The sequence below is a fragment of the Micromonospora sp. WMMA1949 genome, assembly GCF_027460145.1.
Lineage (GTDB): Bacteria > Actinomycetota > Actinomycetes > Mycobacteriales > Micromonosporaceae > Micromonospora.
Window position 1 is genome coordinate 6,048,557 of sequence record NZ_JAPZBG010000001.1, and the last position, 459,734, is coordinate 6,508,290.

At 72.2% G+C, this 459,734-nt stretch carries 390 protein-coding genes, 7 pseudogenes and 2 riboswitches (1 of these 399 cut by a window edge); of the genes and pseudogenes, 169 read left to right on the forward strand and 228 right to left on the reverse strand.

From position 1 onward, the window contains the following. From O7607_RS28320 to O7607_RS28340, 5 genes are all read right to left on the reverse strand, one after another. A protein-coding gene (locus O7607_RS28320; protein WP_269706494.1) for a winged helix-turn-helix domain-containing protein crosses the window boundary here: on the reverse strand, window positions 1-482 show its 5' portion. Its footprint begins 127 nt before the window's first position; the window shows 482 of its 609 coding nt (coding positions 1-482); its start codon is at window positions 480-482; the stop codon falls past the left edge of the window. A gap of 290 nt (window positions 483-772) precedes the next feature. Further along, window positions 773-1,357 (reverse strand): winged helix-turn-helix domain-containing protein, encoded by a 585-nt coding sequence (locus O7607_RS28325; protein WP_269706495.1) that lies wholly within the window; start codon window positions 1,355-1,357, stop codon window positions 773-775. A gap of 52 nt (window positions 1,358-1,409) precedes the next feature. After that, the gene (locus O7607_RS28330) at window positions 1,410-1,904 is read right to left on the reverse strand and encodes a rhodanese-like domain-containing protein (protein ID WP_269706496.1); all 495 of its coding nucleotides are present in this window, start codon (window positions 1,902-1,904) and stop codon (window positions 1,410-1,412) included. A gap of 38 nt (window positions 1,905-1,942) precedes the next feature. Beyond that, complete coding sequence (locus O7607_RS28335; RefSeq protein WP_269706497.1) at window positions 1,943-2,395, reverse strand: cysteine dioxygenase; 453 nt, start codon at window positions 2,393-2,395, stop codon at window positions 1,943-1,945. 97 nt (window positions 2,396-2,492) lie between these two features. Further along, window positions 2,493-2,870, reverse strand: a complete 378-nt coding sequence (locus O7607_RS28340; RefSeq protein WP_269706498.1) for a signal peptidase I — start codon at window positions 2,868-2,870, stop codon at window positions 2,493-2,495. Between the two features lie 70 nt (window positions 2,871-2,940). On the opposite strand from O7607_RS28340, the gene O7607_RS28345 reads away from it, so the two are divergent. Together O7607_RS28345 and O7607_RS28350 are read left to right on the forward strand one after the other, a co-directional pair. Beyond that, window positions 2,941-3,333, forward strand: a complete 393-nt coding sequence (locus O7607_RS28345) for an ankyrin repeat domain-containing protein (RefSeq protein WP_174536356.1) — start codon at window positions 2,941-2,943, stop codon at window positions 3,331-3,333. A 47-nt stretch (window positions 3,334-3,380) separates the two neighbouring features. Then, window positions 3,381-4,337, forward strand: coding sequence for a DUF3500 domain-containing protein (locus tag O7607_RS28350; RefSeq protein WP_433496141.1), 957 nt, complete (start codon window positions 3,381-3,383; stop codon window positions 4,335-4,337). A gap of 30 nt (window positions 4,338-4,367) precedes the next feature. On the opposite strand, the gene O7607_RS28355 is transcribed toward O7607_RS28350, so the two are convergent. From O7607_RS28355 to O7607_RS28375, 5 genes are all read right to left on the reverse strand, one after another. Next, window positions 4,368-4,871 carry a DUF2231 domain-containing protein gene (locus O7607_RS28355; protein WP_269706500.1) on the reverse strand — a complete coding sequence of 168 codons (504 nt, stop codon included), beginning with the start codon at window positions 4,869-4,871 and terminating at the stop codon, window positions 4,368-4,370. A 76-nt stretch (window positions 4,872-4,947) separates the two neighbouring features. Beyond that, window positions 4,948-5,664 carry a GAF and ANTAR domain-containing protein gene (locus tag O7607_RS28360; RefSeq protein WP_442929505.1) on the reverse strand — a complete coding sequence of 239 codons (717 nt, stop codon included), beginning with the start codon at window positions 5,662-5,664 and terminating at the stop codon, window positions 4,948-4,950. 192 nt (window positions 5,665-5,856) lie between these two features. After that, the gene (secA2, locus tag O7607_RS28365) at window positions 5,857-8,151 is read right to left on the reverse strand and encodes an accessory Sec system translocase SecA2 (protein WP_269706502.1); all 2,295 of its coding nucleotides are present in this window, start codon (window positions 8,149-8,151) and stop codon (window positions 5,857-5,859) included. A 159-nt stretch (window positions 8,152-8,310) separates the two neighbouring features. Beyond that, on the reverse strand, window positions 8,311-9,399 hold the full coding sequence (locus O7607_RS28370; RefSeq protein ID WP_269706504.1) for a zinc-binding dehydrogenase: 1,089 nt from the start codon (window positions 9,397-9,399) through the stop codon (window positions 8,311-8,313). Further along, window positions 9,392-10,414, reverse strand: a complete 1,023-nt coding sequence (locus O7607_RS28375) for a Gfo/Idh/MocA family protein (protein ID WP_269707099.1) — start codon at window positions 10,412-10,414, stop codon at window positions 9,392-9,394. Before O7607_RS28375 ends, O7607_RS28370 begins: the two co-directional genes overlap by 8 nt. Window positions 10,415-10,658: 244 nt before the next feature. Here O7607_RS28375 and O7607_RS28380 point away from each other — a divergent pair, with 244 nt between their 5' ends. From O7607_RS28380 to ctaD, 5 genes are all read left to right on the forward strand, one after another. Continuing rightward, a complete protein-coding gene (locus tag O7607_RS28380; protein WP_269707100.1) occupies window positions 10,659-11,639 on the forward strand; it encodes a glucosyl-3-phosphoglycerate synthase in 981 nt (326 codons plus the stop codon). 28 nt (window positions 11,640-11,667) lie between these two features. Further along, a complete protein-coding gene (locus O7607_RS28385) occupies window positions 11,668-12,822 on the forward strand; it encodes a glycosyltransferase (protein ID WP_269706505.1) in 1,155 nt (384 codons plus the stop codon). 118 nt (window positions 12,823-12,940) lie between these two features. Next, complete coding sequence (locus O7607_RS28390; protein WP_269707102.1) at window positions 12,941-13,393, forward strand: DUF4383 domain-containing protein; 453 nt, start codon at window positions 12,941-12,943, stop codon at window positions 13,391-13,393. A gap of 93 nt (window positions 13,394-13,486) precedes the next feature. After that, a complete protein-coding gene (locus O7607_RS28395; protein ID WP_269706507.1) occupies window positions 13,487-14,218 on the forward strand; it encodes an ATP-binding protein in 732 nt (243 codons plus the stop codon). Window positions 14,219-14,305: 87 nt separating this feature from the next. Beyond that, complete coding sequence (ctaD, locus tag O7607_RS28400; protein ID WP_269706509.1) at window positions 14,306-16,309, forward strand: aa3-type cytochrome oxidase subunit I; 2,004 nt, start codon at window positions 14,306-14,308, stop codon at window positions 16,307-16,309. Window positions 16,310-16,408: 99 nt separating this feature from the next. Here ctaD and O7607_RS28405 read toward each other — a convergent pair whose 3' ends face one another. Both O7607_RS28405 and O7607_RS28410 read right to left on the reverse strand, forming a co-directional pair. Continuing rightward, window positions 16,409-17,542, reverse strand: coding sequence for a SigB/SigF/SigG family RNA polymerase sigma factor (locus O7607_RS28405; RefSeq protein WP_194801648.1), 1,134 nt, complete (start codon window positions 17,540-17,542; stop codon window positions 16,409-16,411). Between the two features lie 243 nt (window positions 17,543-17,785). Beyond that, on the reverse strand, window positions 17,786-19,201 hold the full coding sequence (locus O7607_RS28410; protein ID WP_269706510.1) for a hypothetical protein: 1,416 nt from the start codon (window positions 19,199-19,201) through the stop codon (window positions 17,786-17,788). Window positions 19,202-19,389: 188 nt separating this feature from the next. Between O7607_RS28410 and O7607_RS28415 the strand changes: the two genes are divergently transcribed. Then, window positions 19,390-19,614: a CDGSH iron-sulfur domain-containing protein gene (locus tag O7607_RS28415; RefSeq protein WP_269706511.1), complete on the forward strand. Its 225-nt coding sequence runs from the start codon at window positions 19,390-19,392 to the stop codon at window positions 19,612-19,614. 107 nt (window positions 19,615-19,721) lie between these two features. On the opposite strand, the gene O7607_RS28420 is transcribed toward O7607_RS28415, so the two are convergent. From O7607_RS28420 to O7607_RS28430, 3 genes are read right to left on the reverse strand one after another with little or no spacing between them, the layout of a single operon-like run. Beyond that, complete coding sequence (locus O7607_RS28420; protein ID WP_269706512.1) at window positions 19,722-20,768, reverse strand: iron-containing redox enzyme family protein; 1,047 nt, start codon at window positions 20,766-20,768, stop codon at window positions 19,722-19,724. A gap of 51 nt (window positions 20,769-20,819) precedes the next feature. Continuing rightward, window positions 20,820-22,568 (reverse strand): thiamine pyrophosphate-binding protein, encoded by a 1,749-nt coding sequence (locus O7607_RS28425; RefSeq protein ID WP_269706513.1) that lies wholly within the window; start codon window positions 22,566-22,568, stop codon window positions 20,820-20,822. Beyond that, the gene (locus O7607_RS28430) at window positions 22,561-23,685 is read right to left on the reverse strand and encodes a baeRF2 domain-containing protein (RefSeq protein WP_269706514.1); all 1,125 of its coding nucleotides are present in this window, start codon (window positions 23,683-23,685) and stop codon (window positions 22,561-22,563) included. The genes O7607_RS28425 and O7607_RS28430 overlap by 8 nt, the downstream gene beginning before the upstream one ends. Window positions 23,686-23,837: 152 nt before the next feature. Here O7607_RS28430 and O7607_RS28435 point away from each other — a divergent pair, with 152 nt between their 5' ends. After that, window positions 23,838-24,377, forward strand: a complete 540-nt coding sequence (locus O7607_RS28435; protein WP_433495928.1) for a hypothetical protein — start codon at window positions 23,838-23,840, stop codon at window positions 24,375-24,377. Window positions 24,378-24,413: 36 nt separating this feature from the next. Continuing rightward, window positions 24,414-25,304 carry an alpha/beta fold hydrolase gene (locus O7607_RS28440; RefSeq protein WP_269707103.1) on the forward strand — a complete coding sequence of 297 codons (891 nt, stop codon included), beginning with the start codon at window positions 24,414-24,416 and terminating at the stop codon, window positions 25,302-25,304. Here O7607_RS28440 and O7607_RS28445 read toward each other — a convergent pair. Continuing rightward, the gene (locus O7607_RS28445; RefSeq protein ID WP_433495927.1) at window positions 25,285-25,659 is read right to left on the reverse strand and encodes a DUF3817 domain-containing protein; all 375 of its coding nucleotides are present in this window, start codon (window positions 25,657-25,659) and stop codon (window positions 25,285-25,287) included. The genes O7607_RS28440 and O7607_RS28445 overlap by 20 nt on opposite strands. A gap of 156 nt (window positions 25,660-25,815) precedes the next feature. On the opposite strand from O7607_RS28445, the gene O7607_RS28450 reads away from it, so the two are divergent. Continuing rightward, window positions 25,816-27,294, forward strand: coding sequence for a glutamate--cysteine ligase (locus O7607_RS28450; protein ID WP_269706517.1), 1,479 nt, complete (start codon window positions 25,816-25,818; stop codon window positions 27,292-27,294). 13 nt (window positions 27,295-27,307) lie between these two features. Here O7607_RS28450 and bla read toward each other — a convergent pair whose 3' ends face one another. The 3 genes from bla to O7607_RS28465 form a co-directional block, all read right to left on the reverse strand. Next, complete coding sequence (gene bla / locus O7607_RS28455) at window positions 27,308-28,204, reverse strand: class A beta-lactamase (protein ID WP_433496139.1); 897 nt, start codon at window positions 28,202-28,204, stop codon at window positions 27,308-27,310. A 213-nt stretch (window positions 28,205-28,417) separates the two neighbouring features. After that, a complete protein-coding gene (locus O7607_RS28460; RefSeq protein ID WP_269706519.1) occupies window positions 28,418-29,026 on the reverse strand; it encodes a DUF6518 family protein in 609 nt (202 codons plus the stop codon). A gap of 48 nt (window positions 29,027-29,074) precedes the next feature. Next, the gene (locus tag O7607_RS28465) at window positions 29,075-29,365 is read right to left on the reverse strand and encodes a helix-turn-helix domain-containing protein (RefSeq protein WP_269706520.1); all 291 of its coding nucleotides are present in this window, start codon (window positions 29,363-29,365) and stop codon (window positions 29,075-29,077) included. 69 nt (window positions 29,366-29,434) lie between these two features. On the opposite strand from O7607_RS28465, the gene map reads away from it, so the two are divergent. Next, on the forward strand, window positions 29,435-30,208 hold the full coding sequence (gene map / locus O7607_RS28470; RefSeq protein ID WP_269706521.1) for a type I methionyl aminopeptidase: 774 nt from the start codon (window positions 29,435-29,437) through the stop codon (window positions 30,206-30,208). Window positions 30,209-30,239: 31 nt separating this feature from the next. Here map and O7607_RS28475 read toward each other — a convergent pair whose 3' ends face one another. Continuing rightward, window positions 30,240-30,887 carry a maleylpyruvate isomerase family mycothiol-dependent enzyme gene (locus O7607_RS28475; RefSeq protein ID WP_269706523.1) on the reverse strand — a complete coding sequence of 216 codons (648 nt, stop codon included), beginning with the start codon at window positions 30,885-30,887 and terminating at the stop codon, window positions 30,240-30,242. A gap of 235 nt (window positions 30,888-31,122) precedes the next feature. Here O7607_RS28475 and O7607_RS28480 point away from each other — a divergent pair, with 235 nt between their 5' ends. Together O7607_RS28480 and O7607_RS28485 are read left to right on the forward strand one after the other, a co-directional pair. Then, a complete protein-coding gene (locus O7607_RS28480) occupies window positions 31,123-31,743 on the forward strand; it encodes a calcium-binding protein (protein WP_269706524.1) in 621 nt (206 codons plus the stop codon). A gap of 121 nt (window positions 31,744-31,864) precedes the next feature. Further along, window positions 31,865-34,693 (forward strand): AfsR/SARP family transcriptional regulator, encoded by a 2,829-nt coding sequence (locus O7607_RS28485; RefSeq protein ID WP_269706525.1) that lies wholly within the window; start codon window positions 31,865-31,867, stop codon window positions 34,691-34,693. A gap of 4 nt (window positions 34,694-34,697) precedes the next feature. Here the strand turns inward: O7607_RS28485 and treZ are convergent, their stop codons facing one another. From treZ to glgX, 3 genes are read right to left on the reverse strand one after another with little or no spacing between them, the layout of a single operon-like run. Then, window positions 34,698-36,431, reverse strand: coding sequence for a malto-oligosyltrehalose trehalohydrolase (gene treZ, locus O7607_RS28490; protein WP_269706526.1), 1,734 nt, complete (start codon window positions 36,429-36,431; stop codon window positions 34,698-34,700). Beyond that, window positions 36,428-38,728, reverse strand: a complete 2,301-nt coding sequence (treY, locus tag O7607_RS28495; protein ID WP_269706527.1) for a malto-oligosyltrehalose synthase — start codon at window positions 38,726-38,728, stop codon at window positions 36,428-36,430. The genes treZ and treY overlap by 4 nt, the downstream gene beginning before the upstream one ends. 3 nt (window positions 38,729-38,731) lie before the next feature. Continuing rightward, window positions 38,732-40,852 (reverse strand): glycogen debranching protein GlgX, encoded by a 2,121-nt coding sequence (gene glgX / locus O7607_RS28500; RefSeq protein ID WP_269706528.1) that lies wholly within the window; start codon window positions 40,850-40,852, stop codon window positions 38,732-38,734. 546 nt (window positions 40,853-41,398) lie between these two features. On the opposite strand from glgX, the gene O7607_RS28505 reads away from it, so the two are divergent. From O7607_RS28505 to O7607_RS28555, 11 genes are all read left to right on the forward strand, one after another. Beyond that, window positions 41,399-41,617, forward strand: a complete 219-nt coding sequence (locus O7607_RS28505) for a hypothetical protein (protein ID WP_269706530.1) — start codon at window positions 41,399-41,401, stop codon at window positions 41,615-41,617. Between the two features lie 94 nt (window positions 41,618-41,711). Further along, window positions 41,712-43,064, forward strand: coding sequence for a glycosyltransferase (locus tag O7607_RS28510; protein WP_269706531.1), 1,353 nt, complete (start codon window positions 41,712-41,714; stop codon window positions 43,062-43,064). A gap of 18 nt (window positions 43,065-43,082) precedes the next feature. Beyond that, complete coding sequence (locus O7607_RS28515) at window positions 43,083-44,090, forward strand: ABC transporter ATP-binding protein (protein WP_269706532.1); 1,008 nt, start codon at window positions 43,083-43,085, stop codon at window positions 44,088-44,090. Further along, window positions 44,087-44,881: an ABC transporter permease gene (locus O7607_RS28520; protein ID WP_269706534.1), complete on the forward strand. Its 795-nt coding sequence runs from the start codon at window positions 44,087-44,089 to the stop codon at window positions 44,879-44,881. The genes O7607_RS28515 and O7607_RS28520 overlap by 4 nt, the downstream gene beginning before the upstream one ends. A 7-nt stretch (window positions 44,882-44,888) precedes the next feature. Then, complete coding sequence (locus O7607_RS28525) at window positions 44,889-45,677, forward strand: ABC transporter permease (protein ID WP_269706536.1); 789 nt, start codon at window positions 44,889-44,891, stop codon at window positions 45,675-45,677. 1 nt (window position 45,678) lies between these two features. Continuing rightward, window positions 45,679-47,220, forward strand: coding sequence for a hypothetical protein (locus O7607_RS28530; RefSeq protein ID WP_269706538.1), 1,542 nt, complete (start codon window positions 45,679-45,681; stop codon window positions 47,218-47,220). Beyond that, window positions 47,213-48,094 (forward strand): TauD/TfdA family dioxygenase, encoded by an 882-nt coding sequence (locus O7607_RS28535; RefSeq protein WP_269706539.1) that lies wholly within the window; start codon window positions 47,213-47,215, stop codon window positions 48,092-48,094. Before O7607_RS28530 ends, O7607_RS28535 begins: the two co-directional genes overlap by 8 nt. After that, on the forward strand, window positions 48,091-50,001 hold the full coding sequence (locus O7607_RS28540; RefSeq protein ID WP_269706540.1) for a hypothetical protein: 1,911 nt from the start codon (window positions 48,091-48,093) through the stop codon (window positions 49,999-50,001). The genes O7607_RS28535 and O7607_RS28540 overlap by 4 nt, the downstream gene beginning before the upstream one ends. Continuing rightward, window positions 49,998-51,947 carry a TOMM precursor leader peptide-binding protein gene (locus tag O7607_RS28545; RefSeq protein ID WP_269706541.1) on the forward strand — a complete coding sequence of 650 codons (1,950 nt, stop codon included), beginning with the start codon at window positions 49,998-50,000 and terminating at the stop codon, window positions 51,945-51,947. The genes O7607_RS28540 and O7607_RS28545 overlap by 4 nt, the downstream gene beginning before the upstream one ends. A gap of 269 nt (window positions 51,948-52,216) precedes the next feature. After that, window positions 52,217-53,614 (forward strand): glycosyltransferase family 4 protein, encoded by a 1,398-nt coding sequence (locus O7607_RS28550; RefSeq protein WP_269706542.1) that lies wholly within the window; start codon window positions 52,217-52,219, stop codon window positions 53,612-53,614. 367 nt (window positions 53,615-53,981) lie between these two features. Further along, window positions 53,982-55,061: an IS110 family transposase gene (locus O7607_RS28555; protein ID WP_269702002.1), complete on the forward strand. Its 1,080-nt coding sequence runs from the start codon at window positions 53,982-53,984 to the stop codon at window positions 55,059-55,061. Window positions 55,062-55,165: 104 nt separating this feature from the next. Here O7607_RS28555 and O7607_RS28560 read toward each other — a convergent pair whose 3' ends face one another. The 4 genes from O7607_RS28560 to O7607_RS28575 all read right to left on the reverse strand — a co-directional run bounded on the left by O7607_RS28560 (window position 55,166) and on the right by O7607_RS28575 (window position 60,234). After that, complete coding sequence (locus tag O7607_RS28560) at window positions 55,166-56,449, reverse strand: citrate synthase (RefSeq protein WP_269706544.1); 1,284 nt, start codon at window positions 56,447-56,449, stop codon at window positions 55,166-55,168. A 176-nt stretch (window positions 56,450-56,625) separates the two neighbouring features. Further along, entirely contained in the window at window positions 56,626-58,671 is a 2,046-nt protein-coding gene (locus tag O7607_RS28565) for a sulfatase-like hydrolase/transferase (protein WP_269706545.1), read from the reverse strand. Next, window positions 58,664-60,079, reverse strand: a complete 1,416-nt coding sequence (locus tag O7607_RS28570; protein ID WP_269706546.1) for a methyltransferase domain-containing protein — start codon at window positions 60,077-60,079, stop codon at window positions 58,664-58,666. The genes O7607_RS28565 and O7607_RS28570 overlap by 8 nt, the downstream gene beginning before the upstream one ends. After that, complete coding sequence (locus O7607_RS28575) at window positions 60,076-60,234, reverse strand: hypothetical protein (RefSeq protein ID WP_018787270.1); 159 nt, start codon at window positions 60,232-60,234, stop codon at window positions 60,076-60,078. Before O7607_RS28575 ends, O7607_RS28570 begins: the two co-directional genes overlap by 4 nt. Before the next feature lie 177 nt (window positions 60,235-60,411). On the opposite strand from O7607_RS28575, the gene O7607_RS28580 reads away from it, so the two are divergent. After that, window positions 60,412-60,813 carry a VOC family protein gene (locus tag O7607_RS28580; RefSeq protein WP_269706547.1) on the forward strand — a complete coding sequence of 134 codons (402 nt, stop codon included), beginning with the start codon at window positions 60,412-60,414 and terminating at the stop codon, window positions 60,811-60,813. 70 nt (window positions 60,814-60,883) lie between these two features. Here the strand turns inward: O7607_RS28580 and O7607_RS28585 are convergent. The 5 genes and pseudogenes from O7607_RS28585 to O7607_RS28605 all read right to left on the reverse strand — a co-directional run. Continuing rightward, a pseudogene (locus O7607_RS28585) lies at window positions 60,884-61,579 on the reverse strand (helix-turn-helix domain-containing protein); the annotation flags it as partial. 104 nt (window positions 61,580-61,683) lie between these two features. Next, the gene (locus tag O7607_RS28590; RefSeq protein ID WP_269706548.1) at window positions 61,684-62,907 is read right to left on the reverse strand and encodes a dolichyl-phosphate beta-glucosyltransferase; all 1,224 of its coding nucleotides are present in this window, start codon (window positions 62,905-62,907) and stop codon (window positions 61,684-61,686) included. A gap of 3 nt (window positions 62,908-62,910) precedes the next feature. Then, window positions 62,911-65,382, reverse strand: a complete 2,472-nt coding sequence (locus O7607_RS28595) for an ArnT family glycosyltransferase (RefSeq protein ID WP_269706549.1) — start codon at window positions 65,380-65,382, stop codon at window positions 62,911-62,913. Window positions 65,383-65,427: 45 nt separating this feature from the next. After that, window positions 65,428-66,960 (reverse strand): sensor histidine kinase, encoded by a 1,533-nt coding sequence (locus O7607_RS28600; protein WP_269706550.1) that lies wholly within the window; start codon window positions 66,958-66,960, stop codon window positions 65,428-65,430. Beyond that, a complete protein-coding gene (locus O7607_RS28605; protein WP_393156002.1) occupies window positions 66,938-67,684 on the reverse strand; it encodes a response regulator transcription factor in 747 nt (248 codons plus the stop codon). The genes O7607_RS28600 and O7607_RS28605 overlap by 23 nt, the downstream gene beginning before the upstream one ends. Window positions 67,685-67,820: 136 nt before the next feature. Here O7607_RS28605 and O7607_RS28610 point away from each other — a divergent pair, with 136 nt between their 5' ends. Both O7607_RS28610 and O7607_RS28615 read left to right on the forward strand, forming a co-directional pair. Next, window positions 67,821-68,714 carry an SDR family oxidoreductase gene (locus tag O7607_RS28610; protein WP_269706551.1) on the forward strand — a complete coding sequence of 298 codons (894 nt, stop codon included), beginning with the start codon at window positions 67,821-67,823 and terminating at the stop codon, window positions 68,712-68,714. Further along, a complete protein-coding gene (locus O7607_RS28615) occupies window positions 68,711-69,502 on the forward strand; it encodes an alpha/beta fold hydrolase (RefSeq protein ID WP_269706552.1) in 792 nt (263 codons plus the stop codon). The genes O7607_RS28610 and O7607_RS28615 overlap by 4 nt, the downstream gene beginning before the upstream one ends. Before the next feature lie 3 nt (window positions 69,503-69,505). Here the strand turns inward: O7607_RS28615 and O7607_RS28620 are convergent, their stop codons facing one another. Then, complete coding sequence (locus tag O7607_RS28620; RefSeq protein WP_269706553.1) at window positions 69,506-69,730, reverse strand: hypothetical protein; 225 nt, start codon at window positions 69,728-69,730, stop codon at window positions 69,506-69,508. 129 nt (window positions 69,731-69,859) lie between these two features. Between O7607_RS28620 and O7607_RS28625 the strand changes: the two genes are divergently transcribed. Next, window positions 69,860-70,810, forward strand: a complete 951-nt coding sequence (locus O7607_RS28625) for a serine/threonine-protein kinase (protein WP_269706554.1) — start codon at window positions 69,860-69,862, stop codon at window positions 70,808-70,810. An 80-nt stretch (window positions 70,811-70,890) separates the two neighbouring features. Beyond that, on the forward strand, window positions 70,891-71,319 hold the full coding sequence (locus O7607_RS28630) for an OsmC family protein (protein WP_013285994.1): 429 nt from the start codon (window positions 70,891-70,893) through the stop codon (window positions 71,317-71,319). A 4-nt stretch (window positions 71,320-71,323) separates the two neighbouring features. Here O7607_RS28630 and O7607_RS28635 read toward each other — a convergent pair whose 3' ends face one another. Further along, window positions 71,324-72,262, reverse strand: coding sequence for an endonuclease/exonuclease/phosphatase family protein (locus O7607_RS28635; RefSeq protein ID WP_269706555.1), 939 nt, complete (start codon window positions 72,260-72,262; stop codon window positions 71,324-71,326). Between the two features lie 352 nt (window positions 72,263-72,614). Here O7607_RS28635 and O7607_RS28640 point away from each other — a divergent pair, with 352 nt between their 5' ends. Further along, a complete protein-coding gene (locus O7607_RS28640) occupies window positions 72,615-73,448 on the forward strand; it encodes a hypothetical protein (protein WP_442929506.1) in 834 nt (277 codons plus the stop codon). 10 nt (window positions 73,449-73,458) lie between these two features. Here O7607_RS28640 and O7607_RS28645 read toward each other — a convergent pair whose 3' ends face one another. The 5 genes from O7607_RS28645 to O7607_RS28665 all read right to left on the reverse strand — a co-directional run bounded on the left by O7607_RS28645 (window position 73,459) and on the right by O7607_RS28665 (window position 77,793). Beyond that, entirely contained in the window at window positions 73,459-73,935 is a 477-nt protein-coding gene (locus tag O7607_RS28645) for an ATPase (protein WP_269706557.1), read from the reverse strand. A gap of 118 nt (window positions 73,936-74,053) precedes the next feature. Next, the gene (locus O7607_RS28650) at window positions 74,054-74,500 is read right to left on the reverse strand and encodes a response regulator (protein ID WP_269706558.1); all 447 of its coding nucleotides are present in this window, start codon (window positions 74,498-74,500) and stop codon (window positions 74,054-74,056) included. Between the two features lie 71 nt (window positions 74,501-74,571). Beyond that, the gene (locus tag O7607_RS28655) at window positions 74,572-74,919 is read right to left on the reverse strand and encodes an STAS domain-containing protein (RefSeq protein WP_269706559.1); all 348 of its coding nucleotides are present in this window, start codon (window positions 74,917-74,919) and stop codon (window positions 74,572-74,574) included. 76 nt (window positions 74,920-74,995) lie between these two features. After that, window positions 74,996-76,042, reverse strand: a complete 1,047-nt coding sequence (locus tag O7607_RS28660; RefSeq protein WP_269706560.1) for a cobalamin B12-binding domain-containing protein — start codon at window positions 76,040-76,042, stop codon at window positions 74,996-74,998. Further along, window positions 76,039-77,793, reverse strand: a complete 1,755-nt coding sequence (locus O7607_RS28665; RefSeq protein WP_269706561.1) for a PP2C family protein-serine/threonine phosphatase — start codon at window positions 77,791-77,793, stop codon at window positions 76,039-76,041. The genes O7607_RS28660 and O7607_RS28665 overlap by 4 nt, the downstream gene beginning before the upstream one ends. 253 nt (window positions 77,794-78,046) lie before the next feature. On the opposite strand from O7607_RS28665, the gene O7607_RS28670 reads away from it, so the two are divergent. Further along, complete coding sequence (locus O7607_RS28670; protein WP_269706563.1) at window positions 78,047-78,391, forward strand: STAS domain-containing protein; 345 nt, start codon at window positions 78,047-78,049, stop codon at window positions 78,389-78,391. Between the two features lie 43 nt (window positions 78,392-78,434). Beyond that, complete coding sequence (locus O7607_RS28675) at window positions 78,435-78,782, forward strand: STAS domain-containing protein (RefSeq protein ID WP_269706565.1); 348 nt, start codon at window positions 78,435-78,437, stop codon at window positions 78,780-78,782. A gap of 92 nt (window positions 78,783-78,874) precedes the next feature. On the opposite strand, the gene O7607_RS28680 is transcribed toward O7607_RS28675, so the two are convergent. Next, a complete protein-coding gene (locus O7607_RS28680) occupies window positions 78,875-79,189 on the reverse strand; it encodes a hypothetical protein (protein WP_269706566.1) in 315 nt (104 codons plus the stop codon). Window positions 79,190-79,372: 183 nt separating this feature from the next. Here O7607_RS28680 and O7607_RS28685 point away from each other — a divergent pair, with 183 nt between their 5' ends. The 3 genes from O7607_RS28685 to O7607_RS28695 all read left to right on the forward strand — a co-directional run bounded on the left by O7607_RS28685 (window position 79,373) and on the right by O7607_RS28695 (window position 82,358). Next, window positions 79,373-80,344, forward strand: coding sequence for a DUF2267 domain-containing protein (locus tag O7607_RS28685; RefSeq protein WP_269706567.1), 972 nt, complete (start codon window positions 79,373-79,375; stop codon window positions 80,342-80,344). 71 nt (window positions 80,345-80,415) lie between these two features. Continuing rightward, window positions 80,416-81,204 (forward strand): spermidine synthase, encoded by a 789-nt coding sequence (locus O7607_RS28690; protein ID WP_269706568.1) that lies wholly within the window; start codon window positions 80,416-80,418, stop codon window positions 81,202-81,204. A 38-nt stretch (window positions 81,205-81,242) separates the two neighbouring features. Then, window positions 81,243-82,358: an AI-2E family transporter gene (locus O7607_RS28695; RefSeq protein WP_269706569.1), complete on the forward strand. Its 1,116-nt coding sequence runs from the start codon at window positions 81,243-81,245 to the stop codon at window positions 82,356-82,358. Between the two features lie 27 nt (window positions 82,359-82,385). On the opposite strand, the gene O7607_RS28700 is transcribed toward O7607_RS28695, so the two are convergent. Then, window positions 82,386-83,684: an NAD(P)/FAD-dependent oxidoreductase gene (locus tag O7607_RS28700; RefSeq protein WP_269706570.1), complete on the reverse strand. Its 1,299-nt coding sequence runs from the start codon at window positions 83,682-83,684 to the stop codon at window positions 82,386-82,388. 100 nt (window positions 83,685-83,784) lie between these two features. Between O7607_RS28700 and O7607_RS28705 the strand changes: the two genes are divergently transcribed. Beyond that, window positions 83,785-85,230 (forward strand): M20/M25/M40 family metallo-hydrolase, encoded by a 1,446-nt coding sequence (locus tag O7607_RS28705; RefSeq protein WP_269706571.1) that lies wholly within the window; start codon window positions 83,785-83,787, stop codon window positions 85,228-85,230. Window positions 85,231-85,240: 10 nt separating this feature from the next. Here the strand turns inward: O7607_RS28705 and O7607_RS28710 are convergent, their stop codons facing one another. Beyond that, window positions 85,241-85,786 (reverse strand): GNAT family N-acetyltransferase, encoded by a 546-nt coding sequence (locus O7607_RS28710; protein WP_269706572.1) that lies wholly within the window; start codon window positions 85,784-85,786, stop codon window positions 85,241-85,243. A gap of 938 nt (window positions 85,787-86,724) precedes the next feature. Between O7607_RS28710 and O7607_RS28715 the strand changes: the two genes are divergently transcribed. Both O7607_RS28715 and O7607_RS28720 read left to right on the forward strand, forming a co-directional pair. Continuing rightward, window positions 86,725-87,384, forward strand: coding sequence for a C39 family peptidase (locus O7607_RS28715; RefSeq protein ID WP_269705018.1), 660 nt, complete (start codon window positions 86,725-86,727; stop codon window positions 87,382-87,384). Between the two features lie 212 nt (window positions 87,385-87,596). Beyond that, window positions 87,597-89,132 (forward strand): annotated as a pseudogene (locus O7607_RS28720) (glycosyltransferase family 2 protein); the annotation flags it as partial. Window positions 89,133-89,219: 87 nt separating this feature from the next. Here O7607_RS28720 and O7607_RS28725 read toward each other — a convergent pair. The 4 genes from O7607_RS28725 to O7607_RS28740 are packed head-to-tail and all read right to left on the reverse strand — an operon-like array spanning window position 89,220 to window position 91,975. Beyond that, a complete protein-coding gene (locus O7607_RS28725; protein WP_332367337.1) occupies window positions 89,220-89,513 on the reverse strand; it encodes a DUF6510 family protein in 294 nt (97 codons plus the stop codon). A 17-nt stretch (window positions 89,514-89,530) separates the two neighbouring features. After that, window positions 89,531-90,250, reverse strand: a complete 720-nt coding sequence (locus O7607_RS28730) for a ferredoxin reductase (protein WP_176739820.1) — start codon at window positions 90,248-90,250, stop codon at window positions 89,531-89,533. Window positions 90,251-90,290: 40 nt separating this feature from the next. Then, complete coding sequence (locus O7607_RS28735; RefSeq protein ID WP_269706574.1) at window positions 90,291-90,890, reverse strand: sulfite oxidase-like oxidoreductase; 600 nt, start codon at window positions 90,888-90,890, stop codon at window positions 90,291-90,293. Between the two features lie 50 nt (window positions 90,891-90,940). After that, the gene (locus O7607_RS28740; protein ID WP_269706575.1) at window positions 90,941-91,975 is read right to left on the reverse strand and encodes a TerC/Alx family metal homeostasis membrane protein; all 1,035 of its coding nucleotides are present in this window, start codon (window positions 91,973-91,975) and stop codon (window positions 90,941-90,943) included. 245 nt (window positions 91,976-92,220) lie between these two features. Between O7607_RS28740 and O7607_RS28745 the strand changes: the two genes are divergently transcribed. Next, window positions 92,221-93,381 carry a CaiB/BaiF CoA transferase family protein gene (locus O7607_RS28745; RefSeq protein WP_269706577.1) on the forward strand — a complete coding sequence of 387 codons (1,161 nt, stop codon included), beginning with the start codon at window positions 92,221-92,223 and terminating at the stop codon, window positions 93,379-93,381. A 12-nt stretch (window positions 93,382-93,393) separates the two neighbouring features. On the opposite strand, the gene O7607_RS28750 is transcribed toward O7607_RS28745, so the two are convergent. Further along, entirely contained in the window at window positions 93,394-93,801 is a 408-nt protein-coding gene (locus O7607_RS28750) for a DUF2267 domain-containing protein (RefSeq protein WP_269706579.1), read from the reverse strand. 167 nt (window positions 93,802-93,968) lie between these two features. On the opposite strand from O7607_RS28750, the gene O7607_RS28755 reads away from it, so the two are divergent. Then, window positions 93,969-94,238 (forward strand): DUF2795 domain-containing protein, encoded by a 270-nt coding sequence (locus O7607_RS28755; protein ID WP_269706580.1) that lies wholly within the window; start codon window positions 93,969-93,971, stop codon window positions 94,236-94,238. A gap of 325 nt (window positions 94,239-94,563) precedes the next feature. On the opposite strand, the gene O7607_RS28760 is transcribed toward O7607_RS28755, so the two are convergent. Genes O7607_RS28760 through O7607_RS28775 form a run of 4 tightly spaced genes read right to left on the reverse strand, consistent with a single transcriptional unit; the run spans window position 94,564 to window position 97,478 of the window. Further along, window positions 94,564-95,232 carry a hypothetical protein gene (locus O7607_RS28760; RefSeq protein WP_269706581.1) on the reverse strand — a complete coding sequence of 223 codons (669 nt, stop codon included), beginning with the start codon at window positions 95,230-95,232 and terminating at the stop codon, window positions 94,564-94,566. A 55-nt stretch (window positions 95,233-95,287) separates the two neighbouring features. After that, window positions 95,288-96,259, reverse strand: a complete 972-nt coding sequence (locus O7607_RS28765; RefSeq protein ID WP_269706582.1) for a pirin family protein — start codon at window positions 96,257-96,259, stop codon at window positions 95,288-95,290. A gap of 16 nt (window positions 96,260-96,275) precedes the next feature. Further along, window positions 96,276-97,106 carry a hypothetical protein gene (locus O7607_RS28770; RefSeq protein WP_269706583.1) on the reverse strand — a complete coding sequence of 277 codons (831 nt, stop codon included), beginning with the start codon at window positions 97,104-97,106 and terminating at the stop codon, window positions 96,276-96,278. Between the two features lie 30 nt (window positions 97,107-97,136). After that, window positions 97,137-97,478 (reverse strand): MazG-like family protein, encoded by a 342-nt coding sequence (locus tag O7607_RS28775; protein WP_269706584.1) that lies wholly within the window; start codon window positions 97,476-97,478, stop codon window positions 97,137-97,139. A 92-nt stretch (window positions 97,479-97,570) separates the two neighbouring features. Between O7607_RS28775 and gdhA the strand changes: the two genes are divergently transcribed. Next, window positions 97,571-98,902 (forward strand): NADP-specific glutamate dehydrogenase, encoded by a 1,332-nt coding sequence (gdhA, locus tag O7607_RS28780; RefSeq protein WP_269706585.1) that lies wholly within the window; start codon window positions 97,571-97,573, stop codon window positions 98,900-98,902. A gap of 152 nt (window positions 98,903-99,054) precedes the next feature. Beyond that, window positions 99,055-100,413 (forward strand): alpha/beta hydrolase family protein, encoded by a 1,359-nt coding sequence (locus O7607_RS28785; RefSeq protein WP_269706586.1) that lies wholly within the window; start codon window positions 99,055-99,057, stop codon window positions 100,411-100,413. 6 nt (window positions 100,414-100,419) lie between these two features. On the opposite strand, the gene O7607_RS28790 is transcribed toward O7607_RS28785, so the two are convergent. After that, complete coding sequence (locus O7607_RS28790) at window positions 100,420-101,196, reverse strand: DedA family protein (protein WP_269706587.1); 777 nt, start codon at window positions 101,194-101,196, stop codon at window positions 100,420-100,422. 66 nt (window positions 101,197-101,262) lie between these two features. Between O7607_RS28790 and O7607_RS28795 the strand changes: the two genes are divergently transcribed. After that, window positions 101,263-101,955, forward strand: a complete 693-nt coding sequence (locus O7607_RS28795) for a carbon-nitrogen hydrolase family protein (protein ID WP_269706588.1) — start codon at window positions 101,263-101,265, stop codon at window positions 101,953-101,955. A 3-nt stretch (window positions 101,956-101,958) separates the two neighbouring features. Here the strand turns inward: O7607_RS28795 and O7607_RS28800 are convergent, their stop codons facing one another. From O7607_RS28800 to O7607_RS28815, 4 genes are all read right to left on the reverse strand, one after another. After that, window positions 101,959-103,392: a serine/threonine-protein kinase gene (locus O7607_RS28800; protein ID WP_269706589.1), complete on the reverse strand. Its 1,434-nt coding sequence runs from the start codon at window positions 103,390-103,392 to the stop codon at window positions 101,959-101,961. 62 nt (window positions 103,393-103,454) lie between these two features. Then, a complete protein-coding gene (locus tag O7607_RS28805) occupies window positions 103,455-104,303 on the reverse strand; it encodes an SAM-dependent methyltransferase (protein ID WP_269706590.1) in 849 nt (282 codons plus the stop codon). Between the two features lie 76 nt (window positions 104,304-104,379). After that, window positions 104,380-105,267, reverse strand: coding sequence for a helix-turn-helix domain-containing protein (locus tag O7607_RS28810; RefSeq protein ID WP_269706591.1), 888 nt, complete (start codon window positions 105,265-105,267; stop codon window positions 104,380-104,382). Between the two features lie 105 nt (window positions 105,268-105,372). Then, a complete protein-coding gene (locus O7607_RS28815; RefSeq protein ID WP_269706592.1) occupies window positions 105,373-105,630 on the reverse strand; it encodes a DUF397 domain-containing protein in 258 nt (85 codons plus the stop codon). 225 nt (window positions 105,631-105,855) lie between these two features. On the opposite strand from O7607_RS28815, the gene O7607_RS28820 reads away from it, so the two are divergent. After that, entirely contained in the window at window positions 105,856-106,491 is a 636-nt protein-coding gene (locus tag O7607_RS28820; protein WP_269706593.1) for a GGDEF domain-containing protein, read from the forward strand. Between the two features lie 98 nt (window positions 106,492-106,589). On the opposite strand, the gene O7607_RS28825 is transcribed toward O7607_RS28820, so the two are convergent. Beyond that, the gene (locus tag O7607_RS28825) at window positions 106,590-107,084 is read right to left on the reverse strand and encodes a type II toxin-antitoxin system PemK/MazF family toxin (RefSeq protein ID WP_269706594.1); all 495 of its coding nucleotides are present in this window, start codon (window positions 107,082-107,084) and stop codon (window positions 106,590-106,592) included. 79 nt (window positions 107,085-107,163) lie between these two features. Between O7607_RS28825 and O7607_RS28830 the strand changes: the two genes are divergently transcribed. From O7607_RS28830 to O7607_RS28840, 3 genes are all read left to right on the forward strand, one after another. Next, window positions 107,164-107,760: a DUF4291 domain-containing protein gene (locus O7607_RS28830; protein WP_269706595.1), complete on the forward strand. Its 597-nt coding sequence runs from the start codon at window positions 107,164-107,166 to the stop codon at window positions 107,758-107,760. A 100-nt stretch (window positions 107,761-107,860) separates the two neighbouring features. After that, the gene (locus tag O7607_RS28835; protein ID WP_269706596.1) at window positions 107,861-108,373 is read left to right on the forward strand and encodes an NUDIX hydrolase; all 513 of its coding nucleotides are present in this window, start codon (window positions 107,861-107,863) and stop codon (window positions 108,371-108,373) included. Between the two features lie 43 nt (window positions 108,374-108,416). Further along, window positions 108,417-109,625: a serpin family protein gene (locus tag O7607_RS28840; protein WP_269706597.1), complete on the forward strand. Its 1,209-nt coding sequence runs from the start codon at window positions 108,417-108,419 to the stop codon at window positions 109,623-109,625. 175 nt (window positions 109,626-109,800) lie between these two features. Here the strand turns inward: O7607_RS28840 and O7607_RS28845 are convergent. The 11 genes and pseudogenes from O7607_RS28845 to O7607_RS28895 all read right to left on the reverse strand — a co-directional run. Beyond that, window positions 109,801-111,216 (reverse strand): annotated as a pseudogene (locus tag O7607_RS28845) (DUF885 domain-containing protein); the annotation flags it as partial. A gap of 95 nt (window positions 111,217-111,311) precedes the next feature. Beyond that, the gene (locus O7607_RS28850) at window positions 111,312-116,798 is read right to left on the reverse strand and encodes a non-ribosomal peptide synthetase/MFS transporter (protein WP_269706598.1); all 5,487 of its coding nucleotides are present in this window, start codon (window positions 116,796-116,798) and stop codon (window positions 111,312-111,314) included. Continuing rightward, on the reverse strand, window positions 116,798-119,923 hold the full coding sequence (locus O7607_RS28855; RefSeq protein WP_269706599.1) for a non-ribosomal peptide synthetase: 3,126 nt from the start codon (window positions 119,921-119,923) through the stop codon (window positions 116,798-116,800). The genes O7607_RS28850 and O7607_RS28855 overlap by 1 nt, the downstream gene beginning before the upstream one ends. Further along, window positions 119,920-120,108 (reverse strand): MbtH family protein, encoded by a 189-nt coding sequence (locus tag O7607_RS28860; protein WP_269706600.1) that lies wholly within the window; start codon window positions 120,106-120,108, stop codon window positions 119,920-119,922. Before O7607_RS28860 ends, O7607_RS28855 begins: the two co-directional genes overlap by 4 nt. A 1-nt stretch (window position 120,109) precedes the next feature. Continuing rightward, window positions 120,110-121,063: a TauD/TfdA family dioxygenase gene (locus tag O7607_RS28865; protein ID WP_269706601.1), complete on the reverse strand. Its 954-nt coding sequence runs from the start codon at window positions 121,061-121,063 to the stop codon at window positions 120,110-120,112. Window positions 121,064-121,097: 34 nt separating this feature from the next. Further along, on the reverse strand, window positions 121,098-126,545 hold the full coding sequence (locus O7607_RS28870) for a type I polyketide synthase (protein ID WP_269706602.1): 5,448 nt from the start codon (window positions 126,543-126,545) through the stop codon (window positions 121,098-121,100). A gap of 30 nt (window positions 126,546-126,575) precedes the next feature. Next, window positions 126,576-130,079: an amino acid adenylation domain-containing protein gene (locus O7607_RS28875; protein WP_269706603.1), complete on the reverse strand. Its 3,504-nt coding sequence runs from the start codon at window positions 130,077-130,079 to the stop codon at window positions 126,576-126,578. Then, on the reverse strand, window positions 130,076-132,379 hold the full coding sequence (locus tag O7607_RS28880; RefSeq protein WP_269706604.1) for a lantibiotic dehydratase: 2,304 nt from the start codon (window positions 132,377-132,379) through the stop codon (window positions 130,076-130,078). The genes O7607_RS28875 and O7607_RS28880 overlap by 4 nt, the downstream gene beginning before the upstream one ends. Continuing rightward, window positions 132,376-135,486 (reverse strand): thioesterase domain-containing protein, encoded by a 3,111-nt coding sequence (locus tag O7607_RS28885; RefSeq protein WP_269706605.1) that lies wholly within the window; start codon window positions 135,484-135,486, stop codon window positions 132,376-132,378. Before O7607_RS28885 ends, O7607_RS28880 begins: the two co-directional genes overlap by 4 nt. Beyond that, the gene (locus O7607_RS28890) at window positions 135,483-138,944 is read right to left on the reverse strand and encodes an AMP-binding protein (protein ID WP_269706606.1); all 3,462 of its coding nucleotides are present in this window, start codon (window positions 138,942-138,944) and stop codon (window positions 135,483-135,485) included. Before O7607_RS28890 ends, O7607_RS28885 begins: the two co-directional genes overlap by 4 nt. A gap of 329 nt (window positions 138,945-139,273) precedes the next feature. After that, window positions 139,274-139,666, reverse strand: a complete 393-nt coding sequence (locus O7607_RS28895; protein ID WP_269706607.1) for a DUF2267 domain-containing protein — start codon at window positions 139,664-139,666, stop codon at window positions 139,274-139,276. 137 nt (window positions 139,667-139,803) lie between these two features. Here O7607_RS28895 and O7607_RS28900 point away from each other — a divergent pair, with 137 nt between their 5' ends. After that, entirely contained in the window at window positions 139,804-141,915 is a 2,112-nt protein-coding gene (locus O7607_RS28900) for a molybdopterin-containing oxidoreductase family protein (protein ID WP_269706608.1), read from the forward strand. A gap of 95 nt (window positions 141,916-142,010) precedes the next feature. Continuing rightward, a complete protein-coding gene (locus O7607_RS28905) occupies window positions 142,011-142,712 on the forward strand; it encodes a CBS domain-containing protein (protein ID WP_269706609.1) in 702 nt (233 codons plus the stop codon). Between the two features lie 45 nt (window positions 142,713-142,757). Here the strand turns inward: O7607_RS28905 and O7607_RS28910 are convergent, their stop codons facing one another. From O7607_RS28910 to O7607_RS28920, 3 genes are read right to left on the reverse strand one after another with little or no spacing between them, the layout of a single operon-like run. Further along, on the reverse strand, window positions 142,758-144,095 hold the full coding sequence (locus O7607_RS28910) for an MGH1-like glycoside hydrolase domain-containing protein (protein ID WP_269706610.1): 1,338 nt from the start codon (window positions 144,093-144,095) through the stop codon (window positions 142,758-142,760). Beyond that, window positions 144,092-144,910 carry a sugar phosphate isomerase/epimerase family protein gene (locus O7607_RS28915; protein ID WP_269706612.1) on the reverse strand — a complete coding sequence of 273 codons (819 nt, stop codon included), beginning with the start codon at window positions 144,908-144,910 and terminating at the stop codon, window positions 144,092-144,094. The genes O7607_RS28910 and O7607_RS28915 overlap by 4 nt, the downstream gene beginning before the upstream one ends. Then, window positions 144,910-145,947 carry a zinc-binding dehydrogenase gene (locus tag O7607_RS28920; RefSeq protein WP_269706613.1) on the reverse strand — a complete coding sequence of 346 codons (1,038 nt, stop codon included), beginning with the start codon at window positions 145,945-145,947 and terminating at the stop codon, window positions 144,910-144,912. The genes O7607_RS28915 and O7607_RS28920 overlap by 1 nt, the downstream gene beginning before the upstream one ends. 253 nt (window positions 145,948-146,200) lie before the next feature. On the opposite strand from O7607_RS28920, the gene O7607_RS28925 reads away from it, so the two are divergent. The 5 genes from O7607_RS28925 to O7607_RS28945 are packed head-to-tail and all read left to right on the forward strand — an operon-like array spanning window position 146,201 to window position 150,544. After that, complete coding sequence (locus O7607_RS28925; RefSeq protein WP_269706614.1) at window positions 146,201-147,460, forward strand: ABC transporter substrate-binding protein; 1,260 nt, start codon at window positions 146,201-146,203, stop codon at window positions 147,458-147,460. After that, on the forward strand, window positions 147,457-148,416 hold the full coding sequence (locus O7607_RS28930; protein ID WP_269706615.1) for a carbohydrate ABC transporter permease: 960 nt from the start codon (window positions 147,457-147,459) through the stop codon (window positions 148,414-148,416). The genes O7607_RS28925 and O7607_RS28930 overlap by 4 nt, the downstream gene beginning before the upstream one ends. After that, window positions 148,416-149,282 (forward strand): carbohydrate ABC transporter permease, encoded by an 867-nt coding sequence (locus O7607_RS28935; RefSeq protein ID WP_269706616.1) that lies wholly within the window; start codon window positions 148,416-148,418, stop codon window positions 149,280-149,282. The genes O7607_RS28930 and O7607_RS28935 overlap by 1 nt, the downstream gene beginning before the upstream one ends. A 22-nt stretch (window positions 149,283-149,304) precedes the next feature. After that, a complete protein-coding gene (locus tag O7607_RS28940; protein WP_269706617.1) occupies window positions 149,305-149,907 on the forward strand; it encodes a phosphatase PAP2 family protein in 603 nt (200 codons plus the stop codon). Between the two features lie 31 nt (window positions 149,908-149,938). Next, window positions 149,939-150,544, forward strand: coding sequence for a class I SAM-dependent methyltransferase (locus O7607_RS28945; protein WP_269706618.1), 606 nt, complete (start codon window positions 149,939-149,941; stop codon window positions 150,542-150,544). A gap of 100 nt (window positions 150,545-150,644) precedes the next feature. Here O7607_RS28945 and eccB read toward each other — a convergent pair whose 3' ends face one another. After that, a complete protein-coding gene (gene eccB, locus O7607_RS28950) occupies window positions 150,645-152,033 on the reverse strand; it encodes a type VII secretion protein EccB (protein WP_269706619.1) in 1,389 nt (462 codons plus the stop codon). A 236-nt stretch (window positions 152,034-152,269) separates the two neighbouring features. Between eccB and O7607_RS28955 the strand changes: the two genes are divergently transcribed. From O7607_RS28955 to O7607_RS29000, 10 genes are all read left to right on the forward strand, one after another. After that, window positions 152,270-152,539: a metal-sensitive transcriptional regulator gene (locus O7607_RS28955; RefSeq protein WP_013285930.1), complete on the forward strand. Its 270-nt coding sequence runs from the start codon at window positions 152,270-152,272 to the stop codon at window positions 152,537-152,539. A gap of 187 nt (window positions 152,540-152,726) precedes the next feature. Continuing rightward, window positions 152,727-154,124 carry an MBL fold metallo-hydrolase gene (locus tag O7607_RS28960; protein ID WP_269706620.1) on the forward strand — a complete coding sequence of 466 codons (1,398 nt, stop codon included), beginning with the start codon at window positions 152,727-152,729 and terminating at the stop codon, window positions 154,122-154,124. 86 nt (window positions 154,125-154,210) lie between these two features. Next, window positions 154,211-154,792, forward strand: coding sequence for a rhodanese-like domain-containing protein (locus O7607_RS28965; RefSeq protein ID WP_269706621.1), 582 nt, complete (start codon window positions 154,211-154,213; stop codon window positions 154,790-154,792). Further along, entirely contained in the window at window positions 154,789-155,685 is an 897-nt protein-coding gene (locus O7607_RS28970) for a sulfite exporter TauE/SafE family protein (protein WP_269706622.1), read from the forward strand. Before O7607_RS28965 ends, O7607_RS28970 begins: the two co-directional genes overlap by 4 nt. After that, window positions 155,624-156,232 (forward strand): class I SAM-dependent methyltransferase, encoded by a 609-nt coding sequence (locus tag O7607_RS28975; protein ID WP_269706623.1) that lies wholly within the window; start codon window positions 155,624-155,626, stop codon window positions 156,230-156,232. The genes O7607_RS28970 and O7607_RS28975 overlap by 62 nt, the downstream gene beginning before the upstream one ends. A gap of 81 nt (window positions 156,233-156,313) precedes the next feature. Then, a complete protein-coding gene (locus tag O7607_RS28980) occupies window positions 156,314-157,024 on the forward strand; it encodes a spermidine synthase (protein WP_194801741.1) in 711 nt (236 codons plus the stop codon). A 72-nt stretch (window positions 157,025-157,096) separates the two neighbouring features. Further along, complete coding sequence (locus tag O7607_RS28985) at window positions 157,097-157,276, forward strand: hypothetical protein (protein ID WP_018787202.1); 180 nt, start codon at window positions 157,097-157,099, stop codon at window positions 157,274-157,276. Window positions 157,277-157,378: 102 nt separating this feature from the next. Then, window positions 157,379-159,058 carry a long-chain-fatty-acid--CoA ligase gene (locus tag O7607_RS28990; RefSeq protein WP_269706624.1) on the forward strand — a complete coding sequence of 560 codons (1,680 nt, stop codon included), beginning with the start codon at window positions 157,379-157,381 and terminating at the stop codon, window positions 159,056-159,058. A gap of 48 nt (window positions 159,059-159,106) precedes the next feature. Beyond that, window positions 159,107-159,325 (forward strand): hypothetical protein, encoded by a 219-nt coding sequence (locus O7607_RS28995; RefSeq protein ID WP_269706625.1) that lies wholly within the window; start codon window positions 159,107-159,109, stop codon window positions 159,323-159,325. A gap of 64 nt (window positions 159,326-159,389) precedes the next feature. Further along, window positions 159,390-160,481 carry a winged helix DNA-binding domain-containing protein gene (locus tag O7607_RS29000; protein WP_269706626.1) on the forward strand — a complete coding sequence of 364 codons (1,092 nt, stop codon included), beginning with the start codon at window positions 159,390-159,392 and terminating at the stop codon, window positions 160,479-160,481. 4 nt (window positions 160,482-160,485) lie between these two features. Here the strand turns inward: O7607_RS29000 and O7607_RS29005 are convergent, their stop codons facing one another. Next, window positions 160,486-161,250, reverse strand: a complete 765-nt coding sequence (locus O7607_RS29005) for a class I SAM-dependent methyltransferase (protein WP_269706627.1) — start codon at window positions 161,248-161,250, stop codon at window positions 160,486-160,488. Between the two features lie 38 nt (window positions 161,251-161,288). Here O7607_RS29005 and O7607_RS29010 point away from each other — a divergent pair, with 38 nt between their 5' ends. Next, the gene (locus O7607_RS29010) at window positions 161,289-161,843 is read left to right on the forward strand and encodes an AAA family ATPase (RefSeq protein WP_269706628.1); all 555 of its coding nucleotides are present in this window, start codon (window positions 161,289-161,291) and stop codon (window positions 161,841-161,843) included. Next, window positions 161,840-162,610: a maleylpyruvate isomerase N-terminal domain-containing protein gene (locus tag O7607_RS29015; protein ID WP_269706629.1), complete on the forward strand. Its 771-nt coding sequence runs from the start codon at window positions 161,840-161,842 to the stop codon at window positions 162,608-162,610. Before O7607_RS29010 ends, O7607_RS29015 begins: the two co-directional genes overlap by 4 nt. A 6-nt stretch (window positions 162,611-162,616) precedes the next feature. Here O7607_RS29015 and O7607_RS29020 read toward each other — a convergent pair whose 3' ends face one another. Further along, a complete protein-coding gene (locus O7607_RS29020; RefSeq protein ID WP_269706630.1) occupies window positions 162,617-163,255 on the reverse strand; it encodes a class I SAM-dependent DNA methyltransferase in 639 nt (212 codons plus the stop codon). A gap of 51 nt (window positions 163,256-163,306) precedes the next feature. Between O7607_RS29020 and O7607_RS29025 the strand changes: the two genes are divergently transcribed. Then, window positions 163,307-164,110: a class I SAM-dependent methyltransferase gene (locus O7607_RS29025; RefSeq protein ID WP_269706631.1), complete on the forward strand. Its 804-nt coding sequence runs from the start codon at window positions 163,307-163,309 to the stop codon at window positions 164,108-164,110. Here O7607_RS29025 and O7607_RS29030 read toward each other — a convergent pair. The 3 genes from O7607_RS29030 to O7607_RS29040 all read right to left on the reverse strand — a co-directional run bounded on the left by O7607_RS29030 (window position 164,037) and on the right by O7607_RS29040 (window position 166,383). Next, window positions 164,037-164,702: an alpha/beta fold hydrolase gene (locus O7607_RS29030; RefSeq protein WP_269706632.1), complete on the reverse strand. Its 666-nt coding sequence runs from the start codon at window positions 164,700-164,702 to the stop codon at window positions 164,037-164,039. The two genes, O7607_RS29025 and O7607_RS29030, sit on opposite strands and share 74 nt — an antisense overlap. A 40-nt stretch (window positions 164,703-164,742) precedes the next feature. Next, window positions 164,743-165,717: a DUF1152 domain-containing protein gene (locus O7607_RS29035; RefSeq protein WP_269706633.1), complete on the reverse strand. Its 975-nt coding sequence runs from the start codon at window positions 165,715-165,717 to the stop codon at window positions 164,743-164,745. An 84-nt stretch (window positions 165,718-165,801) separates the two neighbouring features. Beyond that, window positions 165,802-166,383, reverse strand: coding sequence for a carboxymuconolactone decarboxylase family protein (locus O7607_RS29040; protein WP_269706634.1), 582 nt, complete (start codon window positions 166,381-166,383; stop codon window positions 165,802-165,804). A 62-nt stretch (window positions 166,384-166,445) separates the two neighbouring features. Here O7607_RS29040 and O7607_RS29045 point away from each other — a divergent pair, with 62 nt between their 5' ends. Then, complete coding sequence (locus tag O7607_RS29045; protein WP_269706635.1) at window positions 166,446-167,102, forward strand: HAD family hydrolase; 657 nt, start codon at window positions 166,446-166,448, stop codon at window positions 167,100-167,102. On the opposite strand, the gene O7607_RS29050 is transcribed toward O7607_RS29045, so the two are convergent. After that, complete coding sequence (locus tag O7607_RS29050; RefSeq protein WP_269706636.1) at window positions 167,099-167,764, reverse strand: NAD(P)-dependent oxidoreductase; 666 nt, start codon at window positions 167,762-167,764, stop codon at window positions 167,099-167,101. The genes O7607_RS29045 and O7607_RS29050 overlap by 4 nt on opposite strands. 61 nt (window positions 167,765-167,825) lie before the next feature. Between O7607_RS29050 and O7607_RS29055 the strand changes: the two genes are divergently transcribed. Together O7607_RS29055 and O7607_RS29060 are read left to right on the forward strand one after the other, a co-directional pair. Beyond that, on the forward strand, window positions 167,826-168,215 hold the full coding sequence (locus O7607_RS29055; protein WP_269706637.1) for a winged helix-turn-helix transcriptional regulator: 390 nt from the start codon (window positions 167,826-167,828) through the stop codon (window positions 168,213-168,215). A 10-nt stretch (window positions 168,216-168,225) separates the two neighbouring features. Beyond that, window positions 168,226-168,831: a YdeI/OmpD-associated family protein gene (locus O7607_RS29060; RefSeq protein ID WP_269706639.1), complete on the forward strand. Its 606-nt coding sequence runs from the start codon at window positions 168,226-168,228 to the stop codon at window positions 168,829-168,831. Window positions 168,832-168,833: 2 nt separating this feature from the next. Here the strand turns inward: O7607_RS29060 and O7607_RS29065 are convergent, their stop codons facing one another. From O7607_RS29065 to O7607_RS29075, 3 genes are all read right to left on the reverse strand, one after another. Continuing rightward, window positions 168,834-169,514: a low temperature requirement protein A gene (locus O7607_RS29065; RefSeq protein WP_269706640.1), complete on the reverse strand. Its 681-nt coding sequence runs from the start codon at window positions 169,512-169,514 to the stop codon at window positions 168,834-168,836. Then, window positions 169,508-170,071 carry a low temperature requirement protein A gene (locus O7607_RS29070; RefSeq protein WP_269706641.1) on the reverse strand — a complete coding sequence of 188 codons (564 nt, stop codon included), beginning with the start codon at window positions 170,069-170,071 and terminating at the stop codon, window positions 169,508-169,510. Before O7607_RS29070 ends, O7607_RS29065 begins: the two co-directional genes overlap by 7 nt. 62 nt (window positions 170,072-170,133) lie before the next feature. Next, the gene (locus O7607_RS29075) at window positions 170,134-171,009 is read right to left on the reverse strand and encodes an alpha/beta fold hydrolase (protein WP_269706642.1); all 876 of its coding nucleotides are present in this window, start codon (window positions 171,007-171,009) and stop codon (window positions 170,134-170,136) included. Between the two features lie 115 nt (window positions 171,010-171,124). Between O7607_RS29075 and O7607_RS29080 the strand changes: the two genes are divergently transcribed. Then, on the forward strand, window positions 171,125-171,349 hold the full coding sequence (locus O7607_RS29080) for a hypothetical protein (protein ID WP_269706643.1): 225 nt from the start codon (window positions 171,125-171,127) through the stop codon (window positions 171,347-171,349). A gap of 14 nt (window positions 171,350-171,363) precedes the next feature. Here the strand turns inward: O7607_RS29080 and O7607_RS29085 are convergent, their stop codons facing one another. Beyond that, window positions 171,364-171,828: a MarR family transcriptional regulator gene (locus O7607_RS29085; protein WP_269706644.1), complete on the reverse strand. Its 465-nt coding sequence runs from the start codon at window positions 171,826-171,828 to the stop codon at window positions 171,364-171,366. A gap of 112 nt (window positions 171,829-171,940) precedes the next feature. Between O7607_RS29085 and O7607_RS29090 the strand changes: the two genes are divergently transcribed. Genes O7607_RS29090 through O7607_RS29110 form a run of 5 tightly spaced genes read left to right on the forward strand, consistent with a single transcriptional unit; the run spans window position 171,941 to window position 175,509 of the window. Next, window positions 171,941-172,717: a hypothetical protein gene (locus O7607_RS29090; RefSeq protein ID WP_269706645.1), complete on the forward strand. Its 777-nt coding sequence runs from the start codon at window positions 171,941-171,943 to the stop codon at window positions 172,715-172,717. A 41-nt stretch (window positions 172,718-172,758) separates the two neighbouring features. Beyond that, window positions 172,759-173,502 carry an SAM-dependent methyltransferase gene (locus O7607_RS29095; protein ID WP_269706646.1) on the forward strand — a complete coding sequence of 248 codons (744 nt, stop codon included), beginning with the start codon at window positions 172,759-172,761 and terminating at the stop codon, window positions 173,500-173,502. A gap of 53 nt (window positions 173,503-173,555) precedes the next feature. Continuing rightward, complete coding sequence (locus O7607_RS29100) at window positions 173,556-174,053, forward strand: YcxB family protein (protein ID WP_269706647.1); 498 nt, start codon at window positions 173,556-173,558, stop codon at window positions 174,051-174,053. Window positions 174,054-174,094: 41 nt separating this feature from the next. Beyond that, window positions 174,095-174,415: a PadR family transcriptional regulator gene (locus O7607_RS29105; RefSeq protein ID WP_269707106.1), complete on the forward strand. Its 321-nt coding sequence runs from the start codon at window positions 174,095-174,097 to the stop codon at window positions 174,413-174,415. 32 nt (window positions 174,416-174,447) lie between these two features. Then, window positions 174,448-175,509 (forward strand): hypothetical protein, encoded by a 1,062-nt coding sequence (locus tag O7607_RS29110; protein ID WP_269706648.1) that lies wholly within the window; start codon window positions 174,448-174,450, stop codon window positions 175,507-175,509. Between the two features lie 12 nt (window positions 175,510-175,521). Here the strand turns inward: O7607_RS29110 and O7607_RS29115 are convergent, their stop codons facing one another. Then, window positions 175,522-176,925 carry an alpha/beta hydrolase gene (locus tag O7607_RS29115; protein WP_269706649.1) on the reverse strand — a complete coding sequence of 468 codons (1,404 nt, stop codon included), beginning with the start codon at window positions 176,923-176,925 and terminating at the stop codon, window positions 175,522-175,524. Window positions 176,926-177,126: 201 nt separating this feature from the next. Between O7607_RS29115 and O7607_RS29120 the strand changes: the two genes are divergently transcribed. Genes O7607_RS29120 through O7607_RS29130 form a run of 3 tightly spaced genes read left to right on the forward strand, consistent with a single transcriptional unit; the run spans window position 177,127 to window position 178,104 of the window. Beyond that, a complete protein-coding gene (locus tag O7607_RS29120) occupies window positions 177,127-177,321 on the forward strand; it encodes a DNA-binding protein (protein ID WP_269706650.1) in 195 nt (64 codons plus the stop codon). Window positions 177,322-177,334: 13 nt separating this feature from the next. Then, entirely contained in the window at window positions 177,335-177,712 is a 378-nt protein-coding gene (locus tag O7607_RS29125) for a VOC family protein (protein ID WP_269706651.1), read from the forward strand. Beyond that, on the forward strand, window positions 177,709-178,104 hold the full coding sequence (locus tag O7607_RS29130; protein WP_269706652.1) for a hypothetical protein: 396 nt from the start codon (window positions 177,709-177,711) through the stop codon (window positions 178,102-178,104). The genes O7607_RS29125 and O7607_RS29130 overlap by 4 nt, the downstream gene beginning before the upstream one ends. A gap of 9 nt (window positions 178,105-178,113) precedes the next feature. Here O7607_RS29130 and O7607_RS29135 read toward each other — a convergent pair whose 3' ends face one another. The 3 genes from O7607_RS29135 to O7607_RS29145 form a co-directional block, all read right to left on the reverse strand. Then, entirely contained in the window at window positions 178,114-178,512 is a 399-nt protein-coding gene (locus tag O7607_RS29135) for a VOC family protein (RefSeq protein WP_269706653.1), read from the reverse strand. 9 nt (window positions 178,513-178,521) lie between these two features. After that, window positions 178,522-179,301 carry an alpha/beta hydrolase gene (locus O7607_RS29140; protein WP_269706654.1) on the reverse strand — a complete coding sequence of 260 codons (780 nt, stop codon included), beginning with the start codon at window positions 179,299-179,301 and terminating at the stop codon, window positions 178,522-178,524. A 195-nt stretch (window positions 179,302-179,496) separates the two neighbouring features. Further along, entirely contained in the window at window positions 179,497-180,033 is a 537-nt protein-coding gene (locus O7607_RS29145; RefSeq protein ID WP_269706655.1) for a TetR/AcrR family transcriptional regulator, read from the reverse strand. A 67-nt stretch (window positions 180,034-180,100) separates the two neighbouring features. Between O7607_RS29145 and O7607_RS29150 the strand changes: the two genes are divergently transcribed. After that, the gene (locus O7607_RS29150) at window positions 180,101-180,505 is read left to right on the forward strand and encodes a nuclear transport factor 2 family protein (RefSeq protein ID WP_269706656.1); all 405 of its coding nucleotides are present in this window, start codon (window positions 180,101-180,103) and stop codon (window positions 180,503-180,505) included. 20 nt (window positions 180,506-180,525) lie between these two features. On the opposite strand, the gene O7607_RS29155 is transcribed toward O7607_RS29150, so the two are convergent. The 4 genes from O7607_RS29155 to O7607_RS29170 all read right to left on the reverse strand — a co-directional run bounded on the left by O7607_RS29155 (window position 180,526) and on the right by O7607_RS29170 (window position 183,069). Then, the gene (locus O7607_RS29155) at window positions 180,526-180,972 is read right to left on the reverse strand and encodes a hypothetical protein (protein WP_269706657.1); all 447 of its coding nucleotides are present in this window, start codon (window positions 180,970-180,972) and stop codon (window positions 180,526-180,528) included. An 80-nt stretch (window positions 180,973-181,052) separates the two neighbouring features. Then, a complete protein-coding gene (locus O7607_RS29160) occupies window positions 181,053-181,421 on the reverse strand; it encodes a YciI family protein (protein ID WP_091427285.1) in 369 nt (122 codons plus the stop codon). Between the two features lie 95 nt (window positions 181,422-181,516). After that, on the reverse strand, window positions 181,517-182,215 hold the full coding sequence (locus O7607_RS29165) for a class I SAM-dependent methyltransferase (protein WP_269706658.1): 699 nt from the start codon (window positions 182,213-182,215) through the stop codon (window positions 181,517-181,519). Continuing rightward, window positions 182,212-183,069, reverse strand: coding sequence for a PhzF family phenazine biosynthesis protein (locus O7607_RS29170; protein WP_269706659.1), 858 nt, complete (start codon window positions 183,067-183,069; stop codon window positions 182,212-182,214). Before O7607_RS29170 ends, O7607_RS29165 begins: the two co-directional genes overlap by 4 nt. 100 nt (window positions 183,070-183,169) lie before the next feature. On the opposite strand from O7607_RS29170, the gene O7607_RS29175 reads away from it, so the two are divergent. Next, window positions 183,170-183,637 carry an SAM-dependent methyltransferase gene (locus O7607_RS29175; RefSeq protein WP_269706660.1) on the forward strand — a complete coding sequence of 156 codons (468 nt, stop codon included), beginning with the start codon at window positions 183,170-183,172 and terminating at the stop codon, window positions 183,635-183,637. A gap of 15 nt (window positions 183,638-183,652) precedes the next feature. Here O7607_RS29175 and O7607_RS29180 read toward each other — a convergent pair whose 3' ends face one another. Further along, window positions 183,653-184,450, reverse strand: coding sequence for an SDR family NAD(P)-dependent oxidoreductase (locus O7607_RS29180; protein WP_269706661.1), 798 nt, complete (start codon window positions 184,448-184,450; stop codon window positions 183,653-183,655). A gap of 99 nt (window positions 184,451-184,549) precedes the next feature. On the opposite strand from O7607_RS29180, the gene O7607_RS29185 reads away from it, so the two are divergent. After that, on the forward strand, window positions 184,550-184,954 hold the full coding sequence (locus O7607_RS29185) for a winged helix-turn-helix transcriptional regulator (protein WP_269706662.1): 405 nt from the start codon (window positions 184,550-184,552) through the stop codon (window positions 184,952-184,954). A 58-nt stretch (window positions 184,955-185,012) separates the two neighbouring features. Then, a complete protein-coding gene (locus O7607_RS29190) occupies window positions 185,013-185,540 on the forward strand; it encodes a DinB family protein (protein ID WP_269706663.1) in 528 nt (175 codons plus the stop codon). A gap of 9 nt (window positions 185,541-185,549) precedes the next feature. Here O7607_RS29190 and O7607_RS29195 read toward each other — a convergent pair whose 3' ends face one another. Further along, the gene (locus O7607_RS29195) at window positions 185,550-185,927 is read right to left on the reverse strand and encodes an MmcQ/YjbR family DNA-binding protein (protein WP_269707107.1); all 378 of its coding nucleotides are present in this window, start codon (window positions 185,925-185,927) and stop codon (window positions 185,550-185,552) included. Window positions 185,928-186,037: 110 nt separating this feature from the next. Here O7607_RS29195 and O7607_RS29200 point away from each other — a divergent pair, with 110 nt between their 5' ends. After that, window positions 186,038-186,739 (forward strand): hypothetical protein, encoded by a 702-nt coding sequence (locus O7607_RS29200; protein WP_269706665.1) that lies wholly within the window; start codon window positions 186,038-186,040, stop codon window positions 186,737-186,739. Here the strand turns inward: O7607_RS29200 and O7607_RS29205 are convergent, their stop codons facing one another. Together O7607_RS29205 and O7607_RS29210 are read right to left on the reverse strand one after the other, a co-directional pair. Beyond that, window positions 186,740-187,255 carry a hypothetical protein gene (locus tag O7607_RS29205; protein ID WP_269706667.1) on the reverse strand — a complete coding sequence of 172 codons (516 nt, stop codon included), beginning with the start codon at window positions 187,253-187,255 and terminating at the stop codon, window positions 186,740-186,742. It lies immediately after the preceding gene. Between the two features lie 117 nt (window positions 187,256-187,372). Next, complete coding sequence (locus O7607_RS29210) at window positions 187,373-188,050, reverse strand: GNAT family N-acetyltransferase (RefSeq protein WP_269706668.1); 678 nt, start codon at window positions 188,048-188,050, stop codon at window positions 187,373-187,375. 362 nt (window positions 188,051-188,412) lie between these two features. Here O7607_RS29210 and O7607_RS29215 point away from each other — a divergent pair, with 362 nt between their 5' ends. Further along, window positions 188,413-189,375: a hypothetical protein gene (locus O7607_RS29215; protein ID WP_269706669.1), complete on the forward strand. Its 963-nt coding sequence runs from the start codon at window positions 188,413-188,415 to the stop codon at window positions 189,373-189,375. 47 nt (window positions 189,376-189,422) lie between these two features. Further along, window positions 189,423-189,911, forward strand: a complete 489-nt coding sequence (locus O7607_RS29220) for a DinB family protein (protein ID WP_269707108.1) — start codon at window positions 189,423-189,425, stop codon at window positions 189,909-189,911. A gap of 23 nt (window positions 189,912-189,934) precedes the next feature. Here O7607_RS29220 and O7607_RS29225 read toward each other — a convergent pair whose 3' ends face one another. Both O7607_RS29225 and O7607_RS29230 read right to left on the reverse strand, forming a co-directional pair. Then, window positions 189,935-190,516, reverse strand: coding sequence for a dihydrofolate reductase family protein (locus O7607_RS29225; RefSeq protein WP_269706670.1), 582 nt, complete (start codon window positions 190,514-190,516; stop codon window positions 189,935-189,937). A gap of 66 nt (window positions 190,517-190,582) precedes the next feature. Beyond that, window positions 190,583-191,422: an AraC family transcriptional regulator gene (locus tag O7607_RS29230; protein WP_269706671.1), complete on the reverse strand. Its 840-nt coding sequence runs from the start codon at window positions 191,420-191,422 to the stop codon at window positions 190,583-190,585. 125 nt (window positions 191,423-191,547) lie between these two features. Here O7607_RS29230 and O7607_RS29235 point away from each other — a divergent pair, with 125 nt between their 5' ends. After that, a complete protein-coding gene (locus tag O7607_RS29235; RefSeq protein WP_269706673.1) occupies window positions 191,548-191,910 on the forward strand; it encodes a nuclear transport factor 2 family protein in 363 nt (120 codons plus the stop codon). Between the two features lie 79 nt (window positions 191,911-191,989). Beyond that, on the forward strand, window positions 191,990-192,649 hold the full coding sequence (locus O7607_RS29240; RefSeq protein ID WP_269706675.1) for a Type 1 glutamine amidotransferase-like domain-containing protein: 660 nt from the start codon (window positions 191,990-191,992) through the stop codon (window positions 192,647-192,649). Here the strand turns inward: O7607_RS29240 and O7607_RS29245 are convergent, their stop codons facing one another. Beyond that, window positions 192,650-193,573: an AEC family transporter gene (locus tag O7607_RS29245; RefSeq protein WP_269706677.1), complete on the reverse strand. Its 924-nt coding sequence runs from the start codon at window positions 193,571-193,573 to the stop codon at window positions 192,650-192,652. Window positions 193,574-193,654: 81 nt separating this feature from the next. Here O7607_RS29245 and O7607_RS29250 point away from each other — a divergent pair, with 81 nt between their 5' ends. Beyond that, window positions 193,655-194,695 (forward strand): hypothetical protein, encoded by a 1,041-nt coding sequence (locus O7607_RS29250; protein WP_269706679.1) that lies wholly within the window; start codon window positions 193,655-193,657, stop codon window positions 194,693-194,695. A gap of 102 nt (window positions 194,696-194,797) precedes the next feature. Here O7607_RS29250 and O7607_RS29255 read toward each other — a convergent pair whose 3' ends face one another. The 3 genes from O7607_RS29255 to O7607_RS29265 all read right to left on the reverse strand — a co-directional run bounded on the left by O7607_RS29255 (window position 194,798) and on the right by O7607_RS29265 (window position 195,839). Beyond that, window positions 194,798-195,160, reverse strand: a complete 363-nt coding sequence (locus O7607_RS29255; protein ID WP_269706680.1) for an antibiotic biosynthesis monooxygenase — start codon at window positions 195,158-195,160, stop codon at window positions 194,798-194,800. Window positions 195,161-195,223: 63 nt separating this feature from the next. After that, window positions 195,224-195,667 carry a YunG family protein gene (locus O7607_RS29260; RefSeq protein ID WP_269706681.1) on the reverse strand — a complete coding sequence of 148 codons (444 nt, stop codon included), beginning with the start codon at window positions 195,665-195,667 and terminating at the stop codon, window positions 195,224-195,226. Further along, a complete protein-coding gene (locus tag O7607_RS29265; RefSeq protein ID WP_269706682.1) occupies window positions 195,657-195,839 on the reverse strand; it encodes a hypothetical protein in 183 nt (60 codons plus the stop codon). Before O7607_RS29265 ends, O7607_RS29260 begins: the two co-directional genes overlap by 11 nt. A 246-nt stretch (window positions 195,840-196,085) precedes the next feature. Here O7607_RS29265 and O7607_RS29270 point away from each other — a divergent pair, with 246 nt between their 5' ends. Further along, complete coding sequence (locus O7607_RS29270; protein WP_269706683.1) at window positions 196,086-196,781, forward strand: suppressor of fused domain protein; 696 nt, start codon at window positions 196,086-196,088, stop codon at window positions 196,779-196,781. Window positions 196,782-196,847: 66 nt separating this feature from the next. Here the strand turns inward: O7607_RS29270 and O7607_RS30625 are convergent, their stop codons facing one another. Next, on the reverse strand, window positions 196,848-197,345 hold the full coding sequence (locus tag O7607_RS30625; RefSeq protein WP_442929507.1) for a DUF5984 family protein: 498 nt from the start codon (window positions 197,343-197,345) through the stop codon (window positions 196,848-196,850). A 17-nt stretch (window positions 197,346-197,362) separates the two neighbouring features. Between O7607_RS30625 and O7607_RS29275 the strand changes: the two genes are divergently transcribed. Then, entirely contained in the window at window positions 197,363-197,773 is a 411-nt protein-coding gene (locus O7607_RS29275) for a VOC family protein (RefSeq protein ID WP_269706684.1), read from the forward strand. An 88-nt stretch (window positions 197,774-197,861) separates the two neighbouring features. Here the strand turns inward: O7607_RS29275 and O7607_RS29280 are convergent, their stop codons facing one another. Continuing rightward, window positions 197,862-198,494 (reverse strand): hypothetical protein, encoded by a 633-nt coding sequence (locus O7607_RS29280; protein ID WP_269706685.1) that lies wholly within the window; start codon window positions 198,492-198,494, stop codon window positions 197,862-197,864. A gap of 157 nt (window positions 198,495-198,651) precedes the next feature. Here O7607_RS29280 and O7607_RS29285 point away from each other — a divergent pair, with 157 nt between their 5' ends. Further along, window positions 198,652-198,801, forward strand: a complete 150-nt coding sequence (locus tag O7607_RS29285) for a hypothetical protein (RefSeq protein ID WP_269706686.1) — start codon at window positions 198,652-198,654, stop codon at window positions 198,799-198,801. A 133-nt stretch (window positions 198,802-198,934) separates the two neighbouring features. Here the strand turns inward: O7607_RS29285 and O7607_RS29290 are convergent, their stop codons facing one another. Further along, a complete protein-coding gene (locus tag O7607_RS29290) occupies window positions 198,935-199,684 on the reverse strand; it encodes a maleylpyruvate isomerase family mycothiol-dependent enzyme (RefSeq protein WP_269706687.1) in 750 nt (249 codons plus the stop codon). Window positions 199,685-199,797: 113 nt separating this feature from the next. Continuing rightward, window positions 199,798-199,935: a hypothetical protein gene (locus tag O7607_RS29295; protein WP_269706689.1), complete on the reverse strand. Its 138-nt coding sequence runs from the start codon at window positions 199,933-199,935 to the stop codon at window positions 199,798-199,800. A gap of 46 nt (window positions 199,936-199,981) precedes the next feature. Here O7607_RS29295 and O7607_RS29300 point away from each other — a divergent pair, with 46 nt between their 5' ends. Further along, window positions 199,982-200,566, forward strand: coding sequence for a GIY-YIG nuclease family protein (locus O7607_RS29300; RefSeq protein WP_269706690.1), 585 nt, complete (start codon window positions 199,982-199,984; stop codon window positions 200,564-200,566). Between the two features lie 2 nt (window positions 200,567-200,568). Here the strand turns inward: O7607_RS29300 and pyrE are convergent, their stop codons facing one another. From pyrE to O7607_RS29325, 5 genes are read right to left on the reverse strand one after another with little or no spacing between them, the layout of a single operon-like run. After that, the gene (pyrE, locus tag O7607_RS29305) at window positions 200,569-201,093 is read right to left on the reverse strand and encodes an orotate phosphoribosyltransferase (protein ID WP_269706691.1); all 525 of its coding nucleotides are present in this window, start codon (window positions 201,091-201,093) and stop codon (window positions 200,569-200,571) included. 19 nt (window positions 201,094-201,112) lie between these two features. Continuing rightward, entirely contained in the window at window positions 201,113-201,286 is a 174-nt protein-coding gene (locus O7607_RS29310) for a hypothetical protein (RefSeq protein WP_269706692.1), read from the reverse strand. After that, window positions 201,283-201,501, reverse strand: coding sequence for a hypothetical protein (locus tag O7607_RS29315; RefSeq protein ID WP_013477111.1), 219 nt, complete (start codon window positions 201,499-201,501; stop codon window positions 201,283-201,285). The genes O7607_RS29310 and O7607_RS29315 overlap by 4 nt, the downstream gene beginning before the upstream one ends. After that, window positions 201,498-201,677, reverse strand: a complete 180-nt coding sequence (locus tag O7607_RS29320; protein ID WP_091050637.1) for a hypothetical protein — start codon at window positions 201,675-201,677, stop codon at window positions 201,498-201,500. Before O7607_RS29320 ends, O7607_RS29315 begins: the two co-directional genes overlap by 4 nt. Beyond that, complete coding sequence (locus O7607_RS29325; RefSeq protein ID WP_269706693.1) at window positions 201,674-201,871, reverse strand: hypothetical protein; 198 nt, start codon at window positions 201,869-201,871, stop codon at window positions 201,674-201,676. Before O7607_RS29325 ends, O7607_RS29320 begins: the two co-directional genes overlap by 4 nt. A gap of 204 nt (window positions 201,872-202,075) precedes the next feature. Here O7607_RS29325 and O7607_RS29330 point away from each other — a divergent pair, with 204 nt between their 5' ends. Both O7607_RS29330 and O7607_RS29335 read left to right on the forward strand, forming a co-directional pair. Further along, window positions 202,076-202,822 (forward strand): GntR family transcriptional regulator, encoded by a 747-nt coding sequence (locus O7607_RS29330; RefSeq protein WP_269706694.1) that lies wholly within the window; start codon window positions 202,076-202,078, stop codon window positions 202,820-202,822. Window positions 202,823-203,136: 314 nt separating this feature from the next. Then, window positions 203,137-204,165 carry a DUF4238 domain-containing protein gene (locus tag O7607_RS29335; RefSeq protein ID WP_269706695.1) on the forward strand — a complete coding sequence of 343 codons (1,029 nt, stop codon included), beginning with the start codon at window positions 203,137-203,139 and terminating at the stop codon, window positions 204,163-204,165. 199 nt (window positions 204,166-204,364) lie between these two features. Here O7607_RS29335 and O7607_RS29340 read toward each other — a convergent pair whose 3' ends face one another. The 6 genes from O7607_RS29340 to O7607_RS29365 all read right to left on the reverse strand — a co-directional run bounded on the left by O7607_RS29340 (window position 204,365) and on the right by O7607_RS29365 (window position 213,326). Continuing rightward, window positions 204,365-206,185, reverse strand: coding sequence for an acyl-CoA dehydrogenase (locus O7607_RS29340; protein WP_269706696.1), 1,821 nt, complete (start codon window positions 206,183-206,185; stop codon window positions 204,365-204,367). Between the two features lie 16 nt (window positions 206,186-206,201). Continuing rightward, window positions 206,202-207,668 (reverse strand): ATP-binding protein, encoded by a 1,467-nt coding sequence (locus tag O7607_RS29345; protein WP_269706697.1) that lies wholly within the window; start codon window positions 207,666-207,668, stop codon window positions 206,202-206,204. Window positions 207,669-207,756: 88 nt separating this feature from the next. Continuing rightward, on the reverse strand, window positions 207,757-208,962 hold the full coding sequence (locus O7607_RS29350; protein WP_269706698.1) for an alanine--tRNA ligase-related protein: 1,206 nt from the start codon (window positions 208,960-208,962) through the stop codon (window positions 207,757-207,759). A 466-nt stretch (window positions 208,963-209,428) separates the two neighbouring features. Then, window positions 209,429-210,886 carry a glycosyltransferase family 4 protein gene (locus O7607_RS29355; RefSeq protein ID WP_269707109.1) on the reverse strand — a complete coding sequence of 486 codons (1,458 nt, stop codon included), beginning with the start codon at window positions 210,884-210,886 and terminating at the stop codon, window positions 209,429-209,431. 192 nt (window positions 210,887-211,078) lie between these two features. Further along, window positions 211,079-212,218 carry a fatty acid desaturase family protein gene (locus O7607_RS29360; RefSeq protein ID WP_269706699.1) on the reverse strand — a complete coding sequence of 380 codons (1,140 nt, stop codon included), beginning with the start codon at window positions 212,216-212,218 and terminating at the stop codon, window positions 211,079-211,081. 16 nt (window positions 212,219-212,234) lie between these two features. After that, complete coding sequence (locus O7607_RS29365) at window positions 212,235-213,326, reverse strand: ferredoxin reductase (RefSeq protein WP_269706700.1); 1,092 nt, start codon at window positions 213,324-213,326, stop codon at window positions 212,235-212,237. 84 nt (window positions 213,327-213,410) lie between these two features. On the opposite strand from O7607_RS29365, the gene O7607_RS29370 reads away from it, so the two are divergent. The 4 genes from O7607_RS29370 (at window position 213,411) to O7607_RS29385 (ending at window position 217,018) form a co-directional block, all read left to right on the forward strand. Beyond that, window positions 213,411-214,634: a PucR family transcriptional regulator gene (locus O7607_RS29370; protein ID WP_269706701.1), complete on the forward strand. Its 1,224-nt coding sequence runs from the start codon at window positions 213,411-213,413 to the stop codon at window positions 214,632-214,634. 106 nt (window positions 214,635-214,740) lie between these two features. Further along, window positions 214,741-215,727 carry an Acg family FMN-binding oxidoreductase gene (locus O7607_RS29375; RefSeq protein ID WP_269706702.1) on the forward strand — a complete coding sequence of 329 codons (987 nt, stop codon included), beginning with the start codon at window positions 214,741-214,743 and terminating at the stop codon, window positions 215,725-215,727. A gap of 99 nt (window positions 215,728-215,826) precedes the next feature. Further along, window positions 215,827-216,375, forward strand: a complete 549-nt coding sequence (locus tag O7607_RS29380; RefSeq protein ID WP_269706703.1) for a serine/threonine protein kinase — start codon at window positions 215,827-215,829, stop codon at window positions 216,373-216,375. Between the two features lie 472 nt (window positions 216,376-216,847). Then, on the forward strand, window positions 216,848-217,018 hold the full coding sequence (locus O7607_RS29385; RefSeq protein ID WP_013285860.1) for a hypothetical protein: 171 nt from the start codon (window positions 216,848-216,850) through the stop codon (window positions 217,016-217,018). An 88-nt stretch (window positions 217,019-217,106) separates the two neighbouring features. Here the strand turns inward: O7607_RS29385 and O7607_RS29390 are convergent, their stop codons facing one another. Together O7607_RS29390 and O7607_RS29395 are read right to left on the reverse strand one after the other, a co-directional pair. Next, window positions 217,107-217,367: a hypothetical protein gene (locus tag O7607_RS29390; RefSeq protein ID WP_269706704.1), complete on the reverse strand. Its 261-nt coding sequence runs from the start codon at window positions 217,365-217,367 to the stop codon at window positions 217,107-217,109. 19 nt (window positions 217,368-217,386) lie between these two features. Then, window positions 217,387-219,171, reverse strand: a complete 1,785-nt coding sequence (locus O7607_RS29395; RefSeq protein WP_269707110.1) for an N-acetylglutaminylglutamine amidotransferase — start codon at window positions 219,169-219,171, stop codon at window positions 217,387-217,389. Between the two features lie 233 nt (window positions 219,172-219,404). On the opposite strand from O7607_RS29395, the gene glnA reads away from it, so the two are divergent. Together glnA and O7607_RS29405 are read left to right on the forward strand one after the other, a co-directional pair. Next, window positions 219,405-220,829 carry a type I glutamate--ammonia ligase gene (gene glnA / locus O7607_RS29400; RefSeq protein ID WP_269706705.1) on the forward strand — a complete coding sequence of 475 codons (1,425 nt, stop codon included), beginning with the start codon at window positions 219,405-219,407 and terminating at the stop codon, window positions 220,827-220,829. Window positions 220,830-220,970: 141 nt separating this feature from the next. Next, window positions 220,971-222,113 carry a carboxylate-amine ligase gene (locus O7607_RS29405; RefSeq protein WP_269706706.1) on the forward strand — a complete coding sequence of 381 codons (1,143 nt, stop codon included), beginning with the start codon at window positions 220,971-220,973 and terminating at the stop codon, window positions 222,111-222,113. A 34-nt stretch (window positions 222,114-222,147) separates the two neighbouring features. Here O7607_RS29405 and O7607_RS29410 read toward each other — a convergent pair whose 3' ends face one another. After that, on the reverse strand, window positions 222,148-222,975 hold the full coding sequence (locus tag O7607_RS29410) for a PIG-L family deacetylase (RefSeq protein WP_269706707.1): 828 nt from the start codon (window positions 222,973-222,975) through the stop codon (window positions 222,148-222,150). Window positions 222,976-223,048: 73 nt separating this feature from the next. On the opposite strand from O7607_RS29410, the gene O7607_RS29415 reads away from it, so the two are divergent. Then, complete coding sequence (locus O7607_RS29415; RefSeq protein ID WP_194800028.1) at window positions 223,049-223,762, forward strand: hypothetical protein; 714 nt, start codon at window positions 223,049-223,051, stop codon at window positions 223,760-223,762. Window positions 223,763-223,814: 52 nt separating this feature from the next. Here O7607_RS29415 and O7607_RS29420 read toward each other — a convergent pair whose 3' ends face one another. The 5 genes from O7607_RS29420 to O7607_RS29440 all read right to left on the reverse strand — a co-directional run bounded on the left by O7607_RS29420 (window position 223,815) and on the right by O7607_RS29440 (window position 230,901). Then, a complete protein-coding gene (locus O7607_RS29420; RefSeq protein ID WP_269706708.1) occupies window positions 223,815-226,643 on the reverse strand; it encodes a glycosyl hydrolase family 95 catalytic domain-containing protein in 2,829 nt (942 codons plus the stop codon). Window positions 226,644-226,796: 153 nt separating this feature from the next. Beyond that, on the reverse strand, window positions 226,797-227,813 hold the full coding sequence (locus O7607_RS29425; protein WP_269706709.1) for a nitroreductase: 1,017 nt from the start codon (window positions 227,811-227,813) through the stop codon (window positions 226,797-226,799). Between the two features lie 2 nt (window positions 227,814-227,815). After that, window positions 227,816-228,898: a hypothetical protein gene (locus tag O7607_RS29430; protein WP_269706710.1), complete on the reverse strand. Its 1,083-nt coding sequence runs from the start codon at window positions 228,896-228,898 to the stop codon at window positions 227,816-227,818. Then, window positions 228,895-229,335 carry a hypothetical protein gene (locus O7607_RS29435; RefSeq protein ID WP_013285846.1) on the reverse strand — a complete coding sequence of 147 codons (441 nt, stop codon included), beginning with the start codon at window positions 229,333-229,335 and terminating at the stop codon, window positions 228,895-228,897. Before O7607_RS29435 ends, O7607_RS29430 begins: the two co-directional genes overlap by 4 nt. Before the next feature lie 3 nt (window positions 229,336-229,338). Beyond that, the gene (locus tag O7607_RS29440) at window positions 229,339-230,901 is read right to left on the reverse strand and encodes a phenylacetate--CoA ligase family protein (RefSeq protein ID WP_269706711.1); all 1,563 of its coding nucleotides are present in this window, start codon (window positions 230,899-230,901) and stop codon (window positions 229,339-229,341) included. A 162-nt stretch (window positions 230,902-231,063) separates the two neighbouring features. On the opposite strand from O7607_RS29440, the gene O7607_RS29445 reads away from it, so the two are divergent. After that, entirely contained in the window at window positions 231,064-231,474 is a 411-nt protein-coding gene (locus tag O7607_RS29445; RefSeq protein ID WP_269706712.1) for a hypothetical protein, read from the forward strand. A gap of 7 nt (window positions 231,475-231,481) precedes the next feature. Continuing rightward, complete coding sequence (locus O7607_RS29450; RefSeq protein ID WP_269706713.1) at window positions 231,482-232,525, forward strand: polyprenyl synthetase family protein; 1,044 nt, start codon at window positions 231,482-231,484, stop codon at window positions 232,523-232,525. Here the strand turns inward: O7607_RS29450 and O7607_RS29455 are convergent. From O7607_RS29455 to O7607_RS29490, 8 genes are all read right to left on the reverse strand, one after another. Next, entirely contained in the window at window positions 232,522-233,493 is a 972-nt protein-coding gene (locus tag O7607_RS29455; RefSeq protein WP_269706714.1) for an acetylxylan esterase, read from the reverse strand. The two genes, O7607_RS29450 and O7607_RS29455, sit on opposite strands and share 4 nt — an antisense overlap. After that, window positions 233,484-234,173 carry an N-acetylmannosamine-6-phosphate 2-epimerase gene (locus tag O7607_RS29460; RefSeq protein WP_269706715.1) on the reverse strand — a complete coding sequence of 230 codons (690 nt, stop codon included), beginning with the start codon at window positions 234,171-234,173 and terminating at the stop codon, window positions 233,484-233,486. The genes O7607_RS29455 and O7607_RS29460 overlap by 10 nt, the downstream gene beginning before the upstream one ends. Then, window positions 234,170-235,099 carry an ROK family protein gene (locus O7607_RS29465; protein ID WP_269706716.1) on the reverse strand — a complete coding sequence of 310 codons (930 nt, stop codon included), beginning with the start codon at window positions 235,097-235,099 and terminating at the stop codon, window positions 234,170-234,172. Before O7607_RS29465 ends, O7607_RS29460 begins: the two co-directional genes overlap by 4 nt. Window positions 235,100-235,101: 2 nt before the next feature. Further along, complete coding sequence (locus O7607_RS29470) at window positions 235,102-236,040, reverse strand: dihydrodipicolinate synthase family protein (RefSeq protein WP_269706717.1); 939 nt, start codon at window positions 236,038-236,040, stop codon at window positions 235,102-235,104. Beyond that, window positions 236,037-237,104 carry an oligopeptide/dipeptide ABC transporter ATP-binding protein gene (locus O7607_RS29475; protein ID WP_269706718.1) on the reverse strand — a complete coding sequence of 356 codons (1,068 nt, stop codon included), beginning with the start codon at window positions 237,102-237,104 and terminating at the stop codon, window positions 236,037-236,039. Before O7607_RS29475 ends, O7607_RS29470 begins: the two co-directional genes overlap by 4 nt. Further along, a complete protein-coding gene (locus O7607_RS29480; RefSeq protein WP_269706719.1) occupies window positions 237,101-239,059 on the reverse strand; it encodes a dipeptide/oligopeptide/nickel ABC transporter permease/ATP-binding protein in 1,959 nt (652 codons plus the stop codon). Before O7607_RS29480 ends, O7607_RS29475 begins: the two co-directional genes overlap by 4 nt. Beyond that, complete coding sequence (locus tag O7607_RS29485) at window positions 239,059-240,015, reverse strand: ABC transporter permease (RefSeq protein ID WP_013285836.1); 957 nt, start codon at window positions 240,013-240,015, stop codon at window positions 239,059-239,061. The genes O7607_RS29480 and O7607_RS29485 overlap by 1 nt, the downstream gene beginning before the upstream one ends. Before the next feature lie 102 nt (window positions 240,016-240,117). Next, window positions 240,118-241,743 (reverse strand): ABC transporter substrate-binding protein, encoded by a 1,626-nt coding sequence (locus O7607_RS29490; protein WP_269706720.1) that lies wholly within the window; start codon window positions 241,741-241,743, stop codon window positions 240,118-240,120. 138 nt (window positions 241,744-241,881) lie between these two features. Between O7607_RS29490 and O7607_RS29495 the strand changes: the two genes are divergently transcribed. Both O7607_RS29495 and O7607_RS29500 read left to right on the forward strand, forming a co-directional pair. After that, the gene (locus O7607_RS29495; RefSeq protein ID WP_269706721.1) at window positions 241,882-242,613 is read left to right on the forward strand and encodes a FadR/GntR family transcriptional regulator; all 732 of its coding nucleotides are present in this window, start codon (window positions 241,882-241,884) and stop codon (window positions 242,611-242,613) included. Between the two features lie 215 nt (window positions 242,614-242,828). Continuing rightward, complete coding sequence (locus tag O7607_RS29500) at window positions 242,829-244,583, forward strand: exo-alpha-sialidase (RefSeq protein ID WP_269706722.1); 1,755 nt, start codon at window positions 242,829-242,831, stop codon at window positions 244,581-244,583. Between the two features lie 43 nt (window positions 244,584-244,626). Here O7607_RS29500 and O7607_RS29505 read toward each other — a convergent pair whose 3' ends face one another. The 7 genes from O7607_RS29505 to O7607_RS29535 are packed head-to-tail and all read right to left on the reverse strand — an operon-like array spanning window position 244,627 to window position 252,361. After that, entirely contained in the window at window positions 244,627-246,219 is a 1,593-nt protein-coding gene (locus O7607_RS29505) for an amidohydrolase (RefSeq protein ID WP_269706723.1), read from the reverse strand. Between the two features lie 30 nt (window positions 246,220-246,249). Continuing rightward, the gene (gene mnhG, locus O7607_RS29510) at window positions 246,250-246,648 is read right to left on the reverse strand and encodes a monovalent cation/H(+) antiporter subunit G (RefSeq protein WP_269706725.1); all 399 of its coding nucleotides are present in this window, start codon (window positions 246,646-246,648) and stop codon (window positions 246,250-246,252) included. Continuing rightward, entirely contained in the window at window positions 246,645-246,908 is a 264-nt protein-coding gene (locus O7607_RS29515; protein WP_269706726.1) for a monovalent cation/H+ antiporter complex subunit F, read from the reverse strand. Before O7607_RS29515 ends, mnhG begins: the two co-directional genes overlap by 4 nt. Then, complete coding sequence (locus O7607_RS29520; RefSeq protein ID WP_269706727.1) at window positions 246,905-247,507, reverse strand: Na+/H+ antiporter subunit E; 603 nt, start codon at window positions 247,505-247,507, stop codon at window positions 246,905-246,907. The genes O7607_RS29515 and O7607_RS29520 overlap by 4 nt, the downstream gene beginning before the upstream one ends. Continuing rightward, window positions 247,504-249,075 carry a Na+/H+ antiporter subunit D gene (locus O7607_RS29525; RefSeq protein WP_269706728.1) on the reverse strand — a complete coding sequence of 524 codons (1,572 nt, stop codon included), beginning with the start codon at window positions 249,073-249,075 and terminating at the stop codon, window positions 247,504-247,506. Before O7607_RS29525 ends, O7607_RS29520 begins: the two co-directional genes overlap by 4 nt. Further along, entirely contained in the window at window positions 249,072-249,530 is a 459-nt protein-coding gene (locus O7607_RS29530) for a Na(+)/H(+) antiporter subunit C (protein WP_269706729.1), read from the reverse strand. The genes O7607_RS29525 and O7607_RS29530 overlap by 4 nt, the downstream gene beginning before the upstream one ends. Continuing rightward, window positions 249,527-252,361 (reverse strand): Na+/H+ antiporter subunit A, encoded by a 2,835-nt coding sequence (locus O7607_RS29535; RefSeq protein ID WP_269706730.1) that lies wholly within the window; start codon window positions 252,359-252,361, stop codon window positions 249,527-249,529. Before O7607_RS29535 ends, O7607_RS29530 begins: the two co-directional genes overlap by 4 nt. Window positions 252,362-252,552: 191 nt before the next feature. Between O7607_RS29535 and O7607_RS29540 the strand changes: the two genes are divergently transcribed. Then, on the forward strand, window positions 252,553-253,503 hold the full coding sequence (locus O7607_RS29540; RefSeq protein WP_269707111.1) for a hypothetical protein: 951 nt from the start codon (window positions 252,553-252,555) through the stop codon (window positions 253,501-253,503). A gap of 79 nt (window positions 253,504-253,582) precedes the next feature. Then, the gene (locus O7607_RS29545) at window positions 253,583-254,809 is read left to right on the forward strand and encodes a PucR family transcriptional regulator (protein ID WP_269706731.1); all 1,227 of its coding nucleotides are present in this window, start codon (window positions 253,583-253,585) and stop codon (window positions 254,807-254,809) included. A gap of 42 nt (window positions 254,810-254,851) precedes the next feature. Here O7607_RS29545 and O7607_RS29550 read toward each other — a convergent pair whose 3' ends face one another. Next, window positions 254,852-255,082 (reverse strand): potassium transporter TrkA, encoded by a 231-nt coding sequence (locus tag O7607_RS29550; RefSeq protein ID WP_269706732.1) that lies wholly within the window; start codon window positions 255,080-255,082, stop codon window positions 254,852-254,854. A gap of 450 nt (window positions 255,083-255,532) precedes the next feature. On the opposite strand from O7607_RS29550, the gene O7607_RS29555 reads away from it, so the two are divergent. The 3 genes from O7607_RS29555 to O7607_RS29565 are packed head-to-tail and all read left to right on the forward strand — an operon-like array spanning window position 255,533 to window position 257,681. Then, window positions 255,533-256,372 (forward strand): rod shape-determining protein, encoded by an 840-nt coding sequence (locus O7607_RS29555; RefSeq protein ID WP_269706733.1) that lies wholly within the window; start codon window positions 255,533-255,535, stop codon window positions 256,370-256,372. Between the two features lies 1 nt (window position 256,373). After that, on the forward strand, window positions 256,374-256,685 hold the full coding sequence (locus O7607_RS29560) for a TraR/DksA family transcriptional regulator (RefSeq protein WP_269706734.1): 312 nt from the start codon (window positions 256,374-256,376) through the stop codon (window positions 256,683-256,685). A gap of 48 nt (window positions 256,686-256,733) precedes the next feature. Then, window positions 256,734-257,681 (forward strand): acyltransferase domain-containing protein, encoded by a 948-nt coding sequence (locus O7607_RS29565; protein ID WP_269706735.1) that lies wholly within the window; start codon window positions 256,734-256,736, stop codon window positions 257,679-257,681. Here O7607_RS29565 and O7607_RS29570 read toward each other — a convergent pair whose 3' ends face one another. Continuing rightward, window positions 257,682-258,257 (reverse strand): adenylate kinase, encoded by a 576-nt coding sequence (locus O7607_RS29570; protein ID WP_269706736.1) that lies wholly within the window; start codon window positions 258,255-258,257, stop codon window positions 257,682-257,684. It abuts the gene before it with no gap. 49 nt (window positions 258,258-258,306) lie between these two features. After that, window positions 258,307-259,530 carry a multidrug effflux MFS transporter gene (locus tag O7607_RS29575; RefSeq protein ID WP_269706737.1) on the reverse strand — a complete coding sequence of 408 codons (1,224 nt, stop codon included), beginning with the start codon at window positions 259,528-259,530 and terminating at the stop codon, window positions 258,307-258,309. 432 nt (window positions 259,531-259,962) lie between these two features. On the opposite strand from O7607_RS29575, the gene abc-f reads away from it, so the two are divergent. Continuing rightward, window positions 259,963-261,600 carry a ribosomal protection-like ABC-F family protein gene (abc-f, locus tag O7607_RS29580; protein WP_269706738.1) on the forward strand — a complete coding sequence of 546 codons (1,638 nt, stop codon included), beginning with the start codon at window positions 259,963-259,965 and terminating at the stop codon, window positions 261,598-261,600. Between the two features lie 14 nt (window positions 261,601-261,614). Here abc-f and O7607_RS29585 read toward each other — a convergent pair whose 3' ends face one another. Beyond that, window positions 261,615-262,643: a sensor histidine kinase gene (locus tag O7607_RS29585; protein WP_269706739.1), complete on the reverse strand. Its 1,029-nt coding sequence runs from the start codon at window positions 262,641-262,643 to the stop codon at window positions 261,615-261,617. Then, window positions 262,640-263,335, reverse strand: a complete 696-nt coding sequence (locus O7607_RS29590) for a response regulator transcription factor (RefSeq protein ID WP_269706740.1) — start codon at window positions 263,333-263,335, stop codon at window positions 262,640-262,642. The genes O7607_RS29585 and O7607_RS29590 overlap by 4 nt, the downstream gene beginning before the upstream one ends. Window positions 263,336-263,436: 101 nt before the next feature. Here O7607_RS29590 and O7607_RS29595 point away from each other — a divergent pair, with 101 nt between their 5' ends. From O7607_RS29595 to O7607_RS29605, 3 genes are all read left to right on the forward strand, one after another. Continuing rightward, complete coding sequence (locus O7607_RS29595) at window positions 263,437-264,006, forward strand: DM13 domain-containing protein (protein WP_269706741.1); 570 nt, start codon at window positions 263,437-263,439, stop codon at window positions 264,004-264,006. A 52-nt stretch (window positions 264,007-264,058) separates the two neighbouring features. Continuing rightward, a riboswitch (cobalamin riboswitch) is annotated at window positions 264,059-264,266 on the forward strand. Window positions 264,267-264,397: 131 nt separating this feature from the next. Next, window positions 264,398-264,910 carry an acyl-CoA thioesterase gene (locus O7607_RS29600; RefSeq protein ID WP_269706742.1) on the forward strand — a complete coding sequence of 171 codons (513 nt, stop codon included), beginning with the start codon at window positions 264,398-264,400 and terminating at the stop codon, window positions 264,908-264,910. Window positions 264,911-264,913: 3 nt separating this feature from the next. Next, a complete protein-coding gene (locus O7607_RS29605) occupies window positions 264,914-265,537 on the forward strand; it encodes a LysE family translocator (RefSeq protein WP_269706743.1) in 624 nt (207 codons plus the stop codon). A 35-nt stretch (window positions 265,538-265,572) separates the two neighbouring features. Here the strand turns inward: O7607_RS29605 and O7607_RS29610 are convergent, their stop codons facing one another. Continuing rightward, a complete protein-coding gene (locus O7607_RS29610; protein WP_269706744.1) occupies window positions 265,573-266,394 on the reverse strand; it encodes a PrsW family intramembrane metalloprotease in 822 nt (273 codons plus the stop codon). A 120-nt stretch (window positions 266,395-266,514) separates the two neighbouring features. Beyond that, window positions 266,515-266,729, forward strand: a riboswitch (cobalamin riboswitch). Between the two features lie 116 nt (window positions 266,730-266,845). Between O7607_RS29610 and O7607_RS29615 the strand changes: the two genes are divergently transcribed. After that, a complete protein-coding gene (locus O7607_RS29615) occupies window positions 266,846-269,242 on the forward strand; it encodes a ribonucleoside-diphosphate reductase subunit alpha (protein ID WP_433495835.1) in 2,397 nt (798 codons plus the stop codon). Beyond that, complete coding sequence (locus tag O7607_RS29620; RefSeq protein WP_269706745.1) at window positions 269,233-270,261, forward strand: ribonucleotide-diphosphate reductase subunit beta; 1,029 nt, start codon at window positions 269,233-269,235, stop codon at window positions 270,259-270,261. Before O7607_RS29615 ends, O7607_RS29620 begins: the two co-directional genes overlap by 10 nt. Window positions 270,262-270,328: 67 nt before the next feature. Here the strand turns inward: O7607_RS29620 and O7607_RS29625 are convergent, their stop codons facing one another. Further along, a complete protein-coding gene (locus tag O7607_RS29625) occupies window positions 270,329-271,372 on the reverse strand; it encodes a hypothetical protein (RefSeq protein WP_269706746.1) in 1,044 nt (347 codons plus the stop codon). 411 nt (window positions 271,373-271,783) lie between these two features. Between O7607_RS29625 and O7607_RS29630 the strand changes: the two genes are divergently transcribed. Beyond that, the gene (locus O7607_RS29630) at window positions 271,784-272,674 is read left to right on the forward strand and encodes an SGNH/GDSL hydrolase family protein (RefSeq protein ID WP_269706747.1); all 891 of its coding nucleotides are present in this window, start codon (window positions 271,784-271,786) and stop codon (window positions 272,672-272,674) included. Window positions 272,675-272,729: 55 nt separating this feature from the next. Here the strand turns inward: O7607_RS29630 and O7607_RS29635 are convergent, their stop codons facing one another. Next, on the reverse strand, window positions 272,730-273,989 hold the full coding sequence (locus tag O7607_RS29635; protein ID WP_269706748.1) for a glycoside hydrolase domain-containing protein: 1,260 nt from the start codon (window positions 273,987-273,989) through the stop codon (window positions 272,730-272,732). 209 nt (window positions 273,990-274,198) lie between these two features. On the opposite strand from O7607_RS29635, the gene O7607_RS29640 reads away from it, so the two are divergent. Together O7607_RS29640 and O7607_RS29645 are read left to right on the forward strand one after the other, a co-directional pair. After that, window positions 274,199-274,351: a hypothetical protein gene (locus tag O7607_RS29640; RefSeq protein WP_174533668.1), complete on the forward strand. Its 153-nt coding sequence runs from the start codon at window positions 274,199-274,201 to the stop codon at window positions 274,349-274,351. Continuing rightward, on the forward strand, window positions 274,351-275,316 hold the full coding sequence (locus O7607_RS29645; protein ID WP_269706749.1) for a golvesin C-terminal-like domain-containing protein: 966 nt from the start codon (window positions 274,351-274,353) through the stop codon (window positions 275,314-275,316). The genes O7607_RS29640 and O7607_RS29645 overlap by 1 nt, the downstream gene beginning before the upstream one ends. A 51-nt stretch (window positions 275,317-275,367) precedes the next feature. Here O7607_RS29645 and O7607_RS29650 read toward each other — a convergent pair whose 3' ends face one another. Genes O7607_RS29650 through O7607_RS29660 form a run of 3 tightly spaced genes read right to left on the reverse strand, consistent with a single transcriptional unit; the run spans window position 275,368 to window position 278,223 of the window. Continuing rightward, a complete protein-coding gene (locus O7607_RS29650; protein ID WP_269706750.1) occupies window positions 275,368-276,597 on the reverse strand; it encodes an epoxide hydrolase family protein in 1,230 nt (409 codons plus the stop codon). A 22-nt stretch (window positions 276,598-276,619) separates the two neighbouring features. Further along, window positions 276,620-277,522, reverse strand: a complete 903-nt coding sequence (locus O7607_RS29655; protein ID WP_269706751.1) for a redoxin — start codon at window positions 277,520-277,522, stop codon at window positions 276,620-276,622. Further along, entirely contained in the window at window positions 277,519-278,223 is a 705-nt protein-coding gene (locus O7607_RS29660) for a DUF1223 domain-containing protein (RefSeq protein WP_269706752.1), read from the reverse strand. The genes O7607_RS29655 and O7607_RS29660 overlap by 4 nt, the downstream gene beginning before the upstream one ends. Window positions 278,224-278,395: 172 nt before the next feature. Here O7607_RS29660 and O7607_RS29665 point away from each other — a divergent pair, with 172 nt between their 5' ends. Continuing rightward, the gene (locus O7607_RS29665; RefSeq protein ID WP_269706754.1) at window positions 278,396-280,627 is read left to right on the forward strand and encodes a hypothetical protein; all 2,232 of its coding nucleotides are present in this window, start codon (window positions 278,396-278,398) and stop codon (window positions 280,625-280,627) included. Window positions 280,628-280,639: 12 nt separating this feature from the next. Here O7607_RS29665 and O7607_RS29670 read toward each other — a convergent pair whose 3' ends face one another. Next, entirely contained in the window at window positions 280,640-281,197 is a 558-nt protein-coding gene (locus tag O7607_RS29670; protein ID WP_269706755.1) for a GNAT family N-acetyltransferase, read from the reverse strand. Next, the gene (locus O7607_RS29675) at window positions 281,194-283,230 is read right to left on the reverse strand and encodes a penicillin acylase family protein (protein ID WP_269706756.1); all 2,037 of its coding nucleotides are present in this window, start codon (window positions 283,228-283,230) and stop codon (window positions 281,194-281,196) included. The genes O7607_RS29670 and O7607_RS29675 overlap by 4 nt, the downstream gene beginning before the upstream one ends. Window positions 283,231-283,458: 228 nt before the next feature. Here O7607_RS29675 and O7607_RS29680 point away from each other — a divergent pair, with 228 nt between their 5' ends. The 4 genes from O7607_RS29680 to O7607_RS29695 are packed head-to-tail and all read left to right on the forward strand — an operon-like array spanning window position 283,459 to window position 288,703. Continuing rightward, window positions 283,459-285,015 (forward strand): pyridoxal phosphate-dependent decarboxylase family protein, encoded by a 1,557-nt coding sequence (locus O7607_RS29680; protein WP_269706757.1) that lies wholly within the window; start codon window positions 283,459-283,461, stop codon window positions 285,013-285,015. Between the two features lie 27 nt (window positions 285,016-285,042). Then, complete coding sequence (locus tag O7607_RS29685) at window positions 285,043-286,329, forward strand: lysine N(6)-hydroxylase/L-ornithine N(5)-oxygenase family protein (protein WP_269706758.1); 1,287 nt, start codon at window positions 285,043-285,045, stop codon at window positions 286,327-286,329. A gap of 8 nt (window positions 286,330-286,337) precedes the next feature. Further along, the gene (locus O7607_RS29690) at window positions 286,338-286,922 is read left to right on the forward strand and encodes a GNAT family N-acetyltransferase (RefSeq protein ID WP_269707113.1); all 585 of its coding nucleotides are present in this window, start codon (window positions 286,338-286,340) and stop codon (window positions 286,920-286,922) included. Further along, on the forward strand, window positions 286,919-288,703 hold the full coding sequence (locus tag O7607_RS29695) for an IucA/IucC family protein (RefSeq protein ID WP_269706759.1): 1,785 nt from the start codon (window positions 286,919-286,921) through the stop codon (window positions 288,701-288,703). Before O7607_RS29690 ends, O7607_RS29695 begins: the two co-directional genes overlap by 4 nt. Before the next feature lie 54 nt (window positions 288,704-288,757). Here the strand turns inward: O7607_RS29695 and O7607_RS29700 are convergent, their stop codons facing one another. The 5 genes from O7607_RS29700 to O7607_RS29720 all read right to left on the reverse strand — a co-directional run bounded on the left by O7607_RS29700 (window position 288,758) and on the right by O7607_RS29720 (window position 295,438). Beyond that, a complete protein-coding gene (locus O7607_RS29700; protein ID WP_269706760.1) occupies window positions 288,758-289,660 on the reverse strand; it encodes a siderophore-interacting protein in 903 nt (300 codons plus the stop codon). 45 nt (window positions 289,661-289,705) lie between these two features. Next, on the reverse strand, window positions 289,706-291,808 hold the full coding sequence (locus tag O7607_RS29705) for an iron ABC transporter permease (protein ID WP_269707114.1): 2,103 nt from the start codon (window positions 291,806-291,808) through the stop codon (window positions 289,706-289,708). Between the two features lie 5 nt (window positions 291,809-291,813). Further along, window positions 291,814-292,803: an ABC transporter substrate-binding protein gene (locus O7607_RS29710; RefSeq protein ID WP_269706761.1), complete on the reverse strand. Its 990-nt coding sequence runs from the start codon at window positions 292,801-292,803 to the stop codon at window positions 291,814-291,816. 28 nt (window positions 292,804-292,831) lie between these two features. Further along, window positions 292,832-293,641 (reverse strand): ABC transporter ATP-binding protein, encoded by an 810-nt coding sequence (locus O7607_RS29715; RefSeq protein WP_269707115.1) that lies wholly within the window; start codon window positions 293,639-293,641, stop codon window positions 292,832-292,834. A 180-nt stretch (window positions 293,642-293,821) separates the two neighbouring features. Continuing rightward, window positions 293,822-295,438 carry a cellulose-binding domain-containing protein gene (locus O7607_RS29720; protein WP_269706762.1) on the reverse strand — a complete coding sequence of 539 codons (1,617 nt, stop codon included), beginning with the start codon at window positions 295,436-295,438 and terminating at the stop codon, window positions 293,822-293,824. A gap of 355 nt (window positions 295,439-295,793) precedes the next feature. Here O7607_RS29720 and O7607_RS29725 point away from each other — a divergent pair, with 355 nt between their 5' ends. Continuing rightward, window positions 295,794-296,654, forward strand: coding sequence for a hypothetical protein (locus O7607_RS29725; protein ID WP_269706763.1), 861 nt, complete (start codon window positions 295,794-295,796; stop codon window positions 296,652-296,654). A 52-nt stretch (window positions 296,655-296,706) separates the two neighbouring features. Here the strand turns inward: O7607_RS29725 and O7607_RS29730 are convergent, their stop codons facing one another. Next, window positions 296,707-297,177, reverse strand: a complete 471-nt coding sequence (locus O7607_RS29730) for a hemerythrin domain-containing protein (RefSeq protein ID WP_269706764.1) — start codon at window positions 297,175-297,177, stop codon at window positions 296,707-296,709. 221 nt (window positions 297,178-297,398) lie between these two features. Between O7607_RS29730 and O7607_RS29735 the strand changes: the two genes are divergently transcribed. Next, the gene (locus tag O7607_RS29735) at window positions 297,399-300,203 is read left to right on the forward strand and encodes an AfsR/SARP family transcriptional regulator (RefSeq protein WP_269706765.1); all 2,805 of its coding nucleotides are present in this window, start codon (window positions 297,399-297,401) and stop codon (window positions 300,201-300,203) included. Between the two features lie 12 nt (window positions 300,204-300,215). On the opposite strand, the gene O7607_RS29740 is transcribed toward O7607_RS29735, so the two are convergent. From O7607_RS29740 to O7607_RS29770, 7 genes are all read right to left on the reverse strand, one after another. Continuing rightward, window positions 300,216-302,393 carry a peptidase domain-containing ABC transporter gene (locus O7607_RS29740; RefSeq protein WP_269706766.1) on the reverse strand — a complete coding sequence of 726 codons (2,178 nt, stop codon included), beginning with the start codon at window positions 302,391-302,393 and terminating at the stop codon, window positions 300,216-300,218. Beyond that, window positions 302,390-302,884 carry a hypothetical protein gene (locus tag O7607_RS29745; RefSeq protein WP_269706767.1) on the reverse strand — a complete coding sequence of 165 codons (495 nt, stop codon included), beginning with the start codon at window positions 302,882-302,884 and terminating at the stop codon, window positions 302,390-302,392. Before O7607_RS29745 ends, O7607_RS29740 begins: the two co-directional genes overlap by 4 nt. Continuing rightward, window positions 302,877-306,206, reverse strand: coding sequence for a type 2 lanthipeptide synthetase LanM family protein (locus O7607_RS29750; RefSeq protein ID WP_269706768.1), 3,330 nt, complete (start codon window positions 306,204-306,206; stop codon window positions 302,877-302,879). The genes O7607_RS29745 and O7607_RS29750 overlap by 8 nt, the downstream gene beginning before the upstream one ends. A gap of 91 nt (window positions 306,207-306,297) precedes the next feature. Further along, window positions 306,298-306,576, reverse strand: a complete 279-nt coding sequence (locus O7607_RS29755; RefSeq protein ID WP_269706769.1) for a mersacidin/lichenicidin family type 2 lantibiotic — start codon at window positions 306,574-306,576, stop codon at window positions 306,298-306,300. An 88-nt stretch (window positions 306,577-306,664) separates the two neighbouring features. Beyond that, entirely contained in the window at window positions 306,665-306,916 is a 252-nt protein-coding gene (locus O7607_RS29760; protein WP_269706770.1) for a mersacidin/lichenicidin family type 2 lantibiotic, read from the reverse strand. Window positions 306,917-306,987: 71 nt separating this feature from the next. Continuing rightward, window positions 306,988-310,248 carry a type 2 lanthipeptide synthetase LanM family protein gene (locus O7607_RS29765; RefSeq protein ID WP_269706771.1) on the reverse strand — a complete coding sequence of 1,087 codons (3,261 nt, stop codon included), beginning with the start codon at window positions 310,246-310,248 and terminating at the stop codon, window positions 306,988-306,990. Window positions 310,249-310,258: 10 nt separating this feature from the next. Beyond that, entirely contained in the window at window positions 310,259-311,095 is an 837-nt protein-coding gene (locus O7607_RS29770) for an AfsR/SARP family transcriptional regulator (RefSeq protein ID WP_269706772.1), read from the reverse strand. A gap of 325 nt (window positions 311,096-311,420) precedes the next feature. Between O7607_RS29770 and O7607_RS29775 the strand changes: the two genes are divergently transcribed. Next, the gene (locus O7607_RS29775; RefSeq protein WP_269706773.1) at window positions 311,421-312,587 is read left to right on the forward strand and encodes a serine hydrolase domain-containing protein; all 1,167 of its coding nucleotides are present in this window, start codon (window positions 311,421-311,423) and stop codon (window positions 312,585-312,587) included. A gap of 60 nt (window positions 312,588-312,647) precedes the next feature. Here O7607_RS29775 and O7607_RS29780 read toward each other — a convergent pair whose 3' ends face one another. Together O7607_RS29780 and O7607_RS29785 are read right to left on the reverse strand one after the other, a co-directional pair. Beyond that, on the reverse strand, window positions 312,648-313,301 hold the full coding sequence (locus O7607_RS29780; RefSeq protein WP_269706774.1) for a response regulator transcription factor: 654 nt from the start codon (window positions 313,299-313,301) through the stop codon (window positions 312,648-312,650). Then, window positions 313,289-314,515, reverse strand: coding sequence for a sensor histidine kinase (locus O7607_RS29785; RefSeq protein ID WP_269706775.1), 1,227 nt, complete (start codon window positions 314,513-314,515; stop codon window positions 313,289-313,291). Before O7607_RS29785 ends, O7607_RS29780 begins: the two co-directional genes overlap by 13 nt. Before the next feature lie 167 nt (window positions 314,516-314,682). Here O7607_RS29785 and O7607_RS29790 point away from each other — a divergent pair, with 167 nt between their 5' ends. The 3 genes from O7607_RS29790 to O7607_RS29800 all read left to right on the forward strand — a co-directional run bounded on the left by O7607_RS29790 (window position 314,683) and on the right by O7607_RS29800 (window position 319,158). Beyond that, the gene (locus O7607_RS29790; RefSeq protein WP_269706776.1) at window positions 314,683-314,895 is read left to right on the forward strand and encodes a hypothetical protein; all 213 of its coding nucleotides are present in this window, start codon (window positions 314,683-314,685) and stop codon (window positions 314,893-314,895) included. Window positions 314,896-315,009: 114 nt separating this feature from the next. Continuing rightward, complete coding sequence (locus tag O7607_RS29795) at window positions 315,010-316,170, forward strand: low temperature requirement protein A (RefSeq protein ID WP_269706777.1); 1,161 nt, start codon at window positions 315,010-315,012, stop codon at window positions 316,168-316,170. 234 nt (window positions 316,171-316,404) lie between these two features. Next, entirely contained in the window at window positions 316,405-319,158 is a 2,754-nt protein-coding gene (locus O7607_RS29800) for a beta-L-arabinofuranosidase domain-containing protein (protein ID WP_269706778.1), read from the forward strand. Between the two features lie 61 nt (window positions 319,159-319,219). Here O7607_RS29800 and O7607_RS29805 read toward each other — a convergent pair whose 3' ends face one another. From O7607_RS29805 to O7607_RS29850, 10 genes are all read right to left on the reverse strand, one after another. Further along, window positions 319,220-320,413 carry a hypothetical protein gene (locus O7607_RS29805; RefSeq protein WP_269706779.1) on the reverse strand — a complete coding sequence of 398 codons (1,194 nt, stop codon included), beginning with the start codon at window positions 320,411-320,413 and terminating at the stop codon, window positions 319,220-319,222. After that, window positions 320,400-320,933: a SigE family RNA polymerase sigma factor gene (locus O7607_RS29810; protein ID WP_120570384.1), complete on the reverse strand. Its 534-nt coding sequence runs from the start codon at window positions 320,931-320,933 to the stop codon at window positions 320,400-320,402. The genes O7607_RS29805 and O7607_RS29810 overlap by 14 nt, the downstream gene beginning before the upstream one ends. A gap of 96 nt (window positions 320,934-321,029) precedes the next feature. Then, the gene (locus tag O7607_RS29815; RefSeq protein WP_269706780.1) at window positions 321,030-321,848 is read right to left on the reverse strand and encodes an endonuclease/exonuclease/phosphatase family protein; all 819 of its coding nucleotides are present in this window, start codon (window positions 321,846-321,848) and stop codon (window positions 321,030-321,032) included. Between the two features lie 124 nt (window positions 321,849-321,972). Continuing rightward, window positions 321,973-323,928: an elongation factor G gene (locus tag O7607_RS29820; protein ID WP_269706781.1), complete on the reverse strand. Its 1,956-nt coding sequence runs from the start codon at window positions 323,926-323,928 to the stop codon at window positions 321,973-321,975. Window positions 323,929-324,153: 225 nt separating this feature from the next. Then, window positions 324,154-325,596 carry a pectate lyase family protein gene (locus O7607_RS29825; protein ID WP_433495820.1) on the reverse strand — a complete coding sequence of 481 codons (1,443 nt, stop codon included), beginning with the start codon at window positions 325,594-325,596 and terminating at the stop codon, window positions 324,154-324,156. 63 nt (window positions 325,597-325,659) lie between these two features. After that, a complete protein-coding gene (locus tag O7607_RS29830; protein ID WP_269706782.1) occupies window positions 325,660-327,315 on the reverse strand; it encodes an RICIN domain-containing protein in 1,656 nt (551 codons plus the stop codon). A 56-nt stretch (window positions 327,316-327,371) separates the two neighbouring features. Continuing rightward, a complete protein-coding gene (locus O7607_RS29835; protein ID WP_269706783.1) occupies window positions 327,372-328,883 on the reverse strand; it encodes a family 43 glycosylhydrolase in 1,512 nt (503 codons plus the stop codon). Window positions 328,884-328,940: 57 nt separating this feature from the next. Continuing rightward, window positions 328,941-330,395, reverse strand: coding sequence for a family 43 glycosylhydrolase (locus O7607_RS29840; protein WP_269706784.1), 1,455 nt, complete (start codon window positions 330,393-330,395; stop codon window positions 328,941-328,943). A 255-nt stretch (window positions 330,396-330,650) separates the two neighbouring features. Continuing rightward, entirely contained in the window at window positions 330,651-331,103 is a 453-nt protein-coding gene (locus O7607_RS29845) for an OsmC family protein (RefSeq protein ID WP_269706785.1), read from the reverse strand. A 9-nt stretch (window positions 331,104-331,112) separates the two neighbouring features. Then, window positions 331,113-331,910 (reverse strand): TIGR02452 family protein, encoded by a 798-nt coding sequence (locus O7607_RS29850; protein WP_269706786.1) that lies wholly within the window; start codon window positions 331,908-331,910, stop codon window positions 331,113-331,115. A 276-nt stretch (window positions 331,911-332,186) separates the two neighbouring features. On the opposite strand from O7607_RS29850, the gene O7607_RS29855 reads away from it, so the two are divergent. After that, a complete protein-coding gene (locus tag O7607_RS29855) occupies window positions 332,187-334,469 on the forward strand; it encodes a fibronectin type III domain-containing protein (RefSeq protein WP_269706787.1) in 2,283 nt (760 codons plus the stop codon). A gap of 11 nt (window positions 334,470-334,480) precedes the next feature. Continuing rightward, a complete protein-coding gene (locus O7607_RS29860) occupies window positions 334,481-335,191 on the forward strand; it encodes a hypothetical protein (protein WP_269706788.1) in 711 nt (236 codons plus the stop codon). Between the two features lie 59 nt (window positions 335,192-335,250). Here O7607_RS29860 and O7607_RS29865 read toward each other — a convergent pair whose 3' ends face one another. Genes O7607_RS29865 through O7607_RS29895 form a run of 7 tightly spaced genes read right to left on the reverse strand, consistent with a single transcriptional unit; the run spans window position 335,251 to window position 343,991 of the window. Next, window positions 335,251-336,531, reverse strand: coding sequence for a sensor histidine kinase (locus tag O7607_RS29865; RefSeq protein ID WP_269706789.1), 1,281 nt, complete (start codon window positions 336,529-336,531; stop codon window positions 335,251-335,253). After that, the gene (locus O7607_RS29870) at window positions 336,531-337,202 is read right to left on the reverse strand and encodes a response regulator transcription factor (RefSeq protein WP_269706790.1); all 672 of its coding nucleotides are present in this window, start codon (window positions 337,200-337,202) and stop codon (window positions 336,531-336,533) included. Before O7607_RS29870 ends, O7607_RS29865 begins: the two co-directional genes overlap by 1 nt. A gap of 52 nt (window positions 337,203-337,254) precedes the next feature. Further along, window positions 337,255-338,523: a cation:proton antiporter gene (locus tag O7607_RS29875; protein WP_269706792.1), complete on the reverse strand. Its 1,269-nt coding sequence runs from the start codon at window positions 338,521-338,523 to the stop codon at window positions 337,255-337,257. After that, complete coding sequence (locus O7607_RS29880; protein WP_269706793.1) at window positions 338,520-339,851, reverse strand: cytochrome P450; 1,332 nt, start codon at window positions 339,849-339,851, stop codon at window positions 338,520-338,522. The genes O7607_RS29875 and O7607_RS29880 overlap by 4 nt, the downstream gene beginning before the upstream one ends. After that, window positions 339,848-340,924: an alpha-hydroxy acid oxidase gene (locus tag O7607_RS29885; protein WP_269706794.1), complete on the reverse strand. Its 1,077-nt coding sequence runs from the start codon at window positions 340,922-340,924 to the stop codon at window positions 339,848-339,850. Before O7607_RS29885 ends, O7607_RS29880 begins: the two co-directional genes overlap by 4 nt. Before the next feature lies 1 nt (window position 340,925). After that, window positions 340,926-342,491, reverse strand: coding sequence for an NAD(P)-binding domain-containing protein (locus O7607_RS29890; RefSeq protein ID WP_269706795.1), 1,566 nt, complete (start codon window positions 342,489-342,491; stop codon window positions 340,926-340,928). A gap of 12 nt (window positions 342,492-342,503) precedes the next feature. After that, window positions 342,504-343,991, reverse strand: coding sequence for an HAL/PAL/TAL family ammonia-lyase (locus tag O7607_RS29895; RefSeq protein WP_269706796.1), 1,488 nt, complete (start codon window positions 343,989-343,991; stop codon window positions 342,504-342,506). A gap of 63 nt (window positions 343,992-344,054) precedes the next feature. Between O7607_RS29895 and O7607_RS29900 the strand changes: the two genes are divergently transcribed. The 4 genes from O7607_RS29900 (at window position 344,055) to O7607_RS29915 (ending at window position 349,199) form a co-directional block, all read left to right on the forward strand. Continuing rightward, window positions 344,055-345,599, forward strand: a complete 1,545-nt coding sequence (locus O7607_RS29900; protein ID WP_269706797.1) for an NAD(P)-binding domain-containing protein — start codon at window positions 344,055-344,057, stop codon at window positions 345,597-345,599. Next, window positions 345,589-347,022: a class I adenylate-forming enzyme family protein gene (locus tag O7607_RS29905; RefSeq protein WP_269706798.1), complete on the forward strand. Its 1,434-nt coding sequence runs from the start codon at window positions 345,589-345,591 to the stop codon at window positions 347,020-347,022. Before O7607_RS29900 ends, O7607_RS29905 begins: the two co-directional genes overlap by 11 nt. Before the next feature lie 25 nt (window positions 347,023-347,047). Beyond that, window positions 347,048-347,464, forward strand: a complete 417-nt coding sequence (locus O7607_RS29910; RefSeq protein WP_269706799.1) for a hypothetical protein — start codon at window positions 347,048-347,050, stop codon at window positions 347,462-347,464. 250 nt (window positions 347,465-347,714) lie between these two features. Continuing rightward, window positions 347,715-349,199 carry a copper resistance CopC/CopD family protein gene (locus O7607_RS29915; RefSeq protein ID WP_332367338.1) on the forward strand — a complete coding sequence of 495 codons (1,485 nt, stop codon included), beginning with the start codon at window positions 347,715-347,717 and terminating at the stop codon, window positions 349,197-349,199. A gap of 29 nt (window positions 349,200-349,228) precedes the next feature. On the opposite strand, the gene O7607_RS29920 is transcribed toward O7607_RS29915, so the two are convergent. The 7 genes from O7607_RS29920 to O7607_RS29950 form a co-directional block, all read right to left on the reverse strand. Then, window positions 349,229-350,152, reverse strand: coding sequence for a M56 family metallopeptidase (locus O7607_RS29920; RefSeq protein WP_269706801.1), 924 nt, complete (start codon window positions 350,150-350,152; stop codon window positions 349,229-349,231). Continuing rightward, entirely contained in the window at window positions 350,149-350,511 is a 363-nt protein-coding gene (locus O7607_RS29925) for a BlaI/MecI/CopY family transcriptional regulator (RefSeq protein WP_269706802.1), read from the reverse strand. The genes O7607_RS29920 and O7607_RS29925 overlap by 4 nt, the downstream gene beginning before the upstream one ends. Before the next feature lie 87 nt (window positions 350,512-350,598). Beyond that, entirely contained in the window at window positions 350,599-351,258 is a 660-nt protein-coding gene (locus tag O7607_RS29930; protein WP_269706803.1) for a DUF305 domain-containing protein, read from the reverse strand. 76 nt (window positions 351,259-351,334) lie between these two features. Then, window positions 351,335-351,742 carry a DUF6153 family protein gene (locus O7607_RS29935; protein WP_269706804.1) on the reverse strand — a complete coding sequence of 136 codons (408 nt, stop codon included), beginning with the start codon at window positions 351,740-351,742 and terminating at the stop codon, window positions 351,335-351,337. A 139-nt stretch (window positions 351,743-351,881) separates the two neighbouring features. After that, the gene (locus O7607_RS29940) at window positions 351,882-352,346 is read right to left on the reverse strand and encodes a DUF3237 family protein (RefSeq protein WP_269706805.1); all 465 of its coding nucleotides are present in this window, start codon (window positions 352,344-352,346) and stop codon (window positions 351,882-351,884) included. Between the two features lie 49 nt (window positions 352,347-352,395). Beyond that, window positions 352,396-352,863 carry a MarR family winged helix-turn-helix transcriptional regulator gene (locus tag O7607_RS29945; protein WP_269706806.1) on the reverse strand — a complete coding sequence of 156 codons (468 nt, stop codon included), beginning with the start codon at window positions 352,861-352,863 and terminating at the stop codon, window positions 352,396-352,398. Further along, entirely contained in the window at window positions 352,860-354,089 is a 1,230-nt protein-coding gene (locus O7607_RS29950) for a flavin-dependent oxidoreductase (protein ID WP_269707117.1), read from the reverse strand. Before O7607_RS29950 ends, O7607_RS29945 begins: the two co-directional genes overlap by 4 nt. Window positions 354,090-354,338: 249 nt before the next feature. On the opposite strand from O7607_RS29950, the gene O7607_RS29955 reads away from it, so the two are divergent. The 5 genes from O7607_RS29955 to O7607_RS29975 all read left to right on the forward strand — a co-directional run bounded on the left by O7607_RS29955 (window position 354,339) and on the right by O7607_RS29975 (window position 360,515). Further along, a complete protein-coding gene (locus O7607_RS29955; RefSeq protein ID WP_269706807.1) occupies window positions 354,339-355,313 on the forward strand; it encodes an ABC transporter substrate-binding protein in 975 nt (324 codons plus the stop codon). 7 nt (window positions 355,314-355,320) lie between these two features. Continuing rightward, on the forward strand, window positions 355,321-356,091 hold the full coding sequence (locus tag O7607_RS29960) for an ABC transporter permease (protein ID WP_269706808.1): 771 nt from the start codon (window positions 355,321-355,323) through the stop codon (window positions 356,089-356,091). Beyond that, window positions 356,088-356,903 carry an ABC transporter permease gene (locus tag O7607_RS29965; protein WP_269706809.1) on the forward strand — a complete coding sequence of 272 codons (816 nt, stop codon included), beginning with the start codon at window positions 356,088-356,090 and terminating at the stop codon, window positions 356,901-356,903. Before O7607_RS29960 ends, O7607_RS29965 begins: the two co-directional genes overlap by 4 nt. Then, window positions 356,896-357,732, forward strand: a complete 837-nt coding sequence (locus O7607_RS29970) for an ABC transporter ATP-binding protein (RefSeq protein ID WP_269706810.1) — start codon at window positions 356,896-356,898, stop codon at window positions 357,730-357,732. The genes O7607_RS29965 and O7607_RS29970 overlap by 8 nt, the downstream gene beginning before the upstream one ends. 380 nt (window positions 357,733-358,112) lie before the next feature. Then, window positions 358,113-360,515 (forward strand): phosphoketolase family protein, encoded by a 2,403-nt coding sequence (locus tag O7607_RS29975; protein ID WP_269706811.1) that lies wholly within the window; start codon window positions 358,113-358,115, stop codon window positions 360,513-360,515. A 113-nt stretch (window positions 360,516-360,628) separates the two neighbouring features. On the opposite strand, the gene O7607_RS29980 is transcribed toward O7607_RS29975, so the two are convergent. Continuing rightward, a complete protein-coding gene (locus O7607_RS29980; RefSeq protein WP_269706812.1) occupies window positions 360,629-362,593 on the reverse strand; it encodes a right-handed parallel beta-helix repeat-containing protein in 1,965 nt (654 codons plus the stop codon). 54 nt (window positions 362,594-362,647) lie between these two features. Next, entirely contained in the window at window positions 362,648-364,306 is a 1,659-nt protein-coding gene (locus O7607_RS29985; protein ID WP_269706813.1) for a CocE/NonD family hydrolase, read from the reverse strand. Between the two features lie 98 nt (window positions 364,307-364,404). Between O7607_RS29985 and O7607_RS29990 the strand changes: the two genes are divergently transcribed. After that, window positions 364,405-365,934, forward strand: a complete 1,530-nt coding sequence (locus tag O7607_RS29990; protein ID WP_269706814.1) for a glycoside hydrolase family 43 protein — start codon at window positions 364,405-364,407, stop codon at window positions 365,932-365,934. Window positions 365,935-365,951: 17 nt separating this feature from the next. Here O7607_RS29990 and O7607_RS29995 read toward each other — a convergent pair whose 3' ends face one another. From O7607_RS29995 to O7607_RS30020, 6 genes are all read right to left on the reverse strand, one after another. Next, entirely contained in the window at window positions 365,952-366,821 is an 870-nt protein-coding gene (locus tag O7607_RS29995) for a carbohydrate ABC transporter permease (RefSeq protein ID WP_269706815.1), read from the reverse strand. Beyond that, window positions 366,818-367,771 carry a carbohydrate ABC transporter permease gene (locus O7607_RS30000; protein ID WP_269707118.1) on the reverse strand — a complete coding sequence of 318 codons (954 nt, stop codon included), beginning with the start codon at window positions 367,769-367,771 and terminating at the stop codon, window positions 366,818-366,820. Before O7607_RS30000 ends, O7607_RS29995 begins: the two co-directional genes overlap by 4 nt. 70 nt (window positions 367,772-367,841) lie before the next feature. Continuing rightward, window positions 367,842-369,101: an ABC transporter substrate-binding protein gene (locus O7607_RS30005; protein ID WP_269706816.1), complete on the reverse strand. Its 1,260-nt coding sequence runs from the start codon at window positions 369,099-369,101 to the stop codon at window positions 367,842-367,844. Between the two features lie 345 nt (window positions 369,102-369,446). Continuing rightward, window positions 369,447-370,202, reverse strand: a complete 756-nt coding sequence (locus O7607_RS30010; RefSeq protein ID WP_269706817.1) for an SDR family oxidoreductase — start codon at window positions 370,200-370,202, stop codon at window positions 369,447-369,449. 131 nt (window positions 370,203-370,333) lie between these two features. Further along, the gene (locus O7607_RS30015) at window positions 370,334-371,263 is read right to left on the reverse strand and encodes a phosphotransferase enzyme family protein (protein WP_269707119.1); all 930 of its coding nucleotides are present in this window, start codon (window positions 371,261-371,263) and stop codon (window positions 370,334-370,336) included. A gap of 412 nt (window positions 371,264-371,675) precedes the next feature. Further along, on the reverse strand, window positions 371,676-373,001 hold the full coding sequence (locus O7607_RS30020) for a polysaccharide pyruvyl transferase family protein (protein ID WP_269706818.1): 1,326 nt from the start codon (window positions 372,999-373,001) through the stop codon (window positions 371,676-371,678). 129 nt (window positions 373,002-373,130) lie between these two features. Here O7607_RS30020 and O7607_RS30025 point away from each other — a divergent pair, with 129 nt between their 5' ends. The 4 genes from O7607_RS30025 (at window position 373,131) to O7607_RS30040 (ending at window position 376,224) form a co-directional block, all read left to right on the forward strand. Further along, complete coding sequence (locus tag O7607_RS30025; RefSeq protein WP_269706819.1) at window positions 373,131-373,553, forward strand: DUF6086 family protein; 423 nt, start codon at window positions 373,131-373,133, stop codon at window positions 373,551-373,553. A gap of 192 nt (window positions 373,554-373,745) precedes the next feature. Next, window positions 373,746-374,861, forward strand: coding sequence for an acyltransferase family protein (locus tag O7607_RS30030; RefSeq protein WP_269706820.1), 1,116 nt, complete (start codon window positions 373,746-373,748; stop codon window positions 374,859-374,861). Next, entirely contained in the window at window positions 374,858-375,445 is a 588-nt protein-coding gene (locus O7607_RS30035) for an RNA polymerase sigma factor (RefSeq protein ID WP_269706821.1), read from the forward strand. Before O7607_RS30030 ends, O7607_RS30035 begins: the two co-directional genes overlap by 4 nt. Then, a complete protein-coding gene (locus tag O7607_RS30040; RefSeq protein WP_269706822.1) occupies window positions 375,442-376,224 on the forward strand; it encodes a hypothetical protein in 783 nt (260 codons plus the stop codon). Before O7607_RS30035 ends, O7607_RS30040 begins: the two co-directional genes overlap by 4 nt. A gap of 21 nt (window positions 376,225-376,245) precedes the next feature. Here the strand turns inward: O7607_RS30040 and O7607_RS30045 are convergent, their stop codons facing one another. Next, window positions 376,246-377,271 carry a DUF808 domain-containing protein gene (locus tag O7607_RS30045; RefSeq protein WP_269706823.1) on the reverse strand — a complete coding sequence of 342 codons (1,026 nt, stop codon included), beginning with the start codon at window positions 377,269-377,271 and terminating at the stop codon, window positions 376,246-376,248. 18 nt (window positions 377,272-377,289) lie between these two features. Here O7607_RS30045 and O7607_RS30630 point away from each other — a divergent pair. After that, window positions 377,290-377,586: pseudogene (locus O7607_RS30630) on the forward strand (response regulator); the annotation flags it as partial. A 72-nt stretch (window positions 377,587-377,658) separates the two neighbouring features. Here the strand turns inward: O7607_RS30630 and O7607_RS30055 are convergent. The 5 genes from O7607_RS30055 to O7607_RS30075 are packed head-to-tail and all read right to left on the reverse strand — an operon-like array spanning window position 377,659 to window position 382,787. Continuing rightward, a complete protein-coding gene (locus O7607_RS30055; protein ID WP_269706824.1) occupies window positions 377,659-379,203 on the reverse strand; it encodes a long-chain-fatty-acid--CoA ligase in 1,545 nt (514 codons plus the stop codon). Further along, window positions 379,200-379,664, reverse strand: a complete 465-nt coding sequence (locus O7607_RS30060) for a MaoC family dehydratase (protein ID WP_269706825.1) — start codon at window positions 379,662-379,664, stop codon at window positions 379,200-379,202. The genes O7607_RS30055 and O7607_RS30060 overlap by 4 nt, the downstream gene beginning before the upstream one ends. Continuing rightward, on the reverse strand, window positions 379,661-380,833 hold the full coding sequence (locus O7607_RS30065) for an acyl-CoA dehydrogenase family protein (protein ID WP_116507000.1): 1,173 nt from the start codon (window positions 380,831-380,833) through the stop codon (window positions 379,661-379,663). The genes O7607_RS30060 and O7607_RS30065 overlap by 4 nt, the downstream gene beginning before the upstream one ends. Before the next feature lie 32 nt (window positions 380,834-380,865). After that, entirely contained in the window at window positions 380,866-381,624 is a 759-nt protein-coding gene (locus O7607_RS30070; RefSeq protein ID WP_269706826.1) for an SDR family NAD(P)-dependent oxidoreductase, read from the reverse strand. A gap of 14 nt (window positions 381,625-381,638) precedes the next feature. Then, window positions 381,639-382,787: an acyl-CoA dehydrogenase family protein gene (locus O7607_RS30075; protein ID WP_269706827.1), complete on the reverse strand. Its 1,149-nt coding sequence runs from the start codon at window positions 382,785-382,787 to the stop codon at window positions 381,639-381,641. 90 nt (window positions 382,788-382,877) lie between these two features. Between O7607_RS30075 and O7607_RS30080 the strand changes: the two genes are divergently transcribed. From O7607_RS30080 to O7607_RS30090, 3 genes and pseudogenes are all read left to right on the forward strand, one after another. Further along, entirely contained in the window at window positions 382,878-383,543 is a 666-nt protein-coding gene (locus O7607_RS30080; protein ID WP_269706828.1) for a TetR/AcrR family transcriptional regulator, read from the forward strand. Window positions 383,544-383,671: 128 nt separating this feature from the next. Next, window positions 383,672-383,920: pseudogene (locus O7607_RS30085) on the forward strand (aldehyde dehydrogenase family protein); the annotation flags it as partial. After that, the gene (locus tag O7607_RS30090; protein ID WP_332367323.1) at window positions 383,917-384,207 is read left to right on the forward strand and encodes an alcohol dehydrogenase catalytic domain-containing protein; all 291 of its coding nucleotides are present in this window, start codon (window positions 383,917-383,919) and stop codon (window positions 384,205-384,207) included. The pseudogene O7607_RS30085 and the gene O7607_RS30090, both read left to right, overlap by 4 nt. A 313-nt stretch (window positions 384,208-384,520) precedes the next feature. Here O7607_RS30090 and O7607_RS30095 read toward each other — a convergent pair whose 3' ends face one another. Then, a complete protein-coding gene (locus O7607_RS30095) occupies window positions 384,521-385,078 on the reverse strand; it encodes a hypothetical protein (protein ID WP_269706829.1) in 558 nt (185 codons plus the stop codon). Between the two features lie 36 nt (window positions 385,079-385,114). Between O7607_RS30095 and O7607_RS30100 the strand changes: the two genes are divergently transcribed. Both O7607_RS30100 and O7607_RS30105 read left to right on the forward strand, forming a co-directional pair. After that, entirely contained in the window at window positions 385,115-385,525 is a 411-nt protein-coding gene (locus O7607_RS30100; protein WP_269706830.1) for a hypothetical protein, read from the forward strand. A 10-nt stretch (window positions 385,526-385,535) separates the two neighbouring features. Beyond that, complete coding sequence (locus O7607_RS30105; RefSeq protein WP_269706831.1) at window positions 385,536-385,754, forward strand: hypothetical protein; 219 nt, start codon at window positions 385,536-385,538, stop codon at window positions 385,752-385,754. Window positions 385,755-385,888: 134 nt separating this feature from the next. Here the strand turns inward: O7607_RS30105 and O7607_RS30110 are convergent, their stop codons facing one another. Then, window positions 385,889-387,094 carry a hypothetical protein gene (locus tag O7607_RS30110; protein WP_247659725.1) on the reverse strand — a complete coding sequence of 402 codons (1,206 nt, stop codon included), beginning with the start codon at window positions 387,092-387,094 and terminating at the stop codon, window positions 385,889-385,891. Window positions 387,095-387,132: 38 nt separating this feature from the next. Continuing rightward, window positions 387,133-389,607, reverse strand: a complete 2,475-nt coding sequence (locus O7607_RS30115; RefSeq protein ID WP_269706832.1) for a CHAT domain-containing protein — start codon at window positions 389,605-389,607, stop codon at window positions 387,133-387,135. A 51-nt stretch (window positions 389,608-389,658) separates the two neighbouring features. On the opposite strand from O7607_RS30115, the gene O7607_RS30120 reads away from it, so the two are divergent. Beyond that, the gene (locus O7607_RS30120; RefSeq protein ID WP_269706833.1) at window positions 389,659-391,590 is read left to right on the forward strand and encodes a caspase family protein; all 1,932 of its coding nucleotides are present in this window, start codon (window positions 389,659-389,661) and stop codon (window positions 391,588-391,590) included. Window positions 391,591-392,263: 673 nt separating this feature from the next. Here O7607_RS30120 and O7607_RS30125 read toward each other — a convergent pair. Continuing rightward, window positions 392,264-394,552: a CHAT domain-containing protein gene (locus tag O7607_RS30125; protein WP_269706834.1), complete on the reverse strand. Its 2,289-nt coding sequence runs from the start codon at window positions 394,550-394,552 to the stop codon at window positions 392,264-392,266. A gap of 340 nt (window positions 394,553-394,892) precedes the next feature. On the opposite strand from O7607_RS30125, the gene O7607_RS30130 reads away from it, so the two are divergent. Then, window positions 394,893-395,717 (forward strand): DUF6338 family protein, encoded by an 825-nt coding sequence (locus O7607_RS30130; RefSeq protein WP_247659724.1) that lies wholly within the window; start codon window positions 394,893-394,895, stop codon window positions 395,715-395,717. A 99-nt stretch (window positions 395,718-395,816) separates the two neighbouring features. On the opposite strand, the gene istB is transcribed toward O7607_RS30130, so the two are convergent. Continuing rightward, entirely contained in the window at window positions 395,817-396,605 is a 789-nt protein-coding gene (gene istB / locus O7607_RS30135; RefSeq protein WP_242796383.1) for an IS21-like element helper ATPase IstB, read from the reverse strand. Next, on the reverse strand, window positions 396,605-397,831 hold the full coding sequence (gene istA, locus O7607_RS30140) for an IS21 family transposase (protein WP_269704654.1): 1,227 nt from the start codon (window positions 397,829-397,831) through the stop codon (window positions 396,605-396,607). Before istA ends, istB begins: the two co-directional genes overlap by 1 nt. A gap of 722 nt (window positions 397,832-398,553) precedes the next feature. Here istA and O7607_RS30145 point away from each other — a divergent pair. After that, window positions 398,554-399,432 carry an IS5 family transposase gene (locus tag O7607_RS30145; protein ID WP_442929509.1) on the forward strand — a complete coding sequence of 293 codons (879 nt, stop codon included), beginning with the start codon at window positions 398,554-398,556 and terminating at the stop codon, window positions 399,430-399,432. A 23-nt stretch (window positions 399,433-399,455) separates the two neighbouring features. Continuing rightward, window positions 399,456-399,629 (forward strand): annotated as a pseudogene (locus O7607_RS30150) (DUF397 domain-containing protein); the annotation flags it as partial. A gap of 763 nt (window positions 399,630-400,392) precedes the next feature. On the opposite strand, the gene O7607_RS30155 reads toward O7607_RS30150, so the two are convergent. Together O7607_RS30155 and O7607_RS30160 are read right to left on the reverse strand one after the other, a co-directional pair. Continuing rightward, entirely contained in the window at window positions 400,393-400,698 is a 306-nt protein-coding gene (locus O7607_RS30155; protein WP_269706835.1) for a transposase, read from the reverse strand. A 1,049-nt stretch (window positions 400,699-401,747) separates the two neighbouring features. Beyond that, window positions 401,748-402,359 (reverse strand): HEAT repeat domain-containing protein, encoded by a 612-nt coding sequence (locus tag O7607_RS30160; RefSeq protein WP_269706836.1) that lies wholly within the window; start codon window positions 402,357-402,359, stop codon window positions 401,748-401,750. 608 nt (window positions 402,360-402,967) lie between these two features. Between O7607_RS30160 and O7607_RS30165 the strand changes: the two genes are divergently transcribed. Continuing rightward, entirely contained in the window at window positions 402,968-404,536 is a 1,569-nt protein-coding gene (locus O7607_RS30165; protein ID WP_167435548.1) for a restriction endonuclease, read from the forward strand. A 96-nt stretch (window positions 404,537-404,632) separates the two neighbouring features. On the opposite strand, the gene O7607_RS30170 is transcribed toward O7607_RS30165, so the two are convergent. From O7607_RS30170 to O7607_RS30195, 7 genes and pseudogenes are all read right to left on the reverse strand, one after another. Next, window positions 404,633-406,684 (reverse strand): zinc-ribbon domain-containing protein, encoded by a 2,052-nt coding sequence (locus tag O7607_RS30170; protein ID WP_244206058.1) that lies wholly within the window; start codon window positions 406,682-406,684, stop codon window positions 404,633-404,635. Window positions 406,685-406,759: 75 nt separating this feature from the next. Further along, a pseudogene (locus O7607_RS30635) lies at window positions 406,760-407,425 on the reverse strand (zinc-ribbon domain-containing protein); the annotation flags it as partial. A 745-nt stretch (window positions 407,426-408,170) separates the two neighbouring features. Beyond that, the gene (locus O7607_RS30175) at window positions 408,171-409,463 is read right to left on the reverse strand and encodes a DUF2399 domain-containing protein (RefSeq protein WP_104113308.1); all 1,293 of its coding nucleotides are present in this window, start codon (window positions 409,461-409,463) and stop codon (window positions 408,171-408,173) included. Beyond that, complete coding sequence (locus O7607_RS30180) at window positions 409,460-412,531, reverse strand: hypothetical protein (RefSeq protein WP_269706838.1); 3,072 nt, start codon at window positions 412,529-412,531, stop codon at window positions 409,460-409,462. Before O7607_RS30180 ends, O7607_RS30175 begins: the two co-directional genes overlap by 4 nt. An 11-nt stretch (window positions 412,532-412,542) precedes the next feature. Beyond that, a complete protein-coding gene (locus O7607_RS30185) occupies window positions 412,543-413,196 on the reverse strand; it encodes a hypothetical protein (protein ID WP_269706839.1) in 654 nt (217 codons plus the stop codon). Beyond that, entirely contained in the window at window positions 413,193-413,732 is a 540-nt protein-coding gene (locus O7607_RS30190; RefSeq protein ID WP_269706840.1) for a hypothetical protein, read from the reverse strand. Before O7607_RS30190 ends, O7607_RS30185 begins: the two co-directional genes overlap by 4 nt. Continuing rightward, the gene (locus O7607_RS30195) at window positions 413,729-414,946 is read right to left on the reverse strand and encodes a hypothetical protein (RefSeq protein ID WP_104113304.1); all 1,218 of its coding nucleotides are present in this window, start codon (window positions 414,944-414,946) and stop codon (window positions 413,729-413,731) included. The genes O7607_RS30190 and O7607_RS30195 overlap by 4 nt, the downstream gene beginning before the upstream one ends. Window positions 414,947-415,250: 304 nt before the next feature. Between O7607_RS30195 and O7607_RS30200 the strand changes: the two genes are divergently transcribed. Further along, entirely contained in the window at window positions 415,251-417,524 is a 2,274-nt protein-coding gene (locus tag O7607_RS30200; RefSeq protein WP_210868574.1) for a GmrSD restriction endonuclease domain-containing protein, read from the forward strand. 765 nt (window positions 417,525-418,289) lie between these two features. Here the strand turns inward: O7607_RS30200 and O7607_RS30205 are convergent. From O7607_RS30205 to O7607_RS30220, 4 genes are read right to left on the reverse strand one after another with little or no spacing between them, the layout of a single operon-like run. After that, entirely contained in the window at window positions 418,290-419,522 is a 1,233-nt protein-coding gene (locus O7607_RS30205; RefSeq protein WP_260041186.1) for a Wadjet anti-phage system protein JetD domain-containing protein, read from the reverse strand. After that, on the reverse strand, window positions 419,519-422,857 hold the full coding sequence (locus tag O7607_RS30210) for an ATP-binding protein (protein ID WP_269707120.1): 3,339 nt from the start codon (window positions 422,855-422,857) through the stop codon (window positions 419,519-419,521). Before O7607_RS30210 ends, O7607_RS30205 begins: the two co-directional genes overlap by 4 nt. Before the next feature lie 2 nt (window positions 422,858-422,859). After that, a complete protein-coding gene (locus O7607_RS30215) occupies window positions 422,860-423,531 on the reverse strand; it encodes a DUF4194 domain-containing protein (RefSeq protein ID WP_269706841.1) in 672 nt (223 codons plus the stop codon). Further along, window positions 423,524-425,032: a DUF3375 domain-containing protein gene (locus O7607_RS30220; protein WP_269706842.1), complete on the reverse strand. Its 1,509-nt coding sequence runs from the start codon at window positions 425,030-425,032 to the stop codon at window positions 423,524-423,526. Before O7607_RS30220 ends, O7607_RS30215 begins: the two co-directional genes overlap by 8 nt. Before the next feature lie 103 nt (window positions 425,033-425,135). On the opposite strand from O7607_RS30220, the gene O7607_RS30225 reads away from it, so the two are divergent. The 8 genes from O7607_RS30225 to O7607_RS30260 all read left to right on the forward strand — a co-directional run bounded on the left by O7607_RS30225 (window position 425,136) and on the right by O7607_RS30260 (window position 441,534). Beyond that, window positions 425,136-426,704, forward strand: coding sequence for an ISL3 family transposase (locus O7607_RS30225; protein WP_269706843.1), 1,569 nt, complete (start codon window positions 425,136-425,138; stop codon window positions 426,702-426,704). Window positions 426,705-427,301: 597 nt separating this feature from the next. Continuing rightward, window positions 427,302-427,829: a DUF4839 domain-containing protein gene (locus tag O7607_RS30230; protein ID WP_269706844.1), complete on the forward strand. Its 528-nt coding sequence runs from the start codon at window positions 427,302-427,304 to the stop codon at window positions 427,827-427,829. Between the two features lie 1,267 nt (window positions 427,830-429,096). Further along, a complete protein-coding gene (gene cas3g / locus O7607_RS30235; RefSeq protein ID WP_442929508.1) occupies window positions 429,097-431,511 on the forward strand; it encodes a type I-G CRISPR-associated helicase/endonuclease Cas3g in 2,415 nt (804 codons plus the stop codon). Further along, window positions 431,508-433,667 carry a type I-G CRISPR-associated protein Cas8g1/Csx17 gene (gene cas8g1, locus O7607_RS30240; protein WP_269706846.1) on the forward strand — a complete coding sequence of 720 codons (2,160 nt, stop codon included), beginning with the start codon at window positions 431,508-431,510 and terminating at the stop codon, window positions 433,665-433,667. Before cas3g ends, cas8g1 begins: the two co-directional genes overlap by 4 nt. Next, window positions 433,664-434,584 (forward strand): type I-G CRISPR-associated RAMP protein Csb1/Cas7g, encoded by a 921-nt coding sequence (cas7g, locus tag O7607_RS30245; protein WP_269706847.1) that lies wholly within the window; start codon window positions 433,664-433,666, stop codon window positions 434,582-434,584. Before cas8g1 ends, cas7g begins: the two co-directional genes overlap by 4 nt. Continuing rightward, window positions 434,581-436,014 carry a type I-G CRISPR-associated protein Csb2 gene (gene csb2, locus O7607_RS30250; protein WP_269706848.1) on the forward strand — a complete coding sequence of 478 codons (1,434 nt, stop codon included), beginning with the start codon at window positions 434,581-434,583 and terminating at the stop codon, window positions 436,012-436,014. The genes cas7g and csb2 overlap by 4 nt, the downstream gene beginning before the upstream one ends. 1,366 nt (window positions 436,015-437,380) lie before the next feature. Further along, the gene (locus O7607_RS30255) at window positions 437,381-437,551 is read left to right on the forward strand and encodes a hypothetical protein (RefSeq protein ID WP_269706849.1); all 171 of its coding nucleotides are present in this window, start codon (window positions 437,381-437,383) and stop codon (window positions 437,549-437,551) included. A gap of 2,864 nt (window positions 437,552-440,415) precedes the next feature. Then, window positions 440,416-441,534, forward strand: coding sequence for an IS630 family transposase (locus O7607_RS30260; RefSeq protein ID WP_269707121.1), 1,119 nt, complete (start codon window positions 440,416-440,418; stop codon window positions 441,532-441,534). A gap of 3 nt (window positions 441,535-441,537) precedes the next feature. Here O7607_RS30260 and O7607_RS30265 read toward each other — a convergent pair whose 3' ends face one another. The 4 genes from O7607_RS30265 to O7607_RS30280 all read right to left on the reverse strand — a co-directional run bounded on the left by O7607_RS30265 (window position 441,538) and on the right by O7607_RS30280 (window position 447,343). Beyond that, window positions 441,538-441,804, reverse strand: coding sequence for a hypothetical protein (locus O7607_RS30265; RefSeq protein WP_091573553.1), 267 nt, complete (start codon window positions 441,802-441,804; stop codon window positions 441,538-441,540). 1,370 nt (window positions 441,805-443,174) lie between these two features. After that, on the reverse strand, window positions 443,175-444,407 hold the full coding sequence (locus O7607_RS30270; RefSeq protein ID WP_269706850.1) for a DUF4041 domain-containing protein: 1,233 nt from the start codon (window positions 444,405-444,407) through the stop codon (window positions 443,175-443,177). A gap of 575 nt (window positions 444,408-444,982) precedes the next feature. Next, window positions 444,983-446,002, reverse strand: coding sequence for a hypothetical protein (locus O7607_RS30275; protein WP_269706851.1), 1,020 nt, complete (start codon window positions 446,000-446,002; stop codon window positions 444,983-444,985). A gap of 291 nt (window positions 446,003-446,293) precedes the next feature. After that, window positions 446,294-447,343, reverse strand: a complete 1,050-nt coding sequence (locus O7607_RS30280) for a hypothetical protein (protein WP_269707122.1) — start codon at window positions 447,341-447,343, stop codon at window positions 446,294-446,296. Between the two features lie 703 nt (window positions 447,344-448,046). Between O7607_RS30280 and O7607_RS30285 the strand changes: the two genes are divergently transcribed. Then, window positions 448,047-448,829 (forward strand): transposase family protein, encoded by a 783-nt coding sequence (locus tag O7607_RS30285; protein WP_269706852.1) that lies wholly within the window; start codon window positions 448,047-448,049, stop codon window positions 448,827-448,829. 997 nt (window positions 448,830-449,826) lie between these two features. Here the strand turns inward: O7607_RS30285 and O7607_RS30290 are convergent. Beyond that, a complete protein-coding gene (locus O7607_RS30290; protein ID WP_269706853.1) occupies window positions 449,827-458,964 on the reverse strand; it encodes a LamG-like jellyroll fold domain-containing protein in 9,138 nt (3,045 codons plus the stop codon). Window positions 458,965-459,734: the final 770 nt, after the last annotated feature.

Below are 459,734 nucleotides of genomic sequence, written 5' to 3' on the forward strand. Positions count from 1 at the left end.
GTGCGGACGCCGGCGTGCTCGTACCCCCAGACGGCGTTGAGCAGTTGCAGGCGGGTGAACACCCGACGGGGGTGGGCGACCAGGTGCAGCAGCAGGTCGAACTCCAGGCGGGTCAGTGGCAGCGGCTCGCCGTCGCGCAGCACCGACCGGGACGACGCGAGGATGTGCAGCGTGGGGATGGTCGGGGCGAGCGGGCGCGCCGGGGCGCGGCCGGCCGGCACGTCGGGCCGGCGCTCGGCCGGGACCGTGCCCGCGCTGACCACCGCGTCGCCGCGTTCGAGCATCTCGCGGGCGGCGTCGAGCAGCCGGCGGGCGGCCGGGGTGAGCGACTCCTCGCAGGCCAGCGGGATGGTGAGGGTGACGGTGAGCATGGGCCCGGCGGCGGTGTTGGCGGGGCGACGCTGGCCGCCGGGAGGTCGACCGGGGACCGCGGGTTGGGACGTATGCCATCCGGCGCGCGACGAGGCGGGGCTGACCGACATGGTCCTCCTTGGGCTGGTCCGGGTATCTCCCCACGGCCCGGGACGCCGCTTCATCGATGCTTCCCGGCGTCTCTGCGAGGGTCAAGGGGCGGCCGCGTTGCATGAATGTGACATTTGACGAACACATCGCAGCCGTGCGCTCGCTCTGCGTGCGAGGCCCGTTGATTACAGCAGAGCACCGATTCGAGACGGTACGGGGGGTCTCCCCGGGGGTTCACAATGGCGGCTCAGCGGCGAACGTGAACGCGGCGCACCCCGGGTCGGGATGCGCCGCGTGCCGGTCGGCCGGGTCAGGCGTCGCGGTCCACGACGATCGCGGCGTCGTCGGCGAGGCGGTAGCCCACGCCGTACACGGTGGTCACCAGCGGTGTGTCCGGCCCGAACTTGGCCCGCAGCCGGCGGACGTGCACGTCGACGGTGCGCGCCACCGCGTGCTCGTAGCCCCAGACGTTCGCGAGAAGTTGCAGGCGGGTGAACACCCGGCGGGGATGTTCGGCGAGGAACAGCAGCAGCTCGTACTCGATGCGGGTGAGCGGGATCTCGGCGCCGCCGTGGCGGACCCGCCGGGTGCCGGTGAGGATGCGCACCTCGCCGGGTGCGGGCGCCGCCGGGGCGGGGGCCTCGCCGCGGCGCAGGTCGAGCACGGTACGGGCGGCCGGGCGGTCGTCCGGTCCCTCGCCGAGGGCGGCACGCCCTTCCCCGGAGGCGGCGAGTTCGTCGAGCAGGGCGACGAGGCGCGCGAGGCCCGGCGTCAGCGGCCCGGCGCCCAGGTCGATCGTGACGGTGAGGGTCGGTGCGGTACGCGGCCGGGGCGGCCCGGCCCGGTCGGGACGGCCCGGCCGGGCCGGACGGGTGGGGAGGGCGACGACGGACATGGGAGCCTCCTGTGCGGGCGGTCGCCCCGCCCCGCCGGATGCGGCGGGACGGTCAGCGGAGCGCCCCTCCGGCGGTGACCGGGGGCGCGGCGGACGAGGGTCGGGTCGGCGGGGTGGGACCGAGGGTGGGCAGGCCGGCGATCTGCCAGGCGGCGAAGCCGCCGACGACGTCGGTGGCCCGGTGCAGGCCGATGTCCTGGAGCGCGGCGGCGGCCAGCGACGAGGTGTAGCCCTCCTGGCAGAGCACGATCACCGGTACGTCGTAACCGGTCGCCTGCGGCAGCCGTGCCGCGCAGCGCGGGTCGAAGCGCCACTCCAGGACGTTGCGCTCGACGACGAGCGCGCCCGGCACGGTGCCCTGCGCGGCGCGCTGGGCGGCTGGGCGGATGTCCACCAGCAGCGCGCCGCCCCGGCACGCCAGGTGGGCCTGCTCCGGGTCGAGGCGGCGCAGGCGGGCCCGGGCGGCGGCGAGGATCTCGTCGATGCCCCGCGAGCCGGGCGGCGGGACCGGACAGCACTGTGTCCCGGTGGTGGGGGTCTGCGCCATCGTGGCGTCCTTCCGGTCGTCGGGGTTGCGGGGGCGGCTCACCAGGCCACACCGGCTCGGGCCACCTCGGCGACCCGGAGCCGGCCGGCGACGAGGTGGTAGCGGGTCATCCGGGTCAGCGCCGGCCGGTACACGTGCACGCTGACGGCGGGCACGTCGCCGCGGTTGGCGACCCGGTGCACGTGCCGTGCGCCGAAGCGCCGGCCGGCTCCGGCGGCGAGCCGGTGCGGGCGCAGCCGCCCGCCGCCGACCGTCTCCTCGGTGAGCACGCCGGCCACGACCAGGAAGGCGCCGGCGGAGCCCCCGTGGTCGTGCAGGTCGGTGCCCTGTCCGGGCAGCCAGCTCAGCGCCCACACCTCGTGCTCGTCGCCGGCGTCCAGCCGGGCGTACCAGCGGTCGGGCGCCTCGAACCGCAGCGGCACCGGCCAGGCGTCCGGGTCGGCCCAGCGGGCGGCGACGGCGAGCAGGTCGGCGGGAACGGTGCTGGTCATCGGCGGTGCGTCCTCACGGTGCGGAGCGGATGTGCCCCCACAGCTTAGACGGTAAAGCCTATCGGTTTAGTAGGTAATACCAGATGCTGGGACGCCCTCAGCGGAGGACCGGCGGATCCACCCGGTACCCCGGCACCGAGGGCCAGCGGACGGTGAGCACCGTGGACTCCCGCTCGGCGTACCAGGAGTGGTCCACGCCCCGGCCCCACACCACGTAGTCACCGGGCGCGCGCAGCACCACCGTCCGATCCGGCAGCTCGATCCGGAACGCGCCGCTGATCAGCACCAGCAGGGCGGTACGCCGCTCGCCGGTGGCCCACCGGGAGCGCGTCTCCCCCGCCGGGTGCACACCCCACTTCACCTCCACGTCGGTGCTGTGCCGCACGTCCCCGGCCGGTTTGAAGTGGCCCAGCAGCCAGCCCGCGTCGGTCGCGCCGTCCACCGCCGCGTTGCCCACGTACACCCGATCGTCCATGCCCGCGCCTCCCGTGCCCGGCTGCGCAAGCTACCAGGCGCGTCCGGCCGCGACGCCATAGCCTGGGCGGATGCCCGACGAACTCGACGACGAGACCATCGCCTTCGCCCACCGGATGTTCGACCTGGCGCGGGCCGGCGCCACCGAGGAACTGGCGGCCAACGTGGACGCCGGGCTGCCGGTCAACCTCACCAACGCCAAGGGCGACACGCTGCTGATCCTCGCCGCGTACCACGCCCACCCGGACACGGTGGCCGCGCTGCTGGCCCGCGGCGCCGACCCGGCGCGGGTGAACGACAGGGGGCAGACCGCGCTCGCCGCGGCGGTGTTCCGGCGCCAGGAGGCAGCGGTCCGCGCCCTGCTCGACGCCGGCGCCGACCCGGACCACGGCGGCCCGTCCGCGGTCGAGACCGCCCGGTTCTTCGAGCTGCCGGACATGCTGGCGCTGCTCGGCCGCGAGTGAGCCCCAGGCGGTATACAGAGACGGTGGAGGATCCCGTACCCGAGCAGATGCGCGCGGCCGCGGCGGCGTTCCTGGCCGCGCTGGACGAGCCGGCCCGCGACGCCGCCCGGCACGCCTTCGACGACGAGCCGGCCCGGCGGTGGCTGGAGTACCGGCCGCGACCGCGGCCCGGCGTCGCGCTCGCCGGCCTGGACGTCGACGCCCGCAAGGCCGCCCACCGGCTGCTCGCCACCGCGCTCAGCCCGGCCGCGTACGCGCAGGCAATGACCGTGATGGCCCTGGAGGAGGTGCTGGACCGGGCCGAGGACTGGCGGCGCGGCCGGCACAGCGGCGACTACTGGGTGGCCGTCTTCGGCGACCCGGCCCGGGACGACACCTGGGCCTGGCGGTTCGAGGGGCACCACCTGTCGGTGAGCATGACCGTCGCCGACGACCGGGTCTCCCCCGCGCCGGTCTTCCTCGGCGCCAACCCGGCCACCGTGCGGCACGCCGGGCGCCCGGTGACCCGGCCGCTCGGCCCGGAGGAGGATCTGGCCCGGGAACTGCTCGACGCGCTCGGCCCGGACGGCCGGTCCGCCGCGATCATCGCCGAGGAGGCGCCCGCCGACATCATCAGCGCCACCCGGGCCACCGCCCCCGGCCGCCTCGACCCGCCCGGCGTACCCCGGGGGCGGCTGCGGCCGACCGGCCGGGCCCTGCTCGACCGGCTCGTCGCGCTCTACCTGGACCGGCTGCCGCCGGAGCTGGCGGCCCGCGAGGCCGCCCGCCTCGACGGCGGCGAACTGCACTTCGCCTGGGCCGGCCCGGTCGAGCCGGGCCGGCGGCACTACTACCGGGTGCAGGGCGAGGACCTGCTGATCGAGTACGACAACACCACCGACGACGGCAACCACGCGCACACCGTGCTGCGCCGCCCCGCCGGTGACTTCGGCGCCGACGTGCTGGCCGCCCACCACGCCACCGCGCACCGTCCCGCGCCGGCCACCGACGACGTGCCTCGGTAGAAGCAGCGGCTTCCGGCCGGCGGCGCCCGGTCAGAACGGGCGCGGGCGGGGGATCTCCACCGTGGCGCCCGGGGGCACGTCGGCGAACCTCTCGACGCCGGTCGGCTCGCCGGCCCGGTCGAACTGCTGCATCAGCCGCGCGCCCAGCGCCACCCCGACCGCGCCGACGGCGAGCCCGACCAGCTCGGCCGCGAGCAGGGCACCGTTCGCGCCCCGCTGCGGCGCGCTCGCCCGGATCAGGCAGGACAGCAGGAACAGGCCCGCCATGACGGCGTTGACGAGGTTGAACGTCAGCACGGTCCGGCTGGTCCGCCCGGCGCGGACGTCCCACAGGTCGACCAGCCCGGCGACGGTGGCGAGCCCGGCGGCGACGAGCGCGGCCACGGCGGTCCAGTAGCCCACCTCACCGAGGAACGCCGGGCCGCCCGCCACGTCGGCCAGGTCGAAGACCGCCGCGCAGACGAACAGGCCGAACGGGAACGTGACAAGCATCGGTTGGATGGGGTGCCCCTGCACCCGCAGCCGGCTCTGCATCGCTTCCTCCCCAGGTCCGCGCAGCTCACCAGTCCAGAGTGCTACCCGGGGCGCCGCGAGGCGAAACGACTGTCGCTCAGTTGTCCCTGGGCCGGGAGACGGTCAGCACGAGCCGCTCGGCCACCTCGCGCAGCGGGATGTCCAACGAGGAGGCGGCGCTGCGCAGCACCCGCAGGGCCTCCGGGGCGGGACAGCCGCGCTGCGTCATGATCACGCCGACGGCCTGCCCGACCACGCCCTCGGCCAGCAGCGAGTCGTCGATCTCACCGGCCCGGGAGGCGGCCCGCTCGCGGTCGCGGACGGCAGCCAGCAGCAACCCGGCGTGCTCGGCGAGCAGCATCGCGGTGAGCTGGTGCCGGGGCGTGAGCGCCTCCGGCGACTCGGCGTACAGGTTGATCGCGCCGATGACCTGCTCGTCCACGTCGACCGGGGCGGAGATCACCCCGTGCACGCCCAGCGCGCGGGCCCGCTCGCTCCAGGCCGGCCAGCGCGTCTCGCCGGGCAGCCCGCCCGCGATGACCATCTCCCGGCGGCGGATCGCCGTCAGCGCCGGCGTGTCCGGGCCGTGCCGCAGGTCGTCCAGCTCGGCCCGGCCCGGGTCGGAGGCGGCCACCCCGGCGGGCTCACCGGCGCGCAACGCGGTGAAGCCGCAGCAGTCCACGCCCGGCACGGCGTCGCGGGCGATGCGGACCAGGCGGCCCAGCGCCTCGTCGAACCCGGCCGCGCCGATCAGTCCGGCGGTCAGCTCACGCAGCAGCGCGGCGGTCTCCAGCACACCAAGGTTGTCGATCATGGGTTGGCGCGTGTCGAGGTTCACCGGGCCGTGGCCTCCACCGTCCACCCGACGTACCCGCTCGGCGCCGTTGCCTGTCCCATGTCCGTCCCTCCTGTGGCCGGGCCTCGGCCTACTACCCTCCCAGACCGCGGGCGAAACCGCGCAAAAAGGCCCCTCCCGGTGCGACCGGGAGGGGTCTATCCGCGTGGATCAGCGCGACCCGGAGATGAGCCGCCGCCCCACCGAGGCGATCAGCCGGTCCAGCTCCGAGCCGAACGGGTTGTCGTGCACCAGGTACGTCCAGGTGGCGCTCGGCCGCACCAGCTTCGACGAGTCCGGCTCCCAGCCCTCGTCGAACTCGGTCTCCTCGAACGTGGCCACGGTCCGCGTCTCGATCTCGGGGACGAGCGCGTTGAACGCCGGCACCGCGCTGCGGTGGAACTCGTCGAGCGGGTCGAGCCGGCCCAGCGCCCGCAGGTGCACGCCCTCACGGACCTCGGACAGCTCGGCCAGGTGGTCGGCCCAGAGCCGGTCCAGGTGGTAGAGGGCGATCTTGCGGGCGACGTCGGCCAGCAGGTCCTCGTCCATCTCGCCGGCCTTCTCCGGCACCCGCTCCAGCAGCATCAGCGCCGCGATGTCGCTGGTCAGCAGCCGCTCCCGGCGCTCGGCGAGCGCCTTGCGCTGCTGCTCGATCACCTGGCTGTAGCGCCACGTGTTGCGGTGGATCTCGTGGTTGACGCCCTCGGCGACGCGCTGGGCGTGCTCCACGGCGTAGTCGACCTGCGGGTCGGTGACCAGGCCGTCGGCGTTCATCCGGGGCGAGGCCGGCACGGTGTCGCCGGCGTGCCGGACCACCAGGTCGTCCTCCAGGCTGACGAAGAACACCGACCCGCCCGGGTCGCCCTGCCGGCCGGCCCGGCCGCGGAGCTGGTCGTCGACCCGGCGGCTGTCGTGCCGGCCGCTGCCGATCACGTACAGGCCGCCCAGCTCGGCCACCCGGTCCCGGTCGGCCTGGTCGCTGCCGCCCAGCCGGATGTCCACGCCCCGGCCGGCCATCTGGGTCGAGACCGTCACCGCGCCGTACGCGCCGGCCTCGGCGATGATCCCGGCCTCCTCGTCGTCGTTCTTGGCGTTGAGCACGACGCACGACACGCCGGCGGCGTTGAGCGCGGCGGCCAGCCCCTCGGACTCCTTGACGTCGAGCGTGCCGACCAGCACCGGGCGCCCCGCCTCGTGGCAGCGCGTGATCTCGTCGACCAGCGCCTCCTCCTTCTCGGCGCGGGTGGCGTAGATGCGGTCCGGCTCGTCCTCGCGGACACAGGGGGTGTTCGGCGGGATCACCGCGACCTCGAGGCCGAAGAACTCACGGAGCTGGTCGCCGACGAGCACCGCGGTCGCGGTCATGCCGCAGACCGTCGGGTAGAGCGCGATGTACGCCTGCACGGTGATGGTGCCCAGCACCTCACCCTCGGCGGTGGCGTCCAGACCCTCCTTCGCCTCGACCGCGGCCTGGAGCCCGTCCGGCCAGCGGCGGCGCTGCGCGACCCGGCCGCGCATCTCGTCGATCAGCTCGACCGAGTCGTCCCGGACGATGTAGTCCACGTCCCGGTGCAGCAGGGCGTGCGCGTGCAGCGCCACGTTCACCGCGGAGAGCTGCCCGACGTGCTCCTCGTCGTACAGGTCGATGCCGCCGAGCTTGGCCTCGACGGTGGCCAGGCCGACCGAGGTGAAGGCGACGCTGCGGCCGTCCTCGGCGACCGTGTAGTGCTTGCCCTTGCGCAGCCCGCGCACGAGCGCGGCGGCCGCGTGCACCGGGTCCTGCTCGCCGCCGACCGCGCCGGCCAGCACCATCGGCACCCGGGCCTCGTCGATCAGGATCGAGTCGGCCTCGTCCACGATCGCGGTCTTCAACGGCGGCTGCACCCGGTCGGCCAGGTCGGTGACGAGCTGGTCGCGCAGGAAGTCGAAACCGGCCTCGCTGACCGACACGTAGGTGACGTCACAGGCGTACGCGGCGCGCCGCTCGTCGGGCGTGGACGCCTCGTTGACCCAGCCGACGGTCAGTCCGAGCAGGTCGTAGACCGGGGTCATCCACTCGGCGTCGCGGCGGGCCAGGTAGTCGTTGACGGTGAGCACGTGCACCGGCCCGTTGCCCAGCCGCACGTGCCCGTACGCGGCGACGGTCGCGGTGAGCGTCTTGCCCTCACCGGTGGCCATCTCCGCGACCTTGCCGGACAGCAGCGCCATCGCGCCGAGCAGCTGCACGTCGTAGGGGCGCTGGTCGAGCCCGCGCCGGGCCGCCTCGCGGCCGATCGCGCAGATCTCCTCGTATCCCGACGCCTGACCGGCGGCCTCGGTCAGCTCGGCGTCGGAGAGCTGCTCCAGGCCCGCCTCGCGCGCCTCGATCGCCGGCAGCAGCTTCTCCAGCGGCGCCAGGTCGACTGTCGTCCCCGGGCGCTGGAGGAACCGGCGGAACCTGGTCTTCAACCGTTGCGACACACCCATGAGCGGCAACGGTACGCGAACCGGAGCCGATTGTGACCCCCGCCCGCCGCGCGCCGGGTTCCGCCCTTCCCGTCCGCTTCCGTCGATCATGAGGTTGGCGGCGTTCGGCGTCCGCTTTGTCGCCGCCAACCTCATGATCGACGCCTGGGAAAAGGGGGGTCAGGGGGTCAGGACCACCTGGAGTTCGGTGCGGCGGCGTTCGGCCAGGTCGGTCAGCAGGGTGGGAGCCTCGTCCAGGGGGACCACGGCCGAGATCAGGTGCTTGCGGATCACGTCGCCGTACTGGCGCAGCAGCTCCACCGTCTCCGCGGACAGCCGCTCCCGGTCCCAGGTGGGGGCCAGCCCGCGCGGCACCCGGCCGATCTGCGCGCAGCGCAGCGACAGGCCGTTGTGGTGGAACTCCTCGCCGAGCCGCACCGCGTCCGCGCCCGCCTGGTAGAACGCCAGGTCGATCACCGTGCCCTGCGGGCGCAGCAGGCGCAGCGCGAGCTGCAACGCCCAGTCCTGGCCGCGGCACTGGAAGACCACGTCGGCGCCCCGGTCCCCGGCCGCGTGGTTCCACCGCGTCTTGAGCACCACGGCCGGATCGTCCGCGTCCGGGTCGAGCGTGTCCAGGCCGAGCGCCTCGGCCACCTGCCGCCGGGCCGGCGTCGGGTCGACCACGACGACCGAGGCGCCGCCGTGGCGGCGGGCGAACAGCGCGGTGAGCAGCGCGACCACGCCGCCGCCGACCACCGCCACGCGCCGGCCGCGTACGCCGTCGCCGAGCGTACGTACGTCGGCGCCGCACAGGTCGGCGGCGGCGTGCAGCAGCCCGTTGGCGCAGATCGGGCCCATGTGCGCGACGTAGACGCCGAGCATCGGGTCCAGGTCGTCGGGCAGCGGCACGAACCGTTCGGTGAGCGGGTCGGCCACCCAGCCGCTGCGGTGCCCGTACGTCATGGCGCCCACCTCGCCCACCGCGACGGCCGGGGTGCGGCTCTCCACCACCCGCCCGACCTGCATGTAGCCGAGCCGGGTCACCGGGTACGGCGTGCTCGCCTCCCCCGGCCGGAACAGCCCCAGCCCGGCGTCCCAGGTGACGTGCAGATAGGGGTTGGTGCCCTTGACGAAGCTCAGTTCGGTGCCGGCCGAGACGCCGCTGTAGAGCGTCTCCACCCGGAACGTGCCCTCGCGCAGCTCCGGCGCGTCCAGTTCGGCCAGCTCGACCCGGCCGGGGCCGCCGACCACCACCACCCGGTCACGCATCGACGCTCACCCCCGCGTCCGCGACCGCCGCGGTGAGCCGGGCCGCCGGGCCGGTCGGCAGCGCCACCGGCCGTCCGGTACGCGCCGACTCGGCCACCGCGAGCGCGAGCCGGTGGGTGCGCAGCGCCTCGGCGTACGGCACCCGGACGTCGTCGCCGAGGCCGCACACGGCGTCGACGAACGCCCTGTCGACGGCGACCCGCGCGCCGTCCGGGTCGGCGGGCAGGTGCCGCTCGCCGTCGGCGTCGCGGACGGTCAGGCCGTCCTCGGCCAGCCACAGCGCCAGCCCGTCGGCGAGGATCTCCACGCCGGCCCGGTGCTTCCAGCCCAGCACGCAGGACGCGGCGAGCGTGCCGACCGCGCCGGAGCCGAAGCGCAGCGTGGCGGCGGTCACCGAGTCGATGTCGGCGCTGTCGACCGGCGGCGGGGTGCCGTCGCCGTACGCGGTCACCTCGACCGCCTCACCGGCCAGCAGCCGGACCAGGTCCAGCACGTGCGCGGCCTGCTCGACCACCGGGCCGCCGGAGCGGTCCCGCCGCGCCCACCACGCCACCGGCGGCACCTTGTCCAGCCAGGCGCCGTTGACCATCCGCACCGGACGGCCGGCGAGCAGCCGCCGGGCCTCCTCCACCACGTGCAGGTAGCGCCAGTGGTGGCCGACGCCGGTGAGCAGCCCGCGCTGCTGGACGAGCGCCGCGACCCGCTCGGCGGTCTCCAGGTCGATCGCCACCGGCTTCTCCACGAACATGGGCACGCCGGCGGCGACCACCGCCTCCTCGACCGGGCCGTGCGCGAACGGCGGCACGCACACGTACACCGCGTCCGGGCCGGCGGCGAGCAGCTCGTCCACGTCGCGGAACACCCGGCCGCCGTACGTGCCGGCGAGCGCCCGCGCCGCGTCCGGCGCCACGTCGGTCACGCCGAGCAGCTCCACGTCCTCGAAGCCGGTGAGCACCCGGGCGTGGCGCTGCGCCACCCCGCCGGCTCCGACAAGTCCCACCCGGCAGGCACGCATCGGCCACAACCTCTCCACGACGGCAAAGACTGCGAACACCACTCCCCCCGCCGGCGTCGCGCCAAACGCCGCCGGGTGCGCAACGTAACGTTCATCCGCCCGGAACCTCCCGGTACGCGCCAGGTGATCAGGATGTTGGGCAAGATCCGGTTAGCGCGGATGCGGGATTGGGAAAACCAGATCCGCGATTCCACCATCGATGGGGGTGCCCGTGCGGGAAACAGATTCGACCGTCTCACCAGTGGTGGAGGCGTGGGCCACGTACCGCACCAGCACCGCCGACGACTGGCCGGCGCGACGGCTGGTCCGGGCGAAGGGCGCGAGCCGGGTCAGCGTGGTGCTGCCGGCCCGCAACGAGGAGGCGACCGTCGGCGCGATCGTGTCGACCGTCCGCGAGCACCTGATGGACCGCGTACCGCTCGTCGACGAGCTGATCGTGGTCGACTCGCGGTCCACCGACCGGACCGCGCAGGTGGCGCGCGCGGCCGGCGCCGAGGTGGTCGGCCAGGACGCGATGACCCGCGGGCTGCCCCGGCTGACCGGCAAGGGCGACGCGCTCTGGGCCGGGCTGGCCGCGGCCGAGGGGGACGTGGTCGCGTTCATCGACGCCGACCTGCGCGAGTTCCGGCCGCACTTCGTGACCGGGCTGCTCGGACCGCTGCTCACCGATCCGAGCGTGGACTTCGTGAAGGGGTTCTACCACCGGCCGCTGGTCGGTGCGACGAGCGTGGAGCCCGACGGCGGCGGGCGGGTGACGGAGCTGATGGCCCGGCCGCTGCTCAACCTGTTCTGGCCGGAGCTGGCCGGTTTCGTGCAGCCGCTCGCGGGCGAGTACGCCGGCCGCCGGGAGGTGCTGGAGCGGGTGCCGTTCGTCACCGGGTACGGCGTCGAGACGGCCATGCTGATCGACCTGCTGGACCTGGTCGGGCTGGACGCGCTGGCCCAGGTCGACCTGGGTGAGCGCAAGCACCGGCACCAGGACACCGCCGCGCTGGGCCGGATGTCCGCGCAGATCATGCTGACCGCCTGGTCGCGGCTGCAACGGCGCGGCTGGGCGGCGCCCGGGACGGCGCCGACCGCGCTGCTGACCCAGTTCCGCCGGGGCGGCTCGGAGACGCTGCCCAACCTGGACCGCGAGATCGTGGTCAACGACGTGTCGGTGCAGGAACGCCCGCCGCTGGCGCAGTTGCGGCACCGTCTCCCCCGCCGCCGGGTCGCCGCGTGAGCGGGGCAACCCGGAGAGAGGACAGCGCATGACGCTCACCGTGCTGATGAACGCCGGGCCGTGGCTGTCCGTGCCGCCGCCCGGGTACGGCGGCATCGAGAACGTGATCGCCACGCTGGTGCCGGAGCTGCGCCGCCTGGGCGTACGGGTGGTGCTCGCCTCGGTGGAGAGCAGCACGCTGCCTGTCGACGAGCGGATCGCGGTCTTCCCGGACGGCCAGTTCCACGCGTTGCAGCGGCCGTACAACCAGGTCTGCGGGGTCTCCCAGGCGCACCTGTCCGGGGTGGTGCGGGCGTTGCACGCCCGCGACGACATCGACCTGGTGCACGACCACGTGGAGGCGGTCGGGCTGGCCACGCTCGCCGCGATGGGCCCTGATGCCCCGCCGGTGCTGCACACGCTGCACTGGGACCTCGCCAAGCACCCGGAGCTGTACGGCAACCTCGACGGCGGCGACCGGGTACGGGTCAACGGCGTGTCCGCCTCGCAGCTGGCGCGCGCGCCGGAGGCGCTGCGGGCGCACTCGGTGGGACACGTGCACCTGTCCACCCCGCTCGCCGTGGACGCGGACCGGCACGCGCCGGTGGCGAAGGGCGACCATGTGGTGATCCTCGGCCGAATCAACCCGGGCAAGGGACAGGACCTGGGCGCCCGGCTGGCGCAGGAAACCGGCTTCCGGCTGGTGCTGGCCGGGCCGGTCGGCCCGTACCACCGGCCGGAGGATCTGGCCGCGGCCGGCGACGAGGCCCGGCAGAACCCGGACGTGCGCTTCTTCTACGACCACGTCGCGCCACACGTGGACGGCGACCGGGTGCGCTGGGTCGGCACGGTGGCCGGCCGGGAGCGCGACGACCTGGTCGCCTCGGCGCGGGCGTCGCTGTTCCCGCTGCGCTGGGAGGAGCCGGGCGGCACGGCGGTGGTCGAGTCGCTGTCACTCGGTACGCCGGTGGTGGCCACCGCCCGGGGCTGCCTGCCGGAGCTGATCGAGCACGGCCGCACCGGCCTGCTCACCGGCGACGAGCAGGAGCTGGGTGACCTGGTGCTCGCCGCCGACGGGCTGGAACCGGCCGAGTGCCGGCGCGTCGCGGCCGCGCGGTTCACCCCGGCCCGGATGGCGCAGCGGTACGTGGAACTGTACGACCGGGTCCGGGCGGGCGCGGCGAAGCCGTTGCAGCCCGCCTGATCCCCCACGAGCACGTCTGCCGGCCCGGCCGCCCCACGGCCGGGCCGGCGTTTGCCCCCGCCGGCCGCGGGAAACCGGCGCTTCCCGCGGTGGCGAGGAGGCCGGCGTGACGAACTCGATGGCGCACTCCCGGGCGCGGCGCAACCCGGCCGACGGGCGGGCGCCGGTACGCCGGCTCGCCTCGGGGTTCGCCGTGCTCCTGCTGCTGCTCGGCGCGCTGGGGTTCGTGCCGGGCATCACCAGCGACTACGCGGATCTGCGCGTCGCCGGGCCGGGCTCCGGCGCCCGGCTGTTCGGGGTGTTCCAGGTCTCGGTGGTGCACAACCTGGTGCACCTGGTGCTGGGGCTGGCCGGGCTGCTGCTGGCCCGTACCGTCGCCGGCGCCCGCGCGTTCCTGGTCGGCGCCGGGGCGGTCTATCTGGTGCTCTGGCTCGCCGGCCTGGCGATCGACGGACGCGACGCGGCCAACGTGCTGGCGGTCAACCACGCCGACTCGTGGCTGCACCTGCTGCTGGGCGCCGCCATGCTGGCGTCCGGGCTGGTCGCGGCGCGGCGCGGCGACCGCCGCTGACCTGCGCCCCGGCGGCCGGGATGCCCGGTTTCACCGGTCCGGGGCCCGGGTACGTCCGTAGTCCTCCCCGACGAGAAGGAAACGAGGACGGCGATGGTGACCCGGATCAGGTGCGAGGTCCGTGACGAGTCGCCGGTCACTGTCGTACGGCTGGCCGGAGCGCTCGACCTGGGCACGATGCGCGCGGTGCACGAGGTGCTCGACAGCTGCCTCGCCGCGCAGCCGGACGCGCTGGTGGTCGACTTGGAGGAGATCGAGGTCGGCGAGCCGCTGGCGCTGTCCGTCTTCGCCGCCGCCGCGCGGCGCGCCGCCGACTGGCCGGCGGTGCCGATGGTGCTCGCCGCTCCCTGCGCCGACACGGCAGCCTGGCTGAACGAGACCACCGCCTGCCGGGTGGTGCCGGTCCGCCGGGACTGCGCCGAGGCGACGGCGCTGGCCGGCGCGGACGCGGCACCCCGGCTGCGGGCCCGGCTGGAGCCGGTCGCCGGCGCCTGCCGCCGGGCCCGGGAGCTGGTCACCGAGGCGTGCGGCAGGTGGAACGTGCCGGAGCTGGCCGGGCCGGCGTCGCTGGTGCTCACCGAGCTGGTCGGCAACGTGGTGCGGCACGCCGGCACCCCGATGCAGGTGACGCTGACGCTGCGCCGGCCGTACCTGCGGGTGGCGGTGATGGACGGCAGCCCTGCCGACGCGCGCGCCGCGAGCAGCCGCGACCCGCGTGCCGAGGGCGGTCGCGGGCTGATGCTGGTGCGCGAGCTGACCCAGCGCTGGGGCAGCACTCCGGTCGGCGCCGGCAAGGTCGTCTGGGCCATGCTCCCGGCGAACTGACCGAATTCTCCGCTCTCGCCTGGTTACATGGGCAGAGGGCCGGGTACGCCCGCCCGTCCTGTCTGTCGTCACACGGGGTGAGAAGCCATGCCCAAGCGGGTAGTCACGGAACCGGCACGAGACCGGGGGCCCGCGATCCTCGCGCCGGCCCGGTTCGGGGGCTACCCCGGGCCCGTACGGGAAGCGGTCAAGGGCAACGCGCTGTGGCGGTTGCTGCGGACCACCGACGCCAAGCAGATCGGCATGCTCTACCTGATCACGTCGTTCGGGTACTTCATCGTCGGCGGGATCCTGGCGTTGATCATCCGGGCGGAGCTGGCCCGGCCGGGGATGCAGATCGTCTCCCCCGAGCAGTACAACCAGATGTTCACCATGCACGGCACGGTGATGCTGCTGCTGTTCGCCACCCCGCTGTTCTTCGGGTTCGCCAACTACCTGGTGCCGCTGCAGATCGGCGCCGCCGACGTGGCGTTCCCCCGGCTCAACGCGTTCGCGTACTGGCTCTACTTCCTGGGCGCGCTGATGGTCGTGGGCGGCTTCGCCACCCCGGCCGGCGCCGCGGACTTCGGCTGGACCGCGTACACGCCGCTGAGCACCGCGCAGCACTCCCCCGGCGTCGGCGGGAACCTGTGGGTGGTCGGCCTGGCCGTGTCCGGCCTGGGCACGATCCTCGGCGCGGTCAACCTGATCACCACGATCGTGACACTGCGCGCGCCCGGCATGACCATGTTCCGGATGCCGATCTTCACCTGGAACTCCCTGCTCACCAGCGTCCTGGTGATCTTCGTGTTCCCGCTGCTGGCCGCCGCGCTGATGGCGCTGGCCTCGGACCGGATCCTGCACTCGCACGTGTACGACCCGACGACCGGCGGGCCGATGCTCTGGCAGCACCTGTTCTGGTTCTTCGGCCATCCCGAGGTCTACATCATCGCGCTGCCGTTCTTCGGCATCATCACCGAGATCATCCCGGTGTTCTCCCGCAAGCCGATCTTCGGCTACACCGGCCTGGTGCTGGCCACCGTCGCCATCACGGTGCTGTCGATGACGGTCTGGGCGCACCACATGTTCGCCACCGGCCAGGTGCTGCTGCCGTTCTTCAGCATCCTGAGCTTCCTGATCGCGGTCCCGACCGGCGTGAAGTTCTTCAACTGGATCGGCACCATGTGGAAGGGTCAGATCACGTTCGAGACGCCGATGCTGTTCGCCATCGGCTTCCTGGTGACGTTCCTGCTCGGCGGCCTGACCGGGGTGCTGCTGGCCAGCCCGCCGGTGGACTTCCACGTGCACGACACGTACTTCGTGGTGGCGCACTTCCACTACGTGATGTTCGGGACCATCGTGTTCGCCGCGTTCGGCGGCCTCTACTTCTGGTTCCCGAAGATGACCGGGCGGATGCTCGACGAGCGGCTCGGGAAGATGCACTTCTGGACCATGTTCATCGGCTTCCACGCCACCTTCCTGGTGCAGCACTGGCTGGGCAACGAGGGCATGCCGCGCCGCTACGCCGACTACCTGCCCGGCGACGGCTTCACCACGCTGAACACGATCTCCAGCATCGGCTCGTTCGTCCTCGGCGCGTCCACCCTGTTCGTGATCTGGAACATCTGGAAGTCGTGGCGGTACGGCGCGATGGTAACCGTGGACGATCCCTGGGGCTTCGGCAACTCGCTGGAGTGGGCCACCACCTGCCCGCCGCCGCTGCGCAACTTCGACCGGATGCCGCGGATCCGCTCCGAGCGGCCGGCGTTCGACGCCAAGTACGGCCCGCTCGTCGCCGACCTGGGCCGGGACCTGCCGCAGCGCACCACCAAGCCGCCGCAGAGCTTCAGCGAGGAGTTGCACCACGAACGGCACGTGCCGGAGTCGCCGTCGGCCGGCGGCGCGTACGGCGCGCCCGAGGCGGTGGACTACCAGCCGGCGCCGCAGTCCGGCGCCCGCCCGGTGGAGGTGCCGGTGCCGGAGGAGGTGCGCCGGCCCAGCTTCGAGGAGACCGACGAGCCCGAGGGCAGCGTGCTCAACGCCGAGCGCGACGAGCAGCCGAACGACAGGTGGCGGCACCCGCGCGGGCACGGGGACACCCCGGAGAACTGAGACATCGCAGGAGGGCCGGCGCCGTCGGGCGCCGGCCCTCTCGTCGTACGCCGCGCGCCGGCCCCCGTGGCGGGGAGCCGGCGCGGTATGTGCGGTGGGTCAGTCGGCGGCCGGCAGTCCTGCCGCGGCCAGCGAGCGGCGCACCGCCGGCTGCACCCGGGTCAGCCGCAGCGGCACCCCGGTCCGCGCGGCGGCCTCCCGGCCGGCCATCAGCGCGGCGATCCCGCCGGCGTCGAAGCCACCGGCACCCACCAGGTCGACCACCACCTCGCGGGGCTGCCCGGTGACCGCCTGGAGCACGGCCCGGCGCAACTGGTCCGCGCCGGCCCGGTCCACCTCGCCGCCGACCTCGACGACCACCCGGTCGCCGTTCTGCTTCACCGAGATCCGCGCCTTGCCCGGTTCGGCCTCGGCCGCGCCGTTCTGCCAGGGCGGCGGCGCCTCGGCCAGCATCGCCTGACGCAGCCAGGTCAGCGCCCGCGACAACAGCCGGGACACGTGCATCTGCGAGATGCCGAACCGGGCGGCGATCTCCGCCTGGGTCTGGTTGCCGTAGAAGCGCATCGCCAGGATGCGGCGCTCCCGCCAGGGCAGCCGGTGCAGCAGGCCGCTCACAGTGACCCGGTCGTCCACCGACTCCAGCGCGTGGTCGGACTCGCCGACCAGGTCGCCGAACTCGGCCGAGCTCTCCCCGCCCACCGGCGCGTTCAGCGACGCCGGGCTGTAGCCGGCGGCCGACTCCAGCGCGGCCAGGATCTCCTCCTCCGGCGTCTCCAGCCGGGCGGACAGCTCCGCCACCGTCGGAGCGCGGGACAGCTCGCTGGTCAGCGTCGCCGTGGCCTGTCCCACCTCGAGGATCAGGTCCCGCAGCCGGCGCGGCACGTGCACGCCCCAGGTGCGGTCGCGGAAGTGCCGTTTGATCTCACCGACGATGGTGATGGCCGCGTACGCGGTGAACGAACCGCGTTCCGGGTCGTACCTGTCGACGGCGTTGACCAGGCCGAGGCGGGCCACCTGTTCCAGGTCCTCCAGCGGCTCACCGCGCCCGCGGTAGCGGCGGGCGAGCCGGCCGGCGAACGGCAACGCGAACCGAACCAGGTCGTCCCGCGCCTCCTGCCGCCGCTCCGGTGGCAGGCCCTCGATCCGGGCCGCGTACGCGAGCGCCGCCGCGTCCAGGTCCTCCAGACCCCGGTCGGTGGTCGGTGGTGTGGGTGTGGTGGTCTGTCCGAACATCCGCGCCCCCTCGCCGAAGAGCCCCCGCCCGGTCGGAACCGGTCGTGCGCGTGGTCGGACCACGCACCGGGTGAGGAAGTTGGGTTACGTGACGGATACGTCGAAAGCGGTGGCTGCCCGCCGCACGGCGTCGTGGGCCGTTTCGCGGCGAGCGGTCTTCCCGCTCCGTAGGTACTCAATCACGGACCGCAGGATCGCGAGGAAGTTTCGCCAGGTTGGCCGGCAGCCGGTCCCGGCGGCGGGTCAGGAGACCAGCAGGCCCTGGTGCGCGCCCGCGTCCCGCAGCGCGGAGAGGGCCTCGGCCATCCGCAGCGGCGGCGGCGCGGGCAGGTCGCAGGGCTGGTTGCGCAACACCTCCGTGGCACGTCGGGTGGGTACCGAGGCGACCGGGTAACCGCGCGCGGCGCCCCGGTCCAGGGCCCGCCGGCGGCGTCCGAAGCCGGCCACGGCCAGCCACTGCGGCAGCCCCGCGTACGCGGGCGAGCGCAGACCCGGCGGCTCCGGCAGCACGTCCACCGAACTGAACGGCTCGCTGCCGGCCAGCCACCACTCGACGCCGGCGACCCGGCGCGCGGTGGCGTTCTCGCACCAGTAGGGCACCAGGCCGGCCCGCAGCACCTGCGCCGGGTCCAGCAGCCGGCCGCACTCCACCACCAGCCGGTTCCCGGTCTTGCCGGCCCGCCGCAGCCAGCGCCGGTACAGGTCGGCGGTCACCGCGCTCAGCGCGTCCGGCTGCGGCACGACCACCCGGTGCAGCGGATGCCCGTGCCGGTCGCCCCAGGAGCGGGCGTCGTGTTCGAAACCGGACTCCACGCCGTGCTCGGCGAAGGCGCCCGCCACCGTGACCTCCGGCGCCGTCCAGCGCGTCTCGTCCCCACCGGACGCGCGGAGCACCTGGCCCAGCGCGCGGGCGTCCGGGTGGAAGTCGACCGGGTCCAGGCCACCGGCCGGGCAGCCGGCCTGGAAGCTGTGTCCGTCGCCGCAGTCGCGTACCGGCCAGGTCCGGGCGTCGTGCAGCAGCAGCACCGGCGCGGCCGGTTCCAGCCGCTCGGCCAGGAAGCCCGCGTACGCCCGGGGCAGCGTGCGCCAGCGCACCGCGAACGTCACCGCCGCGCCTGCCGCCGCACCCCGGCTCGCCGGGCAGTGCACCTGACGGACGTGCACACGCGGGTTGCCGGCGAGCAGCCGGGCGGCCAGCGTCGCCCCGTGCGCGTACGCGTCGTCGGGGCGGTCCACCGCGCCCCGGGCCCACTGCCCGGCCAGTTCGAACCCGGCCGGGAGCCAGGGCACGCCGAGCGCCGTCGCGAGGTGGGCGGCGGCGCCGTGCGGTGAGCCGAGCACCACGCCGGGCCAGCGCCGCTGCGGGTACTGTCCGGCGAACCACCCGGCGACCCGCTCGGCGTCCACGGCGGCGATCTGGTCGGCGGTGAGCGCCGCCCGCGCGGCGGCCCGGACGGCGGCGGCGCGGCGCACCGGCTCGGGCGCGCCGGTGAGGCGGGACAGCGCGCCCGGGTGACCGAGGTCGCCGCAGTCGTCGCCGCGCAGCGCCCGGGCGGTCGCGGCGACCAGGATCCGGGCGGCGCTGCTCGGCGCCACCACCCGCTCCACGGGCAGCCCCGCGCCGCTGACCGGCGTCCGTTCGACTCGTTCGCTCACCACGCGGCCCGGCTTCCCGTCCCTCTGGGGTCTAAACGGGGCATCTCCCCACGGGCCAGGACCAAGGCCCGCCCGGTAACGGCACCGCCCGCGACACCCAGGTACGTCGTCGCGCCGCGTGCCCGCCGTCGCGGGCGCAACGGCGCTCGGGTGCGGGTTTGGGCCGGACCGGGACGGGCACTGCACCGCGCATGCCCGACGACGAGAGCACCCCGGCGGCGATCATCACCCCGTACCGGGACGGACCACTGCTGGTACGCGGCGACTTCGCGCTTGTCACACCCGAGGGGACGCCGATCGAGACGCGCCGGGGCACGGTGGCGCTGTGCCGGTGCGGCAAGAGCGCGATCAAGCCGTTCTGCGACGGCACGCACAAGGTGGCGGGTTTCCAGGCCCCCAGCAACCGCGAGAGCTGACCCCCCACCCCCCTCCGCCCGCGATCTTGCACTTTGGTGCCCGGCAAACCGCCCGAACCGGGCACTCGGAGGGCCCCATCTGCAAGATCGCGAGGGATGGGGTGGGGTCAGGCGGCGGCCAGGGCCTGGTGGGGTGGGCGCAACGAGGACTGGCCGGCCTGCCAGGCCTCCAGCAGGTGCGCGGCGAACAGGGCGTCCAGCGCCAGCGCGGCGGCGGCCCCGAACAGGACGTCGGACGCGAGCGCCGGTTCGGCCCGCACCAGCCCGCCGCACATGTCGTACGCGGCGATCTGCTCGTGCACAGCGTCGGCCTCGACGTGCTCGTCGTAGAAGCGCGTGGCCACCGCGTCGAAGCCGAGCCGGCGCAGGCCGTTGCCGTAGCGGCGGTTCGGCAGCGACGAGGTCATCTCGTACGCGGCCAGGTGCCCCAGCAGCGCGCCGCGCAGCCGCCGGTGCAGACCGAACAGCGACATCAGGTTGTTCGTCGCCAGCGTCACCGCCGGTACCCGGTCCAGGTGGGCGGCGTAGCCGGTGTCCAGACCGAGCCGGTCCATCGTGGTGCGGAACAGCTCGGCGTGCATCCGGTCCAGCCGGCCGTTGCCGTACTCGTCGGTCTGGATCTCCACGAGCGCCGCCTTCGCCGGGCCGCCGAGCCGGGGCAGCGCCCAGCTGTGCGGGTCGGCCTCGCGCAGGTGGTAGATCGAGCGGTGGGTGACGAACTCGCGGAACCGGTCGAGGTCGGCGCGGCGTTGCAGGGTGGCGGCCAGCGGCGGGCCGTCGTCGGCGGCCACCAGGTCGGCCAGCGCGCCGGGCACGGCGCCCGGCAGCACCGCGGGCGGCGGGCCGGCCAGCTCGCGCAGTGCCGCCTCGAACGGCCGCTCGGCACGGGCGCGCAGCGCCAGCAGGGACGGCTCCCACTCCCACGCCTCGTCGACACCGGACCAGCCCCGGTAGTGCAGCTCGTAGCAGAGGAACAGGGTGAGCTGGAGGTCCTCGTCGGTCAGCGGCGCGGCCACCGCGTTCAGGTGCTCGCCCAGCCCGGCCGGCAGCGCGTGTGGCGCCTCGCGCAGCGCGGCCAGCAACGCGGCGGAGACCGGCCCGCGCGCCGCGGGCAGCGGGGCGGGGCCGTAACGACTGTCGGCGGTGACGGACATGGGACCTCCCGGGACGGTTGCGCCCGGTCGCAGTGCCCCGCCCGGATGCCGCTAAACGATTTCGTCCGCCGCGATGGCCTCGGTCTGGATCACCCGTTCCCGCACCCGGCGGGCGGCGTCCCCGTCGGCCACCAGGCCGCGCAGGTCGGCCAGCGCCGGTTCGGGCGCGTCCAGCGGCACGGCCGGGTCCACCACCGCCTCCAGGACGGCGGGCCGGTCGGCCGCGAGCACCTCGTCCCAGGCGGGTCCGACCAGGTCCGGCCGGTCCACCCGTACGCCGTGCAGCCCGAGCAGGCGGGCCCACCCGGCGTACGGCACCTCGGGCCGCCGCTGAGCGGGTGACCGGCCCCCGCCGACGCCGGACTGGTCCCTGTTGTTCAGCACCAGCACGACCAGCCGCGGATCGCGCCACTGCGTCCAGTGGTGCGCCACCGTGATCAGCTCGGCCAGGCCGTTGAGCTGCATCGCGCCGTCGCCGAGCAGCGCGAGCACCGGCTCGTCCGGGCGGGCCAGCTTGGCCGCGACCGCGTACGGCAGGGCGCAGCCCATCGACCCGAGCGTGCCGCAGATCTGGGCCCGCACCCCCGGCGGCAGCTCCAGATGCCGGGCGTACCAGTACATCACCGACCCGACGTCCACGGCGACGGCGGCGTGCCGGGGCAGCCGGGCGGACAGCTCGCGGAGCACCAGCCGCGGATCGACCGGTTCGGCGGGGGTGGCGGCGCGCTCGGCGGCGGTGCCGCGCCACCGCTGCACCATCTTCTCCACCATGCCGCGCCACTCCCGGGCGGGGTGCTCCGGCACCCGGGTCAGCAGCGCCCGCAGCGTCTCGGCGGCGTCGCCGACCAGCGGCACGTCCACCGGGTAGCGGGTGCCGATGCGCCGGCCGTCGATGTCGATCTGGATGGTACGTACCTGGCCGGGCAGCGGGAACCAGTCGGTCCACGGATCGTTCGTGCCGATCATCAGCAGCGTGTCGCAGGAGCCCATGAGCTGCGCGGCGGCGGTGGTGCCCACCTCGCCGAGCACACCGGTGTGGAACGGCAGCCGCTCGTCGAGGACCGGCTTGCCCAGCAGCGACGTGGCGAGGCCCGCCCCGAGCCGGTCGGCGAGCGCGACGATCTCGTCGGCCGCGCCGTGCGCGCCCTGGCCGACCAGCATCGCCACCCGCCGCCCGTTGCCGAGCAGCGAGGCGGCGGCGTCCAGGTCGGCGTCGTGCGGCAGCACCCGGGCCAGCGGTTCGCCGGGCGTCGCGGTGACCACCCCGGCGGTCTGCGGCAGCAGGTCCGGTACGGCGGTGACCTGCAACCCGCGCGGCAGCACCACGCAGGTCGGGCTGCGGGTCGCCGCGGCGGTACGGAACGCCTGGTCCAGCAGCGCCGGCACCTGCTCGGGCCGGCGGCCGTAGCGGACGAACTGGTTGCACACGTCGCCGAAGAGCCGGCTCAACCCGATCTCCTCGTGCGCGCCGCCGAGCGGGCCGGTGACGTCCTCGCCGACGATCGCGACCACCGGCTTGCTGTCGAGCTTGGCGTCGTAGAGCCCGTTGAGCAGGTGCACCGCGCTCGGCCCCTGGGTGGCCAGGCACACCCCGACGCCGCCGGTGAACTTCGCGTGCCCGGTGGCCATGTACGAGGCGGTCTCCTCGTGCCGGGCGGGGACGAACGCCGGGTCCCCGCCCGCGTCGTCGAGCGCGCCCACCAGCGGGGCGATCGCCGCGCCGGGGCAGCCGAAGACCCGCGGCACCCGCCAGGCCCGCAGGCGTTCGACCACCACGTCGGCGACGATCCGCTCAGCCATTACCCCGCCCCGGCGTGCTCGCGTCGACGTAGCGCAGCACCGCACCGACCCCGTCGGTCAGTTCCGGCGCCTCCTCGGGCGCGAGCACCGTGAGGTCCGCGTCGGTGCCGATCAGCGCGCGCAGCAGCGCCGCGTCGGCGCGTACCCGCTGGGGGTCGGCCACCGACATGCCGCTCAGCTGCGCCGGGTCGGTGGCGATCTCGGTCGGCTCGGGGCCCACCCACAGCTCGCCGTCGGCCGACGGATCGTCCACGATGAGCATGGTGTCGACCTGATTGCGTTGCAGCGCGGAGACCACGGCGTCGAGTCCGGCGCCGACGTCCTCCTGGACGCCGAAGCGGTCCAGCGCGGCGGCGATGCGCCGGTCGGCGACCTCGGCGACGGTCTGCACAGTGATGTCGTCCATCAGCGTGTCGTCGGCGCCCACGTCCCGGGCACCCGCGTCGGTACGGACCAGCACGTCCTGCCAGCGCGCGGGCAGCTGGGCGGCGATCATGCCGGTGGCCCGCACGTCCCCGGCCACCACGACGACGTCCGCGCCGACCCGCTCGGCCAGGTCGGCCGTGGCCGCCGCGGCGTCACCGGCGTTCTGGTGCCACGCCTCCATGGCGGCGCGCTGGTAGCGGGACTGCGACCAGCCGCCCGGCTGCACCCGGCGCAGCTGGCGGCTCTGCCCGCCCTGCACCTGGGCCCGCCGGGGCACCCCGCCGGCGCTGACCGCCATCGCGTCCGCGCCGGTACGGTCGGCCAGCACCCGCACCCAGGCCACCTGCTCGCCGCGCTGGGCCACGAGCGGCATGGTGTGCGGCAGCGCCGACCAGCTCGCCAGGTCGCGCAGCGGCGGCGCGGACAGGTACTCGGTGAGCACCACGCGGCCCCGGCTGGCGAACACGGCGATGCCGTAGTCGCCGGGCATCGGCTGGTGCCGGCGGACGACCTCCTCCACCGCCTCGACGGTGACCGGGTCGGCGCCCTGCCCCAGCAGGTCGCCCTTGAGGGCCCGCCAGCGCAGGTCGACCTGCGCTCGCGCGTCCTGGGTGTCGCGGGAGGCGTCCATGTACACCGAGCACCACGGCCCGGGACGGTCGTAGAGCGGGCGCAGGAAGGACAGCTGCATGCTCGACCCCTTTCCGGCTCGGCCGCACGCATACCCGCGCCCCGGCGGAGTTCACCTGCCGGCTCCCCCGGGCGTGACCACCGTTCATTCACGTCGTTCAACCCGAAGGGCCGATACCATCTGTGCACGGAACGGGACTCTCGGTGGTGAACATGGACACGGAGCTGTACAGCCGACGCGTCGTCCACCCGACGGAACGCGTCGTCACCGGGCGTCTGGCCCGGTTGATGGAGGGCTACGCACGGGAGGTCCGGGTCGGTCAGCCGGCGCTGGTCGCGGTGCTGACCGCCGCCGGGGTGGTGGGGCTGCTGCTGAAGGTGGTGCGCGCGTTGCTCAGCAGTGGCGGCGGCGGGGCCCGGCGCAGCTTCAAGGAGCTGAAGAAGGGGCCGGAGTTCCTGGTCACCCCGGTCCGGGTGCGGGACGCCACCGGCCGGCTGGTCGAGGTCGAGCTGCACGGCCACCTGCCGCAGAGCGCGCTGCACCCCGGCGACCACGTCCAGCTCACGTTGCGGCCGCAGCGCGACGAGGACCTGCCACCGCGCATCGAGCGGATCGTCAACCTGACCACCGGGCAGCTGCTGACCCCGCGTACCGCCACCCTCTGGTCGCACCTGGGGCCGGCGCTGCTGCTGCAGGCGATGCTCGGCGCCGTGCTGCTGTTCGGCGTGGCCGCCTGCTCGGCGCTCACCTAGGTTTCCCGGCCGCCGGTGGCGGGCACCGCTGCGGCCATGTTCCCCGGCTTCACGCTCACCGAGATCGACGTCGGCGCGGTGCGCCTGCGCGTACGCCACGGCGGCTCCGGGCCACCGGTGGTGCTGTTGCACGGGCACCCCCGTACCCATGCGACCTGGCACCGGGTGGCGCCGCGGCTGGCCGCGCGGCACACGGTGATCTGCCCGGACCTGCGCGGCTACGGCGGCTCGTCGAGGCCCCCGAGCGACCCGGAACACACCGTCTACTCGAAGCGGGCGATGGCCGCCGACGTGGTCGGGCTGCTCGACGCGCTCGGCCACCGCCGGGCCGCGGTGATCGGGCACGACCGCGGGGCGTACGTGGCCATGCGCACCGCCCTGGACCACCCGGACCGGGTGAGCCGCCTCGGCGTGCTGGACGGGGTGCCGATCGGTGAGGCGCTGGCCCGCTGCGACGCCCGGTTCGCCGCCCGCTGGTGGCACTGGTTCTTCCTCGGCCAGCTCGCCAAGCCGGCCGAGCGGGTCATAAACGCCGATCCGGACGCCTGGTACGGCGGATCACCGGAGGAGATGGGCGAGCAGGCGTACGCCGACTACCGGCGCGCCATCCACGATCCGGCCACCGTGCACGCCATGTGCGAGGACTACCGGGCCGGACTCGGCCCGGACCGGGCGGCGGACGACGCGGACCGGGCCGCCGGCCGCCGGATCGGCTGCCCGGTGCTGTTCGCCTGGTCCGAGCGCGACGACATGGTCGACCTGTACGGCGACCCGGCCGCGATCTGGCGGGACTGGGCCGACGACGTACGGACGGCCTCGATCCCGTCCGGGCACCACATGGCCGAGGAGGCGCCGCGGGAGCTGACCGACGTGCTGGCCGGCTTCCTCGCCGACGAACTCGCCGGGGTCAGCGACCGGCGGGGGTGAGCGGCTGCCGCTGGACCGGGGCCGGCGCGTCGAGCAGGCCCCGGCGGCGCGCCCAGCGCTCGAACAGCACAGTGGCGAACGGAGGCACCGCGCTGGCCAGGGCCAGGCCGGTCTGCATCAGCGTCCAGCGACGCCGCAGGGCGACGACGAGCGTCAACAGGCCGTAGACCACGAACAGCGCGCCGTGGATCGGGCCGAAGATCTTCACGCCGATCTCGTTGCCGGGTGGGCCGTACTTGACCGCCATGCCGGCCAGCAGCGCCGCCCACGAGCATCCCTCGGCGAACGCCGCCACCACGAACGCCCGGATCCACCCGTCGCGCATCAGCCACTCCCCTTCGCCGTCGGCGGCCATGCTAGCCGCCCGCGCCGGGCGCCCCGGACGGAACCCGCCGGCCCGCGACGGGGATCACCGGGGCCGCCACGGGGTACAGAAAAGGGCCTCCGGGCCTTTCCTGACCCGCCACTCCGTGCGAGGTTGGGGAGAACCAACGGTGACAGGGTGGTGACCATGGGCGAGGACGTCGGCGTGCGTACCTTCAGCCGGGAGGACCGGGCCCGCTATCGCGAGAAGGTCCGGCGGTGCCTGGACGTGTTCGCCGAGATGCTGCGCGAGTCCCGCTTCGACGTGGAGCGGCCGATGACCGGCCTGGAGATCGAGCTGAACCTGGTCGACGACGCCTTCGACCCGGCCATGCGCAACGCCGACGTGCTGGAGGCGATCGCCGACCCGGCGTTCCAGACCGAGCTGGGCCAGTTCAACGTGGAGATCAACGTCGAGCCGCGGCGGCTCGCCGGCACCGGCACCGCCGCGTTCGAGGAGCACGTGCGGGCCAGCCTGAACGCCGCCGAGGAAAAGGCCCGCACGGTGGGCGCGCACATGGTGATGGTCGGGATCCTGCCGACGCTGCGCCCGGAGCACCTGACCGCAGAGACGCTGTCGGCCAACCCCCGGTACGCGCTGCTCAACGAGCAGATCTTCGCCGCCCGCGGCGAGGACCTGCCGATCGCGATCAGCGGGGTGGAGCGGCTGGCCACCACCGCCGACACGATCACGCCGGAGGCGGCGTGCACCAGCACCCAGTTCCACCTCCAGGTCAGCCCCGCCCAGTTCGCCGACTACTGGAACGCCGCGCAGGCGATCGCCGGCATCCAGGTGGCGCTCGGCGCGAACTCCCCGCTGTTCTTCGGCCGGGAGTTGTGGCGCGAGACCCGGGTACCGCTGTTCCAGCAGGCCACCGACACCCGGGCGGAGGAGATCAAGGCCCAGGGCGTACGCCCGCGGGTGTGGTTCGGCGAACGCTGGATCACCTCGGTGTTCGACCTGTTCGAGGAGAACGTGCGGTACTTCCCGGCGCTGCTGCCGGTCTGCGACGCGGAGGACCCGGCGACCACGCTGCACAGCGGCGGGGTGCCGAAGCTGGCCGAGCTGCGGCTGCACAACGGCACCATCTACCGGTGGAACCGGCCGGTCTACGACGTGCTCAAGGGCCGGCCGCACCTGCGGGTGGAGAACCGGGTGCTGCCGGCCGGGCCGACGGTGCTGGACACGGTCGCCAACGGCGCGTTCTACTTCGGCCTGGTGCGGGCGCTCGCCGAGTCCGACCGCCCGCTGTGGTCGCAGATGTCGTTCAGCGCGGCCGAGGAGAACTTCAACGCCTGCGCCCGGCACGGCATCGACGCCCAGGTGTACTGGCCCGGGCTGGGCTATCTGCCGGTGACCGAGCTGGTGCTGCGCCGGCTGCTGCCGATGGCCCACCACGGGCTGGACCGGTGGGGCGTGGACCCGGCGGAACGGGACCGGCTGCTCGGCATCGTCGAGCAGCGCTGCCTGACCAGCCGCAACGGCGCGACGTGGCAGGTGGAGACGCTGCACCGGCTGGAGTCGGCCGACCACCTGGACCGGCCGGCCGCGCTGCGCGAGGTGGTCCGCCACTACGTCGACCTGATGCACAGCAACCGGCCCGTGCACGAGTGGCCCATCCCCTGACCCGGGCCTGCGGTCAGCGCAACGCGGTCACCGCCGCCCGCGCGGCCTGGGCGACCAGCGCGTCGTCGGGCTCCGCGTCGCGGCTGTCGCGGCTGGTCATGACCGCCAGTACGATCGGCGCCCCGTCGGGCGGCCACACCACGGCTATGTCGTTGCGGGTGCCGTACCCGCCGGTGCCGGACTTGTCCGCCACCTGCCAGCCGGCCGGCACGCCGGCCCGGACCAGCCCGCTGCCGGTGGTGCTGGCCCGCATCCAGCCCAGCAGCAGGTCGCGGTCCGCGGGCGGCAGGGTCTCCCCCAGCGTGTACGCCCGCAGCGAGCCGGCCAGCGCCCGGGGCGTGCTGGTGTCGCGCTCGTCGCCGGGCGTGGCCGCGTTGAGTTCCGGCTCGGTGCGGGCGGGCCGGGTGACGCGGTCGCCCACGTCCCGGAGTGCCCGCGCGAAGCCGGCCGGGCCGCCGAGCGCGTCGAACAGCAGGTTGCCGGCGGTGTTGTCGCTGTACCGCACCGCTGCCTCGGCGGCGTCCCGCAGTGTCATGCCGGTCTCCACGTGCCGTTCGGTCACCGGGGAGTGCGCTACCAGGTCGGCGCGCCGGTAGCGGACCACCCGGTCCCGGTCGGCGTCGGACGTGGCGGCCAGCATCGCGCCGGCCGCGAGGGCCTTGCACGTCGAGGCGTACGCGAACCGCTCGTCGGCCCGGTGCGCGAGGGTGCGGCCGGTGCCGGTGTCGACGGCGTAGACGCCGATCCGGGCACCCGAGCGCCGCTCCAGCGCCGCCAGCTCGGCCGGTGCGGGCACCGGCTCGGCGCTCGGTGTGGCGCTCGGCGTGGATGTGGCCGGGGCGCTGGTGGGCGGCGCGGCTGCGGGCCGGTCCTTCGTGCAGCCGGCCACCAGAACCGTTGCCGTGAGCATCGCCGCCGCGAGCACCTGCCGTCGGATCACCCGTTTCCTCCCCCGTCGTCCGGACCACGCCGTTCTCGGATCATTGTCGCTGATCCCGGTCGGGCCGGTGCTCGCCGCCTGGGCCGGCCCTGTGGCTCGCGCCTCGGCCGGCACCGTGGCTCGCCGCCTCGGCGGGCCCTGTGGCTCGCCGCCTCGGCCGGCAGGGCGGTCCGACGGGGCAGGTCAGCCCGCGATGACGGTGAACGTGACCGCGCCCGCCGCGGCCAGCGGCAGCGCCACCGCAGCGGCGAGCAGCCGCACCCGGGCGGACCGGCCGATCAGCACCACCAGCAGCGCGGCGAGCCCGAGGTCGATGGCGACGTTCCACCACGCTCCGGGATAACCGGAACGCGACTTCAGCGCGAACCGCAGCGCCTCCTCGACGAACACGGCCACCGGCAGCGCGACCCCGACGACGCGCCGCCATCCCTGCGTCCGCGCCCAGATTCCGGCGACGCCGAACACCACGCCCGCCACCACGCCGAACGCCATCCAGACGAACGAGGTGAGCGCCCAGATCACGGCGATGTCGTCGCCCTGGAGCAGCGTCGCCGCCAGGTAGTAGCTGGGCACCGCGACGATCAGCAGGACGGTGGCGGCCACCGCGGCGCGCACCGCGCCCGACCGGATCCACCAGCCCAGCGCGAACGCGGCCACCGCCCAGGTGGCGGTGGAGTTGCCGAGTTCGGCGAAGGGGAACGGCACCCACTTGATCCAGACGAAGTCCAGGAAACCGAGCAGGAAACCGGCGACGGGTACGACAAGCGCGACGGCGCGACGCGAGGGTGGCATGCGCCGGAGCTTACATACTCGGTATGCTCCCTTCGCCGACAGGGCGACCTACGAGGCCAGACGCCGCTCCGACGGTGCGAGACGGACCGCGGTGTCGGACCGGTTGATCTCGGACCACACCTCGTCGAGGGAGAGGCCGAGGACGTCGGCGATGGCGGCGATGGTGGGGAACGCCGGCGTGGCGACACGGCCGGACTCGATCTTCCGGAGGGTCTCCGGGGAGACTCCGGCGTCGAGCGCGGTGAGCAGCATCGAACGCTCACCCCGGGCGCGGCGCAGGAGCGCGCCGAGGCGCTGCCCGCGCTCGACCTCGGCAGGAGTGAGGGGCAACCGGACCATGCCAGGATTCTAATACCGGGATAACATGGCCGGGATACTTATTGGTCGCGCGAGTGGAAGGCGCCCTGCATGATCGAGATCCTGAGCCCCACCGACGTACGGCGGGCGCGGGACACCGGCGCCCTGGTCGCCCACATCCTGCGGACGCTTCGGAGCAGCACCACCGTCGGCACGAACCTGCTCGACATCGACAGGCAGGCGCAACGCATGATCGTCGAGGCCGGGGCGCAGTCCTGCTACGTCGACTACGAGCCGTCGTTCGGGCGCGGGCCGTTCGGCCACTACATCTGCACCTCGGTCAACGACGCGGTCCTGCACGGGCTGCCGCACGACTACGCGCTCGCCGACGGCGACCTGCTCAGCCTCGACCTGGCCGTCTCGCTGGGCGGGGTGGTGGCCGACTCCGCGATCAGCTTCATCGTCGGGGACGCCCGGCCCGCGGAGAGCGTCGCGCTCATCGACGCGACCGAGCGGGCGTTGCGCGCCGGGATCGCCGCGGCCCGTCCCGGCGCCCGCGTCGGCGACCTGTCGTACGCCATCGGCTCGGTCCTCACCGAAGCCGGATACTCGGTGAACACCGAGTTCGGCGGCCACGGCGTCGGGTCGACGATGCACCAGGACCCGCACGTGTCGAACACCGGGCGACCCGGGCGCGGCTACACGCTGCGTCCCGGGCTGCTCCTGGCGCTGGAGCCGTGGGTGATGGCGGACACCGCCACGCTCGTCACCGACGCCGACGGGTGGACGCTGCGCAGCGCGACCGGCTGCCGCACCGCGCACAGCGAGCACACCATCGCCATCACCGACGACGGCGCGGAGATCCTGACGCTGCCGAAGCCGTGACCCGGGCCCGACCCCAGGTCAGCGGCCTTGGTCACGCGGGCGCGCACCGCTCCCGCAGGGTCGGGACTCCGGGCCCGGTGAGGTCGTCGCAGTACGCGGCCCGCCCGGCCATCGCCATCATCAGCGCGACAGTGGTGCCGCTGACCAGCGGGCCGGCGCCGGCGGTGAACGGCCCGTCGGTCGCCTCCACCCGCAGGCCCTCGATCGCGCTGCGCCCGGCCACCGTGAAGTCCCGCCCGGCGTAGAACCGGGCAACGGGCGTGACGGCCTCGACCGAGGGCGTCCGGGTCAGGCCGAGCGGCCGCCGGATGTCCTGGGCGTGCACGACCACCTCACCGAGCCACGCCTCGGTCGGCCCGAACGTGGACGTGGTGCTGCCGATGATCCGGCGGAACCGGTCGAGCGTCTCCCCCGGGTCGGCGCCCCGGTGCTCGGCCAGCCGGCGGTCGTTGTGCAGGTCGAAGTCGAACCGGGCGCCGAGCACACTGGCGACCCAGCGCGCCCGGCCGACGCTCGCCGCCGCCGTCAGGTGCGCGAGCGTCTCCTCCACCGTCCACCTGCCGCACAGCGAGCGCCGGGCCCACTGCGCCGCGTCGAGATCGGCGAGGTCGTCGGCCAGGGCGGCGCGCTCGGCGTGCGCGAGCGCCCACAGCTCACGGCGGGTCAGCGTGTCGGACATGAAACCTCCAGGGTCGGGCCGTCGGAGGTAGGACCGCGCTGCCTGGACGAACTCACCGCTCCCCGCTCCGCCGATCTTGGAGTTGTGGTGGTTCGCGAACCGGACATGTGCGACCTTCGAGGCGCCACAACTCCAAGATCGACGCCGACGCCGCCGGGCTGCACGTTTGCTGCACGTCCGCTGAACGCTCGCCGGTGACGCTTCTCGTACACATCAACCGCAAGGGAGAAGCGTCATGTCACACCGGTACCTCTCCACCGCCCGTACCGCCGCCTCGGTGATCGGGGCGCTCGTCCTGGCCGCTGCGGGCCTGGCCGGCGGCACCACCCCGGCGTCGGCGGCCTACATCGTCCCCCCCGACTGCGGCCCCTACTCCGGGGCACCGGTGCCGTTCGGATACGACCCGCAGTACGTGCCCGTCGGCGGGCTCTACACCAGCACCAACAGCAACGGCCCGGAGTTCATCATCGGCACAACCGGTTCCGACGTCATCGTCGGAAGCGTCTACGACGACATCATCTGCGGGCTCGCCGGCAGCGACAACATCCAGGCCAACAGCGGCGACGACATCGTCTACGGCGGCTTTCACGGCGACGACATCTGGGGCGACCTGGGCAACGACAACCTCCACGGCGACGGTGGCGTCGACACCATCCACGGCGACCGCTTCATCGGGCCCAGCGCCCTGGACGGCAACGACCGCGTGGACGGCGGCAGCAACGACGACCACCTCTTCGGCGACCAGGGCGTGGACACCCTGGTCGGCGGCCCCGGCTGGGACGACGGCAACTGCGGCCCGGACGCGGTGATCGACGATTTCCGGCCCACACTGGATCTCCCGATCAACTGCCCGTGATCCCGCCGGCACGGCGGTCCGCGCACCGGGAGACCGGGAACGCGGACCGTCGCGCTGCCGCCTGTCGGATCGTCGTCACGCCCGGTCACACCAGCACCGTCCGCGGCTACCGTGACAGTCCGTGGCGGTGGAGTTCCGGGTGCTCGGCGACCTGGACGTCCGGGTCGACGGCCGGGCGGTCCGGATCGGTCACGCCCGTCAGCAGTGCGTCCTCGCCGCCCTGCTGGTCGAGCCCAACCGGGTCGTCGCGACCGGGCAGCTGATCAGCCGGGTCTGGGGCGACGAGGTGCCGGACGGGGCCGCCGCCACGCTGCGTGGCTACCTGTCGCGGCTGCGGCACGCGCTGGCCGGCACGGACGACGTCCGCATCGTCCGGCGTCATCCCGGCTACCTGCTCGCCGTCGACCCGGACCGCGTCGACCTGCACCGCTTCCGCGCGCTGACCGAGCAGGCCCGGCGCGCCGAGGACGACGCGACAGCGATCAGCGCTCTGGAGCGGGCGCTCGGACTCTGGCGTGGCGAGGCGTTCGACGGGCTGACCACGCCGTGGCTGGCGGCCTACCGGCAGACCCTCGACCGGCAGCGACTCGCGGCCGCACTGGACCGCAACGACATCGCGCTGCGCCGGGGCACGCACGCCCGTCTCCTCCCCGACGTCCTGGATCTGAGCGGCCGGTACCCGTGGGACGAGCGCCTGGCGGCGCAGGCGATGCTCGCGTTGTACCGGTGCGGGCGGCAGGCCGACGCGTTGGAGCACTTCCACCGGCTGCGCCGGAGGCTGGCCGCCGAGATCGGCGCCGATCCCAGCCCGCCGCTGGCACAGCTCTACCAGCAGATCCTCACCGCCGACGCGGCGATCGCGCCGCCGGACCTCCCGGCAGACGGGGAACCGGGCACGCCGGCCACCGACCGGTCGCCCGGCGCGGCCCGGGATGCGAGCGCCGTGCCCCGGCAGCTACCCGCGTCACCAGGGGTCTTCGCCGGCCGTACCGCCCAGCTCGCGCGCCTCGACGAACAACTCGCCGACGCGGGCCACCCGGACGGCGCCGGGTCACCGGTGGTGATCTCGTCCATCGGCGGCGGCGGTGGCGTCGGCAAGACCTGGCTGGCGCTGCGCTGGGCGCACGCCAACGCCGGCCGCTTCCCCGACGGGCAGCTCTACGTCAACCTGCGCGGCTTCGACCCGACCGGGGACCCGGTCGGTTGGCCGGTGGCGGTGCGCGGCTTCCTCGAGGCGCTCGGCGTCGAACCGGCACGCGTCTCGGCCGATCCGGAGGCCCAGGCGTCGCTGTACCGCACGCTCGTCGCCGGCCGGCGGATGCTGATCGTCCTCGACGACGCCCGCGACGCCGCCACGGTGGTCCCGCTGCTGCCCGGCACCCCCACGAGCGCGGTCCTGGTGACCAGCCGACGGCAACTGGCCGGCCTCGTCACCACCCACGGCGCGCGGCCGCTGCCGCTGGACGTGCTGCCCGACGACGAGGCCCGCGAGCTGATCGTCCGGCAGGTGGGCGCCGCGCGGGTGGGCGGGCAGCCGGACGCGGTCGGGGACATCCTGCGGTTCTGCGGGGGTCTGCCGCTGGCTCTCGGGATCGTGGCGGCCCGTGCCGCGCTCAACCCGGAACTCGCCCTGTCGTCCGTCGCGGCCGAGCTGACCACCGCGGTCAGCCCGCTGGACGCGCTGACCGGCGACGAGGTGACGACGAACCTGCGGGTGGTGCTGTCCCGCTCGCTGGCGGCGCTCACGCCGGAGGCGGCGGAGGTGTTCACGCTGCTCGGCCTCGCCCCGGGCCCGGACATCGGCCGGGCCGCGGCGGCCGGCCTGACCGCCCGTACGCCGGACGGGTTGCGCCCGCTGCTACGCGAGCTCGTCGACGCGCACCTCGTCCAGGAACACGTCGCGGGCCGGTACCGCATGCACGACCTGGTCCGGACGTACGCGGTCGAGCGGGCGGCCGGGGACGAGGCCGGTTCCCGGTCCGCGCTGTGCCGGCTGGTCGACCACCATCTGCACACCGCGCACGCGGCCGCGCTCCTGCTGTCACCGCAGCGCGACCCGCTGACCCTCACCCCCGCCGCGCCGGGGGTTACCGTCGAACGGCTCGACGACCTGGCGGCGGCGCTGGCCTGGTTCACCCGCGAGCACCAGGTGCTCCTCGCGACCATCGAGTACGCGGCCGGCAACGGCCTCGACGCCGCGGCCGGGCAGCTCTCGTGGACCCTGGCCACGTACTTCGACAGGCAGGGCCACTGGCACGACTGGGCCGCGGTGGCCCGCCGGGCGGTCGAGGCGACCGGGCGCTCGGGTGACCGCCCGGCGCAGGCTCAGGCGCACCGGCTCCTGGCCGGGGCCTGCTCCAACCTCGGCCGGTACGCCGAGGCGCAGCGCAACCTGCTCGCGGCGCTGGACCTGTTCGCCGCCCTGGGCGACGACGAGGGACGGGCGCACACCCACTTCGACCTCAGCATGCTCCACGACCGGCAGCGGCAACCCCGCGAGGCCCTGCCGCACGCCCGGCGGAGCCTCGCCCTCTACGAACGGGTCGGGAGCCCGCTCAAGCAGGCGGTCGCGCTCAACGCGATCGGCTGGTACCACTCGCAGCTCGGCGAGCACCACGACGCGATCACGTTCTGCCGCCGCGCGCTCGCACTGTCCGAGCAGGCCGGGAGCGCGTACGGGCAGGCGAACACGTGGGACAGCATCGGCTTCGCCCACCACCACCTCGGCGAGTACGACCAGGCGGTCGACTGTTTCCACCAGGCCCTCGCCCTGTTCGCCGAGATCGGCGACCGGCATGCCGAGGGCATCGTGCTGGACCACCTCGGCGACACGTGGGCCGCCGCCGGGCGGCCGGACGCGGCCCGGGACGCCTGGCTGCGGTCACTCGCGTTGTACGAGGAACTCGGTCACGCCGACGCCGAGGCGGTACGGCGCAAACTTCACCAGTGAGCGCTCAGAGCGCCACGATCGCCGCGCTCTCCGGCGGCAGCTCGATGCCGTCACGCATCACGGTGACGCCCTCGGAGGTGGCGAGCAGCACGCGGCGTACCACGCCGGGCAGGTTGATCCGCTGCGCCCGGCCGGCCAGGTTCGCCACCACGAGCGTGTCGCCGCGCCGCATCACCAGGAACCGGTCGCCGTGGCGGACGTCGACCCGGTCCAGCCGTGGGTCGGACAGGTCGGCCCGGGAACGGCGCAGCGCGATCAGCCGCCGGTAGAGGTCGTACGTCTCGCGGTGTTCGGGCTTGTCCAGCTCGGCCCAGTCCAGCCGGGACCGCAGGAACGTCTGCGGGTCCTGCGGGTCGGGCACGTCCTCGGTGGCCCAGCCGTGGTCGGCGAACTCGCGTCTGCGGCCGGTGGCGACCGCCACGGCGAGTTCCGGCTCGGGGTGGCTGGTGAAGAACTGCCACGGCGTGGAGGCCGCCCACTCCTCCCCCATGAACAGCATCGGCGTGAACGGCGCGGTCATCAGCAGCGTCGCGCCGACGCGCAGCAGCCCGGGCGACAGGGTGGCGGAGATCCGGTCGCCGGTGGCCCGGTTGCCGATCTGGTCGTGGTTCTGCAGGTACGCCACGAAGCGGTGGCCGGGTGTGCGCTGCCTGTCGACCGGGCGGCCGTGGCTGCGGCCCCGGAAGCTGGACCAGGTGCCGGCGTGGAAGAACCCGCCGGTCAGCACGTCGGTGAGGCACTCGAGGGAGCCGAAGTCGCCGTAGTAGCCCTGCCGTTCGCCGGTGAGCAGCGTGTGCAGCGCGTGATGGGCGTCGTCGTTCCACTGGGCGTGCAGGCCGTAGCCGCCCGCCTCCCTCGGCGTGATGAGACGCGGGTCGTTGAGGTCGCTCTCGGCGATCAGCGACAGCGGCCGGCCGAGGTGCGTGGACAGCGCCTCCACCTCGGCGGCGACCTCCTCCAGCCAGTGCACGGCCCGGCCGTCCGGCATGGCGTGCACGGCGTCCAGCCGCAGCCCGTCGACGTGGTAGTCACGCAGCCAGCCCAGCACGCTGTCGGCGATGTAGCGGCGTACCCCGTCGGAGTGCGGGCCGTCCAGGTTGACGGTGCGGCCCCACGTGTTGCTCTGCTCGGTGAGGTACGGCGCGAACCGCGGCGCGTAGGCCCCGGAGGGCCCGAAATGGTTGTAGACGACGTCGAGGATCACCCCCAGGCCCTTGGCGTGGGCGGCGTCGACGAACCGTTTCAGGCCGTCCGGGCCGCCGTACGGCTCGTGCGGGGCGTACCAGCAGACACCGTCGTAGCCCCAGTTGTACTCGCCGTTGAACGCGTTGACGGGCAGCAGCTCGACCATGTCCACGCCGAGGTCGACGAGGTGGTCGAGCCTGGCGATCGCACCGTCGAACGTGCCCTCCGGTGTGAACGTGCCGATGTGCAGCTCGTACAGCACGCTGCCGGGCAGCTGCCGGCCGGTCCAGGCGGCGTCGGTCCAGCCGAACGCGGCGTGGTCGTAGAGCCGACTGGGCCCGTGCACCCCCGCCGGCTGCCAGGCCGAGCGGGGGTCGGGCAGGGCCTGCTCGTCGTCGTCGAGCAGGAACGCGTAGTCGGTGCCGGGCCCGGCGTCGGGCACCTCGACCCGCCACCAGCCGTCCGGCCCCTGACGCATCGCGTGGTCGGCGGCACCGGAAAGGCGCAGCCGCACCCGGGCGGCCTCGGGCGCCCACACCGTGAACTCGGTCATGCGGCGGCCTCCACTGAGTCGGTGGGTGCGAGGAGGGCGACGGGGTAGGTGCTCAGCAGATCATGAAGGAGCAGCTCAGAACCACTGTAGACCCGCCCGGTGAACAAGTCGGTGCACTCGTGAACGGGAAGTGACAGCGCCGTGTCCCGCCAGCCGCCGGAACAGGCCAGCCGCAACGGCAGCCGAGTCGCCACCGCGAAGGCGCCACCACGGTCGAAGGCCACCGCGTGCGCGGCGGCCGGGCCGCGCGCCGGCACCGGCCGGTAGCCGCCGAACAGGTCCGGGCGGTCGCGACGCAGCCGCAGCGTCCGGGACACCACGAGCAGCTTGGCCGCGCCGTCGCCGGCCACCGCGGGCCGCCAGCCGGCGTCGAGCCGGGCCAGCAGGTCCCGGCGTACGGCGAAGTCGACAGGTCGCCTGTTGTCCGGGTCGACGAGCGAGTTCTCCCACAGCTCGGTGCCCTGGTAGACGTCGGGCACGCCGGGCATGGCGAGCTGCACCAGCTTCTGCCCCAGCGCGTTCGACCAGCCGGGCGGGGTGATCTCGGCAGCGAACGCGGTGATCTGGGCGTGCAGTTCCGGGTCGTCGTACATCCGGTCGACCAGGGCGTGCATCTCGTGCTCGAAGGCCGGGTCCGGGTCGGCCCAGCTGGTGGTGACCGACGCCTCCCGGGCGGCCTTCTCGGCGTACCCGTGCAGTCTCTCCCGTTCGATCGGCCACGCCCCGACGGCGGTCTGCCAGAGCAGGTGGGCCAGCGCGGGGTCGGCCAGCGGCGCGCGCGACATCCAGTCGGCGACCCGCTCGGCCCAGCGGCCGGGCAGCTCGGACAGCACCGCGAGGCGGGCGCGGACGTCCTCGCCGCGCTTGGTGTCGTGGGTGGACAGCGCGGTCATGCTCGCCGGCCAGCGCACGTGCCGGCTGGCGGCGAACCGGTGCAGCTCGGCCGGGGGCACCCCGAAGTGGGCCGGGCTGCCGCCGACCTCGTTGAGGGCGACGAACCGGCTCCACCGGTAGTACGCGGTGTCCTCCACGCCCTTGGCCATCACCGCGCCGGTCAGCTGCGGGAACCGGGCGGCCAGCTCGTGGCCGGGGTCGCGCAGCCGGGCGGTGACCTGGTCGAGCACGCCGGTCAGGTCGGGACGGCGGCGGCCCGCCTCGCTGCGGGCGGCGGCCAGGTGCCGGGCGCCGGAGGGCGGGTATCCGCGGTAGACCGGGAAGCACGCGGCCAGCTCGGCCAGGGCGGCGCGGACCTGCTCGCCCGGCAGCTCCGGCACGAGCGCGGCCAGGCGGGTCAGCTCGGCGGCGAGCAGCCGGGTGGCGGCCTCCAGCTTGGTGGCGTGCGTCAGGTCCTCCCAGGACGTGTGCCGCCCGGTGAGCCGGCCGTCGAGCGTGGTGAACTCCGGTTCGGCGTCCGGGTCGACGAACAACCCGGACACGGCGGCCAGCGCGTCGTAGCCGGTGGTGCCGTCGACCGGCCAGTCCGGCAGGTCCTCGCCGTACTCCAGGATCTTCTCCACCACCAGCCAGCGTTCCGGCGCGGCGGCGCGCAACCGGGCCAGGTAGCCGGCCGGGTCGCGCAGCCCGTCCGGATGGTCGACGCGGATGCCGTCGACCTCCCCGGCGTCGACCCAGCGCAGGATCTCCGCGTGGGTGGCGTCGAACACCTCCGGTTCCTCCACCCGCAGGCCGGCCAGGTCGGAGACGGCGAAGAACCGGCGGTACGTCAGCTCGGCGTCGCCGCGCCGCCAGTTCACCAGCTCGTAGTGCTGCCGGTCGTGCACCTGGCGGGGCGTGCCGTCGCCGGTGCCGTCGGCGACCGGGAAGCGGTGCTCGTGGTAGCGCAGTTCCCCGTCGACGAGCTTCAGGTCGTCGAGCGCGTCGGCGGTGTCGGCGAGCACCGGCAGCAGCAGCCGCCCGCGGTCCCAGTCGATGTCGAACCAGCGCGCGTACGCCGATTCGCGTCCCCGCCGCAGCACGTCCCACCAGGCCGGGTTGGCGTCGGGGCGGGCCACCCCGGCGTGGTTGGGCACGATGTCCACGACCAGGCCCAGCCCGGCCGCGCACAGCGCCCGGACCAGCCGCGCCCGGGCGGCCTCGCCGCCGAGCTGCGGGTTGACCTCGCGATGGTCGACGACGTCGTAGCCGTGCGTGGAGCCGGGGGTGGCGGTGAGCAGGGGCGCGGTGTAGAGGTGGGTGACGCCGAGCGCGGCGAGGTAACCCGCCAGCTCGGCCGAGGCGTCCAGGTCGAAGCCGGGACGCACCTGGACCCGGTAGGTCGAGCGGGGGGTGTCGGGCATCGGTCAGGCCGTCCTCTCCAGGACCAGCAGCGAGCGGTCCGGCACGCAGACCGTGCCGCCCGCCTCGACGAGCATCGTCTTCTCCGGATCGGGTTCCGCGGTGCTGATCACCAGCTCCCACCGGGTGCCGAACTCCTCGCCGGGCAGCGTGAAGTCCAGCGGCGCGTCGTGCGCGTTGAACAGCAGCAGGAACGAGCTGTCCCGGTGGCGCTGGCCGTACTGGCCGCGCTCGCCGATGCCGTCGCCGTTGACGAACAGGGCCACCGAGCGGCCGAAGTCGTTGCCCCAGTCCTCGCCGGTCATCTCCCGGCCGTCCGGGGTGTACCAGGCCAGGTCGGGCAGCCCGGAGCCGGCAGCCCGGCCGCCCACGGGCAGGCCGGTGAAGAACCGGCGGCGGCGGAACACCTGGTGCCGGTTGCGGAACTCGGTGAGCCGGCGGACGAAGTCGAGCAGCCCGGTGTCGGCGCGGTCCCAGTCGACCCAGGCGATCTCGCTGTCCTGGCAGTAGGCGTTGTTGTTGCCGCGCTGGGTGCGGCCCAGCTCGTCGCCGTGGCCGAGCATCGGCACGCCCTGGGACAGGATCAGCGTGGCCAGGAAGTTGCGCCGCTGCCGGGCCCGCAGCGCCAGCACGCCCGGGTCGTCGGTGTCGCCCTCGACGCCGCAGTTCCAGGACCGGTTGTGGCTCTCGCCGTCCCGGTTGTCCTCGCCGTTCGCGTCGTTGTGCTTGTCGTTGTAGGAGACCAGATCGGCGAGCGTGAACCCGTCGTGGCAGGTGACGAAGTTGATGCTGTGGAACGGGCGGCGGCCGTCGTCCTGGTAGAGGTCGGCGGAGCCGGAGATGCGGGAGGCGAACTCGGCGAGCGTGGCCGGCTCGCCGCGCCAGAAGTCGCGGACGGTGTCGCGGTACTTGCCGTTCCACTCGGTCCACTGCGGCGGGAAGTTGCCGACCTGGTAGCCGCCGGGGCCGACGTCCCACGGTTCGGCGATGAGCTTCACCCGGCCGACCACCGGGTCCTGCTGCACCACCTCGAAGAACGTGGACAGGCGGTCCACCTCGTAGAACTCGCGGGCCAGCGTGGCGGCCAGGTCGAACCGGAAGCCGTCGACGTGCATCTCGGTCACCCAGTAGCGCAGCGAATCCATGATCAGTTGCAGTGAGTGCGGGCTGCGCACGTTCAGGCTGTTGCCGGTGCCGGTGTAGTCGACGAAGTAGCGCCGGTCGTCCTCGGAGAGCCGGTAGTAGCTCGGGGTGTCGATGCCCTTGAAGCTCAGCGACGGGCCGAGGTGGTTGCCCTCGGCGGTGTGGTTGTAGACCACGTCGAGGATGACCTCGATGCCGGCGGCGTGCAGCGCCTTGACCATGCCCCGGAACTCCTGCACCTGCTGGCCGAGGCGGCCCAGCGCGGAGTAGCCGTGGTGCGGGGCGAAGAAGCCGATCGTGTTGTAGCCCCAGTAGTTGCGCAGCCCCAGATCGGCCAGGCGGTGGTCGTGCACGAACTCGTGCACCGGCATCAGCTCCACCGCCGTCACGCCGAGGCGCTTGAAGTGCTCGATCATCACCGGTGAGGCGATCGCCGCGTACGTGCCGCGCAGCTCCTCCGGGATGCCCGGGTGGCGCATGGTCAGGCCCCGCACGTGCGCCTCGTAGATCACCGAATGGTGGTACGGGGTGCGCGGCGGCCGGTCGTTGCCCCAGTCGAAGTACGGGTTCACCACCACCGACTTCGGCATGTACGGCGCCGAGTCGGTGGTGTTCATCCGGTCCGGGTCGCCGCCGACCTCGTAGTCGTAGACCGACGGGTGCCAGGTGATCTCCCCGTCGACCGCCTTCGCGTACGGGTCCAGCAGCAGCTTGTGCGGGTTGCAGCGCAGCCCCTCGGCCGGGTTCCACGGCCCGTGCACCCGGTAGCCGTAGCGCTGGCCGGGCTCGACGCCGGGGATGTACGCGTGCCAGACGTACGCGTCGACCTCCCGCAGCTCCACCCGGCGCTCGGTGCCGATGTCCCACTCGTCGAACAGGCACAGCTCGATCTTCTCCGCCACCTCGGAGAAGATCGCGAAGTTGGTGCCCATCCCGTCGTACGTGGCGCCGAGGGGGTAGCTCTCGCCCGGCCAGACCTGCATGTCGCTCCTTCGGCCCATGATCGTGAGCGCATCGGGCAGGGGGCACCGCCGATGCGCACGCCGGTGATGCCCCGTCGTACCGCCCGTCAATCCACCCGTTCGGACGGTAACCGAAATCCGCCCTCGTGGGGCCGGGTGTCACGTTCGGGTGCCGCTGTCCCGATCGGCTCGCCCGTCCCGGCACTTTCCGTACCCGGACCGGCGGAATAGGCAGGTCACTTCACAGTAGAGGGTCAGCCGCACCCATTGACGCCCTCCCCTACTTTATCTCCTCGTTACATCGGCTTCCCGCGATCAGAAAGGGGGGCAATTGATGCGGCAATTCATCGCCGGACCCCATCTGACCTGCGCGTCTCGAATGGTGGAAACCGGAACTACGCCGCGTCACCGCCCGGAATCTTTCTGTTCTCGACCGGCCTTCACCTGCGCGAATTGACGATTCCGCCTTGCTTTATCTCCCCGTTACATCGGGGCGGCGTCAATCCCGTCAGGACCGGCCTACGCTTCATTCCACTGTCCACATCGATCCGAAAAGAGGATGAATCGATGGGTGAAAGCAGGAACGTGTCGATCGACCTGTCCGACCTGGACACCACGGCGGTCTCCTGGTCGGGTGCCGGTGACGAGGCGTCGGCGGGGCTGTACGCCATGCCCACGGCCGGCGGGATCACCCTGACCGACCCGTCCGCCATGGGCAAGGGCTCCTGCGGCGGCGCCGCGTGCCAGGGCCGGCCGATCCAGTGGTGCTGCGTCAACTGCCACTGATCATCGCGGAGCCGCCGGCGATCGCCGGCGGCTCCGTCCCACCGTCAGCACGGCCGGTGGTCCGGCTCGTGGGACAAGCGGAGAGGTACGTCAGATGAGCGTTGAACCCGGTCGAGCCGTCGAGCTGAGCGTGGTGATCCCCACCCACGCGGACGCCCCCTGCCTGGAGCTCACGCTGCGGTCGCTGCGGCGCCAGACGCTGGACCCGGACCGCTTCGAGGTCATCGTGGTCCGCGACGGTGGGGACGGCAGCCAGTACTCCGGCATCGCCGACGCCGGCAAGGGACTGCGCCTGCACTTCGTCGAACGGCCCGAGCGCGGCGGCCGGGCGGCGGCCCGCAACGAGGCCGCGCGCCGGGCCACCGCGCCGCTGCTGCTGTTCCTCGACGCCGACTCGTACGCCACGCCGGACCTGCTGCGCCGCCACCTCGACCACCACCGCGACCCGTCCGCGCCCGCGGTGCTGATGGGCCGACGCGACGAGACCGGGATCGAGCACGTGCACGCGGCGCTGGCCGACCAGCCGACGATGCCCGTGCCCCGGCTACGCGGACGCGGCGGCGGCGACATGCGGTTCGGGACCGAGGAGGGCCCGTCCGGCGACGACTGGCTGATGGCCGGCTGGCTGTTCTGCTTCACCCACAACGCGTCGGTACGCCGGGACGTGTTCGAGGCGGTCGGCGGCTTCGACGAGGGCTTCGGCCTGCGCTGGGGCCTGGAGGACATGGAGCTGTTCTACCGGGTGCACGCACACCTCGGCGTGCTCAACCGCAACTTCGCCTACGACGACCTGGCCGCCGTCTACCACCTGCCGCACCACCGCAACGTCATCCAGAACTGGAACGACTTCATGGACAACCTGGATCGGGTCGCGTTGAAGTACCCGGTCGTGGAGTGGGAGTTCGCCGGGCCGGTGGACGTGGCCCGCGCGGCCGAGCGGGTGGTGCACTACCGCCGGGCCATGGACGACTGCGCACGCCGGTCCTGGTGCCGGATCGGTCCGGCGGTGCAGCGGCTCGCCGATCGCCTGCCCGGCGACCGGGTGCTGTGGGTCGGCACCGGCAGCGCCGAGGCCGGGCTGCCCGACGGCGCGTTGACCTACGACTACGGGGCGCCGGCGGGTCCGGCCAACTTCCACCTGGTCGGGATCAGGCCACCGGTCGCCCCGAACAGCCTGGACGCCGTGGTCAGCGTCGACTTCTGGCGGTACCTCTACTGGGAGGACCTGTGCCAGTTCGTCAACGTCGCGGGTGCCCTCGCCGACGAGGTGCACCTGGTCTCCACCGGCGCGGAACTCTCCGCGCGGTTCGACCCGGATCCGGCGAGCCTGGGTTACCTCGGCCGGGTCATGGGCGCCGCCTTCGAGACCACCCTGACCGAGGTCGACGGCCTCGGTTCGGTGCTGCGGCTGCGCCCGCACCACCGTGCCGCCGTCGCGGCCGGCTGACCGGGATCGGCAGCACCGATGCCCGTGATCGAGGCCAGTGGCCTGACCAAGCGGTTCCGGATCGCCGACAAGCAGCCGGGCCTGCGCGGCTCGCTGCGCCATCTCGTACGGCCACGGCACGTCGAGCACGTGGCGGTCGACGGCATCGACCTGTCGATCACCTCCGGTGAGGCGGTCGCGTACGTCGGGCCCAACGGCGCCGGGAAGTCGACGACGGTCAAGCTGCTCACCGGCATCCTGCACCCCACCGCCGGGCGGGTACGCGTCTGCGGCCTCGACCCGCACCGCGACCGGCACGCCAACGCCCGCAACATCGGCGTGCTGTTCGGCCAGCGCAGCCAGCTCTGGTGGGACCTGCAGGTCCGCGACTCGCTGGCCCTGCTGCGCGACATCCACCGCATCCCCCGGGCCCGGTACGCGGCACGCCTGGAGGAGTTCGACGCGCTGCTCGGGCTCGGCCGGCTGCTGCCGGTGGTCGCCCGGCAGCTCTCGCTCGGCCAGCGGATGCGGGCCGACCTGGCCGCCGCGCTGCTGCACTCACCACCCGTGGTGTTCCTCGACGAGCCGACCATCGGGCTGGACATCGTCGCCCGGCAGGCGGTCCGGGACTTCCTGCGGGCCCAGCGCGCGAGCGGGACCACGGTGCTGATGACCACGCACGACATCGGCGACATCGAGCAGGTCTGCCGCCGGCTCGTGATCATCGACGAGGGCCGGATCATCTTCGACGGCTCGATCGACGCCGTCCGCCGGCTGGTCGCGGACCAGCGGACCGTGCACCTGACGCTCGGCGCCGACTGGCACGGCGACCTCGACGCCGACCTTCCGGGCGTCCGGCTGGCCGACGACGGGTCGGCGCGGCAGATCGCTGTCACGTTCGACCACGGCGCGTACGGCGCCGGCGAGATCGTCTCGGTGGTCGCCCGTCAGGCGCCGGTGGTGGACATCCGGATCGACGAGCCGTCCATCGAGGACGTGGTCCGCCGGGCGTACGCCGGCGAGCTGAGCCCGTCGGTGCCGGCATGAGGGCGTACCTGACACTGGCCCGGATGTCCTGGTCGACGCTGCTGATCTACCGGGGCGAGTTCCTCCTCCAGCTCACCGGGGTCGTGGTGCAGACCGTGGCGCTGTTCGCGGTCTGGCAGGCCGTCTTCGCCGGCGCGGCCGGCGGCGAGGTGGGCGGGTTGTCCTGGGAGCAGATGAAGGGCTACCTGGTCGTGGCGTTTCTGACCGGGGCGCTGCTGTCGAGCTTCACCGACGCGCAGATCGCCGGTCCGGTGCTGCACGGCACGGTGGCGCTCGACCTGGTCCGGCCGATCGACTACCAGCTCTCGCGTTTCGCGCTGTCGCTCGGATACGTCGTCGGCGAGGTGCTGACGGTGGCGGTGATGGCGGCGACGCTGGTGTCGGCGTTCGGCGGCGCCGCGCTGCCCGCCGCCGGTCAGGCCGGACTGTTCCTGCTCAGCCTGCTGGCGGTGGTGCCGCTGAAGTTCGGCCTGGTCTACCTCGTCGGGCTGCTGTGCTTCTGGACCGGCAACTTCCACGGGCTGAGCCTGTCCCGGGTCGCGATCACCAACATCCTCTCCGGGGCGCTGGTGCCGATCGCGTTGTTCCCGGGCTGGCTTCAGGTCGTCTGCCAGCTGTCCCCGTTCCCCGGCATCGTCTCCACCCCGGCGCTGATCTACCTGGGGCAGGTACGCGGCGCCGAGGCGGTGACGCTGATCGGCGTACAGCTGCTCTGGGTCGTGGTGTTGTGGGGTGCGGCCCGGCTGCTGTGGTCCGCGGGCGTGCGGCGGCTCACCGCGCACGGCGGGTGACCGGCCGATGATGCACGAGGCACGGATCTACCGCCGGCTGCTCGGCGCGCATCTGCGGGCGGTGCTCGAGTACCGGGCCGACGCGCTCCTGACGATCGGGGCGACAGTGCTCGGCCAGTTCGCCGGGCTGATCTTCGTGGTGATGGTGTTCCGGCAGGTGACGGCGCTCGGCGGGTGGACCCGCTGGGAGGTGCTGTACGTCTGCGCGATGGTGATGCTCGCCGAGGGCGTCGGCTCCCTGCTGTTCGAGGGGACCTGGCATCTCGGCGGCCTGGTCAACCTCGGCCTGCTGGACTACCTGCTGGTCCGGCCCTACCCGGTGGTGCTCCAGGTCACCGGCAACGCGGTCGGGTTCAACGGTCTCGGCAACGTCGGGTTCGGCGCGGCGCTGCTCGGCGCCGCGGCCGTCCACCTCGACCTGGCCTGGACGCCGCTGACGGTGCTCTGGGCGGTGGTGCTGCTCGCCAGCGGCGTGCTGGTCAAGCTGGCGGTCAACCTGGCCACCAACGCGGTCGTCTTCTGGCTGCTGAGCCCGTCCAGCTCACTCGCGGCGAGCGTGCACACCCTGGGCGACCTGGCCCGCTACCCGCTGACCCTGTACGGCACCGGCCTGCGCTCGCTGCTGACCCTCGTACCCGTCGCGTTCGTCGGCTACTTCCCGACGGCCGCGCTGCTGGACAAGGGTGCCTCGACCACGGCGGGCGCGCTCACCCCGGTCGTCGCGGCGGCCTGCGCGGCCGGGGCGTGGGCGGTCTTCCGGGCCGGGTTGCGCCGGTACGAGAGCGCGGGCAGCTGAGATGGCGACCTCGGAGGCCGGCGTCACCGGCCGGTACCTGGCGGCGGTGCGGGCCGGCACCGAGCAGCCGGCGGCGTACCTGCCGCCCCGCGGCAAGCGGTACCCCGGTGCGGCCCGCCGGCCGCTGCGGTGGCCCGGCCCGGGGTCCGTGCCGCTCGGCGACGGCCGCCTCGACCGGCTCAGCGCGATGCTTCTCGGGTACGCGCCACGCCGGGCGGAGACGATCACGCTGGCCGGGCTGTCCGCGCTGACCGGCGCCCCGCTGGACACGCCCACGCCGTCGCGGCTGCTGCCCGGCTGGCACACGCTGCGCCGGTCGGTGCCCTCCGGCGGGGCGTTCCACCCCAACGAGATCTACCTCGCCTGGGCCGGCTCCCCCGACCTCGCGGCCGGCGTCTACCACTACGACCCGCCACACCACTGCCTGGAACTGCTGCGCCCGGGCAGCCCGGCCGCCCGGCTCGACCGGCTTCTCGGGGTCGCGGCGGCACCCCGGCACGCGCTGCTGCTGACCCACCGGCCGTGGAAGAACACCAGCAAGTACGGAGCGTTCGGCTACCGGCTGGGCATCGTCGACTCCGGTGTCCTGCTGGCCCAGTTGCTCACGTCGCCGGTGGACGCGACACCGCGCCTGGACCTCGATCCGGCGCTCGCCGGTGAGCTGCTCGGACTCGACGCCGAGTTGGAGGCCACCTACGCGGCGATCGAGTTCCCCGCGGACGCGGACGTCCCCTGCACACCGCTCGCATCCGGCGGGCCGCCCCCGGCGACCGGGCTGGACCACGACCGGCTCGGCCGCGACGCCGCCCACCCGAGCGCGGTGGCGCTGCACCGGGCGACGTACGGCCGGGGCGCCGACCGCGAGCCTCCTGCGCTCGACCGCGTCCCGGCCCAGCGCCTCCCGGCGGGTCGGCCGCTCGATCTGCCGCCGGCCCGGCCGCTCGACCTGGTCGCGGCCGCCGCCCGCCGCGCGTCCGCGGCGAACCTCGGCCCCGGGCTGACCGCCGGGCAGGTCGCCGACATCCTGGCCTGCGCCGCCGGGCGGGCCGGGTCGCCGGCGCTGGCGGCGCTGGCCCGGCAGCGGCTGTACCCGGAGATCTGGTGCCTCGCCCGGACCGTCGACGGCATCCCGGCCGACGCGTACCGCTACCAGCCGCACCGGCACCGGCTGGTGCCGACCGGGCCGCCGGGAGCGGACGACGACGCGGCGGCGTACCCGCACCGGGTCGACCGCCGGATGGTCACCCGCGGCGCGACCCTCTACCTGGTCCACGCCGGGAGCCGGCCTGTCGACCAGCTCACCCCGGCCTCGTTCCACCGGCTGCACCTGCTCGCCGGCGTGGCCCTTCACCTGGCCGGGCTCGCCGCCACCGCGACCGGCGCGGCGAGCCGGGCGCTGGGCGGCCTCGCCGCCGACGCGGTCGCCGCCCGGCTCGGCCTGCCGGACGGGGCGACGCCGCTGACGCAACTGCTGGTCGGCACGCCCGCGCCGCGTCCCGGGGTGCTGGCGGCCCATCTCACCGAAGGGAACCCTCATGGCTGAACAGGACGTTCCGGCGCTCGTCGGCACCCCCACGCCGGACACGGTGCTCGCGGCGGTCGCCGAGCACGGCGCGGTGCTGCTGCGCGGCGGGTGGCGGCACGAGGACTACGTCGCGCTCGGCGACGCGCTGATGACCGCGTCGCCGTACCAGGGCGGGTTCCACGACGAGCGGGACGTGATCGGCGGTGACCCGACGACGACCACGGTCACGCGGGGAACGCAGGGCATGCCGCTGCACCGGGAGGCGTCGTACGCGCCGGGCGCGCCGGACCTGCTGATGTTCCGGTGCGAGCGGCCCGCCGCCGACGGCGGGGCCACCACGCTGTGCGACGGTCTCGCGCTGCTGGCCGGCCTGCCCGCCGCGGTCCGCGCCGCCTGCGAGGAGCTGACGCTGCGCTGGGAGAGCGCGCTGCCCACAACGGTGTGGCAGCAGATGTGCGGCACGACCGACCCGGCCGCGGCGGAGCGGATGCTGCGGCAGTGGGAGCCGTACCTGCGGCCGTGGGAGTCGATCCACATCGACGTGGACGAGGACGCGATGACTGTCGGCTTCGGCACCCGGTGCACGCCGCCGACCCTCTTCGAAGGCGTGCCGGCGTTCTGCAACTCGCTGTTCATCAGCCGCCCGCAGCCCGGCGAGTACCACGACCGGCGGCTGCGGGTGCGCTCCGGTACCGGCGCACCGGTGCCCGAGGACCTCGTGGCCACCGCCGCGGACGTCGCCGCGCGGCTGACGGTGGCGGTGCCGTGGCGGTCCGGTGACGTGCTGGTCGTGGACAACTCCCGGTACCTGCACGGCCGGCAGGCGTTCACCGACGCCGGACGCGCGGTCGCGGTACGGATGGGCCACCTGCGGAAGGAGGCGGCCGCGTGAGGGTCAAGCTCCGCGACGACCTGATGTACGTACCGGTCGACGACGGCGTGTACCTGGAGACGGGACTCGCCGGCACGCACGTGGCGGGCGCGTCGGCGTACAGCCTCGTGCAGCGGCTCGCCCCGCACCTGGACGGCACCCGCACGGTGGAGGCGCTGACCGCGGGTCTCCCCCCGGCGCAGCGGCAGCTCGTCACCGACCTGGTCCGGATGCTGGTGCGGCGCGGCATCGCCCGCGACCTCGACAGCGAGCCGCCACACACGTTGCGGGACTGGGAACTCGACACCTACCGGGACTCGATCGCGTTCGCCGAGCACGTCACCGACGCGCCGCTGAGCCGCTTCGAGGCGTTCCGCGACGGACGGGTGCTGCTCGTCGGCGCCGGCGCCGGCATGCTCGCGCTCGTCCGGACGCTGTTCGAACTCGGGCTGCGTACGGCTTCGCTGGTCGAGACCGCCGAGACCGGCAACGAACGTGACGGCTTCCGGCGGATCGTCGAGCGGCGTCGTGCCCAGGACCCGACGACCGGGCTGACGCTGCTGGACGCGGCCGCCGCCCTCGACACCGACGAAGGGCTCACCGGCCTGCTGGCGGGGTACGACGCGGTGCTGCACTGCGCCGCGCGGCCGATGGCCGGGCGGGCGACGCGGCTGAACCGGGCGGCCCGGGCGATCGGGGTGCCCGTCCTGCACGCGGTGCCCGGCGGCGCGGAGGCGTGGATCGGCCCCACCGGCGGCGGCGTCACCGGCGGCTGCTGGGAGTGCGGCCTGCTCAGCCGGCAGGGCGCCGGGCTCCCCGCGGGTGACGGCGACGAGCCGGACACGACGTCCGAGTGGCTGTCGGCACCGGTCTGCGGCCTGATCGGCGCGGCGCTCGGGTTCGCGTACCTGCGCCACCGCCTGGGAGCGGAGACCACCGCCACGAACCGGCTGACCCGCGTGGACCTGGAAAGCGCTGTCACCAGCGAACATCTGCTCGACGTGCACCCCCGCTGCCGCTCCTGCCGGCCCTCGGCCCCGTACGCCGATCTCGCCGCGCACGTCGACGCGATGGCCGCCCGCACGCCGGTGGACGTCGAGGAGTTCGTCGCCCGGATGCCGTTCCTGGTCGACGCGCGGCTGGGCCCGCTGCTGGCCATCGACACCGGCGCCCACTCGCAGATCTCGGTCAGCTGCGTCGAGGCGACGGTCGTGGACCTGGCCGGCGGCGCCCCGCGGCTGCTCACCGCCGTCGGCGGCAGCCGGGAGCAGGCGTTGCTGCGCGCGGCCACGGCGGCACTGGAGACGCTCGCGGCGCGGGCCTGCGCCGACGACGCCGCCACGGCGTGGTGGGACACCGCGCGTGGCGCTCTCGTCGACGCGCAGCCGGACGGCGAGGTGATCGCCGGCGGTCACACCTGGGCGGAGGCGCAGGGCCGGGCGATCCTGAAACTGCGACGCGCGGCCGCGACCCCGCCGGAGGCCACCACCGCCGACGGTGGGCCGCCCGGCGGCTGGCTCGACCCGGCGCGGTGGCCGGAGCCGACCCGCGTCATGGCCCACGAGCTGGCCCTCCTGGGCCACGAGCCGCGGGCGTGGCACGACGGATCGAGCACCCCGACCGTGTTCGTCGCCGCCGGCGACAGATGGGTCGCCCACAGCTGTGCCACCGACACGGACACCGCCCTGGCGAACGCGATGCAGGCGGCGGTCGCCGTCCTGACCGGACGCCGCCCGGACGGCGCCGAGATCGGACCGGACGTGGGCGGCTACGACTGGGACACGGCGCTGCCGCCGCTGCTGCGCGAGCTGGCACGCGACGGGCGGTCGCTGCTGGTACGGCCGGCCGACTCGCTGCCCGGGGCGCAGCGGGTGATGCCGTTCATGATCAGGGCGGCGTGGTCGCCACGAGCGGGGAGCAGCGCATGACCGACGTCACGACCACACCGGCCGTCCCCGCCTCGTCCGACGTGGCACCTCGTCCCGGCCTGCGGATCCTCGGCGCCGGCGCGCTGCGCCGGGAGGTGGAACAGGCACTGCGCGCCGCCCCGGTCGCCGACGTCGACGTCTTCGTCGTCGACGGGCCGCCGGAGGACGTCGCCGTGGCCGCCCGGGCGGCTGCCGACGCCGGCCGTGCCTTCCTGCCGGTGTACACCACACCGCGCGGCGTACGGATCGGCCCGTACGTCACACCCGGGCGGCCGGGCTGCCACCACTGCGTCCAGGTGCGCGAACGCCGGGCGCGGACCACCGGGACACCGCACCGGTCCGCGCTGTGGCAGGCGCTCTACGACGGCAACGTGCCGCCCGCCCGGCCCGTCCTCGGCCCGCCGGTACGCGCCACGGTCGCCGCGCTCGTGGCCGACGAGCTGCGCCGGGTCGCCCAGGGCGGCGACGGCCGGTGCGCGGAAGCGGTGCTGGAGGTCGCCACGGCCTCGCTGACCGTCAAGCGGCACCGGTTCGTCCCCGAACCCGGCTGCCCGGTGTGCGACCCGTTGCCGGACGACAGCCCGGCCGCCGGCACCTTCACGCTGACGTCCCGGCCGAAGCGGGCACCCGGCGACTACCGGGCCCGCAGCCTCCCCGACGAGCACCTCGCCCTGCTGGCGGCGCTGCACGACGAGGAGACCGGGCTGCTGTCGTCGATCACCGTCCACCACAACCATCCGATGGTCCTCGCCGGCGCGATCGGCGGCCCGTTGTGCTGTGGTGAACTGGCCGGCTACGGCCGGACCTTCACCTACCCGGCGAGCGTGGCCGTCGCCGTCGCCGAGGCGCTGGAACGGCTCGGCGGCAACGTCCCGCGCGCCCGCCGTACCGTCACCCGCGCCTCGTTCCGCGAACTCGGGCCGCGGCGGGCCGTCGAGCCGACGGCGCTCGGGCTGCCGCCCGCGCCGCCCGACGACCACGCGGTCGCGTACGACCCGGACCGGCCCGTGGAATGGGTGTACGCCTACTCGTTCCGGCGCGACGGCCCGGTGCTGGTGCCGGAGACCTTCGCCTACTACGGCTCGCACGGCACGGGTTTCGGTCCGGAGTGCTCCAACGGCTGCGCGCTGGGCGCGAACCTCGAAGAGGCGATCCTGCACGGCATCTTCGAGGTCGCCGAACGGGACGCCTTCCTGTCCACCTGGTACGCCCGGCTACCCGTGCCGCGCGTGGACCCGATGACCTCCGCCGACCCGATGACCCGCGTGCTCGTCGACTGGATCCAGCGGACCACCGGCAGCCGCCTGGACGTCTTCGACATCACCATGCCCGAAGGCATCCCGGCGGTGTGGCTGATGCTCGTCGACGACGAGGTGCGGCCCGGACGTCCCCGGGCGTTCTGCGGTGCGGGGGCGCACCTGGACCCGGAGCGCGCCCTGTGGTCCGCGCTGGTGGAACTCGCCAGCGTCGCCGAGGCCACCCGGGAGATGGTCGCCGAGGACACCACGGCCGCCGGTCTCGTCGCCGACTCCGGCCTGGTCCGGACCATGGAGGACCACCTGCTGGCGGCGGCCAGTCCGGACGCCTGGCCACGCTTCGCGTTCCTGTACGAGCGCGACGAGATCCGGTCCATGGCGGAGGCCTTTCCGCCGGCGGCGCGCTACCGCCCGGCCACGGACCTGCTCGACGACCTGCGGCACGTGGCCGGACGCTACCTCGACGAGGGCCTGGACGTGGTGGTCGTCGACCAGACCGCCCGCGAGCAGGCGGCCGTCGGCCTCACCAGCGTGAAGGTGCTGATCCCGGGGCTGCTGCCGATGACGTTCGGTCACCGCAACCGGCGCGTCGACCTGCCCCGGCTGCGCGAGCTGCCGGTCCGGCTCGGACACCGGGCCGAACCGCTCGCTCCGGAGGAGATCAACCCGTATCCGCACCCGTTCCCGTGACCGTCCCATGTGCGCGGAGGCGTCGGAGAGTGATGAGGATCGCTCACCGCGCGCGAGAGGATCCGGCACAGTAGGTTGGCAGGGTGACTGGACGGTTCCGGTTGCCGATCGACGTCAGCACCTTCCCGGTGGCCCTCGATCGGTGTCCGGCCCAGGCCGTCGTCGGCGACCTGGTGCCGACGCCCGGCCGGCCATCCGGTCGCTCCTGACCACCGCTCGTCGCCGCCACCGATGCCGGCGTGCCTCACCATGCATGGACGGAGATCCACGTGACCACTCTGCGGGTCGGCGCTCAGCCCGCCACCGCGACGGACCGGCTCCACCGGCCCACCCTCACCTCCCGGCCGGCGCCCCCGTCGCCGGCCGGGGCCGCGCCCCGGACCCGGCGCATCCTGATGCTGTCGTGGGAGTACCCGCCGGTGCTCGTCGGCGGGCTCGGCCGCCACGTCCATGCGCTGTCCGTGGCGCTGGCCGCCGCCGGGCACGAGGTCACAGTCGTCACCCGCCACGCCGAGGGCGCTCCTCTCGAGGAGTACGCCGACGGCGTGCGCGTCGTCCGCGCCGCCGAGGATCCGGTCACCTTCCCCCTCGCCACCGGCTCGCTGCTCGCCTGGACGATGGCGTTCAACCACACCCTCACCCGGGCCGCGCTGCGCGCCGCCTCCGCCGGCTCGTACGACGTCATCCACGCCCACGACTGGCTCGTCGCGCACACCGCTATGACGCTGCGCGAGCACCTGGACGTGCCGCTGGTCAGCACCATCCACGCCACCGAGGCGGGCCGGCACCAGGGCTGGCTGCCGGAGGAGATGAACCGCACCATCCACGGCGTCGAGCACTGGCTCGCCGGCGAGTCCGGCCGGGTGATCGTCTGCTCCGGCTACATGCGCGACGAGGTGGGCGCGCTGTTCGACGTCGACGCCTCCCGCGTCGACGTGGTGCCCAACGGCGTCGAGCCGCACCGCTGGCGGGTGCCCGCGTCGGCGGTCGCCGCCGCCCGCGCCCGGTTCGCCGCCGACGGCCCGCTGGTCACGTTCGCCGGCCGCCTGGTGTACGAGAAGGGCGTGCAGCACCTGCTGGCCGGGCTGCCCCGGCTGCGCGAGCGGCACCCCGGGCTGCGCGCGGTGATCGTCGGCGACGGACCGTACAAGGCGGACCTGGAGGCCGAGGTGCACCGCCTCGGGCTGGGCGGCACTGTCAGCATGCCCGGGTTCCTCGGCGGCACCGACCTGCCCGCCGTGATGGCCGCCTCGGACTGCTTCGCGGTGCCGAGCATCTACGAGCCGTTCGGCATGGTGGCGCTGGAGGGTGCCGCCGCGGGCGCGCCGCTCGCTGTCGCCCGTACCGGTGGGCTGGCCGAGATCGTCGAGCCGGGCGTCACCGGGATGACGTTCGCCCCGCACGACCCGGACGGCCTCGCCGAGGCGGTGCACACGCTGCTGTCGGACCGGGACCGGGCCCGTGCGCTCGCCCGGCGGGCCCGCGCCATGGTGCACGAGCAGTACGGCTGGGCGGCCATCGCGTCCCGTACGGCTGCCGCGTACGCCGCCGCCATCGCCGGCGACCCGGCGTTCACCGCCGCCCGCGCCCAGCACCGCATGGCACACGGCCAGCCCACGCCGCGCGTCCCCGAGGGCAACCTCCTCACCGCCGCCGGCCTGCGCTAGCCCCTCTCCCCCGCGATCTTGCACTTGGTGCCCGCAGGAGGTCCGGAGTGCCCGGAATACCCGGGCATCGAGTGCAAGACGCTTCTATGTGTGTGGTGATCGGTTCGGCTGGTTGCCGTTAGGGTTCGGCATCGATGATCACTTGGGTGACTCTTCGTCGATCCGGCTGCCCGTGGTGTGGGTGTGCCTTGTGCAAGACCTGTCCCCGGGTGATCGTCGGCGCCGGCCCGGCCCACCCTGCTGGCCTGATCAGAAGCCTGCCCGTGCGAGCACACGTGGCCCATCACAGATCTGCCGCCGTGGTGACTGCTTCCCGAGCCGACGCCGACTGTCCCGGTCGTCGCTGGCTAAGGAGCAACAATCCGAGATGACAAGGATCGTAGAGCGAGTCGCGGATCGCTACGACGTGGTGGTAGGGGTCGATACTCACACCGACACGCACACCGCCGCCGTGGTCGACCGTCTCGGCGCCGTGCTGGCGCAGGTCACCGTGCCCACCGACCCGGACGGGTTGGCCCGGCTGCTGGCCTTCGCCGTCGCGCACACCCCACCGCAGGGGCGCCGGTTGTGGGCGGTGGAAGGAACCCGGGCGCACGGTCAAGGGCTGTGCCGGGTGCTGACCGCTGCCGGTGAAGCGGTCAGCGAGGCACCCAAACCCGCCGCCGCGTCACGCCGGCGGGGCGGCAAGTCCGACCACCTGGATGCGGTCGCCGCCGCCCATACGGTGCTTGCCCTGCCCGCTGAGCGCATCGCCGTGCCCCGAAGCGACGGACCACGCGAGGCACTGCGTCTGCTGCTGATCTGCCGCCGACACCACAGCGACACCCGCACCGCCACGATCAACCTGGTCAAAGCGTTGATCCTGACCGCCGACGACACCCTGCGCGAGGCGCTACGCGGGCTGTCCACCACCACCCAGATCGCCCGCCTGGCCGCCCTCGACCTACCCGAAACCACCGACCTGCCCTGCGAGGAACACACCCGCCGCCGCGAACTGACCACCCTCGCCCGGCACATCCAAACCCTCGACGCCACCCTCGCCGACAACCACCGGCGCCTCCGAACCCTCGTCACACACCTGTGCCCACCCCTGCTCGACCAACCCGGCATCGGACCCGTCACCGCCGCGATCGCCCTCACCGCCTGGTCCCACCCCGGCCGCGTCCGATCAGAAGCCGCCTACGCCACCCTCGCCGGCACCGCCCCCATCCCCGCAGCCAGCGGCCGCACCAACCGCCACCGCCTCAACCGCGGCGGCGACAGAACCCTCAACAGCGCCCTACACACCATCGCCCTCACCCGCCGCCGCATCCACCCCGAAACCCGCGACTACATCACCCGACGCCGCACCGAAGGCCGCACCACCAAAGAAATCACCCGCTGCCTCAAGCGCTACATCGCCCGACAGATCTACCGCACCATCACCAACCACCACCGCACCACTTGACAACCCCCACTCACAGATCGGCGGGAGCGAGGGCGGCGCGCCGGAACAGGGGAAAGGCCGCCGGCCCCCGGGTGGGGGGGCGGCGGCCTTTCGCCGGGGTTGCGTCAGCGCTGGGAGGCGGGGACGTACGCCCGCTCGGTGGCACCGGTGTAGATCTGCCGCGGCCGACCGATCTTGGTCTCCGGGTCGTTGATCATCTCGCGCCACTGCGCGATCCAGCCGGGCAGCCGGCCGAGCGCGAACAGCACCGTGAACATCTTCGTCGGGAAGCCCATGGCCTTGTAGATCAGGCCGGTGTAGAAGTCCACGTTCGGGTAGAGCCGCCGGGACACGAAGAAGTCGTCGGCGAGCGCGATCTCCTCGAGCTGCACCGCGAGGTCCAGCAGCGGGTCCGGCTTGGCCATCCGGCCGAGCACGTCCTGGGCGGCCTTCTTCACGATGGCGGCACGCGGGTCGTAGTTCTTGTAGACCCGGTGCCCGAAGCCCATCAGCTTCACGCCGTCCTGCTTGTCCTTCACCTTCTGCACGAAGGAGCGGACGTCACCGCCGTCGGCCTGGATCTTCTGGAGCATCTCCAGCACGGCCTGGTTGGCGCCGCCGTGCAGCGGGCCGAACAGCGCGTTCACGCCGGCCGAGACCGAGGCGAACAGGTTGGCGTTGCTGGAGCCGACCAGCCGCACGGTCGAGGTGGAGCAGTTCTGCTCGTGGTCGGCGTGCAGGATGAACAGCATGTCCAGCACCCGGGCCACGACCGGGTCGACCTCGTACGGCTCGGCCGGTACACCGAACGTCATCCGCAGGAAGTTCTCGACGTAGCCCAGCGAGTTGTCCGGGTACAGCAGCGGCTGCCCGATCGACTTCTTGTACGCGTACGAGGCGATGGTGGGGACCTTCGCCATCAGCCGCACCGTGGACATCTCCACGTGCTCGGAGTCGAACGGGTCCAGGCTGTCCTGGTAGAAGGTCGAGATGGCGCTGACGGCCGAGGAGAGCACGGCCATCGGGTGCGCGTCGCGGGGGAACCCGTCGAAGAAGCGGCGCATCTCCTCGTGCAGCAGCGAGTGCCGCCGGATCCGCTCGCTGAACTCGGTGAGCTGCGCCTGGGTCGGCAGCTCGCCGTAGATCAGCAGGTAGGAGACCTCCAGGAAGGAGGACTTCTCGGCCAGCTGGTCGATCGGGTAACCGCGGTACCGCAGGATGCCGGCATCACCGTCGATGTAGGTGATGGCGGACGAGCAGGACGCGGTGTTCACGAAACCGGGGTCGTACGTGGTCATCCCGGTTTCCTTGAGCAGCTTGCTCACCCCGATCCCGGCGGGGCCCTCAACCGCGGACTGCACCGGCATCGACAGCTGCCCACCGGGGTGGTCGAGCTTGACTTCCGTCATCTGTTCCTCGCTTCGCCGGCAAGATCTTCGTTGAATTGCCTTCGCTTCTACCGTAATCACGGCGCGGAGAACACCGCTCGTCATGGTTTGAGGGTGAGGTGTGCGTCACCTGTTTCCCGGCCAGCCGGTCCGGAAACCGGATGGGAGCGCGGCCATGGGCATGTTCGGGAGGTCCGTCACGACAGCGTGAGCCGCCGCAGCGCCCCGTCGTCGCCGACCCGGTAGAGGTCGAGCCGGTTGACTCCGGCGGCGAACAGCCGGTCGTCGGCGAGCAGCGCGGCGAAGCGCCGTCCACCGGGATCCGGCGGCACCACGGGCACCACCGCGCCGACCGTTCCGTTGACCGCCACGGCGAGCCGGGTGCCGTCGGGCACGTCGTCCGGCACGGTGCCCCAGACCATCGCGGGCAGCCCGCCGCCGGCCGGGTCGACGGCGTCGAACGCGTCCCGGTTCGCCACCGTCGCGGACCCGCCCACCGGCACGTCACCGACCCGGGCGCCGACGAGCGGGTCGACGGGAACCGGCGGGAGCGGGGCGGGCACGCCGCCGGTGACGGTGACCGGCTGGCCGGGGCGGTCGTAGAAGCGCTTGTCGGCCCGCTCGCGCGGCGCCGCCTTCGCCGACCGGCCGTCCATCCGCCAGGGCACCCGCATGTGTGTCTCGTCGGCGATCGTGGGCAGCAGGTCGACGTGCTCCCAGTTGCGGTCGTCGACCCGTCCGGTGCGCTGGCCGGGTTCCTTGACGAACATCGGCACCCAGGCCACCTCGTTCGCGGCGTGGTCGATGGCGTCCATCCCCCGGCCCTGCCAGTCCCGGCGGAAGCTGACGCCGTGGTCGGCGGTGACCACCACCAGCGCCTTGTCGTAGAGGCCGGTGGCGCGCAGCGTCCGCAGCGTCTCGCCGATCAGCCGGTCGGTGTAGCCGAGCTGGGCGAGGTGCCGGGCGCGGGCCAGGTCGACCCACCCGGCGCCGTCGTTCGGCAGGTCGTCCGGCGCGGCGTAGTGCGCCCCGGACGGCAGGTACGCCCACGGCGAGTGCGGCATCAGCAGGTGCAGGAAGTGCAGCGTGGGCCGGGTGTCGGGGCGCAGCCCGGCGAGGAACGAGGTGAACCGGGCGGGCTGGTTGTCGTCGAGGGTGTCCCAGCGGAACTTCGGGTCGTCCGGCACCGGCTCGGCGGCGTCCAGGCCGGCCTCGGCGGCGGTCCGCTCACGGTAGGAGTCCTCCGGGTCGATCCGGCTGTCCACCGGCGCGGCGATCCGGCCCATCAGCTTGCCGCTCTCCCGGACCAGCACCCCGAGCCCCTGTTCCGGGGTGGTGGCCTGCTCGCAGCGGCTCGGCGGGCAGAGCCGGGTGATGCTCTCCTCGGCCTTGATCCGGTAGAGGCCGCCGAGCGCGGTGAACAGGTTGTCCGGGTACTGCGAGTAGTGCGGCGCCGATCCCCGCTCCGGGTAGCGGCCGGTGAGCATCGCGGGCAGCGCGTAGGGCGTCCAGCCGCTGACACCGGTGGCGTTGCGGTACCACGTCGACCCGCCGGCCAGCGCCGCGAAGTTCGGGTAGCGGGCGGCGTCGATCCGGCCGTCCGGCCCGAGCAGCGAGACGAGCGGCAGCTCGTCCAGCACGATCATGACCACCGGCGGGTGCGCGCCCGCGCCGGCCACACCGGCCGCGCCACCCTCGCCGCGCGGCAGCACCACCGCCGAGGCCGGCGAGGCGAACAGGAACAGCCCGACGAACACCAGCGGCCCGGCGGCGGCGACCCGCAGCACCCGCCGGGGCGCCCGCCACCGCCGGTGCGCGGCCGCTCCGGCGGCCCCGCCCACACCGGCGACAACGAGCAGGGGTACGCCCCGAAGCGGCGTCAGGTGCCGGCCGACCTGGACCGCCAGCGCGGCGAGCAGCAGGCCCACGAACGCGGTGTGCACGACGGTCCGGGTGAGGCGTCCGGCGGGCAGCGCGAGCGCGCCCAGCAGCGCGAACACCACCGTCGGTGCGAGCGCGATCAGGGCGACCAGGAGCAGCACGTCGGCCCGGGAGGCGCGGTGGAACAGGAAGAAGTCGGGGCTGCGGCCGAGCACGTCGAGCAGCGGCTGGGTGACCACCAGCCCGACCAGAGCCGTCACCTCTGCCAGCCGTGCCGCCTCGGACCGCCACCAGGGCGGGCGTTCCCGCCGGTCCGGGCCGGCCGTGTGGTCCCGGGGTGGCGCGAGGGTGCGCTCAGCCACCCACCACCACCTGGTAGAGCGTGCGGGTGCCGGACGGCAGCTCGGTACGGGCGACCACTCGGCCCCGGCGGGCGAGCAGCGCCTCGAAGACGTCCCGCCGGTAGTCCGGGAACAGGCCGTCCGGCTTGTTCGCCAGCAGGCGGCGGGCCATCGGGTCGTCCGGGTGGACGAACTCCACCACCAGGCTGCCGCCGGTGGCGGTGAGCGCGGTGAGCTGGTCGAGCACCTCGGGCAGCGGGACGTTGCGCCCGATCGCGAGGTGGTGCACCACGGCCAGGGCCAGGACGGTGTCCGCGCGGGCCCGGTCGGTGAACGCGGCCCGCTCGACGCCACGCCAGCCGCCGCCCGGCGACGGGTCGGCCAGGTCCATCACCAGCGGCAGGATGCGTGTCTCACCCTCGTCGCGCAGCGCGCGGTAGAGCGTGTCGACCACCGCCGGGTCCTGCTCGACGGCGACGACGTGCGCGGCGTGCCGGGCGGCGATGCGGGCGTACCGGCCGTCGTTGGCGCCCAGGTCCAGAGCCGCGCCGCCTCCGACGGCGGCCACCGCCCGGTCGACGAACTCCTCCTTGGCCTGCCGGTCCGGCACCGAGTACGCGCAGGTGCGCTGGTAGTCCGACCAGTGGCTGTCGCCGGGCCGGTGGTCGAGGCGGCGGACCAGCTTCGTCAGCCCGCGTACCGTGGCCAGCGCCAGCTCCCGGGAGAACCCGGCGGCGCGCAGCTGGGCGCGGACGTCAGTGGTGCTGGCGGCGGAGTTGCGGGCCTGCATGGCGCCGTGCAGGTGCACGTGGGTGGGCACGCCGGCCCGCCAGCGCCGGGTGCCGCCGAACAGCCGGCGCATCTGGTCCGGTTCGACGCCGTCGACGCGGGCGCGCAGGAACGGCTGGAAGTCCAGCCCGAGGTGGGCCTGGATCAGCAGCGGGTAGAGCAGCGTCTGGCAGAACTGCCGGTAGCCGGCCCACGGTTCGCCGTCGCGCAGCGCCTCGAACGAGCCGACGTCGATGAAGACCGGCCGGGCCCCACGCCACTGCACGTTGTACGCCGAGCCGTCCTTGGTGGTGAAGCCGGCCTCGAGGGCGGCGCGCAGCACGTCCAGGTGCAGCAGCGCGGCGTCGCGCAGCATCGCGGCCGACCACTCGTAGGGGTGCGAGACGAACGGGATCCGCTCGTGCCGCAGCACCGCCGTCCAGGGCGCGTCGACGGGGGTCGGGGTCAGTTCCTCGGTGCCGACGATCTGCCCGGTGGTGACGGCCTGCCGGAAGAAGTCGGTGACGGACAGCGCCCGCCAGTCCCGGGCGGAGCGCTCGTCGAGCCCGCGCAGCACCTCCTCGCCCTGGTGGAACACCCGGTTGCCGGGGTCGCGGAAGGAGCCGGGTTCGACGCGGACGCCGGTGTCGGGGACCGTCACGCCGCCGGGCCCTGGTCGGTGGGCTGACGCCGGAACCGGGACACCAGGCGACGCCAGTAGAGCTTGGCGGCAACGGCCACCCCGGCCACCCCGCCGACCACCGCCTGCACGATGAGACTGCCGGATCCCGCGTCCAGGTAGGCCAGATGCGTCACGGCTGCTTTCCTTCCGTCGGTCATCGGAGCACGCCCGGTATGCGAGCTTTATTGCTCATGGCCGGACTTGTCCCTCACCGTAACGTCTCGACGACCGGCCGCGCGGCCACACCGGCCACTCGTCCCCCGTCCGATCCGTTCAAGACGGGCCGGGCCGGTCGCGCCTACGGTGGCCGCATGACACCGCAGTTCGATCTGGTCGGGGCCGTGGTCACCGACATGGCCCGCACGCTCGACTTCTACCGGCGGCTGGGGCTGCCGATCCCGGCCGGCGCCGAGACCGAGGGGCACGTCGAGGTCACCCTGCCGAACGGCGTACGGCTGGCCTGGGACACGGTCGAGGTGATCCGCAGTTTCCATCCCGAGTTCGACCCGTCCGGCGGCAACAACCGGATGAGCCTGGCCTTCCGGTGCGCCGACCCGGCCGAGGTGGACCGGTGGTACGCCGAGCTGACCGGCGCCGGACACCACGGTGAGATGCCGCCGTGGGACGCGTTCTGGGGCCAGCGGTACGCGGTCCTGCACGACCCGGACGGCAACGGCGTGGACCTGTTCGCCCCGCTGCCCGCGGCCGACTAGACAGCCCCGGCGGCCGGCTCGGGTGCGGCCGGCCCCGACTGGTCAGCTCGCCTGCGGGCGGCGGGGCCGGGGCGAGCAGCCGGGTCGGCGGCACCCCGGCAAGGTCCCGCACCTCGCGGGTCAGGTGGGCCTGGTCGGCGTACCCGCTGCGCACCGCCACCTCGGCGAGCGCCGCGCCGGTGCGGGCCAGGTCCAGCGCCCGACGCATCCGCAGGATGCGGGCGAGCGTCTTCGGGCCGTACCCGAAAAGGGCCCGGCTGCGGCGGTGCAGGGCGCGCGGGCCGAGGCCGACCTCGACGGCGGTCGCGGCGACTGTTGCCCCGGCAGCCAGACGGGCGGCGACGTGCGCGCCGAGCGGGTCGGGGCCACCGGCGGCGCGCAGCCGGTCGCGGGCGACCCGGGTGAGCACCGCGGCGGGCCCGTCGCCCGGCGTGGCCGGCGCCGCCTCGACCCGCTCGGTCACCTCGGCGGCGGCGCGGCCCCACAGGTCGGCCAGCGGTACGCGGCGGTCCCGCAGTTCCTCGGCCGGCACCCCGAACACGGCCGGGCCGGTCCCCGGCGGCAGGCGCAGCCCGATCCACCGGTCCCCCGGCGCGGACCGCGACAGATAAGCGGTGCGGTCCGGACCCGCGACCAGCAGCCCGGACCGGCTGGACCAGAGCAGATCCAGGCACCCGTCCGGCAGCACCCGCGTCTCACTCCCGCCGGACACGCTGCTCCACAGCACCCCGCCGGGGATCCCCGCCGCCTCCCACTCCCGGTACACACCCCAACCCTGCCACCCTCCCCGTCGATCATGAAGTTGACGGCACCGGCGCCCGGCGTGTCGCGCCGCCAACCTCATGATCGACGGGGTGTTCGGGGGCCGCGTCAGGGGCGGTGGTGCATGGCCAGGCGGAGCAGGAGGAAGCGCAGGGCCGTGGCGGCCAGGTTGGCGGCCACCAGGACGGTCAGCTCCCATCCTCGGCTCGGGGGTGTGGTGGCGTGCAGCGCGGCCAGGGAACCGCTGGTCAGGGCCAGGCCGAGCGCGAACGCCAGCAGGCCCTGGAGGTGGTGCCGACCGGCGTGCCGGCGTCCGCTGACCCCGAACGTGAGCCGCCGGTTGGCCGCCGTGTTCGCGACCGCGGTGAGCAGCAGCGCCAGCAGGTTCGCCGGTTGCGCCCCGAGCGGGCCGCGGGCCAGCAAGAACAACAGCAGGTACGCGAGCGTGCTCGCCACCCCCACCGCGGCGAACCGCACGAGCTGGCGGGGCAGGCCGATCGGCACCTGCGCCGGCGGGACCGGCAACGGCCCACGGCCGAGCTGGGCGCGCAGCTGCGCCAGCGGCAGCGCCCCGGTGACCAGCGCCGGGCCCAGCCGCCCGATGCCCCGCAGGTCGGCCAGCGCGGTCGCGACGATGTCGACCCGGCTGTCCGGGTCGTCCACCCAGTCCACCGGCACCTCGTGGATGCGCAGCCCGGCCCGCTGCGCCAGGACCAGCAGCTCGGTGTCGAAGAACCAACCCGTGTCGCGGACGAGCGGCAGCAGTTCGGCGGCCACGTCGGCGCGGATCGCCTTGAACCCGCACTGGGCGTCGGAGAAACGCGCCGCCAGCGCACCGCGCAGCAGCAGGTTGTAGCCGCGCGAGATGACCTCCCGCTTGGCGCCCCGGACCACCCGGCTGGTGCGGGCCAGCCGGGTGCCGATGGCCAGGTCCGAGTGCCCGGAGATCAGCGGCGCGACCAGCGGCAGCAGCGCGGCCAGGTCGGTGGACAGGTCCACGTCCATGTACGCGAGCACCGGCGCCGGCGACGCCGACCACGCGGCCCGCAGCGCCCGCCCGCGGCCCTTCTCGTCCAGGCGCAGCACCCCCACCTCGGGCAGCTCGTCGGCGAGCGCCCGCGCCACCGCCGGCGTGCCGTCCACGCTGGCGTTGTCGGCCACCGTGATCCGGAACGGGTACGGGAAGTGCGCGGTCAGGTGCGCGTGCAGCCGCCGGACACAGGGGCCCAGATCGGCCTCCTCGTTGTACACCGGTACCACCACGTCGAGCACCGCGCTGCCGGCAGCGGGCCGGGCCTGCACGGCGGCCCGGGGCACGTACGTCTCCGTCACGGCTCAGCCCTGCTTCCCGCTGCTCAGGTCGTACACGGTCACGCCGTCGACGGTGGTGGCGGTGAAGGTGTCGGCGACCCACGCGGCGATCTCGGACGAGGCGTTGCTGCCCCCGTTGGCGCGGAACCCGCCGCCGCCGAGGAAGTAGTGGATCCGCCCGTCGGCGACGTACCGCTGGAACTGGGCGAGCGTCGGCGACGGGTCGCTGCCGTTGAAGCCGCCGATCGGCATGACCGGCCGGCGCGTGGCCAGCTGGTAGCCGGAGGCGTTGTTCGAGCCGACAGTGGCGGCGACCCAGGTGTAGTCGTCGGCGTCGGCGGTGAGCAGCGCGGTCATCTCGGCGCTGGGCTCACGGGCGTCGAGCAGCCCGCCCATGCCCCCGCCGCGCTGCCCCCGCCCCTCCGGCCCGGTCCCGCCGCTGCCGGTGCCACCGGTCCAGCCGGGGAAGCCGCCCTGGCCAGGGATGCCGCCCGGCGTGGTGCCGTCCTGCCCGGTGCCGCCGTCCTGACCGGTGCCGCCCTCCGGGCCGGTGCCGCCGGGCGCGCCCGGGGCAGAACCACCATCCGGGAATCCGGGGAATCCACCAGCGTTCGCCCCGCCGTTCTGGCCGGTGCCGTTCTGGCCGGTGCCGTCCGGACCCGTGCCATTGGAGCCGGTGCCGTTCGGAAAGCCCGGGAAGCCCGGGAACTGCCCGCCGCCCGGACCACCGGGGAACTGCCCGTTCGCGCCGCCCGGCATCCGGCCGCCCGGTCCACCGGGGCCGCCGAAGCCACCCGCTCCGGCCGGCCCGGCGCTCGGGATCGAGCCGGAGTGCGGGGTGGCGGCGGTCTGCATCGCGTACGCGGCCGGCCCGGCCAGCGCCACCGCGATCCCGGCGACAGCCACCACCGGCACGGCCCACCGCACAACCCGCCCGGCGAACCCGGCCCGGTGCCCCACCGTCGCCCCCGCCGCCGCCTCGGAGTGGACCAAGGAGTTCGCGTCTCCCTGAACGCCACTTCCGGACACAAACTCCTTGATCACCGGGGCGGGCGGGGAGGCGAGGGAGGGCGGGGAGGCGAGGGAGGGCGGGACGGTCCGGTGGGTGAGGAACGCCGAGGTGACCAGGAGGGCGGCCGCGGTCAGGCCGAGGGCCAGCACCGTGGGGCGCAGCCAGGGGTGCCAGTCGGGGGTACGGCCGAGCAGGTGCCAGGACCACCAGGCGGTGACCGCCAGCGCGCCGGCCAGCACCAGTGTGGCGGCGAGCCGGCGCCACCGGGCCGGTGCAGCGCCTGCCGGCGCCGGTGCCGCACCGGCCCGCCACAGCACGGTGACGCCGATGCCGGCCAGCGCGCCGACCGCCGGGGCCAGGGCGACCGTGTAGTACGCGTGGAAGATCCCGGACATGAAGCTGAAGATCAGTCCGGTGACCAGCAGCCAGCCGCCCCACAGCAGCAGACCGGCCCGGGTCCGGTCGGTACGCGGTGCCCGCCCGGCCAGCCACAGCCCGGCGACCAGCAGGATCAGCGCGGCCGGCAGCAGCCAGGAGATCTGCCCGCCGACCTCGGTGTCGAACATCCGCAGCAGCCCGGTCCGGCCGGAGAACGGGCCGCCGCCTCCCCCACCGGGCCGGCCGCCGCCGACGCTGCCCACCTCGTCGCCGGTGAGGCGGCCGAGGCCGTTGTAGCCGAGCGTCAGCTCCAGGATGCTGTTGTTCTGCGAGCCGCCGATGTAGGGGCGGGCGCTCGCCGGCACCAGCTCGACGACCGCCACCCACCAGCCGGCGGAGACGACGACGGCGAGCCCGGCGAGCAGGAGCTGGCGGATCCGCCGTCCGAGGCCGGTCGGCGCGGCCAGCAGGTAGACCATGGCGAAGACCGGGATCACCAGGAACGCCTGGAGCATCTTGGTGAGGAAGCCGAAGCCGACGAGCACGCCGGTCAGGGCGATCCACCGGGTGCTCGCCGTCTCGACCGCGCGCACCGTCGTGTACGCGGCGGCGACGAGCAGGAACACCAGCAGCGCGTCCGGGTTGTTGAACCGGAACATCAGCGTCGCCACCGGGGTGAGCGCGAGCACCGCACCGGCGAGCAGGCCGGCGGCCGGGCCGTACCAGCGGCGGACGGTCGCGTACAGCACGCCGACCGAGGCGACGCCGAGCAGCGCCTGCGGCACCAGGATCGACCAGCCGCTGAGGCCGAAGACGCGCACGGACAGCGCCATCAGCCACAGCGAGGCGGGCGTCTTGTCCACGGTGATGGAGTTGGCCGCGTCGGACGAGCCGTAGAAGAACGCCGTCCAGCTCTGCGAGCCCGCCTGCACGGCGGCCGAGTAGAACGCGTTGGCCCAGCCGGAGGCGCCCAGGCCCCACAGGTAGAGCAGCGCGGTCACGGCCAGCAGGCCGAGCAGGGCCGGTCGGGCCCAGCGCGGGTCGCGGTCGGTGCGGGTCTTCCGGGGTACGGGCGCAGCGCCCGGCAGGCTCTCGGTTCGGTCCATGCCGGCAAGCCTCGGAGGGCCCGCTGGCCCGCTCCCGTGTGTGGCCTATGCGTCTGCTGTGGATCCGGGCAGCCACACCGTGAACGCGGTGTGGCCGGGCCGGCTGACCACGTCGACCCGGCCGTGGTGCGCCTCCACCACGGCGGCGACGATGGCCAGGCCGAGCCCGGTGCTGCCCTGGGCCCGGGAGCGGGAGCTGTCGCCGCGGGCGAAGCGCTCGAAGACCTCCGGCTGCAACTGCTCCGGAATGCCGGGGCCGTCGTCGGTGACGCGCAGCTCGACGCCTCCGGCGGCGGGCGCGAGCCGGACGGTGACGGTAGTGCCGGCCGGGGTGTGCACCCGCGCGTTGGCGAGCAGGTTCGCCAGCACCTGGTGCAGCCGGTGGGCGTCGCCGGTGACGGTGAGCGGCTCGTCGGGCAGGTCGAGTTGCCAGCGGTGGTCGGGGCCGGCGACGTGCGCGTCGCTGACCGCGTTCACCGCCGTGGCGGTCAGGTCGACCGGCTCGGCGGCCAGCGGGCGGCCGGAGTCCAGCCGGGCCAGCAGCAGCAGGTCGTCGACGAGGCTGGTCATCCGGGTGCTCTCCGACTCGACCCGGCGCAGCGCGTGCGCCACGTCGGGCGGCACCTCCTGATGGCCCCGGCGGGCCACCTCGGCGTACCCGCGGATGGCGGCCAGGGGTGTGCGCAGCTCGTGGCTGGCGTCGGCGACGAACTGGCGTACCCGTGTCTCGCTGGCCTGCCGGGCGGAGAGCGCGGCGGCGACGTGGCCGAGCATCCGGTTGAGCGCGCCGCCGACCTGACCGACCTCGGTGCGGGGATCGGTGTCGACGGCCGGGACCCGCACGGACAGGGCGACCTCACCGCGGTCCAGCGGCAGTTCGGTGACCCGGGCGGCGGTGGCGGCGACCCGGTTGAGCGGGCGCAGCGTGGCCCGGACGATGAGCGTGCCGAGGGCGCCGGCGATGACCAGGCCGGCGCCGATGACCCCGGCCTGCGCGACGATCATCCACATGACCGTGTCGTCCACCTGGGCCAGCGGGATCGCGAGGACCAGCACGTCGCCGTCGCCGCGCGGCGAACGCAGCGCGACCGTCCGGTAGTCGCCCCGGTCGCCGACGGCGACGGTACGCGGGCGTTCGCCGACCGGTACGCCGGCCAGCGTCGTCAGGTCGCCGGCGGGCACCTCCTCGCTGCCACCGCTCTCGGACCGGATCCGGCCCACGGGTGCGGCGGCGGCGGGCACCCGGACCGCGATCGAGCCCGGTGGGAAGCCGCCGGGCGGGTCCGGCGCCACCTCGTCGTCGTCCGGTGGGAGGGGCCGCTGGTCCGGGCGCGGCGGGTCGATGCCACGGCGGGCCCAGCGGTCGAAGTCGGCGGGCCGCCGGTCGCCGAAGCTGAGCTGGTTGTCGATCTGGTCGATCAGGAAGTGCCGCAGCGCCACTGTGGTCAGGCCGCCGATGCCGACGCTGACCAGTGCCAGCAGCGCCACCACGGAGAGCACGAGCCGGCGGCGCAGCGACCAGCCGGCCAGGCGGCGGCGCAGCCGTCCGCGCCCGTCACTCGGCGGGTTTGAGGACATAACCCGCCCCGCGCAGGGTGTGGATCATGGGCGCCCGGCCCGCGTCGATCTTCTTGCGCAGGTACGAGATGTACAGCTCGACCACGTTGGCCTGACCGCCGAAGTCGTAGTTCCACACCCGGTCGAGGATCTGCGCCTTGCTGAGCACGCGGCGCGGGTTGCGCATGAGGTAGCGCAGCAGCTCGAACTCGGTGGCGGTGAGGGTGATCAGGTCGTCGCCGCGGCGTACCTCGTGGCTGTCCTCGTCGAGGGTGAGGTCGCCGACGGTGAGCACCGCCTCCTGGCGGGCGGCGACCGCGAAGCCGGAGCGGCGCAGCAGCGCGCGCAGCCGGGCGATGACCTCCTCCAGGCTGAACGGCTTGGTCACGTAGTCGTCGCCGCCGACGGTGAGCCCGGCGACGCGCTCCTCCACCGCGTCGCGGGCGGTGAGGAACAGCACCGGCACGCTCGGGGACTCCTCACGCAGGCGCCGCAGCACCTGGAAGCCGTCCAGGTCGGGCAGCATCACGTCGAGCACCACGGCGTCCGGGCGGAACTGGCGGGCGGTGCTGATCGCCGCCATCCCGTTGCCTGCGGTCGCGACCTGCCAGCCCTCGTACCGCAGGGCCATGGACAGCAGGTCGGTGAGGGTCGGCTCGTCGTCCACGACGAGCACCCGCACCGGTTCGCCGTCCGGTCGGTGCAGCTCGATGCGGCCCTGCGCGGACTGCGCGTTCATGACCATGCCCCCATCGTGGGCGGACCCGCTGTCGCCGGGCTGTCCCGATCCTGTGTACCAGCTGTGCGCGCCCTGCGGTGACGATCCGGGCAGGTCGGGCCGGGTCTTCCGTACCCGGGCTACCCGGTGGTAACTTCCCGGCATGTCCATCGACGGTCGTTTTTCCGGCCGGCTGGCCGGCAAGGTGGTGCTGGTGACCGGCGCGGCCCGGGGCATCGGCGAGCACACCGCCCGCCTCGCCGCCGCCCGCGGCGCCCGGTTGTCCCTCGTCGGGCTGGAACCCGACCGGCTGGCCGCGCTCGCCGCCGAGCTGGGCCCGGGGCACGTCTGGTTCGCCGCCGACGTCACCGACCAGCAGGCGCTGGCCGAGGCGGCCGACGGCACCGTGGCGGCGCTGGGCGGGATCGACGCGGTGGTCGCCAACGCCGGAGTCGCCAACCGCGGCACGATCGCCGTCGGCGACGTCGAGGCGCTGGTGCGTACGGTCGAGGTCAACCTGATCGGGGTCGTGCGCACCGCCGCGGCGACGGTCCCGGCGCTGGTCGACCGGGGCGGCTACCTGCTGATCGTCTCCTCGGCCGCGGCGTTCGCCGCGCTGCCCGGCATGGCCGCCTACTGCGCCTCCAAGGCGGGCGTCGAGCAGTTCGGCAACGCGATCCGCCTCGAACTGGCGCACCGGGGCGTGGCGGTCGGCACCGCCCACCCGTCGTGGGTGGACACCGACCTGGTCCGCGAGGCGCGCGCCGACCTGCCGGCCTTCTCCACGGCGCTGGCCAGGCTGCCGTGGCCGCTGCGGCGTACCACCACTGTGGCCGAGTGCGCCGAGGCGTTCGTCAGGGCCGTCGAGCGCCGCAGCCGCCGGGTGTACGTGCCGCGCGCCGTGGCCGGCGTGCAGGCCGTACGGTCGGTGCTGGTCAGCCCGCTGGCCGACCGCCTGGTGGGCCGCACCGCCCGGGCCACCGTGCCGCTGATCGAGGAGCAGTCCCGGGCACTGGGCCGGGGCTTCGGCGCCAGCACACCGCAGGGGCGGCCGTGACCGCGCCGGTGGAGGTCGTCTACGAGCGCCGGGGCGCCGGGCCCGCGCTGGTGCTGCTGCACGGCATCGGTCACCACGGCGGCGCCTGGCGCCCGGTGCTGGACCGGCTCGCCGAGGCGCACGACGTGATCGCCGTCGACCTGCCGGGCTTCGGCCGCTCCCCGATGCCCACCGCCGGGCTGCCCGCCGACATGCCCGGCCTCGTCGCCGCCGTGGCCGAACTGTTCGCCGCGTTCGGGCTGGAGCGCCCGCACGTCGCCGGGAACAGCCTCGGCGGGGCGATCGCGCTGGAGCTGGCCGCGCTCGGGGTGGTCTCGTCGGCCACCGCGCTGTCGCCGGCCGGCTTCTGCACCGCGCGTGAGCTGCGCTGGGCGCTGACCGTGCTCTCCCTGCACCGCAACGCGGCCCGGCTGCCCGAACCGGTGCTGCGCCGCCTGTTCGCCGCGCCCGCGCTGCGGATGCTGGCGATGGGCATGATCCTGGCCCGGCCCAACCGGATGGCACTGGACGACGCGCTCGCCGACGCCCGCGCGCTGCGCCAGGCGCGGGCGTTCCGCGCCGTCGCTCGCGCCGGGCGGGGGTACGCCTACGCGGGCGCGCCGACAGTGCCGGTGACGGTGGCCTGGGGTACGCGGGACCGGATCCTGCCCTACCGGCAGGCCGCGCTGGCGCGTACCCGGCTGCCCGCCGCGCGGCACCTGGACCTGCCCGGCTGCGGGCACGTGCCGATGCACGACGACCCGGAGCTGGTCGCCTCGGTCATCCTGGGCACCACCCGGCCGGACTGAGCCTCACTCGGTCGCGCCGAACGGGAAGGTGTGCACGTACCGCATCGTCCAGCCGCCCGGCGACGCATGGTAGTCGCGTTCGTAGAGGTGGTCGGCCACCCCTTCGGCCGGCTCCTCCGGATGGCGCAGCACCCATCGCGGCGGCGGTGCGCCGTCCGGTCCGGCGGGAAGGTCCCGGGTCAGCTCGTCGGCCGGTCCGCCGACGAACCGTACGCGCACCGCGGCCACCGCTGCCCTCCGTCCGTCGACGCCCTCGCCGCGAAGCTACCCCGCCGCGGTGCGAACCCTCGGCGGTTTGCACAGCTCCGGGGCCGGGTAGCGGGACCGGAGGGCACCGGACGAGGCGAGGAGTGGGCGATGCGGACGCTGGGCGGGCGGTACGAGCTCGAACAGCGAGCCGGCCTGGGTGGCATGTCGGAGGTGTGGCGCGCGCACGACCGCGTGCTGGACCGGACCGTGGCGGTGAAGCTCATCTCGCCCGCGCTGGACGGCGACGCCGTTTCGGTGGAGCGCATCCGGGCCGAGGCGCGGTCGGCGGCGCGGCTGGTGCACCCGAACGTCGCCAGCGTGCACGACTTCGGCACCGCGACGCTGCCGGACGGGCGGCCGGTGCCGTACATCGTGATGGAGCTGGCCGAGGGCGAGACGCTCGCCGCGCACCTGCGGGGCGGTCCGCTGGACTGGCGCATCGCGGTGCGGGTCTGCGCCGAGGTGTGCGCCGCGCTGGCCGCCGCGCACGCGCACGGCATCGTGCACCGGGACGTGAAGCCGGCGAACGTGATTCTCACCCCGTCCGGGGTGAAGGTGCTCGACTTCGGCATCGCCACCCCGGCCGGGGCGCCGGACCACACACCGGACGGCATCGTGGTGGGCACCCCGGCGTACCTGGCGCCGGAGCAGCTCGACCGGCAGCCGGCCACCCCGGCCGCCGACATGTACGCCCTCGGTGTGCTGCTCTACTACTGCCTGACCGCTGAGCTGCCGTACGAGGCGGGCAGCACCACCCAGCTGCTCGGGTCGCGCCGCCGCCGCCGGCCGCCCCGCCCGCTGCCCGAGGTTCCGGGGCTGCCCGCCGAGGTGGCCGAGCTGTGCGGGCGCTGCCTCGACGACGACCCGTGCGCCCGGCCGACCAGCCCGATGGCCGCGCTGCTGCTGGCCGAGGCCGTGGACGCCCGGGTCTACGTGCCGATGACCGCGCTGCTGCCCCGGCAGCGCGTGCCGCAGGTGTCGCCGTGGACCAGCCGGGCCGCCGCCGAGGCCACCGAGGCGATGGCCGTCGACGCCGCGACCAGCGGCCGGATCCGCTGAGCACACGTACTGGCTGCTCGGGCGCGGTTTCGCCGCTCGGGGTCCGGGAACGCGGTCCGGTGAGTGACGGGAGGAACGCGATGCCGGATCCGAGTTCCTGGCTGGCCGAGACGGCCACGGCGACCGCGGCGGGCGGTCACGTACGCACCGACGACGGCGGGCTCTCCTCCGCCCTGGCGTCCCCGCTGGCGCCGCACTGCACCGGTCTGACGCCGGAGCAGCTCCTGGCCGCGGCGTTCGCCTCCTGCCTGCACCACGCGGCGGTGGAGGCGGCCGGGGAGATCACCGACGAGGCGCACACCGTGCAGGTGACCGCCGAGGCGAAACTGGGCCGCGACGACGACGGCCGCTACCGGGCCGACGTGCACGCCGAGATCTCCTCGGCGGGACTGACCCGCGACCAGCTGGCCGATCTGGTCGCGTACGCCGACCGGCTCTGGCCGTTCTCCAGCGGCGATCCGAGCCGGCACCGGCTCACCGTGACCCCGGCGGAGAACGGCCGGCACTGAGATCTCACCAGCGGAAGCCGGCGGTCACCGCCCGATGGTCGCTGGCCGGGGTGCGCAGCACCCCGGCGGCGGTCGGCGTGAGTCCCCGGTAGAGGACGTGGTCCGGGCGGGTGACCGGTAGTTCCGCCGGCCAGGTGAAGCCGAATCCCTGCCCGGCCTCGGCCTGCGCGTCGCCGAGCAGCCGGGTCAGCGGGTCGAAGACCCGGTCGGTGGTGGCGGTGTTCAGGTCGCCGAGCACCACGAGCCGGTCGGCCGGGTCGGCGCGTACGGCGTCGGCCAGCGCGGCGACGGTCTGGTCCCTGGTGGCGGTGTGCCCGGCCCGCGCGGAGCCGAGGTGGACCACGTACACGGCCAGGTCGCCCCGGGGCGCGGCCACGACGGCCCGCAGCGCGCGGTCCCAGCCCAGTCCGGTGTCCACGCCGTGCGCCTCGCGGATCGGCCACCGGCTCCACAGCGCGACTGTCGACACGACCGCCCGGTGCGGGTAGCGCTCGGCCAGCACCGGCGCCACCCGGTCGCCGTCGGCGACCTCCTGCAGCCCGATGAGGTCGGGGGCGTCGCCGGTGAGCGCGCCGACGGTGGCGGCCGGGTCGGGGTTGCCCACGCGCAGGTTCTGGCTGACCACCCGCACCGCGGCGCCGTCCGCGGCGGCGGCCGGGGGCAGCCAGGCGCGGCCGTAGAGCCCGGCCCAGACCAGGGCCGGCAGCAGCACCGCCAGCAGCGCCGGCCGGGAGCGGCGCAGCAGGGCGGCGAGCGCGAGCAGCGGTACGGCGATCCCGAGCAGCGGGGTGACGCTGTCCACCAGGCTGCCCAGGCCGTGGACGTTCGGCACCAGCCGGTGCCCGGCCAGCAGCAGCGTGAGCAGCACGGCGCAGACGACGACGATCGTGCCGCGGCGGCTGCGGGGGCCGGGCGGGCGCTCGTCGGTCATCCGCTCCGTCACCGTCGGAATCGTATCGAGCGCCCGGGGCGCCGCGCGGTGGCCTCACCATGATCGGCGGCGGCCGGCCGGATCGCGGCGAGTCGATTCGGCGGGTCGGTGGACCGCCGCCGGAGGCAGGCCGCCCGACCAGGGCACCCTCGGCCGAACGGTGGAACCGGGCGTTCACCGTCACCGGCTCGGCCCGACGTCCGCTTCGCACCGCCGAAACCGACATAGGCATTCTTTCGGGTACGCGAGGTTGGCGGTTTTCCTGATCCGCCACCCCTAATGCCACCCGCGAATCCGGCAGATTGTGGCGCATGCCACCAATCACCCCGATGGCAAAGGGCCGGAAGCTTTCTAGCCTCGGCGGGTGCACCCCGACCACCCCGATCATCAGCCGCTGCCCGCCAACCGCCCGGTTCGCCGAACGATTGACCCGGCATCAGCCGAACGGAGGGTGGGACGTCACCGCGCCCCGGAACCGCCACGGCGCGGCCCGGCCCGGTCCGTATCCGGCCGGATCGCGGTGGCCACCGGCGTCACCTGTTGCCTCGGCCTGATCGGCGTGGCCGCCGTCGGCGAGACCGGCCCGGCGCACCTGGAGGTACGCGAGGCGGTCGCCGACCGGGCCGCCGCCGACCAGCGCGCCTCCCGCGACTTCACCCGGGTCGCGCCGCCGGCCGCCGCGGCCCTGCCACCACCGGCACCGACGCCCAGCGCGACACCGACGACGAAGAAGCCGCCGCGCAAGCCCGTACGTGCCCAGCGCCCCCGGCCGGTCGCCGGCCTCGACCAGCGGCAGATGGACAACGCCAAGGTCATCGTCGACGTGGGGCGGGACATGAAGATGCCCCGCCGGGCCCTGGTGGTCGCGCTGGCCACCGCCATGCAGGAGAGCAACCTCTACAACCTGGCCAGCGACGTGCTGCCGGAGTCCTTCGACCACCCGCACCAGGGCAGCGGCTCCGACCACGACTCGGTCGGGCTGTTCCAGCAGCGCCCCAGCAGCGGCTGGGGCACCGTCGCCCAGCTCATGCGGCCGGCGTACGCGGCCCGCGCCTTCTACGCCGCGCTGCGCGAGGTGCCCGGCTGGGCGGACATGAGCGTCACCGCCGCCGCCCAGGCGGTGCAGGTGTCCGCCTACCCCGACGCGTACGCCCGGCACGAGGACCGCGCCACGACGGTGGTGGCGGCTCTGATCTGACCCGCGCGGGTCAGGCGGCGCTGCGACCGGGGCGCACACCCGCCGCGGCGGTGGGGGTGTCCACCGGCACCCGCTCGCCCCGCGCCCCGGCCAGGATCTCGTCGACCCGGGACTCCCGCCGGCGGCGCGCCAGCAGGGCCGCCTCGAACTCGCGACGCGCCCGCACGGCCTCGGCGTACGCCTCCTCCCGCAACCGACGGGCCTCCTCGCGCGCGGCCTCCAGCTCGGCGCGGGCCTGCGCGAGCAGCTCGGCGGCCTCCCGTTCGGCTGCCGACGGGCGGGACGCGCCCGTCTCGACCGGGGCGGTACGGCGATGCAGGAAGTCGCACAGGTGCAGGGCGTCCGACCGGATCTGGTCCCACTCCCGGCCGGCCCCGGCGGCACCCTCCGCACGCGCCGCCAGCCGCCTCAGGCGCAGGCTCAGCTCGTCCAGGCAGGCGTCCACCTGACGCCTGTCGTAGCCGGTCTCCACCACCGAGAACCTCATGCGTCGCCCCCCAGGCAGCCGGTCCGCGTCCCCACCAGCCGATCCTGCGGTCCGGGCACGGCCGGGCGCGGCCGTTCCCGCAAAATGTTCAGGATGCGGTGGCCCGGACTTCCGGCCCCTACGGGTGCTTCGGGAGCACGACCACCCGTCCGAAGAACTCGTCGATGCGGCGTACCACGTCGTTGAAGTCGTCCAGGTCGATCGGCTTGGTCACGTACGCGTTGGCCTGCAGGGTGTAGCTGCTGACCACGTCGGTGTCGGCGTTGGAGGTGGTGAGCACGACGATCGGGATGGTCCGCAGGCTCTCGTCACCCTTGACCTCGCCGAGCACCTGCCGCCCGTCCATCCGGGGCATGTTCAGGTCGAGCAGGATCACGTCCGGGCGCTGCGCCTCGGTGTGCCGGCCCTCGCGGCGGAGGAACTCCATCGCCTCCTGGCCGTCGGCGACCACGTCGATGACCTTGTCGACGTCCGAGTCGGCGAGCGCCTCCTCGATCATCAGGACGTCGCCCGGGTCGTCGTCCACCACCAGGATGCGAACGGGGCTGGGACTGTTCTGGCCCATCGGGTTACCTGCTTCGTGGTGAGGAGGGCGTCCGGCCGCACGGCCGGCTGCTGGCGGGGAAATGTACCGGATCAGGAGGCGGCCGACGCCGTCGGGTCGACCGTGTCGCGGTCGTGGTGGAGCACGTCCGCGAGCCCGGTCACCTGGAGCACCCGGGCGACCCGCCCGGTCGCCCCGGTGAGCCGCAGCCAGCCGCCGTCGGCGGCGGCGAGGTTGTCCCCCCGGACGAACGCCGCGATGCCGGTGGAGTCGCAGAACGTCAGCTCGGTGAGGTCGAGCAGCAGCTCGCGGTGCCCCTCGGCGATCACCCGGTCGATCGTCGAGTTCAGCTCGCCGGCTGTGCCGAGGTCGAGCTCGCCCGCCAGCCGGAGGCGGACGCCGCCCCCGTCCCGCTGGGCGTACGTGACGGTGAACGTCACCGTGGCCCCTCTCGCTCCCACCGCAGGCGAACCCTTGCAGTGGTGCAAGTATATGCGACGGCCCGTCGGGCGCCCGTCAGCGGCCCGCCGCCGCCAACCCGCCCACCAGGGCACGACCCCGCTCGATGAAGGCGGCCGCGCGCGGGAAGTCGCGCAGCTGTTGTCCATAGTGCTCCAGCGTCAGCCCGACCGCGCCGGCCGGCACCCCGCGGCTGACCAGGATCTCCACCAGCCACTCGACGAACCCGGTGAACAGCGTCGCGTCGTCCACGTAGAGCGCGGCGGCCAGGAAGTCCACGATGTAGCCGAGGTCGCTGATCGTGGAGTCGAGCTGCGCCGGCGTGTAGTCCGCCGTCGACGGCACCCGCTCCCGCAGGTCGGCCAGGGCGCTGTCGATCAGCTCGCCGCGCCGCTTGACCAGGCTGGCGTACTCGTCGTCGGCCAGGTGGTCCAGCCGCGCGGGCGGCGTCTCGCGCAGCGCCCGCTCGTCGGCCACCAGGTCCGCCGCGGACGGCGCGTCGGGCGCCCACGGCACACCGAGCACACGCGCCCACTGGCCGTCGTCACCGAAGCCCCGGCCACCGACCACCACCGGCACGTCGGAACGGCGGCACGCCTCCACCATCCGGTGCGCGTGCGGCAGCCGCATCGGCAGGGCGCAGGCGAGCGCCACCGCCTCCGCGTCGTAACGGTGCAGGTAGGACACCAGGTGCGCGGCCGGGACACTGGCCCCGAGGAAGATGACCTGCCAGCCGCGCAGCCGCAGCACCTCGGCCACCAGCCGGGCCGGCAGCGCGTGCCACTCACCGTCCATGCACGCCATCACGATCCGGCCCCGGGTCGGCCGGGGGTCGGCGTACGCGGCCACCGCGGCCACCACCCGCTCGCTGATGTGGGTGGCGGCGTGCTCCTGGGCCACGCTCCACTCGTTGCGGGCCCAGCGTTCGCCCACCTCGGCCTGGGCCGGGGCGACCAGGTCCAGCAGCACCCGCTCGGCCGGCACGCCCGCCTCCAGCAGCCCGCGGGCCACCGCCACCGCGGCGGACTCGTCGGCGTCGGCCAGGCACTCCAGATAGCTGGTGAAGGCGTGGCCCGGGTCGGCCCCGACGGTCGGCACGGTCACGCGGACAACTCCCTCGTTCGTTCGGTCACGTCCGGCACCGCGTGCAGATGCCGTGGCGTCCGCCCGGCCGGGCCGGTGGCTCGCAGCGCCAGCACCGCGATGTCGTCGTGGTCGCCGTGCGCCAGCCAGTCGCAGGTCACCTGCTCGATCCGCTCGGCGAGCGCCGGCGCGGGCATCCGGTGGCAGCCGCTCACCGCGTTGAGCAGCCGCTCGGCACCGAACTGCTCGTCACCGCGCCGGCCGCCACGCGCCTCGGTCACCCCGTCGCTGTAGAACAGGCACGTCTCCCCCGGCGCCAGGTGCACAGTCACCTCACCGATGCGGGGATCCGGCACCACGCCGATCAGCATGCCGCGCAGCGGCACCACCTCGACCTCGCCGGACTCCCGCAGCAGCAGCGGCGGGAGGTGCCCGCCGCCGGCCAGGGTCAGGGTCAGGCCGCCGTCGCGGTTCGGCCGGGCCACGCCGAGCACCATGGTGGCGAACCGGCCCTGCCCGTGCGCCTGCGTGGTCTCCAGCAACGCGTCGTTGAGCAGCTTCAGCAGCCGCCCCGGCTGGGTCTCGACCCGGTGCAACGCCTGCAGGCACTGACGCAGCTGGCCGGTGAACACGGCTGCCTCCACGCCCTTGCCCGACACGTCGCCGAGGAAGAACACCGAACCGCCGTCGGCGAGCCGGTGCGAGCCGTAGAAGTCGCCGCCGATGCGCAGACCGGCCTGCGCCGGCCGGTACGCGGTGCCCCACTGCACGCCGGTCGCGGCAACCGGCTCGACCGGCAGCAGGCTGGCCTGCAACGTGTCGGCGACCTCGGCCTGGTCGCGGTAGAGCATGGCGGTGGTCAGCGCCGCGCCGGCCCGGGCCGCGAACGCGCGGACCAGGTCCACGTCGGCCTCGTCGTACCAGCGGTCGGCGCGCCGGACCACCAGCAGCGCCCCGGCCGGTGCCTCCCGGCCGGGCAGCGGCACCACCCGCGCGGTGGCGCCGGAGGCGTCCAGGCCGGGCAGCCAGCCCGCCTCGGCCGCCTGCTCGACCAGCCAGTCCAGCTCGTGCGGCTCGGTGCCGGACAGGCCGGCCTCGATCGCGGCGGGCAGCGCCGGGGCGGGCAGCATCCCGCTGTCCACGACCGGCGCGCGGTCGTCCGCGCGTACCGCCCGCCACCAGCGGGCCCGGCCGGAGCGCGGGGCGAGCACCAGGACCGCCACGTCGGCCGCCGTGGGTACGGCCAGGCGCACCACCGCGGCGGCGGCCCGATCCGGGTGCAGCGGGTTGCCGAGCTTCTCGCCCACCACGGCGAGGAACGCCGATCGGGCACGTTCGGCCAGCAGCGCGTCGGCCCGGCTGACGCTCTCGGTGACGTCGTCGACGTACCAGCAGCGCCGGCGGTGGGACAGCGCGACCGGCCGGACGCGCAGCCGGCGCCCGTGGTGGGTGAACTCGGCCGGACCGTCGCCGCGCAGCGGGGCCGGGCCGGCGGCGGCCAGCAGCTCGCCGGGCGTCGCCTCGGGGATCAGCCGCTCCGCGACCGGGCTCACGTGCTGGACGACACCGTCGGCGTCGCAGACGACGAGGCCCTCGCGGAAGTGCTCGACCACCTCGGACCAGGTGGGGACGGTGCGGTCGCGGTCGGCTGCCAGCGGCGGCAGGGCGGACGGCACCGGCGCGGCGGCGGACCACGCCGGAGGCCGTGCGGCACTCGGCGTGGAGATCCGTCCGTCGCCCGGGTCGGCACCCCTGACGTCGGCAGCAGTCACCAGCTGAGCCCCACTCTCCTCGTCGGCACCCCGGGGCGCCGGACACGGCGCCTGTGGTCACGTCTCCTCGCCCACCCTACGCCGGTGTGCCGGGACCGCCACCCCACGGCGCTGCCGGCCCGCTCGCGCGTCCTGCGAGGTGACGGCGCTGTTGTTACGATTCTGTCATCCCGGCCCGACCGGCACCCCCGCGGAAAGGCGTGACGTGGTTTCTCAACGGAGAAGGCCCGAGGCGAGCCCGCTGAGCATCTCCGTGGATCGATCCGACCCGGCCGTCCCGGTGGTGGTGGTCGGCGGCGACCTGGCGTACGCCACGGCCGCCCCGCTGCGCGCCGAGATCGACAGGCTGCTCGCCGGGCGCCCGACGGCCCTGGTGTTCGACTTCGGCGACCTGCAGTTCATGGACAGCACCGGCCTGTCCGTGATCGTGCACGCCTGGCGGGAGGGCCAGCAGGCCGGCACCGCGATCGAGCTGCGCGCGGTGCCGCGGTTCCTGGAGACCATCCTCGACCTGACCGGCGTCACCGGTCTGCTCGACCGCTCGCCGGTCGACGACGCACCCGGCCACCTCGCGCCGGGTTCGGCCGCGTCCGCGTGACCCCGGGGGTTTCCCGCCGGTGCCCGGCTGGGAACATGGAAGCGTGCCCTCCCAGATGTTGACCATCGAGGTGGACCGGCTCGCCGCCGGCTCCGCCCGGGTGCGGCTGGCCGGGGAGCTGGACTTCGACACCGCGCCGGAACTCGTCGACGCCGTCGCCCACCTGCGCCGCGACGGTCACCAAGAGCTGGAACTCGACTTCGCCGGGGTGGACCTCTGCGACTCCTCCGGGCTCAGCGCGCTCGTGGTCATCCACCGCGCGGGCACCGGGGCGATCCGCCTGCTCAACCTGAACCCGCAGATCGAGCACCTGCTGGAGCGCACCGGCCTGGCCGAACTGCTGGCCGCCCCGCCGCAGGAGCTGACCGACGGGGCCCGCGAGGCGGGCTGACCGCACCGGCCCGCCAGGCGGACCGGCAGCCGGTCCCCGGACAGGGGTGGCCCCCGACCCTGGGACCAGGGGCCGGGGGCCGGGAGGATGGCTCAGGCGGCGGGCGCGGCCTGCCGGTGCGGCGCGTCGTCGCGCGGACGCCCCGCGAGCGGAGGCTCGACGTCCTCCGGCGCTCCGGAATCGGGAGTCTGGAACAGATAACGGACGAAGTCCCCGCTCATGTCGTCGTCGTCCGCGCCGGGCCACTGCCCGACACAGTCGACGCCGACCACCTCACGTCCGCTGCCGTCGTGGTGCTCCAGCAGCGCCCAGAGGGTCACCGGGTAGGAGCGGGTGGCGTCCGGGCCGATCCGCCAGCGGGCGTACCAGCCGGGACGGGCGGGGACGATCTCCACGATCCGTTTCATGTCGACCTGCCCTTCCGCGTGCGTCGGAAGTTGTCCGGTCCGTCCGAGCCTGCCGCCCGCCGGGGTGAGCGCTCCTCACCCGCAGCGAATGAAGCCTCCGCCGGGCGGTCCGCCGTTACCTTCCCCGCAGCGCCGGGAACGCGGTCGGCGCAAGCGCAACCGACCCAGGAACGAGGTGCGACGATGCGCAAGCAGATGGAGGGCGACAACCAGCGCCGCCGGGCCCTGGCCCGCGAGGCCCGTGAGCGAGGGCTGCGGCCGAGCCAGACCGGCGCCAGCCTGAGCGCGTCCAAGCAGGTCACCTCGCTGGACCAGCACGACCGGTCCGGCCCGCCGCCGGCCGGACGGCACAAGCCGGACAGCACCCGGGGTGGCCCCGCGCCGCCGCCGGTCGCCGTCGCGGAGCAGCAGCGCCCGCTGCCGGACCCGGCACCGTCACCCGGTGTCTCGATGGGCTACCGGGAACTCGTCGACGACGTGAGCCGGCGCGCCGGGGTGGACTTCACCACGGCCAAGGTCGCCGCGGAGGGCACCGTGCTGGCCCTGGCACAGGCGCTGGACGAGGCGGAACGGGAGCGGCTGCTGGAGGCGGTGCCGCTGACCCTGCACGACGTGGTGCCGGTGTACGGCATGGAACCCCGCCGCGACCTGCCCGGCTTCCTGGCCGAGGTCGGCCGGTACAGCCGCCTCACCCCGGAGCAGGCGCGCTACCAGGCCGAGGCGACGCTCGCCGCGCTCGCCGAGGCCGACGCGGATCTGGTCGAGTCGCTGCGCGTACCCGACGAGTTGCGTGACCTGCTCGGGCCGACCGACTTCGGCGGCGGCCTGGTGGGCGCGTCCTCGGCCACCGCGCCGCTGACCGAGGCGGAGCTGCGCGACGCGCTCGCGACGCTCCCCTACTGGTCCAGCGACAGGCGCTCGCTGGTGCGCACGATCGAGCTGCCCGGCGGCAACCTGGACCGGGTGCTCGACCGGCTGGACCGGCTCAAGTCCGACGTCGGGCGGTCGCCGCAGATCGGGCGACCGGACCCGGACAACGCCGTGCTGACGGTCCGGACCCAGCAGGTCGACGGCGTGACGGCGGCGGACGTGGACCTCGCGCACCGCGTGGACGCGGCGATCGACGAGGCCGGCGCCGGAATGGCGGCCGGCTGACCCGGCGGCGGAACGGCCCCGGCCCCACGCGGGCCGGGGCCGCCCGTGGCCGCGCGGTACCGTGTCCCGCCGTGGATCACGACGACACCGAGACCCTGGAGATCGTGGTGGACCCGGCCCGCCCGTCCGGGCGCACGCTGCTGGCCGACGGGGTCGAGCAGTCGTACGTGGACGTGGCCGACCCCCGGTACCTGCACTTCGAGTACGTGCGACGGATCGCCGCCGCGGTCGACCTGGCCGCCCCGCGGGGTACGGCGCTGACCGCGCTGCACCTCGGCGGGGGCGCGCTGACGCTGCCGCGCTGGCTCGCGCGTACCCGGCCCGGCTCTACGCAGCGGGTGATCGAGCGTCATCCGGGCGTGGTCGAGCTGGTCCGGCGGAAGCTGCCGCCGTTGCCGCCGGAAGTCGTGGTGGCGCTCGGCGACGCCCGGGAAGCGGTGGCCGAGGAGCCGCCCGGGGCGTACGACGTGGTGGTGGCCGACGTGTACCGGGCGGCCCGGATGCCGCCACAGGTGGCCGCCGTCGAGTTCGCGGCGCGGGTGGCCCGGGTGCTGCGCCCGGACGGCCTCTATCTGGTCAACCTCACCGACCTGCCGCCGCTGGCGCACACCCGGGCGCAGGTCGCCACGCTGCGGGCGGTCTTCGCCGACGTCTGCCTGGTCGCGGACCGGCGGATGCTGCGCGGCCGCCGCTACGGCAACGTGGTGCTGGCCGCCTCGCCCGCCGCCGACCGTCTTCCGGTACGCCGGCTCGCCGCCCGCGTCGCCGCCGACCCGGTGCCCGGCACGGTTCTGCACGCCGCGACGCTCGACGCGTTCGCCGCCGGTGCTCTCCCGGTCACCGACGCCGACCTGGGCTGAGCCGGTTTCCGCCACGGCGCGGCGGGTAGCCGCGCCGGGTGAGCACCGCCGAGGACCGGTCCACCGCGCGCCGGACGCTGATCGTGATCGGTCTGGTCCTCGCCACCGCGGCCGGGCTGGCCCTGGTCTGGGCCACCCGGCGGGTGCTGGTGTGGGGACTGGTGGCGGTGTTCTTCGCGGTCGCCCTCAAGCCGCTCGTGGACCGTCTGGAACGTCGGGTACGCCGCCGCGCGCTCGCCACGCTGCTGGTGTTCCTCGCCGCGTTCGCGCTGTTCGCCGCCGTGGGTGCGCTGATCGTGGTGCCGCTGGTGGACGAGGTGGGCCGCTTCGCCGACCGGGCGCCGGAACTGGTGCGCGAGGCGCAGGCCGGGCGGGGACCGCTCGGGCGGCTGCTGGAGCGCTTCCACCTGCTCCGGTACGCGGAGCCCGGCCAGCTGCGCCGCTACGGCGCCCGGCTCGGCGACCCGACGGTCGGGGTGGTCCGGAGCGTGGCCCAGGCGGTCGCCGCCCTGGTCACCGTGGTGGTGCTGGCGTACCTGATGGTCCTGGAGGCGCCGAAGATCGTGGCCGCCACGCTGCGGCTCACCGGCGACGGCCCGGCCGCGCGGCTGCGGCGCATCGGGCGGGACTCGTCCCGGATCGTCACCGGCTACCTGAGCGGCAACCTGCTGATCAGCGTCATCTGTGGCGGTCTGACCTTCGTCGTGCTGTTCCTGCTCGGTGTGCCGTTCGCCGCGGTGATCGCGCTGGCGGTCGCCGTGTTCGACCTGATCCCGCTCGTCGGGGCCACACTCGGGGCGATCGCCGCGGCCGGCGCGGCGTTCCTGCACTCCCCCACCGCCGGGATCGTGGTGCTCGTCTTCTTCGTGGTCTACCAGCAGGTGGAGAACCATCTGCTGCAACCGGTCATCATGGCCCGCGCGGTCCGGTTGAATCCGCTGACGGTGCTGGTCAGCGTGCTGCTCTCGGTCGAGCTGGCCGGCCTGGTGGGGGCGCTGCTGGCGATCCCGGCGGCCGGTGTCGCGCAGGTGCTGCTGCGCGAGTTCGTGCCCGCCGGGCGGGCGGCCCTGCCGCGGCCCGCCGACGGCGACCAGGCGGACACCGGCCCGGCCGGCGGGTCGACCACGGCGGAACGGCCGCCGGCCGGCGGGTGAGGGCCGGCCGGCGGGTGCGCGTGCGGCTCAGCGACGGCGGGCCAGCTCCGGCGACTCGCTCTCCAGCGGCACCGCGTTCCCCGGGACCAGCCCGAGTTGCACGGCGGGCCGGGGCAGCGTCGCGTCCAGCGCCCAGTCCGCGGCGACCCGGGGCCGGTTGCCCGGCATGGCGAGCAGGTGGTAGCCGCGGGTGACGGCCTTGGCGGGCAGACCGGCCAGCGGCACCTTCAGCGGGTTCGCCGCCGCGTCCTTGCCGCCCAGGTCCACCACCCAGCCCAGGTCGTGGTGCTTGTACGACTTGCGCACGCCCTGCCCGTAGGAGGCGGCGATGTTGTGCGCGGCCAGCTTGCCCTGCCGCTGGGCGTGCTGCGCGGTCATCGCGCACACCTGCCCGGGGCGGGTCGGGTCGGGCACGGCGGCGGCGTCGCCGCAGGCGAACACCTCCGGGTAGCCGGGGACGTTGAGGAACTCGTCGACCACCAGCCGGCCCTTCTCGGTGCGCAGCCCCAGGTCGGCCACGAACGGGTCGGGGCGTACGCCGACGCACCAGATGAGGCTACACGTCGGGACGTACTCGCCGTCGGTGAGCATCACCCCGTCCGGCGTGGCCTCGGCGACCGAGGTGCCCATCCGCACGTCCACACCGCGTTTGCGCAGCACCCGGTCGGCGGTGACCGACATCCGCCGGTCCAGTTCGGGCAGCACCCGGGGCGCCACGTCCAGCAGCATCCAGCGCGGCCGGACCTTCAGGTGCGGACGCTGGGCCATCAGCCGGTCGGTGAACAGCTGCCCGTGCGCGGCCACCTCGGTGCCGGTGTAGCCGGCGCCGACCACCACGAACGTGGAGCGGGCCCGCTGCTCGGCCGGGTCGTCGGTCAGCTCGGCCAGCTCCACCTGCCGGACCACGTGGTCGTGCAGGAACAGCGCCTCGGGCAGGCCGCGGAAGCCGTGGGCGTACTCGGTCACGCCGGGGATCGGCAGCAGCTTGTTGACGCTGCCGACGCTGAGCACGAGCCGGTCGTACGCGAGCTGACCGTGGTCGCCCTCGATCGAGCGGTAGCCGACCCACCGGTTCTGCAGGTCGACCCGGTCCGCCTCGCCGACCACCACGCGGACGCCGTCGAGCGTGCCGGCGAGCGGCACGGCGATCCGGGTCGGCTCCACCACTCCGGCCGCCACCTCGGGCAGCAGCGGCAGGTAGAGGAAGTAGTCGGTCGTGTTCAGCAGGACGATCTCGGCCCGGTCGCGGGCCAGCCGGCGCAACGTCTTGGCCGCGTGGTACCCGGCGAACCCGGCCCCCACGATCACCACACGTGGTTTCGTCATGCCTTCTGCCGTTCCCGGGCAGACCTGCGACAAACGTACCCATGATCCATCCATCGGCAGCTATATGGACATTCCTCGTGATCGGCGCGAGGATGCCGGGATGGGAAACCACGAGAACGCCGAGGGTCGACCCACGAGGTCCAGCCGGCGTACCTTCCTCACCGCCTCCGCCGCGGCCACCGCCGCCGCCGTCGCCACCCCGCTCACCGCCGCCCCGGCCGCCGCCGCGACCGGCGCTCCCCCGGGCCCCGGCCGTCCGGCCCGCCCACAGCGGCCCGACCGCGAGCTGACCGCGCTGCTGCGCGAGATCGACAGCCGCCGGATCGAGGCCGTCGTGCGCCGGCTCGCCGCGTTCGGCACCCGCCACACCCTGTCCAGCCAGACCGATCCGGTACGCGGCATCGGCGCCGCCCGCGACTGGATCCACGCCCAGCTCTCCGGGTACGCGGCCGCGTCCGGCGGCCGGATGACCGTCGAACTGCAGTCGTACGTGCAGCAGCCCGCCTCCCGCATCCCCGTCCCGACCACCATCACCAACGTGGTGGCGACAGTGCGCGGTGACGTCACGCCCGAGCGGGTGTACGTCATCACCGGCCACTACGACTCCCGGGCCACCGACGTGATGGACGCGGTCAGCGACGCGCCCGGCGCCGACGACGACGCCTCCGGCGTGGCGGTGGTGATGGAACTGGCCCGGGTGCTGTCCACCCGCCGCACCGAGGCCACCATCGTGCTCGCCGCCGTCGCGGCCGAGGAGCAGGGACTGTACGGCTCGGCCTACCTCGCGTCGCAGCTGAAGGCCGCCGGCGCCGACGTCCAGGCAATGTTCAGCAACGACATCGTCGGCAGCAGCACCGCCGACGACGGCACCCGCGACCCGCGTACCGTGCGGTTGTTCGCCGAGGGCGTGCCGACCGCCGAGACCCCGGCCGAGGCGAGCGTGCGGCAGTCCGTCGGCGGCGAGAACGACTCGCCGTCGCGGCAGCTCGCCCGGTTCGTCACCGACGTCGCCGAGAACTCCGCCACCGGCATGGACGTGCGCGTCATCTACCGGCGGGACCGCTACCTGCGCGGCAGCGACCACATCTCGTTCCTGCGCGAGGGCTGGCCGGCCGGCCGGTTCACCGAACCGAACGAGGACTTCGCCCACCAGCACCAGGACGTGCGGGTCGTCGACGGGGTGCAGTACGGCGACCTGCCCGAGTTCTGCGACTTCGGCTACATCACCCGGGTGGCCCGGGTGAACGCCGCGACGCTGTGGTCGCTGGCCCAGGCGCCCGGCACGCCCAAGGGCGTCACAGTGGTGACCACGAACCTGACGAACGACACCACGCTGCGGTGGCAGCGCGGGCCCGAGCCGGACCTGGCCGGCTACGAGGTGGTGTGGCGGGAGACCACCGCCGACCAGTGGCAGAAGGTGCTGCCGGTCGGCGACGTCACCGAGGTGACCGTCGACCTGTCCAAGGACAACGTGTTCTTCGGCGTACGGGCGGTGGACCGGGACGGGCACCGCAGCCCGGTCGCCTTCCCGAAGCCCGGCAGCTGAGGCCGGACGGTCACCGCCCCGGCGCCGGGTCCACCACGTCCGGGGCGGTGATCGCCCACCGTTCGTGGTCGCGCCACGCGCCGTCGATGAACAGGTAGTCCGGGGAGAACCCCTCCAGCCGGAAGCCGAGCCGGCGCGCCAGCCGCTTCGACGGCTCGTTGCCGGGCTGGATGTTCGCCTCCAGCCGGTGCAGACCGAGCGGCCCGAACGCGTACTCGATCACCAGTCGCACCCCGGCCGAGGCGTGCCCGGTGCCCGCGTACGGGCGGAACGCCGCGTACCCGAGGTATCCGCCGCGCAGCGCGCCCAGCACGATGCCGCTGATGTTCGCGTACCCGGCGATCTGCCCGGTGGCCCGGTCGCAGAACAGGAACCCGGAGCTGTCCCGCCCCCGGATCTTGCGCAGGTACGCCGCATAGCGCTGGGCGTCATCGGGCGCGGACAGCCACGGATGGTGCAGGTCCCGGCTGCGCCGGACGGCGGCCACGAACTCGGTCTCGTCGGCCGGACGGGGGCGGCGGATGGCGACGCGTCCGTCGCTGCGCAGGTATCGCACAGCGCCACTCTCCGCCACCGCGTCCACCCCACCCCACCCGGGGTGCATGCACTCCCCGCCCGCCACCCACCGCCGGAGTTCGTCTCCGCACCAGCGCCCACTTCCGGCACGACCTCCCCGCGCGACGCCGCTTCCGCCTCACCCCAAGGCGGCCCGGAGATCTTGGTAGGAAACGGCCCCCAGAGGGGCCCTTCCGCACCAAGATCTCCTCCGCTCCCATCATGTGGCCCACCGGTCTCATTTCGCGGAACGATGCCTGGTAGCCCAGCAGCCGGCATCCGTCGACTCCTGCGCCGCCAGCCGTGCCGGACCGATACCTGCGCGATCTTGCACTTGGCGCCCCCCGGGTGCCCGCTTCGCGAGGTTCGCCGGGGCTCAAACTGCAAGATCGCGTGGGCGGGCGGGTCCATCCGCGCCTCGGGCGGGAACGTCCGCGCCCGGTCGGGGGGTTCGGTGCCGATGTCGGGTTCGCGGCGCCGGCCTGGCGGGGCTGTGGTTGGCGCCACCGTGAGGGTGGAATCGGTGGCGGGCGCGGGGCGTTGTACATGGCTGACAGCCCAGGTACCAGGTCGAGCGCCGGACACCGGCCCGCCGAGGCGCCCGGATTGGTCAGGGAATCGGCCCGGCCCGGTCGTCGTTACATCCCCGAGCGACGGGCACCGCCGTCCCGGAGTGACCCCGGCCCGCCGGCCGTTACATCCCCCGGGTCGAGCCGCGAGGCCACGCCGCCGGACAGGCCCCGTCGGGTCGCGCCGACCCGACCGGGAGCCACGGTCGACGGGAATGACCCCGGCCCGCCGGTCGTTACATCCCCGAGCCGCGCAGAGCAGGCCCCTCCGGGTCGCCCGCGTGCCGCCCGTCCGACGGGCACCCCTCAAGACTTTCCCCCTTCGCGGCACCCCCTGCCGCGTATCCCCCACTTCAGGGAGGCAACCATCATGGCTACCACTCTGCTGCGCAAGACCGTTCTGACCGCTGCCGGTGTCGTCGCCACCGCTGGTGGCATCGCCGGCCCCGCCATCGCCGCCCACGCCGCCCCCACCACCGGCACCACGAGCGTGGTCGCCGACCGTAAGAGCGGTCCTGGCGAGCGGGAGCTGGACGTGCGCTACGAGGCCCAGCCCAACTTCTACTTCTGCGGCCCCGCCGCCGCCCGCAACGCGCTGAGCGTGCAGGGCAAGAACATCGACGTGCACGCCATGGCCAAGGAGATGGGCACCACCGAGGCCGGCACCAACTCCATCAACGACATCACCCCCGTGCTGAACAAGGAGACCGGCGCGAAGGACGCCTACAAGTCGGTCGAGATCAGCACCCCCAAGGCCGACGACAAGCAGACCGACAAGCTTCGCGCCGACGTGGTCAAGACCGTCGACGCCGGCCGGGCCGTGGTCGCCAACATCGCCGGCACCGCCACCGACACCGACGGCACCACCCACTCCTTCGAAGGCGGCCACTACATCAGCGTCATCGGCTACCGCGACGACGGCCACACCGTCACCATCGCCGACAGCGCCGACCCGAACACCGCCACCTACCGCATGAGCATCGACAACCTCGCCGACTGGATCGCCACCCGCGGCTACAGCACCAGCTGACCAACCGCACCACCCCGCCGCGCCCACGGGTGCAGAGCAAGAGCAAGACGCACGCGGAAGGGCCCGACCCCCACCATAGGGGCCGGGCCCTTCGGCGTGTCCAACGGCTGCCTGCCGGTCATCTCGCCGTCACGCCGGTGTCGTCACCCGGACGGCTCGCTCCACCACGCTGGGTCGCACCGGATCGTCCGGGCGACCGCGAAGGAGCAGCAGTGGCAGCAGCCGAGGAGGCGGCGAGCCGCCCCGACGTGAGCGTGGTCGTGCCTGTCTACAACACGCTGCGGTACCTGCGGTCCTGCCTCGACTCGGTGCTGCGGCAGACGATCGGCCCGGACCGGATGGAGATCGTGGCGGTGGACGACGGGTCCACCGACGGCAGCGGCCGCCTGCTGGACCGGTACGCCGCGAAGCACCCCGGCACGGTGCGGGTGGTTCACCAGCCCAACTCGGGTGGCCCCGCCTCGCCCTGCAACCGGGGACTGGACCTGGCCACCGGCCGGTACGTCTTCTTCCTCGGCTCGGACGACCGGCTCGGCCCGGAGGCCCTCGAACGTCTGGTCGCCGCCGCCGACCGGTACGGCTCGGACGTGGTGCTCGGCAGGGTGGTGGGGGTCAACGGGCGGCACGTCTTCTCCGACGTGTTCGCCGACGGCAACGCGGTCGACGTGAGCCTGTTCGACTCGGCGCTGCCGTGGTCGCTGGCGAACACGAAGCTGTTCCGGCGCGACCTCGTGGACCGGCTCGGGCTGCGGTTCCCGGAGGACATGCCGGTGCTCAGCGACCAGCCGTTCACGCTCGCCGCCTGCTACCACGCGCGGCGGGTCTCGGTGCTCGCCGACTACGACTACTACCACGCGGTACGCCGGCTGGACGCCCGCAACATCACCTACCACAGCCGGGTGGAGCAGCGCCTGGTCAGCGTGGAGCGGCTCTTCGCGTACGTGGCCGGCCTGATCCCCGCCGGGGAGCGCCGGGACGCGGTGCTGCACCGCCACGTGGGCCTGGAGCTGGCGAACCTGGTCGGCGACGACTTCCGGCACCTGGACCGGGCCACGCAGGAGCGGGTGCACGCGACGGTGGCGCGGCTGGTGCGGCGGCACGTCACCGGTTGCCTGCGGGACCGGCTCGGCATCGAGGCGCGGCTGCGCCTGGGCGCGGTGACCGCGGGCGGGGTCGACGACCTGCTGGCGGTCATCGAGCAGGACAGCGACCGGGGCGTACCGGCGACGGTGTTCGCCGGCGACCGGTGGCACGCGGGCTACCCGGGCGCTCCGGCGCCGTGGACCGACGTGACCGACGTGCGCGCCGACTGGCTGGCGCGACTGGACACGGTCGACGTGAGCTGGGCCGACGGGCACACGCTGACGGTGACCACGCGCAGCCCGTACCCCCGGTTCGCGACCGAGGCCGGGCCGGTGCGGATGCTGGCCGGCCCGGTCGTGGGCGCCACCCGGATGGACGCCGGGGACCCGACCGGCCGCACGCTGCGCACGGACTTCGCGCTCGACCGGCTCCTGGCCACCGGCGGGCAGCGCCATCCGGTCCGCGCGGAGGTGGACGGCGGGCACGGGCGCGGTGGGGCCGCGGTGCGCGCCCCACGGCTCGCCGCCGGACGGCCCCGGCTGCTGCGGCACGGCGCCCGGCTGTACGGCGTCGCGGCGACCGTCGACCCGCGCAACGGTCAGCTCGTGCTGTCGGTGGTGCCGGTGACGGTGGGGCAGCTCGTCGGGCGGCTACGCCGGCGCGGGCGGCGCGGACCGGAAGCGGCGCGGACGCCGGCGCGCGGCGTGACCGGGGCGCGGGTGTCGGGGCGCCGCCCGGCCGCGGCGCAGACGTCAGGGCGCGGCGCGGAAGCCCGGCTCGGCCGGCATGGGCACCTGGAGGTACGTGGTGCCGCGCAGGTCCAGCCAGGCCCGCTGCGGCGCGCGGACCAGCCGCACCATCACCCCGGAGCAGGCGGGGCAGCGCCCGACCAGGCCCGGGGCGTGCGAGTAGACGTGCAGCCCGGCCATCGGGCCGGTCGTCCCGCAGGTGTCGCACCGCCCGGTGGTGGCGCTCAGGTCGACGGCGAACAGCTCACGCAACGGCCCGTCGAGCATGTTGCCGTCCAGGTACGACAGGTCGGTCATACGCCCTCCTCAGGTTCTCAGCCGGTCGGGCCGAACCGTTCGGTCCGCACGCGCCGGGTCGGGTGACCCAGCCCCACCAGCAGGTCGGCCACGGTTTCCACGAATCCGGTGGGACCGCACACGTAGCACAGCGGCTCCAGGTCGGGCGGCCAGCCGTGACTGTTCACGTCGGCGAGGCCGATCCGGTGCGGCTCGCCGCGCCAGCCCTCGGGCGCGGACCGGGTGTAGACGTACGCCACGTCCAGGCCCTGGTCGTCGCGGGCGCGGCGGCGCAGCTCGTCGGCGTAGATGACGTCGTCCGGGGTGCGCACCGAGTAGACGAGCCGGAACGGTGTGCGGCTGCCCGCGGCGCGGCGCGCGCGGATCATCGCCATCAGCGGCACCACGCCCGACCCGCCGCCGACCAGCAGCACCGGCGCGGTGTCGTCGGTACGCCAGACGAACCAGCCGCCGACCGGGCCGCGGACCTCCAGCGGGTCGCCCTCGGCGTAGGTGTCGGTCAGGTACGGCGACACCTCGCCGTCGGGCACCCGCTGCACGGTGACCTCGATCCGCTCGCCGTCGGCGGGGCCGGCCAGCGAGTACGACCGGGCGGCCTGGTAGCCGTCCTCGGCGGTCAGGCGCAGGTCGACGTGCTGCCCGGGCAGGTGTCCGGGCCAGCCGGGCACGTCCAGCACCAACGTCTGCGCGGTGGGCGTCTCGATCCGCCGCTCGACCAGGCGGGCCACCCGCCACATCAGCGGGGCGACGCGGCGCCCTTCGGCCGGTGCCGCCACCTCAGTCGCCCTGGTAGCGCTGCTCGCGCCACGGGTCGCCGTAGTCGTGGTAGCCGGCGGTCTCCCAGAAGCCGGGCCGGTCGTCGACGAGCAGCCGGATGCCGTGCACCCACTTCGCCGACTTCCACAGGTACAGGTGCGGTACGAGCAGCCGCGCCGGGCCGCCGTGCTCGGCCGGCAGCGGCCCTCCGTCGTACGTGTGCACCACCCACGCCCGCCCGCCGCGCAGGTCGTCCAGCGGCAGGTTCGTGGTGTAGCCGCCGTAGGAGTGCGCCAGGGCGTACCGGGCGCCGGTGTCGACGCCGTCGAGCAGCGTGTCCAGGGAGACGCCCTGCCAGGTGGTGCCGAGCTTGGACCAGCGGGTGACACAGTGCAGGTCCACCGTCGGGGTGTCCTGCGGCAGGCCCATCAGCTCGTCCCAGGACCAGCGGTACTCCGCGCCGGTCTCGCTGGTGAGCACGAACTCCCAGGTGTCGAGGGAGACGCGCGGCGTCGGGCCGGCGGAGAGCACGGGGAAGTCCTCAGTGAGGTACTGCCCCGGCGGCAGGTCGGTCGCGGACGAACGGGGCCGGCCCTGGAAGCCCGGCGAGACGATTCCCACCCGTCAGTCGTACCACCGCCGGCCGTGCCGGGGCAGGAGTTCCCACCGAGTCAGGCCCCGCCTCCGCCCGACACCTCGTGCACGACCGTGCGCTTGCCGTCGCCGCTGTCACGGGTGGCCCGCAGGCTGGTGATGGTGACGATCACCAGGACGCCGATGATCACGCCGAGCGAGGCCACCGTCGGGATCTCCGGCACGCCCTCCCAGATGCCATGCGCCCAGTGCAGGCCCAGCTTGAGACCGATGAACGCGAGGATGACGGCCAGGCCGTAGCTGAGGTGCACCAGCCGGCTCAGCGCGGCGTGCAGCACGAAGTAGAGCGCCCGCAGGCCCAGCAGCGCGAACGCGTTCGTGGCGAAGACCAGGTACGGGTCCTCGGTGATGCCGTAGACGGCGGGCACCGAGTCGACAGCGAACACGATGTCGGTGGCCAGCACGGCGACGACGACGAGCGCGAAGGGGGTGAGCGCCCGGCGGCCGTTCTGCCGGATGGTCATCCGGGTGCCGTGGTACTCGTCGACCACCGGCATGACCTTGCGCAGCAGCCGCACCGACCGCATCTTGTTGATGTCGACCTCCTGCTCGTGCCCGGAGAGGGCGTCGCGCAGCAGCTTCACCGCGGTGGCGATGAGGATGAGCGCGAAGAGCAGGAAGGCGAAGTCGAGCGTCTTGAGCGCGGCGGCGCCGAGCGCGATGAACACGCCGCGCAGCACCAGTGCGCCCGCGATGCCGTAGAGCAGCACCCGCTGGGCCAGTACCGACGGCACCGCGAACGCGGCGAGCAGCAGCATGAAGACGAACAGGTTGTCGACCGACAGCGACTTCTCGACCAGGTAACCGGTGAGGTACTCGATGCCCTGCTGGCCGCCCCAGCGGGACCAGACCCAGGCGCCGAAGGCCAGGGGCAGGGCGATGTAGAAGGCCGACCAGCCCAGGGCCTCGCGGATGGAGACCTCGTGCGGCTTCCTGGTGACCAGGAAGTCGAGCACCAGCAGGACGAGCACGCCGACGATCGTCACCGCCCACAGCGTGGGCGTCCCGATCGACGACAGCTCGGACGCAGCCAGGGGGGACAATTCGGGCATGGAACCTCCTCGAACACCGTGTCATGTTCGAGGTCTCCTTCACCCACGTTTTCGTGGGCAACCACCCGGGGCTCGCCTCTGGGGCTCGCCGTACTGACCGGAATGATTCGTGGGAAGTACTCCCCTCGCCTGCACAAGGCTAGGTCACCGCCGGACCGGACGCCAAGTCGGGACACGCATGCTTGCCCTGGTCAACCGCTGAGCCGCGGTGGAGGGCATGGCGCCAGGTCATCGCGGCCCCTAGGGTGACGCGGGTGACCAATCAGGGACCGTTGACCGGCATCCGAGTGATCGAGCTGGCCGGGATCGGCCCCGCGCCGTTCGCGGCGATGATGCTGGGCGATCTCGGCGCGGACGTGGTGCGGGTCGACCGGCTCGGTGGCGGCGGCTTCGGCGCCTTCCCGGGCGACCTGCTCAACCGCAACCGCCGCTCGGTCGCGGTGGACCTGAAGCGGCCCGAGGGCCGAGACCTGGTCCTGGCGCTCGTCTGCGAGGCGGACGCGCTGGTGGAGGGCTTCCGACCGGGAGTGGCCGAGCGACTCGGCATCGGCCCGACCGACTGTTTCGCCGTCAACCCCAAGCTGGTGTACGGGCGGATGACCGGCTGGGGGCAGGGCGGCCCGCTCGCCCACAGCGCCGGGCACGACATCGACTACCTGGCGCTGACCGGCGCGCTGCACGGTGTCGGGCGGGCCGGTGAGCGTCCGGTGCCGCCGATGAACCTGCTCGGCGACTTCGGCGGCGGCGGCATGATGCTGGCCCTCGGCGTGGTCGCGGCGCTGCACGCGGTGTGCAACGACGGGCCCGGCCAGGTGGTCGACGCGGCGATCGTGGACGGCGTGTCGGTGCTGGCCACCCAGATCCACGCGCTGCGCGGCATCGGGCTGTGGCAGGACCCGCGCGGGGTGAACCTGCTCGACGGCGGCGCGCCCTTCTACGACACGTACGAGTGCGCCGACGGGCGGTACGTGGCGGTGGGCGCGCTGGAGCCGCAGTTCTACGCCGAACTGGTCCGGCTCAGCGGGTTCCCGCTGGACGGCGACGACGCGCCGGACCGGGACGACCCGGCGAACTGGCCGGCGTTGCGGGCGGCCTGGGCGCGACTGTTCCGCACCCGTACCCGGGACGAGTGGACGGAGCTGCTGGCCGGCACGGACGCCTGCGTGGCGCCGGTGCTCGACTGGGCCGAGGCGCCGGAGCACCCGCACCTGCGCGACCGGGAGGTCTTCGTGGCGCCGGACGGCGTCACCCAGCCGGCCCCCGCGCCGCGCTTCTCGGCCACCCCCACCGCCGTGCGGCGCCCGCCGCCGTCGCCCGGCGAGCACACCGACGAGGTGCTCGCCGAGGCCGCCGGGATGGATCCCGCCCGGATCGCCGCGCTGCGCGCCGCCGGTGTGATCGGCTGACCTGCCGCCGGTTCAGCGGCGGTTCGCGGAGGCCGGGGCGAGGGCCGGTTCCACCATGTCCCGGTAGTCGCGGGGGAACTGCACCACGACGTCCTGGAACTCGCCGCCCCGGATCGCCTCGCGCATCGTGACGAACACCGCGCGTACGGCGTCCCGGGCGGTGTTCTCGTCGCAGTCGGCCCGGCGGGCGACGCGGGCGGCGAACTCCGCCGCGCCGAACCGTTCGGCCGCCTCGTCGCGTGGATACGGGCTGAGCAGCCCCTGCAGCGGCTTGGGCAGCTGCGCGGCGAGGTCCAGCACCTCGCCGCCGGTCAGCCGCTCGGCGAGTGTCTCCAGCGTGGCCCCGGTGAGCGTGGCCGCCCGGTCCTCGCTGGTGCCGGTGAGCCGGGCGACCCGGCTCACGAAGGTGAGGTAGTGCATCCGTGGTACCCCCTTCGGTGCGCCCACCGCGCCTACCCGCGACGACACGCCGGAAACGGCGCCGGGCACGCGCGCCGAGAACTTCGCGCTCCCGGGCGTGAGCGGCGGCGCGACGGGTAACCGCCGCCCGGTCATGACCCCGACTACTGCCACGAGGAGCCCGACCCATGGCGAGTTACACGGATGTCCTGGAGTACCTGTCCGCGCTGGACTACCCGGCCGGCAAGGACGACGTCATCCGCGAGGCGGAACGGGAGGGCGCGCCGCCGGACGTGTTGCAGGCGCTGCGCGCACTGCCCCCGGTGGACTACGCCAACGGCACCGAGGTGGCCCGGTCGGCCGGCATCGACGCGGCTCCGGAGGTGAGCCGGTCGCAGCGCGCGGCGCAGGCCCGGGACAACCACCCGCGCGTCTCGCAGCACCTGCGCGGCATCTGAACACGGCGACGGGCCGGCGGGCGACACGGCCGCCGGCCTCGGCGCGTGCCCGGGCGCAGGCACGCGCGCGACGGGGGACGGTCGAGGGCGGGCGCTCTCCTGTGGATCGTGCGCCCCTGGACAGGCGAGCGCCCCGGGTCACGAACCGCGACCTGGGGCGCCACGCAGCACCTGTCCTGCGCGGTTCACGCCCGAACCGGGTCGCGACCGCGTAGCGGTGAGATGTTCGCCCGAACCGGGCGGGCATCGCTGCCACGATCATCATACGACGCGACATCAGCCGAACGGGTGAGAATCGCGGAAATGTGGCCGGGCGCACGTGCGCTCAGGCGGTCACCTCGGCGTACCGCCGCTCCAGGTCCACTCTCGCCAGCGCTCCGACCAGCCACGACAGTTGCTCCGACTCGCCGCTGCCGGTCAGTCCGGCGAGGTCGCGCGCGGTGCGGCCCAGCCCGAGCCGCCGGGCCGCCGCGAGCGCCCGCCGGTCGGCCACCGGCGCCGCCTCGCGCCACAGCGCCTGCGCCTCGCGCAGGAACAGGTCGCACACCTCGTCGTCCACTCCGGGCAGCGCGGTCAGCAGCCGGCGCTCCTCGCGCAGGTCCCGGTGCGCGGCCGTCCGCAACCGGCGCAGGTCACCCCGGTACGTCTCGACGAGCGTGCGGGCCAGGTCGCCGAGGGTATCGGCGATCCCGGCCAGGTCACCGCGCAGCCCGGCGGCGCGCAGCACGCGTACCCGGTCCTCGTGCCGGGAGCGGGCCATCCGGGCCGCGGTGTCCCAGCCGGCGTCGCGCAGCGCGCCGGCCGCGTCGACCGCCCGGTGGAAGTCACCCCGGCGGGCCAGCAGGACGGCCAGGTACAGCACCTGGAACAACTGGGCCGGGTTGTTCGTCACCCGGAACCCGAAGCACTCGGCGAACCCGCGGCCGTCTCCGGCGAGCCGGCGGGCGAGCCGCTTCCGGTCCGCGACGTCGCGCGGTGCGGTGGTTGTCGGCATCCCGCCGACTACCCCGGCGACGGCGCGGCATGCGGCGGCGGGGCACGGGCCGGGGTCAGCCGGGTACGCCGCCGCTGCGGTCGCGGGCCTTGAGCCGGGTGGTGGGCAGCGCGGGCGCGGGCAGCGGCGGCGCCGCGTCGTCGGCGACCACGCCGAAGCGTCGGCCGGCCATCCAGTCCTCCCGGGCGGCCACCACCTCCTCGTGCGAGCGGCCGACGAAGTTCCACCACATCACCAGCGGATCCTCGAACGGGATGCCGCCGAGCAGCAGCAGCCGGGTGCCCGGTTCGGCGCGCAGCGTCAGCGCGCTCCGGCCGAGGCCCAGGTAGAGCAGCGCGCCGGGGGCCAGCGCCACGCCCTCGCACTCGGCGGTGCCGGACATGGCCAGCAGCCCGTACTCGAAGTCCCGGCGCAGCGGCAGCGTGGCCGGCGCCGGGCCGCGGACCTCGATCTGCGCGCCGACCAGCGGGGTGTGCACGAGCGCGGGCGAGCGTTCCCCGCCGAGGTCGCCGACGAGCAGCGTGACGTCCAGGTCGCCGTCGCGGAAGCGCGGCAGGTCGGCGTGGTGCGCGAAGGCCGGGTCACCGGCGCGGGCCGGGTCGGGCAGCGCCACCCACAGCTGCACGCCGTGCATCACCGGCGGGTGCACCAGCGGCGAGCGCTCCGAGTGCGCGATGCCGCGCCCGGAGGTCATCACGTTGAGCTGCCCCGGGCGGATGGGCTGGACGTTGCCGAGGCTGTCGCGGTGCAGGATCTCCCCGTCGAGCAGCCAGGTGACCGTCTGCAGCCCGGTGTGCGGGTGCGGCGGCACCTCCATGCCGGGCCGGTCGGCCACGTCGTCGGGCCCGAAGTGGTCGACGAAGCACCAGGCGCCGACCATCCGGCGCTGCCGCTGCGGCAGCAGCCGGCGCACCGTGGTGTAGCGGCCGAGCGGGACGTCGTGGCCGGGCAGCAGCACACTGCCCGGATCGGTCGGGCCGACGCCGGGCGGGAGTGTCTGCGCGGGCAGGGATTCGGTGCGGTCCACCGCCCCGACTGTACGCTCACTCCGCGGTGACGCTCACCGCGTTGACGCCCCCCACCAGGTCGAGGTAGAGCCGGTCGGCAGCCCGGTCCCAGCCCGGCGAGCTGACCAGGTCACCGGCGGCGATCCCACCACGGCGCTCGTCGTACAGGGTCAGGGAGCCGGCACCGGCGGCCACCCGCACCCGGGCCGGCGGCGCGCCCGGCACGGTGACGGTGAGTTCGCTGGCCCCGCCGGTCATCCGGACGGTGAGCGAGCCGTCGAGCCGGGGCAGCAGCAGCCGGGTACGCGACGCGCCGCCGACCAGGTCGATCCCGGCGAGCCGGGCCTCGCCCAGGTCGAGCCGCTGCTCGCTGACCCCGCCGATGAGTCGCAGCCGCCAGGTGACCCGCGAGTTGAGCACCACCTCGACGGCGGCCGGGCCGGGACGGCCGTTCTCCTCGATCCGCAGCCGGACCCGGTCGCCCACCAGCTGCGGGCGCGGTGTCACACCGGAGCCGTCCGGCGCGCCGATCCGATACAGGTCGTCGCCGAGGTCGGCGGCCCGCAGGGTGAACCGGGTCAGCCCGTCGGCCAGCTCGAACTGGGCGAGCCGCCGGTCACCCCGGGGCGCGGTGAGGGTCTGCGCGCCGGCCACCTCGGCGGGGCCCGCCCCGCCGGAGCCGCCGCGCCCGGGCGACGGCGGCGCGCCGCCGGAGAAGACCACGCCGAGGCGGGCCGGGTTGGACAGGGTCACCGCCACCGCCACCGCGCCGAGCACCACCACCAGCACGGCCGCCGCCGCCAGCAGCCGGGCTCCGCCGGACCAGCGGGATCGGGTCCGGCCGGGGTCGTCCTCGGATGCGGTCATGGTCGTCCCCTCTCGCCGGTCCCCATGGGGTCATACGTCCGCGTCGGCGTCCCGGTTCATTCCCACTCCGGTACGTTCCCGCACCTTGCCGGCGCAGGCGGCCAGCACGGCGTGCGCGTCCAGGCCGAGACTCTCGATCGCGACGAGCGCGGTGAACGCCACGTCGGCGAGTTCGGCGGCGACCTCCTCGCGGGTGTGCGTCACCCCCTTGCGCGGGTTCTGCCCGAGCAGCCCGATCCAGGCCGCGGCGACCTCACCGGCCTCCTCGCCGATCTTGAGGATGCGACAGGTCAGTTCGGTGTCGCCGCGGCCGTTCGCGGCGTCGAGCCAGGCGCGCGCGTCGCGCGCCGTCGTCCAGATGGTGGCGTCCACGCGGACCAGTGAACCTCACCCCGCGCACCGTTCGTATCCTGGGGCGACGCAGGCCAGAGGGTCTGCGTTCCAGGCGAGAGGAGGTGCCCGTGATGCCGGAGACGGTCGAGTCGGTGTTCGCCGGCGTGGTCGCCCGGAACCCGGGAGAGCCCGAGTTCCACCAGGCGGTCCGCGAGGTGCTGGAGAGCATCGGTCCGGCTCTGGCCCGGCATCCGGAGTACGCCGAGGTGGTCGAGCGCGTCTGCGAGCCGGAGCGGCAGGTCATCTTCCGCGTGCCGTGGGAGGACGACCAGGGCCGGGTACGGGTCAACCGCGGCTTCCGGGTGGAGTTCAACAGCGCGCTCGGCCCGTTCAAGGGCGGGCTGCGCTTCCACCCGTCGGTCTACCTGGGCATCGTGAAGTTCCTCGGCTTCGAGCAGATCTTCAAGAACGCGCTGACCGGGCTGTCCATCGGTGGCGGCAAGGGCGGCGCGGACTTCGACCCGAAGGGCCGCTCGGACCGCGAGGTGATGCGGTTCTGTCAGAGCTTCATGACCGAGCTGTACCGGCACATCGGCCCGCAGACCGACGTGCCGGCCGGTGACATCGGGGTGGGCGGCCGGGAGATCGGCTACCTGTTCGGGCAGTACAAGCGGATCACCAACCGGTACGACGCGGGCGTGCTCACCGGCAAGGGCCTGGCGTACGGGGGTGCGCAGGTGCGCCGGGAGGCGACCGGGTACGGAGCGGTGTTCTTCGCCGACGAGATGCTCCGCCAGGCCGGGGACAGCCTGGAGGGCAAGCGGGTCGTGGTGTCCGGCTCCGGCAACGTGGCGATCTACGCGATCGAGAAGGTGCACCAGCTCGGCGGCACCGTGGTGGCGTGCTCGGACTCCGGCGGCTACGTGGTCGACGAGAAGGGCATCGACCTGGCGTTGCTGCGGGAGCTGAAGGAGCAGCGCCGGGGGCGGCTGGCCGAGTACGCGGAGCACGCGCGCAACGCGGTGGCAGTCCCGGACCGCAACGTCTGGGAGGTGCCCTGCGACCTGGCGCTGCCCTGCGCCACGCAGAACGAGATCGGCGGCGCGGAGGCGGCCGCGCTGGTCGCCGGCGGCTGCGTCGCGGTGGTGGAGGGGGCGAACATGCCCACCACGCCGGAGGCGGTGCGGATCCTCGGCCGGGCCGGGGTGCGGTTCGCCCCGGGCAAGGCCGCCAACGCCGGCGGTGTGGCGGTGAGCGGGCTGGAGATGCAGCAGAACGCCAGCCGCGACACGTGGACGTTCGGCGAGTCGGAGCAGCGGCTGCGCGAGATCATGCGGGACGTGCACGACAGGTGCTGGGCGACGGCCGAGGAGTTCGGCCTGCCCGGCGACTACGTGGCCGGCGCGAACATCCAGGGGTTCCGGCGGGTGGCCGAGGCGATGCTGGCGCACGGCCTGGTGTGAGCGGACGGCGGGACGGAGACTGTCGGTTCGGTCAGTCAGTGATTGACAGCTCTCGACGCCCGGCCTAGGTTCAGGGCGCTACCGGCCGGTAGGCATCCGTCCCGCGTCGTCACCCCCGTCCCGGGGTGGCACCGTCCCCCCGGGGAGCAGCGATGCAGCCCTCACCCGTCCGCCGCCGGCTGCTCGCCGTCGGCGCGGCCCTCGCGTTGACGCTCGGCCTCGCCGGCGCGGCCCCCGCCGCCGCCACCGGCCGCGACGACGGCAGCGGCCCGCTGCCCGGCTACACCATCGTCAACCCGCCGCTGCCGCCACTGGTCGTCGGCGGTGCCGCCACCACCGTGCGGCAGGGCGTGCACGCGAACGCCGGGTACGTCATCGAGATCCCCAAGCGCTGGAACGGCGAGCTGGTGATGTGGGCGCACGGCTACCGCGGCCAGGGCACCGAGCTGTCGCCCGAGCCGCCCGCCTACGACCTGCGGCAGCGCCTGGTGGCGCAGGGGTACGCGTGGGCGTCGTCGTCGTACGACCGCAACGGCTACGACGTGCGCTCCGGCGTGCGCAGCACCAAGGCGCTGGCCGACCTGTTCAGCCGTACCGTCCGGCGCCCGCACCGGGTGCTGATCGCCGGGGTGTCGATGGGCGGCCACGTCATCGGCCGGTCGCTGGAGCAGTACCCGGGCTTCTACGCCGGTGCGCTGCCGATGTGCGGGGTGCTCGGCGACCAGGAACTGTTCGACTTCTTCCTGGACTACAACCTGGTGGCGCAGGCGCTGGCCGGGGTGCGCGCGTACCCGACGCCGCCCGACTACCTGACCTCGGCGGTGCCCCGGATCCAGGTCACGCTCGGCCTGGCCGGGCTGACCCCGGGCGGCCCGGACACCACGAACGCGCTCGGCAAGCAGCTGCGCGCGGTCACCGTGGAGCGCTCCGGCGGGCCGCGCCCGGGCGCCGACGCCGCGTTCGCGGTGTGGAAGGACTTCCTGTTCGGCATCGCGGTCAGCGAGGCGGACGGCTCCCCCGCCCGGCGGCCCGGTCAGCTCGCCACGAACCTGTTCACCAGGTACGCGCCGAACCAGCCGGTGAACCTCAACGCGACGGTGCAGCGGGTCGCGCCGGAGAACCTGCGCCAGCGGCTCTCGCCAAGCCTGACCGAGGTGCCCCGGATCGCCGGGCGGCCCACCGCGCCGGTGCTCAGCCTGCACGGGCTCGGTGACCTGTTCGTGCCGTTCGGCATGGAGCAGGCGTACGCCCGGGACGTGGCCCGGCACGGCCGCTCCCGGCTGCTGGTGCAGCGGGCGGTGCGTACCGCGCAGCACTGCGAGTTCAGCCCGGCCGAGGCCGGCGCCGCCTGGGACGACCTGACCCGCTGGGTGCGTACCGGGAAGCGCCCGGCCGGTGACGCGGTCACCGACCGGCGCGCGGTGGCGGCGCCGGACTTCGGTTGCCGGTTCAGCGACCGGGCCGCGCGGGCGGCCGGCGCCGGCACCCGCCCGCTCTACCCGTCCTGCTGAGGTGTCTCAGTCCTCCGCCCGGCCGTACCAGCCGCCCCGGTAGACGGTGCCCGGAGTCGCCTGCGGCTCCGGCTCCGGCTCGAGCTGCGGCTCCGGCGACAGGTCGCCGGCGGTGCGGCGGGAACGGCGGACCCGGCTGACCACGAACCAGCAGGCACCGGCCACCACGGCCACGATGACGACCTTCTGGAACGTGCCCGCGTACGCCTCGACCACGTGCCACTGCTCGCCGAGGAAATACCCGGCGAGCACGAAGGTGGTGTTCCAGATCAGGCTGCCCAGCGCGGTGTAGAGCAGGAAGACCGGCACCGGCATCCGTTCCACACCGGCCGGGATGGAGATGAGACTGCGGAAGATCGGAATCATCCGGCCGAAGAACACCGCCTTGACGCCGTGGCGCAGGAACCACGCCTCGGTGCGGTCCACGTCCTCCAGCTTGAGCAACGGCAGCCGCGCGGCCAGGGCGCGCATCCGGTCCCGCCCGAGGGCCGCGCCGATGTAGTAGAGCGCCAGCGCCCCCACGATCGACCCGAGCGTGGTCCAGAAGATGGCGCCGGCCAGGCTCATCTTGCCCTGGCTCGCGGTGAAGCCGGCCAGCGGCAGGATCACCTCGCTGGGGATGGGCGGGAACAGGTTCTCCAGGGCCACCGCGAGGCCGGCGCCCGGGCCACCGAGCCGTTCCATCAGGCCGGTGACCCAGCCCGCCACTCCGTCGCCGGTCGGTTCCGCGGCCCGCGCGGTGCCCGCCCGGGGGACGGCGAGCAGCTGTGCGTTTCCGATCATCCGACCAACGTTACGGGGCGAAGCCGCGGACGACCACGCGTCATGGAAACCATTATCGTGTACGTCATGCGTACGCCGTTGCGGATCGCCGTCGCCCAGCCGCTGACCCGCTCCCACGACGTCGCGGGAAACGCCGACCGGCACGCCGACGCGGTACGCGCCGCCGCGGCCCGCGTGGTGGTCTTCCCGGAGATGTCGCTGACCGGGTACGAACTGGACGCCGCGCCGCTGGACCCGGACGATCCCCGGCTCGCGCCGCTGCGCGCGGCGTGCGCCGAGACCGGGACGCTGGCGCTGGCCGGCGCACCGGTGCCCGGACCGCACATCGGGGTGCTCGCGGTCGACGCCGAGGGCGTGCGGGTGGCGTACCGGAAGATGTGCCTGGGTGGCGCGGAGCCGCGGCACATGCGGCCGGGCCGGGAGCCGGCGGTGCTCGATGTGGACGGCTGGCGGCTGGGCCTGGCGGTGTGCAAGGACACCGGTACGCCGGAGCACGCGGCGGCGACTGTGGCGCTCGGCGCGGACGCCTACCTGGCCGGGGTGCTGGAGTCGGCCGACGACGCGGCGGTGCCGGAGGAACGCGCCCGCCGGGTCGCCGCCGCGCACGGGGTGTGGGTGGTGACGGCGAGTTTCGCCGGCTCTACCGGAGGCGGGTACGCCCGCGCCGCGGGCGGTTCGGGGATCTGGTCACCTGCGGGTGAGCCGGTGGTCCGCGCCGGCGCGGACGCCGGTACGGTGGTCACCGCCACCCTGCGGTGACGCTCAGCCCTCGGCGCCGCCGCGCAGCCGCTCGTAGCCGTCGATCAGCTTCCGCAGCGCGGCGGCGGTGACCGGGTCGATCTTGTCGTCCTCGGCGGCGTCCTCGATCTTCTCGCGCAGGTCCTCGACCCGCTTGTCCCGGTCCTTCGGCTTGCCCCGGTCCAGCTCGCCGGCCTTCTTGCGCAGGTCGTCGGCGGTCTTGCGGTCGATCAGCCCGATCGACTCGGCCCGGTCGAGCAGCTCACCAAACCGGTCGCCGAGCTGACGCAGCGTCACCGGTTCGGGTGCCGCCGACGTCGGCGCGGCGCTGCTGGGCTTCGGGGCGGGCGGCTCGGCTGCGCCGGTCGACGGACCGGCAGTCGGCGCGGCGGCCGGTGGCGTGCCGGAGCCGTCGCTCCACAGCAGCGAACCGACGACCGCGAGCAACAACACCACCGCACCGGCCACCAGCAGGCCGAACAGCCGGTTCGACGAGACCGCCGGGCGCGGCGGCGCGACGGGACGCCCCACCGGGCGGGACGCGACGGCCGGGGACCGCTCGACCAGGGTGGGCGGGTGCGCCACCGGCGCCACGGTCGGCAGGATCGCGGTCGGCGGGTCCACCGGACGGCCCGCGCCGAGCCGGTCGGCGAGCCGGGCCGCCGCGGGCCGCCGTGCCGGGTCCACGTCCAGGCAGGCCAGGACCAGATCGGCGACCTCCGGCGGCAGGCCGGGCACCCGCGGCGGCGGCACCGGCGGCCGGTTGCGCCGCACGTCGAGCACGTCGTCCCAGCTGTGCACCGGCAGAGGCGCCCGGCCGGTGAGGCTGCGGTACAGCAGGACGCCGAGCGCGTACACGTCGCCGGCCGGGTTCGCCGGGCCGGGGTCGAGGCGTTCCGGGGCGAAGTAGGCGGGGGTGCCCATCAGCAGCGCGCCGGTCTGCCCGGTGACCGGGTGCGGGCCGGCGGGCGCGGCGATGCCGAAGTCGAGCACCTTCGCGCCGGTCTCGGTGAGCATCACGTTGGCGGGCTTGATGTCGCGGTGCACCACGCCGATCCGGTGCGCCGCGGCCAGCGCACCGGCGACCTGCCCGGCCGTGCGGACCGCGTCCGGCCAGGCCAGCGGCCCGCCGGCCAGCCGATCGGCCAGCGTCTGACCCTCCACCAGCTCCATCACCAGGTACGGGACGACGACGCCGCTGTCCAGCGTCGCCTCGCCGTAGTCGTACACCTGGGTCACGTGCGGGTGGGTGAGCCGCGCCGCCGCGCGGGCCTCGCGCTGGATCACCGCCCGCAGTTGCGGGTCGGCGGCGAGCTGCCCGGCGAGGGCCTTGACCGCGACGGGCCGGTGCAGCACCTCGTCGTCGGCGCGCCACACCTCGGACATCCCGCCGAGACCGATGCGTTCCCGCAGGACGTACCGGTCGTGCAGGCGCAGAGCGGGCGTGAACGGCGACATGATGCCTCCAGTCTGCCCGTCCGGTCCCCGTGCCCGTCAACCGCCCGGCGCACACCCGCCGATCAGGGCTTGCGGGCGACCCCGCCGTACATGCTGACGTCGACCACCGACGGGCGCGGCTCGGGCTCGCCGTCGGCGCGCCACTCGGCGACCGAGCAGACGCCCGGCTCGACCAGCTCCAGGTCGTCGAAGAAGCGCACGATCTCCTCCCGGCTGCGCAGGTTGATCACGCCGTGCGGGCCGCCGCCGCGAGCCGCCGCCTTCGCCTCGGCGGCCACCTCGGCCGGCAGGTAGTCGTGGGTGGCGTGCGAGGCGGCCAGGTAGCTGCCGGCGGGCAGCGCGTCCAGCAGGCGGCCGACGAGCGCGTACGGGTCCTCGCCGTCGGGCACGAAGTGCAGCACCGCCAGCAGCATCAAGGCCACCGGCTGGGACAGGTCCAGCGTGCGGTGCAGCTCCGGGTGGGCGAGGATGCGCTCCGGGTCACGCAGGTCCGCGTCGAGGTACGCGGTGGCGCCCTCGGCGGAACTGGTGAGCAGCGCGCGGGCGTGGGCCAGCACGATCGGGTCGTTGTCGACGTAGACGACCCGGGCGCGCGGGTCGGTCGCCTGCGCCACCTCGTGCGTGTTGTCGGCGGTGGGGATGCCGGTGCCGATGTCCAGGAACTGCCGGATGCCCGCCTCGCCGGCCAGGTGACGCACCGCGCGGCGCAGGAACCGCCGGTTCTCCAGCGCGCTGATCCGGATGGTCGGGAACCGCTCGGCCATCGCGTCGCCGGAGTCCCGGTCGGCCTGGAAGTTGTCCTTGCCGCCGAGCCAGTAGTTGTACCGGCGGGCGGGGTGCGCCACTGTGGTGTCGATCCGGCCGGCGAGCGGCCCGGAGTCGGGTGCCGTACCTGGTGCGTCGCTGCTCAAGGCCGCCTCCACGACTCGCGTGCCGCCGTCCACTGTCTCCGGTCGGCGGCCATGCTACTGCCTGCCTCCGCGCCGTTCAGGCCGGGTACAACTCGTCGCGCAGCCGGGCCAGCATCTCCGGGGTGCGCTCCGGTGGCGCGGCCTCCACGCACAACCGTTCCATCGCCTCGGCGTAGAAGTCGAGGTCGTCGCGCTTGTCCAGGTAGATCGCGCTGGTGAGCTGCTCGATGTAGACGATGTCGGGCAGGTCGGCGTCGCCGAAGCGCAGGATGCTGAACGCGCCGCTGGCCGCAGCGTGCCCGCCGGCCGCGAACGGCACGATCTGCAACCGCACGTGCGGGCCCGAGGTCGCCTCGATCAGCGCGTCCATCTGCTCGCGCATCACGGCGGCGCCGCCGATCGGGCGGCGCAGCACCGCCTCGTCGAGCACCGCCCAGAGCTGCGGCGGGTTCGCGCGCCGCAGCAGCTCCTTGCGCTGCATCCGCAGCTCCACCCGCCGGTCCAGCTCCGCCGCCGACGCGCCGCGGTGGCCGAGCAGGATGACCTCGCGGGCGTACGCGGCGGTCTGCAACAGGCCGGGTACGAACTGCACCTCGTACGTGCGGATCAGCGCGGCCGCCGCCTCCAGGCCCAGGTACGACTGGAACCAGGCGGGGAGCACGTCGCCGTAGCGGTGCCACCAGCCCGGGCTGTTCGCGTCGCGGGCCAGCTTGAGCAGCGCGTCGCGGTCCTGCGGTGCGGTGACGCCGTAGAGCGTGAGCAGGTCTGCCACGTCGCGCTCCTTGAAGCCGACCCGGCCCAGCTCCATCCGGCTGATCTTCGACTCCGACGAGCGGATCTCCCAGCCGGCGGTCTCACGGCTGACGCCGGCGCTCTCCCGCAGCCGGCGCAACTGCCCGCCGAGCAGCATGCGCAGCACTGTCGGACCGCTTGTCGGACCACCCTCGACGGGCACCGTCGCCACCTGACCGCCCTCGCATCCCGACCGCCACGGCCGGGCACCCTCCCGGACCGACGAGTAAGCATGCCATGAACCGACAGTGAGGTGAACTCCTCCGGGCGGACGGATTCAGTCCCGTGTACGGGACGGCGGAATCAGGTGGTCGAAGTCGCCGTCCCGGGCGCCGAGCACGAAGGCAGCGATCTCGTCCACTGTGTAGATGAGCGCCGGGCCCTCCGGGTGCCGGGAGTTGCGAACCGCGATGCCGCCACCGCCGGGCAGCTCGGCCAGTTCGACGCAGTTGCCGCTGGGGTTGCTGCGGCTGCTCTTGAGCCAGCGCATCGGTGGCAACTCGGTCGCGGGCACGCCGTTCGGAGGTTGCTGCATGGGCGTCCTTCGGGATGAGCCAGCCGAGGCCGCGGGGAGGAGCGGTGGGTGGCGACGTCTGTCGACTGAGGAGTGAGATGCACGTGCATCTGCTATTGCATCTGCAATGGACAGAGAGCATGATAGCCGAAATACGGTGTGCCGGTTCGTTCACGTACGGTGACCCGAGCCCGGCCCCGGGGACGCCGCTCCGCGCGGCTTCGGGACTGCGGTGAGGAGGACGCGTTGGCGGATCCGATGACCATCGCCTCCGGCATCTCCGCGGCGGGCGCGATCGTCTCGGCCTGGCAGTTACGCCGCCGCGCGCTGCGCGCCGAAGCCGAGATCGACCTGCTCCAGGCCGAACTGGCCGCCGAGCGGCACGCCGCCAGCCACGACCCGCTCACCGGGCTGCCGAATCGCCGCGCGTTCTTCCGGCTCGCCGCCGCCCTGCTCACCGACCCCGCCGGCCAGCCGCTCGTCGCCGTCGTGCTCGACCTGGACAACTTCAAGCAGGTCAACGACCGCTACGGGCACGCCGCCGGAGACCAGGTGCTGGTCTGCGTGGCGCAGCGCCTGGCCGCGTTCGCCGGGCCCAACCTGGTCGCCCGGCTCGGCGGCGACGAGTTCGCCGGCCTGCTCGCCAGCCCGACGCCGGACCGTCGGTGGATCGAGCACGCCACCCGGCGGCTCTGCGAGGCGCTCGCCGCGCCGATCCCCCTCGGTGCGCGCAGCATCCAGGTCACCGCCTCGGTCGGGCTCGCGCCGGTGCACTGCCCCACCCAGCTCACCGACGCGCTCTGCCGCGCCGACGCGGCCATGTACGAGGCGAAGACGCTCGGCGCCGCCCGCCCGGCGCGCCAGCTCGTCGCGGAGTGCTGACCGCGCTCCGCCCGCCCGGTGTACGTGCCGGCTCCTGACGTGCCCGGTCCCGGCGTGCCCGGCCGCGGCCCGGTCGGCGCGCTCCGCCCTGCGGTGGGTCAGCGCCAGCCGTAGCTGGCGCGCAACGCCTGCCCGACCCGGTCGAACCGGGGCCGGTCCAGCACCGCGCCCTCGCGGCGAATGCTGTCCTCGCGCATGGTGAGCACCCGGTCCAGGCGTACCCAGCTCGGCCGATTGTCCCGGTCCCACTCCCCCGGGCCCAGCGCCAGCCAGTGCCGCTGGCCGTCCCGGTCACTCTGACTGGACAGCATCAGCCCGAACAACGTGCGGCTGTTCCGGCCCACCACCAGCACCGGGCGGTCCTTGCCCTGGCGCGGGTCGTCCTCGTACGGCACCCACGTCCAGACGATCTCACCCGGGTCGGCCTGGCCGTCCGGCTCCGGCGCGTACGACAGCTCGCGGCGCTGCAACGCGCTGACCTGGCGGCGGCGCGCGACCTGTGCCGGGATCGGCCCGCCGGGGCGGGTGGGGGCGGGCACGCCCCGGGTGATCCGGCCGAGCCGCGACGCCACGTTCTTCAACAGACCTGCCACGGCGGGCAGCCTATCGGCCGGGGTACGCGGCCGATGGAATCGGGTCGCCGGTGCGGGTACGCGGTGCCATCATGCCCCGGTGACAGTGCCCCGCCACCAGATCCGCGCCACGTTCACCGACACGTCGGTCACCGTCTACCAGGCGTACCCGCCGGAGATCGCCGACGCGGCACTGCGCGCGGGCCGGTTCGTGCCGCCGTTCAAGCGGGAGCGGATGACCTGGATCAAGCCGTCGTTCCGCTGGATGATGTACCGCTGCGGCTGGGCCCTCAAGCCGGGCCAGGAACGGGTGCTGGCGATCGACATCAGCCGGGCCGGCTTCGAGTGGGCCCTGCGGCACGCCTGCCTCAGCAGCTACGACCCGCGCCTGCACCCGGACCGGGAGGCGTGGCGGCACCGCCTGCGGGTCAGCCCGGTGGGGGTGCAGTGGGATCCGGAACGCTCGCTGCGGCTTTCGCCCCTGTCGTACCGCTCGTTGCAGGTCGGCCTGACCGGCGACGCGGTACGCCGATACGTTGACGAGTGGACGGTGGGGCTCACCGACGTCACCGGGCTGGCCCGGTCGGTGCACGGCCGGCTTACCGACGGCGACGAGGCCGGGGCGACGGCGCTGCTGCCGGTGGAGCGGCCGTACCCGCTGCCGGCCGAGGTGGCCCGGATCGTCGACGCCGCCTGAGCAACCCCGGCACCGCACGGGCGCCGCGAGGCGCGCTGTTAATAAGGGGCCCTTCTACTACCGGAGGCGTTAACAGGGGGCCCTTCCTTACGCTGGGGGCGTGCAGCTACCCGACGATCTGCCGCTGTTCGAGCGCAGCGCGGTGCGGCTGGTGGTGCTCGACACCACCGACCGCCTGCTGCTGTTCCACACCCGCGACCCGGATCACCCGGACCTCGGCGTGTGGTGGGAGCTACCCGGCGGCGGGCTGGACCCGGGCGAGACGTACCGGGAGGCGGCCGTCCGCGAACTGCGCGAGGAAACCGGCATTGCCATCGGCCCGGACGAGGTGGGCGCGCCGACGTGGCGACGGCGGGCCAGCTTCCGGCACCGGCAACGCCGCCACCTCCAGGACGAGGTAATCGTGGCGGTACGGCTGCCCGGCCCCGGGCCGGACGTGGACGAGGCGCTGCGGATGGACTACGAGGTGGAGGACTACTTCGGGTTCCGCTGGTGGCCGCTGGCCGAGGTGCTCACCGAGCGGCCGCGCTGCTACCCCGGGCGGCTGCCCGAACTGCTGCCCGCCTTCCTGGCCGGCGAGGAGATCGACGAGCCGTTCGAGCTGTGGTCCTGAGCGCGGGCGTGCCACGCGGCGCGCGAGCGGGCAGAGTGGAGCGGTGACTCCCCTGCGCGCACCACTGGCCCGTTACGCCGAGCGGCTGCACCGCGCCGCCGGCGACACCCACCACGTCGCCTCCCCGCTGGGCGCCTGGCTGCTGCTGGCGCTGACCGGCCCGGCCGCCACCGGCGACACCCGCGCGGCGCTGGCCGAGGCACTGGGCGCCGATCCGGACGACGCCGCCGCCGAGGCCCGGGCGTTGCTCGCCGCGCCGCACCCGATGGTCGCCGCCGCCACCGCGCTGTGGGAACGCACCCCGGCTCCGGAGCTGGCCGCGTGGCGGGCCACCCTGCCCGACGCCACCGAAACAGGCCCGCTGCCCGACCAGGCGGCACTCGACGCCTGGGCCCGGGAGCGTACCGGCGGACTGATCGACACCTTCCCGGTCGACCTCGCCCCGGACACGCTGCTGGTCCTGGCCAGCGCGCTCGCGACCCGGGTGTCGTGGGCCGACCCGTTCGACACCGCCCCGGCCACCGAACTGGGCGCGGGCAGCGCCTGGTCGGGCCGGCTGAGCCGGGTGCTGCGGACGCCGCCGTCCGGGCACCGCTGCTGGGTGGCGGCCACCGACCGGGCCGGGGACGTGGCGGTGCACGCGGTGCCGGCCGGCGACGACGGCGCCGGCATGCTCGTGGTGTCGGTGGCCGCCGCGCCCGAGGTACCGGCCGCCGACGTGCTGGCCACGGCGCAGGAGCTGGCGAGCGCCGCCGCGCTACTGCCGGACTCGATGCCGGGCCGCCGGTCGCTGTACGACCTGCCGCTGGGCGAGACACCGCTGTGGACGGTGCGGGAGGAGCCGATCCAGACGTACGCGGCGAACCCCCGGGTGGAACGCGCCACCGCGGTGCTGCCCTGCTGGTCGGCGCGCAGCCGGCACGCCCTGACCGCGCCCGGGTTCGGCTTCGACGCGGCGGCGCGGGCACTCGGCGAGCTGCTGGGCCTGGCCGGGCCGGGGTTCGACGCCGCGCAGTCCGCGGTGGCCCGGTTCGGCCGCCACGGCTTCGAGGCGGCCGCGGTGACCGGGTTCTTCACGGTGACCAGCGCGCCGCCGGAGCGGGTCGCCCGCATCGCGGAGCTGCGCTTCGGTCACCCGTACGCGGTGGTCGCGGTGACCACCGACCCGGCCGGTGGGCCGTGGCACGCGCTGCCCGTCTACTCCGCCTGGGTGGCCGACCCGGAGGAGTTGCCCGCCGACGACGCCGGGTAGGCCGCGAACGCGCTGGTGAGCTGGTCCAGTCCCAGCGAGCCGAGTTCCAGCGCCCGGTTGTGGAACGCGCGCCGGTCGCCGGGGAACGCCACGCGACCGTCGCGCCACACCCGCTCCCCACCTTGTAGGTGAGCGCCTGCCCGGGCCGGCCCAGGTACCGGGCGACCTCCAGCGGCGCGTACGGGCCCTGGTGGCAGCGGTCGCGCAGCAGGTCCAGCGCGGCCTGCGGCGTCCACGGCGTGCTGCCGCCGGGCATCGGCAGCCGTAGGTGCAGGCCGATGTCGAGCACCACCCGGGCCGCCCGCAGCAACTGCATGAACAGGTGGCCCAGCCGGGCGCCCGGCTGCTCGTAGAGTCCGAGTTCGTCCATCAGCCCCTCGGCGTACAGGGCCCAGCCCTCCTGGGCGCCGGAGAGCCCGCCGAGCAGGTTCAGCCGCTGCCCGGGGCCACCCCGGCACGCCTCCGCGCCGAGATGCAGATGGTGGCCGGGAACGCCCTCGTGGTACGCGGTGCTGTACGCCCACCAGGTCGGGAAGCGCTCCTGTCCCTCGGGCAGCAGCCAGGAGACCCGGCCCGGCCGGGTCAGGTCCCGCGACGGCGCGATGTAGGCGGTGCCGCCCGACGTGGTGACCCGTGACTCGATGCGCCGCAGCGGCGCGGGGATGTCGAAGTGCGTACCGTGCATCCGCTCGGTGGTGGCCTCCAGCAGCTCCTGGAGCCAGGCGGCGAATTCGTCCCGGCTGCCCAGCACACCTGGCGCGTCGGGGCGGTCGAGCCGTTGAAGCACCTCGGGCACCGTGCCACCCAGGGCCTTCGCCTCGGCGACGAGTTCCGCCTCGATCGTGGTGAACTCGTCCCAGCCCCACTCGTACAGCTCGCGCAGGTCCGGTTCCGTGCCGAGGAAGGTCCGCACCCAGAGCGCGTACCGCGCCGGGCCGAACGCCTCGTCGTCGCGCGCGAGCGGCGCGAGGTCCGCGGTGAGCGTCGTGGCGAACCTCCGGTACGCCTCCCGCGCGTCCCGCGCCGCCGCCTGCAACGACGCGCGCTGCGGGCCGTCGCCGTAGCGCTGCACGAGCGCCGTGTCCTCGTCGATCCAGGTGCGGCAGCGCTGCGTCACCAGGTCCACCTGGCGTCGCGTGGGCAGGTGACCGCGTTCGGCGGCGAGCAACAGGCTCCGGGCGTACCCGCAGAGTGCGGCCGGGATCGCGGCCTGGCGGGCGCCGACGCGGGCCCAGCCGTCCTCGGAGGCCGCGCGCCCGGCGTCGCGGCCCGGCACCGCGGACTCGACGCACTGGCGGATGAGCTGGAGCGGGCCGGTGGCCGCGGCGTGCAGTTCCCGCAGGTCCTCTCCGGCGTCGTGGAAGGCGATCCGGGCGCGCAGCCGTTCGGTGAGGTGAGCGTACAGCGGGGTGATGGGGAGCGCCTCGATCCGGCGCAGGGCGCGGGCGGCAAGATCGGCGCGGGCCTGGTGACCGTCCGGGCTGTAGTCGGTGAGCCCGTCGACGTCCTGCTCACCGGCCTCGACCACCGCCGCGCACGGATCGAGGCGGGCCGCCTCCCGCAGCAACCCGTCGGTGACGTCCTCGCTCATTGCACCGATGCTAGCCCCGGTGATCAAGGAGTTCGTGCCTGCCGGAGGGCCCGGAAAGGACACGAACTCCTTGATCAGCCGGATGGGCGACGGGGTCAGACCGAGACCAGCTCCTTCTTCTCGGCCTTGGCGGCCAGGCGCTTCTCGCGCTCCTGGGCGCCGATCAGGTCGTCCGGCAGGGAGTCCTCGACCTCGATGTCGAAGCGGCGCAACAGCCGGATCGAGAAACCGCCGAGGGTGATGAGGATCAGCGCCACGCCGAAGCAGATGTACGCGAAGCCGATGCCCCGGCCCGGGCCGGTGCCGATCACCGCGCCCACCGAACCGGCCAGCGCCCCGCCCGGGGCGAGCATCGGCTCGAACAGCGCGGTGGCGCCCGGTGCGAGCAGCGCGAACCCGATCGGCAGCGTCGACCAGGAGATGGTCTGGTTGAGGCTGAACACCCGGCCGTGGAAGCGCTGCGGCACCTTCACCTGGACGATCGTCGCGTAGATCGACTGCGCGGTGGTCATCGACATGGCCAGCCAGCAGAAGCCGACGCAGATCATCGCCACCGACGCGTCTAGGCCGATCAGCACGCAGCCGATGGCGGTGCCCATGTTGCCGATCAGCACGCCGATCATCCGGCGCTTACGCGGACCGCCCCACAGCGACATGAGGACGCCGCCGAGCACCGCGCCGACCGCCTCGGCCAGCGCGACCTGCGCCACCTGGGTCGGGCTGCCGAACGACAGCACCAGCGGCGTGATGAGCACCAGCGCGGGCGCCAGGAAGATGTTGCCCAGCGCGAAGTAGCCGAGCATCAGCCGGAACCCGCGGTGCCGCCACGAGTAGCGCATGCCGTTGGCGATGGCCACCAGCAGCCGTTCCCGGGGCCGCCAGCCCAGCGCGTCCGGGAATCGGACCACGGCGAGGGTGAGCACCGCGAACACGTAGCTGGCCACATCGACCAGCAGGATGCCCTTCAGCTCGATGGTGGCGAGCAGGCCGGCCGCGAACGCCGGCATGAGCAGCGTGGCCACACCGGTGGACAGCTGGGTGATGCCCATGGCGTGCCCGAGGTAGCGCTTGGGCACCAGCTGCGGCACCGCCGACTGGAACGCGATCCGCTGGAACGAACCGGCCACCGAACTGAGCGCCACCAGCATGTAGATGTGCCAGAGCACCAGGTTGTCGGTCCACAACAGGGTGGCCAGCACCAACTGGACGGAACCCGCGAAGCAGCTCGCCGTCATCATGATGCGACGCCGGCTGACCCGGTCGACCAGGGCGCCGGCCACCGGCAGCATGAGCACGCCGCAGATCAGCGCGAGCGCCCAGAGCAGGCCGAGGTTCGCCACCGAGCCGGTGCGGTTGAACAGCCAGATCGGCAGCGCGAACGCGGTCAGCGCGGAACCGGTGCTGGAGATGAGCTGACCGGTCGTGATGGCCATGAACCGGCCCATGCTCGGCTTGACCGTCTTGGTGGGCTTGCGGTCCTCCCCCACGCGCAGCGTGTCGGCCACCACCCAGGCGGCATCCTCACCGCGGGCCTCCGGCGTCAGCGCGCTGACGTCACCGGCGACCACCGCCGGGTGCACCCGGGTGACGATCTCGGCCAGTTCCTCGGCCCGGTACTTGAGGAAGAAGTGCCCGGCCTGGTCGAGCACCACAAGGCCGAGCGTGTCGCTGAGGAACTGCCACTCGGCGTACCGCTCGCGGTAGTAGTCGGTCACCGGGTCCTCGGAGCCGACCACCGAGATGATCGGCGCGCGCAGCTTCGCCGCCTGCTGGTCCAGCAGCCGGGTGAAGTACTCCTCCGAGGCGCGGGAGTCGGCCCGCATGTTGCTGATGATCCGGTCGGCCTGCTCCGGTTCCAGCTCGTCGGTGTCCACACCCATCGACTTGAGCCAGCTCGCGGAGTGCCTGTTGCTGCTGAGCCGCTCGAGGCGGTCGCGCAGCGCCGCGATCACGCCCTTCGGGCGGGCGAACGGGAACATGGCGCCGATGTAGACGGCCTCCAGGTCCCGGCCGGCCGCCTCGACCTTGCGGGCCACGTCGGCCAGGATGGCGCTGCCCACGCCGCAGTGGCCGTACAGGGCGATCGGCCCCTCGACCCGCTCCAGGATCTCGTCGGCGACCCGGCTGGTCAGCTCGTCGAACGGCAGCGCGTCCTCGCTGAGTCCCACGTCGTGGCCGGGGATCGCCAGCGACCACAGCCCGTACCCGGCCGGCAGCGCGTCGGCCAGCGGCTGGTAGACGATGGCGCTGCCGCCGCCGTACGGGACGCAGACGTACGTCAGCACCCGCTTGCCCGCCGGAATCGGCTTGGTCAGCTCGTAGAGCAGCCGGCGCGGCCCCTCCTGCGCGGCGTCGCCGGAGATGAACGCGGCGAGGTCGCGGATGGTGCGCTGCTGGAACAGGTCCATCACACCGACCGCCCGGCCGCCCAGCTCCGCCTTGCGGATCCTGGCGACGACCTGGGTGGCGAGCATGGAGTGCCCGCCCAGGTCGAAGAAGTCGTCGTCGATGCCGAGCGTGTCCACGCCGAGCACCTCGGACCAGATCGCGGCGAGCGCCCGCTCGGTGTCGTCGCGCGGCTCGACCAGTTCCACCGACGCCTCGCGGGTGACCACCGGCGCTGGCAGCGCCTTGCGGTCCAGCTTGCCGTTCGGGGTCAGCGGCAGCGCGTCGAGCGTGACGAACGCGGCCGGCACCATGTACTCCGGCAGCGTGTCCTTCAGCGCCGTCTTCAGCGCCGCGTGCTCGGCGTCCCCCACCAGGTACGCGGTGAGCCGCTTGTCGCCCGGGCTGTCCTCGCGGACGATCACCGTCGCCTCGGTGACGCCCGGCTGGTCGCGCAGCGCGCTCTCGATCTCGCCCAGCTCGATGCGCAGGCCGCGCAGCTTGACCTGGTGGTCGATGCGGCCCAGGAACTCGATCACCCCGGCGCCGTCCGGGCCGACGACCCAGCGGGCCAGGTCGCCGGTGCGGTAGAGGCGGGCGCCCGGCTCGGAGGAGAACGGGTCGGGGACGAACTTCTCCGCGGTCAGCGCCGGCCGGCGGTGGTAGCCGCGGGCCAGCCCGACACCGCCGATGTGCAGCTCGCCGGCCACCCCGACCGGGCACTGCGCGCCGGACGGGTCGAGCACGTGCAGCCGCAGGTTGGCGATCGGCGCGCCGATCGGCACGCTGGTCACCTGCGCGAGCCGGTCCGGCTCGCACGCCCAGGCGGTCACGTCGATGGCCGCCTCGGTCGGGCCGTACAGGTTGTGCAGGCCGCACCACGGCAGCCGGGCGGTGAAGTCGGCCGCCGAGGCCGGCGGCAGCTCCTCGCCGGAGCAGATCACCCGGCGCAGCGCGGTGGCCGCCTCCACGCCGTCCTCGGCGAGGAAGACGGTGAGCATCGACGGTACGAAGTGGGCGGTGGTGATCCGCTCGGACACCAGCAGGTCGCGCAGGTAGCCGGCGTCCTTGTGACCGCCGGGCTCGGCCAGCACGAGGCGGGCGCCGGTGCGCAGCGGCCAGAAGAACTCCCACACCGACACGTCGAAGCTCGCCGGGGTCTTCTGGAGCACCGCGTCGTCGGCGCCGAGGCCGTACGTCTTCTGCATCCAGTCGAGCCGGTTGACGATGCCCCGGTGCGTGTTCGGTACGCCCTTCGGGCGGCCGGTGGACCCGGAGGTGTAGATGACGTACGCCAGGTTCTCCGGCCCGGCGGCCGGCGTGGGGTCGGTCTCGGGCTGACCGCTCCACACGGTGGCGTCGTCCAGTTCGAGCACCGTGGCGCCGGTGTCGGGCAGCACGTCACGCAGGTGCGACTGGACCAGCACCACCGGCGCGTCCGCGTCGCCGACCATGAACGCGAGCCGGTCGGCCGGGTACTCCGGGTCCAGCGGCAGGTACGCGCCGCCGGCCTTGAGCACGCCGAGCAGGCCGGCGACCAGTTCCACCGACCGTTCCGCGCACACCCCGACCAGGGTCTCCGGGCCGACGCCCGCCGCGCGCAGCCGGTGCGCGATGCGGTTGGCCTGCGCGTTCAGCTCGGCGTACGTGCGGCTGTGCCCGTCGATGGTGACCGCCACCGCGTCCGGCGTGGCGGCGGCGCGCTCCTCGATCGGGCCGTGCAGCGTCTGCTCGCGCGGGAAGTCCGCTGTGGTGTCGTTCCAGGCGGCCAGCAGATCCCGCTCGGCGGCGGGCAGCAGCGGCAGCCGGGACACCGGGGTGTCCGGCGCGGCGACGACGGCGTCCAGCAGCGTGGTCCACCGCTGCGCCATCCGCTGCACCGTGGCCCGGTCGAACAGGTCGGTGTTGAAGACCAGCTTGCCCCAGAGCCCGTCGACGGTCTCCACCGCGTGCAGCTCGAAGTCGAACCGGGTGGCCTGCAACTCCATCGGGGTCCAGGAGAACGTGACCTCGTCGGTGCGGGACACGCCGCGGAAGCGGCCCATCTCGTAGTTCTGCAGCACGAACATGGTCTGGAACACCGGGGAGCGGCTGACGTCGCGCGGCAGGCCCAGCTCGTGGACCACCTTGGCGAACGGCACCTCGCCGTGCTCGAAACCGTCGAGCACCGTACGGCGGGTGCGCTCCAGCAGCTCGGCGAACGTCGGGTCGCCGGCCAGGTCGGCGCGCAGCGGCAGCATGTTGATGAACATGCCGACGACGTTCTCCAACTCCGGCGCGGACCGGCCGGCCACCGACGCGCCGATGGCGAAGTCGTCCTGGCCGGCGTGCCGGGCCAGCAGCACCTGGTACGCGGCGAGCAGCGTCATGAACAGCGTGCCGCCGCTGTCGCGGGTGAGCGTGTTGAGCGCCTCGGTGGCGGCCGGGTCGAGCTGGAACTCGACGAAGTCGCCACGGTAGGTCTGGGTGGCCGGGCGGGGCCGGTCCAGCGGCAGTTCCAGCGGCGTGATGCCGGCCAGCCGCTGCTTCCAGTAGTCGACGTGCGCGCGGGCCTGCGGCCCGTCCAGCTCCTGGGCCTCCCAGACGGCGAAGTCGCCGTACTGGATCGGCAGCGCGGGCGGCTCGCCGCCCCGGTAGAGCGTGATCAGGTCGCGCAGCAGCACGTCCACCGACCAGCCGTCGCCGACGATGTGGTGCTGGGCGAGGAACAGCACGTGGTCGTCGGCGGCGAGCCGGATCAGCAGCGCCCGCAGCAGCGGCCCGTTCGCCAGGTCGAACGGCTCGGCCGCCGCCGCGTTGACGAGCGCCTGCGCGGCGGCCTCGTCGGGCGCGTCCACCACCGTCAGCGGCACGTCCACGGCGTCGGCGATGACCACTGTGGGGCGGCCGTCGGCGTCGGCCGGGAAGCGGGTGCGCTGCGACTCGTGCCGGTCCGCGAGGGCGGTCAGCGCGGCGCGCAGCGCGTCCACGTCGAGTGGTCCGCGTACCCGCAGCGGCACCGCGATGTGGTAGGCCGCCTCGCCCGGGGCGAGCTGGTCCATGAACCAGACCCGCTCCTGGGCGTAGGACAGCGGCACCTCGGCGCCGGACGGGCGGGGGGTGATCCGGGCCGCGGGGGCGGTCTGGCGGGCGCGTAGCCGTTTGGCGATCAGCGCCTGCCGGGCCGCCTCGCGGGCCGGATCCTTCAGGTCCGTCATCAGTTGGTTCCCTCTTCCGCCGCGAGCAGCGCGGCGACCTCGGTGTCGGAGAGCCCGTCGAGTTCGGCGGCGATCCGCTGTTCGATCTGGGCGGCCAGGTCCGCCACCACGGGGCTGCTGAACAGCGCCCGCATGGGCAGGTCGACGTCGACCTCGGAGCGGATCCGGGCCATCGCCCGCATGCCGCGCAGCGAGTTGCCGCCGAGGGCGAAGAAGTCGTCGTGGGCGCCGACCTTCTCCACCTGGAGGATCTCGGCGTACACCTCGGCGACCAGACCCTCGGCGTCGGTGCGGGGGGCGACGTAGCTGTCCTGCGCCGCCTCGGTCGTCGCCGGGGCGGGCAGCGCGGTGCGGTCCAGCTTGCCGTTCGGCGTCAGCGGCAGCGCGTCCAGCCGCACCAGGGCGGCCGGCAGCAGGTGCGCGGGCAGCTCACGGGCCAGTTCGGCGCGGACCGAGTCCTCGTGGGCCGGGCCCACCAGGTAGCCGACGAGCATCGGCTCGCCGCCGTCGGTGCGGACCGCCGCGGCGGCGGCGCGCACGTCCGGGTGGGCCAGCAGCGCGGCCTCGACCTCGCCCAGCTCGATGCGCATGCCGCGCACCTTGACCTGGTCGTCGCGGCGGCCCAGGTAGTCCAGCGTGCCGTCGGCACGCCAGCGGGCCAGGTCGCCGGTGGCGTACATCCGGGCGCCGGGCGGGCCGTACGGGCAGGGCAGGAACCGCTCGGCGGTCAGGCCGGGCCGGTCGTGGTAGCCGCGCGCCAGCTGGGTGCCGGTGACGTACAGCTCCCCCACCACGCCCGGGGGCACCGGCCGCAGGGCGGCGTCGAGCAGCAGCGCCCGGGTGTTCCAGGTGGGCGTGCCGATCGGCACCGGGCCGGCCGGGACCGGCTCACCGGGGGCGATCCGAGCCGCGACGCAGCCCACCGTGGCCTCCGTCGGGCCGTACTCGTTGACGACGGCCACGTCGGGGTGCGCGGCCCGCCAGGCGGCGAGCTGCTCCCCGGTCAGCGCCTCGCCGCCGATCACCAGGTCGGCCGTCGGCGACAGCTCGCCGTCGAGCAGCGGCAGGTGGCTCGGCGTGACCTTGAGGAAGGCCGGCCGGCCACCGGCGCGGGCGGCCGGCTCGTCGATCGCGGCGAGCCGGACCGTGCCGCCGGCGGTGAGCGTGCCGAGCAGGCCGGTGACGGTGAGGTCGAACGACACCGGCGAGTGCAGCAGCGCCACCCCGGAAAGCCCCGGGTAGGTGGCCCGGGCCCAGGCCAGGTACGCGGTCACCGCCCGGTGCTCGACCACCACGCCCTTCGGTCGGCCGGTGGAGCCGGAGGTGTAGAGCACGTACGCCGGGTGCTCGGGGCGCAGCGGCGCGACCCGGTCTGCGTCGGTGAGGTCGTCGCCGGACTGGTCCGAGCCGACCTCGCCGTCGAGCACCAGCGCGTCACCGGGCACCAGGGCGGCGGTCTCCGGGCTGGTCACCACCAGCGCGGGCGCGGCGTCGGCCAGCAGGTACGCGATCCGGCCCGCCGGGTACGCGGTGTCCACCGGCACGTACGCGGCGCCGGCCTTGAGCACCGCCAGCATCGCCACGACGAGGTCGCAGGAGCGGGGCAGGGCCAGCGCGACCCGGGTCTCCGGGCCGGCGCCACGGGCCACCAGCAGCCGGGCGAGCCGGTTCGCGGCGGTGTTCAGCTCGCCGTAGCCCAGCGTCACGCCGTCGCACACCAGCGCCGCCGCGTCCGGGGTGGCGGCGGCCTGCCGCTGCACCTCGTCGACCACTGTGGTCACCGGCACGTCGCGGGCGGTGTCGTTCCAGGTGCCGAGCACCTGCTCCCGTTCGGTGTCGGTGAGCAGCGGCAGCGCGCCGACCGTCCGCTCCGGCTCGGCGACCGCGGCGGCGAGCAGCCGCACGTAGCGGCGGACCACCGTCTCGGCCGTGGCCCTGTCGAACAGATCGGTGCGGTAGGCCAGGCGGCAGTCGCCGGTGGTGATGTCGAAGGCCAGGTCGTCCTTCGTGGTGCCCAGCTCCACCGGGTCGAGCCCGGAGTCCGGGATCCAGTTCAGGGCGGTCTGGAAGATCGGCTGCACCGACGGGTCACGCTGCGGGTCGACCGCCTCGACGATTTTCTGGAACGGCGTCTGCCCGTGCTCCATCGCGTCGATCAGGCCGTTGCGGACCCGGCCGAGCAGCGCCGCGAACGTCGGGTCGCCGGAGACGTCGCAACGCAGCGCCACCGGGTTGACGAACATGCCGATCAGCGGCGTCAGCTCCGGGTTGTCCCGGCCCGCGGTGGAGACGCCGACCACCACGTCGGCCTCGCCGGAGATCCGCGACAGCAGCGCCGCGAAACCGGCGAGCAGCACCATGTACGGGGTGGCCTGCGCGCCGGTGGCCAGCGCGCCGACGCGGTCCAGCAGCCCGTCGGGCAGCGTGAAGTGCACCTCGTCACCGGCGAAGCCGAGCTGGGCCGGGCGGGGCCGGTCCAGCGGCAGGCCGGTGACCGGCGGCGCGCCGGCCAGGTGACCGGTCCAGAACGCGAGCTGCCGGTCCAGTTCCTCGCCGGTGAGCTGCTGGCGCTGCCAGACCGCGAAGTCGGCGTACTGGATGGGCAGCTCGGGCAGGGCGGGCTCGGCGCCGGTGCGCGCGGCCTCGCGGAACGCGACCAGCTCGGCGTGGAACAGCACGGCCGAGTGGCTGTCGAAGACGGCGTGGTGCACCACGAACGCCAGCGCCAGCCCTTCGTCCATGCGGACCAGCCGGGCCCGCCACAGCGGCGCCGCGTCCAGCGGGATCGGCAGGCGCGCCATCTCGCCGCGGATGCGCTCGAACTCCGCCCGCTGCTCCCCGGCCGGCAGGTGGGTGATGTCGGTGACGGGCAGCGGCACCGGCTCGTGGGCGCGCACGACCTGCACCAGTGCGCCGTCGTCGGTCCGCAGGTGGGTACGCAGCGCCTCGTGCCGGGCGATCACCCGGTTGACCACGTCACTGGCCGTGTCGGCGTCCACGCCGGCCGGGAACAGCCACGGGAGGGACACGTTGAACACCGGCGACCCGGCGTCGAGCTGGTTGGCCATCCACACCCGCTCCTGGGCGTAGGAGGCCGGGAAGGTCCACTCCTGACCCGTGCTCATGAGAGGGCCTCGCGCACCGAGCGGGGACGCATGTCGGTCCAGACCTCGTCGACGTGGGCCAGGCACTCCTCGCGGGTGCCGGCGAAGCCGGTGTCGTGCCAGCCGGCGGGCAGGTCCCGGTCGGCCGACCAGATCGAGTACTGCTCCTCGTCGTTGCGCACGACCAGGAATCGGGATTCGGCCATGTCAGTTCGCTCCTGCGGTCTCGGGGGTGTACGGCTCGGCCATGGCGACGGCGATCTTGCGGGGACCGGTGAACGGTTCCCGGCCGTGCGCGGCGGTCATGTTGTCCACCACCAGCACGTCGTCGCGCTGGTAGTCGAAGCGGACGGTGGCCGCCCGGTAGGCGGCGCGCAGGTGGTCCATGACGTCGGCGGGGATCTCCCCGCCGTCGCCGTAGTAGGTGTTCGACGGCAGCCCGTCGGCACCGAACATGGCGAGCAGCCCCTCCTGGTAGTCCTTGGGCAGGGTGCTGAGGTGGAAGAACGTGGCGTGGTTGAACCAGCGCGGGGTGTCCGACCCGGGCCGGTGGTGCACCACGTCGCGGACCGCGCGGGTCCGCAGGCCGTCCTTGCCGACCCACTCCACGGTGATCCCGTTGTCCGCCGCGTACGCCTCGACCTCGGCGCGGCTCTCGGTGTTGAACACCTCCTGCCAGCGGGTGCCGAAGTCGCCGTGGAAGTTGCGCACCAGCATCCACCGGCGGCGCACGAACTCCTCGCGGACCGCCGGGTCGATCAGCTCGTACACCCGGCGCACGTCGGCCAGCGGCGTGGCGCCCCGGGTGTCCGGCGGCGTGACGCAGTAGAAGAACAGCGTCAGCGGCCAGCGCGCCTGGTACGAGTTCTCGTTGTGCAGGAAGATCTCCTCGTCCGGCGGGTAGTCGGTCGAGGTGTAGACCCGGCCCTTGATGGAGTGCCGGGGCGAGGAACGCTCGGTGTAGGTCAGCGGCTCACCGGCCAGGGCGCGTACGGCCTGGTCGAAGCCGTCCACGCCGCCCACGTCGAAGCCGCGGAACAGCAGCCCCCCGTTGGCGACGAGGGTGTCCCGCAGCTCGGCACGCCGGGCCGTGATCAGGTCGGTCAGCGCCCGGCCGTCGCTCTCGACGACCACCGGCAGCGTCGCGGTTGTCTCGCTCATGGTGCGGTGTCTCCTGGTTCTGGGTCGGGGGATGTCAGCCGCGGGGCAACCGCGGGATGGCCGGGATCGCCGCCGGGGCGGCCGGTGCGCCGGTGGGCGCCTCGGCGCGCAGCTCCTCGATCCGGGCGGCCAGGCCGGCCACGGTGGGGGTCTCGAAGAGGCTGCGCATCGGCAGCCGTACGCCGGTGGCCTTGCGCATGGCCGCGATGAGCTGCACGGCCACGAGCGAGTTGCCGCCGAGGGCGAAGAAGTCGTCGTCCACGCCGACGTCGGTGACGCCGAGGCCGTCGCGCCACACCTGGGCGATGGTCTTCTCCAGCTCGGTGCCGGGGGCCGCCGAGCCGCCACCGGTGGCCGCCGCCGTGCCGGCCGGCGCGTCGGTGTCCTCGGCGATGCTGTCGGTGGTGACCCGGGCGGCCCGGCGCCGGATGTCGGCGACCGTACGGGTGGTGATCACCACCTGCGCGCCGAGACCGGCGGCGAGGCTGCGGCGGAACGCCTCCGCGCCGTCGACCGGGCGGATGTCCTCGGTCACCGGCGCCGGGGTGTCGGCGTCCGCCGGGGGTTCGGCCAGGTTGCCGGTGACCGCGTCCTGGTCGACCCGGCGCAGCACGAAGTCGCTGATCGCGACCAGTTCCCGCCCGTCCGGGTCGCGCAGCGACAGGTCGGCGGCGACCACCTCGTCGGTGGCCGCGGGCCGGTGCCGCAGGTGACTGTTGAACGTCGCCGGCAGCGCGCCGCGCACCACGATCCGGCCGTACGACAGCGGCAGGTAGGTGCCGGTGCCCTGGCCCCGGCCGAACGCGGTGGCCACGTCCAGCAGCGCCGGGTGCAGCCCCCAGGAGGGCAGGTCGCCGAGCGCGGCGGCGGGTGCCTGCACCCGGGCCAGTTCCTCGCCGTCGGCGAGGTGGTGCTCGGCCAGCGCCGCCCAGCGCGGCCCGAACGTCAGCATGCTGGTGCGTCCCCGGCCGAACGACGCGTCGTCGTCGACCCGCCGCCCGGCCACCGCGGGCACGACGGCCGGCGGGGCCGCGTCGGTGGTCCACCCGGCGGTGCCGCGGACGTGGGTACGCGCCTGGCCGGCGGCGAGGCTGGCGACGGTGAAGTCCGTGCCGTCCTCGGCCGGGGTCAGCTCGACCCGGTACTGGGCCACCGTGCCGTCCGGCACCGAGAACGGCTCCAGGAACACCACGTCCCGCAGCTCCACCGCAGCGTCCGGTCCCGGCGCGGGCAGCGCGGCGGCCACCGCGGCGCGCACCGACTCCAGGTGGGCGGTGCCCGGCACCACCGGCACCCCGCCGATCCGGTGCTCGTCGAGCAGCCAGTGGGTGTCCGCCGAGACCAGGCCGTGCAGCACCGTGCCGTCCGGGCCGGCGACCATCGTGGTGAGCACCGGGTGGGCGACCGCCGTGGTCACGGTGTCCCGCCCGGCGGCCCGGAACGCGGCCGGCGCGGCGGTCTCCACCGCCATGCCGACCTCGGCCCAGCCGCCCCAGTTCTGCGACACCACCGGCGCGCGGAACCCGGTGCCGGAGCGCGCGAACGCGTCCAGGAAGTTGTTCGCGGCGCAGTAGTCGACCTGACCGAACCCGCCGATCACCGCGGTGATCGAGGAGCAGAGCACCACGAAGTCCAGCGGCAGGTCGCCGAAGACCCGGGCCAGCGCCAGGGTGCCGGCCAGCTTCGGGGCCAGCACGCCCCGCGCCTCGTCGCGCTCCTTCACCTCGGCCATGCCGCCGCCGGGCAGACCGGCCGCGTGCACGATCCCGTCCAGCCCGCCGAACCGGCGCTCCGCCTCCTCGCGGACCCGGCGCAGGTCGTCGGGGTCGGTGACGTCGGCGGCGAGCACCAGCACCTCGGCGCCGGCCGCCTCCATGCGGCGGATCGCCGCGATGGCCCGCCCGGCCCGGTCGGCGCCGCCGTGCACCGCCAGGTGCGCGTCCCACCCGTCCCGCTCGGGCAGCCCGGAACGGGCCAGCAGCACCAGCTTGGCGCGGGCCCGGCGAGCGAAGTCCTCGGCGAGGGTGACACCGATGCCGCCGAGACCACCGGTGATCAGGTAGCGGCCCTCCTCGCGCAGCACACCCGGCTCGTCCTCGGCGGCCACGCTCACCTGCTCGTAGCCGCCGAGCCAGCGGCGGTCGCCGCGCAGCGCCACCTCCGGGTGCTCCGCGTCGACCGGGCTGCGCAGCTCGGCCACCAGGGCGGCGACGCCGCGCGCGGCCGGGTCGCTGTCGAGCAGCCGCACGGTCAGGCCGGGCAGCTCCGCCGGGAGCACCCGGGCCAGGCCGGCCAGCGTGGCGTGCTCGGGACGGGTCAGGTCGTCGCCGCGTACGTCGCCGATGCCGGCGGTGACCAGGTCCAGGCGTACGCCCGCCTCGTCGGCCGTGACACCGGCCCCGGCGAGGGCCTGCACCAGGTGCAGCGCGCCGAAGAAGCCGCGCTCCTGCGCCGCCCACGCGGCCGCCGCGTCGGTGCCGGCCGGCTCGCCGTCGAGCGCGAACGCGTACACGATCCGCCGGGGCAGGTCGGCGCCGAGCGCGGCGACCAGTTCCTCCGCGTCGGCGCGTACGCCTGGGCGCAGCCGGAAGCCGCTCGCGGTGGCGGTGAACGCCGCACCGGCGCGTACCTCGACCGGGTCGTCGCCGGCGGCGCGCAACGCGGCCACGAGCGCCTCGCCGCGCGGGCCGTCGGCCAGCACCAGGCAACGGCCCAGCGGCTCGGCGGTGCGGGCCGGGGCGGCCTGCCGCCACACCGGCACCGCGAACCACTCCGGCAGCGGGCGGGGGCCGGTCTCGACGGGCGCCGCGGCCAGCTCCTGCTCCGGGTCGGGGTCGATCCAGTAGCGGCGCCGCTCGAACGGGTACGTGGGCAGCGGCACCCGCCGCGCGTGCGGGTCGGCCGGAAGGTTCACCGGCACCCCGGCGCACCAGAGCGCGCCGGCCGTGCCGAGCAGCGTGGCCAGGTCACCGGTCTGCTCGCCGGGGCCGGGCAGGCTGCCCAGCGGGGTCAGCGCGCGCTGCGCCTCGCCGGCCTTGGCGACCTGCATCCGGGCCAGGTTGGCCAGCTGCCGGCCGGGGCCGCACTCGACGAGCGCCCAGGTGCCCTCGGCGAGCAGCGTGGCCACGCACGCGCCGAAGCGGACCGGGCGGCGCAGGTGCGCGGCCCAGTACGCCGGGTCGGTGGCCTGCGCCTCGGTGATCCAGGTGCCCGTCACGTTGGACACGAACGGCACCGCCGGAGCGCGCAGCGGCACCGTGGCCATCAGCGCGGTGAACTCGTCCAGGATCGGGTCCATCATCGGCGAGTGGAACGCGTGCGAGGTGCGCAGCAGCTTCGACTTGTTCTTGCCGCCGAGGCTCGCCGCGAACTCCTCCACCAGCGCCGTCTCACCGGCGACCACGCAGGTGCCGGGGCCGTTGACCGTCGCCACCGACAGGCCCTCGGGCAGCTTGCCGGCCACCGCCGACTCGTCGAGCGTGACGGCCAGCATCGAACCGGCGGGCAGGGAGTGCATGAGCCGGCCCCGGGCGGCCACCACGCGCAGCGCGTCGGCGAGGTCGAGCACCCCGGCGAGCGTGGCGGCGACGTACTCGCCGACGGAGTGGCCGATCATCGCGGCCGGGGTGACCCCGGCGGCCCGCCAGGCGACGGCGAGCGCGTACTCGACGGTGAACAGGGCGGGCTGGGTCCAGCGGGTCTCGGTGAGCTTGTCCGCCGCCTCCGGGTCGCGGCCCAGGATCAGGTCGCGGATGTCCAGGCCCAGTTCGGGGCGGAGCAGTTCGGCGCACTCGTCCACGGCGGCGGCGTACGCGCTGTCCTGCGCGTACAGCTCGGCGCCCATTCCGGCGTACTGCGAGCCCTGGCCGCTGAACAGGAACGCCACCCGGGGCGCCGGCCCGTCGGCGACACCCCGGTGGCCCTTACGCCGTTCCCGCAGCGCGGCGACTGCCGACGCCGGGTCACCGGCGACCACCGCGGCGCGGTGGGCGTACACCTGGCGGCCGGTCCGCAGCGTGTGTGCCACGTCGGCGAGCGCCACGTCGCTGCCGCTGCCCAGGTGGTCGGCGAGCCGCCGCACGGCGGTGTCCAGCGCGGTCGGGGTCTTCGCGGACACCTGGAGCAGGTGCGCCGGGCGGACGGGGGGCTCCGGCCGCTCGGCGGCCGGCGCCTCCTGGAGCACCACGTGCGCGTTGGTGCCGCCGATGCCGAAGGAGCTGACGCCGGCGCGGCGCGGGCCGCCGTCGGTGTCCCACTTGGTCAGCGTGTTCGCCACGTAGAACGGGGTGTCGGCGAAGTCGATGGCCGGGTTCGGCGTCTCGTAGTTGATGGTCGGCGGGATCAGCCCGTGTTCCATCGCCAGCACCGTCTTGATCACGCTGACGATGCCGGAGGGCTGGCTGAGGTGGCCGATGTTCGACTTCACCGAGCCGATGCCGCACCAGCCGCGCTCGTCGGTGTCCCTGGTGTAGACGGCGGACAGCGCGGCGATCTCGATCGGGTCGCCGAGTGCGGTGCCGGTGCCGTGCGCCTCGACGTAGCTGATGCTGCGCGGGTCGACGCCGGCCAGCTCGACGGCCTGGGCGACGGCCTCCATCTGCCCGTCGATGCTGGGTGCGGTGAAGCCGACCTTCCCGGCGCCGTCGTTGTTGATGGCGTTGCCGAGCACGACCGCGCGGATGGTGTCGCCGTCGGCGATCGCGTCGGAGAGCCGCTTGAGCAGCGTCACGCCGACGCCGCTGCCCCACACCGTGCCGTTCGCTCCGGCGTCGAACGGGCGGCACCGCCCGTCCGGCGAGGTGAAGCCGTCCATGCCGAGGTAGCCGACGTGCGGCAGTTCGATGTTGACGCCGCCGGCCAGGGCCATGTCGCACTCGCCGTTGCGCAGCGCCTCGCAGGCCAGGTGGAACGCGACCAGCGACGTCGAGCAGGCGGTGTGCACGGTCATGCTGGGGCCGCGCAGGTCCAGCCGGTACGACACGTTGGTGGCCACGTAGTTCGGCGAGTTCCCGGTCGCCAGCGAGACCGCGCCGTGCGGGTTGCCGCCGACCCGCTTGTTGCGCATCACGTTGCGGTACAGGTACGTGTTGCCGCCGGTGCCGGCGTACACGCCCACCGCGCCGTCGTAGCGGCCCGGGTCGTAGCCGGCGTCCTGCAACGCGGTGTAGCAGCTCTCCAGGAACAGCCGGTGCTGCGGGTCGGTGATCTCGACCTCGCGGGCGGTCATCCCGAACAGGCCGGCGTCGAACTCGTCGTAGCCGTCCACCAGCGGGGCGCGGTTGACCCAGCCCGGGTCGTCGACCTCCTGCGGCTGGGCGCCGCGGGCGATCTGCTCCTCGCGGGTCAGCTCGGTCGTCGACTCCACGCCGTCGACCAGGTTGCGCCAGAACTCGTCGACGTCGGCCGCGCCGGGCAGGCGGGCGGCGAGCCCGACGATGGCGATGGGCTCGACGCCGTCGTCGGCGGGAATGTCGTTCTGCATGGGGTTTCCTTCATTCACAAGGGGATCGCGTCACGGGTGAGGTCGGCGAGGTGGCGGGGTACGGCGGGCGCGGCCGCGCCGGGCGGCGGCGCGCATCGCGGCGCGGGCCAGTTCCGGCCGGTCGGCGGCCCCGTCGAGGCTGGCGGCGAGCGCCCGCACGGTCGGGTGGCGGAACAGGTCGAGCATGGTGATCGAGCGGCCGGTGGCCTCGGTGAGGCGGGCGTGCACGGCGGCCAGGGCCATCGAGTGGCCGCCGATGTCGAAGAAGTTGTCGCTGACGCCCACCGCGTCGCGGCCGAGCACGTCCCGCCAGATCCCGGCGATCAGCTCCTCCGTCGCGGTGAGCGCGTCCGACCCGGCGGGCAGCGGCGCGCGGGCCGGTTCGGCCGTGGCGACGCTCATCGCGCCGAGCGCCGCGACGCGTACCGCCGGGCGGGGCAGCTCCGGCGCGACCTCGGCGGCCGGCGCGTCCGGGTCGGCGGCGAGCGCGCCGACCAGGGCGGCCAGGTCGGCCAGGAGCGCTTCGATCCGCTCGGCCTCGAAGAGGTCCGGGTTGTGCACCACCTCGACGCCGGCCCGCCCGTCGCGTTCCACCACGTAGACGGTCAGGTCGAACGGCGACCCGGGCTTGGGCACCGGCACCGGCTCGACGGCCAGGCCGGTCAGCGTCAGCCGGGGCGTGACGAAGTTGAGCACGTTGAACAGCACCTGCACCAGCGGGGCGCGGGAGGTGTCCCGGCCCACGCCGAGCGCCTCGACGACGCGTTCCAGCGGCGCGCCCGGGTGGGCGGTGACCTCGTGCAGTTCGGCGGCGGCCCGGTCGACCTGCTCGGCGAAGCTCGCGCCGCCGGAGCGGACCCGCACCGGCACGGTGTCGATGAAGAACCCGATCACCTCGTCGAACGCGGCCAGTCGCCGGTCGGCGACGATCGCGCCGAGCACGTGCTCGTCGCTGCCGGTGACCCGGCGCAGCAGCTCGCCGAACGCGGCCAGCAGCACTGCCGCGACTGTGGTGCCGCGCCGGGTGGCCAGGTCGCGTACGGCCCGGTCGGCGGTCTCGTCCAGCCGTACCGCGGCTTCCACGCCGGCGTACGTCTGCACGGCCGGGCGGGGACGGTCGCGGGGCAGGTCCAGCACGGTGGGCGCGCCGGCCAGGTGCGCGGTCCACCACGCCAGGTCGGTCTCGCCCCGGCGCCGGTCCCGGTCGGCGCGCCACACCGCGTAGTCGGCGTACGTGGCGGGCAGCGGCGGGCGGCCGGGCACGGACCGGTCGAGCGCGCGGGCGTACGCGAGCGCCAGCTCGTCGTAGAGCAGCGCCTCCGACCAGCCGTCGAACACCGCGTGGTGCACCGTCACCGCGAGCACGTGCTCCTGCGCGGCGAGCCGGTACACGGTCACCTGCCAGGGCGGCCCGGTGGCCAGGTCGAACGCGTGCCCGGCCCCGGCCGCGAGCATCCCGGCCAGGTCACCGTCCGGGTCGGCGGTACCGGTCAGGTCGACCACCGGAACCGCCACGTCGGTGGGTTCCTCGCGGACCGCGTACGGCACGCCGCCGTTCTGCGGGATGCGCCAGCGCAGCACGTCGTGCCGTTCGGCGACGGCCCGCAGCGCGGCGCCGAGCGCGGTGACGTCCAGCGGCCCGCGCAGCCGGTGCGCGACGGCGATGTTGTACGGCGCGCTGGACGGGGCGAGCTGGTCCATGAACCACAGCCGTCGCTGCGGCGGGGACAGCGTCGGCGGGTTGCCGGTGGTCAGCTCGTCGGCGTCGGCGGGGTCGGCGGCGCGGACCCGGTCCACGAACGCGGCGAACGTGCGGTCGGCGAACAGCACCCGCGCGTCCACCTGCCGGCCCAGCTCCGCGCGCAGCGCCGCGACCAGCCGCATCGCGGCGATGGAGTTGCCTCCGGCGGCGAGGAAGTCGCTGTCCGCGGCGGGCGCCGCGCCGAGCAGCCGGGTCCAGATCCGCCGGACCGCCGCCGTCACCGGGTCGTCGTCGGCGGACGCGTCGGCCACGGCGGCCGGGGCGGTCGCGGCCAGCTCGCGCAGCGCCGGCCGGTCGAGCTTGCCGGTGGTCGCGCTGACCGGCAGCGCGTCCAGCCGCACCGTCCGGGCCGGCAGCATCGCGGTGGTCAGCCGCGTCGCCGCGTACGCCCGCAGCTCGTCGTCGCCGGGCGCGCCGGCCGGGGTGAGGAACGCGACCAGCTCGGCGCCGGCCGGGCCGAGTACCGCCTCCACCGCGACCCGCTCGACGCCCGGGCAGGCGGCGAGCACGGCCTCGACCTCGCCCAGCTCGATGCGCTGGCCGCGCACCTTGACCTGCCGGTCGGCGCGGCCGAGGTAGACGATCCGGCCGTCCGGGCCCTGCCGGACCAGGTCGCCGGTGCGGTAGAGCCGTTCGCCGGGCACGTCGCCGAACGGGTCGGGCACGAACCGCTCGGCGGTCAGGCCGGGCCGGTTGAGGTAGCCGTCGGCCAGGCCCGGCCCGCCGATCAGCAGCTCGCCGGTCTGGCCCGCCGGCACCGGCCGCAGGTCGGCGTCGACCACGTACGCCCGGTGGTTGGGCAGCGGCCGGCCGATCGGCATCGGGTCGGTGTCGGCGTCGGTGAGGTCGCAGGCGACCGCCAGGACGCTGGTCTCGGTCGGGCCGTAGCCGTTGACGAAGCGCCGGCCGGGCGACCAGCGGGCGACCAGCTCGGCCGGGACCGCCTCGCCGCCGCAGATCAGCACCCGCCACGACGGAAACCCGGCCGGGTCCAGCAGCGACAGCACGGTGGGGGTGATGAAGCCCCAGGTCACCTCGTGCGCGGCGGCGAACCGGGCGATCCGCGCCGGGTCGGCCCGGTCCTCGGCGCCGAGCAGCTGCACCGACCCGCCGAGCGTCAGCGGCACGAACAGGTCCATGACGACCACGTCGAAGCCGAGCGAGGCGATGCCGAGGCTGCGCACCGAGGCGTCGGCGCCGGTCAGCGCGGTCACGCCGGTGACGAACTCGACCAGATTGCGGTGGGTGTTCAGCACGCCCTTCGGGCGGCCGGTGGAGCCGGAGGTGAACAGCACGTACGCCGGGTCGCCGGGGCGGGCCGGGCAAGGCGCGAGCGGGGCCGGGCCGGGCGGTCCGAGCGTCGTCACGCCGGGTTCGTCGCCGAACTCGGCCGCTGCCGCGTCGCCGACCACCACCCGTACGCCCGCGTCGCGGGCGATGCCGCGCAGCCGCGCCCGGGGGCCGCCCGGCTCCAGCGGCACGTACGCGGCACCGGACAGCAGCACGCCGACCACTGTGGCCACCAGGTCGGGGGTACGCGCGCCGCACACGCCGACCCGGTCGCCCCGGCCGACGCCGTGCCCGCGCAGCGCGGCGGCCACCCCGGCGGCCCGGTCGACGAGCTGCCGGTAGGTGAGGCGGGTGTCCCACTGGCGCACCGCCACCGCGTCCGGCGTGCGGGCGGCCTGCTCGGTGATCAGGTCCGCGAGGGTGGCGTCCGGCCAGGGCAGATCCGGGCCGTGGACGGCGCTGACGGTCAGGGTGTCGGTCACCGGAATGCTCCAAGGGGTTCGGCCGGGTCGGTGATCTGGAGGCGGAGTTCGCTGACGTAGCCGCGGCCCCGGGCGTCGGGCACCCAGGCCTCGGTGGGCGCGGGCAGCAGTTCGGAGACCACCACCGGCACGTCCGGCCCGGTACGCAGCGCGGCGTCGACCATGGCGCACAGCGACTGCGCGTACAGCGGCCCGGTCAGGTCCACGTAGCAGGGTTTGATCTCGGTGCCGACCTTGACGAAGACCCGCTCGGGCAGGCCGGTCCCGGCGCGCCAGCGGCGTACCGCCAGGTAGCGGGCGGACTCGTCGGAGTGGCCGCCCAGCCCGCACGCCCCGGCCGTGGTGCGCCAGGTGCGCCGCGCCACGACCAGCCGGTCGATGGTGATGCGGGGCGTGTACGCGGCGGCACCGAGCAGCTTGAACGCGTCGAGCAGCAGCGAGCCGAGCAGCGTGGCGAAGACCTCCATCAGCGGCCAGCGGGCGCCGTCGGGGAAGACCGCGGTGAGCTGGTCGCCGGTGCGCTCGACCACCACTGCGGTGGCCGGGACCAGGCGGTCCACGTCGGCGCCGTGCGCGGTGTCGATGCCGAGCTGACGGTCCGCCGGGCCGGTCAGCGCGTACGTGGTGCGGGTGGTGCGGCGGGGGAAGCTGTCCGGCCACAGCACCCGCAGCCGGACCGGGCCCAGGTCGGCGTCGAGGTCGGCGCGCAACGCGGCCGGGTCCGGGTGGAACGGGCTGAGCACCGCGCTGTCGAAGGCGACCGAGGCGGGGTGCAGCTCGCCGAGCACCAGCAGGAAGTCGCCGCGCTCGACGGCCTCCGGCGAGTCGGCGCACAGCTGCACGTCCGGGTTGTGCAGCCGGGCCGACGGCCAGCCGGGCCGCGTCGCCGGGAACAGCTCCCGGGCCCGCTCGGTCAGGTCCGCGGCGCGCAGCCGCAGCTCGGCCTGGCCCTCGGGCAGGTCGGCCAGGCCGAACAGCTCGGCCCAGCGTGCGGTGAGCGTGGCGCCGGCCCGGCCGATCGGGCCGTCCGGGGCGATGAGCGTGCCCTGGGCCAGCAGCCACAGGTCGGCCAGCCGCACCGGGCCGTCGGCGGCCAGTTCCTCGTGCAGCTCGGTGAAGAGGTCGCCGCAGCGGGCGGCCACCTCGCCGGTGAACCACCGGGCGGTACGCAGCACCACGGCGAGGGGCTCGGCGAGCGCGTCGAGCACCGCCGAACCGATCCGGAACTCCAGGTCGCGGGCGGTCTCCTCGTAGCAGACCGTGCGGGCGGCGTACATCTGGCCGCTGTGCCGGGTGGCCGGGCGCCCGGTGACGGCGGTGAACTCGGCGTTGAGCGCGGCGAGCGCGGCGCCGAGCCGGTCCGGGTCACCGGCCGCGGCGGCCACCGCGTCGCGGGCGGCGCACAGCCGGCCGAACTCGGCCGCCGTCGCGGCGCGGACCGGCTCGTCGCCGATCGCGGCGATCCGCGCGGCGAGCACCCGCTCGGCGTCGGGCGCGATCGGCAGGTTGGCGCCCCAGCTGAGCCGGCCGCGCTCGACCCAGCGGTCCAGCAGCAGGTAGACGTCGTCGGGTCGGTGCACCTCACCGGCGTCGCAGAGCCGGTGCGCCAGCTCCAGCGCCGGGGTCCGCCCGTCGCAGACGCCGAGCAGCACCGCCTCGACCGGGGTCAGCGGGACCGGCGGGTGCAGCGGCACCCGCAGCTCCCGCCCGGCGACGGTCAGGTGCGGTTGCAGGGCGGGCGCCCACCAGCGGCGCACCGCGAGGTCGTCGGCGAGCCGGTCGGCGTACGCGATGAGCGCCCACGCCTCGAAGTACACCCGCCGCCGGTGCACCAGCGCGTCACCGGGCGCGGCGTGCAGGCCGGGGCGGGTGGCGTCGAACGTGCCCCAGCAGACCGGGCCGAAGAAGCCGATGGTCTCGGCCTTGCCGCAGTAGCGCTGCCAGTAGCGCAGCAGGCTCAGCTCGCGCTTGCGGCGGCGGACGTTGCGGACCTGCGGGTCGGTGCGCAGCAGCCCGTCCAGCGCGATCAGCATGTCCGGGTTCTGCCAGGTCACCGCCTCGCGCAGCAGCGGGTCGGCGGCCAGTTCACCGGCCACGCCGGAGGACGCGGCGAACGCCTCGGCCAGCGCCTCGCCGAACACCTCGGGGCCGGTGTCGCCGGCGAGCAGCGCGTCCGCGGCGGCGGCGCAGGCCGGCGCCGCGAACCGGTTCAGCCCGGCGGCCGGGAAACCGGCTGTACGCAGGACCACGTCCCGCCACACCGACCAGCCGGTGTCGCCCAGGGGCAGCAGGTGGCTCACCGGTTGTCCTCCCGCCGGGCGTCGGTGATGTGCAGGCGCAGCTCGCTGAAGTAGCGGCGGCCCTGCCCGTCGGGCACCCACGCCTGCTCCGGCGCGGGCAGCATCTCGCTGACCGTGAACGACACGTCGTCGCCGCCGTCGACCCGGGCGGCGCGCACCATCGCGCAGAGCGTGGTGGCGAACGCCGGCGCGGACAGGTCCACGAAGCAGGGTTTGGTCTCGGTGCCGAACTTGACGTACACCTGCTCGGGCAGGCCGAGGCGGCGGCGCCACTCCCGGACGGAGAGGAACCGGTCCCGTTCGCCGTTCGGCAGGGCCAGGCCGCTCTCGCCCACTGTGGTACGCCACGTCTGCCGGGCCAGCACCAGCCGGTCCACGGTGATCCGGGGCGTGTACGGCGCGGCGGCGACCAGCTTGAACCCGTCCACGGCGTGCGCGCTGAGCGGCTCGGCGAAGATCTCGACGAGCGGCCAGCGCTGCCCGTCCGAGGCGGTGGCGACCAGGTCGCCGTCCACCTCGTCGACGACCAGGTCGACGGTGGGCAGCACGCGGGCCGGGTCGGCGCCCGGCGCGTCGAGGAACGCCAGGTGCCTGTCGGTCGGTCCGGTCAGCGACTCGGCGGTACGGCTGGTCCGCCGCGGCCAGTCCGCCGGGAACAGCAGCCGGACCCGCCGCTGACCGAGGTCCGCGGCGAGCGCGTCGCGCAGCCGCTCCACGTCCGGGTGCGACGGCGTGAACACCGCGCAGTCGAACGACGACCAGGCGGCGTGCAGCTCGCCGAGCACCACCGTGTAGTCGCCGCGCCGCAGCGCGTCCGCGTCGGTCGCGCAGATCTGCAGGTCGGGGCTGTGCATGGCGGCGTTGGACCACTCCGGGCCGGTGCCGGGGAACACCGCGTCGATCCGGTCGGTGAGGTCGGCGGCGCGCAGCCGTACGTCGGTGGTGCCGGCGGGCAGCGTGTCCAGGCCGAACAGCCCGGCCCAGCGGGCCGCGAAGTCCGCCGCGACCGCGTCGACCGGTCGTTCCCCGTCGCCCCAGAACATGCCCTGGGCCAGGAACCACAGGTCGGCCAGCGGCACCGGGGCACCGGACTCGGCGCGCAGTTCCTCGTAGAGGCCGCGCAGCACGTCGAGGTAGGCGCGGGCGAGCGCGTTGGCGAGCCACCGGGCGGCGCGCAGCAGCACGTCCAGCGGGGCGGCCAGCTCGGTGAGCAGCGGCGCGCCGAACACCACGTCCAGGTCCCGCGCGCTGTCCTCGTAGCAGAGCGTGCGGCCCGCGTACATCTGCCCGGCCCGGCGTACCGCGGGCACGCCGGTCAGCTCGGTGAACGTGGCGTCGAGGGCGTCCAGGGCGGTCCGCAGCCGGTCCGCGTCGCCGGCCGACGCGGCAACCGCGTCGCGGGCGGTCCGCAGCCGGTCGAACCCGGCGCGCGCGGCGGCGCGGGCCGGCTCGTCGCCGATCGCGTCGATCCGTTCGGCCAGCACCCGCTCGGCGTCCGGGCTCACCGGCAGGGCCGCGTCCCAGGTGACCAGTTCCCGCTCGACCAGCCGGTCGAGCAGCGCGTAGCCGTCCTCCGGGCGGCGCAGCCCGATCGCCGGGTCGGCGACGAGGTCGGCGGCGGCCCGCCGGCCGTCGGCCGCGCGCAGCAGGGCGGCCTCCACCGGGGTCAGCGTCAGCGGCGGGCGGCCGGGCCGCAGCACGTCGCGGCCCCGGACGGCCAGGTGGGCCCGCAGCATCGGCGGCCACCACCGGCGTACGGCCAGGTCCGCGCCGATCCGTTCGGCGTACGCGGTCAGCGCCCACGACTCGAACCACACCCAGCGCCGCCGGGTCAGACTCTCGCCAGGGTTGACCTGGGCAACCTCCGGTTGCGCGGGATCCACTGTGAGCCAGCAGCTGGGGCCGAAGAAGCCGACGGTCTCGTTCTTGCCGCAGTAGCGCTGCCAGTACTTCAGCAGCGCCCGCTCCCGGTCCCGGCGGCGGACGTTGCGGGCCGCGTCGGCGCCGCCACGGACCAGACCGTCGAACGCGACCAGCGCGCCCCGGTTCTGCCAGGTGACCGCCTCGCGCAGCAGCGGGTCGGCGGCCAGCTCGCTGAACCGCTGCGCGCCGGTGCGCAGCGCCTCGTCGAACTCCTTGGCGAACCGGTCCTCGCCGGCACCGGTGGCCAGCAGTTCGTCGGCCGCCGCGGCGGCCCGGGGCGCGGTGAACAGCTCCAGCCCGTCGGCGGGGAACCCGGTGGTCCGCAGCATCGCGTCGCGCCACACCGACCAGCCGGTGTCGCCGAGGGGAACCCGGTGCGCGGCGCCGGCGGTCCCGCGACCGGCGGCGCGCACCGGGTCCGGACCCGCGTCCGGCGTGCCGGCGCGGGTGTCGGTGGACGCGGAGGTCAGGTCGGCCCGGATCAGCCCGGCCAGCTCGGTCAGCCGGTCGTGCAGGAAGAAGTGCCCGCCGTCCAGCTCGTGCAGGGTGAATCCGGCCGCGGTGTGCTCGGCCCAGGCGGCGCTCTGGTCCCGGGTGACCGCGCGGTCGGCGCGGCCGGCGAACACGACGATCGGCACCGGCAGCGGCTCGCCCGGCACGTAGCGGTAGGCGTCGACCCGGCCGAAGTCGGCGTGCAGCAGCGGGAGCAGCAGCTCCACCAGCTCGGGGTGGTCGAGCAGCTCGGCGGGGAGGCCGCCGCCGTCGCCGAGGCGGCGCAGTAGCTCCTCGTCGGTGGCCCGGGACAGCCCGTCGAACGGGCCGGGCGTGGTGACGTGCGGGGCGCGGGCGCCGCCGACGTAGAGCCGCAGCGGCAGCGGACGGCCGGTGCGGCGCAGCTCGCGGACCACGTCGAAGCCGAGCCGTCCGCCCATCGAGTGGCCGTAGATCGCGTACGGGCGGTCGGCGCGGGAGGCGATGGCCTCGGCCACGTCGGCGACGCCGAAGTGCGGGTCCTCGGTGATCCGGTTCTCCCGGCCGGGCAGTTGTACCGGCACCACGTCGACGCTCGCGCCGAACTCGGCCGCCCAGCGCCGGAACGCGCTGGCGCCCGCGCCGGCGTAGGGAAGGCAGAACAACCGCACCGGCGCCTCGGGTCGGCTTCCGGCGGAGACGAACCAGTTCACCGCGAACCTTTCTGCACGGGGTCGATCCAGTGCCGGCGGCGCTGGAACGGGTAGGTGGGCAGTCCGGTGCGCCGCACCGTGCCCTCGGGGTGCAGCGCGTGCCAGTCGACGTCGTGCCCGGCGACCCACTCGGCAGCCGTCTCGCGCAGCGGGCCGCCGTCACCGGCGATCCGGGCGTCGGTGTCCAGCAGCACGTCCAGCGCGGACAGCGCGGCCGGCAGGTCGGCGGCGACGACAGCCGCCCGGTGGGCGAACGCGCGCCGGCCCAGCGCCAGCGTGTCGGCCACGTCGGACAGTGCCGGGGCAGCGCCGGCGAGGTGGCCGCGCAGGCGGGCGAGCGCGGCCCGCAGCGCCGCCGGGGTACGCGCGGAGACCGGCAGCAGCCACGGTCCCTCGCCCGGCGGGTCGGCCGGCTCGGCGGGCGGCGGCTGTTCCACCACGACGTGCGCGTTGGTGCCGCCCAGGCCGAACGCGCTCACCCCGGCGACCCGGCGCCCGTCGTCCGGCCAGTCCCGCGCCTTGGTGGGCACGTAGAACGGCCCGGCGGTCAGGTCGATCTCCGGATGCGGGCAGGTGAAGTGCAGGTTCGGCGGGATCACCCCGTGCCGGACGGCGAGCACCGTCTTGATCAGCCCGGCGATACCGGCGGCGGCGTCGAGGTGACCGATGTTCGTCTTCACCGAGCCGAGCGCCGTGGACTCGGCGGGCGCGGCGCCCGCGTACACCTCGTGCAGCGCGGCGACCTCGATGGCGTCGCCCAGTGGCGTACCGCTGCCGTGGCCCTCGACGAAGCGGACCTCGCCGGGCGCGACCTCGGCGGTGGCGAGCGCGCCCGCGACGGCGGCGGCCTGTCCGGTCGGACCGGGAACGGCGAAGCCGGCCCGGTCCGGGCCGTCGTTGGTGACCGCCCAGCCGGGCAGGATCGCGTAGATGCGGTCGCCGTCGGCCTGCGCGTCGGCGAGCCGGCGCAACGCCACCACGCCCGCGCCGGAGCCGAAGCCGGAGCCGGAGCCGGCCTCGTCGAAGGCGCGGCACCGGCCGTCGGGCGACGCGAGCCCGCCCGCCCGGTGCCGCGGCCACATCACCGTGGACCCGCCGGCCAGGGCCAGGTCGCACTGGTAGTCGGCGAGGCTCTGCGCGGCCACGCACACCGCGACCAGCGAGCTGGAGCAGGCGCTCTGCACGGCCATCGCCGGGCCGGTCAGGCCGAGCCGGTAGGCCACCTGCCCGGGCAGGTGGTCGGTGAACTGGCGGCCGACGAGCCGGGCCTCCCAGTCGTCCGGGTCGACGTCGCCGACCACCGCCGGATTGTCCATGAGGTGGAACAGGAAGTAGCGGTTGGCCGAGGTGGCGGCGTAGACGCCGACCAGCCCGGGGAAGCGCGCCGGGTCGTGCCCGGCGTCCTCCAGCGCCTCCCAGGCGGTCTCCAGGAACAGCCGGTGCTGCGGGTCGGTCCGGGCGGCCTCGTCGGCGCCGAAGCCGAAGAACTCGGCGTCGAAGTCGGCCACCCCGTCGAGGCGGCCGGTGGCGCGGACGTGCCGGGGGTCGGCGCGCAGGCCGGGGCCGACGCCGAGCGCGGCCAGTTCCTCGTCGGTGTGGTCGTGCACGGAGTCGACGCCGGTGCACAGGTTCCACCAGAACGTGGCCACGTCGGGTGCGCCGGGGAACCGCCCGGCGACGCCGACCACGGCGATCTCGTCGCCGGTGTACTCGCGGGCGGCGCGGACCGGCGCGGCGGGTGCGGGCAGCACCGGGGCGCGGACCGCCTCGGGCGGGGCGTCCAGCAGTGCCGCCTGGGTGGCGATGGTCGGGTGGTCGAACAGGCGCAGCATCGGCAGGCGGACGCCGAACCGCTCGGCGAGACGCTGCTGCACCTGGCCCAGCAGCAGCGACTGCCCGCCCACGTCGAAGAAGCTGGCGGTGCGGGCGACGGCGGCGCGGCCCAGCACCGCGCACCAGATGTCGTGCACCGCGCGCTCGGTGTCGGTGGCCGGTGCCTCCCCGGCGGGCACCTCGATCACCGGGCCGGGCAGCGCCCGCTCGTCGACCTTGCCGGTGACGGTGAGCGGGAACTCGTCAACCACCACCACCGCGCGGGGCACGGCGTAGCCGGGCAGCGCGGCGGTCAGCGCCGCGCGCAGCGCCGCCGGGTCCGGGCGGGTGCCGGCCGGGCGGGCGTACGCGAGCAGTTCGCCGTCGCGGACGACGGCGCGGACGCCGGCCACGCCGGGCTGGGCCGACAGCACCGCCTCGATCTCGGTCAGTTCGACCCGGTGCCCGCGCACCTTGACCTGCCGGTCGAGCCGGCCGAGGCAGACCAGTTCCCCGCCGGGCAGCAGCCGGCCCAGGTCGCCGGTGCGGTACGACCGCAGCCCGTCGGCGTCGACGCCGAACCGGTCGCTGTCCTGGTTGAGGTAGCCGGGGGCGAGGTGGCGGCTGCGGACCACGATCTCGCCGGTGTCCGGTGCGAGGTCCAGCCGGTAGCCGGGGAACGCGGTGCCCACCGGCAGCGGGCCGCGGGCCTCCGGGTCCAGCTCGGACAGCCGCAGGACGTGCCGGGCGGCGAACGTCATCTCGGTGGCGCCGTAGCCGTTGACGAGCAGGCACTCGGGGCCGAACCGGTCCCGGCCGCGCGCCGCGTCGGCCCAGGTGGCCTGCTCGCCGCCGAGCAGCACCGCCCGCACCGTGGGCAGCCGGCGCGCGCCGAGCGTGTCGAGCAGGAAGCGGTAGACGGTGGGCGTGCAGTGCAGCACCGTGGCGCGGTGCCGGTCGAGCTGCTCGACGGCGTACGCCAGCCCCTGGCGGCGCAGGTCGACCGGGACGACGGCGGCGCCGGTGAGCAGCGCCGGGTAGAGGTCGGGGATGGCGGCGTCGAAGCTGAACGACGCGAGCAGGCTGAGCCGGTCGTCCGGGCCGATCGCGAGCGCGGCGATCTGGTTGTCGACGACGTGGGCCAGGTTGCGGTGGGTCTGCGCGACGGCCTTGGGCACGCCGGTGGAGCCGGAGGTGAACAGCACGTACGCCGGCGTGTCCGGGTCGGCCGCGATCGGGCGCAGCGGGGCCGGCGGCACCTCCTCCAGCGGCACGACCGGGCGTTCACCGGCCAGGGTGGACGCCAGGTCGCGGTGCTCGGCGGCGCAGGCCACGGCGGTGACGCCGGCGGCGTCGACCATGTGGCGCAGCCGCGCGACCGGGAAGCCCGGGTCCAGCGGCACGTACGCGCAGCCGGCCGCGAGGGCGCCGAGCAGCGCCGCCACGGTGGGTGCACCGTGCGCGGTGAGCAGCGCGATCCGGTCTCCGGCACGCAGGCCCGCGGCGGCGAACACGGCAGCGTGCCCGCCGGCCGCCCCGGCCAGCTCGGTGTAGGTGACCTCGTGGGTCTCACCGAGAAGTGCCGGACGTCCGCCGTGTACCGCCGAGATCGCGCCGAAACGATTGATGATCATCGTCTCTGCCATGTCAGGAAACGGTTCGCGCTCCACTGAGGACACGCAGGCAGCAATCGACGAATGTGATCATTGATCCCCCCCAGGACTTCACATTGGAAGCAGGATATGGCTCGATCCGTGCGCCGGAAGAGCGGCGATGAGGCTTGAGCCGAAGAGGGGACGAGACCCTGGAACCTCGGACGGAGGAATTCGTCCGATCATCCCTCTAGCGCGTAGACGATTTACAGCGTACGCGTCAGGCGACAACTTATTTTACGGTGAAAATACTTCCGGGCCGTGGAATCTTCGCCGCAGACGGCCTCGGTGCCGCAGCTCGACCCGGGTCGCGGGGAGCCTGCTCAGACATCGTACGGCGGCCGTGGAATGGGGTCCACCATGGCGTCGAAGCCCTTCGGCAGCTGCGCCACGAGGTCGTGGAACTCCCCCACGGTCACCGTGTCGCGCAGGGTGGCGAGCACCGCCACGGCACCCACCTCGGCGACCGCCGGGTCCACCGCCGCGCGTTCGGCCACCCGGTACAGGAAGTCCACCGCACCGCCGGTGGTGGCCGTGCCACCCGGCTCCAGATAGCCGCCGACGTCGTCCGGCAACTGCGCCGCCAGGTCGGCCGCCTCGTCCGCGGTGATCCGGTCGGCGAGGGTCTGCAACACCGCGCGGGAGACGGTGGCGGCCTCGTCCGTGGGCAACTCGGCCCGTCGCGCCACCGCCTCGACGAACAGGGGGAACCGCATCCCACCCCTCCCCTCGCCGCCGGCGGGCACCACGCCCACCCGGTCGGCCCCGGCGGGTACCCGCCTCCACCCGGGCCAAACTCCCCCCGCCACGGCGAGCAGCTGCCCCGTCGCGAACCGGGGGTAACATCCGCGCCATGGCACCCGTCACCCACCCCGGCGCCTGCCCGCTGGACTGCCCGGACACCTGCGTCTGGCAGCTGACAGTCGACGACGGCCGGGCGGTCGCGTTGCACGGCGACCGCGACCACCCGTTCACCAGGGGCGCGCTCTGCGGCAAGGTGAACCGCTACCTGGACGCGGTGAACGGGCCGGACCGGCTCACCACCCCCTGGATCCGCACCGGCCCGAAGGGCGCCGGCCGGGTCGCGTACCGGCCGGCGACCTGGGACGAGGCAGTGCAGCGGGTCGCCGCCGGGCTGCGCGCGAGCATCGAACGCGACGGCCCGGAGTCGGTGCTGCCCTACTACTTCGCCGGCACGATGGGCCTGGTCCAGGGCTGGACCATGGGTCCCCGGCTCTTCGCCCACCTGGGCGCGTCCCGGCTGGACACCACCATCTGCACGGCCGCGGCGCGGGCCGCGCTGCGCTCGCTCTACGGCGCCTCGGTCGGCTTCGAGCCGGAGTCGATCGTCGAGGCGAACCTGATCGTGCTCTGGGGCGCCAACCCGCTCGTCACCAACCTGCACCTGTGGCCGTTCGTGCAGCAGGCCCGCGAGCGCGGCGCGTACGTGGTGACCATCGACCCCCTGCGTACCGACACGGCGGCCCGCAGCGACGAGCACGTCGCGCCGCTGCCCGGCACCGACGCGGCGCTCGCCCTCGGGCTGATGCGGCACATCCGCGACGCCGGGGCGGCCGACGAGGCGTGGCTGGCCGCGCACACCACCGGCTGGCCGGAACTGGCCGCCCGGCTCGACGACTGGCCGGTGGAGCGGGCCGCCGCCGAGTGCGGCCTGCCCGCCGGGACGGTCCGCCGGCTCGGCGAGCGGATCGCCACCACCCGGCCGACGGCGGTACGGGTCGGGCTGGGCCTGCAACGCCACCACGGCGCCGGGCAGGCGATCCGGGCCATCTGCGCGCTGCCGCTGGTCACCGGCGACTTCCGGTACCCCGGCGGCGGAGCCCTGGTGACCACCAGCGGCCACCACCCGGTCGACAACGGCCCGGTGATCCGGCCGGCCGGCATGCCCGCCCCGCCGGCCCGGTCGCTGAACATGAGCCGGCTCGCAGCCGTGCTCACCGGGGAGGCCGACCCGCCGGTCACCTCGCTCGTGGTGTTCAACGCCAACCCGGCGGCGACCGCGCCGGACCAGGCCCGGCTGCTGACCGGGCTGGGCCGCGCCGACCTGTTCACCGTGGTGCTGGAGCAGCGCTGGACCGACACCTGCGACTACGCCGACGTGGTGCTCCCGGCGACGATGCAGCCCGAGCACCTCGACCTGCAGACGTCCTACGGGCACCACTACACGACGCTGAACCTGCCGGTGACCCGCGCGCCCGGCGAGGCGCTGCCGAACACCGAGATCTTCCGGCGGATCGCCGCGGCGCTCGGCGTGGACCACCCCGCGTTCTCCGACAGCGACGAGGACCTGGCCCGGCAGTTGCTGGCCGGCGCCCCGATCACGTACGAGGAGTTGCGCGAGCGCACGTACGCCCGGCTCACCGGCGTGCCGGTGGGTTCCGCGCCGTACGCCGAGGGCGGTTTCCCCACCGCCGACGGGCGGGCCCGGCTGCACGACCCGGCGCTGGCCGCGCTCGGGGTGGACCCACTGCCCGGGTACACGCCACCGGCCGAGGCGGCCGACCCGGATCTGGCCCGCCGGTTCCCGCTGACGCTGCTCACCCCGGCCAACCGCTACCTGATGAACTCCACGTTCGCCTCGCTCCCGTGGCACACCCGCCGCGCCGGACCGCCCCGGGTGCACCTGCACCCGGCCGACGCGGCGGCGCGCGGGCTCACCGACGGCGACGCGGTACGCGTCCACAACGACAGGGGCGCGTTCCTCGCCGCGGTGGCCGTGGACGACGCGGCCCGGCCGGGCCTTGCGTTCACCTACAAGGCGTACTGGGCGCGGCGCAGCCCGGGACGGTCCACCGTCAACGCCGTGACCGGCGTCCGGGACACCGACCTGGGCGAGGCGCCGACGTTCCACGACTGCCGGGTGCAGGTCGAGCCGGTGCCGGCCGGCCTGCTGACCGCCGAGCCGCCCCTGGACGATGCCGCCGAGCCCGTCGCGGCTGGGTGATTCGGGACCTCCGGCCCCCTGACCTGGTCTTTGCGCCCCTGCTGCCGGCCCGTCGCCGCCGCCTAGCGTCGGTGGCGGACACAGGGAGGTTCGCCATGCGTACGTGGCAGGTGCAGGACGTGATGACCAGGAACGTGGCGTCGGTACGGGAGGGCACGGCCTATCGGGAGATCGTCGACGTGCTGGCCGACCGGCACGTCACGGCGGCGCCGGTGGTGGACGAGACCCGCCGGGTGCTGGGCGTGGTGTCCGAGGCGGACCTGATGTACAAGGTGGAGTTCCTGGGCCGGCCCCGGGAGCGGGGGATCCTGCCGGACCGGCACCGCCGCGAGGCGCGGGCGAAGGCGGGCGCGACGCTCGCCGCCGACCTGATGACCGCTCCCCCGGTCACGATCACCCCGGACGCGACGATCGTCGAGGCGGCCCGGCTGATGGACGCGCGCGGCGTGAAGCGGCTGCCGGTGGTCGACGACCTCGGCCGCCTGGTCGGCATCGTCACCCGCGGTGACCTGCTCAAGGTGCACCTGCGCCCGGACGCCGGCATCCGGCGGGACGTGGTCGAGGAGGTGCTGTGGCGCAGCCTCGGCGTCCGCGACGGCGTGGTGGACGTGACTGTCGACAGGGGCGTGGTGACGCTGACCGGACAGGTGGAGCGCCGGTCCACCGTACAGCTCGCGGTACGGCTGACCCGGCAGGTCAGCGGCGTGGTCGAGGTGGTCGACGCGCTCGGCTACGCGATCGACGACGCGCCGATGGCGGGCCTGCGCATCGGCGGTGCCCCGGCCGGCCTCGCCTGACCCGGCACGAGACGGTGGCGCCGGCCCGGGCCGGCGCCACCGGCGTCACTCCGAACCGAGCGCGTCCAGCACCAGCGCGGCGGTCCAGCTGAACGCCGGTGAGCCGAGACCGGCGCCGGTGTCCGGGTGGAAGTACTCGTGGCAGCCGGACCGGTCGACCAGGTCGAGCAGCGACTCGCGCAGCCCGGCGGCCAGGTCGGCCCGCCGATGCGTGCGCAGCCCCTGCCAGAGCAGCCAGCCGGTGTTGATCCAGCTGGGGCCGCGCCAGTAGCGCAGCGGCTCGAAGTCCGGCGCGGTGCGGTCGTACGTGGGCAGCGGCCGGTCCATCCGGGCGGCCAGCCCGAAGCGCGGCGAGCACGCCTCGGCCAGCAGTGCGGACACCTGCGCGGCGGGCAGCTCGGGAAGCGCCAGCGGCATCAGCCCGAGCACGGTCCGGGCCGGCACGAGCCGGTCCGCGCGCACGTCGCGGGGACGGAAGGTGCCGGTGACCGGGTCCCAGAGGCGGGTGACGAGCGCCTCGGTGATGCGGGCGCCCCGGTCGCGGTGCGGCCCCGGGTCGGCGCCGATCACCGTGGCGATGCGCGCGAGGGCGTACTCGGACACGCCGAGCGCGGCGTTCACCAGGGGGCACTCCACCAGGAACGGGTGCCGTCCGAGCAGCCCCTCGTCCCGGTAGCGGCCGGCCCGGTAGCTCTCCACCAGCGCGACGTAACGCGCGTAGTCCAGGTCGGTGGGGCGCTGCGCGGCGTCGGCGTGCGCGGTGTCGTGCCGGCGGTACGCGCGCATCACCGCCTCGTCGGCGGACACCCCCGCCAGTGGCGCGTCCCAGGCGGGGCTGTTGTCCAGCCCGGACTCCCACGGGTGCACGATCGACGCCAGCCCGCCGCCACCGGCGTCGCGCCGCCCGGTCAGGTAGCGCTGCTGCGCGACCAGCCTCGGGTAGAGCCGCCGCAGCGCGGCCACCGACGCCTCGCCGGGTGCGCGGCGGTGCACCAGCCAGGCGGCCGGGGCGTGCACCGGCGGCTGGACGATCCCGGAGGTGGCCCGGGCCGGCGAGCCGTCGGCGCGGGCGGAGTCCCAGAACTGCGGCCCGGGGAAGTACGGCCCGGCGCGCGAGGCCGGGTTGAACACGATGTGCGGCACCCGCCCGTCGACCCACTGCGCGGCGAACAGTGTGCGCAGCTCCCGCCAGGCCCGGTCCGGGCGGACGTGGGCCAGGCCGATCGCGATGAAAGCCGAGTCCCAGCTCCACTGGTGCGGGTAGAGCGTGCGGGAGGGGACGGTGTGGTCGTGTTCCCAGTTGGCGTCCAGGGTGGCCAGCGCGAGCCGGCGCAGCCGGGCGTGCCGGTCGGCGTCGGCGCGTACCCCGGTGGTCAGCGTCATGCGGCGGCCCGCCGGGGACGGGCCTGGGCCAGCGCGGTGGCGGCCTGGCGCAGCGCGGCGACCGGCTCGCCGCGCAGCCGGCACTCCAGCGCCAGCCAGCCGGGGTAGCCGATCGCGTCGAGCGTGGCCAGCAGCGCCGCCCAGTCGAGGTGCCCGGCGCCGGGCTGGTGCCGGTTGGAGTCGCTGACCTGGACGTGCCCGAGGTACGGCGCGGCGGCGCGCAGCGCGGCGTGCGGGTCGTCCTCCTCGATGTTCATGTGGTACGTGTCGGCGGCCACCCGCAGCGCCGGTGATCCGACCGCGCGGCACAGCTCGACGGCCTGGTCGAGCCGGTTGACCATGTGGTCCTCGTACCTGTTGAGCGGTTCCAGGAACACGGTGACCCCCTCGGCGCGGGCGTGCCCGGCCAGCTCGCCCAGGGCGTCGACGAGCACCCGCCGGTCGCCCTCGGCCGAGCGGGGTGGTTCGAACGGCGGCAGCCGGCGGGAGAACATGCCCCAGGCCGCCGGGGTCATCGCGCCGACGCCGCCGAGTTCGGCGATCACCGACAGCTGGGAGCGCAGGTTGTCCACCGCGTCGCGGGAGCGGTCCGGGTCGAAGTCGCCGACGAAGTGGTCCATCTCGACGCAGACGGTCGGCATCACCACGCCGGCAGCGCGGGCGCGGCGCAGCTCCGGCAGCCGCCGGGCCAGCGCGTGGTCGCCTCGTCCGCGCAGCTCGATGCCCTGGTAGCCGAGGGAGACGGCGAGGGCGTACTTCTGGGTCAGGTCGCTGCCGGGAAGCAACTGCTCCTGGCAGGCAAGCGGAATGTCCATCAGAACCTCAGCACCACTTGGAGGACGTCACCGTCACCGCGGTCGAGCAACGCCAGGGCGTCGGCCACCGCGCCCGCGTCAACGACGTGGCTCACCAGCGGCAGCGGGTCGACGCTGCCCTCGGCCACCAGGTCCATGAAGGTGTGTGCGATCCGCGTCCCGGACCACCGGCCGGCCGTGCCGGGTGCCGGATCGGGCCCGGAGACCTGGGCGGCCACGAGCTGGATCCGGTTGTGGTGGAACTCCTCGCCGAGTTCCAGCCCGTGGGCGTACCCCTGGTAGAAGCCGGCCGCGACGACGCGCCCGGCGTGCGCGGTGGCGCGGATCGCCTCGTGCAGCGCCGGGTACGACCCGGACAGTTCCAGGCAGACGTCGGCGCCCCGGCCGTCCGTGGCGGCCCGCAGCGCGGCGGCGGGCGAGTCGGTGCCGGCGTCGACGACCCGGCGGGCGCCGAGCCGGGTGGCGTGCGCGAGCCGGCCGGGCATCCGGTCGACCGCCACCACGCGGGCGCCGGAGAGCGCGGCCAGGCGCGTGCCGAGCAGCCCGATCACGCCCTGCCCGAACACGCCCACCCAGTCGCCCAGGTGCAGGTCACCGGCGAGTACGGCGGTCAGCGCGATGGCGCCGGGCCGGGCGAACACGGCGGCGAGCGGGTCGAGGCCGGGTGGCAGCGGGTGCGCCGCCGTCGCGGGGAGCACCGCCTCGGCGCGGTGCCCCCAGATGCCCCAGACGAGCTGGCCGGGCCACCGCCCGGCCACGTCGGGGGCGACCTCGACGATCTCGCCGACCTCCTCGTATCCGAAGCCCACCACCGGGTACGCGGGCGTGGCCTGGCGGGGGACGAACATGCGGCTGCCGGCGTCCCAGTCCTTGCGCAGACGCGGGTTGCTGCCCCGGTAGAGCGTCAGCTCGGTGCCGGCGGAGATGCCCGAGTAGTGGGTGCGGACGCGGACCTGGCCCGGACCGAGGTGGTCCGCGGGGCAGGGCTCCAGGCGTACGTGCCGGGGCCCGGCCAGAGAGACAACCCAGTTGCTCATGGCGTCGCTCCGAAGAAAGTGCCGACCTCGATTCTAACCCAAAAAATGGGCATATGTGATTACATTGATGAATCGATGGGTATTGGCGGAAAGCCGTACTCTTTCGAGAGGAGTGCCACCGATGTCATCACCCTCCACACGGCGGCTCGCACTAGGCCTGATCCTGGCACTGGCCGGGACCGGCGTGGCCGCATGCAGCGACGACGGGCCGAAATCCGACAGTTCGCAGATCACTGTCTGGAGCCTGGAAGACGTGGCGGACCGCGTCGCCGCCACCAAGGCGATCATCGCCGACTACACCGCCAAGACCGGCGTCAAGGTCAACCTGGTCACCGTCAACGAGGACCAGTTCCCGTCCCTCATCGCCTCCAGCGCCGCCGCCGGCGACCTGCCCGACGTGGTCGGCTCGGTCTCCCTGGCCGGGGTGCGGACGCTGTCCGCCAACGAACTCCTCGACGTCGACGCCAACGGCACCGTCGTCGACCGGCTCGGCAAGGACACGTTCACGCCCCGCGCGCTGGAACTCACCAGCGACGGCGGCAAGCAGCTCGCCGTACCCAGCGACGGGTGGGGTCAGCTGCTGGTCTACCGCAAGGACCTGTTCGCCGCCGCCGGCCTGCCGGCGCCCGACACGTACGAGAAGATCGCCGCCGCGGCGGCGAAGCTGAACACCGGCGGCGTCGCCGGCATCACCGCGGCCACCTCCCCCGGCGACGTGTTCACCCAGCAGACCTTCGAGCACCTGGCGCTGGCGAACAACTGCCGGCTCACCGACGACTCCGGAAAGGTCACGCTCGACTCCCCCGAGTGCGTCGAGGCGTTCCGCTTCTACGGAGACCTGATGCGGAACAACTCGGTCAAGGGCGCCCAGGACGTCGACACCACCCGGGCCACCTACTTCGCCGGCAAGGCGGCCATGCTGATCTGGTCGCCGTTCATCCTCGACGAGCTGGCCGGGCTGCGCGCCGACGCCCGCCCGACGTGCCCGCAGTGCCAGTCCGACCCGGCCTGGCTGGCGCGCAACAGCGGCTTCGTCACCGCGATCAAGGGCCCCAACGGCACCGAGCCGGCTCAGTACGGCGAGGTCAGCTCCTGGGCCGTGCTCGACGGTGCCGTCGACCCGGCGAAGTCGTTCGTGGAGTACATGCTCTCCGACGGCTACCCGCGCTGGTTCGGCATGTCCCCCGAGGGGCGCTTCCCGGTGCGCACCGGCACGCCGGAGGACAAGCAGAAGTTCCGCACCGCCTGGAACACCAGCCCGGCCGGCGTGGACACCAAGAAGCCGCTGTCCGAGGTCTACGGCGAGGACGTGCTCGCCACGCTGCGCCGCAGCCCCGACACGTTCCAGCGGTGGGGCCTGACCGAGAACCAGGGCAAGCTCGTCGGCGCCATCCTCGGTGAACTGCCGGTACCCAAGGCGCTCGCCGACGTCGTCGGCGGCAAGTCCGACGCCCGCGCCGCCGCCGAACGCGCCCGCAAGGACGTCGAGGCGATAGCCAAGGGCGTGAATTGACCACCACCGCGCCGGAGGCCGGCCGCTCCCCCGCACCGGAGCGACCCCGCCGACCCGGCCGACGTCCGCTGACACTGCGCCGCCGCGAGTCCCGCGCCGGGCTCGCGCTGGTCAGCCCGACCCTGCTCGTCGTGGTCGCGGTGATCGGCATACCCATCGTCTGGACGGTGCTGCTGGCCTTCCAGCGGGTACGCCTGGCGACGCTGCGCAAGACCGGCCTGTTCGGCGAGCTGACGCTGGACAACATCGACCGGGTTCTGCACACGCCCGGGTTCGCCGACACGCTCTGGACCACAGTGCTCTACAGCGTCGGCGGCACCGCCGGCTCGATAGTGGTGGGCCTGGCGGCGGCGCTCGCCGTACGCGGGCCGTTCCGGGGCCGCACGCTGGTCCGCGCGTCGATGCTGCTGCCGTACGTGGCGCCGGTGGTCGCCATGACGTTCGTCTGGCAGGTGATGCTCGACCCGCAGCTCGGCATCGTCAACGACTGGGGCAAGCGCTTCCTCGGCTGGGATCAGCCGGTGCCGTTCCTGTCCCAGGAGTCGACCGCGCTGTGGACGGTGATCGCGTTCGAGGCGTGGCGCTACTTCCCGTTCGCGTTCCTGTTCCTGCTGGCCCGGCTGCAGGCGGTGCCGGGCGAGCTGGAGGAGGCCGCCCGGGTCGACGGTGCCACACCCACGCAGCGGTTCCGGCACATCCTGCTGCCGCAGCTCATGCCGGTGATCGCGTTGATCGGCGTGCTCCGCTTCATCATGACGTTCAACAAGTTCGACGACGTCTACCTGCTCACCGGCGGCGCCGCCGGCACCGAGGTGGTCAGCGTCCGGGTCTACCAGTTCTTCACCGCCCGCACCGACATCGGCGCGGCCGCCGCCCAGGCGGTCGTGCTCGCCGTGGTGCTGCTCGTGTTCGTGGCCATCTACCTGCGCTTCTTCGGCGCGCGACGGGAGGCGTGATGGACCGGGACCGGATCGAGACGGTGAGCCTGCGCTGGCTGCGCCGGCTGGTGATCGCCGGGTTCCTGGTGGTCACACTGCTGCCGTTCTGGTACATGCTGGTGCTGTCGGTACGCCCGATCGAACGTCTGCTGCTGGAGCCCGGTTCGCTCTGGGTGCCGTTCGGCGAGCTGACCGTCGCCACGTACGCCGAGGTGCTGAAGTCCGTCTCCGACGGCGGCCAGGGCTTCCTCACGTTCATCCGCAACAGCGGCCTGGTGGCGCTCGCCGCCACCGCGCTCACCCTGGTGATCGCCATTCCCGGCGCGTACGCGGTCTCCCGCCTGCGGTTCTTCGGCCGCCGGCAGGTCAGCGCGCTGTTCCTGGCGGTCTACCTGTTCCCGTCGATCGTCATCGCGATCCCGCTGTTCGTGGTCTTCACCCGGGCCGGGCTGCGCGGGTCGCTGACCGGCCTGGTGCTCGTCTACATCTCGCAGACGCTGCCGGTGTCGGTCTACATGCTGAAGAACTACTTCGAGACGATTCCGGTGAGCCTGGAGGAGTCGGCGGCGATCGACGGCGCGGGCCGGCTCGGCATCATCCGCCGGGTCAGCCTGCCGCTGGCGGCGCCCTCGGTGATGGCCGTCGCGCTGTACGACTTCATGATCGCCTGGAACGAATATCTGTTCGCGCTGCTGTTCATGGTCGACCGGCCGGACCGGTGGACCGTGTCGCTGGGGCTGTCGCTGCTCGCCGACGGCGTCGAGGTGCCCAAGACGGTGCTGATGGCCGGATCGGTCATCCTCACGCTGCCGATCGTGGTGCTGTTCTTCGCCGGGGAGCGAATGCTCACCGAGGGACTCACCAGCGGAGCAGAGAAGGGCTGAGCGTCCGTGCCAGGATGATCGGGTGCGAGCATCACGGGAGCGCCGGGCCGGCGCGCGGGCGGCCCGGATGCTCACCGAGGTGCTCGCCCCGACCGTCCTGGTGACGGCGCTGCCGCTGATCGCGGCCGCCCGGGTCAGCCGCTCGGCCGGCCAGTTCCTGCTCTGGGGCGGCATCGCGCTGACGTTCTGCGCCGTCATCCCGATCGGCGTGCTCGTGCACGGCGTACGCCGGGGGCGCCTCACCGACCGGCACGTCGGCGACCGCACGCAGCGGGCCCGGCCGCTGTCGATCGGGCTGGCCTCGGTCGCGGCCGGGTTGCTCCTGCTGGCGGCGGTACGCGCACCGACCGAGCTGTTCGCCGTGATCGTGGTGGTCTTCGTGGTCGGCGCGGCCTGCGCGCTGGTGAACCACTGGTGGAAGCTGAGCATCCACGCGGCGGTGGCCGCCGCCACGGTCGCCGTGCTGGTGCCGCTGACCGGCCCGGCCGCGAACCTCGGCTGGGTGCTCGTCGCGGCCGTCGGCTGGTCCCGGGTACGGCTGGGCGACCACACCTGGCCGCAGGTGCTGGCCGGTGTGGCGCTGGGCGGGCCGCTCGCCGCCGGCACGTTCCTGGCGCTCGCCTGACTGCCGCCACAAGATCAGCTACGGTGGCGTCATGGGCAAGCCGACCCGCTGGGTGACCGACACGAACCCCGGCCATTCGCAGTGGTACGTGGACCGGTTCCGTCAGCTCGCCGCCGAGGGCGCCGACCTGGCCGGTGAGGCGCGGCTGCTGGACGCGCTCGTACCGCCCGGCGCCCGTGTCCTGGACGCCGGCTGCGGCACCGGCCGCGTCGCCGCCGCGCTCGCCGCGCGCGGGCACACCGCCGTGGGCGTGGACGCCGACCCGACGCTGGTCGAGGCGGCCCGCGCCGACCACCCCGGTCCCCGCTTCCTGGTCGCCGACCTGGCCGAGCTGGACCTGGCCGCGCAGGGCGAGGCGGAGCCGTTCGACGCCGCGGTGCTGGCCGGCAACGTGATGGTCTTCGTCGCCCCCGGCACCGAGCGCGACGTGCTGGCCCGCGTCGCCGCGCACGTCCGGCCGGACGGCCTGGTCGTGGTCGGCTTCGCCACCGACCGCGGCTACCCGGTGGCCGAACTGGACGCCGACGCGGTGGCCGCCGGGCTGCGCCCCGAGCACCGCTTCGCCACCTGGGACCTGCGACCGTGGCGCGACGACGCCGACTTCGCGGTCACCGTGCTGCGCCGCCCGGCCGGCTGACCCACTGCTCATTTCGGCCTGCTCAGCTCCGGACCAGCCCGGCCCTCGCCCGGCTCGGCCCCGGCCCTCGCCTGACGCGTTCGAGCCGGCCGCCCGGCGCTCAGGCGGGCGCGGCCACCGTCCGGGCGGCCTCCGGGTCGAGCGGGCTGCCGGCCGGCAGCAGGTCCACCAGGCCCGCCGGCAGCCGCGCCGGGCGTACGCCCGCGTACCCGAGCATGCCCGGGACGTCGGCGCCGGTCAGCGCGTACCGTCGGCCCAGGTCGGTGACCACGCAGATCGCGCCGCCGGTCGCGCCCGGCGCGGGCACCGCCTCCACCAGCGCGCCGCGGCCCGGCTCGACCACTACCGCGTCGGCGAGCCCGGCCCGGCCGCCCGAGGCCCGCGCGGCGGCGGCCGGCGCGGCGGCACCGAGGCGCAGTTCGCGTACGCCGGTGTCGTCGCCGGCCCGCGCGCAGAGCGCACCCTCGGCGGCGGCCAGCCGGGGCGGTACGGCGGGCGGCGCGGTCGGCCCGCCCGGCACCAGACCGGGCAGCTTCGGCAGCGCGGCGAACCGGCCGAGCGTGATCGGTTCCGGCTCCCGCTGGCCGGTGCGGGTCAGCAGCAAGGCGGCCTGCAACTCGGTGATCGCTGCCAGCCCGCCGCGCTGGGCGACCGCGTACTGCCGGCTGCCACCGGAGTTGCGCACCAGGTAGACGTCGCCCACCGCCGCGCCGGTGACCCGCTCGGACGGCTCACCGAGGTCGTCCACCGGCGGCGGGGCCAGGTCGGCGCCGGCCGGGAGCGTGTTCAGCAGCGCCGCCGCCACCGGCACCGCCCGTTCCCGGGTGGCGGCCAGCGCGGCGAGCACCCGGTCGGTGTCGCGCAGCAGGTAGCGCCGGTCGTGCCAGAGCAGGTGCAGGCCGCCGTCCGGGTGGCGGGCGAGCAGGCCCTGGTCGCCGAGCGCCCGGCCACCGGTGGCCTCCCGTCCGATCAGCAGCACCGAGCGGGCCTCGCCGCGCCCGGCCTCCCCGCGCCCCGTGTCGTCGCCCGGTACCGAGCAGAGCGTCCAGGCGTCGCGGACGAGCCGGTTCGACGCGGGCAGCGAGTCCGGCGCGTCGGCGATGCCCAGCGGCAGACCGCGCGGCACTCCCTCGATGGCGCGGCGGCCGACCAGCACCGTCTTCGGCTGCTCCGCCCCGATGATCAGCAGCGCTGAGGCGTAGTTGAGCACCGGGTGCAGCTTGTCGTCGCGGTAGACGAAACGCGCGCCCGACTCCTTCTCCACGATCACCGCGCCGGTCTCGCGCCACGAGTCACCGCCGCCGGTGAACAGGCCGTAGAGCGCGACGCCGCCGAGCGCGATCGCCGCGACCAGGACGCTGGCCAGACCGGCGCCGGCGAGCCGGCGGAACGGGGACTGCGGCGGATCCGTCTCCCGCATGACGAGCGCGGCGACCGCCCGCTGGACGGTGAACTGGTACGAGTGCAGCTGGTCCTGCCGCGACGCCATCGGGTCCCTTCCGGCTGGGATGGTCGGCGCACAGGATAAGCGCTCCGTCGATGCCCCGGCGACCCTGCGTGTCCCCGCCCCCACCCCCCGCCCCGCCGATCTTGCAGTTGCCGCCCCGACAAACCGGCCACAACAGGCATGCTTCGGGCACCAAGTGCAAGATCGGCGAGGGCGGGGGCGGCGATGGTGGCGGATCAGGTACCCCCTGGGGTATGTTCGAGTGCAGGAGGTGCGACGTGAATCTTCGACCGGAGATGACAGGTGAGGCACTGACCCGGCTCAAGCGGGCCCGGGGGCAGCTCAACGCCGTCATCGAGATGATGGAGAACGGCGAGGACTGCCGCGCCGCGCTGACCCAGCTCGCCGCGGTCTCCAAGGCCATCGACCGGGCCGGCTTCAAGATCATCGCCTCCGGCATGCGCTACTGCGACGCCGCCCGCCAGGCCGGCGAGGAGCCGGAGATGACCGAGGAGGAGCTGGAGAAGCTCTTCCTGTCCCTGGCCTGACGACTCCCTCGCCCGACGACTCCCTGGCCTGACGACTCCCTGGCCTGACGGCGCCCGCCTGACCGGCTGACACCCGCCCGCGCCGTGTGACCGCGACCCGGGCGGGTAAACACCTACCTGGAATTCACAGGCCGCAGACTGTTCCTTGCATACCCCCAGGGGTATATAGGCAATGAGAGGAAATGACATGACCCTCGATGTGTCCGTCATCGCGACCTCCTCGCTCGGCGACCGCAGCTACCTCGCCTCGGACGGCCGGGTGGCGGTGGTGGTCGACCCGCAGCGCGACATCGACCGCATCCTGTACCTGGCCGGCGCCAAGGGCGTACGGATCACCCACGTGGTCGAGACGCACATCCACAACGACTACGTCTCCGGCGGCCTGGAACTGGCCCGGATCACCGGCGCGCAGTACCTGGTGGCCGCCGCCGACACCGTCGAGTTCGACCGCACGCCGGTGGCCGACGGCGACACCGTGCCGGTGTCGGACACGATGCGGCTGCGGGTGATCGGCACCCCGGGCCACACGTTCCACCACCTGTCGTACGCGCTCGACGAGCGCGACGGCGGCTGGGCGCCGACCGGCGTGTTCACCGGTGGCTCGCTGCTGTTCGGCACCACCGGCCGCACCGACCTGCTCGGCCAGCAGCACGCGCACGAGCTGGCGCACCACCAGTACGCCTCGGCCCGCAAGCTGGCCGACCTGCTGCCCGACGGCGCGCAGGTGTGGCCCACGCACGGCTTCGGCAGCTTCTGCTCGGCCAGTCAGGCCGACGCCCCCGAGTCGACGATCGGCCGGGAGAAGGAGGCCAACCTGGTGCTGCGGCTGGCCGCCGACCAGTTCGTCACCGAGACGCTGGCCGGGCTGGACGCCTACCCGGCGTACTACGCGCACATGGGTGTCGCCAACGCCGCCGGTCCCGCCCCGGTCGACCTCACGCCGGTGGCCCGTGCCGACGCCGACGAGCTGCGCCGTCGCATCGCCGCCGGCGAGTGGGTGGTCGACCTGCGCCACCGCAAGGCGTACGCGGCCTCGCACCTGGCCGGCACCGTCAGCCTCGGCCTGGACGGGCCGATGTCGACGTGGCTCGGCTGGCTGATCGACTGGGGTGTGCCGATCACGTTCCTGGCGCAGACCCCGGAGCAGGTCGCCGACGCCCAGCGGGAACTGGTCCGCATCGGCATCGACCGCCCGGCCGCCCAGGCCACCGGCGAGCCCGAGCAGTGGACCGCCGACCCGTCGCAGCTGCGTGAGATGGCGGTGGCCGACTTCGGCGCGCTCGCCGCCGCGCAGGCCGGCAAGACCCCGGCCGGGCTGCCCGAGCCGCAGGTCGTCCTCGACGTGCGGATGACGAACGAGTGGAAGGCCGGGCACATCGACGGCGCGGTGCACGTGCCGCTGCCGGACGTGCCGAAGCGCCTCGCCGACATCCCCGCCGGGACGATCTGGGTGCACTGCGGCTCCGGCTACCGGGCCACCGCCGCCGCGTCCCTGCTCGCCAACGCCGGCCGGGACGTGGTGCTGATCGACGACGCGTACGCCCGGGCCGAGGCGGCCGGCGTTCGCATGGCGACCACCGCCTGACCTCTCCCCCAGCGCCCGGCCGGTGTGTCCGTACACCGGCCGACGCCGGACCCTGCCCGAAAACATCCCGTTCAAGGAGACAGAGCATGACCACGACCACCCCGACCATCGACGCGGCCGGCCTGCGCGAGCTGATCGCCGCCGGACGTACGCCCCGGATGCTCGACGTGCGGACGCCCGGCGAGTTCGAGGCGGCCCACATCCCCGGCGCGTACAACGTTCCGCTGGACCTGCTCCGGGAACACCGCGCCGAGCTGCGCAGCCACCTGGACGAGGACGTGGTGCTGATCTGCCGCTCCGGCGCCCGGGCGAGCCAGGCCGGGCAGGCGCTGGCCGGTGTCGGCCTGCCCAACCTCAAGGTGCTCGACGGCGGCATGCTGGCCTGGCAGGCCACCGGCGCGCAGGTCAACCAGGGCCGGTCGCGCTGGGACCTGGAGCGCCAGGTACGCCTCGTCGCCGGTTCGATCGTGCTCGCCGCCGTGCTCGGCTCGGTGTTCGTGCCGGGCCTGAAGTGGGTCGCCGCCTTCATCGGCGCGGGCCTCACGTTCGCCGCGCTCACCAACACGTGCGCGATGGGCATGCTGCTGAGCAAGCTGCCGTACAACCGGGGCGCGAGCTGCGACCTGGACACCATCGTGGGGCAGTTGCGCGACGGGGACCGCAGGTGACCACCCTCGCCCTGACGCTGGCCGGCGCGGTGCTGATCGGCGTGACGCTGGGCCTGCTCGGTGGCGGCGGGTCGATCCTCGCCGTGCCGCTGCTGGTCTACGTCGCCGACCTGCCCGCCAAGGAGGCGATCGCCACCTCGCTGCTGGTCGTCGGCGTGACCAGTGCGGTGGGCGTGCTGCCGCACGCCCGCGCGAACCGGGTCCGCTGGCGCACCGGGCTCATCTTCGGGGTGGCCGGCATGACCGGCGCGTACGCGGGCGGCCGACTGGCCGAGTTCGTCCCGGCGGGCGTCCTGCTCACCGGGTTCGCCCTGATGATGCTCGCCACCGCGGTCGCCATGCTCCGGGGCCGGCGATCCGCCGAGGGCCGACCGGCCCCGTCCGAGCTGCCGGCGCTGCGGGTGATCGTCGACGGAGTGGTGGTCGGCCTGGTCACCGGTCTGGTCGGCGCGGGCGGGGGCTTCCTGGTCGTACCGGCCCTGGCCCTGCTGGGCGGGTTGCCGATGCCGGTCGCGGTCGGCACCTCGCTGGTGGTCATCGCGATGAAGTCGTTCGCCGGCCTGGCCGGCTACCTGTCCAGCGTGCAGATCCACTGGGGTCTGGCCGCCGGGGTCACCGCCGCCGCTGTCGTCGGCAGCCTGCTCGGTGGCCGGCTCGCCGGGCGGATCCCGGCCGACGTGCTGCGTCGCGGCTTCGGCTGGTTCGTCGTGGTGATGGGCGTGTTCGTGCTCGCGCAGCAGTTGCCGCCGGTCTGGGGACTCGCCGTGGGAGCGCTTGCCGTGGCCGGTACGGTCACCATGGCGGTGTGGGGCCGCCGGAGGAGGGGACACAGTGGACAGCAGCGCCTGGGACAGCCGGTACGCCGACACGCCCGGACTGGTGTGGAGCGCTGAGCCCAACCGTTTCGTGGTCGAGTCGGTCACCGGCCTGACCCCCGGCTCGGCACTCGACATCGCCGCCGGCGAGGGCCGCAACGCGGTCTGGCTGGCCGGTCAGGGCTGGCGGGTGAACGCGGTCGACTTCTCCTCGGTCGCCGTGGACCGGGGGCGGGAACTGGCCGCCGCGCGGGGCGTGACAGTCGACTGGCGGGTCGCGGACGTGACCGCGTACCGGCCGGTGCCGAACAGCTACGACCTGGTGCTGATCAGCTACCTGCACCTGGCGGCGCCCGAGTTCGCCCGGGTGCTCGCCGCGGCGAAGTCGGCGCTGCGCCCCGGCGGCACGCTCGTGGTGGTCGGCCACGACCTGGCCAATCTCTCCGGCGGCATCGGCGGCCCGCAGGACCCGGACGTGCTGCTCACGCCGGAGTCGGTGGTCGACGGGCTGGCCGGGCTGCGCGTACAGCGGGCCGAGACGACCCGCCGGCCGGTCCCGGCCACCGACGGCGGTACCGTCGACGCGCTGGACACCGTGGTGGTCGCCACCCGCCCCGCCGACTGACCGCCGTCCGCCGTCGTTTCGCCGGGCCGGGCCGGGACCGGCCGGTAGCATCCGGGGACGGATCGGCGGAGAGGACACCGGGTGGGCGCGCGTTTCGAGGAACTGGCCTGGCGGGAGACGCCGATCGGCGAGATCAGCCTGCGGCGTCGCCGTGACCCGGCGCTGGACTCCGAGGTGTACGAGGTGAAGCTCGACGACGAGTACCTCATGTCCAGCGCCTTCCCGGTCGCGGAGATCGAACTGGCCCGGCTCGGGCTGGCCCCGCTCACCGGTGACGCGCTGGACGTGGTGGTCGGCGGGCTCGGCCTCGGCTACACCGCGCGGACCGCGCTGGAGGATCCCCGGGTGCGCTCGCTGGTGGTGGTTGAGGCGATCGAGGACGTGATCGACTGGCACCGGCGGGATCTGCTGCCGTTCGCCGCCGGGCTGGCCACCGATCCGCGTACCCGGTTCGTCCGGGCGGACTTCTTCGCCGCGGTCGCCGGCGACGGTCTCGACCCGGATGAGCCCGGGCGCCGCTTCCACGCGGTGCTGCTGGACGTGGACCACTCCCCCCGCCAGGTGCTGCACCCCAGCCACGCCCCGTTCTACACGGTCGACGGGCTGCGCCGGCTGGCCGCGCTGCTGCACCCGGAGGGCGTCTTCGCGCTGTGGTCGAACGACCCGCCGGACCCGGCGTTCCAGCGCACGCTGACCGAGGTGTTCCCGACCTCGGTGGCGCACGTCGTCCGGTTCCCGAACCCGTTGCAGGGCCGGGAGGCGGCGAACACCGTGTACGTGGCCCGGCACTGATCCACCCGGCGGCGCATGGCCGCACGAGCAGCGGGAAAGCGCACGGCCCACCGTACGACGGGAGGCTGGGACATGCGCGCGTTGCTCTGGGTGGTCGGCGTGGTCGCCGGTGTGCTCATCCTGCTCGGGCTGCTGCTGGAGGCGGTCCGCTGGCTCGTCATCATCGGCGTGATCGCGCTCGCCGCGGTGATCATCTTCGGGATCGTGAAGGGCCGGCGGGTGGTGCACCAGCATTCGACCCGCCGCCGCTGACCTGCGGAGAAGTGTGACTCACCCGGCAACCTACGTAAGCGTAGGTTACCGGGCGGTTAAGTTAGGCTGGGGGCGTCATCCACGCGACGAGGAGTAACGGCGATGGACGCGACCGCCCAGCGACCCTGGACCCGCAGCTACGCACCCGGCGTGCCGGCGGAGATCGCCGAGCCGACCGGCTCGCTCGTCGACCTGCTCACCGAGGCGGCCGGGCGGTTCGGTCCCCGGGTCGCGCTCGACTTCTACGGCGCCACCACCACGTTCACCGAGCTGGCCGACCAGGTGGCCCGCGCCGCCGAGGCGCTGCGCCGGCTCGGCGTCGGCCCGGGTGACCGGGTGGCGCTGGTGCTGCCGAACTGCCCGCAGCACGTGGTCGCCTTCTACGCCGTGCTGCGCCTCGGCGCGGTGGTGGTCGAGCACAACCCGCTCTACACCGCCGACGAGCTGGACCGGCAGCTCACCGACCACGGCGCGACGGTCGCGATCGCGTGGGACAAGGTCGCGCCGCTGGTGGCGGGACGCGGCGCCGTGCGTACCGTGGTGGCGGTCGACCTGACCGCGGCGCTGCCGCGGCTCAAGCGGTGGGCGCTGCGGGTGCCGCTGCCGAAGGTCCGCGCCGCCCGCGCCGCGATGACCGCCCCCGCGCCCGGCGCGCTGGCCTGGTCGGACCTCGTCTCCGCCGCCGGGCCGCTGCCCGCGAGCCATCCCGCGCCGGAGGCCGGCGACGTGGCGCTGCTCCAGTACACCGGCGGCACCACCGGCGAGCCCAAGGGCGCCGTGCTGACCCACCGCAACCTGCGCGCCAACGCCGCGCAGGGCCGCGCCTGGGTACCGGGCCTGCGCGACGGCGCGGAGACGGTGTACGCGGTGCTGCCGCTGTTCCACGCCTACGGGCTGACGCTCTGCCTCACCTTCGCCGTCAGCATCGGCGCGACGCTGGTGCTGTTCCCCCGCTTCGACGCCGACCAGGTGCTCGACGCCGTCCGCCGCCGCCCGCCGACGTTCCTGCCCGCGGTGCCGCCGGTCTACGCGAAGCTGGCCACCGTCGCCCGCGAACGCGGCGTCGACCTCACCTCCATCCGGTACGCGATCTCCGGCGCGATGTCGCTGCCACCGGCCATCGTGGAGCTGTGGGAGCAGGTGACCGGCGGCCTGCTGGTCGAGGGGTACGGGATGACCGAGACGTCCCCGATCACCGTGGGCAACCCGGTCGCCCCCAGCCGCCGCCCCGGCACCGTCGGCGTGCCGTTCCCCTCCACCGACGTCCGCATCGTCGACCCGGAGGACCCGAGCCGCGACCGCGCCCCGGGCGAGGCCGGCGAGCTGCTGGTCCGCGGCCCGCAGGTGTTCTCCGGCTACTGGCACCGGCCCGAGGAGACCGCCAAGGTGCTGCTGCCGGGCGGCTGGATGCGTACCGGCGACATCGTCACCATGGACGCCGACGGCTTCGTCACGGTGGTCGACCGGATCAAAGAGCTGATCATCACCGGCGGCTTCAACGTCTATCCGTCCGAGGTGGAGGAGGCGCTGCGCCGCGTCCCCGGCGTCCGCGAGGCCGCCGCCGTGGGAATGCCCACCGACGACGGCGAGGTGGTCGTCGCCGCGGTGGTGGTCGACCCGGCGGTGGCCTGTACGCCGGAGACGATCCGCACCTCGTGCCGCACCCACCTGGCCGGGTACAAGGTGCCGCGCCGGGTCGTGGTCGTCGACGAGCTGCCGTACTCCCAGATCGGCAAGATCCTGCGCCGCGAGGTCCGCGAACGGCTGCTCGCCGGCCGCTGACCCGACCCGCCCGTTTGCCGGCAGGACGGCGGGGGTAAACGGGCGTCCATGGTGGATTCACGGGGCAAGTCAGTCGGTCGTTACCTCATGCGCCTGGTCGGCGGCGTCGCCGTCATCTTCGGCCTGCTCGGCATCTTCGCCACGCTCGCCGACGGAAACCTGGTCGGGATCGTGCTCAGCCTCGTGTTCATCGGCGGCGGGATCTTCCTGCTCAAGCGCTCCGGCCCCGACCGGCGGACCGACCCGGTGCCGCCCGCCGTGCGCTGAGCGCACCCGCCGCGCCGGGCCGCGCTGTCCCGGAAGTGTCGGTGCCGCCGCCTACGCTGTGACGATGGTCGACAGGCGTCAGGTGATGGCCTTCCGCGTGCGCGCCCAGCAGCTCGACCGGGCGCACGGCTCGCTCGCCGACACCGCCGTGCTCGACATCGGCGTGCAGGACACCGGCCCCGACGGCGGCCGCTGGGCGCTCGCCACGCGCGGGGTCGACGTGACCCCGCTGAACGGCGACGACCTGGTCCTGCTCTGGACCGTACGCGGCGCCCCGCACCTCTACCGCCGCCCCGACGTGGGCGCGGTGGCCGCTGCGGTCGAGCCGTTCTCCGACGCCGACGCGGGCAAGCGCATCTACGACGCGGCGAAGCCGTTGAAGGCCGCCGGCATCGGCATCCTCGACGCGCTCGACGAGGTGGCCGCGCGAATGCGGGAGATCGTCCGCAAGCCGACCGTCAAGGGCGAGGTCTCCGGCCGCCTCGCGGAGATGATGCCCGAGCCCTACCTGCGGCACTGCCGGCCGTGCGACGCGACCCACCTCTACGAGATGCCGTTCCGGCTCGCCGCCGTACGCGCCGGGCTGGAGCTGCGGCTCGACACGTCACCGCCGGTCCTGGAACGCATCCGCGCCTTCCGTCCGGCCGCCGCGCCCGGCGACCGGTTCGAGCTCATCCGCGCCTACCTTCGGCTGCTCGGCCCGGCCACGCCCAAGCACGTCGCCGACTACCTCGACGCCCCGGTCAAGGAGGTCAAGGGCCGCTGGCCGCACGACGCGGTCGAGGTGAGCGTCGACGGTGAGACGCGCTGGCTGCTCGCCGACGACGAGGCGGCGCTGGCGTCGGCGGACGCCACGACGACCCGCCTGCTCGGCCCGTTCGACCTGTTCCTCCAGGCGAAGGACCGGTCGACGCTGGTGCCCGACGTGGCCCGAGCCAAGGAGCTGTGGCCGGTGCTGGGCCGTCCCGGAGCGGTGCTCGCCGACGGGGAGCTGGCCGGCGCCTGGCGGCCCCGCAAGTCCGGCCGGTCGTTCACCGTCGCGGTCCAGCCGTGGCGCAGGCTCACCGGCAGCACCCGGGAGGCGGTGGTCGCGGAGGCCGAGCGCCTCGCCGCGTACCGGGGTGTGCCGCTCGCGGGTGTCGACTTCGCCGACTGACCGCCTAGCGCGTCCGCCCGATCGCCGTCCAGGCCGACGCCGGGACCTCCACCGGCCACCGTTCGCCGAGCAGCGACGCGCACCTGTCGCGCAACGCCGCGCGGCCCGCCGCGTCGAGCCGCTGGACGTGGTCCCCGGCCGGGCCCACACCGAGCGTGTACGGCTCCCACCACTGGTCGAAGCTCGCGAAACGTGTCCGGACGGTGAGCACGGAGGACCGCACGTCCCGCAGCCCGGCGGCGGTGAACAGCTCGGCGAGGTGCTCTTCCCGCGCCCCGGCGAGCCCTGACTCGTCGTGCGCATCCGGGTCGAGCGACCGGACCGCCTGCCAGAACACGGTCAGCGGCCCACGCCCACCGGCGTGGTCCCACACGCAGGCCGCCACCACGCCCCCGGGTCGGGTCACCCGGCCCATCTCCCGCAGCCCGGCAACCGGGTCCGTCATGAAGTGCACGACGAGCTGAGCGAGGGTGACGTCGAAGCCGCCGTCGGGGAACGGCAGCAGCTCGGCCGACGCCCGCCGGACATCGGCCCCCGGCAAACGCACCCGGGCCGCCTCGACGAACGGCGCCGACGGGTCGACAGCCGACACCGCCTCGGGCCCCAGCCGTGCCACCAGCTCCGCGGTCAACGCTCCGGTGCCGCAGCCGACATCAAGCGCCCGCTGCCCCGGCGTGACACCCGCGGCGTCGGCGAAGCGCACCGCCAGCGCCTCGGCGAATCGGCCCATGGACCGGCCGTACGCGGAAGCGTCCACATCGAAGCTCACCGCATCAGGCTAGCAACGCCAGTGCGATGATCATGTCCATGATTGTCTGGATCAACGGTGCGTTCGGCGTCGGCAAGACGACCACGGCACGGCTGCTCACGGACGCGCTTCCGGACGCGCGGCTGTTCGACCCGGAGTTCCTCGGCTCGATGCTCACCGCGTTCGTCACCCCGCCGACCGACGACTTCCAGGACCTGCCACTGTGGCGTCACCTCGTCGTGCAGACGGTCACCGGGCTGGACCGGCACCACCCGGGCATCTGGATCGTGCCGATGAGCCTGCTCGACCCGGCGTATCGCACGGAGATCCTCGGCGGCATCCGCACCGCCGGCGCCGACGTCCGCGAGGTGGTGCTCACGCTCCCCGAGGACCGGTTGCGTGCGCGCATCGACGCCGACCAGCTCGAGACCGGCGCACGCGGCTGGCGGCACGACCACATCGACCGGGCCCTGGCCACGTTCGCGTCGGTGACCGACGCCCGTCTGATCGACGCCTCCGCCCCGCCCGAGCAGGTGGCCGACGCCGTCGCCGCGCACGTGCGTGCCGAAACTCGCTGTCGGGCTTCCGGGCACGGTGATAGACATCCGGCGTGATCGAGCCCCTGACGTTTTCCGATCGGCTGCGGCTGATCGACGACCGGTCGGCCGCCTTCCGGGAGGCGGTCGCCGCCGCGCCGGACCTCGACGCGCCGGTGCCGACCTGCCCCGAGTGGACGCTGTTCGACCTGGCCCGGCACATCGGCCAGGGGCGCCGCTCCTGGGCGGCCACCGTCGCCGCCGGTCCCGAGGCGTCCGGACGGGCCGCCCCCGGTGGTCCCGACGCTCCCCGGGAGCGTACGGCGCTGCGGGACTGGCTCGCCGAGTCCACCGAGCAGCTGCTGGCCGCGCTGCGCGACGCCGGACCCGATCGTGCCTGCTGGACGTGGTGGGACACGTCGCAGTCGCCGCAGAACTGCGGCGCGGTCGCCCGACACCAGCTCCAGGAGATCGCGGTGCACACCTACGACGCCCAGCTCACCGTGGGCGCGCCGCAGCCGCTGCCGGTCGAGGTGGCCCTCGACGGCGTGGCGGACTTCCTGTTCACCTGCTGCGCGACCACGGTGCCGTGGCCGTACGAGCCGGCCGTCCTCGACTACCACCTCACCGAGGGCGGATGGTGGCGCGTGCGGCTCTCCCCCGACGGCGTACGGGTCACCAACCTGCCCGCCGGAGCCGATGCGGACCCGGCCGACACCGCCGCCCGGTCCACCGCCGGTGACCTGGTCCTGGCCTTCTACGGCCGGATACCGCTGGACGCGCTCACCATCGAGGGCGACCGGCAGGTGCTCGACCGGATCGCGGCGTGGGACCCGGACGCGTAGCCGCCGTCACCGGTGGGCGAAGACGAATCCGCCCTCGACGTCCGGCGCGGGACGATGCGTCATCTCGGCCTCGACGGTGAACCCGGCGTCGGTCAGCCAGGCCGCGACCCGCCCCGGTGGACGGCGGTGCACGTAGACGCGCATCGGGTGCCCGCCGTACCCCTGTGTCTTGAGCCGGCTGCCGTCACCGGCGTGGAATCCGAGCAGCACGACGCCGCCGGGCCGCAGCACCCGGTGGAATCCGGCGAGGACGGCGGGCACCTCGTCGTCCGGGACGTGGATCAGGGAGAACCAGGAGAGCAACCCGGTCAGGCACTCGTCGGTGAGGTCCAGACGGGTCATCGAGCCCACCTCGAAGCGGACGCCCGGGTGGTCGCGCCGCGCCAGGTCGATCATCGCCGGTGACAGGTCGATGCCGAACGCGCTCAAGCCCAGATCGCGCAGGTGCCGGGTGATCCGGCCCGGTCCGCAGCCGACGTCTGCGACCGGGCCGCTCCCCCGCGCCCGGACCAGCTCGGCGAAGAGCGCGAGGATGCCGCGCTGGAACGGCTCGTTCGCCAGGGCATCACGCAGCAGGTCGGCGTAACTGGACGCAACCGTGTCGTAGGAGGTGCGGGTGTCGTCCAGCCAGCTGGGATCGCTCACGCCGCGCACGATAGCCGCGAACGAACGGGCGACAGTGGGAGGATGGTCGGCATGCCGGGTCGTGCGTTGAGCTTCGGAGCGGCCGCGCAGGCGTACGAGCGTTTCCGGCCCGGCTATCCCGAGGAACTGGCCGACCTGGTGCTGGCGTACGCGGGCCGCCCGATCCGGACCGCCCTGGAGATCGGCGCCGGGACCGGCAAGGCGACCCGGCTGTTCGCCCGGCGCGGCATCGCGGTCACCGCCACCGACCCGGACCCCGCGATGCTCGCCGAACTGCGCCGGCACGTCCCGGCCGAGGTACGGGTCCGACAGGCCGCGTTCGAGGAGTTGCCCGCCGACGAGCGCCACGACCTGGTGTACGCGGCGGCGGCGCTGCACTGGACCGACCCGGACCGGCGGTGGGAGCGGGTGGCCGCGCTGCTGACGCCCGGTGGCGTGTTCGCCTCGTTCGGCGGGCCGCTGCGACTGGCCGACCCGGCGCTGCGCGACGCGGTCGCCGCCGCCCGGGCCGAGTTCCTCGCCGACGACGAGATCCCGTCGCCGGACGGAACGTCACCGGAGGCCGGCATGCAGTGGCCCGGCACCGAGCTGCGCGCCTCCGAGTGGTTCACCGACGTGCGGCAGGAGGTCATCGAACGGCGGATCACGACGAGTGCCGACGAATACATCGGTCTGCTGTCGACCGTCTCGGCCTATCTCGAACTGCCGCCGCACGTACGCGAGCAGGTGTTCCGCCGCGTCCGGGACGTCCTGCCCGGCACGGTCGAGGTCACCGCCGACGTCACGGTCCACCTGGCCCGGCGGACGTCACCAGGTAGGCGGTCAGCCGGTCGGCGAGCGGGCCCGGACGACTGAGCGCCATCGCGTGGCCGCCGTCGATCTCGTCCGGCACCACGCCGAGCCGGTCGGCGGCCACCCGGCGTTGGAAGTCGGCGGGGAAGAACCGGTCGTCGCGGCCGATCAGCACCGCCGTCGGCACGGCCGGCCAGGTGGCGAGCGGCCACGGCTCGTCCCACTCCGCGCTGACCTGCTGCCGGCCGTGCGCGGGCGCCTCGGCGACGATCTCGGGCGGCACGCCGTTGTAGAACTGCTGCTCCTCGCTGAGCCCTTCCGGCTCGCGGTAGCCGGTGTTGCCCCACCAGTCCCCCGGCTTCTCACCGGGCCGCGGAATCATCGGGGTGAGCAGGACCAGCTGCCGCACCGGCAGCCGGTCGGCGACCAGCGGTGCGGTGAACGCGCCGTACGAGTGCCCGACCACCACGAGGTCGTCGCGGTCACCGACGGCGTCGACCACCGCCTGGCGGAAGTCGGCGAACCCCGCCGACCGGTCGCCGATCGGCAGCTCCGGCACCACCGCGTCGTGACCCCGGGCGGCCAGCTCGGGAACCAGCAGATGCCAGTCCCACGCGCTGCCCCCGCCACCGTGGATGAGCACGAACGTCGTCATACCCGGGACCCTCCCACACGGGTACGACATGCGGTCGCGGTCAGTGCGGAAATGCCCGCGGGATCCGGGTGGCCCGCAGCTCGTCGCGGAACGCCTCGATGCGGGTGATGACCTGACGCCGCCCGATCGTGTTCTCGATCCGGTCGAGGTAGAGGCAGCGGGCGGCGAGCCGGGGCAGGTCGACGGAGAAGTAGATCGCCATGAGGGGGTTGACGAACAGGTCGCCGTGGCTGGTACGCCGGCTGAACCGTACGTCTCCGCACGTGCCGCCGGTGGCGGCGGCGATCTGCCCCTGGACGATGCTCGGCCGGTGCGGGGTGGCGGCCTGGGCCTGCGCGACCGCCTCGCGGTAGAGCACCGCCTCACGGCTGGAGCCCGGAATGGACAGCGCGCCGAGGTAGCCGCCCTCCCGGTCGAGCGCGGCCAGGTTCTCCAGCACCTCGACGTGGTTGACGCCGTCGTGCGCGTCGATGCCGAACCCGAGACTGCTCACCAGCCGGATCGGCACGTCCAGCCCGGCCACGGCGGCCAGGCTGGTGATGTCCTCCACCGGGGTGCCCAGGCCGCTCTCGTCACCGCGCAACAGGATGTCGGTGCCGCCGTCGACGAGCACGATCGCGTCGAGGTCGAGCCGGTCGACCAGGTGCCGGTACGCCTCACGAAGCGGCTGCACGCCCAGCGGCGGGAAGGCGTACACGGTCGACGGCAGGTCCCGGCCCGCCAGCCAGCGGGCCAGGTGCGCCTCCGGGAAGTACCAGTCCGGGCTGAGGGTGTCCGGCCGGATCGCCGCCACGTGCTCGTCCACCCACACCTGCCGGTCGAGCAGTTCCAGCTCCGAGAAGGAGAGGCTGGCCAGGTGCACCCGCTTGCCAGCCTGCCACAGCGCCAGCGCCAGCGGCAGGCCGGCGTACACGTCGAAGCCGCCACCGGCTCCGGCGATCAGGACGTCGCGTGCCGGGGCCAGGGCGGCGAACAACGGCGGAACGGCCAAGGTGTACGCGGCGGTGTCGGTCACCAGATGATGATCTCCGCTCGCGTGGCGGACCGCTGCCCCGTGGCCACCCGGTCGAGGCACGGCCCGGGGCCGGGACCCGCTCGTTCAAACCGGGCGGCCGAACGTCACCGCCTCCCGGACCAGCTTCGGCGCCTTCTCCGCCAGTTGCGCGTCCGGCCGCGCGCCGAGCGCGTCGTTCACCGTGGAGAAGGCCAGCCGGAACGCGATCAGCGTGGTCGCCTCGAAGATCTCCCGGTCGCTCAGGCCGACGTCGCGCAGGCGTTGCGCGTCGGCCTCGGTGGTGGCGTTCGGATCCGTCACGACCCGGCGGGACCAGTCGGCCAGAGCCGTCTCCCGCTCGGACAGGTCCGCCTCGTCGCCGCGCAGGACCCCGGCGGCGGTCGCCTCGTCGCTCATCCCGGCCAGCCGGGCGCCCCAGGCCAGCGAGCAGTACGAGTCGCCGCGCGCGGCAGCGGTGGCGGCGACCAGCACGGCCACCTCCCGCGAGGACAACGTGGACTCGGACAGCAGTTCGGTGCGCGTGTTCTGGAAGGACATCAGCACGTCGGGTCGCCAGCACCAGACGCGGGTGAGGTTGTTCACGTAGCCGTCGGCGGCGAGGTCGTCCTCGTACGCGGCTTTCGCCGCCGGGCTCTGCGGCGGTTCGGGGAGGAAGGCGGAATTCATGCGGGCAGTCTGCGCCACCCGGGCGCCCCCCACTGGCTGATCAACGACAGTACGATCCGCTGATGATCCAGGCGGTCTTCTTCGACGTGGGCGGGACGATCCTCGACGAGACGCGCGAGTTCGCGACCTGGGCGGACTGGCTGGGCGTTCCCCGGCACACGTTCTCCGCCGTCTTCGGCGCGGTGATCGCCCGGGGCCTGGACTACCAGGAGGTGTTCCGGGCGTTCCGGCCGGACTTCGACCTCACCGCCGAACTGACGCGCCGGGTCGCCGCCGGTGACCCGGAGTCCTTCGGCGCCGACGACCTCTACCCGGACGCGCGGGCCTGCCTGGCCGCCCTGCGGGAGCAGGGCCTGCGCGTCGGTCTGGCCGGCAACCAGCCGGAGCACGCCGAGGCGACGCTGCGGGCGCTGGACCTGCCGGTGGACGTCATCGGCACGTCGGCGGCCTGGGGCGTGGCGAAACCGGCGCCGGAGTTCTTCGACCGGGTCGTCCGCGAGGGCGGCGGCGACGCGTCCGCGATCCTGTACGTCGGTGACCGGCCGGACAACGACGCCGCGCCCGCGATGGCCGCCGGCATGTCGGCGTGCCTGATCCGGCGCGGCCCGTGGGGACACATCCTCGACATGCCGGACGTGGCCGAGCGGTGCCTGTTCCGCATCGACTCGCTGGACGAGCTGCCGGCCCTGGTCGCGCGGCACAACGCGGCGGCCGGCTAGGCCGGGGCCTCGGCGAAGACCGAGACCCGGGTGCGGTGGTGGCGCGGTGACTCGATCTCGTCAACCACCGCCACCGCCAGATCGGCGTACGACAGGTACGCCGACGCCGGGGCCTGCTCGCCGCCGAGGCGGTACCGGCCGGTGCGAGGGCCCTCCACGTCCAGCGCGGCCGGCGGGGTGAGCACGAGCCAGTCGACTGTGGTGTCCGCCGCGCGGAGCCGGTCCAGGCCGGCGGCGTGGCTGAGCGCGAACGGCCGCAACTCGGCGGGAAGAACGGCCGGGTCGTCGTAGAGGGGCCGGCCACGCGCGTCGGTGAGCGTGGCGAACAGGCCGATCGCCACGAGCCGGGGCACGGCTGCGCGGGCCAGGCCGTGCAGCAGCGCGTCGGCCGCCCGGACGAAGAACTCCGGATCGAGGCCGGCGGCGGCGAGTGCCTCCGGACCGGACGCCGGGCTGACCGCGTGGACGACGGCGTCGTGCCCGTACCCGATGGAGGTGACCGTCTCCGGGTCGGTGACGTCGCCGCGTACCGCGGAGGTGAGGTCGGGATGACGGGCGGGGTCGCGGACGACGGCGGTGACGCGGTGGCCGCGGCGGTGGGCCTCGGCGGTGATCGCGCGGCCGGCCCGGCCGCCCGCGCCGAAGACGGCGATGCTGGTCATGGCGCGACGCTAGAGCGCCGGATGCCGGTTACCGCAACGGTACCGGCGTTACGCTCGGGCGATGACGCCGCTCGATCCGGACATGTTCGATCGCGCGTGCCCGTCGCGGGTGATGCCGCTGCGGATCGGCGAAAAGTGGACCGCGATGGTGGTGTTGTGCCTGGAGCACGGGCCGCGCCGGTTCACCGAGTTGCGGGTGCCGCTGCGCACGGTCACGCCGAAGGTGCTGGCCGGGACGCTGCGGGCGATGGAACGCGACGGGCTGGTCACGCGTACCGCCTACGACGAGAACCCGCCGCGCGTGGAGTACGCGCTGACGCCGCTGGGCCGCAGCCTGCTGACGCTGGTCGCGGCCGCCCGGTCGTGGAGCGAGGCGCACCTGGACGAGTTGCTGGCCGCCCGCCGGTCGCACGAGCGGCGGGCCGGCGCCGATGTCGTACCCCCGGCATAGCCTGCCGGTCATGGGAACCGCCGAGCTGGACGAGCTGATCGTGCCCGACGCGGAAGGGCTGCGCTCGTGGTTGTCCGCCCACCACGACACGTCGCCCGGCGTCTGGCTCGCCCTGACCCGCAAGGGCGGCACGCTCACCACGCTGACCTGGCAGCAGGCGGTCGACGAGGCGTTGTGCTTCGGCTGGATCGACGGGCAGGCCCGCAAGCGCGACCACGAGAGCTCCTGGATCCGGTTCACCCCGCGCCGGGCCCGCAGCGCCTGGTCGCAACGCAACGTCGCCAACGTGGCCCGGCTGGAGGAACAGGGGCGGATGACGCCGGCGGGCCGGGCCGCGGTGGAGGCCGCGAAGGCGGACGGCCGATGGGCGGCGGCCTACGCGCCGCCGTCGGAGGCCGAGGTGCCGGCCGACCTGCTCGCCGCCATCGCGGCCGAGCCCGCCGCCCAGGCCATGTTCGACGTGCTCACCAGCGCCAACAGGTTCGCACTCATCCACCGGCTCAATGCCGTCAAGCGCGCGGAGACCCGCACGCGCAAGATCGGCGAGTTCGTCGCCATGCTGGCCCGCCACGAGACGTTCCACCCGCAGAAGGCGAAGCCGCCGCGCACGTCGTGACGTCAGCCCCGGTCGAGCGCCCGCATCGTGTGCCGGTAGCCGACCGTCTCGTGCCCGACCACCTCGACGATCCCCGACAAGGCGACCAGCGCGATGGCGGCGACGAGCGCGGTCAGGCTGGCCCGGTCGTCCGGATGGACCGGCCCGGTGGCGCCGAGCACGGACGGGACGGCAACGGCGGCCGCGAGCGGTACGAGCGACGCTACCAGCAGCGGCACGTGCGTCAGGTCGTAGGAGTGCAGGAGCACGCTCCACGTCACGAAGATCATGACGAGCAGCGCGGCCATCGGCACCGCGAGCGAGAGCGCCACCTGGAGCGCGGAGAGTTTCTCCTCCTCGACGGCGCTGGTCGCGACGCGCAGTCCGGCGCCCACCGCGGCGATGGCGCCGAAGATCGGCAGGTGCGCGTAGCGCCACGCGAACGCGCGAGCAGGCCACCGTTCGAGGACGGGCCGGGAGGGCACGAGGAAGTACGCCCACCAGAGCGTGGCGGCGAGCACGAGCCCGGACGCGATGATCACGACGGCGGCGACGCTCCACCCCTGTTCCCGGATCAGCGCCCCGACGGCGGCGGTCGTGGCGGCGACCACCTCCCCGAGCGTGATCAGCGTCAGGAGGCTGAACCGTTCGGCCAGGTGACCGGCGTTCCACGGTGGGCTGCCGAGCCGCCGCTCCGTCACCACGGCGCGGCCATCTCGGCCAGGGCCAGCAGCACGAGCGCGGCGACGACCACGCCGACCGGCAGCGGGAGGATCGCGGACAGCAGCCACCCGACCTGCGCGACGGCGATCGTGACCGCGTACGCGACGGTGGTCCGGCGGTGCGCGGGGTCCTGGCGGGCGGCGCGCAGCCACAGCCCGATGATGGGTACGCGCATGACGATGTAGCCGACGACCAGCAGCAGGTTGTTCGGGCTGCCGCCCTCGGCGGTGGCGTCGAAGCTCACCGGCAGCCCGAAGATGAGGATGACGACGCCGAGCATCTGCACGAGCGTCGCGCCACGGAACAACGCGTCGTCGTTGTCGTACGCCGAGGAGAACCAGGTGAAGTTGATCCATGCCCACGTCACCGCGAAGATCGCGAACGCGTAGGCGCCGAGCGCCGCTCCCACGTGCCCGTCGCCGATGCCGTGGGCGAGCTGGTCGGCGGCGGCTCCGAACGCGACGACGTACGTCAGGTCGTACAGCAGCTCCAGCGGCGTGGTGGACCGGCCCTTCTCGCCGGGGTCACGGCCGGTCATCGGCCGCAGCCGGTGATACAGCTCGTGTTTCAGCCGCGGGCCCAAGTCGGCGGCTTCCCGGCTCACGAGTGGTCCCGGACGAACGCACGCATCAGGGCGGAGCACTCGGCCGCGTGCGTCTCCAGCAGCAGATGGCCGCCGTCGAGGAGGTGCGCGTGCATCCGGTCCAGCACACGGTGGTACGCGAGGACCTCGTCCACGTCGAAGTAGGCGTCGTGCCGGCCCCACAGCACGAGCGCCGGCGGCTGGCAGGCCCGGTGGTAGGCGGCGATCTCGCCGAACCGGGCGACGTGGTTCGCGTAGTCGGTGAACAGCGCGAACTGCGCCTCGACGTTGCCGGGCCGGGTCATCCGCTCCCAGTCCAGGTGCCACGCCTCAGGTGCCTGCAGCGGGCGTACGTGCGTGGGCAGCCCGGCGAGGTACTGGTCCCGGGTGCCGTCGAAGGTCAGCCAGTCCGGCAGCGCGGCGCGGGTGGCCTCGCCCGGGTCGGCCCAGTACGCCCGCGCGGTGTCCCACTGCGCGCCGAGCCCGTCTGCGTGCGCGTTGCCGCTCTGCACGATCAGGCCGCGGATCCGCTCCGGGGCTCGGGTGGCCAGGTGGTAGCCGACCGGCGCGCCGAAGTCGTGCAGGTAGACGAAGAAGCGGTCCACGCCGAGCAGGGCGAGCAGGCGCTCGACGGTCCATGACAGGTTCTCGAACGTGTAGTCGTACTCGCCGAGGGTGGGCGACGACGACATGCCGAAGCCCGGCAGGTCGGGCGCGAGCACGTACGCGACCTCGGCGAGGGTGGGCATGACCTCGCGGAACGTGTGCGACGAGCTGGGGAAGCCGTGCAGCAGCAGCACCGCCGGGTCGCCGGGACGTCCGGCCTCGCGGAAGAACACCTCCAGGCCGTCGACGTCGGCGTGCCGGTGGCGGATCTTCTGACTGGCGCGCATCACCTCATCCTGGCGGGCCGGCCGCGCCCGTACGGCCGTTTCCGGCAGCAGCGACGACCGGCGGGGCCGACCCGGGCGTACGCTCGAACGAGCCGACGGTGGGAGGTCGCCCGCGATGATCCCGGTGCTGATCCTGTTCGGGCTTGTCCTGGGGCGCTGGTGGCGGTCGTCGCTCGTCGCCGCGGCGCTGGGCTGGCCGGCCCTGCTGGTCGCGACCGGCGTGACGGACGTCGGCGCCGGGCTGCTCGGCGCGGCCGTGCTCGCCGTCGCGAACACCGGTGCCGGCGTGCTGCTCCATCAGGGAGCCCTCCTGGCGATCCGGCGGCTTCGGGCGTCCTGAGGCGGGTCCCTGCGCTACACGGCGCCGCCGGTGTTCCGGATCATCCGCCGGAGCACTTTGAGGGTGGTGACGTAGTCGGCGTCGTCGACGCCGTCGTGGATACGGGCCCGGATCCCCGGCGCGTGCTGCTTGAGGCGGAGCCGGGCGGCCTCCCCCGCCTCGGTGATCCGCAGCCGGCCGTCCGCGTCGCGGGTCAGCCAGCCGTGTTCCCGCAGCACCTCCGCCTCGGCGTCCAGGTCGTCCTCGGCCCGCAGGTACGAGCGCATCGCGTGCCGCAGCTCGGGAACGGTCAGTCCGCCGCCGCCGGGCAGGAGGTCGTTCGGGGACAGGTTGCGCAGGAGCCAGAACTGGGGCTGGGTGAAGCCGTGCGCGGCCTGCTGGGCCCGGGTGAAGGCGATGAGCGATTCGTACGCGACGCCCGTCCAGTAGGCGGCCGGCTGGCCCGCGAGTTCGGCGTCGGACAGGTGCGGCGTCGTCATGGTGATCTACCTCCGGCGGTGGTCGGGTGAGCACGACGCTAGAACCTCAACCACGCTTCAGATCAAGCCGCGAGGGACATCGCGTTCCGGCCGGCCCGGGCATGATGAGCCGATGCGGGTAGCGATGGCGACCGACGCGGGGCATCCCGGCCGGGCCAATGAGGACTTCGCCGGCGCCGTACCGTGCGGGCTGGTCCTGGTCGACGGCGCGGGTGGCATCGCCGGCGCGGACGAGGTCTGTCACCACGGCATCGCCTGGTACGCGACCCGGCTCGGCGGTGCGTTGCTGGGCGCGCTGGCCGAGGAGCGGAGCCTGCGCGACGTGCTGGCCGAGGGCATCGAGCGGGTCACCGACCAGCACCGCGACACCTGCGATGTCGCGCATCCGATCAGCCCGTTCGCGGCGGTCGCGATGCTCCGGTTCTCCGGCGGCACCGTCGAGCACCTGGTCCTCGGCGACGCGGTGGCTGTCGTCGGCCGGGCGGGCGGTGAACCGCTCGTCGCCCACGATCCGCGTGAGGTGGTGATCGCGCGATCCTTCGAGGAGCGGCTGAAGGACGTGCCGAAGGGCGGCGACGAGTACCGGCGGCTGATGATGGAACTGCGATCCCGCCGCAACAGCCCTGGTGGCTTCTGGGTCGCGAAGGACGACCCGACGGTCGTGGACGAGGCGGTCACCGGCAGCGGCCCGGCGGACGACGTGACAGCGGCGGCGCTGCTCAGCAACGGCGCGAGCCGGCTCGTGGACACGTTCGGCCTGACCGACTGGCCGGGGCTGCTGCGCCTGCTGGACAGCGACGGTCCGGCCGAGGTCATCCACCGGGTCCGGCAGGCGGAGGCGCGCGAGGGTGTCGCCACCGACGACGCGACGATCGTCTGCCGCACCTGACCCGGCACGACAATCCGGCCGTGCTCGTGTTGACTGCGGCGATGGACCGTCAACGCCTGAGCAGCATCGCGCACTCGCACCACCCGATCGCGGCCCCGGTCTCCGGCGTGAACGTCAACCGGCTGCTGCGCCGGGCCGGTCGCCGGCCGGCGGCCCGCATCCTCGACCTGGGCTGCGGTGAGGCCGCCTGGGCGTTGCAGGCCCTCGCGCACCACCCGGACGGGCACGCCGACGGTGTGGACCTCAGCCCGTACGCGCTGGAGCGCGCTGCTGACGCCGCCGCCGTGCGGGGCCTCGCCGACCGGCTCACGCTGCACGAGCGCGACGCCCGGTCGTACGTGCCGGACGGCGACTACGACCTCGTGCTCTGCGTCGGGTCGACGCACGCGTTCGACGGGTTCGGCGGGACGCTGGAACTAGCCGGCCGGCACGTGAACGCCGACGGCATCCTGATGGTGGGCGAGGGATTCTGGCAGGTGCCGCCGACGCCGGAGGCACTGGCGGCGCTTGGCGCGAAGCCCGAGGACCACAGCGACCTCGCCGGTCTGGTCGCGTCCGCGGAGCAGGCCGGCTGGACCCCGGTGTACGCGCACGTCAGCGACGCCGCCGAGTGGGACGACTACGAGTGGTCGTGGACCGGTTCGCTGACCGAGTGGGCGCTGGACAACCCGGGTCACCCGGATGCCGCCGGGGCGCTCACCGCCGCCCGGGAGCACCGGGACCAGTGGCTACGCGGATACCGCGGCGTGCTGGGGTTCGTGACGCTGGTGCTGCGCCGCACCTGACCGGCCGCGCGGGTCCAGTCCGGTACAGGCGGGCGGGGCACTATCGTTCGGGCGTGCAGATCCGTTTCGCCGTACCGGCCGACCCCGCCTATCCGGCCCGCGTGGCCGCCGCGCTCGCCGCCGCCCGGCTGCGCCGGTTCGGCTACATCGGCGCGGTCCTCGCCGCGATCGGGGTGATCGGCTGGATCGTCTCACAGGCGTCGGAGCGGGGTGACCGCTTCGCGTCGCTGTGGACCGCGTTCATCGTGGCCGGCGTGCTGTCGATGCTGTACGCGCCGTGGGTGCGGTGGCGGGCACGGCGCCGGTCCGGCGGCTACGCGGTCGAGGGTGGCTACGACATCGACGACCGCAACATCATGATGCGCAGCGGTTCGGAGTCCGGCGGCATCGCCTGGGACGGCGTCGAGCGGGTCACCGAGACCCCGGATTTCTGGATCGTGTACGTGGGACGGATGCCCGCCACGGTGATCCCCCGGTGGCTGATGTCCGCCGAGGACGCCGGGCGGCTGCGCGCCTTCATGGTGGAGCGGCAACTGCTCGGCGACCGTTGACCATGTATTGATCGGCTGTATATGTTGCCCCGGTGACTGAGATGCGCGAGGCGACCTTCCTGATCCTGACCGCGCTGGCCGACGAGCCGCGCCACGGCTACGGGATCATCCAGGAGGTCGCCGGCCTGTCCGGCGGTCGCGTCAACCTGCTGCCGGGCACGCTCTACGCCGCCCTGGACCGGCTGGTCGCGCAGGGCCTCGTCGAACTCAGCCACGAAGAGGTGGTCGACGGCAGGCTGCGCCGGTACTACCGGCTGCGCGCCGACGGCCGGACCGAGCTGGCACGCCAGACCGAACGGCTGCGGCAGCTCGCCGCCGCCGGCGAGGCCCGGCTGCGCGCCCTGCGGCCCCGCACCGCCTGACCCCCGCCGTCGCGGCCCGTAGGGAGACACCGATGCACCGCTGGCTGCTGCTGGCCTACCCCCGTGACTACCGCCGCGCGCGCGGGGCCGAAATCCTGGAGACGGTACGGGACGTCGGCGCGGCCCACCGGCGTACCCGGGTCGCGGCGAATCTCGTACGCCATGGTCTGCGTGCCCGGCTGGGACGGCCGGCGAGCCGCGGCGTGGTGGCCTGGGCGTCGGTGTTCGCGGTGGTCTGCGGCTTGTTCGCCGCGTCGTTCGGCACCTGGCTCGCGTGGCTCGGCTCCCGCCCGCTCGACCACCGGGACCTCGCCGCCGTGGTCGGCCAGCTCTACCCGGACCGGCAGGTCAGCCACCTCGACCAGGACGACCCGCCCGCCGTGTTCCTCATCTACGGCCACCCGCTGAACGAGGACCTCCTGTCCGAGCTGCTGCTCGGCGACGGCGGCGAGTACGCGCTGGCCGAGCTGACCGCGTCGTTCGACCAGACGCCGGCGGGCGGCCTCACCGACCTGCGGCAGCGCCTGGACGCCGCCGGCTGGGAGCAGAGCGAGCCCGTCCGGTCCGACGCGTACGGCTGCGCCCCCGGCAGTCCGCGCTGCGACCCGGCGTCCATCCCCTCCGACGTCACCGTGTACGCCGAGCGCGGCGACCACATCCTCGCCGTGGAGCTCACCGCGGACGGCTCGATGAGCCTCGCCCTCAGCCGCGCCACCCCCGGCGCCGCCTACCCCGCCGGTCTGCTCGCCTTCGCACTGGGCGCGGTCGGCGGCTGGACGCTGTTCGGCTGGGCCAGCCGCCGCACCGAGGGACGGCGGTCGCTGGTGCAGGGGCCGGCGAAGGTCCTGTACGGCGTCGCGATGGTGTTCTGGGCCGCGCCGATCCTGCTCGGCGCGCCGCTGATGCTGACGCACCACCTGGGCGAGCCGCACCCGCGCTGGCACGTGCCGTGGGAGTGGCTCGGCCAGCCCGCCATGTCACTGCCGTTCCTGGTCGGCACGGTCCTGCTGCTGCTCGCGCTGGGCCTGGCGGCGCTGCCGCGCCGGCGGCCGGCGGGCCGTGCGCTCGCCGGGGCGTCGGGACCGGCTGTCTAGCAGCCCGCCGGGTCATGCCGGGCATCGCGCGCCAGGGGCCGGCAACGTCAGGTCGACGAGGTATCTGTCCACCACCGCCTCCGCGCAGTCGTTGCGCTGGTAAGTGCCGTGGCCCCAGCCCTCGTACGTGACCAGACGCCCGTGCCGGCCGAGCTGCCGGGCGACGTTCACCGCCCAGGCGTAGCCGGTGCGGGGATCGTGCCGGGCGTTGAGCAGCAGCAGCCGCGTGCGGGTGTGCACATTCAGCGCGTGCGGCGGGTTGCGGACCGGGGACGGCCAGCCCAGGCAGGTCTGCACGGCCAGCAGACCGGCGCCGTACCGGACGTCCGGTGCGACGGCCACGGCGTCGCGGACCAAGCCGGCGTAGTCGGCGTAGTCGCGCACCCGCGCCGGCCAGTCCGCGCAGAACGCCGCGACCGAGAGCGGGAAGTTCACAGCCGGTGGCGGCGTGCCGGCGTCCATGTCCCGCACGATCGCGGCCAGTTGCGGCCAGCGCGGGCCGGCGAGCAGGCCGAGTGCCACGGCGGTGACGTCGAAGGGGGTACGGGGGGCGTACTCGCCACGGTCCGCGCGGGCCAGCACCCGCGCCCACACCGACCGTACGTCCCGTTCGTGGAGCACACAGTCCGCGGACCTGTCGCACCAGGAGACGAACTCGTCGAACGAGTCCTGCAACGTGGCGGCCTGCGTCCGCACGAAGGACCGCACGTCGAGGCTGTGGTCGAACACGCCCTCCAGCACGACCGCCCGCACGTGGCCGGGATACCGCTCGGCGTACTGCTGGCCCAGGAGCGTGCCGTACGAGCTTCCGTGGAAGGACAGCCGCCGCTCCCCCAGCGCCCGCCGCAGGGCGTCGAGGTCGCGGACGGTGCTGAGCGTGTCGGCGTGGTCGTACACCGGGCTGGTCGGGCGGCACCTGCTCCACAGGGCCTGGTTGTAGGCCACCGCGGCGTCGAAGTCCGCCGGACCGGTCAACGGGACGGGCGGCTTGCGCAGCACCGGATCCGGCGTGCAGGCGGGCGCGGCGGTGCGGGCGACCGTACGCGGATCGAAACTGACCAGGTCGAACCGGTCCAGCAGTTCGTCACTGAACCGGTCGCCCTTGCGGATGCGTTCCACCCCCGAGTCGCCGGGGCCGCCCGGCCCGAACACCAGCGTGCCCACCCGGTGCTCCGGCACGCGCGCGGATCGGCGCGCCACGGCGAGTTCGAACGTCGGGCCGTCCGGCCGGGCCCAGTCCACCGGCAGGCGCAGCCGGGCGCACCGCACCCGCTCATCCGGTGGGACGTCCGGCAGATCGTCGGCGCACTCGCCCCAGACGAGGCGCGGTGGCGGGAGCCCGGCGTGCGCCGCGCCGGGTAGTCCCGCCAGGACGGTGATCACGGCCAGAGCGACGGCCACGGTACGTCGGTACACGGCACCTCCCCGTTGTGGATGCCAGTCGATTCTTCAGCGGCGGCCCACCCGAGTCCCATACGGAAACGCCCCGAGATGCCCCTCGGGTCTTCTCCCCGAGTCCGCCCTGAAGGCCACATGAGCAGAGACCAGTTCCCGTCCAGGGCGGCCGGGCGCTCGCCGGGGCATCGGACCGGGCTGCCGGCGGTCTAGCATCGGGCGATGACGTCGTCCCTGGACAGTCTGCCGAAGATCAGCGCGCCGGCCATGCGGGCGCTGACCGCCGCCGGCTACACCACGCTGCGCCGCCTCGCCGGTGTGCCGCGCGCGGAACTGGCCCGCCTGCACGGCATGGGACCCAAGGCGCTGGGCATCATCGAGGCCGCCCTCGCCGAACACGACCTGCGGCTGAGCTGACGAGGTGATCGCGATGCCACTCGGCCGGCTCCACCACCTGATCGTCGACTGCCCGGATCCGATAGCCGAGGCACGGTTCTGGAGCGCCGTCCTCGGCGACCCGATCACGTACGCGGACGACGACTTCGCCGTCGTATCGGCCAGCACGGCGGCGTCCGGGCTGGCGTTCCAGCGCGCCCCCGATCTGGCGCCGTCGACATGGCCGGATCCGGCGGTGCCGCAGCAGATGCATCTGGACGTCATGGTCGACAACCAGGACGCGGCGGGCGCGGCGGTGCTCGCGCTCGGGGCACGGCGGCTGCCGGGCGACCACGTGTACGCCGACCCGGCGGGCCACCCGTTCTGCCTGATCCGGCGGCCCACCTGGGCGTCGCCGGTGGGGTCCGCGTGACCGGGGACCAGCACGTGCGCCGGGTCCGCCCCTACCACTGGGGTGCCGTCTATTTCCGGGACGCGGACTGCGAGGAGGAGTTCGACATCGACTTCCACGACGGCGACGGCCCGGTGTTCGCCACTACGCACCACGTCGCCGTGTCGGTGGTCCACGCCGCCATGGCGGACGTGGGAGAGGCCGACGTCACGCTCGACATCCGGGTGAGGCCGGGGCGGGTGGCGACGCATCCGTACGAGGCGACGCTGGACGTCCCCTCCGGGCGGCTCTACGTCGGCGACGCCGACGGCGACGACGAGATCGAGTTGGCGCCGGGCCGCTGGCTGTTGCAGTTCGCCGTGGACGACGCGACGGAGGCCCGCAACGTCGAGCTGGTCATGTCACCGCTGTGACCTGACCCGTTACGGCGTCTCCTGGTAGGAGATGAACTCCAGCAGGCTCCCGTCCGGGTCGCGGAAGTAGACGCTGGTCCCGGCGCCACCGGCACCGACCCGCCGGACCGGTCCCGTCTCCACCTCGACGTCGTGCCGCCGCAGGTGCGCCACCGCCTCCTCGATCGGCCCCGCCCAGACGAAGCAGATGTCGCTGTTGCCCGGACGGACGGGGATCCGGGCCAGGTTGCCGCCGAGGTCGAGACCCGGCCCGTGCACGCTCAACTGGTTCGTACCGATCCGGAAGGCGACGCGGTCGCCGCCGACGCCGATCACCTCGGCGCCGACGACGTCGCGATAGAAGTCGGTGGCGGCCCGCCAGTCGGACACGGCGATGACGACGTGGTCCAGTCCGGTTACGGGCGCCATGCGATCACCCTATTGGCCGGGCGGCGTCCCCTCCCCCGGATCCGCCGAGGTCGTCGCCGCCTTCAGGTGCCGGACGAAGAACCGGTTCGCGGCGTCCCCCTCGAACCACGGGACGCCGGTGTGCCCACCCATGTTGGCGTGCAGCGTCTTCTCCGTGGAGGCGAAGGCGTCGAACAGGTCCAGCGCCATCTGTCGGTCGTTGCCCTCGTCGTCCCACTGCAGCAGGACGTGCAGCGGAATGGTGACCCGCCGGGCGTCCTCGACGATGGCGCGCGGCACGAAGCTCCCGGCGAACAGGAGCGCGGCCACGATGCGCGGTTCGACCACCGCCAGCCGTACGCCGATCGAGATCACCCCGCCGGCGTACCCGATCGGGCCGCCGACCTCGGGCAGCGCGAGGAGCGCGTCCAGCGCGGCCCGGCACTCCGGGACCGCCTTCTCCACCAGCGGCAGGACGAGCCGGTCGACCACCTCGTCGGCAACCGGCTCACCGGCTGCCAGGGCCCGGCGCAGGTCGGCGCGGGCCTGCTCGGCGGCGGCGGACGCGGGCCGGTCGCCGCCGCCGGGCAGTTCGACGGTGGCGGCGGCGAAGCCCTGCTCGACGCAGCCCCGCGCCCGGGCCGCCAGGCGGGGATACATCCGGCGCAGTCCGCCGGGGTGGCCGAGCAGGATCAGCGGGTCCGGCTCGGGCGCGGGTGCGGGCGTCCACAGGATGCCGGGGATCTCGCCGAGGGTGAACTCGCGTTCGCGGACGCCGTCGGCGAGGTGTTGGTCGGAGGTGAAGCGCATGGTCGTGCCTTTCGGGAGTGCGACGGCGCTCCCGGACGACCTATCGCCCGGCCGTGACCCCCGAGGGGAGCACCCATGTCGAAACTGCGGTCACGGGTACCACCTCCCTCGTCCTCCGGCACGGCCACCGGCAAGCTAACAGCGCTCGCCAGGGCGGGCCAACCGTTTTATCGCGGCGTGATCCGCGCCGGGCCGTCAGCCGCGCTCGAAGCCGGCGAAGACGACAGCCAGCGTCCGGGCTTGCAGGTGCTCGTCCCATCCGCCGTGCAGTGCGCCCTGGCACATGCCGGTGAGCAGCGCCATCACCTCGGGGAGCCGTACCGAGTCGGCGACGGTTCCGGTGGCCCGGGCCTGTTCCAGCAGCCGGCCCACCGCCTCCTCCAGGTGACCTACCGCGTCCGGCAGCCGGATGTCCACCCCGGACCCGGCGAGCAGTTCGACTGCCGTCTTCTTCGCGGCGGCCTGCGCCACCGTGTGTCTGAAGAATCCGAGGAGGTCGTGTCGTCCCGCCTCCTCGGCGAGCTGCGCGAGCAGTCGCTTCATGAGCGCGGCGAGCAGGTCCTCCTTGGTGGGGAAATGACGGAAGACCGTGCCGATGGCAACACCGGCCCGGCGGGCCACCTCCTCGGTGGAGGCGCGGGCGCCGAACTCGGCGAAGACCGCCTCGGCGGCGTCCAGGATGCGTGCCCGGTTGCGTTGCGCGTCGGCGCGCAGGGGCGGGCCCTCTACCAAAGTGAGTCTCCACTCATTATTCTCGGGGACACAAGTCGAGTCATGACTCATTATCGCGGAGGCCGGCGTGACACCACAGCAGATCTTCGAGAGCATGCGTGCCAGGTGGTTGGCGAACCTGCCCACCTTCGAGGCGGATTCGCTGGCCGACGACGTGGTGGTCGAGACGCCCTTCGCCGCGCCCGGCCACCCGACGCGCACCGAGGGAAAGCAGCCCGTTCTCGAGTACACGCGAGCGGGCCGGGCGTCCTTCCCGGTGCGGTTCGACGACTGCCGTGGCGTGGTCGTACACGAGACCGCTGATCCCGAGGTGATCGTGGTCGAGTACGAACTCGTCGGCACGCACACGGTGACCGGGGTGACCGCCTCCGCGCCGTTCATCGGGGTGTTGCGGACCCGGGACGGCAAGCTGGCCCACTGGCGCGAGTATCAGCACACACTCGCCATCGCCGGGGCCGCCGGCCCGGCATGAGCCGGCATCAGCGCCGCGGCTCAGGTGGTCGGTGTCGGCGACGGGGCGAACGGCCACGGCTGCGGCCCGAACAGCGCCGTGCACGCGGACAGGAGCCCGCGCTGCGCCTCGGCCATACGCGCGTCGACCGGGCCGGTGTCCTCGTTCGGGTCGTTGCGGACGAACATGTCCCCGGATTCCTTCGCCGCCACCGCGAGTCGCTGGCCGGCCTCCCGTACGCCCGGGTCGGTCGCCTTCGCCGCACGCAGGGCGATCGACGTGTTCGAGGTGAACTTGACGTCCTGCTGCTCGATCACCCGGGCCACCATGTTGCACGCCCCGGCGGCGAACTTGTCCGTGGGCGCCGTCGAACCGGCCTGCGGAGCGGCGGACGACGACGGTGCTGTGGAGGACGACGGCGCGGGGTCCGCGGGTGCGCACGCGGAGACGACGAACAACAGGGACAGCGCGGCGAGTTCACGTTTCACCGCACGAGGCTAGCGATCATGGTGGGCGCGACCTCCGTCCGGGTGCCGCGCCCACCGTTGTCGCGTCGACATCGGACCTGTCAGCGGCCCGCCGCGCGGAGCATCGCCTCCGTCTCGGGGTCGGGCATGATCTCCCGGACCTCCTGGGCGCAGCGGCACGAGACGGCGATCTTGGCGGCCCACTTCAGCGCCTCGTCGCGTGAGGACACGTCGAGGACCACGAACCCGCCGATGACCTCCTTGGTCTCCGGGAACGGCCCGTCGGTGACCACCCCGTCCGTACCCACGATGCTGGCCTGCTGGCGTTCGAGCCCGGTGCCGTACACGAACACGCCCGCATTCACCGCCTCCTGGATGACCGCGTGCGCGTCCTTGCCCACCTGGGGGATCTCCTCCGCGGGGATGTGGTCCATCGCGCCGTCGTTGAACGAGATCAGGTACCGCGGCATGCCATGACTCCCTTTGTCCGGGCGGCCGGTCCGGCCGCCTCTCACCCGTCCTACGAACGAGCCGACCCGGATCCGACGTTATGCGCCGCTCGGATTCAGTGCGCTTCGAGAACGAAGAAGATGAAGCAGAGGAACGCCGTACGGCCGTCGAGTTCCGGGGGCAGCAGCTCGCGCGGCGTGTCGGGCGAGAACGGCGGTTCGCTGATCACCGAGAGCCGGAAACCCGCGCCGGTGAACGCCGCCGTCATCGCGTGCAGCGGCCGGTGCCAGTAGGTGAGCGTGGCGCGCTGCCCGTCGAAGTCGTACTCCTCGGACCAGCTCGCGACAGCGAAGTAGTCGGCGTCCGGGAACGCCACCTCGTACCCGATCGGATGGTTCACCGACACCAGGAGCCGGCCGCCGGGACGCAGCACACGGCGCAGCTCGGCCAGCGGCGCCGTCCAGTCCGCGAAGTAGTGCAGCACCAGCGAGACGATCACGTCGTCGAACGCGCCGTCGGCGAGCGGCAGCGGCGCGGCGAGGTCGGCCACCAGCAGCGTCGCGTCACCGCCCAGCCGCTTGCGGGCCAGCCCGACCATCGCCGCGCTGGCGTCGAACCCGGTCACGACGGCCCCGCGCGCGGCGAGCGCCTCGGACAGCGGACCGGCGCCACAGCCCGCGTCGAGGATCCGCCGGCCCCGCACCTCACCGGCGAGTCCCAGCATCGCGGGCCGCTCGTAGTAGGCGTTGAACAGGCTGGACTCGTTCTCCGCCGCGTACCGCTCGGCGAAGCCATCGTAGTGGTCCGGCCTCACCGGACCGCCTCAGCGGGTGGAATGGGCACGGCGGTGCCGGTCACCGCGATCCCCGCGCCGTCCCCGGCGGGAATGCCGACGGTGAGCAGGCTCGGGCGGCCCATGTCCTCACCCTGCCGCACGGTCACAGTCGCGGGCGGCTGTACCAGGCCCAACTCCCGCAGGTAGCCACCGAACGCGGCGGCCGCCGCCCCGGTGGCGGCGTCCTCGACCACGCCGCCGGGCGGGAACGGGTTGCGCGCGTGGAACACCAGCGGAGACTCGCGGTGCACCAGGTCGATCGTCGTCCAGTCCCGCTCGGCCATCAGCGCGCTCAGCGCCGCCATGTCGTAGTCCAGGTCCGCCAGGCGCTGCCGGGTCGCGACGGCCACGATCGGATGCCAGGCCCCGGCGTACGCGACACGCGGCGGCAGCGTCGCGTCGAGATCGTCCGGCGACCAGCGCAACGCGGCGAGCAGCGCCGCCAGGTCGTCCGCGCCCAGCGGTACGGTGCGCGGCGCGACGCTGGTCAGCGTGGCGGTGGTGGTGCCGTCAGCCCGCACACTCGTGGCGACCTCGACCAGTCCGGGGCGGGTTTCCAGGTGCAGCACACCGGCGCCGTGCCGTTGCGCGTAGGCGACCGCGGACGCGATCGTCGCGTGGCCGCAGAACGGCACCTCCGCCTTCGGGCTGAAGTAGCGCACCGCGAACCGCCCGTCCCCGCCGGGCACGAGGAACGCCGTCTCGGAGTAACCGACCTGCGCCGCCACCTGCTGCATCTCCGCGTCGCCCGCCCCGGTGGCGTCCAGGACGACACCGGCCGGGTTGCCACCGGCGGGGTCGGCGGTGAACGCGGCGTATCGGAGAATGTCCATGATCATGAGCCTAGCGGCGGCGGTCCGGCCCGTGTGCCCCGTGACCGGCTCACGGCGAAGCGGGGCCCCGAGCCGAGGGACGCGGAACTAGTCTCCGGTCATGAGCGGCTTCGAGATCACTCCGATCGGCACGGTCCGCAACGACCGGACGGACATCCAGCACAGCGACAACTGGGGTGCGGTCCGCAGCACGATCGTCGTCGACGAACGCTTCGGCGAGGCGTGTCTGCAGGGCCTGGAGGAGTTCTCCCACGTGGAGGTCCTGTTCGTCTTCGACCGGTTCCCGGACGGGGGCGACTTCCGGGAGCCCCGCCCCTACCGTGGCCGGGCCGACCTGCCGCCGATGGGCGTGTTCGCCGGCCGCGGCCCTCGCCGGCCGAACCGCATCGGCGTCACGTGCTGCCGCATCGAGTCGGTCGACGGCCGCGAACTGACGGTGGTGGGCCTCGACGCGGTGGCCGGCACGCCGGTGATCGACCTGAAGCCGGTGCTGACGGAGTTCGTCCCCGCCGACGTCCGGCAGCCGGAGTGGGTGAGCAGCATGATGTCCGAGTACTTCCGGCCGTAGCGTCGGCGCGGCGCCTCACCGCAGGAGCCGCTCCGTGAGGTCCATCAACCGCTCGGCGTCACGGGGGTCGAGGGTCGGGAAACCGGGCGGAAGTCGCTTCCCCCGGTCGACGGCGGTCACCGGCGCGGTCGGCGGCGCGTCCAGGAACCGGTGGATCGGCGCCACCGCGTCCGCGACGGACCGGGCGGCGACCGCCGCCGCCACCGCGAGCAGCCCCCGTACCACGACCGGAAGCGCGCTACGGTCACCGCTCCTGGTGAACCCGGGATGGTAGAGCACGTATCGGGCTCGGCTACCGGACCGCTGGGCGAAGCCCACGCCGAGCAGGTCGTTGGCCCGACCGGCCTGCAACTGCGCGGCGACGGCCGAGTAGCCCGCCGTCATCTGGGGATCGGTCCAGCGCACCTCGCCTCTCGTGACCCCGACACCGGCGACGTTCACGATCACCGGCGCGGTCGCCCGGTCCAGGGCCGGACGCAGACCGAAACTGAGCAGGTAGCGACTGACGTAGTAGAGCGCGAACGTACGCTCCAGTCCCTCCGCCGTCTCGACGCGACGCGGCGCCACCGCATTGGCGAACAGCGCCAACGCGTCGACGACCTGATGCTCGCCGAGGATGTGCGCGATGACCTGCCGCGTCTCGGCCATGCTGGACAGATCGACGGGAACGAAGGTGATCAGGCCGCCGGCCATCGCCTCGCCCCGTGCACGGCTGCGACCGAGCACCAGGACGCGGTCGCCACGTTCGGCCCGCCCCAGGGCGAACGCACGTCCCATCCCGTTCGTGCCGCCACTGACCACCACGACGCCCACGTCGCCCCCTTATCGTCTTGCTCATCGGCCTGCCTCATCCTGGGCAGCAGGTCGGCGGAGGCGAAAGAAGGCACTTTCATGTCCACAGGTCACACCGGTGTGAGTGCCTCGCTGCGCGATCATCGGCTGCCGATGCCGGTTCCGGCCGGCGAGTACGATCGCTGCCCGGTCACCGACGTGCTGCGGCGGGTGAGCGACAAGTGGACGCTGTTGCTGATCACCCTGCTCGGCCGGCATCCGCACCGGTTCAACGAGTTGCACCGGGCCGTCGAGGGCATCAGCCCGCGCATGCTCACCCGGACACTGCGCGCGCTGGAAGGCGACGGCCTGGTCGAACGTGAGGTGTTTCCGACGGTGCCGCCGAGCGTCGAGTACCGGCTGACGCCGCTCGGTGTCAGCCTGCTGGGGCCGCTTTCCGCGCTGGCCGACTGGGCGGTCGCTCACCATGCCGAGATCGTCGCGGCGCGTCAGCCCGTGGACCCGGTGAGCGTGCCCGAGCGGTGAGGCACCGGTCCGGCGTTTGTCCGCCGGGCGGTGGGCGCCGATCTGGAATGCTTCGTCCATGCCGTCCTTTCCGCCCACCTTCTCCGCCGGGATCGTCGCGCAGCCGATCCAGGCCCAGCTCGAGGCGTTTCTCGACGAGCACCGCGACGCGCTCGACCGCTGCCTGGACGGACTGACCGAGGAACAGGCGCGCCGATCGTTGGTGGCCTCCCGCACCACGCTGCTGGGTCTGGTGAAGCACGCGACCTTCGTCGAGAGGGTCTGGTTCGACGAGGCCGTCACGGGCCGGTCGCGTGCCGAGATCGGCATCCCCGAGCGGTCGGAGGACTCGTTCCTCCTCGACGACGGCGACACGATCGCCGGCGTCCGGCAGGCGTACCGCGACGCCCGCGACGCCTCACGCCGGGCGACCGCCACGCGGGGTCTGGACGATGTCCTCACCGGGCACCGGCGAGGCCCGCTTCCGCTGCGCTGGGTCTACCTCCACGTCCTACGCGAACTCGCCCAGCACTGCGGGCACGCGGACATCCTCCGGGAGCAGATCCTCGACGGACAGCGGGTGGCCGACGACGGCTCGTCGTCGTAACGGCCGGCGTCACGCGCCGGCGCCCTCGCCGGGTTCACCGGTGAGCGAGCCGGGGGCACGCATCCGCCACGCGTCGGTGACCAGTTCCGTCAGACGCTCGACGCCGACGTGCGCCAGCCGCAGCATGACCAGGGGCAGCCCGTCGTACGCGGGGGTGGTGAAGAAGAGGTCGGGCTCGCCGAGGAGCAGCGCCTGCTTCTCCGCCTCGTCGCCCACGTACAGCACGGCGATGTCGGTGCGGATGCGCCGGGGCTTCCCCGGCGTGCGCTCGGGATAGGACCAGACGAACCCCTTGCCGGCGACCCGGAAGTCGAAGCCGTCACTGTCGATCTCGACCACGTCGGGCAGCGACAACGCCACCCGGCGGACGTCGTCCGCGTCAACCACGACGGTCACCCCGGAACACCGCCCTGCGCACCGGCACAGCGTACCCGCCGCGCTGCCCCGCGGCGGGTAGGCCGTCAACCCCGGCGGAACGCGGATGGCACGCTGCCCTGATGCGTGCGGAGCCGACCGGTGACTACTCCTGGCTTTTCGACCTGGTGGCGGCCGACCCGGGCGCGCGCCACCGGGCGCTTGCCCGTCACCAGGCAACTCTCGTCGCGGCGAGCGACGCGCTGGACGAGTGGAACGGCCTGTGGTCGGCGCACTACCGGTCGAGGTCCAGCCAGGCCCGGCTCCAGGCGGCGATGGACGAGGCGCACACCCGCCTCTACCGGCTTCAGCGGCAGACGATCGACGGTCCTCTCAACGCCTTCCGGGACTCCCCGGACGACGACCTCGACAGACGCGCCCGGTGGGCACCGTACGCCGCCCTGTACCTCCGATGGGAGACGGACCATCCCGACGAGTGGGGCGCGCGGGAGTCGTCGATGTGGTCCCGCTGGTCGACGAAGGAGACGCTCCTGCACCGATTCCGTCGGGCCGGTGTCCCGGAAGGCGTCGAGCCGCAGCTCGCCGAGCTGACCCTCGCGGCACTGCGGCGCCCGTACCGGTGCAAGGACTGGATGTACGCGAGCCTGGTCCGTCATTTCCACGGTCCGCTGTTCTTCCACGAGGTGGAGGCACTGACGTCCGCCGACGATGCCCTGGTTCGGCTCCGGGCGCAGTTCGTCCTCCACGTAGCCGAGCACCCGGAGCGGAACGTCACCCGGGTTTCCTGGCGCCGCTGGCTGGACGCGAACCGGCTGACCGTTTGATCACCTGGCACGCCGCGCGACCGCACCGCCGTACAGCCGGACACGGTGGTCGGCGTCGTGGTCCGGCTCGCCGTACGCGAAAGGCGCCGCCGTGCCGTGACTGACGTGCACCAGCCATTCCTCGTAGTACCAGCTCGGGCTGCACGCGCACCCGGTGAACCGGAAGTTGGCCCGGTAACGGCCGACCTGCCCCGGCTCGAGCGTGAACAGTCGCGCCGACGCCGACGGGCGCGGGTACGCCGCCGACCCGGGTAACCGGTCCACGACGATCGACGCCCGGTCGTGCCCGAGCCACAGTCCGACCTCGCGGGCCAGGGCGACGCCTCCGGCGCGTACCCCCTCTCGGTGCCGGTAGCCGACCTCCTGGTCGGCGAGCACGTCGTGGACGACCACCTCGGCGGCCGGCAGCGGCCCGGGCAGCGGCATCGCCCGGACGAGCCCGCGGCGGGCGTTCGCCGCGGGCGCACCGCGGGCGGCGGCGGTCCACCGGACGCGGACCCGTTGAATGAGGATCACCGCCCAGGTGTACCCGGAGCGCACGGCGGCCGCCAGCCGACAAGGGCTCCCGAGCCGGCGTGCCGCCGCGGTTCGGGCCTCGGTCGTCGAACGTCAGCCCGGGCGCCTCGCCGACGCTCAGTCCATCGCGATGTAGAGCCGTTGGCCGCCGGGCCGGTAGCCGACGCGCTGGTAGACCCGCCACGAGTCCTCACCGCCGGCCTCCAGCCAGGCGACCTCCGCACCGGCGTGGAACAGACGCCGGGTGACGTCGGCGGTGATCGCGGACGCCAGTCCCCGGCGGCGGTGGGGCGCGCGAACGGCGATGCCGGCCACCTCGCTGACCGCGCCGACGGGCGCAGCCGCACCGCCTCCGCCCGCGCAGCCACCGTCCTCGGTGACGGCCGTGACGACCACGCCGCCGGCGTCCTGCTGACGCCGCAGGCGAGCCACGTCGGCCGCGGAGGCGACCGGATCACCGCCGAACGCCTCGTTCTGCACGCTGATCAGCGCGGCGCGCTGGGAATCGGTACCCGGTTCGCACAGGCGCAGATGGTCCGGCACTGGTGGGGACGCCAGCGTGTCCGGCGCGCAGACCAGGTAGGTGTGCCGGGCTTCCACGGTGAAGCCGGCGGCGGTCAGCAGCGCCTCCAGATCGGGGACGCAACTGGTGACGTACTCCAGGCGGGGTTTGCGGTCGGCGGCGTGGAACGCCGCGACCAGGGCGGCGACGTCGGCCGCGGTGACGGCGGCGCCGGGGCGCGGCGTCGCGTAGTTGATGTACGGGCTGGTCGTCGTCGGGTCCAGCCCGATCACGAAAGGCCCCACCTCGACGGGCGCGGGCCTACGTGACAGGTTGAGGACGACTGACTGTTGGATGCGGGCATCCATGCTCACGGGAAACCTCGATGCATGAGGGAAGCTGCGACGGTGGAGGAAACGTCGGGCCGCCCCGCCGTGTCGCAGGCACGCGACGGTCATCCGTCGCGTGGTCGACACTCAGGCGGCCGCTCGGCCTACCCGGATCACAGGCGTCATTCCCTCATGCAGAGTCGCCACGCGGTGCGCGTGGCCGACCGCAACCTTGCCCTTACCGACCCGGACGTGTCAATCGCGTACGGCCGGACGTCGCGCATAACCCGCTTGTGGTTCGCGGTCGCGGCGGTCATCCTCGTCCGGTGCAATGGACGGACGACCTGACGGTGCGCCTCGCTCGGGGGACATCGGTACACGCCCTTGTCCGCTATCTCCGTGCGGCTGAGAAGGAGGGGACGCGCCGTCGCGATGTCCTTGCCGTCCTGACCGAACGGTTCGCGCTGCCGTTCGACGATGCGCGGCTCGCGATGGACCGCGTCGGGGGTGGAGTGGTTCGTGCCGCGTCCGGCAACCCCGCGAACGAGCCGGACCCGGTCAAGGACCCGCTGGCGTGGACCTCGTACCGGCTCGAGCTCGGACTGGCAGTCGACGACGGGGACCCCGGTCCGTCGCCCGAGGAACGGGCGGCGGCGCAGGCTCTCCTGGAAGGGGCCAGGCGTGGTGAGCCCACGCGTGGCACCGAAGACGTCGCCGTGGCGCTCGAGGTCGCGCGGCTGGCCGTCGGATCGCGGGAGAGGGATCGGATTCGCTTCCATCTCCTCCTCGAAGCAGCGACGGCACTGTCGGTCGCCGCGGAAGCATGCATCGCTCGACTCGGGCAGCAGCCCTGTGCCGCGGAGGGTTCCCAGGAGTGGGTCGACGGTGTCGCGCTCGCTGCGGCCGCCCGTGCGGTCACCGCGCAGTTCGCTGCCCAGCCCGACCCGGAGTTCGAGGAGCGTGGCCTCGACCTGGTGGGGCGCATCGTCACCGGCCTGCTGGGCCAATGTCACGCCTTCGTCGGCCGAGCGATGATCGAGTCGGCGCGCTGCTCCCTGCGTAACGGCGACCCGGACCGGGCCGCCGACCGCGCCGAGGCGGTGGTGGCCGACTTCGCGGCTCTCCTCGATCGATTCGAGGTCGACGTTCCCGTCGACGAAGACATCGTGGCCTTGGAGCATCTGCGGGCGGCCATCGACCTCCTCACCGAGGTGCGCGGCCGTTCCGCCGAACTCGACGCCCTTCGCGACCGGACCGAGCGACTGCTGGCCGGCTCGTCGATCGACTGAATGATCGCGGCGAAACTGTCGGTGCCGGCGGCTAGCTTGCGCGCGTGATGGAAGTCGATATGGAGAAGGCCGCGCTGTGTGAGTTCCTCGAGTACCAGCGCGTCAGCATCCGGGCCATCCTGGCGGATCTGGACCTGGCCTCGCTGCGAACGCCTGTTCTGCCCTCCGGGTGGTCGCCGCTCGGGCTGGTGGATCACCTCGGCCACGCGGAGCGTCACTGGTTCCAGGAGGTCTTCCGTGGTTCGGTGGAGCCGTTGCCCTGGCCGGATGAGAACACACCGCTGCGTACGACCCGATCGCCGTCCGAGGTCTTCGGTTTCTACCGCGACCAGTGCGACATCTCCGACGCCATCATCGCCGCGGCCCCGTTGTCGGCGGCGCCCGCCGGCCGGCATCCGGACGAGACACTGGCGTCGCAGACCACCGACCTGCGACGGATCATTCTGCACGTCATCGAGGAGACCGCCCGGCACGCCGGCCACCTGGACGCCGTACGCGAGCTGATCGACGGGCGCACCGGGCTGGGCCCACGCTGAACCGGACGGTACCGCTGGACCGGTCAGCGGCGCACCCGGTAGCGCAGGTGCAGCACCCGATCGCCCTGGAGCACCACGTCCGGATCCTCCAGCAGGTGCTGCGCGTCCACCGACCCGAAGTAGCGCTTGCCGGAGCCGAACACCACGGGTACGACGTCCATGCGTACCTCGTCGACCAGGCCCGCGGCGAGCGCCTGGCCTCCGACGTCACCGGCCGCGACCTCGACGATGCGGTCCCCCGCGAGTTCCTGCGCCCTGGCCACTGCCGCCTCGACGCCGTCGACGAAGTGGAACGGCGCATCGGGGTTCCAGCCCTCGGGCGCCGGCCGGTGCGTCACGACGACCACGTGGTCGATCCCGCTCGGCGGCGTCCCGTCCCAGCCGTCGGTCAGGTCGAAGACGTGCCGTCCGACGACGGTCACCCCGATCTGGTCCCAGTACGGCCGGACGTAGTCGTGGGACGTCTGCGACACCCGCAACGCGCCGCTGTCGTCCAGCGGGACGTCCCCGCTGGTCAACCAGTCGAACAGCGGCCCGGGCTGGTCGTTGTCGTCCGCGACGAAGCCGTCCACCGACACCGAGCTGTAAAGGACCACAGTGCCCACGCCGCTTCTCCTCTGCCTTGGGTGCTCCCAAGCTAGCGGGCCGTGAGCCGCTGTTCTTGTAGGAAATCAATCGGCCGGCAGCGACCAGCCGTCGATCACGTGACCGGGGTGTTCGTGCAGGAACCGCCGCCGGACCTCGACGTACCGGGTCGGCGTGAGCCCGGTGAACGCCCGGAACTCGTGGCCGAAGCGGGCCTGGTCGAAGTAGCCGGCGTCACCGGCGAGTTCGCCCCAGTCGACAGGTCCGGCGGGGTCGATCGCGAACACGGTGGCGGCGAAGCGGTAGGTGCGCGCGAGTCGCTTCGGCGTGACGCCGACGAGCGCCTTGAACCGCTGCGCCAGATGGGTGCTGCTGACACCGGCCGCCGTCCTCAGGTCGCCGATCGGCACCGCAGCGCTGGTCGCCGCGATGACGCCGCTCGTATGCCGCACCAGCCCCAAGCCGGTGGTCTCGGCGCACCGCCGCATCAGCTCGTCCTCGAGCAGCGTCAGCATCGCGTGCGGTCCGTCCGCCGTGGCCAGCCGGTCGCGCAGCTCGGCCACCGCGGGCCGGCCCCACACCTGCTCCAGCGTCACCGGCCGGTCGCACAGCTCGACCGCCGGCATCGGCAGGAACGGCGCCAGACCCCACGGCTTGACGTGTACGCCGACCGAGCGCGTCGGGCACGGATAGCCGAACTCGAACGCACGGGTGGGAGTGGTGATCACGCATCCGTCGGCGTACTCCGTGGTCTCGATGTCGGTGCCGCCGCGGACGCGGAACGGCGCCCCGAGGTTGACGACGAGCAGCGCCGCCGGCATCGGCGGCAGCACGAGCCGGGCGTACGGGGGTGTGCCCTCCAGGTAGTAGAGGTCGTCGATCAGCCCGTCCAGCGGTGGTCGCGGCACTCTGGACACGTACTCCACGTCCACAGCATCGCGGATGCGCCGCCGTCGTCACCGACGCCCCGCCGGGGCCGGTTCGCGCCCGCGCGTTCTGCTGACCGCGAAGAGGGCTTCATGGGACCTCGTCCACCGGCCATGCTGGCTCGATGGACGTGCCGAAACGCCTGACCTCCCAGGCGCTGCTCACGAACCTCTACGCGGCCTTCAACAGGCGTGACATCCCCACGCTGCTGGCCGCCATGACGCCCGATGTGTCCTGGCCCAACGGCTGGGAGGGCGGCGTCCTTCGCGGCCGGGAGCAGGTGGGTGCCTACTGGCGGCGGCAGTGGGACCAGCTCGAACCTGTTGTCACGCCGACAGCGTTCCGCACGGAGGCCGACGGCCGCATCGCCGTCACCGTGCATCAAGTCGTCCACGACAAGGCCGGTGCGATGCTCGCCGACCACATCGTCACGCACGTCTACCGGCTCGACAACGGACTGGTGGCAGAGATGGAGATCCGCGAGTGACGCGACGTGCGGCGATGAGTTTCGATACGGTGCCCGGTCTGCATTCCCGTGCACCCGACCGCTGCCACCGGAGGTAGGCGTGAAGCTTCTTCTCACATCCGCAGGCGTTCAGAACCCGAGCATCCAGGACGCGCTGGTCGACCTGCTGGGCAAACCGATCGCCGAGTCCAGTGCCCTCTGCATCCCCACGGCCGCCTACCCGATGGGCGGGCCCGCCTCGGCCTGGCGCTTCATCACCGGTGAGACACCGCTACCGATGACCGGCCTGGGCTGGAAGTCGCTGGGCGTCCTGGAACTCACAGCGCTACCGAGCATCGGCGAGGAACGCTGGATCCCCTGGGTCCGCGAGGCCGACGTCATCCTGGTGCACGGCGGCGACGCGACGTACCTGTGCCACTGGATGCGGCAGTCCGGGCTGGCGGATCTGCTGCCGTCGCTGCGGGACACCGTCTGGGTGGGGCTGAGCGCGGGGAGCATGGTGCTGACCCCGCGCGTCGGCAAGGACTTCGTCGAGTGGCAGTCCGCGCCCGACGACCGCACGCTGGGGCTCGTCGACTTCTCGATCTTCCCGCACCTGGGCCTCGAACCGGACAACACCATGGCGAACGCCGAGAAGTGGGCGGCCGAGATCGCCGGTCCGGCGTACGCCATCGACGACCAGACGGCCATCACTGTGGTCGACGGCACCGTCGAGGTCGTCTCCGAGGGGCAGTGGAGACAGTTCCCCTCCGAGCGGTAGCTACCCGAGCAGCGCCGCCGCCGCGGCCACTGTGACCAGCGACAGCGTCGTCGTCACCACCACCGCCCGGTTGGCGACCGCCTCGCCGACGCCGTACTCCTGGGCGAAGATGAACGTGTTCTGCGCCGTCGGCAGGCCCGCGCACACCACCACGGCGAGCAACTGCGGCGCGGGCAGGTGCAGGGCCAGCCCGGCCGCGTACGCGACGACCGGCTGCGCGACGAGCTTGAGCGCGGTGATCACGGCGAGTTCGGCCGCCCCGGTCGGTTCCGCTCGCGACGGCGCCGCGGGGTGCAGCGACGCGCCGAGCGCGATCAGGGCGGCGGGCGCCGCGGCGCCCGCCAGCAGGGCGAGCGGCGCGGTGGCCGCCGACGGCAGACGCAGACCGGCCGCGGAGCACGCGACACCGAGCAGCGACGCCAGGATCACCGGATTACGTACGGGCAGCGAGGCGACCCGGCGCACCCGGACCCGCCCGGCCGGCTCGCTGCGGCGGTCCAGGACGACCACGATCACGGGTGCCACCACCAGCACCTGCAGCAGCACCACCACCGCCAGGAACGACACGTCGCCGAGAACCTGCGTCGCGATCGGGATACCGAGGTTCGCCGAGTTGACATATCCGGCGGCCATGCCCCAGATCGGCCGTTCGCCGGGCTCGCGACCGAACAGCCGGCTCGCACCGGCCCACCCGAACCCGACCACCGCGACGGTGCTCACCCCGAAGGCGAGCAGCGAGCGCCCGGCGAACCCGGACAGCGGCATCCGGGCCAGGGCCAGGAACAGGGCGGCCGGCATCGCGAGCTGGAACACGAACCGGCCGAGCACCGATGCCGCCGACTCGCCCAGCAGGCCCCAGCGGCAGGCCGCGTAACCGGCGGCGGTGAGGATCCAGATCGGTACGAACGCCGACACCAGGCTCATCGCGCTCAGCCTCGCATCTCGTCCGTGCCGGGCGCACACGACCGCCCCACCGTCCGGTCAGGACGGCACTACGATACGGCGATGGTCGACACGCGACGCGGAGAGCAGCCCGACTGGACGCGGGTTATCGTCGGCTACTGCCAGTACGACGTGTCCACGGTGCCGTGGGAGAACGGCATGCCCATCTACACGGTCGGTGACAGACTCCTGCACCCCGGCGGGCCCTCCCAGTTCACCGGGTTCTGCGGTATCCACACCGGCTGGATCGAGATGCGTGCGCGTGTCCTGCCCGGCCCGCCGGCGGACGTCGAGGACGGGTGGGACTCCGTCAGCGAGGCGACCCTCTGGAGTCCCACCGGCCTGTTGTCGGTCGTCGGCCTGATGGGCGGCCCTCCGGATGCGCTCACCGACGTCGCCGTCCCCCGCGGGCTGATCCGGGTACGGGTGCACGCCCGCGACCGGTTGCACGAGTCGGTGCGCACCGACGACGACCCGGCTGAGCGGCATGAGCTGCACATCTGGGCCGTCACCGAGGAGACACGATGGCGCACCGTGCTGGCCGGCCCGGGTGATCGCGGTTGGGAGCAGCGGGAGCAGAACCCGGCCAGGGCCGCCGAGTGGGCTCTGCTGTCCCTGGTCCCGCGTCCGTCCACCCGCCCGGCGATGCTGCCGCCGCCGGCCGACCCGTACGAGGACGACGCCGACCTGGACCGGGTGACGGTGGTGCTTCACCGGCCCGCGCCGGTCGCGGTCCCGGCGACGGTGCTGCCGGCCGGCGACCTGGCGATCCGGCTGGAGCGAGTCGACGACGAGACTCTGCGGTGGGCGTGGACGACCGCCGACGAGCCGATGTTCCCTGACCCGCTCGTCACCCTGCCGGACGAGCAGCCGAGTACGGTCCGGCTGATCTCCGGCCCGGACGGCCTCACCCTGCGGCACGAGGGAGTCCGAGGCCGACACGCCTTCGCTCTCGGCGCGATCTGGGACCATCTGCTCGACAACCCGGGCTCGTACCCGTGGGTCGAGACACTACGTCGGCAGGCCGCCGAGGCGACCTCGGCGGCCGAGAAGCACGGCCGCGTCCAGGCCCAGCGAGACACCGAACGGCGGGGGTGGCGCTGAGCAGTCGCGTCCTGTCCGCGGGCTCCTGGACCGGACGCAATCCCTGGCCCGGCGCGTCCTCTCGGGCGGCGGACAAGGCCCTGACCTGATCGTCCGTCAGAGTCAGACGTCGAGACGCTGTGGCCCGGGGCCGACCTCGCGGGCGACGGTGTACGTGGGAACGCCGGTCATGCGCGCTTCGGCCTTGCCGGACAGGCCCGCCAGGGCACGTGAGATGGCGGCCATGCGGCCTTCGGTGTCTGAGGTCTCCACGAAATTGCGGTAGTCCGCCTCGCTGGCCCAACGCACGACGGTGTACACCCGGGTGCCGTCGGTGCTCAGGTAGAAGCGGGCCGACTGGTAGCCAGGATAGAAGCGCACCCAACGCTCCTGGATCTCGGCGAAGGCCGCTACGAACTCCCGTTGGGTGTCGGGGCCGTCAACCGTGTAGTCGATGATCGAGTGGAAGCTGACATCGGCGCTCACGTACGCACTCCTCGTCATGCGGGGCAGCCTGCCGCCATCCTGCAACCTCAACCGACGTTGACATCAAGAGTGGGATCCGTGCACTGACCTGCCGCCGTAGAGGGCGACGAAGACGCGGTCCCGCAGGATCTCGTACTGTCGGCGGCACCGGACGGGTGGGCCCGGCGGGCGTTGCTGAACCTGACCGCCGACAACGACTTCCGGTGGCCGGAATTGGTCAGCCGTCAGGTCCACCTCGCGACCGTCGGCGAGCCGGTTCCAGTAGTGGTGGCCGACCTTGGCGTCTCCGGCGAAGACCTCGCCGAGGATCAGCTCTCCCCCGAGCAGGTCTTGAATGATCAATGCGGTCACCCCGCACTGACCACGGGCTGCGTTGTCGGCGTGCCAATCCTGCACGTCGTGCGGGTCGCAGGTATCCGCTCCCCAGCCGGTGCGCAGCACCGGCCGCAGGATCTCCAGGTCGATCGCGAGAGGGACTGGTCGTTTGTCGTGCTCCTCAAACGTCACCCGGGAAGGGTCGGCCCTCGACCGGGTCGAGAGTCAAGAGATCCGATCCGTTCGAGCCGAAAGGCGGCCTGATCACTTCGGACAGGTCGATGGCATCCGCGATGCCCCGGACGACCTTCAGCTCGCTTCGAAACAGCCGCTCACGCTCGGATGCTGGCTGCTCGGTGAGCATGGCCGGCACACGTATAGACGTCAGACGGTGCGTAGCAGCGGTACCTGTAGGAGTAGATCCACCGGCACAAGCATCGGCGTTCCCAGCACGAGCCCCCTTCCCCGGGCTGCCAAGCGGGCCGCCATACGGATCTGCCGCGAAGCGTTCGTCACCCAAGTGCCGTCGGCGCCGCTCGTCGGCGTCCGGATGTGCCGGGAGTGCGCCCTGGTCGCGCCGCCGCTGGACCCTTGCATATGGTGTGTCGTCATGGACGAGTCGCGCGGGTCCGGATTCCTCCGTCATCAGTTGCTGCACGACGGGTTCGTACCGGCACAAGGGCCGCAGCCGGCCTTCGCCGACGCTATCGACCGACACATCGAGGAACACTTCGGACCCGTCGAGTTCGTCTACCACGAGGTCGCCTCGCACCTGGTCGGTGTGCATGTCCATGTCGTGGCTCCGACCGCGGAACGCCCGTACCGGACGCTGATCACCTCTGGGATGAGTGAGCTGCCGATGACGGTCCCGGAGGGCCACGGCATCAGCCCGTACGCCGAACTGATGCTCAGCCTGCCGCCGGATTGGCCGCTGACCGAGGTGACCGGGCTCGGCGACGAATCCGGGTGGCCGGTGCGGATTCTCAAGGAGGTTGCTCGGCTGCCGCACGAGTACGGAACGTGGATCGGCGAATGGCATTCCGTGCCGAACGGCGACCCCGCGCAGCCGTACGCCAAGGACACCCCGTTCGCCGGAGTCGTCGTCACGCCGATGCTGCGGGTGCCGCCGGAGGCCCGGACGATCGACGTCGGCGGCGGCACACGGATTGCGTTGCTCGCGCTGATCCCTCTGCACCGAGCGGAGATTGCGGTCAAGGTCGGACGCGGTACCGACGCACTCATCGAGATCCTCGACCGTGGCCGCATCACCGAGCTGCTGGACCCGCGCCGGCCCTCGTACGCCTGACAGCTCGATCGGACGCGCTGACCAGGGTCACAGCTCGCTTCTGCCGCGATCCACGCGGCGATGAGTTCAGGAGCGGAAGCGCGCGCCGAAGGCTTCAGCTGATCGCGACGGGCCACCCTCGGCCGGCCCTGCCCCTCCGCCCGAGACCAGGGTGAACCGGGGTTGCCGGACCCAATCGGCCATGGTCCACTGTTCCGCGCGTAACACGGGGGGTGGGGTGGAATGCCTGGTACGACGCTTCTGCCCTGGCAGGCGGGTCTCTGGGTGGCGGGTTGCCTCGGTGCGGCGCAGCAGCTCCTGCCCGCCTGCTTCGAGCCAGTACCAGCCCTCGGTGAGCCCGAACCAGTGGAGCCTCGGCTGGTCCCTGCCCCACGGCGACACCTCATCGAGTGGGTACAGCTCGAACCGGAACCTGATCATCGACGCAGTATCCCGTGACGTCCGGCCGTCGATCGAAAGGCCGGACCTGCGGCTGACCGTGTCTCGGCCGCTCGGCCGGGCTTCCGCAACTGCCGATGAGCGTGCTGTTGCCGCCAAGTGGATCTCACGCGCCGTCGGACGCATTCATATGATCGACTCTCATGGAACTGATACGAACCGTGGTCGTGCTCGACGCCGCTGACCTGCACGCTGAAAGTGCGTTCTGGGCCGGGATGCTAGGTGGGCACGTCTTTGAGGACGAGGCGTTCCACAGCGTCATCGACGCTGCGGGCGAGTGGCGGATCGGCGTCCAGCTCGCGCCGAACCATGTTCCTCCCGACTGGCCGAACGGCGAGCCTCAGCAGGTACACATGGACCTCCACGTTGAGGACCCCAAGCCGGCGCACGAACAGGCGGTGAGGCTCGGTGGCCGCTTGCTGCAAGGCGGTGACCTGGAAAGCGATGAGGGGCACCAGGTGTACGCCGATCCGGCCGGCCACCCGTTCTGCATCGGCTGGGGGCAACCATCTCGAGAGGCGCTGGCAAAGTTCGTCCGCGAAAGGTTGGGATGAGGCGGACCTACTGCCGACTCCTGCGCTCACGACGCACGCTCATACCGCGAGTTGCGTGCCGTGGCCGGCTACTGCCGGACCCCCGGCATCACCGTACGTATTCGGCATGCAGTTCGGCGTACGGCCGGCGTCGGTCCGGGTGGCGGCGGGCTCTGCCCATGCCGATCTCGGCGCAACAGTGCGTGCCTGGCATGCGAGCGCGATGGGCGGGGCACTCCTCGGCCAAGGCGCGGATCTGGTCGGCTTCCAACTCGAACGCTTCTCGGCTGCCGGTGAGCACCAACGTGTCGGCGGCGATGTCCCACCGCAGATGATCGCGGAACTCTCGATACCGGACTCGCCGGTGATCGGCGGTCGACCGCGCCTGCCACGCCTGAGCGGGTAGCACGACGGTGTGTGGCCGGCCGGTCCCCAGCAGGGAACGGACCTGCTTCCACCGCGACGGCGGGAACGCGAGGCGGTGATGCAGCAATACCAGGTCGAGCGGGCGCCCCCAACTGTGATGGTGGGGACGTGTCGCGCGACGAAGGGGAAGATAGACGATCGTGTGCGGCGACCGGGCAGCCAGTCCCCACGCCAGAGCGAACAGCGTCGCTGTTTCCTTGTCGAGGCAGAACTGGGCTCCAAGAGGGCCCTCGTACAGACCGGCGAACCCCGGCGGCCGTGCCGGCCGCATGACGCGGTACCGATGGCGCCCGAGGTGAACGGTGCTGACCATCACCGGCCATTCGTGCCCGCCCAACCGTCGACCCACTCCAGCAACACCCTTCGACCCTCGTCGTATCGCTGTCCGGTGAGCATTGTCGCCAGGCCCGGCACGACACGGCGACAGAGTTACCTGACGACGGGGAGCCCGGCTCAAGACCGAGGGTGCACTCATGCCGCCGACGTGCCGCACCAACCGTCCGAATACCTTCGCGCCGACGCTGGACATGGCGTGTTCACCGGTGCACATCGTGGCGGCACGATTCGGACCCGAGGCCTTTGAGGACATGCTGCTGAACCTCCGTATCGTGCCTGCGGAATGACGTGAGCCGGTGATGTGGGGGGCTGTACCGCGCCGCCTGCCGCTTCCCCGCCTGTCTCACCCGTCCGGGTCTGTCGACGAGCGGATGGGACCACGGTGGGCGGCACCAGGCTGACCTCGCCGGGATGACGGCGTCACTTCCAGGTGATCGTGGCTTTTGCCCGCCAGAGATCCAAGACGGCCGCGTCCCCGCGTAGTTCAAGGCGCTCGGTCCCACTCCGGTTCCACAGCAGGAGGTAGAGCTCGGACGCGGGTCCCACGACGGTCAGCTGGGCCGGCATCTCACCGGCTACCAGGCGGCGCCGGGCCGGCTCGATGTGGAAGGTCCATCCGGCGTCGATGTCAGTGGGCACCAGGGCCATGTTGAGGGGTGGGTCTGCCACCAGACGCCCACCGGGCCGGCCGAAGAAGCCATTGAGCAGTTCGTCGATGCCGTCAGCGGCGAAGGAGGGATCCCAGGAGGGAACCGTGGAGACAGCCGACTCGGCATCGGCACGGTGTACCGCGGTCTCGTGAGCCTGGCGACGTGCCCAGAACGCCAATGGCGAGGGCGCGGGCAGAAACGTCCAGCATTCAACGCTCCCGTCAGCCGCTGCCAGCGTGTCCACGAGTGCCCGGTGGCCCTCCCGAAACCAATCCAGCAGCTCGTCGTCCTCGACTGCGGCGAAGAACTCCGCCTCCTCGCGACTGGAGTAAGGCTGACGGCGTCCCGTCATCACGTGGCCCGTGGCCCAGCGATGGACGCCGCTGACATGGCGCAGCAGATCACGGACCTGCCACCCGGGGCAGGTGGGCACGGGTGCGTCCAGGCCCGCCCGGTCCGCCGCCTCTGCCAGTCGGGCGCCTTCCTCATCCAGCGCGGCAATGTGCTCGGCGATACGCATGACGGGAGCGTCCCACGCACCACCGACCCTCTACCAGGCGGAAAGGGCCGGCGCACCCTCGTACTCCGCAAGCAGCTCCCGCCGCCGCGTCGCGCAAGGCCACGGCGCGACGTCTAGGCCCTGTCTCCCGGATCTTGGAGGGTGGGGTCGAAGGTGAGGTTGAGGAGTTCCACGCCGGGGACGGGCTGGAAGCCGATCTCGGTGTAGAGCGCCAGGGCGGGGATGTTGTCGGTCTCGGTTTGGAGCGACACGGGCGGGGCGTATCCCCACCCGATCTCGACCTGTCGAGCGCCTAGGATGGTCCCGGTGACCTTCCCCGAACGGCGACCCGCCGACGTCCCGACCGACGAAGAACGGGTCGACGCGGCCCTGCGGTTGCTGACCGGCCCGCCGGTCGCGCTCGACGTCGCCGTCAAGCGGCTCGCCCGCGGCAGCGGCGTCTACGCCTGGTGGGCCCTGCCCTCGGTCCTTCCCGACCTTCCCGGGCCGCCGAACGACACCGACCCGTCATGGCGGATGCTCTATCTTGGCCGGGCCACCAGCCTGCGGGGCCGGATCCTGCGCAACCATCTACGACGGTCGGGCAGCTCGACGCTGCGCCGCACGCTGGCTGGCCTCCTCGTCTCCGAGGGCTACCGCACGACCTGGACCGACCGCGTCGTCCTGGTCCCCGCAGACGAGACACGGCTGACCGCCTGGATGCACGACAATCTGCGCCTGACCTGGGCGGAAGACCCCGAGCCGGCGATCATCGAAGCCGAACTCGTCCGGCGCCTGCACCCACCGCTCAACGTCCACGGCGTCGACCCCGAGCACATCCAGGCCGCAGTGGTAGCCGCCAAGAACTCGTACAACGCCAGCAGCGGCCCGGAGCAGCCCTAGCCTTACGCCGTCAGTGAGGCTTCCAGATCACGACGGGTGAGGGCGGCGCGGAGGTGCAGCCCCTCGGCCGCCAGGTTCTCCCGCCCGCCCTGCTCGCGGTCGATGGCGCAGACCACCGTCTCCACCTGGGCACCGACGGACCGGAGTTGTCCACACGACGCCAGGAGCGCGCCTCCCGTGGTCACGACGTCCTCGATCACCACGACCCGCAGACCGCTCACGGGCCCGCCCTCGGCCAGTTTCGCGGTCCCGTACTCCTTGGCCTGCTTGCGCACGAAGACCGTCGGCAGCCCGGTCAGCTGCGACATCACCGTGGCGAGCGGAATGCCGCCCATCTCCATCCCCGCCAGCACGTCGCACTCGGGAAGCAGGGCCACCATCGCCTCGGCGACCTCGCGCAGCAGCTCCGGCTTCCCCTCGAACAGGTACTTGTCGAAGTACTCGTCGCTGACCTGCCCGGATCGGAGATGGAACCGGCCGGTGAGGTGGCAGGTGTCGTAGACGCGGCGCGCGAGCGGGTGAGTCACCGGCCCAGTCTCGCACCCGTCACACGATCCGTCGGATGCGTACCCTCGGGTGCTCGTTGCGCAGGTGACCCAGCTTGTGCTGGCGGACCTGCTCCTCCCACACCTCCTGGTCGTACTCCGGATCCGGCGCCGTCCACCGGTGCGACCCGTCGCTGTAGTGGAACTTCTCGTCGCCGGCCCGCAGCACGCTCACCGCAGCCACCCCAGGAACCGCCGGTGCAACGTCCCCGCCGGCGCCCAGCTCAGGTCCGCCGTGGCCCGCACCAGCTGCGCCCCCAGGTACACCGCCAGCGACACCGGCGCGCCCTCGTACTCCGCAAGCAGCTCCCGCCGCCGCGTCGCGCACGGCCACGGCGCACCGCACCCGCCGCACGTCCAGACCGGCAGTACCGGCCCGTGGGTGCTCACCCGCGCACCCCCAGGAAGCGGGCGACGCTCGCGCGCGCCTGCCGGCTGGTCGCCCACGCGACCTGCCAACAGGGGTACGGAGTCAGCCGCGCCCACCACAGCCGGCAACCCACGCACATCCCGTCCAGACCCCGTACGTGCACCGCCAGGATCGCCGCTTCTCCCTCGGCAGTCATGCCGGCTCCTTCGGGCCGTTGCTCGCGATCGGCTCTTCGTGACGGTGCGCGTCTCGCAACCGAGCCGCCTGATCAAGCAGCCGTCGTTGCGCCTCCGCCTGCTCACGTTCCTGGATGGCCTGCCCGGCTCCCCGCTCCCGCGACACCGTCCGACGCCGCAACCGTATGAGCAGTTCAGTGATGCTCGCCGCCATCGCGTCTCCATCGTCAGCCTGCCAATGACGTGTCGGGGCTCCCCGTTACCGCAAGGCGTGGTTGCTGACCGGAGCCGCACGGTAACGGGCCGCCAGCCGTAGAACCTAGTGCACTAGGTTCTACATCGGCAAGGAAGGCGCGCGAACTTGGCACACCAGGTTGTCTGTGGTCGACTGGGCGGGCTGACCGGAGGTACCGCCGACATGCCGAACACGCCTGCCTACCTGACGATCGCCGCCGACCTACGTGCAGCGATCCTCTCCGGAGAACTCTCCGCTGGAGCGAAGTTGCCGTCCGAGTCCAGCCTGATGCGCCAGTACGACGTGAGCCGGACCGTCGCCAAGTGGGCCATCGCCGTCCTGAAGGGCGAGGGCATTGTGGAGGGTCGCGCCGGATCCGGCGTGTACGTCCGAGACACCACCCGGCTGGTCCGTCATGCCCGGGGCCGCGACGTTCGCTCCGGCGACGGCCCGACTTCCCCGTTCGCGCGCGACGCAGCCGGCGCCGGGCAGCAGGGCACCTGGGAGCACGACAGCCGCCACGAACGGGCCGATGAGCGGATTGCCGCGCGGCTCGGCATCGAGCCGGAAGCGCCGGTGATGCGAACGTCCTACCGTTTCCTCGCCGACGGCGAACCGATACAGCTCTCCGTGTCGTACGAGCCGCTTGCCCTCACCAAGGGCACTCCGATCGAGTGGCCCGAGGACGGCTCCGTGAAGGGCGTCGTCGCTCGCATGCACACCATCGGCGTACGGGTCGACGAGGTTGTAGAGCGCGTCAGCCTTCGCTCGGCGACCGCAGAGGAGGTCGAGGCGCTCAACCTGCCGGCCCGCACGTTCGTGCACACCATCGAGCGGACGTACACCGCGAGCGGCACGCCGGTGGAGACGGCCGACATCGTGCTACCAGGCGGCCGATACGACCTCATCTACCGACTCCCCATCGACTGACGAGTTGGCGAGGGTGACGATAGCGACAAGTTCGCCGGATGAGAGGGCGCTTTGGATGAGCAAAGTTCCCCGTGCAGGAGCAATGAGATTCATCTTCGAGGTCCGAGGCGTGCTCAAGCGCACCGCCGGAAATGGTTGACGGTTCGCCGGTTGAAGCAGCCCCGGGGGCGATCACCGAACATTCGTTCCGCACGGCGCTCATCGATCCCCGCGCCATAGCCGGTCTAGCAGACTCGCGACTGCCACCACGACCGACTTACTCTAAGCGCCAGGAGATCTGGCGTGAGTCGCCTGGCCTGTGACAGAATTGATGAATGTCCGCCCAAATTAGCCGTGACCATCACACCGTACCAAAGCTATACCTACGCGGCTTTTGCGGCACTAAGGGGCCGGAGAAGGGTGTGGTGCTCGCCCGTTACCGCAACGGTCACGAAAAGCTGCTGACGATCAAACAGGCTACCGTTGAACTCGATTTCTACGACATTGGCGACGACGCAAGCCCCGACGACTCGCTTGAGAATTGGTTCAATAATGCGGTCGAAAACCCCGTCGGACGGATTATGGGACAGGTCCGCAACGGAGTACTTCCGACCACGACGGCCGATCGGAGAGTCTTCGCAAGATTTGTGGCCGCACAGATGGTGCGGACTATCGCCTTTCGCACGCTCATGACAGACATGAGTTCTCACCTCGGACCGGCAATATTTTCCTTCGAGGTCCTTCAACGCGCAATTTCCGAAGATCCTTCGCTCAAGCAGGATAGCGTATCGTTGACACGCCTGCAGCAGCAGATTGCCGACCGGGCCCCCGACGAACTCCGAGGCGCAGGCAAAGCGTCCATGATGCGCAACATGATTCGGGAAGCGAACCGCCTTGAGCCACTTATCCTCGACATGAACTGGCTGCTGACGTACGCCGACGAACCGATGCTAGTCACTGGTGATGCACCGGTGACCACTCTCAGCGGCACCGGGGAGATCCATTTCATGCCGATGGTTTTGCCCGAACTGCACGAGATTCAGATGCCGGTCACACCCAGTCGGCTACTCACGATAACGCCGTTCCCGTCACTCGGGACCGCCAGTGAGCTGACCCTAGAGCAAGCCAACCGCATCAACCAGTCCATTGCGCGAAGCTGTTCGCAAATTGTGTTGAGGAGACCTGATATGAGCTGGCCTGCAGATCTGGTTCTCCCCAAGGCCCGGGCTCCCCTCGCACGACCTCACATCACGGTGTCCCCAAGCGATAGCGGCCATGCAACTAAACGAACATGGCCGAGTGTCGTTGAACAGGCGTACAAGGAGGCTCTTGATCTGCTCGGCGGAGATCCGGACATCGAATAAGTAGTTGGTATGACCTTCCGGCGCGGCAGAAGCGTCAACGGACCGACGTGCTCGAAGTTGCGAATGACTGCCGGGACCGTCGTCCCTCGGTCACGACGCCCCAGACATATCCGATGCCGTGCGCCCTCCCGATAAGGTCCGCAGTAGAACCCGGCTGGGCGGGAAACAAGGACCGCCGACTCCATACGATCGGCGTCGCTTAGAACCAGCTTTCGCGCATGTCCAGCGTCGTCCGGTCCAACCCTTCCAACAGGTCGAACTGCGCCCCCACCTTCGGCAACTCCCACCGGTAGAAGTACCGCGCCGCCTGCCTCTTCCCCGCCAGGAACTCCCCCTCGGCTCCGTCCGGCGACCCCAGCGCCTCCACCACCAGCACCTGCTCCAGCCACATCCACGCGATCACCACGTGCCCGACCGCCTCCAGGTACACCGACGCGTTCGCCAGCGCCAGCTCCGGGTCGCCCGGTGCCCACAACCGCCGCGTCACCACGGCGATCCGGTCCACCGCGGCGGCGAGCTGTCCGGCCAGTTCGGAGGAGAACCCCTCGGCCTTCCACGCCCGGGTGACGGTGCCGCGGATCGTCTCCAGCAGCAGTTCCAGCGCGGCGCCGTCGCGCATGGTGACCTTGCGGCCGAGCAGATCGAGGGCCTGGATGCCGTGGGTGCCCTCGTGGATGGCGTTGAGCCGGTTGTCGCGCCAGTGCTGCTCGACGTCGTAGTCGCGGGTGTAGCCGTACCCGCCGTGCACCTGGATGGCCAGGTCGTTGGCGGCCAGGCACCACTGCGCCGGCCAGCTCTTGGTGATCGGGGTGAGCAGGTCCAGCAGCAGCTGCGCCCGTTCCCGGTCGGCCTCGGCGGGCGCGGTCTTCTGCTCGTCGAGCAGCCGTCCGCAGTAGAGCACCAGCGCGAGCGCGCCCTCCACGTAGCTCTTCTGGGCCAGCAGCATCCGGCGTACGTCGGGGTGGGCCACGATCGGCACCTGCGGCGTGGTGGGGTCCTTGTCGGCGACCGGGCGGCCCTGCGGGCGCTGCCGGGCGTACGCGACGGACTTCAGGTACGCGGTGTAGCCGAGCGCGGTGGCGCCGGCCCCGATGCCGATGCGCGCCTCGTTCATCATGTGGAACATCACCGCGAGCCCTTGGTGCGGCTGCCCCACCAGGTAGCCGACCGCCCCGCCCCGTCCGTACGGCCGGTGCACGCCCTCGCCGAAGTTCAGCAGCGTGTTGGTGGTGCCCCGGTAGCCGAGCTTGTGGTTGAGGCCGACCAGCACCACGTCGTTGCGCGGCCCGAGGTTGCCGTCGTCGTCGAGCAGCACCTTCGGCACGATGAACAGCGACAGGCCCTTCACGCCGGCCGGCGCGCCGGGGATGCGGGCCAGCACCAGATGGACGATGTTCTCGGCGAGTTCGTGGTCGCCGCCGGAGATCCACATCTTGGTGCCGACGATCCGGTACGTGCCGTCGTCCTGCGGCTCGGCCCGGGTGGTCAGGTCGGTCAGGGAGCTGCCGGCCTGCGGTTCGGACAGGCACATGGTGCCGAAGAACCGTCCCTCGACCATCGGGCGTACCCAGGTGTCGATCTGCTCGGCGCTGCCGTGGGCGAGCAGCAGGTTGGCGTTGCCGAGGGTGAGCATCGGGTACGCCGACGTGCCCACGTTGGCGGCCTGGAACCAGGCGAAGGCGGCGGCGGCCACCGTGTGCGGCAGTTGCAGGCCGCCCACCGACTCGTCCATGGTGGCGGCGAGCAGCCCGGTCTCGGCGAACGCCTCCAGGGCGGCCTTGACCTGCGGAATGGTCCGCACGCGCTGCCCGTCGAACGTGGGTTCGCCGGTATCGGCGGCCCGGTTGTGCGGGGCGAAGCGTTCGGCGGCGACCCGCGCGGCGAGGTCCAGCACCTCGTCGACGGTCTCGCGGGTGTGCTCGGCGTAGCGGGGCCGCTCGGCCAGCCGGCTCACATCCAGCCAGTCGTGCAGCAGGAACGCGAGGTCGCGGCGGGACAGCAGCAGATCGGACGAGGACAATGTGGACTCCTTCCGGTCAGCCGCGGCGCAACCCGGCGACGGCCTCCCGCAGGTCATCCTGACCGATCGGAGCCGGTGGCGCACCCTCCGCCGCTTCCCGGAGTGCCTTGGCGAGTTGCACCCGACGCAGCGCCTCGCGAAGGTCCGCGCCGGTCAGCCCCGCTGTGTCGGCGGCGAGAGCGGCCGGGTCGAGGTCGTCGGCGAACATCCGAAATCCCGGCCGCTCGTGCTTGTCGATCAGCTCGCGGACCATCTTGGTGAGGATCTCCGCGCGTCCGGCCTCGTCCGGCGCCGGAATGGCGATCTTCAGGTCGAAGCGGCCGGACCGGATCAGCGAGGCGTCGACGCGGTGCGGGAAGTTGGTGGTGGCGACCACGATGACGTCGGGGTTCTCCTCGAACAGCGTGTTCATCTCCTGCTTGAAGATGCCCGCGACGGCGTTGACGGCCTGGCTGGCCGCGTCGCCGCCCGCGCCGGCGTAGCTGATGATCGAGTCGAACTCGTCGAACAGCATGACTGTCGGCCGCCGGTAGCGGCGTGCCTCCCGGAAGATGCGCTTGATGTTGCGTTCCGAGCCGCCGAGGTACTTGTCCAGGATCTCCGGGGTCCGGATCTCCACGAAGTCCGCGCCGACCTCGTTGGCCAGGGCCCGGGCCAGCATGGTCTTGCCGGTGCCGGGCGGCCCGTACATCAGGATGCCCTGCGGCCGGCGCGCGCCCCAGCGGGCCATCGCCGCCGGATGCCGGAACGACACCGCCACCTCGCGGAACTGCGCGACCACGTCGGGCAGGCCGCCGACCTGGTCGAGAGTCACCGTCGCGCTGCGCGGCCCCGCCGCCGCCGCCGTCACCGGTCGCCGCCCCACGACGTACGTCCGTCCGCGCAGCACCGTCGGCTCGTCGCTGTCGCCGGACAGCTCGCGTACGGCCTGGAGCAGCAGGCCGACCATCGCCGTCAGGTGCGCCGGACCCACGTCGGCGCTGGGCACGTCGGCGTGGATGCGTACCGTGCCGTTGTCCTGGTCGACGCGGGGCCGCAGCCCGGCTTCCCGGGCCACGCGCAGCACCCCCCGACCGGCCTCGTCGCCGGGCGGCGCGGCGAGCGTGGCGACCGGTCGCGGCCAGATCCGCCGCCCGGCCTCCGCGGCCATCCGGCCCACCGCGGCCGCCGGGCCGTCGCCGCCACGCGCGGCCAGCCGCTCGGCGAGCAGCACGCCGACCGGCCCGGCCAGCCCGAGGGCGATCAGGCCCGCCGGCGTGCTCTCCACCCGCAGGTACGCCTCGAAGCGGTGCACCGGCGGCCCGGCTGCGGTGTCGGCGCGCACGGTGCAGCGGACCTCCCGCACCGGGGCCGGGAAGTCGCCGTCGACGAGCAGCTCCACCGGCCCGTCGACGGCGGCGGCGAGCAACCCGGCCGCGTCAGCGATACGCACCTCGGCGCCGAGCAGCGGCACCGTCTCCTCGTCCGGCCGTACCTCGGTCATCGGCGGCCCTCTCCTCACGGCGGCGTCCGCTTCCCTCGCGTGGCGTCCGCCTCCGAGTCTGGCACCGGCCCGGCCGGGCGGCCACCGCTCAGCTCGCCTCGGCGAGCAGGCCGTCGACCAGGTCGCGGGGCAGCCCGTGGGTGTCGTGCAGCCAGTGGTAGTCGCGCTCGGTCAGCGGGCCGCGCGCCCGTACCCGGTCGACGAGCGGCCGTCCGCGTCGCAGCAGCCCGCGGAAGCGGCGTTCCTCGTCCACCAGCGTCGCGTGCAGCGAGCCGACGTCGACCGGCTGCTCGCCGGGCGGCGTGCCCGGGCCGGGCAGCTGGCGGAACCGGCGCAGCGTGTCCGCGTACACCTGGGGTGGCAGGTCGTCCAGGGTGCGCGCCGGGTCGTCGCGCCACAGCACTGTGAGCACGCGACGCAGCAGCCGCCGCAGCACGTACCCGCGGCCGGTGTTGCCGGGGCGTACCCCGTCACCGAGCACGACCACCGCGGACCGCAGGTGGTCGGAGACCACGCGCAGGTCCGCACCGCGCAGGTCCCACCGGTCACGGACAGCCTCCACCCACTGGCGCAGCCCGTCGCCGGTGAACACGGACCGGTCGCCGCGCAGCACCATCTCCAGCCGTTCCAGGCCCATGCCCGTGTCGATGCTGGACAGTGGCAGTGGCGTGAGCCGCCCGTCGGGGTGCCGGTGGTAGCGCATCTGCACGTGGTTCCACACCTCCACCCACCGCGCGTCGGTGCTGGGTGTGCCGGTGGGCGGGCCGTCACCGGTCCACACGAAGATCTCCGAGTCCGGTCCGCAGGGGCCGGTCGGGCCGTTGGACCACCAGTTGTCCTCCCCCAGCGCCTCCACCGGCACGCCGAGCCCGGTCCAGGTGTCCCGCGCGGTGTCGTCCGGCCCTTCACCGTTGCCGCCGCCGAAGACCGTGGCGTGCAGCCTCCCCGGCGGGATGCCGAAGCCGTCGGTGAGCAGGTCGAAGCCCCAGCGCAGGCTGGTCGCGATGTCGTAGTCGCCGAGCGACCACGAGCCGAGCATCTGGAACACGGTCAGGTGGGTGTCGTCGCCGACCTCGTCCAGGTCCGTGGTGCGCAGGCACCGCTGCACGTTCGCCAGTCGCCGTCCGCCCGGGTGCGGGCGCCCCAGCAGGTACGGCGTGAGCGGGTGCATGCCGGACGTGGTGAACAGCACCGGGTCACCGGGCGGCGGAACGAGCGAACTCTCCGGCGCGTCCTGATGGCCGTGCCGGTGGTAGTGGTCGAGGAACGTCCGGGTGATGTCGTCGGGTGTCATGGCGGGTGCCTTCCGGGTACGGGTGACCGGACGGCCCGCCGCGCGCGTTGGCGTCGACACGACGACGCCGGCGGACCGTTTCCGGTCGCCGGCGTGGGTGTGGGGCAGGTCAGGCGGCGGCAACCGGCGAGCGGGAAGCTCGCGCGGCTGCGGCGGTGAAGGTGCGCCTGCTCTGCATACTTCGACGCTAGCCCGGCCGCCCCGTCCCGCCCACCCCTTTTCCGCGCGCCCCCGTGCCTGCCCGCCCGCTCAAGATCGACACCACTCCCCAGAAATGGCGGGGTCGACGCCCTTCGGATACCGCCACTTCGCCGAGGTGGAGTTGTTCATGCGGCCCCCGAGGTGCGGGTGGAACGACATGGGTGTCAAAACGGGCCGGAGACACCCATGGTGTTCCACCCGGGCGGGTGGCGGGTGGTGGGTGGCGGGTGGCGGGTTGTGGGTGGCAGGAGGTGGGTGGTGGGCGTCAGCGGGTGGGGGTGAGCAGGCGGCGGTAGAGGGCGTCGAGGCGTTCGGCCTGCGCCTCCCACGTCCATCCGGGCAGTGGCGAGTCCGGGCCCTCGTACGCGGCGCGGTACCGGGCCGGATCCGCCAGCACCGTCCGGACGGCGCGGGCCAGGTCGGCGGCGTCGCGTGCGCGGAACACCTCGCCCTGGCCGGTGGCGCGGACCGTCTCGGCCATGGTGCGGACGTCGCTGACCACGATCGGCAGCCGCGCGTGCGCGTACTCGAAGAACTTCGTGATCAGCGCGATCTCGTGATTGGGCCAGTGGTGCAGCGGGATCAGCCCGATGTCGGCGGTGGCGAGGAACGCGACGAGGTGGCGGTGCGGCACGTACGGCAGCACGTGCACCCGGTCGCCCACCCCGTGTCGGGCCGCGCGGGCGGCGACCTGGCGGACGTAGGCGGCGGCCGGGTCGGCGACGACAAGCGCCAGGTGTGCGCCCGGCAGCAGCGGCAGCGCCTCGACCACGGTGCCCACGCCGCGCTGGACCGCCATCGCCCCGCTGTAGACGAGCAGCGGCGTGTCCGGGCGCAGACCGCACCGCTGCCGCAGGTCAGGAGCGGCCAGGTCGGCGGTCTCGAAGGCGGCCGACTCGAGGGCGGGCGGCTCGGAGGCGGGCGGCTCGGGAGCGGGCGGCTCGGGAGCGGGCGGCTCGGGAGCAGCCGGCTCGGGAGCAGCCGGCTCGGGAGCAGCCGGCTCGGGAGCGACCGGCTCGGGGGCGGCGGTGACCGGGGCGTTCAGGATCACGGTCGGGCGTTCGGGCAGGGCGTGGTCACGTACCAGCAGGTCGGCGAGCGTGTCGGAGACGGTGACGACCGCGTCGGCGTGACCGGCGTACTCGCGGACGTAGCCGAGGTGGGCGGGCAGCCAGCGGACGTTGTCGCGACGGGGCCGCGCGCCGGGAAGCCACTCGTGCGCGTCCCAGACCAGCTTGATGTCGCGTCCGGCGGCGCGGGCGCGGTCCACGGCGCGGGCGGCCACGCCGAGCATCCGGAAGTCGTGCGCGTGGATCAGGTCGGGGCGCAGGTCGTCGACGACGGGTCCGGCGACCCGTTCGTAGTCCCAGAGGCCGGGCTCCAGCCGCCGCCATGCCCCGTCGCGCAGCCGGGCCCGCCAGTAGCGGACCTGGGCGTGCTCGACGGGCCGGCGGGCCAGCCGCGCCGCGCGCAACGGCAGGCCGCCCCGGGCCACCAGCTGCGCCCGCAGCCCGGACACGCCGCGCGGCCCGGAGACGGTCGGTCCAGTGGCGCGAGGAGCCGCGAGCGGCAGGACGCGTACCTCGGCGTCGCCGAGCCGCCAGTGGCGTTCGGCGTCGACGTGGGCGCAGCCGATCAGTGTGACGTCCCAGCCGGCGTCGGCGGCCGAGCGGGCCGCCTTCTGCACCCGCGAGTCACCGTCGACCGCGTTGTCGACGAGCATGACCACGCGCCGGCGAAGCCGCATCGTCGAACACCCCTTCACCCGTACGCCCGGACGGGCGCGAGTGTACGGGGAGGCGCGACTGTCACGACGGCCGCGAAAACGGCCCTGAGCTGGGGTGACGCCGACCGTGCAGCGGATGGTCAGGTGCCGGCCGGTGTAAGTTCACCGGCCGTGCACCGAACGGGCGGGTCAGGCCGTACCGGAGGAGGCCAGCGCGGCCGGGGCGACCGGCTGCCGGCTGTCCTTGCGGTTGGGCAGCGACAGGCGGATGACCTTCCACCAGGCGGAGGCGACCTGCTTGGGCAGCGGGCCGGTGGTGTAGTGCAGGCCGTACCTGTCGAACAGCGCCCGCACCTGCGGGGCGATCTCCTGGTAGCGGTTGCTGGGCAGGTCGGGGAAGAGGTGGTGCTCGATCTGGAACGACAGGTTGCCGGTCATGATGTGCATGAGGCGGCTGCCGCTGATGTTGGCTGAGCCGAGCATCTGGCGCAGGTACCACTCGCCCCGGGTCTCGCCCTCGATGGAGGTCTTCTCGAACGTCTCGACGCCGTTCGGGAAGTGCCCGCACATGATCACCGAGTGGCTCCACACGTTGCGCAGGAGGTTCGCGGTGAACGTGGCGGCGAGCGTGGACAGGAACGACGGGCCGGACAGCAGCGGGTGCACCACGTAGTCCTTGAGCACCTGGCGGCGGATCTTGCGGCCGACGGCCTTGGCCTTGGCCCGGAACTTCGGGTCCTTGAGCTTGCGCTGCTTGAGGTGGTCGCCCAGCTCCATGTCGTACGCGGCGATGCCGTACTCGAAGAACATGGCGTTGAGCAGGTTCCAGAGCGGCTGGCCCAGGTGCATCGGGTGCCACGGCTGGTCCTCGTCGACGCGCATGATGCCGTACCCGAGGTCGTTGTCCTTGCCGACGACGTTGGTGTAGCGGTGGTGCAGCTCGTTGTGCGACTGCTTCCACTGGTCGGCCGGGGAGACGTGGTCCCACTCCCAGGTGGTGGAGTGGATCTTCGGGTCGCGCATCCAGTCCCACTGGCCGTGCAGGACGTTGTGCCCGATCTCCATGTTCTCCAGGATCTTGGCGACCGTGAGCCCGGCCGTGCCGACGACCCAGGCCGGCGGAAACAGCGAGAACAGCAGCACCGCCCGACTGCTCATCTCCAGTGTCCGCTGGGTCTTGACCACCTTGCGGATGTAGCGGGCGTCCCGCTCCCCCCGGTCGGCGAGGACCCGGTCCCGGATCGCGTCCAGTTCCTTGCCGATGATCTCGATGTCCTCGGCGCTCAGGTGGGCGATCGGGTTGACGGCCTTCTTCTGGATGACGGTCACGTTGGGTGGCTCCTGTTCAGAGATCGATGTCGCAGGTACCGGCGGCGGCCGACACGCACGTCTGGACGAGCACGCCGTCCCCCGGTACGGCCGTGGTGACGTCGCCGTTGCGCAGGTCGCGGACGGCGCCCTGGCGCAGCGGTACGACGCAGCCGAAGCAGATGCCCATCCGGCATCCGGAAGGCATCAGCACTCCGGCGTTCTCCCCCGCGTCGAGCAGGGTGGTGGCGCCGTCGGACTCGACGGTCACCCCCGCCCCGGTGAAGGTCACAGTGCCTCCCTCGCCCGGCGTGATCACCGTCGGGCGGAACCGCTCGGTGTGCAACCGCTCGACGAGGCCGTTCGAGGACCAGTACCCCTCAACCGCGTCGAGCATGCCGATCGGTCCGCAGGCCCACGCCTCCCGGTCGAGGTGGTCGGGCACCAGGCCGGCGAGTTCGGTGACGTCGAGCAGGCCGTCGGTGTCGGTGTGCCGCTCGATCAGCCGCAGCGCGCCGCGGTCGGCGAGCGCGCGCAGTTCCGCGCCGAAGATGACGTCGTCGCGAGTGGGCGCCGAGTGCACGAGCACCACGTCGGCCCGGTCGGCCAGCCCGGAGCGCAGCATCCCCATGACCGGGGTGATGCCGCTGCCGGCGGTGAGGAACAGGACGCGCTCGGGCGTCGCGGCGGGCAGCACGAACTCGCCCTGGGCCTGGTCGAGGTGCACGATGGTGCCGGGCCGGATCCGGCGTACGAGATGGTTGCTGACCTTGCCGTCGGGGATCGCCTTCACCGTGACGGAGATCCGGCCGTCGGTGGCGTCCGGCGGCGAGGTGAGCGAGTACGCGCGCCACTGGCGCACCCCGTCGACGTCCACGCCGAGGCGGATGTACTGCCCGGGGGTGTGGCCCTGCCAGGCGCGGCCGGGCTGGATCACCAGCGTGGCGGCGTCGCGGGTCACCGGGTGGACGGCGACGATCCGCCCGCGCAGCGGGGCGCCGGCGCGCAGGGGCGCGATCAGGTCGAGATAGTCGTCGGGCAGCACCGGTGTGGTGACCGCTCCGGCCAGCCGCAGCAGCCTGTCCCGGAAGGTGACCTTCTGAGGGCGGCGGGAGGCAGTTGTGGTCATATGACCAGCGTGACCGCCCGATCGCATAACATCTTGACCGTCAAAGGTGAAACAGTCCCGGTTTTTTGTTCGGAGGGAACAACGATGACGTCGGAGGCCGGTACGGGGCAGCGCGCCGCGCACCTCAACCTCGACGCCGGGGTGGCGGAGACGCTGCGCGCCCGGCTGCCGATGGTGGCCGAGCGGACGGTCTCCGCGATCACCGCCGAGGTACCGGACTACTCCGGCGCGCTCACCGGCGCCATGCGAGCGAAGATCGAAAACGCGGTACGCATCGCGCTGGGAACGTTCCTCCAGCTCATCGAGGGTACCCAGGCGTTCGACCCGAGCACTCCCCTGGCCCCGGCGCTGGAGGCCGCGTACGCGCTGGGCAGCGGCGAGGCCCGCTCGGGGCGCAGCATGGACGCGCTGCTGGCCGCGTACCGGGTGGGCGCCCGGGTGGCCTGGCGCGAGGTGTCCACCACGACGGTACGGAGCGGGCTGGCCGCCGAGACGGTGGCCGAGTTCGCCGAGCTGATGTTCGCCTACATCGACGAGCTGTCCGCGGCGAGCGTGGCCGGGCACGCCGACGAGCTGGCGAGCGCCGGCCGGATGCGCCGCCGCAGCCTGGAACGGCTCACCCAGCAGTTGCTGGCCGGCGAGCCGGAGGAGTCGCTGCGGCGCAGCGCGGAGCGCGCCGACTGGCCGCCGCCGCAGACGCTGACAGTGGTGCTGCTGCCCCGCCGGCACCTGCGCGCGGTGCTGGCGCTGCTCAGCCCGTACACGCTGGAGAGCGGGGAGGACCTGCCCGGCGTGAATTCGGTCGAGGATCTGGCCGTCCTGCTGGTGCCGGACATGCACGGCGGCCGGCGCCGCCAGCTCACCCGGCTGCTGCACGGGCACCGGGCGGTGCTCGGCCCGGCCCGGCCCTGGCACCGGGTCGCCGCGTCGTACCAGCGGGCCACCCGGGCGCTCGCGCTGGGACTCGGCGAGCCGGACGCCGGGCCTGTCGACACCGAACGCCACCTGGCCACGCTGCTGCTCAGCATGGACCCGGAGGCCCTGGCCGACCTGCGCGCGCAGGCGCTCGCGCCGCTGGCACCGCTGCCCCCGGCCACCGCGCACCGGCTGGCCGAGACGCTGCGGTCGTGGCTGCTGCACCAGGGACGCCGCGACGACGTGGCAGCCGACCTGTTCGTGCACCCGCAGACCGTCCGCTACCGGATGGGCAAGCTGCGGGAGCTGTTCGGCGACCGGCTGCACGACCCGGCCACGGTCCTCGACCTCACCATCGCTCTCGCCGTACCCCCGGAGCCGGACGACACCTGACGCCGCGCCGGGGCGCACGGCCCTCTGCGGCCGGGACCTCCGGCCCTGTCCGCCCGCGACGGCGGCGGGCAGGGTCGGAAGGGGACGAGCAACCAGGAGGGCCGCCATGAACAGCTCATCGACCCGCACCGACCAGGACCCGAGGGTACGGGTGCTGGAGGCGGCCGCCCGGCAGTCCCTGCACGCCCCGTCGGTGTTCAACACCCAGCCCTGGCGCTGGCGGATCAGCGGCGACGTGCTGGAGCTGCGCGTCGAGCCGGACCGGCAACTCGCCCACACCGACCCGGACGGCCGGTTGCTCATGCTGAGCTGCGGCGCCGCCCTGCACCACGCGCGCGTGTCCTTGGCGGCGGCCGGGTGGGCGGTCACCGTCGAGCGGCTGCCCGAGCCGTCGCTGCTGGCCCGGGTGCGTACCACCGGCCCCGCCGACCTGGACGTGCCGGCGGGTCGCCTGGTCGACGCCATCCCGCGCCGCCGCACCGACCGCCGGGCGTACGGGGACCGGCCGGTGCCGGAGGCGGTGCTGTCCCGGCTCGGGGACGCCGTCGAGGCCGAGGGCGCGCACCTGCACGTGGTCCGGCCGGACCAGATGCCGATGCTCGCCGTCTCCACCGGGCGCGCGGCGGACGCGGAGCTGGCCGACCCCGCGTACCGGGAGGAGCTGCACCACTGGACCCACCGGCCGGCGGGCAGCGGCGACGGGGTGCCCGCCACCACCGCCGTGCGACCGTCCCCTCGGCGGGTGCCGCTGCGCGACTACGCCCCCGGCGAGGCGGCCGGGCTCAGCGCGGGCACGGACTTCGACCGGGGCGCGGCGTACCTGATCCTGTTCGGTGACTCCGACGAGCCGGCGGCCTGGCTGCGCGGCGGCGAGGCCCTGTCGGCGCTGCTGCTCACCGCCACCGCCGAGGGCTTGGCCAGCGCGCCGCTCAGCGACGCCGTGGAGGTGGCCTGGCCACGCCGGATGATGCGCGACCTGCTGGCGGGCATCGGCGATCCGTACCTGGTGGTGCGCGTGGGCTGGGGCCCGGACGGGGATCTGCCGCCCGCGCCGCGCCGCGCGCCGGCCGACGTGATCGAGGTGGTGGACTAGTCACGGGGGCCTGGTGCGCCCGGCCCCGTCGTAGCCTCGACGGGTGTGGAACCTCGACCCGGCCGGCGCGTTCGTGGTCTTCGGCGATCAGGACTCCGGGTGCGTCTCCTACGGCGTGGAGTCGGCGGGCCGACGCTGGTGTACCCGTGGTGCGACGGCGTCGTGCTCAACCACGCCACCACCGGCGGCGGCAGTGACCGGAGAGGGTTGGCCCGCTTCCAGCGGCTGCCGGTCGCCGAGGTCCGTGCGGCGCTGGACACGATCCTCGACGCCCACCTGGCCGTGAGCGCGGCCGGGTACGTCGCTGTCGACCTGTACGACGGCTGCTTCCTCTACGACTTCGACGCCCGCCGGATGCGGCTGATCGACCTGGACGAGTACCGCCCGGGGCCGTTCGTGCTCGACTCCGACCGGCTGCCCGGCTCCCGTCGTTACCTGTCGCCCGAGGAGCTGACCCGGGGCGCGACGATCGACGAGCGCACGACAGTCCATGCGCTGGGCCGGACGCTGCACCACCTGCTCGACGGGCCGGCCGGCTGGCGGGGCAGTGCTCTTGAGCGCGCGGTCGTCGACCGTGCCACCCGGCCCGACCCGGCGTCGCGGCAGGCCACAGTGGCCGATCTGGTCCGCGACTGGCAGGCCACCTGATCCGCCGGCCGTCCACCGTGGCGCCGGTGGCGGGTGCCCCGGCCCGGATCGTGACTGTCGGTTACGGCGGCACCGATCCCGCGGAATCACACAGGGTAACGGGGCGCGGGCCCGGTCGGATGACCGATTTCTCACCGTACCGCCGCTGAGCAGCGCAGATGCGCGACGGGTCGCCCGCGGCGCCCATGCACCTCCGCGCCCTTTGCTCTGCAGCCGCATACGCGGCAGTGGCCGTGAGTCACTGATGCGTCGATGGCGGCAAAGCAAAGGGCGCGGGGTGGGTCATGCCGGGCAAAGGGCTGGCACTACCGTCCGTGGCGGCGAGCCCGAGGTGGGCCGCCCCTAGCGGCCGTACCGCCCCGGTGGGTGACCGCGGGCCGTCGCGGGAAACCGGCTCCCGGCGCCCGTCCGGCGCTTAGCGTGGGACGAGGGGCGGCCTGCCCGGGGCGCCGGTGAGCGGAGGGAGAACGCGGTGACGGAGCCGGAGGAGGAGCAGGAGAAGACCCGCAAGACCGATCGGGTGCTGTTCTCGCCCGACGGCGACCCGCACCACACGCTCGCCGAGGCGCCCCAGCCGGACGAGCACCTGCCGCCCACCGTCACCCGGGACGGCCACACGGACGTGCTCGACGACGAGCAGTGAGTGCACCGTCCCGCCCGGCTCGCCGGCCGGGCGGGACGTGTCGCGCTCACACCGGCGGAGCCTCGTCGACGCCGGGACGTGTCGACGGTCAGACCGGCGGGATGCCGGAGCGGCCGATGTCCGACATGTCGTCGCCGATCTCGGTCCGGGTGCCGGCCACCGGCCCGGCGCCGGCCTCGGTCCGGTCCTCGAGGCACGCGTCGCCCAGCCCGTGCATCAGCTCCCCGACCACGGCGAGCGCCGAGCCCTTGTCCGGGCAGGGCGTCCCGGTGGCGAGCACCTGACCGTCGCCGCCGACGACGGTGAATCCCACAGTGCCGTCGGCCTCGCTCTCGATGACGAACTTCATCGTGCTCCTCCCGCCCCGCTCAGCTCACGCCGTGCGTCTGCAACCACAGCTCCAGCAGGCCCAGTTGCCACAGCTTGTTGCTGCCGGCGGCGGCCTGGGCCCGGTCCGGCTCGGCCAGCAGCTCGTCGACGTACGCCCGGCGGAACAGCCCGCGCCGGCGCGCCTCGGGCGCACCCAGCGCCTCGACCACCAACTCTCGCACGGGACCGTCGACGTTGCGCAGCGCCGGCACCGGGAAGTAGCCCTTGGGCCGGTCGATGACCTCGGCCGGCAGCACCTCGCGGGCCACCTCCTTGAGCACACCCTTGCCGCCCTGGGCCAGCTTGTGCTCCGGCGGGCACGCCGCGGCGAGCGTGACCAGGTCCTGGTCGAGGAAGGGCGTCCGTACCTCCAGCCCCCACGCCATGCTCATGCTGTCCACCCGCTTGACCGGGTCGTCGGGCAGCATCAGGTGGGTGTCCAGGCGCAGCACCGCGTCCACGGCGGTCTGCGCGCCGGGCGCGGCCAGGTCCGCGGCGACCAGCTCGCCGCTGGCGTCGTGCTCGCAGGCGTACGCGGGGTCGACCACCCGGTTCAGCTCGGCGTGGTCCCGGTCGAAGAACGCGGCGGTGAACCCGGCCGCCGCGTCCTCGGGAGCCGCGCCGGCCAGCCGGTGGTGGTAGCCGTACCCGGCGAACACCTCGTCGGCGCCCTGGCCGGACTGCGCCACCTTCACGTGCTTGGCGACCTGCTCGGAGAGCAGGTGGAAGGCCACCACGTCGTGGCTGCCCATCGGTTCGGTCATGGCCGCGACGGTGGCGCGTACGGCGGGACCGAGGTCGCCGTCGGCGAGCCGGATGCGGTGGTGGTCGGTGCCGAACGTGCGGGCCACCAGGTCGGAGTAGTGGAACTCGTCGCCGGTCTCGTCGCCGCGGCTGTCGAAACCGATGCTGAACGTCTGGAGGTGGTGCTGTCCGGCGCGGTCCAGCAACGCCACGATCATGCTGGAGTCGAGGCCACCGGAGAGCAGCACGCCGACCGGCACGTCCGCGACCAGCCGGCGGCGTACGGCGGTGCGCAGCGCGTCCCCGACGGCGGCCCGCCAGTCGGCGGCGTCCATGCCGTCGTGGGCCGGGTCGCGCCGGTACTCGGGCCGCCAGTAGACGCGCTCGCGGCTGCGCCCGTCGGCCTCGACCACCCGCACCGTGGCCGGGGGCAGCTTGCGGATGCCGCGCAGGATCGTGCGCGGCGCCGGGACGATGGAGTGCCAGGACAGGTAGTGGTGCAGCGCGACCGGGTCGATGCCGGTGTCCACGTCGCCGCCGGCCAGCAGCGCCGGCAGCGTGGAGGCGAACCGGAGCCGGCCGGGCGACTCGGCGAGGTAGAGCGGCTTGATGCCGAGCCGGTCGCGGGCCAGCACGAGGCGGCGGCGGCGCCGGTCCACCAGCGCCACGGCGAACATGCCGACCAGGTGGTCGACGAACCGCTCCCCCCACTGCGCGTACGCCACCAGGATCACCTCGGTGTCGCTGGTGCTGTGGAACGTGTGCCCGGCCGCGCGCAGCTCGTCGCGCAAGTCCGGGTAGTTGTAGACGCAGCCGTTGAACACCAGGGCCAGGCCGAGGTCGTCGCGGACCATCGGCTGGGCACCGGCCTCGGACAGGTCGATCACGGTGAGCCGGCGGTGCCCGAGGGTGATCCAGCCGTCGCTCCACGCACCCTCGCCGTCCGGGCCGCGGGAGCGCATGGCCGCGGTCATCCTGGTCACCGCGGCGGCGTCGGGGGCGGCCCCGTCGAATCTGGCCTCACCGCTGATCCCGCACATCTCAGCGTCCACCGGTCAGTCGCGGAGCACCCACCATGCCAACCTCCCGCCGCGTCGTCTCCCGGGCGGTCCGCCGGGTACGGCGACTACCCGGGCTGTGGCGAAGGAAACCCGGATGGGCGGTTGGCGAGCCGGGCACGGCGTGTCGTCGTACGGTGGCGGTACGGGCCATGTCCCCGGGCGGTCCGGCCACGGGACGTGGCCAGGATCAACGACGCCTGCCAGGAGGACGTGTGTTCGCCAATTCCGAGGAACTCCTGCGATACCTCACCGACGAGGACGTGAAGTTCGTCGACGTACGTTTCTGTGACCTGCCCGGCGTGATGCAGCACTTCAACCTGCCGGTCGAGTCGTTCGACGACAGCGTGTTCAGCGACGGTCTCGCCTTCGACGGCTCGTCGATCCGCGGCTTCCAGTCGATTCACGAGTCGGACATGCTGCTGCTGCCGGACGTGTCGACCGCGTTCATCGACCCGTTCCGCGCGCAGAAGACGCTCGCGTTGAACTTCTTCGTCCACGACCCGTTCACCAGGGAGGCGTACTCCCGGGATCCGCGCAACGTCGCGAAGAAGGCCGAGGCGTATCTGGCGGCGAGCGGCATCGCCGACACCGCGTACTTCGGGGCGGAGGCGGAGTTCTACATCTTCGACTCCATCCGCCACGAGACCTCCGCGCACCAGTCGTTCTACTACATCGACTCGATCGAGGGCGCCTGGAATACCGGGCGGGTCGAGGAGGGCGGCAACCGCGGTTACAAGACCGCGTATAAGGGCGGCTACTTCCCGGTGCCGCCGGTGGACCACTACGCCGACCTGCGCGACAGCATGGTCCGCCGGATGGTGGACGCCGGTTTCACAGTGGAGCGGTCGCACCACGAGGTGGGCACCGGCGGCCAGTCGGAGATCAACTACAAGTTCTCGACGCTGCTGCACTCGGCCGACGAGCTTCAGCTGTTCAAGTACCTGATCAAGAACGAGGCGTGGGCGCACGGCAAGACCGCCACGTTCATGCCGAAGCCGGTGTTCGGTGACAACGGCTCCGGCATGCACACCCACCAGAGCCTCTGGCGTGGCGGCGAACCGCTGTTCTACGACGAGACCGGCTACGCCGGCCTGTCCGACACCGCCCGCTGGTACATCGGCGGCCTTCTGCACCACGCACCCTCGCTGCTCGCCTTCACCAACCCGACCATCAACTCCTACCGTCGTCTCGTCCCCGGCTTCGAGGCACCGGTCAACCTCGTCTACTCGCAGCGCAACCGCTCCGCCTGCACCCGCATCCCGGTCACCGGCAGCAACCCCAAGGCCAAGCGCGTCGAGTTCCGCGTTCCCGACCCGTCCAGCAACCCGTACCTGGCCTTCTCCGCCATGCTCATGGCCGGCCTCGACGGCATCAAGAACAAGATCGAGCCGCCGGCCCCGATCGACAAGGACCTCTACGACCTCCCGCCGGAGGAGTGGGGCGACGTCAAGCAGGTGCCCGGTTCGCTGTCCGAGGCGCTGGCGGCGCTGGCGACCGACCACGACTACCTGCTCGACGGCGGGGTCTTCACCGACGACCTGATCTCCACCTGGATCGACTGGAAGAACACCAACGAGGTCGACCCGGTCCGGCTGCGGCCCACCCCGCACGAGTTCGCGCTCTACTTCGACTGCTGACCCGTAGCGCCACCGCCCCCGCCACCCGCGGGGGCGGTGGTCGGCGGAAACGGCCTCGGGCCGGGCCCTGTCCTCGTACCGTCGAGACATGACTCCGCCTCACGACGACACGCCGACCGTTCCGTGCCGGTGGAGCCGTCGGTGAGGCCGCGGCCCACCACCACCGCCACCACCACCCCGCAGATCCCCACCGTCCTGACCCTCGGGGTGGAAGAGGAGTTCCTGCTGCTGGACCCGGACACCGGCGAGAGCATGCCGGTCGCCGACCGGGTGCGCCGCGCGCTCTCCGGCACCGCCCGCGAGCAGAGCCGGCAGGAGTTCCGGCACAGCATGGTGGAGATGGTCACGCCGGTCAGCCCCGATCTCGCGGACCTGCGGGAACACCTGGTCACGCTGCGCCGGGCAGCCGCCCGGGCGGCCGACGCGGCCGGGGCGCGACTGGTCGCGGTCGGCGCCACGCCGGTCTGCGAGGCCCACCGCACGGTGCCCGACGAGCAGCGCTACCACGACATGTCCCGCCGGTTCGGCCCGGTCGCCCACGACCCGGCGGTCTGCGGCTGCCATGTGCACGTCGGCGTGCCCGACCGGGAACTCGCCGTGCAGGTCTGCAACCACCTGCGCCCGTGGCTGCCGGTGGTGCAGGCGCTCACCGCGAACTCGCCGCTGCACGACGGGCGGGACACCGGCCACGCGAGCTGGCGCTCGATGCAGCTGGAACGGTGGCCGAGCATCGGACCGACGCCGCACTTCGACTCCGCCGCCGACTACGACGCCACGGTGGCGGACCTGATCACCGCCGGGATCATGCTCGACGCCGCGATGGTCTACTGGTACGCCCGCCCGTCTGCGTCGTACCCCACTGTGGAGGTCCGCGTCGGCGACGTCTGCCCCACCGTCGACGACACCGTGCTGGTCGCCGGGCTGGTCCGGGCGCTCGTCGCGACGCTGATCGACGACGTCCGCGCGGGCGTGCCGGCTCCCCGTATCCGGGACTGCCTGGTCGCCGCCGCGCACTGGCGGGCCGCGCACGACGGCGTGGACGGCAAGCTCGTCGACCTGCGCACCGGGCGGCCCCGGCCCGCCTGGGACCTCGTCGACGACCTCGTCGTCACCGTCACGCCCGCACTGACCCGCCACGGCGACCTGGATCTGGTCGGGCGTGAGCTGGAGCGGGTGCGCCGGGACGGCACCGGCGCCACCCGGCAACGACGGATCATGGCCGCGACCGGCGGGGACGTCCGCGCCGTGCTGGAGCACCTGGCCGCGCAGACCGTCTCGACGTGAGCCGATGACCGCCCCGGGCCGGGCCCGCGACCGGTCAGCGCAACCCGGCGAACAGGTCGTCCTCCGGCGTCGGCGCGCCGGTGGTGTCGCGCACGCGCACGAACGTCTCCATGCCCATCAGCTCGGTGAACCGCTCCTGGCCCAGGCGCAGGAAGAAGATGTTCTCCGCCTGGCTGGCGTGGGCGGCGAGCGAGGCGAACTTCTGCCCGCCGAAGCCGCGGGTGTCGACCCAGGTGGTGATCTCCTCGTCGGGCAGGCCCAGCGCCGGCATCTCGTCTGTCGCCTCCGGCTCGGGGAACTCCACCCCGATCTCCCGCATGACGGTGCCGAACTGCTGGAACGCGCTGCGCGGCACGGTGGTCCAGTAGACCTTGGCCGGGATGCCGGTCTGCTCGACCGCGGCCATGGTGATGCGGTGGGCCTGGATGTGGTCCGGGTGGCCGTAGAAGCCGTTCTCGTCGTAGGTGACCACCACGTCGGGGCGGTAGCGCCGGATCAGCTCGGCCAGCCGGTCGGCCGCCTCGGCCACCGGCGTGTTCCAGAACGCGCCGGGCGCGTCGTTCGTCGCCCAGCCCATCATCCCGGAGTCGCCGTAGCCGAGCGTCTCGAGGTGGGTGACCTTCAGCGCCTCGCAGCTGGCCGCCAGCTCGGCGCGGCGCATCTCGACCACGGCCTGCGGGTCGTGCCCGGGGTCGCCCGGCTTGATCCCGCCGGGACCGTCGCCGCACCCCCCGTCGGTACACGTGACGAGCACCGTGGTGACGCCCTCCGCCGCGTAGCGCGCCAGGACGCCGCCGGTGCTCGTCGCCTCGTCGTCGGGGTGCGCGTGCACCGCCATCAGGGTCAGGGATCGATCGGTCACCCCGTCACCATACGAGCATCGGCCGACGAACTAGCATTGCCCGGTCCGCAGACGGCGACGGAAGCGAGGCGCGATGGGTTGGCTCCAGCGGTTGCTCGGTGGCGGACGGGTCGAACTGGACCCCGCACGTCAGCAGGAGCTGCTGCGGGACGTGCGGCGGTCCTACGGGGCGCACGCCCGCCTCCGGTTCCCGGAGCAGGCCGACGCGATCACCCGGCTGCTGTCCGATGACGACGGTCTCGTCGTGGCCGCCGGGATTGTCTGCGAGGCCGCCGACCAGGCGCACGCCGACCTGCTGGCCCAGGCGCAGGAGGTGTTCCGGCGCACCGGGCGGCGGCTGCTGGTGCACCGCCGCAACTACCGGCCCCTGTGGAAGGAGGCCGGGCCCGCGCTGCGCTGGCCGCTCGGCGCGCTGCCCAGCGGGCTGCACCCGTACGCGCAGGTCAGCGCCGCCGTGGCGGTGGTGGGCGGGCGAGCCGACCGGCTGGACCGGGTGACCGACCCGCAGCCGTTCGTGACGCGCCTGTTCGAGGTGCTCGACCTGACCACGGCCGGCTGGGAGTTCGGCCGGGTGCGTGTGGACACCGACAGCGCGACGCTCGTGGAGCGGCTGATGGGCACCGGCGCCCGGGTGCTCGCGACGATGGACGACCCGCCCCGGCTGCCTCCCGCGGTGCGGGAGATGATGCGCCGCAACCACCGCATCGCCGTGTACGACCCGGCGGGTCCCCGGGTGGTCGGCGAGCTGAACCTGGGTGCGCGGCTGCGCGAGACGCTGCTGGCCTGACCGGCGGTACGCCCCGCCCCGGCCGGGTGGCCGCGGCGGGGCGCGCCGGTGCTCAGCTGGTCGTGCAGGTGAGGTTCGCCGGCGGGTTGTTGGTGCCGCCGGCCGAGCCGATGAAGCCGAAGGTGGTGGAGCCGCCGGCCGGCACCGAGCCGTTGTAGTCGACGTTGCGTACGGTCACGTTCGCGCCGTTCTGGGTGTGCGTGCCGCTCCAGATCTGGTTGATCACCTGGCCGTTCGGGAACGTCCAGGACACCGTCCAGCCGCGGATCGCGGTGGCGCCGGCGGTCACCGTGACCTCGGCCTGGAAGCCGCCCGACCAGGAGCCGGTGATCGCGTACGTGGCACGCGCGCCGGACGGCGCCGGGGAACTGACGGTCGGGGTCGGGGTCGGGGTCGGCGTCGGGGTCGGAGTGGGTGACGGCGTGGACGTCGGTGTGGCCGTCGGCGACGGCGTCACGCCGGGCCGGGCCGCCCGGTAGGTGCGCCCGGCCCGGACGGTGAACGCGACGACGTCGGACTCCGGGCGGGTGGTGGCGGGTGTGCTGCCGTCGGTGACGTCGGTGAGGGTGAAGGTGCCGGTGAACAGCCGGGACCGCAGCCGCAGCGTGCCGTCGCGGTCGGCGCGGACGGTGATCTCGTCGGCCTGGCTGTTGCTCCAGGCCAGCGCCACCGTGTAGCCACCCCGGCCGCGCAGGCCCGCTACCTGCCCGGCGGGCCAGGCACTCGGCAGCGCGGGCAGCAGGTGCAGCTCGCCGGTGTGGCTGTGCAGCAGCATCTCCGCGATGCCGGAGGTGGCGCCGAAGTTGCCGTCGATCTGGAACGGCGGGTGCAGGTCGAACATGTTCGGCGCGAGCCGGTCGGTGCGGACCAGGTCGCGCAGGAGCTTGTGAGCGCGGGCACCGTCCTCCAGCCGCGCCCAGAAATTGATCTTCCAGGCGAGGGACCAGCCGGTCCCGTCGTCGCCGCGCAGCTCCAGCGTCCTGCGGGCGGCCTCGTACAGCGCCGGGGTGCCCCGCCTGGTGATCTGGTTGCTGGGATGCAGCCCGTACAGGTGGGAGACGTGCCGGTGGGTGCGCTCGGTCTCCACCCAGTCGGCGAGCCACTCCTGCACGTTGCCCCGGGAGCCGACGCGGCTCGGGGGCAGCCGGTCCTTGGCCGTGCGCACCTGGGACCGGAAGGTGGTGTCGACGCCGAGCACCTCGCTGGCCCGGGCCGCGGCGTCGAACAGGTCACGCAGGATCTGGTTGTCCATCGTGGGCCCGGCGCAGACGCTGGCGTTCGCGTGGTGCGCCAGCTCCGGCGAGTTCGACGGGTTCGTCACCAGGTAGCCGAGCGTCGGGTGGGCGACCAGGGTGTCGAGGAAGAACTGCGCGGCGCCCTTGAGCGCCGGGTAGTTGGCCTGCAGGAATCCGCTGTCGCCGGTGAACAGGTAGTGGTCCCAGATGAGCGTGCTCAGCCAGGCCCCGCCGGTCTGCCACATGCCCCAGAACGCGCCGTCCACGACCGACGCGCCTCGCCAGGCGTCGGTGTTGTGGTGGGTGACCCAGCCACCGGCGCCGTACTGCGCCTGGGCGACCCGCGTGCCGGTCACGGTGAGGTCCTTGACCATGTCGAAGACCGGCAGGAGGCACTCGGACAGGTTCGTGGTGTCGGCCGGCCAGTAGTTCATCGGCAGGTTGGCGTTGACCGTGTACTTCGAGTCCCAGGACGGCGTCAGCGAGTCGTTCCAGATGCCCTGGAGGTTCGCCGGCTGGGTGCCCGGCCGCGACGAGGAGATCAGCAGGTAGCGCCCGAACTGGAACAGCAGCGCGGCGAACTGCGGGTCGTTCGTGCTCGCGTGCTGCGCGATCCGTACGTCGGTGGGCTGGTCGGCGGCGGCGGTACGGCCCAGGTCGATCGTGACCCGGTTGAACAGCGCCTGGTAGTCGGCGCGGTGGCGGGAACGGAGCTGGTCGACGGCGACGCCCTTGGCGGCGTTCAGCCGGTTGCGGGCGATGCCCTGGTAGTCGCCGTTGACGGTGCGGTAGTTGACGTAGCTGGTGCCGATCGAGATCAGGACCGTCACGCTGGTGGCGCCTGATACCCGCAGCGTGCCGCCGGAGCTGCTGACCGTGCCACCGGTGACGGCGGCGTTGGCCAGCGCGAGGAACCGCACCGAGCCGTTGACCCCCTCCATCGAGCCGGAGATGCCGTCGAGCGCGACGGTCGCGCCGTCCGGGCTGGACACCGTGGTCCGCTGCGGGCTGTCGAACGCGGCGGAGAACGTGATCGCGTTCGCCCGGTCGGCGGTCAGCCGGAGCACTATGACCTGGTCGGGGGCGCTGGCGAACACCTCCCGCTGGTGCCGTACGCCGCCCTGCACGTACGTGGTGGTGACGGTGGCGGTGGTGAGGTCGAGCGTCCGGTTGTACTGCGTCGCCCCGCTCGCCGACCCGAAGGAGAGCCGGAGGTCCCCGACGGTCTGGTAGGCGAGCTGGCCGCCGGGGCTGCCCATCATGGTCTGGTTGATCAGGTCCTGGGCGGAGGTCCACTGGTCGGCGAAGACGCGGCGCCGGATCTCGGCCAGGTTGGCCGCGCCCCGGGTGTTGGCCGAGTCGTACGGGCCGCCGGCCCAGACGGTGTCCTCGTTGAGCTGGAGCCGTTCGGTGTCGATGTTGCCGAACACCATCGCCCCGAGCCGCCCGTTGCCGATCGGCAGGGCGCGCAGCCAGTCGGTGCCGGCCGGTTCGTCGTACCAGAGTGCCAGGTCGTTCGCGGCCAGCACCTGTGGTGGCGCCGCCGAGCCGGCGCGCGCGGTGGCGCTCCAGGCGGCCGGCACCAGCGCGGCACCGGCGCCCGCCGCGGTGGCCTTGATGATGTTTCGTCGTGTCACTTCAGACATGGTTGCTCCCAACCGCGCAGATCAGAGGGCGGGCCCGGGTGCGCTACGGCGCTGTTATCGCTAACAGGCTTTACTCGCGCACCCGGACGCCGCGTTTCTGCCACTACGCGCCCAGGGCTCCCGACCGGGCGACACATCAGCCAACATGGACTCTCATGGATGAAGTGACATCGCGTCAAGGGGTGTTACCGCTAACAGTTCCGATCCGTGTTTCACGCGCCGGGCCGAGCGGGGCGCGGGGGCGGCCGGCCGGCCCACCCGGGCCACGTGCACGATGCGCTCCGGCGCCACGTCCAGCAGCGTCCCGAGCGCGTCCCGGGTGGCTGCGACGTCGACGAGCTGACTGAGCGGGTGCGCGGCCAGCCCGGCCGTGTGCAGCGTCAGCCACGTCCGCATCAGCACGCGGCCGAACTCGACCTGGCCGGCCGCGTCCAGATCCGGCGGGGCGACGAGCGCCAGCACCGCGCCGCCCTGCGCGAGCGGATCACCGCCCGCGGCGGCGAGCAGCCGGGGCAGCCCGAGCGGACGCAACGCCGGGTACGCCGCGAGCGCCGCCCGCAGCCCGGTGGCCGACGCCCGGCCCAGCCCGAGGCAGCGGTCGGAGAGCCCGTCGGTCCGGTAGCGCGGGCCCGCCCGGTCCAGGCGCAGCCAGCGGCGCAGCTCCGCGACCACCGCCGGGTCCGCGTACACCTGCCGGTCGGCGGTGCGCAGCAGCGCGCGCAGCCGTCCGGCCGCCGGCACGACGCGGGCCGTGCCACCGGCCCGCCGGGCGACCGCGTCCACCGCCGCGACCACGTCGGCGTCCGGGCCGCCGGTGAACCGGCCCCGGTGGGTACGCCGGTCCCACACGTCGGCGGTGCGGAACGGCGTCCGGTACGGCTGCCGAGCCGGACGCAGCCGCCCCACCCGCCGGTCGGACTCGTCGTGGTCGGCGGCCCAGTCCAGCCGCAGCCCCGCGTCGGCGGCGACGATCAGGCAGGTCTCCACGAACGCGCCGAGCGACAGACGCAGGTCCCGCCCGGTCGGGTCCCCGGCGGGCAGCGCGTCGGCCGGGTCCCAGCCGACGGTGATCGCCCAGCGCTCGTAGCGCAGCCGCCACGGCTGGGTGTTGTGGGCGCTCGGCGCCCGCCAGCACAGCGGCTCCAGCGCGCGGAACGCGGCGAGGTCCATGGTCACCGCTCCTTGGCGTAGAACGTGTAGCCGTGCAACGGGCGTCCGCCGAGACGCCGGTACTGGGCCGCGGACGCCGGGTTGTCCCGCCCGACGTACGTGCTGCGCAGCGCCGTGTAGCCGCCGTCGTGCAGGTTGCGGTGCAGGTGCTCCGACAGCAGCCGCTGGTAGCCGCGCCCCTGGAACTCCGGCACCACCCCCTTGACGATCAGCACCGCCTCCCGCCGGTACCGGCGCCGGGTGGCCAGCAGCCGCAACTGGCTGACCGGGTTCAGGTCACCGCGCACCGCGACCAGGAAGTCGCTGATGTCCGGCACGCAGAGCACGAACGCCACCGGTCGCCCGTCGCGGGTCAGGTAGAGCAGCAGGGACTCGTCCAGCAGGTACGCCAGCCCGTCGGTCTGCCGCCGCAGCTGGGCTGCCGAGATCGGCGTGTAGTAGCCGAGCTGGGCGAAGGAGTCGTTGAGCATCCCCCGCAGCAGGTCGAGCTGCTCGTCGAGCCGCCGGGTGCTCCCCCGGTGCAGCTCCAGCCGCGCGCCGTCGGGCTGGACGCCGAGCGCGGGCGGCGGCCCGGCCGGCGGCGGCACCGGGCAGATCCAGGTGTCGGAGACGAACCGGCCGGTGAACCCGTTCTCCTCGTACGCCTCCGGGTAGTGCGGCGGGTTCCACGCGCTGTCCACGAAGCCCCGGTCGGCGTACCCCGAGGTGATCACCCCACCGGCCTGGTTGGGCAGCAGCGCCACCGGCCCGAACAGCAGGTCCCGGCCGGGTGTCGCGTGTGCGGCGATCGCGTCGAGCAGCGGCCGGGCGGCGGAAGCGGTGAACTCGGTGAGCCCGAACAGCTGGCACCGGCGGCCCAGCTTGGTGTCGAGGTCCGCGTCGGTGTGCAGCGTGGTCCGCCCGGCCACGGCGCCGGTGGCGTCGCGCAGCACGTACATCGGCACGCCGTCGCGCCACCAGCGGCGGATCTGCTGCCGGGGCGTCGGCACGTACCGGGGCTCGTCGGCGTACAGCCGGTCGGTGAGGGCGAGGAAGTCGCGCAGGCCGCGCCGGCCGGTGACGCGCTCGAACCGGTGGCCGGTCACCGGCGCACCGCCGGTCCGGTCGTCTCCGCGCCCAGCGGCGTGAACCGCTCGATGTGGCCCATCGCGCCGTCCTCGGCCCGCCACGCGCCGTTGGAGTAGCCGTCCGGGGAGGCGGTGTAGAGCCGGATGAACCCGGCGGTGGCGTTGCGGTCCCCGTCGGTCAGCCACATCATCAGCTTGCGGTGGTGCCGCGTGCGGGCGAAACGCAGCAGCGCGTCCCGGTCGGTGAAGAACGCGATGGTGCCGAGCGTCAGCGGGAACTGCCAGTAGACGGTGTGCCAGCAGTAGCCGGACATCCGGCGCATGTCGCGCACCATCCGGATCCAGTCGGGGGCCAGCCGCAGCAGCACCAGCGGGTTCGCGTACCGGGTGCCGCCGATGAACATGGCGCCGGCGCGGGCCTGCGCCGGGGCGCGGGAGAAGTCACGGGTACGCATCGTTCACCTCACCAGGTAGACGTTCTTGATCTTCTGCATGCCGGCGAACGGGCCGCCGTCCGGTTCGTGCAGCTCCACGCGCAGGTCACCGGCGGTCGGGTCCTCCACCAGGGACTGCGCGAAGTCCCGCGACACCGAGGTCAGGTGCGCGCGTACCCCGTCGCGGCACGCGTCGGCGAGCGCCGCGCGGGCCGCGCTGTCCAGCGGGCGGCGCAGCTCGACGTGGATCACCGGCCGGGTCTCCAGCGCCGCGTCCTCGTGCAGCGTGAGGCAGAACCTGTTGATCTCGGCGGCGTACGGGTTGCCGGTGTAGAGGCCGTACTCGACGTCCTGCGGGTAGAGGTTCGCGCCCAGGTAGGACACGGTGGAGTCGCTGCGGCCGAACAGCAGCAGCAGCGGCAGCGTCATCCGCTCCTCGGCGACCGCGGTACGGAACTCGGCGCGGCGTACCGGGTCGGCGTGGGCCAGCTCGACGATCCGCCGGTACGGCACCAGCAGCGCCTCGTCACCGACGTTGTAGCGCAGCCGGGGCTGGAGCACGTCCGGGCTCGCCACTGTGCACAGCAGTTCGCGCCGCTCGTTGGTCTCCAGGTAGGTGGCGAACGGGTTGTACTGGAACACCATCGGCAGCCGCTGCTCACCGCGGCCGAGCAGTTCCGCCCGCAGTCCCGCGTCGGTGCGCAGCCGCCGCCGCAGCCACACCGTGAACCGGGTCTCCGCGCCGATGCCGATGGTCAGGTCCGACGCCCCGTACGCCGAGCGCACCCGCACGAACCGCTCCTCCAGGTAGTCGCGCAGCGCCTCGGTCATGCCCTCGCCGCCGCAGCTGGCGAAGATCCGGTACCGCGACCACTGGAAGCCTTCGGCGTCGAGCCGGTCCCGCAGGTGCTTGAGGAACGGCGGGTACGCGGTCACCAGGTAGTCGTGGCCGGGACCGAACTCGCGCAGCGTGTCGACGATCTTCCCGAGGTCGGGGCCGGTGTTCTTCACGGTGGCGATCCGGGCCATCGCCGCGCCGGTGGTGGTGCCGGTCGCCCAGGCGCCCATCGAGTACGCGTTGATGACGAACGGCCGGCGCATCGGGAACGCCAGTCCGGTGTAGCCGACGATGTCGCGGTGCACCGCCCGCAGTTCCCGCTCGCCGCGCGGCCAGTTGAACGGGCGCCCGGACGAACCGGCCGACTCGTCGACCACCACGCCTCGCTCCGGCATCCGCCCGTCCCGGCAGCGAGCCGAGGCGTCGTACGCCATGACGTACCCACGCTTGTCGGTCTCCGGGAAGTCCCGCAGCCGGCGGCGCAGGCCGCCCGGGCGGGCCCGCAAAAACGCCTGGTAGGCGGGCACCCGCCGGGCGGCGCGCACGCAGGTCGACCGCGCGTTCGCGGCGGCGAGCCGGTCCAGGACCGGGTGGTGACGCCGGGCCAGCCACCGCCAGCCGGCGGGGTGGTGGGCGATGAGCCGGGCCATCGCGGCGACGGCGCGGCCGGCGGGGGCCAGCGCGGCCTCGGCGGGCAGCGGCGTGTCGACGGTACGCGCGGCGGCGTGTCGGTGCAGCGTCTCGGCCATGACAAGAATCCTGTCGAGGCCGCGACGCCGGCACATGAGCGACGAGACGGTACTGCGCTGAGTACCCGTACCCAGGCCGCAAGGCCACCCGAGTCGGCCACGCTCAGTCACCATGGCGACACTCGCCTGGTGTGTCGTCCCTGGTCCGGTGACACTTCGCCCATGACAGACGGCAAGCGTGAGCGCGTGAACGAGCGCTTCGAGAAGGTGGCCGAGGAGACCTCGGAGACCGTGACCCACGCGGCCACGGTGCTGGAGGAGGAACTCGCGGCGGGGCTGGCCGGCGCCCGGCGGCTCGAGGAGAAGCTGACCGAGAACCGGCGCGTGGACCCGGAGGCGTTCGACGAACTCGTCGCCCGGGTCCGCACCGACGGGCACGCCCTGATCGACACCGTGGTCGGGCAGCTGAAGACGGCCGACGAACAGCGCGGTGAGGTGATCCGGCGGTACACGTCGGACGCGCACGACGCGCTGGACACCGTACTCAATCTGGCGCGGCTGGCCCCCGAGGTGGCAAACGGGCTCGCGGACCGGCTGGCGTCGCCGGCCCCGAAGCGGCCGACGGACCGGTAGCCGCGCGATGGCGCCGACCGCCGGGGTGGCCGGCGGGCACGTGGAACGGATGCTGGAGCGCTATCGCGGGCTCGCCCTCGGCGCGCTGCTCGACGACGTGCCCGACGGCGGCCCGCGATACCTCTACGACCTGGTCGCGGAGTACCCCCGGCGCTGGGGCAAAGGGCTGCGCGCCGCGCTGTGCCTGGCCACGTGCCGGGCGTTCGGCGGCGGCGACGCGGTGGGCCTCAACGCCGCCGTGACGGTGGAGCTGTTCCACAACGCCTTCCTCATCCACGACGACATCCAGGACGAGAGCGAGCAGCGGCGCGGCGGGCGGACCCTGCACGCCGAGTACGGCGTGGGCGTGGCGCTGAACGTCGGCAACATGACGAACCTGCTGGCGTTGCGGCGGCTGGCCGCGAACCGGGCGGCGCTCGGCTCCGGGATCGCCTGGCGGCTGTTCACCGAGACCGAGCTGATGATGCGCCACTCGCTGGAGGGGCAGGCCATCGAGATCGGCTGGATCCGCGACAACGTGTGCGACCTGGACGCCGACGACTACTACCGGATGTGCCTGAAGAAGACGTCCTGGTACACGTGCATCTACCCGTGCCGTACCGGCGTTCTCGTGGCGACCGGCCGGGAGAACGCGGTCGACGTGCTCGACCGCTACGGCTGGTATCTGGGTGCGGCGTTCCAGATCCAGGACGACGCGCTGAATCTCACCGGCGACTACGCCCGGTACGGCAAGGAGATCGCCGGTGACCTGTGGGAGGGCAAGCGCACGCTGATCCTGATCGACTTCATGCGGCGGTGCACGCCGGAGGAACGCGAGCGGCTCGTGCGGTTGCTGAGCCGTACCCGCGCGGAGCGCACCGACGCCGAGGTGCGCTGGCTGCACGGGCGGCTGCTCGCGTACGACTGTGTGGAGTCGGCGCGGCGCAGCGCCCGGGATCTCGCGCTGGCGGCCCGGCGCGAGGGTGAGCGGGCGCTGGGCGCCGCCGCCGACACCGAGGACGGCCGGTTCCTGCTGGAGCTGACCGACTACGTGGTGGAGCGCGCCCGCTAGCCGCCCAGGATCCCGCGTAGCCAGGTGAGCTGTTCGCGCTGGTGTTCCGCCTCGCCGCCCTCGTGGTCGTTGAACTCGTACACCCGCACGTCCTTGTCGCCGCCGTAGCGGTGGTAGGCGGCGAAGCAGGTGGACGGCGGGCAGACCTGGTCGCGCAGCGCGATCGAGAACAGCGCGGGCGCGGTGGCGCGCGGTGCGAGCACTGCGGCGTCCAGATAGGACAGGGTGCCGAACACCCGGTCGGCGCGGTCGCGGTGCAGCGCGAGATATTCCACGACCTCGGCGTACGGGCTGTCCGGGCCGGCGACGCGCACGCCCCGGCGGATGTCGCACAGGAACGGCACGTCCGGCATGACCGCGACCACGTCCGGGCACAGCGCTGCGGCGGCGAGGGCGAGGCCGCCGCCCTGGCTGAAGCCGGTCACCGCCACCCGGGCGGGGTCGACGGCCGGGTGCCGCCGGGCGGCCTCGGCGAACCGGACCGCGTCGGTGATCAGCCGCCGATAGTAGTGCTCGGCCGGGTCGTCGACGCCACGGGTGAGGAAGCCGGGCACGGTGCCGGCCGGGTAGGGGTGCGGGTCGGGCGTGCCGCCGGTGGCGGCGCTCCAGCCCTGACCCCGGCTGTCCATGATCAGGTGCGCGAAGCCGGCCGCGGCCCAGAACAGCTTCTCGTGCGGCAGGCCGCGGCCCCGGCCGTAGCCGAGGTACTCGACCACGCAGGGCAGCGGCCCGTCGGCCCCGGCGGGCAGGTGCATCCATCCGCGTACCGGCTCGCCGCCGAAACCGGGGATCGTGGCGGCGTACGTCCGGATCTGGGTCAGCCCGGTGTCGACCGGCTCGTAGAGCGCCGCCTCCGGGTCGCCGCCGCCGTCGAGCGTGCGCGCCCAGAATCCGTCCAGGTCCGCCGGCACGTCCAGCTCCGGCCGGTACGCGAGGCAGCCGGCCAGGTCGAGGTCGGTCAGCGGCACGACGCGGCCTCCCGTACGGCGGAGGCGAACCAGCCGGTGATGGTGGTCGGGTGGGTGATGGCGGTGCCGACCACCACCGTCCACGCGCCCGCCCGCAGCGCCTGCGCGGCCTGCTCCGGGGTGTGGATGCGTCCCTCGGCGACCACCGGGACGTCGACCGCGTCGGCGAGCCGGGCGACCAGGTCCAGGTCCGGCCCGTCGCCCTTCGTGGTGTACGCGGTGTAGCCGGCCAGCGTGGTGCCGACCAGGTCGGCGCCCGCAGCGGCGGCGGCGACGCCCTCGTCCAGCGTGGAGCAGTCCGCCATCACCAGCGCGCCGGTGCGCTCGTGCACGGCGGCGATCGTGTCGGCGAGCGTACGGCCGTCGGGCCGGGGCCGGGACGTGCCGTCGAGCGCGACGACGTGCGCCCCGGCGTCGGCGACCGCGAGCGCGTGCTCCAGCGTGGGGGTGATGAAGACGTCGTCGTCGCCGTCCTTCCAGAGCCCGATCAGCGGCAGGTCCACCGCCGCGCGGATGGCCGCGATGTCCGCCGACCCCTGGGCGCGGATGCCGGCGGCGCCGCCGCGTGCGGTGGCGAGCGCGACCCGGCGCATGGTGTCCGGGTCGCGCATGGGCTCACCCGGGTACGCCTGGCAGGAGACGACCAGGCGGTCACGGAGCTGGTCGACGAGCGCGTTCATGAGACCTTCCAGGCGAGCGAGGCGGCACCGAGCAGCGGCGCGTCGGGGCCGAGGGTGGAGGCGAGCACGGGCACGCCGGCCAGGGCGGGCAGCGTCTCGGCGGGCACCGCGTCGCGCAGCGCCCGCCACCACGGCTCACCGAGGCCGGTGACGCCGCCGCCGATCACCACGGCGGCGGGGTCGAGCACGTTGACCAGGCCGCCGACGGCGGAGCCGACGGCCGCGCCGCCGAGCCGGACGACCTCGCGTGCCGTCTCGTCGCCGTCCGCGGCGAGCGCGGCGACGGCCCGCAGGTCGGCCACCGGCCGGCCGGTACGCCGGACGTACTCGGCGGTGAGCGCGGGCCCGGCGGCGATCGCCTCCAGGTGGCCGCGCCCGCCGCAGGTGCAGGGCAGCGTTCCGGCGTAAGGGGACGGCTGGTGCCCGGCGTGCCCGGCCGCGCTGTGCGCCCCGGCGAGCACCGTGTCCCCGAGGACGAACGACGCGCCGACGCCGGTGCCGACGGCGACGTAGAGCACGGTGTCGTACCCGGCCGCGACGCCGTGACGCGCCTCGCCCAGCGCGTGGGCGTGCACGTCGTTGACCACGGTGACCGGCACGCCCAGACGCCGGCTCAGGTCGCCGCGCAGGTCCGTGCCGGTCCACCCGGTCAGCACGTCGGTGGCGGACAGCACCAGGCCGGAGCCGCTGTCGATCACTCCGGCGCTACCCACACCGAGCGCCCGTACGACAGCCGGCGCGCCCGTCCGCAGCGTCTCCACCAGGCCGGCGGCGGTGTCGAGCACCGCGGCGGCCCCGGAGCGACCCGGTGTCGGCGCGGTACGCCGGCCGACGACCTCGCCGGCGGCGGTGACCAGGGCGGCGGTGGTCTTGGTGCCGCCGATGTCGAGCGCGGCGACCAGACCGGTCGTGCTCACCTCGGGCATGGTCAGAGCAGCCCGGCCAGTTCCAGCTGGGTACGCACGCGGCCCGTCTCGGCGGCGTCGAGCGGCCGCAGCGGCAGCGACACCGCGTTGCCGGCGATGACGCCGAGCAGGGACAGCGCGGTCTTGAACGCGCCGACGCCCCGGGTGGCGCCCGCCGAGGTGGCCGGGTCGGCCGCGTCGACGATGCGGAACAGCCGGGTCAGGCGGTCCTGCTCCCGGCGGGCGGCGCCCCAGTCACCGGCCACGCAGGCGCGGTGCAGCCGCACGTACCCGGCCGGGTCCACGTTGCCCAGTCCCGGCACCGAGCCGGAGCCACCCGCGAGCATCATCGCGTCGACCACCACCTCGTGCCCGGTGAGCAGGCTGAAGTCGCGCTCCGGCGCGTGCTCGGCGACGGCCAGCGCCAGCTGGCGGAAGGCGACGTCGTCGCCGCTGGAGTCCTTGACACCCGCCAGCACACCGTCGGCGGCGAGCCGGGTCAGCAGGTCGACGGAGAGCTTGCTGTGCACGCAGACCGGGATGTCGTACGCCAGCAGCGGAAGCTCGACCGCCGCGGCGACCGCGCGGAAGTGCCGCTCGATCTCGTGCGGGCCGACGATGGCGTAGAACGGCGCGGTGACGACCAGGCCGTCCGCACCCAGCCGGGTGGACGCCTCGGCCCGCTCCACGACCCGGCGGGTGGTCGGTTCGATGCATCCGGCGATGACCGGCACGGCGCCGCCGGCGGTCTTCACGATGGTCTCCAGGGCCAGGTCCCGCTGCCGGTCGGTGAGGAAGACCGTCTCGCCGGAGCTGCCGAGGGCGAAGATGCCGTCGACGCCGGCGTCGAGCAGCCACTCGACCAGCCGTTCCAGCGAGTGGACGTCGACCTCGCCCTCATCGGTCAGGGGGGTCACGGCCGGCGGCACGACTCCGGCGAACCGCGGGGCTGGGGTGGTCACAGGTTCTCCTCGACAGACTCAGTTGTGGTGCGGCCGGTCGCCGGGGTGGCGAGCGCGACCAGTTCGGTGTTCGCGGTGCCGGCGGGAACCGGGTGGTGGCACCGGAACTCGTGGCCCTCGCCCTCGGCGGGGCGCGGCGCCGGCATGTCCACGGCGCAGCCGTCGGTGGCGGCCCAGCAGCGGGTCCGGAACGGGCAGCCGCTCGGCGGCCGGGTCGCCGACGGGACCGGGCCGACCAGCGGAATGGGCTCGATCGGTGACAGCAGGCCCGGCGTGGCCGAGAACAACGCCCGGGTGTACGGGTGCCGGCCGCCCTCGGGCAGCAGGTCGGCGGGCGTCTGCTCGACGATGCGGCCCAGGTACATGGTGACGACCCGGTCGCTGACCCGCTTGACGGTCTGGATGTCGTGCGACACCAGCACCATGGCCAGGCCGAGCCGGTCCTTGAGGTCCAGCAGCAGGTTGAGGATCTGGGCCCGGACCGACACGTCCAGCGCGCTTGTCGGCTCGTCGGCGATGACCAGACCCGGTTCCAGGGCCAGCGCACGGGCGATGGACACCCGCTGGCGCTGGCCGCCGGAGAGCTGGCTGGGCAGCACGTCGGCGACCGAGCGGGGCAGGCCCACCAGCGACATCAGCTCGGACACCCGCTGCTCGCGCTGCTGCCGGGTGCCCCGGCGGTGCACGTCCAGCGGGTCACGCAGGATGTCGCGTACCGGCATCCGGCGGTTCAGCGAGGTGGCCGGGTCCTGGAAGATCATGCCGACGCCCGCGCCGATGTGCTCGCGCCGCTCGGCGGCGCTCATCGACCACACGTCCTTGCCGGCGAACGACACCGTGCCGGCGGTCGGCCGCTGCAGGCCGACGAGAACCTTGGCGAGCGTGGACTTGCCGCAGCCGGACTCGCCCACGATGCCGACCGTCTCACCGGCCCGGATCACCAGGTCGGCGCCGGTGAGCGCGTAGACCTTCTCCCGGCTGAACATGCCGCCGCCGCGCGCGGCGTGCACCACGTGCACGTCGCTCAGCTCGGCGATCGGCCGGTGCTCGGCGGTGGCGCTCATCGGGCCGGCTCCTTCTCGCTGACGGTGACGGCGGGGTGGTGGCAGGCGTACCCGTGGCCGTCCGTGCCCTCCAGGGCGGGCGCGGTGTCCCGGCAGATCTCGGTCGCCATCGGACAGCGGTCGGAGAACCGGCAGCCCTTCGGGAAGTCGGCGGGTGACGGCACCACACCGCGGATCTGGGTGAGCCGTTCCGCGCCGGTCTCCAGGGACAGGACGGAACCGAGCAGCCCGCGGGCGTAGTGGTGGGCGGGCGCCTCCATCACGTCGGCGGTCACGCCGGTCTCCACGATCTGCCCGCCGTACATCACCACGACCCGGTCGCAGACGTCGCTGACCAGGGCGAGGTCGTGGCTGACCAGGATGAGGGCGAAGCCGAGCCGCTCGCGCAGGTCCAGCAGCAGCTTCATCACCTGGGCCTGCACGGTGACGTCGAGCGCGGTGGTCGGCTCGTCCGCGATGATCAGCTTCGGGTCGCGGGACAGCGCCATGGCGATCACCACGCGCTGCCGCTGCCCGCCGGACAGCTCGTGCGGGTACGCGGCGAGCGTGCGCTGCGGGTCCAGCCCGACCAGCCGCATGAGTTCCTCGGCCGAGCGGGTGCCGCCGCGGCGGATCATCTGGGCGAGCTGGGCGCCGACGCGCAGCGCCGGGTTCAGCGCCGACAGCGCGTCCTGGTAGACCATGGCGATCTCGCGCCCCATCAGGGCACGGCGGCCCTTGGCGTTCAGCTTCAGCAGGTTCGTGTCCTGGAAGCGGATCTCGCCACGTACCCGGGCGCCCTGCGGCAGCAGGCCCATCACGGCCAGGACGCTCAGCGACTTGCCGGAGCCGGACTCCCCCACCAGGCCGACGACCTCGCCGGGGCGGACGTCGAAGGAGAGCCCGTCGACGATGTCCACGCCGCGGTGACGGCCCTCGAAACCGATCGACAGGTCGCTGACCCGAAGGACCGGCTTGCCCTGCGGCAGCGGGCGGGCGCGCTCACGCAGCCGCCGTGCCGCCTCGGCCAGGCCGGGGAGCTCGACCACCTCACCGGTGCCGGGCTTCGCCTGCTCCAGCGCGTCACCGCTGGTGGTAGACGTGGCGCGGCGCGCCGCCGGGGCGGCCCAGGCGTCGGACATGCCCTCGGAGAGCACGTTGAGCGCCAGCACGGTGAGCAGGATCAGCAGGCCGGGGAAGAACGTGGCCCACCAGCCGCCGATCTGCACCATCTCCTTGCCGAACGCGATCACCGAGCCCCACGAGGAGGCCGCCTCCTGCGGGGCGAGGCCGCCGCCGATGAAGGACAGGGACGCCTCGAACACGATCGCGTCGGCGACCATGACGGTGACGAAGACGAGGATCGGTGCGGCGCAGTTGCGCAGGACGTGCCGCCAGAGGATGTGCGGTCGCCGGGCGCCGATGATCCGCTCGGCGGCCACGTAGTCCTCGCCGTACTGGGACAGCACGTTGGCGCGGACGATGCGCGCGACCGACGGGGTGAACACGAAGCCGATCGCGATGACGAGGACCAGCAGGCTGTTCTTGCCGAACGAGATGATCAGCAGCGCGGAGAGCACGATCGTGGGGAAGGCCATGACCACGTCGAGGCAGCGCATGATGATCTCGTCGACGACGGTGCGGCTGCTGCCGGCGATCGCGCCGAGGATCGCGCCGAGCACCAGCGCGATGCCGGCCGCGCCGAAGCCGACGATCAGGGAGCGCCGGGTGCCGGCGACCAGCCGGGAGAACACGTCGCGGCCGAGCTTGTCCAGGCCGAACCAGAAGTCGCCGTTCGGGCCGGTCAGCGCCGGACCGAGCCCGGTCTGGGTGGGGTCGTGGCGCAGCAGCAGCGGGGCGAGCACGCCGACCACGACGATGAGCGCGACGAAGCCGAGCGCGAACCGGGCCGCGAGACCGAGACGGGCGAAGGCCATGCCGGGGCGGGACAGCCGCGTGGTGAGGGACCGGCGCATCAGTGGCCTCCGCGCAGTCGGGGGTTGGCGAAGAGGTAGAGGATGTCGACGACCAGGTTCACCAGCACGAAGCAGAGCGCGATGGTCAGCACGGTGCCCTGGGCCAGCGCGGTGTCGTTCTGCTGGACCGCGCTCATGATCTGGGTGCCCATGCCGGGCAGCGAGAAGATGGCCTCGATGACGACGGTGCCGCCGATGAGGTAGCCGATCCGCAGGCCCAGCGCGGTGAGCGGATTGACCAGGGCGTTGCGCAGCACGTTGCGGCCGATCACCACGCGCGGCGGCAGGCCGGCGCCGATCGCGGTGCGGACGTAGTCCTTGTCGAGTTCCTCGACCATGGACGTCCGGACGATGCGGGCCAGCGAGCAGCCGACCGGTACGGCCAGCGCCAGCGCGGGCATGGCCAGCGACTGCAACCACAGGCCGACCGAGTCGGCGGGGTTGACGTAGCCGCCGGTCGGGAAGATCGGGCGGCGGACCGAGAACTCCTGGATGAACAGCAGGGCCAGCCAGAACGAGGGCGTGGCGATGCCGGCCATGGAGACGATCCGGATGACCTGGTCGGGCCAGCGGTCCCGGTACAGGGCGGCCGGGATGCCGAGCGCCAGCGCGATGACGAGCGCGCCGACGACGCCGAGCGCGGTGAGCTGGATGGTCAGCGGCAGCGCCATGGCGATCTTCTCGGCGACCGGTACCGACGGCGGGAACGTCATGCCGAGGTCGCCGCGGACGAGGTCGCCGAGGAAGTGCAGGTAGCGCAGCGGCAGCGGGTCGTTCAGGCCGTTGGCGGCGCGGAACGCCTCGACCTGCGCCGGCGTGGCCTGGTCACCGAGGACGGACAACGCCGGGTCGATCGGGGAGAACTGCATGATCACGAAGACGAAGAGCGTGATGCCCAGCACCAGGGGGATCAGCGTCAGGAATCGTCGTGCGACCAGGTTCAGGACGGTCAGCATGGATTCTCTTTCTCGTGGCGGGGGCGCCGGGACGCCCGCCCGGCCGCACGGGTCACGTGGGCCGGGCGGGACGTCTGCGGGGCCGGAACCCCGCGCGTGGGCTCAGCCGGTCCGGCCGGTGCCCAGGAAGTACAGGCCGGTGGTGGAGGCGCCGGAGAAGCCGTCCACCTTGGCCGGGTCGTACGCGGTGACGACCTTGGTGTGCAGGATCGGGTACAGCGGCACCTGGTCCGCCGCCATGTCCAGGGCCTGCTTCCACAGCTCCTTGCGGGCCGCCTCGTCGGAGGTCTGCGCGGCCTTGTCCAGCAGGTCGCCCATTGCCTTGCGGTCGGCGTCGCTCCAGCGGTAACGCTGGCCCGGCCAGGTCTCGCCGAAGTAGTACCAGCGCATCAGCAGGTCGGTGTCGACGCCGAAGACGCTCGGGTCACCGGTGGCCATGAGCACCCGGAAGGTGTCCTTGGGAACGATGTCGCCGTAGATGGCCGAGGACGGCACGGTGTTGAGCGTGGCGGTGACGCCGATCTTCTTCCACTGCTCGATGACCAGCGGGGCGACGTCCTTGACCACCGAGCTGTCGGTGGTGTCGAGCCGGAACGACAGGTTGGTGACGCCGGCCTCCTGGAGCAGGGCCTTGGCCTTGTCCGGGTTGTAGTCGTAGACCGTGGCGGCCTTCTGGTACGCCTTGTTGCCCTCGTCGAGGTAGCTGGTCGCCGGGCTGCCGTAGCCGTTGAGCGCGGTCTTGATGACCGCCTCCTTGTCGATGGCGTAGTGCAGGGCCTGGCGCACCCGCTTGTCGCTGAACGGCGCGGCGGCGTTGTTGAACATGAGGAAGACCTGGTTGAAGGCCTGCTTCACGTCGATCGTGTACTTGTCCTTGAGCGAGTCGACGTTCAGGTACGGCACGGCCTCGATGGCCTGCACCCGGCCGCCCTGCAGGTCCGACACGCGGGCCGACGCCTCGGTGGTGGTGTTCCACGTCATCGTCTCGACCTTGGCGGCGCGCGGGCCGTTGTAGTTCGCGTTCTTGCTCAGCTTGATGCCGGATTCCTTGGACGCGCTGTCCACCTTGAACGGGCCGGACCCGATCGGGGCGGTGTCGAACGCCTTGGCCGCGGCCGCGTCACCGGTCTTGGCCTTGGGGACGACCTTGATCACCGAGATGCGCTCGCTGAACAGGGCGAACGGGTACTTCAGCGTGAACTCGACGGTGGTGGCGTCCTTGGCGGTGACGGTGTCGAGGAACGACACGAAGCCCTGCATCAGCGGCGGCGCCTTCGGGTCCGCGGGCTTGAGCACCCGGGTGAAGGACCACGCCACGTCCTCGGCGGTGACCGGGGTGCCGTCGGAGAACTTCGCCCCGTCGCGCAGCGTCACGGTGTAGGTCCGGCCGTCGGCCCCGGGGGTCGGGTCGCTCTTGGCCAGGGCGTTGTAGGGTTCCCGCGTGATCGGGTCGAGGTCGACGAGGCCCTCGAAGACGTGCTGGTTGACCGCGGTCGCCACGGCCGAGGAGGCGTTGCTGGGATCGAAACCACTGGAGAGCGTGAACGCCAGCGTGGCCTCGATCGACGTGCCCCCCTTCCCGTTACCCACGGCGTTCGTCGAGGCGGGGCCACCGCTGCAGGCGGCCAGCGCGACCGCGAGGCCGCCCGCGAGGGAGGCGACGGCCAGGGAGCGGACGCGGCCTCGCAGGGCGCGCCGACTCCCGGACGGCTTACCGGTGGTGCTCACGTAGCTGCCTCCATAGGCTCTTCATGCGCTCGCGTGACCGCTCGCGCTCGGGGATGCGAAGCATAAGGTGTATGACGTCTGACGTCTGATGCCGGTAGGGTGAGAGTGACAGATTCGGGAACGAAGGGCAAGGGCCAGATGACGACCATTGACGCCAGTCCGCTACGCGGCGCCGAGCGGCCCAGCCCTCGCCGGCAGGAGGTCGCCACCAGGATCAAGGAGTACATCCTGCGCAACCGCCTCAAGCCGGGAAACCTCCTGCCCACCGAGACCGAGCTGTGCGAGGCCGTCGGCGCCAGCCGCTCCAGCGTCCGCGAGGCCGTCAAGATCCTCTCCGCGCTCGACATCGTCGAGGTGCGCCACGGCCACGGCACGTTCGTCGGCCGCATGTCCCTCAACGCCCTGGTGGAGAGCCTGACGTTCCGCGGCCTGCTCAGCGGCGAGGACGACCACCACGTCCTGGCCCAGGTCGTCGACATCCGGCAGACGCTGGAACAGGGCCTGGCCGCCACCGTCATCGAGGCGCTGGACGAGCGGCACCGGTCCGAGCTGTCCGCCCTCGCCGACGAGATGCACAGCCGGGCCGCCCGGGGCGAGGACTTCCTCGACGTCGACCGGGCCTTCCACCTGAAGCTGATGGAACCCCTCGGCAACGACCTGCTGGTCCAGCTGACCGAGGCGTTCTGGCAGGTGCAGGCGATCGTCGCGCCCACCCTGCGCACCGAGCCGGAGGACCGGGTCATCACCGCCCAGCGGCACCAGGCGATCGTCTCCGCCCTCACGGCGGGCGACGCGGCGGCGCTGCGCTCGGCCATCGCCGAGCACTACGCGCCGATCCGGGCGAGCATCGCCCGCGCCGCGCAGCCCTGATCCGCCGTACGCCGGGACCTGTCGTTCGAACCTGATCGAAGGTCCCGTACGCCGATCGGCCGCCACACCAGGGCCGAGCGCTCACGAACCGGACGGGACGTCGACGGGAACCGATCCTTGACGGGCAAGGGTGAACCCGCCTAGCGTGCAGACATCGGACATCTGACGTCAGATAGGCGTCCGATTCCCCCTCCCCCGTCCCCGGAAGGAACCACGTGTCCGCTCGCCGCGCCATACCGCGCCGCGCAACCGTCCTCGCGGCGGCCGCCCTCACCCTGCTCTCCGTCCTGCCCGCCACCGCCGCCCAGGCCGCCGCCCCCGCCGGCGTGACCGCCACCGTCGGCGCCGACTGCACCGCCGGCCGGCTGCTGCTCGACCTCGACAACCGCAGCACCACGACGCAGACCTACACCGTCACCTGGCCGGGTCGCTCCGGGTCGCCGTGGACCCGCACGGTCGCCGCCGGTGGCAACGCCGAGCTGTACTGGACGCTGTCCCCCGGCACGCCGTACACGCTGCGCACCACGACCCCGACCGGCCTGGACGAGACCACCAGCGGCATCTTCCACTGCGGCACCGGCATGTCCGCGCTGGCCGGCTTCGACTGCACGAACGGCCGCCTCCAGCTCGCGCTGGAGAACCGCACCACGACGGCCCGGGACTTCACCGTCACCTGGCCCGGACGCACCGGTTCACCGTGGACCCGCACGATCGCCGCCGGCGGCAACTTCCTGCACTACTGGACCGTCGGCGCCGGCGTCCCGTACACGCTGCGGGTCACCGCGCCGGGCTTCGACACCACGCTGCGCGGCACCACCTCCTGCGACCTGGGTGCCGGCAACCCGCAGCTCGCCACCACCACGCTGCTGACCACGCAGACCGTGATCCGCGGCCTCAACGGCACGAACGGCCGCTACGACGGCACCGTCGCCTCGGTCCGCATCCCCGGCCTGGCCGTCACCAACAGCGGCACCGTCATCGCCGTGGCCGACGCCCGGGTCAACGGCTCGTACGACCTCGGCGGCGGCACCAACAACATCCAGATCGTGATGATCCGCAGCACCGACGGCGGGCGCACCTTCGAGCAGCCGCGCGTCATCCACGCCCCGCCCACCACCAGCGAGGGCGTCGGCGACCCCAGCCTGCTCGTGGACCGCGCCACCGGCGTCGTCTACTGCTTCTTCACCTACTCCCCCCGGCCCGGCATCAGCTTCTGGTCCGGCGGCTCCGGCCTGAACACCGCCGACGACCCGAACAGCATGCACCTGCGCTACATCACCAGCCGGGACGACGGCGCCACCTGGAGCGCCCCGGTGGAGCTGAACCCGGCCGTCAAGGACCCCACCTGGCGGCAGGTGTTCTTCTCCTCCGGCCACGGCATCCAGACCAGCACCGGCCGCCTGATCCAGCCGATCGCCTACCGGGACTCCGCCGGCACCAGCCACGCCGCGAACATCTACAGCGACGACCACGGCGCGACGTGGCGGCGCGGCGGATCCGCCGGCGGGAACATCAACGAGAGCAAGGCGATCGAGCGCGGCACCGGCGCGGTGGTGCAGAACATGCGGCACAACTCGACCCGCAGCCGCTTCTCCGCCACGTCCACCGACGGCGCCGCCACGTTCGGCCCGGCGACGGCGAGCACCGTGCTGACCGACCCGCTCTGCAACGCCGACGAGATGTCCTACCTGCGGCCCGCCGAGGTCGGCGCGAACCGGGCGCCGGTACGCACCCGCACCGCGCTGTTCAGCAACAACGCGCACCCGACCACGCGTAACGACCTCACCGTCCGGCTGTCCACGGACGACGGTGCGACCTGGCCGGCGCGGGCGCTGGTCAAGACCGGCGCCGCCGGTTACTCGACGATGGCAGTGCTGGCCGACGGCACTGTCGGCAACCTGTACGAGGTGGGCGACACCGGCGGCATCTACTTCGCCCGGTTCGGCCTCGACTGGGTCAAGGGCGCCTGAGAGCCGTGTCCCGCCCGGACAGCGGCGTCCGGGCGGGACACGGTCAGCGCTGCCAGCGCACCACGCCACCGACCACGGTCAGCGCCACGGTCAGATGCCGCAGCTCCTCCGCGTCGACCCGGTACGGGTCGGTGGGCAGCGCGATGAAGTCGGCGAGCATGCCGGGGCGCAGCCGGCCCTTCAGGTGCTCCTCGTAGGAGGCGTACGCGCCCGCCTCGGTGAAGCAGCGCAACGCCGTGTCCAGGTCGAGCCGCTCGTGCGGGTCGACACCGCCGGGCGGGGTGCCGTCGGGCTGCTGGCGGGTCACCGCGGCGTGGATGCCGAAGAACGGATCGGGGTCCTCCACCGGGGCGTCCGACCCGAACGCCACCACGGCCCCGGCGTCGAGCAGGCTGCGCCAGGCGTACGAGGCGAGCCCGCGGCCGGCGAGCATCCGGGTGGTCAGCGGGATGTCGCTGGTGCAGTGGGTGGGCTGCATCGAGGCGATCACGCCGTTGCGGGCGAGCAGCGGCACGTCGTCCGGCAGCAGGTGCTGGGTGTGCTCGATCCGGTGCCGCAGCCGCGCCACCGCGCCGGGCTCCGCCGACTCGCGCCGGCGCGCGTACGCCCGCAGCACCATCCGGTTCGCCGCGTCGCCGATGGCGTGCGCGGCCACCGCGATCCCGGCCCCGGCGGCGGTCGCCACCAGCCGCTCGAACTCCTCCGCCGGGGTGACAGCGATGCCGTGGTTGCCGGGCTCGCCGTCGTACGGCTCGGTCATCAGGCAGGTGTGTGAGCCGAGCGCGCCGTCGGTGAAGATCTTCACCGGGCCGGTGCTCAGCCAGCGGTCCCCGTCCCCGGTGGCCCAGCCGGCGTCGATCGCCTCGTCCAGGGCCGTGGCGGGGATCGTCTTGTGCACCCGCAGCGGCAGCTCGCCCCGGGCGTACAGCGTCTCGTAGGCGGCGCGGGCGTCCTGCCCGTCGAGGTCGTGGATGCTGGTCAGGCCGGCGGCGAGCAGCCGGGGCAGGTGCGCGCGCAGCTGGGCCACCAGGTCACCGGCGTGCGGGGAGCGCACCACCGCGTACGCCGCGTCGGCCGCCGCCTCGCGCAGGATGCCGGTCGGCTCGCCGTGTTCGTCCCGCGCGATCTGCCCGCCGGGCGGGTCGGGGGTGGCGGCGTCGATGCCCAGGCGAGCCAGGGCGGCGGTGTTCACCCAGATGGTGTGGCCGTCGATGCTGGGCAGCGCCGCCGGCCGGTCCGGGCAGACCCGGTCCAGGTCGGTACGGGTCGGCTGCACCGGCCGGGCCCATTTGTTGCTGTCCCACCCGCCGCCGAACAGCCAGGCGTCCGGCGGCAGCGTGGCGGCGTGCCGCGCGATCCGGGTCAACGCCTCGTCGAGGCTCGCCGTGCCGCGCAGGTCCACCTGGTCGAGCCCGCGCACGTAGGACGCGGCGTGGATGTGACTGTCGATCAGGCCGGGCAGCACGGCCATCGCGCCGAGGTCGACCCGGCGGGCGCCGCTGCCGGCCCGGTCCCGGCACTCGGCGAGGTCACCGACGGCGACGATCCGCTCGCCGCGGACCAGCATCGCCTCGGCGTACGGGCGGGCCGGGTCGAGGGTGTGGACGCGGGCGTTCTCGTAGACCGTGTCGCTCATGGGCTCCCCCTGCTCCGGCGCTCGCGATCGTCAGGACGTGTGGACCGGCGACGACTCCTTCGGCTCACCGGCCCGGTCCGCGCGGATCCGGTCGATGTGGTCGGCCAGCTCGTCGGTGATCAGCAGGTCCCGCCGGATGTCGTCGTGCGGGTACGCGGTCCGGCCGACCATGTGCGCCGCCACCGGGGCGGTGGCGAGCTGGAACAGACCCACCAGGACCAGCGTGGTGATGTCCACCCCGGTACGCAGCCGCAACGCGCAGCCGAGCAGCACCAGCAGCAGCCCGAGCACCTGCGGCTTGGCCGCGGCGTGCATCCGCGACAGCACGTCCGGGAAGCGGACCAGCGCGATGCCGGCGGCGAGGCAGAGCAGCGCGCCCGCGATCAGGCAGACACCGGCGACGGTGTCCAGGACCATGTCGAGGCTCATTTCGGGTTCCTCCGCGCGGCGAAGCGGGCGACGCTCACCGAGCCGATGAATCCGACCAGGGCGAGGACCACGAGCACCGGCAGCGCGGTGGCGTCCCGGCTGTAGGCCGCCTCGGTCGCGATGGCCGCGACCGCCACGGCGAGCAGCACGTCGGTGGCGACGGCCCGGTCGAGGATCGACGGGCCGCGGATGATGCGGACCAGGGTGAGCCCACCGGCCGCGACGAGCAACACGGTGACGATCACGGCGACGACTGTCACGTCGGTGCTCCTTCCAGGTCGACCGACCCGGACGGGCCGGTGGGTGCGGATCGACGGACCAGCTCCAGCTCCTCGGGCGAGCCGACGGCGGCCACGATGCGCTGCTCCAGCTCCAGCACGCCCTGGCGGAAGCGCTCCACCTCGTCGAGGCTGCGGATGCCGATGACGTGCACGTAGAGCGTGCCCGTGCTCCGGTCGGCCTCCACGATCAGACTGCCCGGCACCAGCGACAGGGCCTCGGCGTTGAGAGTCAGGTTGAGGTCGGTGTTCACCCGCAACGGCACCCCGATGATCGCCGACTGCGGGTGGTTGGACCGCACGGCCAGCCACGCGATCTGCGCGGACGCCACGACCAGGTCCCGCAGGAAGCGGGCCAGGAACCGCAGCAGCGGCACCGGCCGGATCCGGCCGGCGAACGTCACCGGTGGCAGCGGGAACACCACAAGCAGCACCGCGGCGACGACCAGGCCGCTCATCACGTTCGCCCAGCTGAAGGTGCCCCACAGCAGCACCCAGACGGTGACCAGGCCGGTCACGGCGATGGCCCGGTTGCGCCAGCGGTCACGGTCGGTCAGCGGCGCTTTCGGCTGACTGGTCACGGCGGTCCCTCCGGGAACACGGCCTCCACGTACGGGGCACGGCGCAACAGGTCGTCGGCGGCGTCGGTGCTGATGTCGAACAGTGGCCCGGCCACCACCGTCAGCGCCAGACCGAGCACCACCAGCGCGGCGGTCGGCACGGTCATCAGTCGCGGCAGCACGGCACCGGCCAGGGAGGCGCCCTCGTGCGGCTGCTCCGCGCCCTCGGTCCGGGACGCCCGGTCGGCGTCGTCCGGCCCCGGCATGTCCGGGTGCGGGGCCCGCCAGAACGCCAGGTTCCACACCCGGGCGATGGCGTAGAGGGTGAGCAGGCTGGTCAGCAGCCCACCGGCGACGAGCGCCCAGGCCAGGAACCCGCCGTCGTCCACGCCGGCCTGCACGAGACCGAGCTTGCCGAGGAACCCGGAGAACGGTGGAATGCCGGCCAGGTTGAGGGCGGGTATGAAGAACAGCAGCGCCAGGAGCGGCGACAGCCGGGCCAGCCCGCCGAGGCGGTCCAGCGCGGTGCTGCCCCCACGGCGTTCGACCAGGCCGGCGGCGAGGAACAGCGTGGTCTGGATGGTGATGTGGTGCACCACGTAGAAGATCGCCGCGGACAGGCCGAGCGGGGTGGTCAGGCCGACCCCGAACAGCATGTAGCCGATGTGACTGACCAGCGTGAACGACAGCAGCCGTTTGATGTCCGACTGGGCCACCGCGCCGAGGATGCCCACCACCATGGTCAGCGCCGCTATCACCATGAGCAGGTCGGCGGTGCGGCCGCCGGGGAACAGCAGCGTCTCGGTACGGATGATCGCGTACACGCCGACCTTGGTGAGCAGGCCGGCGAAGACGGCGGTGACCGGTGCGGGCGCGGTCGGGTAGCTGTCCGGCAGCCACGCCGACAGCGGGAACACCGCCGCCTTGATCCCGAACGCGAGCAGCAGCATGCCCTGGAGCACCAGGCGGATGTCGTCGGGCAGCGCGTCCAGCCGGTCGGCGAGCTGCGCCAGGTTCAGCGTGCCGGTGGCGGAGTAGACCAGGCCGATCGCGACCAGGAAGATCAGCGACGACAGCAGGCTGACCACGACGTACGTGGTGCCGGCCCGGATCCGCGTCTCCGTGCTGCCCAGCGTCAGCAGCACGTAGCTCGCCACCAGCAGGATCTCGAAGCCGACGTAGAGATTGAACAGGTCGCCGGAGAGGAACGCGTTGCACACGCCGGCGGTCAGCACGAGGTAGGTCGGGTGGTAGACCGACAGCGGCGTCTCCTCGTTGCCGTCGGCCATGCCCTGCCCGATGGAGTAGACGAGCACGCACAGGGTGACCGAGGCGGACACCACGAGCATCAGCGCGGCGAGCTGGTCGGCGACGAGCACGATGCCCATCGGCGCGACCCAGCCGCCCACCTCCACGACCAGCGGGCCGTCCAGCGACGAGCGGACCAGCAGCATCGCGGCGACCGCGACGGTGGCGGCGAGCACCACGATGCTGACCCACCGCTGGATGCGGGCCCGCCGGGCGAGCAGCAGGGTGAGGGCGGCGCCGAGCAGTGGCATCACCACCGGCAGCGGAACGAGCCAGGTCATCGGCCCCCCTCCGCCTCGGCGGTGGCCAGGACCCGGGCCTCGGGACTGCCGTCGGCGACGTCGGCGTCGGCGGTGCCGGGCCCCTCGTCCCGGTCGGCCAGCTCCATGATGCGGCGGTCCTCGACGTCGTCCTGCACCTCGTCGTGGCCGTTGAGGTGCCAGCTCCGGTAGGCCAGAGCGAGCAGGAAGGCGGTCATGCCGAGCGTGATGACGATCGCGGTCAGCACCATCGCCTGGGGCAGCGGGTCGGACATGTCCTCCTCGGCGGAGGTGCCGACGATCGGCGGGCCGCCGGCCCGGCCGCCGGTGAGCAGCAGCAGATTCGCGCCGTTGCCGAGCAGGATGACCCCCATCAGGACGCGGGTGAGGCTGCGTTCCAGCAGCAGCGTGACCCCGGTGGCGAACAGGACGCCGATCACCAGGATGTAGACCAGGTTGGGGATGTTCGGGCTCACACCAGCTCCTCTTCCCGTACGCCGGCCGGTTCGTTCTCCTGCTCGTCGTCCTCCTCCTGGCGGTCCATCTCGGCGCCCAGGCTGCGCAGGATGTCCAGCACCAGGCCGACCACGATGAGGAACACGCCGACGTCGAAGAACACCGACGTGACGAAGTGGACGTGGCCCAGCAGCGGCAGGTGGAAGTCGAGCGTCGCGCTCTGCAGGAACTCGCCGCCCAGCAGCATCGCGACGACGCCGGTGCCGACCGCGACGAACAGTCCCGCGCCGAGCACCAGGCCGGCGTCCACCGGCGCGGCGCCGTTGAGTTCGGTACGCCCGCCCGCCAGGTATCGCACCGCGAGGCCGAGGCCGGCGACCAGCCCGGCGGCGAACCCGCCACCCGGCGCGTTGTGGCCGGAGAAGAGCAGGTAGATGGCGAACAGCAGGATGGCGTGGAAGAGCAGCCGGGTGACGACCTGGAGGATCACCGACTGCTGCCGGGAGGTCGCGCCGGTGGTGAGCCAGCGCGGGCGCGACGACTGCTGCCGGCCGGCGCCGGGGATGCCGCTGCGCAGGTCCAGCGCGCGGGTGCGGCGGAAGATCAGGCTGGCCACGCCGGTGGCGGCCACCACCAGCACCGCGATCTCGCCCATCGTGTCCCAGGCACGGATGTCGACGAGCGTCACGTTGACCACGTTCTTGCCGCCGCCGTAGGACACCGCCTCGTCCGGGAAGCCGACCGAGATCGGGACGGCCGTCCGGCTGCCCGCCGCCACGTACGCCATGCCGGCGGTGACCAGGCCGACGGCCACGCCGAGCGCGACCCGGAACCGCCGGGTGGCGCGGATCGGGCGGGCCGAGAACCGGCGCGGCAGGCGGCGCAGCACCAGCACGAACATCACGATCGTGACGGTCTCCACCAGGAACTGGGTGAGGGCCAGGTCCGGCGCGCCGTGCAGGATGAACAGCAGCGCCGTGCCGTAGCCGGTCACCCCGACCAGGATCATCGCGGTGAGCCGGCGGCGGGCGCGGGCGGCCACCAGCGCGGCGACGACGACCACCGCGCCCGCGACGGCCTGCAACGGCGTGTCCCACATCTGGAACCGCTGCGCCCAGGGCGCGCCGGCCAGCAGCGCGCCGCCCGGCATGATCACCAGCACCAGCAGGATCACGCCGAGGTAGAACGGCAGGGAGCCGCGCTGGGTGGCGCCGGTGAGCTCCACCGCCGCGCGGTCGACGGCGCCGGCCAGCCGGTCGTACCCGGAGGCGCCGTCGAAGGGCAGCCGTGGCAGGTAGGGACGGCGGCGGTGCAGCAGCAGGAACAGCCCGAGCCCGGAGGCCACCGCCAGCGCCGACAGGCCCAGCGCCGGGGTCAGGCCGTGCCAGAGCGCCAGGTGGTAGCCGGGGTCGGCGGTCGGGAACTGGTCGGCGTACGGCGCCAGCACCCGGTCCACCGCCGGGGCGAGGACGCCGACCGCGAGGCCGGCCAGGGCGAGCACCGCCGGGGGGCCGATGAACGCCGGCTCGATCCGGTGCGGCCGGGTCTCCGCCACGCCGGGCTTGGCGGCGAAGGCGCCCCACAGGAACCGCGCGGTGTACGCGACGGTCAGCGCCGAGCCGGCCACCACGCCGGCGAGCACCACCAGTTCGACGGTGCCGCCGTGCAGGAACGCCTCGAGCGCGGCCTCCTTGGCCACGAAGCCGATCAGCGGCGGCAGGCCCGCCATGGACGCGGCGGCGAGCCCGGCGACGGCCGCCAGCACGGGCGCGCGCCGGCCCAGGCCGCTGAGCTCGCGCAGGTCGCGGGTGCCGGTGACGTGGTCGACGACGCCGACGACGAGGAACAGTGTGGCTTTGAACAGGGCGTGCGCCAGCAGCATCGCGGCGCCGGCCAGGGCGGTGTCGCGGGTGCCCGCGCCGAGGATCACCATGAGCAGGCCGAGCTGGCTGACAGTGCCGTACGCCAGCAGCAGCTTGAGGTCGACCTGACGCAGCGCCGTCCAGCCGCCGAGGAACAGGGTGATCAGGCCGCCGCCGACCAGAATGGCGCGCCACACGGTGGCCTGGCCGACGGCCGGGCCCATCAGCGCGGCCAGGAACACGCCCGCTTTGACCATGGCGGCGGCGTGCAGGTAGGCGCTGACCGGTGTGGGCGCGGCCATGGCCCGCGGCAGCCAGAAGCTGAAGGGGAAGATCGCCGACTTGCTGGTCACGCCGAGCAGGACGAGCACCAGCGCGACGGTGAGGTAGCCGCCCTCGGGCAGATTTCCGGCGATCTCCGACCATCGGTACGAGCCGGCGTGCTGGCCCAGCATCACGAATCCGGCGAGCATCGCCAGGCCGCCCAGCGTGGTCACCAGCAGCGCCTGCATCGCGGCCCGCCGGCTGTCCCGCTTGGTGGGATCGCTGCCGATCAGCAGGTACGAGAAGACCGTGGTCAGTTCCCAGAACACGTAGAGCAGCAGCAGGTCGTCGGAGACCACCAGGCCGAGCATCGCGCCGGCGAACGCGACGAACACCGCGGCGAAGCGGCCGAGGCTGGGATCGTCGGAGTCGAAGTAGCGCGCGCTGTAGACCAGCACGAGGGCGCCGACGCCGCCGACGAGCAGCACCAGCAGCCAGGACAGCGTGCCCATCCGCAGTGCGAGGTCCAGCCCGAGCTGCGGCACCCAGGTGACCGTCTCCACCACCGGCCGGCCCGAGCGGACCGTCTCGGTCCGGGTCAGCGCCCAGACCAGCGCCGCCGCCGGGACGGCGGCCAGCAGGTAGAGCGCACGTCTACCCAGGAGGCGTACCAGCACGGGGGCGGTCACGGCTGCGAACGCATGGACCGCCACCAGAACCAGCACACACACTCCTCAAGATCGACCTGCGGTACGTCAACCCTAACCGGCGAGGCCGCGGGACGGTATGTCGAGAGAATCACGCGAACGTGTCGTGTCAGCTCCGCTGTGTTTCGGGTAAGGAGTGAGATTTGGTCTGCCCGGTACACCGATCGGCTCCCGGCCGGTCCCCCGATAGGGTGGCCGACGTGCTGCCGATGCGAGCCGCCCTGGCGGGCACCACCGGAAACGCGATGCTGATGGGCCTCGCCGAGGTCAGCACGCCGCTGGGCTGGGTGCTGTTGCCGGGCCTGCTCGGTGTCTCGGCCCGCCCCCGGGTCGCGGCGCTGGTGTCGGCATGGGCGGGCGTGCTGGTGGTGCTGTCGGTCGTCGTACCGGTGATCCCCGGCCACCGCAGCGATCCGCAGGCCCTGCTCGCCTCCGCGGCCAGCCTGGCCGCGGTGCCGGTCCTGGCCTGGGCCCGCCGCCGGACGCGCACCGCGACCGTGGCGCGCGCCGCCGGGCCACCGGACGTCGCGGTGTTCACCGTCGCCGCCGGCCCGGGAAGCGCCGCGCTGGCGATCTGCGGCACGGCCGGGGAGATCGGCGCCGCCGTCCCGGTCCGCGGCGGTGGCCTGCGCGTCCTGCTCGGCACGGTCACCGGCGCCGCGCTGGACACGCCCGCCGGGCGCCGCGCGATCGAGCAGGCGTTCCACCGGTCCGCCGCCGCGCCGCGAGGCGCACTGCCGCACCTGGTCGACGCGCTGGAGAAGGTGGTCCGCGATCTCGCCCCGGCGGGCCACCTGCGCGCCACCGTCGTGGAGGTGGACCGCGCCGGGTCGGTGCGGGCGGTGCGCTGCGGCTCACCGGATCTCGTCGTCGCCGCCGACGGCCGGGCCGAACTCGCCGGAGTGCCGGCCGGACCGGCGATCGGGTCGACGGAGCCGGGCGAGCCCGCCGTGCCCGGCCCGGTCACCGGCCGCCCGATCGCCGTCGCCGGCACCGGCTTCACCGACGCGCACGGGCAGCGCTGGCTGCGCGTACTCGATCAGGTGGCCGCCGGCGACGACCCGGCGCGGACGGCGGAGCTGCTGACCCGCGGGCCCCGGGGCGGGCGGCGGACCGGCGCGGTGCTGGTGATCGACCCGGAACCGCCGGCGCGACGATGACGCGGGCCGTGCCGGACCCGCCGCCTAGGCTGGTGCGGTGGGCCGGCGTCCGGTGCCGGCCCCGTCCGGGGAGACCACGATGACCGACAGCGTCCGCCGGCCGCCCGCGGTCGCGGGCGGCGAGGACGAGCAGTGGCTGGCCGAGGTGGCCCGTGAGGCGGGCGCCGACGCCGGCGGCGTGCCGGTGGAGCTGCTCGGCGACTACCTGCGGCTGCTGACCGACGCGGCGGTGACCGGCCGCCGCCCGCGCCGCGCCGAACTCGACGCGGTCGGCGCCCTGGGCCGGCGCGCGGCCGAGCAGGGGATCTCCGCCGGCCGCGCGGTACGCCTCTACCTGTCCGCGGCGCGGCGTGTCTGGCGGCAGCTGCCGCACCTGGACCGGTCCGACGACAGCGAGGCGGTCCGTGCCGCCGCCGACGCCGTCCTGCACGTGGTCGACACCGCGGTGGCCACGCTCGCCGAGGGGTACGCGGTGGCCCGCCGGGAACTGGTCCGGCGCGAGGAGTCGCTGCGCCGGGAACTCGTCGACGACCTGCTGCGCGGCGACTCCGACCTGGGCGGGCTGGTGGAGCGGGCCGAGCCGTTCGGCCTGGACCTGGCCCGGGTGCACCAGGTCGCCCTCGCCGCGCCCGGCCGCCGACTGCCCGACACGGAGGCGGCGATCAGCGCGCTGGAGCGGGTCATCTTCGACCGGCTCGGCGACCGCGACGTGCTGGTGGCCACGAAGGAAGGGCTGCTCGTGGTGGTCGCCCCGGCGGACCCGGTGGCCGCCGACCGGGGCCGCGACGCCGGCGCGACCGGCCACCTGGGCGCGCTCATGCACGGTGAGCTGGACCGGCTGGTGCGGGGCCGGCCGTGGCAGATCGCGGTGGGCCGCCCGCACCCCGGCGTCTACGGCATCGCCCGCTCGTACGAGGAGGCCCGGGAGGCGCTCACCACGGCGCGGCGGCTGCACAGCGAGGCGTCCGTGATCGACGCGCACGACCTGCTGATCTACCGGGTGCTGCTGCGCGACCAGCCCGCCATGGTCGATCTGGTACGGGCGGTGCTGACGCCGCTGGCCCAGGCACGTGGCGGCGCCGAGCCGCTGCTGGACACGCTCAACGAGTACTTCACCTGCGGCGAGGTCGCCACCGAGGCGGCCCGCCGGCTGCACGTGTCGGTGCGCACCGTCACCTACCGGCTGGCCCGGATCCGGGCGCTGAGCGGATACGACCCCGCTGACGCGCGGGACCGGTTCACGCTGCACGCCGCCGTGCTCGGCGCGCGGGCGCTGGACTGGCCGCGCCGTCCCCTGCCGGCGTAGGGCCGACGCCGACGTAGGGCTGCCCCCGGTGTGACCGGCGGCTCAGGCCGGTACGGCCACCAGCTCCGGGAAACCGAGCAGGTTGGCCAGGGCCGACGCCTCGTCGCGGGTGAGGGTGAACGTGACCATGCGGTCCGGGTCGTCCGGGTCGTCGTGGACGACGTCTCGGCGGCCGCCCACCTGGTAGTCGATCACCCCGATGCGACGGCCCTCCTCGGTGACCAGCGTGTGCCGGACCCCGATGCCGGGGAGGGTCGTACGTTCGATGATCACGGGGACCTCCTTCGGGCACGGCCGCCGAGGTGCCGCCGGAACCGGCCGGCGCTACGGCGACGCGGTGGACGTTCGAGATGGGCTCGCGACCTCCATGTGTCAACCATAGCCACGGGGGGTGGGCGAATCCGGGTTCCGGCCACCGGCAATCATTGCGCCCTTTCTTCGCCGGTGGTGCGCACTGCCGCGCGTGCCGTTCCCGGCGACGCTGGAGGTCCGAGGCGGTACCCGAGAAGCGAGGAGGTGGTGAGCATGACCCGCACGTCGATGGCTCCACCACCGGTGTTCGCCGGTCTCGTCGCGTCCCGATCTGCGAGCGGCGACCAGAAGCGCGTCTGAGCCCCGGCCCGCCGGCGCCGTCGAGTTGATCCGGCGCCCGCGTCCCCGGCCACGCCCCTCCCCCGCACGATCCACCGCCCCGTTGGGCACCCTGATCCGAAAGAGGTCGGTATGCCGCACCCTCTCACCACCATTCGCCCACCGGCCCGTACCGGCATGCTGATCGGCCGCTCCCACGGCAGCCGCCCGCCGGCGGCCGTCGACGAGGCGCCCGTCGCCGTGGACCTCGGCAGCAGCCTGCTGCGGATCTGGCTGGGCCCGGGCCGGACGCTGAGCGTCCCGCTCGGCCACGGCCTGCGCAGCCCCGTGGTCCGGCGCGGCCGGATCGTCGACGGTCCGGCCTGCGTCGCCGAGCTGCGGCGGATCCTGCGCGACCACCGCACCCCGGTGCCGGTCGGTGCGCTCGTCGTGGCCTGCCGGCCGGTGCTCGCCGCGCCGGCCGAGCAGGAGGCGACCCGGCGGGTGCTCACCGCCGTGCTCGCGCCGTCCCGGCTGCTGTTCCTGGACAGCGTCCGGGCGGGCGCCATCGGCGCCGGTGCCGCCGCCGGCACGCTGCTGGTCGCCGACATCGGCGCCCAGCTCACCGAGGTGGCGCTGCTGGAGGACGGCCGGGTGGTCGCCGCCCGCCGGGCCGACGTCGGCACCCGGGACCTCAACCACGCGACGACCGCCGCGATGCTCGCCGACACCACCGCCCGGTTGGTACGCGAGCTGCGACAGGACGCGACGCTGCGGCCCCGGGTCCGCGACGCGCTGGCCCGTGGCCCGATCGTCATCGGTGACGGCGCCACCCGGCCCGACGTGACGGCCCGCCTGGTCGCCACGCTCGGCGCGACCGTCCACCGGGCCGCGTCACCCCGTACCGCCGCGCTGACCGGCGCCGGCATGGCCGCCATCTCGGCCCTGCGACACCCGCACGACACCCCGCGCCGCCCGGAAAGGAGCGCCTGACATGACGCACGCCCTCAACCGCACCGACACGCTGCGCGAACTGCTGGACCGGCAGTTCGGCGAGTACACCGACCAGCTCACCGAGCTGACGGTGCACACGCGGCAGCCCGACCACGGCGGCCACGACCCGGACACGCTGCGCCGGCTGATCGAGACCGCCCGGCAGGGCGTCGCGGACACCGCCCAGGCGCTGAAGCGGATGTCCGAGGGCACGTACGGCGTCTGCGAGCGCTGCGGGCAGGACATCCCGACCGCCCGCCTGGAGATCCTGCCCTCGGCCCGCTTCTGCGTGCCGTGCCAGCAACGGCGCTGACCACGCACGGGGCTGTCGGAGCAGGCGCCGGCCGGTAGCGTCACCGCCATGGATGTCGATGACGTCGCCGGCCGGCTCGGCGTGCCCGCCGAGGAGGTCGACCGGGTGCGCCGGCTCGCCGGTGACCTGCCCTCGGCGCCGCTGCCCTCCCGGGCGGACGCGCCAGCGCTGCTGGACCGGCTCGCGGTCCGCCCCGACGACGCCGCCGAGATCCTGGCCGGCTGGCCGGAGCCCGGCTCACCACTGTGGACCCCGGAGCTGCGCTGGCTGCTGGACCGCTCGATCGCCCTGGTCCGCGCCGACCTCGGCGGCTTCGGCTGGCTGCCACCGGGCCCGGCGCTGCCCCGCGACCGGGGCCCGGCCTGGCGGCACCTCTACGCGTACGCGTACCTCGCCCTGGTCGACGTGACCCGGGCCTACCACCGCGACCACGGCGTCCCCGACGACGTGTCCTGGGCGACGCTCGCCGACCTGGGCAACAACCTCGCTGTCGACCGGCGGATGAACGGTGAGGGCTGGCCGGTCATGCAGAGCTGGCTGACGCTGCACGTGCGCGGTGGCCTCTACGAGCTGGGCCGGCTCCAGCACCAGCGCGGCGACGGCGACGCGATCGGCCTGCACATCCCGGACTCGGGACCGCTCACCCCGGAGGCGGTCGACGCGTCGCTGGAACGGGCCCGCGCGTTCTTCCCGCGCCACTTCCCCGGCGAGCGCTACACCGCGTTCTCCTGCGGCTCCTGGCTGCTCGACCCGCAGTTACGCGAATACCTGCCGGAGGACTCCAACATCATCCGGTTCCAGCGGCGGTTCGCCGTGGAGCCCTACCAGGACCTGCCCGGGCTGGACGGCGACGTCGAGGTGCTGCGGTTCGTGTTCCGCACCCTGGACACGCCGCTGGACCGGCTGCCGCGCCGCACCGCGCTGCAGCGCGCGGTGATCGACCACCTGCGGGCGGGCCGGCACTGGCAGTGGCGCCAGGGCCGCTTCCCGATGTAGTCACGTCAGCGGTCGCAGGCCGCTGCGATCCGGCCCGGCCCGCGGCGTCACCGGCGCTCCGCGCGCCAGCCAGTCGTCGAGAGCGGCCGGATCGTCGAACAGCAGCACCGACGGCCCGGCCGGGTCGGCCGCCCAGGCCCGCATCCGCCGCCGCGCCCGGCCGAACCCGGTCAGGTGCCACACCAGGACGGAGTCCCGGGACAGCACGCTGCCCAGCGTCTCCCGGTTGCCGTTGCAGATCTGCTCCCCGCTGGCCAGACGCCCGAGCGTGCGGCGCAGCAGCCGCCGGAACGAGACCCCGCGCGGATAGTCCAGGCCGATCACCAGGTCGGCGCGGCCGAGGACGACGTCCCGCCAGCCGTGGTAGGCGCCGTCGAGGATCCACCTGTCGCGCCGGCAGATCGCGTCGATCCGGCGACGCTGCTCGGCCACCGGCACCTCGACCCAGCCGGGCTCCCACAGCAGGTCGTCGACCGGATACCAGGGCAGGCCGAACCGCTGCGCCAGCAGCGCGGCGAGCGTCGACTTGCCGGAGCCGTGGACGCCCTCGACCAGGATGCGGGCCGGGGGGTTCATGGCAGCAGCGTAGGCACCGCGCGCACGCGGCGCGATCCGGGCGGCCCGGTCAGTGCGCGACAGCGACCGCCGGATCCGCCTCCAGGCCGGCGAGCTGCGAGGGCCGTACCACGACCAGCAGCACCAGCAGCGCCGCCACCATCCCGCCGGCCACCACCAGGGCCATCGCCACCGCGCCGGTGCCGAGCACGCCCACCAGCGGCGCGGCGACCGCGCCCACGCCGAACTGCACCGCACCGAGCAGCGCGGACGCGGTGCCGGCCGCCTCGCCGTGGCGGGACAGGGCAAGCGCCGGTGCGTTCGGCATGGCCAGACCCGCCGCCGCCAGCACCACCCACAGCGACACCAGCAGCGCGGGCAGCCCGCCGAACCCGGTCGCGGCGAACACCAGCAGCGCCAGCCCGGCCACCGTGCCCCCCACCAGCGAGGCCACCAGGATCCACTGGGACGAGTAGCGACGCAGCAGCCGCACGTTGTACTGGGTCGCGCCGATCAGGCCCACCGCCCCCGCACCGAACGCCAGCCCGAACTCCTGCTCGTCGAGGCCGTAGGTGTCCTGGAGGACGAACGACGAGCCGGCGACGTACGCGAACAGCGCCGCCATGGCCAGGCCGGCCACCAGGACCAGGCCGACGAAGACCCGGTCACGCAGCAGCCCGCCGTAGTTCAGCACCGTCGCCACGACCCCGCCGCGCTGACGGCGCGCGGGCGGCAGCGTCTCCGGCAGGGCGAGCGTGGCCAGCACGACGAGCAGCACCCCGAAGACGCCCAGGGCCACGAACACGCCACGCCAGTCGGTCCACCGCAGCACACCGCCGCCCAGCGTCGGGGCGAGGACCGGCGCCGCGCCCATCACCAGCAGCAGCCGGGACAGCATGGTCGCGAACGCCGACCCGCTGAACAGGTCACGCACCACCGCCATCGCCACCACCGCGGTCGCGGCGACACCGAGGCCCTGCACGACGCGCAGGACGCCGAGGACGGCGATGTTCGGGGCGACGACGCACAGCGCCGAGGCCACGATGTGCAGGAGGAGACCGGCGATCAGCGGACGCCGCCGCCCGACCGCGTCCGACAGCGGCCCGATCAGCAGCTGCCCGACGGCGAGCCCGGCGAGCGTCCCGGTGAGCGTCAGCTGGACCGCCGCCGACGTGGTGGCGAAGTCCGTGACGATCGCGGGCAGCGCGGGCAGGTACATGTCGATGGTCAGCGGACCCACGGCGATCAGCGAGCCGAGGACGAGCACGAGCCTCAGGCGCCGGCCTCGGCTCATCAGGTCGCCCGGGGTGGGCGTCGGGGTGGCATCGGTCGTCTGGGTTACTTCCGTCCGGCCGACGTGCGACCGGGCGGAAGAGGGTGCGGCACTCACACCCTGAGTCAAATGCGCCTCCGGTGATCACATTCCCGCATCGGCGAGAGGTAACGCAGGTCACGCCGCTGCGGCGCGGTTTCCGGCGCGACCGGCGGGCGCGCAACGTCGTTGCACGGTGTACCGGCACGATCTAGGCTCGGACGGTCCGAGCAGCAGGGAGACCAGACATGACGGGCGACGACGACATCTCCGGGTGAGCCCCGCAGATGCGACAGACCACCGGCACGCGCGAGTCAGCGCCGAACGCCGTGGTCGCCTCGTCCTTCCCCGAGACCATGTCCCCCGCCGGGCGGCTGAGGTCCGCCCGCCCTCACCTTCGAGGTCGTCTTCCCGATGTCCGACTCCTACGTCGTCTGCTCGAACCTGACCTTCTCCTGGCCGGACGACACCCCGGTCTTCCAGAACCTCTCCTTCACGCTCGGCGGCGGCCGGACCGGACTGGTCGCGCCGAACGGTGCCGGCAAGAGCACGCTGCTCAAGCTGATCGCCGGCGAGTACCGGCCGGCCGCCGGGTCGGTCACCGTCGACGGCGTGCTGGGCTACCTCCCGCAGACCCTGCCGCTCGCCGCCGACCTCACCGTGGCGGAGGTGCTGGAGATCGCCCCGCTGATCGCGGCGCTGCACGCCATCGAGGCCGGCGACGCCGACGAGAAGCACTTCACCACCATCGGCAACGACTGGGACATCGAGGAGCGCACCCGCGCCCAACTCGACCGGCTCGGTCTCGGCGACCTCGCCTTCGACCGGCGCCTGGGCACGCTCAGCGGTGGGCAGGTGGTCTCCCTCGGCCTGGCGGCGCAACTGCTGAAGCAGCCCGACGTGCTGCTGCTGGACGAGCCGACGAACAACCTCGACCTGGACGCCCGGCGCCGGCTCTACGACGTGCTGGAGCAGTGGCACGGCTGCCTGCTGCTGGTCAGCCACGACCGGGCGCTGCTGGACCGGATGGACCGCATCGCCGAACTCGACCGCGGCGAGATGCGGTTCCACGGCGGCAACTTCACCGCGTACGAGGCGGCCGTGCGCGCGGCGCAGGAGGTGGCGGAGAAGAACGTCCGCAGCGCCGAACAGGAACTCAAGCGGGAGAAGCGCGAGTTGCAGGAGGCCCGCGAGCGGGCGGCCCGCCGAGCCGGCAACGCCGCCCGCAACCTCAAGAACGCGGGTCTGGCGAGGATCGTCGCCGGCGGCCTGAAGCGGGACGCGCAGGTGTCCGCGGGCAAGGCGAACGAGATGCACTCGGGACGGGTCGACGACGCCCGGGCGCGGCTCGACGAGGCCGAGCGGGCCCTGCGCAACGAGCAGACGATCACGGTGGAACTGCCCGCCACCACCGTGCCGGCCGGACGCACCCTCCTGAACGCCGAGCGGGTCCGGATCCGGCACGGCGGGCGGCACCTGTTCGCCGCCGACGGCGTCGACCTGACGATCCGCGGTCCGGAACGGATCGCCCTGCTCGGCGCCAACGGCGTCGGCAAGTCCACCCTGCTGCGCCTGATCGCCGGCGACCTGGAACCCCACAGCGGCCGGATCACGCGCGCCGACGGCCGCATCGCGTACCTGTCGCAGCGGCTGGACCTGCTGGACCTGGACCGGACCGTGGCGGAGAACCTGGCCGCGTTCGCGCCGCAGGCCCCCGACGCGCAGCGGATGAACCTGCTCGCCCGCTTCCTGTTCCGCGGCCCGCGAGCGCACCTTCCGGTCGGGGTGCTCTCCGGCGGTGAGCGGCTGCGCGCCACACTGGCCTGCGTCCTGGGCGCCGAACCCGCGCCGCATCTCCTCCTGCTCGACGAGCCGACGAACAACCTCGACCTGGTCAGCGTCGGTCAGTTGGAGGGCGCGCTCGACGCGTACCGCGGCGCACTGCTGGTGGTCAGCCACGACGAGCGGTTCCTCACCGCGATCAACGTCGGCCGCTGGCTGCGCCTGGCCGACGGGCGCCTGGTAGAGACCGGTCCCCCGGGCGCCGGCTGACCGGCCCGGGCCGGTCAGACCGCCGGCAGGCGGACCACGAACCGGCACCCGCCGGTGACGTTGTGCGCGTGCACCCGCCCGCCGTGCGCCTCCACCAGCCCGCGCACGATCGCCAGCCCCAGCCCGCCGCCGGCCGGCGCCGCCTCGCCGGTGCCGGCCGGTGCGGGGGTACGGGCCCGGGTCCCCCGGAACGCCACGTCGAACACCCGGGGCAGGTCCGCCTCCGGAATGCCGCCGCAGGTGTCGGAGACGGCGAGCCACGCGTCGGTGTCCTCCCGGCCGGCGTCGATGCGGACAGTGCCGTCCGGTGGCGTGTACCGCACCGAGTTGACCAGCAGGTTCGTCACGACGCGGGCGAGTTCGGCCTCGGCCGCCCGGACGGTCGGCCAGCCGGTCTCCGGGGCGACGACACGCACCCGCCGGTCGGCGGCCAGCGGCGCGGTGGCGGCGATCGCGTCGGACACGACGTCACCGAGCGGCACCGGGGACAGCGCGGGCCGCAGCGCTCCGGCGTTGATCCGGGACAGCTCGAACAGGTCGTCGACCAGGCGCGTCATCCGGTCCGTCTCGACCCGGATCCGGCGGTGGTACTCGGCCACCGCCGCCGGCTCGTCGACCACCCGGTCCTCCAGCGCCTCCGCCATCGCCCGCAGGCCCGCGAGCGGCGTACGCAGGTCGTGGGAGACCCACGCGACCAGCTCGCGGCGGCCGGCCTCCAGCTGCCGTTCCCGCTGCCGGGCCTGGTCGGCCCAGACCGCCGCCTGCGCGAGCCGGCGGGCGAACGCCACCCCGACGGCCAGGCTGACCGCCGCGGACGCCGCGACCGTCACGAGGACGACCTGGAGGTCGTGCGCGGACAGGAACATGGCCTGGGCGACGGCCGTGACGCCGGCCGTCACCGAGACGATCGTGACCGCGAGCAGCACCGCGATGTGCGCGAGGATCGACCGGCGGCGCACCAGCCGCAGCGCGCAGGCGCCGAGCGCGCCGACGACCGCGCCGGCCAGCAGGGCGTAGAAGCCGATGACCAGCAGCTCGCTCACCGGGACTCCTGCGGCTCGTAGCGGTAGCCGACGCCCCACACGGTGACGATGCGCCGGGGCTGCGCGGGGCAGTCCTCGATCTTCTCCCGCAGCCGGCGGACGTGGACGGTGACAGTGGACTGGTCGCCGAACCGCCAGCCCCACACGCGGTCCAGCAGTTCGGCTCGCGACCACGCGCGCCCCGGATTGGCCAGCAGGAACGCGAGCAGGTCGAACTCCCGTACGGTCAGGCCGAGCGGCCGCCCGCCGCGTTCGGCGATGCGGCGGTCGATGTCCGCGGTGAGGTCGCCGTCGCGCAGCACCCCCGCCGGTCCCCGGTCGGGCGGGGCCGCGCGCCGCAGCACCGACCTGATGCGCAGCACCAGTTCGCGCGGCGAGAACGGCTTGGTCACGTAGTCGTCCGCGCCGACCTCCAGCCCGGCGACCCGGTCCGCCTCGTCCCCGAGCGCGGTGAGCATGACCACCGGCAGGCCAGGCAGCCGGCGACGCAGCCGCCGGCACACCTCGATGCCGTCGAGACCCGGCATCATCAGGTCGAGGACCACCAGGTCGGGCGGCTCCTGCTCGGCGGCGGCGAGCGCGTCGGCCCCGTCGAAGGACAGCCGGACCCGGCAGCCATCCTGTTCCAGATACCGCCGGACGACGTCGCTCACCGTCCGGTCGTCGTCGACGACGAGCACGTAGCGCCCCATGCGCCAGACGCTACCCACCGACGTCCCGGCACGGCGGCCCGCGGTCGACCCGTAAGCGGACGGAAAGATCTTTACGGCGGGTCCGCGCCTACCGTCGGAGCATGGGCAGAAAGCGTGTGGTGTTGGCGGGGCTCGCCGTCGTGGCCGTCACCGGTCTCGCGGTGGGTCTGTACCTGTTCCAGCCGTGGCGGCTGGTGACCGACCGTGAGGTACGCGAGGCGCTGCCGTCGGTGACGGAACCGCAGCCGCAGCCGGCCGGCACGAGCGGCCCGCCGGTGACCGGCGCGCCGCCCGCCGACGTGGTCCTCGCCGCCGGGGACTTCGTCACGCACGAGCACGACACGTCCGGCCGGGCGCAGCTGGTCCGGCTCGCCGACGGCCGCCGTCAGCTGCTCCTGCGCGGACTGGACACGTCGGACGGTCCGGACCTGCGGGTCTGGCTCACCGACCGGAAGGTGCTGCCCGGCCGGGCGGGCTGGCAGGTGTTCGACGACGGCCGCTGGGTCGAGCTGGGCCGGCTCAAGGGCAACATCGGCGACCAGGTGTACGACATCCCGGCGTCGGTGGAACTGGACGGGCTGCGCAGCGTGTCGATCTGGTGCAAGCGGTTCGCGGTGTCGTTCGGCGCGGCGCCGCTGGCCGCCGCGGGAAGCGGATCGACACCGTCGTGACGCCCCGGGGCCGGCCCGCCGGGTGGGCTCCGGGAGGAGGCGAGGGCTGGGCTACGCTGCGGGAAGCGCTGGTTCACCCGGTCGGCGACGGCCGGGTGTCGTAAGAGGGAACCCGGTGTAAGTCCGGGACTGCCCCGCAGCGGTGAGTGGGAACGACCGCCGTCAACAGCACTGGGCCACCGGCCTGGGAAGCGACGGCCAGTAGGCGACCTCGTGTCACGCCCGCGAGTCCGAAGACCTGCCCGCGTCGCGCGTACCACCGGTGCGCGCCGCCGTCGACCTCGCGGGTGGGTCGGGCGGGTGACACGCCGCGCGGTACGCCGTCGGCGTGCCCTCGACGTGCACACCCCGGCCGGTCGGCGGTCCGCTTCTGCGAGGACGGAACCGCACTGTGCCCGACACCATCACGCTCACCGGCCGACCACCGTCGGCCTCGCACCTGACCCTGTCGCAGATCATGGACCAGCACCACACCAACCTGATGGGCACGGTCCACGGCGGGCGCATCCTCAACCTGATCGACTCGGTCGCCGGGGTGGTCGCCGCCCGCCACTCCGACGGTCCGGCCGTCACCGCCGCCATCGACGAGACCGCGTTCCTGCGCGCCGTGCGCGTCGGGGACGTGGTGCACGTCGACGCCCGGATCACCTGGGCCGGCCGCAGCTCGATGGAGGTGGCGGTGAAGGTCAGCGCGGATCGGTGGGACCGCGCGGTGCCGCCGGTGGACGTGGCGACCGCGCACCTGGTGATGGTGGCGGTGGACGACGACGGCCGGCCCCGGCCGGTGCCGCCGCTGCGCACCGAGACCGACGGCGACCGGCGGCGCTACCGGGAGGCGCAGATCCGGCGCGAACACCGGCTGGCGCTGCGCCGGGCCCTGCTCGACGGCGCCGGGGAGGGCTGAGCGGTGCTCGGACTCTCCGCCGCCACGCTCGCGGGCTACCTGGCCGCGATCGTGGTGCTCATGCTCACCCCGGGGCCGGACATGATGTTCGTGCTCGCGAACGCCACCCGGTACGGCGCGCGGGCGGGCGCGGTGGCCGCGCTCGGCGTCGCCGCCGGGGAGGCGGTGCACGTCGCCGCCGTGGTGGCCGGGCTCGCCACCGTCATCGCCGCGTCCCCGGTGCTGTTCACCGCGATCCGGTGGGCGGGCGCGGCGTACCTGATCGTGCTGGGCCTGCGGGCGCTGCGCGGCGCCGGCCGGCCCGGCGCCGCCGCCGACCGGCCGGACGGCGGGGGCGGCCGGGCGTTCCGGCGCGGGCTGCTGACGAACCTGCTCAACCCGAAGATGATCCTGTTCAGCGTGGCGTTCCTGCCGCAGTTCGTCCGGCCCGAGGCGGGCCCGGTCGCGGCGCAGCTGGTGCTGCTCGGCGTGCTGTTCGTCGCGGTGCAGCTCACCGTGGACCTGGCGCTCGGCGTGGGCGCCGGGCGGTTCGCCCGCCGGTGGGGCGACAGCCGCTGGTCGCGGCGGGTCGACCGGCTCTGCGCTGTCGCCTTCGTCGCGCTCGGTGTCCGGCTGGCCGCCGGCTGACGGGCTGCGGGCGGGCGCGGCGCCGGGCGGCCGGCTCAACCGGGATGCGCTGCCGTCTCCCGGGACGCCGGCACGACCGGCGTCCCGGACGCGGGCGGCCGCTCGCGGTCCAGGTGCAGGCGCAGCAGCACCCAGCCCAGTGAGACGCCGCCGATGAACACGTACGCGGGCTGGGTGCCGAAGGTGTCCCAGCAGGTGTGCAGCGTGACGGCGGCGGCGAAGGTGAGCAGGAACGCCGCCAGCTTCCGGCCGCCGGGCGCGGCGGCGAACGCGAACAACGCGGCGGCGGTCAGCCCGGTCCAGGCCAGGTGCGCGGCGGGCGCGGTGAGGCCGCGTACCAGGAGCGTCTGCTCGACCTCGCCGAGGTTGCCCTGCGATCCGACGAACGCGGCGAACGCGTAGCCCATGGTTTCCAACGCGGCGAACCCGGCGCCGGAGGCCACGCCGATCACCAGCCCTTCCGCCGGTGACCGGTGCCGGTGCCGGTGCCACAGCAGCAGGATGCCGGCCGGCACGATCAGCTTCGCGGTCTCCTCGGCCAGGCCGACGAGCGCCATCGGCAGGACGCCGAGCCGGTGCAGCGCGTCGTACTCCAGCCAGCCCGCCGCGACCACGCCGATCACGCCGCCGAGCAGCGCGGCGACGCCGACGACGGAACCGGGGACGGGGCGGCGGCCCGGGCGGCTCTGGGCGAAGGCCAGGAACGTGGCCGGGGCGACGGACGCGCCGAGCAGGATCAGCGCCGGCACGAACGTGACCGTGCCGGTGCCGGCCAGTGTCTCCAGCACCAGCAGGTGGAGCCCGACGCCGACGAGCAGGACCGCCACCCACGCCCAGCGGCGTCCGGAATTCCCCATACGCCGAGTATCGCGCCCGGCGGCGAGCGCCGGCATCGGGGGTAGGCACTGTGGACAGTGAGATCCATCCGACACGCCCGACACGACATCTGGTGTTGCCCAACCGCCCTCACCGCCATATATGGTGGTGCCGCAGCTGGTTCGGCCGAGCCTTCACGGGTGGGGCCGAGGCAAGAGGGAACCCGGTGGGAATCCGGGACTGCCCCGCAGCGGTGAGTGGGAACGACAGCCGTCAACAGCACTGGGCCACCGGCCTGGGAAGCGACGGCCGGTAGGCGACCGGCGACCCCGGTCGGGCCCACGAGTCCGAAGACCTGCCAGCGCGCCGTACGCCTCCGCGTACGGCGGTCGGAGGTCGCGCGGGACGACCGACGCCAGCAGCCGGGCCGGCCCTGCGCCGCGCCCGTTGGCGTCTCCCGCCGTCTCCAGACGGTGACAGCGAGGAGAGGTCATGACGGTCGTGCAGGAGAGTCCCCCGTCCACCGGCGGCGGGTCCGAGCCCCGCCGGCTCGCGATGCGGGTACGCAAGCGGGACGGCGACACCGAGCCGGTGGACGTCAACAAGATCGTGCGGGCGGTCGAGCGCTGGGTCGCCGACCTGGACGAGGTGGACCCGCTGCGGGTGGCCACGAAGACGATCAGCGGGCTCTACGACGGGGCGACCACCGCCGAGCTGGACCGGTTGTCGATCCAGACCGCGGCGGAGCTGATCGGCGAGGAGCCGCAGTACTCGAAGCTGGCGGCGCGGCTGCTGGCCGCGTACGTGGACAAGGAGGTCCGCGGCCAGGGCGTGGCGAGCTTCAGCCAGTCGATCGCGTACGCCCACGGGCTGGGGCTGATCGGCGACGAGACGGCCGAGTTCGTGGCCCGGCACGCCCGCAAGCTCGACGACGCCGTGGACCCGGACGGTGACCGGCGGTTCGAGTACTTCGGACTGCGTACCGTGGCGGACCGCTACCTGCTGCGGCACCCGCAGACGCGGCTGGTGGTGGAGACGCCGCAGTACTGGCTGCTGCGGGTGGCCTGCGGGCTGTCCCGCACCCCCGGCGAGGCGGTCGGGTTCTACCGGCTGATGTCCAGCCTGGCCTACCTGCCCAGCTCCCCCACGCTGTTCAACTCCGGCACCCGGCACACCCAGATGTCGTCGTGCTTCCTGGTCGACTCGCCGCGCGACGAGCTGGACTCGATCTACGAGCGGTACCACCAGGTGGCGAAGCTGTCGAAGTTCTCCGGCGGCATCGGCATCGCCTGGTCGCGGGTGCGCGGCCGGGGCGCGCTGATCCGGGGCACCAACGGGCGGTCCAACGGCATCGTGCCGTTCCTCAAGACACTCGACGCCGGAGTGGCGGCGGTCAACCAGGGCGGCCGGCGCAAGGGCGCGGCCTGCGTATACCTGGAGCCGTGGCACCCGGACGTGGAGGAGTTCCTGGAGCTGCGGGACAACACCGGCGAGGAGTCCCGGCGTACGCACAACCTCAACCTGGCCAACTGGATCCCGGACGAGTTCATGCGCCGGGTCGAGGCCGACGGCGAGTGGTCGCTGGTCGACCCCTCGGACGCCCCGGAACTGCCCGACCTGTACGGCGAGGCGTTCGACGCCGCGTACCGGGCGGCGGAGAAGAACGCGGTGCGCACGGTGAAGGCCCGGGATCTGTACGGGCGGATGATGCGCACGCTCGCGCAGACCGGCAACGGCTGGATGACGTTCAAGGACGCCGCGAACCGGCTGTCCAACCAGACCGGTGAGCCGGGCAACGTGATCCACCTGTCCAACCTGTGCACGGAGATCCTGGAGGTCAACGACGACACCGAGACCGCGGTGTGCAACCTCGGCTCGGTGAACCTCGGCGCCCACGTCACCGCCGACGGGGTGGACTGGGAGCGGCTGCGCGCCACGGTGCGTACGGCGGTGATCTTCCTCGACCGGGTGATCGACATCAACTACTACCCGGCCGAGCAGGCGGCGGCGTCCAACCCGCGCTGGCGGCCGGTCGGGCTCGGGCTGATGGGGTTGCAGGACGCGTTCTTCACGCTGCGCCTGCCGTTCGACTCCGCCGAGGCGAAGGAGTTGTCCACCCGCGTGCAGGAGGAGATCCTGCTGACCGCGCTGGAGACCTCCGCCGGGCTGGCCGAGCGGTTCGGCCCGCATCCGGCGTACCCGCAGACCCGGGCCGCCAAGGGTGACCTGCACCCGGACCTGTGGGGCGCGGAGCCGGCGCAGGCCGGCCGGTGGGCGGCGCTGCGCGAGCGGATCGCCGCAGGCGGGCTGCGCAACTCGCTGCTGGTGGCGATCGCGCCGACCGCCACCATCGCCTCCATCGCCGGCTGCTACGAGTGCGTCGAGCCGCAGGTGTCCAACCTGTTCAAGCGCGAGACCATGTCCGGGGAGTTCCTGCAGGTCAACACGTACCTGGTGCGGGAGCTGAAGGCGCGCGGGCTGTGGACGCCGCAGGTCCGCGACCGGATCAAGCGGGCCGAGGGCTCGGTGCAGGACATCACCGAGCTGCCCGCGCCGGTGCGGGAGCTGTTCCGCACCGCCTGGGAGCTGCCGCAGCGGGCGCTGATCGACCTGGCCGCGGCGCGGGCACCCTTCGTCGACCAGTCCCAGTCGCTGAACCTGTTCCTGAGCGCGCCGACCATCGGCAAGCTGTCCTCGATGTACCTGTACGCCTGGAAAGCCGGGCTGAAGACCACCTACTACCTGCGATCCCGTCCCGCCACCCGCATCCAGCAGGCCACCGTCGCGCCGGTGCTCGCCCCGGTCGCCGGCGTGGTCTCCGCCGTGAGCGACGACGAGGCGCTGGCCTGTTCCCTGGAGAACCCCGAGAGCTGCGAGGCATGCCAGTGACCACCACCGCACCGACCCGGCACATGCTGCTCGACCCCGGCATGGACCTGACCCTGCGGCCGATGCGCTACCCGCGCTTCTTCGACCGGTTCAAGGACGCCATCAAGAACACCTGGACGGTCGAGGAGGTCGACCTGCACGGAGACCTCGCCGACCTGGCGAAGCTGTCGGCGGCGGAACGGCACCTGGTGTCGCGGCTGGTGGCGTTCTTCGCCACCGGCGACACCATCGTCGCCAACAACCTGGTGCTCAACCTCTACCAGCACGTCAACTCGCCCGAGGGTCGGCTCTACCTGTCCCGGCAGCTGTTCGAGGAGGCGGTGCACGTCCAGTTCTACCTCAACCTGCTCGACACGTACGTGCCGGACGAGAAGGAACGGTTCGCCGCGTTCGCCGCGGTGGAGAACATCCCGTCGATCGCCCGCAAGGCCGAGTTCTGCTTCCGGTGGATCGACTCGATCTTCGAGCTGCGGGAACTGCGGACCCGGGCGGACCGGCGGGCGTTCCTGCTCAACCTGATCTGCTTCGCCGCGTGCATCGAGGGCCTGTTCTTCTACGGCGCGTTCGCCTACGTCTACTTCCTGCGCTCCCGGGGCCTGCTCAACGGGCTGGCCTCCGGCACCAACTGGGTGTTCCGGGACGAGTCGATGCACATGGCGTTCGCCTTCGACGTGGTGGAGACCGTACGCGCCGAGGAGCCGGACCTGTTCGACGACGAGATGCAGCGGCAGGTGCGGGAGATGCTGGCCGAGGCGGTGGAGTGCGAGGTGAGCTTCGCCGAGGACCTGCTCGGGCAGGGCGTGCCCGGGATGTCACTGGCCGACATGCGCGAGTACCTCCAGCACGTGGCCGACCGGCGCCTGGCGGTGCTCGGCATCGCGCCGATGTACGGCAGCGGCAACCCGTTCGCGTTCATGGAGTTGCAGGACGTGCAGGAGCTGTCCAACTTCTTCGAGCGCCGGGTGTCGGCGTACCAGGTCGGGGTGACCGGCAGCGTCACGTTCGACGACGACTTCTGAGCCGGACACGACGAAGCCGGCAGGCCGGGAGTCCCGGCCTGCCGGCTTCGTGTCACCGCGGCGTCGGTTACCGCAGGAAGCGGTCCAGCGCGGCCTCGATGGTGCCGCTGTCCGGCGACGCGTACGACTTCATCGTCACCTTGTTGTAGGAGATGAAGCTCGGGCAGCGGGCGGCCGGCGCGTTCACCGTGCCGCCGTCACCGACCTTCTCGGCGGTCTTGGCGGCGTGGAAGGTCAGCGTGTACCGCGAGGAGATGTACTCCACGGTGACGACCTTGTCCTCGCTGTTCTTGTACTGGCACTTCTTCGGCGTGCCCTCGCTGCCCTCGACCATCTTGAGGCAGCCGATGACGGACACCGTGGCGAAGTCCGCCGACTTGGCGTAGTACGGCTTGGCCGAGCTGACCGTCTTCTGCGACCAGAACGACGGCCGGTCCGGGGAGTTGGAGAAGACGTACGCCTTCGAGCCCGCCGGCGCGGTGTACGGGGCGGCGTTGAGGATCGGTCCCCCGTCGCAGACCGCCGACATCTCGCTGGCGTACCGCGCGGTGATCGCGTCGTTGTTGGTGGGTCCGTCCGGCCCGGTCGACTCGGGCGCGTCCGCGCTGGGGGTCGCGGACGGACTGCTGTCCGGGCCGGGGGTGGCGCTGCCCGAGGCGACCGGCTGCGGGTCGTCCTCGTCGCCGTTGAAGGCGACGTAGGCGAGCCCGCCGCCGCAGCAGAGCAGCGTCAGCGTCACCGCACCGGCGGCGAGGCCGACGATCAGCCCCTTGCTCTTGCCGCCGCCGCCCTGGGGCGTGCCGGGCGCGTAGGGCGCGGCCGGCGGCGGGAAGCCGGCCTGCCCCGGGTACGAGACCGCGGGCTGCGGCGCCCCGTACGGCGCGCCGGAGGCCGGCTGCGAGCCATAGGGTGCGCCGGAAGCGGGCTGGGCGCCGTAGGGCGCGCCGGAGGCCGGCTGCGAGCCGTACGGGGCACCTGACGCCGGTGGCGAGCCGTAGGGCGCGCCGGAGGCCGGCTGGGCGCCGTACGGGGCGTTCGGGTCGGGCTGGTTGCCCCACGCTCCGGCGTTCGGGTCCGGATAGCCTCCGTAGGGAGGGTGATTGTCACTCATCTGAGGTTCTTCCACCTGTCGTCCGTGGTTCCGGCGATCAACCACTTCGCAGCGTAATGACGGCTGCAAATCCAGGATCGCCGACATTCGATCGGTCGTTCACCAGCCGTGCCGGGGTGGCTCCGGTGCGTGCCTCCGCGAATCCGGTCCCGGGCCGCCCACCAGGGGCGACGGCGCCGGGGATCGTTGCGCCGCAACGAATCGACCCGTCGGCAGCCGTTCCGTACCCGGCTTTCGGGTCGCTCAAAAATGTGACGTACGCAACACCAGGGCCCGCGTGGGCGACCCCTCGCCGGGCGGCGGCGGACCACATCCCGGGACAGCCTTTAGTGAGTGCTGTCTATATTGACGTGCGTCACAGGCGTGGACAGAATCCCAGCACCACCACCAGGACCCCTCCGGGAGGGCCCCATGATCCGTCCCCGCCTGCCGCTGATGCGGACCGCCACCAGACTCGCCGCGGTCGCCGCGGCCACCGCCGGCGTGCTGCTCGCGGTCACCGCACCCGCCGTCGCCGCCGCGCCCGCCGGGCGGTACGTCGCGCTCGGCGACTCCTACACCTCCGCGCCGCTCGTGCCCACCCAGGTCGACCTGAACTGCCTGCGCTCCAACCGCAACTATCCGTCCCTGGTCGCCGCGTCCGCCGGCTCGTCGTCGTTCGCCGACGTGAGCTGCTCCGGGGCCACCACCGAGGACATCCTGTCCGGCGGCGACGGTGCGCTGGGCATCGCGCTGCCGCCGCAGGTCAGCGCCGTCACCTCGGCCACCGCGCTGGTGACCGTCCAGATCGGCGGCAACGACATCGGCTTCGCCGGCATCATCGGCGACTGCGCCGAGGCGAGCGTGAGCAGTCCCCTCGGCTCGCCCTGCAAGGACCGGTTCACCGCGGGCGGCACCGACCAGTTGCGGGCCCGGATCGCCGCCACCGCGCCCAAGGTGACAGCGGTGTTGCGGGCGGTCCGCCAGGCCGCGCCGAACGCGCGCGTGGTGGTGCTCGGCTACCCGGCGATCCTGCCCGACAGCGGATACGGCTGCTGGCCGGTGGTGCCGATCGCCTACCAGGACGTGCCGTACCTGCGTGGCGTCCAGAAGGCGCTCAACACGATGCTCGCCGACACCGCGGCGGCGGGCGGGGCGAGCTACGCCGACGTCTACACCCCGTCGATCGGCCGGGACGCGTGCAAGAGCAGCGGCACCCGCTGGGTGGAGGGGCTGGTGCCGCAGAACTCCGCCGCGCCGTTCCACCCGAACGCCCGGGGCGAGCAGGGCATGGCCACCGCCCTGCTGGCGCACCTGAACTGAGCCCGCCCGCGTGAGCCGGTCCCACTCTCGGCGGGACCGGCTCACGTCCCGCGGCTCAGACCCGGGTGATGCGGACCGCGTCGGCGACCACGTACCCGGTCCCGGCGCTCCAGCGGCTCACCCCGACCTTGTCGCCGGTCCCGGCGGCGAGCGTGAACACGCCGAGCGAGACCCAGCGCCCGCCGCCGGTGCGCTGGTCGACCGTCACCGTCCGGTTGCCGGTCGTGGTGGCTACGAGGTACGGGGTGCGGTCGTTGTAGCCACTGTCGGCCGGGTACCACACCGAGACCTCGTAGCTGCCGCTCGCGGGCAGGGTCGTCCGGAACCAGGCCACGTCGCTGGCCGGGGTCGGCGCGGCGAAGCGGTAGTCGGCGCCGTACCGCTGCCCGGAGTACGCCGACGTGCCCCACGCCGCGCCGGCGGTGAACCCGCCCGCCGTGCCGTTGTCCACTGTCACGCTCCACGGCGCGGGCGTCGCCGTGCCGGCCCGGAGGTCGAGGTAGTTGCGGTCGATCTTCATGGTCACGCCGCCCCACGTCTCGGTGACGTCGCCGGCGTACTGGTGCAGGCGCTGCTGGTCGGCGTAGCGGTCGTCGGCGCAGTACGTGCCCCCGTCGGTGTCCGCGACGCCGTTCCACCAGGCGATCCAGATCTGGTCCAGGCGCAGGTAGCGGGTGTCGTGGTACGCGCCGCAGACGTCGGTGATGCCGGACGAGCCGCTGGAGTACATGCCGGCGAGGTAGCCGCGCGTGTGCAGGCGCTCGACCCAGCCGGAGAGGAAGGAGAGCACGGCGGCGCGGCAGGAGGCGCTCGTCGGGTACTGCTCGATGTCGTTGTAGAGCGTGCTGCCCGCGCCGATGCCGAGCGCCGTCGCCGCCGCGACCGCGCTGTCCGCCGCGGTCCGGCCCTGCCCGCGCGCGGTGGCCGGGTCGGCGGACATCTTCGGCGTACGGGTGCCGCACGGCGCCTGGTAGCCCAGCTCGATCGGGATGAGCCGCCAGCCCTTGCGGGTCTGGTCGGCCACCCAGGTCGCGGTCAGGTTGGGCTGGGCGCACGTTCGGCTGGCGCCGCTGATGTAGACGCCGACCGCGCGGTACGGCGACGCGGTCAGCCAGGCGTCCATCGCGGCCTGGGACGGCGCGGTGCAGGTGTCGAAGCCCTTACCGGTGTACGTGCCGGGCTGCGGGCCGACCGCTGCCGCGACGGCCGGCTCGGCGGTGCCTGGTGTCCCGGCACGGGCCGGGACGGCCGGAGCCGGACCGGCCGCGGCCGCGACGACGGCGAGAAGTGTCAGGGCCGTGGCGATCGCTCTCATCGGCGCCCCTCCTGTGAAGGATTCCTCGCCCGGCGGCGAGACATGGGCAGGATTTCTACCACGCATCGACGAACGACGACAGACGGTCGTGGCGGAAGTTTTCACAATGGAAACGATCATTGAAGGGTATCGACAAGAGCCCGGCGCCGGGATAGCGTGCTCGCACTCACATGCGTCGATCAGTGAAGCGCCGTCACCCGAGGAGCGCCATGCCCACGTCACGATCCCCCCGTCTGCGACGCCGAGGTCTGCTCGGCGTACCCGCCCTGGTGGCCGCCGCGGTCACCGTGGCCGTCCGTCCCGGCGCGGCGCACGCGGCGCCGAAGGCCGAGTGCCTCGCCGACCTGCTCCGGGAGCAGTGATGGCGACCATTCCCTGGCTGGTGGACGTGCTGCGGGCCGCCGGCGTGCAGGTGGTGGTCGAGGGCGACTGGCTCAACCGGATGCGCTCCGGCTCGTTCGACCCGATCGGCGTGCTCTGGCACCACACCGCTGCCACGTCCAGCGCCACCAACCCGCACCCGGCGCTGAACATCTGCATCAACGGCCGCTCCGACCTGCCAGGCCCGCTCTGCCAGGCGCTCGTGGACTACCACGGCGTGTTCCACGTGATCTCGGCCGGCCGATGCAACCACGCCGGCACCAGCGGCGGCAGCGGCCCGATCCCGGCCGGGGACGGCAACACCCTGATGATCGGGTGGGAGATCGACTACAACGGCGTCGACCAGCGGATGACCACCGCCCAGTACAACGCGAGCATCGCGGCCACCGCCGCCGTGCTCAAGCGGCTCGGCCGGGACTCGAGCTACGCCCGGGGGCACCGCGAGACCAGCACCACCGGCAAGATCGACCCGTCCTTCATCGACCTGAACACGATGCGCGCCGACGTGGCCGCCAAGATGGCCGGCGGCGGCACCGGCTGGACGTCGATCGTGGACAACGCCACCGCGAGCCGGTTCACCGCCAGCGCCAGCTGGGGCACCTCGACGTACTCCGGGCAGCGCTACGGCGCCGACTACCGCTACGCGGACCCGGTCGCCGCGAGCGACGCGGCCTGGTACAAGTTCAACGTCCCGCGCACCGGCAACTACCGGGTCGAGGCGTGGTGGCCGGCGAACGCGGGCTACAACGCGGCCACGCCGTACATCGTCGCCACCACCACCGGCAACCGGACCGTCGTCGTCGACCAGCGGGCGACCGGCGGGCAGTGGCGCTCACTCGGCACGTTCACGCTGCCGGCCGGGGACGCCAACCGCGTCGCGGTCAGCCGGTGGAGCTCCGCCGCCGGCCTGGTCATCGCCGACGCGATCCGGCTGACCGAGGTCTGAACCCGAGGATGCGGCCGGGTGGTGCCCCACCCGGCCGCATCCGTCGTGGAGTCAGCGCAGCGACCGGAAGGCCGCCCGCATCTCCTGCGCGAACAACTCCGGCTGCTCCCAGGCGGCGAAGTGCCCACCCCGGTCCAACTGGTTGTAGTGAATCAGGTTCGGGTACGCCCGCTCCGCCCAGCTACGCGGCGCGAGCAGGATCTCGTCCGGGAACTGGCTCACCGCCGCCGGCACCTGGACGCCCTTGGCGGCGAAGAACGACAGCGCATTCTGCGCGTACAGCCGGGCCGAGGACACCCCCGTGTTCGTCAGCCAGTAGAGCGTGACGTTGTCCAGGATGTCGTCGCGGCTCAGGCCGCCCGGCCGGCCCGCGAAGGCGGCGCAGATCAGGTCCAGGCTCGCCGCGTCGTGGTCGAGCATGAACGTCGCCAGCCCGGCCGGCGAGTCGGCGAGCGCCGTCAGCGTCTCCGGACGGGTGGTCATGATCAGCGCGTACGCGGAGTGCTTCCAGAAGAAGTCGATCCGCTCGCAGGCGGCCCGCTCCTCGTCCGAGAGCCCGGCCGGCAGCTGCGCGAGGGGGTTGTTCACGCCGGTGATGCCACTCTGCAGCAACGCGTCGATGTCCGGCGGCACCACGCAGGGCATGTTCGTGTGGATGCCGGCCAGCTCCGGCGGCGCCTGCACGCCGAGCATGTCGGTGATCAGCGCGCCCCAGTCGCCGCCCTGGGCCACGAAGCGCGTGTAGCCCAGCCGCCGCATCAGCTCGGTCCAGGCGCGGGCGATGTGCTGCGGGTCCCAGCCGGGCCGGTCCGGCTTGCCGGAGAAGCCGTAACCGGGCATCGACGGGATCACCAGGTGGAACGCGTCCGAGGCGCGGCCGCCGTGTGCCGTCGGGTCGGTGAGCGGACCGATGATCTTCAGCTGTTCGATCACCGAGCCCGGCCAGCCGTGCGTGACGATCAGCGGCAGCGCGTCGGCGTGCGGCGAGCGCACGTGGATGAAGTGGATGTCCAGGCCGTCGATCTCGGTGACGAAGTTCGGCAGGTCGTTCAGCCGCGCCTCGACCCTGCGCCAGTCGTACTCGGTGGCCCAGTAACGGGCCAGCGCCTGGCTGGTCTCCAGCGGCACGCCCTGCGACTGGTCGTCCACCGTCTGCCGCTCCGGCCAGCGGGTGGCCGCGAGCCGGGCCCGCAGGTCCGCCAGGTCCGCCTCCGGCACGTCGATGCGGAACTCGCGGATGTCGGAGCCGGTACGCGTCGGCGTCATGGTCTTGACGGCCACGGGTTGTCCTCCTCGGGTCGGGTCAGGGACCGAACGTGAAGACGTACGCGCGCAGACCGGGCCGCTCAGCGCGCAGGGTGAGCCGGTGCTCCCCCGGCGGCGCGCCGTCGATCAGCCGGATCATGGCCGCCCGGTCGACCCGGGCCCGGTCGTCCGGGCCCACGTCGGCGCCGCGCGCCTCAGCGGCCGGTTTCCCGTCCAGCAGCACCCGAACCCCGGCCGGTCCCGCCGGTCCCGGGTCGGCCACCAGGTTCACCTCGCCGGCGGTGAACGGCAGGACCAGTTCGGCGTCGGCACCGGCCGCCTCGACGTACTCGCCCTCGACCCGCCAGTCGCCGCGCAGCGCGTACGTGCCGGGCACGCCCCGATCAGCGCCGAGGTAGGTCTCGGGCGTGAGCCCGGCGTACGTGGGCTGCGGGGTGGTCACGAACGCGGTCACCTCCGGGGTGACCGGTGGCAGCGCGGTCGCGGGTGCGGCGGCCTCGACCAGCCGCCGGATCAGCGTCTCGGTGCGGTCGTAGTCGCCCTCGCCGACCCAGCGGTCGGCCAGCCGCCCGTCGGCGTCGAACAGGTACTTCGCCGGCCAGGCGTCGTTACGCAGGGCGCGCCAGAACGTGTAGTCGTCGTCGATCGCGATCGGGTAGGTGAGTCCGTGGTCGCGGATCGCCCGGTCGATGTTCTCCGGCAGCCGGCCGAACCCGAACTCCGGCGCGTGCGCGCCGATCACCGTGAGACCCAGGTCGCGGTAGTCGCGGTGCCACGCCCGCACGTACGGGGCGGTACGGATCCAGTTCACGCACGTGTACTCCCAGACGTCGACGAGCACCACGCGTCCGCGCAGGTCCTCCGGCGTCAGCGGGGCGGAGTTCACCCAGCGGCGGACGTCGATCGGCGGCAGCCGGGTCGCCACCGCGGCCCGCGTCACCCGTGGCTCCCGTCGCCGAGGTCGACGGCCGTGGCGCCGACCACCGCCCGGTCGCCCTGCTGCACGTATCCGACGACCGAGGTGCGACGCGGATCGGGCGCTGCCGGCACGTCGATCTCCACCCGGCCCCGCTCACCGTTGCACTCGGTGGAGCAGAACGCCCGCACCACCGTGTCCTGACGCAGCCGCCGCCCGGCGTTCTCGCCCCGGGGGACGTCGTTCTCCAGGCCGCGCTCCACCACCGCCACGTTCAGCCGGGCCTGCTCGGGCAACGCCCCGGTCTCGTAGTCGAGCACCACATGGCCGGCGTCGGCCGTCACCACGAACAGCGCCACCGGGGTGCCGGGCGGCGCGGCCAGCGCGGCGTCGATCGCCGAGGTGGCCTGCCGGCGGTCCGACCCGACGAACTCGACCGTCCCGTTGACGATCATCTGCGGCGTGTAGAGCCCGCCGGAGCGCAGCGCCCGCGCGTACCGCTCCTGCCGCAGCGTGTGAGCCTCGGCGCCGTACGGGTCGGCCCAGCCCAGGTGATCCCAGTAGTCGACGTGGAAGCCGAGCGTGTAGACCCGCTCCCCACGCTCACGCGCGTCCCGGTCGATGGCGGACAGCACCTCCTCCGCGGGCGGGCAGCTGTCGCAGCCCTGGGAGGTGAACATCTCCACGACGGCGAAGCCGTCGCGCGGGGGCGATGCGCCGGTCATGCGGGCTCCCTTCCTCCGACGTCCGCCCGCGGTTACCCGGCCGGCCCGGCTTCGAACGGGCCGCCCGCCGGGCCGTGCGGGCGTTTGCCCACGCCCCGGCCGGGTAGGGAGGTGCGCCACCCGAGGGCGGGCCGTGCAGGCGGCGTGGGCGGCCGGGAGTCGCGGAGGGTCGATGACGGCTGGACCAGGGCGGGCACAGGCCCCGTCGGGCGAGGTGGTGGAGCTACGGGTGCACGGTGTCTCGGCGGGCGGCGCCGCCGAGGTGCTGGACCGGCCGCTGGTCCGGCAGGTCGCGGGCGACCGCAGCGCCGGCTTCTACCGTCCCCGTCCGGACCTGGCCGACGAGCGCGGAGCGGGCGGCGTGACGCTCGAGGCGTACCAGTGGAACGACCTGCCGTCCGGCACCGCCCTGCGGACCCTCTCGCTGTTGTTCCTGATGCCCTTCATGCTGCTCAACGTGGCCGTGTGGATGCGGCCGGTGGACGCGGTCGGCGGCGTGGTGGTGCGGGCGCTGTGCCGGGTGCTGGGGCTGAGCCTGACCGGGCTGTACGTGCTCTCCGGCGCCGGGGTCGCGCTGGACCTGGTGGCCTGGCAGTGCCTGTCCGTCCCGGCCTGCATCGCCGACCGCGAATGGCTGTCCTGGATGGGCGGGCGGCCGGTGGGGCTGCGGCTCGTGGTGCTGGCGCTGGTGCCGACCGCCGCGGTGAGCCTGGTCTGGTGGGGCGCCCGGCGGCCGGGGCGCTCGTTCACCGCGTTCCGGGCGCCGGAGCGGGCGTCCGCCGGGCCTCCGCTGAGCACGATCGGCCAGTGGGACACCGAACCGTTGATGGGCCGGCTGCGCTCGATCCACATCGCGGCGGCCTTCGCCGTGCTCGACGCCTGCCTCCTCGCCGCCCGGGCCGCGCAGGGTGTTCCGCCCACGGTGGCGGTGCTGCTCGCGGTCACCGGCGCGGTCCTGCTCGCCTGCGTCGTCCTGGTCTGCGTTCCGCCGCTCGTCGACCGGGCACCCACCGACCCGCGACGCGACCGGGTCGCCCGGGTGCTGCGCGCCACCGCGATCGGCCTCACCGTCGTGGTGGCCGGGTACCTGCTGTTCGCCCCCACCCGCTGGCGTACCGGCGGCGGGCTGCCCGGCTACGGCTCGATCCTGACCTGGCTGCTGTCCACGCACGCCGTCCTGCTCGGCGCCCTGGGTGCCGTGCTGATCTGGCACCGCCTGCGGGCACGCGGCCACCAGCCGCCGAACGGGCTCGGCGCGCTCGTGGTCGCCGCGGCGGCGGGCGGGCTCGCCGTCGCGTACTCCGCCGAGCTGGTCCAGCGCACCGCCGACCTGCTGGACCGGGGCGTGTCCCCGGCGGACGACATTCCGGGGCCGGCGCGCGCGTACACCTGGGCGATCTACGGCTTCTTCCGCGCGTTGCTTGTCACGCTGGTGGCCGCCGCCGTGGTGGCACTGGTGTCCCGGCGTGGCCGGACACGCGCCGCCCAGGCGATCGTCGAGCGGGACTTCCCGGCGCCCCCGGCCGAGGCGGCGCCCCGGCTGCGGCAGGTCCGGACGATGATCGTCCGGGCCCGGTTCACCGACCTGCTGGTGCCCCTGGCGGTGCTGTTCGCCGTCATGGCCGGCGCGGGCGCCGCGACCACCGCGATGGCGCTGGTCCACCCCGAGCCGGGCGTGGCTCTGGAACGGCGCACGCACATCCCGGCCGAGCTGGTCATGTTCGGCATCGAGGTGGGCGGGGTGGCGATCTCGGCGGCGGTGCTCGGCCTGGTGGTCGCCGGGATCTTCGCCTACCGCAGTCCCGGCTTCCGCCACCACGTCGGCGTGCTCTTCGACCTCGCCACGTTCTGGCCCCGGGCCGCGCACCCGTTCGCACCGCCCTGTTACGCCGAGCGGGCCGTGCCGGAGCTGGCCCGGCGCGTCACGTACCTGGTGCGCAGCGGCAACGGGGTCCTGCTGGCCGGCTACAGCCACGGCTCGGTGCTGGTCGCCGCCACCGTCCTGCAACTACCGGCGGAGATCAGCGCGCGGGTCGCCCTGCTCACCTACAGCTCACCGCTGCGCCGGCTCTACGCCCGGCTGTTCCCCGCCTACGTCGGCGACGACATGCTGCGCGGGATCGGCGGGCGGGTCGGCTGGCGGTGGCGCAACCTGTGGCGGGACACCGACGCGCTGGGCGGATGGATCTTCTCCCCGCACCGCGCGGACGAGCCGGCCCGCGTCACCGGCCCGGAGGCGACAGTGGACCGTCGTCTCCGGGATCCGGAAGGCCTGGTGGCCCCGCCCTGGGACAGCGTCCCGCCGCCGGTCAAGGGTCACCTCCCGTCCGAGGACGACCCGGCGTACGCCGAGACGGTGCGGGACCTGGCCGACCGGCTGCGCGCCGACGCCGTCGAGCCCTGACGCGGGCGGGCGTCACGCGGGCGGGTGGTCCGCCTCGAACCGTTCCCGGGTGAGGAACGCCAGCCTCGCCCGCTTGTCCGGCATGTCGATCTCGTCGCCGAGCGTGAACCCCTCGATCCGCAGCCGGCGCAGCATCGCGTCGTTGCGCACGTCCGGCTCGACCACCACCCGGCGCGCGGCCGGGTCGCGCAGCAGGAACCGGACCAGGGCCGGGAAGACCGCACCGGTCACGCCGCGCGGGTACCGCCGGGGCGGGTCGAGCAGCAGGTGCGTGCCCACGTCGCCGGGCTGCACCGGGTAGCGCTCGCCGACCGGGTCCGCCTCCGGCTGGTAGGTCTGGAACAGCCCGATCGGCTCGCCGTCGAGCCGGATCAGGTACGCGTGGTGGGTGTCCAGCCCGTCGACGAACGCGTAGATCTCGCGTACCTCGTCGACCGTGTGCGAGCCCATGCCCCAGAACCGGTTGCGGGGCCGGATCACCCAGCCGTGCAGCAGGCCGGCGTCCCGGTCGGGGCGTACCGGCTCCAGCGCCAGCTCGCCGAGGCCGGGGATGCGCTCCAGGTGGATCACGTCGTCTCGTCTCCCGTCAGGGGGCCGGCGGGCACCGGGATCAGCGTCCCGGCGGCCCAGTGGGGCAGTTGGTCGGCGAAGTGCGCGTCGCCGGGGCGCCCGGAGGCGCCGAACGGGACGATCCAGCGGCTGGCCGCCCGGTCGGTCAGGTCCCACACGTAGCGGGCGACCGGGCCGCGCCAGCAGGCGTCGGAGATGCCCGGCACGCTGGACGTGGCCAGCACGCAGTCCGTGTCACCGGCCAGCGCCACCCGCTGCCGCATCGCCGCCACCGCGTCGGTGACCGCGGGGGCGACGCCCAGGTGCACCGGGTGCAGCAGGTGCCGGCTGCCCCACGCACCGGGCGGCGGGCCGGCGGCCACCTCGGCCAGCGCCTCGGCGGCCGGTTCCGCGAGGTCGAACCCGGCCGCGAGGTGGTCCAGCGCCAGGCCGATCCGGGCCGCCGGGTCGGTCCACGGTGCGAACAGCTCGTCGAACCCGCACGGCTCGTCGAGGGCGCGCAACCTCGGGTGTACGCGCAGCCGCCGGGCCAGCGCCGCCCGCCACGCCGCGTACGCCCCGGCCTCGGCCGAGCCCGCCGCCATCACGCGGTCCCAGCCGCGCAGCCGCAGCAGCAGCGCGCGGGCGGGTTCGTCGAGCCGGCCGGGGTCGAGCCGGTCGAGGAGCCGGTACAGCGGGCCGGCCGGGAGGCGGTCGTCGGTGTGCACGATGGACGGTTCGGCGTCCTGGGCGAGCAGCTCCCGGATCCGGCGGGCCCGGTGCGGCGGGGCGAAGTCGGTGCCGTGTGCGGCCACGTCGTCGCGGCGGTCGTTCGCGCACACCGCCACGCCGTCGACCGGTTCGTCCACGAGCGGCAGGTAGCCACCCCGCCACCGGTAGGCCGGTTCCCAGGCCGGCACGGGCTCCCGGCGGCACCGCTCGTCGCGTACCGGGACCAGGCCGGCGACCAGGCGGCGGACACTGCCCCGGGTGTCGGCGGCGAGCACGCTGTTGACCGGCTCGACCCAGTGTCGCAGCGCGTCGGCCACGTCGTTCGTACGCCGGGCGCGCAGCAGCGGCAGCAGCGCCTCGAAGCCGAGGCGGGCCTCGACCCGGCTCGGGGTACGCAGGGCGATCGCCTCGCCGGTGACCCGGTCGTGGTCGATCACCGGGCCGCGGGGCGTCTCGATCACCTCGACGGTCTCCGGGGCGCCGCCGCGGACCTCGATCTCCTCGACGTGGCGCGTGGCGGGCGTCCAGCCGTCGGCGTCGCGCACCAGCACGCGGTCGCCGTCGCGGCGCAGCCGCTCGCGGTAGAGGTCCTGGTAGTCGGCCATCGCGTTGGTGACGGCCCAGGCCACGTGCCCGGTGTGGCCGAAGTGCGGCACGCCGGGTACGCCGGGGAAGGCGAGACCGACCACGTCGAACTCCGGGCAGGTCAGCCGGACCTGCTGGTAGACGCCGGGTAGTTCGAGCAGCCGGTGCGGGTCACCGGCGATCACCGGGCCGCGTCCGGTGGCCGGGTCGGCGGGCAGCGCCCAGGCGTTGCTGCCCGCCGACGCCGGTCCCTCGACCGCGAACAGTCCGGCCGCCTCGGGGCCGAGCGTGCGGGCCACGTGCGCGTGCCAGAGCTTGTTCGGGAACGTGGAGAACAGCACGTGCTGGACGAGGAACACGCCGAGCGGCGACCAGGGGTGCCAGGGTTCGGGTGCGGTGCCGGTGGCGGCGAACTCGGGTGCGCCGGCGGCGCCCTCGGCGAGTCCGGAGTTGACCCCGTCGACGTACGCCTCGACCCAGCGCCGGGTGTCCGGGTCCAGCCGTTCGTAGCAGCGCCGGGCGGTGTCGTCCAGCCGTACGCGGCGGGCGAACCGGTCCCACGCCAGCTCGGCCGGGCCGACGTGGGCGGAGAGGCGCCCTTCGGCGCGCCAGCGTTCGACGCTGATCTGCCAGGCCCGGTCCGTCGCCGCGACACGCCCCTGCAGGCGCGCGAGCGTGTCGACGTCGCCGGCCTGCAGCTGCGGCACGCCCCACGGATCGCGATCGACGCGTGTCATCGTCTCGCCCCGCCCGGGTGCGCCCGGCGGTGGTTCCATTCGATCGTCAACTTAGGATAACCTCCCCTAACCGACGGCGACCTTACCGCGACAGGCGGACGTCGCCAACCGGCGGTACATGCGGGACAAAACAGGCCGAGTCGCGCTTGCTTGTTAGGCCAGCCTAACCTAACCTGATCGCCGCGGCTCTGGCCGCGCGCCCTGTCCGCACGACCGCTGGGAAGTCGCATGAGTTCGATCGGGAGCCCGACCGGCGCCGCGCCCACCGACACCGGCCGCACCGCCGCCGAGGCACGCGGCCACCTGTTCAACGCCGGCTCGCTCGGGCGGTACCGGGACGTGCTCGCCCGCGGCGTCGACCGGGTCGCCCGCCGGGTGGCCGAGGTGGACGCGCCGTTCACCGGCGTCACGCCCGACGAACTGGCGCCGCTCATCGGCGGCATCGACCTGGACCGGCCGCTGGGCGACACCGACGCCGCCCTGGACGAGCTGCACGACGTGTGGCTGCGCGACGCCGTGTACTTCCACCACCCGCGCTACCTGGCCCACCTCAACTGCCCGGTGGTCATCCCGGCGCTGCTCGGGGAGGCGGTGCTCAGCGCCGTCAACTCCTCACTGGACACCTGGGACCAGAGCGCCGGCGCGACGCTGATGGAGCGGCGGCTGATCGAGTGGACGGCCGGGCGCATCGGGCTGGGACCGGCCGCCGACGGGGTCTTCACCAGCGGCGGCACCCAGTCGAACCTCCAGGCGCTGCTGCTGGCACGCGAGGAGGCGTACCGCCGGGTGGTGGGCGGCGCCGACGGCCGGCCGGACCGGCCGGCGGTGCTGTCCCGGCTGCGGATCATCACCTCCGCGGCCGGGCACTTCAGCGTGCAGAAGGCCGCCAAGCTGCTCGGACTGGCCGCCGACGCGGTGCTCACCGTGCCCACCGACGCGAACCGCCGGATGCGCACCGACGAGCTGGCCCGCGTGATCGACAGCTGCCGTCGCGACGGCCGCGTGGTGATGGCCGTCGTCGCCACCGCCGGCACCACCGACTTCGGCACCGTCGACCCGCTGCCGGAGATCGCCGACATCTGCGCCGGCGCGGGCGTCTGGCTGCACGTCGACGCCGCGTACGGCTGCGGGCTGCTGGTCTCCCCCACCCGCCGGCACCTGCTCGACGGCATCGAGCGGGCCGCGTCGGTGACTGTGGACTACCACAAGTCGTTCTTCCAGCCGGTCAGCTCCAGCGCGCTGCTGGTCCGCGACGGCCGGACGCTGCGCCACGCCACCTGGCACGCCGACTACCTCAACCCGGCCCGGGCGGTCGAGCAGGGCATCCCGAACCAGGTCGACAAGAGTATCCAGACCACTCGCCGGTTCGACGCCTGCAAGCTCTGGCTGACCCTGCGGATCATGGGGCCGGACGCGATCGGCGCGCTGTTCGACCAGGTCGTCGACCTCGCGGCGCAGGCGTGGCGGCGGCTCGACGCCGACCCGCGGTTCGAGGTGGCCGCCCCGTCGCAGCTGAGCACGGTGGTCTTCCGCTACCGGCCCCCCGGCCTCGCCCCCGACCTGGTCGACGAGGCCAACCTGCACGCCCGCGACGCGCTCGCCGCCTCCGGCGCGGCACTGGTCGCCGGGACCCGGGTCGACGGCGCCCACCACCTGAAGCTCACCCTGCTCAACCCCGAGACCACTGTGGACGACGTCGCCCACGTGCTGGATCTCATCGCCGACCACGCCGCCTGGTACGCCCGGACCGCGACCGCCGCCGAGCTGTCCTGCCCGGTCGGCTGACCCCCGTCGAGGAGAACGAGAACCCCCATGTCGACCCACGACTTCATCGCCGTCGGGCTGGGCCCCTACAACCTCGGCCTGGCCTGCCTCACCGCACCGATCGACGACCTCGACGGGCTGTTCCTGGAGGCCCGCGACAGCTTCGACTGGCACCCCGGCATGCTGCTGGAGTCCACCCGGCTCCAGACGCCGTTCATCGCCGACCTGGTCACGCTCGCGGACCCCACCTCGCCGTACTCGTTCCTGAGCTACCTGAAGGAGACCGGCCGGCTCTACCCGTTCTACATCCGGGAGAGCTTCTTCCCGCTGCGCGCCGAGTACAACGACTACTGCCGCTGGGCCGCCGCCAAGCTGCCGAACCTGCGCTTCCGGCACACCGTCACCGCCGTCGAACACGACGAGGCCGACGACCGGTACGTGGTGCACGCGGACACGCCGGACGGGCCGGTCACTCACCGGGCCCGGCACCTCGTGCTCGGCACCGGCACCCCGCCGTACCTGCCGCCGGCCTGCGCCGGGCTGGGCGGTGACCTGATCCACAACTCGCGCTACCTGGAGCACCGGGAGGCGCTGCGGGCCAAGGACAGCATCACGATCGTCGGCAGCGGCCAGAGCGCGGCCGAGATCTACCACGACCTGCTCGGCGACATCGACACGTACGGCTACCAGCTCACCTGGGTGACCCGCTCACCCCGGTTCTTCCCGCTGGAGTACACCAAGCTGACGCTCGAGATGACCTCGCCGGACTACGTGGACTACTTCCACGCGCTGCCCGAGCCGACCCGCTACGCGCTGGAGGCCGCGCAGAAGCCGCTGTTCAAGGGCATCAACGCCGACCTGATCAACGACATCTACGACCTGCTGTACGCCAAGAGCCTGCACGGTCCGGCGCCGACCCGGCTGCTGACCAACACCGAACTGGTCGAGGCGGCGTACGCCGACGGCCGCTACCGGCTCGGGCTGCGCCACACCGAGCAGGACCGCGCGTTCACGCTGGAGACGCAGGGGCTGGTGCTCGCCACCGGCTACCACTACCGGGTGCCGGAGTTCCTCGCGCCGGTGAGGGACCGGCTGCGCTTCGACGCGCACGGCCGCTTCGACGTGGCCCGCAACTACAGCATCGACCACACCGGCCGGGGCGTGTTCCTCCAGAACGGCGGCACCCACACCCACAGCATCACCTCGCCCGACCTGGGCATGGGCCCGTACCGCAACTCGTGGCTGATCCGGGAGATGACCGGCCGGGAGCACTACCCGGTGGAGAAGGCCATCGCCTTCCAGGAGTTCGGCGCGCCGGCCGGAGCGCCGGCATGAGCGCCCGCATGACCACCTTCACCCGCGTCGACGACGCGCTGGGCGAGTTCACGCTGCGCCCGCTGGACCCGGACGCCGACGCCGCGCTGCTGCACCGCTGGGTGACCCATCCCAAGTCCGCGTTCTGGCTGATGCAGGACGCCGACGTGGACGCGGTCGCCGAGGAGTACCGGCGCATCGCCGACCACCCGCACCACGACGCGTACCTGGGGTCGTGGCGCGGCACCCCGGCGTTCCTGGCCGAACGGTACGACCCGGCGCACGTCGAGCTGGTCGGCCTGTACGACCCGGAGCCCGGCGACGTGGGCATGCACTTCCTCTGCGCACCCGCCGACACGCCGGTGCACGGCTTCACCCGTGCCGTCATCACCACGGTGATGGCCTGGCTGTTCGCCGACCCGGCGACCCGCCGGGTGGTGGTGGAGCCGGACGTGCGCAATACCGCCGTGCACGCACTGAACGCGGCCGTCGGCTTCACCGTCGTCGGCCCGATCCGCAAGCCCGAGAAGGAGGCGCTGCTCAGCGTCTGCACCCGGGACCAGTTCCGGGCCGCCACCGGCGCGCCCGCAGGCGAGGAAGGGGCACCGGCGTGAACGCCAGCGCATCCGTGGACCACCTGACCCCCGAGGCGTGGGCGACGGCCAACCGGCTGCTGGTGCGCAAGGCGCTCGCCGAGTTCGCCCACGAACGCCTGATCACCCCCGAGCCCGCCGGACCCGGGCAGTGGCTGGTCCGCAGCGACGACGGCACCGTCGAGTACCGGTTCGCCGCGCAGCGGCTGGCGCTGGACCACTGGCAGATCGACCCGGACAGCATCGTGCGCCGCCGCGACGACGCGGACCTGCCGCCCGACGCCGTCGACCTGTGCGTGGAGCTGCGCGGCGCGCTCGGCCTCACCGACGCGATCCTGCCGGTCTACCTGGAGGAGATCACCTCCACGCTGGCCGGGACCGCGTACAAGCTGGCCAAGCCCGCGCGGAGCGCCGCCGAGCTGGCCGCCGCCGACTTCCAGGCGATCGAGACCGGCATGACCGAGGGGCATCCCTGCTTCGTGGCGAACAACGGCCGCATCGGCTTCGGCGTGCACGAATACCACGCGTACGCCCCGGAGGCCGCCGCGCCGGTACGGCTGCTCTGGCTCGCCGCGCACCGCGACCACACCACGTTCACCTGCGCCGATGACCTGGACTACGACACGCTGGTCCGGGCCGAGCTGGGCGAGCAGACGCTGGCCGGGTTCACCGCCACGCTCACCGGGCTGGGCCTGGACCCGGCCGACTACCTGTTCGTGCCGGTGCACCCGTGGCAGTGGTGGAACAAGCTCGCCGTCACGTTCGCCGGTGAGGTGGCCCGGCGCCGGCTGGTCTGCCTCGGCGAAGGGCCGGACGAATACCTCGCGCAGCAGTCCATCCGCACCTTCTTCAACGTCAGCGACCCGGCGAAGCACTACGTCAAGACCGCGCTGTCGGTGCTGAACATGGGCTTCATGCGTGGCCTGTCCGCCGCGTACATGGAGGCGACGCCCGCGATCAACGACTGGCTGGCCGGGCTGATCGAGGCCGACCCGGTGCTCAGGCGCACCCGGCTGTCGATCATCCGGGAGCGGGCCGCGATCGGCTACCGCCACCGGCAGTACGAGGCGGCGACCGACCGCTATTCGCCGTACCGGAAGATGCTGGCGGCGCTCTGGCGGGAGAGCCCGGTCCCCGCGTTGGAACCCGGGCGGCGGCTGGCCACCATGGCCTCGCTGCTGCACCTGGACCGCGACGGGCGGTCGCTCGCCGCGGCGCTGATCGACGAGTCGGGGCTGGCGCCGGCCGACTGGTTGCGCCGCTACCTGGACGCCTACCTGGTGCCGCTGCTGCACAGCCTGTACGCCTACGACCTGGCGTTCATGCCGCACGGCGAGAACGTCATCCTGGTGCTGCACGGCGGCGCCGTGGAGCGGGTCGTCTTCAAGGACATCGCCGAGGAGATCGTGGTGATGGACCCGGACGCGGACCTGCCCGAGCGGGTGGGACGGATCCGGGCCGCCGTGCCCGAGGACGAGAAGATCCTGTCCATCTTCACCGACGTCTTCGACTGTTTCCTGCGGCACCTGAGCGCCGCCCTGCACACCCAGGGCGTGCTGGACCAGGACGGGTTCTGGCGCACGGTGGCCGAGTGCGCCGCCGACTACGCCGCGACGGTGCCGCACCTGGCCGACCGGATGCGCCGGCACGACCTGTTCGCGCCGGAGTTCACGCTGTCCTGCCTCAACCGGCTCCAGCTGCGCAACAACCAGCAGATGGTCGACCTGTCCGACCCGTCGGCCGCGTTGCAGTTCGCCGGCACCCTGGTCAACCCGCTCGCCCCGTACGCGCCACGCGGATGACGAAGCGGGCCGGCGCACCTGGCGCCGGCCCGCTTCAACGGCGGTGGGGACGTCTCAGTTCTCCGCGCGACCGGCCCGCCAGTAGCCCATGAACGCCACCGCGCGCCGGTCCATGCCCCGCTCGGTGACCAGGTGGCGGCGCAGGCCGCGGATCATCGCCGCCTCCCCGGCCAGCCAGGCGTAGAGCGCCGCGCCGTCGGGCCGCTCCGGCACCTCCCAGAGGATGTCCCGGTCCACGTCCACCTCGGCCAGCGGCGCGGCGCCCACCGCGACAGGTACCTGCACCAGGCGACCGGCCACGCTCGTCACGGCCGGGGTGAGCCGGCTGCCGTGCGGGGCGCCGTCGCGGGGCAGCCAGGTCACCGTGACGCCGGCCGGTGCCGCGCAGGGCAGCTCGTCGCCGGTCTCCGGCACCTCCACCAGCGCGTGTCCCCGCGCGTCGGCGGGCAGCCGCTCCAGGATCGCGCAGATCGCCGGCGCGGCGGTCTCGTCGCCTGCGAGCAGCAGCGTCGCCCCGGCGGGCGGCTGGAACTCGACGCCGCCGTGCGGCCCGTCCCAGCCGGCGTCCGGGCCGACCACGGCGATCCGGTCGCCGAGGCGGGCGCGCCGCGCCCACCGGGTCGCCGGGCCGCCGTCGCCGTGCAGCGCCATGTCCACGTCCACCTCGTACGCCTCCGGCCGCACGGCGCGGACCGTGTACGTGCGGATCGGGCTGCGCAGCCCGTCCGGCAGCTCGCGCCACCGCGGGAACCAGTCCGGCCCGTCGGGCAGCTCCCCCGGCGCCCCGTCGACCGGCGGCAGGGCCAGCTTGATCCGCTGGTCGTACCCGTTGTCGGCGAACCGGTCCAGGTCCGGCCCGGTGAGCGTCACCCGCAGGAACGACGGGCCGAGCCGCCGTAGCGCGCGGACCTCAACGGTGAAGACTCGCCAGGGCGCGACGGCCAAGGTGCTGGTCATGCGTCATTCCTCTCACGGCCGGTGGGCGGTTCGTGGGTGAACGGGTCAACGGGCCGCTGCCGCGGCGCGGGAACGCCACAGCAGCCAGACGAAGTACGGGGTGCCGATCAGTGCGGTGACCAGACCGGCGGGGATCTGGGCGGGGGCGATGACGGTGCGGCCGAGCGTGTCGGCGAGGCTGACCAGGGTGGCGCCGAGCAGCACCGCGACCGGCAGGACGCGGGTGTGCCGCCCGCCGACCAGCGCGCGGGCCGCGTGCGGCGCGACCAGGCCGACGAAGCCGATCACGCCGACCGCCGACACGGCGGTGGCGGTGAGTATCGCCGCCAGGCCGAGCGCGACCAGCCGGGCGTGCTCCAGCCGGACCCCGAGCACGCGGGGCGTGTCGTCGTCGAGCGCGAGCAGGTCCAGCTCGCGGCGTACGGCGGCCACCAGCGGCAACGCGATCAGCAGCGCGATCGCCACCGGCAGCACCTGCGGCGCGGTACGCCCGTAGGTGGAGCCGGACAGCCAGGTCAGCGCCTTGCCGGTGTTCCACGGGTCGGACGACACCACGATGAACGTGATGACCGCCGTACCGCCCTGCCAGACCGCGAAGCCGATCAGCACCAGCCGGTCGGAGTTGAGCCCGCGCCGCCGCGCCAGGCCGTAGACCAGCGCGAACGCGGCGACGGCGCCGAGTCCGGCGGCGCCGGACAGGGCGAGCACGCCGGCCATCGGCGCGAACGTCAGCAGCGACACCGCGCCGATGCCGGCGCCGCCGGTGATGCCGAGGATGCCCGGTTCGGCGAGCGGGTTGCGGCACACCGCCTGCACCGTGGTGCCGGCCAGGGCCAGCGCGGCGCCGGCCAGCAGCGCCGCGGTGACGCGCGGCCAGCGGGCGTCCAGCACGAAGGTGTACGCCGGCCCGGTGCGGCCCTGAACCCAGTTGACGATGTCGCCGAGCAGCACCCAGGTGTCACCGAAGAGCATGCCGAGCACCAGCGCGGCGGTGACGACGACCGCGCAGAGCGCGATGACCACGGCGACGAAGCCGCGGGAGCGTACGGCGGCGTGACCGCCCGGCGCCTGCCGGGTCGGCCCGGCGTCGCGGTGGCGGCGGGCCAGCCAGATCAGCAGCACCGCGCCGAAGAGCGTGGTCACCACGCCGGTCGGCACGTCGACGCCGGCCTGCCCGCCGAGCACGGCCCGCAGCAGCACGTCGGAGCCGAGCACGATGACCACGCCGACGATGCCGGCCAGCGGCATCAGGACCCGGTGCCGGTGCACCTCGGGCACCCACTTGCCGAGCAGTCGGACGATCACCGGCGCGCCGAGGCCGACGAAGCCGATCGGCCCGGCCATTGTGACCGCCGCGGCGGAGAGCAGCACCGCCAGCAGCACCACTGTGAGCCGGGTGCGGCGCACGTTGAGCCCGAGCACGGTGGCGGTGTCGTCGCCGAGGGCGAGCAGGTCCAGCCGGTGCCCGAGCGCCACGAGCAGCAGCGCGGCGACCCCGATCACGGGGGCGAGCTGGGTGAACGCGACCAGGTCGCCCTGCACGAGCGAGCCGTTGCCCCAGGCGAACAGGCCGATGGTGGACTGCTCGAACAGCAGCAGGAGCAGCATGGTCACCGAGGCCAGCGCCATCGCGGTGGCCGAGCCGGCGAGGATGAGCCGGGTGGTGGCGGCCTGGCCGCCGGCCGAGAGCAGCATGACCAGGGAGGCGGCGGCGAGGCCGCCGCAGAACGCCAGGCCGCCCGAGGGCAGCGCCGGCAGCGCGATCCCGAACGCGGCGGTGGAGACGATCGCCAGATGCGCGCCCGCGTTGACCGCGAGCGTGTCCGGCGAGGCGAGCGGGTTGCGGGTGGTCGACTGCAGCGCGGCGCCGGCGAAACCGAGCGCGACGCCGACGGCGAGGCCGGTGAGCAGCCGGGGCAGGCGGGAGGCGACGAGGATCCGGGCGGCCTCGTCGTCACCACCGGTGAGCAGCCGGAGCAGGTCCAGCGCCCCCACCGACGACGTGCCCTGGGTGAGGTGCACCGCGGTGATCGCGACGAGCACGACGGCGGCGAGGGTGAACGCGCCGGCGACCCGGCTGCGCCGGGCAGGCGGCGGCCCGACCGGGGCCGGCCTGGTGGCCGGCCCCGGCGGGGCGGGGGCGGTCATCGCGCTCAAGCCGTGTAGACCTTGACGAGCTCGTCGATGTACTGCTTGGCGGACAGCGTGCCGCCGAAGGTCCAGATGCCGTTGGGCATCTTGTGCAGCTTGTTCTGCTGCACGAACGGCAGGGAGCGCCAGATCGCGTTGCCGGCGAGGCCGTCGGCGAACACGTCGGTGCCGTCCGAGGCGTTGTAGAAGAAGTGCAGGTCCTGGCTCTTGAGGACGTTCATGCCCTCGACGTCGGTCTGGCCCAGGCCCCACATCTCGTCGGTCTTGCCGGTCCAGGCGTTCTTGAGGCCGAGCTGGATGCCGAGCTGGGAGACGAGCGCGCCCTGGCCGAACATCCGGATCGAGACGGTGCTGCCCTCCTTCCAGCCGTCGGCGATGGCGAACTGCTTGCCGGCCGCCCCGGCGTCGGCGATCTTCTTCTTGCCGTCGGCGATGGCGGCGTCGAAGTCGGCGAGCAGCTTGTCCGCCTGGGCGGTACGACCGGTCGCGGTGGCGATCATCTTCAGGTCCGCGCGCATCCGGCCGATGTTGTCGGAGGCGTCGCTGCCCTTGGTGACCAGCACCGGGACGTACTTCTCCAGCTGGGTGACGACGGCGGAGCCGCGCTCGGCCTCCATCACCACGAGGTCCGGCTGGAGGGCGACGATGGAGTCGACGCTCGGCTCACCCCGGGTGCCGACGTCCTTGACGCCCGGGTCGAGCGGGGCGGCGGTCACCCAGGTGGCGTACCCCTTGGGGTCGGCCACGCCGACCGGCATCACGCCGAGGCCGACGAGCATCTCCACCTCGCCCCACTCCAGGCCGACGACCTTGGTGGCGGGGCTCTTGAGGGTGATGGTCTTGCCCCGGCTGTCGGTGACGGTGACCGGGCCGGTCGACGCGGCGTCGGAGGGGGACGGTGCGGCGGCGGGCTCCTCGGTGGTGCCGCAGCCGGCGATCAGCAGCGCGCCGGCCGCGGCGGCGGCGAGCAGGGTCATGCGGGTACGCAACATCGGTTTCTCTTCTGTGTGCAGGAATCGGTCAGGCACAGACGCGGGTCGTGTGCCGGCCGACGGGACGAGTGGAGAGCAGGTTGGTGACCGGGTCGACGGTCACCTCGACGCGGATGCCGTAGGCCTCGGTGAGCGCCGCCTCGGTGAACACCTCGTGCGGCGTGCCGGCACCGCGTACCCGGCCTTCGTGCAGGAGCACGACCTGGTCGGCGACGGCAGCCGCCTGGTTGAGGTCGTGCAGCACCACACCGACGGCGACGCCGGCGGTGTCGGCGAGTTCGCGCATCAGGTCGAGGATCTCCACCTGGTAGCGCAGGTCCAGGAACGTGGTCGGCTCGTCCAGCAGCAGGATCGCGGTGTCCTGAGCCAGGCAGGTGGCCAGCCACACGCGTTGCAGCTCACCGCCGGACAGCTCGTCGACCGGCCGGGCGGCCATGGCGTCGACGCCGGTGACCCGCATGGCCCGGTCGATGGCGGCCGGCCCGTCGAGGTCGTTCGCGCGCCACCGCTGCCGGTACGGGTGCCGGCCGTACCCGACCACGTCGCGCACCGTCACCCCGCTGGGGGTGGGGCGGCTCTGCGCGAGCAGCGTCACCCGGCGGGCGAAGTCCCGGGCGGACAGCGACCGGGCCGGCGTGCCGTCGGCGAGCACGATCTCGCCGTGCTCCAGCGGGTGCAGGCGGGCCAGCCCGCGCAGCAGCGTCGACTTGCCGCTGCCGTTCGGGCCGACCAACGCGGTCACTGCCGCGGGCCGCAGCGTGATGGCGGCGTCGTGGACCACCGTCGTGCCGTGATAGCCCAGCCGCAGGTCACTGCCGCTCAAGCCGTCGGCTCGCACCGTTCTGCTCGTCACGGAGGTTAGGCTAACCTAAGACTTGATCGTGCTGTCAAGCCGGTCCTTCGGTCCGATCTCCTCCCCCGCCCTCACCCCCGCCCGGGTCGATCATGAGGTTGACGGCGTCGTCGATCTCCGATCCGGCCGCCAACCTCATGATCGACGGGGTGGTTGCGGTGCGGGTCAGAGGGAGACCGGCCGGCCGCCGAGGGTCACCGTCAGGCGGCCGTCGCCGGCAAAGGACCAGGCCAGGGCACCGGAGTACGTGGCGCAGCGGGAGCCGTTGGAGCCGGACCAGAACTGGTTCGAGCCATCCACGTTGCCGACGGTCTTGTCGTTCGAGCCACCGCCGGCGAAGCGGCAGGAGGTGTTGCTCCGGAACACCGAGGTGCCGGCGTCGAACGAGAAGTTGCGTTCGGTGTTGTCGATGCTCAGGTTGTTCGAGATGGTCATCGTGCCCGGGTTGCGGTTGAACGTGAATCCGTGCTTGCCGTTGCGGTACGCGATGGTGCGCCGGACGGTGTGGTTGACAGCGATGTCCTCGCCGCCGAGCTTGAAGCCGTTGCGGTCGCCGTTGCCGTTCTGCGTACCGTTGCTCAGCGTGCCGTTGCTGAAGGCCAGCGAGTCCTCGATGGTCACCGTGCCGATCGCGCCGGTGTCGGACTTGGTGTAGAGGTCCCATCCGTCGTCGATGTTGTGGTGCGACACCGCGTACCGGAAGACGTTCCCGCCGCCGACGGTGAGCTTGGCCGCGAAGCCGTCGGCGTCCTCGCCGTCGGAGTCGGCGTTGTCGTGCGACTCCACACTGACCATCAGGTTGTTGGCGGGCCACTGGTCGCGGGGCGTGCTGGAGGCGATCCGGGACAGCTGCAGCCCGGTGTCGCGGTTGAACCGGGTCACCGTCCGCTCGATGATGTTGTTGCTGCCGCCGACGAAGATGCCGTTGTCACCGGCCCGCTCCACCACGAGCCCGCGCACGTGCCAGTACGACGCGTTGAGCGCCAGTCCCCGGTTGGCCGGGTCCTCGCTCATCGCCGAGAAGTTGAGGATCGGCGTCTCGCCGGGGTAGGCGTACAGGTTCTTGCGGGCGCTCGACGTGCCGTTGTTGCCGGCGGCGACGGTGACCGTCTGGGACAGGTTGTACGTGCCGCCGCGCAGGTAGATCGTGCCGCCGGCGCCGACGCGGGTGATCGCCGCGGCGATCGTGGTGGGGCTGGCCTGGGTGCCGGCCGCGCCGGCGGTGCCGTTCGGCGCGGCGTAGATCGCGCCGCCGGCCGGCGGCGGCGTGCTGGGGGGTGGCGTGCTCGGGGGCGGGCTGCTCGGCGGCGGGCTGCTCGGCGGCGGGGCGCTGGTCGGCGTGCCGGTGGTCGGGGTGACGCCGCCGGTGCAGGTGACGCCGTTGACGGCGAACGTGGACGGCACCGGGTTGCTGCTGTTGTTCCAGGTGCCGTTGAAGCCGAACGACGTGCTCGCGTTGGTGCCCAGGCTGCCGTTGTAGCTGACGTTCGCGGCCCGGACGGACGCGCCGCCGGCGGTGATCTCGGCGCCCCAGGCCTGCGCGACTGTCTGCCCGGCGGCGAAGGTCCAGGTGACGGCCCAGCCGTCGAGCGGGTCGCCGAGGTTGGTCAGGTTGACGTTGGCGGTGAAGCCGCCGCCCCACTGCGCGGTGACGGCGTAGTCGACGCGGCAGCCGGCGGCCGCCTGCGCGGCGGTCGCGCCGACGGCCAGGCCGGACGCGGCGAGCGCGGCCGTCGCCGCGGCCGAGGTCCACAACACCGTACGGCGGTGTCGGTTGATCATGGTGCACTCCTCCGGGGTGGTGGTGCAGTGCCCGCGCCGCAACGGCACCGATGCCCGGTCGGTGTCAGGGCGGGCCTTGTCGCCCGGACGTCCGTGTCGCCACGGACGAACGCTCACGCCTCCCGCTCAGTAAGCGCTTTCAGCGCAGCCTAACGACGGGCGTCGATACGGTCAAACCTCGGCCGACGCTGAACGATCTCGCCGCACCGTCCGTATCCACTGCCGACGGGAACATCGGCCGGAACCGCGATGCCGGAGCGGGCACGAGCACGATTCCTCCAGTCGTCACTTCGCACCGCGGAGGCGGCGCGGCGGTCGCCGCACCCGCCCTCCCGGTCAACCAGAGGAGAGGTGCATGGCCAGGGGTACGCGCAAGACCGCGGTCCTGAAGCTCGGCGGGGTGGGCGCCCTCGCGGCGCTGCTGTTCGCCGGCGGACTGCAACTGGCGTCGGCGGGCGAGAACAACCGCCCGGCTACCACTGCCGCCGCGCAGACCGTGAACTGCCCGACCGTACGCGACAAGCTGCCCGCCGTCCCCGCGGCGGCGTCGGCCCAGGTGGAACGGGAACTGGCCAACCTGGACCAGGAGATCGTCCGGCAGAACGAGCGGCTGGCCCGGCAGGCGGTACGCCCCGAGGGCGGACCGGCGTTCATCGACAACGCCATCCTCGGCCCGCTGCGCAGCAAGCGCGTCGCCGTGCTCGACCGCATCGAGATCGCCTTCAACCGAATCGGCGCGCAGCGGCCGGACCTGGACGCGCTGGCGACCTGCACGCTCAACGCCCCGGGCGTGCCGAGCGCCGTCAACGGTGGCGCCGGCCAGGCCGGCAACGGCAACGGCAACGGGCAGGCCGGTAACGGCAACGGCAACGCCGGGGGTCAGAACGGCAACGCGGGCGGCCAGAACGGCAACGCCGGCGGTGCGGCGCGGACCGTCAACTGCCCCCGGGTCGCGCTGCCCGCCGTTCCGGCGTCGGCCGCCGGTCAGGTGCAGGCCGAACTGGCCACGCTGGACAAGCAGATCACCGAGGCCAACGCCCGCCTCGCCCAGCTCGCGGTACGCCCCGAGGGCGGACCGGCGTTCATCGACAACGCCGTCCTCGGCCCGTTGCGCAGCAAGCGCGTCGCGGCGCTCGACCGCATCGAGATCGCGTTCAACCGGGTCGGCGCGCAGCGGCCGAACCTGGACGGGTTCGCCACCTGCGGCCTGAACTGATCCGGCCCGGTCGCGGCCCGGCGGTGCGCATCCCGCCGGGCCGCGACCGTGCTCACAACGGCCCGAACACGTCCCCCGGGTCGGCGTTCAGGGTGAGCGTCTCCAGCACGGTGAGCAGGCTGCGCTCCTCGTACCGGAAGTGCGACTCCATGACCGCCGCCACCCCCTCCAGGTGCCGGGCCAGTTCCCCGGGCGGGGCGTCGCGGGCCACCGCCGCGCTCAGCCCGGTCAGCAGGTACCCGATCATCGAGTGGTCCTGCCGCAATCGGTCCAGCGTGTCGCGCAACCCGGGATGCCGCGTCGCGATCGCCGGGAAGAGGCTGTGGTCCTCGCCCTCGTGATGCGCGGTCAGCGCCGCGCAGAACCCGTGGCAGAACAACAGCAGGTCACGCGTCGCGGGACGGGCCGGCTCACCGTCGGCCAGCGCCTGCCGGGTCACCTCCAGCGCCTCGCGCAGCCGCTCGTGCACGGCCCGCATCTCCCGGCTCCAGGCCACCAGCCTGGTCTGTTCGCCCTCAGCCATGAGGCGAGGGCGAAGGGACGACGAGTGTCATCGTCGTGCTCCCTTCGATCCGGCGCCTCCATGCCTGACACGGTCTGCCACCGGCACGCGACGCTTGCCCGAGCATAGCCAGGACGGCGCCCGTCGGGTGTCCCGCGCGCGCGGACGGGCCCGGTGCGAGGAATGGGACGACGCGAACGCCGGCGCTCCGGGTGGCCGCGCGGTCGTACGCTGAAGCAACCATGCATGTCCATTTCGCGTTGCTCGGCCCGCTGACGGTGACGCGCGACGGCGTGGCGGTCGGCCTCGGCTCGGCGAAGCAGCAACTGGTTCTCACGGCGTTGCTGCTGCGGCGGGGGGAGGCGGTCTCCGCCGACGAGCTGGCGACGTTGGTGTGGGGCGACCGGCCACCCACCTCGGCCGCGGCGAACCTGCGCACCTACCTGCGTGGCCTCCGGCAGGCGCTCGGCGCGTCCGGCGCCGAGCGGATCCGCACCACCCCCGGCGGCTACCTGCTACGGGTCGAGCCGGGCGAGTCGGACCTGGACCGGTTCGACGTGGCGGCGGCCCGGGGCCGGGCCGCCCTGGCGGCGGGCGACCCGGCGACGGCGGACACGGAACTGGCCGACGCGCTGGGGCTGTGGCGTGGGCCGGTGCTGGCCGGACTCCCGCTGCCCGGGCCGCTCGCCGGCCGTGTCGCCCGGATCGAGGAGCGGCGGCTGCTGGCCGAGGAGGACCACGCGGCGGCACGGCTGGCGCTCGGCGAAGCGGCCCGGGTGATCCCCGGACTGCGCGCGCTGCTCGACCGTCACCCGCTGCGCCAGCGCGCGTGGGCGCAGCTCATGACCGCTCTCTACCAGCTCGGCGACGTCTCCGGCGCGCTGGCGGCGTTCCGCCGGGCCCGCCGGGTGCTGGCGGAGGAGACCGGTATGGACCCGAGCCCGGAACTCACCCGCCTGCACGACGACATCCTGCACCACCGCCTCGCTCGGGGCCCGGCCGCCGCGCCACCGGCGGGTGCCGGGCCGGAGGCCACGACGCACCACCGGCCGCGTCAGCTTCCGCTCGCCGCCGCCGGTTTCGTCGGACGCGACGCCGAACTCGCGGTGCTCGACGCGACGCTCGGCGAACGGCCGGACGGACGCGACTCGGTGCGCATCGTCACGGTCAGCGGAATGGCCGGGGTGGGCAAGACCACGCTGGCGCTGCACTGGGCGCACCGGGCCGCCGGCCGGTTCCCGGACGGCCAGTTGTACGTCAACCTGCGCGGCTACGACGAAGGCGACACGGTGCCCGCGGCCGACGCCCTGCTCACCTTCCTGGAGGCACTCGGCGTGCCGGCCGGCCGGATCCCGGGCGGCGTCGACGGCCGGGCGGGCCTGTTCCGCAGCCTGCTGGCCCCGCGCCGGATGCTCGTGGTGCTCGACAACGCCCGCGACGCCGCGCAGGTACGCCCGCTGCTGCCGGGCGCGGGCCGCTGCGCGGTCCTGGTGACGAGTCGCGACCAGCTCAGCGGACTGGCGGTGGCGGAGGGCGCCCGGCCGTTGACGTTGGGCGTGCTGACCGCCGAGGAGTCGACGCTGCTGCTGCGCGGCCGGATCGGCGCGGACCGGGTCGCCGCCGAGCCGGAGGCCACCACCGAGATGATCGAGTCGACCGGCCGCCTGCCGCTGGCGCTCTCGATCGTGGCGGCGCGCGTCGCGGCCCGGCCGACCTTCCCGCTGGACGCGGTGGCGGCACAGCTTCGGCCGCCCGGGACACGGCTGGGACTGCTGGCCGAGGGCGACGTCCGGCGGGCCTTCTCCTGGTCGTACCGGGCGCTGAGCACCGACGCGGCCTGCCTGCTGCGCCTGCTGGGGTTGCATCCCGGCCCGGACCTGACCCTCGACGCCGCCGCCGCGCTGCTCGGCGCCCCCGCGTCGGCTGTCACTCCGCTGCTGCTGGAGCTGAGCCGCCTGCACCTGCTGACCGAGCACCGGCCCGACCGGTACGTGCTGCACGACCTGCTGCGGTCGTACGCGGTGGAGCTGGCCCGGGAGCGCGACCGCCCCCAGGAGCGGGACGCGGCCGTCCGGCGGCTGCTCGACCACTACCTACGCACCGCGCTCGCCGCCGCCGTGCTGCTCCAGCCGACCTGGACACCGCTCGAACCGGTGCCGCTCGGGCCGGCGGACGTACCCGTGCCGTTGCCGGACCGGATCGCGGCGCAGCGCTGGTTCCAGGCCGAGCGCCCGGTGCTGTTGCGGGTGCTGCGGCAGGCCGGCGAACCCGGCCTCGAGCGGTACGCCGGCCGGCTCGCCTGGGCGCTCGCCGCCTACCTGGCGCCTCGCGGGCTGTTCCAGGACCAGCTGACCGTCCAGCGGGTGGCGCTGGACGCGGCGAAGCGGATCGGCGATCGGCAGGCCGAGGCGGTGGCACGCCGGATGCTGGCCCGCGCGCTGATGCGGCTGGGCGACCGGGACGCGGCCGAGCACCATCTGCGGCGCGCCCTGGGCATGTACGAGCAACTCGGCGATCTGGCCGGCCTCGCCCTGATCCTGCGGCACTACACCGAGCTGTGCACCCAGAGCGACCGGCTGGACGAGGCGCTCGCGTACAGCGTCGAGGCGCTGCGCGTGTCCCGGCTGACCGGCAACGAGTACGCGGTGGCGCGGGCGCTTAACAGCAAGGGCTACCTGCACGCGCTCACCGGGGACTACCGGCAGGCGGTCGACGACTGCACCGAGGCGCTCGACCGGCAGCGGCGGATGGACGACCGGGTGGGGCAGGCGGCGACGCTGGACAGCCTCGGGTTCGCCTACCACCGGCTCGGTGACCCGAAGCGGGCCGCGGAGTGCTACGAGCAGTCGGTCGCGCACTTCGGGGCGTCGGTCAACCGGTTCCACGAGGCGCTGACCCTGATCCGCCTGGGCGAGGCGCGCGAGGCGACGGCGGACACCGCCGGCGCCGCCGAGGCGTGGCGGCGGGCGGTGCGGATCTACGACGACCTGGGTGATCCGGCCGCCGACGAACTCCGGCGACGGCTGGCCCGGCTGCCACCGGGCTGACCCGGCCACGGGTCAGCCCGGCCGGGCGTTCTGCAGCTGGTCGCGGATCAGGGCCTCGTAGGGGCCGCCACGGGCGACCAGTTCCTCGTGCGTGCCCTGCTCCACCAGGCGTCCGTCCTCCATCACGCCGATCAGGTCGGCGTTGACCACGGTGCTGAGCCGGTGCGCGATCACGATCCGGGTGCACGACAACGCGGTGAGCACCTCGTCCACCCGGCGTTCGGTGACCACGTCCAGGTGACTGGTCGCCTCGTCCAGGAGCAGCAGCGGCGGGTTGTGCACGAGGGCGCGGGCCAGCGCCAGACGTTGCCGCTGGCCCCCGGAGAGCCCGCCGCCGCCCTCGGTCAGCCGTGTCTCGTACGCCATCGGCATCGCCATGATCTCGTCGTGGATCTGCGCGCGCTGCGCGGCGAGCACGACCTCCTCGTAGGTGGCGGACGGGTGGCCGAGGGAGATGTTCTCGCGGACCGATCCGGCGAACAGCGCGGGATCCTGCGTCACCATGCCGCACGAGCGGCGCAGCTCGCGGAAGTCGAGGTCCTGAAGCAGCCGCCCGTCGAAACGCACCTCCCCCTCGGTCGGCACGTACAGCCCGATCACCGTCTTGGCCAGCGTCGTCTTGCCCGATCCGGTCCGGCCGACCAGCGCCACCTTGGCGCCGGCCGGCACGGTGAGGTGGATGCCGCGTACCGCCCAGTCGGCGTTGCTGCTGTACCGCATGCCCACGCCGGTGAGCGTCACCTGGCCGGTGATACGCCGCCCCGGCCGGCTCGCCGAGGTGTCCTGTTCGGCGTTCTCGTCCATGACGTCGCGGATCCGCTCCAGGTGCGTGCCGACGGTCTGGAGCTGCCGGGCGGTGTTGACCAGACCCATCAGCGGGGTGAGCACGGCGGCGGCGAGCGCGTTGAGCGCCAGCATCGTGCCCAGCGACATCCGGCCGGCGACGACCTGGTGGGCGCCGACCCACAGCAGCAGCATCGGCGAGCCCATCCGGAAGGCGGACAGGAGCGCCTCGACGCCGGTCTCCAGCCGGCGGCGGTGCAGGGAGGCGAACTGCCGGCTCTGGAACAGCCCGGACCAACGTCCGAGGACCTGCTGCTCGGCGCCCATCGCCTTCACGGTCTCCGCGCCCGCCAGCACCTCGACCGCGTAGTTCTGCTCCTCGGCCTGAGCCGCGATGTCGCGGTGGGTGCGTTCCCGCATCGGCCGGTAGGTCGCCACGATCGCGGCGAGCTGAAGCAGGCCCAGCCCGAGCACCAGTCCGGCGTAGAGCGGGGTGAGCGCCAGCAGCAGGCCGATGTAGACGACCACGAACAGTCCGTCGAGGACCAGCGACATGGTCTGGCTGGTGACCATGTCGCGGATGACGGTGTTGCTGGACATCCGCATGAGCAGGTCGCCGCTGCTGCGGAGCTGGAAGTAGGAGTACGGGAGGGCGAGCAGGTGGTCGAAGAAGCGCCGCATCATGGTGTCGTCCATGCGGGCGTGCAGCACGTTGAGCGCGAGCCCCCGGGTGTAGCTGCCGACGCCCTGGGTGGCCAGCAGCAGGACCATGCCGGCGCCGAGGACGGTCAGCGCGTCGACCTGGCCCTGCCCGATCACCACGTCGACGGCGAACTTGGTGACCAAAGCGGGCAGCAGCACCGCCACCTGGAGCAGCAACGAGACGAGCAGCACGAGGCCGAGCAGCGGGCGGGAGAAGGTCAGCATGCCGCGGGCGAAGCGCAGCGAGGCGAGCCGGCCCGGGCCGGGCCGGCGTTCGAACCGCTCCTGCGGCGTCAGCTCGATGGCGATGCCGGTGAAGCCCTCGCCGAACTCCTCCCGGCTCATCCGCCGCCGGCCCATCGCCGGGTCGACGACGACGGCGCCGCGCCGGTCCCACCGCTCCAGGACCAGATAGTGGCGGAACTTCCAGTGCACGATCGCGGGCAGTTCCAGCTGGTCCAGCGCGTCGAGGTCCACGCTGACCCCGCGTGCCCGCATGCCGTTCTCGCGGGCGAACTGGGCCATCTGCAACGCGGTCGCGCCGTCGCGGCCGATGCCGAGGCGCTCGCGGCACTCCGCGACCGACGTCCAGCGGCGATGCGCGGTCAGGACCATCGCCAGGCACGCGGCGCCGCACTCCGTCGCGCTCATCTGGAGCATCACCGGCACCCGGCGGCGCGGGCGGCGGGAGGTGGTAGCGCTCATCGCAGCGCGTCCGTCGCCTCGGGCAGCAACTGCAGCACTGTGGGTTCGGCGACCACGAGGCTGAGCCGGCCGAAGGCCGTGCCGGCCGGGGCACCGGACAGCAGCACCACGGTGGCCGGGCGGGCGACCGTCGGGGGCAGGCGCCACCGCCCCGCGGCGGCGGCGTCCTCGACGACCTCCGAGCGGACCACTCGCACCGTGGTCCGCCCGGTGTCCTGGTTGAGCGTCGCCTCGTCGCCGGGCGCCGGGGCGAGGCGACCGCCGAACACCGCGACGAGGTACGACCCGTCGGCGCCCACGACGGCGCCGTCGACCGCCTTCGGCACCCGGGTGACCGAGGCGAAGACCAGGCAGGCCAGGAGCAGCGCGGCGAGCGCTGCCAGCGGGCGGCGCGAGGAGCGGATCGGCAACCGGACCGGGACGTCGGGCGGACCGCCCTGGTAGGTGGCCAGCGCCTGCGGGCGGTACGGCCAGATCGGCTGGTCAGCCACGGCGGCCACGCTCCCCCGCCGGCCGCGGCGGTTCGACCAGCAGGATCGACGGGACCCGGTCGGGCGCCGCCAGGCGCAGCAGGTTGTAGCCGATACCGGCGATGCCGCTCATCAGGCCGGGTGTCTCCGCGCCCAGCGGCACCCCGCACAGCCACCCGTCCCGGTCGATGTAGTCGAGGATGCTCGCCGCCACCAGTTCGGCCTGCCGGGCCGCGGCCCGGTCGCCGAGGACCCGTGCGCCCGCGAGCACGGCCTCCAGGTTGCCGAGGTCGCCGTGACAGATGCTGTGGTTGCCGGTGCCGGTGATCACCTCGCCGGTCAGCCCGAAGCGCAGCATGCCGTCGACGGCGTCGCGCAGGTCACGGTCGACGAGATCGCTGTCGTCGACGTATTCGGCGAGGTCGGCGCGGGCGAGCGCGATGCCGGGGCCGCCGTGGCACCAGGCGATCATCGAGTAGCCGTCCGGGGTGGTGTCACGCAGGTCGAGCCAGCAGCGGTGCTCCGGGTCGAAGGCGGAGCGCTCGTACCGGATCGCACCCTCCACCAGCGGCAGGTGGTCGCGGTTGCCCAGGACGCGGTCCAGCCGGGCCAGCGCGACGGCGATGCCGGAACCGCCGTGCGAGAAGCCGGCCAGCGGCCGGCTGGGGTTCACCGCGCCGGCCCAGCCGATCCCGTCACCGGCCGGCTCGGCCCGGTCCCGCAGGATGCGCGCGAACGTGCCGGCCGCGTCGAGCAGGCGTGGCGACGGGCGCGCCGCGTGCAGCGCGAGCAGCGCGAGGATCGCCCCGGCCGCACCGCTGATCACGTCGTACGCCTCGTCCTCGGGCGCGAGGTGCAGGAGCACGGGCACGATCCGCTCGGCCGCGTCGAGCAGGTCGTCGCGGCGCCACAGCGCGCCGAGGTGGCTCAGGGCGTACAGCGGGCCGCCGAGTTCGTTGAACGCGCCGACGGTGAAGTTCTGCAGGCTCGTCACCGGAGTCTCGTCGAGCAGGTCGACCTGACGGGTGAGCATCGCCGCCGCGACCTCCGCGGCCTCACGGAACCGCGGCTCGCCGCTGATCTCCCCGAGGTAGCCGAGGAACAGGGCGATCCCGGACAGTCCGTTGTACAGGTCGATCCCGACCGGGCCGAGCTGCCAGATCCGGTCGGCCACCAGGGTGTGCCCGAGCCAGGCGATGGAGTCCTCGCCGGTGTCCGCGGTGAGCAGCAGCCGGTCCCCGGCGGCGCGGGCGGCGGCGACGAACCGGTCCGTGGGTGCCGGCGTGGTGGCGGCGGTGACCTGGTACTGCGACCACTGGCCCTGGCTCTCCACGCCCATCGTCAACGCGGCGAGGGAGCTGCGCAGGATCCAGGTCTGCTGGGCGAGGTGGGCGTCGGAGAGCGCGGCGATCCGCCGTCGGGAACGGTCCAGGCCGCTGCTGGCGAGTACCCCGGTGATCACCGATCCGTCGCCGGCGACGAAGTCCCGCGACGCCGGGGCGGTGCTGAAGAAGGGGATGTCGCCGCGGCTGAGCTGCGCCTGCTCGGACGCGGCGATCCTCGCCTCGGCCCCCGGCCACTCCTCCTGCAGCCAGAGGAAGCTCAGGAAACGCTCCCGGTCGAGCGCGTCGCGCAGCAGGTCCGGGTGCCGGCTCTCCTGCAGCACCTTGGCGTAGGTGCGGGTGGCACGCAGGATCACGCGTACCTCGTCGTCGGCGAAGGCCGCCACCGGCCCGTCCGCGGCCAGCAGGTCGTCGCGGTGGCGGTGCAGCAGCCGGTACGTGCGCTCGAACCCGGCGATGATGTCGTCGCTGAAGTCGAGCGTGTGGTGGGCCGCGCCGTCGAGGCTGGGCAGGTTCTGCCCGCCGCTCATCTCGATCCGCCGGCGCACCAGGCGCATCCGGTCGGTGCCGGACTCCTCCCAGGTCGCCACCGGCGTGGGGGTGAGCTGCCCGGCCGTGCCGGCGAGCCCGCTGAAGTCGACCCCGCCGACGCCGTCGTCGTCCTGGTAGATGATCGGCCGGGGCAGGAGCCCGACCTCGAGCACGGATTCGCGCATGGTCCGGAAGGACTCCGCCGATACGCCGATCTGCCTGTCGCTCTGCTCGCTCTCCGGGTGGAACAGGGCTTCCAGGTCGACGAGCATCGGATGCTCGCCGGCGGCGATGACGTTCTCCAGGTGGAAGTCGACGGCCGCGAGGCTGTGCAGCAGCGCCAGGTAGCTGCCCTGCCGGGTGTAGAAGCGGCGCAGCGCCTCCCGGTCGGCGCACGGGCCGGCGGCGACGAACTCCGACCAGCCGTACCCGCCGCGGTCGAGGACCCACATGGTCCGCAGCGGCGGCTGCGCGCCACGGGCGTTGAGCCACTCCAGCAACTGCTGGAAGTGCAGCTCCACCTGGAGGCCACGGGGCTTGTACACGACGCGGGCGCCGTTGGCGAAGCGGACGAATCCCACCGAGCGGCCACCGCGGTGCGAGTCGCCGGCGCCGAAGGACACCCCGGTGACGACGCCGAGGTCCGCCGGGTCGCCGAGCCGGTGTGCCAGCGCGGGCGCGTCCGCGACGAGGCGCCGGGCGAACTCGACCCGGGCGTCGACCCAGTTGTCGACGAGGACTGTGGCGTCCCGGGCCAGGACCGGGTACTCCATCAGGACGTCCAGTGTGTACTTCGGATCGTGCAGGAGGCGGGTGAAGTCCTGGAACCGTTCCTCCGGCGTCGCCCCGGCGAGCTGGCCCTCCAGCCGCAGCACGTTGAGTTCGAGGACCAGCACCCGGCCGACGAGCAGGTTGATCGCGCCGGTGGGCGGGTCGCAGAGCTGCTCGGCGAGCCGGTCGGCGTCGACGTGCGCGCTCGGTGCGGCGGCGCACGCCTCGTGCACGGCCTGCCGTACCCGGCGCAGCCCGTCGTCGATCAGCGGGCGGACCAGTTCCACGAAGGCCCCGTGCGGGTGCGGGTCGTGGTGGTGCTCGTGGTCGTGGTCGTGGTGATCGTGGGCGGGAGCGCCGCCGCCCGGCCGGCGGTCACGCCACGCGCGCTCGATCGCGCGCACGTGGTCCGGTACGTCGGTGAACCGGCTGCGGACCGTCTCCGGGGTCTCGCCGAGGACCCGGACCAGGGCCGGCTCGTCGAGGCCCAGCTCCCGGAGCCAGCTGTCGAACAGCTCGCCGCCTCCGTCGAAGACCGGCTCGTCCTTCCACCGCCGCAGTCGCTGCCGGCCCCGCTCCTCGTCCACGGTCCCGGCCGGCGTCCCGGCGCCGAGCCGCTCGGACAGGGAGTGGGCCAGATACCAGCCGGGGTGGGAAAGGTCCACCGGGCCGTCGGCGGGCGGGCGCGCGTACGTCATGGTTGCTCTCTCTCGCGGCGTCAGGTCTCGCGGGTCCGACGGCGCCCGGACACGTCCCGAATGCCCGGGCGCCGTCGGTGTGGGGAGCGGATCAGGCGGTGCACAGCCCGCAGGTCGACTGCGTCTGGCAGGTACCGCACGTGGTGCCGCCGCAGGTGGCGCCGCAGGAGCCACAGGGCGTCTCCCGGGCGGTGAAGCCGCCGCAGCAGCCGAGCGTCAGCAGGTACTCGGTGCGGGCGCCGGCGATGTGCGCGAGCACGTCGTCGCCGAGCTCGGCCACGCCGCAGGGGTGCTCGGGCAGCGCCGCGAGCTGGTCGGCGGAGAGGCTCGCCCGGTACTCGGGGTCCTTCCAGGCTCGTACGATGTCCATCGAAGTTCTCCTCGGGGGTTCGGGGTGTGCCGGCGGCGGAACGTGTCGTGGAGGGAGGAGACGCGTCCGTCCGGGTCGGTGCCTCGGGTCAGCCGCAGCAGCCGACGGTGAACACCGCGCAGGTGCCGTTGCAGACGGTGCCGTTGATGCTGAAACATCCGGCGACACCGGTGACCGCGGTGATGGTGGGGGTCGGGGTCCACGTGCCACCGGGTGCGGTGTCGAGCTCGTGGTCGCTCAGCTCGACGAAACCGGCCGGGTTCGCCGGCAGCGCCGCCCGCTCCTCGTCGCTGAGCGACGCCCGGTAGACCGGGTCCTTCCATGCCCTGATGTAGTCCATGTGGGTCTCCGATCGAGGTCGTCGTGCAGGGTGTACGGGTTGGCCTCCACAGGCGGAACCGTAGGGCTGTGCTATGGCAGATCGATGGCACCGCGATGGTCGTGCGGCGGCTCCAGCGACAGCACCGACGGCACCCCGGCCGGGTCCGCCAGGCGCAGGAACGCGTAGCCGATGCCGGCCAGCCCGCACATCAGCCCGGGGGTCTCGACGCCGCGCGGTACGCCGCACCGCCAGGCGCCCGCCTCGACGTCGGCCACGGCCGCGGCGGTGAGGGTGGCCGCGTGCCGGGCCAGGGCGTCGTCGCCGACGGCCGCCGCCACGACCCACGCGGCCTCGGCGTTGCCCAGGTCGCCGTGGCAGATCGAGTGGTTGTGCAGCAGGTTGTGCGGGTCGCGCAACGCGGCCGAGGCGAGCCGCAGGTCGTCGCGTACGAGGTCGTCGTCGGTGGCGTGACCGAGCAGTTCGGCACGAGCCGTCGCGACCCCGGCCGCGCCGTGGCACCAGGCGACCATGCCCCGGCCGGGCGGCGCGTCCGGACGCAGGTCCCGCCAGTTGCCGGTGGTCTCGTCGTAGAGCGTCCGTTCGTACCGCAGTGCCGCGTCCACCGTCGCGCGGTGCTCGTCGGTGCCCCGGTGCCGGTCCCAGCGCGCCAGCGCGGTGGCGATGCCCGAGGCGCCGTGGGAGAAACCGGCCAGCGGACGGTCGACGTAGAGCGCCCCGTGCCAGCCGACGCCGCCCGCCACCGGTCGCGCGCCGGCGGTCAGGTGCGCGGCCATCGCGCCGGCACCGGCGAGCAGGTCGGGGTCGCCGGTCATCCGGTGCAGGGAGAGCAGGGCGAGCAGTCCACCGGCCGTGCCGCTGATGATGTCGTACTCGCGGCTGTCGGCGGTGTGGGCGGCCATCGCGGCGGCGAGGCCGGTGGCGGTGTCGAGCAGGTCGTCGCGGTCCAGCACGGCGGCGAGGTGGCTCAGGGCGTACACCGCGCCGCCCAGGTGGTCGAAGCCGCCGACGCCCAGCGTGGCGTCGGCCGGTTCGGCGAGCCAGGCCCGCCCCTCGCGGAGCATCATCGTGGCAGCGAGGTCGGCGGCCTGCCGGTAGGCCGGGTCGCCGGTGACCCGGGCCAGCCGGCCGAGGAACAGGGCGATGCCGCTGATGCCGTTGTAGAGATCCATGGCGCTCGGGCCGAGCATCCACACCTTGTCCGCGACCAGCCCCAGACCGAGCCAGCAGATCCGGTCGCCGTCGGTGAGCGCGGTGGCCAGCAGCCGGTTCCCGACCAGGCGTGCGGCGTCGACGAGCCGCTCGGGCGGGACCGGGCCCGCGGCGGCGGGGCGGCGCGGCGGGGTGGGTGGGCGCCAGGTCGACGGGTCACCCATGATCAGCGCGGTGACGGAGGCCTCGATGATCCAGCTCTGCTGGGCCAGGTGGTCCTCCGACATGTCCGCGAGGCGGTCCCGCACGGCGTCGAGCCCGGTGCGCCGCAGCGCCGCCGGCAGCACGGTGCCGTCACCGCCGACGAGATCGGGCGACGACGGCGTGGTCACGAAGATCGGGACGTCACCGGCACGCATCTGCGCCAGCTCCGCGGCGATCAGCCGCTCCCGCTGCTCGCGCCCGTCGTGGCCGGCCCAGAGGTTCTCGAACCAGCGGTCCCGGTCCAGCGCGTCACGCAGCAGGTCGGGGTGCCGGGCCTCGGCGAGCATCCGGACGTACGACTCGGTGGCCCGTGGCACGACGCGCACCTCGTCGCGGGCGAACGCCGCCAGCGGCCCGTCCGCGGCCAGCAGGTCGTCGCGGTGCTCGAGCAGGATCCGGTAGAGCCGGCGGTAGCCGTCCACGATCTCCGGGGCGAACTCGGTCACGTCGGCCTCGTCGTCGGCGAGCGTGGGCAGGTTCGCCGAGCCGGGCAACGTCACCCGCTGCCGGTCCAGGTGCATCTCGTCGGTGCCGAGGCCGTTCCAGACCATCACCGGCCGGGCGGTGAGCTGGCCGCCCGCGCCGGCCATCCCGCTCATGTCGAACCGGTTGACCTGGCTGCCCTCGGTCCACAGCACCGGGGCGGGCAGCAGTCCGACGGTGACCGCCGACCGGCTCATCAGGTCGATGCCCACCGCCTGGAGGTAGCCCGCCCGGTCGTCCGGCTCGGCCGGCCGTTCCCACTGCCAGTTGTGCAGCATCGCCTCCAGGTCGATGAGCATCGGGTGCTCGCCGGAAGCGATCACGTTCTCCAGGTGGAAGTCGGTCGCGCCGAGCGTCTGGAGCAGAGCCAGCAGCGCGCCCTGCCGCCGGTGGAACCGACGCAGCGCGTCCCGGTCGGCGCACGGCCCGCTCTCGACGAACTCGGTCCAGCCGTACGTCCCGCGGTCGAGGACCCAGAACGTCCGCAGCGGTGGCTGCGCGCCTCTGTCGTCGAGCCAGGACAGCAGGCGCTGGAAGTGCTGGTCGACCCGGAGGTTGCGGGGCTTGTACATCACCCGGGCGCCGGAGGTGAACCGTACGACGGCCACGGAGCGCCCACCGCGATGGCTGTCGCCCGCGCCGAAGCTCACCTGCGCCAGGTCGCCGAGGGCGTCCGGGCCGCCGTGGCACGCGGCGAGCGCGGCGTGGTCGGCGACGAGGCGCTCGGCGAACTCCGTCCGGGCATCGGCCCAGTCGTCGACGACCCGCACCAGGTCACGGGCCAGCACCGGGTACTCCCGCAGCAGGCGCAGGGCGTGCGCCGGTTGCCGCAGCCGGTGCAGGAAGTGGTGGAAGCGCTCGTGCGGCGTGGCGCCGGCCAGGTCACCGCGGATCCGGAGCACGTTGAGCTCCAGTGCCATGACCCGGGCCAGCATCCCGTTGAGCGTGTCGAACGGGCCGTGTCCCAGGTGCGTGGTCAACGCCTCGGCGCTCAGTCGGGGGTGGTCCGCCACCAGCGCGTCCACCCGGCTCCGGAGCTGCTCCCGCGCGTCCTCGACCAGTGGGGCCACGACCACCGCGAACCCGGTCGGGTCGTCGGGTCCGGCGCCGGTGGGCGGTCTGCGCCGCCACGCGTCGACCAGTCGCCGCGCGTACTCGGGTTCCCGGTCGAACCGGTCGCGGACGGTCTCCGGCGCCTCGCCGAGCATCCGGATCAGGCCGGCCTCGTCCAGACCGTGCTCGGCCAGGTGACTCGCGGCCCGGTCGGGCCGCCGGGCGTGCACGGGCTCGTCCCGCCACATCTTCAGCCGGATCCGGCCGACCTCGGTGTCGACCGGGCCCCGGGGACGCCGGCCGGTCAGGCGCTCCGGCAGGGAGTACGCCAGGAACCAGGCGGCGTCGCCCGGCTGCACCGGGTCGGAGTCGTCGTGCATCTGCTCCGCCTCACTGCGCGGTGTGGTCGCGCGGTCCGTGGTGGTCGCCGCCCGGGCGTGGACGGCTCGTGCCGGGAGACGCGCAGACGCCGAGGTCGCCCCGCAACATCGACGTGTACGCCTCGCTCAGCGCGGGGGTCGGTTCGACGCCCAGTTCGGCGTCGAGCCGGCTGCGGAAGGAGCCGAAGACCTCGATCGCCTCGTCCTGCCGGCCGGTGCGGTACAGGGCGGTCATCAGCAGGATCGCCGGCCGTTCCCGCAGCGGATGCTCGGTACGCAGGGCCAGCAGGGCGGGGATCGCCTCGTGGAAGTTGCCCAGCCGCAGTTGCAGGTCCATCCGGTGTTCCAGACACACGACGCGGCGCTCGCGCAGGTGGTGACGGCGGCTCTCGACGTACGGGCCGGGCAGGCCCGCCAGCGGCTCACCGGCCCAGATCTTCTCCGCCGCGGCCAGGTGCGCGGCGGCACCGGCGAGGTCACCGCCGTTCTCCGCCGCGGTGGCCCGTTCCACCGCCTCGTCGAAGTCGGTGACGTCGATCCGGGCGGAGCCGAGACGCAGCCGGTAGCCGATGCGCAGGGTGTCGATGGTGGGCCCGTCGTGGCCGGCGGACGCGGCCTGGAGCGTGCGCCGCAGCCGGTAGATGTAGGGCGGGATCAGCTTCCTGCCGGTCGGCGGGGCGTCTGCGCCCCAGACGCCCTCGAGGATCGACGCCGGGGTGACCACCCGGCCGGCGTTGAACAGCAGCAGCGCGAAGACCGCCTGCTGGCGTATCGGCCCGAGGTCGAGCCATTCACTGCCGACCTCGGCGTGCAGCGGACCCAGGGCGAAGAACCGCACCCGGGTCACGGCGTCGCACCGCCCGCGCCGCGACTCGTCATCGCTTCCCCTCCCCCACCGACGGCCGGTGAGCGCACCCGGACGGCAACGAAGATCATCGCTCCGGGGATGCTACGGGGAGGCGCGCACAATGCGCGCACAATGCGTGTATGGACGGCGCCGGGAATCGCCATTCGGTGTCATGACATTGCCTTGTATCTATTCTGCGGCCATTTTCCGACCGGCTCGGGTAGTGCCAGCGCTACCCGCGATCCGGCAGCAGGCGGGATGGAGCACGGGGCCGGCTCTGGCGAGGCTTGAGGCCGTACCCGTTCACCTCCGTCGAGGAGTTCCCATGAACCGCCGTACCTTCCCGGTCGCCGTCGGCGCCACGGCCCTGCTCACCGTCACCGCGCTGGGTGTGCCCGCCGCGTCCGCCGCGACCACCGACGCCCGGCGTCCCGCCGCCGACGCCGTCCAGAAGCGACTGGACGGCCTGGTCGCCGAGCACGGCTTCCCCGGGGCGCTGGCCTCCGTACGCCGCGACGGCCGGGTGCGCGACTACACCGCGGGCGTGGGTGACCTGCGCACCGGCGCCGCGATCCCCCGCGACGCCCGGGTGCGCGTCGGCAGCAACACCAAGACGTTCACCGCCGTGGTCGTCCTCCAGCTCGTCGGCGAGGGCCGCATCGACCTCGACGCCACCGTCGAGCGCTACCTGCCCGGGATGGTGCGCGCCAACGGCAACGACGGGCGGCGGATCACCGTACGCCAGCTGCTGCAGCAGACCAGCGGCCTGCCCGACTACGACGAGGTCGTGTTCAGCGAGGCGCAGGATCTGGTGGACCGCCGCAGCGACTACTTCGACCCGCGCCGGCTGCTGGACGAGGCACTCACCCAGGACCGGCGCTTCCCGCCGGGTCAGAAGTGGGAGTACAGCAACACCAACTTCGTGCTGGCCGGGCTGATCATCGAGCGGGTCACCAAGCGCCCCGTCGGTGAGGAGATCACCCGGCGGATCATCGAGCCGCTGCGGCTGCGTGACACGTACTGGCCGCAGACCGGCGAGCAGGACCTGCCGGGCCGGCTGCCGCGCGGATACGTCGCGGTGGAGCCCGGCGCGCCGTGGATCGACGTGACCCGGATGGACCCGTCGCTGGGCTGGGCCGCCGGTCAGCTCGTCTCGACCCCGTCGGACCTGCGCACGTTCTTCGAGGCGCTGCTGGCGGGCAAGCTGCTGAAGCCGGCCCAGCAGGCGGCGCTCACGCGCACGGTGCCGGCGCCCGACTTCGAGCCCACCGGCGTGTGGGAGTACGGCCTGGGCATCGCCCGGCACGAGCTGCCCTGCGGCGGCCACGCCTGGGGACACGGCGGCGACATCCAGGGCTTCCAGACCCGCAACCTGTCCACCACCGACGGGCGCAGCGCGGTGGTCGCGGTGACCGGGCTGCCGACGAGCATGGAGATGCTGGAGGCGGTCACCAGCACCGTCGACGCGGCCCTGTGCGGCACCCGCCGCTGATCCGCCTCGACACCGCACGCGCGCCGCCTCCCGCGAGGCGGCGCGCGGACGTGCGTACGCTTACCGCCGGCCGTCGAGATAGCGCAGCACGGCGGTGACCCGGCGGTCCGCGCGGTCGTCCGGCGGCAGGCTCAGCTTCGCGAAGATGCTGCGGATGTGCTTGTGCACCGCGCCCTCGGTGACGAACAGCCGTTCCGCGATCGCGCCGTTGCCGAGCCCCTCGGCCATCAGCGCCAGCACCTCGTGCTCACGCGGCGACAGCTCGGCCAGCGCGGTGTCCGGCCGCCGGTTGCGGGCGAGCAACTGCCCGACCACCTCCGGGTCGATCACGCTGCCGCCGTCCGCGACGCGGTGCAGCGCGGCGAGGAACTCCTCGACCCGGCCCACCCGCTCCTTGAGCAGGTAGCCGAGCCCGGAGGCGCCGACCGAGAACAGCTCGGTGGCGAACGCCTGCTCGACGTACGCGGACAGGACCAGCACCGCGAGGCCGGGCCGGCGGCGGCGCGCCTCGACCGCGGCGACGATGCCCTCGTCGGTGTGGGTGGGCGGCATCCGCACGTCGACGATCGCCACGTCCGGCCGGTGCTCGTCCACAGCGGTCAGGAACTCCCCCGGCGTGCCGGCGGTGGCGACCACGTCCAGGTCCTCGGCGCGCAGCAGCAGCGCCAGCCCTTCGCGCAGCAGCGCGTCGTCCTCGGCGATCACGATCCGCATGGCAGCTCCACGTGCATCCTCGTCGGTCCTCCCGGTGGACTCGTCAACGTCATCCGCCCGTCGTACGCCTCGACCCGGCGGCGGATGCCGGTCAGCCCCGAGCCGCGCGTCTCGTCGGCGTCCCCGCGACCGTCGTCGGTGACGGTCACGAACAGCCGGTCCCCCTCCCGGCGCACGGCGACCTCCACGGCGCTCGCGCCGCTGTGCCGGACCACGTTCGTCAGCGCCTCGGCCACCACGAAGTACGCGGTGGCCTCGACCGCCGCCGCGCAGCGACCGTCGACGTCCACGGCCAGGCGGCACGGCACCGCGCACTCCGCGGCGAGCCCGGCGAGCGCCCCGGACAGGCCCCGGTCGCCGAGCACCGGCGGGAGGATGCCGCGCACCACCGTACGCAGCTCGCCGAGCGCCTGCTCGGCCGCGTCCTGCGCGCGTTCCAGGATCTCGTCGGCGCGGTCCGGATCGCGGCGTACCGCCCGCCGGGCGGCGCCGAGCAGCACGTTCACCGCGACCAGCCGGTTCTGGGTGCCGTCGTGCAGCGACCGTTCGATGCGGCGCAGTTCCACCGCGTGCGCGTCGAGCGCCGCGGCCCGGGTGGCGGTCAGTTCGGCGACCCGCAGCGACAGGTCGACGCCGGGGGGTGGAGGCAGCAGCCGGCGGCCCGGCCGGGCCTGGATCCGTGCGAGCGCCGGGCCGGTCGTGACCGCGAGGACCAGCCAGCCGATCCCGAGCACGGCGACCACGAGCGCGTCGCCGAGCCCGTCGATGTGCCACCAGCCGAGGCCGGGCGCGCCGGCCTCCGGCGGCACCAGCCGGTACCAGAGCGGGAACGTCATGTCCTGCACGGCGTACAGCGGAAGCACCAGCGCGAGCAGCCCGGCACCGAAGCCGAGCGTCCCGTGGACGGCCACCCAGCGCAGCTCCCGCCGCAGGACCGGGTCGCGCAGCGCCGGGCGCAGCCCGGCCGGCACCGGGCCGGGCGCCGGGATCGGCGTCCCCCACCGGGACAGCCGGGCGCGTTCCCGGTCGGCCACGGACCGCACCGCCTGGAGAATCCCGGGTACGAGCAGCAGCCCGACCCCGCCGACGCAGGCCGCCGCCACGACAACGGTGCCGAGCAGCACGCCGAGCGCCAGCACGGCGGTGCCCAGCCCGCCGACGAGGTGCTCCAGCGCGGTCACCGCGGCACGGAACCGCCCGCGTACGAACTCCATCCCGGCCCACCCCCGGCCGAAACGATAGGTCACCGCCGTCGCCGTGCGTCAGTGCCGGGGGCGGAAAGTACAGCCTGCTGTACCCCGGTTGTCGTGCTGGCGGGATCGTTCCGGGCAGGCCCCGCGCCTAACGTTCAGGTGCAAGGACATCACCCGAGGAGGCAGCCGTGAACGACCTGGACCGTAGTGCTGAGACCACCGCCGCGACGACGCCCGTCACCCGGATGCGCCCGCTGCTCTGGCTGGTGCTCGTCGTCGGCGTGGTGGCGAACGTGACGCTGTCGAACGTCCTGGGCAACCCGTGGGCCGGTTCGGCCTTCGGCGTGCTGGCGCTGGCGTCCGGCGTGGCCCTGGCCATGAACCACTACCGCAACCGCTGATCCGCGTCGGGGCGGGCCGGGACGACCGTCGGCCCGCCCTGCGGCGTTCGCCCGCGCGACCCGCCCGCGGCTGGTACGACTGGTGTCGTCGACGGCGCGTACGGAAGGGACCGGATGGCGAGTGAGCCGCGTGGGCACCTGCTGCGGCCCCGCGAGGCCTCCCGCCGGGCGTCGTTCCTGGAACTCTTCTTCGACCTGGCTTTCATCCTCGCGTTGAACCGGGTGTCCCTGGTGCTGGAGGAGGATCTGAGCCTCGGCGGGGCGTACCGGGCCGCGCTGCTGCTGGTGCCGATCTGGTGGGTGTGGTTCGTGACCGCCTGGTCGACGGACTGGTTCGACCCGCGTTCCCCGCCGATCGTCACGCTGCTGCTGTGGGTCATGTTCGGCGGCCTGCTGATGGCGGCGGCGGCGCCCACCGCGTACACCGGACACGCGCTCGTGTTCGCCGGCGCGTACGTGGCGATCCACCTGGGCCGGCCGTTGATCCTGCTGCCGGCGCTGCGCGGCCATCCGCTGCGGCTGCGCAGCCTGCGGGTGGCGATCTGGTTCGCTGTGTCAGGGGTGCTGTGGGTGACCGGCGCGCTCGCCGGGACGGCGCAGGTGGCGCTCTGGACCACGGCGATCGTCCTGGATCTCGTCCTGGCGCGACTGCGCTGGCCGACACCGGGGCTGGGCCGGTCGAGCTGGCGCGACCTCCAGGTGGTCGGCGAGCACCTGGCCGAGCGCTACCAGCAGATCTACATCATCGCGCTGGGCGAGCTGATCCTGTCCGCCGGGATCGTGTTCAGCAACGCCGGTTTCGACGGTTACCGCACCGTCGCGTTCGCGCTGGCGTTCGTCAACGCGGTCACCGTGGGGCGGCTCTACCTGGTGCCGGGCGGGATGCGGCTCGGCGAGGCGATCGAGGCGCGCGGGCCGTCCGGGAGCCGGCTCGGCCTGCTGGCCGGTTACCTGCACCTGGTGATGGTGGCCGGGGTGGTGGCCACGGCGGTCGGCGCGCAGGTGATGATCGGGGATCCGCTGTCCCGCGATCCGGCCGCACTCGTGGTGGCGCTCAGCGGCCCGGCGCTGTTCCTGATCGGCTGGATCGGGCTCGCAGCGGCCGTGCACCGCCGGGTGACCTGGTACCGGCCGGCCGGGCTGGCGGTGATCGTGGCGCTGGGCGTCCTGGCGTACGGGCTGCCGCTGCTGGCCGGCTCCGCGTTGCTGGCCACGCTGCTGATCCTGATCGTGTACGCGGAGACCACCGCGGTGCGCCGGGAGGTTCGCAGCTGAACGCGTTAACGCCACCATTCGATTGACAGACGACTATGCAAACGCCAGGCTAGGGGAGATTGTTAGCGTTAACGCAGCCGTCATCTCCACCGCAGAGGAGGGCCCCTCGTGCCCCTGACCCGACGCGCGTTCACAGTCGGCGCCCTGTCCACCGCCACGTTCCGCGCCGACGTCACGTTCCGGGTCACCGCGTAGCCGTCCCCCACCACCACCGTCCCGCCACGGAGGCCGTCCATGCCCGCTCCCCTGGTGAACCGCCGATTCCTGCTCCGCGCCACCGGCGCCACCGCCGTCGCGGCCACCGCCGGCGCCGCCGCCGGGTCCGTCACCGCAGGCGGTACGGCGCACGCCGCGCTGCCACCGGCCCGCCCCGACATCGGCGTGTCCGCGTACGCCTTCGACCCGGGCCAGGTCCGGCTGACCGCCGGGCGCTGGCAGGACAACCAGAACCGTACGGTCGCCTACCTGCGCTTCGTCGACGTCAACCGGCTGCTCTACAACTTCCGGGCCAACCACCGCCTGTCCACCGGCGGCGCCGCCGCCAACGGCGGCTGGGACGCGCCGAACTTCCCGTTCCGCACCCACATGCAGGGGCACTTCCTGACCGCCTGGGCGCAGGCGTGGGCGGTGCTCGACGACACCACCTGCCGGGACAAGGCGCTCACCATGGTCGCCGAGCTGGCCCGCTGCCAGGCCAACAACGGCGCGGCCGGGTTCAGCGCCGGCTACCTGTCCGGCTTCCCGGAGTCCGACTTCACCGCGCTGGAGGCACGGACCCTTAGCAACGGCAACGTCCCCTACTACTGCATCCACAAGACGCTGGCCGGGCTGCTGGACGTGTGGCGGCTGATCGGCAGCACCCAGGCCCGGGACGTGCTGCTGGCGCTGGCCGGCTGGGTCGACCAGCGCACCGGCCGGCTCACCTCGGCGCAGATGCAGGCCATGCTGGGCACCGAGTTCGGCGGCATGAACGCGGTGCTGACCGACCTCTACCAGCAGACCGGCGACGCGCGGTGGCTGACCGTCGCGCAGCGGTTCGACCACGCCGCCGTGTTCAACCCGCTCGCCGCGAACTCCGACCAGCTCAACGGCCTGCACGCCAACACCCAGGTACCCAAGTGGATCGGCGCGGCCCGGGAGTACAAGGCGACAGGCGTCACCCGCTACCGCGACATCGCCACGAACGCGTGGGCCATCACCGTCGGCGCGCACACGTACGCCATCGGCGGCAACAGCCAGGCCGAGCACTTCCGTGCCCCGAACGCGATCGCCGGCTACCTGCGCAACGACACCTGCGAGGCGTGCAACACGTACAACATGCTCAAGCTGACCCGGGAGCTGTGGCAGCTCGACCCGGACCGGGTCGCGTACGCCGACTTCTACGAACGCGCGCTGCTCAACCACATGATCGGCCAGCAGAACCCGGCCGACGCGCACGGCCACGTCACCTACTTCACCCCGCTCAACCCGGGCGGGCGGCGCGGTGTCGGCCCGGCGTGGGGCGGCGGCACCTGGAGCACCGACTACAACTCCTTCTGGTGCTGCCAGGGCACCGGGCTGGAGACAAACACGACGCTCGCGGACGCGATCTACTTCCACAACGGCACCACGCTGACCGTCAACCTGTTCATGCCCTCGGTGCTGACCTGGAGCCAGCGCGGCATCACCGTCACCCAGGCCACCTCGTACCCGGTCGGCGACACCACGACGCTGACCGTCACCGGCTCGGTGAGCGGGTCGTGGACGATGCGGATCCGGATCCCGGCGTGGACCAGCGGGGCGAGCGTCAGCGTCAACGGCGTCGCGGCGGGTATCGCCACCACGCCGGGCAGCTACGCCGTCCTGACCCGTGCCTGGACCTCCGGCGACACGGTGACGGTCCGGCTGCCGATGCGGGTGGCGACTGTCGCCGCCAACGACGACGCCGCGGTGCAGGCCGTCACGTACGGGCCGGTGGTGCTCTCCGGCAACTACGGCAACACCACGCTGAGCGCCCTGCCGACGCTGGACCCCGGCTCGGTGACCCGTACCGGCACCGGCAGTCTCGCGTTCACCGCCCGGGCGGACGGCGCCACCGTGAACCTCGGCCCGTTCTACGACGCCCACGGGCACAACTACACGGTCTACTGGCGGGTCGGCGCGGGCGGTGGCGGCAGGGAGGCGAGTTTCCGGCTCGCCAACGCGGCGAGCGGCCTGGTGCTCGGCATCCAGAACATGTCCACCGCCGACGGCGGGCTCGCGCTGCAGTGGGGCGACACCGGCACCGCCGACCACGACTGGCAGCTCGTCGTCGACGGGTCGGCGCTGCGGCTGCGCAACGTCAACAGCGGCAAGGTGCTGGGGGTGGAGAACATGTCCACCGCCGACGGCGCCCGGATCCTGCAGTGGGCGGACAACGGCACCGCCGACCACCTCTGGACCGTTGTCGACGTCGGCGACGGCAGCCACAAGCTGCGCAACGTGCACACCGGCAAGCTGCTCGGCATCTCCGGCGGCTCGACCGCCCAGGGCGCGTTCGCCGTGCAGGACCCGGACAACGGCAGCCTGGACAACCAGTGGCGGTTCCTGCCCAACGGAGCGCGGCGGATCCAGAACCTCGGCAGCGGTCTGGTGCTCGGCGTACAGAACATGTCCACCGCCGACGGCGGGCTGGTCATCCAGTGGGGCGACACCGGCACCGCCGACCACCTCTGGACCGCCCTGGTGGACACCGGCGGCTACCTGCGGCTGCGCAACAGCAACAGCGGCAAGGTGCTGGGCGTCGAGGGCGGCTCGAGCGCGGCCGGCGCCCGGATCGTCCAGTGGGCCGACAACGGCACCGCCGACCACAGGTGGCGGCTGCGGCACGGCGGAGGCGGCTGGTTCCGGATCCAGTGCGCGAACGGGGGCCGGGTGCTCGGGCTCAGCGGCGGCTCCGGCGCCCAGGGCGCGCAGGCGGTCCTCGCCGACGACACCGGGGCCGCGCACCAGCGCTGGCGCTTCCTGTAGATCAGGCGGTGACGGTGGGAGCGGTCCGGCCGCTCCCACCGTCACCGGGTCGTTCCGGCGGTCAGGGGGTCAGGGCGTCCCCGGCGGGCGTCCAGGTCGACTCGTCCCGCACGTCGTCGGCGACGGTGATCCCCTGGGCAATCTTCAGCAGCTCGGCCTGGGGCAGCCGGCCGCCGACGCCCTCGGAGCTGACCTGGACGACGACACTGCCGTCGACGCTCCAGATGTTGCAGAACCCGCCCCGGCGGGCCGCCCCCGGATAGCACTTCGTCGCACCGGGCTCCGGTGACTGGTTGGAGCTGGTGCTCGGCGTGACGAAGATGTGGAACCCGTCCCTGATCGCGCCCTCGACCGAGTCGAACGGCGCGGTCAGGCCCGAGGTCGGCAGGGGCGGCCTGGTGTACGTCGCGCCGCCGTAGTCACCGGCGCGGGCGGTGGCGATGCCGCTCAGGCCGGGCAGGGCGTGCGTGCCCACCTGGAGCGGCACGTAACCCCGCGGCAGGTAGCCCACCGTGAACGGCAGCGGAGCCGGCGTCGGCCCGGCCGGCTTCAGGCCCGTGACAAGGCCACTCAGGTCGCGGAAGCTCGGCGACGCTTCGTCGCCGGAGATCGCCGTGACGACTGCCCAGGCGTTTTTCGCGTATTGCCAGGCGAAAAGCTTGTTGCCCCTTTCCGGCGGCTGGGTCGGGTCGAGGGCGTACGGCAGCGTCGCCTGCACCGCCCTGCGTCCGGCCACCATGACGTTCCGCCCGCCCTTGATCGCGGCCGGGGCGAAGGCGCCGGGCCGGTAGACGGTCAGGTAGGCCCAGAGGCTCGGCTTCGCCCCGGCGGCCGTCGTCTCCTGCTGCATCGACTCGGCCTCGTCCGCGGTGACGGGCCTGTCGTTCGAGGTGTGCCGGTCGGAGTAGACGGGGGCGATCTGGTACGCGGTCGACACGACGATCGGGTCCTGCACGTGCAGCGTGCCGGCGTCGTACCCGGTGAAGGTGAAGGTGAACGGCGAGGCGTCCGGCCAGGGGCTGACGCCCGGACGCGGCGCCTCGGACAGCGTCGAGGAGGTGCGCCTCGCGTCCAGGACCGGCACCGTGATCGCGGAGGCGACCGCCACCGCGACGAGGCCAGCCGCGCCGGCTGTCGCGAACCGGTTCCGGCGGCGCCGCTCGGCGCGCCGCCCGGCCGCGACGATGTCGTCGACGGTACGGCCCATCGGCGGCTCGTCGCCGGTCACGGCGTCCACCAGTTCACGCAACTGCATTCGTCCACTCCTCCATCGGCCTGCCGGTGAGATTGAGGTGTTCGCCGCCGAGTGACTCGCGCAGCTTCGCCAGCCCACGGGAGACCTGGCTCTTGGCCGTGCCGACCGTGCAGTCGAGCACTGCGGCCGTGTCCTCCAGGCTCAGGTCCAGGTAGTGCCGGAGCACCACGGCGGCCCGCTGCCCCGCCGGGACGGATTCGAGCGCCGCCCACAGGCGCATCCGCTCGTCCGTCACCGCCGCCGTGTCCCGTACCGCGGCGTCCGGCACGGCGTCGCCGGCCGACCGCTCGCGCCGCCAGGGCCGGCGGGTCTCGTCGATCGCAGCCCGGTAGACCATGGTCTTGACGTAGAGATCGGGCCGCTCCAGCTTCCGCCAGCGTGGATAGAGCTTGACCAGCGCGTTGGCCACGGCGTCCTCCGCGGCGTGCCAGTCGCCGCAGGTCATGTACGCCAGCTTGCGCAGGGACGCCATCTGTGACGTCACGAACTCGCGGAACGCTTGTTCGTCTTCGGCTTTCAATCGACTGCCTCCTCGTGACGGAGGTAGAACGGCTGCGCCCGCCCGCGAAGTTGCACGGACCGCGGACCAATTTCGCCGCGCGTCCGGAGACCTCGGTCAGTACCGTCCCGGTGGCGGCACCGGCCACGAACGGATCATGGTCGCCACCAGCGCCGGATGGTCTGTCGCCCCGCGCATGTCCACCGCGCGGCGGCAGCAGATCGTCACGCCGCTCGACGCCAGGATCTGCTGGCGGCCGCCGTCGTCGATCCGCCGGTAGCCCACCGGCACGCACGACCGCACGTCCGGCATGCCACCGGCCCGCAGGTTCAGGTCACCGCCGAGGACGGTCGGCGCGCCGACGGCGTCGCCCCGGACCCCCGGCACCACGGTGCCGAGCAACTGCCCGCACTGGGCCAGCGCCACCGGGCCGCTGGTGTTCGCCAGGTGCGTCGTGCACGCGTGCAGCCCGTCGGCCCGGACGCAGAGCCAGACCCGCTCCTCGGGGTCGTTCAGGTCCTGCGCCGGATAGGTCCCCCGGTGCACCGACGGCCGCGCGTCGCGGGCGTCGAGGCGGGCCAGCAACCCGATCCCGTACGGCTCGCCGTTGTTGCACCGGGTGGGGCCGCCGGAGGGGCGGTCACCGGCGGCCTGGAACGCGGACACCGTCGTGCCACCGGCACGGGCGGCCCGCAGCGTACGCTCCAGCGTCGGCACGTCGTCGCGGCAGATCTCGTTGAGCGTGACCACGTCGGGCAGTTCCGCGGCGATCACGTCGGCGGCCTGCGGGACGGCCCGGCCGGTGTAACAGCCGGCCCGGCCGCTGTTGCAGAGGTTCATCTGGAGCACCCGCAGCGTTCCCGGCCCGGTGCCGCCTGCCGTCGCCGACCCGGCGGGCAGCCCGGCCACGACGAGCAGGCACACCACTGCCAGCACCCGGCGGACTCGCGAGGTGCGGTGAGTGGCCGGCTGCGGGGACAGCGGGGCTCCAGCGGATGCGGGCGGCGGCGGGCGCGGTGATCCTATCGCCGGAGCGTGCCCGTCGCCGCCCGGCCGGCACCTACCTGGGTACGTCCCGGAACCACGCCTCCCGGTCGTCCGGGTCCGGTCCGCGCCGGGGCAGCGCCGGCGGTTCCTCGCCGGTGACCGGCGCGTAGTGGTCGAAGGTGGTGGTCAGGACCGCCTCGCCGCCGGTGAGGTCGGGCAGGGCGGCGACGACCCGCGGCACCCGGGCGGACGGCAGGGTTCCGCTCACCTCCAGGTAGCCGCCGACGACGGCGGTGTCGTGGACGACCGCGCCGAGCCGGCCGAGCAGCGCCAGCACCGTCTCCACCGCGTGCCGGGGCAGGTTGACGTCGAACCGCTCGATCGGCTGGCACACCCGAGTACCGGCCTGCCGCAGCGCGGCGGCGACCACGACCGGGGCGAGGTTGCGGAAGTCCGCCGCCACCGTCGAGATCGACTTGTCGAACTTCTGGTGCGGCCTGCTCTGCCGGGGCCAGTACCGGGAGGCCGTCATGGTGACGGTGCAGTCGGTGACCGGCCAGCCGTGCCGGCCCTGCCGCAGCGCGGCCCGTACGCCCTCCTCGGTGGCGGCGACGAAGGCCGGCGGCAGCCGTCCCGGCTCGATCCCGGGACGGAACTCGATGCCGTGCCCGGTCGGCGCGGCCTCGATGCGCAACCCCAGCCCGGCCAGGTACGGGTTGCCGCGCTCCCGGACCCGCTCCTGCGCGGTGCCGGTGCCGGCGACCCGTTCGATGCAGGCGGTGAGCGTGCCGGAGAACCGCACCCGGACGCCGTACCGGTCCTCCATCAGGGCGGCCAGCACCTCCTTCTGGACCTCGCCGTGCAGGCGGATCACCGCCTCCGCCTGCTGCTCGTCGAGGCGCAGGTCCACGAGCGGGTCCTCGTCGACCAGTTCGGCCAGCCCGGCGAACATCGCCAGGCGCTGCTCCGGTTCGACCGGTTCGACGACCGCCTGCCGGGTCGGCGGCGGGAACCGGTAGCCGTGCCGCCGGGGCGGGTCGCCGATGTGCTGGCCGATCCGGGCCGGCACCCCGCGTACCGCCGCGATCTGGCCGCCGGAGACCGACGGGCGCACCTGCACGCCGGTGGGCTCGATGACGGCGATCTCGGTCACCGGCTCGGGGCGGCCGCCGTCGAGCCGTACCCGGTCCCGTACCCGCAGGCGCCCGGACCACAACCGCAGCCAGACGCGCCGGCCGTGCCCGTCCCGGTCGACGGCGAAGACGGTGCCCGACGGCGGGCCGTCCGGCGCGTCGCCGTACGGCAGCAGGTCGGCCAGGACGTCGCACAACTGCCGTACCCCGGTGCCGGTGATCGCCGAACCGCACACGGCCGGGATCAGGTCGGCGCCTCGCACCGCGCGCCGGATCGCCCGCCGGACGTCGCGGACCCGGACCGGCCGGTCGGTCAGCCAGCGCGCCGCCACCGCGTCGTCGACCTCCGCCACCTCCGCCACCACGGGCTCGGCGGTCAGGTCCACGGCCCGCGCCCGCGCCTCGCGTGTGCCCTGGCCGGAAACGGTGGTGAGCGGGACCGGCCGGGCCCCGAGCCGCTGCCGCACCTGGGCCGTCACCCGGTCGACGTCGGCGCCGCCACGGTCGACCTTGTTGAAGAAGAACACAGTCGGTACGCCGATGCGGCGCAGTGCCCGCCAGATGGCGACAGTCTGCGGCTGGACGCCTTCCACGCTCGACACCACGAGCACGGCGGCGTCGAGCACGGCGAGGGAACGCTCGACCTCCGCGATGAAGTCGGGGTGGCCGGGGGTGTCCAGCAGGTTGATGCTCAGGTCGCCGATGGCGATCGACGTGACGGCCGCCCGGATGGTGATGCCACGGCGGCGTTCCAGCTCCATCGAGTCGGTCCGGGTCGTGCCGGCGTCGACACTGCCCGGCTCGGTCACCGCGCCCGCCTCGTAGAGCAGGCGTTCGGTCAGGCTGGTCTTTCCGGCGTCAACATGGGCGACGATTCCGAGGTTCAACAGGGCCAAGGCGGAGCTCCACGGTAGGACGGGCAAGGGTCCGAAGCGTGGAAGCTGCTCGCATTGTCTCTCCTGGTCCTCGTCGTGACGGCGGCGCTCGCCGCCGGTGTGCGGTTCCACCTTGCCCGTCCGCCGCGACCGCCACCACCGATTTCGCGGCCGGAGGCCCGTCCGGGCCGGCCCCGGGTTCGATTCCGGAGCCGGCCCGGCCGGTGACGCGGTGGGGTGCGGGGGTCAGACGCTGATCCGGCCCGCCCCGGCGCCCGCGGTCACGACTGCCTTCACGTTGCAGGCGGTGTCCAGCGTGTACGGGTACGGGATGCCGGCGACGCTGCCGCCGGTCTGCCCGGCCCCCGAGTTGACGAAGCAGTTGTTGCGGGCGACCAGGGAACCGGGACCGGACGAGCCCTCACCACGGTGGTAGGGGTCGGCCGTGTTCTCGAAGTAGTTGCCCTCGACGAGCACCCCGGCGTTCATCGTCGACGCCACGCCGTAGCCGCCGACGTTGCTGTAGAGGTTGTTGTAGACGTGGACGGGGTTGCCGAAGCGCACCCGTGGATGGCGCTGGTTGGAGCCGTCGAACCAGTTGTGGTGGTAGGTGACCCGCAGGCGCCCGGTGTCCTGGCTGCCGTTGTCGTCGCTGTGGCCCAGCAGCATCGACTTGTCGTGGCCGTAGACACGGTTCCAGGACACGGTGACGAAGTCGGAGCCGCGCTTGATGTCGACAGCGCCGTCGTACCCGTTGGTGAAGCTGTTGTGGTCGATCCAGATGTTGGTGGCCGACTGCTCGACGTTTATCGCGTCATCGCTCCAGTTGCGGAAGTTCAGGTTGCGGACGATGACGTTGCGGTCGCCGTTGACGGTGAATCCGCAGCCGGAGATCGTGGCGCCGGCGTTGCCGAGGATCGTCTTGTTGGAGCGGACCCGCAGCATGCCGGAGCAGGAGATCGTGCCGGACACCCGGATGACCGCGGCGCTGGACGACCCGAGCGCGCTGGACAGGGCGGACGCGCTGGTAACCGTGGTGACGGCGGCGTTGCCACCGCCGGTGGTGCCACCGTTCTGGGTGGCCCAGCCGACCAGCCCGGTCTGCGGCGTCCCCGGGCTGCCACCTCCGATCGGGACGAGCTGCCACTGCTGGTTCCACCCGTTGAGGTCGGCGTACTGGGAGATCCGGCCGCCGTCGGCGGTGGACCACTCCCAGACCTCGAGCGCCTTGCTGGAGTGCCTGTTGATCAGGCGGACATGGCCGCCGTCCGAGTCGAGGACCTGGAACTGCTGGTTGGTCGCGTTGAGGTCGGGCCACTGCCGGAACTCCGCGCCGTCGGCGGTGTTCCATTCCCACAGGTCGACGACCTTGCCGCTGTTGCGGTTCTGCAGCCGGTAGTAGCCGCTGCCGGAGCTGACGAAGCGGAACTGCTGCCAGGCGCCGTCGTTGCGGGACCACTGCTGGATCACCGCGCCGTCGGCGGTCGAGGTGTCCCGGACGTCGAGGACCTTGCCGCTGTTGCGGTTGACCAGCACGTAGTACGCGTTGGTGTCAATCGTGGCGGCCTGCGCCGAGGGCGACGCGACGACCGCGCCGACGCCGCCGACGACGAGGGCGCCGGCGGCGGCGACCAGGGCCCGCCAGCGGTGCCGCCGGCGCCTTTCGGGGGTGGTGAGAGCCGTTGTCACGGGAACTCCTCCGGTGGACGGTGGTGGTGGGTGGGTGGGTGGTGCGGGGGGTGCCTGCGGCGCTCAACACCAGTTCAGCGTGGAGTTGATCCGGGTGACGTTGCTGATCGTGTTGTTCGCGCCGCCGCAGGGACTCTGGGTGATGTTCGTGTTGGTGACCGTCAGGTTCTGGAAGCGGATGCCGGAGGAGATCGGGAACTCGGTCCGGGAGGCGATGCGCACCTCGCCGCCGCCGGTCACCGTGCCGGACACCCCGGCGATCGTGACGTTGTAGCAGTTCTCCACGAGGATCGAGTTGTTGCCGGTGTTGGAGATCGTCACGCGGTCGATGACCGCGCCGCCGGACTCCGACACGCAGAAGATCCCCCGGCCGCCACCGGACGCGATGACGGTGCCGACCCGGATGTTCGTCGGGTACGAGCTGCCGATCCGGCCGTTGCGGTTGGCCATCCGGAACGCCGCGTACCCGGTCCCGGTGCCGGCGCCCTGCGCGTCGACGGTGCCCACGGTGGCGTTGATCGTGTCGTTGAGCAGCAGACCCGAGTAACCGGTGTTGCGTGCGGTGACGGTGCCGATGGTCAGGCCGTCCACGCCGTACGTCTCGACGCCGTGCGCGCCGGTCCCCGACACGTACACGGTGTCGATGCGCACGTTGCGCACCTTGACCGCCCGGTCGCCGCCGTGGTTGTCGATCCGGATCCCCAGACCGCCGGACAGCCGCATGTCGATCTGCCCGAGCGTCAGGTTGTTCACGTTGCGCATGAAGATCCCGTACAGCGGCGCACCGGTGAGGGTCAGGTTCTGCACCTCGACGTCGGTCGTGCCCCGCGAGTAGACGGGCGCGTAGTCGCCCGACCCCGAGCCGGTCACGTTGATCGTGCCGCAGACCGCGAGCGTCGTGTACGACGGCAGCGACAGCCGCGAGCCCGCGCTCATCGAGCCGGAGCCGCGCACCACCACCCGCTGCTTGGCGGTCCGCCCCGCCGACAGGGAGTTCACCGCTGCCTGCATCGCGGCGAGCATGTCCCCGCCCGAGTACACGGTCGACGATCCGTTGCGGGCCGTCCAGGTGCCGCCGTTCAGCACGGCCTCGGCCTGGTAGGAGCCGCTGCCGCATCCGGTGGACGGCGGCGGCGTGGTCGGCGTGCCGCCGGTGCCCACCCGGACCATCTGCCACTGCTGGTTAGTGCCGTTGAGATCGGTGTACTGGCTGATTCGGGCGCCGTCGGCGGTCGACCTCTCCCAGACCTCCAGGGCCTTCCCGGAGTGCCTGTTGATCAGCCGGATGTAGCCGCTGTCCGAGTCGAGGACCTGGAACTGCTGGTTGGTGCCGTTGAGGTCGGGCCACTGCCGGTACTCCGCGCCGTCCGCGACGTTCCACTCCCACAGGTCGACGACCTTGCCGCTGTGGCGGGCCCGCAGACGGTAGTAACCGCTGCCGGAGGAGACGAACTGGAACTGCTGCCACTCGCCGTCGTTGCGGGACCACTGCTGGATCGCCGCGCCGTCGGCGGTCGAGGTGTCCCGCACGTCGAGGACCTTGCCGCTGTTGCGGTTGACCAGCACGTACCAGGCGCTGGTGTCGATGGTGGCCGCCTGCGCCGGCGGCGCGGCCACGACGGCGACGCCGACCGCGGCGGCCAGCGCCGCCACCAGGGCCAGCGCCAGTCCGGCCCGCCGGCGGCGTGCGGGCGGCGACGTCACTGCGGGGTTGAGCATCGTTCGACCTCCGAGAAAGGGGTACGCCGGGTCCGGCGCAGCGGTTGTCGGGGCGCCTACTCCAGGTGGAAGGTGGCCGCGGCCCGGTCGGCACTCGTGCCCACCGTTTCGAGGTGGAGCGGTCCGTCCCGGTGGCGGACGTACCGGCCGCTGTAGTTCTGCGATTCGAGGGAGAGCCCCTCGGCGGCGGCCAGGCCCGCACGGCGCTGGAAGCTCGCGTCGTTGTCGAACAGGACCGAGCCGTCGTCGCGTTCGACGTAGAGGGCGAAGGCCCGGTGCCGCAGGTAGTAGCCGGGGAAGTTCGTCGACTCCAGCGACACCGATCCGCCGCCGGCGAGGCCGGGGACGATGCGGAACTGCGAGTCGGCGAGGTTGGTGACGTTCGGTTCGACCCGGGCCCGGTAGTCGTAGTGCCGGACGTAGCTCGTGCTCAGGTCGTGCGAGCGCAGCCGGACCGGGGTGGCCCCGTCGGGTACGGGGATGCCGAAGTTCGGGGTGCCGTCGGCGTTCCAGTACAGCTTCTGAATCCGGGTGCGCCGGTTCGGGTCGTTGAGCGGGTCGCCGCTGATGTCCCGGTAGTTGCGGTCGTGGTAGACCAAGATGTCGCTCTGCCCGTCCTCGGAGACGGTGAAGGAGTTGTGCCCGGGGCCGTACTGGCCGGTGGCGGCGTTGCTGGCGAACACCGGGGTCGGGCTCTTGCTCCAGGAGGCGGGGTCGAGCAGGTTCGCGCCGGCCGACGCGGTGAGCATGCCGAGGCAGTAGTTGGCGTCGGTGGCGCTCGCCGAGTAGGTGAGGAAGACCCGGCCGTTGCGCTGGATCACCGTCGGGCCCTCGGCCACCCGGTAACCCCGGGTCTCCCAGTCGTACGCCGGGACGACCAGCCGGGCCACCGTGCCGGTGATCTGCCACGGGTTGGCGCCCATACGGGCGAGGTAGACGTTGGAGTTGGTGGAGATGCCGGGCTCCTGCTGGGCCCAGGTCAGGTACCGCACCCCGTTCACCACGAACGTCGAGGCGTCCAGACTGAACGTGTCCCACGGCGTGGTGATCCGGCCGCGTTCGGTCCACGAGCCGGTCAGCGGGTTGGCGCTCGCGTTCTCCAGCACGTACATCCGGATCCGCCACACGTCGTCGGTGCGTCCGGCGGCGAAGTAGACGTACCACCTGCCATTGATGAAGTGGATCTCCGGGGCCCAGATGTGGGCGCCCATCTCTCCGCTGGTGTGCCGGCGCCAGATCGTCGTCTCCGTGGCGGAGGCCAGCCCTTGGAGCGTGGTGGCCCGCCGCAGCACGATCCGGTCGTACTCCGGCACCGTCGCGGTCATGTAGTAGTAGCCGTCGGTGTGCCTGACGATGTGCGGGTCGGCGCGCTGGTTCACCAGCGGGTTGGTGTAGTTCACCGCCGGTGCGGCCTGCGCGGGTCCGGCCACCGGCAGGCCGGCGGTCACGGCGAGCGCCGCAAGGGCGCTGGCCAGCATCGGCCGCAGGCGTCGGCGGGCGGGGGCGTCGGCGGGCGCCGCGCCGGCCCGTCGGCGGTGGGCCGTGCGGAGCAGGTGTCGAATCGGCATGTGCCCTCCCAGGTGGGCCAGGTCGACGGTCGGCGGCGGGGTGGTCCGGGTGCCGGGTCAGTAGACGTAGGGCCAGGCGGCGGCGTCGTAGCCGATGCGGTTGACGCCGAGCAGCGACGCGCCGTTGTCGGCGTAGTAGTGGTAGAAGAGGACGTCGCCGTCGGTGTCGGCGAGGACCGCCTGGTGGCCGGGCCCGTGCACGCTGCCGTGCGAGGCCAGGATCTGGGTGCCGCCCCCGGCGAGCATGTCCCGGCCGGCGCGGTCCACGAACGGCCCGGTCGGGCTCGCCGAGCGACCGACCATGATCCGGTACGTGCTGGCGGCGCCCTGGCAGCATCTGTCGAACGAGACGTACAGGTAGTACCAGGCGCCGCGCTTGACCAGGACGGGCGCCTCGATGCCGGGGCCGTAGTTCGCGAGCGCGTACACGGCGGTGCCGAGCCGGCGTCCGGTGACCGGGTCGATCGGGATCATCTTGATGCCGGACCAGAACGAGCCGAAGGTGAGCCACCAGCGGCCCTGGTCGTCGACGGTGAGGTTCGGGTCGATGGCGTTGAAGTCGTCGGTGGTCCGCGACTCGACGACCAGCCCTTCGTGGGTCCAGCTGCCGGCGGCTCCGGTGGTGCTGGTGGCCAGGAAGATCGCCGAGCGGTTGGAGCCGAAGGTCGAGGCCGAGTAGTACAGGTGGTAGCGCCCGTTGCGGTACGACAGGTCGGGTGCCCAGAGGTTGCGCGCTCCCCCGGTGTACGTGGTGGTCCACGGCGCGCCACCGGGAAAGACGGTGCCCGCGTTGCGGAAGGCGATCCGGTCGGCGGAGGTCTTCAGCGCGATGTCGTCACCGGTGTGTGCGACGAGGTACGTGCCGTCGGGCCGTTTGACCACCGTCGGGTCGTGGACACCGATGTCGCCGGTGACCCGGCCGGGCTGCGGGTAGGCCGGCGCCGGGGTGGTCGGTGCCGGGCTGGTGGGTGTCCCGGCGCCCAGCCGGATCAGCTGCCACTGCTGGTTGGCGCCGTCCAGGTCGGAGTAACCGGCCAGCCGCCCACCGTCGGCTGTCGACCAGCCCCACACGTCGACGACCTTGTTCCACTGCCGGTTCACGAACCGCACGAACCCACCCGCGGAGTCCTGCAACCGGAACTGCTGGGTGGCCGAGGACCGGTCGGTGGACTGCACGAGCTGGGTGCCGTCGGTGCCGCTCGGCAACTCCAGCACCTTCCCGCTGTGCCGCGACCGCACCTTGTAGAACCCGCCACCGGCGTCCACGAACTGCCACTGCTGCACCGCGAGGTCGTTGCGCGTCCACTGGTTCACCGGCGCGTTCTCCGCGGTCGACCAGTCGTACAGGTCCATCGCCTTGCCGCTGTGCCGGTTCACGACCACGTACGACGCGGTCGTGTCGACCGTCGCCGCCGACGCGGGCGGCACCCCGGCCAGCACTCCCGCGCCGAGTACCACTGTCGCCGAGAACACCGCCGCTACCGTCCGCGTCGTCTGAGCGGTCCCTGCCACCGAAACCTCCCGCGCTTGGTCGCCTCCGCTCCCGGGATCACGAGACGGGGCGAGCGATCATGGCAGCGGCGTTACGTCCGGGTTACCAGTCATGTTTTCGATAACATAGACGGCTGTCAAGGTGAGCGCGGGGCTGAAGCCTTCCGGATGGCCTTCTTGGGTCGAACGGCCGCGCATGCCGGAGCGCCGCGCTGGTGTGTGGTTAGCGTTAACAGACCCCGCCGGTCGGGTCGGGCGGCGTCGGACTTTCCTCGGTCACCGCGACTCGGCCGGGCCCGGGTCGCTCGCGTCCACCATGGTGACGGGGGTGCCCAGCTCCACCGTGCGGGACACGGTGCAGAGCCGGTCGTGTGACTGCCGCAGCGATCGGGGCAGGACCTCGCGGGCCCGGTCACCGTCCGCACCTGCCGGAAACTCCACAGCGAAGGTGACGGTGAGGTTCTGCATCCGGTTGCCGGCTTCCGGGTCACGGATCTTGTCACCGCTCACCGTGACGGCGAACCGGGCCGGTTCGGCACGACGGCTGGTCACCAGGTCGACGTCGACTGCGGTGCAGCCGCCGAGCGCCGCCAGCAGCAACTCCACCGGCGTGAAGGTCGCGTCCTCCCCCGTACCCATCGACAGCTCACCGCCCCGGGAGTTGCGCACGACGTACCTGCCCACGCTGGTGCGCTCGATCTCCACCGACCGGAGCGTGTCCTCACTCATGCGACGAACCTACCGAAAACGCTCCGCGAAGGTGCGGTACACCGGTGTCGCCGGCAGCCCGTCGCGAACGGCGAACACCACGAGGTCGAACCGGTCGACCACCCGGAGCGCGTCGGCGAACGCGCCGGCCACCACTGCCGGGTCGTTGCGGAACACCCCGCACCCCCACGCGCCCAGCACCAGTGTCCGATGCCCGTGCGCGGCCGCCACCTCCAGCACCCGCAGGGCCCGCCGGCCCAGCACCGCCGGCACGTCCGCGGCGTGCTCCGGCTGGTTGCGCACTATCGCGCCCAGGTTCGGCGCCGCCGCGGTCAGGAAGGACGTCGTGTACGGCCGGTCGAGCAGGTTGCCCTTGTCGTCGCGGAACACCGGCACGCCCGGGGACCAGACGACCCGGTCGCTGTAGCGCAGGTCCCGCTGCCCTCTGTGGAAGGCGTAGAAATCCGGGGCGGCGAGCAGACACGGGTACAGCGCCGACGAGCGGGCGATGCTCTTCTCCTGCGCCGTGGCGCCGCCCAGGAACCCGCCACCCGGGTTCTTCGCCGACGCGAACACCAGACACGCCGCGCCGGGTCCGAGCCGGCGGGCGGCCTGCAACGTCGACTCGTACGTCACCTCCACGGCGCCGGCGCCGGGCTTCGCGCCGTCGGCGTGCAGGACCTCGTCCGGCAGGTGCTCACGGGTGCCGTCGACCGCGGCGCGTACCGCCGCCTCGATCGTGATGTCCTCGCCGGCGGTGTTGCGGTAGCGGCCCGACTCGGCGATCGCGACCGTCTGCCGGGCGATCTCGCGGAGACGGCTGCTCATCCGGCACGCCCGTCGATGTCGTGCATGAGCGGCAATCTAGGCAGCCCTCACCGGACGGGCAACCGATTAGCGACCCCCGCTCCGGCCACGTCACCTGGTGCGACCGGGCGACGAGGGGGCACCACGATGGACCGTGCCTTGCTAATGTCCGCCCAACCATTGATTGGCGTCATTCACACGGGGGTAGGCATGGCCAACCATGGGCACGACAGGCATTTCAGCAGATTCATACGAGCTACGGCACTCGCCGTCTCGCTCATCCTCCCCGTCGGCCTGGTGAGCCAGCCGGCTGCCGAGGCGACTCCGGCCGAGCAACTTCCCGCGTGCGCGGACCCGTCGGTGCCGGAGGACGTCAACCACGCCTCCATCCGGCTCGAAGGGCCGACGACCGGGACCGAGGTCGCGGTCGACGAGCACGGGAAGATCGCTCTCAACGGCTTCCTGCACAAGAACGCCACCATGGTCGACGTCTCGATCGGCCGGCTGACCACCACCGACATCACCCTCGGGCCGCCGCCGGCCGGGGTGTCGAACTGGTCGGCGTCGTGGACCGCCAGTCTTCGCCCGGCGGAACTGGGCGAGAACGAGGTGTGCGCCCGTGCCGAGCGCGAACCCGGACGCTACGCCCGGATCCTGCGGTCCGTCACCGTGGTGGACCTGCTCCCGCCGAGCGCCGTCCCGGGCCTGACCGTCGGCGCGATCACGGCGACCTCGGCCAAGGCGACCTGGGGCGAGGCCACTGACAACTACGGCCTTGCCGGGTACGAGGTCACCGTCGACGGCGGGACCCCGCACCGGACCACCATCGGCACCCGGTCGTACTCCATCACCGGGCTGTCGCCGTCCACCGACCACACGGTGTCCGTGGTCGCCGTCGACCTGGCCGGCAACAAGTCCCCGACCCGCGCCACGGCGTCCTTCACGACGGCCGCCGCCCCGCCACCACCGGATCCCGATGCCGACCTGGTCCTCGACCCGGAGCAGGGTGCCGCCACAGCAACCTGGCAGCCCGACCCCGCGACCGAGAGCAGCTACCGCGCCTACCTCGACGGCCAGTTGTACGACGAGTTCTCGCTGACCCACTTCTGCCAGGACGCCGACGGCGATCCGGCGAACCCGTGCACGGCGGAGAACAGCATCGTCCTTCCGATCGGCCCCCTGGAGGAGTACACGCCGTACACGTTCCGGGTCGAGGCGCTACGCGCCGACCGCACGGTGGCCCGTGAGCTCTCCGCCGACTTCACCACCATGATCAATACGGACGAGGTGTCTCCCGCCGCCACCCAGCAGGCGGCAAGCGAAGGCTCTCAGTGCGCCGGGAGCGGCGGAGACTTCTACCTCGCTGCGGACTCGCGTACCAGTGTCACGGTGCCGGCCGGCAGCACGGAGCTGTTCCCGGGCTGCTACACCGTCTCGAACGACAGCTGCCTGGACGCCTTCCTACCGCCGTCCGGGGAGAAGCTCGTCAAGTGCGCGGACAGCCTCACCCAGCTTCTCTTCTCGGCGGCGCCGCCCGGCCGTGGTCCGGTGATCTCCTCGGTGGCCCCGGCCCCCGGTCGCGTCTCGACGCTGTTCGACCCGGGCAACGCGACGATGCCGATCACCTGGTGCGCCCAGAACACCACCACGTGCACGCTCGTGCTGGCCCCTGCGGCGCAGGCCGTCCGGCTCGTCGCGGTCGCGCCCGCTGCCGCCGTCGGCACCTCCTGGGTCGTCGTCGCTCTCTCGGGCATCGGCGTCGGACTCGCGCTCTGGGCGCTGCTCGAGATCCTCTTCCCCGGTCAGATCGGCATCCACGGCATCCTCGAGTACCCGATCCGGCACGACACCGACTTCGACACGTTCGAGAACTGGGGCGCGGACGAGGGCGAGTGGTACAACAGCTTGAAGATCTACGCGGAGGTGATCAAGACGACGAAGCTGGTGGCCGACCGGGACGGCATTCCCTTCGCCTGGACCAACGCCGAGGACGGCCGGCTCAAGCGGATCATCGATGCGGCGTGCACCGCCCAGCGTGGCACCCAGGGTACGGCCGGCTGCGACAACGGCTTCGCCGTCTACGTCCCCGGTGGCGTGTCCTACGACCTCCGGCCCATGAAGGAGACCGGGACCCACATCGTGACGGCGATGGGTGACGGTGGATATCCGCAGCCACCGACGCGGGCCCAGTGGTTCTACCCGGCTCGCAGCCAGGGCGGTCGGGCCGCCATCGACGCCGGCTATCCACGCCGGTGGTTCAACACCCATTTCACGCCGAACGAGTGCACCGGGCGCGCGCCGGGAACCGTGTGCGACGAGTTCCCGTTCTGGGTGACCAACCAGGCGGTGAACCTGTCGGGCGAGCGCGCTTCCCTGAAGCCGGTTCCACCGTCGGAGTCGAGCCCGCAGGGCACCGAGATGTCGGCGTTCTTCCGCAAGTGCGAGGTCGCCGACGGAGAGCGGTTCATCGTGCTGCCGGTGAAGCCGTGGGTCGCGGCGAACGGGCCGAGCTTCGGGTTCCGGGTCAGTGAGGGCGGGGCCAGCATGTGCATGAGCCCCAAGCCGGCGGCGGCTCCCTGATGCTCGACGACATGCGCGTACTGCGTGACGCCGTCGCGGAGTACCGTGCGGCGGCGACCGCGGCCGGCCTCGACTGGCCCGAGCACGCCGAGGCGCCCGCCGGGCAGCCGCCCGGCTCGGTCTACCGCATTTTCGGCGTGGACCACGTCGCGGAGCAGCTGACCTGGTTCCAGTCACAGAACTGGCCGCCCCGGCGGCTGCTCCCCAACGGCGGTTGGATCATGCCGTGGCCGGCCGACGGGGGCGAGGAACTCGACAGCCTGGCCATCTCGATCGGCACGCCGTTCCCGTGGCGGCACCAGGTGCGGTTGTTCAACTTCGAGGATCTGGTCTACACGTTCGTGCTCGCCGGCGACCACGAGGGCGAGATCTGGCGTTACGAGTTCACCCCCGACGTCTGGGGTTCGGCTCGTGCCGCCACCAGTCTCGCCGCGCTCTTCACCGGCTGGACGAAGGGCATCGCCGCCGGCGCGGTCGTCCACGACGACCTCAACGGCTGGCTTCTGCTGCGGGACGACGGGCCGGACGAGGTCGGCATGCTCCGGGAACGGGTTCCCGACGTCGATTTCCTGACCTTTCCGGTGTACGTGGCGGACGAGTCACTGCTGCGCGCGCGACAGCGCGAATGCGGGGTCGACATGGACTGCATCGAGCGGGGATTCGACTGCTACGAGGAACTGTCCGACACGGTGCGGGCCACCCGGAGGTCGCTCGGCATCTGACCCTGCGCCGCCGGCCCAGGCATCGCCCGGGCCGGCGGCGATCTCGTCCCGTCCGGCGCTCACGTACCGGCACCGAGCTGCCACACCCGGAGGTTCCTGATCCGCGCGGCCCTGCCCGGGACGCTCGGCGATCGCCCCATCGGGAGACGTACGGTGAAGCGGGCTCCCCGCCCCGGGCTGCCCTCGGCCTCGATCGTGCCGTGGTGGCTCGTGACGACCTCCTGGAGCAGGGCCAGTCCCAGGCCGAAGCGTCGGTCCCCGGCGCCCGCACCCCTGTGGAACCGGTCGAAGATCCGCCGGGCGTCCGCCTGGTCGAAACCCTTCCCAGTGTCGGCGATCACGAACTCGGCGACGTCGCCGTCGGCCCGGAGCGTCACGTCGATCCGGCCTCCGGCGGGGGTGTGGGCAAGCGCGTTCGCGAGCAGTTCGCCGACGACCCGGCGCAGGGCCGACTCGACACCCGGCACCGGCAGCGGGTCGCCGGGTGTGTCCAGGGTGAGGGTGACCTGCCGTTCGGCGGCGCGGTCGCTCTCGGCGGCGACCGTCGTCCCGATCAGCGTGGTGAGGTCGACGGGCGGGTCCGGTTCCCGGTCGGCGGGAGCGGCGGCGAGCCGGGCCGAGAGCAGCAGGTCGTCGACGATCTCGCCGAGCCGGCGGGTGGTGCCGATCAGCCGTTCCAGGTCGTCGAGGTTCGTGGGGGCGCCGTCGTGGCGCGCGCGCCGCGCGATCAGCTGGGCCCGGGTGTGCACCTGGGCGATCGGCGTACGCAGTTCGTGGCTGGCGTCCGCGACGAAGCGGCGCTGCCGGGTCAGCGCCTCCGCGAGTGGTGCGACGGCCCGGCGGCCGACGAGCACACCGGTCAGCACGGCGGCGAGCAGCCCGGCAGCCGCCGCGAGGCTAAACGCGAGCAGGAGGTGCCGGCGGTCGGACATCTGGAACCGGGCGTCGAACACCGCCTGGACCACGTGGTCGCCGCGCGCCTCGGTGCGTACGTGGTAGGTCGTGCCGTTGCGGGCGACGGTGGTGACCTCGGTGGCCCGGGTGGTGGCCACGGCGTCCAGTGTGTCGCGCATCGGGAAGCCCGGTGGCGGCGGGTTCGCGCCGGTGCGGACGGTGGTCCCGTCGTACTGGAAGATCCAGCTGCAGGCGGGCGGGCCGGCGACCGTCCCGTGTTCGGTACCCCACGCCAGCTCCCGATGGATCTGCGCCTCCTGGCCGCGGACTAGGACCGCGTACGAGATGCCGCCGGCCAGCAGCAGCAGGCCACCGATGGTCAGGCCGACGAGAAGGCCGATCCGTAGCCGGGCCCGTCTGACGATCGCCTGCTCGGCCGCCTCCATCAGAGGGTTCCGAGCCGGTAGCCGAGACCGTGCACGGTGCGTACCACCGCGCGGCCGAGCTTGCGCCGGAGGTAGTAGACGTAGGTGTCCACTATCGACGCGGCGGCGGCCTCCTCGAAGACCTTGCGGCGCAGCACCGCGCGCGGATGCACGGTGCTCGGCCGGGCCGCCAGCACCCGCAGCAGCTCGAACTCGCGGGTCGACAGCGCCACCCGGGTGCCGTCGGCCAGCACCGCCTCGCGTGGCGCGAGGTCGAGCAGTCCGGCCCCGATGCGCAGCACGTCCGTCGGCTCGGGCCGGCGCCGGCACAGCGCCCGGACCCGGGCGCTCAACTCGTCGAGGTCGAAGGGCTTGACCAGGTAGTCGTCGGCGCCCGCGTCCAGCCCGGCGATCCGGTCGTCGACCGTGCCGAGCGCGGTCAGCATCAGGGTCCGGGACGGGACCGCCCGGGCCCGCAGCCGGGCGACCAGGTCCAGGCCGTCGAGCGCCGGCAGCATCCGGTCGATGACCATCACGTCGTACGAGCGGGTCAGGCCGAGATGCAGCCCGCGCTGGCCGTCGAAGGCCTGGTCGACCAGGTAACCTTCATGGCCGAGCGTCTCGGTGAGCATCTCGGTCAGATCCGCGTCATCCTCGACCAGCAGCAGCCGGTTCGATCTTCCGCCCCGCATATGTTAACGATCCCATAGATGTGGATCGATGAGACCATCGTTATTTGCTTCTTCAACTATCTGAAACCGCGAGCGCGGGTGTGCGGACGGTTTCGGGCTGCCGGGCCTCCCGGCGCTCGATCCAGCTCAGTGCCGGTGTCGTCATCAGCGTGGTGACCAGTGCGACGAGGACCAGCACGGTGAACAGGGCCGGGCTCACGATGCCCGCCTCCAGCCCCACGTTCAGCGCGATGAGCTGCATCAGGCCGCGGGCGTTCATCAGCGCGCCGACCCGCAGCGCGACGCCCGACGGCTCGCCCCGGAGCCGGGCCGCCGCCCAGCAGGCACCGAACTTGCCGGCGATCGCCGCCGTCACACAGGCCAGCGCGAACAACAGCACCGGCGGCGAACCGAGCAGGCCGAACTCCGTGCGCAAGCCCGAGTAGGTGAAGAACAGCGGCAGGAACAGCGTCGCGGCGACCGGGGTGAGCGTGTCCACCACCTTGTCCGTGTTGTCGGTGCGGGGCATCACCACGCCGACCGCGAACGCGCCGAAGACCGCGTACAACCCGATCTCGTCGGTGTACCAGGCGACCAGGAACAGCAGCGCGACGGTGCCGAGCAGCCGGGCGCGGTCGTTGAGGGCACGGTGGGTCATCAGCGTGGCAGCGGCCGTACGTCCGCCGAACCAGAGCACCAGCCCGAACAGGACCGCTCCGCCCGCGGTGACGATCGCGGGACCGGCCCGGCCGGACGCGACAGCCAGCACGGCGGCCAGCATGATCCAGGCGACCACGTCGTCGATCGCGCCGCTGGCCAGGGAAAGGGTGCCGTGCCGGGTGCCGGCGTGCCCTTTCTCGGTGATGATCCGGGCCAGCATCGGGAACGCGGTGATGGCCAGGGCGACGCCGACGAACGCGGCCGAGACCCCGAGTGACGTCCCCTCGGCCCGGATCGGCACGGCGCCCGCCGTCACCAGGACCAGCAGCACCCCCAGCAGGAGCGGCGCGGTGACCCCGGCGAGGGAGACCACTCCGGCGGTGCCGGCCAGCCCGGTGACCCGGTGGGCGCTGAACGCGTACCCGGCCTGGAACATGAACAGCACCAGGCCGACCTGACCCACGACGTAGAGGATCGGAAGCAGGGGGGCCGGGAACAGGGCGTTCTGCACGTCCGGCAGGAGGAGCCCGAGCAGCGACGGGCCGAGGAGGACGCCGGCGAGCATCTCGCTGACCACGGCGGGCTGGCCCGCCTTGCCGAGCAGCCAGGCGACCCCTTTGCAGAAGATCAGGATCACCGTGACCGCGATGAAGAAGCGTGGTGCCAGCTCCGTTGGTGTCATCGGACAGCCCTCTCGAAGTAGTCGGTGCACAACCGCTGCCGGCGGGCGTCGACCACCATCCAGGTGCCGAACACCAGTTGCCGGAGGCTGCGGCCCACGTCGGCCCACCGGTCCCGCGACCGCATCGCGGCCAGCCGCAGCCGCCCCGGGCCGGTGAGCCCGGCCGGTGTCAGATACGCCGGGCCCCGGCTCGGCAGGGACCGGGTGTGTGAGGCCGACGAGGTCAGGAGGTACCGGCGCAGCACCTCACGGGTCGCGGCGCGCATCATCACCGGCGCCACGCCGCGGGCCGGGCAGGCCCGGTTGGCGGTGACGCCGTACGGGATGAAGTGCGCGTCGCCGCGCTTGAGCGTCAACCACCGGTCCGGGTCGAACAGGTCGCCGGCGGCGGCTCCGCCGCGGTGGAACGCCAGGTAGTTGAAGAGCAGTACCGTCCCGGTGGGCAGGGACACGCCGGTGGGCAGCGTGATCGGCGCCGACGTGATCCGGTGCGCGACGCCGAAGAGCGGATGCACCCGCAGCGTCTCGTCGACCACCCGGTCCAGCGCCTCGTCGTCGTCGAGTCCCCGCTGCAGGTCGGGACGGGTGGCGAGGGCGAGCAGCACGTGCGCCATCGCCTCGGACATCTGCACGATGGCGGTGTTGAAGAAGGCGCCCTGGAGATACCAGGCCGTCTCCTGTGTGGTGAACGGCGGCGGCAGCGTCACCGGGCAGGTCCCCGCCTCGATCCGGTCGTGCAGATACGCGGTCAGCCGCTCGCGCCGCCGCATGTGCCGCAGGCCGGTGCACTTCAGCCCGTTCACCACGTCCTCGGCGTTGGCGACGATCAGCGCCCGCGCGTCCGCCGGGCACGTCTCGCCGAAGACGAGTTCGTAGTAGACCTCGGCCCAGACCGGCATCATCAGATCGCGCAGCCGGACGTGGCTGGTCCGGTCGGCCGGCAGCCGGTCGAGCGCCCGCCGGGTGGCGGCGGTCGCGAGGTCGTCGCAGCGCCGGCGGCGTACCGCGAGCACCCGCCGGGTCGTCGCGGCCACGGTCCGGTAGCGCTCGCCCGGCTCCAGGTGCTCCTGGTGCATGTGCGGTCCGGGCGCCAGCCAGTACCAGAACAGGTCGGACAGCCCGGCGCCCCGGCTGCGCCCGTCCGCCGCCGGATCGGAGTACACCCGCTCGAAGTGCTCCATGCCGACGGTGGGGCCGGGCACCGGTACGCCCTCGGCGCCGTTGACGGTGACGAACACCCACTCCCGCAGCCGGACCACCGTGCGGGGCAGCCAGTACGGCAGGGTCCACGCCACGCCGACCCCCGCCAGGACGATCAGGACGCTCATCCGTACGCCACCGTGGCGACCAGGTCCCCGCCCAGGTCGGCCGGCCCGGTGACACCGGCCAGCGCCAGCGCCCGGTCGAGGTCGGCGCGCAGCAGGTCCAGCACGTGGCGTACCCCGGCGGCGCCGCCCACCGCGAGGCCCCACAGCACCGGACGGCCGACGAGCACCGCCGTCGCCCCGAGCGCCAGCGCCACCAGGACGTCGGTCCCCCGGCGGACGCCGCCGTCCAGCAGCACCGGCAGCCGCCCGCCCACCGCCTCCACCACGGCGGGCAACGCGTCCAGGGTGGCCAGCGCCCCGTCGAGCTGCCGGCCTCCGTGGTTGGAGACCAGCAGACCGTCGACGCCGTACGAGACGGCGAGCGCCGCGTCCGCCGGATGCAGCACCCCCTTCAGCAGGATCGGCAGCGTGGTGACCTCGCGCAGCCAGGCGATCCGGTCCCAGTCCAGCCCGGCGTCCATCCCGATGTCGCGCACCCGGCCGCTGGCGTCGCGCATGTTCTCGCAGGCCATCCCCGGCGGCAGGTCGGCGAAGCCGTGCCGCAGATCGCGTTCCCGCCGCCCGAACACGGGCGAGTCGACGGTGACGACCAGGGCGGTGCAGCCGGCCCTCTCCGCCCGCCGCACGACCGACGCGGTGAAGTCGAGGTCCGCCTGCGGATAGAGCTGGAACCAGAGCGGCCCGCCTTCGGCGGCGATCTCCTCGACCGGCCGGGTGGCCGCCATGCTGACCACCATGATCGTGCCCGCCTCGGTGGCGGCGCGTGCGGTGGCCACCTCGCCCTCCGGGTGGGCCAGCCGGTGGAACGCGGTCGGCGCGATCAGCACCGGCATCGAGATCCGCGTGCCGAGCAGCGAGATCCGCAGGTCGCGGTGGCCCGCGCCGCGCAGGACGCGGGGCACCACGTAGCGCCGGGCGAAGGCGGCCTCGTTGGCGCGTACCGTGCGTTCCTCGCCTGCTCCACCGGAGTAGAAGTCCCAGTACACCGGGTCCAGGCGGCCCCGCGCGTCGGCTGCGAGCTCGGCCAGGTTCAGCGCCGGCCCGTCCAGCGCCGTGCCCTCCGACGGGCGCATCTCAGCTCTCGACTCGGCTCAGGCAGCAGTCGACGAACGCGACCAGCGGCGCCACGTGCGTCTCCGGCCGGTCCCATCGGTTCTCCAGGTTCTCCGCCAGGTGGTGGGTGGCGACGACCTGGCCCGCCCGGTGGTGGCGGACGACCGGATGCAGGTAGGCGGCGTCGTGGGCCTGGCCGGGTACGTCCTGGGCGACCCGGCTGACGGTGATGTCGAACGGGTCCACCCGGTCGTGGTCGGGGCCGTACTCGAGGGTGACGACGAAGGCGTCCGTGTAGTCGTGGTCAGGGGTACGCAGGCCGGTGCGGGTGAAGTACTCGACCGGCACCTCGTCGTGGTAACGCGCGTCGGATCCGGCCACCGTGACCACGTCGCCGAGGAAGCCGAACTGCTGCCACAGGGCAGAGGTGCGGTTGACCCGCGCGACGACGGCGCCGGCGATCGACTCGCCGGTGGCGTCCAGCTTCTCCGCCGGCCACGGCGTGTCGCCGTACCGCCGTTCCAGGATCCGGTGCAGCGCCCGTACGGCGTACCGGAAGCCGTGGATGAAGCCGCTTGTCGAACGCTTGAAGTCCCGTTCCTGGCTGATCGTGCCGGCGAAGTACAGGCCGGGGACGTTCACCGACTCCCACTCCGGGGTCTGCGCCGGAAAGCGGTCCCTGATCGCGAGCGCCGGACGGCAGGTTTCGTCGAAGACGGACGCGTCGAAGGCGAACCCGGTGCAGGCGAGCACCCGGTCGTACCACAGCTCCTTGACCACCTCGTCGGCGCGGGAGAACGAGAACGTCACCTTGTATCCGGTGCCGTCGCGCTCGATGCGCTTGACGTCACCGTCGAGGATCGCGTTCGCCGACTTCAGCTGGTAGGTGTCCAGGAAGTTGTTGTTCACCGCGCGCAGGTGCCCCACGTAGTGGGTGCGCCAGGCCATCCGCACCGAACTCGGGCCGGCGACGTGGATCAGCGTGGTGGTCTCCATCAGGCTGTCCGCGGTCTCGAACGCGGAGTTCCCCTTGCCGATGATCAGCACCTTCTGGTCGAGGTAGTCGCGCGGGTCGACGGACATCTCCGCGTACTGTTCGGCCAGTTCCAGCCCGGGGATCTCCGGCCGGTACGGCCGGGAGACGCCGGTGGCGACGATCAGCCGGCGCGCCCGGAAGACCTCCTCCCCCGCCCGGACCTCGAACACCCCGTCGACCTTGCCGACCGACGTCACGCGGCAGCCGTACCGGACCCGTGCCCCCGTCTTCGCGGCGAAGTCCGCCAGGTAGCGGACCATCACGTCGGCGTCGGGGAAGTACCGCTCGGTGTAGCCGGTGAATCGCAGCGCCGGGTCGTCGCTGAGCAGCGAGTTCCAGTCCAGCCGCAGGTTCAGCTCCGGGTCGTCCGAGCCGGTGTGCGGCTTGTTGATGGAGATCAGTTGCCGGTGGCGGGGAAAGGTGGCGAAGAACGCCCCCGGAATGTCCGCCTGTTCCAGGACCAGATAGTCGCGTCTGCCGTCGGCCTCCAGCAGAGCCGCGAGTTGCAGGCCCGCCGGTCCGGCCCCGACGATCAGGTAGTCAAGCGTCATGTGCGTCCACCCTCAGGAAAGAGAAACGGAGAAATCCGCGATCACGTCGGCCGCGCGCCGCACGTCACCGTCCAGCGGCCGGTCCGGGTCGACCGGCGGTACGACCGCCGCCAGCGCCGCCAGCGCCTCGGCGCAGCCGGAGGCGGTCGGCGTACGCGCACCCACGTACGCGGCCTGGCGCAGCCCCAGCGCGAGCGACCCGACGACGAGGTGCAGCAGCCGGGCCTGGTCCAGGGCCCGCAGCGCGGCCTGGGTGCCGAGCGGGACGACGTCCTGGTTGTGCAGGTTGGTCGGCACGCTCTGCATGCTCGCGGGCATGGTGTCCCGCCGGATCTCGGTGATCAGCGCGGTCGCCGCCAGCTGCACCCCCTGGAGCCCGTGCTGCTGTCCCGGGCCGGCGGCCAGCATCGGCGGCAGGCCGCCGTTGCGGTTCGGGTCGACGAGCAGGTCGAGTTGCCGTTCGGCGAGGTTGCCGACCTGCGCCACGACCATCGACAGCACGTCGGCGGCGAACGCGGCCGGCTGGCCGAAGAAGTTGCCGCCGTGCACCACGAGGTCGTCGTCGGGAAAGAACAGCGGGTTGTCGGTGACGCTCGCGAGGTCGGCCGCGACGACGGCGTCGACGTAGCGCAGGGCGTCCTCGGCCGCGCCGAGCAGTTGGGGCGTGCACCGGATGCTGTACGGCTCCTGCAGCGGGCGCGCGCCGGACGCGACGAGGCCGTCGCTGACCCGTCGCATCCGCGCGCCCACGTCGATCGCGCCCGGATGGCCGTACGCGCCCAGCAGCCGGGCGTCGAGGAACTGCGTGTCGCTGCCGAGCAGGTCGGCGAGCAGGCAGGTGAGCACCTGGACCGCCCGGTGCGCGGCGCGGACCGCGTCCAGCGCCAGCGCTGTCGCCGCGGTGGTCAGCGACGTCCCGTTGACCAGGGCGAGGGCGTCCCGGCCGTCCAACGGCAGCGGTTCCAGGCCGGCCAGCTTCAACGCCTCGCCGGCCGGCATCCGCGTCCCGTCCAGATAGGCGTGGCCGCGGCCCCGTAACGCCTGGGCGGCCGCGCCCAGCGGGATCAGGTCGCCACTGGCACCGACCGAACCCAGCCGGGGCATCGCGGGGACGAACGTGGTCGCGAGCATCGCCGCGAGGGCGTCGATCACGTGCGGGGAGACTCCCGACGCGCCGCGGGCCAGCGACCCGGCCCGCAGCAGCAGGGTCGCGCGCACCACCTCCGGACCGAGGTCCGCGCCCTGCCCCGCGCCGAGGTGGGTGAGCGTGTTGTCGGCCTGGTCGCGCAGGTCGGCGCGGCCCGCGTACCCGACCAGGGCGCCGAAGCCGGTGGTGGCGCCGTACACCGCGCGGTCGTCACCGAGCACCGCGGACAGGAAGGTGCGGGCGGCCGTGACCCGGTCCCGGACCCGCGGTCCGATCACGACTTTGACCGGGTCACGGGCGGCGCGCAGATCGGCGATCCGCAGTGGGACATCGAGGTCCACCTCTGTCGTCATGCGATCGCACCCTAGAGACGAATTCTCAGAACGCTCTGAGATCGAGTCGCTACGTTGCGGCGCATGACGCTCGACTATCTGATCATCGGAGCCGGACCGGCCGGGCTGCAGCTCGCTCACCTGCTCGATCGCGACGGCCGCGACTATCTGGTCCTGGAGGCCGGCCCGTCGCCGGGCACGTTCTTCGCCACCTATCCCCGGCACCGGAAGCTCATCTCGATCAACAAGGTCTGGACCGGCTCCGACGATCCGGAGTTCAACCTGCGCGCGGACTGGAACTCGCTGCTCACGGACGATCCGGCGCTGCTGTTCAAGAACTACAGCCGGCGCTACTTCCCGGACGCCGCGGACCTGGTGCGCTACCTCGCCGACGCCGCCCGCGGCCTGCGGATCAGGTACGACACCCGGGTCTCCCGGGTCGCGCGCGACGGTGACCTGTTCACCGTCCACGCCGGAGACGACACCCTCACCGCCCGCCGGGTGGTCGTCGCCACCGGCGTGTCCCAGCTGTACGTGCCGCCGATCGAGGGCGCCGAGTTCGCCGAGCGGTACGACACCGTCAGCGTCGACCCGGACGACTTCACCGACCAGCGTGTCCTCATCATCGGCAAGGGCAACTCCGCCTTCGAGACCGCTGACGCGCTCGTCGAGACGGCAGCTGTCATCCACGTCGCCGGCCCGCACTCGATCAAGCTGGCGTGGCAGTCGCACTACGTCGGGCACCTGCGCGCGGTGAACAACAACTTCCTCGACACGTACCAGCTCAAGTCGCAGAACGCGGTCCTCGACGGCACCGTGGAGCGGATCGCCCGGCGCGACGACGGCGGCTTCCGGATCGACTTCCGGTACGCCCGCACCGTCGAGGCGATCCGGCAGGTCGACTACGACCGGGTCATCCTCTGCACCGGGTTCCGGTTCGACGCCACCATCTTCGACCCGTCCGCCCGGCCCCGGCTCGTCATCAACGACCGCTTCCCCGAGCAGACCTCGGCGTACGAGTCGGTGAACGTGCCAGGCCTCTACTTCGCCGGCACGCTCACCCAGCAGCGCGACTTCAAGCGCTCGACGAACGGGTTCATCCACGGCTTCCGGTACGGCGTGCGCGCCCTGCACCGGATCCTCGACGCCCGCCACCACGGCACGCCGTGGCCGGCCCGGTCGCTGGAGGTCACCCCGGAGGCGATCGCCGACGCGATCATCGAGCGGATCAACCGGACGTCGGCGCTGTGGCAGCAGTTCGCCGTCCTCGGCGACGTGGTCGTCATCGACGGCGACACCGCGCGCTACCACGAGGAGGTGCCCGTCGCGTACGTGCACGACGGCGGCCTGGGTGCGGAGCTGTTCGCGTTCGTGGTCACCCTGGAGTACGGGCCGGACCACGACCAGGTCGACCCGTTCGACATCACGGTGCCGCGGATCGCCGAGAACGACGCCGCGCACGCGCACGACGCCAGCTACCTGCACCCGGTCGTCCGGGTCCACCGCGGCGGCCGGGTCGTCGCGGCGCACCACCTCGCGGAGAACCTGGAGAACCACTGGAATCTGCCGGACGTGCACCACCAGCCACTCGTGCTCTTCGTCAAGGGCGTCCTCTCCGATGCCGGCTGAGGTCTGGCCGCAGCCCGTGCTGGACCTGCTCGCCGCCGGTGACGACCGGCCGGTGTTCGAGGAGGGCGAACGGACCGTCACCACGGCCCAGATGTACCGGCTGGTCCGGCGCGTCGCCGCCGGGCTCCGCGCCGCCGGGGCCGGCCCCGGCGTCGGGGTGGCCCTGCGGCTCGGTGTCACCGCTGAGGCGTTCGCGACGATCATCGCGGCGTTCGCCGTCGGCGCCCGGGTCTCCGGGATCCGCCCCGACCTGAGCCCGGCCCACCGCGGCTGGCAGCTCGGCGAGAACACGCTGTCGGTCGACGACGCCCGGGTCGCCGAACTGGCACGAACGCCCGACGACGGAGGCCCGCTCATCGCCGCCGGACGCCCGGACGACGTGGCCCGGATCATCTGGACCAGCGGCAGCACCGGCAGTCCGAAGGGCTGCGCGCAGACGTACGCGGCGATGAGCGCCGCCTGGGCGCCGTACCCGGATCGCTGGCCGCCGGCCATCGCGGACCTCGCCACCCGACTCCAGCGTTACCTCGTCTTCGGTTCGCTGAGCAGCCAGGTGATGCTGGAGTACGGCATCCTCACCCTGGCCGCGGGCGGCACCCTGGTCGCGGCCCGGCCCCCGGGTTTCCCCGGCATGATCGCCCGGCACCGGGCCACCGCGAGCGTGATCACCGTGGGCAAGCTGTACCAGCTCGTGCGGGACCAGCGCGCCGACCCGGTCGACCTGAGCAGCCTGCGGGCTCTGCTGGTCTCCGGCTCTCCGCTCGCGCCGGGCCGGCTCGCCGAGGCGCTCGACGTGCTCGGCCCGGTGGTCTTCCACGGCTACGGCCAGACCGAGACCGGCATGATCACGATGGTGACGCCGGCCGAGATGCTGGCGTCGCCGGCCACGCTCGCCTCGGTCGGCCGGCCTCCCCCGGTGACCGCTCTGTCCATCCGGGACGCCGACGGCCGTCCCGCCACCGAGGGCGAGCTGTTCGTCCGCACACCGGCGCAGGCCGCCGCGTACTGGAACGATCCGGCCGAGAGCGCCGAGGTGTTCACCGACGGCTGGGTCCGCACCCGCGACCTGGCCCGGCTCGACGGCGACGGCTACCTGCACCTGCTCGGCCGGATCCGGGACGTCGTCATCGTGCACGCCAACCTGGTGTACGCGGGACCGATCGAGCGGGTCCTCGCCGCCGATCCCACAGTCGCCGAGGCGTACGTGGTCGGCCGTCCCGACGACGCGACCGGGGAGGCGGTGCACGCGTACGTGGTGCCGGCCGCCGGTCACACACCGGATGCCGGACGGCTGCGCGCCCTGGTAGCCGAGGCGCTGGGAGAGGCGTCGGTCCCGCGGACGATCCGGTGGATCGACCGGGTGCCGGTGGGACCGAGCGGAAAGCCGGACAAGCGCGCCCTGGAACGCGCGCCGATCCGGTGAACCACCGGTGGCCTACCATCCGTGCATGGCCGTACTCGACGAGGCAGCGCAGCGTACCCGCACCCGGCTGCGGGACACCGCCGTCGGATTCGCCGCCCTGTGGTCCGTCGCCCTCACCGCGTTCGCGGGCGTCACCGTCGTGACCGGGGCGCGGAACAGGGATTACCTGCTGCAGTACGGCAGCGACGCGGGCGATCGGTTCGGGACCAACGTCGTGGTGTTGCTGTCGTGGCTCGGCATCGTCGCCACTGTCGGCCTCGCCACGTGGGTCACCGCGCTGCTCGTGCTGGCGCGCACCCCCGACATGCACAAGGTGCTGCGTACCCGGGTCCGGGTGGCATCGACGGTGGTGCTCGTCGGCACGCCGGTGGTCACCGTCGCCGCGCTCGTCCTCGCGTACACGCTGATCGTGCCGTGGATCTACGCGGGAGTGCAGGCCTGAGGCCCAGGGCTTCCCACGCCCCCGGAAGCATTTCCCCGACGCGGTAGGCGGCGCAGCACACCCGGTCGGCCGCGCGCTCTACTACCAACCGCTAGTAGTTCCCTTAGGATGGCGACCGCATCAGGTCGGGGCGATGGGCGCCGGCTCCACGGCGAAGGGATCAGCGGTGCCATTCCCGCGGCGTCATCGGTTTACGGCGCGCGGCGCGGCGCGATGGCTGCTGCTCGTGTGGCTGGCGTGCTGTCCCGCCATGTTCGTGGTGCTCGGATTCGCCTCGCCCGCCGCCGCGCACTTCAAGCTGCTCAAGGCCGTGCCGGCGGACGGCGCGCGCGTGGACGGCGCGGTCGGGGAGATCCGGCTGACGTTCAGCGCCCCCGGCACGCCCACCGGGGCCGGCTTCCGGCTCTCCCGCGACGGTACGGCCGTGCCGGCGACCAGTCACACCCCCGACGGGGGCCGCACGTGGCTGGTCCACCCCGCCGCCGCGTTGACCGACGGGAAGTTCACGCTGCGCTGGACCGTGGCCGCCCCGGACGCCCACCCGCTGACCGGAACGGTCACGTTCACGGTGGTCCCGGACGCCGCGGCACCCGGCGCCACCGCCACCCCTCGCCCCACCACCGGTTCCCACGGGCACGCCGGTCACGGCGCACCAGCGGTTCCCTCGGCGTCGCCGCCGGCCCACTCCGGCGGGCACGCGGTGGGTCACACCGCCGACGCCGACCAGGGTCCGGTGCGGTTCGTCGGCACGGCGGGGCGCTGGCTGTCCTACGGGGCGATCCTGCTCGGTGTGGGTGGCCTCGTCTTCGCGCTGACCACACTCGTGGGTACGCGCAGCGACATCCGGCTGGTCCAGGTCTGGGTCCGCGTCGCCGGGCTGACCGTGGTGGCCGGCGTACTGCTCGAACTGGCGGCGCTGGCGGCCGTGTTCGGCGGGGGCGGTCTCGCCTCGGCGGTCAGCGTGCAGGCGCTGACCGCGCTCGGCCGTACGCCGGTGGCCGCCGGACTGGGTCTGCGGATCGCCGGCGCGGCCGGGCTGCTCGTGGCAGGTTCCCTGGAGGCAGCGCTGATCCGGGGCCGGCACGCGGTCGGGCGGCACGCCTTGGTGACAGTCGCCGCGATCCCCACCGCCCCTCGCCCTCTTGTCGTGCCGCCCGCCGCTGAGATGAGCGGCGACGAGGTCCAGCGGGTACGCGCGCGAGCGGTCCGGCCGGTGCTCCTCGGCGTCACGGTGGCGCTGCTGCTCGGTTCGTTCCTGTTCGACGGGCACACCGTCACCGCCGGGCCACGGGCGATCGTCGTGGCCGCGGACGTGGCGCACACCGTCGCCGCGGCGGTGTGGGTCGGCGGCGTTCTGCTCCTGGCGGCGCTGCTGCTGGGACGTGCGCGCCTCGGTGTGCCGACGGGCGCCGCCGAGATGGCGGTGCGGTTCTCCGTTCCGGCCACCGCGGCGGTGACGCTCACGGGCTTCGCCGGTGCCGCATTGACGCTGGCGATCCTGGACCGGCCCGGTCAACTGGTGAGCACCGGATGGGGACGGGTGCTCCTGGTCAAGGTCGCGTTGGTGGCGGTCGTCGCCGTCGTCGGGCTCTACAACAGCAGACGGGTGGTGCCCCGGCTGGACGACCCCACCCCGGAGGGCATGCGTCGCCTGCGCCGCACGGTGCTGGCGGAGGCGGTGCTGATGGTCGCCGTCCTGCTGGTCACCGCGATCCTGGTCAACACCGGCATGTAGTCGGATCCGCCGCCGGGGCGTCCCGAGGTCTACAGGCAGAACAGGATGCCGGTGACCACGCCGGCGCCCAGGGGTGCCGCCAGGGCGGTCGAGGCGAGCAGCGCGCGGGCGACCAGGTTGCGGCGGTGCGGGCGGCGTCCCTGGAGGCGCTGCAGCCGGATGGCCACGTCGGCGCCGGCCATCGACAGCGCGGACGGCGGGCGCGGCGCGCCGGCGAAGGTGAGCAGCGCGTCGCGAACGGCGGTCGGGCCGCATTCGCGGACGGCGGCGGCGTCGGCGCGCAGTTCGACGAGCAGGCGCACTGCCGCGGGCGCCTGGCGGGTCAGGGGCAGCCACGGCACGGCGGCGGCGAGCCCTTCCACGGCGGCCACCAGGAGATGGTGACGCTCCCGCAGGTGTGCCCGCTCGTGGCTGAGCACCGCGGCGAGTTGGTCCGCCGGCAGGTCACCGGCGGCGCTGGCCAGGACCGTCAGCCCGCCGGACCCGCCGAGGCTGTAGGCCATCGGGGTCGGGTGCGGGATCCACAGCACCGGCGCCTCGCCGCGCTCCGAGGGACCGCCGGCGAGCGTCAGCAGGTCGGCGTGGGCGCGGCGAGCACGGTGGGCACGCATCGCCCGGCGGGTGCACGTCACCGTGAACCGGGCGAGCACGACCAGCAGGAACAGCGCTCCGGTCGCCCCGACGATCTCGTCGACCGCGGGCGGCCGGGTGGGTTGCGCCCAGTGCCAGCAGATGCGGGCGAGGTCGTGCAGCGCCCACTGCCGGGTGCTGCCGGGGGCGAGGAGCATCACGGTGGCGAGGACGAAGGTACCGGTCACCGCGACGATCAGGCCGAGCCAGCCGAGCAGCATCGCGACGGGGTCGGCGACGCGCCGGAAGCACAGCCGCAACGCGGCGGGGCCACACCAGGCGACGACCGCCGCGCCCGTGACGAGGGCGAGCGCGAGGCTCACGCCTCGGACTCCCGCTCGTCGAGGACCTGCCGCAGGATGTGCAGCTCGCGGTCGGAGGCGGACCGGGCGAAGTGCAGGAGCACCAGGTCGGGGTGGGTGCTCGTCTCGACGACCCGGCGCAGTGTCCGCGCGATGATCTCCTCGCGGGTGCCGGCGGCCCGGTAGCGGTAGGCCTTGCCGTCCTTCTCGCGTACGGCCCAGCCCTTGCGGTGCAGGTTGTCCAGCACGGTGAGCACCGTCGTGTACGCCAGGACCCGGTCGGTGGTCACCGCGTCGAGGACGTCACGCACGAGCACGGGCTCGGGGGCACGCCACAGGACCTCCATCACCGACGATTCGAGTCTGCCCAGTTCCGCCACGTGCTCTCCCTTCGTGCCGGTCAGGGTACGTCAGGTGTCGTGGCGATGCGGCCGGTCCCGACGCCGGGACCGGCCGCACCCGGCCGTCTACAGGCGGTCGAGGATCTTCTGCAGGGTCTGCACCTCGGCGGCCTGGTCCGAGGCGATTCTGGCGGCCAGCGCCTTGGCCTCGGGGTTGCTCCCGTCGGCCTGCTCGGTCCTGGCCATGTCGATGGCGCCCTTGTGGTGGGCGATCATCATCTCGGCGAACATCTTGTCGAACGCGGGGCCCTTCGCCGCGGCGAGGTCCTTCATCTGCTGCTCGGACATCATGCCGGGCATCCCCGCGTCCATCCCCGGCATGCCGTGCCCGGGCGTGGCGCTCATGCCGGGCATGCTGTGGTCGCTGGGCAGGTCCGTGGGCTTACCCCAAGCCGTGAGCCACCCCTTCATGGTGGCGATCTCCGGATCCTGCGCCGCCTTGATCTTTGCGGCCAGGTCCTTCAGTTCGGGGTCGCTCACGCGCGTCGAGGCCAGGTCGGCCATCGTCACCGCCTGCTGGTGGTGCGGGATCATCATCTGGGCGAACATCACGTCCGCGTCGTTGACCGTGGCGTCGGCCGAGGCCGAGGTACCCGCCGCGGAACTGCTGCCGGTGCCGTGCGTCATGCCGCCGGTGTCGTCCGCGCCACCGCAGGCGGCGGTGGCGAGCAGGGCGGACAGGGCGACGCCCGCGAGGGCGGCGCGGCGCAGGATGGTCGGTTTCATCAGTACGTGGTCCTTGTCGTGAGGTGTGCCGGAACGGAGTCGTCGGGTCCGGGCGAGACGCCGGACCGGGCTCTCCTCACGTGCGCAGGACCGTGACGGCTCGCAGCACCAGCCCGATGGGCGGGCGGGGTGGACCCCGGTCCGGGCCGGGTCCGCGTGACCGAGGACCGGTCGGCGTGCCGGTGCCGCGGCGGGGCCGCCACAGCAGGGACAGGGCGCCGAGGACGAGGGCGCCGCCCAGCACCGCCAGGCACACGGTGAACACGTGCGTCCCGTCGCGGTGCCCGGCCGGGCCGTCGTCACCGTGTGCGGCGTCGGGCGCGGCGGCGATCTCGCGGCCGACGTCGGCCGCGTGGCCGGCGTGTACGGCGCTGGCGTGGGCGGCGTCGGGTCCGGCCGGGTGGCCGAAGGTGTGCATGCCGAACACCCCGAACGTCACGGCGACGAACAGCGCCAGCCGCAGCAGCGGGTGAGCGCGTCCCATCCCATCCCCTCCGCACGTCCGGCCCGGCGCGTGGCGTCCGCCCCGACACCAGCGTCTACTAAAGGCGCATAGTAGATGGGATATCACGGCGGCCGGGCACGGGGAGGGCGAACGCGCCCGACGCGCCGCCCGGGAACACCTACGTGACGCGGTAGGCGGTGTAGCGCACCCGGTCGGCCTCACGGATCGCCGACGCCACGAAGACGCTCTGCTCCAGGACCGCCAACGCGGGCACCGACGTCTCCAGTCGTACGCCCAGCCGGAAGTAGTACTCGGCGGGGTCGACGGCGTCGCCGCGCAGCAGGGCTTCGAGGACCTCCGGGCGGCCGCTGCGGACGCCGAACGTCCGGAGGTAGACGTGACCGCCGTCTGCGGTGCGCGCCGAGTAGCGGGTGTCGATCTCGATCGCGCCGTCGGGACGAACCAGTTGCCAGTCGGCACCGCCGGGAAGGATGTCGGCCTCGAACAGGCCGGTGACCCGGCCGCCGACGACGGGCACCACGCGGCGGTGGCCCGCGCGGGTCACCCCGTGGTCCTCCAGCACGCCGAGCCGGACCTCCACCTCGAACGCGGCCTCCAGACCGGGAACCGGCGGGGCGCTCACCGGGCCCCACCCGGCTGCTCGGCGCGGCGGACGGCGCGTCGGCGCGTACTCATGGGGTGTCCTTGGTCTGCGCGAGGGCGTCGCGGAGGCGTTCCAGCGCGGGCACCGCGGCGGCGAGGGCCGCGCGGTCCTCCGCCGGCAAGGTGGCCGCGGCGCGGGCGACCAGCTCTCCGCTCGCCAGGTCGAAGCGGTCGAACAGGTCGAGGGCCTTCGGGGTGGCGAGGACGTCGACGTGGCGGTGGTTGCCGGGACGGGGGCGTCGCTCGACGAGACCGTTGCCCTCCATCGTGGTCAGGAGGTTGCTGACCGTCGAGCGGCTCAGCCGGAGTCGTTCGGCCAGCTCGCCGGGGCCGGACACGGTGCCCCGGGGCAAAGCCCGCACGATCTCGATCTGCGCGTCCGGGATCTCCGGCAGGTGCTCGGCGGCCCGGGCGGCGGCGAGCAGCGTGCGGCGCAGCGGGGAGATCACCGACGCCAGGCGCGCCGCGTCCAGCTCGGGCGGTTCCGGGCCGGTCACGGCAGGACGCCCGAGAAGACCGTCGGCGTCAGGGAGGCCCGTGCGTTGAGGTCGGCGGGCAGGAAGCCGGCCGCCTTCTTGTACCCGGTGGCGATCTCGGTCAGCTCCTCCGGCGGAATGACGTCGTGGATGTGGTCGAACCCGTCCGGCGCGCGCTCGCGGGCGAGCACCATCACCTGTTCCGGGCCCTGCCGCCGGTTGCTCAGCACGAGCGCGGTGGTCGCCGGCCGCCGGTCCGCCTCGTAGGCGTCGAGCGCCGCCCGCACCGTCGGCGCGGTGGCGAGGTGGAGGGCGAGGGTACGCGCGTCGAGGATCGCCTGCGACGCCCCGTTGGAGCCGTTGGGATACATCGGGTGTGCCGCGTCCCCGAGCAGCGTCGTGTTCCCGTGGGTCCACGTGTCGATCGGATCGCGGTCCACCATGGGGTATTCGAGGATCTCGTCGGCGGCGGCCAGCAGCTTCGGCACGTCGAGCCAGGGGAAACGCCAGTCGGCGAAGAGGGACACGACCGGCGCGGGGTCGACCGCCCGGTTCCAGTCCGCGTTGGGCCCGGCGAAACCGGGGCCGCGCCGCTCGGCGACCACATTGATCAGGCCGGCGCCGATCGGGTACGCGACGAACTTCTGTTCCGCGTCCCCCGCCATGATCATGGTCCGTCCGTCAAGGAACCCGGGTGCCCGCGCCGTCCCCCGCCACAGCGTCAGCCCGTTCCAGAGTGGCGCTCCCTCGCCGGGATGATGCTGCCGGCGCAGCTCGGAGTGGATGCCGTCCGCTCCGACGATCAGGTCACCCGCGACGCCCACCTCCCCCGCTGCCGTCTCGAAGCGCGCGACGCCGTCCCGGATGCCGACCAGCCGGTGCCCGGTGCGCACCGCGTCGGCCCCGAGCCGTTCCCGCACCACGTCGAGCAGTTCCATCTGGAACCGGCCGCGGTGCACGGAAAGCTGCGGCCAGCGATATCCGGCATCCCGTCCGCGCGGCTCGCTCCAGATCTGCTGACCGTAGCGGTTGTAGTAGGCAAGGGTTCCGGGCGCGGCGCCCAGCCTTTCCACGCGTTCGCCGAGGCCCAATTCGGTCAGCTCTCGGACGGCGTGCGGAAGCAGATTGATCCCGACGCCGAGTGGGCGCAGCGCGGCGGCGCGCTCGTAGACGGCGATGTCACGGAAGCCGGCTTGATGCAGGCTGAGCGCGGTGGTCAGGCCACCGATACCAGCGCCCACGATCACGATCGCCAAGTCGTCGCTCCCTTCGCCACCGTGCCACCAACCGCACAGTTTGGTCACAAAATCGTCACGCGTCAAGACCTATTCGCATCGACGTCGGGCCGCTCCGCGCGCAATGCGATTCGCTTATCAGAATTCTTGACAATCAATCACCTCTGCATGATTCTGATCGACGCGGTCGGATGGTTCACCTCTCCTCACCGGCCCTCACTCCTCCGGATGCACCAGCGGTTCGCACGGAAGGGCTCGTCCATGAAGAAGGTCACCGCCCTCGCTGTTCTCGCCGGCGTCGCGATCGCCCTGACCGGCTGTACGGACTCCGACGCCACCGATCCGTCCCCCGGGGCGAGCGGCGACCTGCGGAAGGTCCGCGTGGCGGCGCTGCCGATCAGCGAGACCGCCGCGCTGTGGGGCGGCATCAAGGCGGGCATCTTCCGGGAGCAGGGGCTCGACGTGGAGGTGGTGCCCGCGCAGGGTGGCGCCCAGGCCATCCCGGCACTGATCAACGGCGACATCGACTTCGCCATCGGTCAGCCGTTCGGCCCGTTCCGCGCCGACCTGCAGAACCTCGGTGTGGTGATCATCGGGAACTACGCGTCGTCCTATGCCGACGGTGACGACATCAACGCCGTGGTGGCGTCGGGGAAGTCCGGCATCACCCGGCCGGCCCAGCTCGCGGGGCGCAAGGTGTCGGTGAACAGCCTGGGCGCGGCCGGCGACGTCACGATCATGGCGGCGGTCGAGAAGGACGGCGGCGATCCCACCAAAATCAAGTTCGTCGAGGTGGCCTTCCCGGACGCGCCGGCCCAGCTCGCCGCCGGCAACATCGACGCCGCCTGGGTGACCGAGCCGTTCATCACCCAGATGCGCAAGCGCGGTGACGTCCTCGTGGTCGCCCCGTACCAGGCCACCGTCCCCGGGCTCACCACCCTGACGACGATCACGTCGAGCAAGCTGACCGACTCCGACGCCTCCCTGGTCGCGGACTTCTCGGCGGCGATGAAGAAGACGCTCACCTGGGCCAAGGATCCGGCGAACGAGAAGGACCTCCGCCAGGCCATCAAGGACAACCTCGAGCTTCCGGAACCGGTGGCGGACTCCGTCCGGCTCCCCGCATTCGGATGGGAGCTCGACCGGGCCGGCCTGGAACAACTGGCGACGCTCGCCCAGAAGTACCGCGTCCTCGACCGGCGACCCGACTTCGACCGCCTCATCCAGCAGCAGTAGCCCGCCGATGCGCAAGATCCTGCTGGGTGCCGTGGGCCTGCTGGGGTTCCTCGTCGTCTGGCAACTGATCCCGACGCTGGGACTGGTCGACCCGCACGACCTGCCGTACGCCACCGACGTGTTCGGCCGGCTGGTCCAGGAGGTCCGTGACCTGGCGTTCTGGCGGCGGCTGCGGCTCACCATGACGTCGTGGGCGATCGGCCTGGCGCTGGCCACGCTCGCGGCTGTGGCACTGGGGACCGTGGTCGGGATGGTGCCGTTCCTGCGTCGCGCCACGCACACGACAGTCGAGTTCCTGCGACCGGTGCCGTCGGTCGCGCTGATCCCCCTCGCCGTGCTGATGTTCGGCCTGCAGATGCGCGCCGCACTCGTCATCATCGTCTACGCGGCGTTCTGGCAGGTGTTCGTGCAGGTGATCTACGGTGTCGCCGACGTCGACACCGTCGCCCGGGACACCGCGCGAAGCTTCGGCCTCACCCGCGCCGAGCGCCTGCGCTATCTGGTCCTGCCGACCGCGCTGCCGTACCTGATGACCGGCCTGCGCCTCGGCGCGGCTGTCGCTCTCATCCTGGCCGTCACCGCGGAGATGGTGATCGGGAATCCCGGCCTGGGGCGTTCGATCGAGCTCTCCCGCTCCTCCGGGGACGCCGTCGGCCTGTACGGCCTCGTCGTGGTCACCGGGCTCCTCGGCCTGCTGGTGAACGTGGTGTTCCGTTTCGTCGAACGCCGCTCGCTGGCCTGGCACCAGTCGGTGCTCGGGGACGAGGCGGCCCGGTGACCGCCCTCGGCGCGGGCCGGGCCCGTCCCCGCGACCTGGGCGTCAGGGTCGCCGAGAACGTCCTGTCGGCGGTCGGGTTGCCCGTCCTGCTCGTGGGGCTCTGGGCCGTCTGGTCCACCCGGTCGACGAACCGGTTCCTCGTCGGCCCCCGCGCGCTCCTCGACGCGTTCCGGCAGACCTGGATCGGCCCGGCGTTCGTCGACGACGTCCTGCCGAGTCTGTACCGGCTCATGATCGGCCTGTTCGCGTCGATCCTCCTCGGCGTCGCCGCCGGCGTCGTCATCGGCCGGCTCCGCCCGCTCCGCGAGATCCTCGAGCCACTGCTGGAGTTCTTCCGCGCGATTCCGCCGCCCGTGCTGATCCCGGTCGCGATGCTCCTGCTCGGCATCACCGACACCATGAAGGTGGTCGTCATCACCTCCGGCGCGATCTGGCCGATCCTGCTGAACACGATCGAAGGCGTACGGGCGACCGACAGCGTGATGACCGAGACCGCGTACTCGTTCCGGATCTCCCGGTGGGACCGGCTGTGGCGGCTGATCCTCCCGTCGGCGAGTCCGCGCATCATGACCGGCGTACGGCAGGCGCTCTCGGTGGCCCTGATCCTCATGGTGATCTCGGAGATGTTCGCGTCGTCGGCCGGCCTCGGTTACCGGATCGCCTACTTCCAGCGGAACTACCTCATCGCGGAGATGTGGAGCGGCATCCTCCTGCTCGGCCTCATCGGCGTCGTCCTCGCCGTGGTCTTCGGTGTCGTCGAACGCCGTGTCCTGCGCTGGTACCACGGAATGAAGGAGGTCACCCGTGCCTGACGGAAGCCCGCTGCTGCGGGTCGAGCACCTGCGGAAGGTCTACGCCTCCGGCCGGGGCGAGGTCGAGGCGATCGGGGATCTCAGCTTCACCATGGACCCGGGTGAGCTGCTGTGCGTCGTCGGTCCCTCGGGCTGCGGGAAGACCACCCTCCTGAAGTGTCTCGCCGGGCTGCTCCGGCCCACCAGCGGCCTCGTCGAGATGGAGGGATCGCCGGTGACGGGCCCGAGCCCGGCGATGGCGGTGGTCTTCCAGGAGTACGGCCGCAGCCTCTACCCGTGGCTGACGGTCCGCGGCAACGTGGAGCTTCCGCTGCGCCACAAGAAGCTCTCCCGCGCCGAACGTGCCCGGAGGGTCGACGACGCCCTCCAAGCGGTCGGGCTGCCGGAGTCGGCGCGCAGCCACCCGTGGCAGCTGTCCGGCGGGATGCAGCAGCGGGTGGCGATCGCCCGCGCCATCGCGTACCAGCCGGAAGTGCTGATCATGGACGAGCCGTTCGCCGCGGTGGACGCGCAGACCCGCGCGGACCTGGAGGATCTCGTCCGCGAACTGCACCTGACCCGCGGGATCTCCACTGTGTTCGTGACGCACGACATCGACGAGTCGGTGTACCTGGGCCAGCGCGTGCTCGTCCTGTCGAACTCGCCGACCCGGGTGCAGGAGGACCTGGCGATCGACCTCCCGCGGGAACGCGACCAGCTCACCACCCGGGCCCTGCCCCGGTTCACCGAACTGCGGACCCACGTCTACGAGCAGATCCAGCGGGCCAAGCGCGAGCCCGGCCGCGGCGCCGCACCCGCACCTCGCCGGCCCCGGCAACGGGTCACGTAGCCACCGGCACGCCCGCGTGGCGGACGCTTGTGTTCCGGTCCGCCGACGGCATCTGGGTGTGGGGCTTCCACCTCCGGCCGGACGGCGCGGGCACCCGGCTCATCAGCCGTAACCGGATCTCGTAGGCGGCACGCCGGGGCCGGGCCGGGCCGGGTACCGCCTGGTGGTGGACCCGGGCAGCCTGATCATGGAGGGTCGGAGGCTGCTGGGCATCGAGCAACGCGCGGAAGGTACGCCGTGAACGTGCTCGCCCGGAGCGCCGCGGCGGTCGCAGCCGAGGGCCGAAGGTCCTTCGACTTGCGGCCTGCGGCCCCCCGCGGCCGATCCCGTTTGGTCCTAACCTGAGTCCGGACAGGACGAGATCAGTGAAAGGAAGCACGGTGACCACGGTCGAATCCGAACTCCGTACGCTCGCCGAACTCGACGACACCGAACTCGCCGGTCTGGACGCGTGGTGGCGGGCGAACAACTACCTGACCATCGGGCAGATCTACCTGCAGGGCAATCCGCTGCTGCGCGAGCCCCTGGCGGCCGAGCACATCAAGCCGCGTCTGCTCGGCCACTGGGGAACCAGCCCCGGTCTGTCCCTGATCTACGCGCACGTGTCCCGGCTCATCCGCCGCACCGGCCAGCAGGCGATCTACCTGGCCGGTCCCGGTCACGGCGGCCCGGCGCTGGTGGCCGCCGGCTACCTGGAGGGCACCTACAGCGAGATCTACCCGGCGGTCAGCCAGGACGAGGCCGGGATGCTGCGCCTGTTCCGGCAGTTCTCCAGCCCGGGTGGCATCCCGTCGCACGTGTCGGTGACCACCCCCGGCTCCATCCACGAGGGCGGTGAGCTGGGCTACGTCCTGGTCCACGCGTTCGGCGCGGTCATGGACAACCCGGACCTGCTGGCCATCGCGGTGGTGGGCGACGGTGAGGCCGAGACCGGGCCCCTGGAGGGCTCCTGGAAGGGCGTGTCCTTCCTCAACCCCGGACGCGACGGCGCGGTCCTGCCGATCCTGCACCTCAACGACGCCAAGATCTCCGGTCCCACGGTGCTGGGGCGCAAGGACCCCGAGGAGGTCCGCCACCTCCTGCGTGGCCACGGTTACGACGTCATCGAGGTCGAGGGCTCCGACCTGCCCGGCATGCACCACCGCTTCGCCGCCGCCCTCGCCACCGCCTGGACGAGGATCCGCGACATCCAGACCGCCGCCCGTGACGGTTCCTGGGACGGAACCCGCCCGACCTGGCCGCTGATCATCCTGCGGTCGCCCAAGGGCTGGACCGGCCCGGACACCGTCGACGGGGTCACCGTCACCGGGACGTGGCGGTCGCACCAGGTACCGCTGTCCGGCGTCAAGGACAACCCGGAGCACCTCGCGCTGCTGGAGCGCTGGCTCAGGTCGTACGGTCCCGAGGAGCTGTTCGATTCCACCGGCGCGCCGGTGGAACTGATCCGGGACCAGGCCCCCGACGGTGACCTGCGGATGAGCGCCAGCCCGCACGCCAACGGCGGGCTGCTGACCCGGGACCTGGACCTGCCGGACTTCCGTTCCTACGCGATCGAGGTGCCCCGGCCGGCCCAGCAGCGGGCCGAGTCGACGCGCAAGCTGGGCGAGATGATCCGCGACATCTACACGCGCAACGCCGACCGGTTCCGGTTGTTCTGTCCGGACGAAACCAACAGCAACCGCCTCGGCAGCGTCTTCGACGTCTCCGACCGCGCCTTCATGGAGCGGGTGACACCGGAGGACGTGGCGATCAGCCGCGACGGCCGGGTCATGGAGGTGCTCAGCGAGCACAACTGCCACGGCTGGCTGGAGGGCTACAACCTGACCGGCCGGCACGGCATGTTCGCCACCTACGAGGCATTCGCCATGGTCAGCGCCTCCCAGACGGTGCAGCACGGCAAGTGGTTGCAGGAGGCGAAGCACCTGCCGTGGCGCGCGAAGGTGCCGAGCCTCAACGTGCTGCTCACCTCGACGGCGTGGCGCAACGACCACAACGGCTTCTCCCACCAGGGGCCGGGCCTGATCCAGGTGGTGCTCACCCAGCGGGGCGACGTCGCCCGGGTCTACCTGCCGCCGGACGCCAACACCCTGCTGTCGGTGGCCGACCACTGCTTCCGGTCGCGGTCGTACATCAACCTGATCGTCATCGACAAGCAGCCGCAGCTGCAGTACCTCTCCATGGACGAGGCGATCGAACACTGCGCCCGCGGCGCGGGAATCTGGGAGTGGGCCGGCACCGACGACGGCACCAGCGACCCCGACATCGTCCTCGCCTGTGCCGGTGACGTCGTCACCATGGAGACCGTCGCGGCGGCACAGATCCTGCGGGACCGGCTGCCCGGTCTGAAGGTGCGCGTGGTCAACGTCGTCAATCTGATGACGCTGGTCCGGCCGAAGGACCACCCGCACGGCATGAGCGAGACCCTGTTCACCGAGCTGTTCACCGACGACGTGGACGTGGTCTTCTCGTTCCACGGCTACCCGGGCGCGATCCACCAGCTCGTCCACGGCCGCCCGGACGCGGACCGGTTCCGCGTGCGCGGCTTCATCGAGCAGGGCACGACCACCACCCCGTTCGACATGACGGTGCGCAACAAGGCGTCGCGCTACCACCTCGTGATGGACGCCATCAACAACGCCAAGCGTCTCCCGCGCGGCGCGGCGGACCTCAAGGCGTGGTGCCGCAGTCAGCTCGACCGCCACGAGACGTACGTGGTGGAACACCTGGAGGACATGCCCGAGGTCCGCGACTGGGCCCTGGGCGACTGGGCCGCACGCGGCTGAGGTCAACCGGTACGAGACGGTGGCGCCGGTACGTCGGCGCCACCGTCTCCGTCTTCGCCTCGGACGGGCGGCCGTGGTCGTCACCGTGGCCGCACGTCCGCGCGGGTCCGCCGTCAGAAGACGCGGGTACGGCGCGTCCCGGACGCCAGGCCCGCGATCGGGCCGACCGCGCCGTCCCGCCCGGGTTGCCGGGGCGCACCCGTGAGGTCGGTGTCCATGACGGCGGGGCTGCCGTCCGGCTCCTCGAAATCCGCGTCGGCGCACCGGACCCGTTCCAGGTCCCGGCCGGTGACCACACCGACACGCGCCTCGTCGAACGCGCCGGGAAGGTCGGTGACGAGCCAGACCCCGTCACCGTCGTCGACGACCGTCGCGGTCGCGGCACCCAGCACCCGTGGCTCGCGCTCACCGTCGAACGGCCGGGCCCCCGCGGCGTAGGCGTTCGCGCGGGCGTACACCGGTTGTCTCACGTCGGCGTACTTCTGCTGGTCGCTGGGCGGCTGGTCGGCGAGGCGGGCCAGGTACTCCTCGAACGACGCCGGATGGCCGTCGTATCCGGCGGTGCCGGCCAGCGCCGGCCCCTCGCCCTCCGCGCCCGCGCCGTAGGCCGCGCCCGGGTCGCCGCCCAGGAAGAGGTTCCCCACGTATCTGTCGTCGCCGCCGTAGACGACCGCGTACCCGGCGACCTGCGTGCTGTGCGGCAGGTGGTACGGCGTGGCGCGGTCCATCACCGGCTCCAGCCGCACCGTGCCGCAGATCAGGTTGCAGACGAAGGCGCCGCCCTGACTGAACAGCTCCAGCGCGGCGGGCGAGCCGAAGATGTTGTGGTCGACCAGGTAGGGGCCGTGGCTGACCTCGACGAAGAGGTCCCGGGAGTTGTCGTGGTAGACGTTGCGGGACAGCCGGGTGCCCTGCGCCTGCCAGTCCAGCCAGGTGCCGAGCGAGCAGTCGTGGATCCGGTTGTGCCGGATCACCACGTCGATGGCCGCGTGCAGCTTGATGCCGGCGATCTCGTACCCGTAGAACTCGCGCTTCACGCCGATGCGGTGGATGTGGTTGTCCTCGATCGTGGAGAACGCACAGCCGAGGTGGCCGACAATCGCGTTCTGGCCGCAGTCGTAGATGGTGTTGCGGCGGATCACGTGCGAGCCGATGTGCTCCCGGTCCCACCCGATCCGGCGGGCCGCGAAGACCGACTCCAGCTGGTACTGGTAGCCCGGCTTGTCACCGCGCAGCGCCGAGAAGTTCTGCCCGGTCGACCCCTCCTTCCCGATCGAGATCGCCGCGCACTTGGCGTCGTGGATCACGTTGTCCTCGATGACCCACCCCTTCGCCCAGCCGGGCCCGATCAGGCCGGGCTGGTCGGCGGTCGGCGGCGCCCACGGGCTGGCCGCGTGCGCCAGCTCGAAGCCACGAACGGTGATGTAGTCCCGGTGCGGCTGGTCGGGGTAGAAGACGCTGCGGCGTACGTTGATCTCGACCAGTTCCGTGTTCGGGTCGGCGCCCTGGAAGTTGGCCCAGATCGTCGTCCGCTCACCGACCTCGGCGTACCAGACGAGCCGGGTCTGATCGGGGTCGCCGATCGGCTGCGTCACCCGGGTCCAGTCGTCGACGACCTCGGTACGCCGGGGCGGATCGTCGACCTCCGCCCGGCTCCCCACCTCGAAGAAGCTCAGGCCGTTCAGGTAGACCTCGCCGAGGTGCCGGCGCGGCGCACCCGGGCGGTAGACGATCCAGTCGCCGGTCACCTCCTCGGCGAACGGGTTGAACGAGCCGAACAGCGCGTTGTCGACGACCGCACGCCACACCGTCCCGTCGAGCGGCTCCCAGCCGGTGACACGTTCCGATCCCTTGATCACCACGTGCTCGCCGGGCGCCGCCTCGTAGGTGATGCGGCGGGAGTCGCTGAGACCGCCGTGGCGTGGCTTGACCCACTCGCGGTACTCCCCCGCGTGCACCACCACCGTGTCGCCGGGCTGCGCGACGCGCGCGGCCCGGTTGATCGTCCGGAACGGCCGCTCGGCGCAGCCGTCGGCGCGATCCGAACCGCTCGTCGCCACATGGAACACCGATGCCATCCGGGAGCCCTCCTTGTCGATTGATCGAGATGCCGCCGGCGCGCCCGCCCCCGGTCACGTGCACACCGGCAGGTCGATCGCGGACGGGCGGGCGCCGTCGTGGGAGATCTCCTGCCTCGCCCGTACGGTCGTGGTCGCGGTGGCGGCAGGCTCACCGCTTCCGGGATTGCGGGCGTAGCGCGGATGCGCCCCGGAGCTGACCTGCACCGCGACGCGGTGGCCGACGGCGAAGCGGTGGAACGCCGGCCACAACGGCACCTCCAGCTCGACGAAGCCGTCCTCGTCGGGCCGCGGATCGGTGGCCGCGGTACCGGCGCCGCCGATGCGGCGGATGCCGTCGCACACGCTCATCGAGCGGCCGTCGGGGTGCACGTCGCAGATCCGGACGAACACGTCCGCGCTGGCCGCCGTCGAGCGGAACCGGACGCGGGCGATCGGCTCCCCGGCGAGGATGACAGCGCGATCCAGCGGTGGACTGCGAAACACTGCCACGTCCGTACGGCGTTCGTGGGCGCTGTTGTCGACCGGCCCGCAGGACGGGCCCAGACCGGGACCGCCGAGTGCGGGTGTGGGCCGATCGGGATCGTAGGTGTAGCGGGTGCCGCCGCCGTCGGGGCGGGCCGGATCGAGCAGCCCGGACGGGTGCAGGTACCACCGCCGCGCCGCGGTGCCCGGCGGCGGCCACGCGGACAGGTCGCGCCACTGGTCCGCGCCGGTCAGGAAGGCGCGTACGGGCGCGGGCCGGGCCGCCGGCGCGCCGGCGAAGTGTTCCTTGAGGAACGCGACCGACTCGGCGAGGAACGGGCTCTGCTCGCCGCTGTGGCCCCACGGGCCGATGGTCAGCCGGGGCGGGCGACCGGCGGCGGCGAGCTGGGCGTAGTTGCGCAGCTGCCAGGGAAGGAACAGGTCGTACCAGCCGGTGGCCATGTACACGGGTGCGGTGACGTCCGGCACCGACGCGGTGTGCGACTGCCGGGCCCAGTAGTCGTCGGTGAGCTTCTCGTGGGCCAGCCAGTCCTGGTACCAGCCGATCGGGTGGCCCGCCACGGTGGAGTCGCCGCGCGACAGCGGCAGGACGTCGAAGGCTTCGGCCAGCTTCCGGTCCGGCCGCCGGGCGAGCCGTGCCCGGACCAGGGTGCCGCGCATGCCCCGCAGGGCCATCAGGCGCGACCAGCCCAGCGAGCCGCCCAGCGAGAAGGCGCCGTTGGTCCAGGTGACCGCGCCGAAGTCGGCCATCGTCACGTTCAGGCACAGGGCATCCGGGGCGTTCCCGGGATCGTCCCGGCACATCCGTCCCGCCACGGCCCACTGGGTGTAGCCGAGGTAGCTCTCGCCGTACGTCGCGACAGTGCCGGTGAACCACCGCTGGCGGCGTACCCACCGGTGGGTGGCCATGCCGTCGCGCTGCTCGTCGAGCTGCGGCCGGAAGGTGCCGCCGGAGCCACCCGTACCGCGGCAGCTCTGCACCAGCACCGTGAACCCCTCGCCGGCCAGCGCCGGCGCGTGGGTGAGCGAGCCGTGCCGGCCGTACGGCGAGCGGACGACGATCGTGGGCAGCGGCGGCTCCGCCGGGCCGGCCGGCAGGTAGAGGTCGGCGACCAGCTCGACGCCGTCGTCCATCGGCACGCGCAGCCCGCGCCGCACCGTGAAGGGGTACGGGCTGCGACGGGCGCGCCGGAGCCGGCCGGGCAGTCGGCGGCGGAGGCTCGTCACCGGCCGTCCCCGGTTCCGGAGCCGCCGCCCCGCGCGGCTTGCCCGAGGCGGTACGCGACATCGACACTCATGCCGTGCCCGTACGAGAAGGAGCGGAAATGGAACCGGAGCCCGCGGACGGCGGCTACCGCAACCCGATCCTCCCGGGCTTCTGGCCCGATCCGAGCATCTGCCGCGCCGGTGACGACTACTACCTCGTGTGCTCGAGCTTCGAGTACACGCCCGGGGTCCCGATCTTCCACAGTCGCGACCTGTTCACCTGGCGGCAGATCGGCAACGTGCTCGACCGCGCCGATCAGCTTCGGCTGCCCGCCGACACGCTTGCCTCGCGAGGCATCTACGCGCCGACGATCCGTCACCACGACGGCCGGTTCTGGGTCGTCACGACGAACGTCACGCTCGACCGGCACCTGATCGTCACGGCGACCGATCCGGCCGGCCCGTGGTCGGATCCGGTCTACCTGGACCTGCCCCACGTGGACCCGTCGCTGGCGTGGGACGACGACGGCACCTGCTGGATGACGGTGTCCGGAGTCGAGTCGTACCGGATCGACCCGCGTACCGGAGAGGTCTTCGAGGGGCCGGTGCCGATGTGGTCGGGCACGGGCGGCCAGTACCCCGAGGCGCCGCATCTGTACCGGGTCGGCGACTGGTGGTACCTGCTCGTCTCGGAGGGCGGCACCCACACCGGCCACGCGGTGAGCGTCGCCCGCGCGCGCTCGCCGCGCGGGCCGTTCCAGCCCGGACCGGCCAACCCGATCCTGACGCACCGCGGCACCGACCAGCCGGTGCAGGCGACCGGGCACGCCGACATGGTCGAGGCCACCGACGGCAGCTGGTGGATGGTCCTGCTGGGCATCCGCCCTCGGGGTCAGTGGCCGCCCTACCACGTCCTGGGGCGGGAGACGTTCCTGGTGCCGGTGCGCTGGGTCGACGGCTGGCCGGTGGTCGACCCCGTCTCGTCCGGGACCGGCCCGGCGGGGACCAGCCGGTGGGAGGACCGGGACGACTTCGACGACGATCGGCTGGGCGTCCAGTGGATCTCTCCCCGTGACCGGCCCGCCTCGGCGTGGTCGCTGACGGACCGGCCGGGCTGGCTGACCCTGCACGCGACCGGCGACAGCCTCGACCGCGGTGGCGCCACCGTCGTCGGCCGCCGCCAGCAGCACCACGACTGCCGGGTCAGCGCCCGCGTCGATCCCGGCTCGGGCCGATCCGGCCTGACCGTCCGGATCGACGAGGCCCATCACTACGACCTGGAGATCGCGCGGGGACAGGCGCGGGTCATCGGCCGGGTCGGGCCGTTCCGTCAGGTGTTCGGGCAGTGTCCCGTCCGGGCGGGGGCGGTGACGGTGGCCCTGAGCATCCGGACCACCGACGTGCTGCCCCCGACCGTCACCTCGTCCGGCGCTCTGGCGCAGGCGGGCTACGTGGGCGTCACGGCCGCCGGCAGCGACACGATCAGCTTCGAGGTCGAGACCGGGGACGGCTGGTCGTGTCTGGCGGAACTCGACGGTCGCTACCTGTCCACCGAGGTCGCGTCCGGGTTCACCGGCCGGGTCATCGGCATGTACGTCACCGAGGGGACCGCCAGGTTCGACTGGTTCGACTACCGGCCGGCCGGCTGACGGGACGGCACGGGACCTCACCCCTTGAACGCGCCTTCCATGATTCCCTGCACCAGACGGCGCCCGACGAAGACGAACAACACCAGCAGCGGAATGGTGGCCAGGAAGGAGCCGGACATGGCCAGGCCCAGATCGATGTCCCGGTTCTGCTGCAGCGCCTTGATGGCGATCTGGACGGTGTAGTTCTCCGGCGACTTCAGGACGATGAACGGCCACAGGAAATCGTTCCACGCGTAGACGAACGTGAACAGCCCCAGCACGTACGCCGCCGGCCGGACCAGCGGGAAGGCGATCCGCCAGAAGATCTGCCAGGTGGTCGCGCCGTCCACCCGCGCGGCCTGCATCAGCTCGTCGTCGATGGTGCTGCCGATGTGCTGGCGCATCCAGAAGATGCCGAACGCGCTCACCAGCCCGGGAACGATCACCGCCTGCAGGCTGTCCACCCAGTCCAACTGGGACATGATCAGGTACTGCGGCACCACCGCCAGCTGCGCCGGCACCGTCATGGTCAGCACGACGATGAGGAACAGCGTGTTGCGGCCCGGGAAGGACAGCTTGGCGAAGGCGAATCCGGCCAACGCGCAGAGCACCGCCTGGCCCACGGCGACCGTGCCGGCGACGATGACGCTGTTGAGCAGGGACTGCACGAACGGCACGATGGTGAAGACCAGCTCCGCCAGGTGCAGGAAGTTGCCGCCGGGCGTGAGGGTCGGGGGAAGCGTCGTCGCGGTGGCGGAGTCCGTCGTCGCCACCACGAACATCCAGTAGAGCGGGAAGACGCTGACGAGCGCCATGAGGGTGAGCAGCGCGTACACCGGGATCGAGACGCGGTTGGCCTGGCGCCGCCGGGCCCGCCGGGGCGCGGCGGTCGGCGCTACGGGCTTCATGGGCGCTCCGAACGGATTCGGGTGGTCAGCAGATAGTTGAGGGCGGAGAAGGCCACCACGATGACGAAGAGCGCGACGCCGACCGCCGCCCCGTAGCCGAAGTGGAACTGCCCGAAGGACTGCTCGTAGAGGTAGAGGGTGACGGTCTGGCACTGTCGTGCGGCCCCGCAGGTGAGTCCGCCCACCGGGTTGACCAGCAGCGGCTCGGTGAAGACCTGCAGCCCGCCGATGGTCGACGTCACGACGGTGAACGCGATGATCGGCCGCAACGAGGGGATGCTGATGTGCAGGAACTGTCTCCAGCCGTTCGCGCCGTCGGCGGCGGCGGCCTCGTACAGTTCCCGGGGCACCGCCTGCAGCGCGGCGAGGTACAGCAGTGTGTTGTATCCGGTCCAGCGCCAGGCGATCATCGTGGCGATCATGATGTGGCTGCCCCACAGCGACGCCGTGAAGTCGATGTGCGCGAAGCCCAGCAGCCCGAGAAACCAGTTGATCATGCCGTAGTCACGGTCGAACATCTGGGCGAAGACGATGGTCGTGGCCGCCACCGAGGTGACGTAGGGAACGAGCACCGACATCCGGAACAACGCGGCCAGCCGCAGCCGCGCGTGGTTGAGCAGGTGCGCCAGGCCGAGCGCCAGGAGCAACTGCGGCACCGTCGAGAGCACCCAGATGCTGAACGTGTTCCGCAGCGCCCCCCAGAAACGCGGGTCGTCCAGCAGCTCGGAGAAGTTGTCCAGCCCCACGAAGCGGTGCTCGCCGATGGGATCCCAGTCGAACAGCGAGATGTAGAAGGTGAACAGCAGCGGGAACAGGCCGAAGATCAGGAACAGTACGAAGAACGGCGAGATGTACGCGTACGGCGCCAGGAACTCCCGTACGCCCTGCTGGATCCGCCGGTTGCGAGCGGGCCTGCGGACGTCCGGTGGAACCGGGGCCGGGCCGAGCATGGTGGTCAAGGCGTCACCCTCCCGATGGGCGGCGGCCGGGCTCGGCCCGGCCGCCGCACTCAGCCCTCCGTCATTCGCGTACGGCGTTCTTGACGTTTTTCAGCGCGGTGTCCCAGGCGTTCGCCGGGTTGACCTTGCCCTGCTCGACGCTGGTGAGCGTGTTGAGGAACTCGGTGCCGATGGGACCGTCCTGCGGCCCGAAGTAGAAGGGCTTGATCCCGATCACCGACTGGGTGTAGATCTTGCCGATCGGCGCGTTGCTGAAGAACGGGTCGGTCTTCCCGACCAGCTGCGGGTCCGTGTAGACCGAGGGCGTGGTGGGCAGCGACCCCTGCATCAGGAAGTGGTCCAGCTGACCCTTCGGCGACTGCATCTCGTTGATGTAGTTCCACGCCGCCTTCGCGTTCTTGGCGCGCTTGGGGATGGCGAGGAAGCTGCCGCCCCAGTTCCCCGAGCCACCGGGAATGGTGGCGATGTCCCACTTGCCGTTCGTCTCGGGGGCGTTCGTCTTCATCTGGCTGAGCATCCAGGACGGCGAGCACACCACCGCGTAGTCGCCCTTCTTCATCGCCGCGGTCCAGCCCGACGAGAACGACCCCTGCTTGGCGGAGATGCCCGCGCCGAAGGCCTTCAGCGTCACGTCGAATGCCGCCTTGACCTGCTCGTTGTCGTAGTCGAGCTGGCGGTCGGCGCTGTAGTAGCGCTGGCTGCCCTGGTTGACCGCCTGGAAGAAGACGCTGGTGGGCGTGTTGTCCACGAACGGCTTCCCGGTCTTCTGGACGTACTGCTTACCGACGTTGATGAACTCGTCCCACGTCGGCCAGAGCTTGGAGACCTCGTCCCGGTCGGTGGGCAGGCCGGCCGCCTTGAACAGGTCGGTACGGTAGGCCACCGCCAAGCCGCCGACGTCGGTCGGCACACCGATGATCTTGCCGTCCTTCGTCGTCGACTGTGCCATCACCCAGTCGAGGTAGTTGCCCTTGATGTCGTTCGCGCCCAGGGTGGTGAGGTCGACGAAGTTGTCCGGGGACTGCATGAACTTCGGCAGGTCGTCGGCCTGGATGAGCACCAGGTCGGGCACCTTGCCGCCGGCCAGCGCGGCGGTGAGCGCCTGCGCGGTCTCGGTGGTGCTGCCCACCTCGGTGAGCTTGATGCGCACATCGGGGTGCGCCTTGGTGTAGACGTCGACGTCGGCCTTCTGGTTGATGTTGGCGAACGACCAGAACTCGAAGGTCTTCGAGTCCGACTCGCCGTCTGATCCCCCACAACCGGCAAGGAGGAGCGCGGCGGCGGCGATGACTGCTGTGGCGGTGGTCCGGACGCGTTTCAACGGCCCTCCAGCGGTGTGATCGTGAGCAGCGGTGGTGGGGTGGTGGTGGGTTCTCGCCGGCGCCGGCGCGCAGGCAGAAGCCGACGGGTGGCCCCACCGACGGGTCAGCCGTTGTCCCGCGGCCGGTGAGGTCGCCGCCTCCGAAACTTATCGAGATATTTACATGCCATGATTTTGTGCGCTGAGGCTACTAAGTGCTCCGGCATCCGTCAACAGGCCCGCTGCCAGCACGAGCGCTTGACGACACTGCGGATTCCTGAACCGACACAGCACCGAAAGTTTCGGAACAAGGAGCGTAGCTCCGCGCGACGGACACCGGCGCCCCTCGCATCCGCTCCCGGACAGCTACCGGCCGTGGGTCGCCCGCGTCCGCCAGTCGTCGAGGCGGGTGGCGGCGATGCGGGCGCCGTCGGCGGGGGCGAGCGAACGCTCGGACAGCGCGGCACCGAAATACCGGGCGCCGGGGTCACTCACCACCGATCGAGGATCCTGCTGGGCCGCGAGGGTGGATCGTCCCAGTTCGTCGAGGCGGAACCGCTCCGGACCTCCGACCTCGACCACACCGTTGGCCGGCGCGCCGACCACGACGTCGGCCACCGCGGCCGCCACGTCGTCCGCCGCCATCGGCTGGATCAGCACCGGCGCGAGGTGCACGGTGTCTCCGTCCGTCGCGGCGTCGATGATGCCCTGCAGGAACTCGAAGAACTGTGTGGCGTGCACCAGGGAGTACGGGAGCCCGGACGCGGTGACGAGCTTGTCCTGGGCGACCTTCGCCCGCATGTAGCCGCTCTCCGGAAGCCGTTCCGAGCCCACGACGGAGAGCACCACGTAGTGCCCCACCCCGGCGTCCGCGGCGGCGGCAAGGAGGTTACGCGTGGACGTCTCGAAGAACTCCAGTGCGGCGCCGCCCTCGAGCGACGGCGAGTTCGACACGTCGACAATCGCGTCGGCGCCGGACAGCGCCTCCGCCACTCCCTCGCCGGTCAGTGTGTTCACGCCGGTCTTCGGCGACGCCGGCACCGCCTCGTGGCCATGGGCACCGAGGATCTTCACGAGTTTGGAGCCGATGAGCCCGCTGCCACCGATGACAACGATCTTCATGATCGAGCCCCTCCCTGTCCGCACTGGCTGAGTCGCGCTGCAACCAGTAGGACGGAATCCCGGGGCGGACGCAGGAAATTGCCGAAAGAGCTCGGCCCGGCTCGTCCTGTTGGTGGCTGGTTACCGACGTTTCACGCTGTCGCATGCCCCCTGCGTGCCCAGGAAGGCTCTTTGGCCGCCAGGCGGTCGAGCCATCGATGCGCATTCTCCAAGCCCACCTCGTTGTCGGCCATGCTCGTGATTCCGGTCAGATCGTCGGTAACAAGGCGGCGGGCGAAGTAGTCGGCCTGCACCGCCCAGCGAAACCGGAGCATGGCCGGCAAGCCGTGTTCCACCTCGGCGCGCGTCATCGTCTTGCTCTCCAGGTATGCCTCCACCAGGTAGTCCGCGTTATCGATTCCGCCGACATACATCACTGCCGATGCGAGGTCGTACATAAGCGGACCGCTCATCGCGATACTCCAGTCGATCAGTCCGCACTCTCCCGTCTTGCGGTCGAGCCGGAATGCCTCTGGAGCCGGATCGGTGTGTAACAGGCCCCACGACAAAGACCCGACATCAAGCGCCTCGTAACCGGCAAGGGCGGCCGCCACGGAGGGTTGGACCCAAGGACGGACCAGCAGATGCGGCGCCCGCGGATCGACCCAGTGGAACCGGTCGGCATCCTTGATCGTCACGCTTCTGAGTGCTGCGTGCACACGCGCCAGGGTTGCCCCGATCAGCCGTTGCTCGTCCGGCCTCCTGCCGATCAGCCCGCTGCCTGCGACCCAGTTCAACAACGCGAGCGGCACTCCGTCGACGTCGACGACGATGCTTCCGCGCCTCGTCACCAGCGGGGTGCCAGCCGCAACGCCTGCCCTCTCGACATGAGCCGCGACCTCAAGGCCGCCGATGAAGGGCCGGCGCGATCCCGGCGCAACTGCCTTGGCTACCCACCGTTCACCGCCCTCGGAGACGAACCACGTCGCCGAGTTCATTCCGCCGTTGTGTACCTGAACCGCCGCGTTCACCAGTCCCCAATGGGCCACGAGACACGCACGCAGCTTCCCGCCATCGATCACGAGCAAGAGTCAAACACCATCCACCGCAACCGGCCACGAACTTCTGACCTCACCGAGCGCCACCTCACCGACGCGGCCGACGTGTGCCTCTCCCGCGCCACGGGCTGGTGGCCGAGCGGCCCGGCCGGCTGCCGGCCCACCAACGATCAACTGTCTGTCGTTCTGCGGCGGCCTGCCGGGTTTCTCGATGTCCGCGCCAGCCGCCGGGCATCAGGCATCGCCAAGGCGGCAGCGGCCGGCGCGCGCCGGGGCGGCAAAGCGTGCGGCCCGGGGCCGCTTTGAGGACGGGCCGGGGGGCATACACACGCAGCTTCGCCATGCACTGCGCGTACCCGGCGGAACGCTGCTGGACGCGGCAGGGTGCGGGCCGGACGGCGGGTGATCGACGTCGGCTATCCCGGGCCTGCGGCCGTCAGCGCGACAGCATCCGGCGGACCCGGCCGCCCACCGCCTGCTTGACCTGCTCGCGCAAAGGCTGCGCGCGGCGCGTCTTGAGCTTCTGCTGGAGCGTCTGGTTCTCGTCGCGCAGCCACTGCATGCGCGCCAGCAGTTCGTCCGTGGTGTAGGACGAGGCCGGCCGGACCGCCTGCGGGTAGACGGTTCGGCGGACCTGCTCGTCGAAGCGGGTGGCGCTGTCCCCGTCGGCGAACGACAGGCCGAGGTCGTGCTTGGCGAGGAACGCGCTGATCCGCGCGAAGCGCTCCTTGTGGCCCTCGTTCAGGGCCGTGTAGTCGGCCTCCTCGTAGAGTTGGGCGGCGTCGAGGTCGGCCGGTACGTCGCGCATCAACCGGTGCGGGATGTCGAAGTAGCGGGCCAGTTCCAGGGTGCGCGAGTCGTGTGCGAGGAGGTACCCGGGAGTGCCGGAGATCAGCGCCGTGATGGTGCCGTGGATCCGGGTGCCGAAGGCGAAGTCGAACCCGGAGAGGTACTCCATCCAGGGCCACGGGTCCATGAACATCCGCACCTTGTCCTCGGCGAAGAGCGGGTGCGAGGTGTGGATGGGCATGTCGTCGGTCTTGCCGCGCAAGTTCGGTGCGTCGCCGTAGAGCAGGGTGCCGAGGGCGTACAGGCCCTGCGCGATGTAGCGCAGGTTCGGGTAGCGCTGGTGGTGGTGGCGGACGAGCGGGGCCAACGCGCGGACGTACGGCGAGATGACGAACGCGAGCCGGTCCTCGGTGCTCAGGGTCGCCTTCGCCTTCTCGACCCGGAGGCTGTCGCCGTGCAGGAACATCGACGGACAGCCGATCTGCTCGACGGCGGAGAAACCCAGCGAACGCAGGTAGCTCTCGCTGATCTCGCCGCGTACGCCGATGCTGTGCGACCGGTCCAGCACCGCCCGGCAGAACGCCTTCACCGGCTCGTCGATCGGGCGCAGGGACTCCAGGCCGCCGTCCACGTCGGTCTGCGCCCCGACCCCGAGCACCACCACCGGGATCTTGAGCCGCTCGATCAGCCGGGCCATCGAGGTCAGCCGGTTCGCGTAGTCGTGGCGGAACGCGTTTGCCAGCGGGATCACAAAGACGTCGTACTTCTCGTTGATCTCGTCGGCATCGCGCGGGTCCGCCCGGAACCGCGACGGGGTGATCTCCGCCGTCGAGGTGGCCAGCAGCTTGTGCGCGGCGTGGCTGAAGACCAGGTTGCCGCTGTTCTTGCCGATCCAGTCCCGCTCGTAGGTCTCCTCGGCGGTGACGACGTCGAACGGGCCCTTGCGGGCTCGCAGCAGGATCCGCTGGTGCATTCGGGGTGTCCATCCTTCGTTTCGGACGCCACGGCGCCCGGCGAGGCCGAAGCGGCGCGACCGGCCGAGCACGGCCCGTTCCGTGCAGGAGCAGAAATCCTACCGTCCCCACGTCGGTCCGGATCCCACGTGGCGGCCGTCACGTCGGCCGAGGTCGGCGGGGTAACGGCCAGGGCGCCAACCGTCACCGGCATCCCCACATCGATCGGCGATGAGACGTTGTGGAACCCTGCCAACGGCGTCGCCGACCTTTTCGTCCGTACTGCCGAGGCTCTGGCCCAGGCAGAAGGCGTGTCGAGCGGTATTGAGCCGCTGCTGATCCGAGACGAATACTGGATCAACGCGGATGAATTCACTGCTTTCATCGAGGGGTTCACGGCCACCGCGCTCGTCATCGTCGAACGTGCCGGTCGTGACATCGACGCGTTGAGAAACCCGCCTCCGTCTGATTTGCGGGACGTCTCGGTTGGTACGGCCGGCTTGGCCGCGCCCGGTGATGCTGAGCGGCTCCGGGCGCTTCGGGAGGCGAGCACCCGGGCCATGCCGTACTGATCACCGGTTGCCGAATCGGGCGGGGCCCTGGTCGTCTGAGTGCCCGGCGGCGCGCGATCTCTGGTGAAGGGTAAGGCGCGGTGACCCCCGGGCTTCGTCAGAGGATGGTGACGGTGATCACCTGTAGCACTTGCCGCGGTGCTGCACATGTCTGTCCCGGATGCAGTCGTGTATCCAGGACAGGAGCAGAGCATGACGACCGCGTTGCTCGACCGCGCGCCGACGCCGACGCCCGTCAGCAGCCCTCCCGGGCGGGCGCCACGGCTGTACGTGCTGGACGGGTTGCGGCTGATCTGTGCGCTTGCGGTGGCCGGATACCACTTCGGCGACTCATGGAGGTTGGACGGGGTGCGCCCGCCGGCATACTTCCTGCCGGACGCGGCACCGGTGCTGATCTATGGCTTCCTCGGTGTCGAGACGTTCTTTCTGATCAGTGGATTTGTGATCCTCATGAGCGGCTGGGGGCGCACCGTTCGTGAGTTCGCTGCCTCCCGCGCCGCGCGACTCTATCCGGCGTTCTGGGTGTGTGTGCTGACCACGACAGCCGTTACGGCAGTGCTGCCGATCAGCGGCGGGCTGCCTTTCCCACCTCCGCCGGGCGGGTGGGACGTGCTGGTCAACCTGACCATGCTGGCGGAGCCCCTCAACACGCCGCTTGTCGACACCGTGTACTGGACCCTCTGGATCGAGCTCCGGTTCTATCTGATCGCGGCGTGCATTCTTGCGGCCAAGCCGACCGACCGGGGAGTAAAAATATTCAGTGCCGTGTGGCTGGCCGTCGCCGTAATCATGCCCGTTTTCCGGGGTGCCGCCCTGGACGAGGTCGTGATGTCCGACTTCGCGCCGTACTTCGTTGCCGGAATTACCCTGTTCCTGCTTTGCCGCAACCGATCCGATCGATGGCTGTGGGCGCTTCTACTCGCCGCGTGGCTGGTCAGCCTGCAGCGCGTGCACGAGCGGACCCTGGAGTTGAAGCCCGGCTTCGAGGTGCCCGTCTGGCCCGCACCGGTACTGCTCACCGGGGTGTACCTTGTGATGCTCATCATCGCGCTCGGCTACACCGACCGGGTAAGAATGCGCTGGCTGGCCACTGCGGGCGCACTCAGCTACCCCTTCTACCTCTTGCACCCGCGCATTGGATACAGCGTGATCCGCAACGTGTACGAGGAAACCAACCTCCCCGCGTCGATCATGATCGGTGGAACCGTGGTTGGGCTGCTGGCGGCAGCCTGGCTCGTCCATCGCTTCGTCGAGCGCCCACTCGCACCGTTGATCCGCGGCTTCGTATTGGACCGGCCACGACAATGACCACCAGCCGCGCTACGGATCCAACGACTGCGGATCCCGATTCCGCCTTCCGCGAGTTGTTCGAGGCCACGTATGACGATTTGCTGGTCTTCGTCGAACGCCGTGCATACCACGCCGTCGCCGAAGACGTGGTCGCCGAGACGTTCTTGATAGCGTGGCGCCGCTTGGACGAAGTACCGAAACCACTCGGCGAGGCCCGCGCCTGGCTGTTCACCGTGGCCCGCAATGTTCTGCACAATCGGCAGCGCAGCGACCAACGGCAGCAGAGCCTCGCGCTTCGCGTCCTACAGGAACCCGATGCTTCGAGCAACGCCGAGGCCGACCTTGCGGCTACCCGCGTCGACCTAGTGAAGGCTTGGCAGCGCCTGTCACCCGCCGATCAGGAAGTGTTGACGCTGACCGCGATCGAAGACCTCACCGGGCCGCAGGCAGCACAGGTGCTGGGCATTTCCCGGCCCGCTTTCAGTCTGCGCCTGCTGCGCGCCCGCCGCCGCCTGCGTCAGCATCTTGGCCAGCGGCCGAACAGCGAACCCACAAACGTCCCTGCACCGGCCGGCCCTTCACGACGCGGAGGCTCCGCATGACCCACGACGATGTCCTCAACCAGACGATCCGCTCCGCCGCGGTCCCGGTGCCGGCACGCGTCGGGCAGGAACCCGCGCGGGAATTGCTCGAGCGGATCGTCGCCACCGATCGGCGACCACGTCCAGCACCAGCGCGCACACCACGCCGTCGGCCTCGCCTGGCGATCGCCGGCGCGGCCGGAGCGCTCGCCGCCGCTGTCGCATTCACCCTGACACTTGTCAACGCTGGTCCCGCGTTTGCGTCGTGGACGCCCGAGCCGAGTCCGATGTCGGACAGCGAGGCACGCGACCTCGCCAGCAAATGCCTGCCTGCCCAGGACGCGAGCGTCGCAAAGGTGGTCATCGGTGAAAAACGCGGCGAGTACGCCTACGTGAACGCCGTGTCGCCGGCCGGAAGCCAGACGTGCTTCCGCGATCGCAACGGAGACGTGAGGAGGACCAGCATCCTTACCGTGCTGACCAGCACCGAGCGGCTCGGCGCCGGGGGTGTCGAGCTGTACTCGTGGAGTCAACTACGCACCGACGAAGGTTACGTCCGGATCATGGCGGGACACGTTGGCTCACAGGTGACGAGTGTGGAGATCAACTTGCGGACCGAGGACGGCGATTCGTCACGGACGGCGTGGGCAACCGTTCGCGACGGCTACTTCGGCGCCTGGTACCCCGAGGGCCTCGATGAGTCGAGCAGCAACACCACCACACTGACCGTCCGCCTCGCGGACGGCAGCGCGGTGAAGCTGTCCGCCAGAGAGCTGTACGAACAACCGAAGCTGGACTGAGAGGGCGGTTCGCTTTTGCGGTCAACCGCGCGGCGCCCGGTCCGCAGGAACGTCGCGACGCTCAGCTGCACGGCTCGACGGCACGGGGATGGTGCCGTCAGTACGAGTCGTGGCCGGCGCAGCCTTGGATTTGCGGCGGTGGAGCGTGAGAGTCATGACCAGCACGACCAGCGCTCCGACGATCAGCCCGAGGATCGCGCTGGCCACCGTGTTGACGAGCCAGCCGACGAGCCCGCCGAGAACACCCGTGGCGTCGTGGGCGGCGACCTCCACGTGGTGCACGGCCTCGTACAGGAAGGGCAGGTTCAGCTCGTTCGTGCCGAGCAGCAGGATGTGCCCGCCCACCCACAGCATCGCCGCAGTGCCGACTACCGTCAGCACGGTGAGGACTACCGGCATCGCCCTCACCAGACCGCGGCCGAACGTGGCGACGGCACCGGAACGTTGCGACAGACGCAGCCCGGCGTCGTCCATCTTCACGATCAGGCCCACCACGCCGTACACCAGGACGGTGATGACGACGGCGACGACAGCCAGGATCACCAGGCGGGACCAGAACGCCTCATCGATCACCTCGTTGAGGGCGATGACCATGATCTCCGCCGAGAGGATCAGGTCGGTTCGTACCGCCCCGGACACCAGTTTCGTCTCGTCCTGCACCTTTTCATCGCCCGCGCCGTGGGAATCGTGATGGGCGATCTTGGCCCACACCTTCTCCGCGCCTTCGTAACAGAGGTAGGCGCCGCCGAGCATGAGGATCGGAGTGAGCAGCCAGGGCACGAACTGACTGAGCAGCAGCACCGCCGGCAGGATGATGAAGAACTTGTTGCGCAGCGACCCCAGGGCAATGCGCTTGATGATCGGCAACTCGCGCTCGGCCGCCAGGCTCCGCACGTACTGCGGCGTGACGGCAGCATCGTCGACGACGACGCCCGCAGCCTTGGCGCCGGCCTTCGCGGCGGCCGCCCCGATGTCATCGATCGACGCGGCAGCGGCTCGGGCCAGCACCGCCACGTCATCCAACAGGGCTACGAGTCCACCGGCCAAGGGAGGATCCTTCCAGGGTTGCGCGGAGTACGAACCGGCCCATTCTCGCTCAGGTTCCTGTGCGCGGCACACCACCGCCCGGTCGTACATCGGGCGAGAGCTCGAGGTGAGCGGCTGTCGCGCCCAGCGACAGCCGACGTCGTACTCATGGACCTCCGGATGCCCCGGATGGACGGCGTCGCCGCGACCGCGGCCCTGCGCAAGCGGGCACCGAGCGCCCGGGTGCTGATCCTGACCACATTCGACAGCGAGAGCGACGTCGTGCCTGCAATCGAGGCGGGCGCGATCGACATCACCCGCTGCCCGATCACCCGCAAGGCCCTCCCCGCGCGGCGAGCGCGACGAGGGCCGCGGCCTGGCCGGGTGGCAGCGGACGGCGGGCGGTGGTCAGTCGGGCGGGGCCATCCGGCGTCGCAGTTCCCGCTTGAGCACCTTGTGGCTCGGCCCGAGCGGCAGGTCGTCGACGTACCGGACCTGCCGCGGGTACTTGTGCCGGCCCAGATGCTCCCGCGACCAGTCGATCATCTCCTGCTCGTCGGGCAGGCCCGGGCCGGCCGGGTCCGCCACCACCACCGCGCAGACCTCCTCGCCGTGAAGCGGGTCGGGCACCCCGATCACCGCCACCTGGCCGACCGCCGGGTGCCCGGCAAGGACCTCCTCCACCTCGCGTGGGTAGACGTTGAAGCCGCCCCGGATGATCATGTCCTTCTTCCGGTCGATGATGGTGATGAACCCGTCGGCGTCCTTGCGTCCCAGGTCACCGCTACGGAACCAGCCGTCCACCACCGCCTCCGCGGTCGCCTCGGGCCGCCCCAGGTAACCGGCGAAAACGTTGTGCCCCCGGATGACGATCTCGCCGAGCTCTCCGGTCGGCAGCAGCTCGATCCGCTCGTCCACCTCCGCGCGGGCGATCTCCACCTCCACGCCCCAGACCGGGTGCCCGATGGTCCCGGCGCGGGTGCCGAAGTGCGGCTGGTTGGTGGTGGCGGTGGGTGAGGTCTCGGAGAGCCCGTACCCTTCGAAGACCGTCGTCTGGAAGGCGGCGTGGAACCGTTCCAGCACGGCCACCGGCAGCGACGCCCCGCCGGAGACGCAGAGCCGCAGCCGGGGCAGGTCGTCCCGGTCCCGGGCGGCGTCGAGCAGCGCCACGTACATGGTGGGCACGCCGTGGAAGACGTCCACCCCCTCACGCAGCATCAGGTCGATGGCGGCCGGCCCGGTGAACCGGCTCAGCAGCACCAGTGTCGCGCCGATCCGGAAGGTGCCGTTCATCGCCACCGTCTGGCCGAAGCTGTGGAACAGCGGCAGGCAGCCGAGCACTACGTCCGTCCTGCGCGCGTCGTTGGCGTCGAAGACGTTCACGGTGGCGTTCATGACCAGGTTGAGGTGGGTGAGCACGGCGCCCTTGGGCACTCCGGTGGTGCCGCTGGTGTAGAGCACCACCGCCGGATCCTCCGCCGACCGGGTGACGTACGACGGCAGCGGTGGCAGCGGGTGGCTCAGCTCCTCCAGGCGGGGCGCGACCGCGCCGGCGACCGCCGGCCCGACGGTCACCAGCGGCACGCCGGCCGCCGCCGCGGCGGCGGCGCCCAGGGCGAGCTGGGAGCTGTGGCACACCAGCAGCTTCGTGCCGCTGTCGGTCAGCACGTGCGCCGCTTCGTCCACGGTCAGCAGCAGGTGCACCGGGACGAGCACCGCGCCGGCCGCGAGGGCCCCGTAGTAGACCCGGGGGAAGTCCACCACGTTCGGGGCCAGCAGGGCCACCTTGTCGCCGGGGCCGACCCCCCACTCGCGCAGCCCGGCGGCGTAGCTGCGCGCCTCCAGCCACAGCTCGGCGTACGTCACGCGGGTGTCGCCGTCGACCACCGCGACGGTGTCGGCGTGCCGGCGGGCGGACTCGGCCAGCACCATGGCCAGCGACAGCGCGGTCATCGGGCCACGCCCCGCACCAGGCGGCTGACCGTCTCGGCGACGCAGACCGGCTTGCCGCCGGCGTCGCTCTCCACGGTGACCGCGGTGACCACCTGCACGCCGCCGTCCACGGGTGACACCTCGGCCAGGGTCGCGGTGGCGCGGACCGCGCTGCCGACCCGGAGCGGGGCCGGGAAGCGAACCCGGTTGAGCCCGTAGTTGACCCCCATGGCCACCCCCTCGATCCGGTAAAGGCCACCGGCCAGCGCCGGCAGCAGGGACAACGTGAGGTAGCCGTGCGCGATGGTGCCGCCGAACGGGCCGGCCGCGGCCCGTCGCGGATCGATGTGGATCCACTGGCGGTCGTCGGTGGCGTCGGCGAACCGGTCGACCCGTTGCTGGTCGATCCGGAACCAGGGGCCGGGGCCCAGGGTCTCGCCGGTCGCCTCGGCCAACTCCTCGATGGACGCGAAGACCCTCATGCCAGGTGCCCTCCCAGCTTCGTGTAGCCGCGCAGCAGGTCGCGGGAGATGATCAGTCGCTGCATCTCGTCGGTGCCCTCGAAGATCCGGTAGAGCCGGACCTGCCGGTACCAGCGTTCGATCGGCAGCTCCCGGGTGTAGCCCATGCCGCCGTGGATCTGCAGGACGCGGTCGACCACCCGATTGACCATGCCCGCGCCGTAAAGCTTCGCCATCGAGGAGGCGTGCCGCGGGTCCATGCCCTGCTCGACGGTCCAGGCGGCGCGCAGGATGAGCCAGCGGGCCGCCTCCAGCTCGGTCTCCGAGTCGGCGATCATCCACTGGATGGCCTGGTTGGTGCCGATCTTCGCGCCGAACGTCTCGCGCGTGTTGGCGTAGTCGATGGCCATCGACAACGCCCGCTCGGCGATGCCGACGGCGTGCGACGGGATGATGTAGCGGCCCTTGCCGATCCACTCCATGCCGAGGCTGAAGCCCTGCCCGGGCTCGCCGAGGATGTTGCGCCCGGGCACCCGGACGTCGTCGAAGACCAGCGAGGCGGGCCCACCCTCGCCCATCGTCTGGATGAACTCCGAGCGCCAGCCCATCGACCGGTCCACCAGGAACGCGGTGGCGCCGCCGTGGCGGGCCCCCTTCTCCCGGTCGGTCACCGCGATCACGATGGCGAAGTCGGCGTCGTGACCGCCGGTGATGAAGGTCTTCTCGCCGTTGAGGATCCAGTCGTCGCCGTCGCGGCGGGCGCTGAGCTTGATGTTGGCCGCGTCGGAGCCGGCGCCGGGCTCGGTGATCGCGAAGCAGCTGCGCCGCTCCCCCTCGATGGTCGGGACCAGGTACTCACGCTTCTGCTCGTCATTGGCGTGGAACAGGATGTTGTCCGCCTCGCCGCCGAACCGGAACGGCACGAACGAGCGACCGAGTTCGGTCCAGATCAGGGACTGGGTGACGGCCGGCAGGTCCATGCCGCCGTACTCCTCCGGCGTGGCCAGCCCCCAGAACCCGAACTTGCGCGCCTTGAGCTGCAACTCGCGCAGCTCGCTGTGTTCCAGTCCGGGCCGGTGCGCCCGTTCCCGCCGCAGCAGCTCCTGCTCCAGCGGCATGACCTCCCTGGTGATGAAATCGCGGGCGGTGTCGCGGATCGCCCGCTCGGTGTCGGAAAGCGCGAAGTCCATGTCCCCTCCGGGTGCTGGTCCGCCGGCGCGCCTCAGCGCGCGCCGCCGTTGACGTACAGGGTCTGTCCGCTGACGTACGACGCGTCGTCGCTGGCCAGAAAGGCGATCACCGAAGCGATCTCGGTCGGCTGGGCGACCCGGCGCAGCGGGGTGTGCTCGGCGACCATCCGCTGATGCTCCTCCGGACTGCTGCCGACCCGCTGCGCGGTGGCGGCGGTCATCGCGGTGGCCACGTAGCCCGGGGCGACGGCGTTGACCGTGACGTTGTACGGGCCGAGTTCGATGGCGAGAGTGGCCGTCAGACCCTGCACCCCCGCCTTGGCCGCCGCGTAGTTGACCTGGCCCCGGTTGCCGAGGGCGGAGCGGCTGCTGAGGTTGACGATCCGGCCGTAGCGGGCCGCGACCATGTGCTGTTGGGCGGCCTGGCAGCAGAGGAACATGCTGGTCAGGTTGGTGGTCAGCACCGCCTCCCAGTGTGGCAGGGGCATCTTGAACAGCAGGTCGTCGCGGGTGATGCCGGCGTTGTTCACCAGCACGTGCAACCCGCCGTACGCCTGCACCACCCGGTCGCTCATCGCGGCCACCGCCGCGGGGTCGGTCACGTCGCAGCCGATGCCGACGGCCCGGCCGCCGTTCGCGGTGATCTCGTCGGCGACCGCCCGGCTGCGCTCCTCGTCGAGGTCGACCACGGCGACGGCGGCGCCCTCGGCGGCCAGCCGGTGCGCGGTCGCCGCGCCGATGCCCTGTCCGGCGCCGGTGACGACGGCCACCCGGTCGGCGAATCTGGTCACGGTTCTCCCCTTTGCTAGAAGGCGTTGACGCCGGTGAGCGCGCGCCCGATGAGCAGCTGCTGGATCTGGCTGGTGCCCTCGTAGAGGGTGGCGACCCGGGCGTCGCGCAGGTACTTGCCGACCGGATACTCGTCGATGTAGCCGTACCCGCCGAAGACCTGGACGGCGTTGTTGGCCGCCCGGACCGCTGCCTCGCTGGCGAAGAGCTTGGCCATCGAGGCCTCGGTGGCGAACGCCTCGCCCCGGTCCACGAGGTCGGCCACCCGCCACACCAGCAGCCGGGCGGCGGCGGTGTCCACGGCGATGGCGGCGAGCAACTGCTGCACCAGCTGGTGCCCGGCAATCGGCTTGCCGAACTGGGTGCGCTGCCCGGCGTAGCCGACCGCCGCGTCCAGGCAGCCCTGGGCGATGCCGACGCAGCCGGCGGCCACCGACATCCGGCCCTTGGCCAGGGTGGCCAGGGCCAGCCGGAAACCGCCGCCGGCCGGGCCGAGGCGCGCCGAGTCGGGCACCCGGACGGCGTCGAAGCGCAGCTCACCGGTTGCCTGCCCGCGCAGCCCGAGCTTGCCGTGGATCTCCCTCCGGGTGAGCCCGGCGACGTTGGCGGGCACCAGGAACGCGCTGATGCCCCGGTGTCCGGGTCCGCCGGTGCGGGCGAAGAGCAGGACCACGTCGGCCACGGTGCCGTTGGTGATGAACGTCTTCGCGCCGGTGATCAGCCAGTCGCCGCCGTCGCGGGTCGCCCGGGTGGTCAGCGCGGCCGCGTCCGAGCCGCTGTCCGGTTCGGTCAGGGCGAAGCAGCCGAGCGCGGTGCCGGCGCAGAGCCGGGGCAGCCACTCGGCCCGCTGCGCGGCGGACCCGTACGCGGCGATGGCCTTGGCGACCAGCCCGAGCGACACCGAGACGATGCCCCGGACGGCGGAGTCGCCCCGGCCGAGCTCCTCCAGCACCAGGCAGTAGGAGAGGTGGTCGCCGCCGGACCCGCCGTCTTCCTCGGGGATGGTCAGCCCGAGGAAGCCCAGCCGGCCGAGCTTGTCCACGATCTCCGGGTCGACCGACTCGCGCCGATCCCAGGCCGCGGCGTGCGGAACCACCTCACGGTCGACGAACTCGGCGGCGAGCTGACGAACCGCCGCCTGCTCCGCGGAGAGCTGAAGGTCCATGCGGCATAAACTAGCGCTGCAAGTTTAAGTACGTCCAGACCCGACTGTGCAGAGTTGCCGCGGACCGACGAGTGAGCGAAGGAGGCGCGGATGCCCCGGCCGAGGCAGGCGCTGCTCAGCCGGCAACGGATCGTCGATGCCGCCGCCGCGCTGATCGACGCGGACGGGCTGGAGGCGTTCTCCACCCGCCGGCTCGCTGCCGAACTCGGCGTACGCGGGCCCTCGCTCTACAACCACTTCGCCACCAAGGACGACATTCTCGACGCGGTGGCCGACAGCGTCACCGCCCAGGTGGACGTCTCCTTCTTCGGGCGCCTCGACTGGCGCGAGGCGCTGCGCCGGTGGGGGCACTCGTATCGGGCGGCACTGGCCGCACACCCGAACATCGTGCCGTACCTGGCCCGCGGGCCGGGCCGGCGGGCGGCGGCGCTGGCGATGGCCGACGCGGTCTACGGCGGGCTCGTCGCTGCCGGCTGGCCGCCCGCGCGCGCGACGCACATCGGCGCGCTGATGCGCTACTTCGTGGCGGGCTCCGCGCTCGGATCGTTCGCCCGTGGCTTCGTCGAGGACCCGGGGTTGTACGGAGAGCGGTACCCGCACCTGACCCAGGCGCACCGGCTCGCCGAGCATCAGCAACGGGTGGACGAGGGCGCCTTCGCGCTCGGCCTCGACGCGCTCATCCATGGGCTCGCCCGCACCTACGAGGAGCACGTCGGGCCGCTACCACCCCTCCCGCCAGCCGATTCGGGGCACTAGAGCAAAAGCTCTCAGCGCTAGTTCTCGACCACCGCGAGGGGCGCGGAGGATCTCGCACGAACCGACATCGATCTCGACCGAGCGTGGGTGGCCTCCTGCTGCGGACAGACCATCGCGGTGCACAACCCGACGACGAAGAGGCAGCGGTGGGCGTCGCGAACGACTCCCGGTACGGCCTGGCCGGCGATGTCTGGTCCGCCGAGGAGCAGCGGGCGGTGCGGGTCGCCCGGCGGATCCACACCGGAGCCGTTGACATCAACGGCGTGCCGTTCAACCCGCTCGCCCCGTTCGGCGGCTACAAGCAGGCCGGCCTCGGCCGGGAGCTGGGCCGCTACGGGCTCGACGAGTTCCTTCAGACCAAGGCGATCCAGCGATGAGGGCGCTGCTCGCCCGCAGCGTGGACCAGCCGCTGACCGTGGAGGAGGTGGAGCTGCCGGACCCCGGGCCGGGTGAGGTACGGGTGCGGGTACGGGCCGCCGGGGTCTGCCACTCAGGCCTGTCCATGGTCAACGGCACGGTCGCGCCGCCGTACCCGCTGATGCTCGGGCACGAGGCGGCGGGCGAGGTGATCAAGGTCGGCCCCGGCGTCGACCGGGTCCGGCCTGACACGCACGTGGTGCTGAACTGGGCGCCGCCCTGCCGGCGGCTGGGCCGCACCGCGTAAACGGGGGGTTTCGGGGGGCGGTTCAAATCTCCATCGAAGTAAATCAAAGCCCTGACCAGTGTTTCCGCTGGTCAGGGCTTTTTCTTTGTCGGGACGGCCGGATTCGAACCGACGACCCCTTGTAACGGAAAGTAGCCGAAGCGGGCTTGTCATTACTTGCCTGAGATGGTCGTTGAGCTGCAAGGACGTCACTAATACGTCACCGGCTCTTGTCACTCTTCGCCAACAATTGGCCTGGGTTTTCGGGGGGTAAACGGGGGGCCAGGTTCAACGTCCGCCACGTCTGACCGTCTATCCACCGGTCGTGCCAGCCTTATAGGTCGTGTATCGACCGGACTTGCGGCAGCCCGTCCTCGGTCAACACGATCGTCACCGGGACCTCACGCGGTGGTGGTCTCTCGGTGGTATCCCGCAAGCTGCGGTGCGCGGGACATTCGCAGGATGGCTGCAGCGGGTCCGGGCACCCGACGAGGGCAGACGTCAGCCGCTGGACCCCGTCGACGTCGACCGGCCACGACCAGTCCATGTCCCACGGCTCCTCCCAGGGCGGGTGGAACCAATCGTGATGAAAGCGCACCAGAAGTCCAGCCCCACACTCCGGGCGGGCCACCACGTTGGTCCAGCGGTAGTTGACCTGGTGCCCCGAGGCGCCGTGCGGGACGCCCCAGCGGCGGACCGCCTTCGGCACCGCAGTGTTCGCCCTGGCGTTTGCCGGGCCGCTGCTGCTGTGGCAGGCCCTCGTCGAGGCGCCGTTCACGACGGTGCTCGCGACGGCCGGAATCATGGCCGGAGTTCGGCTCGCCATCCAGGGCTGGCTCGCGATCTTCTCCAGGGCCACCGCTACCGGGACGACCTGGACCGGGTCCAGCACGACTATGAGGACCTGCGCGCGGCGTACGACAGGTGGGTGCGCAAGCTAAAATCGAAGCCGACCGACGCGGAGATGGCGCACTGGCTCGACTGCGATCGCAAGATCCTGGTCGAGGACACGCTGCGGCACTACCGCATGGCCGCGCAGGACGTGATAGCGCAGGCCTTCATCGAGGCGCCCGTGCCCGGGTTCAAGCGGGCCCGGGTCAGCAAGGGGCCCTGGCGCTACTCGCGATACAAACTTCTCCTCTTCCTCCTCACCAAGGACGGCGTCCGCCAGGTCACGATCACCCTCGACTTCGAAACCATGGAATTCGGCGATCAGCAGCGCCTCGCTTACCAGTACAACTCGGTCGTGGCGGCGAACGTCGTCGATGCCCGCAACGGCGAGAAAATTTCCCCTGACCTTGACGAACAACCGCCGAGACGAGCTGACGATCACCGGTGAGTGGCTAGGCATGCCGGAACTCGGCGACGACGACCGCATCGCCTCCCAGGTATCGCTCGATGCCTCGGGCCTCGAACGCACCCTGCACGTGCTAGAGGGCATGGAGCAATGCAGGATGATCTCGTCCGCCGTGGTGAATCCGCCTCGTTCCTCACGTACGGCGCTGATTGTGTCAGCCTGGGCCGGCGTCATCTCCAACTCGGAGCACAACCACTCAGCAGGAACGTGATTTACGTTGATGAGATCGCTGTCCGCGTAGTCCCGGTTAGCGACGACGTCCGGACGCCGGGGTGCCCGGGTCGACTGCCGCGCCGGGTCGTAGATCAGGCTGACCCGGATGGACGGCTTCCCGGTCGGGTTCGGTCAGGCATCGTCCATGCCGAGCGATTCCCGGATGGTCCGGCGGGCCTGGTGCAAGGTGGACGGCAGGTCCGCCTCCTCGCGCTCGACCAGGGACTTGAGCGGAAAGTCGTAGAGGCTTGCGGCTAGTTCCGGATCCACGAGAGTGAGGAACGAGTGGGCGTGGGCCGCGATCAGGTACCTGGCCGGGTGGTAGGGCCCGTAGTAGTGCAGCGCCGTGTTGGTGACGTCGTGCAGCATCAGGGCCGCGGCAACGGTCCGGCCGACGGCGCTGTGCCCCGCGGCGAAGTCGACATGGACGTGCAGGGTGAGCGGGTGGACCGGGCCTAGAACGCTACGGCATGCCTCGAGCAGATGCGGCATCAGCTCGAGGAAGCGCTCGACGTCTCCGTCCGCCGCGATCTGTTTGGCCTGCTTCCAGGAGGACTCGAGTCGGTCCCGATCGTCGGAGGAGTGCGGGACGGGAAGCGGTATACGGTCCTCCTCGGCGAGCGGATCCGGATGCTCGATCCAGGCCATGTCCTGTCTGAACCGGTCACTTCGGCGGAAGCCGATCGCCCCCGTGAGTTCCTCCAGATGTCTGGCGAGGTCGTCGGTGACGCGGGCCTCGCCGGTCTGCCAGACCGCGAGATGGTCGATGAACGCCGCGAAGACTTGGTCCAGATGGTGCTGACCGGGGTCGCGCGGCAGAGTGGGGCTCTCATACGCGACCATGGTCTGGAGGACGGCCGTCGCGCGCATCAGTTCCGCGTGATAGAGCTGCTGGATGTCGGCAAGCTCCTCCGCCATGTCCTCGGGAAGCTTCGGGATCAGACGGATCGTCCGCACGCACAACTGTATCCGACAGAGCATGACACCGTAGTCGTAGTACCGCCGCCGGTGAGCGTCGATCGCGGTGCGCACGACACGTTGCAGATCCTCCATCTCCGCGCTGATGCGTGCCCTGGCTTCCAGCCAGTCCTGTCCGAACGACCGGGCGAACTCGTGGTGACCCGGCAGGTCAGCCACGATTTCCTCGAACCGGTCAACCACGGCCGGGTCCACTCCCAGCTCGCGGATCCGGTCGGCGGTCCATCCGCACATGTCGTGCATTTTCTCGAGTACGAAGTCCGGAAAACCCCGACCGATGATCACGATCCACTCGGTGTAAGCGCAGTAGACGTCCTCCAAGTCGTGGCCGATCTGGAGTTCTTCGGCCGGTCTGGCCATAGCGCCGGGCGGAGGTGGCTCGAAGTCCCGTGCGCCCGTCACGACGCACCCGGAAACTTGTACGTCGCCGGTGCGCCGAACAGCTGGAAACCCGCCCAGTGGTAGGGATGAGCCGTGATCGGATTGGCTGCCATCGCCTGCTGTGCCTGCCGCAACGCGTCGGCGGGCGAGGCGAATTTCTGGAGAGCCAGATAGAAGTGCCGCATGAGCGCCTCGGTCGAGGCGTCGGAGACCGCCCACAGGGGCGCCAGCACCCCCTGCGCGCCGGCGGCGAGAAACGCGCCGGGGAAGCCGACGTACTCCGAGCCGAACCGCATCGCTCCGGTTCCCGCGTGGCAGGCCGCCAGGACGACCAGCCTCGCGTTGAGCTCGTACCGTGCGAGCTCGCCGTACCAGAGCGCCTCGGGACGGTCGGCGGGACCGGCGAGGTGCAGGGCGGAGAAGTCCGGATGGTCGGGGAAGAAGAACCCGTGACAGCCGAAATGGGCGACGTCGGCATCGGCGAGGTTGGCCATCATCATGTGGTACTCGAGCCGATCTCCGGTCACGGTGAAGGCATCAGTGAACGTGCCCGCCGCGTGGTCGATCTCCGCCCGGGCGTGCGGCAGGCTGCCGTCGGGGTCCCCGAAGCCGACGAAGCGTTCGAGGACGCGCTTGAGCCGGGGCCTGGTCAGCAGGCGTGCCAGCAGGGTGAGGCTGGGCACGTAGCTCACTTCGCGGGTCGCGGAGAGCATCGCGGGTGCCAGCGCGCCCAGGGGGATCCGCCAGAGCGCCCCGTGCGGCACGAAGAACAGGCGGCACCCCTCCGGAACGTGGTCCACGACGGGCTGGACGAGATGGGTCATGAGCCAGGTGACCGCGTCGGGGTCGTCCTGTGATCCGCCCAGCGGGCTGGACAGCTGAGCCAGTGCACCCTCAACCGCCTCGTCCACTTCCTTGGTGGCGAAGCGACCGATCGTCCGGCAGTCGCCGCGGCTGATGAGGAAGATCGAACCGTTCGAGCCGCAGACCACGACGCGGTCGTTCTCGGCGAGCAGGGCCCGCACCGACCGGGTCGGCGTCGGTGACGTGGCCGTGGTGAGGCCAGGCGTGGCGGACAGGAGCTTTTGCTCCTGGCGCTCGAGCGCCTGCCGCTGGTCGCCGAACACTCGGGTGAGCAGCCGGTGGTTGGGTTCGGTCGGCGCAATGATGTACTTCCCGAGAACGTCCTGAAGCACCTTCGAACGGGAGTCCTCCAACACCTGCGGGTGCCATTGCCTCCAGAGCTGGTGCATCGCCGTCTGCGCGAGCAGGGCCCGGCTCGCGGCGAGCTCATGGACGTCAACCGCCGCCTCGGCACCGCGCAGCGCTTCGGCGCACCGCTCGGCCATCAGGTAAGTGATCTCATGGGCGGCTGAAAGCTCTCGCTGGAGGGCTTGCGACCGCCCGTACTTCCGCAGCTCCTCAACGTTCCGAAGGATCTCGTCGAGTCGGCGGGCCGCCTCCTCAGTCGGGCCGTTAGCCATCACCTCGAGTGCGGTGGCTCCCGCCTGGAAGACCTCCGAACCACCTTCTTCCAGGGGTATCCTTCGGCCTTCCGCGTAGGCCAGCTTGCCCTCGCACATCTTGCGGTAAAAGTCGGCGTGGCCGCCAAGAAGGGTGGCCGACTCGACGCACCACCGCAGCCCCATGATGAGAGGCTCGAGATCTTTCGCGGTCATCGCGGCCGCATAGGCCCGCCACCACCGCGCCTGGTCCTTATCCAGCCGTTGCAGGCGGTTGAGGGCGCTTTCCAGGTTCGGCTGGTCGGCGAGGTCGGTCAGCACGGTGATCATCGCCACGACCGCGTTGGCCTCGCTGACGGGGTCGGCCGCCCGGCGGTAGGCATCCGCACCGCGGCGGGCGTGTACCAGCATGCGCTGATGGCTTCCCTTCACGGTGTGGGCGGTCCTCATCAGCAACGTGAACAGGCCGATCTCCGCACTGCCTTCGACCGCGGCCTCGCCCTCGGCCCGGGCCAGGTGAACGGCCTCGATGAAGGCCGCTCTGGCCTCTTCGATCTGGCCCCGGTCGCGCAGGGTACGCGCCCGGTCGTCCCACTCCCTCGCGGTCTGCGGCCGCTCCGCTCGGGAGCGCGCAAAGGCAGCCTCCCGGGCGGCCGCGTCTAGCGGCTCCACCGGCATGTCATCGGCCTCGACCTCGCCCGCGCGGACGATTCTGATCATCTCGAGGTGTGCTGTGAAGAAACGCTCATAGGAGGCGTCAGCTTGGGGTATGGCCCGGACGAACTCGATGGTGCGGTCTATCAGCCGTTCGGCCTCGCGGCTCCGCAACTCCTCGCGCTCAGCGATCATCCGTAACTTGGCGCGCGGGCTGCCTTCCGTGATCAGCTCGACCACGGCGTCGCGGACAGGTTCCTCGATGCTGTCGCCCATTCTCGACTGCATGAGCCACGCCGCCTGAACGCTCTCCGTGATCACCCGCGCGGCCTTGGCAAGCCGCTCTTTCTCCGAGTCGTGAGGGGAACCCTCCATCAATCCATTATGCAGATATTGACGGAGCTCTGCGGTGTTACGCTCGTGGCCGTGTCGGCGCATGCGACCGGGCGGGTACGCGCTCTTCTCATCGGGATCGATCGCTACCTCGGCGCCCCTCGCCTGATGGGATGTGTCAACGACGTCGAGCACGTCTCCGCGTTCCTCAATCAGCGGCTGGGCTCGCGTCTGGACGAACGGCGCCTCATCAACGGGGAGGCGACCAAGGACGCAATCGTAGAGGCGATCCGCTCGCACCTCGGGCAGGTGGGACGCGGTGAGGTCGCGCTGCTCTGGTTCAGTGGGCACGGCTCGGAGCAGGCGGTGGCGCCCGAGCAGTGGCACCTTGAACCCACGGGGATGAGTCAGTCGCTGGTCTGCCACGACAGCCGAGACGGCGACGTGCTGGACCTGACTGACAAGGAGCTGTCCGTGCTCCTTGACGGGCTCGCCGATCGCGATGGGCACGTCGTGGTCGTGCTGGACTGCTGCCACTCGGGCAGCGGCACCAGAGAATCCCAAGCAACGATCCGGTCGGCGCCCGCCGTCACCACGCTCTCGTCCTCGGCCCGCCGTCCGCCGGAACCGCGCGCCCTGACGGCCTCCTCGATCACATCCCATGTAGCTCTATCCGCCTGCCGGTCCGACCAGCTGGCCGCCGAGCAGGTCATCGACGGCGAGTTTCGGGGTGTGTTCACGGCCGCGCTGCTGGAGGCTATGCGCCATCTCGGGGCCGACGCCACCTACCGCGAACTGCTGGTCGGTGCCCGATCAAGGATCGAGGGCATCCGCAGGGCACAGACACCGGTGTTGTTCCCCGCCCACCGCGACGGCCCGGCCGACCAGGCCTTCCTCGGCGGCAGCCTCGTCAAGTCCTCGGGAATGACGGCCCGCTGGATCGGTGACGGATGGCTGGTTGACGCCGGCCACTGTCATGGGATGCCGGTCCCGGCTCTTGAAGAACCTGTGCTCTTGGCCGTCGCCGGCCGCGCTGGTCTGGTGCTGCGGGTCGTCGAGGTGAGGGCGGGTGAGTCGGCCGTCGAGCCGCTGGGCTGGGAGCCCGACCCGGCCGAGCAGTACCCGGTCGTCCTGAGCCGTACCCCGTTGCCGGCCGCCCAGGTCGTGGTCGGGGGCACGGTCGAGGACGATCCGGCGGCGTGCGCACGGGTGGTCGAGGCGATCCGGACGTCGGCCTACCTGACAGCCGCACGCCAGGAAGACCCGAAAATTGGCCCGCGCATGCGGGTTGCGGCGGTGCGGCGGGAAGGGCGTAAGGTCCTCCGCGTCCTGCGCTCCGACGACACGCCGGTCGTTCCCGACGTCGAGGGCCACTCCGATAGGAGCGCTCGCCTGGTGGTGGCGCAGATGGCGCACGTCGCACGATGGACGCAGATCAAGGAGCTGGCCAACCCCTGGTCAGCGCTGACTGGTGCTGTGCACCTGGAAATTGTGGCCGCCCGCCCCGGCGTGGTGTCGGCACCACGGGAGGAGCCTCCGCTCTCCGTCAACGACGATGGCGCGATTTCGCTCACCTATCGCCGCACCGCTGACGGCTGGGCTCCGCCGGAGGTCTTCGTCCGATTGCGCAACACCTCGCCTCGCAGGCTGTGGTGCGTCCTGCTCAACCTCACGGACCGGTACCGCTCGCACGCCATGCTCTTCCCGGGCGGATTCGTGGCGCCGATGGGTGTCGCGGCGGCGGCCGAGGGACATCGGATCCCGGTGGTCCTGCCACCGGGCCACGCCATCAAGCCGGGCGCGGCGAGCACGGACTGGTGCAAGCTCATCGTCTCCGACCGCGAGGTGAACTCCGCCGCCCTGGAACTGCCCGCGCTTGGCGAGCGCATCGCCCGAGGCCTGCGCCCGCAAACCGCGACGGCGAGCCTGGGCTGGAACTCCGTGCGCGACATGACCGTCCCCGATCCGGCAGGCGACTGGACGACCTTCCTGCTTCCGGTCGTCACGCGAGTCCCACAGGAGTGATCAGTCCGTAAAGTCCCCATGATCTCGTCCAGTCCCATGGCGAACAGCTCGCCAGAGACGAGAGTCCACCTCCCACGAGGAGAAGCGAGGGTGAACAGAGCGCCGACCAGCGGAGAAGCATCATGCAGCGTGATTCGCTGGGCGCTCAACACGACGGGTCCTACTACGCTGCTGTAATCCGGCCGGCGTAGGACTGCCAGTCGCCGGACGCGGTTCGTTGCCACGCAACGGCGCTGCAGATGTCGATGCCGAGGCACCGGGCGAGAACGGCGGCGGGTAGCTCGACCGCAGGTTGGAACATGGCGGCGGTACGAGCGGCGCGGGTCGGCATGCCCAACGCCGCGAGGCGTGTGCGGAGCATGCCCCCGCTGATCGGCTGGTCCCAGGGCCCGACCGGGGAAAACGCATGGGGTCGTCGCGCGGTCGGTACCTACGCGTTCAGCCCTGAGCTGGACGAAAAGGGTAGCCATGACCGGCGGCAGGCCGATCGGCGTAGTGCCGAAGGTGAGCCGGACGCCGCCTGAATTAACGCCCCTTCGACCACATCCATTGATGGTCACGATGGCGACGACGACACCAGTACCGCGCCAAAAGAGCCCACTACCAGCGAAGACTCCGACTTCATCAGGTGCGGCTGGAGTACTAACCGCTACCTCGGCCTGATCAGTAGCTCCTACCAGCGCGCGCCGATGCAAATGTAGGAGGCCCAGATCACCGGCAGCGGCGCCTCAACTGGGTTCGCGCCTTGCGGTGTGGACCTCCACCGATGGAGCCACTTGAGTTGCACGGCCCGCAATGCCGTGGCCGCATCTTCCGGCCGGCGTAGCGCTTCGGCTAGATCAAGATCGAAGCGACTGGTAAACGGGGTGTCCCAGACCCGCCAGTTCGTCGCAACAACCTGCCGCGCGCCGGCCCACAGGATCGCGGAGGCCAACCCGAACCACTCCCCCGCACCGTCGCCACCGGCTCCTGAGGACGCGCACGCCGCCAGCATCACCCGCGACGGAAACGGGAGGGCCGGAGCGTCGCCTGAACTGGTAAAGATCAGATCGGCGGTAACCAGATTGCCCTCCAGGGCGAGGCCGCTCTCCACGTCACCGCGCCCGCTTACGTGACCGGAATAGTAGAACAGGCTCGGATGTGACGGTCCGAGTCGCCGCAGAGCGATCGCCAGGGCCTGCGGGGTGGCTCCTGGATGGGTGAGTACGATCTCCGTACCAGGCGGCACACGCCGGGCGAACTGCAAGTCGCCGCACGGGTCGACGCACGCGACGCTCAGCGGCAGCTCGTCCAACGGGAACGTCGGATGACGATCGACGTAGTCCATCAGGGCCGCCGGTGGTGCGACCCGCGGCACCGCGGCGTCGATGAGCCGCGCGGGGTAACGATCAGAGCTCTGCGTCTCGATGCCCAGGAGGGCGGTCGGCAAGACAGCGAACAAAGTGCCACAGAGCACCAACTGCAAGGGGTTGCCAGTGTCGATCCGGCGCAGCAGCTCGGCGCGCAGGACAGGTGGGATAAGGTGATGCCCGAGGAGCGTGGAGAGTGCTTCCTCCTCGCGATACGAGGAACTGAGCGGACCGTTTAGCACGTCCGAGGCGGTCGCATCCTCGTTGACGAGGCTGGCATTTAGCAAAGTCTCGAGGGCGTCGCCAAGTTCGGTGCCGTCGGCGGCATCAAGGAACCCGCAGGCCGCCTCGCCCCCGCCGCGCACACACCAGTAGATGCGCTCGTTGAATCCCCAGGCACCCCACCACCAGGCGTCTTCACCGCCGACCTGCCTGACGCAGTCCTCGAAGGACAGCGGGGTTCCAGCAACGTCCTCGGTATACAACGACGCGAGGTGGGAGAAGCCGTCCACGGCGATCGGTCGCATCCGGGAGACGCGGGTAGCGCCGAGGGTGGTGAGCAGGCCCGCCGGCGACATGCCGCGGTATCGTTCCGCAGTCGCTCCGCCGGTGGGGAGCACTTGGAGACGGGCGCTCTCCATGAGCTCGGCTGCCAGCGCTGTGTCGTTGCGCGCACAGGCGATCTGAAGCGCCACTTCCCGCGCTGCCTCTCCTCCGATGTTGTTGAACAGGCGCAGGGCAGACCCGTCCGTTCTGGCGCTGATCTCATTGTTGCGGGCGACCGCAGTGAGAGCGTGCGTGAGCGCATTCTGAAGGTCTCCGCGACTGAGGAGGAAGGCGGCCCGGCCGAGTTCCGCGTCGGCAATGTTGCGGGGGCTGGCGTTCTCCCGTGCTACCCGCAGCGCGTGCTCGGAGGCCGAGTCCAGCCATGCGGGGAACGAGCGGCCACGGTGCCGGGAGTCGGTGAGGATGCTCAGCGCCTGCAGGAACTTCTCACGGTCACGCTTGGCGTAGTAGACCACGGCCGAGCGGACATGGGCGAATGCCTCGTGCTGGTCAGCCCCATCCATTTCTAGCAGGGCGGCTCCGAGGTTGTAGCTATGCATGGCGCGGTCGGCGTCGGTGCGAGCTGACTCTAGGTCATGCCGGAGGCTCTCGATCACCGCCGCGGTCATCCGGCGGTGGCCCTGCCCCGCCAGATCCCTCCTGACTTGTTGGATCTGATCGGCATAGCTAGGGAGATGCCCGACGGCCTTTTCTGCCTTTTCGATGTACATCTCCGCGACTGAACGGATGCCCAGTTCGGCGAAGTAAATCGCGATGTCGTGCATCGCTTCCCCGTAGCGCCGGAAATTACGTGGATCCTTCTCCAGATGCTCCTCTGCACGGGCGAACGAGCACAGTCCCTTCTCCACATCGCCTAGCCTCATGTACACCTGCCCGGCGAGCTGATGCAATCGACCGAGATCACAGTCACGCTGACGAGCGTCCGGCTCGATGGCGAAGAGCGGTTCGGCCGCCTTGATCTTGCGCAGCGCGGTGTCGTAGTCGCCGCGCCGGTAGGCCTTGAGCGCCGCATTGGCGGTCAACACCCCTCGAGCTCTGTCGAACATTGCGGCGACTCCCTTGTCTCGGCGTTGGTCTCCAGCAGACCCTTGTGGGACCACGGCCACAATCCACGCTCGGCTATACAAACCGGCTGATCGGACAATTGAACCGCCACCGATACCCTGACACGCTCCAACGAGTCATCACAGGAAGGACATACAACCGATGGAAGACCCGCAGCCCGAGCAGGCCGAATTCAGGCTCGCCGAACGTGGACTCGTGGACGACTTGGACAACCCCATCAGCCTCAGCGACCTTCTGACGCCCCCGACCATGTCCGACGACGGGAACGAGCAATCCACCGAAGGTCAGGCACCCACTACAACGGACTAACGGCGGACAGCCATGGTGCCCACGTCACTGGCAGGTGTGGCCATCTTCCTGCTGCTGGTGCTTCCCGGCATCGCGCTTGAACTGCTACGTCAGCGATCCCGGCCAGGCCGAGCCGACAGCGTCTTCGTCGAAACCGCGCGTGTCCTGTTCGGCGGCGCAGCCGTCACGGTGTTGACCCTGCTGGTGCTCGGCCTAATCAGGACGGCTGCGCCCGCCGTAATGCTGGATCCCCGGCAGCTCTGGCTCGAACCGCGGTACGTCGCCGACCACCTGTGGCTCACAGTCTGTTCACTGACGTTGTTCCTGCTGGTCTCCTTGACCTTGGCCACGCTGTGCTACGCCCTGCTGCCCGCGCCCGGACTGGCGGGGAACGTGCACATGGAGAGCGCCTGGGTATCCACCTTCAGTCGGCTGCCGCAGCGACTGTACGGCCAGCAGGACGCGTCGTCTCCGGGCTTCAGCATCCGCACGCAGTTGCAGGTGGAGCTTACCGACGGGACCGCCTACCTCGGCATTCGGGACACCTACTCAGCGGATGCCGCACTTGTCGATCGGGAGCTTGTGCTGGCTCCTCCCATGCACGTGCGGCGCGCCGAAGGCTCCTTCGAGCCGCTCGAGCCTGGCTGGCAACGGATCATCCTTCCAGCGTCACAGATCCGTACGATCCTGGTCCGCTTCATCCAGGGCGCGCCCTCCGCTACGCCGTCGCCGCTTCGCGGCCGCAGGATCACGCGGTTCTTCGGTGCGCTGATCATCGACCCCTGGCGTCTCGCCGCGATACTCGGGTTGGAGATCCTGATTCCCCTCGCCCTTGGCATCTTTCTTCACCGGCCGTGAAGTCAGTGCTCCTCAAGTGTGGCAAGCGCTGTCAACGCCGGCTGAACTTTGACCCCTCTGTTCCGGCCGAATGTTGACCCCCTCGCTGGTTGTTGATGTTCAGTCGTTGGTCTTGGTGGCTGCGGGGACGCGGCCGAGGTCGCGGTCTTTGAGGCGGTAGCTGTCGCCCTTCATCGAGATGACCTCGGCGTGGTGGACGAGGCGGTCGATCATGGCCGCGGCGACGACATCGTCGCCGAACACTTCGCCCCAGCGGCCGAAGGGCTTGTTGCTGGTGACGATCAGCGAGGCTCGTTCGTAGCGGTTGGAGACGAGCTGGAAGAACAGGTTCGCGGCTTCGGCTTCGAAGGGGATGTAGCCGACCTCGTCGACGATCAGCAGCGGGATCCGGCCGAGCTTGACCAGCTCGTCCTGCAGCCGGCCGGCATGGTGGGCATCAGCCAGGCGAGACACCCACTGGGCGGCGGTGGCGAACGCGACCCGATGCCCGGCCTGGCAGGCCCGGATCCCGAGGCCGATGGACAGGTGGGTTTTGCCGGTGCCGGGCGGGCCCAGGAAGACGACGTTCTCTCGGCCGGTGATGAAGTCGAGGGTTCCCAGATGGGCGATGGTCTCCCGCTTCAACGACCGTTGGTGGTCGAAGTCGAACTCCTCCAGGCTCTTGCGGGCCGGGAACCTGGCTGCCCGAATGCGTCCTTCTCCGCCGTGGGCTTCGCGGGCGGCGACCTCGCGTTGCAGGCAGGCGGCGAGGAACTCCTCATGCGTCCACGACTCTGCCCGGGCCCGCTCCGCCAGGCGCTCCACCGACGCGGCCAGGGACGGCGCCTTCAGGGCACGGGTGAGGAACGCGATCTCGGATGCGACGTTGCGGCTGGTCTTGGCGGCCATCACGCAGCCACCTCGTCCAGGCCGAACATCCGGTCGTAGTCGCTCAACGGCCGGCGTTCAACTTGGGCGTCGACGGCGGCCGTCGGGGTGCGTTGGGCGGCGATGCGCAGATCGGCGGCGGCTTGCCGGTGTGCGAGGTCGGTGATGCTCTGATGCTTGGCCCAGCAACGGTCGTGCCGGGCCACCGGTCGGCCGTCGCAGAGCACCGTCACGTGGTCGCAGTCGGCGGTGACCTCGACCCGCCGGCCGACCACTGACGGGTGCACCGAGTAGTCGTTGCCGTCCAAGCGGACGTAGTGATCGCGGGGCAGCCGGGTGGCCTGCCGCCACCCGACCACCGGCGCGACCGGCGGCAGCGGCAGCATCACCTGCCGGTCGGCGTCCCACCGCTCCGCCGGGCGGCAGCCCAGCATCCGGTGCTGGCGGTTGTTCGCCCGCACCAACCACTCGGTGAGCTGAGCGTTGAAGTCGCCGGGTGAGGCGAAGCGACGACCGGGCAGGAACGACGTCTCCAGATAGCCGTTAGCCCGCTCCACCAAGCCCTTCGATTCCGGGTCCGCCGGCCGGCACTGGATCACCTTGATGCCGAGGGTGCCGCGGAAGGCGTTCATCGCCTCGGTCAGCTGAGGCCGACCGGCCCGCCACTGCCCGACGGCGGACTCGTTGTCCCACACCAACGCCTTGGGCACCCGCCCCCAGCCGGAGATCAGCGTCCAGTGTCCGACCAGCAGGTCCGGCGACTGCCGCGACGGGATCATCACCGCAGACAGCCACCGCGAATACCCCGACACCATCACCAGCACCGGCGGCCGACCGACCTGCCCGAAGCCCAACGGCACGTCCGCCGGCGGGAACCACAGATCACACTGCGCCAGCTCACCCGGCAGATACTCCGTCCGCTGGGCCGGATCCGGCCGGCGGAACAACGGCCGCAGCTGCTGCACCCGATCAGAGAACACCGTCTTGCCGCGAGTCCACCCGACCCGCTCCATGATCACCGTCGTCGGCATGTCCGGGAACTCCGCCAACAACGCCCTGATCTGCGGCTCGACCGCGTCCACGATCGAGCCCTTCGCCGCCCGCTGATAGCGGGGCGGCTCATGACTGGCCAAGGCCTTGCGCACCGTGTTCCGCGAGACCCCCAGCCGACGGCAGATGGCCTTGATCGCCATCCGCTCCGCCCGGTGCAACCGACGGATCTCCGCCCAGTCCTCCACGCTCAGCACCTCCCGATGCTTCCGGAAGGGGTCAAAATTCAGCCGGAACCACGGGGTCAGTTTTCAGGCGGAGCCGACAAGCGCCCGCGCGAGAATGATCGCCAAAGGCTCCGGTGCACTCATAGCGTTCAGGGCCTGTCCTATCAATCATGGAAGCCCCGATGATGGCGGCGATGAGGACAAGGCTTGCCTGGTAGAGAGAGGCGCGTTTGGCTTGACTGGTGGGCCAGGTCGCGCCAGGTCGAACGGCGAGATCCCCATCCGCGCTAGCAGCAACCGCGCGGCATCGAGCTCCGCCCGCCCCATGGTGGGGTCGCTCATGCCTAACCACCGCCAACGCGTGGGGGCCGCTAGATCCACAGACCCCCTGCATGAAGGGCCTCTTTCGTCGATGGACGCGAACACCCCGAACAGCCCGCCGGGCGTCACGAGGAGCGAGGCCCCGCTCCTTACCGCACCAGGGCGTACAGCCGGGTTTCGAGCACCTGCTCACCAAGGCTGCCAGCGCTCGAGAGTCGCGCGATCTGATCCAGAGGGCGATCGACGAGCTATGAAAGGACGGCGCGGGTGGACAGGTTGTCGCGTCCCGGGTGACCTAAGGCGTGTTTCGGAACTCGGGTTGGCCGGTTGAAGTCACGGCGTGGCGGTGATCGATAACTGAAGAGGTCTCCGGTACTTGGTACAACGACCAAGAAGCACCATGCACCGGAGACCTCGTGGCCACCTTAGCGGTGACGAGGCGGCATGACCTGACTGACGCGCAGTGGGCTGTCCTGGCCCCGTTGCTGCCTGCTGCGTCGTCTACCGGCCGGCCGCCGAAGTGGGAGAAACGGCAGCTCATCGACGGGATTCGGTGGCGGATTCGGATCGGTGCACCGTGGCGCGACGTGCCGGCGGAGTACGCGCCCTGGCCGACGATCTACGGACTGTTCCGTCGTTGGCAGCGCGATGGAACCTGGGAACGGATCTTGTCAGCGTTGCAGGCCCAGGGTGACGCCCGGGGGCGGATCGGCTGGACGGTCAGCGTGGACTCGATGACCAGTCGCGCTCACCAGCACGCCGCAGGTGCGCGCACCGACGGCCATCTGCAGAAGGAACCACCCGGTGGGGTTCATGATGAGCCGGCCGACCACGGGCTGGGCCGCTCCCGTGGAGGGCTGACGACCAAGACACATCTGGCCTGTGAGCAGGGCCAGAAAGTCTTGTCCTTGATCGTCACCGCCGGGCATCGCGGGGACAGCCCGCAGTTCATTCCGGTCCTGCGCCGCATCCGCGTGACCCGCCTCGGCGTCGGCCGGCCCCGCACCTGCCCCGACCTGGTCCTGGCCGACAAGGCCTACACCAGCCGCGGCAACCGCCGATACCTGCGCTCACGCGGAATCAAGGCCTGCATCCCCAGCAAGAGCGACCAGGACGCCCACCGCAAAGCCAAAGGCTCCAAGGGCGGACGCCCACCCACCTTCGACAAGGACCTCTACCGGCTACGCCACGCCGTCGAGAACGGCATCAACCGACTCAAACGCCACCGCGGCGTCGCCACCCGCTACGAAAAGCTCGCAGTCCGCTTCCAAGCCGTCCTGACCATCACCATCATCACCGAGTGGCTCTGACCGGCTTATGAAACACGCCTTAGCGGAAGAGCACTCGCAGCAACGGATTCGGCAACTGTGTGGAGATCGCGGACGACCTGGCGGGCAAGGTCGGGCTACGCGACAGCAAGGGCCCGAGCGGGCCGGTTCTAACCTTCTCAGCGACGGCCTGGCGAACGTTCGTCGAATCCGCAAAGGCGCACGGCCCGCGACAGTAGCGGCTGGTTGAGCGTCGCAATCCCTCTCCTCGGCGCAGACTTCCCCGCTCACCCTGCCGCCACACGACGCGCGGCAGTACGTTCCGCTCATGAGCCCTTCGCGCGAGTTCACCACCGAGCAGGTCGACGCGGCCATCGACTCTGTGATCAGCCACGGCGCGGAAGACCGTGGGCAGACCATCTCCTACTCACGCGTCTTCGGGCGGCGGGGCTGCCGAAACCCCAGAATCTACACGAGAGCGGCGAGTCAGATCGGGTCGCAGAGTTCATGGCAGCCTTCCATCACCGCGTCAGGAGCGGCATCTGCCGCCTCTGGACGCTCTGGTCGTGCATGTCGCGGGCCCTCGCGTCGGGTTTCCCGGTGCCGGCTACTTCCGGGTCAACGTGAAACCCGACCCTTGCGGGAAGCAGGTCACCCCTGAGGCACAAGCTGCGAGCACACGGTTCTGGGAGACGCAACGCGCCGCGTGCAAGCAATGGGGCGTAAGGAGCCGGCGCGGACGGCTTTGATCAACTGCAACGAAGGCCGATCGGGCCCCCGGCGAATACTCTGGGTAGCGGGACTCGTCCGGAATGCCGTCGACAGCAGATGGTGTCTCAACGAAAATTGATCCGTGCCATCGCGAAAGGGTCAGCAGACGCAACCGAGGTCGGACGCTCGGGCCGTACCGGTTCAGCTTCGGAACTCGTGGCCGCCGGACACCACCGGAGGCATCGTCACCGTCGGTGGACGCACCTTCCACCGAGACATCGACTGTCCCGGCTACCGGCAAGGTGTCCGGCAGGCGGAGAAGCACGGCCGGACCATCAATCCCGTCGAGAGGGTCACCGCCGGGATGGCACGCTCCCGCGGCAAGGCGGCATGCCGTTGGTGCTGGCATCCTCGCTGACCCTGCTCTGTTACAGGCCCGGCGCCGGCGTCGACGTCTGCCTGGCGCAGCCACGTGAACAACGTCATCGGGTGCACACCGCAGTCCTTCGCGGTCTGCTCGACCGTCACTCCCGCCTCGCGGTCACGCGCGACACGCACGACGTCATCGCGGAACTCTCGCGGGTAGGGCTTGGGCACAGCAACATCCTTCCAGCCCGCCCACAGGGCAAGCCGTCTCAGATGTCACCTATCCGTGCAGCAGACCCAAGTGCTCATAGGAACGAGGGACTTGAACCCAAGACAACCTCTTGTCGAGTCCTCTCAGGACTTGCCATTGGTTGTCAAAACCCCTTGTAACGGAAAGTAGCCGAAACGGGCTTGTCACTACTTGCCTGAAGTGGTCGCTGAGCTGCAAGGACGTCACTGAGCCGTCACCGACTCTTGTCACTCTTCGCCGATATTTGGCTTGGGTTTTCGGGGGGTAAACGGGGGCAAGGTTGAACGTCGTAACGGGGGCACGGTTGAACGTCGTCACGTCTGGCCGTCTATCAATCGGTCCTGCCAGCTTCATAGGTCGTGTACCGACCGGACTTGCGGCAGCCCGTCCTCGGTCAACACGATCGTCACCGGGACCTCACGCGGTGGTGGTCTCTCGGTGGTATCCCGCAACCTGCGGTGCGCGGGACATTCGCACGATGGCTGCAGCGGGTCCGGGCACCCGACGAGGGCAGACATCAGCCGCTGGACCCCGTCGACGTCGACCGGCCACAACCAGTCCATGTCCCACGGCTCCTCCCACGGCGGGTGGAAGCAATCGTGATCAAAGCGCACCAGAAGTCCAGCCCCACACTCCGGGCAGGCCACCACGCTGCTCCAACGATAGTTGCCCTCGTGCCCCGAGGCACCGTGCGGGACACCCCAGCAGCTGATGAGCACCACCGTGCGCTGATCCGCCCGGCACACGACGCAGATGCCCATGGATGCCCCTTCCCTGCCGTACGCCCGCAACCACACTGTAGAAATCGACGACAATCCACGTGACGTGCCCGCCGATCCCTCGATGGTGGGGCGATAGACGAGTGCGCTGTCACGTGTGTCAGGTGCGGCGCGTCTCTTCGCCAGACGAAGCCGCGCGCTTGTCGCGGTCATCGTGCTCATTCAGGCCGGTAGCCGTTTCACGGATCGACGTCCAGGGTGTCGCCCTGCCAGCGTCGGGGTTGATGAGGCCTTCCAGTATCTGGCCTTCGTCAGTCGACGGGGTCGCTGTCCGCGATCCACCGGGCGATTTGCCGGCTGGTCTCGTCCCCGAGCATCGCCGCCGCTCGGGCCGCCAATGCGAGCAGTTCAATGCGCTCTGCCTCGGTGACCCGTAACTCCGGTCGGAGGGCCCGGCGCCAAGTCGTGCCCGCTGCGTCCCGGGCGAGGCGGGTCGCATCGGCCTTGCCCCGTTCGGCCAGGCGCTTATCCATGTCAGCGACCAGGATCAACGCCGCCTGCAGCTCCACGCCGGCGCCACGACCGCGCAGGAGTTTGTAGCCGGCGCGCCGCAGTTCCACCCGGCCGTCGCGCAGCAGCTCCCACAGCAGGGCCGGCGGCAACGCGCCGGCAACCGGGCGCAGCGCCAGTGCCACCTCCCGCACCACCGCCGGCGACGGATCCCGCACCAACGCCACCAACTCCCCCACCACGACCGCGTCCAGCAGCCGCAGACCTCGTACCGCCTGAGCCCGGACCTCCGGCTTCTCGTGGCCGAGCAGTCGAAGCAACAGCGGGGCGTCCGCCACCGAGCCGGTCTCGGCCAATCCGGCGATCGCCCCCACGACCGGCTCGTCGGCGTCAACGCCCGCGCGGTAGTGCACTCCCCACCACTACGGAGTTGCACGCGCACCGAAGGACGCACCGGCTCATCGCATCACTGGCAGTCGCGCCGTGGGGGTTGGTGTCGGAGGATCGACACGAACCGATGCCCATCACGGGTTGCACCTTGTCGGCACCATTCCGCTCGGCTGACAGAAACCTACCTAGATTGGTTGGCCCCGGGGCTCTCAACCGGGCCAATCTGGTACTGCGGCGCAGGCTGGAGATGAGTGACGCACGCACTAGGGCGTCCTAGGACACCGGCTTAACGATAGTTAGGCTTCTCCCATAGGAGACAAGCGGACATGGCCGTGGTCATCGGGGTGTGGGTGGTGGCCTGGGGCAGGATTGCCGCAGCCGCTGTCAGCACGAGCGCCACCAGGATCCGACGAGTCTTCATCGTAATGACGCCGGTTTGATGGACGGGTGCTGTTGCACGAAGCGCGGTTGATCATCCAACACCAAGGCCGGGTGGGGCAAGGTCCCGCTCCCGCATGCCATGCGCGCCTCCGTGAGATCAGGGGCAGGGATCACGACACCCCTCCGCCGCCATTCGCCTGCGCACGTAGCCGGGCGCCCCGCATCGACCTCCACATGCGAGGATCAGACCATGGCACTGATCTCCGCCGATGCTCTGGCCGGGTATCTTCTCGAAGAGGCGATCGCCTTCCTACTTAGCTCAAACGGATACCGGCTCCTGCAGGACTCGGACGCTGATGAACAAGCCCTGCGTCAAGCGGGACACGGTCTGCTCGTTCGCGGCCGAGGCGCTGATCACCAGGCTGACGTCTTGGGCGATCTGCTAATGCCGACACCGTTCTCCCTACCTGTTCGGCTTTTCGTCGAGGCGAAGAATCGCGGATCGAAAGTCGGCCTAGCGGAGGTGCGCAACGCACACGGCGTCATCGATGACGTGAACCAGCAGTACTCGACGGCGCTATCGACGACGTACCGGCAACCGTTACGCCGGTATCAGTACCGCTACGCGTTGTTCTCGGCGGCTGGCTTCAAGAAGGAAGCACAAAGCTACGCGCTCGCTCAACAGATCTCACTTGTCGACCTATCGGGCCCGGCGTTCGAACCCCTCATTGAGACGGTAGAAAGGGCCGCGACGCTGGTCCTAGCCGAAGCAGCGGACGCAAATCTGGCGACTTTTCCTGTCCGGCAAGTACGGCTGGCACTTCGAAATGCATTTAGCAACGCTGGCGCCGAAATCACCGCGACTGAAGTTTCCTCTGAAGGTACGCACGGCGGCCTGCCTGCGGATATCTTAACGTCCTGGGCGGCCCGGGTGACTGCGGAGCTACAGGACTCGGCTAGTGGCGAAGGGCTCATCCTGGGCTTCCCCGCGGCGCCGTTCATCCTGGCCATGCATCCCGATAGCATGGAGGACTTCGAGGCTTTCATCGCAGCGCACGGCGCTTACGTCCCAGTCGACATTCGTTTCGGGCGAGAAGGGGCTCGTGGGGATTGGATCATTACCCCCACGGAAGATCCTGAAGCTTTCCGGCTATCGTTCGGCCTCCCCGGCGCCCTCGAGGCCTGGTTGTTGTCCGTGCCCGAACAGGAACGGCGACGTGCGGCCGACGCAAAGCGAACCTTGTTGCCGACGATCAGCCTCTTCTTGGAAGACCGCTTGGTTCAGTTGCGGTATCAGCCGGTGAGAACACCTCCCCGACTTCCCTCGGAGGAGGAGCAGGTTGAAGGCGACGCGGGAACTGACGCAGCGGATACGTCGTTCCTGCGGCGCAGCCTGCCTGCTCGGCCTCGACAGCGCAGACGTCCCGAGCCACGGATCGTGATTGAAGATCAGGCTGAGCGAAGGCCTCGCGACATTCGAGGCTGGTCGGTACCGACAGCCAAGAGCCTGATGACCGTGCTCGACGGCTCCTACCCGACGCAAGCCGCTCTGATCCGTGCCGCGGCACGCCGGCACGGTCGGCTGGAGCGGGATCAGGTGTACACGATCGCCAATTTTCCACCGGATCGGACACTCCGCGGACTAACACGTCCCACCAATAGGATCACAGCGTCTCTCATGGAGCAAGGTCGCCTTCCCGAGGAAGTGGAGTACCCGTTCCAGACGGGCTACGACCACGGGGTTCAGGCGACCCATTTCACCGTGCCGCTAGACCTCGTGGCAGCACTCCGAGCACTTGGGCCACCACGAGGCATCTAACAAGAGCCGTCTGCGAACGGCTGAGCGATAGAGGGGGCTACAGACCGCCCGCATTCTGCCTACCGTCCAAGGAGCGGTACTGGGCGGCCGGCGCCCTCAAAACAGTAGGAGCGCGTCGAACTGCGGCCCCTTCTTGCTGGCGATGACGCTCGGCCTGCCGACCCTCAGGCCACGGCACCCTCCGCAGCCCTGCCGCTTGATTCGGGCTGAGACCGTCGTCTCCCACTCCTTCGACCCACAGCAGGGGCAGTGCCACCGGCAGCGGTTGTGGGATCCCGGACGCAGCCGGTCAGGCCCACGGCCAGGGTTGTCCAGGTTCTCCAGGAAAGTGCCCGCGACCTCGGGATGCAGATCGGCCAGGGATCCACCGGGTGGAGGCTGCCGGCGGGCCGCGCTACGCCGGCGAATGCCGCACGGTTGGCAACCACGCCCAGATGTACGGTTGACGACCGGGGCCACCCACTCGTTCGCACAGTCCGGGCATCGCCAGAGCACCCGGATGGACGACCCGCGAGCCAGATCGAGCAGCTCGATGTCCCGGGCCTTATCGACGTCAAGGATGCGCACGGCCTGGCTGAGCAGCTCGGGAGCCACGTCGCGAACCCGAAGCCCGGGTCGACTCAGACGAGCTTGGTAGGAGCGTTCCCGCCGGGAGCACGACGGGCAGCCGGTTTTGCGCTGGGCCCGGCTAACTACTCGGGTGCGCCATACGTGTCGGCAGGTTCCGCACTGCCAGACGCACCGGTCTGCGGAGCCCGGAACGAGCCACTGCGCGCCCATCTCCGGACGCGTTAGGTTCTCCACGAGTTCGCCCGCCAGCTCGGGGAACAAGAACGCCAGGCTATCGCCGGGTGGTGTGTTCTGGAACGCCTTCCACTCCTCGCGCGCCGCAGCGAGGCATGCGGCGATCCGGCCGGCGGACAGGGGCGGGCACGGCATGGACTGCGACCGCAGCCACTCCGCGAGGACCAGGTACCACTCCGTCGCATCCTTGGTGCCCGCCACCACGGTCTCCCCCGGAACCGGCGGCGTGCCGGGCTGCCGGACCCGCACATAGCGCACGCCCAGCTTGGCCATCACCTCCGATTTGCGCAGATCCCGGGCGTGAGCGGTTTTGTCGGAGTGCCACTGGGCCGGGTCGAGGTCGATGTAGATCTCGGCCGAGGGCAGAAAGAGGTCAAGCCGCTCCGCCGAGCGACGGCCGCCGTCGAGGCGAACGTCGACTTCCACTTCGTCGCCGGTCGCGGCCGCCAGCAGGTGGGCGAGCTCCAGTTCGAGGAGGCTACGGCCTCGGCGGCGGCACCGGCCGCAGCCGTAGTCCGGTGATTTCGCGCGATCGCGTACGTGCGCCTCGAAGAGTGCACCGCATCGGCAGCGCCAGGAGCAGAGGGCGCCGGCGCGTGGGTACAGCGTCGCCGGTCCATGCCCGGGCCAGGAGATGTTCGCCACGAAGGACGAGGCGACCTCCGGCATCAGCGTGGCCAGTGACTTCTTTTCGGGGGCGACACGGCTGGCGACGCCACGAGCCAGGTACGCGCAGGCGGCACAGAGCAGGCGGGTCGCGTGAGTGGCGACCGAGCGTTCGAAGTGCCGAGAACACTCTGGGCAGCGCCAGACGCAGATGTCGCTGGTCCCCGCAGTGAAGCTCTGCGGATCCCGGCCAGGATGGGACTTGTTGGCGACGAATGTGGCGGTCTGCTCCGGATGCGTCCTGCTGAATGGAGCCGCTTCGCCGGGGTCGCGCTGCAGCTCACGCGCCCGTCGGCGCCCGCAGGGCGGGCAGCCGCGGCCGGCGGTTCGGTTCGTCACGGTAGAGACCCACTCGTGCGCACAGTCGTCGCAGCGCCATAAGCATCGGTCAACTGAGTTCGGACGGAGGAGGGCGGGTCCCCGCTCGGGACGACGCTGGTTGGCGACGAACTGGGCCGCGATTTCTGGGTACAGGTCAGCGAGCGATCGGCCAGGCTGCGGCGCGCCGCCCATCAACTTGGCGCATCGAGGGCAGGGCCGACCGGCGCCGACCACGTTCAATACGGTCTGCTCCCACTCATGTTTACAGGCGCTGCACCGCCATCGGCACCGGTCGGTCGCGGATTTCGGCATGGAGTCGGGGGTACGGTGCGGATTGGTGAGGTTGCCGACGAACATCGCGGCGACCGTGGGGTGGGTAGTGCGCAGTGGCGCTGTGGTTGACGGCCGACGTTTCGCGGCGCGGCATCGTGGGCAGACGCTTCCGGCGACTCGGAGCCGGACTCTCGTATGCCAGGTGTTGCCGCAAGTGCAGCGCCACCAGGCCACCTTGTCGGAGCGAACACTCACCTCGGCCACGGGTGCCTGCTCGGCTGGATCCTCCCAGCGCAGGAAAAACTTGACGACCTCCGGGCACGCATCGCCGACCCGGTTGGCCACCCGCCGTGAGTTGGCGGCGGACCGGCGCTTGCTCGCGCACGGCTTGCAACCGCCTCCCCCAGACCCGGTCCGCCGCGAGATCGGCGCTACCCAGGAGTGGCCGCAGGCGGAGCAGCGCCATCGCACCTCGGCCGAGGACTGGGCGCTAATCGTCCCCGGTGTGGCAGTGGGGTAGGTCAGGCATTCCAGCCACTCCTCGGCCAGCTCCGGCATGACTTCCGCCAGGCTACGGCCCGGCTCCGGCGTCTCGGCCTTTCGTCGCAGACGGCTCCGGCAAGTCTTACAGCCGGCTGCCGCTCGCACCCGCACCGCGGCGGCCTGCCACCACTCAAGCCCACAGGTCGCGCACCTCCACCGGGCCTTGCGGTTCGAGCCCCGGGGTAGGTCGCCCAAAGCCCTAGTCCAGCCCTCGACCTCAAGCAACTCTGGCAGGAGTTCCGGATGAGCGCTCGCCACCGTCTCCCTGGGTTTGGCAACCACGCCCGCATCCTGGCAGCCGAGTACGACATCATCCGGGATGCACAGCGGCTGAGCGCCCCCGCTGCCGCAGCCTCGCCGGTGTGCTTCCAGGCGTACCTGGCACTGCAGTCGGGCCCTACGCCGGTTCCCCGGCTAAGTTCTGCGCAGGGCTGTCTCGGGTGAAGGCCCGGAGCGGCTTCGTTTCGCCCGCCGTCCGCGCCAACCTTGCCCGGAATCCTGAGTCGCTGACCGGTCTTGTCGGTGTGTGAAAGGCGGGCGGCGAGTTCATCGGACCTGACAGCCGAGATCTGGGCGGTGCATGTCATCCACGGTATGCCCGCCGGGTGGGGACCCTTTAACCGGCGAGGCCATCGGTCCGGTATGGCTGGCGCGCCGTACTGGCATCGCAGCCCTTCGCCACGCGCAAGGGAGGAGCGCCCCCACCGGATTTCACGGTCCTTCGTCCGGTCCCCACCGCGGCGGCCCACCGCGTCGCTGAACTCGGCAGGCATGTCAAAGATGTTGCGTCCGCACCGCCGAGCCCGTGGCCAAGGGATCAGGGTGAAATCGAAACACCGGCTCGGTCACGAGCCCATCATGCCAACTGTTGGTGAGTGTTTCTGGTCCTCGGTGGCTTGCTGCCGCTACCCGGCCCAGGGCGGGCGGCGACCGCCGGGCGGCGCTCCGAAACGTCCCGCGGCTCTGCTTCGGTGGAGTTCGCCTCTCCACTCTGCGGCGGACGCGGAGGCATATCTGGTCGGGTAGTTTACGCAGGTGGGTGGCTATTCAAGACAGCCTGAAGGGCGGCCCTTGCAGTGGCTTCCTGCTCGATCGCGTAGCCCCGGTGCAGGCAGCGTTGCGCGAAGGCGCCGACCTGATCGGGGCGTTGTGCGAGCTGCTGCAGATGGCTGCGGCTGCGGGTGTTGAAGGGCCGGCCTTCGTCGTGCGGCACGGTACCGACGTCCACGACGCGGATGGTGGTGTCTGGCGGCAGCCTGTCGTGAAGGCGGGCGGTGATGCGGACGCCGCCGAGGTCGGCGTCCGCGCAAATGACGACCGCTGAGGTTTGCTCCGCCGCCTGGACGATCATCGACACGACGGCTTCGGGCGGCTGGCCGTGGCACCAGACGACCGGCAGGTCGGCCCGGGTGTCACAGACTGTTTCGGCCGCCTGCCGGTTTTCCACGACCAGCAGGACATCGCCCGGCCCGGTGACGGTCAGCCGCGGCAGCATGTGGGGGCTCAGCCGGATGTCATGGGGCCCGGGCATCGCCGACAGGTCGAGTACGGAGCCGTTGGTCGGGTGCAGCAGGATCGGGCCGCCGAGCCCGATGTACGGGCTGCGGGCCACGCCGAGTGCGATGAGTGTCTCGTGGTCGAAGCCCATCGCGGCGAGCAGGTGATGTACATCGTCGCGGGCTTTCGTGTCATTGGCGTGACTCTGCACGAATGCGCGGAGGGAATCGTGAGTTCGGCCCTCGGCCAGGTCGGCGACTGCGCGCAGCGCCCACAGCAGCCGATCGGGGTGTTCGGTGCTGCGTAGTGCCCGGCTGGCGTCCGGCCAGTCGTCGGCGATCTCCGACGCGATCTGCTCCGCCCTGGCGCGAAGGGTGCTGGTGTCATCGCGACGGCGGCTTCGGCGTTGCTGTTCGGCTGCAGTGAGGTCGGGGTGCGGGTACACCCGACGTGGCGGCTGGGCCAGGGCGTTGCCATTTAGGGTGTAGCCGATCGTCACACAGCCAGCTGCGGCGAGCTCCAGCACGATACGCAGCGCGTCGGCGCCGAACCTGCTGTTGACACCGGCCCAGCTGTGCTCGCTGCGAACGACCCAGCTCCAGTCGCCGTCGCTGAGAAGCCCGTCCGGGCGTCGGGGAGCCTCGCTCGGTTCTGCGGTGCGGAGCCGGGCTGAGCGCGGTCGCGGTCGGCCTCGGCTGTCGCGGGGGTAGCGGCCACTGGGCGGCAGTGGCGCGTAGGCGACCAGGCCCGGATAGTCGCGGATCCAGCTTAGGGTGATCTCAGGATCCGGTTTTCCGGGGATGGTGCCGTCGGTGTCGGTCATGTCTGCGGCTCCGGCCGGAACGAGGTCATCCAGTCGGAGAGCAGTTGCACCCGGGCGGTGTCGGCTTCGCTGCCGATGACGACCGGCGCCTGGTTGTACGGCATGACGTCGGATGGGCGGCGCAACTTGATGTAGAGGCTGGACGCGCCGATCGCGTACCGCTCCATGTCGTCCTGTAGGGCGCCGACGACGCTGATCGCCCGGTCGCGGCCGATGTTTTCGAACAGGGCGACGGCGTCGCGGCGGTGTGCCGCGCCGAGGTTGCGGCCCAGTTCGTCGAGGACAAGCAACAGCGGCCGGTCCTGGGCGCCGGCGAGGGCCGCCGCGCAGACGAGCTTCACTGCTTTGTCGTCCATTTGGGCGGTGTTGCCACGCAGGCGGTACGACGACGGAGGCTTGCCCTCACCGCGCCGCCACCGCGGGGTGATCGTCCACTGCCACGGTTTCTCAGGGTCGGCGGGGGCCTCCGGTTCCGGAAAGTCGAGGTTGCCGCCGTAACCGCCGTAGGTCTGGTCGAGCCGGTCGAACTCGTCGGATACCTGCCGCAGCTTCGCCTTGATCGCTTTGGCGGTGGTCGACCGCAACGCTTCCGACGTTCGCCGAGCCTCGTCGAGCGCGGCCTTCGCTCCAGTCAGCGTGATCGTCTTCGCCTGCCGCTCCTGCTGGATCTGGGAGGCATTCTCCCGGTCGACACGCTCGTGATCGGTCAGGAAGTTCCCGACGATCCGCAACACGTCGGGGATCAGCCGCACGTACGCTGCGCTACGCCGGTCAGCGCGCTGCTCGTCGACGACGCGCAGTTCCTCCGGCCGGTTTTGTTCCGGATCCCCGAGCGGGAAACACGCAGCGCGGACCTCGTTGGCCAGTCCCGCGCACAGCTCATCCCACTCCCCTGGCGGCCGTATCGCCTCATTCTCGTCGAGCGTAAGCAGGTACTGCTCGGCGGTCTCCACGGTTCCGGTCCACTGCGCCTGCAGGCGAGGCAGATCAAGGTCTTTACGCAGCTGTAGCAGGGCTCGCCATTGGTCGCGGTTCTCTCCGAGTTCCTTCCTCAAATTGTTCAGGGTGCGGTTCGCCGTCTCAATCTGCTGGGCTCGGGCGGCCCTCTCACCGAGAGCGGCCTCGTAGCCGATCTTGGCTTGCCGTAACGGCCCATCGAGTTCGTTCAGCTCACGTTCAATGGCAGAGTTGCGATCGCGAAGCTTCGTCACCTTGTCGCGGACCGCTGTGGCCTCGGCCTCGGCTTTCGCGCCGCGCAGATGTGCGTCGGCGCGGCCCTTGATCCGCTTTGCCTCGCGGATCCCCTCGTCGGCCTCGGTATCCTCGCCGGCGGCTTCCTCCACCTGGTCCTGAGCGGCTCGGATCCGGCCGGCACGACCGGTCAGTGCTTCCGGGAGTCCGGCGATCCCGTGCACACCGGCCACGGGATCGATGTGTCCGTCAGCACCGGCTCGCTCTGCCAACGCCGCAAGGAACCGGGCCACCGGTAGGTTGGGGTCCGCAGCGGCAGGCAGGCCCGTCCCGGGCATGTGATCGCTCGGGTCTGCTTCGACCAGCAGACTGCCTGGCAGCGCGGCCAGCAGCAGGACGGCATCCCCAACTTGGTGATGGGCGACGGCGACGGCATGCCGATAGGGCAGCAGCCGAGCTTCCCACGCAGGCCGCTGCTGCTCGGTCAAGGAGATCGTGTCGACCAGCGGCGCCGCGGTGATGCCGTTCGCCCGTAGTAGCCGGACCTGGGCGACCGCGACATCCTCGCCCCTCTCGGCCGCCGACAGCGCCGCCTTGGCGACCCGCAGTGCGTGCTCGGTTCGGCCTTTGACCCGCTCCGCAGCCTGGCTCAACTTTTCGGCCTCGGAGATCTCCTCCTCGGCCTGTTCGACGGTGCGCCCATCCGCTGAGGCCGCGTCGGTTCGAAGACCCCGTAGCTGTCCGCTGAGGGTTTCGATCGAGCCGACGTTCTGGTTCTGCTCGTCCTGCAGCGCGGTCTCGGCGGCCTTGAGATCCTCGTAGGCCTTGATCCGGGTGCGGCAGCTCTCGTCGAACGCCTTGTCGTCGGACAGCCGATCCACCTCCCCGCCGGCCGTCTCGATCTGCGCATCCAGTTCCTTGCGCCGGCGATCCTTCGCCTCGATGTCCACGGCGATCCGCTCGGATTCGTGGAAGCCGTCGACCAGATACCGGGCACAACGACCTCGCCAGCTGTCACGTGCCTCGGCCAGCAACGTCCGCGCCCGCTCCCGCGAGGCAATGCCATCCTCGACGACCTTCATCCGACCGTCCCACAGCTCATACTCGGCCTCGGCACGCTCGGCTTTCCCGGCCTGCTCATACTCCTCGGCCCGGGACTTCTGCTCCTGTTCGATTTCGGCGGTCAGGCCGGTCAGTGCACCGATGGCCTCGAAGATCCGCTCCGGGGTCAGTTCGTTGAGCGGCTGGGCGAGCAGGTTCGCGGTCGGGCTCGCCCGTACCGAGGTCGACAGGAAGGACACGCACCTGACCGTCGAGCCGTACAGGGTGCGGGCGAGCCGGTTGGCGCGGATGTCGGTGCGGCCGTTGCTGCGCGGCAGAGCGTCCCACAACCCGTCGGCGCCGCCGGCCCGCTCGTCCTCCGTGTCACCGAACGGCACGTGCAGCCGATGGGCCCACCGCAGCTCCACATGCGGGCTCTGCCGGTTGATCCGCAGCCACACTGTCAGCGCGGACGCGTTGAGTTCCTCCATGGTGGCGGCCTGCGGCGGCACGAACACGCCGATCAGGTAGCCGCGATCGGCGTTGGCGTGCATCGCCTCCTGACCGGCGAGCTCGGCGGTGAACAGCAACTCGGCCGCTGCCTGCGCCCCTGACTGCAGCCGCCACTGCTCATCGGCATGCAGCAGGCTCAGCCCGGCGATGAACGACGACTTGCCGGCACCGTTGGAGTCCGAGGGCCCCTGCCCCGCCACGGTGATCAGCCCACGGGCGGTGATCGGCACCGGGTGAGTCGACAGCCGCGAGATGTTGACCATCTGGATGCCGGCGAGGACGCGCGCTCCGACGATGTCCTCGACGACTCCGTCCGACAGCACGGCTATAGACGTCAACGCTGCCCTCCCACGCGGTTGTGCCGGCGTTCCCGGATCGCTGCGGCCAGCGGATGGTCGGGTGCCGCGGCGAGAATCAACTGGTCCTGCAACTGCTCGCGGGCGGCCGGCGTCAGCCGCGACAACTGTGGGCCGGGGACATAGCCGCTGTCGTGGTCGCCGCCGCGGACCGTTCGGACCAGCCCGCATGCGGTCAGTCGGCCCAGGGCCGCTCTGACCTCGCCGACCGGCACCTTGCTGTCACGGGTGAGGTCCTGCAACGTGGTTGGGTACGGGCTCTCCCAGGAGTCGGCGGCGATCTGCTCCTCGCTCCGCGGGATCGCCACTGAGTGGACCAGCACCAGGACCAGAACGGCCCGGTCGGCCAGTGACAGCGGCTGCCACCCGGTCTCGGTGAGCTCAGTCCGTACGGCGTCGTCGAACCCGGACGTGAAATGCAACTGGTCGACCGTCACCAGTGTCCGGCCGGTTCGGCGAAGTAGCGCCTCCAGCCGTTCACGGCTCGTCGCGTCGCGCATTGCGGGCAGGAACTGCCGATGAACCGGACCACTGCCGTGCTCCAGCAGCGCGTACGCGGCTTCGACCAGCTCCCGCTGCCGATCGGGCAACGTCCCGAGCACCTCGTCGAAGATCGAATTCGGGCGGTTCACGACCCCTCCGGCCCGTCCTCGGCGGTCTCAGGGATCAACCGCCACAGCTCCCGAAGCGTGCTCAGCTCCAGCGACCCGAAGGACGCGATCCGTGGACCGATGCGCACCGTGTCCGCTCCCTCCAACAAGACCCAACCGGACACCGATAGGCGCCGGAGCCCCGCGGACAGCAGTTGCTGACGACTCACCTTGTTGCGGCCCGGCACCAGCCGTTGCAACACCTGACCGACATGACCGGTCGAAGCCGGCAGCCCGGGCCACGGATTCGTCGCGGGATCGGGCCAGCAACACCGCAAAGTCGCGGCCAGTACTCGCAGAGTTCCCTTGCTGTCCATCATCGAGGAGCCCGGCACCCCGTACTCGATCAGAACAGCCGGTCCCGCACTGTCGGGCAGGTTCGGGATCAGGCACACCGCCTTGGCGTCAGCCTCCACCAGACGACGCAACCCGGCAGGTGTCGGCCCACCAGCGGAGACCTGCTGCGGACCGCCGGACCGGATCCGCGCCCACCACAGGGCCGCATCCCGCTCGTTCACGCCGCCTCCTGCTGGTCCCGGTGGAACCAGCCGTCGGAGACCCACGTCCGCGTGGACGTCACATCGACACGCCACCCATCGCCCCAGGTCACCGTGTACGGCAGCTCCGGGCGTAGATGAATCGCGGTCACCTCCGACAACACTCGCCGACTGGACGGCCAGTCACCCGCATCGGCGAGAAGCTGCGCCACCGTGACCACATCCCGCCCGGCAAGCAACTCCTCCGCGCGCTGAGCCAACCGCGTCGCCTCCGGGTCGACGTCGACTTCCGTCGGCGGAGGCTCCTCGTCGACCCGCGGTCGCGGCGGCGGCACCCGGCCAGTGTCGGATTGCAGCCCTTCCTCCACCGCGTCCAGCAGATCGTCGGCGGTGAAGAACGGCTCCGGCGCGTCGAAGAGCAGACCGTCCAGCGCCTGCGCCAGTCCCTCGGTACTGCTGTCGCGCGCAAAGGTGCGCCACCGCTCGGTCGGTAGCAAACCCAGTGCACGCGTCTTGCCGGCGTGCGCCAGCAGCCGCCCCGCCGCAATGTTCAACGCGTCGCGATAGGCCGCCAGCGCCATCCGGAGCTGCGTACACTCCGGCAACAACTGCGGATGCCGGTCCGCGGCCGCATTGTGATACACCCGCGCCTTGTCGAGCAGGTCGCTGTTACCCAGCAGCGGCTGCGCCTGCGTCCGCAAGGACTCGACTGTTGCCGACTTCGCCAACTGCATGATCGGATTCGCCAGCAGCCGGAAGACCGTCGTCATCTCCAGCAACTGCTCGCGCACCACCTCCGGGGTCGTGTCATCGTCGTCCAGCGCCAGCCGGGCCATCGACAACATCCGGTGCAGCTCCGCCTGGCCCCCGGTCTGCGACAGCCGGCGCAGAAAGAGCAACATCACGTACGGAGCGAACGTCGCCTGGTAGAACATCTCGTGCGGCCGCTCGTTGACCCGGGTCACCGCACGGTACGACCGCAGCACCTCGAACCGGCGCCGGACCAAATCCGCCGGCACCGCCGGACATGCAAGCACGACCTGTTCGATCGTCATCCCGGCTGGCCCCGCGTCAGCAAACGCCTGCAAGATCGACTCGTCGACCCCGACCGAGTCCGCATCGTCCACCATCGCGTTGGCGTTCCGCGCCAGCACCGCGAAGACCTGCCGGTAGATCCCGAGAACAGCCGATTCGGCAGCGTAGTCATCGAACGTCAAGGCCGCTGCTTCGCTCATAGGAGGTCGACAATATCGCGACCAGCCAGCAAGCAGGAGACCCTTCATCTGCGGGATGCGATGCGTGTCGTGTTGCGCGATGTGGGTTCTCGCCGAAGGGCCGAGCATGCCTGAGACGGAATTCGGACTGGCACCGTCCGATCCGGATCAGAACGACATCGCCGGGCACGTTAAGCGCGCCTACGAAGACTCCAGCGGTGTCGACAGTTGGAGGTGCTTAGAGAGCGGCACAGCGTGGTACAAGTAGTGACCAACGCGTAGCGCCGATCGTCCACGCCGCCCGTCGTCCCGAGGAGCACCGGCTGTGCCGCCCACCCTGTACCGCGACACCGGTTACTCGTTGAACCACCTGATCGAGGACATCAAAGTCGGACGCATCGGCCTGCCCGACATTCAGCGGCCCTTCGTCTGGTCCGCCGCCAAGACGCGGGATCTGTTTGACTCGATGTACCGCGGCTACCCCATTGGCACGCTGATGTTCTGGGAGACCGGCGCGGAGGTCGGCACCCGCCAGATCGGCTTGGAGTCCGCCAGCCGGGCACCGCAACTCTTGATCGTTGACGGTCAACAGCGGTTGACCTCACTTTTTGCTGTACTCACCGGCCGTCCTGTCCTCACCAAGTCGTTCGAGCAGCGCCGCATTCGCATCGCCTTCCGCCCCGAAGATCAAACCTTCGAGGTGACCGACGCGGCCATCGAGCGCGACGCTCACTTCATCCCGGACATCACGACGCTCTGGTCGAGCGGTTACAAGACCACCGTGCGTCAGTTCTTCGACCGGCTGGACCAGGCGACGGACCAGGATCTGTCAGACACGTTCAAGGACGATCTTGAGGAACGCATCGACCGCGTGCGCGACCTGCGCGAATTCCGGTTCCAGGTTGTCGAGCTAGGCGCGTCGGCCGACGAGGAGCAGGTCGCCGAGATCTTCGTCAGGATCAACTCCGAGGGCGTCAAGCTCAACCAGTCCGACTTCATCCTCACTTTGATGTCGGTGCACTGGGAGAAGGGCCGCCGCCAGCTTGAGGACTTCAGCCGGGCTGCCGTCGATCCCACTGTGACCGGCCCCAGCCCGCGCAACCCGTTCCTCGACCCCAGCCCAGACCAGCTGTTGCGGGTTGCCGTCGCGGTCGCGTTCCGGCGCGCCCGGCTACAGCACGTCTACAACATCCTGCGGGGCAAGGATCTTGAGACTGGCCGGGTCAGCCCTGAACGCCGCCAGCAGCAGTTCGAGCGCCTGGCCGCAGCGCAGGAGAAGGCGCTCGACTTGGCCAGTTGGCACGAGTTCCTCAAGTGCGTAGCCAATGCTGGCTTCCGCAGCCGCAAGATGATCACGTCGGACAACGCTCTTCTGTTCAGCTACACGCTATGGCTGATCGGCCGGCATGACTTTGGCCTCGACGTGTCGGCCCTGCGTCCGGTCATCGCACGGTGGTTCTTCATGGCGCACACCACCGGCCGCTATACCAGCTCACCGGAGTCGCAGCTCGAATCCGACCTGGGACGAATCGCGGGCCTCTCAACCGGCGACGCTGCCGCCTTTGTCGCGGAACTGGACCGCATCGTCGCCGCGAACTTCACCGGGGACTACTGGGACATCTCACTGCCGAACCGGCTGGACACCTCGTCGTCCCGCTCCCCGGTGCTCTTCGCCTATCTCGCCGCGCTGAATATCCTCGACGCCGAAGTGCTCTTCAGTGACCTGCGCGTGAAAGATTTATTAGATCCCTCAGGTGCGGCGCCGCGCTCCATTGAGCGCGACCGCCTGTTCCACCGCAAGCACCTTGAGTCACTGGGTATCTCGGGGACGCGGCAGATCAACGCGATCGCGAACATGGCGTACGTCGAATGGCCGGCAGCTGAGCGCAACAACGCTGACGCCCCGCGCGACTACCTACCCCGCATCGCGGAGGTGATCGATCCGGATACCCTGACCCGGCAGTCCCGCTGGCACGCACTCCCAGTCGGGTGGGAGCAACTGGACTACGCCACCTTCCTCGAGCGACGCCGCCAGCTCATCGCCCAGGTGGTCCGGGACGCCTTCAACACCCTCGCCGGCGAGCGCAAGAGATACGTGCCGGCGACCGCCGAGGACCTGATCGCCGCGGGTGAATCGCAGACCACGGAGTTCAAGTCCAGCGGCCGATGGAACCCCCACACCAGCCAGTACGACCCGAAGCTTGGGCAGATCCTCGTCAAGACCGTGTGCGGCTTCCTCAACGCTGAGGGCGGCATCCTGCTCATCGGGGTCGAGGACGACGGCCAGGTCCTAGGCATCGCGGACGACTTCACCACGCTCGGCACGAAGCAGAACACCGATGGTTACGAGTTGTTCCTCCGGCAGCTGCTCGACGACAACCTGTCCACTTCGACCGCGCAGACCGTACGCATCCGGTTCCCCCAGGTCGCGGGCAAGACGATTTGCCAAGTCAGCGTCGCGGCATCCGGCCGAGCCATCTTCGCCAAACCGGCCAAGGGCGGCGCCGGCGCGTCAGATTTCTGGGTCCGTGTCGGCAACGCGACGAAACAGCTCCACGGCGACGACCTCATCAAGTACCAGGAAGAGCACTGGGGGTGAGATAGACATCAGACCGCACAGGGTCACCCGGTTTCCCTGCATGCTTCCTACTCCCCTGCTGTCCGGCGGCACTACACTGTAGATGGATACAATCCAGAAGATTATCGGCGTGAAGTTCCGCCGGCGACTCGGAGGTTTTGGGCCGCGCCGGAAAGCATGCCGAGGTGCCCATCCCTGATATCACTCCTCCTGTTCATAGCGGCTACCGCGACGGCGCGCGCGGTGGTTGCCCAGGCATGGAGCCCTCGCGGGGAACGAGGAGACTTGAACCCAAAAGAACCTCTTGTCGAGCCCCCTCAGAACTTGTCATTGGTTGTCAAAACCCCTTGTTACCGTCCGTAGCCGCCCCGACCTTGTCATTGGTCGTCAGAAGTAAGGGCTGAGCTGCACAGATACGGCCAGAGGCCGATCGCCTCTTGTCACTGCCTGTCAACTGCAGGTGAGGATTTTCGGGGGGTAAACGGGGGGCAGACCGACAGGATGTCGCCAGGATCCGACCGCGCCCGCCGCCCTACCGTCGAGGTCTCCCGTCGCCAAGAGAACGACGATCCCCCATCCATCGGGCCCGCCTGCCGCAGGCATGGGGGCACATGTCGCTTGATTGACACGAGTCGATACCCACTCGGGCTGCGCATCGCCGGCGTCATTTCGATCGTTGGGTAGCAATCCCACCCGCGCTGTGGGCTCGGGGCTGTCACGGGCCGCAGGCACCCGAAGCTTGCCATGATCGCCCTCGACGGCCGGCAGGCGAGAATCGTGGGCGCTTCACCGGCGTTCTTCCATGATCTGCAGCAGTCGGGCAGCGGCGTGGGTGAGGGGAATGGCTTCTTGCTCGATCCGGCGGAACGGGGTGGGGCCCGCGGTTGCGATGGTGTTGTAGGCGGTGGTTTCGGCGTCGGTCAGGTGCGGCAAAGGCTCGGGTGAGGGCTTGATGGGGCGGCCAGCCTTGTCATGGTTGACGCCATGTTGGGAGTAGCGGTGGAGGTCGGTCGCTTCCATGAGGATGGACGTGACGCGTTTTGCTGGTGCACCGTCTGGTGCCGGCTGTGCGAGGGTGGCGCGGAACTGGTCCAGGATCGCGTACCCGTCCGCGTCGATGTCGCCCCAGTAGATGACGTGATCTGCGGCGCGGATCCAGGGCACGTTCGCTAGTAAGGCTGCTGCGGCCTTGCCGCCGCCCTCGACGACGATCGTGTCGCTGACGGGCGGGAACCAGAGGCGGGAATCGCGGTTTTCTACGACGAGGACGACACGCGGCTGGTAGGCGATCTCGTGCACGTCGCCGGTAGTCCAGGCGTCGTGCCGGCGTCGGCCCGATGCGGCGTGGTGAGGGTCGACGTAGGTGAGGTGCATGACGGTGAGCCGGGGCCGAACTTCGTCGCGGACATCGCGTCCGGCGACGTCGCGCAGCAGGGCGCCGTGGGTGCCGAGCCATTTGGTGTGCATACCGGGCACCGGTAGTTGCCGTAGGGTCCAGGTGCTGGCGTCGGGGTGCTGGTGTAGCCAGGTCACCGCGTTGATCAGCACCTCAACGTCGGCGTCTTGGAGACGGTAGACGGCTCGAAGGGTAGCCGGGGTGAGGGTCGCGCCGGCTGATCGCAGCGCCCGAGCGAGCGCGCGGGCACGGCCGAGGTCGACGCTCGGTGATTCAGCACCGGTGTCGGCGTCGGTGGTGAGCCTGTTGGCGCCGTCCAGGTCGGCGACGAGCGTGGCGGGGAAGTCGCCGGCGACTCCTCGGATCGTCACCGGTTTGCGAACGAGCCCCACGCCGGTGGGCAGTTGGTCGGAGAAGTCACGCCACTGCATGTGCCACTGGTGCCAGGCTGCGTGCCCGAGCTGCTCGACGGCCTTGCCGGACGTCACGCCGGGGCGCAGCGGAACGGAGAAGACGACGTGGTCGCCGACGCCGAGCTCCGCGCCTACGGCTTCGGGCCACTTCTGATCAACCTTGCGGCGCATGGCCGCGATGGCGTCCTGCGGGATGACGAGTGCGCTCATGCGTCCGGAACACCGACCAGTGGCTTCGCCCAAGATCGGCCCTGAGAGTTCTTGAGGATCAGGTACTCCGCGTCGACGTGTGGTTCGATCGCGCTGTGCTTGTCATTGGGGGCGCCGATGATGAGTTGGAAGCCCAGGCCGCGCCAGGCGCCGATGGCCCGGCCGGTGAAGTGCGCGTCCGCCTTGATCAGTGCCTCGTCGAGGAAGACGGGGGCGTAGCGGGGGCGGGCGGCGCCCGCGTCGCCGAGCTGGTACCGCAAGGCGGCCCCGACGATGAACGCGACCAGCTCTTGCGACTCGCCGCCGGACTTCTCGCCGATGTGGTCGTACACGGCGACATGCCTACCCTCGAGGTCGCACTTCTCGGCGCTGATCCGAACGTGATTGCGTACGTCGACGAGGTCGGCGAAATCGGGCGCGGTGCGCCGGATGCGGTCGATCACCTTGGCCATCCGGTGATAGGCGCGTTCCCGGTCGTCGTCGGTTGCCGCCTGGTCGATGAAGGCGCGTACGTCGCGCAGCTCTTTGCGGAACCGGGCGCGCACCGCGGAGTGGCTCTCCTGCGGGTCGATACGCAGCCGGTGTTCGTCGTCGGAGAACGGCAGTTCGGCGAGGATGTGGTTGACTGGGTCGATCCGGTCGCGGATCTCGCGGATCGCGGCGGCCAGTTCGCTGTCCAGGCCAGTCAGGTCGTTACCGGACAGCTTGAGCAGACTGTCGCGCCACTCGGTCTCCAGTTCGTGCAGGCCACTGGTCTCTAGGTCGGTGAGCAGACGGTCGAAGTCGCGATAGGAGCCGTCCGGGTCGATGCCGAGGTTCGGGTTCGGCCAGCGTTCGAGGAACGTCGAGAACGTGTCGAGCAGCACCTTCCGTGATCGCCCGATCGTCTCCGTTGCCGACTGTCGGTCGGCGCGGATCCGTCCGGTGACCCGTTTCATCGCGGCGTCGAACTCGGCAAGCGCCCCGTCCGGGGTGGTGGCGGTTGCTTCGCTGCCGAACAGCGTCTCCAGGTACTCCCGGTGTTCCTCAGAGACATCGACGCCTGATTCCGTGGCCGTGTCGAGCGCGAGCTGGGCGCGGTCCACCTCGTCGACGGTCGACCTCCACGACTCCCCGAGCTTCTTCAGGTTGTCCTTTTGCCGGCCGACGCGTTCTGTCAGTTCCCTGACCCGCTCCTTGAGGCCCTCCACCTGGCGCTGGAGCTGATCGATCCGTGGGTTGCCCGCCCGGATCTCGTCGGCGACGCGGTTCCAGCGGTCCTGTTCCGCTCGGACCGCATCGAGGTCTACCTGGTCCCAGGACAACTCGGTCAGAGTCTGGTAGATCGTGCGTCTGGCTTCGAATGAGTTGAGGTTTTCCTCCTGCCTGGATGCCCGGTCAAGAGCATCGTCGAGGCGTTTCTGGGCGAGGCCGATGCGGTGCTCGAGGTCGGCTAGCAGCCTGCTGTTCGTAAAACCGAGCACGTTGGCCCGGCCGTGACCGCCGTGCGCACCCCGCCCGCCTTCCGAGGTTTGGCCGGTGACTGTAAGGGCCTTTGGGTACTGCGGGAGCAGCCTGGGCGTCTCGACGCAGACGAAGTCGAACCGGCGGGCGAGCTCGCTCTTGAGCCAGGCGGTGAACGGGGAGGGTCGGTAGTCGAGTCTGCCGGGTAGTGTCTTTGCATCCAGCCCGACCTCATCACGCAGGCCGGTACGCACGCCCTCGAACTGAACCCGTCGAGCGGTCGGCACCGCGTTGATCGCCTCGCGGAACGAGTTCAATCTTCCGATGTCGATCAGCATCCGCGTAGCGAATCCGCCGAGCGCCAGGTTGAACGCCTCGCGCCACGGCTCGAACTCCGTCCGCACCTCGATCAGCTCGCCGACGAACGGCAGGTCGTTTGGTTTGAGTCCGGCGGCCTCGGCCAACAGCGCGCGAGCCGCGTGCAGCTCAGTCGGGATGTTGCCCCGACGGGTCTTGACCGCCTTGTGCTCGGAGCGCAGCGTGGTCAGCTCTCGTTCGGCGTCCTTCTTCTCCGCCATCGCCTCGGCGAACTGGTTCTGCGCCGTCTTCCGGGCGTCATTGTCGGCGAGAAACCGATACGCCGTCTCGACCAGTGCCGCGAAGTCCTTTCCGGTCGACACGGTGACGCCGATGACGGCAAGCGCCCGGTCCAGGCGCTCCCGTGACCGTTCGACATCGCCCAGCCGCTGCTCCACGGCGCGGATCTCCCGCAGCGCCGTCTCGAGGCGGTCACCACCGGAGGCACGAAGGGTTTCCAGCAGCCCATCTCGCTGCACTTCGGCGCCGGCGACCAGGGCGCTGGTCTCGGACACTTCCTCCTGGGCTCGGCGGTGCCGCTGAGCCAGATCCTGCTCAGCCGAGCGCAACAGGTCCAGCCGGCGTTGATGACGCCACAATGCGGCAGGGGTCGACGCTTCGGTGAACGATCCGACCTCGTCGATCAGGCGCAGCTGGTTCACCGCGTTCTCGGTGGTGGCCCGGTGGTCGCGGATCGGAGTCAATGCCTTCACCTGCTGTCGGGCTATGATCATCCGCGCCCGGGTGCCGGAAAGCTCGTCGAACTGCTGTACCACCGCATCAGCAGTGGCCAGCGTGGACGGCTCCTCAAGCACCATCGTCTTGTAAAGGGCATCGACCGTCGTGATCTGTTGGCCGGCCTGAATCCGTCCTAGCAGCGCGACCGCCTTGTGCCCGTCGCCGGCGGCGCCGATACCAAGGGTAGTGTGCAGACGCGCGGTGAAATCCCGGTCAGTGTCACACCAGCTCAAGCCAGTGGCCACGACCTCGGCGCGGGCGAGCTGTTTGCTCGCCGGGCCTTCCAGCATGCGTAGTTGATAACCGTGGTCACACATGGCGCGTACCGCCACGACGTCGTCTAAGCTCCGAGCGGAAGACGGCACATACCAGGCCCGCAGCGCGGTGAACTCGGCACCGGTGTGGTCGACCCACGTCATCGCGATGGCGGACCACGTATCCCGGCCGTCGCCGCGCAGCACCCGCACCTTCGTCTCGCCGTCGGTCCGGGACTCGTCGAGCTTACCGCGCGCGTAGGAGAGGATATTGCGCTGGTCCTTGCCCCGGGGCCTGCCGACCACTCCACCGTTGGACGCCCCGTTGAATGGAGTTGTATGCGGCATGAGCAACGCGATGTACGAGTCCATCAGTGTCGACTTACCCGACCCGGAACCTCCACTGAGCAAGGTCGCGCCAGGCGCGATTCGCAGCTGGTGATATCCGTCGTAACCGCCCCAGTTGACCAATTGCAGGTCACGCGCCACCCACTGCTGACCCCGCGAGGCTGCCGGGATCAACCCGAACAGCGTGTCGATCATGCTCACGCTGTGGCCTCATTCCGTTCGCGTAGCCACTGGTCCAGTTCGGCGAGCTTTTCCGTGCTCAGCACAACCTCCACCAGCGGGGTGATCCGATACCGGCCTGCGGACTCCTCCGCGAGCAACCCTTCGGGGACCAACCGCTGCACGGCGTTGCGCACCTCCTGTTGGCGCCGGGCCAAGTTATGGTCGTGCGGATCGAAGTAGGTCAACACGGTCTGCTCAAGCTCCTCGATGTCCACCCTCGCGGACATCTCGCCTGTACCGCGTTCCCGCTGGAAGACGGTCCGCAGGTGGATCAGGACCAGAGTCTCGGCCCGGGTGTAGGGGTCGTCCTTGAGGAGGATCGGCACGTCAAGCTCGACTGAGCGCACCTGCTGCTTGTACGCCACGCCTCGGTCGTTGTCGACCACGAGGCGAACGAACAGGTCATGCATGCGCGATTCGATGATCTGTTGGTTCTCCAGCAGCGTGCGCCATTGCGCGGGATTCTTTTCGGCAAGGAGAAACTTGCGCCGCAATAATTGGACCAGCACACGGCGCACCTCTGCGTCCAACGTTCCCGCATCGCCAGCGAACAGCTCGGTCGGATCTTCCTCCATCGAAACGGGGTCGATGAACCCGGCCACCGTGCCCATCGGCCAGCCGTCGTCGGCGCCGTCCGGGTCACTCATCACCACCGCTCCCCTCTACGCCCGCCGGGTTCGCCGCCACCACACTGCCGAGGGCGAACCGTCGCCGGGTCTGGTCGGGGCGGACCGTGTCAACCACCGCCACCTCGGATGTCTCGGTCATCCCGGCGTCATGTGCAATTTCCAGTAGGCCTAGCAAATCGACCGGCCGCTGGAGATCCTCGGCCGCTGCCCGGAATGCCGCCAGCACATCCACGCTCGTCGCACCGCCCGCGAACGCTGCCAGGTGCACCCGCAACTCGGTGTACCGAGGGCCACCCCATGCCCGAGTGTCCGCCGCCGGTAAGTCCTCGGCCTCCTCCTCGGCCCAGTCGCGCAACGGCGCAGGTGGCTCCGGTGGTCGCGGATCACTCATCCGCTGACGCAAGTGCCCGACATCGGCCACCGGCAGGCGACGCAACGGCTCGACGACCTCTCCACGGCGTGAATTGGGAACCCACTTGTGCAGGCCCGACATCACATCCCTCAACAGTTCATCCACCTGACGGTCGCGCATCGGGTCGTGGTTGCGGACCTGCGTGGTGATCACATGAGATGCCTGCCGTTGGGCGGCCAGCACCTCCTTGACGCCCTGCTCGATGCGCCGCGAAATCTCGGCGAGCTCCCGCCGCTGTTGCTCCGGCAACAGCTCAGTGAACCGGTGCCTCAGTACCCTCCGCAACTGGCCCCACAGGTCATCGATCTGCGCCGGGTCGCCGATCAGGCGCAACGCCCCCGCGAACGCGCGGCCTTCCGGTGTCGCATCCAAGATCCGTTGGCCGCGGGCCAGGTACTCACGCAGCACCTCCCCGGTCGGCCGCACATCGTGCCGCAATTCGGCGACCACGTCACGCTGGATAGCTTTGATCGACTCTGCCACGCGGGCAAAGTCCGCAGGTAGCTCCCGCGCCAAGTGCAGCACATTCTCGGCGGCCTCAAGCAGCTGCTCGTCCTCGACTGTCTCGACGGCACCACCCTTTTCAAGTCGAGCCAGCTCCTTCTGCCGCTGCTGGATCTCCTCGTGCAAGCGCGCCAGCCGGGTCATCAGGTCCGGATCGGCTTCCTGCGCAAGCCGCTCGATCGCCTCCAACAGCGTTCTGACCCGCGACTCCGACACCCTGGTCCGCGCCCCGCCGACACGCCCAGCGATCTCCAGTGCACCGACGCCGTACGCCGACAGTCGGTACACCTCGACATCGCCATCGGACACCTGTCGCACCAACCACCCCGCCTGCACCCACTGCCTGCACAAGTCTCGCGAATTTCCACTAGGCAGCGGCTGGTTATCCTCGTCGCCATAGCCGGCAGCCCGTAGCTGGTCAAGGGCGTCGTTGATCTCCGCATGCGCATCCGCCACCGCGACCGTCGGCCGCTCCGCCGTGAAGACCATCGCCAACACCGTCACCACGAACGGCGCGTGCGTCTGATGAAGCAAGGCAAGCATCGGATTCTGGAACGCCCGGAGCGCACCTTGGTAAGCACCTTCTACACCTCGCATAACCATCGACACGAAGCGTAGGAGGCGGGTACGACACAGTCAGCCCCTCGCGATCGATAGCCCACATTTTGTGAGTCGCGCTCGTCGGTTGTTCGGGTTGGGTGCCGGGGTGGAGATCATTCCGGCGTTGCTGCCGCACCTGAGGGGTCTGCGGCTGGAAGCGGTGGTGATCCGGGCCGTCGGGGTCAGGATCAACGCGGCGACTCAGACGGTGCGAGCACGTTGTAGCGCCTGCGGAACCTGGTCGACCACTGTGCATGGTCGCTATGTGCGGCGGCTGGCCGACGTCAGGTTAGGTGGGCACGAGGTGCTGGTCGCGTTGACGGTCCGCCGATTCACATGCCTGAACGCTGAATGCGGACGACGGACGTTCGTCGAGCAGGTGCCCGGCCTGACTCGGCGGCATGCCCGTCGCACCGTCTTGGCCGCGGGCGACCTGGAAGCAGTCGCGGTGGCGCTGGGCGGTCGACCGGGCAGCCGGTTGGCGCAGCGGTTGGCGGTGTCAGTGTCCCGCTCCACGTTGATCCGGATGATCCGCCGGATGCCCGACCCGCCGCCGGCGACGCCGACGGTGCTGGGCGTGGACGACTTCGCCCGCCGTCGTGGCCACCGCTACGCGACGGTGCTGCTCGACATGCACACCCGCCGGCCGATCGACGTGCTGCCCGACCGCACCGCCGACACCCTCGCCGCCTGGCTGCGCGAGCATCCTGGTGTTCAGATCATCTGCCGGGATCGAGGCGGCAGTTATGCCGAGGGCGCCCGCAAGGGGGCACCTGACGCGATCCAGGTCGCCGACCGGTGGCACCTGCTGAAGAACCTCAGCGACACCGTCGAGAAGGTCATCCGCGGGCACCGCCGGTGCCTGCGCATCCACGCCGAACCGACATCTGCCTTGGTCGCGCTGGCCGACGAGCCGGTGAGGGCGGGGCGTCGGGCGGTGAACACCCGCGAACGCCACGCGGCCGTGCATGCCCTGCGAGCCGAGGGACTGTCGATCAGCGCGACCGCCCGCCGCCTTGAGATGAACGTCAGAACCGCCCGCAAGTACGCCCACGCCACTACCGCCGAGGCGTTGATCGGCCCGAACGCCAGCAGCCGCCCCAGCAGCCTCACGCCGTTCCATACCTACCTGCGGCAGCGGCTCGGCGACGGCGTCCACCAGACGGCCGACTTGCACGCCGAGATCCTGGCCCGCGGCTATCAGGGCAGCCTGCGCGTGCTGCGCGACTGGCTCGCCGCGAACCGCACCCGACCCGCACCTGTGACCACAGTCCGGGTGCCGTCGGCCCGACGGATCACCGCCTGGATCATGCGCCCCGGCCACAAACTCACCGACGACGACCGCGCTGATCTCGCCGACGCCCGCAGCCGCTGTCCGGACCTCGACATGGTCGCCGGCCTTGCCCGCGGGTTCGCCGCCCTGGTCCGCCACCAAGGCACCGGGCAGCACCTCGACGCCTGGATCGACCGCGCACGCCACGCCGGATACCCCGAAATCCGTGGCTTCGCCGCCGGCCTGGTCGGCGACCGCGACGCCGTCGTCGCCGGCCTCGCCCAGCCCTGGAGTTCAGGCCCGGTCGAGGGCCAGGTCAACCGCATCAAGACGATCAAGCGACAAATGTATGGCCGGGCGAACCTCGACCTCCTCCGCAAACGCGTCCTCGCCACCCCGTGAACCACCGCCAAGATCAATCACAGAATGTGTGCCAGAGCCTGAACTTTGACCCCTCTGTTCCGGCCGAATTTTGACCCCCTTTGTCGGTTCTCACCGAACCTTTCCGTACGCCAAGATTCTTTTCAAAGAAGATTGCAGTGCTCCGCCGAAAATTTCACCGAACAGGTATACCGCCCGATGGGGCACGATTCCTGCCGGTGCGATCGGTCCTGTAACCCGGCCAGACGAGCCTCGTCATAGCGGCAGCCGCGCGTGGACGCTCTGCCGCGTCACCCCGACTCGCGAAGCAACCTCGCCGACCCGATCCGGCCACCGTCGCCAGCACCGGCAGCTGGCCCGGCTGTCCCGCGGCGCCGGCCCCGTCGACCAGCGCCGCCCGTCCTAGGTCACAGCGCTGAGATGTGCACGCCGAGCGCCAGCCTCGGCAGCTGCTTCCACGCCGGCGGCGCCTGGCCGACGTGCTGGGCGCCCACAGCTCATCGAACGCGGCGCGCTCTCTTGTCAGGCACACCGGCCCCGGCGATGGTCAGGCAGCGCTCGGTGCTGGGTAGGGCTCGGTGGTGGCCGGCTGGGCAACAGCTGGCATGCTTCGGTCGCATGAGGAAGATGGCCGCCCTGGTTGTACCCGTGCTCGCACTGCTCGTCGGCTGCGAGGTTCCGGAAGCCGCATCTACGGACGCGGGAACGGAGAAGGCGAAGGCGACGGTGACCGCGAAGGCGAAGGCGACGGCGCCGAAGACAATCACGGTCGAGAACAACCCCGACTTTGCAGCGCTTCTGGCGGGCCCGCCGCATGGGAAGACGGTCGAAGCGGCCGTTGAGAAGTTCCTGTCGAAGACAGTCGAGTTCGACGGGTTCGTTTCTGACATCTACATCAACCCGCGCGAGCACCTCGGCGCATCAACCATCGACGTGATGGCGGGCGATGCGTCGGACAAGAAGCACACCGGCCCCGTCTTCCAATTGAGTTGGTACGGCCACGAGGACCCGATGGAGAAGTTGGCGAAGGGCACCAACGTGCATGTGAAGGCCTCGGCCGGAGTCATGTACGAGTTCGAGCCGTTCCAGTACTACCTGATTGACGAGGACTCGAACGACTCGGAGTCCCCGCTCACCGCGAGGTGAGATCCGGCCGCGCGTAGACGGCAAGAGGCCCGGCCCCCGAAGGGCCGGGCCTCGATGCTTCTCGCTAGGCGTTGGGCTGATTGAGGGCCTCGAGGGCGTCCTGGGCGTCCTGCAGCCGCTTACCGACGGCCCTTGGCGAGCCGGTCGGCGCGCGCACACGGGGGCACGCTGGCCGCCGTGCTCGATGGCCTTGACACCGGGGCTGGTGTCGGTGTTCGGGGATGGCTCCGCCGCAGCCGGCGCACAGTGTCGCGTCGTCGTCCTGGTCGCCTTGGTCGTCAACGAGCGATGGTCCGGACCGGCCGAGCGGACGCCGAGTCGACGTGCCTGCTCGTCGAGCTGTGGGTGGAGTACGCCCGGGGAGCTCCTGGACGCCGACGTTGACGGGGTGTACGAGCTCGAGCTGGTCGCCGGCGCGGGGCCGCCGTGGGTGTACATCTGGGCATCGGCGGCAGGCTGACCGGGCAGATGGGGTGCGGCGGACCACCAGGCCTCGGCTGGCACCGAACGGAGACCGTTCGCGTACGACCGGTACAACTCCAACTAGTTCCGCGTGACGCCCTAGGCCCGCTGCCGCCACAACGGAGACCGGTCATTTACGGCCGGTGCAGGTAGCTCTTCCCGCTGGACCGGGACCGCCTGTACGCGGCGACGCCTCAACGGAGACCGGCCATGTACGACCGGTGTGACCCTAGGCAGCGGTACACGGGTGCGGTGTGGAAGCAGCAGCCCCAACGGAGACCGGCCATGTACGACCGGTGTGACCCTAGGCAGCGGTACACGGGTGCGGTGTGGAAGCAGCAGCCCCAACGGAGACCGGCCATGTACGACCGGTGTGACCCTAGGCAGCGGTACACGGGTGCGGTGTGGAAGCAGCAGCCCCAACGGAGACCGGTCATGTACGACCGTGCGACTCCGAACCACCACCGATATGGAGTTGCGCAAAGAACCATGACCCCGAGCGAGTCTTTCGTGCTGAGGCTTCGTCCGCGACCATACCGTCAGCCCGCCAGGCGAGGCGCATCGAGTTGCCTTAACCTGCAAGAATCGGCTCAACGGGCGCGCTGGTGTAGCAGCAGAGGCTTGTCAGATCAGCGACAGATGAACACCGGGCCGCCGCTTCATACTGGACATATCTGGTAGAAGTCAACGCTGCGCTAGTGAAATCCGCCTTCGACTGCCGCTGGCTGTCAACTCCTGTCGGGGCCTTCCGGTATAGCTTTCGAGACCGGTCCAGGGCGGCACGTGAGGCAGGTTCACAGGGGACGTGACATCTTTTAGTTCGTTCTTCGATTTGGCGACCGGGCACCCGCCCTACGGGTATCAGGCGCGTTTGGCGCAGGACGGTCTCCCTGCCATGCTGCATGCGCCGACTGGCTCGGGTAAGACGGCGATCATCCTGGCCTGGCTGTGGCGGCGGCTACACGGCCCAGATCCGGAGTCCACGCCACGTCGGCTGGTCTTCGCACTGCCGCAGCGGACGCTCGTGGAACAGGTAAGCCGTGAGGTCGACCTCTGGTTGGGGCGCCTCGGGCTCGTCGACACCGTCGCCCTGCACGTTGTCATGGGCGGTGCCGGCGGAAGTCAGCGTGCCTGGCGAATGGCCCCGCACCGGCCGGCGATCGTAGTCGGCACGGTCGACTCACTGGTGAGCAAGGCTCTGAACCGTGGGTACGGCATTTCCCGGGCTACCTATCCGATCGACTTCGCCCTGGTCACCAATGGCGCCCACTGGGTGATCGACGAAATCCAGCTCGCCCCGGAATCGACCACGACACTGCGGCAGCTCGCCGCGTTCGCCACGGCACCGACGCCGGGTTCCTGGCGAACCGCCGAGCCATTCGCGTTGACCTGCATGTCGGCCACCGTGCGGGAAGAACTGCTGACCACGGTGGACAACCCGATGCCGGCCGAAGACGACATCGCGCGGATCGAGCCGGCCGACCGGGTCGGCGAGCTGGCGCGACGTCTCGACGCCGAGCGCACTATCAGGCGACTCCCGGTCGAGGCAGGTGACCACCGATCGCTGGCCGAAGCGGTCCAGGAACGCCACCGGCCCGGCACGTTGACGCTGGTCGTGCTCAACACCGTGGCGGCCGCCAGGAATGTTCATGCGGTGATAAGCAAGGGGGTGACACCGTGCACCCTGCTGCATTCCCGGTTCCGTGGCGTCGACCGGAAGGCCCTGCTCAACAGGGTGCTCGAACAGCCGGGCGAGCGCGGTCACATCGTCGTCGCAACCCAGGTGATCGAGGCGGGGGTGGATCTCGACGCGGCGGTGCTCTGCACGGAGGCGGCACCGTGGCCGAGCGTGGTGCAGCGGGCCGGGCGCTGCAACAGGGCGGGCCGTCTGACCGACGCGGAACTCTGGTGGCTGCCGCCGGCCAAGCCCGAACCGTACGAAGAGCTCGACATCGAGGCGACTGTTGTCGAACTGGACGCGCTGGAGGGCATCGGGCTGACGGGAGAGGGGCTGCTCCGTAGGAACGTTGCGACCCAGCCCGCCGAGGTCACCGTCCTGCGGCGTGGCGACCTACTCGACCTCTTCGACACGACCCCCGACCTGACTGGCGCGGACGTGGATGTCAGCCCCTACGTGCGCGACGCCGAGGATTCCGACGTGCAACTGGCCTGGGCGCAATGGGAATCAGCTGCCGCCGACAACCGACCGCCGCCGAATGCACGAGCACCGGAGACGCAGTGGCGTTGCCGGGTGCCCCTGCGCGAGCTGCGCAGCCTGACGAAGCGGGCCGCCGTGTGGCGCTTGGATCAGGGCCACGGCGCCTGGACACGGGTCACCGACGCGTCACCGGCTCGCCCCGGCGAGGTGCTCGTGACCGCACCTGAGACCGGCTGCTACAACCCGGAGGTGGGACTCGACCCGTCGAGCAGACGCCCCGTGCCGGAATGCCCGCCCATGCCAGTCCGTCCCGATCCGACGCTCGGCACCGATCCGGCATCCGGTGGCGAAGAGGCGTACGGGCAGGAAGCGACCAGCACCATGCAACCGGGCTGGTTGTCTCTGGACCAACACAGCGAGGATGTCCGCGACCAGGCCCGGACCTTGATCGACACGCTTCAGCCCGCGCTCTCCGAGGAGCTACGCGAGGCCGTCGTCGCCGCCGCTCACCTGCACGACCTCGGCAAAGCGCACCCCACCTGGCAGGACGCGCTCTGCGCACTCGCGGACGACAGCGATCGCCAACGGATCGAAGCCGGACGGCCGTGGGCCAAGTCCGGCAGCCAGCGGTCCTTGACCTTCTCGCGGGGTCAGGCGTTCCGGCACGAACTGGCCTCACTGCTCCTCCTCGACGGGCCGCTGCGGGGTCTGCTCGACCGTGTGGCGGAGCCTGACCTGGTGCGCTACCTGGTGCTCGCTCACCACGGTCGGCTCCGTATACAGGTCCGCGGTCCGGAAGACACCGACACCAAGAATCTCCTCGGACTCCGCGACGGGGAGGTGGTCGCCATCCCCCCGCTGGCCGGGCAGCCCGCGCCCGAGCTAACCGTGGAACTCGACCAGTTCAGCCTCGGCGGACAGAAGTCCTGGTCACGCAACGCCCTAGCGCTGCGTGACCGCCTCGGACCGTTTGTTCTGGCTTACCTGGAAACCGTCGTGCGGATCGCCGACTGGCGGGCCAGCGCGCTCAGGGATGCGGCGACAGGCGAGGAGACGGCATGAGCGCGGTGATCTTGCCGGGCCTACATCCGACGCCATTGGTGAACTACCTCGCCGGGCTCGGCCTGATTCGAGTGATCGGTGAGCAGGCTGATCCCCAGGTGACCGCCGCCTGGACGCCCGAGGGCCTGCTGATCGACACGACCGTCGCCGACATCGCTACCTGGTTGGCGCAGACATACGCCCCTACCCCGGTGTTGAGCCCCTGGAACGAGGGCAGCGGTTTTGGTACCAAGGATGTCACTCCGCGCCAGGCCCTCGAGCGGCTCGTGTCCCATCCCGTACCGAGGCTCGCGGCCTTTCGCGCGGCCCTGGCTACCGCCACCCTGGTCGCCGAGCGCTACCGCAGCGAAGGCTGGGGCAAGGAGCAGGCGGTTCGCGAGTTGCGGAACCGCTGCGCGGAAGCCATGCTGCCCTGGCTCGACGCGGCGGTCGTGATCACCAATGGCAAGGCTTACTACCCGCCACTGCTCGGCACCGGCGGCAATGATGGCCGTTTGGAGTTCTCCACCAACTTCCACCAACGGCTGGTAGAACTGCTCGATCCCGCCCCGAAGGCCGCCGCCCGCGCGCTGGCGCAAGCCCGCGATCTGCTCGACGGCGAGCAGCAGGAGATACTCTCGAACGCCCCGATCGGCCAGTTCGACCCGGCCGGTGCCGGCCCACCTGGCTCATCGCCATTCGGCGCAGCAAGTGCACTGGTAAACCCATGGGCGTACGTGCTGATGGTCGAAGGGACGATGCTTTTCGCCTCCCGCGCCAACCGTCGTAACCAGCACAGCATTGGCCGAGCGGCAATGCCCTTCACTGTCTCCGCCTCGCCAAATTCGACGAGCGGTGCAGAAGCGGAGGAAACCCGAGGTGAACTGTGGACACCAGTGTGGCGAAAACCGTTCACGCTCGCCGAAATCCGGCACCTCTTCGGAGAGGCGAGGGCAGTATGGCGCGGTCGCCCCGCCCAACGCGCCCTCGACTTCTACGCCGCGACGCGCACTCTCGGCGTCGCCCGCGGAATCGACAGCTACGAGCGATACGGCCTGCACCGTCGCAACGGCCTCGCCTTCGTGGCGGTACCGCTAGAGCGGGTTGAGGTCCGGGAAGACCCGACCGTACGGCTGGCCGCCCGACTGGAGGACTGGGTCGCCCGAGTCGAACGCGCAACCCTGTCCGGAGCCGTGCAGCAGGCTGTGCGACGAACGCGCACCGCGCAAATGGCCTTCGTCCGCGAAAGCGGTGCGCTGCCGCTGGCTCGCCTGCTCGCATCGATCACTGATCTCGAGTTCGCCGTGGCGCGCAGCGGCCGGGCACGCCGGGAACTGCCGGTGCGCATGCCGCCATCGGCTGCGGAGTTCCTCGCCGTGCTGGAAACTGCGAACTGTCCCGAATTGCGGATCGCGGTCGGTGTCGCCTCCTGCCAGAGCGGGGCTGGCGTGGGCAGGAGGGATCAGTCGCAGCGGAGCATGCGACAGATCCTGTTGCCGATCGATCCGCAGGGGCACTGGCAGGACATGCCCCTGGTGCCGGGTTTCAACCTCCGTCCGCTGCGGCACGTCCTCGCCGACGTGCTCGCCTGGCGCAGTCGCACCGCCGTCGACGAACAAGGCCGGGTGCCGTTCCGGGGATCGCCGACGTTCCGGCAGGCCGTCCCGGTGCCCCACGCCGACCTGCACAACTTCGCGCAACCCGGACTGCTCGACGACAAGGCGCTTCACTTGTGGCTACGGGCGTGCCTTGCACTCAACTGGCATGGAATCGCTCACGACTGGCCCGAGCCCGAGGACGGATTCGTTCCCGTGCCGACGCTCGGGCTACTGCACCCCCTCGCCGCCGGAGCAATGCCACCAGGTCAGCGGCTGGCCGATCAAGTTCCCCGCCAGGCGCTTGATCCGGACTGGGCGCACCGGCTGTCGATGGGACAGCTCACCGCCGTACACGCCGAGGCCGCCCGACGGCTGCGCCATCTGGGTTGGCAAGTCCTTCCCCCAATCGGGGAGATCGTCGGCGACGGCCGGGCCATCACGGCGGCGCTGGTCCCGCGCTGCCGGAAACCCACCGACGTGCTGTGGCGGCATCTGAGCCGCCGGCAGGCCAGGATCGCGGACGGTCCAGCCGTCCCCCAAGCACAAACAGTTGAACGGCCCGTAGAGGAGATGGCATGACCACCCAGCGCACCGTCCTGACCGTGTCACTGGCGCCGCTCATCGGCAGCCGGTTCCAGCCGGCTGGATTCCCCGATCTGGGCGCCGCGGAGTTCGACACGCCCGCCGGGCGGAACCTGCTCGTCGAGTCGACCCAGTCGATCGCCAACCATCTGGAGTCGACCACCTGGGACGACGCCCGCGCCGACCAGGTCGAGGACCTCGACGGACTGCCATACGTGCGGATCGTCAGCCCCGAGGGTGACTTCCTTTCCTCCAGCCGCCTTGAGGCACACCGCCTGGCGTCGGCGTACGTGATGAACGGAACCGTCGACGGAGTCAAGGGCGAGACCTGGCTGCTGGAACGCCTCGGGTTACGTGCCGGGTTGCCCCTGGACCACCGCGCGGTTGCCAGAGCCTGCTTCGCGCTCGACCCGCTCTCCCTCGTGCACGGCGTCTTCTTCGCCCGTAAGGGCTGGCCGTGGCAGCCCCGGATCGCCCGCGCCGTGACCGGGTTCATCGAGGCGACCGGGGCCCGGCCCGCAGTGAGCGGCGGAGTCAAACGGGACACAGTCATCAACGAAGCGAAGGACGGCGCGACCGCCGAGGGATACGGCACGGTGCCACACCACCGGGTCGAGTACACCGCCGAACAGATCACCGCCTTCTTCGCCGTCGACCAGGCCCAACTGCGCGCGTACGGGCTCTCCGAACCGGCAACCGCGCTGCTGGCTGCACTGATCGACTACGAGATCGGCACCCTCCTGCGTGGCGGCCTGCGGCTGCGCACTGCATGCGACCTGCGGGTGGTCGGCGCCGTGGAAGGTGAGCTGCCCGACCAGGCCGAGGCGGCACGACGGATCGGCAAGCTCATCCCGGACTGCTCCGACGAACTCGGCGACGTCACCACGGTGACTTGGACCAAGGGCAAGAAGTGACGGTCACCATCGCTGTCCGATGGCCGCTCGGGCGCTACCACGCCACACCCTGGGACCGCAGCGTCAACGAAGGCGCCGTGGAATGGCCACCCTCGCCCTGGCGAATCCTGCGCGCGCTCGTCAGCACCTGGTACACGCGGTGGCCGGAACTGCCCGCGCCGGCGCTGGACGCGCTGCTCGCCCAACTCGCCGAGCCACCGCTCTACCGGACCCCGCCCACCAGTCCTGGACACACCCGCCACTACCTGCCTGACATCGACCATGTCAGCGGCCAGAGCGGCTCGACCGACCTGACCTTCGACCCGTATCTCAAGGTGCCCAGGGACGAGCCCCTGCTGATCCGTTGGAACGCCGATCTTACCGACGACCAGCGGGGCATCCTGGCCAAGCTGGCCGAGCTGCTGCCCTACCTCGGACGGGCCGACTCGGTCTGCGAGGCCCGACTACTGGACCCCGACGATACCGATGCGCTGGTGGAGCCGGACCAGACGTGGTGGCGGCCATCGCGCGACGGGCAACAACTGGTACGGCTGCTCGCGCCGACCGCGCCCGTACAGCGCGCCGTCCTCGAGTCGACCACGGTCGAGACGCGCAAGCAGCGCCGTACTCAGCCGAGCGGAACCCACTGGATCGGATACTCACGCCAGGAACCGCAACGGCGACCCACTGTCCGTACACTCCCGAACCAAACCCTCGTGACAACCATCAGGTTCGCCGTCGCCTCAGACGCACCCCTCACCGCGGCCAACGGCATCCTGCTCGCCGATGAGGTCCACCGGCTCTCCGCGAAGCTCCTCGATGGCCGCCGAGCCGAACTGCTCGGCAGCAGGGGCGCCACCACCAACCACCAGCACGCCCACTGGATACCGATCGCCGCCGGCCCCGAACCAGGTGCGCGAGTGCACTCGCTGGTGGTGTGGGTACCGGCGGGATTGGCCGTAGCCGAGGTCGCCAGGCTGATCCAGATTCATTCCGTGTCAGGACGACGGGGCGACGGCTACGAAGTTAAGGGACTCCCGAAGGTCGACTTGCTGTTGCAGGCGACCGGACCAGTCGACCAAGTCGCCCCGGAACTCACCCGCTCGGCGCGCGCCTGGCTCAGCCTCACCCCCTACCTGCCGGTGCGCTACCCAAAACGGAAGACGCTCGAGGACTACCTGACAGAGGACATCCGCGTCGAGGCGGACTACCGCGGCCTGCCGCCCGCCCGAGTCACCTGCCTCAGCCCAGAGGACGGATTGCAAGATCGATGGGCGCGCGGATACCGCCGTCGCCGCCTCGCCGAACGCCTCGACAAGGCGCGACGAGGACTTGGACTGCGCTTGGAGTTCGACGAACCAATCACCGGGCCGTTGCTACTCGGCCAGCTCAGCCACTTCGGATACGGCGTATTCATCCCCGAACAGCGTCAGGAGAAGTGCAGGGAGTGACCTGCGGATGAACAGCTCAACGCCTCGCGCCCCTACGAGCACCTCTGCCGCTGGCCAACTCTAGGACGTGCGAGGCGTTGCACGCCGCCCTGATTCCAAACGGCCGGTGCAGCACTACTCGATCAGCCTGCGTCCCCACCACCTCGCACACCGCAACGGAGACCGGTCATCTACGACCGGTGCAACCCGGCCAGAAGGTCACAATTGCGTCCGGCTACCCAACCCCTCAACGGAGACCGGCCGTGTACGACCGGTACAGCACGAGCCAGCTTCCAGCGGAAGCCAGGGTAGGTCACGCCGCAACGGAGACCGGTCACGCTCGACCGGTGCAACCCCTCCGAGTCCGTATCCAGCAGTTCGGGTGGATAGACCCGCCCCAACGGAGACCGGTCGTATACGACCGGTGCAAGCTGGTGATTAGGGAAGGCGATCCGGTTCGGACGTGGACGCCCCAACGGAGGCCGGTCAGATATGACCGGCGCGACGACCAATCTGAAGTGTGACGTCGAGGACGAGATGCAGGCGCTCCAACGGAGACGGGGCATGTACGACCGGTGCCACTCCGGGCGGACGGGCAGCGCACCAGCAGCCATAACGGGCTCCAACGGAGACCGGTCATGCGCGACCGGTGCAGCGGCGGACCCGCTCAACGGTGTCAATCCGTTCCGCTTCCCACTCTAACGGAGACCGGTCATGGCGACCGGGGCAACTCGGCGAGCGGCTGATTCTGTGGTCGGCCCACGAATAGCCTCAACGGAGACCGGTCATGCATGACCGGTGAAACCCCAAAGCAACCTGATCAACGCGTCTGGCCTGAAGCTGCCCCAACGGAGACCAGTCATGTACGACCGGTGCAACCCACGGCTCGTCATCGATAGCCTGGTCTCCCACCTTGCCGGAACGGAGGCCGGTCATAGGCGACCGGTGCAACTGCCAGCAGGTTCGGCATCTGGGGGGACGTGCGCCGTGCCCCAATGGCCCACGGTCATGTACAACCGGCGCATGTGGTGACAAGGAGCAGCAGTCCCGTTCGGACTTGGACCCCCAGCGGAGACCGGTCGTGTGAGGCCGGTGCAACTGGTGCCCTTCACGCTGGATCCGCCGATCATACCCACGCCTCAACGGGGACCGGTCATGTACGACCGGTGCAACATGCGGGGATGGGGACAGCTACCCGGCCGCCGCCTACGGGCCCCAACGGAGACCGGTCACGTGCGACCGGTGCAATACGCACCCACCTCCGGCGGGATTCTGTTGTTCGGGCCCCAAGGGAGACCGGCCACGTACGACCGGTGCAGCGGATGACCCTCGCCGACCTCTGGCTCAAGGACCCCGCGCCCCAACCGAGACCGGTCAGGTACGACCGGTGCAACTGGTCATCGACTCGATGACCGCCGAGTGGGACCTGCTGCCCCAACGGAGACCGGCCACGCACGACCAGTACAACCAGACGGACACGTTCGACCAGATCAAGGACATCTTCGAGCCCCAACGAGGACCGGTCCCGTATGACCGATGCAACACAGCGGGGGCGTGAACTGCCCACTGCTGACCTCGTTGCCGAACAGAGACCGGTCACGTACGTGCCGACCGGTGCAACGCGCCCGACCGGCGCAGCGAAGACGGTCTGCTGCGCACCCCAACGGAGACCGGTCACGCACGACCGGAGTGCCGGCGCAGGGGTTACTACGTGGCGTGTGGCTGCCCCAACTTAGACCGGTCACGTACGACCGGTGCAACCCGGCGATGTTGTCCTCGATCGCCTTCGCGAACGCGGCACCCCAACGAGACCGGTCACGTACAACCGGTGCAACCGGAGCGAGTTGATGCCGGAAACGGCCCGGCAGGAATGGCCCCAACGGAGATCGGTCATCTACGACCGGTGCAACAGCAGTTCCTGAACCCGGCCATGGAAGCCGGGTTCAACCAGCCCCAACGGAGACCGGTAACGTATCACCGGTGCCACTGCGACTACCTGCTGGTCGACGAGTTCCACTACTTCAAGCCCCAACGGGGACCGGTCGCGTACGACCGGTGCACCCGCAGCCAGTGGGCCGGGCTGTCCGGGTTGGTCGTGCCGCCCCAACGGAGACCGGTCACGTACGACCGATGCAACTCCACCGCTGGTGCCGGTCTTCGTCGCGAGCCCCGTGCCCCAACGGAGATCGGTCACCTACAACCCGTTGCAACTGACGTGCGTCGCCGCCTGCACCGCGCTCATCTGCTTGTCGCCCAAACGGAGACCGGTCACCTACAACCGGTGCAACCCGGCTCAAGTCCGGAAGCCTCGCACTGACCCTCAAGCCCCAACGGAGACCGGTCATGTACGACCGGTGCAACCGACTTCGCCCCGTCGTCGCAGTTGGTGTTGAGATAGCCCCAACGGAGACCGGTCATGTACGACCGGTGCAACGGTTCTCCGACGGAGTAGTGGCGGGATGGCCTGGGCGATGCCCCAACGGAGACCGGTCACGTATGACCGGTGCATCCACAGACGCCGCCACATCATCTGCTGGGCCAGATTGCGCCCCAACGGAGGCCGGTCACGTACGACCGGCGCAACGTTCCGCACATCCCCGGCATGCTGGCGGCCGCCGCCCCCAGCGGAGACCGGTTGCGTACGACAGGTGCCGCAAGTTCGATGGCCATACCGATCCGGTCCACGATCAGGCCTCAACGGAGAACCGGTCACGTATGACCGGTGCAAGCGCCGTCGTCGGCGCAACCACCGCTGGCGAGTGGCTGCCCCGATGGAGACCGGCCACCTGCGACCGGTGCAATGCGACCCGCTCTAGCCGGTACCGCTCACCGCACTTGCTGCCCCGACGGAGACCGGTCACGTACGACCGGTGCAACGAGCGCGCAACCGTCACCATGACCGGGGGCGGCGACCTGCCCCAACGGAGACCGGTCACGTACGGCCGGTGCAACCCTCTGTGACACGCGAGAAAGGGCAGAGGCATTACCAGATCGACGGACGCGCGAGGCAGGATGCGCAATTCGCCCCGAATGGGGCCTCGGAACCTCTGGCTTGCAGCGCGGGGACTTGAGGTTCCGAACCAGCGATGGAGTTATGCAAGGAACATGGCCCCGAGCGAGCTCTCCTCGCCGTTGCTTTGGCCATGACCGTACCGCCGGCACCGGCATTGCGCATCTGCGTAACTCAGCCCACTGGCCCATGCCGATGCGCGCTGGTGCACATGCCTGGCGCAATGCGACCCACCCCGCCTTTCAACCTGCATTGCCGACTTGTTGCGTGGGCTGAGGCTGCCGCGTTGGAGTAGCCCGGCCGACACGGACCGTAGGCGTCGAGCATTCTGATCAGTCGATGCGCCTGCCGCCGAGCAGCCTCGTCGCCTAGAGTTCGACCATGCCAGATTCAGGCGAACATACGTACGAAACTCGGGACCCGGGCGCCGCGCTAGGCCTGGTGGACGCCTTGATTGGGCGGGCGCTCCAGGATCTCGAGAAGCTGGTGCAACTGAGAGCCGAGCTCACCGGCGAGGACCCTTTCGGCGATCGGCATCGGCGGCGCGTTCAACGAGAAGAGGCCCTCGCGGATCTTGAACGGAGGCGGGCTGAGGTCGGGCAGCGGGACCCCGAAGGGTGGGCCGCAGCCAACGCGTGGGCCCGGGAGATGCTGCAGCGCGGTCGCCGGCACAGGGATAACCCCCCGCTCTCGGGCGTTCAGATGGCTACTGACCTGGTAGCCCGCTTGCGTCAAGCGCGCCAAGCAGAAGCCGAGGCGAAGTGGGCTCGCTTGCGCCGTATGCACTCGGAGGCCGGCCGTGAAGGAGATCCACTAGAGGGGTTTGACGCATAGAACCGCATATTTGAAGCGGTCAATTATGCATTTTTATGCGAGCGGCGCGGCCGTGCGATCTCAACCGACCTGACCAGCTCTGTAAAATTCAAGCGAAACGCCAGCCTTCGCCCGTATCGTCGCCCTCTGACCTACATTCCGGCTATCGGAGGGCACGGCGGTGGTGGCTGTCCAAATGAGGCATGGGGCGCAGGTTGCTGCCCGAGTGTGTAGCGAGGGCGCCGGCCGCGCTGGAGTGCTGCGACGCTGGCGGCTGGCGGCAGTGGTGCTTCCCAAGGCCGGGGAGGCATTTGGATCATGGGTTGACCGTTGCGCCTTCGACCAAGGGGGTCCCTGCCGGCATCGCCGCCCTCTCGCTCGGACTGCCGCTTCGCGCTGGCCGCGGCGATGTCTACCCTCGCTTCTTCGGCATCGTCTTGACGGCCCCCGCCCAGGCGCAGGCGGCGTTGGCTACGGGACTGTCCGTAGAGTCCCTCACGGCAATGCACCTAGTGCTCTGACCACGAAGGTTCGCGGTGTTCGATGACACGCCGTCCGGCCTGGCTGCCGGACGGCATCGCGGCCATCAGGCTGTGGCGGTGGCAGAACCCGTGCGCGTCCGGCGGCTCAGCGACCAGGAGGGTCAGCAGCTGCTGAGGATCACCCGTCGTGGTACCGGCTCGGCAGTCCGATTACGGCGGGCCATGGTCGTGCTCGCTTCAGCCGGTGGGAACACCGTGCCGGCGATCGCCCGGCTGGTGCAGGCGGATGAGGACATGGTTCGGCAGGTCATTCACCGGTTCAACGAGATGGGCATGGTCAGCCTGGACCCTCAGTGGGCGGGTGGCCGTCCCCGCCTGATCAGCGACGATGACGAAGCGTTCATCGTCGAGACGGCCAGCGCCCGCCCGGAAGCACCGGGGCGGCCGTTCACCCGCTGGAGCGTGCGGAAGCTCGCCGACTACCTCACCGGCCATGCCGCGCGCCGAGTTCGGATCGGCCGGGAGCGGCTGCGACAGATCCTGCATCAGCACAGGATCACGTTCCAGCGGACGAAGACGTGGAAGGAGTCCACCGACCCCGACCGGGATGTCAAGCTGGCCCGCATCGAGTACGTCACCGCGCATTTCCCGCAGCGGGTGTTCGCCTTTGACGAGTTCGGGCCACTGGTCATCCGTCCGCAGGCCGGTGCCGGGTGGGCGCCGTCAGGGCATCCGCAGCGGCTGCCGGCGAACTACCACAAGTTGCATGGGGTCCGGCAGTTTCACGGCTGCTACAGCGTCGGTGACGACCAACTTTGGGGTGTGGTCAGACGTCGCAAGAGCGCCACGAACACCCTGGCCGCGCTCAAATCGATCCGGGCCGCACGTCCGGACTGGGCGCCGATCTACGTCGTCCTCGACAACCTGTCCGCGCACAAGGGCACCAAGATCCGGGCGTGGGCGGCTCGGAACAAGGTCGAACTGTGCTTCACCCCGACGTATGCGTCCTGGGCCAACCCGATCGAAGCGCAGTTCGGCCCGCTGCGGACCTTCGTGATCGCCGGCTCCGACCACCCGAATCACACCGTCCTGACCCGCAAACTGCAGGCCTACCTGCGCTGGCGAAACGCCAACGCACGCCACCCCGACGTTATGGCCGCCCAACGCCGCGAGCGCGCCCGTATTCGCAGCGAACGCCAACAAGTCTGGCGACAGCCGACCACACGTGCTGCCTGAGCGTCACGCGCCGGTTGGCCGCCCCACCTCGCCAAGCGCATCCAGTAACCGCTGCCTCGCCTCCTGCAGCCGGACCGGGTAGTCCGGCCTGAACACCTCCACCAGCGAGGTCTCCAGCGCACCCGAGATGCGATACAGCGGTGACCACACCGCCCGGTCACGATCGACCAACTCGTCGAAATCGGCAGTGCCCATCATCCGATGAAGCCAGTCCGAGAACACCAACGCCTCGTCCCGGCTCAGCCCGATCATGAAGTCATCCTCCGCCACCGCGCCGAGGCTACCGTCCGCTCAACACCGCGAACGTTCGTGGTCAAGGCACTAGATACCCGAATCCGCGGCTTCGCCGCGGGCCTGGCCAGCGACCGTGACGCCGTCGTCGGCCTCGCCCAGCCCTGGAGCTCCGGCCCGGTTGAGGGCAAGGCCAACCGCATCAAGACGATCATGCGACAGATGTATGGCCGCGCGACGCGGTCGCTGCGTCGGCAAGGCCTTAGCCGCAGCTCCCTCCGCTCCCTTCGGGCTCCCGCCAGTCAGTTCACCGAGCTGATTGGGACGGGCCCGCCCGGCAAAGCCTGGACGGTTCTTCAAGGTGACCGGCCAAAGGCGCCCCGACCGGCTGTATGCCGATCGGGGCTACGACTGCGGCGGCCGCCGCGGGCCAGATCCGCGCTCGCGGCGTCACACCCGTCATCGCCGACGCGGCACCCACGGCTCCGGCATCGGAATCGCCGGGTCGTGGAACGCACCATCGGCTGGCTGCACTGGTTCCGCCGCCTACGTAACGACTGAGAAGTCCGCGACGACAGCCACAAAGCCTTCCTCAGTCTCGCCTTCACCCTCATCTGTTGGCGCCAACTCCAATGTTAGGAGCCCCAGATCGCTTTGGCCGGCCCTGGACCGAACAGTTGGTCCTCGATGAGGCGAATCTCCTTGATCCTGCTTCCCTTATCCAGCTCAAAGGTGAGCCAGCCGCGAACGCAGTCTTTCGCCAGAACTGCAGCGGAGTAAGGCAGGGCAGGCTGCCGCGGTTCGGGAGTGATGTCCGCGGGCTGCAGTTGATAGTCGTCGGTGGTCCTGAGCTGCCAGGAGCTCCAACTCGGGGTTGACAGGCTCTCCCCCGTGGTGGCGTTACAGATCTTCACATCGACTGGCACCCACACTTTGCCCTTGTCGGGCTCAGAGTCGGCCTTTCCGTCAAATTTGGCCGAGTAGATGGTTACTCTCCAACCAGCGCCGGTGAATGTCTGACCGATCTTGAGCCGGGCTGGGCCCTGGTCCTCAGTCGGGGATGGCGACCTGACCGTGGCAGTTGGGGTTCCCGTAGCAGACGCGGCCGAACTGGCCAGCGAAACTGAGCCTTCGGGTGCTGGTGTATCGCCGCTGCTGCCGCAACCGGCAAGAAGGACCGCTGCCGTGGCAGTGGTAAGAAGTGGGTGTGCCTTCATGACCCCGTAACCTACCGTCCATAGTGGGGTGTCGTAGCAGGCGCCTCAACGGGCCTTCTAATCCGCATCGCGATTGTGAGCTCGGGCCAGCAGGTCGTTGACGCGCGGCTACCGGGGCTACTCAGCGGAGATGCTGATCGTCGCGGCGCTGTGCCGGGCAGTGAATGAGCCGTCGGCATGACCGCAGACCCGCTACAGGCTCGACTCTTTCGCTTGGGTCAAACTCTGCCGGTACTCGAGTGCCTCGGGGACCTCGTCGTACTGCAGCAGGCTGCCGGCCAACCCCAGTAGGTGTTCCTTGGCCTCTTGTGGTGTGGCGTAAAAGAACTCGCGTCGCTGATTGATGAGGTTCACTCGGCGATCGGCTAGGCGGGCGTGCATCTTGGCTTCGATGCCGACGGCGTCGTCGGAGAAGAACAGGGCGTGCACGTCGAAGTTGAACGGCACGGAGGCGTCGCTGAGCTCCTTCACCCGGTCGAGCGGGTCGAGGCGCCGGGTCATGCCGACTTTTACCATCTTCTCGCCGAACGCTCCCAGGTTGGAGATGACGTACACGTAGCCGGCGCGTACATTGGCGGCCCGGTAGTCCACCTCCTCGATCGCGGTGTCGATCTGCGCCAGCCGCTCCTGCAGCTGGGCGGCGCCGCCGACGTCGCCCTTGGCCTGCAGCGCGACGAGGGCGTTGGCGTAGTGCTGACGCTCCTTTTCGAGGCGGGCGCGCTCGCGTTCGATCTCCTGCTGGACCCGTCGTTCCTCCCGCAGCCGTGCCTTCTCCTCCCGCTCACGCTCCTTCTCCTCGGCGACCTTCGCCTGGTAGTCCGCCGTGAGTTCCATCTCGCGCACCCGCAGCCGGTGGTAGTCCTCGGAGATGCGGATGTGCATCGTCTTGCCCAGCTTGGCGATCGTCGCGGCCACCTTGCCCAGGCGCTCGACGGCCGAGTGGAGCTTGTAGGGCTTCAGACCGCGGACCAGGTTGTCCGCCTCGGCGTTGTACGCACGCAGCATCAGCTTGGAGAAGTCCCGCACCATCACCCGCCCCTCAGCCGCGGACCCGTTCACCGTCCAGCCAGTCGCGGCCAGGACCGCGCCACCTTCCCGCTTGGTCATTGTCTTGATCTGGCCCTGCAGCTCGGCCAGAGCTGCCTGGTAGGCGACCGCGTCCGACAGGGGATGCCGATACTCGTAGACGCCGGCCTCCTGCAGCAGCGCCGTCTCCTCAGTCACCACGACCTGCTCGCGGAGCTCACGCAACTGGCGGTCGAGATCCGCCTTCTGCGCTTGAGCCGCCGCAGCCTGCTCCGCGGCCTCGCGCCTCAGCCGCTCTCGATACTGCTCCAGTTCAACCGTGGACAGCACGCCAAGACGATTCATCTCCACACGGAGTCGCTCCAGCTCCGCCCGCAACTGCGTCACCTCCTCGGCCAACTCCCGTGCTTTGCCCCTGGCTCCGAACAGCGGAATCTCAGAAGCGGCGGCCCGGGGCGTCGGAGCGGACGGAGGCACGGGGGCAGCCACCGCAGGAGCGGCGGGCGGCTGCTGCGACGCGACCGGAACGACAAGCGGCGCCTCGGCAACCCATAGCTGCCATCCCGACGGGAGCGGCCCCCACGCCGGATCGGGCTTCCACCCCGGGCCAGGCACCCAGCCCGCCGGCGGCGTCGGCCAATTCGGCGGAGCGTTGAAACGGTACGCCACAGCTCATTCCCCCACGTGTCACGCATGAACCGCTGACGCTAGCCCCGCCGCCGCGTCTCAACATCAATCACTCAGCCAACAAGTCCCACCAACAGGACCAACCAGGTATCCAACCGCTCACCTACCGTCAGCTAGCCGACCCGGGAAGGTTGCGACGGCTGCGGTACTCATGGGCCCAGCACTCGCACCTGAAACTCGGCGTACGCCAACGTCCCGGTATGGCCGAAGTCGCTTAGGGCTAATCGGTCGGCTTGAGCGTCCACCGGTGACTTGGGTCAGATGGCCGCGCTGGACCCTGCCTGACGCTAGCCGCTCTCCGCTTCCGTAGTGACGGCGTTCGTACCACCCTCTTCGGGCACAGGTTCTGCTGCTGTCGAGACAGATTGGCACGATGGGCGCGGCCGCTCGGGTGCCTGAGAACGAGGCGGCTGGGTGGGGACGGCCGGGGGTTGCTGTCCTGTAGAGGTTCGCGATACGGGCATGGGTGGTGCCGCAAGCACGAGAGCTATCAACAGTGCCGAGGCCACGACGAGCTCGATACCGATGGTCGGCACTATCGTCCACGGGCCGGGGTGTTCCCACCAGCCATCCGAAGCGCTCGCAAAGAGCCCAGCTACAACTGGTGTGACAACCGTATAGAGGAGCATCCCGTACACCGCGAAACGCAGGGACCGCTGCCAGAGGACCTTTCCCCTACCATCTCGCCATTCGGCTAGTTGTCCGCGGCGGCGCCGAATGAGCGCAAGGACGATCATGGCGATCAGGACCAAGGCCGGCACGGACCAGATTGCCAGCAGCCATGCGCTGTCGTCGTCACGCGTGACGATACGCAGGTAGTGGTCGGCGGTCATCGCCAACAGAAGGACGATGGCAACCGTGACTCCATACATGATGATGGCCGCGAGCCACGGCAGATCAATGCTGCCGGCCTCTGTTGCAGCGGACTCCTGGCCCGTCTTTCTGCTCGATGGCTGCTCGGGATTGTCCATGTGTGCAGCGAGCAGCCAGCATGCGCCCGCCACCACGCCTGCGGCACCGACGCCAAGCATGCCGCTGGCGAACATGCCGTCGGTCCACACACGCGCACATAGATCGTCGCCTGAGCTGCCTGTGACGTGGCTGAAGATATAGCTGTCGAACCCCAGCATGACGAAGGTCGGGGCAAGGACTGCCAGTGTGTGGGTGTAGCGGGGCCCCCGCATGGCGAACAGCACGACGATGCCAGTGAAGACAAATCCGGCAAGAGCCCCGGCGAACTGTGAGTTCGTGGCGGCCGAGGTGACGATGCTCCAACCGTGGCTTGCGCATTCGGTTGAGGACTCCATGTGGCCACCATCGGGAACGGCGTGATTCTGAACCAGCGATTTGACGCCTACCTGACAGCGCGTATCCCGAAGATGCCTGACGTGTCACGGCATCGGTCACTCCGACCCCACTGGCCTACGCCGCTCGCGCAGGTCCACGATGCCGTCGCTCAGTCCATAGCCCGGGTCGACGTGGTGTAGGCGCCACCGGGCTGCACGCCTCGCCTCGACTTCGGATGAGCACGGCGCCTGGGAATCGGAGTTTGTGGCCGTCTGGGGGTTCCGTCGATAGACCGGGTCCGAACACCTCGGCTATCCCTCACCCAAATCCGGGGCCAGGACCTGCCGGGGCAGCTGGCCCGTCTGCTCGGCGTCCCAATCGGCGAGGACTTTCGTGACGAGATGGTCGACGACAGGGCGGATCGCTTCCTCTGGCACGTCATCAATGCCGAGCCGAGGGATCAATGCGGCGTACATCGCCCGCAGATGCCTCTCCCGGTCATCCGGCTCATCGTCGGGTCCACAACGGGACAGGTGTGCGCGCGTCTCCTCGGCCTCCTTTAAGGTGGTGATGAGGTCAGCAGGGCGCAGCTCCCGTGCCATCCCCTTGCTGATGGTGACCAGCAACGGAGGAAGCACTCGTTTGGCGTGTCCCTCGCTGTAGCGGACGAACAAGTCCGCTGGCTCCGCGGCCTGGTTCGCGAGAGCCCCAGCCAGCAGTCCGACGCAGGCGTCGGTAAGCCGAACTGGCGCCCGGCGAGCCCACGAGTTCGCGGGCTTGGTCGAGTATCGGTACTTGGCCGTGACATGCCGTAGCAGTGCCGAACCACTCGCGTGGGTGAAGTACTGCGAAGCCGGCCGGTACGCAGTGTCATACAAGTGAATCGCGAGCGTGGCGCTGGTCCGGGAGTCGATCTGCTCGGTCATCGACCGCACGTCGGGAAGTTTGCGGGACTCACCGAGTGCACATACCGCCTCTCGGATCACCGAGTCCGGAAGGATCCCGGCGCTCGACATGAAGGTCAGCAGTGACGGCGCGACCTTGATCTCGGACTCGCGGATCTTGCGGGCCGCGTCGGGGTCGTGCAGGCACCACAACCCGACGATGCAGGTCTCCATCGCGGTGCGCGCCAGCAGCGGCGCCGATTCACGCTGACGCGTCTGCACCGCCCGACGTGTCGCGCGTTGCAATGCCAGGAGCCTCAGCATCGCCAACCGGGCGTACCCTTCACCGGTGACTTCCGTTTCGTCACGCGGCCAGGGCCTGCGGGTGGCGAGGCTGCGGGCGCGGTGTCGGACCTGCACCCGCCGGGGCAGGTCCGGGTAGGGCAGCACGCCACGAAGGACGATTCGAGCGAGCATGACCAAGGCGGCTCTCACGGTCCGGAATCATCGCAGGTGTTCTCACCTCGGACGCTGGTTTTTCCGTGCCGCAATAACGTTCGACACGGACGACCCCGGCAGGGATTTGCTCGTTCAGGCCGCGTTTACGGCACATGCGGACTTGATGCCCTTCCTCACGAAGCCGGCCTCGCCAGCGATCACCTCACCGTCGCTGCAGCCGCGACGACGTCAACGGTCAGCCTCAACCACCCTCGGAGATGACCCATCGAGATTGCCCGCTACGTCGGCGGTACAGCACTTGAGCCGCCTCCCGGCGACCCATCTAAGCTGGGCCGCGGCGTTCGCTCGCTGCAGTGCGCTGCGGCCAAGCTCGTCGCGACGTGCCTTCCGCGGCGCCGACTCGGCATCAAGCGCTCAGGGGAACGAGGAACTTGAACCCAAGACAACCTCTTGTCGAGTCCCCTGAGGACTTGTCATTGGTTGTCAAAACCCCTTGTAACGGAAAGTAGCCGAAGTGGGCTTGTCATTACATGCCTGAAGTGGTCGCTGAGCTGCAAGGACGTCACTGAGCCCTCACCGACTCTTGTCACTGAGCTCTTTTCATCGTGATCAAGGGCGGTTGACCAGGTAGGCGGGGGCGGCGTGTCGATTGTCCGGATAGGACGAAACTCCCGGTAGGACAGCAGTCGACCAAGACGCACTGGCCAGCACGGGAGCTTCGTTGCTGACCTATCCTGCCAGTATCCCGCTGTCCACGCGCAGCCTGACCCGCCTGACCGAGCTGATCCGCGACCGCCGACGTGCGCTCGGCGGCCGCTGGCGGAGGCTGCCTGCGCAGCAGCAGGCGCTGATGGCCTTGGCCCATCTGCGCAACGGCGACACCCTCACCCGCCTCGCGGCCGGCTTCGAGGTGTCGGTGGCTACCGTGTGGCGGTACCTACGCGAGGCCGTCGACCTGCTCGCCGCCTGCGCCGACGACCTCACCGCCGCGATGCGTCGGGCTGCCCGGTTGGCGTACGCGATCCTCGACGGCACGCTGATTCCGATCGACCGGGTCGCTGACCAGCGGCCCTACTACTCCGGTAAGCACAAGCGCCACGGGGTGAACGTGCAGGTCCTGGCCGATCCGGCCGGGCGGTTGGTCTGGGCGTCGGCCGCGCTGCCCGGCGCGGTCCACGACCTCACCGCAGCCCGCACCCACGGACTGATCGACGCGCTGACCAGCGCAAACGTGCTGACCTTCGCAGACAAGGGCTATCAGGGAGCCGGCGGAAGCGTGCGCACGCCGTTCAAGCGCCACCGATACCGACCGAAGCTGTCCCGCCGCCAGCGGGCCGTCAACCGTGGTCATGCCCGGCTCCGCGCCCGCGGCGAACGAGCCATCGCCACGCTGAAGACCTGGAAGATCCTGACCAAGCTGCGTTGCTGTCCCCGCCGCGCCACGGCGATCGTGCAGGCCATCCTCGTCCTGCACCGCGTCGAGACCAGCCGCTACTCAGGATGAAAACGGCTCACTCTTCGCCGATATTTGGCTTGGGTTTTTGGGGGGTAAACGGGGGGGCAAGGTTGAACGTCGTAACGGGGGCACGGTTGAACGTCGTCACGTCTGGCCGTCTATCATCGGTCCTGCCAGCTTCATAGGTCGTGTACCGACCGGACTTGCGGCAGCCCGTCCTCGGCCAACACGATTTGCACATGACCGGCCGGCGCGGTAGACGAGCGCGTCAGCTCCCGCAGACGAGTGCCGCCACCGGGGCGAAGTACCAGCGGGGCAGCCACAGACATACCTCATTGTCGCCCACCAATACCGTCAAACCACTTCAGACACGCGACACTAGGAGGCCCTTCGGGCCCCACTGGATGCCTACCGAGGTATGCAAGGTCCAGCTCCCTGCATTTCAAAGCCAAGTGCCGTTGGAGTACAAACCACCTCCACCCGGTGCGATCCTCCCACGCCGCCGAGGGCGCGCGCAGCAGTTCTCAAACAGCCAATTAAACTCGCCCGACTCGTTGAAGGAGCCGCCACCATTGATCCCCTTCCTCAGCTCCAGTCAAAGATGCGTAGCGGGGCCCACAGACTACGTCGAAGAAAAACTCCTCTAGACTCGGCGCAATTTCTTCGAATTGTTCACTCATCCACCACTCAACGCCCGCGTCAGGAAAGTGCCAGACGGACTCGTCGAGGCGATTAATGAACCATGGTTCATCACTCACAACTCCCGCACAGAACCACCCCTCCTTAGCCAACCGAGCCGGCGACCCCTCAGAGGACTCTGCATAGAACTGCATGCTGGCGACAGTTTTCGAGTCGAACATCACCACAGGCCCACATATAAAGCCATCGACGATTTCCAACATCTCTGAGTAGGATGCGGGCACCCCGGGGGGGACAGCCCAACCATTCACCTTGGGCGCGGGTAGGGAGTTCATCATCCGCCACTCCGACTCGGTCATCAGTAGCGACCGCATCCGATCAACTAAACCACCCGCTTCGACACCAGTCACGGTCCCTCGATTCTAATTTTGATGGGCGTAAAGTCCGGGAGACTGCGAATCTGTGGCCAGATCTGACGGCTTCCGATCTCTTGGTTGGTGAACCTGTCGAGCATCCTGAGGTTGTAGGCGGCATCGGGGCCGCCGAGCTGCAGCTCCCAGACATGGTCGGGATCCATCCGAGTGAGGATTCTACTCTTCAAGGAGTCCGCGAATGCAGGGTTGGTCTCCCCATACTGATCATAAACTCGACGGATCAGGTCCCCTTTGTACTTACCCGTGACTGACTTATCTCTCGCCACCGGATTTGGCGCCTTGAAGAGCAAGCCGGCATCGCTGAGCGCCTGAAGCTGTGCCGCCTTACGCCTGAAGTCGGACTTGGGCATTCCGGGCCGCCAGGAGACCGTCACCTCTTCTGCGGCTAGGTCCGGGCGGGCGCCTTCACCAACACCAAGATTGGCGCAGAATTCAGACCATTGCGGTCCAGAGAAGCGACTGCCGTCGTCCCGCTGCCAATTTCCGCTGAAGCATGGATTCGGCCGCTCCCCATTCCCTTGAGAAGCTCCTGACAACCCCGCGACCGTGGGAGCCGATTCTCCGCGCCCATCCGAGGTGACCCTTGGTGCCGAAATGTTGTTGGGGTTATTGCCGATCTGACCACTACCCGTGACCAACGACTCGGTCGCGCCTCGGACGCTTCCGGTTTTGTGCGGCCTGGCGTCCACGTCGAGCAACCAGGGCGTACGGCAGAGTTGGCCGCTAGTGAGGCCTGCAGCGAAGGATTTCAGGACGCAAGGTGGGGTTTGTGGTGGGGTGTTGCAATTCCTGGTGCAGGGTGCGCCGTTGCCGGGCCCGCTGCCGGCGATCGGTGCGGTTCCTGGTGGGCTTCCTGGTGCGTAGACCCAACTACACGAAGCGGAGTGCGGATTCCGTTCGCAGTAGTGCTGCGTAGGCAGACTGGGGGCGCCGCTTCCATAGCCAGGCGACGAGCCAGAGTGGCTTGGCGTGGGAGATGGCTGGCTTGAAGGTGCCGGGCCTGGGCGGGAAAGTGGCCCCCGAGGGGCTTGCGCGCTAGGGCTTGGGTGTGGCTTAGTTTCGCTCCAGCGCCATTGAATATCCGGAGCAGAAACCCCAGTATTCTTTGGCTTGGTAACAACATAAAATAGGACAGCGATTCCGAGGACGACCAACGCAGCCGACGGACTAATTGCGCAGGCTCCGCAGTGTCCAGATGGGTCACTCACCGTCGTGGGACTGGAGTTGGCGTAGCTGTAGCGGTTCGTCTGCGTGACGGGGTCTGGGCTGAGAGTCCAGGTGTCGCGGCTGGTGAAAGCGCCAGCCGAGCTGTCGTACCAGCGGGCGTGGGCGTTGGTTTGCGCGGTGTCGGGGTCGGTCCAGCCGCCTTGGTAGCCGAGGGGCAGCGTGCCGGTGACCGCGGTGGGCTGGCCATAGGGCTGATAGGCGCGGGAAGCGGCGAGGTCGCCGGTGCTGGGGTTACTGGCGGCGATGAGGTCGTTGTGGATGCCGTCGGTTATGAGGTTGCGCGCGGCGGCGGTGCCGGCCTTGTCGGATAGCGGCTGCCCGTCGGGGCTGCGGAGTATGACGGTGTCTTGGGTCGGGGTGTCGGGCGTGCGGATGGGTTGGTTGGTCAGGTCGTTGTAAAGGAAGGGCAGGGTGTTGCGTTGGGCGAGGCGGTCGAGGGCGTCGTAGGTGTAGTTGACGGTGTAACCGGTGCTGGTGGCTTGGGTGAGGCGTTCGAAGGCGTCGAAGGTGTTGATGTCGACGGTGGTGCCGGTGGTGTGGGTGGAGAGGGTGCCTCGGGGGGTCCAGGTCCAGGCTTCTGCGGGTTGGGCTGCGCCGTTGGCGGTGGTGGTGCGGTTGCGGGCGTCGTAGGTGGTCGTTCGGGTGCCGGTGGGGTTGGTGACGGTGGTGCGGTTGGAGGCGTTGTCGTAGCCGTAGGTGGTTTGTTGGTTGGTTGGTGATTTCCAGGTGGTGAGTCGGGCGAGGCCGTCGTAGCCGTAGGTGTTGGTGCCGGCGCCGGTGACGCCGGTGGTGGTTTTGGTGAGGAGCAGGTCGTCTTTGTCGTAGGTGTAGGTGGTGGAGGCGGTGGTGGTGCCGTTGGGTTTCTTGTAGGTGTCGGTGGCGAGGCGGCCGAAGCTGTCGTAGGTGTAGGCCCGGGTCGGTCCGCCGCTGCCGTAGGTGGTCTGGCCGAGTTGGCCGTTGTTCTTGTAGACGTTGGTGGCGGTGACTCCGGTGAGGGGGTCAGCGGTGGTGGCGAGGGCGCCGGCGGTGTTGTAGGTGAAGGTTGCGGTGCCGGCAGCGTCGGTGCGGTTGGTGAGGTTGCCCTCGCCGTCGTAGGTGTAGGTGGCGTCGCCTGCCGCGCCGGTGACGCTGGTGAGCTGGTCGCGGTCGTTCCAGGTGTAGTTGGTGGCGCCGTTGGGCCCGCCGACACTGGTGATACGGCCGTTGAGGTCGTAGCCGAGTTGGCGGGTGGCGGTGGTGGCTTCGGCTCCGGTGCCGGTTTCCTGGGTCAGGTTGCCGAGCTTGTCGTAGGTGAGAATTCGGCTGACGTTGCCGGGGAGTCGGTAGGTGACGGGTTGCCCGGCGGCGTCGTAAGTGGTGGTCCAGGTGCGGTCAGCGGGGTTCGGGTGTGCGGTGGTGGCGGGCTCGATGACTGAGGCGGTCTGACCCCATGGGGTGTAGGTGTAGGTGGTGGCGTTGGCGTTGCCATCGACCATGCGGGTGCGTTGGCCGGTCAGGTCGTAGCCGAGTTCGACGGTGACGGCCGTCGTCGCGTCCGCCGGGTTGACGCGCTGAGTGATGGCGGTGAGTTGACCAGCATTGTCGTACCCGTACTGGCTGGTTCGGCCTTCGCGGCTGGTGACGGTGAGCGGCTGGCTTGCGCCGTTGTAGGTGGCGGTTGCGGTTCGCAGGGTGGTGGCGCAGGCGCCGGTCGTGGTGGTGGTGCAGTCGGCGGTGGCGGTGAGGCGCCCGGCGAGGTCGTAGATCTGGGTGGTGACGGGGTCGACGTAGGTGGTGTCCTTGCCCTTCACCGAGGTGAGGGGCCGGCCGGCCATGTCGTAGGTGTACTGGGTGAACCGGCCGGTGGGGTCGGTGACTTTGAGTGGCTCGCCGGCGGTGTTGTAGGTGGTCGTCGTGGTGTGGTTGAGCGGTGTGGTGACGGTGGTGAGGTTGCCGGCGGGGTCGTAGGCGAGGTTGGTGGTCAGGTAGAGCGTGTTGCCGGTGGTGCGGTCGCTGACGGTGGCCGTGATTTGTTGGCCGAGGTCGTTGTAGGTGGCCGAGGTCGATCCGCCGGTGGGGTCGGCTGCGGACAGTAGGTCCCCGACTCGGTCGTAGGTGTAGGTCCAGACGGGTGTGGTTTTGGGTCCGTCGTCGTCGGGGTCGGGCAGGGTGCGGGTGAGCGGTCGCCCGTAGGGGTCGTAGGTGTGGGTGGTGATCCGGCCGAGGGGGTCGGTGGTGTGGTCGACCAGGCCTTGGGAGTTGTAGGCGGTTTGGTAGGTGCCGGTAAGGGCGACACCGCCTGGAGTGGTGTAGGTCGGCAGGCTGACGCTGGTAGGCCGGCCGGCGGGGTCGACGCTGGCGGTGGTGGTGTTGCCGTTGGCGTCGCGAATGTGGGTGGTGTCGCCGAATGTGTTGTAGCCGATGGTGGTGACGGGCACGGCGGTGGTGCTGGCGCCGTTATTCCAGACGGTGCGGGTGGCGCCGGTGGTGGTAACGGGGTTGCCGAGTGGGTCGTAGGTGGCGCTGGCGGTGACGCCGGCCGGGTCGGTGGTGTGGGTGACGAGGCCGCGGGCGTCGCGTTGGTAGACGGTGGTGAGGGCGGCGGGGGTGCCGCCGGTGTTGGCGACGGTCTCGGTCAGGATCCGGCCGATGTCGTCGTAGGTGTAGCTGGTGGATTCGGCGCGGCCGGGTGAGGCAGCACCGGTGCGCGTGAGGGTGGCGATGGTGCCATCCAGGTTGCGGCTGTAGATGACCGCGCGGTCCAGGCCGGCAGGGTCGAGGTGTTCTTCCTTGATGTAGCCGGCCTTGTCGTAGATCGTCGTGGTGCGGATGTCACCCATGGCGATCTGCAGGTTGGGTTGTCCGGCGGCGTTGTAGTCGCTCTTGCTGAGCTGGGTTTCGCTGGTGATGTCGCCGCTGGTATTGCGGCGGACCCTGCTGCTGGTCGCGGGCAGGTTGTCGCCATAGTAGGTGTAGGCGGTTTCGCGGCCCATGGCGTCGACGACAGAGGCGAGGCGGCCGGCGGGGTCGTAGGCGCGGGAGTCCAGGACGAGGCGTGTGGCGGTGGGATTCATCGGGTCGACGCCGTCGCCGACAGCGGCGGTCTCGGTGCGACGGTGTGCCTCGTCGTAGGTGTACTCATAGATGAGGCCGCTGGGCTGGGTGACCTTGGTGAGGTCTCCCCTGCTGTCGTAGTCCTGGTCAACCGTTTTGGCGTCGGGGGTTGTGGTCAGGTCGGGGCGGCCTGCGGCGTCGTAGGTCCAGATCCAGGTGCGGTCGGGGTCGTCGCCGGTGATGTCGTCGATGACCTGGCGGGTACGTAGGCCGAGGTCGTTGTAGGTGTAGGTGCTCTTTGCCTGGTGCGTGACGCCGGTGACCGCGTTGGTGACGGGTGGGCCGGTGGTGGTGGCGACCTGCGACAGGGCGTTGTAGGTGTAGCTGGTGGTGCTGAAGGCGTTCCCGTCGGCGGGGGCAATCGTGATGGTGGTGACGCGGCCGAGTGCGTCGCGGGTATAGGTGGTGGTCAGCCCAACAGGGTCGACGGTGCGGACCAGGTCACCCGAGGAGTTGTAGTAGTTGCGGGTGGTTTTGCCGTTGCGGGCAGTTGCGGTCAATTGCAGCCCGGCCGGGATGGTGCCGGTGCCCGCGGGTTCGGCGGCCTCGGAGCCGGTGGAGTAGGTGTAGGACTCCGTGGGCGAGGTGGAGTAGCCGGCGGGTGCGGGGTAGCTGACGGCGGTGATGTGCCCGATGGTGTCGAGGGTGTGCGTGACGCGGTAGGTGGTGTCGGTGGCGGAGGCAGAACGGGCGTCTGCCGTCCAGGTCCGCACGTCGTTGCGCGGGTCGAGCGGGTTCGTGGCGTTGAGGTAGTAGCCGGCGTAGCTGGTGTTGCACTCAGTGCTGGTTCTGCAGGTGGTGCGGCCGAGGACGTTGCCGCGGGCGTCGGTGTCGTAGGTGGTGGTGTTGTTGTTGGCGTCGGTGTACTTGGAGACGAAACCGCGGGCGTTGTAGGTCCATTTCTGTTCGCCGAAGGTGTCCTCGCGGCTGACGAGGCGGCCGCCGTGGTCGATGTCGTGGCGGTATGTGATGGGTTCGGCGTTGTCCGGTGCCAGGACGACGACGCGTTTGCCGTTGTCCGGTGTGGGGTTGCCGAGGTCCCAGGTGGCGCCGTTGCGGTCGGTCAGGGTGGTCACGCGGCCGCTTGGCCCGTCGTAGGCGACGGTGAGGGCGGTATGCCCGCCGGGATCGGTGACGGTGGTGAGCCGCTGTGTCGCGGTGCGGGCGGCCCAGTGCGCGGAGACCTGGTTGGCGCCGAGGGGGTGCTTGTAGTAGGCGGCTTCGTCGATGAGGCCGGTGAAGGGAAAGTTCCCGGTCGGGGTGCCGGTCCAGCCGCTGCCGCCGCGGCCGTTTCCGATAGAGGCGTGGGCCATGTCGCGGTAGTCGATCAGCTGGCCGGTCAGCTGGCCGATCCTGACGCCGTCGAGGTACAGCTGCTGGGCGTCAACGGCGCCGGAGAGCACGACGTGGTGCCATTGCCCGTCGTCCACGCGGGCCGAGGACGTCATCTGGGTTTGGCTTTGGGTGGTCGTCCAAATCTTGGCCCGCAGCACGCCGTTGGTGTCGACGTAGAGCATGGGCAGTGTCTGGGAGGGGGTGTGGCTGAGGTCGGTGTTCTGCATGCCGAACAGCACGCCGTTCTCGCCGGTGCCGGCCTTGAACCACAGTTCCACGGCGACGCCCATGGAGGTGTTCGTCAGGTTCTTCGGCAGTTCGACGGCGGTGGTGCTTGTAGCGCCGAAGTCAGCGGCGGTGTCCGGAGATCCGGCCAGTGCCCCTGCTACGCCGAGGGTGACGTCTTGATAGGAGCCGTCACGGTCACCGGCTTTGGTGGCGACGACGTTGGTGGCGTCCTGCGTGTCTGCAGCCTCGCCGAGGGGCCAGTAGGCAGCCGGGTTGTCGTCGGTGACCACCGAGCGGTAGTGCGATGACGCGGTGTAGGCGTAGGTGGTGCATGACTGTGCAGACAGCGGCGTGCAGACTTGGGTAAGGGTGTCGCCGGTGTAGGTGTAGGTCCACCTGGGCGCGGTCTCGCTACTGGCGGGGGTGTCGGTCGCGACAGAGGTGACGTGGCCGCCGGTCCAGGTCAGGTGCAGTGAACGGTTGCTGCCGTTGTCAGTGATCGTGGTCAGCTCGTTGTTGCTGTTATAGGTGTAGCTCTGGATGCGGCCATCGGCGTCTGCGACGGAGGTCAGCCGGCCGTTGGCGTTGAAGATCCGCCGGGTGCCGGTGGAGTCGCGCAGGGTCCAGACGGTCGGGCTGCCAGCGGCGACCAAGGTCAGGGTTGATCCCTGTGGGGAGGCGTAGGTGCCGTCCGGGTTGCGGCCGAAGCGCAGCTGTCCGCCGGAGGCGAGCGTCACCAGAACGTTGTCGGAGCCGTCGGAGTCGGTGGTCAGCCGCTGATCGATCGGGCTGCTCCAACCCGCGCCGAACGCCCCGGATGCTCGCAGGTCCTGCGAGTTGTAGGTCCGGGTCATCGTCAACGCAGGTCCGGCGACCGCCACGGCAGCGTCGGTCACCGTGGTGGAGTAGTTGCCGACGTACGGGTTGAGGCCCGCCACCGCCGGATCGTTGCCGGCCCCGGCGAGATGGCTCGACACCTCAGGCTGCGCCACTGTCGGCGTGAACACGTACGGCCCGAGTTCCGGGGTGGATGCCTGGGTGTCGGACAGGGTGACATACCAGTGTGCGGGCTGCTGCCAGGTCAGCAGCCCGCTAGGCACTGCCCAGGCCGTCGACGATCGCCATGCCGTGCTCTGACAGCCGGACGGTGCCGCCGGGGTGCCCTTGCAGATGCGGAACTTCACCTGCCGGCCGCCGGCCGGGGTGTTGTCCGGGTCGAGGTAGTCCACCCACAGGCTCGGGGTGAGGGAGTCGGTGAAGCCGTTATGCGGCGGGAACACGCCGCCGTCGCCGATGGTCGGCGCGCCATTGCTCACGGTGAAGGTGCTCTGGCCGAACGGGATGCCGTAGGTGCTGTTGAACGAGGCGCCGGACGGGTTCACCATGTCCAGGCGGAGGATGTAGGTGCCCAACCCGAGCGACTCGACCTGGATGGGCACGTCGGCGTACTGGTGCGGGCCGACGTTCTTCGGCATCGCGTAGAGCGGCCCGCTACGCAGAAGCGTCCCGCCGGCGCTGAGAATCTTGTACGTCAGCCGATAACCGTTCGTCGGGGTCCAGGTCGTCGAACCCCAGTTCGTCACCCGTGCCGTAATCTTCCCGGCCGACGCGGCAGTGACCGGCGGGTTGAAGCTCGGCGAGGGAAGCGAGTACTTGGCGCCCTGGTCGGAGTAGTTCAGGTCGATGTATGGGCGAGCCGTGGAGTTCGAGAAGTTCGCCGACGCGAACCGCTTCCAGGCATAGCTGTCGGTCTCCGACGCCCGCACCGTCAGCCCGTAGAACGCCTCGGTGCCGTGCAGCCACTTCATCACCCGGTCCGGCGGCAGCGAGAAGCCGGCCCAGTTGCCGCTCGGGCAGTCGTAGTAGCCGTGAGCGAACGACCCGGTAGCGAGCCGGTTCGCCGAGTCGTACGACGGCCCGGCCCACGTCTTGGTCGTCGATCCCGACCATGACTTGGTCACCGCGTACACGTTGACGCTGCGGGCTCTGCAGGAGTAGGACCAGAAGTTCCACAGCTGCAACGTCGCGCCAAGGACATAGCGGTTCGGCCTCGACGCCTTCAGATCGTTGAAGTGCAGGTACGACGCGGCCCGCTCGGTGCCACCGTTGTAGGTGCCCACCAGCAGGTCACCCTCGGCGGAGTTGTTGCGGTTGGCGTGGTCACGCTTCGACACGTACGTGTCGTCGGTCTCCGCGTTGTCGGTGAACGAGGGGTCGACAATGACCGGGAACACCCGCGAAGGATCCCGCAGCCACTGGGCGTCCAGGTCGACCTGCAACAGCCACCCGGTAGCCTGACGCTGCAGCGAGTATCGGACGTTGTCCGTCCGCTCCCCCGTACCACGACGGGGGTGGACGTTCGAATCAACCATGAACCCCGGCGGGATGACACCCCGCACCGCACCACTTGCGTCGGTGAACTCGACTTCACCGGTGGCGTCGTTGAGCGCCGGAGTGACGCCCTTGACGGTCAGCGGGAAGGTCCATGTCGTCGGGGCGTCAGCGGAGTGCAGGACGATCTCTTCCTTGAGGCCCCACTCCATCGGCGTCAGCTTCACGTCGGACGCCGCACGCACACCGGTGAACGTGGCCGTCGACTCCTCAACCGACGACGTGACCGCAGCAGCACCGTCAACCGCGAAGGACACCGCAGCGTCCTCGCCCAACGACAATGTCGCCATCTGCGGATCGTTGCTGCGAGAGGCGATACTCACATCCGCGGCGGATGCCGGCGCGTACCGGCCATCGGCCCGTCGGGACAACCGGTTATCGATCGGCTTCCACGCTCCAGCGCCGTCACGGATGAAGGCCGGACCGTCGTAGACCCGCAGCGTCTTCGTGCCATCAGGATTGACGAACTCGGTCGTGCGCTCCGTACGGGCATCCGACCGCTCGACGGAACGGCCGGCGACGACTCCACCGCTGGCGCCTCCCACCTCCGAGAGCGAAGACGCCTCCTGCCCGGCCTCACCCTGCCCAGGCACCTTCACCGCAGGGAACGTCTGCTCGGCACCGACCGCGCCTGGCACAGGCGGACGCGCTGCGCTGCCTCCGGCTGACCCGGCAAACGACGTCCGCGCGGTTGTCGCCTCATGCGACGGTAATCCCGCTACCCCTGCACGTTGAGAAGGCTTGACCGCGGTGGCGCCCGCCGGCGCCGCAGGCGATGCCGTCACCGGCTGCGGAGGCACCGCCGACAGCAACGACGCCACCATGCTGAACGTCAACAAACCTGCGAGGGAGTACCTGCGCCGAGCCCAGCGGCCCACAGCCGCAACACTCATGGCGGATCCACGAAACGCACCGGCCACCGCAGTCTCCTCAAGGTCAGCAGGGTGCGCTGACAGTAAAGATCACTAACGGACCAGAGCAAGAGGCAGCACAAACTGCAAGGACGACTCAGCCAAGATCGATCAAATCCGACACGACGATCTACACAGCGTCACTCGCGAGCGGACGTTCAACCAGCTCAGCCGATGCATTTCGCAGCGAAAGACATCAATCAGGCGGTTCGCGACAGGACGCACCTGGATGACCGGATACCGGCGATCAGTAGGTGTTGCGAGCGGCAAAGCAGATCCGACTCGGACAGCAGGTACCGCGCGAACGGGTAGCCTTGAGGCCGAGCGGAAGGCGGGCTCGGTCGGCGGGCGAACGTGATCACGGGTGGTACATGACTCGCCCTCAGCCCAACGATGCACGCCATCGCGAGCAGGCGCGGCCACTCGCCGTGCCTCGCTCTGGGCAGCACGAGCCCGGGCCGCCCGGCCCAACACCCGGCGCTCAAAGGAGCGAGGGTCTTGAACCCAAGACAACCTCTTGTCGAGTCCTCTCAGGACTTGTCATTGGTTGCCAAAACCCCTTGTTACCGTCCGTAGCCATCCCACCCTTGTCATTGACTGTCAGAAGTAGGCGCTGAGCTGCGCAGACATGATTAAGCAATGATCGCTACTTGTCACTGGTTGTCAACCACGCGCGGCGGTTTTCGGGGGGTAAA

Excerpts from the sequence above, each read along its gene's own strand:
- O7607_RS29725 (WP_269706763.1), top strand. The coding sequence starts at position 295,794 with ATGGCCAGGGGTACGCGCAAGACCGCGGTCCTGAAGCTCGGCGGGGTG.
- O7607_RS30210 (WP_269707120.1), bottom strand. The coding sequence starts at position 422,857 with ATGATCGACACGCTGTTCGGGTTGATCCCGGCAGCCTCGCGGGGTCAG.
- glgX (WP_269706528.1), bottom strand. The coding sequence starts at position 40,852 with ATGCAGGTCTGGCCGGGCGAGAGCTACCCCCTCGGCGCCACGTACGAC.
- O7607_RS29780 (WP_269706774.1), bottom strand. The coding sequence starts at position 313,301 with ATGCGGATCGTGATCGCCGAGGACGACGCGCTGCTGCGCGAAGGGCTG.
- O7607_RS28420 (WP_269706512.1), bottom strand. The coding sequence starts at position 20,768 with ATGTCCGTCACCGCCGACAGTCGTTACGGCCCCGCCCCGCTGCCCGCG.
- O7607_RS29545 (WP_269706731.1), top strand. The coding sequence starts at position 253,583 with ATGACCGACAGCGTCCGCCGGCCGCCCGCGGTCGCGGGCGGCGAGGAC.
- O7607_RS28740 (WP_269706575.1), bottom strand. The coding sequence starts at position 91,975 with ATGCCCGAATTGTCCCCCCTGGCTGCGTCCGAGCTGTCGTCGATCGGG.
- O7607_RS29540 (WP_269707111.1), top strand. The coding sequence starts at position 252,553 with ATGCGAGCCGCCCTGGCGGGCACCACCGGAAACGCGATGCTGATGGGC.
- O7607_RS28480 (WP_269706524.1), top strand. The coding sequence starts at position 31,123 with ATGTCACACCGGTACCTCTCCACCGCCCGTACCGCCGCCTCGGTGATC.
- O7607_RS29395 (WP_269707110.1), bottom strand. The coding sequence starts at position 219,171 with ATGTGCGGGATCAGCGGTGAGGCCAGATTCGACGGGGCCGCCCCCGAC.
- O7607_RS30030 (WP_269706820.1), top strand. The coding sequence starts at position 373,746 with ATGACGACCGCGTTGCTCGACCGCGCGCCGACGCCGACGCCCGTCAGC.
- O7607_RS30230 (WP_269706844.1), top strand. The coding sequence starts at position 427,302 with ATGAGGAAGATGGCCGCCCTGGTTGTACCCGTGCTCGCACTGCTCGTC.
- O7607_RS29135 (WP_269706653.1), bottom strand. The coding sequence starts at position 178,512 with ATGGCGCCCGTAACCGGACTGGACCACGTCGTCATCGCCGTGTCCGAC.
- O7607_RS28855 (WP_269706599.1), bottom strand. The coding sequence starts at position 119,923 with ATGAGCACGGGTCAGGAGTGGACCTTCCCGGCCTCCTACGCCCAGGAG.
- O7607_RS29895 (WP_269706796.1), bottom strand. The coding sequence starts at position 343,991 with ATGACGACAGAGGTGGACCTCGATGTCCCACTGCGGATCGCCGATCTG.
- O7607_RS30220 (WP_269706842.1), bottom strand. The coding sequence starts at position 425,032 with ATGGTTATGCGAGGTGTAGAAGGTGCTTACCAAGGTGCGCTCCGGGCG.
- O7607_RS29635 (WP_269706748.1), bottom strand. The coding sequence starts at position 273,989 with ATGAGAGCGATCGCCACGGCCCTGACACTTCTCGCCGTCGTCGCGGCC.
- O7607_RS29645 (WP_269706749.1), top strand. The coding sequence starts at position 274,351 with ATGGCGACCATTCCCTGGCTGGTGGACGTGCTGCGGGCCGCCGGCGTG.
- O7607_RS29075 (WP_269706642.1), bottom strand. The coding sequence starts at position 171,009 with ATGCGCGCCAGTCAGAAGATCCGCCACCGGCACGCCGACGTCGACGGC.
- O7607_RS29730 (WP_269706764.1), bottom strand. The coding sequence starts at position 297,177 with ATGGCTGAGGGCGAACAGACCAGGCTGGTGGCCTGGAGCCGGGAGATG.
- O7607_RS29930 (WP_269706803.1), bottom strand. The coding sequence starts at position 351,258 with ATGAAACCGACCATCCTGCGCCGCGCCGCCCTCGCGGGCGTCGCCCTG.
- O7607_RS29830 (WP_269706782.1), bottom strand. The coding sequence starts at position 327,315 with ATGCTCAACCCCGCAGTGACGTCGCCGCCCGCACGCCGCCGGCGGGCC.
- O7607_RS28860 (WP_269706600.1), bottom strand. The coding sequence starts at position 120,108 with ATGGCCGAATCCCGATTCCTGGTCGTGCGCAACGACGAGGAGCAGTAC.
- O7607_RS30175 (WP_104113308.1), bottom strand. The coding sequence starts at position 409,463 with ATGACCGACACCGACGGCACCATCCCCGGAAAACCGGATCCTGAGATC.
- O7607_RS29350 (WP_269706698.1), bottom strand. The coding sequence starts at position 208,962 with ATGACACCCGACGACATCACCCGGACGTTCCTCGACCACTACCACCGG.
- O7607_RS28475 (WP_269706523.1), bottom strand. The coding sequence starts at position 30,887 with ATGTCCGACACGCTGACCCGCCGTGAGCTGTGGGCGCTCGCGCACGCC.
- O7607_RS28645 (WP_269706557.1), bottom strand. The coding sequence starts at position 73,935 with ATGAGGTTCTCGGTGGTGGAGACCGGCTACGACAGGCGTCAGGTGGAC.
- O7607_RS28725 (WP_332367337.1), bottom strand. The coding sequence starts at position 89,513 with ATGACCGACCTGTCGTACCTGGACGGCAACATGCTCGACGGGCCGTTG.
- O7607_RS29865 (WP_269706789.1), bottom strand. The coding sequence starts at position 336,531 with ATGGAGGCGGCCGAGCAGGCGATCGTCAGACGGGCCCGGCTACGGATC.
- O7607_RS29875 (WP_269706792.1), bottom strand. The coding sequence starts at position 338,523 with ATGACACCAACGGAGCTGGCACCACGCTTCTTCATCGCGGTCACGGTG.
- O7607_RS29200 (WP_269706665.1), top strand. The coding sequence starts at position 186,038 with ATGCGTGCGGAGCCGACCGGTGACTACTCCTGGCTTTTCGACCTGGTG.
- O7607_RS29835 (WP_269706783.1), bottom strand. The coding sequence starts at position 328,883 with ATGCCGATTCGACACCTGCTCCGCACGGCCCACCGCCGACGGGCCGGC.
- O7607_RS29000 (WP_269706626.1), top strand. The coding sequence starts at position 159,390 with ATGGTCGACAGGCGTCAGGTGATGGCCTTCCGCGTGCGCGCCCAGCAG.
- O7607_RS29525 (WP_269706728.1), bottom strand. The coding sequence starts at position 249,075 with ATGACCTGGCTCGTTCCGCTGCCGGTGGTGATGCCACTGCTCGGCGCC.
- O7607_RS30090 (WP_332367323.1), top strand. The coding sequence starts at position 383,917 with ATGAGGGCGCTGCTCGCCCGCAGCGTGGACCAGCCGCTGACCGTGGAG.
- O7607_RS30195 (WP_104113304.1), bottom strand. The coding sequence starts at position 414,946 with ATGAGCGAAGCAGCGGCCTTGACGTTCGATGACTACGCTGCCGAATCG.
- O7607_RS28375 (WP_269707099.1), bottom strand. The coding sequence starts at position 10,414 with ATGCGTGCCTGCCGGGTGGGACTTGTCGGAGCCGGCGGGGTGGCGCAG.
- O7607_RS30000 (WP_269707118.1), bottom strand. The coding sequence starts at position 367,771 with ATGCTCGGCCCGGCCCCGGTTCCACCGGACGTCCGCAGGCCCGCTCGC.
- O7607_RS28465 (WP_269706520.1), bottom strand. The coding sequence starts at position 29,365 with ATGGTCCGGTTGCCCCTCACTCCTGCCGAGGTCGAGCGCGGGCAGCGC.
- O7607_RS29690 (WP_269707113.1), top strand. The coding sequence starts at position 286,338 with ATGACCACCTTCACCCGCGTCGACGACGCGCTGGGCGAGTTCACGCTG.
- istB (WP_242796383.1), bottom strand. The coding sequence starts at position 396,605 with ATGGCCGCCAAGACCAGCCGCAACGTCGCATCCGAGATCGCGTTCCTC.
- ctaD (WP_269706509.1), top strand. The coding sequence starts at position 14,306 with ATGCCCAAGCGGGTAGTCACGGAACCGGCACGAGACCGGGGGCCCGCG.
- O7607_RS29480 (WP_269706719.1), bottom strand. The coding sequence starts at position 239,059 with ATGCGCCGGTCCCTCACCACGCGGCTGTCCCGCCCCGGCATGGCCTTC.
- O7607_RS29775 (WP_269706773.1), top strand. The coding sequence starts at position 311,421 with ATGAACCGCCGTACCTTCCCGGTCGCCGTCGGCGCCACGGCCCTGCTC.
- O7607_RS29565 (WP_269706735.1), top strand. The coding sequence starts at position 256,734 with ATGGATGTCGATGACGTCGCCGGCCGGCTCGGCGTGCCCGCCGAGGAG.
- O7607_RS28530 (WP_269706538.1), top strand. The coding sequence starts at position 45,679 with ATGGCGACCTCGGAGGCCGGCGTCACCGGCCGGTACCTGGCGGCGGTG.
- O7607_RS29190 (WP_269706663.1), top strand. The coding sequence starts at position 185,013 with ATGCCGTCCTTTCCGCCCACCTTCTCCGCCGGGATCGTCGCGCAGCCG.
- O7607_RS28535 (WP_269706539.1), top strand. The coding sequence starts at position 47,213 with ATGGCTGAACAGGACGTTCCGGCGCTCGTCGGCACCCCCACGCCGGAC.
- O7607_RS28460 (WP_269706519.1), bottom strand. The coding sequence starts at position 29,026 with ATGCCACCCTCGCGTCGCGCCGTCGCGCTTGTCGTACCCGTCGCCGGT.
- O7607_RS29090 (WP_269706645.1), top strand. The coding sequence starts at position 171,941 with ATGCGGGTAGCGATGGCGACCGACGCGGGGCATCCCGGCCGGGCCAAT.
- O7607_RS29845 (WP_269706785.1), bottom strand. The coding sequence starts at position 331,103 with ATGAGTGAGGACACGCTCCGGTCGGTGGAGATCGAGCGCACCAGCGTG.
- O7607_RS29345 (WP_269706697.1), bottom strand. The coding sequence starts at position 207,668 with ATGACCGAGGTACGGCCGGACGAGGAGACGGTGCCGCTGCTCGGCGCC.
- O7607_RS29995 (WP_269706815.1), bottom strand. The coding sequence starts at position 366,821 with ATGAAGCCCGTAGCGCCGACCGCCGCGCCCCGGCGGGCCCGGCGGCGC.
- O7607_RS29425 (WP_269706709.1), bottom strand. The coding sequence starts at position 227,813 with ATGGACCTCGCCGCGTTCCGCGCGCTGGAGCCGCTGTGCTGGCGGGCG.
- O7607_RS28785 (WP_269706586.1), top strand. The coding sequence starts at position 99,055 with ATGCAGCCCTCACCCGTCCGCCGCCGGCTGCTCGCCGTCGGCGCGGCC.
- O7607_RS28945 (WP_269706618.1), top strand. The coding sequence starts at position 149,939 with ATGGGCAAGCCGACCCGCTGGGTGACCGACACGAACCCCGGCCATTCG.
- O7607_RS29120 (WP_269706650.1), top strand. The coding sequence starts at position 177,127 with ATGACGTCGTCCCTGGACAGTCTGCCGAAGATCAGCGCGCCGGCCATG.
- O7607_RS28625 (WP_269706554.1), top strand. The coding sequence starts at position 69,860 with ATGCGGACGCTGGGCGGGCGGTACGAGCTCGAACAGCGAGCCGGCCTG.
- secA2 (WP_269706502.1), bottom strand. The coding sequence starts at position 8,151 with ATGGGTGTGTCGCAACGGTTGAAGACCAGGTTCCGCCGGTTCCTCCAG.
- O7607_RS29375 (WP_269706702.1), top strand. The coding sequence starts at position 214,741 with ATGAACAGCTCATCGACCCGCACCGACCAGGACCCGAGGGTACGGGTG.
- O7607_RS29750 (WP_269706768.1), bottom strand. The coding sequence starts at position 306,206 with ATGACGTACGCGCGCCCGCCCGCCGACGGCCCGGTGGACCTTTCCCAC.
- O7607_RS29575 (WP_269706737.1), bottom strand. The coding sequence starts at position 259,530 with ATGAGCCGAGGCCGGCGCCTGAGGCTCGTGCTCGTCCTCGGCTCGCTG.
- O7607_RS28445 (WP_433495927.1), bottom strand. The coding sequence starts at position 25,659 with ATGGCCGCCGACGGCGAAGGGGAGTGGCTGATGCGCGACGGGTGGATC.
- O7607_RS29805 (WP_269706779.1), bottom strand. The coding sequence starts at position 320,413 with ATGCAGTTGCGTGAACTGGTGGACGCCGTGACCGGCGACGAGCCGCCG.
- O7607_RS29245 (WP_269706677.1), bottom strand. The coding sequence starts at position 193,573 with ATGAGCCTGGTGTCGGCGTTCGTACCGATCTGGATCCTCACCGCCGCC.
- O7607_RS29800 (WP_269706778.1), top strand. The coding sequence starts at position 316,405 with ATGCCCGCTCCCCTGGTGAACCGCCGATTCCTGCTCCGCGCCACCGGC.
- O7607_RS30020 (WP_269706818.1), bottom strand. The coding sequence starts at position 373,001 with ATGCACCAGCGGATCCTGCTGCGAGCCCGCAAGGGCCCGTTCGACGTC.
- O7607_RS29330 (WP_269706694.1), top strand. The coding sequence starts at position 202,076 with ATGCCGAACACGCCTGCCTACCTGACGATCGCCGCCGACCTACGTGCA.
- O7607_RS29990 (WP_269706814.1), top strand. The coding sequence starts at position 364,405 with ATGGAACCGGAGCCCGCGGACGGCGGCTACCGCAACCCGATCCTCCCG.
- O7607_RS29680 (WP_269706757.1), top strand. The coding sequence starts at position 283,459 with ATGAGTTCGATCGGGAGCCCGACCGGCGCCGCGCCCACCGACACCGGC.
- O7607_RS29450 (WP_269706713.1), top strand. The coding sequence starts at position 231,482 with ATGGCGCCGACCGCCGGGGTGGCCGGCGGGCACGTGGAACGGATGCTG.
- O7607_RS29250 (WP_269706679.1), top strand. The coding sequence starts at position 193,655 with ATGGTCGACACGCGACGCGGAGAGCAGCCCGACTGGACGCGGGTTATC.
- O7607_RS28755 (WP_269706580.1), top strand. The coding sequence starts at position 93,969 with ATGGCGAGTTACACGGATGTCCTGGAGTACCTGTCCGCGCTGGACTAC.
- O7607_RS29610 (WP_269706744.1), bottom strand. The coding sequence starts at position 266,394 with ATGGGGAATTCCGGACGCCGCTGGGCGTGGGTGGCGGTCCTGCTCGTC.
- O7607_RS29705 (WP_269707114.1), bottom strand. The coding sequence starts at position 291,808 with ATGACCGCCCCCGCCCCGCCGGGGCCGGCCACCAGGCCGGCCCCGGTC.
- O7607_RS28995 (WP_269706625.1), top strand. The coding sequence starts at position 159,107 with ATGGTGGATTCACGGGGCAAGTCAGTCGGTCGTTACCTCATGCGCCTG.
- O7607_RS29755 (WP_269706769.1), bottom strand. The coding sequence starts at position 306,576 with ATGGACATCGTACGAGCCTGGAAGGACCCCGAGTACCGGGCGAGCCTC.
- O7607_RS28450 (WP_269706517.1), top strand. The coding sequence starts at position 25,816 with ATGGGCGAGGACGTCGGCGTGCGTACCTTCAGCCGGGAGGACCGGGCC.
- O7607_RS28560 (WP_269706544.1), bottom strand. The coding sequence starts at position 56,449 with ATGACGGAAGTCAAGCTCGACCACCCCGGTGGGCAGCTGTCGATGCCG.
- O7607_RS30170 (WP_244206058.1), bottom strand. The coding sequence starts at position 406,684 with ATGTTCGTCGGCAACCTCACCAATCCGCACCGTACCCCCGACTCCATG.
- O7607_RS28610 (WP_269706551.1), top strand. The coding sequence starts at position 67,821 with ATGTCCATCGACGGTCGTTTTTCCGGCCGGCTGGCCGGCAAGGTGGTG.
- O7607_RS28705 (WP_269706571.1), top strand. The coding sequence starts at position 83,785 with ATGGGAAACCACGAGAACGCCGAGGGTCGACCCACGAGGTCCAGCCGG.
- O7607_RS28390 (WP_269707102.1), top strand. The coding sequence starts at position 12,941 with ATGGCGCACTCCCGGGCGCGGCGCAACCCGGCCGACGGGCGGGCGCCG.
- O7607_RS28895 (WP_269706607.1), bottom strand. The coding sequence starts at position 139,666 with ATGCGGTTCCCCCTGTTCGTCGAGGCGGTGGCGCGACGGGCCGAGTTG.
- cas7g (WP_269706847.1), top strand. The coding sequence starts at position 433,664 with ATGACCACCCAGCGCACCGTCCTGACCGTGTCACTGGCGCCGCTCATC.
- O7607_RS30110 (WP_247659725.1), bottom strand. The coding sequence starts at position 387,094 with ATGGCCAGACCGGCCGAAGAACTCCAGATCGGCCACGACTTGGAGGAC.
- O7607_RS28650 (WP_269706558.1), bottom strand. The coding sequence starts at position 74,500 with ATGGGCCAGAACAGTCCCAGCCCCGTTCGCATCCTGGTGGTGGACGAC.
- O7607_RS29050 (WP_269706636.1), bottom strand. The coding sequence starts at position 167,764 with ATGACCAGCATCGCCGTCTTCGGCGCGGGCGGCCGGGCCGGCCGCGCG.
- O7607_RS28525 (WP_269706536.1), top strand. The coding sequence starts at position 44,889 with ATGATGCACGAGGCACGGATCTACCGCCGGCTGCTCGGCGCGCATCTG.
- O7607_RS28815 (WP_269706592.1), bottom strand. The coding sequence starts at position 105,630 with ATGCAGCAACCTCCGAACGGCGTGCCCGCGACCGAGTTGCCACCGATG.
- O7607_RS28510 (WP_269706531.1), top strand. The coding sequence starts at position 41,712 with ATGAGCGTTGAACCCGGTCGAGCCGTCGAGCTGAGCGTGGTGATCCCC.
- O7607_RS28520 (WP_269706534.1), top strand. The coding sequence starts at position 44,087 with ATGAGGGCGTACCTGACACTGGCCCGGATGTCCTGGTCGACGCTGCTG.
- O7607_RS28985 (WP_018787202.1), top strand. The coding sequence starts at position 157,097 with ATGCGCGCGTTGCTCTGGGTGGTCGGCGTGGTCGCCGGTGTGCTCATC.
- O7607_RS29960 (WP_269706808.1), top strand. The coding sequence starts at position 355,321 with ATGCGCAAGATCCTGCTGGGTGCCGTGGGCCTGCTGGGGTTCCTCGTC.
- O7607_RS29955 (WP_269706807.1), top strand. The coding sequence starts at position 354,339 with ATGAAGAAGGTCACCGCCCTCGCTGTTCTCGCCGGCGTCGCGATCGCC.
- O7607_RS29045 (WP_269706635.1), top strand. The coding sequence starts at position 166,446 with ATGATCCAGGCGGTCTTCTTCGACGTGGGCGGGACGATCCTCGACGAG.
- O7607_RS29625 (WP_269706746.1), bottom strand. The coding sequence starts at position 271,372 with ATGAGTGACAATCACCCTCCCTACGGAGGCTATCCGGACCCGAACGCC.
- O7607_RS28430 (WP_269706514.1), bottom strand. The coding sequence starts at position 23,685 with ATGCAGCTGTCCTTCCTGCGCCCGCTCTACGACCGTCCCGGGCCGTGG.
- O7607_RS29415 (WP_194800028.1), top strand. The coding sequence starts at position 223,049 with ATGGGTTGGCTCCAGCGGTTGCTCGGTGGCGGACGGGTCGAACTGGAC.
- O7607_RS29475 (WP_269706718.1), bottom strand. The coding sequence starts at position 237,104 with ATGAGCGCCACCGCCGAGCACCGGCCGATCGCCGAGCTGAGCGACGTG.
- O7607_RS29105 (WP_269707106.1), top strand. The coding sequence starts at position 174,095 with ATGCGCGAGGCGACCTTCCTGATCCTGACCGCGCTGGCCGACGAGCCG.
- O7607_RS30280 (WP_269707122.1), bottom strand. The coding sequence starts at position 447,343 with ATGCTCGCTCGAATCGTCCTTCGTGGCGTGCTGCCCTACCCGGACCTG.
- O7607_RS29435 (WP_013285846.1), bottom strand. The coding sequence starts at position 229,335 with ATGCGTACCCGTGACTTCTCCCGCGCCCCGGCGCAGGCCCGCGCCGGC.
- O7607_RS29935 (WP_269706804.1), bottom strand. The coding sequence starts at position 351,742 with ATGGGACGCGCTCACCCGCTGCTGCGGCTGGCGCTGTTCGTCGCCGTG.
- O7607_RS29175 (WP_269706660.1), top strand. The coding sequence starts at position 183,170 with ATGAGCGGCTTCGAGATCACTCCGATCGGCACGGTCCGCAACGACCGG.
- O7607_RS29125 (WP_269706651.1), top strand. The coding sequence starts at position 177,335 with ATGCCACTCGGCCGGCTCCACCACCTGATCGTCGACTGCCCGGATCCG.
- O7607_RS30010 (WP_269706817.1), bottom strand. The coding sequence starts at position 370,202 with ATGAAGATCGTTGTCATCGGTGGCAGCGGGCTCATCGGCTCCAAACTC.
- bla (WP_433496139.1), bottom strand. The coding sequence starts at position 28,204 with ATGCTCACGGCAACGGTTCTGGTGGCCGGCTGCACGAAGGACCGGCCC.
- O7607_RS29685 (WP_269706758.1), top strand. The coding sequence starts at position 285,043 with ATGTCGACCCACGACTTCATCGCCGTCGGGCTGGGCCCCTACAACCTC.
- treZ (WP_269706526.1), bottom strand. The coding sequence starts at position 36,431 with ATGACCGAGTTCACGGTGTGGGCGCCCGAGGCCGCCCGGGTGCGGCTG.
- O7607_RS29040 (WP_269706634.1), bottom strand. The coding sequence starts at position 166,383 with ATGAATTCCGCCTTCCTCCCCGAACCGCCGCAGAGCCCGGCGGCGAAA.
- O7607_RS29370 (WP_269706701.1), top strand. The coding sequence starts at position 213,411 with ATGACGTCGGAGGCCGGTACGGGGCAGCGCGCCGCGCACCTCAACCTC.
- O7607_RS28685 (WP_269706567.1), top strand. The coding sequence starts at position 79,373 with ATGCGCAAGCAGATGGAGGGCGACAACCAGCGCCGCCGGGCCCTGGCC.
- O7607_RS29140 (WP_269706654.1), bottom strand. The coding sequence starts at position 179,301 with ATGCGCTTCACCTCCGACCAACACCTCGCCGACGGCGTCCGCGAACGC.
- eccB (WP_269706619.1), bottom strand. The coding sequence starts at position 152,033 with ATGGCGTCGCGGCAGGACCAGCTGCACTCGTACCAGTTCACCGTCCAG.
- O7607_RS28680 (WP_269706566.1), bottom strand. The coding sequence starts at position 79,189 with ATGAAACGGATCGTGGAGATCGTCCCCGCCCGTCCCGGCTGGTACGCC.
- O7607_RS28715 (WP_269705018.1), top strand. The coding sequence starts at position 86,725 with ATGGCTACCACTCTGCTGCGCAAGACCGTTCTGACCGCTGCCGGTGTC.
- O7607_RS29270 (WP_269706683.1), top strand. The coding sequence starts at position 196,086 with ATGGACGAGTCGCGCGGGTCCGGATTCCTCCGTCATCAGTTGCTGCAC.
- O7607_RS28355 (WP_269706500.1), bottom strand. The coding sequence starts at position 4,871 with ATGCAGAGCCGGCTGCGGGTGCAGGGGCACCCCATCCAACCGATGCTT.
- O7607_RS29915 (WP_332367338.1), top strand. The coding sequence starts at position 347,715 with ATGTTCGTGGTGCTCGGATTCGCCTCGCCCGCCGCCGCGCACTTCAAG.
- O7607_RS28580 (WP_269706547.1), top strand. The coding sequence starts at position 60,412 with ATGACACCGCAGTTCGATCTGGTCGGGGCCGTGGTCACCGACATGGCC.
- O7607_RS29735 (WP_269706765.1), top strand. The coding sequence starts at position 297,399 with ATGCATGTCCATTTCGCGTTGCTCGGCCCGCTGACGGTGACGCGCGAC.
- O7607_RS28515 (WP_269706532.1), top strand. The coding sequence starts at position 43,083 with ATGCCCGTGATCGAGGCCAGTGGCCTGACCAAGCGGTTCCGGATCGCC.
- O7607_RS29320 (WP_091050637.1), bottom strand. The coding sequence starts at position 201,677 with ATGACTGCCGAGGGAGAAGCGGCGATCCTGGCGGTGCACGTACGGGGT.
- O7607_RS29880 (WP_269706793.1), bottom strand. The coding sequence starts at position 339,851 with ATGAGCGTCCTGATCGTCCTGGCGGGGGTCGGCGTGGCGTGGACCCTG.
- O7607_RS28395 (WP_269706507.1), top strand. The coding sequence starts at position 13,487 with ATGGTGACCCGGATCAGGTGCGAGGTCCGTGACGAGTCGCCGGTCACT.
- O7607_RS29890 (WP_269706795.1), bottom strand. The coding sequence starts at position 342,491 with ATGACGCTTGACTACCTGATCGTCGGGGCCGGACCGGCGGGCCTGCAA.
- O7607_RS29290 (WP_269706687.1), bottom strand. The coding sequence starts at position 199,684 with ATGCGTATCGCCGAGCACATTGCCGCGCTGGATGAGGAAGGCGCCCGA.
- O7607_RS28960 (WP_269706620.1), top strand. The coding sequence starts at position 152,727 with ATGACCCTCGATGTGTCCGTCATCGCGACCTCCTCGCTCGGCGACCGC.
- O7607_RS28700 (WP_269706570.1), bottom strand. The coding sequence starts at position 83,684 with ATGACGAAACCACGTGTGGTGATCGTGGGGGCCGGGTTCGCCGGGTAC.
- cas8g1 (WP_269706846.1), top strand. The coding sequence starts at position 431,508 with ATGAGCGCGGTGATCTTGCCGGGCCTACATCCGACGCCATTGGTGAAC.
- map (WP_269706521.1), top strand. The coding sequence starts at position 29,435 with ATGATCGAGATCCTGAGCCCCACCGACGTACGGCGGGCGCGGGACACC.
- O7607_RS29275 (WP_269706684.1), top strand. The coding sequence starts at position 197,363 with ATGGAACTGATACGAACCGTGGTCGTGCTCGACGCCGCTGACCTGCAC.
- O7607_RS30165 (WP_167435548.1), top strand. The coding sequence starts at position 402,968 with ATGGCACTGATCTCCGCCGATGCTCTGGCCGGGTATCTTCTCGAAGAG.
- O7607_RS28440 (WP_269707103.1), top strand. The coding sequence starts at position 24,414 with ATGTTCCCCGGCTTCACGCTCACCGAGATCGACGTCGGCGCGGTGCGC.
- O7607_RS28405 (WP_194801648.1), bottom strand. The coding sequence starts at position 17,542 with ATGTTCGGACAGACCACCACACCCACACCACCGACCACCGACCGGGGT.
- treY (WP_269706527.1), bottom strand. The coding sequence starts at position 38,728 with ATGCCCGACACCCCCCGCTCGACCTACCGGGTCCAGGTGCGTCCCGGC.
- O7607_RS30040 (WP_269706822.1), top strand. The coding sequence starts at position 375,442 with ATGACCCACGACGATGTCCTCAACCAGACGATCCGCTCCGCCGCGGTC.
- O7607_RS29300 (WP_269706690.1), top strand. The coding sequence starts at position 199,982 with ATGGTCCCGGTGACCTTCCCCGAACGGCGACCCGCCGACGTCCCGACC.
- O7607_RS29590 (WP_269706740.1), bottom strand. The coding sequence starts at position 263,335 with ATGGGGCGCTACGTGCTCGTCGTCGACGACGACCGGACGGTGAGCGAC.
- O7607_RS30125 (WP_269706834.1), bottom strand. The coding sequence starts at position 394,552 with ATGTTCGACAGAGCTCGAGGGGTGTTGACCGCCAATGCGGCGCTCAAG.
- O7607_RS28850 (WP_269706598.1), bottom strand. The coding sequence starts at position 116,798 with ATGACGGACCTGAAGGATCCGGCCCGCGAGGCGGCCCGGCAGGCGCTG.
- O7607_RS28325 (WP_269706495.1), bottom strand. The coding sequence starts at position 1,357 with ATGTCCGTCGTCGCCCTCCCCACCCGTCCGGCCCGGCCGGGCCGTCCC.
- O7607_RS28800 (WP_269706589.1), bottom strand. The coding sequence starts at position 103,392 with ATGTCGCCGTTCACGCCCGCTCTGCGCCTGCACGACCGGTACGTCCTG.
- O7607_RS29355 (WP_269707109.1), bottom strand. The coding sequence starts at position 210,886 with ATGCTCGTCGACAACGCGGTCGACGGTGACTCGCGGGTGCAGAAGGCG.
- O7607_RS29485 (WP_013285836.1), bottom strand. The coding sequence starts at position 240,015 with ATGCTGACCGTCCTGAACCTGGTCGCACGACGATTCCTGACGCTGATC.
- O7607_RS28730 (WP_176739820.1), bottom strand. The coding sequence starts at position 90,250 with ATGTGGCGGGTGGCCCGCCTGGTCGAGCGGCGGATCGAGACGCCCACC.
- O7607_RS28905 (WP_269706609.1), top strand. The coding sequence starts at position 142,011 with ATGCGTACGTGGCAGGTGCAGGACGTGATGACCAGGAACGTGGCGTCG.
- O7607_RS28415 (WP_269706511.1), top strand. The coding sequence starts at position 19,390 with ATGCCCGACGACGAGAGCACCCCGGCGGCGATCATCACCCCGTACCGG.
- O7607_RS28870 (WP_269706602.1), bottom strand. The coding sequence starts at position 126,545 with ATGCAGAACGACATTCCCGCCGACGACGGCGTCGAGCCCATCGCCATC.
- O7607_RS29675 (WP_269706756.1), bottom strand. The coding sequence starts at position 283,230 with ATGACACGCGTCGATCGCGATCCGTGGGGCGTGCCGCAGCTGCAGGCC.
- O7607_RS28605 (WP_393156002.1), bottom strand. The coding sequence starts at position 67,684 with ATGGTCATGAACGCGCAGTCCGCGCAGGGCCGCATCGAGCTGCACCGA.
- O7607_RS29160 (WP_091427285.1), bottom strand. The coding sequence starts at position 181,421 with ATGCCGCGGTACCTGATCTCGTTCAACGACGGCGCGATGGACCACATC.
- O7607_RS29640 (WP_174533668.1), top strand. The coding sequence starts at position 274,199 with ATGCCCACGTCACGATCCCCCCGTCTGCGACGCCGAGGTCTGCTCGGC.
- O7607_RS29900 (WP_269706797.1), top strand. The coding sequence starts at position 344,055 with ATGACGCTCGACTATCTGATCATCGGAGCCGGACCGGCCGGGCTGCAG.
- O7607_RS29595 (WP_269706741.1), top strand. The coding sequence starts at position 263,437 with ATGGGCAGAAAGCGTGTGGTGTTGGCGGGGCTCGCCGTCGTGGCCGTC.
- O7607_RS28750 (WP_269706579.1), bottom strand. The coding sequence starts at position 93,801 with ATGCACTACCTCACCTTCGTGAGCCGGGTCGCCCGGCTCACCGGCACC.
- O7607_RS29265 (WP_269706682.1), bottom strand. The coding sequence starts at position 195,839 with ATGCTCACCGAGCAGCCAGCATCCGAGCGTGAGCGGCTGTTTCGAAGC.
- O7607_RS28385 (WP_269706505.1), top strand. The coding sequence starts at position 11,668 with ATGACGCTCACCGTGCTGATGAACGCCGGGCCGTGGCTGTCCGTGCCG.
- O7607_RS29055 (WP_269706637.1), top strand. The coding sequence starts at position 167,826 with ATGACGCCGCTCGATCCGGACATGTTCGATCGCGCGTGCCCGTCGCGG.
- O7607_RS29620 (WP_269706745.1), top strand. The coding sequence starts at position 269,233 with ATGCCAGTGACCACCACCGCACCGACCCGGCACATGCTGCTCGACCCC.
- O7607_RS30035 (WP_269706821.1), top strand. The coding sequence starts at position 374,858 with ATGACCACCAGCCGCGCTACGGATCCAACGACTGCGGATCCCGATTCC.
- O7607_RS29700 (WP_269706760.1), bottom strand. The coding sequence starts at position 289,660 with ATGACCAGCACCTTGGCCGTCGCGCCCTGGCGAGTCTTCACCGTTGAG.
- O7607_RS29760 (WP_269706770.1), bottom strand. The coding sequence starts at position 306,916 with ATGGACTACATCAGGGCATGGAAGGACCCGGTCTACCGGGCGTCGCTC.
- O7607_RS29765 (WP_269706771.1), bottom strand. The coding sequence starts at position 310,248 with ATGCACGACGACTCCGACCCGGTGCAGCCGGGCGACGCCGCCTGGTTC.
- O7607_RS30130 (WP_247659724.1), top strand. The coding sequence starts at position 394,893 with ATGGTGCCCACGTCACTGGCAGGTGTGGCCATCTTCCTGCTGCTGGTG.
- O7607_RS30080 (WP_269706828.1), top strand. The coding sequence starts at position 382,878 with ATGCCCCGGCCGAGGCAGGCGCTGCTCAGCCGGCAACGGATCGTCGAT.
- O7607_RS28370 (WP_269706504.1), bottom strand. The coding sequence starts at position 9,399 with ATGCGTGACCGGGTGGTGGTGGTCGGCGGCCCCGGCCGGGTCGAGCTG.
- O7607_RS28890 (WP_269706606.1), bottom strand. The coding sequence starts at position 138,944 with ATGGCAGAGACGATGATCATCAATCGTTTCGGCGCGATCTCGGCGGTA.
- O7607_RS29420 (WP_269706708.1), bottom strand. The coding sequence starts at position 226,643 with ATGTCTGAAGTGACACGACGAAACATCATCAAGGCCACCGCGGCGGGC.
- O7607_RS29885 (WP_269706794.1), bottom strand. The coding sequence starts at position 340,924 with ATGCGCCCGTCGGAGGGCACGGCGCTGGACGGGCCGGCGCTGAACCTG.
- O7607_RS28915 (WP_269706612.1), bottom strand. The coding sequence starts at position 144,910 with ATGGACATTCCGCTTGCCTGCCAGGAGCAGTTGCTTCCCGGCAGCGAC.
- O7607_RS29785 (WP_269706775.1), bottom strand. The coding sequence starts at position 314,515 with ATGGAGTTCGTACGCGGGCGGTTCCGTGCCGCGGTGACCGCGCTGGAG.
- O7607_RS28595 (WP_269706549.1), bottom strand. The coding sequence starts at position 65,382 with ATGGACCGAACCGAGAGCCTGCCGGGCGCTGCGCCCGTACCCCGGAAG.
- O7607_RS29910 (WP_269706799.1), top strand. The coding sequence starts at position 347,048 with ATGGCCGTACTCGACGAGGCAGCGCAGCGTACCCGCACCCGGCTGCGG.
- O7607_RS30275 (WP_269706851.1), bottom strand. The coding sequence starts at position 446,002 with ATGGAGTCCTCAACCGAATGCGCAAGCCACGGTTGGAGCATCGTCACC.
- O7607_RS29010 (WP_269706628.1), top strand. The coding sequence starts at position 161,289 with ATGATTGTCTGGATCAACGGTGCGTTCGGCGTCGGCAAGACGACCACG.
- O7607_RS28350 (WP_433496141.1), top strand. The coding sequence starts at position 3,381 with ATGCGCGCGGCCGCGGCGGCGTTCCTGGCCGCGCTGGACGAGCCGGCC.
- O7607_RS29285 (WP_269706686.1), top strand. The coding sequence starts at position 198,652 with ATGCCGCCGACGTGCCGCACCAACCGTCCGAATACCTTCGCGCCGACG.
- O7607_RS28330 (WP_269706496.1), bottom strand. The coding sequence starts at position 1,904 with ATGGCGCAGACCCCCACCACCGGGACACAGTGCTGTCCGGTCCCGCCG.
- O7607_RS29440 (WP_269706711.1), bottom strand. The coding sequence starts at position 230,901 with ATGGCCGAGACGCTGCACCGACACGCCGCCGCGCGTACCGTCGACACG.
- O7607_RS29850 (WP_269706786.1), bottom strand. The coding sequence starts at position 331,910 with ATGAGCAGCCGTCTCCGCGAGATCGCCCGGCAGACGGTCGCGATCGCC.
- O7607_RS29030 (WP_269706632.1), bottom strand. The coding sequence starts at position 164,702 with ATGACGACGTTCGTGCTCATCCACGGTGGCGGGGGCAGCGCGTGGGAC.
- O7607_RS28545 (WP_269706541.1), top strand. The coding sequence starts at position 49,998 with ATGACCGACGTCACGACCACACCGGCCGTCCCCGCCTCGTCCGACGTG.
- O7607_RS29445 (WP_269706712.1), top strand. The coding sequence starts at position 231,064 with ATGACAGACGGCAAGCGTGAGCGCGTGAACGAGCGCTTCGAGAAGGTG.
- O7607_RS29710 (WP_269706761.1), bottom strand. The coding sequence starts at position 292,803 with ATGTTGCGTACCCGCATGACCCTGCTCGCCGCCGCCGCGGCCGGCGCG.
- O7607_RS29630 (WP_269706747.1), top strand. The coding sequence starts at position 271,784 with ATGATCCGTCCCCGCCTGCCGCTGATGCGGACCGCCACCAGACTCGCC.
- O7607_RS29365 (WP_269706700.1), bottom strand. The coding sequence starts at position 213,326 with ATGACCACAACTGCCTCCCGCCGCCCTCAGAAGGTCACCTTCCGGGAC.
- O7607_RS29080 (WP_269706643.1), top strand. The coding sequence starts at position 171,125 with ATGATCCCGGTGCTGATCCTGTTCGGGCTTGTCCTGGGGCGCTGGTGG.
- O7607_RS29555 (WP_269706733.1), top strand. The coding sequence starts at position 255,533 with ATGCCGCACCCTCTCACCACCATTCGCCCACCGGCCCGTACCGGCATG.
- O7607_RS28900 (WP_269706608.1), top strand. The coding sequence starts at position 139,804 with ATGGCACCCGTCACCCACCCCGGCGCCTGCCCGCTGGACTGCCCGGAC.
- O7607_RS29170 (WP_269706659.1), bottom strand. The coding sequence starts at position 183,069 with ATGGACATTCTCCGATACGCCGCGTTCACCGCCGACCCCGCCGGTGGC.
- O7607_RS29070 (WP_269706641.1), bottom strand. The coding sequence starts at position 170,071 with ATGACCGGCCGTGACCCCGGCGAGAAGGGCCGGTCCACCACGCCGCTG.
- O7607_RS29325 (WP_269706693.1), bottom strand. The coding sequence starts at position 201,871 with ATGGCGGCGAGCATCACTGAACTGCTCATACGGTTGCGGCGTCGGACG.
- O7607_RS28505 (WP_269706530.1), top strand. The coding sequence starts at position 41,399 with ATGGGTGAAAGCAGGAACGTGTCGATCGACCTGTCCGACCTGGACACC.
- O7607_RS29665 (WP_269706754.1), top strand. The coding sequence starts at position 278,396 with ATGACGGCTGGACCAGGGCGGGCACAGGCCCCGTCGGGCGAGGTGGTG.
- O7607_RS28555 (WP_269702002.1), top strand. The coding sequence starts at position 53,982 with ATGACAAGGATCGTAGAGCGAGTCGCGGATCGCTACGACGTGGTGGTA.
- O7607_RS29235 (WP_269706673.1), top strand. The coding sequence starts at position 191,548 with ATGGACGTGCCGAAACGCCTGACCTCCCAGGCGCTGCTCACGAACCTC.
- O7607_RS29615 (WP_433495835.1), top strand. The coding sequence starts at position 266,846 with ATGACGGTCGTGCAGGAGAGTCCCCCGTCCACCGGCGGCGGGTCCGAG.
- O7607_RS29740 (WP_269706766.1), bottom strand. The coding sequence starts at position 302,393 with ATGAGCGCTACCACCTCCCGCCGCCCGCGCCGCCGGGTGCCGGTGATG.
- O7607_RS30105 (WP_269706831.1), top strand. The coding sequence starts at position 385,536 with ATGCCGGAACTCGGCGACGACGACCGCATCGCCTCCCAGGTATCGCTC.
- O7607_RS30205 (WP_260041186.1), bottom strand. The coding sequence starts at position 419,522 with ATGAGCGCACTCGTCATCCCGCAGGACGCCATCGCGGCCATGCGCCGC.
- O7607_RS29570 (WP_269706736.1), bottom strand. The coding sequence starts at position 258,257 with ATGAACCCCCCGGCCCGCATCCTGGTCGAGGGCGTCCACGGCTCCGGC.
- O7607_RS30625 (WP_442929507.1), bottom strand. The coding sequence starts at position 197,345 with ATGCGTCCGACGGCGCGTGAGATCCACTTGGCGGCAACAGCACGCTCA.
- gdhA (WP_269706585.1), top strand. The coding sequence starts at position 97,571 with ATGCCGGAGACGGTCGAGTCGGTGTTCGCCGGCGTGGTCGCCCGGAAC.
- O7607_RS29795 (WP_269706777.1), top strand. The coding sequence starts at position 315,010 with ATGGCGAGTGAGCCGCGTGGGCACCTGCTGCGGCCCCGCGAGGCCTCC.
- O7607_RS28345 (WP_174536356.1), top strand. The coding sequence starts at position 2,941 with ATGCCCGACGAACTCGACGACGAGACCATCGCCTTCGCCCACCGGATG.
- O7607_RS28770 (WP_269706583.1), bottom strand. The coding sequence starts at position 97,106 with ATGACCGCATCCGAGGACGACCCCGGCCGGACCCGATCCCGCTGGTCC.
- O7607_RS29560 (WP_269706734.1), top strand. The coding sequence starts at position 256,374 with ATGACGCACGCCCTCAACCGCACCGACACGCTGCGCGAACTGCTGGAC.
- mnhG (WP_269706725.1), bottom strand. The coding sequence starts at position 246,648 with ATGAGCCTCGACATGGTCCTGGACACCGTCGCCGGTGTCTGCCTGATC.
- O7607_RS29980 (WP_269706812.1), bottom strand. The coding sequence starts at position 362,593 with ATGGCATCGGTGTTCCATGTGGCGACGAGCGGTTCGGATCGCGCCGAC.
- O7607_RS29025 (WP_269706631.1), top strand. The coding sequence starts at position 163,307 with ATGCCGGGTCGTGCGTTGAGCTTCGGAGCGGCCGCGCAGGCGTACGAG.
- O7607_RS29870 (WP_269706790.1), bottom strand. The coding sequence starts at position 337,202 with ATGCGGGGCGGAAGATCGAACCGGCTGCTGCTGGTCGAGGATGACGCG.
- O7607_RS28600 (WP_269706550.1), bottom strand. The coding sequence starts at position 66,960 with ATGTCCTCAAACCCGCCGAGTGACGGGCGCGGACGGCTGCGCCGCCGC.
- O7607_RS29335 (WP_269706695.1), top strand. The coding sequence starts at position 203,137 with ATGTCCGCCCAAATTAGCCGTGACCATCACACCGTACCAAAGCTATAC.
- O7607_RS30075 (WP_269706827.1), bottom strand. The coding sequence starts at position 382,787 with ATGGACCTTCAGCTCTCCGCGGAGCAGGCGGCGGTTCGTCAGCTCGCC.
- O7607_RS30215 (WP_269706841.1), bottom strand. The coding sequence starts at position 423,531 with ATGAGTGACCCGGACGGCGCCGACGACGGCTGGCCGATGGGCACGGTG.
- O7607_RS28990 (WP_269706624.1), top strand. The coding sequence starts at position 157,379 with ATGGACGCGACCGCCCAGCGACCCTGGACCCGCAGCTACGCACCCGGC.
- O7607_RS29905 (WP_269706798.1), top strand. The coding sequence starts at position 345,589 with ATGCCGGCTGAGGTCTGGCCGCAGCCCGTGCTGGACCTGCTCGCCGCC.
- O7607_RS28335 (WP_269706497.1), bottom strand. The coding sequence starts at position 2,395 with ATGACCAGCACCGTTCCCGCCGACCTGCTCGCCGTCGCCGCCCGCTGG.
- O7607_RS28435 (WP_433495928.1), top strand. The coding sequence starts at position 23,838 with ATGGACACGGAGCTGTACAGCCGACGCGTCGTCCACCCGACGGAACGC.
- O7607_RS28795 (WP_269706588.1), top strand. The coding sequence starts at position 101,263 with ATGCGTACGCCGTTGCGGATCGCCGTCGCCCAGCCGCTGACCCGCTCC.
- O7607_RS29660 (WP_269706752.1), bottom strand. The coding sequence starts at position 278,223 with ATGACCGGCGCATCGCCCCCGCGCGACGGCTTCGCCGTCGTGGAGATG.
- O7607_RS29720 (WP_269706762.1), bottom strand. The coding sequence starts at position 295,438 with ATGATCAACCGACACCGCCGTACGGTGTTGTGGACCTCGGCCGCGGCG.
- O7607_RS30065 (WP_116507000.1), bottom strand. The coding sequence starts at position 380,833 with ATGGACTTCGCGCTTTCCGACACCGAGCGGGCGATCCGCGACACCGCC.
- O7607_RS28630 (WP_013285994.1), top strand. The coding sequence starts at position 70,891 with ATGCCGGATCCGAGTTCCTGGCTGGCCGAGACGGCCACGGCGACCGCG.
- O7607_RS30060 (WP_269706825.1), bottom strand. The coding sequence starts at position 379,664 with ATGAGGGTCTTCGCGTCCATCGAGGAGTTGGCCGAGGCGACCGGCGAG.
- O7607_RS28920 (WP_269706613.1), bottom strand. The coding sequence starts at position 145,947 with ATGAGCAACTGGGTTGTCTCTCTGGCCGGGCCCCGGCACGTACGCCTG.
- O7607_RS29860 (WP_269706788.1), top strand. The coding sequence starts at position 334,481 with ATGCGCGTACTGCGTGACGCCGTCGCGGAGTACCGTGCGGCGGCGACC.
- O7607_RS29465 (WP_269706716.1), bottom strand. The coding sequence starts at position 235,099 with ATGCCCGAGGTGAGCACGACCGGTCTGGTCGCCGCGCTCGACATCGGC.
- O7607_RS28965 (WP_269706621.1), top strand. The coding sequence starts at position 154,211 with ATGACCACGACCACCCCGACCATCGACGCGGCCGGCCTGCGCGAGCTG.
- O7607_RS28935 (WP_269706616.1), top strand. The coding sequence starts at position 148,416 with ATGGACCGGGACCGGATCGAGACGGTGAGCCTGCGCTGGCTGCGCCGG.
- O7607_RS29505 (WP_269706723.1), bottom strand. The coding sequence starts at position 246,219 with ATGAGCGACACGGTCTACGAGAACGCCCGCGTCCACACCCTCGACCCG.
- O7607_RS28760 (WP_269706581.1), bottom strand. The coding sequence starts at position 95,232 with ATGCCGACAACCACCGCACCGCGCGACGTCGCGGACCGGAAGCGGCTC.
- O7607_RS29495 (WP_269706721.1), top strand. The coding sequence starts at position 241,882 with ATGACGACCATTGACGCCAGTCCGCTACGCGGCGCCGAGCGGCCCAGC.
- O7607_RS30115 (WP_269706832.1), bottom strand. The coding sequence starts at position 389,607 with ATGGAGGGTTCCCCTCACGACTCGGAGAAAGAGCGGCTTGCCAAGGCC.
- O7607_RS28910 (WP_269706610.1), bottom strand. The coding sequence starts at position 144,095 with ATGACGCTGACCACCGGGGTACGCGCCGACGCCGACCGGCACGCCCGG.
- O7607_RS28425 (WP_269706513.1), bottom strand. The coding sequence starts at position 22,568 with ATGGCTGAGCGGATCGTCGCCGACGTGGTGGTCGAACGCCTGCGGGCC.
- O7607_RS28340 (WP_269706498.1), bottom strand. The coding sequence starts at position 2,870 with ATGGACGATCGGGTGTACGTGGGCAACGCGGCGGTGGACGGCGCGACC.
- O7607_RS29060 (WP_269706639.1), top strand. The coding sequence starts at position 168,226 with ATGGGAACCGCCGAGCTGGACGAGCTGATCGTGCCCGACGCGGAAGGG.
- O7607_RS28360 (WP_442929505.1), bottom strand. The coding sequence starts at position 5,664 with ATGATCGACAACCTTGGTGTGCTGGAGACCGCCGCGCTGCTGCGTGAG.
- O7607_RS30055 (WP_269706824.1), bottom strand. The coding sequence starts at position 379,203 with ATGACCGCGCTGTCGCTGGCCATGGTGCTGGCCGAGTCCGCCCGCCGG.
- O7607_RS28790 (WP_269706587.1), bottom strand. The coding sequence starts at position 101,196 with ATGATCGGAAACGCACAGCTGCTCGCCGTCCCCCGGGCGGGCACCGCG.
- O7607_RS28865 (WP_269706601.1), bottom strand. The coding sequence starts at position 121,063 with ATGAGCGAGACAACCGCGACGCTGCCGGTGGTCGTCGAGAGCGACGGC.
- O7607_RS29460 (WP_269706715.1), bottom strand. The coding sequence starts at position 234,173 with ATGAACGCGCTCGTCGACCAGCTCCGTGACCGCCTGGTCGTCTCCTGC.
- O7607_RS29085 (WP_269706644.1), bottom strand. The coding sequence starts at position 171,828 with ATGACGACGCCGCACCTGTCCGACGCCGAACTCGCGGGCCAGCCGGCC.
- O7607_RS29095 (WP_269706646.1), top strand. The coding sequence starts at position 172,759 with ATGGACCGTCAACGCCTGAGCAGCATCGCGCACTCGCACCACCCGATC.
- O7607_RS29390 (WP_269706704.1), bottom strand. The coding sequence starts at position 217,367 with ATGAAGTTCGTCATCGAGAGCGAGGCCGACGGCACTGTGGGATTCACC.
- abc-f (WP_269706738.1), top strand. The coding sequence starts at position 259,963 with ATGTCCGACTCCTACGTCGTCTGCTCGAACCTGACCTTCTCCTGGCCG.
- O7607_RS29220 (WP_269707108.1), top strand. The coding sequence starts at position 189,423 with ATGGAAGTCGATATGGAGAAGGCCGCGCTGTGTGAGTTCCTCGAGTAC.
- O7607_RS29110 (WP_269706648.1), top strand. The coding sequence starts at position 174,448 with ATGCACCGCTGGCTGCTGCTGGCCTACCCCCGTGACTACCGCCGCGCG.